We start from the raw sequence: 345,857 nt of genomic DNA, 5'->3' as shown, positions 1-345,857 counted from the left end.
TTCTTATCAATCTCTCAAGGAACTTTCCGTATTTTGCGGGGTGCAAAGGTAAGTAACGTTTTTATTTCTCACAAACTTTTTTTGATATTTTTTTTTCGAAAATTTCTTTTCTTTTATCTCAATCGCTTGTCAGTATTTAAATGAACGTTGCCGTTGTTGCGGGTGCAAAAGTAGACCCTTTTTTCGTTTAAACAATACCTTTTTCAAACTTTTTTTGATTTATTTTTTAATGCATTAATAACGTGAAGTTTAAAATCTATTATTTTTGAGATTTTCTAAAAAAGTAATTTGATATGTTGGCAATTTTGTAAAATCGGAACTCAAAAACACATACGTAATGATAGATTAGCAATAAATGCGTTAGGGATAGCAGTGAAAAGCCCACAGACTAGTGTAGTGATAACGAAACTAGTCGAGGACTAGTAACGTATAGCCCGGCTCCTTATATATAGTAAAACCAACATCTAATAAAACCAAAAACTTCTCTATATATAAGGAGAACGCCATAAATCAATCGTAACGAATAGCTCGAACAGGTGATATACGAGTTATTATATAGGAAGGAATTAGTAAAACTAGGAAACAGACCAAAACTGTCATCAGATTTAATACTAAGATATATGTTAAGTTAAAATAGACCGGAGCTTCATTAACATAATAATTCTCTGGGTTTAATTTGATAATGCCAAAATAATATTGAAACAATAATATCGCTATCCCGATAAGATTCCCCCAAAACAAACCTCTTGCAACTAAATAGAAAGCATTGTAAAGAAATATTTTTCGAATGGACCAGTTATCCGCTCCCAAAGCCTTTAATATTCCTATCATTTGAGTACGCTCAAGTATAAGAACTAATAATGCGACCACCATATTAATGGTAGCGACAAGAATCATGACTACAAATATTACAATGATATTTATATCAAACAACTTTAACCATTCAAAAATATAACTATACTTTTCTACAATCGTTTTGCTGTCTAAAACAGACGAAGTCTCTTCATAAACCTTCTCCCCTATTTGCTCTATAGCACTAAAATCATTCACAAAAACTTCAAAAGCACCAACTTGATCTTTATTCCATTTATTTAGTTTTTGAACATGTCGAATATCACCCAAGATGTAAGAAGCGTCAAATTCCTGAAAACCTGAATTGAATATGCCAACAATTTTTAAATTCCGAATGGAATAACCGTTGGGCTTCATAAAATAAGTATGAAAGGAATCCCCTAATTTCAACTTCAATCTTGAAGCTATAATTGATGAAACAACTACTTCCTGATTGAGTGAACCCATACAATTGGGCAATCTCCCCTGTACCAAATATTCTTTTATAAACTTCCAATCATAATCCCTGCCTACTCCTTTAAACATAATGCCTTCAAAAGCAGTTTCTGTTCTAATTATAGCTGCTTTAACAGCGACGGCTTGAATGTGTTCTACTTCAGGAACATTCTTGAAAGTCGGATAAAAAGATTGTCGAATTGAAACTGGAACTAATGTTGCTTCTGATTGATTGCTGTCAAAATTAGATATAACAATATGCCCATTAAATGCAGCAATTTTCTCCCTTATCTTCTGTTGCAGACCTATCCCCGTAGAAACAGAAACCAACATCATAATAATACCTATTGCGATTGCAGCAATGGCAATATTTATAATAGGAGCAGAAATACTACTTTTATAATCCTTTGACGTAATTAATCGTTTGGCGATAAAATATTCTAATTTCAAATGTGTGTAATAATTAAATTAATTTGAAGAACATCTCTATAATACAATTTTCTTTTTCATTTCCTCTACAATATTATATACCGCAGGACAAATTGGAATGTTTTTCATTGTAATAGCAGTAATCTGTTGGAACTTTTTTCTGTCGGTATGCGGAAATTCCCTGCAAGCTTTGGGACGAACTTCATATATAAAACAAGTGTTGTCATGATCCAAAAAACTACAAGGCAACTTTTGCAAAACATAATCTTGGTCTTCATCAATTCGCAAATATTGAGAAATGAATTGTTGTGGTTTAAGCCTAAGATGCTTTGAAATTCTTTCAACATCTGCAGATGTAAACAATGGGCCCGTTGTTTTACAACAATTAGCACAATTTAAACAGTTTGTTTTTTTAAACTCATTATCATGCAGTTCTTGCATTATATAATCCAAATTTTTAGGCGGTTTCTTTTTAAGCTTATCGAAATACTTTTTGTTTTCGTTATGCTTATCTTTGGCAAGTTTATTTATTTCCGATAAATCAGGCTTCAACTGCATGGCTTTTTGTTATTTCACAAAAGTAAACTTAAATCACTAAATACCGATAAAAAATGAAAGACCTTTTTGGACAAGCAATATATGATTATCATTTCAACAATACACCAGAAAACATATTCACAGAGACCTCCATATCAGAAGAAGATGAAATGGAAGTTAGCTATTTATTTAGAGAATTCAATGAAATGCCAATAATTGAACAAAAAGCAATTACATTATCAAAAGGAAAAATACTCGATATTGGGTGTGGTGCTGGAAGTCACAGCCTCGAATTACAAAATAAATTACAGCTAGATGTAACTGCCATTGATATCTCTAAAAAAGCAATAGCAACATGTATTGCACGTGGAATAAAACAAACAAAAGTCTGCGGTATATTAGATTTAAACGAAAATACACAATACGACACAATCCTTTTACTAATGAATGGGACAGGTATTTTTGGCACAATAAAGCAAATATCCATCTATTTGAACAAGTTAAAAAGACTACTCCTTCCAAATGGGCAAATTCTTATTGACTCATCAGACATAATATATATGTTTGATGAAGATGAAGATGGCGGAAAATGGATTCCGGGAACTAATTATTATGGTGAATTAACATTCAAATTAAAATACAAAAACGAAGTAGAAGAAGAATTTCCGTGGCTATACTTAGATTACAATACTTTACAAAATGCAGCAATTGCCAATGGTTTTAAATGTGAATTAGTCCTTGAAGGAGAACATTATGATTATTTAGCTAAACTAACACTATAAAAATGGAAACAATAGAAAAACTAAAGTACCCAATTGGACAATTTAAAGCTCCATCAATATACACAGGAGAGTATTTAATTGAAAAAATAAGAGAAATTGAGATTTTCCCTGAAACTCTTAACAAAACAATTAGTCAACTAAATGAAGAACAGTTAAACACATCTTATCGCCCAGATGGATGGACTATACGACAAGTAATACATCATTGTGCCGATAGTCATATGAACTGTTTTATAAGAATAAAATGGGCATTAACAGAAAAAGAGCCTGTTATAAAATATTACTATGAAGGATTATGGGGAGAAGGAATTGACAATAAAACAATGCCTATTGAACCAACAATTCAACTTTTAAAGGGTTTACATTTTAGATTAGCGTTTTTGTTAAATTCATTAAATGAAGATGAACTAAACAAAACTTTTGTTCATCCAGAACACAATAAAACTTTCGCAATAAAAGAAATAATTGGAATGTATGCTTGGCATTGCAATCATCACTTGGAGCATATTGTCCAATTAAAAAAGAGGGAAAAATGGTAATCATTTTTCCTTCTTTTTATTAACTTTGGCTCATAAGTTTTAAAGAAAACTCATAGTACACTCTAACAGGCTTACCATTATGCTCTCCTGGCTTCCATTGAGGGCATTTAGCCATAACCTTTTTGATTTCATTTGAAGCTGTTGCATCAAGGTTTTTCAATACTTTAACACTTGAAACCATACCGTCGACTTCTATCACAAAACCAACTTTTAAAATACCAGTAGGACCGTCGTAATCAGGTAGGGAAAAATTTTTTGAAACAAAATCCATAAAATTAGTATAAGACCCCGGAAACTCAGGCCTCACTTCAACTGTATTATACTCAACAATCTCGTCATTAGCCATACTAAGACTTTGAGATTTAGCACTATATAAAACAAAAAAACAAGCTGTAAAAAATAAAATTCTTTTCATAAATATATAGATTACATTAGATAAAAAAATAGCACGTCCTAAATAACTTAATTGTAAATATATCTAAAAAGAGCTAAAAAAAAACGATAACCTCAAAAAAACACTTGATTTTTTTTACACTTGATAACCATAAATTACACATAACTGATAAACAGTTGTTTAGCAATAAGCAAAAAAGAATCTTCTTATTTTTTAAAAATTTGAAAGCATTAAAAAAAGGCCGAAGGCCTTTATAAACAACTTATCCAGTAAAAAAAACACTAAGGTATGTTTAGATATTTATGAGTCTGCAATGAAACTCTCCACTTGGGATTATTCATGACATAATCAACAATTAAAGGAGTCATCTCTTCTTTCTTGCTCCATTCAGGCTGAAGAAACAATAAAGCATTATCATTTACTTTTGAAGCTTGTTCTTCTGCAAAGACAAAGTCGTGTTTATTATAGATTATAACCTTTAACTCATCGGCATTATCATAAACCGTTTGAGTAGGTAATCTATTTTTTTTAGGAGACAAACAAATCCAATCCCAAGTACCAGACAAAGGATAAGCACCAGAAGTTTCAATATGTAATTTTAATCCACGCTCCTTTAATTTTGAAGTCAACAGCGTCATATCCCAAGTCAAAGGTTCTCCACCAGTAACAACAACAGTATCTGCATATTTAACTGCATTATCAACGATTTTATCAACACTAGTCGGTGGATGTAATTCTGCATTCCAGCTCTCTTTAACATCACACCAATGACAACCAACATCGCAACCACCTATACGAACAAAGTAAGCAGCTGTTCCTGTATGAGAACCTTCTCCTTGAATAGTATAGAACTCTTCCATTAGAGGCAACATAGCTCCCCTGTTCACTTCCAATTGTATTTCTTTTGACAACATCTCTTTACATTAAAAGTGCAAAGATACTACTTTAACTACTATGCTAGGCAAAAGAAAAGTACTTGATATAAAAAACAAAAAAAAACGACAACCAAAAGATTGTCGTTTTAAAATATTAAATAGTACTCCTTACTTTAAAGTAGCTAAGGATTTTGTAGCATAATCATTAGTAGGGTCAATTGCTAAAGTCTTATTAAAATATTCAATTGCTTTTGCTTTATCTTTATTAGCATAACTAGCTGCTAGATTGTTATAACTTTCAACAATCTTAGTTTTGTGAGTTGCATTTGCCAATTCACCTTTTTCAGTAAGTTTTGCTATGTAAGATTCATAGTTCTTAATAATAAACTCTTCATTCTCTGCAAGCCTATTAATACGAGCTTTATACAAAAAAGCATCTTGATATGAAGGAGCAGCAACAATTACCTTATCTAAAGCTGCGTCAGCATTTTTCAACTCAATTGGGTCTGCTTTAACATCTTTTTTACTGTTTCCATATAATACAGATAAACCGTAGTAAATATTATCATCTACATAGTTTTTATCTTCAGTATTTTTAGTACCTAACTCAAAAATAGGAGCTGCTTCTTTATAGAATTTTTTTGAGAATAATTTTTTTCCAATATCATTCAAATCCTCAGTTGCTAATGGCTCTAATTCCAATGCTTTCTTCAAATCTACTAATCCAGAAGCATAAAGAGTTGGATCCATTGTAAGTCCATCAGCAGCAATAGCTTTTTTAAACTTAATTTCAGCTAAATAAATATAATCCTTAGCAATAACTTTACTATTTGGATTAGCTATAAAACTTTCTAATGATTTCAACGCAACATCAACATTTCCATTCTCAAATGCAGAATATGCCAAGTAACGATAAATCCTTGGATTAACTTTATCCAATTCAATCATTTTATTAGCTTCTTTCTCAAGCTCAGGCCAGTTTTTCAACAAAACTAAGAAGTCAGCTCTTCTCATTCTTGATGCCAAAGAATAATCTGTCATTGACATGTACTTATCATAATTAGAAATTGCTAATTGCATGTTCTCAGAAGCTTTTGAAGGCTTATTTCTACCCCATTTATAATAGGTTTCCGCTAACTCTCTGTAAACAGGACCATAATTAGGATTAATAGCAATAACTTCATTAAATGAATTAATAGCTAAATCATACGATTTTGCACCTTTTAACAAAACACCTAACTGCATTTTTGCTCTCAACATTGTAGGATCAATTTGAAATGCACTTCTATATGAAGAATACGCCTCATTTTGTTTGTTTTCTAAATAATAAGCATCACCTAAAGCCAACAACAAATCAGCATTTTGTGGACTATCAATTTTTGCTCTTTCAAGTATTGTTATTGCATTTTTATAATCAGGTTTAGAAATATTCATATAAGCACGTGCAATGTACGTAGGCACAGTAGCATCTTTGCGCTTCGCGTCTTTAATCGCTATATCAAAATTACTTTGAGCAGCTGTTTGATTTTTTGCTTCCAAATCTAACTGTCCTAAACCAATGTAGTTTAGCTTAGCTCCATCAGAGCCAGTAATCCCTTTTTGATAATATATTTTTGCAGAATCTAATTCTTTTTGGGACATATATACATTCCCAAGCAAAAAAGACGCTGTACCATTTGAAGGTTTAGCTTGCAAAAGAGATTTCAATATCGTTTTGGCCTTTTCAAACTGTTCTGCATCAATTGCTTTTTTTGCTTGATCTATATCTTGTGCATTTACAAGAGTAAAAGAAGCAAAAAATGCAACACTAAAAAATTTTAATTTATTCATCTTCTTTTCTATTAATTTATATTTATTCTTTTGCATTCTCAATTTCATTTCTAACGTTTAATTTTCTTCCTGGCACCCTAACTGGCAATAATCCTGATTTAAGGACTATTCGTTGTCCAACATCACCAGCGATAAAGGATGCAAAGCCCATTCCTAGTCCTGAATACCCTTGGCAATTTACAATAAACAAATCTCGTGCCAATGGATAAGTACCTTCGGCTATATTATTTTGCGTAGGGCTAACAAATGAACTTCCATTTAGCGCTTTCACACTTAAAACATTAATGTTCTCCAAATAAGGCAACATTTTTGAAGAAGGTTCAGATATCCAATTCACCCCAATAACACCAATCATTCCATTATTTTCAGACACAAACTTGATTACTTCTTCATTTGACTTAAAGGAATACACACCATTTTCTGGAAGCACATCAACTTTGGCTAACTTTTTAATATAACTAACCGTACTGGAATTAGGATTATCAAAAACCAAACCTTTAATCGCATTACTAGAATTCCCTTTCATAAACTCTATAACGTCTTTTAAGGCTAATAAAGTATCATTAGAAGTTTTATTTCTAACCAATGCAATTGCGTCAATCGCAAAATTAGTGATTTTAGGTATAATCTTTTTTTGAGAAAAGTTAATTTTTTCTTTTTCTGATAAATTTCTAGTTAAAACAGCAACACCCGTCTTACCATTAAACAAATCGTTTAACGTTTCCGCTTCAGATTTTGGCACTAACTTAATGGTCGCATCATATTTGTTTTGAAAAACATCAGCTTGAGCTTGAATCAGAGGCAGCACTGTTTCATCAACAGTTATGGTAACATTACCTTTCAAAATCGTTTCTTCATTCTTGTCATACTTACAAGAATAGAAGAAAAACAAACAAGAAAAAACAACCAAGAGATTACTATGTTTCATAACAACTATTTATTAGAATTATAAAATCTTTGAAAACGGATAATTGAATAAACAATCAACAATACACCAAGAGCAATTCTATATTTGAATTCCATTGCTAAAGGCAATTCTTTCCAAAAGATTACAGCTAAACCAAGAACCAAATAGACTAAAAAAAACAATAAGCCTATAACGAGAAGAAATCGCTCTTTAGGCGATTTCTTCTTCATATTATCAACTAAATTTGCAATCATTACTCGGCTGATTGAATAGTAATTGGAAGAGAGTATAAAACCCTAACTTTCTTACCATTTTGTTCACCAGGAATCCATTTTGGACATTTGTTCAAAACTCTAATTGCTTCTTTTCCTGTTCCGTATCCGATATCTCTTAATACTTTGATATCAGTTAATGAACCATCTTTTTCAACAACAAAAGTCACATAAACTTTTCCTTTTAAACCTTCTTCTTCTGGAGCTTGGTAATTATTCCCTACAAATTTGTAGAATTTTTCCATACCCCCAGGGAATTCAGGTTTTTGCTCAATACCAGCTGTGTTATATACCGTATTGTCTTCTTCAACAACAGCAGCAGTACCAGTACCAACTGGTTCATCAACTGTTAAAATCGCATCTGGATCACCTTTAATAGTTTCAGCACCAATGTTCTTGTCTTTGATTTGTTTAACCTCAACAATCTCTTCTACTACTTCTTCTGCTTTCGCCACTACTGGCTTAACAAATTTCACTTGATCCACTTTTGGTTTTGGTGGAGGTGGTGGCGGAAGATCTGGTTTTTTCTCTTCTTGTTTTTTAGGCGGTAATTTTACCGCTGTGATTTTAACATCAAGATTTTCATCATCATCAGAAGAGTTAGGTAATAAACTTGCAATAAGAGGCGCACTAACCGCTAAACTGAAAACAATGGCACCCATAATAAGGGCTCTCATTGAAGTCTTACGATTAGATTTTCTTAATTCATAAGCTCCATACAATTTATTACGTCCTTCAAAAACGATATCAAGCCATTGATTTTTTAATATATCTAATTTCATTTTTCTTAATTATTAGGTTATTGACAAAGTAGCTATACTAATTTGCCGCTAACAATTTTTGTTCCTCTGGCGAAAACTCGTTTACTATAGCATAAGTAGGTACATCTACTATAGCCATCTCATCCAATATATCCACCAAGTTGCGGTAAGTTGCTTTTTTACTTGGTTTAATAATTACAATAATTCCGTTCTTTGGTTTCCCTTTAGATGCAGAATATTCTAACACTGATTGTCTTCTAGATAATAATTCTTTACGAATACCATCTTTTCCATAAGCAAAATCTTTAGGAGCTGCAAGTGGAGCATTTATCATACCCATATAGGATACTAACTTTCCATTCTCCCCCAACAATATAGTCATTGTACGATTTTCATCAACTTTGATATCTTGTTGTTTTTCATTATCATCTGCTTTATCTGGCAAGCCCAAATTCATAGATTGGGGTTTTGATAGCGTTGTAGTCAACATAAAGAAGGTAATCAATAAGAAGGCCAAATCCACCATAGCAGTTAAATCTACTTTTGAATTTTGTTTTTTACTTCTTACTTTTCCACCACCTTTTTTGCCTCCACCGCCACCGGTATTTAATTCAGCCATTATAGTGTGTCTTTATTAATTAAAAATTCTTTCCTCTTAAACCAGTAACCAAACTAAAGTTGTTGATTTTTTGATCTTGCAAAATATCCATTACTTGTTTAATTGTAGCATATTCTTCTTTAGCATCTCCTTTGATAGCTATTTCTAATTCTTTATTATTAATATCAATATTAGCTCTTCTTGAATTCAAAAGCCATTCTTTTAATTGATTGTCTAAAGAATCTTTTGGAATACCTGGTTGTCCTGCTTTAGCTCTATCTGACGCCTTCATATCCAAAATTTGTTTTAGATTTTGAAGTGGCACACCAAAACTTTCCATTAAAGCAAATTTGTTTGTATCATCATCAGAAAATTCTAATTCATATTTTTGCCCCATTAATTCTAGGGTTTTTTTACGAACTTCTCTTCCTTTCAAATCAAAAAACACTTTTCCTTTACCAATAGTAATTGTAGCCAAGTTATCTGTAGGCAATTTAGTTTGCACTGTAGATTGTGGCGTATCCACTGGTAAAACTTCAGGAGCTTTAGCTGTAGCAGTCAAAATAAAGAACGTTAGCAAAAGGAACGCAACATCACACATCGCGGTCATATCAATGGATGTGGATTTTTTTCCTCCTTTAGTATTTAATTCTGCCATTTTCTTTGTTTTATTTTATATTAAACCTAGAGATTTTAATTCTATAACTCTAATTTAATACTAATTATTGTTTTAAGCTACCTCTAAATTTTCTGTAAGTGTTAACGATAGTAGTACCAGCCTCATCGATAGAGTAAGTTAAATCGTCAATTTTAGAAGTAAAGAAGTTGTAAGAGATAATTGCCAATACAGAAGTAGAGATACCTGTAGCTGTATTGATAAGTGCCTCAGAAATACCATTTGCAAGTGCAGCTTGGTCAGGAGTACCAGCAGTTGCTAACGCACCAAACGCTTTAATCATACCTGTTACTGTTCCTAACAAACCAGCAAGAGTTCCTAAAGATACTAATGAAGAAATGATAGTCATGTTTTTCTCTAACATTGGCATTTCTAATGAAGTAGCCTCTTCGATTTCTTTGTGAATAGTTTCAGAAGCTTCTTCAGAATTGAATCCTTCTTTTTTAACGTCTTGGTATTTTACCAAAGCAGATTTAATTGCATTTGCTACAGAACCTTGTTGTTTGTCACAAGCAGCGATAGCTTCGTCAATTTTTCCTTCTTTAATATCACCTTGTACTTTTTTCATAAAAGTATCTAAATTTCCTTTTCCAGCAGCTTTAGTGATTACCATGTATCTTTCGAAAGAAAATACAATCACCATTAATAATAATCCCATCAAAACTGGTACGATAGGACCTCCTTTATAAACCATTGCTAAGTAATTTCCTGGTAGTGGGTGGCCTGTATTTACTCCTCCTTCAAAGTTAGCACCGTCTCCCATAATAAAAGTCCATACTAACCATCCTACAAACACACATGATGCGATAATAATTCCTGAAACCATTCCTCCTCCATTTGAAGTGCTTTCTTTTTTTGCTTTAACGTTTGCCATTTTTTTTAATTTTAAAAATTTTAAATAATTTATTTTTTGTTATAATAAAACTTGTAGAAAGGCAAATTTATATGTTTAGTTTAAATAAAAAAATTTTTTTGAAGCTAAAATTCTCGGTTCTGATTTGAAAAACAAAACCACATCAACGCATTTTAATATAATTCTCAGTAAAACAATAATTTTAACATTTTATTCTCTAAAATCTTTTAAAATTTAAATTCAAACATACGAATCTATCAACATTAAAAAAGCGTTAAAAAAAACGAGATTCCTACAAATTTATGACAAAAGCCCATAATATCCGTAAAAAACTTAATTGATGGTTTTCAAAAAAAAACATAACTTGCAAGTACCAAAATACAGAAAAAATGAATCAAAAATCTGATTTTAAAACCACGATATCCGAAGGTTATTCTTCTAAAGGAGAAAGCATTATATTAGGAGGATCCATTTTAAATGGAGAAGCAATCACTGATGCATTTGTAAAAATTCCCTTAAAAACCTTAAATCGGCATGGTTTAATTGCTGGAGCAACGGGAACGGGTAAAACAAAGACGATTCAAGTGCTTTCTGAGCAATTATCGTCAAAAGGCATTCCAGTTTTGATGATGGACATCAAAGGAGACTTTAGTGGCATAGCAATGCCTGGAGAAGAAAAGTCTTTCATAACAGAACGTCACCAAAAAATAAACATTCCATTTAGTCCCTCAAGTTACCCTGTAGAACTTCTTTCGCTGTCTGACCAAAGTGGCGTTCGACTAAGAGCTACCATATCTGAATTTGGTCCAGTACTATTTTCTAGAATATTAGATTTGAATGACACACAAGCAGGTGTAGTTTCTGTAATTTTTAAATATTGTGATGACAACCAAATGCCGCTTTTGGATTTGAAAGACATCAAAAAAGTCATCAATTACATTACTGAAGAAGGGAAAGATGAGATTGCCAATGCTTACGGGAAAATTTCAACAGCTACAACTGGAACTATCCTCAGAAAAATCATCGAATTAGAGCAACAAGGAGCTGATTTGTTCTTTGGTGAAAAATCATTCGAGATTGATGATTTAATGCGAATTGACGAAACCGGAAAAGGCTACATCAACATCATTCGCCTTAATGACATTCAGGATAAACCTAAATTATTCTCCACTTTTATGCTAAGCCTTTTAGCGGAAATCTACCAACAGATGCCCGAAAAAGGAGATGCAGAACAACCCGAATTGGTTTTATTCATAGACGAGGCACATTTAATTTTTAATGAAGCAAGTAAAGCGCTTTTGGACCAAATAGAAACTATCGTAAAACTAATTCGCTCCAAAGGCATTGGGATTTACTTTATTACTCAAAACCCAATGGATATTCCAAGTGGCGTTTTGGCACAATTAGGTTTAAAAATTCAACACGCCTTGAGAGCCTTTACCGCCAACGACCGTAAATCCATCAAACAAACCGCGGATAATTATCCTTCAAGCGAGTTTTACAATACAGAAGAACTATTAACCAGTTTAGGAATCGGAGAAGCCTTAGTTACCGCGTTGAACGAAAAAGGCATCCCTACTCCACTTGCAGCCACTATGATGCGAGCTCCTACAAGTCGTATGGATGTGTTGACCGAAAGCGAAATACAAACGATTAACACTAAATCAAAATTGGTCAAAAAATACAGTGAGCTTATTGACAGAGAAAGCGCTTATGAATTATTGACTCAAAAAATAAATGCCGCTCAAGAACAAGCCACAAAAGCAGCAACTGAAGCCAAAGAAGAAAAAACATCTTCTGGACCAAGCACAACAGAAGTAGTCACCAAATCCGTGTTGAAAGTAGTAACAAGTGCTACCTTCATTCGCGGAGCCTTTGGAATATTGTCCAAGTTATTCAAAAAATAGTCTATGAAAGGCGCACTAACAATCGGTTTGTTAATTTTGTCGAATATATTTATGACCTTAGCTTGGTATGGGCATTTAAAGTTTAAGGAACTCAAATGGTTTGAAAACGCAGGACTTATCACCATCGTTTTCATCAGTTGGGGTCTCGCGCTTTTTGAATATTTCTTTCAAGTACCTGCCAATAAAATTGGTTATCAAGAAAATGGAGGACCGTTTAGTTTGATGCAGTTAAAAGTAATTCAAGAAGTTATCACTTTGGTTATTTTCGTTTTATTTTCATTGCTTTTTTTCAAAAACGAAACCTTTCGATGGAATCATGCTGTTGGCTTTTTGTTTCTAGTGCTAGCCGTTTATTTTATCTTTAAAAAATAAATTATAAAAATTAGGGCGTGACCCCATTTACAAAAAGGGGCAACTAGCAACAGCGTTATTCGCCCCTTTCTGTAAATGCGGTCGGGCTATCCATGCTACTTTGGTAGCTTATTCCTATCCCTCACGCAAAAAACTATACAAAATGAAAAAATACACCTTACAAAAATCCCCTTTTATCGTCCCTACAACAGACGGAAAACTAATCGAAGAACATCACGGCATCCCAACTACTCAAAATAGAGACGTTTCTATTGCACACATGATTGCCCCACCACAATGGAGCGAACCCTTTCAAACACCAGAGTTTGACGAATACACGTATATTATCAAAGGAAAAAAACAATTTATAATCGAAGGAGAAACGGTAATTCTGGAAGCGGGACAATCGATACATATTCAAAAAAACACCCGCGTTCAATATTCGAATCCATTTGAGGAGCCTTGTGAGTACATTGCTATTTGCACGCCTGCTTTTGATTTTAATAAAGTCCATCGCGAATAAAACAAAATCCCAAATCTAAACTTGATGCTAGATTTGGGATTTTTTTTATTTTACATTCAATAACTGAATAATTTTTTCTTCCACTTCTGGGCTGTCCCATTTTTGGGCAATATCAGGAAACTGCATGATTTCCTCCATAATTTTATTTTGAAAATCACCAATAGCCAAAGCTTCGGCGTAAGGTTGTAAGCTAAACGTTACGCGGCTGTATAAAGGCATCCATTTGTCAGGATGTTTATCCGAAAACCATTTCTCGATTTTCTTTTGCAGTAAAAATTTCGGGTCGGCAGTTTTGGAGCTCATTTCTTCAAAATTTCGTCTCGAAAGTTCGGCAATAGCATCAGCATTAGGCTTTCTCGACTTCTGATATTCAGAAAAAATAGTTATCCAATCGTCGCCATATTTCAAAATCATTTCATTTAGCGTGGTAATATCTTCAAAACCAGCATTCATTCCATGACCGTAAAAAGGGACTATAGCATGAGCAGAATCTCCAATTAACGCCACTTTATCGCTGTGCGTCCATGGAAAACATTTGGTCATTACCAAATAGCTTGTTGGGTTTTTGAAAAAATCTTCGACCAAATCTGGAATTACGTCTTTGGTATCTGGGAAGTATTCTGCAAAAAAATCAACTAAAGTCGTTTCATCTTTTAAATTTTCAAACGAATTTTCCCCTTCAAAAGGCATGAACAACGTACAAGTAAAACTTCCATCTAAATTGGCTAATCCCATCAACATAAAATTGCCACGAGGCCAAATGTGCAGTGAGTTTTTATCGATTTTATGGGTTCCGTCTTCGTTGGCTGGAATATGCAATTCCTTATAACCGATTTTCATGAACTCTTGAGAATAATCAAATTGAGATTGACGTTGCATACGATGACGTACTCTTGAAAAAGCGCCATCGGCTCCAAAAACTATATCATACTTTAATTCCTTCCACTCCCCTTGCTCGGTTTCTCCTTCATAAAGAGAGGCATTCGCCAAAGAAACATCCCAAATTTTTCTATTAAAAAAGAATTCAGCTCCTGCTTCTTCCGCTAAATCAATCATTCTTCTGTTGAGTACTCCTCTGGAAAGCGAGAAGATGGACTCCCCTTCTTTTCCGTAAAACTGTGTGGTGAAAGTTCCATCTTTAAGATGAATTCCTCTTTTGTCTACTTGAATACCGATTTTTTTTATTTCTTCTTCAAGACCAATATCCTGAAGTGTTTTCCAACCGCGATTAGACATCACTAAATTAATAGAACGTCCAGAAAACTCAACAGTTCTAATGTCTGGACTTCTGTCGTAGACATGCACTGTGTGCCCTAATTTTTTCAGGTAAATTGCCAATAAAGTTCCAACTAAACCAGAACCTACAACGGCTATTTTTTGAGGTGTTTGCATTCAAAGGGTATAAAAAGTTAAGCAAAATTAGGGATTAATACGGGTATCCCCTTTATAAAAATCTATTTTTTAACGGGATTAAAGATTAATTTTGTTGAAGTTGTAACGATTTCGGCTTTATTCATTTTCATTTTTCTGAATTTGCCTTCGTTATACAATTGCGTTTGGTCGGCATAATGAGCACTCATTGGATTACCAGATTGACCAGTAGGGATGATACTCCAACTATTTTCTACATCCGAAAAATCGATAACTCTTCTGGTGGAAGGTCCTCCAGTCACTTTATAATTCCCTGAGGCATTCAGTCCAAACATCAAATTGTTAATCACTTCGTTAGTGCCCGCAATTTCAAAAGGACCCACATTAAAAATTGGCTTCAATGCACTGACCTTACCTAACGGATGTTGATGTTCTACTGTATGTACTTTGTTCCAAGTCCAAAATGCGACGTTAGTACCTAATTGCTTTTCGAGAGCCACTACGGCTTCTTTGTATGACTTTTTCAAAATAAAAGCTTGCGTTTCTTTGGTTCCTTTTGTAGTGCTATCATCCCACCAAATCGAATTAGGATTCGCAATTAGCTTTGTAGCTACTTGTTTCCCGATATGTGTTCCTAAAAACTGCTCGAATTTATCTTTACCTAATTCGTCTTCAAAGGTATTCTTCAAATACAAATAAAGCCATTTGTTGTAAATTGTTGGAGCCACTTGGTTAAGATTACTATCACCTTTCCAATCCTTCAAGATAGTAAATGCTTGTTTTTGATTTTCTGAAAGTGATTCGGTGGCAATAGAAGCCATCATCACTTTAAGCGTCTCGGTTACTGTTGAAGAAGTATTATCAACTATCATCTGGCTTACGGCTTGTTTATTCCATTTTTGTTTGGCATCTAAAAGCGTTGTAATTCGCTTGGCTCTATCTTCTGGAAGATAATATCCTGGATAAAGAAAACCATCAACAGCTTCGGGTTGGTTGTTGGCCGAATAGACATAATTCCATGATGGATTTACGGCCGATGGGTTTTTAGAAAAGTCCAAATACTCAGCAATATCTTCTTTACCTGATGCCCCATTCAAAATAAAATTTGGATTCACCCCAGGTTGGTGTTTGTATAATTTACCTGTTGCCCACCAAGCCACATTTCCTCTCGCATCACCATACATAACGTTCAATCCAGGAGCAGCTATTAATGCTACACCTTTCTGAAAATCTGCTATATTTTGCGCGTGAGACAATCGATACACTGCATCTAAAATCTGAATAGGTTGTTGTGTATAAATCCAAGAAAGCGCTACGGGTTGCTTAGCATTCAAACCTTTGATTAAATCATTTACAATAGGCCCATGACGGCTAATTTTCACTTTCAAATTGACCGAAGATGAATCTTTGACTTTTATAATTTTGTTCTGAATGGTATATTTTTGATACCCTTTTGGAGTCAAATAACTATTGGCATCATCAACTTTGTTTTCTTCTTTGTACAAATCCAAATCATCATTTTCGAACATTGTCAAACCATAAGCATACTTCCTATTGTGTCCCAAAAGCGGATATGGCGTTCCAGCTAAATAATAACCGTACAATTCAAAATCAGGTGTGACGATATGGGCTTCATACCAAGTAGCTGGTTGAGAAAATCCAATATGAGGGTCATTGGCAAAAATAACTTTACCGTTCTCAGTTTTTGGCGGAGCAATAACCCAACTGTTACTTCCAATAAAAGGTGGAATTGGGGATTGGTCAAGCAATGCAGTTACTGATTTTGCTATTGCCGAATATTCTTTTGTATCCACTTTCGCATTTTTGATTCTAGTATTTCCCAAAGAACCGTCCAAACCAAAATCTTTCAGGTATTCTGGTCCTAATTGGTCACGAATATCAGTCAATAAAGGGTCTGTTTTTTGCGCCATTGCAAAGCTGAATGACATGTATCCAAAAATATTATAGACATCTTTGAGGGTGAATTTTTCTTTTTTAACCCCAACTAAATGAAACTCAATAGGTGTAGTTCCCTCTTCTAGATATTGATTAATTCCATCTAAATAAGCCATGGCTAATTGATAGTCTTTCCCGTTTTTATCCAATTTGGCAATGGCAATTTCAGAAGCTTCTTCTATGCCTAAACCCGCAAAAAACATGTCATTTTGCAACGCAACTGAACCGAAAATCTCAGACAATCTTCCGGGAGCAATGCGTCGCATCAATTCCATTTGCCATAAACGGTCTTGAGCATGCACATAACCCAAAGCTACCATCGCATCTTTTTGACTATTAGCATAAATATGAGGTACTCCAAAATCATCAAAATATACAGTGGTAGTCTTCTCTATATTTTTCAAAGCAAGTTCACCGTCATATTTAGGTTTGGTGTAAAAAGCATAGCCTACTAAAGCCAATACTAAAACAATTAAAAACAAGAAAAGAAATAGGGCAATTTTTTTAACTACTCTCATGGTGTGAATTTTATTATAGGCTATGATTTAATTGTGTTGTCCTAATTGATTTCAAGCATCAAGAAAGACATTCGCAATTCATTTTTAACAAATTAGAAAAACAAATATAAAGGAATCCTAATGACATTCATCAAAGAAACAAACGAACAAAGGAATCTTTTGTCAAAAAAATCATAAATATATGCAAATTTTGTTTAATAAATATTCAAAATAGCTAAACAAAAATTATCTTTGACAAAAAAAACCATGAAGCATTTAACCAAAGAAAGCATCGTACAAATGGATAAGATTTCGAAACTGAACCTTATCAATTCATGTACAGGATATAAGTCTGCCAATTTGATTGCTACCAAATCTATAGAAGGAGATACTAATGTGGCAGTATTTAGTAGTATTACACATTTAGGGAGTAGCCCTGCTCTAATTGGATTTATTATGCGTCCTACAACAGTCCCCAGAGACACTTATAAAAATATTATGGAGACTGGTTATTTTACCGTAAATCACATCACGTTAGATATGATTGCCGATGCGCACCATACATCAGCCAACTATGATACTGGTGTTTCAGAATTTGACAAAACCAATTTAATTGAGGAATACAAAGACAATTTTCCGATTCCTTTTGTAAAAGGGAGCCCAGTGCAACTATACTGCAAATTTGTGAATGAATATTACATCAAAGAAAATGACACCATTCACGTAATTGCCTCCATCGAGCATTTATTTTTTGAGGAAGAATTGCAACACAAAGACAGCTGGTTACAACTAGACAAAGCAAACGTAATTACACTAAATGGTTTGGATGGCTATTGTCTTCCAAAATTAGTAGACCGCTTCAAATATGCGAGAAAAGACCAACCTACTGCTTCTTTTTTTGAATAATGGTAAAACTACGACTCATCTTAGGAGACCAACTCAATGAACAACACACCTGGTATACTACTCCAGAAAGTGATTGTATCTATCTGATGGCCGAAATGCTTCAGGAAACCAATTATGTAAAACATCACATTCAAAAAGTAGTCGCTTTTTTCCTTTCGATGCGTAATTTTTCAGAAAAATTACAATCTAAAGGACACAAAGTAAAGTACTACAACATCAACGACCCAGAAAACTTACAAGACTTAGATAAAATAATCAATCAGTGTATTAATCAATTTGGTATTGAAAAATTTGAATACCAATTGCCTGATGAATACCGTTTAGACCAACAACTAAAAACTATTTGTGAAGGTTTAAAAATACCATCAGAAGCATTCGATACGGAACATTTTTATACATCAAGAGAAGAATTAGCCTCTTTTTTTCATGGTAAAAAGACACTTTTAATGGAATCCTTTTATCGCCAAATGCGAAAAAAACATAATGTACTAATGCATGGCGACACACCAATTGGCAATCAATGGAATTTTGACCAAGAGAATCGCAAAAAATATGGTGGTGAGGTTCCTATTCCTAAAAACATTGAATTTCAAAAAGAGGTAACTGAAGTCATTGAAGAAATCAATCGAGCAGGCATAAGCACTTTTGGCTTCATTGATTCTGAAAAATTTGTGTGGCCGACCTCAAGAACAGAATGTCTCGAAATGCTAGAGTATTTTTGCAACCACCTACTGAGTCATTTTGGCGATTATGAAGATGCAATGCATACCCAAGAAAAGTTTCTTTTTCACTCTAGATTATCGTTTGCATTAAACAGCAAAATGCTTTCACCAAAGGAAGTAATTCAAACGGCGGTATCCTATTATCATAAAAACGAAAGCACAATTAGCCTATCACAAATAGAAGGATTTGTTCGTCAAATTTTAGGTTGGCGTGAATATGTTCGGGGGATTTACTGGAAAGAAATGCCAAACTATTCGTCATTAAATAAACTAGAAAACTTCAATCCTTTACCTAATTTCTTTTGGGATGGTCAAACCAAAATGAACTGTCTGCATCACGCCATACAACAAAGTTTAGAAGATGCCTATGCACACCATATCCAACGATTAATGGTTATTGGCAACTTTAGTCTACTTACTCAAACCCATCCCGACGAAGTGGATGCTTGGTATCTAGGCGTTTACATAGATGCAATCGAATGGGTAGAATTACCCAATACCCGTGGCATGTCGCAATACGCTGATGGAGGAATATTGGCTACAAAACCCTATGTTTCCTCAGGAAATTACATCAACAAAATGAGTAATTATTGTGGAAAATGTCACTACAATGTAAAGCAAAAAACTGAAGACAAAGCTTGTCCGTTCAATGCATTGTATTGGAACTTTCTTGATGATAAAAAAGAATTCTTTCAAGGTAACCAGAGAATGGCCATGATGCTCAATTTATTGAATAAAATAAAACCAGAAGAATTGTACCAAATCAAGCAAAAAGCGCAAGACATCATCACCAATATCAATGATTATTAGACCTGTATGATATTTATCAGTTTTTTAACCAATGCAATTGACAATATTTGCAGGGAATAAAATGCTATAAATAGATGACCAACAAAAAATCACCACATACTTTTCACATCCCTGTGATGGGATTGGCTTATACTATAGACAGTCCTATTCGCGTAGCTCATTATGGAATTTCTTCGGTAATTTCAATTGCGGATGATGAATTAATCGAAAAAATGAATGCTTTTTACAGCGAAAAATTTGAGGTTCCTTACAAAGAAATCACACAGAAAATTCACGACTATAGAGCTGAACGAATCACATCCTATCTCAATCTTGTTGACCGTATTGTAAAGAAAAAATTCGAAGACTTCAAGACAGAATTGGTTGAGAGCAAACAGGCTTTAGACAATTACATCGCGCAGCTACCCAATACGTCTGATTTAAAAAAAGGTTTTTTACAATTGATGGATGAAGGTATCGCTTTTAAAGAAAACCTAAAACATTACATTGAGAATCAGCTAACACCTGGTGCCATTGATGTAAATATCATGACCAAACTAGACAAAGACAATTCTGTAGGCAAAGAGCAATTACCAGTAGAATTCAATGATGCTCATGCAGCTCTAAGAGGGTTTGCGAATAGCAATTTAGCTTCTTCAGTTGTTTTAAGTGCCGGAATGAATCCAAGATTGTACAGCTATTTCGAGAACTTTTCTTGTTTCTTTCCTGATTTGAATAATACCCTAAAGAAGAAGATAACGCTAAAAGTTAGCGATTTCCGTTCGGCGATGATACAAGGTAATTTTTTAGCTAAAAAAGGCCTTTGGGTTTCAGAATATCGTATTGAATCTGGATTAAATTGTGGAGGTCATGCTTTTGCCACCGATGGTTTTTTACTAGGTCCCATTTTGGAAGAATTCAAACAAAAGAAAGAGCAACTCATCCAATCAGCACACGATTTAATGGTTAAAGCATTGGGACAAAAAGAACTTCCGGTACCAGAATCCCCATTAGAATTAAAAATTACGGTTCAAGGTGGTGTAGGAACAGCTTCCGAACATAACTTTTTATTAGAACATTATCAGGTAGACTCTGTTGGATGGGGTTCCCCATTTTTATTGGTTCCCGAAGCTACTTCTGTAGACAACAATACCCGAAAATTATTGGCGGAAGCCAAAGAAAATGATTTTTATTTGAGTCACATTTCCCCTCTAGGCGTACCGTTCAATACTTTGAGAGGAACGACCAATGAAATCGTAAGAGAAAAACGAATTCAAGCCAATAAAGCAGGCAGTTCGTGTCCAAAGAAATTCTTGGCTTTGCATAAAGACGCAGAGGGCAATGGTATTTGTACCGCTTCGAAAAAATTTCAAGACGAGCAATTGGCTACTCTTGAAGAAAAAAAGCAAACGCTCAGCCTAGAACAATATGAAAGTTGCAAAAACAGCATTACCGAAAAATCTTGCCTTTGTGTTGGATTAGCCAATGCTTCTTACTTGGAGAACAATATTCCAATAAAAGGGCAAGACCAAGGAATTGTAGTATGTCCTGGACCGAATTTAGCTTATTTTGACCAAGAGGTTTCGTTGAAAAAAATGATTCAACACATTTATGGAAATGATACTGTACTTCGAGTGACTAATCGTCCAAACGTGTTCATCAAAGAACTAAAAATGTACTTGGATTATTTCAAAAATGAATGCAAAACTGTTGCTTCAGAATCAACTGCGGCACAAGTAAAAAAACTGCAATCATTCAAAAAAAATATGTTAGAAGGAATTAGTTATTATCAAAATCTGCTACCAAAAACAAGCTATTTTGAATCGATAACTAAAGAACTCGAAATGCAATTACACGCGTTTCAACAAGAATTAAATTTTATAGAAGTAAAATAAAGAATAGTAGAATTAGCAGCGTTTGAGACAAATGAATGCTACTCAAAACACCATTTAGTATGTACCTATACTAGATTTTATGAGTATAGAAGCACCTGAATTAGTTATAAGCTTCTCCCTATATTTTGTCGTTCCTGTTCATTTTATTACATAAAAAAGTCGGCTAGATTATTCTAGCCGACTTTTGGATTTTATAGGTATATCATTACTTTTTCTCTAAAATACCACGCTTGAGGATTTGTCCAAAATGGTACATATCTTCATAAGAAGTATACAAAGGAACGGGTGCTAAACGAATAACGTTGGGTTCTCTCCAATCTGTGATTACACCATTTTTCATCAAATAATCGAACAAACTGCGTCCTTCACCGTGTAAAAAAACTGACAATTGCGAAGCTCGTTCCTCAGGATTACTTGGAGTGATAATCTCAAAAGTACTGTCTACTTCTTTATCTATTTCGTGTAAAATAAATTCTAAATAAGAAGTAATATGGTCACGTTTTGCAATCAATGCCTCCATCCCAACTTCGTCAAATAAATGAACTGAAGCCAAATAAGGTGCTAAGGATAAAATAGGCAAATTACTAATTTGCCAACCATCAGCACCGTGAACAGGGTCAAATTGAGGTTCCATTTTGAAACGTCTTTCTTTGTTATGTCCCCACCAACCCGCAAATCTAGACAAGGTACTATCGTTGTGATGTTTTTGATGCACAAAACAACCCGAAGCATTTCCGGGGCCTGAGTTCATATATTTGTAACTGCACCAAGCGGCAAAATCTACCTCCCAATCGTGTAGTTCTAGTTTGATATTTCCGGCAGCGTGTGCTAAATCCCATCCTACTTTTGCACCTACGCGATGCCCAGCAGCAGTGATGGTTTTGATATCAAAAACTTGGCCGGTGTAATAGTTCACTCCTCCAATTAAAACCAACGCTAGCTCATCGCCTACTTCGTTTATTTTACTAATAATGTCTTCGAGTCGAATGTTATGTTCTCCTTCTCGACGCTTGATTTCAACTATGGCATCATTTGTGTTAATTCCACTGTTTTGAGCGTGAAATTGCACCTGACTCTGAAACATATATTGATCTGAAGGAAAGGCTTTTTCTTCGCAAATGATTTTATACCTTTTAGCCGTAGGCTTATAAAAAGAAACCATCAACAAGTGAAGATTGACCGTTAAGGTATTCATCACCGTTACTTCGCTAGGCAAAGCACCTACAATTTTACTCAATGGTGCTGCAAAACGTTCGTGATAATCCCACCAAGGTTTGTCGGCATAGAAATGACCTTCAACGGCAAGATTGGCCCAATCGTTCATTACTTCATCAACATAGGATTTGGTTCTTTTGGGTTGCAATCCAAGAGAGTTTCCTGTAAAATAGATTACTTTTTTGTTATTGACTTGCGGGAAAATAAATTCGTTTTGATAGCTTCTCAACGAATCTTGTGCATCTAATTGCTGTGCAAATTCGAGCGTATTTTTGAAATTCATAAGTGTTGTTTTGAGGGGTAAATGTAGTAAAAAAAGGTTAGCTACAAATTGCAAAAATGTGTTTTGAAAAGGAGTTGCGTTAGGGATGGTAATGGAAATAAAGAGCGCTGGCACTGTAGTATTGCCCTAACGAGGAAGCGACCAACGGAAGCTCCCGCAGTAGGAGCAATAGTTAGTGCCAGCGCTTTTTATTGTAATGTACAGCCCGTAATACGCCCAAAAAAAATCTCGCCATTGCTGACGAGATTAAAATTTTATAAGTTTCAATTAGAGAATCAACATCGCGTCTCCGTATGAGTAGAATTTGTATCCTTCTTTGATGGCTTCGTCATAAGCTTTGCGCATTAAATCGTGACCACAAAAAGCAGAAATCATCATTAACAACGTTGATTTTGGCGTATGAAAATTGGTAATCATACAGGTAGCAATACTGAAATCGTGCGGTGGAAAGATGAATTTATTGGTCCAACCATCGTAAGGATTTAAAGTGTTTTGAGAAGAAACTGAACTTTCGATTGCACGCATTGAAGTGGTTCCAACAGCACAAATTCTTTTCTTGTTGGCTTTCGCTTCGTTCACAATATCACAAGCTTCTTGAGTAATTTTTAACTCTTCAGAATCCATTTTGTGTTTGGATAAATCTTCTACCTCAACAGGGTTGAAAGTTCCTAAACCTACGTGTAAAGTCACTTCAGCAAATTTTGCGCCTTTGATTTCCAAACGTTTTAAAAGATGTTTTGAGAAATGCAAACCTGCTGTTGGTGCAGCTACAGCTCCTTCTTCTTTAGCATAAATAGTTTGGTAACGGTCTGCATCTTCTGGAGTTACCTCTCTGTTAATGTATTTTGGGATTGGTGTTTCTCCCAATTCTGTCAATTTATTTCTGAATTCTTCGTAAGAACCGTCATATAAAAAACGAAGGGTTCTACCACGAGAAGTTGTATTGTCAATCACCTCAGCTACTAAAGAGTCGTCGTCACCAAAATACAATTTGTTTCCGATACGGATTTTACGAGCTGGGTCTACCAATACATCCCATAATCTTTGTTCAGCATTCAATTCTCTCAACAAGAAAACCTCGATTCTAGCTCCCGTTTTTTCTTTATTTCCGTACAAACGAGCAGGGAAAACTTTGGTATTGTTTAAGATTAAAACATCGCCATCATCAAAATAATCAATTACGTCTTTGAACATTCTGTGCTCGATGGTTTGTTTTTTTCTATCGATTACCATTAAACGAGATTCGTCTCTGTTTTCTGCAGGAAATTCGGCTAAAAGTTCTTTGGGTAAATTGAAGTTAAAGTGGGATAATTTCATATTTGAGTATTAAGATATTAGAAGTAAATATTAAGACTTGCTGACTTAATAAAAATCTGGCTGCAAATATACGATTACGAAATAGGCGTTGTCAAGTGTTTTGGTGTTTATTTTAGTTTTCGCAACAAACACGCCTCTTTACAACGCTTTACTTTGCAAATTGAATAAAAAGAAAAGCGTTGTAGATTAGAACATTAAATTAGACCTCAGCAGATTGAAATCCAAGAGTTGTTAAATCTGTCCAGAAATCTGGATACGACTTAGAAACCACCTCAGCATTGTTGATAATAATAGGAACGCGTAAGGCTAAAGGAGCAAAAGCCATAGCCATACGATGGTCGTTATAGGTATCTATGGCGATATTTTCAAGTATTTCTTGAGTTGGTTCTAGGGTCAAACTATCGTTAGTAACTGATATACTTGCACCTAGTTTAGTTAGTTCAATTCGTAGCGCTTCCAAGCGGTCGGTTTCTTTGATTTTTAGGGTATGCAATCCCGTCAAATGGCAGCCTATACCTAGCCCTAAACAAGTAACGACGATGGTTTGTGCAATATCGGGAGTGTTATTTAAATCGAAAGTAACCGATTGATACTCGAAATTAAGTTGTTTTACTAAGGTCAATTGGTTTGCTTCAAAACGAGCTTCGACTCCCATTTTGGCGTAGATTTCAACCAAAGCAGAATCGCCTTGCAAACTTGATTCTTTATAGCTACTCAATACGATAGTAGCTTCGCTAGACAAAGCTGCCAAACTGAAAAAGTAAGACGCAGAACTCCAATCGGATTCTACTGTTAAGGTTTGCTGTTTTGAGTTTGTGGTTAAAGGTTTGACTGTGATGACATTTTCTTCGAATTTGGTTTCAACACCAATTTCATTCAGCAAAGCCAAGGTCATTTTGATATAAGGAACAGAAGTAATTTCGCCAACCAATGTCAATTCGATTCCGTTTTCTAGTTTTGGAGCTACTAGCAAAAGTGCCGAAATGTATTGACTACTCACATTGGCAGGAATACTAACTTTGGATTGGGTTATTTTTTGCCCTTTGATGCGGATAGGTGGAAATCCTACTTCTTTTTCGTAAGCTATCTGAGCACCTAACTGTTGTAAAGCTTCAACCAATACTTTTATAGGACGCTCTGTCATTCTCTGAGAGCCTGTCAATACCACCTCTTTTCCTTCGCTTACTGCAAAAAAAGCCGTTAAGAAACGCATTGCAGTTCCTGCGTGATGAATATCTACGAGTTGAGCATCTGTACCTGAAAGTTGTACATTCTGCAAGGCTTTGGTCATCACTTCTGAATCATCAGAATTGGAAGTATTCGCCAAAACAAGATTGGGATATAATGCCTGCAACAATAACAATCTATTGGTTTCGCTTTTGGAACCTGTGATTGAAATAGTAGCATTAAGAGTTGAAATTGCAGAATGTAGTTGTAAATTCATGGCTTTAAATATGAGTTGTGAGTTGTGAATTGATAGGCAACTCCACTATTTTTTTGGGGTGCAATTTACAATTCACAACTCACAATTCACAATTTAGCCTTCACATATTATTTGAGTTTTTCGTTGTTTTTGTGACGATTTTTATCTCGAACAGATTTCAAATCCATTTTTTTATCAAATGCGGCTTGTAAATCGATTCCTGTTTGATTGGCTAAACACAATACAACAAAAACAACATCGGCCAATTCTTCGCCTAAATCTTTATTTTTATCGCTTTCTTTTTCGGACTGTTCTCCATAACGGCGAGCGATGATTCGGGCTACCTCGCCTACTTCTTCGGTGAGTTGTGCCATATTGGTCAGTTCGTTAAAATAGCGAACGCCGTGTTCTTTAATCCAATTATCTACGTCTAGTTGTGCATTTTTCAAGTTCATAATAGCTTATTTTGCTCCAAAGGTAACTAAAGTCTGTAAAAGTTTGGAAGGATTGATAGTCGAAACAAAGACTACTAAGTCTTTTTCAAGACGATTTTTTCGTTCTGTTTTTCGATGATTTTTTGATAATAGTCTTTTAGCATAGGATATAATGAAGCATCAACTAGCACTTTACTTATTTCATTCGTAACAACAATTTGAATATTTTGATTGACAACTTGTGCATTACAAGAAAACGACCCAATACCATCTTGAGCCATAATTCTTAGAGGTGAAGGTAAAGATTCTACAACATACCCTTCTGGAATTTCTAAGTTAATCACATACTTATCTTGTTTAGGAAACCCAAAATATATCGGCATTTTTCTTTCTTCTGCTATAAATGGATTCTTCTGAGTCGTAAAAAACAACAATGGGGAAATAAAAAACTTTCCTCCAATCCTATCAAAAGCGTTTTCTATTTTAAAAGAATACGACTCCACAAGAGGCTTAGACAAATCTGTTTTAGCATTTTCTATAGAATAATCAATTAGCTGTAATCCATTAAATTGATTTTCTAACCTTTCTATCTGCGCTTCATGATTTAGATGCGCATTTTTTTCTCTAAAACTCAGTGCCTCAAAATCGGTCTTTTGGTTTCTCAAAGACCCTTCCAGGACACCTTGAGCATCTAACTTTGCATTTATTCCATACATATTTCTTGAAGTAGCCACATCTGTCATACTCACTTCGCTTGAAGTACCGTCGGACAAGACTTTTCTACCCGACCAATTGATTAATGAAAGTGGGTAAATATTCGGTGCTGTATTTTTATTTGAGACATCTAACAAATACGTTTTCCCATCAACAAATGCAGAAGCAATTACATAGTTAAAGCCCGTTCTACCAGGAAAAACAGGAACACCATTATCAAGAGTGCTTACCAAAACAGGATTCGCTTGAATTCCAGCCCCGTTTAACATATTAATCAGGATAAAATTTATTTCTGCAATATTTCCTGTTTGACTTTCAAATGCTTTTTTAACACCTTTATCGGTATATACACCATATCTGTTATCCCAATTCATTCGACCTTGGACATATTTAAAAATAGCATCCATTTTTTCTATCTCGGAAGATTTTCCATTCAAACATTGTTGAAGATAAGGCATAAAATAATCACTCAGTTTTAGCTCTTCACCAAACTCTTTTTCTTTGTAAATGGTTTTGGCAACTCCCTCCCATGTTACAGAATAATCCTTGTCGGGTTTATCAGTATAACGAATTCTTTCCAACTCTTGTTGAATCGCTACTTTATAATTGTCGTGATTATCAACAAACTTTTCTGGATAAAAAGCTGGAATATCTTGGGCAGAAAATGTTGAATTTATTTGCTTGTATCTTAAAGTAGCTGACTGTCCGAGTTCATCCTCATAATTGCTAGATCCAGAAGACACATCATAGACAGTTTTGACCTCTTGTTTTCCTTTTAGAATACTTTTATAAATGTAGACCTCCGGAATTTGTGTTTTATAAACAAAACTATTCACAGGAATATCATACTGAAGTTCAATATCGGGGAACTTAAAAATATTCTCAGACTTGTGAATGTATTTAAACTCAATCACAGTACCTTCTTTTACATCAGGAAAAGTAATTGTAGCCTTTTTCCAATTTTTATTGATTTGTTCTTTGAAACTACCCTCATTATTCAATTTGGTTTTTACAACTTTATTTTGTTCCAAATTATAACTATAAGCCTCCGAAAATTTTACAATGTCTGGTATGTATTCTTTATACCCTACATAATAGGGTACTTCGAAGGTTGCCCATTTCAACCCTTCTTTTTTATAAATTTTAATGCGATATTGAACTTCATGATTTGCTATAAATCCCTCTTTGACTGTATAAGTAAAAAAAGTTCTTGCTTTTTTAAACAAAACTGCCGCCACCGCTGACGTATCTTTGGGATGTTGTTTTTCTTGAAGCTCTTCAATCGTAACTTTTCCTAATTGAAAGTCTTGAGCTTTGCCATTTATTGCAAAACTCAAGACAAATAATAATGTGACTATTTTTCTTATCATTAAGCTTTTTTCAAGACGATTTTTTCGTTTTCCTTTTCAATCATTTTTTGGTAGTATTCTTTTAGCATTTCATAATAATCAGAGGCTACAATTGGCACTTTTATTTGATGTTGCACAGAAAGTTGAATCATATTTCCAGCCACATTAGTCAAAAACTTGAACCCTCCTAAATCGTCTTGCATCACCATATTTACAGGTGCAGGAACACTCTCTACCACATATCCCTCAGGAATTTGAATATTAATTGCATATCGGTCTGTAAAAGGATAACTATAATCTATTGGATACTCTCTGGTTTCTTGCTTAAATGGATTCTCTTTATAAGTGTAAAACAACAAAGGATTAATATAAATCTTATCCTGAATGACATCACATAAATTTGAGCCTGTAAAAGAGAAAATTTCACCTAAAGGAGCATTTAATTCTTTCTCATTGACCCTTTTGTAATCTTCAATTTCAATTTTCCCATTTTCGTTTTCTAATTTTTCTAAATAGGCATCTTGATTTTCACCGTTTACACGGTTTCTAAATAACATTGCATTGTAATGCGTTAACTGTCGTTGCATTTTTCCTGTTACTTTCCCTGTAGGATCAACTGTGTAGCTCATAGTTATCGCATCATTAGACAGTGCTTTTGGCATTAAATCTACTTCAGAAGAAGACCCATCTTTTCTGATTAAGCGTCCCATCCAGTTCAAATCACGAGTAGGAAGAATATTAGGCATCGAATTCGCCTCAGTAGCATCTAATAATACCAATCCATTAGGATTCTCAATTGCAACAATTACGTAATCAAAAGCTGTTCTACTTGGGAATAAAGCAATTCCGTTATCTCTTGTACTCACCAAGACTGGATTGGCTTCTATCCCTGCAAAACGTAACATAGCCGTAAGCATCAAGTTAATATCTCCAACATTACCCGCTTTATTTTTGAAGGCCGTTCTTACTCCTTGCTCACAATAGTATCCTAGGAATCCATTCCATTTTACATTATTCTTCACATAAGTAAAAATTGCAGCAATCTTTTCTTCTGGAGAATTCAATGGAGCAATCAAGGCTTTGATTTCATCTTCAAAATAACCTGTTTTATTTAACTCAGGTCCAAAATCTTCGTAATCATAAATAGTTTTAACTACCGAATTCCAGTCGGTTGCAAAAGATTTTATGGGTTCACCTGGGAATTGAATGGTTGCTAGTTCTTGAACCAAGCTACTTGTATAATTATCAATATTATTGACGAAACTCTCATTTTTCATTGCTGGAAGATGCTCTGCGATATAAGTAGTAGTTGTTTCCATATAAGTATAAACATCGTTAGAAAAACTAGTTCTAGATGAACTTAAGCCTGGACCTTGGGATCGTTCCTTTGAAGTTATAGTTATAGATTTGCTATTCTTCATCACATTTACTTTGGGAGTTATAAAACCTTTTGTTGAAGAGTTATAACTATAATACTCTGGAATTGAAGTCTTGTATTCACAATAATTTACTGGTATAGCAGTTTGGAAATCCCAGTCTCTAGGATGCACTTTATTAGGTGTTCGTATTGAATATTCATATTCAATTACTGAGCCTTCCTTCACATTCGGCATTGTGATTTTTTTTCTATTCCAGTACTTATTAATTTTTTCAACAAAAATTCCGTCACTTTTTAATTTCGTTTTCTCAATTTTTCCATTAACCAAATTATAAGTTACCGCATCCGAAAAATCTAGTGACTCTTTAGGAGATGAATCTATTGAGTAGTTAATAGTCTTGTTAGCCCAATCGTACCCTTCTTTTTTATAAATCTTAATTCTAACATTCACAACAGTTTGAATCATAAAACCATTCTCTTGGGAATATTCAAATGAAGTTCTTCCTTTTTTAAACAATATAGCTGCTACTGCAGAAGTATCTTTTGGATGATGTTTTTCTTCAAGTTCAGCAATTGAAACTTTTCCTAATTCAAAGTTTTGCGCTAAACAAGTAAGATTGAATAACAAAACAAATGAATAGATAATAATTTTAGTAATTTTCATAAAAATTAAAGGGTTTTGGTTAGGACAATTTTGGTGTTATCATTTTGACTTACTTTTTCCATAAAAAGACGGTAGTCATCATACTCTTTGTTGGTATATTTTCCTGTATTAACCAACAAGACTCTCTTATAAACTAAAGCATGATCCTCTTTTTTTACAAATGAGATAGAGTAAGTGCCAAATTTGGTTTTGCTTTCAAAGGCTGGTGGGATAAATTCTAAAGCAAAATCTGTAGGTAAATGAATGGTAATTTCATCCTCATCATAAAACCCACGTGCAATTTCAAAAGGTGTTTTACGGTTTCTAATTCGTTTTACACCACTTGAAATGCGATTAAAAGCGTTTACAGTTACCATCATTTTATCGGCAGTAAATGTGCCATATTTCGTAGCGGACAACTTTGCATTCTCTACAAAGCGAATCTCATTTTTATTATTTTCGAAAGTGATTTTATCAATTTTCAAATTATTGATATCATCCCAGAATTCTTTGTAATGCTTTTCTTTTTGATCAGGCTGCATATGTACAACGCTCTCTTTATCTCCATACTGGGTTCCTTGAGATACGATTTGGATTTCGCCCGAAAAATCTCCATTAGAGGCTATCGTATAAGAACCTTTACTTAATTGCGAATTCTCATTGGCTGGATAAACTTTTGTATGTATGATTTCTCCTCCTTCTGGCTTAATTATTAACACATCGCGATCATCTGTAAACTCGGCTTGGTAACCAAAAGGATTCGATTGACTAGTACATTCTAACCAAGTATATTGATTGCCAACAGGAATCGTCAGAATGATGTGATTGCCTTGCATTGAAACAAAATCGGCATCAATATTAATTCGCTTTCTATCGCCGTACAAAATAGTGTAATAAGATGGCACATCAACTGCTTTTAATAAGGCCTGAGTATAATTGGTTAAGGCTTTACAATCCCCATATCCCAATCGATCTACATCAGAAGCAAGCATAGGTTTCCAACCTCCAATTCCGACTTGAATACTAATATATCGTACTTTTTGCTGAACGAAATCATATACAATTCTTGCCTTTTTTATAGGGTCTTGTTCTGTCCCAACTAACTCTTTTATTTTGGAAACAGTTGTTGGCGGCAAATCAATTGTTCCTGACAAAATTTTGCTAGAGTACCACTTACCAAAATCTTCCCAGGTTTTGGCATTTCCATCAACCCCTTCGAGGTGGAAAGATTCTAATCCCATTATTACTCTTGGCAAAACATCGTAAAAATAAGGACTATAATCCTCTGGTTTCATTGCTACTAAATTGGTAGCAGTATAACTTAGCTGAGTTGCGGTATCGATTGTTTTTTGGATATTCTTGTTCGAAAAATTGCTTTCTTTTTTCTTAAAGCCTAAGTTATTTGGAAAGGTTACATTCAAAACACTTTTTTCGACACTCAACAAATATTCAGGCAAGGGAAACCATTGTGGAATAAAAGCAGTAGTAGAAGTTTCTGTTTCACATTCAAAAACCATTGTAAACGGATAATTGATGGGTGTATACTCTAAATACAACACTCTGTTGTCCGAAAAAATTGTACCGCCATCAACTGCGCTATGATCTTTAAAGTCTTTTCTTTTTAACTTTTTTAGTTCATTACCCATTGGGTCCAATATGATGGCTTGTATACTAGAAATACTAGTCGATTTATCATAATGCGCATAAGCATCCAATGCGCTCATCCCAGCCTCATTGAATACTGTCACAACCTTTTTAGTTTTAATTTCCATTTTGCGCTGCGAAACGATGGCAATATCTAATTGGTTCAATCGCAAAACAGCATTAGCATTCGTTTTTAAACTATCTGGAATGGACGACACTTCATATTTAGCATCTTGGGCTCGAACACAAAAGGAGAAAATGAACAAAAAAACAAACGAAAACAACTTACGATTCATAAAGTCAGATGGGGTTTAACAAATTAATAAAAAAATAAAAAGCCCCAACTATTTACAGCTGAAGCAATTGAATTTGTTTTTCTGACTTTAATTTGTGGTACTCAAATATATAGTAATTATTGTAATAAAAAAATAAATTATTCTCTATTTTTTGAGTCTATTTGAATGGTTACTGGCCCATCATTTAACAATAACACTTTCATGTCCGCACCAAAAATACCGGTAGGTACTTTTTTTCCTAATTTGCTCTCTAAGGCTTTCACGAAACGCTCATACATAGGAATGGCGATATCAGGTTTTGCTGCTTTGATATACGAAGGGCGATTCCCTTTTTTAGTCGCCGCGTGTAGTGTAAACTGGCTAACCACAAGCACATCTCCACCAACATCTTGAATAGAAAGGTTCATTACCTCATTTTCATCGCCAAAAATGCGAAGCTGGGTAATTTTGGTCACTAACCAATCTAAATCTTCTTGAGTATCGGCATCTTCGATTCCAACAAAAACCAACAGCCCTTTTTGAATTTCAGCTACTACTTTGCTCTCAACTATTACTGAGGCATTCCCTACTCTTTGGATAATAGTTCTCAATTTATCTGTAGTAATAATTTAACTCCCTCAATTTATCAATAAGAGAATTTTTAAATTTTACATAAGAAGGTAATTTTTCTAATTCGGAGATTTCAATTTTTTGACCAATAATTTGATACAAATCAGAAATATTTAACCCTCTATTTCTTCTTCTTTTTGGCAGATCTTCTTTAGATAATCTAATTATATTCTCAATTAGACTTTTGGGATTCGTTATCACTTCTGGGTTAAGATGAATACCTAATTCCGCATCGGTTTTTTCTATACCAATTTCTTCTTTCAATAGATTTTTATCTGCTAACATCCAAGATTCTGTCATTTGAATTGGAACAATTGCAACAATATGCTTACAATGCATATCATCTTGTAGCAAAAGACTCTCTTGTGCAGGAACTATTTTTGTTCTAAAAATTAATTCATCTGTTGAAGCATCGGAATCAGTATGAACAAATAAAAACACAACACCAAACTTATCAAAAGCAAATCTTGAAGCTTCAATAATCTGTTGATTAAAATTCAATCCAGATTTATTAATCGTAATAACCTCTACTTTTGTTTCAAATTCTCCTGCACATTCAAAAACAACATCTATTAATGTCCTTTCTACAACACTTGATAAAAACCTGACATCAGTTGTCCCTTCTGTAAAAAGACCCGCAAGAATAAAATTACTCATATACTAAAAATTTGTCTCTTCAAATTGAGCAGTTTGCAAATAATCATTAACTATTGCCAAGGTTAACTTCCTGTCTTGTTCAGAAAAAATTAAACGTAATTGCAAAAGTGAATTATCTTTTATTACCGGACTTATTTTTGTGGAATTTATTTTCAATCTATCACCATTAATATCTGAAATTGTAGTTCTCATTTGTGCGTACCAAATACTAACGTTTTTATCATTTTTCCAAGTATCCATATTACCAACTAGAACGGGAGAGTGGGTATTTACTATTACCTGTCTTAAAGGAATTTCTACTTCATTAAAATCAACACTAAGATCTTTTAATAATTCAGTCATAGCTTTAATTCTAAAAGGATGTATTCCATTTTCTGGCTCTTCAAAACATAATAAACCAGTATGCTTTTCATCAAACTCTAAAATACACAAAGCTAAAATCCTTAAAGTCCCTTCTGACAAAACTCTAGAAGAAAACTCTTTTTTATCAACGTCTTTAAGTTTAATTAAATATTGTTTGTTTTCATTATCATCAACTACATCAACCTCTGTAAAGTTTGGCAAAAAACTATTAAGCTTTCTCGATATTTCTTTCAATGAATACTTATCATTCTGTTTAATTCTAAACAATGCAGCAGCTAAGTTTTTTCCACTAACAGAAATTGTATCTTCTCCGTTATTTTTACTTGTTGCCTGACGCAAATCTTCAGGGTTTAATTGTAAAAACTTCCAGCTTTTCATTTCTTCTTTAGCAGCCAAAACGTGTGGAAAATCTATTGTGTCAAAACTACTTAAAACAGTTCTTGTTGCATTACTTAAAGGAAATCTTCTTTTATTACCTGTTGTACCATCTTGAGGTACTTGAATAATATCTAAACTATTTTCATTTACAGTTTCAATATATGGTATTCCTCTTTTACCTGTCCCAACTTTTGGCCTCCAAAACTCTAGAGATTTTTTAGGTATACTAATACTTACCCATACATCATCTTGATGATTTAACTTCAACAAATTCTCTTTTGAAACAACTAAATCTTGAATTCCTGATGCATTTGTAATTCTTTTAATTGACAACTCATATCTCAATCTTGTATATTTTAACTTTGAGTCATTTCCCCAGGCATCTTTTATGTTTTTATTAACCAGCATTTCTACAACAAATTCCATTTCTGTTGCGTAATTATCATCACCATATTGAGTAAATAATTCGATAAATTCACCTCTTTGCTCACCAAAAGCCCTTTTTAAATTATCGGTTTCTGCCAATCTTGATAATAATGTTAATGCATCAAATAAATTACTTTTACCAGAAGCATTTGCACCTGCAATCACAGTAAAAGGAGCAAATTCCATTTCAAAATTATGAAAGGACTTAAAGCCATTTATTTTTATATATGTTATCATTTTATGGTAATGAATTAATTTTCAGTTAAAACCTTATGCAATATAATAAAATTAAAAGTATTCTTTTTACTCCCTCGTTTTATCACTAGCTTTTCTATCTTCGTCGTACACATCGGTGCGGTAGTGCTCATCATCACCTTCAAGGATTTTAAGATAACTATTGTAACGCGACCAAGCAATTTCATCCTTATCTAAAGCCGCTTTTATTGCACAATGTGGTTCTTCTTTATGCAAACAATTGTTGAACTTGCATTGTTCTTTCAATCTAAAAAACTCAGGAAAATAATCGCTAATTTCTTGAGGCTCCATATCTACAATTCCAAATCCTTTGATACCTGGTGTATCAATAATACTAGCATCAAAAGACAAGTCATACATCTCTGCAAAAGTGGTGGTATGCTGTCCTTGTTTGCTTTGCTCGGAGATATTCTTGGTTTTCAAATCCAAACTGGGCTCCAATGCATTAACCAAAGTCGATTTCCCTACACCCGAATGCCCCGAGAACATACTCGTTTTACCAATCATTAATGCTTTCAAATCTTCAACTCCCTTGCCTTCAGCTGCTGAAACACGCAAACATTGATACCCAATTTCCTGATAAACGTGCTGCATATACAATTGGTCATCTAAGGTAACATCGTCTAAAGTATCAATTTTATTGAAAACCAAAATAGTCTCAATACCATAGGCTTCGGCAGTAACCAAAAATCTATCGATAAAACTAAACGTAGTCGGAGGATTATTGATGGTAATCAACAGAAAAACACGGTCAATATTGGCGGCAATAATATGCATTTGATGTGACAAATTCACCGATTTTCGAACAATGTAATTCTTACGGTCGTGAATATGATGAATCGTACCCGTAACAGTATCCGAAGTCTCTTCCAATTCATAATCTACTACATCGCCTACTGCAATGGGATTGGTGCTTTTAATTCCCTTCATTCGGAACTTCCCCTTCATCCTGCACTCAATAAAATCGCCTTGATTGGATTTCACGGTGTACCAACTTCCTGTAGATTTATAAACAGTTCCTGTCATTTTCAGATTTTAGATTTAAATGTTTGCAAAGATAAATGATTTATGATTGAAGAGTAACGATTTTATATTTATGATTTTAGAACCCTAGAAAAAAACAAAAAAATCCCAAAACAAAAGTCTTGGGATTTAATAAAATCTAAAGTCAGAAATGTTTACGAATTCAACACTTTATCTTGTTTGCTGATACTTTCTTGGTGAATCGCTTTGAACATTTTTAAAACAAACTCTTCCGAAAGTCCTTTCTTTTCTCCTTCCAAAATCATTTTTCCTAAAATCTCATTCCAACGATTGTTTTGTAAAACCGCCACGTTTGCTTCTTTTTTAACCTGACCAATTTCTACAGCAACTTTCATTCTTTTGCTCAAAAGCTCCAATAAATTAGCGTCTAACACATCGATATTCGCTCTTAATTTACTCATTTTAGTCATAAACTCATCCGAAACATCGATTTGTTTTCTAACTCTCAAGTCTTTGAAAATTTGTTTCAAAGCATCTGGCGTTACTTGTTGCGCAGCATCACTCCAAGCGTTGTCAGGGTCAGTATGTGTTTCGATAATCATTCCGTCATAATTCAAATCCAAAGCTTCTTGCGTCACTTCAAGAATCATATCACGATTTCCTGTAATATGAGAAGGGTCAATAATCAAAGGCAAATCAGGGAATTTATTTTGCAATTCAATCGCAATTTGCCATTCTGGAATGTTTCTGTATTTTGTTTTTTCGTAAGTAGAAAAACCACGGTGAATCACCCCTAATTTTTCAATTCCAGCCATATGCAAACGCTCAACACCACCTAACCACAATGCTAAATCTGGGTTCACTGGATTTTTAATCAAAACGATTTTGTCTGTCCCTTTCAAGGTATCTGCAATTTCTTGAACCGCAAACGGATTGGCAGTTGTACGTGCCCCAACCCATAAAACATCAATATCATTTTCTAAAGCCAATTTACAGTGAGCCGCAGTTGCTACTTCAGTTCCCATTAACAAACCTGTTTCCGCTTTGGCTTTTTTCAACCATTTCAATCCTATTTCTCCAACACCTTCAAATCCACCTGGACGTGTTCTTGGTTTCCAAATTCCAGCTCTAAACACACTTACATCAGAATCTTTCAATTCGTGTGCAATTTTCAATACTTGCTCTTCTGTTTCGGCGCTACAAGGTCCTGCTATCACCAATGGATGCGTCAAATTGAACGCTTCCAACCAATTTCTCATTTCTTTTTTATTTTCCATCTTATTTTTTATTTATCGTTTTTTATTTATTGATTATTATTTTTTACTTCGCTGTTACTCCCCCTTTGGGGGTTGGGGGGCTCATCCCATTCAAAATGGCTTTAATTTTATTCACACTCTGCATTTCATCATAAATAGCCTCGTATTCTTCACTTTTCAACAAGTCTTTGAACTGCGTCAAATTAGCAATATACTCCTCCAAACTTTTCACTACGTGCTTCTTGTTTTGTTTAAAAATAGGCGTCCACATCGCAGGCGAACTCTTGGCCAAACGCACGGTGCTCTCAAAACCTGAGCCTGCCATATCAAAAATATCCTGTTCGTCTTTCTCTTTATTGATGACCGTTTTCCCCAACATAAACGAACTAATGTGCGACAAATGCGATACGTAAGCAATGTGTTTATCGTGCGACTTCGGGTCCATATAGCGAATGCGCATTCCTAATTCTTTGAACAATTCGATGGCTTTTTCTTGCAACTTAAAAGTCGTTTTCTCCACCTCACAAATGATATTCGTTTTCCCTTGAAACAATCCTTTTATAGCCGCTGATGGTCCCGAAAATTCCGTTCCAGCAATAGGATGCGTGGCAATATAATTTCTTCTTCTAGGATGATTGGCCACCGCTTCACAAATAGGCATTTTCGTAGAACCCACTTCAAAAACAATGGTGTTTTCGCCAATATGGTCCAAAACTTCGGGCAACACTTGCAACGCCACATCCACAGGAACCGAAACAATAACATAATCCGCATCGGCCAAATCCTGCATCGTAGCCGCTTTTTCCACAACCCCAAGCGCCATCGCCTCTTGCAAATGGGCTTCATTTTTGTCCATTCCGTAAATAGTCGCTTCTGGGTGTAAGGCCTTTATATCCAACACCATCGAACCACCAATCAAACCTATTCCTATTACGTGTATATTCATTATAATTTTTATTATTAGCTAATCCTGCTATCCGCTATATCTATTGTGGCGAACCCCGCCACAATAGGATGCCGCTACTATCAGGGCTAGGTATTATCTGCTAAAAACGACGAATCGCTTCTTCAATTTTTTCTTCTTTTACACACAAAGCAAATCGAATGTACCCTTCGCCATTCGAACCAAAAATAGTTCCTGGCGTAATAAAGATGTATTTCTCATACAGTATCTTATCAATAAAATCCTCTGCCGATGTGATTCCCGCTGGAAGTTTTGCCCAAACAAACAATCCAACTCCTTCTTTATATACCTCACAACCTAATTTCTCGGCTAATTCTTCGGTTAAAATTCTGCGTTTTGCGTAAATCGCATTCATTTCGTCGAACCAAGAAGCAGCACTCTGCAAAGCAGCAATCGCCCCTTTTTGAATGCCATAAAACATTCCGCTATCCATATTACTCTTTACTTTCAATACCGCATCAATACAAGCCGCATTTCCAGAAACCATTCCTACACGCCATCCCGCCATATTGAAAGTTTTGGACAACGAATTCAACTCCAACGCTACATCTTTAGCGCCTTCCACTTGCAACAAACTCATAGGTTGGTCATTCAAAACAAAACTATACGGATTATCATTGACCAATAAAATGTTGTGTTTTTGAGCAAAAGCCACCAGTTTTTCAAACAAAGCCAAATTTCCTCTGGCTCCTGTAGGCATATGTGGATAGCCAATCCACATCAATTTTACTTTAGACAAATCCATTTTTTCCAAAGCCTCAAAATCTGGTTCCCAATTGGTGCTTTCTTTCAAATCATAGTACATTGGCACCGCACCTACTAAATTGGTCACCGAAGTATAGGTCGGATACCCAGGATTTGGAATCAAAACGCCATCACCTTCATTCAAAAACGCTAACGAAATATGCATAATTCCTTCTTTGGAACCCATTAAAGGCAAAATTTCAGTGGTGCTATTTAGGGTTACTTGGTAATTGCGCTCATAAAAATCAGCCATCGCTTGTCTTAATTCAGGCAAACCTTGATAGCTTTGATACTGATGTGCATTTTCGTCTTGCATTGCAGCAGTCATTGCAGCAATAACAGCAGGAGCAGGTTTTAAATCAGGACTACCTATTCCCATATTGATTACAGGTTTTCCTTCGGCGGCCAATTGGCGTACTTCTCTCAACTTTGAGGAGAAGTAATATTCTTCAACTATCGCTAAACGTTGGGCTGTTGTTATCATTTTTTTAGCTTTATTCTAAATTGGAATTTGTTTTTTCTAGTTTGGAGATTCAAGTAATGGCTTTGTGTTTTTATATTCACCCAGAACTTTAAAATAATGCGCCATAATCGAAACTAATGCTTTCGCCTTGGCGTAATCTTCATACTTTTCAAAAGTCACATCAACAAAAAAAGAATATTTCCAAGGTGTTTCTATTTTTGGCAAGGATTGTATTTTGGTTAAATTGAGTTTACAATCACTCATCACATTCAAAACAGCGGCTAAACTTCCGCGTTTATGGTCCAATTCAAACTTGATGGAGGCTCTATTGATTTCGTCTTCGGAAACAAAAGAATTCTCTTTTTTGAGAATTACAAATCGAGTCATATTGTTCTCGATGGTTTGAATCGAAGGAGCGATAATCTCCAAATTATACATTTCAGCAGCGGTTTCACTAGCAATAGCCGCAATTCCTTTGATTTGGTTTTCGTGGATTCTGCGTGCGGTTTCCGCCGTATCTTTATCTTCAACCAATTTGATGTTAGGGTATTTTTTCAAGAAGTCCATACATTGTAATAATGCCATCGGATGCGAATGAACTTCTTGTATATCCTCGATTTTTTGTCCAGGCAAAGCCATTAAATTTTGAATAATATCCAAATAATGTTCCCCTATAATGTGCAAATTATTCTTGTCGATTAGTGCATAATTTGGAATAATCGGTCCCGCAATGGAGTTCTCGATTGCCATTACCGCTTGGTCACTATCTCCCTTCAACAAGCTATCTACTAATTCTTCAAAGGACAAGCATTCATCTACAGCCACATTTTGGTAGAAATAATCTTTAGCTACCTGATGATGAAATGACCCCTTTATCCCCTGAATTGCAATTTTTGTTCTCATATATTCAAAAAAAAATCCTGATTTTCATCAGGATTGTATTGTAGTTTTATTTGTTTCTTTTTGTCTTTCAAATAACCATAGCACAATCCTTACTTCTCAAAGAAGAAATAAAAAGTATAGCTAAAGTAAAAACGGTTATTTAACATTTTGTGTTCTGATTTTCAATAAATTCTTTGGCAAAGATAAAAACTTATTTTAAAGGCGTCAAAAAAAACAGCATTAATCCCTAACAAAAAAGGATTTCTTTGTGAAATTGATTTTCAATTAACAATCCTATAAAAAAGTTTACAGCAAAGCCTCTTTTTTTATTGATTATTCTTATTGATTCGACACTAAAAAACTATTTCTTCCTCTTAGGAACCCTTGATGGCGTATCTTTTCCACTAATTATGGTTTGTGAACTGATGGCAATCGACTTAATAATCTCTGTCATATTATCCATATCCAAAGTACTTATTTCGTCACTTAACTTATGATAATTCGGCTCCACATCCATTTTAGAAGTAGAAATAGTATGCGCTGGAACTCCTAAAGCAGCCAATCTTGCATTATCTGAACGGTAAAACAATTGTTCTTGAGGATAAGGGTCTTGATAAAAGTTAAATCCAGAACCAACTAAATTCTTTTGCAAAATAGTTCCAAAATCAGAGCGCTCGAATCCTGTAATGTAAGCTGAATTTTTACCCCATTTACTATCGGTTCCAATCATTTCAATATTGAACATCGCAACCACTTCATCTGCATTGATGGAATTTGAGAAAAAAGCAGAACCATAACCTCCCGTTTCTTCTCCTGTAAATGCAACAAAAATAAGTGTTCGTGCATTATCGTTTTTCTTTTTAAAATGTTCTGCCAAAGTAATCACCGCTGTAATTCCAGAAGCATCATCATTTGCACCATTAAAAATTTTGTCATCGCCTGACTCTTTCATTCCTAAATGGTCATAATGTCCTGAAAAAATCACATATTCGTTAGGCTTTGATTTCCCTGGAATAATTCCAATCACATTATTGGCCTTTTTATCTTTTATTAAGAAATCTTGGCGATAGGATTGTAATTCTTTATAGTATGTCAATCCTATTCGTTTGAACTCTCCTTCGATAAAAACCGATGCTTTTTCGATACCTGGTGTAAACAAGGCACGCCCTTCCATTGCATCCGAAGACAATTCCGTTTCTATTCGAGTAACCTCACTTTTTTGAATCCCACTCTGAGCTTGAGCCGTGAGTCCAAAAAGCACCATCAATCCTAAACTAATTTTTTTCATATGTATGTGATTTAATTGATTTCATTTTCTCGTAAAAGCCATTTTTTACCTTCAACGATTCGCGTGACCATCATTGCCGAAATCAAATCGCCATTAGCATTGAGCAAAGTAGCAATGGGGTCGACTAGTGTTCCAATAATCATAGCTGCGGGCAAGGCTTGTTCCATTGGAAAACCATAAATGGTAATGGCTAAGATTTCTCCGATATAGCCTCCGTTTGGAATCCCTCCTTCTACTACCGATACAATAATTGTTATTCCAATAGCTGTTAGAATAGTGAATGGATTTGTGAAATCCTTACCAAAAATAGCAAAAATTACGGCTATTTTTACAATAGACGACATACTAGAACCGTCTTTATGCAAAGGCGCTCCCAAAGGAATTACCAAGTTTCGAATATAAGCAGGGATTTTCATTTGTTGAGCACCTTCAAGATTGGCAGGAATTGTGGCAATACTACTGCAAGTTCCTATTGCTGTAAAGGAAGGCGTGATATTGTTTTTCCAAAACACTTTCACTCCTAATAGTCCTCCCGAAAAAAAAGCATAGATAGTAAAGAATACTATGAAGTAAAAAGTACACATTCCATAATAAACGGCTAGTGGTTTGGCATAGGCACCAAAAAGCTGTGGTCCAAAAATCCCAACTTGATAAGCAAAATAGGCCCCAAGTCCAACAGGAGCTCCTTTCATAATGATTACCAACAACTGTTTCATCACCTCGTTCGCCGAATGCAAAAATTTAGCAAAATCTTTACCTTTTTCGCCAGCATTCAAAGTAGCAAAACCTAATAAAAAAGAAAAAAGAATCAACGCCAACATATTCTTACGAGACAAAATTTCATAAAAATCATTCACCGTTAACAGCTGAGTAACGGGCGAATCTGTTGTACTGTTATGAGTAGTAACCAAAGAAGATTTTGCCAAAAAAACAGCTTTATCTACAGGAAAAATAAAAATCCCAACAATCATTACGATGGCAGAAATAACCACTGTTACTAAAAAGACAACCAAAACAACACTGAAAAGTTTACCCAACTTGTCGCTTTTTTGCAAATTAGCAATCGAGGAAGCTATAGTAAAAATTACCAATGGAATTATCGCTGTAAAAAGTAAATTAAGAAAGATATCACCCAAAGGTTTTATTACCTCAACGTCTTTACCAAAAAGCAATCCAGCCAAACTACCAAGTACAATCCCACCCAAAAGCAATAGGATACTGCTGTAATTTTCTAAAAAAGAATTTGTTTTGTCTTCGCTCATAACTACAAGTTTGTAGTAAATATAGAAATCTTAGCGTATTAGCAGGACAAAAACTGAGATAAATTGATATTCAGCAAAAACAAAATCCCTCAATATTTTTTCATACTATCCAAAGAAACTTCCATAGCTTGGTTTTTCTGTTTACTTTTGCAACAAAATCATTCTTATGTCTATAGAAGTTACAAATTTATCAAAAAGCTATGGTGCTCAAAAAGCATTAGACTCGATTACTTTTTCTGTAAAAAAAGGAGAAATCGTTGGTTTTCTTGGTCCAAATGGTGCTGGAAAATCTACTTTGATGAAAATATTGACCACTTATCTAGCGGCAGATGAAGGCGTAGCGCTAGTAAATGATAAAAATGTTATTTCAGACACCAAAGAAGTACAAAAGATAATTGGTTATCTACCTGAACACAATCCGTTGTATTTGGATTTGTATGTTAGAGAATATCTGGCTTTTAATGCCGATGTGTACAAAGTACCCTCCTCTCGTATTCAAGAAGTAATCGAATTGACAGGATTAACTCCCGAAAGTCATAAAAAAATAGGACAACTCTCCAAAGGATACCGTCAACGTGTTGGATTAGCCAATGCCTTATTGCACAATCCAGAAGTATTAATTTTAGACGAGCCCACTACAGGTTTAGACCCGAATCAATTGGTCGAAATAAGAAATGTAATTAAAAATGTAGGGAAAGACAAAACCGTTTTTCTATCTACTCATATTATGCAAGAAGTAGAAGCAATCTGTGACCGTGTCATTATTATTGATAAAGGCAAAATTGTAGCTGACAAAAAATTAGAAGTTTTGATTGCCGCCGACAAAGAACAAGTCATCGAAGTAGAATTTGATTTAAAAGTAACCGAAGAACAAATCAACTCCATTCCACATTTAAAATCATTCATCAAAAACAGTGATTATCTATGGGAACTGACCTTTTTGTCGAGTCAAGATATGCGTCCAACCGTATTCGATTTCGCTCACGACAATGGTTTAAAAACCTTGCAACTCAATCAGAAAAACAAAAATCTAGAAGCGGTATTCAGGGAGATTACGAAGTAGTGGTTAGTCCCTAGTAATTACTCCAAGCTATTTTTTATCGCTTGAATCCAATCGTCAATTGTCGTTTCGTTGGTATTGATTGCGACACTTTTTGTCCCGTAAGGTGCATATTTATCTGTTTTGGTAACCGAAAACAAACCTACTACTGGTAATTGAGCGGCACTAGCCAAATGCATCATCCCGCTATCGGCACCCACAAAAACAGCTGTATTTTTAAAGAATGCTGTGATTTCTCTAATGTCTTTGCTGTAATAGGTTGGCGCAGCAAAATGTATTTGCGACACGTTTTCTACAGGCAACACTTCCAAAATATTGTAGTCTGGAAATTCTTTTAAAATTCTTTCATAAAAAACGGCCCACCATTCCACCGAATAACATTTGGCTCCCGTGGCAAAAGTGAAAAGACAAATCGTTTTTTTAGATGCTCGAACAATGGCATCCAAAAGTGCTTTCCCTTTAGCTACTTCTTCAGGACTTAATTGCAAAAGCAAATTAGGAATTGGTGTGTTCGGCACTTTCATTCCTACCGAAGCAAGAAAATGACGCAAATCATACACAGGATACTTTGCAATATGAGCATAGTCAGAAAATTGACTAGACAAATCAGTTGCTTGTTCCCCAAAACATTTAAACTTTGCATTGACAAGCTGAATAGACAAACGTCCAGACGAAGAGTTTTTATCAGCATTGATAGCCAAATCGTACTTGTTTTTCTTTAGTTTCAACCAGCCTTTCATATAGTTACCTAATTCGTCAAAATGCTTTTTAGGCAAACGAATAATCTGATTTACATTTGTAAAATTTTCAAAAACAATAGGACCAAGATTCCCTTTTATAAAAACATCAATAGTTGCATTAGGGAAAAGATTTTGTACTTCTTGTACCAAAGGTGTAATTAGCAACAAGTTTCCTAAACGGTGATTGGGTCTCGAAATCAAGACTCTTTTTACTTGTTGTGGATTAATTGTTCCCTTATTTACATTCGAAGAGTTGCCAAGACCACTTGTTAGACTTTGCATAACACTTCTTCTTATTCTATTAATTTTTATTTTGAAACTCATCGTAAAGTATGTTTTAGCCAAAAAATAATACTCTTTTTTGGAACTGCAAATGTAGAACTCTTGGGTAATATTATCAGAAGAAAATAAAAATTTAACCGTTAGATAATTACTTTCGCCAAAGCCAAAAAAAAATACCCGACAAGCCAAAAGCTCATCGAGTACTTTCAATTGAAATAATATAATCCTTTTATTAAAAAATCTGACTAGCGATTTGTCTGATGTTCTCTGATTTCCCCATAGAATAATAATGCAAAACAGGAACTCCTGCGGCTTTTAATTCTATAGATTGTTGAATCGCCCATTCTATTCCAACTTGACGAATTTCTGCATTGTTTTTACATTTTTCTACCGCAGCAATTAAATCCTCTGGCAAATCGATACGGAAAATTTGTGGCAACACTTGCAAGTGTCTTTCTACCGCAATAGGTTTTATCCCTGGAATAATCGGGACTGTAATACCCATTTCTCTGGCTTTGGCTACAAATTCGAAATATTTAGCATTGTCAAAAAACATTTGAGTAACGACATAATCCGCTCCTGCATCAACTTTTTCTTTAAGACGTTTCAAATCGGTTTGCAAAGAAGGAGATTCCAAATGCTTCTCTGGATAACCCGCTACACCAATACAAAAATCGGCTTTATTATCAATGTCCATTACTTCGTGCAAATACTTTCCTTGATTCAATTGATAAATTTGACTTACTAAATCAGAAGCATATTTATTTCCTCCATTGGTTGGCACAAACGATTGCTCGTCTTTCATCGCATCACCACGCAAAGCCATCACATTATCAATGCCTAAGTAATGACAATCTACCAACAAATACTCAGTTTCTTCTTTCGTAAAACCTCCACAAAGTACGTGCGGCACCGTGTCGACATTATATTTATGTTTTATAGAAGCACAAATCCCCAAAGTCCCTGGACGCATTCTTGTCAACTTCTTTTCTAATAACCCATTTCCTTTATTTACGTAGATAAACTCTTCACGAGAAGTCGTCACATCAATAAATGGCGGCTTGAACTCCATCAACGGGTCGATGTTATCGTATAATTCCTGAATGCTTTTGCCTTTTTGTGGCGGAATAATTTCAAAAGAAAACAAGGTTTCTCCTTTAGCGTTTTCTATATGTTGTGTTACTTTCATACTACAAGTTTATTGTTCATTGTTTGTTGTTGTTCGTTCTGATTCCAAAACCATAAACTATAAACCAACAACTATAAACATTTTTTAATCAGCTATATTCGGATTCAACCATTTCATTGCTACATCGGTCGAAACATTTCTTCGTTTGGCGTAATCAATTACTTGGTCTTCTTTGATTTTTCCAAGTCCGAAATACTTGCTCTCTGGATTTCCAAAATAGTAACCAGAAACAGAGGAAGCTGGCCACATCGCCATACTTTCCGTCAAAGTCACACCGATTTCTTCTTCAACGTTCAATAATTTCCAAATAGTCGGTTTCTCTAAATGGTCTGGACAAGCTGGATATCCTGGTGCTGGACGAATTCCTTTATACGATTCTTCAATTAAATCTTCTTTACTCAACACCTCATCAGCAGCATATCCCCAAAATTCTTTACGGACTTTCTCGTGTAAATATTCTGCAAAAGCTTCTGCAAAACGGTCGGCTAACGCCTTCACCATAATCGAATTATAATCGTCTAATGCGGCTTCAAATTCGGCAGCCCACTCGTCTACTCCAAAACCAGTAGTCACACAAAAGGCTCCCATATAATCCACTTTACCACTATCTTTTGGCGCAATAAAATCAGACAAAGCGATGTTTGGCGCTCCTTTGGTTTTTTGAGCTTGCTGACGCAAAGTCAAGAATTTTTGCAATGGATTTCCGTTTTCATTTCTCAATTCGATATCATCATCATTGATTTGATTCGCAGGGAAAATTCCGTAAACGCCTTTTGCGGTTAACTTTTTCTCCTCCAAAATAACTTTCAACATCGCTTGTGCATCCGCAAAAACCGAAGTGGCTTGTTCACCCACTACTTCATCCGTTAAAATTGCAGGATACTTCCCGAATAATTCCCAAGTTCTGAAAAACGGAGTCCAATCGATATAAGGTACCAAAGTTTCTAAATCGACTTCTACGATTTGTTTGCCAATTACTTTGGGTTGTACAGGGGTAAAATTATCCCAATCCAATTGCAATTTATTTTTTCTGGCTTCCTCGATAGACAAGAAATTTTTATCTCGTGAACGATTCAAGAATGTTTCTCTAAACGCATCGTATTCTGCACGAATATCGCTCGCATAAACTTTTCGGTTATGGTCCAATAAATTACCCGCTACGGTCACCGCTCTTGAAGCATCGTTTACGTGAATCACCGTTTCTCTGTATTGAGGCGCAATTTTCACAGCCGTATGCGCACGCGAAGTAGTGGCTCCACCAATCATTACAGGGATTTTCATATTGCGTTTGTCCAGCTCTTTCGCCAAATACACCATTTCGTCCAATGACGGTGTAATCAATCCGCTCAATCCAATAATATCCACTTCGTGCTCAATAGCTGCAGCAATAATTTTTTCTGGAGGCACCATTACCCCCAAATCGACTATCTCATAATTATTACAAGCCAATACTACCGAAACAATATTCTTTCCAATATCGTGAACGTCGCCTTTTACAGTTGCCATCAATATTTTTCCGTTCCCAGATTTGTCTCCAACTTGCTTCGCCGCTTCAATAAAAGGCAAAAGATAAGCCACAGCTTTTTTCATTACACGTGCCGATTTTACCACTTGTGGCAAAAACATTTTACCCGAACCAAACAAATCTCCTACGACATTCATTCCAGCCATCAGGTTGATTTCGATTACTTCGATGGGCTTTTCGGCAGCCAAACGTGCTTCTTCCACATCGGCTTCTATAAATTCATCAATACCTTTGACTAAGGCGTGTGTGATACGGTCTTGTAACGAACCCGAACGCCATTCTTGTACCGCTTTCTCGTTGGTCTTTACATCGCCTTTCACATTTTCAGCAAAATCCAACAAACGCTCGGTAGCATCATCGCGACGGTTCAAAATCACGTCTTCAACGTGCTCTAATAAATCCTTCGGAATGTCGTCATAAATCGTCAACATTTCGGGATTTACAATTCCCATCGTCATTCCGTGTTGGATACCGTGATACAAGAAAACCGAGTGCATCGCCTCTCTCACCACATCGTTTCCTCTAAACGAAAACGACACATTACTCACTCCACCACTAATGTGGGCGTGCGGTAAATTTTCGCGAACCCATTTGGTTCCTCTAAAGAAATCCAAGGCATTCAAACGGTGTTCTTCCATTCCTGTAGCTACAGGAAAAATATTCAAATCGAAGATGATATCTTGTGGCGGAAAATGTACTTTGTTCACCAAAATATCATACGAACGCTGACAAATTTCGATACGTCTTTCGTAATTATCGGCCTGACCTACTTCGTCAAAAGCCATTACAATCACCGCCGCACCATAGCGTTTGATTAAGTTCGCGTGGTGAATGAATCGCTCCTCGCCTTCTTTCAAAGAAATCGAATTCACGACACATTTACCTTGCACCACTTTCAATCCCGCCTCAATGATTTCCCATTTCGAGCTGTCAATCATAATCGGCACACGCGAAATATCTGGTTCGGCCGCAATCAAATTCAGGAATTTGGTCATAGCATATTCGCCATCCAACATCCCTTCGTCCATATTGACATCGATAATCTGTGCGCCACCTTCTACTTGTTGGCGCGCAATATCCAGCGCCTCATCGTATTTCTCTTCCTTTATCAATCGAAGAAATTTTCGCGAACCCGTCACATTGGTTCGTTCCCCCACATTCACAAATACGCTATCGGGCGTGATGATTAAGGGTTCCAATCCTGATAATACTAGGTTTCTTCTTTTTTCTGCCATTTCTTTATTTTGAGTTACTCAGTGGCTAAGTAGCTTAGACACTAAGTGATTTTCTATTCTATATTTTATCTTCAGCTCGTCTTCAAAACTAAACTAGGATTCTTTTTATTTTGGGCGTGTTCGCCGCGGCGAACGGGCTATCCGCTACAAGTCCTCGACCAATTCCGTTATCACTCCATTGGTCTGTGGGCTTTCCACTACTATCCCTCACGCGGGCTTTGTACTAATCAACCCATTTTTATTGCAATGAAACGATTCCGATTTTATAATTCACAACGGAATCAATTTTCTTCTTACATCCAGCGGATTAAAATCCGTTGCTACAAAATGGGTCATTCCTATGGAACTTTTATGCTGCGAGCGCGAGCGTCTCGCTCGTGCTTATTCTTTTTTCTTAAAAATCTTTTTCCTGCCTATAGTATGTGCACGAGCGGGACGCTCGCGCTAGCTGGACAACATTAAAATTTTTCTTTCAATATCTTTTTACCACCTCCTGATAATTTCAAAAGATAATTCATTGCTTTGTTTGTTCGTTCAAAACTAATTGATTGATCATAATAAATCTTAGCTATATTGGTTGTAAAAAATTCTCCATTCTCTTCTAAATTTATTAACCTTTGTTGCTCATAAGTTGTAAAATGTAATGAATTTGAAAAGTTTTTCAAACCCGAAGTGTAAGATTCAACCTTATAGATATCCTTTAAATTAAATCTATCAACACGATACAATTTATCATTTGAATAAGTTGAAAATTGTAGCTCATTTGGATTATCATAATTAAAATGTAATTCTGAATAAATCCAATCACCATGACCAGTCTTAAATTTGAATGCTTCACCTGTTTTACTTTGCAACCATTCTAATGTTTCTATTAATTCTTTTTTCTTTTCAACTGCACTCATCTTTGAAACATCTTTAACTTGTGCAAATGCATTTATTGAAAAAAGTAGTATAAAATATACTCTCATAAATGATATTTTTCTCCTGCCAGAATTTATTTTCATGTTTCTCATATTGTTTTGTAATTAATTGATAAAGATTAATGAGTTTTTAATATTAATTAAAATTTCCATCGTCCTTTAAAACATCTATAGTATATTTTAATATAATTTGAGTTTTTATGTAGACAGGAATTATTTCAGCCATATTTATTTTTTCATCTTTTAGAAAACTTTTAGTGATTCCATCATTTTGCACTGGATAACGGAACGAATACGACCAATTGTCTAGTTTATCAAACATTACGGTGAAATCTTTTAATTCATTATTTCTTGATTTGAAATCTTTTTCGAATTCAATCGTAGCGAATTTTGAATTCATAATTAATTTAACTTGTCTTTCGTATTCATTATGCAACTTTGAAAGAACATGAGCAGATCTTCCACTATAATCAATTATTGCTTTACTTTTGCTAATTTTCTCGAGCTCTATTAAATTATATTTAAACGCAAGTTCTAACGAATTCCTAATTAAAAAAAGCAATGGTATTCCTAAAACAGTTGTTTGACTTTTATCAGACTGCTCAATAATATTTTCAATTGCAGAATTATACTCTAAATAATATCTATACCAATCAGTTTTAGAATCTAAAGATTGAACATTATCCCATTTTTTTATTGTTATATCATCCATAAATACCTGCCATTATTTTTAGAAAAATAAAATTAAAAAAATTCACAAAGATTGTAATTGGAATCCTTTTGTTTCTAAAATAACTAATCTCTTGCGTAAATCAATTCCCATATTTTCTTTTGTAGTTTAAATGCGAAGTTGATAGAAATAAAAATACTTCCATAATATTATTAACTACATCACCGCAGTCGAAACCCTCGGTTTATACTCCTTAGCGATATCGGCGATTAATTTGATGTGTTCTGGAGTGGTGCCGCAGCAGCCTCCTATGATGTTGATTAAATTGTCTTCTAAATAAGAACGAATTTGCGCTTGCATTTCCTCAGGCGTTTCGTCGTATTCTCCAAAGGCATTCGGCAAACCTGCATTAGGATGCGCTGAAATATTGAAAGAAGTATTATGCGACAAAGTTTGTAAATACGGCTTGAGCAAATCGGCACCCAAAGCGCAATTGAATCCAACACTCAACAACGGAATGTGCGAAACCGAAATCAAGAAAGCCTCAACCGTTTGTCCAGAAAGAGTTCTTCCTGAAGCATCGGTGATGGTTCCTGAGACCATAATAGGCACATCAATGCTGCGTTCTTCTTTGACTTCTTCGATGGCAAAAAGTGCGGCTTTGGCATTCAAAGTATCGAAAATGGTCTCTACCAAAAGAATGTCACAACCACCGTCCAACAAGGCTTCGACTTGTTGTTTGTAAGCGATGCGTAAATCATCAAAAGTTACGGCGCGGTATCCTGGGTCGTTTACATCGGGCGACATACTTGCAGTTCTGTTCGTAGGTCCAATGGAGCCCGCAACGAAACGCGGTTGGTCAGGATTTTTGGCAGTGAATTCATCGGCTACTTCACGAGCTAGTTTAGCGGATTCGTAGTTGAGTTCGTATACCAAATCCTCCAAATGATAATCAGCCATTCCGATGGTGGTTCCTGAGAAAGTGTTGGTTTCTACAATATCGGCTCCTGCCTCAAAATAGGCGGCGTGCACGGCTTTGATGGCCTGTGGTTGCGTTAGAGACAATAAATCATTGTTCCCTTTTAACGGATGCGGAAAATCTTTGAATCGTTCGCCACGAAAATCTTCTTCGGAGAAATTGTAGCGTTGCAACATTGTTCCCATCGCTCCGTCGAGCACGAGAATTCTTTTTTTAATTTCTTCTTGTATTGTTGACATACTTTATTTTAGACCGCTAAGGCGCAAGGGCGCAAAGCTTTTTTTTAATTTATAGTTTCTATTATTTCTCCTTTTTGAAGAAATACATTGTTTTTTTGTTTCTAAATAAGCCTATTGCCAACTCTTTAGCCCCGATAGCAACGACATCCTTTTATGCTGGTGTTCAGCATAAAAGATATAGTGGATAGCGGGAACGTTGATGCCAAAAAAGCGGCAATGATGCGCTCATTCAATTATTTAAAAATGTATCGGGAAAGGGGTTTGAAAAAATACGAGACTGTATTTTGTTGTTATCTATCCGCGCTATGCTTGGTAGAATGTAGCACCTTCTTTAAAAAAGTAAAGGGTTGCTAAGGTTTCATCGGGTCTTTTCCCTCCGCCTTTCGTGATAACTTTCAATAAAAATAGGAACGGTGCAAAGTAACGACATAACGCTAACAATTGCAAGTGTTTTTTTAGAAGTTTAAAAGTTTAAAAAAAGGCTTAAATTGTTTAAAGTTGTTTAAGATTGTCGCCGAATCGACGCATCACCTAAACTTTTAAACAATTTAAACCTTTAAACGGAAAAAACGAAACTATACAATAGCTTTCACTACTGCTTTTGGCGCTTCTTTACGGGTTCCGTCGAATCCGTCAACACCTGAAACTGTGGTGTATTTCATCACATATTTTTTACCTGGATTGATAATTTGGTAAGCCGCTTGACACATTAAAGTGGCTTCGTGGAATCCGCAAAGAATCAATTTTAATTTTCCTGGATAAGTGTTTACGTCACCAATGGCGAAAATTCCAGGAATATTGGTTTGATAATCTAAAGCATTGTTTACTTTGATGGCATTTTTTTCGATTTCTAATCCCCAATCGCCAATAGGTCCTAATTTTGGAGTCAATCCGAAAAGTGGAATGAAATAATCGGTAGCGATGGTTTGCTTAGCGCCTTTGTCGTCTTCTACCACTACAGATTCGATATGCTCGGCACCATTTAAGCCTACTACTTCTCCTGGTGTAATCAATCTGATTTTTCCAGCAGATTTTAATTCTTGTACTTTCTCTACAGAATCTAATGCGCCACGGAATTCGTTACGACGGTGAATCAAAGTTACCTCTGATGCTACATTCGACAAGAAAATACTCCAGTCTAAAGCAGAATCTCCACCACCAGCAATCACCACTCTCTTATCGCGGAATTTTTCTGGATTCTTGATGAAGTATTTGATTCCTTTGTCTTCGTAAAACTCAATGTCTTCGATTAAAGGTTTTCTTGGTTCAAAACTTCCTAATCCTCCTGCAATAGCAATAACTGGAGCGTGGAATTTTTTCCCTTTGTTAGAGGTCACAATAAAGCTACCGTCTTCTTGTTTTTCGATGGTTTCGGCGCGTTCTCCAAGGGTAAATCCAGGCTCAAATTGCTTGATTTGTTCCATTAAATTATCCACCAAATCTCCCGCTAAAACTTCTGGAAATCCTGGAATATCATAAATAGGTTTCTTAGGATACAATTCTGATAATTGTCCGCCTGGCTGTGGCAAGGCATCCAAAATATGACATTTTAATTTTAATAATCCTGCTTCGAAAACGGCGAAAAGCCCTGTTGGTCCTGCTCCTATTATTAATATATCTGTTTTAACCATTTTTTTTTATTTATACTTATTACTTCCTTTTTTTTTATTTTGTTCGGACAGGTTGGACCTATCCCTACGGTGTTCAAATAAACGATTTATTCATTTGAGGATTGGTGATAAATATCACTTGGGTATTTTTTTATTGTAATGAAGGACAGGTCGCGACCTGTCCGTACGCGATGCGTATTATTTATTATTTTTTAATGCCTCTGTGATTTCATTCATGCGTTGTACCTTTTCTTCAAAATTTCCTTTCAACGTTTTGCGATATTCATTCAGGTTTTCGACCATTCTATTTACATCTTCTGGAATCACCTCTTCAAAAAATTCACGTAATCGCTTGGCGGTTGTCGGTGATTTTCCGTTCGTTGAAATGGCGATTTTCACATTGCCTTTGGTTACAATTCCGCCCAAATAATAATCGCATAAATCGGGCGTATCGGCAATATTACAAATCAAATAACGCTTTCTGGATAAATCATACACGCGTTTGTTCACCTTCAAATCATCCGTGCAAGCTATTACTAAATTACGCTTGCGAAGCATCCAACGATTGAATTTTTTTGGTGTCAATTTTACTGAAGGATGTTTTCCAGCCAAAGCTTCCAACTCGGGAAGAAATCGCGGCGCCACCACTTCAACATTCGCATTTGGACTTGATTTCAACATAAAAGATAACTTTTCTAAACCCACATTTCCGCCACCCACAATCAATACATTTAATTGATGTAGTTTTAAAAATACGGGATATAATTCGTTTCTTTCCATTGCTTATTTTGTTGGGTCAGGTCACGACCTGACCTTACGTTTTTTGTTTTTTTAGGTCAGGTCACGACCTGACGCTACGATAAATTCTTCGTAAAATCCTTTTAACTTGTTGCTTTCTTTTACCACTTCGCCAATTACAATGATGGCGGGATTACTCAAATTATGCGCCGCTACAACAGCTTCTATCGTATCAATAGTTCCTACCCCAATTCTTTCTTCTGGAGTCGTTCCATTTTGAATGATGGCAATCGGCGTTTCACCTTTGCTTTCCTCTTGAAAAAGGGCAACAATTTGCGCCAATTTACTCATTCCCATCAAAACCACCACCGTTGCCGTTGATTTGGCTGCTAGCTGAACATCATTTGATAATTTTCTTGCCGATGTTGTGCCAGTAATTACCCAAAAGCTCTCTGAAACACCACGTTTTGTCAACGAAATCCCTTGATAAGCAGGAACTGCAATTGATGATGAAATACCTGGAACGACAAAGGTAGGAATTCCAAAGCTTTCAGCGTGCTCAATTTCTTCACTTCCACGTCCAAAAATAAAGGGGTCACCTCCTTTTAATCGAACAACGTGACCGTAAGTCAAGGCATTATCAACAATTAACTGATTGATTTGCTCCTGTGAATAGGCGTGACTTCCTTTGCGTTTGCCTACAAATATCTTGATTGAAGATTTTGGCGCAAACTCCATTAACTCTTCGTTAGCCAAAGCATCATACAAAACGACATCGGCTTCAGCCAAAGCTTTTACCCCTTTTATAGTCAAAAGGTCTGGGTCACCTGGGCCTGCACCTACTAAAGTAACTTTAGGAGCCCCACCCCGGCCCTCCCCAAAAGGGAGGGAGGAAGAATTGGTACTTGTTATTTTATAGCTCATACGCTTCCGCTTTTATGCTTTTGATAAATCTAGTGCTCTGTATGTTTCAATCGTTTCAAAAAACGCAGTTGCGGTCGCAATGTATTCTTTGGCAAAAGTTTCAGATGGTTCGTTTTCTCTTATTTTATAAACCAATTCTTTAAAAGAAGTGGCTAATTGTATTTTATTCGTTTCCACAAAAACAGTATCAAATAAATCGATGATTCCTGCGTGATGATTTGTTTTTTGGTTTTCGGCTAATAATAAAGCTTTGGCTCCATTTACAAATCCAGCGTAGGCCAAGTAAATCGCATCCGACCATTTTTTATCCTCGAAAGCTTCTTGTGCAAACGTCAATTTATCTTTGGCTTCATATAATAAAGTTGCCACTAAATCAATCACAACACCAGCACATTCGCCCACTCCAACTGCTTTAACATAATTATCGGCGTTGCCCCAATCTACAAAATCAGCTTCGGTTAAATTGGTCACATCGGCTAAGGGTTTCAAAAATTCATAGAAATATTTTTCCCCTTTAGCATCGTAATAGTTCAAAAATGACTGACCGTTGGCATTGGCTTCAAAATCATTCAAAATCAATCGCAAGGCTTCTGGACCACGACGACTCGGAATTTTGATTACTTTATCAGAAAAACGTCCTTGTCCGTTTCCTAAATTTCCTCCACCCAACAATACTTGTAAAGCTGGTGCTACCAATTTACCTGCATTGATAGACATTCCTTGAAAACCAATTTCGGCCATATTGTGTTGCCCACAAGCGTTCATACAACCACTAATCTTGATAGTGATTTCGTTTGAATTGGCATAGTGTGGATATTCTGTCGCCAAAACTCTTTCTAATTCTACGGCAATTCCAGTGCTACTCGCGATTCCTAAATTACAAGTATCGGTTCCAGGACAAGCAGTAATATCTGCGGTACTATTATATCCTAAGGCAACAAAATCTAATTTGGCTAATTCTTGATAGAAGAAAGGCAGCGCTTCTTCTTTTATATGACGAATTAAAATATCTTGACGCAACGTAAAACGCAATTCGTTGGTTGCATAATTTTTGATTAAATCGGCCAATTGTCGGGCTTTGTCAATATAAAAATCTCCAAGAGCAACTTTGATTCCGATAGCTACATAACCAGCTTGTTTCTGCGGAATAACATTGGCTTTTTTCCAAGCTTCGAAGGCAGCGACATCATCAATCACAACTTGTGGAGCATCCAATATTGGCGTTGGAATGGCTTTTTCAAAAGGAGTTGTATCAATTTCAACTACTTGATGTGAAAGGGCTTTTTTCTCTTCTTCGACCAAACGTAAAAATTCTTCTTTTCCGATTTCTTTAACCAAAAACTTCATTCTCGCTTTCAATCGTTTGGCTCTTTCGCCGTGACGGTCAAAAATTCTCAATATTCCTTCTGTGGTTGGAATGATTTGATTCGCAGGTATGAATTCAGACAATAATTCGGCGTGACTAGGTTGTGACCCTAAACCGCCTCCAAACAATACTTTAAATCCTTTTTGACCATTGACAATCTTTGGAATAAATCCTAAATCGTGCAAATAGCTCAAAGCGGTATCTTTATCAGAAGAAGAAAAAGACATTTTGAATTTACGTCCCATTTCTTGACATACTGGATTTCTCAAGAAAAATTCGAATAGTGCGTGTGCATAAGGCGACACATCAAATGGTTCGTCTGGGTCGATACCCGCAGTTTCGCTTGCCGTAATATTTCTAACAGTATTCCCGCAAGCTTCTCTTAAGGTAACATCATCTTTCTCTAGCTCAGCCCAAAGTTGTGGTGTTCTGTCTAAACTCACATAGTGAATTTGGATATCCTGACGCGTAGTAATGTGCAAACGTCCCGTAGAATATTCTTCAGAAACTTTACAAATACGGTGCAATTGCTCACTCGTTACTTTACCAAAAGGCAATTTGATACGAATCATTTGCACGCCTTCTTGACGCTGACCGTAAACTCCTCTTGCTAAACGAAGAGAACGAAAACGTTCGTCATCGATTTTTCCATCGCGGAATAAAGCAATTTTTCTTTCTAAATCGATTATATCCTTTTGGACAATCGGATTCTCTATTTCTGTTCTAAAACTTTCCATAAGCCCCACCCCAGATCAGCCCCCCACCCCCCAAAGGGGGAGTTAGAAACTGTTACTAGATTTATTATAAGTTAATATTTTTTCAATTTTTCTTTTTCGCCTTTTAAAAATTCCCCCTTTGGGGGTTAGGGGGCTTGCCTATTTTATAAATCCAACGCCTGCTGTTGTGTTGGTTGCAGCATCAATTAAAATGAAAGCTCCATTTGATTTGTTATCTGTATAAGCATCAAAATAAATGGCTTTGCTTAATTTGATGCTTACTTCTCCAATTTCGTTTATAGCCAATTGAGTTGCTGGTGTTACTCCAGAATAATCGGTTGCGATTACATTTTTCACACTGTCAATTTTTGCCAAAACTCTATTGGTGTTGTGTTGCACAAAATATTTTGCTCCCGCCACTAATTTTTTGCTATCCATCCAACAAACGGTTGTTGTGATATCTTTTTCAATTCTAGGAAGCTCGCTTGATTTTACAATCATATCACCACGAGTCACATTGATGTCATTTTCCAATTCGATAGTGATGGAGGAACCAGCAATGGCTTCATCGTATTGCTTATCGAAAAAGTGAATGTTGGTTACTTTAGATTCTGTTAAAGAAGGTAAAACGGTTACTGCATCACCTACTTTAATTGAATTTCCATATAATTTTCCTGCATATCCTCTAAAGTCGTGGTACTCCTCCGTTTTTGGACGAATAACGGTTTGAACAGGAAAACGAGTAATACCATTTTCATAAATATCATTCGGTTCCAAAGACTCCAAATGTTCCAAAACGGTTTGCCCAGAATACCAAGGCATATTTTCTGATTTTTGAGCCACATTCCCACCATTGATAGCACTTAGCGGAATATAACTTACGTTTTGTTCTTTGAAAGCGCTTTTAGCATTTAAGGCTTGAAAATCGGCTTTAATTTTATTGAAAACTTCTTCGGAATACTCCACCAAATCCATTTTGTTGATGGCCACAATCACGTCTTTTACACGCAATAAATTATTGATGAAAAAGTGACGGTAGGTTTGCTCAATTACTCCTTTTCGAGCATCAATCAAAATAATCGATACTTGAGAAGTCGAAGCACCAGTTACCATATTACGAGTATATTCTACGTGACCTGGCGTATCGGCAATGATGTAACTTTTTTTGGCAGTAGAAAAATAAATATGTGCTACATCTATTGTAATTCCTTGCTCTCTCTCGGCCACCAAACCATCAGTCGCCAAAGAAAAATCCAGGTAATCGTATCCTTTTTGCTTGCTACTTTTTTCTATTGCTTCAATTTTATCGGTAGTCAAGGATTGTGTATCGTATAATAATCTTCCGATTAACGTACTTTTTCCGTCGTCTACACTTCCTGCTGTTGCTATTTTTAAAACTTCCATTCTTGTTTTGTTTATTGTTTGTTGTTTATTGTTTGTTGTTTAGAGTAAAAGGACATTTCCATAAACTATAAACGAAAAACCATAAACTCTTAAAAGTACCCTTGTTGTTTTCTTTTTTCCATAGCGGCTTCCGAGCGTTTGTCATCGATTCTGGCGCCTCTTTCAGAAATGGTAGAAGAACGAATCTCGCCAACTACTTCAGCAATAGTGGCGGCATACGACTCTACTGCAGCGGTACAACTCATATCTCCAACGGTTCTGAAGCGAACAATTCGTTCTTCGATTTGTTCGTCTTCTTCTTGGTACACATAAGGAGAATGTGACCAAATTAAACCGTCTCTCAAAAAAACTTTTCTTTTGTGTGAAAAATAAATCGACGGAATCTCGATTTGTTCTTGTTCGATATAACTCCAAACATCCAATTCGGTCCAGTTTGAAATTGGAAAAACACGTACGTTTTGACCATTTTCGATTTTTCCATTCAACAAATCAAACAATTCAGGACGTTGATTTTTTTCATCCCATTGACCAAAATCATCACGTACTGAGAAAATACGCTCTTTGGCTCTTGCTTTTTCCTCGTCTCTACGTGCTCCACCGATACAAGCATCGAATTTAAATTCTTCGATAGCATCCAAAAGTGTAGTGGTTTGCAATGTATTTCTACTTGAATACTTTCCTGTTTCTTCTATTACTTTACCTTCATCAATAGCATCCTGAACATTACGAACGATTAATTCTAAACCTAATTCTGCTACCAATTTATCTCTAAACTCAATGGTTTCTGGAAAATTATGTCCCGTATCTACGTGCAACAACGGAAAAGGAATTTTGGCTGGAAAAAAGGCTTTTTGTGCCAAACGCACTAATGTAATCGAATCTTTTCCTCCTGAAAAAAGCAAAACAGGTCGGTCAAATTGAGAAATCACTTCTCTGAATATGTAAATAGCTTCGCTTTCTAAAGCATTTGTTTTTAATACTGAACTCATTATTTTTAGTTTAAGAGTTTAAAGTTTAAAGTGTAAGGTTGTTGCAACCTCGACTAAAATCTTACCACTATTATTGTTTTTTCTATTCTCTTTATTCTATTTTCTAAAATCTGCCTTCTATTTTTGGTGCAACCCACATTCTTTGTGACTGGATTCCCAAGACCATCTTCCAGCTCTGATGTCCTCTCCTTCTACTATGGCTCGTGTACAAGGCGCACAACCTATGCTTATAAACCCTTTCTTGTGCAAGCTGTTTTGTGGCACATTATTGTCAGCAATATATTTTTGTACCTCAGCCAAAGTCCATTTGAGTAGAGGATTGAATTTGATGATATCAAAATGGGCATCGTATTCGAAAAGGGCTAAATCATTTCTATTTTCAGATTGCTCTGCTCTCAACCCTGTAATCCAAACTTTATTACCCGCTAATCCTTTTTTCAACGGCACCACTTTTCGAATGAAGCAGCATTCTTTTCTGTTTTCTACCGATTCGTAAAAGCTATTGGGTCCTTTTGTATTTAACAATTGCTCTACTTGACTCGTTTCTGGATACAAAGTCTGAATATTAACTTTGTATTTCTTTAGGGTCTTATGAAAAACATCATAAGTTTCTTGAAACAACCTTCCTGTATCGAGGGTAAATATTTTTATCGGCAATTCATTAGTTGCGATTAAAGCCGTAATTACTTGGTCTTCTTGTCCGAAAGAAGTCGAAAAAACTACTTTTTCTGGAAATTCATTAGCCAAAAAAGCTAAAGTTTCCTCGATGGAAAGGTTTTCGGTTCTTTTTATTAATTCTTGTGCTACTGCAATGCTCATAGTCATTTCATTTTAAAATCTATTACCCTATCGGTTTTGTAGATTACTTCGCAAAAGTACTACTATTTTCTAAATCACAAAATTTATTTTAAAAAATTAGCGTTGTTTTTACATCAAAAAATGGAGTCCATTAATAAATTAAAAGATTTATTGTTAAAGTCATAGGTGTAACATCTATTCTTTTTATGAATAGCAATGAAGAATGAAGTCTTCTCTCATTTTTATAAAGCAACATAAAGAAGGAAAAGTGAATTAAAAAAGCAGACGTCTTTAATAGCCCCGGGAGTAGCGGCATCCTTTTTTGTCTCGTTTTTTTTCGAGACAAAAAAGATATAGCGAATCACGGGAGGAGACGCGATGAAAAAAAAATAATTTGTGCTCCAATAAAATTTAATTCTACTTAATCGATAGGATTATTATAAATTTATTTTATTTTTGCCAAAAAATTATTTAAGATGGATTTTCAAATAGGTTTTGTTATTGCAGGTTTAGTGGTAGGTTTTGTTGTTGGACTAACAGGTGTTGGCGGGGGTTCATTGATGACTCCTATATTGCTTTGGTTTGGTATTCCTCCAACAACTGCTGTGGGTACTGATTTATTGTATGCGGCTTTTACCAAAATGGGAGGGATATTTGTTCACAATAAAAAAAGCAATATCAATTGGACCATTGTGGGATGGCTTTCGCTAGGAAGTGTACCTGCTGCTGCTGTAACCTTATGGATTTTAGAAAGTTTTAAGGCTGATATTTCGGGACTGAATAGCATCATCAAATACAGTCTAGGCTGGGCGTTATTGTTCACCTCTATTGCGATAATTTTCAAAAAGAAATTATTGGTATTTTCTCAAAAACACGCAGGAGATAAATTTCATAGTGAAAGCAAGACTCAAAATTTTCTAACTGTAGCTATTGGAGTGATGCTAGGTGCAACAGTGACATTGACATCTATTGGAGCTGGTGCTCTGGGAACTGTAACGCTGTTTTTTTTGTATCCACTTTTACCTACCCCAAAATTAGTAGGTACCGAAATTGCACACGCCGTTCCTTTAACGCTAGTGGCTGGCTTTGGTCACGCATCGATGGGTAATATGGACTATGGTCTATTAGTGCAATTATTAATGGGGTCTCTACCAGGGATATATATAGGCAGTATGCTCAGTGGAAAAGTTCCTGATTTATTGCTAAGAAATGCCATAGCAATGATGCTGTTTTTTGTTGGGTATAAATTGATTTTTTAATTTTCTCTCACCACTAAATAAACTTTCAAGAACCAAAACGGCAACTGAAAGTATAACAAAGAACCGCAAATTCGCAAATTTTAAAACCTAGTTAAAATTTGTGAATTTGCGGTTAATTTTTAAAAAGCAATGTCTGCCAAGGTGTTGTTCTCTAAAATCATCAAAGTATTGTCTCTGACTTCCATCATCAGTTTTCGGACGGCACAAGTGGCTTCGTCGTTGCAGTCGTCGCAGGGTTCATAAAAATTATGACTAGCGCAAGGCAATAAGGCAATAGGTCCTTCGAGGATACGATAAACCTTCGCCATATTAATGTCTTTAGGCTCTTTGATTAAGTAATAGCCGCCACCTTTTCCTTTTTTGGCTCCCAAAAAACCAGAATGCCGCAATAACAATAAAATACTTTCCAAAAACTTCAAAGAAATATGCTCTGCTTTAGCAATTTCGGCAATTTGAACGGGCGTGTTATCTTCTCGACGAGCTAAGAAAGTAAGGGCTTTAATTCCGTATTTCGTTTTTTTTGAAAGCATAATTAATTGGGGTTGACGATTACCGATTGCTGATTTTACGCACAGCAATCTTTACCTTATTACATAACAAAAATATACTTTTTAATAATATAAACACAAAACCCACAGTTTCAACCGTGGGTTATTGTATGTGAATCAATAATTAAAACTTTTATGACAACGCCTGATTCAAATCGGCAATCACATCTTCAACAGTTTCTAATCCTACGGAAACACGTACCAAACCATCGGTGATGCTAACCGCCAAACGCTCATCTACCGATAATTTACTATGCGTAGTAGAAGCTGGATGGGTTACAATAGTTCTAGTATCTCCCAAATTAGGTGATAACGAACATAATTTTATTTTATCCAAAAAGGCTCTTCCTGCTTCTAGTCCGCCTTTGATTTCGAAGGCCACGATATTACCTCCCAATTTCATTTGTTTTTTGGCAATTTCGTATTGCGGATGCGATTTCAAGAAAGGATATTTCACTTTATTGACTTGCGGATGATTTTCCAAAAACTCCGCTACTTTCAAAGCGTTTTCACAATGTCTATCGACACGAACCGCCAAAGTTTCTAGACTTTTAGACAATACCCAAGCGTTGAATGGCGACAAAGAAGGTCCTGTCAAACGAGAAAAAAGATAAATATCTTTAATCAAATCCGACCTTCCAACGGTAATTCCTCCCAACACTCTGCCTTGTCCATCGATTAATTTAGTAGCAGAATGAATCACCAAATCCGCTCCCCATTTGATAGGTTGTTGAATGTATGGCGTAGCAAAACAGTTATCGATAATCAAAATCAAATTATGTTTTTTGGCAATGGCACCCAATAATTCCAAATCAATGATATCGATGGCTGGATTCGTTGGAGATTCGGCATAAAGAATCTTAGTGTTAGGCTGAATAAAGCTTTCTATAGTTTCCGGTTGGTTAATATCAAAATAGGTCGTTTGAATATTCCACTTTGGAAAATAATTCATAAACAAAGAATGCGAAGCACCAAAAACACTACTCGACGAAACAATATGGTCGCCCGACTTCAGTAAAGCTGCAAACGTAGAATAGATGGCAGCCATTCCTGATGCAAAAGCAAATCCAGCCTCAGCGCCTTCCATTTTGCAAATCTTATCAATAAACTCAATGGTGTTGGGGTTGCTGTAGCGACTGTACACATTACGTTCTTTTTCTTCTGCAAATGAAGCTCTCATATCTTCGGCATCCTCAAATACAAAACTTGACGTTAAGTATAAAGGCACCGAATGTTCTAAATATTGTGTTCGTTCTATCTGACCGCGAATGGCTTGGGTTTCAAAACCAAAATCTTGTTCGTTCATAATAAGCCCCCTAACCCCCAAAGGGGGAATTACAAATCGGGGTGGATTTGTTTCTTATTTAATTAATAAATTTATTCATAAAAAAACCGCAAGCTGCTAGTTTCCCCCTTCGGGGGCTAGGGGGCTTCCATTCAAAACCACTTTGTAATGAATGGTTGCGGTTGGTTCTAATGTTTTGGAAACAGAACAATATTTCTCAAAAGAAAGTTGTGCTGCACGAGCCGCTTTTTCGGGGATAATGTCACCTTCCAAATAAAACACTACGTGAATGTCTTTGAAGGGTTTGGCTTCGCCCACTTGCACGCGTTCTCCTTCTACCTCAGCTTTGAAAGAGGTGATTTCTTGACGTTGTTTTTTCAAAATTGAAATCATATCGATGCCGCTGCAACCTGCAACTCCCATCAACACTAATTCCATTGGACTTGGTCCCATATCATTTCCACCAAATTCAGGACGCGCATCTACATTTACTAGATGACCTCTGTCATTTTTTAACTCGAAATGGAAATTTTCGTTTACTCTGTTTAATGTTATTTTCATTAATGCTTTTTTTGAACGCTGATGTCGCGGATTTTAAACGCGGATTCAACGGCTTTTATTAAAAAAACTGATTACTAAAAACTTACTACTGATGACTGATTTTATCCCTTATCCGACAACCTCAAAACATCTCCAAAAACACCTCTAGCCGTTACTGCCGAACCTGCTCCTGCTCCTTGAATTACAATAGGTCGGTCGCCGTAGGATTCGGTGTAAATTTCGAAGAACGAATCCGAGCCTTTCAAACCTCCTAAAGCGGTATCCGAAGGTACGGAAACTAATTTCACTTCTAGATTTCCTTTGTCGTTTTGCAAATCGCCAGACAATTCTCCAATATAGCGTAACACGTGGTTAGGTTGCTGTTCCGCTTTTATTTTGGCATAAATAGGGTCGAACTCTTTTAGTTTATTTAAGAATGTCGATACATCGCCTTCACGCAAATGTTCTGGAATTAAATTCTGAATAGCAATCTCATCAAACTCGTTTTGCAAATCCAATTCTCTCGCCAAAATCAATAATTTTCTACCTACATCGTTACCACATAAATCTTCTCTTGGGTCGGGTTCGGTGTAACCGTTATCGATGGCTTCTTTCAAAATTTCGCTAAACGGAACGTCTTTGGCTGAGAAATTATTGAACAAATAACTTAACGTACCTGAAAATACCCCTTTGATTTTGGTGATGTTTTCACCTGACAAATGCAACAATTTAATGGTGTCAATCAAAGGCAAACCTGCTCCAACATTGGTTTCGTACAAATAACTTTTTTGATTATCATCCAAAACCTTTCTCAATTTCTTATAAAAACTATAGCTCAACGTATTGGCCACTTTATTAGAAGAAATCAAGTCAAAACTGCTTTCAATTAATGGAATATAATTTTCAACAAAAGTTGCACTAGCCGTATTATCGATGGCAATTAAGTTCTCTAAATGATGTTCATTGGCATAAGCGATTACCTCATCAATAGTGTACGAATGTCCGTGTGTTTGAATCTCGTTTCTCCAATTCGGTGATACTCCATTTTTATTCAACAAGACATTTTTAGAATTGGCTATCGCAAACACATTCAATCGAATATCCTTGCGTTTTTCAATCGCATCTGCCGATTCCAAAATTTGGTTAATCAAGGTTCCGCCTACCAATCCGTGTCCGAAAATTGCAATATTAATTTTCTTCGAAACCCCAAAAATCTCCCCGTGGATTACGTTCAACGCACGATTCAATTCAGATTTATGCACCACCAAACTCACGTTTTTCCCAGTCACAGTGTTATTGAACAAAATCGGAACAATCTTGTTTTTGATTAAAGCCGTGTAGGGTTTGTGAAACGTACTCAAATCCTGCCCGATAATCGAGATTACAGAAACTTCATCAGTAACCGAAATTTTATTTACGTCTTTGGAATAAAAGTCATTTTCGAATTCTTTTTCCAATTCTATCATCGCTTTACTCGCTTTGTCCGCAGCCACTACCAAGCCAATACCACGTTCAGAAGACCCTTGCGAAATAATACTTACACTAATATCATTATCACCCATCACTCTAAAAATACGCGCATCAACACCCGTTTTTCCAAGCAAACCTCGACCTTCTAAATTGACCAAAGCCACATTCTCCAAAACCGATAGCGTTTTAATTCCTTCCTTTCCAGCATTCGAAGTAATCAAAGTCCCTTTGTTTTCGTGATTGAACGTATTTAAAATTCGTAGCGGAATATTTTTTTCCAAAAGTGGAATAATGGTTTTGGCGTGCAAAATAGTAGCGCCAAAATTGGCTAACTCATTGGCTTCGTTAAACGACAAAAAGTCAATTTTTTTAGCATCTTCTACTAATTCTGGATTGGCGGTATAAATTCCATCCACATGCGTAAAATTCTGCAATTCGGATGCATTCAAATAATTGGCAAAAAGCGATGCCGTGTAGTTACTTCCGTTTCTTCCCAAAGTAGTCGCCTCGTTTTTGTTATTTGAACCAATAAAACCAGTAATTATGTTGACTTTATCGCTGTGTTGTTTAAAAAACTGCACCACATTTTTCTTAGAAATTTGCTCAATAGGTTGCGCATCACCAAATTTTCCATCGGTTTTTATCAATGCTCTAGCGTCAGCAAAATTGGCGTTGACTCCTTTTTGCTTCAAAATAGCCGTAATCAATTTTGCCGATAGCAATTCGCCTTGCGACAAGACTTGGTCTTTGATTTTTTCGCTATAATCGCCAATCAAACTTACCCCTTCGAACAATTTTTCGAGCACGGTAAATTCCTCCGACAAATCCACCGTTGGGTAATCCGCTTGTTGATAAGCTTTAAATTTCTCGAACAAAGGTTTGTAGTTCTCATTCTTAGACGCAATCGCTAACAAATCTTCCAACTCATCCGTTGCATTTCCTCTTGCCGAAACAACCACAGCAAATTCTTCTCCCTTCAACACTTTGTCTGAAAGTATCGCCAAAACTTTATTCAATCCATCGCCATTCGCTAATGATTTTCCACCGAATTTTAATATCTTCATTTTATTCTATTTTACGAGTCATTCAACTCCTTTTATTTACTTCATTTTTATATTTCCCCTCATTTTAATTTGGGCGTGACCCTGTTAAAAAAAGGGGCTTATTTATAGCACCGTTTACAAAGCCCCTTTCTTTAACAGGGTCGGGCTATACGCGCTACTTTGGTAGCCAGCTGCTATCCCTCACGCAAGATTCCAAAAGAATTTTTAGTGGAATCTCATTTTTTCAACTATTCAAAAACCGTAGCAAGCAAACGATGCAACTGTTCAAATTCTATCAAAAAAGCATCGTGTCCGTGAATAGAATCAATTTCTTGATACGATGTTTGAAGCTGTAATTGTTGTAATTCTAGATTTGTTTTTCGGTTTTCCGTTGGAGTAAAAAACAAATCGGTATTGATTCCAATGATATGAATGTTTGCCGTTATAGGCGCTACCACACTTTCAAAAGAACCTCTTCCTCGAGTGATATCAATGGTTTTCAACAACTGATTCATCAATTTATAAGAAGCCAATTGAAATCGCTGTTGCAATTTCTCTCCGTGATGCGCCAACCAACTTTCGATATTAAAAACACCCAATTCGTTATTAATCGTTCGGTTGAATTTGGCTTCAAACGATTCGGGAGTACGGTAACACAACATCGCGTGTATTCTTGCGTCTTCAATAGGACGAGAGGAGTTATTCAGAATTTGTTCTTGCAAATAGCAATTGGCCATCAACCAATCGGTCGCCTTCCAGTCCGTTGCAATTGGAATTAAATGCTGAGCGAGTTGTGGCGACAAAGCGGCCATTTCCCAAGCAATTCCTCCACCAACAGAGCCTCCAATAATGGCATAAACACTATTAATCTCGAGTTGTTGCAAACCTAAATTAAAAAGCTGTGCCACATCGCGAGTAGTAAAATCCAAATAAGATTCGAGAACACTTCCATCAAAACCATTGCCTGGCACATTAAAGGCGAGAACGGTATATTTTTGAGTGTCAATAGTTTTTGCAGAACCAATTAAATCGTTCCACCAGCCTGTTGCGCCAATCACTTGTGAGTTTCCTGTCAACGCGTGATTTACAACCACAATAGGAGCCGTGTGCAAAGCAGGTCCAAAAAATTGATAACTTAAGTTTAGCGTAGCATAAAAAGCACCACTTTCGGTGGTAAAATTTGTAAGGGTAAGTATGTTGGGTTTATTTTCCAATCTCAAATCTTTGTTGTTGTTGATTTGTATTTGGAAATATTAGAAAGAAAAACTAGTGGAGACTAGAGGTATTTTGTTGCGTTATCTTTTTCGCTAGGCGAATAGAATGTAGCACCTTCTTCGATTTCCGAAGGGTTGCTAAGGCTTCATTGGGTCTAATCCCTCCGCCTTTCTTTATAACATTTCAATACGTTTGTGAACTTAAAGCTGCAAAGTAACTATTTATTTTTTTAACACGCAAATTTTTAAAACAACAACCAAGTTACAAATCAATTGTAAACTTGGTTATTGTTAGCTTATTGAATAGTATATTCTTTAAATGAAAAGCGTATCGTTTTCGTTAGAATACATATGAAACAACATTGATTTCTTTGTCGTTTCATTCGTAGCTTCTGAAGATTTATCCATAATAAAACGTGGATGAATCAACTCGTGTACGGTTTGGTCTACTTTTTCTATTTTATTTTTGATGTTTTTTCTACTAAAGAAAGAAACTATTTTACGGAAGGTTATATTTGTTATCATGATGGTTGTTTTTTATATGTTTATCTTTTTTTTTAATCTGAAAAGCTATCAAACACAGCTTTTAAATCGGCTTTTAAATCTTCTATATCTTCTAATCCGACCGAAAGTCGAATCAAATCTTTGGTAACTCCTGTTGTAACTTGGTCTTCATCGGACAATTGTTGATGTGTGGTACTCGCTGGATGAATGATTAACGACTTCGTATCTCCAATGTTGGCCAAGAGTGAAAAAAGCTTCGTTTCATCGGCTACTTTTTTCGCTGCTTCGAATCCTCCTTTGAGTCCGAAAGTTACGATACCACTCTGACCCTTAGGTAAATAACGAGTTACCAAATCGTAATATTTACTCGAGGACAATCCTGGATAATTCACCCAAGCAACGGTATCTTGTTGCTCTAACCATTGGGCCAAGGCCAAGGCGTTTTCGCTGTGCTTCTGGACTCGGATTGGCAAGGTTTCTAAGCCTTGAATGATTTGAAAAGCATTGAACGGACTCAGTGCTGCTCCGTAATCTCGTAATCCTTCGATACGAACTTTGGCAATAAAAGCAGCATTCCCTAACGCTCCGTGATACACTAAACCGTGATACCCAGCAGAAGGTTCTGTAAACTCAGGAAATTTTCCGCTGCTCCAGTCAAAAGTTCCAGCATCTATGATGACTCCACCCAACGAAGTTCCATTTCCAGAAATGTATTTCGTTAAAGAGTGAATTACAATATTCGCGCCAAATTCAATCGGATTGAGCAAATAAGGAGAAGGAACAGTGTTATCCACGATGAAAGGAATTTTAAGCGATTGAGCCTCAGATGAAATAGCTTTTAAGTCCAAAACATCTAATTTTGGATTCCCTAACGATTCGGCAAAAAAGACTTTCGTATTTTCTGTAGCGGCTTTAGTAAAATTCACCGCTTCCGATGGGTCAACGAAAGTCGTAGTAATTCCAAGTCTTGGCAAAGTCACACTCAAAAGATTATATGTCCCTCCATACAAACTGTTGGAAGCTACAATATGGTCCCCAGCTTTTAAAAGTACCAATAAAGTTGTAGCTATTGCAGCTGTACCCGATGCAGTAACTACAGCTCCAATACCTCCTTCCAGCGCTGCTAAACGTTGTTCTAAAATATCATTTGTTGGGTTATTCAATCGAGTGTAAATAAACCCCGCTTCTGATAAACTGAATAAATTAGAAGCGTGTTCAGAATTATTAAAAACATAAGAACTGGTTTGAAAAATAGGAACCGCACGTGTTCCAGCCGTTTTAGTAGTATCGTGTCCTGTATGTAGTGCCTTGGTGGCGAATTTAGTAGTACTCATTTTTTATTTTTTTTTAATTGTATTTTTAATCGTTTTGGTAACAAAAAACCCTTTTAGAAATAGTTCCAAAAGGGTTTAAAAAAGTTATTTATAAACTTACTTTCAGAATCAGCACATCTCAATCATACACATACCCATAACCATTGCCTTGGCATTCTTAATAGACTTGACATTTAGAGACTTGGACTGTTGTTGACTGATTTGTTTCATTTGATTCAAATTTTTAGTATTGTTTTTTTTGTATAAATAAAAAGCCTCCCGTTTTTGGCGGGAGGCTTTTGCTATATTTTGAATAAGTTTAAATACGTGCAATAGGCGACCCACAGGAATTATCCTGAATGGCTTTCATCATCTTACAAGAGACTAACTTCATTTTTTATTGTTTTGTTTTCACAAATGTGCAAACTTAAATTCTAAAAACCAAACAATTAGTAAGTTTTTAAGAAATGTTTAGGCTAAAAATAACAAAATCGTGGAGATAAGAGGGTTAATCTAACATAAATCCAAAAAAAAGTTAAGATTAATTTGAAATTAAAAATGGTTTCATACCTTTGCGCCCGAATACAGAGGAAAAATTTGAACTGATTGCAACCTCTTCATAATGAAATATTTCATTATGAATATCGAAAACAAACTTCGATATAAAAAATGCTAAAGCAGGAACACTTCCCTTTAGTTTTTTACAGCAATTACATTTTCCTCGCTTAATTTTAAAATACATTTTTTATTATGGCTTATTTATTTACGTCAGAGTCTGTAAGTGAAGGACATCCAGACAAAGTTGCTGATCAAATTTCAGACGCATTAATTGATAACTTTTTAGCTTTTGATGCAGACTCCAAAGTAGCATGTGAAACTTTAGTAACTACAGGTCAAGTAATTTTGGCTGGTGAAGTAAAATCAAATACGTACTTAGATGTACAACAAATTGCTCGTGAAGTTATTCGTAAAATTGGATACACTAAAAGCGAATACATGTTTGAAGCCAATTCTTGTGGTATTCTTTCGGCTATTCACGAACAATCAGCTGATATTAATCAAGGAGTAGATAGAGCGAGTAAGGAAGAGCAAGGAGCAGGTGACCAAGGAATGATGTTTGGTTACGCTACTAACGAAACCGAAAACTACATGCCATTGGCACTAGATTTATCGCACAAATTACTACAAGAATTAGCGATTTTAAGACGTGAAAACAACGAAATCACGTATTTGCGTCCTGATGCTAAGTCTCAAGTAACTTTAGAATACAGCGATGATAACAAACCAACTCGTATCGATGCGATTGTCATCTCTACACAACATGACGATTTTGATGAAGAAGCTGCTATGTTAGCTAAAATCAAAAAAGACATTGTTGACATTTTGATTCCTAGAATTATCGCTAAAAATCCAGAGCACGCTCATTTGTTCAATGATAAAATCCAATACCACATCAACCCAACAGGAAAATTCGTTATTGGAGGACCTCACGGAGATACTGGTTTAACTGGAAGAAAAATCATTGTAGACACTTACGGTGGAAAAGGTGCTCACGGTGGTGGTGCTTTCTCAGGAAAAGACCCAAGTAAAGTAGACCGTAGTGCTGCTTATGCTACTCGTCATATTGCTAAAAACTTAGTAGCTGCTGGTGTAGCTGACGAAATTTTAGTACAAGTTTCTTATGCAATTGGTGTAGCTAAACCAATGGGTATTTTCATCGAAACTTACGGAACTTCAAAAGTGAATTTGACTAACGGTGAAATCGCTAAAAAAGTAGAAGAAATTTTCGATATGCGTCCTTACTTCATTGAACAACGATTGAAATTAAGAAACCCTATTTATAGCGAAACAGCGGCTTACGGACACATGGGACGTACTCCTGAAACCGTAACTAAAACTTTCTCTGCTCCAGGTGGTCTAACTAAAACTGTGGAAGTAGAATTGTTTACTTGGGAAAAATTAGATTTTGTAGATCAAGTAAAAAATGCTTTTGGATTGTAAGATCAATTTACTATAAAAACAAAAAGCCGTTTCATCAAATGAAACGGCTTTTTGTTTGTTTAAAAATTCCTAACGAATTTCGTTATTCTGAATTAAATCTATATACAAATTGATTTTGTCTTTTAATTCTTTTCTTGGCGTAATGAAATCTAAGAAACCATGTTCTAAAAGAAACTCAGCCGTTTGAAAACCTTCAGGCAAATCTTTCCCAGTTGTATCTCTAACCACACGCGGTCCAGCAAATCCAATTAGTGCTCCTGGCTCAGAGATATTAATGTCTCCTAACATAGCATAAGAAGCAGTTGTTCCTCCAGTTGTTGGATCTGTACACAAAGAAATATAAGGCAATCCAGCTTCTGCTAATTGCGCTAATTTTACGGATGTTTTAGCCAATTGCATCAATGAATATGCTGCTTCCATCATACGAGCTCCTCCTGATTTCGAAATCATTACGAATGGCAATTTGTTTTTAATCGCATGATCAATTCCTCTAGCAATTTTTTCTCCTACAACAGCCCCCATAGATCCTCCAATAAAAGCAAAATCCATACAGCAAATTACTAATTCTTTGCCTTTAGATTTTCCTACTCCGGTTCTAACAGCGTCTTTGAGTTGTGTTTTATCCATCACATCTTTTAAACGATCTGAATATTTTTTGGAGTCAACAAAATGCAAAGTGTCTTTTGAGGTCATGTTTTTATCTAACTCAACGAATTCGTTGTTGTCAAATAAAATTTCAAAATAGGTAGCACTACCAATTCGAACATGAAAATCATCTTCTGGGCTCACAAATAAGTTACGAGCTAATTCATCGGCATCAATAATTTTTCCTGTAGGTGATTTGTACCAAAGTCCTTTTGGAATATCCATTTTGTCTTCGGTAGCAGTAGTAATTCCTTTTTCTTTTCTTTTAAACCAAGCCATTTATATAGTATTCAGTGTTCTGTAATCAAGTGTTCTGTTTAATAATCAATAAAGTGTTCAATTATCAGTTTTGATAACTGAACACTTACTATTGAAAGTGAATCACTTTTTAAAGTGTATTAACATTGTTTAAGTCAGCAAATGCTTGTTCTAATCTAGCATTAAAAGTCACTTCGCTTTCTCTTAACCATTTTCTTGGGTCATAGTATTTTTTGTTTGGAGCATCAGCACCTTCTGGGTTACCAATTTGAGTTTTCAAATACTCTAAATTGTTAACCATATAGTCACGAATTCCTTCTGTGAAAGCAAATTGCAAATCAGTATCGATGTTCATTTTTATTACTCCGTATCCGATAGCTTCTCTAATTTCTTCTAAAGTAGATCCAGAACCTCCGTGGAATACAAAATCAACTGGGTTATGTCCTGTGTTGAATTTTTCTTGAACATAGTCTTGAGAATTTTTCAAGATTTTTGGAGTCAATTTCACGTTTCCTGGTTTGTAAACACCGTGAACGTTTCCAAAAGAAGCTGCAATTGTAAAACGTGGGCTTACTTTTGATAATTCTTCGTATGCATAAGATACTTCAGAAGGTTGAGTGTATAATTTTGAGCTGTCAACGTCAGAGTTATCTACACCATCTTCTTCTCCACCTGTAATACCTAACTCAATTTCAAGCGTCATTCCCATTTTGCTCATACGAGCTAAATAACCTTTACAGATTTCGATATTTTCTTCGATTGGTTCTTCTGATAAGTCAATCATGTGTGAAGAAAACAATGGTTTTCCTGTTGCAGCAAAGTGTGCCTCAGAAGCATCTAACAAACCATCAATCCAAGGTAATAATTTTTTTGCACAGTGGTCAGTATGTAAAATTACAGTTGCTCCGTATGCTTCTGCTAAAGTATGAATATGTTTTGCACCAGCGATTCCACCAGCGATTGCTGCTTTTTCACCTGCATTAGAAAGTCCTTTTCCAGCGTTGAATTGTGCTCCACCATTAGAGAATTGAATAATAACAGGCGCGTTTAATTTTGCTGCCGTTTCTAAAACTCCATTGATGGTGTTTGATCCAGTTACGTTTACTGCCGGAAGCGCGAAGCCTTTCTCTTTTGCATATCTAAATATCTCTTGTACTTGGTCTCCAGTAGCAACTCCTGGTTTTATGTTGTGTGCCATTTTACTTATTTTTTTAAGTTATTTACTTTTTTATATGTTGAATGCAAAATTAATCATTTCTAACTTTAGAACGGGTAATTAATTCCAAAATTTAAGACCGATTTTGTGAAATTTAAATCTTTAAACCAACGACTTCCTATTGCGTAAGCAGGGTTATACGTCTTAAAGCCTAAGTCAAAACGAACAACAAAGAAACTAAGGTCGTATCGCAATCCAAATCCAGTCCCAAGAGCCATTTCATTTAAGTCTTTAAGCCCATTAAATCTTGCACTTTCTACTACTATTGCATCCGACACATCCCATATATTTCCAGCGTCGGCAAACAAAGCTCCTTTTACACTTCCAACTATCTTGAAACGATACTCAGCACTTAATGCAATTTTCATATTCGCTTCATTAAAATCCAGTATGGAACCAGTACTACCAGGACCTAAACTATAAGGTTGCCACGCTCTATTATCATTGGTCCCCCCTGAAAAATAACTTCTGGAAAACGGAATATAATTTGCATTACCAAACGGGAGAGCTATTCCAAAAAAGCTTCTAAAAGCAATAATATTTTCTTTTGCTAAATCCCAATGCTTTATATAATCAAATTCGAACTTCAAATATTCCGAATAAGGCAAATTAAAAATCTCATATTGATTTGATGCGTTTTTCTCTAAATTACTAGCCTTGGCTATCAAACTCAATAAAGTTCCTGCTGATTCTATTTTAGTTTTAAATTGATAAAATTCATTATCCTGCAAATCTTTTTTGGTGGATTGACTAAAAGTATAACTCGTTCCTAAAATGAAATCATTTTCTGTTAGCCTTTGCCTTCTTTCTTCTATACTAAGTACCTCTTTAAACTCTTTATCTGTAGGAAGTATGGATGTTTGCAATGTTAAAACATCATTAGTAAAACCCGTTGTTCCAAAATTAATTCTAAGATTGTTTTGACCATCAACATAGCTAGGGTTATTATTAAAGTCCTTTGCAATTTTATTTAAGGCATTGTAGGAGGAACCGTAAACATTAAAATAATTGTCCGGATTCAGGTTTCGAACAAATTGTACGTTCAATAAATCAACCCTAACGGAGTTATTTCGTATTGGGTTCCAGTTATAGGTAATTAAGCCTGTAAAATTTTCTTTATCTAAACCGATATTCCTTTGTTTATTAAATCCTGAAGATATTTGAGTATATGGTATCATTCTTTTAGGAATAATTTTATCCGTATTAAACGGAAGGAGTATCCTAGGAAAATTTAGCTTTAAATTAATTCCATATTCTGTAACATTAAAAAATGCATCATCAGGATTCGCAAAATCCTTAGACGAGCCAATATTTCCTCGAAAACCAATTTCCAAAGTCTCAGCTCTATTAAATACATTTCTAATTGTTTGAGTGATGCTTCCACCTATTCCAAAATCTTGAATATTGGAATGGGTGAAATCTAGAGTTGTACCAAAACTGAACTTTTTCCTAGGAGACAAATAAATTTTAGCAATTAAAGATTGTGCAGTACTATCTTTTTTATCTAGTTCATACTGTATACTGGGATAACCAAATATTTTTAGATTATTTAAAGACCGATTCGTGAGTACTGTTTTATAGTCTCCAAAGTAGGTTCCTTTTGTCAAGAAAACCGCATCAGTGATTGCAGATGGTTTGTATTTCAGCTTTCCATGACTAAAGAGTTGAAAACCTTTGTATTCTGCACTATCGGTTACTGTTTCTGGTGGATTCTTTGCTGAAAAGTCGGTATATATTTTTACATCACTTATTTTGAAAAGCTTAAAAGGTACCGTATATGTGGAATCCTCTTTTTGATAAGAATAATTTTTTATGACCATATTTACGTTGGCTTTGTTTTTTTTGCCAATAGTATCTATGTCAAAAGTGACGTTGTTCGGTTGAAAATAATAAGCGCCATTATTTCTAAAATAAGTAGTAATTCTGTTCTTTTCCTCCTCAAAATCGCTTGTTTTATAATGTTTACCAGATTGTATAAAACTACTTTCTTTAGACACATTATACAACGAATCCAATGCTGGAGAAGTTATAGACTTTGTTATGGTATCAAGAATGAATGGATCTGACAATGCAATTTGATACCTAACTTTCGCTTTTTTATTCTTTAAAGTATCAATTGAGAAAGTAGTTTTGGCTTTAAAATAGCCATTATTAAAGTAATAATTGTTTAATCTATTGACTGTTTTTTGGGTTTTAATCGTATCAATGATCACTGGAGGCTCTCCAACTTTTTTTAGAAATTCATGGATCCCTTTATAATAAAATGATTCCCCAAGTCGATCTACTTGTTTTGCAGACAGCCATTTTGCCTTTCTTTCGTATTTACCAGGTTTATTCAAGAATTTAGCTTGATAAGTCGAATCAGGATTTAAATTGGCTGCGTTATATAGCGCCAATCGCAACCTAAAACCCGCAATTGTACCATTTGGAGTTTGATACATTTGATCGAATGCCGCTTCATCCTTAATGGGTTTGTTATTTACTAGTATTTGGTTTTTGGTTAGTAAAAATTTGCCATCAGGAACTCGTTTTACAGCATTACATGCTGAAATAAATATTGCAATTAAAAGAAATGCAACTACTTTTGTGGAATTCTTTTTCAAGTGATCTAATAAATTTAATTCAAAAGTACATCTTTTTATGGTTAGTAAAAACCAAATAAAACTTATATCGAGTTTGCACCAAAAAAAATATAGAATAGCTCATCAATTATTTATTGCAGAAGGAGTAAAAGGCATTAATGAGTTACTACAATCTAATTTTGAATTAGAACATCTATATATTACGATTGATGAATTCAAATCGGTATCAACAACGCAAAAAACAGTGATTTCTGATGCTGATTTAAAAAAAATAAGCGCCTTGACCACCCCTAATACCTGTTTAGCGGTTTTTAAAATTCCTAAAGAAAAAACCATAATTAACAATGGGCTGATTGTTGCTCTAGATACCATCAGAGATCCTGGTAATATGGGAACGATTTTAAGATTATGCGATTGGTTCGGAATCAATCAAGTAGTCTGTTCAAAAGAAACAGTTGACTTATACAACCCAAAAGTAGTTCAGGCCACAATGGGCTCTATTGCAAGAGTAAATGTCAATTATTTAAACTTGAAGGATTTCTTAGAAACGACATCACTACCCATTTATGGAACTTTTATGGATGGTGAAGATCTATATAACTCTGAAATTACTAATGAAGGGATTATCATTCTAGGCAACGAGGCTAATGGAATTTCAAAAGAAATCGAAGCTTTGGTTACTAAGCGCATAACCATACCTCGATTTGGAAATTTACAACAAACTGAAAGCTTGAATGTTGCAACCGCGACTGCAATAGTCTTGAGTGAATTTAAAAGAAGAGATTATTAATGAAAAGTAAAATTGATAAAAATAGCTCTACTTTTTATCGACTCAATATTACTTGTCCACGGGCTATTAGGATCTTTATCCCTAATCAATTCATCATTTATACCGAAAACGCCTCGAATTGAAGGTGAAAAAATAAAGTACTCCGAGAAAATATCAATACCAAATCCTAATTCATAATTAGGCGTCCAAGATTTCATTCTAAATCTTCCTTCCGCATTATCATCTAATGATTTAGAATTACTAGACAAATTAAGAGTAAGCGAACCTCCTCCAAGCAAGTAAGGTCGTACATTGCCCGTACGCAATGAAGAAAATTTGACTAACAATGGAAAATGAATATAAGTACTATTCACTTCTCTTAACCGATCACTTGCCGTTGGAGTACTCGGAAAATAAGAACTCGGATAATACATATCTCGCTTTGTATAATACAACCCTGGTTCAAACCTCAAGTTGATGTACTCTTGTAATCTTAAATCAGCGACCAATCCTACATTAAAACCTGTAGTTCTTTTTACCAATACATCAGGAATATCATTCTTATAATCGATTTTAAAATCATATCCATTAAACCCCATATAGAATCCAAAGTACAATTTTTGCTTTTGAAAATTCTCTAGATTAATGATAGGGTCTTTGCTAAAAAGGCGCTTATTCCATTGCGCATTAGCAAAAGTTAGATAGAACAAAAAAAGGATTACAGTTATTTTTTTCATAGGTAAGAGGAAAGCTTCTAATTATTTTTTGGATGCATAATAAATCGTTGCCACACCAAAAGTTTGAGGCATATCTTTCACGTCTATAAACCCCGTTTTTCGTAAAATATTGTTCAATCGCTCTCCATATGGAAAAACGGCAGACGATTCAGACAAATACCCATATGCAGTGTTGTCTTTTGAAAACAACTTACCAATAAGCGGCAAAATATTTCTACTATAGAAATGATACCCTTGCTTGTAAGGTGTTTTTTCCGGCACAGAAGTTTCCAAAATAACAAAAGTCCCTCCTGGTTTTAATACTCTCAAAATCTCTGAAAGTCCTTTTTCAAGATTCTCAAAGTTTCTAACTCCGAAAGCCACAGTTATAGCATCAAAATAATTTTCTTCAAAAGGCATATTCTCTGAGTCGCCCAAAATCATTTCGATACGATCAGAGAGCTTTTTGTCTGCAATTTTCTGAACTCCAACCGCCAACATTCCAGAAGATATATCAAGTCCAATAATTTTTTTAGCTGGAGTTTGTGCCATCAAAATAGCCAAATCTCCTGTTCCTGTTGCTATGTCAAGAATCGTTTCTGGGTTTGATTTTGTCACCAAATCCAATACTTTCTTACGCCATTTGATATCGATACCAAAAGATATAACTCGGTTTAAACTATCATAATTTCCTGAAATAGTATTGAACATGGTAGCAACCTGCTCTTTTTTGCTTAATTGTGAATTTTTATAGGGAGTAACTTTTTCTGACATGGTTTTTTAATTTCCACAAATATACTATAAAGTCCATTAACACAGCACTTGATTTACTTCGGAAGACACTTTTTTGCTATTGGGAGTTTTATTAAAGTAACTTTTTAATTTTAACAAAAAAAATACAAATATCACTAAAAGTGGGTATTGTGCAGTATTAAAATATTATCCAAATTTGCCCTGTAAAAGAAAATAAATGGTTAGTATTAATTTAATGACTCAAATCAAATGGTTTATTATTGCGCTGATAGTCGCGTTTGTTCTTGTTAGCAGTTTTGAAAATATCGCTTTCACTAGCGGTACTTTTTTTGAAGCGCAAAATACGTTCTTAGGATTAAATTTGTTTTTGGAAATTTTAATTTTTTTGGTCTTTAGTATCTTTGTGGTATTTGGTATTAAAGGCTACTTTGAGTTTTACTCAAAAAAAATATCAAACATTATTATTTCAGTCTCTGGATCAATTTTGTTTCTTGGTATTTTAATATTGTTGTCTCAAATTCTCTTACAAGAGTGAGTCATTAACAAAATCATATCTTTTACAAAGAAAAAACATCCTGTGAAGGATGTTTTTTTGCTTTTATACATATTGGGCTTTTCTAGATTTTTGCATAGCTTTCAAAACTGTAATCATAAAGATGTCTTTCATCTTTAGAATGTTTTTCTGAATGCAATAACTTCCATTTCTCTGGATTAATTTCAGGAAAAAAAGTATCTGCTTCAAAATTATTATGTACTCTCGTAATATCCAATTGATCTGCATAGGGTAATGCCAAGTTGTAAATCTCTCCGCCTCCTATCACATAAACAGGAGCGTCTTTTGGACAGACTTCAATAGCTCTTTCAATCGAATCTACAACTATGCAGCCTTCGGGCTTATAACTTTTTTGACGTGTTATTATGACATGTGTTCTATTAGGCAAAGGCTTAGGAAAACTTTCAAAAGTCTTGCGCCCCATAATAATATGATGGCCTGATGTTATTTCCTTGAATCGTTTAAAATCATTAGGGAGATGCCAAATTAAATCATTGTTTTTGCCCAAAGCAAGATTTTCTGCTACAGCGGCTATAAGTATTATCATGAATAAGTTATTTCGTTTCTTTTTCTATTTGACGCTCCAACTGGGTTATTTTTTTTTGTTGTAAGGCAACTAATCGGTCAATTTGATCTCTTTCCCAATTTTTATCCATAAAACGATCTGTTATAAAGACTTTAATAAAATGAAGCACAAACAAAAAGGCCCAAAAAGTAATGACCCAAATACACCAATTGCTTTCTATGCCAACATCAAAAAAGCGGTGAGCTATGAATAAAAAAATGCTAGTTAAAGCAAAAAGGACAAAGTGAAAATACAATCTCTTTTTTTGTTTAATTCTTCTACGAGCATACTCATATTGCTCGTGCGTGGCCTGATCCATAGTTTTTTATTTTGTAGATAAAGATAAAATTTATTTTGCAAAAACTATAACCTCAACAGTGTTTTGATTAAGCATAAGAGATTTAATAATTTTGAATTTAAATTTTTAATCACCTTAAAATTATTGTTTTTTTTAAATTTTAACAATGATTTGATATTAGTCTTAAAAATGAGTAGACGCTATCTGTTGTTACATTAAAATTGTTTAACTTGTTTTAAAATTTTAAAAATCATTGTGTTATGGCTATTAAAAAACAATTTGTAAAAACTAAACCAGTATGTAAAGTAACCTTTTCAATCGAAGCAAAAGAAGCAACTTCAGCTGCAGTAATTGGTGATTTTAACAATTGGAACATAGAAGAAGGTGCTTTATCTAAATTGAAAAACGGAACATTCAAAGGTGTTTTCGATTTACCTAAAGATTCTTCGTACGAATTTAAATACCTAATTGACGGAAATTATTTAAATGACCCTGAAGCTGATGGTTTAAAATGGAATGACTATGCTGGAGCTGAAAATTCTGTTTTAGCATTATAGATAATAAAAAAACCGCTTTTATAGCGGTTTTTTTATTATACAGCAACACTTCCTTTTATCGTAGGATGCGGGTCGTAATTCTCTAAAGTGAAATCTTCATAGGTAAAAGCAAAGATGTCTTTTACATTGGGGTTTAACGTCATTGTTGGTAATGGTCTTGGCTCTCTTGAGAGTTGCAATTCTATTTGTTCAAAATGATTGTTATAGATGTGTGCATCCCCAAATGTATGTATGAATTCGCCTGGAGCTAAGTCACAAACTTGCGCTATCATAAGTGTTAGTAATGCGTATGATGCAATATTGAAAGGTACTCCTAAGAAAATATCAGCACTTCGTTGATACAATTGACAGGATAATTTCCCATCGGCCACATAAAATTGAAAAAAAGCGTGGCATGGGGGCAAAGCAGCCTTGTTGTTTGCTACATTTTCCTCAAAAGATTTCTTAGTATCTGGTAATACCGATGGATTCCATGCCGAAACTAATAGTCTTCGGCTATTGGGATTGGTTTTTAGTTCCGTAATTAAATCGGAGATTTGATCAATTTCTTCACTGTTCCAATTGCGCCATTGGTGGCCGTAAACTGGTCCTAAATCTCCATTGCTGTCTGCCCAAGCATCCCATATTTTTACACCGTGCTCTTGTAGGTAAGCAATGTTGGTTTCTCCTTTTAAAAACCATAGTAACTCATGTATAATGGATTTCAAATGGAGCTTTTTGGTGGTTACCATTGGAAATCCTTCGGCTAAATCAAAACGCATTTGATACCCAAAAACACTTTTGGTACCCGTTCCAGTGCGATCGCCTTTTTGTGTGCCGTTTTCCAAAACGTGCTTAACTAAGTCATGGTATTGCTTCATAGTATGGACCGCTTGTTTTATTGATTTTTATAAATTTTTCCGTCTTTCATTACAAAAGAAACTTCTTCTAATGTTTTAATATTTTTGAGAGGGTTATCATTTACAGCGATAATGTCTGCCCAAAAAGATTCTTTTAGTTGACCAGCTTCTTTATCGATTCCAAGTAATTGAGCATTAGTGATAGTTGCAGCTTGAATAGCTTCTATTTCAGGCATTCCAGCCTCTACCATATACCCAAATTCTTTTCCATTTATTCCGTGTGGAAAAACTCCTGCATCTGTTCCAAAGGCAATTTTCACTCCTTTTTTGTAAGCTTTGGCAAAGGTTGCTTTAATTTGTGGGCCTACTTCACGTGCCTTAGGAACAACAATTTCAGGGTAGAATCCTGGTACTTCTGCATTTTTTTCGACTTCCTTTGCCGCTGTAAGCGTCGGAACTAAGTAAGTGTCGTATTTTTTCATAAGCTCCATGGTTTCTTCGCTCATAAAAGTACCGTGTTCTATAGTTTTGATTCCTCCTAGTATTGCTCTTTGCATGCCTTCATCTCCATGGGCATGTGCTGCGGTTAGCATATTGTAATCTTTGGCAGTAGCTGTAATGGCTTTTATTTCTTCAATAGAGAATTGTGGGTTCTTACCGCTTTTGGCTACACTTAAAACGCCACCAGTTGCGGTGATTTTAATTACATCTGCTCCTTCTTTATAACGTTCTCTTACTGCTTTTACTGCGTCTTCTGGTGAATTGATTACGCCTTCATGTGGTCCTGGGTCGCCTACTAATTTTCTATTACTCCCGTTTGTTGGGTCAGCGTGACCTCCTGTTGTTGCAATAGCTTTTCCTGCGGTATAAACTCTAGGTCCTTTAATTAATCCTTTGTTGATGGCATTTCGTAAAGAAACATTAACACCCGTTCCTCCTAAATCTCTAACGGTAGTAAAACCAGCCAGTAAAGTGATTTCGGCACAATTCACGGCTTGAAAAGCGACATCGGCTTCGTTGTCAATATATTTTGAAACGTAACTTTTGGAATTTAGTTCTCCTTCTATATGAACATGAAGATCAATCAGTCCAGGCAAAACAAACTTATTTTTTAAGTCAACTTCAATATCGTTTGGATTAGCTTTTGCGACAAAACCTTCTTGTATTTTAATGATTTTATTTTGGGCAACTACAATGGTTTTATTAGAAAGTAGCTTTCCTGATTTTGTATCTAAAATGGACCCGCAATGCAAATAATAATTTTGCGCCAAAGTAACTTGTGCCAAAAGAAGGGCAAAGCCAAAAAATAGTTGTTTTAGTTTCATTAGGAATACAATTCGTTGGACGCAATTATTAAGTTGCTAGTTTTAAACTATTCAATCAAAAATACACTGCTAGGCTAGCGTTTGGATATCTCGTCTCTTATTTTTGCAGCTTTTTCATAATCTTCATTGGCTACAGCTTGATCTAAAAGCTCATTCAATTCTTGGAGACTATGATTAGCATATGTAGGACCTGATTGATTGGTTTCTTCACCGTGTCCAAAAGTTTGTGGATTAGACAAAATACTGTCTATTTCTTCTGCGCCTGGATCTGCTGGATTAGGGTTTGATTTCAAATAGATTCCTGCCTTGTCCAAAATATTTTTATAGGTAAAAATTGGCGCATGAAATCTAAGTGCCAAAGCTATAGCATCCGAGGTTCTGGCATCAATAATTTCTTCTATTTTATCTCGTTCACAAATGATACTAGAATAAAATACGCCATCAACCAACTTGTGAATAATAACTTGCTTTACAACTATATCAAAACGTTCTGCAAAGTTTTTAAATAAATCATGTGTTAACGGACGAGGTGGTTTGATTTCTTTTTCTAAAGCAATAGCAATAGATTGAGCTTCAAAAGCTCCAATGACAATTGGTAGTTTTCGCTCGCCATCCACTTCATTCAAAATTAAAGCATAAGCTCCGTTTTGTGTTTGACTGTAGGATATCCCTTTTATGGTTAATTTTACTAAGCTCATGGATTTTTTATAGAAAAAACAACTATTGATTTTGCTAGTTATTCGGTTTTTTAAAGGTGCAATTTTAATCAAAAAAAGGCATAAAAAAAAGAGCTACCTAAAGCAAAGATACAATTATCTTGTTTTTAGGTAGCTTATAATTTAAAAAGATTGTTTTTTATGAATGTTGCGCTTTGAAAGCTTTGAATTTTTCAATCAATTGAGGTACAATTTCGAAAGCGTCTCCAACAATTCCATAATCAGCAACTTTAAAGAAAGGTGCTTCTGGATCGCTATTGATAACTACTTTTACTTTTGAAGAGTTAATCCCTGCAATGTGTTGAATCGCTCCAGAAATACCTACCGCAATATATAAGTTAGTGGCAACTGGTTTTCCTGTTTGTCCAACGTGTTCTCCGTGAGGTCTCCATCCTAAGTCGGAAACTGGTTTTGAACATGCAGTTGCAGCGCCTAAAACGCCTGCTAATTCCTCTATCATTCCCCAGTTTTCTGGACCTTTCATTCCGCGTCCTGCTGACACTACAATATCAGCATCGGCAATAGAAATTTTTCCTGAACTTTTTTCAACAGCTGTTACTTTTACTCCAAAGTCATTAGCATCGATTGTTGGATTAAAATCTTCTTCTGTTAATGAACTTGCATTTTCAAAAATACCATAAGAATTTTTAGCAATTCCTAACACTTTTACTTCAGTGCTAATTTCGGTAGTATTGAAAGCTTTGTTTGAAAAAGCGGTTCTTTTCACTTGAAAAGGAGCTGTACTCACTGGCAATCCAACAACGTTTGAAGCAAAACCTGCTTCTAAACCAACAGCTACTAATGAAGACAGATAGATACTATCAGTAGTAGATGAAAGAATCACCACTTTTGAACCCTCTTTTTGAGCAGCTTGTTTGATTACATCCGCGTAAGCTTTTGCTGAAAAAGTTGCTAATTGGTCATTAGATACTTTTAAAACTTTATCTACACCATAATTTGATAATTCTGAAACATCACCAGCATTTACAGTTACAGCTGTTACTGTGGTGCTTAACGTTTCTGCTACTTTTTTAGCATAAGATGCAAGCTCGAATGCTACTTTTTTGAATTTTCCTTCTGCAGATTCTGCGTATATTAATATTGACATGATTTTTTTGTTTAAGAGTTTAAAGTTTAAGATTTAAAGTTTTGCAACTTAAAAACAGATACTAAAAACTGAATTATTTTAGATTTTTAAACTGAATACTAAAAACGAATTACTGAATACTAAATTACTTTAGCTTCGTTGTGTAACAAACTGATTAGTTCATCCAAGTTATCAGCTGCTACCAATTTAACTGCTGATTTTGGAGCTGGTTTGTCAAATTTTACTGCTTTAGTAGCTACATTAGCATCTACAGGCTCTAAAATAGTTAAGGCTTTTGTTCTTGCTGTCATAATTCCTCTCATGTTTGGAATACGCAAATCTTTCTCTTCAACTAAACCTTTTTGACCTCCAATGATTAAGGGTAATGTTGTAGCAACAGTTTCTTTTCCACCATCGATTTCTCTGGAAGCAGTAACGGCATTTCCGTCAACAGTTAAGCTCACGCAAGAGTTCAAAAAGTTGTACCCTAAGATTCCAGCAATCATTCCAGGAACCATTCCGCCGTTGTAATCTAAAGATTCTTTTCCAGCGATTACTAAATCGTATCCGCCATTTTTAATTACTTCTGCCAATTGTTTGGCTACGAAGAAACCATCCGTTGGATTGGCATTTACGCGAATTGCTTCGTTGGCTCCAATAGCTAATGCTTTTCTTAAAGTAGGTTCTGTGTCTGGTCCACCCACATTTACAACAGTTACCGTTGCGCCTTGTTGTTCTTGAAACCAGATTGCTCTAGTTAATCCAAATTCGTCATTTGGATTGATAACGTACTGAACGCCATTGGTGTCGAATTCTGAATCACCGTTAACGAAATTGATTTTTGAAGTAGTATCAGGAACGTGACTGATGCAAACTAATATTTTCATAAGACTTATTTTTTTTGATAAAGCTTGACAAATTTAAAATAATAATTGGAATATTTACTATGCATGCATAATATTTTTTCAAAACTATTACGATTTCGCTGGAGGCTAGGTATTCTCTAGATAAACTTACGTAAAAAGAATTCTACGGCTTTGAGTATTGACTGTATTTGTATTGTTTTTAACAATTTTATTTTTATTTGTTTCAAATTCCCAATTCCTATATGTATGAAAAAGTGTCTTTTGAACCTCATCCCTAGCCCAGATAGGAGCGACATCCTCTAGTGGAGGGGTTCGCCACTAGAGATATAGCGGATAGCTGGAAATAGCTCCTAATAATTTTAAACCTATTTTATGCTTTAAAGTAGTTTAAAATATTTATTTTTGCTGTTCGAAAAAACACACATAGATATTATAATATGAGAACGATACAATTTAGAGAGGCGATTTGCGAAGCGATGAGTGAAGAAATGCGTCGCGATGAGTCCATATACTTAATGGGTGAAGAAGTTGCTGAATACAATGGTGCCTACAAAGCATCGAAAGGGATGTTGGCCGAATTTGGTGAAAAACGAGTAATCGATACTCCTATTGCAGAGCTTGGTTTTACAGGTATTGCTGTAGGTTCAGCCATGAATGGATGTCGTCCGATTGTAGAATACATGACCTTCAACTTTTGTATGGTTGGTATTGATCAAATTATTAATAATGCTGCCAAGATGCGTCAAATGTCTGGTGGGCAATTCAATATTCCAATTGTTTTTAGAGGACCAACAGCTTCTGCTGGACAATTAGGAGCGACGCACTCTCAAGCTATCGAGAATTGGTTTGCGAATACTCCAGGTCTAAAAGTTGTAGTACCTTCAAATGTATATGATGCCAAAGGATTGTTGAAATCAGCCATTCGTGATAACGACCCTGTTATCTTTATGGAATCAGAGCAAATGTATGGCGACAAAGGTGAAGTGCCAGATGGAGAATACACTATTCCGTTGGGAGTAGCTGATGTGGTAAGAGAAGGAACCGATGTGACAATTGTTTCTTTTGGTAAAATTATTAAAGAAGCGTTCAAAGCAGCTGATGATTTGGCAAAAGAAGGAATTTCTTGTGAAGTAATCGATTTGAGAACGGTTCGTCCAATGGATACAGAAGCGATTTTGAAATCGGTTAAAAAAACGAATCGTTTGGTAATTTTAGAAGAAGCTTGGCCTTTTGCTAGTGTGTCTTCAGAGATTACGTATTTGGTTCAAGAGCAAGCTTTTGATTTCTTGGATGCACCAATTCAAAGAATCACAACTGCAGATACACCAGCACCTTATTCTCCTGTTCTATTGAAAGAATGGTTGCCTAATGCTGATGACGTTGTGAAAGCAGTTAAAAAAGTATTGTACAAAAAATAAGAGTTGTTAAAAAGCATAAAATAGGTTTTTTTTAACATTCGTAGTGGCGGTTTAAGACTACTACTTGTCATCTAATTATTATATTTGGGGCTTCATCGATACGCATTCGATGGAGCCCTTTTTTTACTATGAAAAAATCAATTTTATATTTCTTTATACTCGTATTTGCAATAGTCAGTGTTGCAAAAGCGCAAACTAAGGTTAGTGGTATTGTGGTCGATAAATCCAATCAACCTATTCCCTATGCTAATGTTGTTTTTAAAAACTCTAATGTAGGCATTGTAACCAATGAAGATGGTCGATTTTACATTGAGTCTCCACAGACTTATACTGTGTTAGTAATTACCTCAGCTGGCTTTTCTGACAAGGAAGTGACCTTAGAAAAAGCAGTAAATTACAATTTCAAAATTGTATTGAAGGAAATGCAAGAATTGAATGAAGTGGTTGTTTTTACTGGGAAAACGTCAAAGAAAAACAACCCCGCCTTAGATATTTTGCGCAAAATTTGGGAACGCAAACGCAAAAATGGTTTGTATCAATTCAATCAATACCAAATGGAGAAGTATGAGAAGATTGAATTTGATATGAACACTATCGACAGTGCTTTTATGAAGAATAAAATTTTCAAAGGGATGGAATTCATCTTCAAGCAAGTGGATACTTCTAAAGTTACTGGAAAAACCTATTTGCCTATTTTTATCAACGAAGCTTTGTATGATGTGTATGGAGACAATACCATCAAGAAAGTCAAAGAAATCAATAAAGCCAATAAAACCTCTGGATTTAATGGAAATCAGCAAATCCTAGCTTTTGTCAAAGATTTGTATTCTGATTACAATATCTATGACAATCACTTGACTTTTTTCGACAAAAGTTTTACCAGCCCGCTTTCTAGAACAGGGATTGATGTCTATAATTATGTGTTGCGTGATAGCGCATTAATTGATAACAAGTGGTGTTTTAATATTGTTTTTTATCCAAGACGTAAAAACGAATTGACCTTCAAAGGAGATTTTTGGGTAAACGATACCACTTTTGCCATCAAGAAAATTAATATGGCGGTAACCAAGAGTGCCAATATTAACTGGGTAAAAGATATTTACATCGAGCAAGAATTTGAGGTAATGAACGACTCTGTTTTTCTTTTGACTCGAGATTATTTGATGTCGGATTTTGCTTTGAACAAAAAAGAAAAATCAAAAGGTGTTTATGGCAAAAGAACCTCTTTTTATCGCAATCACGAGTTCAATAAGCCAAAACCCACTTCTTTTTACAAAGACGAAGTCAATTTTATAGACAACGAAGTTTACAACAAGTCAGAAGAATATTGGGAGGAGAATCGCTTTGAAAAGCTTTCCAAAGACGAAAAAGGCGTGTACAAAATGCTCGACACCTTGCAAACCGTCAAAAAATTCAAGCAATTGTACAGTTTGGTTTCTATCTTAGGAAGTGGTTACATAGAGTTCAACAACTTTGATTTTGGTAATGTTTTTTCAACGTTTGGCTTTAACGAAGTAGAGGGTATTCGTCTGCGTCTAGGCGGAAGAACGTATTTTGGGCCTAATGACCCGTGGCGCGTTCAGGCTTTTACGGCTTATGGCTTTGATGACCAAAAATTCAAATATGGTGTTTCAGGAAAATGGATGGTCGATAAGAAAAAACGAATCATCATTTCGGGAGGAAATCGCCGAGACATTGAACAAATTGGTGCCAGTTTGACCACGACTAATGATGTCTTGGGACGAAGTTTTGCGTCTTCGGCTTTGTTCACTACAGGAAGTAACGGAAAGCTTACAAACATTAACCTGACCAGTTTCTCATTCGAAATAGAACCTTTTAAGAACTGGACCTTTCAAACCGGGATTTCTCATCGAACATTGGTTTCGGCTTCGCCAACCTTTAGTTTGGATTATTATACCACTTTGCCCTCGGCTTCGAATCCTGCGGGTGTCACTAAGAGCGAGGTAAAACAGTCCGAAGCAAATCTTCAAATTGAGTACACACCTAACCGAAAAACTATTGGTTTTGGGGTAGAACGCGATATTGTAGACAGTCCGTATAGTCGTGTTTTTGTTAATTTCAGCCACGGATTCAAAGGCGTTCTAAACAGCGATTTTAGATATGATAAAATTCAGGTGTATTACAAACAGCCTTTCATTATCGGACCACTCGGAAGAACCAATTTAATTTTAGAAGCTGGAAAAACATTTGGCACCATTCCTCTTGGTTTGATGAGCGTTATTCCTGGGAATCAAACGTATTTCAGTATTGAGAATACGTTCAATAATCTGAATTTCTACGAATTTATAAGCGACCAATACGTAACCTTGCAATGGAATCACAATTTCCAAGGGCGTTTGTTTGCACGTATTCCGTTTATGCGAAAACTCAATTGGCGTGAAGTTGTAGGTGTAAAAAGCGTTTACGGAACAATTTCAGATGCCAACCGAGCCATCAATGCCTCAGGTTTACCCTATGTCGCTCCAGAGAACATTTATTGGGAATACAGCGCCGGAATTGGAAATATTTTCAAAGTATTTAGAATAGATTTTGCTTGGCGCGGTAGTTATCTCAACACACCCGATGCGCAAAATTTCACGGTCAAAGGAACCTTTGGGTTTAATTTTTAGGAGCTAATCCAGCTGTACGCTATATCTCTAGTGTCGAACCCCGCCACTAGAGGATGCCGCTTCCATCTGGGCTAAAAAATCGATTATGCAAGAACCTTTTTCGTTATTAATTACCCAAGAACCCATTTTCAAGACTATAGTTGAAAAGTACGGTTTGCCTACAATTCCACAACGCCCCGAAGGTTTCGAGACACTCGTACTCTTGATTCTAGAACAACAAGTTTCAATTGATTCAGCCAAAGCGACTTTTTTGCGAGTAAAAGAAATCGCAAAACCCTTTTCTCCAGCAATGGTTGTGCAACTTAGTGATGAGCAATTGAAGGCAGTGGGTGTTAGTCGTCAAAAAATATCCTATATCAAAGCTTTGACTGCCGCACTCCTTTCAAAAGAATTGGTTTTAGAAGAATTGTCATCACTTTCTCCCGAAGTGGTTCGCGAAAAATTAATCAAAATAAAAGGCATCGGTCATTGGACTATCGATATTTATTTGATGTTTTCGCTTCAAGCACCAGATTTGTTGCCTCTTGGTGATATAGCCGTGGTAAATACTTTCAAAGAATTATTTGAGATACACGACAAAGAGATGATGGAGCAACGTGCACAACATTGGCAACCTTATCGTTCATTTGCTACCTATTTATTATGGCATCATTATTTGTGTAAGCGCAACCGAAAAGTGGTCTACAATCCCTAATTAACGAAAACGTTATAGTTATATATCCTTATTTTTTTCTTGTAAAAACGTTCGGTTTGTATACTTTTGCAAAAAATTTATAAAAAGCTAAGACTTAATAAAAATGACTGCAGACAAATTAAAAACTTTCGATGTATTAATCGAAATACCAAGAGGAAGTAGAAATAAATACGAGTACGATTTTGCTATCAAAAGAATGCGTTTCGACAGAATGTTATTCTCTTCTATGATGTATCCAGCAGACTACGGATTTATTCCCGAAACATTAGCCCTAGATGGCGACCCATTGGATGTATTGGTATTGGTAAACGAGCCAACTTTTCCTGGATGTGTAATGGAAGTAAAACCAATTGGAGTTTTTCATATGGCAGACGATAAAGGACCAGACGAAAAAGTAATCTGTGTACCGGTTTCTGACCCAATTTGGAATTCATTAGAAAATCTTTCAGATGTGAATCCACACTTGTTAAAAGAGATTGAACATTTCTTTCAAGTTTACAAAGATTTAGAGCACAAGAAAGTAGATGTAGAAGGTTGGGGAGATGTGAATGAAGCCTATGCTATCATCAAAGAATGCACGCAGCGTTTTGATGATATCGAAAATAAACCAGAAGGATTATTTAGTATTAAATAAATTTACCCTTCATTTTTTATAAAAAAAGCAATACTCAGCAATGAGTGTTGCTTTTTTTTGCTTAAATTCGTTACCAACTAGATTTTATAATTAATCAAAAAATAACATTTTTTTATGAATACATTTATGATTTATGTGCCAATTTTTATGGCGCTTATTGGACTTATGTTCATGTTCGCAAAACGAGCCTGGGTGCTCAAACAAGATGCTGGTGACGGCAAAATGAAAGAAATATCAGATTACATTTATGAAGGGGCTTTGGCCTTTTTAAAAGCAGAATATAGATTATTAGCTGTATTTGTCCTTTTAGCAAGTGCAGTATTGGCAGGGATAACTTTCTTGCCTGGCGTAAAAACCCATTTGTTAATAGTTATCGCCTTTATCTTTGGGGCATTTTTCTCAGCTTTGGCTGGAAATATGGGAATGAAAATCGCCACTAAAACCAATGTAAGAACTACTCAAGCCGCACGTACTAGTTTACCTCAAGCTTTAAAAGTGTCTTTTGGTGGAGGAACTGTAATGGGATTAGGTGTAGCCGGTTTAGCTGTTTTAGGGTTGACCGGTTTTTTTATTATCTTTTTCAGAATCTTTATGAATGGAGAATGGACGTCTACAGAAGACATGACGATTGTTCTAGAAACCTTAGCTGGTTTTTCGTTAGGAGCTGAATCTATCGCTTTGTTCGCTCGTGTTGGTGGTGGAATTTACACCAAAGCAGCCGATGTTGGTGCCGACTTAGTAGGTAAAGTAGAAGCTGGAATTCCAGAAGATGACCCAAGAAATCCTGCTACAATTGCAGATAACGTTGGTGATAACGTAGGTGACGTTGCTGGTATGGGTGCCGATTTATTTGGTTCGTATGTAGCGACTGTATTGGCGGCAATGGTTCTTGGAAACTACGTGATTAAAGATATGGGTGGTAAAATCGAAGATGCCTTTGGCGGAATCGGTCCAATATTATTACCAATGGCGATTGCTGGATTTGGAATTTTGTTTTCTATCATCGGAACCATGTTGGTAAAAATCAGCAGTGATGATGCTAAAGAAGCACAAGTTCAAAAAGCATTAAATATTGGAAACTGGGTTTCTATTGTTTTAACCTTAGTGTCTTGTTACTTTTTAGTACAATATATGTTGCCTACGACTATGAAAATGGAGTTTTATGGCGAAGGAATGAAAGATATCGACTCAATTCGTGTTTTCTACGCTACGATTGTTGGTTTGGTTGTAGGTGGAACTATTTCATCTGTGACGGAATATTATACAGGGCTAGGAACAAAACCAGTTATGGCGATTGTTCAAAAATCAAGTACAGGTGCAGGAACTAACGTCATTGCTGGTTTAGCAACAGGAATGATTTCAACCTTCCCAACGGTTTTATTATTTGCAGCCGCAATTTGGGCTTCTTATGCTTTGGCAGGATTTTATGGTGTGGCTTTAGCTGCTTCAGCAATGATGGCTACTACTGCTATGCAATTAGCAATCGATGCATTTGGACCTATCTCAGACAATGCAGGTGGAATTGCTGAAATGAGTGAGTTACCAAAAGAAGTACGTACAAGAACAGATATTTTGGATTCTGTTGGAAATACAACCGCTGCAACTGGAAAAGGTTTTGCGATTGCTTCTGCAGCATTAACTTCATTGGCTTTGTTTGCGGCTTATGTAACTTTTACAGGAATTGATGGAATCAACATTTTCAAAGCTCCTGTTTTAGCGATGTTATTTGTGGGTGGAATGATTCCAGTGGTTTTCTCTGCTTTAGCAATGAATTCTGTTGGAAAAGCTGCGATGGATATGGTGTATGAAGTACGTCGTCAGTTCAAAGAAATTCCTGGAATTATGGAAGGAACTGGAAGACCAGAATATGGTAAATGTGTGGAAATTTCAACGAAAGCCGCTTTACGCGAAATGATGTTACCAGGTATTTTAACCATTGGTTTTCCAATCGCTATTGTGTTACTTGGTAAATTAGTTTACGGTGATAACAACCAATTGATTGCTGAAATGTTAGGAGGCTATATGGCTGGAGTAACTGTATCTGGAGTATTATGGGCAGTTTTCCAAAATAATGCTGGAGGTGCTTGGGACAATGCTAAGAAATCTTTCGAAGCAGGGGTTATGATTAATGGAGAAATGACGTACAAAGGTTCTGATGCACACAAAGCGGCGGTAACTGGAGATACAGTTGGAGACCCTTTCAAAGATACCTCTGGACCATCTATGAATATTTTAATCAAATTGACTTGTTTGATTGGATTAGTGATTGCTCCAATTTTAGGAAGTGGGCATTCTGATACGGTTGCTACGGCGTCTTGTTGCGCAGGTGGAGCTACAAAAGAAATGATGTGCGAAGCCAAAAAATGCGACCCTGCAAAAATGGCAACAATGACCAAAGACGAGTGCGCAGCGATGTGCAAGGAAAATGGTTGTTCAGAAGAATGTACCGCCAAATGTTTGTCTATGTACGATGCTGATGGAAAATTTGTGGGCGAAAAAACACAAACCATCAAATTGACTACTATGAAAGATGTTCGTGTTGAAATGACCAATGAAAACGGGAAAACCAAAGCTACAGTGACCACTACAGCCAATGGAACGACCACGACGCAAACTTTCGAAGGAACCGAAGAAGAAGTGAAAGCGAAAGTGCAAGCTTTGAAATAACACCATTACTATGTCAAGTTAATTGCTTTGGCACTAGTTCAAACTACAAACACCTCACAACATTATTTTGTTGTGAGGTGTTTTTTTATCCAATCAACAAAAAAGCCTTGCATCTGCAAAGCTTTTAGTTTTTATAAATCTTAGTAATCTGTGTTTCTAAAACAATCCGTTCAATTCTGCGTCAATTCGGTTAATGATATTACCTAAGTCTTCTGGATTGTCTACAAAATTGATATTGTCTACATCAATCACCAAAAGTTTTCCTTTCGTATAACTTTGAATCCACGCTTCGTAACGTTCGTTCAAGCGGCTCAAATAATCAATAGAAATAGAGTTTTCGTATTCGCGTCCGCGTTTGTGAATTTGTCCTACCAAATTAGGAATGGAACTTCTTAAGTAAATCAATAAATCTGGTGGTTGCACCATCGTTTCCATCAATTCAAATAAGGAAGCATAATTCTGAAAATCTCGATTGGTCATTAATCCCATAGCGTGCAAATTGGGTGCGAAAATATGAGCATCTTCGTAAATGGTGCGGTCTTGAATGATTTTTTTACCGCTTTGACGGATTTGCATTACTTGACGAAAACGACTGTTCAAAAAATAAATTTGCAGATTAAAAGACCAGCGTTCCATTTGGTGGTAAAAATCATCCAAATAAGGGTTGTCTACTACGTCTTCGTAATGTGGTTCCCATTTAAAATGTTTCGACAATAATTGTGTTAAGGTAGTTTTTCCTGAACCTATGTTTCCTGCTACTGCTATGTGCATTACGGTAGTATGATTTTAAAATTATAAATTCCTTCGGTTGTAAAAATAGATAAAATTTGGGCTTGGTAATAGAATTTTTCAAACCTTTTTTCAGGAAGCTGAAGTAGTGTACTTGCCCACGATTTATCTTTTTGTCGGCTCAATAGTGTTATTTTTTGGTCCAAACTGTAAAGTATTTGGTTGGAGCTGATGATTTGAAGTTGGTCAGCATTTGGAAATTTTCCTAAGTTTTCGATGGCACCAAACAACGAGCAAGCGTAGCCTTCTCCACTGTCATCCATCCATATAAAGGAATTAAAGTCGGTGGTGTACTGCTTGATTTTTCCAGCAAGAGGTGTGCTAATAGTTTTGTACTCGTTTTTGAGATAGTCATACAATCCGATTTGTTGATTGAGGTTGTTGTACACCCACAATTGATTTTGACCCGCAATACCTACGGCAGTTGCATTGATTGGCGTAGGGTGCTCCGAAAAATTAATCTTCTGACTTTCGTTGAGTTGGTTATCGAGTAAAATGACGGTATTGAAATCCTCATAAAACAAAACTATTTTGAGTGGATTTTGAAGGTCGACTTTGGTGATTTTTCCTAAGGTTACGTTTTTATATTCCCAGTTTTCGGAGCCTTTACTTTTCTTGAAAACGTTATTTTCTATTGTATAGGCATAATCAAAAGCGTCGTGAGCCAAAAACGTGACTGTTTTGGGAGTGTTCGGCATTTCTTGCGTTGGAATCCCCTTGATTTGAGAATAGCATTGGGCAAAAAACGAAAATGCTATTAAAAATAGTAAATACTTCTTCATTTCGCTAATTTACAATTAAACCTTTTCATTTTTCTTAAGTCTATAGTTATTTATAAACTAATGCTGTAACAAATGAATTTGAATCTCGTCTTATTGAAAAATTTGGAAACTATGTATAAAATTATTTTGCTTTTGACCGCGCTTGTATTGAGCAGTATTGGGCTTAGAGCTCAGGAATTTCAAGGGATGGCAGTGTATGAGTCTAAAACGAGTACAGCTGATTTTAAGACCAGAATGGAAGGAAATAAGAATATTACTCCCGAAATGATGAAAAATATCGAGGACCGAATGAAAAAAATGTTTGAAAAAACATTCATACTCAATTTTGACAAATCGGCATCTATTTATAAAGAAGAAGAAAAATTAGACGCTCCAGGACAAGATGGCGGCGGCGGAATGCGAATGATGGCCTCTATGACTGGCGGTGGCGGAACGTATTACAAAAATGTAAAAGACAAAAGCTATACAGTGGACAAAGAATTTATGGGGAAAGAATTCTTGGTAAAAGACACGCTGACCAACCTAAAATGGAAAATGGAAGGCGAAACGAGAGTAATTGGCGGTTACAATTGCTATAAAGCGACTGCTGTTCGTCCGGTTAGTAAAACCGATTTTAGAAATTTTAGACCAAGAGACGAGAAAAAAGACGAGACTAAAAAAGACGCCACTGAGAAAGCGGGCGAACCAAAGAAAACCAGCTTTATGGATGAGTTAGACATTCCAAAAGAGGTGACAATCACAGCGTGGTATACCCCAGAAATTCCTGTAAACCAAGGTCCAGAAGGCTATTGGGGATTGCCTGGTTTGATTCTGGAAGTTAACGATGGTAAAACCGTGATTTTATGTTCTAAAGTTGTTTTGAACCCTAAAGAGAAAGCAGCTATAAAACCCGCCACGAATGGTAAAGTAATCAACCAAAAAGATTTTGACGAAACGGTGATTAAAAAAATGGAGGAATTCCGTGAGATGAATCGTGGAAGAGGCGGAAATAATGGTGGATTTAGAATGAGAATAGGAGGTTAATACTTCCTTTTTTAATTTAAAAATAACAACAAAAACAAAATAATGCCACCTTCTAGCCCCGGTGGGAGCGGCATCCTTTGCCTTTTTTCTTTACAAAAGGCAAAGATATAGCGGACGACGGGACTTTGCTGGTTCAAAAGCCCATTGTTGCTGCTCCAAAATAAAACACTACAACTAACCCATTCAATAACCTCTTTATGAAAGCATTGCTTCGAATTGCCTTTTTTCTTTTTACTACTTTATCTTTTGCACAAACCATTAAACTTGATGGTTTGATTACCGACTCTAAAAATGCGGGACTTGAAATGGCGAACGTAATGGCGGTGAATAAAACCACCAAAGCGATGGATGCCTATGCCATAACGAATGACAAAGGAAAGTTTACACTGAATTTGAAACCGAATACGACTTACCTAATTAAAGTGAGTTTTTTGGGGATGCAAAATAAAGAGGTCGAAGTAACTACAGCTACTACTAATTTAGTCAAAAATATTGCTTTAGACGCGGGTGGCATCGAATTGGACGGAGTTGAGATTGTACGTGAAATGCCAGTTTCTATAAAAGGAGACACGATTGTGTACAATGCCGATTCATTTAAATCGGGTACCGAACGAAAACTGGAAGATGTGTTGAAAAAATTGCCTGGTGTGGAGGTAAATGCCGACGGAGAGATTGAAGTGGAAGGCAAAAAGGTGACCAAATTGATGGTAGAAGGGAAAGACTTTTTTGATGGGGACACCAAATTGGGAGTAAAAAATATCCCTGCCGATGCGATTGATAAGATTCAAGTATTGCGTAATTACAACGAGAATTCGATATTGAAAGGGGTGGAAAACAACCAAGACAATATTGGAATGAATATCAAATTGAAATCTGGGAAGAAGAACTTTTGGTTTGGAGATATCAACGCGGGTGTTGGAGTAGCTCATAAAGAAAGCAGGTATGTGATTAATCCGAAATTGTTTTACTACAGTCCAAAGTACAGTGTGAATTTGATTTCGAATTTCAACAACATAGGCGAATTGCCATTGACCATTCAGGATTACTTTAAATTTACGGGAGGATTCCGTGGATTGTCAGCTAAGGGAGGTTCTAGTTTTAACGTATCTTCTAATGATTTGGGAATTGCTTTGGCAAGAAACAATAGAGCCAAAGAAATTGACACCAAGTTTGGCGCGACCAATTTCTCGTACAATGTAAATAAAGCTTGGAGTTTTAGTGGTTTTGGAATTGTTTCTTCTTCGATTACCGATTTAGAAACCATTTCTCAGAATAATATCTTGAAACCGAATTCCTCAGAAGTAGCTTCTACCGAAAATCGAAAAGAAGTAGCACACCAAACCAGTAATTTGGGTTTATTCAAGTTGAGCACGACCTACAAGCCGTCGACCAATTTTCAGTTGGATTATGATGTGTTGACCAAGTTGTCCAAACAAGATGAAAACACTTCGTTGCTTCGTGAATCGATAGTGCAGAACGTTTCGGCTACGGAATCTATTGCTACGCTAAAAGAGCAAGACCCAATATCGGTAAATCAGAATTTGAGTGCGTATTTTACCTTAAATGAAAAAAATGTCTTTGCGGTAGAAATGCAAAGTTTATACCAAGAGGAAGACCCTTTTTACAATGCTAATTTGCAATCTCAGCCCTTTATTTTAAGTGGTTATCAGCCAGGGCAAAATAGAAACGACATCAACCAAACCCGATTTGTAAAAACAAACAAAATCGATGCTAAGTTGGATTATTACTATATGTTGACCCCAAAAAGCAATATCAATTTGACTTTAGGCAATACCTATTCGTATCAAAATTTTAATTCCTCTATTTTTCAGCTTTTGGATAATGGCTCCGTAAACGATTTGAATGCTTCGGAGAATACTAACGATGTGGATTATCGTTTTAATGATGTGTTTTTAGGATTGCATTATAAGATTCTTACGGGAAAATTTACGTTTACTCCAGGAGTTAGTTTGCACAGTTACAATATGACCAATGCGCAATTAGGAACCGAATTCAGTCAGAAATTCTTCAGAGCCTTACCCGATTTTGTAGCAATTTACCAAATCAAAAAAGCCGAGACTTTGACTTATAATTTTTCGTATACCAACAATTTTACCGATATCAATAAATTGATTGAAGGATATGTTTTCTCAAACTACAACAGTTTAACTCGCGGTTTCAGAGGACTAGAAAATGCTACGGCGCAACAACATTCGCTGCGTTATTTCAAATACAATATGTTCAATATGGAAAACATTACCGCTTTTGTGAACTACACCAAAACGGTAGATGCCATTAAAACAGATGCTACTTTTGACGGGGTAAACCAAACGTCTGTGCCTTTTAACTCTCCTTTTGCTGATGAAACCATTTCGGGTCGCGCCTCTTATGGACGTTCGTTTTTGAAAAATTACAAAGCATCATTTGATACTAATTTGAACTGGTCGAAATTCAATAACAAACAGAACAATGTAACTATCGCTAATGAGAGTTTTACCCAAAGTTATACCTTGAGAGCGTCTACCAATTACAAAAGCCTGCCCAATTTAGAAGTAGGCTACAATATGGTAATCAATGACTATAATAATAATACTTTTTATACCGACCGCCCTTTTGCCAAGTTAGATTACTATTTCTTAGACAGTTTTTCTTTTGTGGCCGAATATGAGTTCTATCATTATTACAACAATGACAAAACGGTAAATAATGAATACGATTTTTTGAACGCTAGTTTGATTTACCAAAAGAAGAACAGCAAATTAGAGTATAAAATAAGCGGTACGAATTTATTGAATACTACCTCACTCAACGACGATAGTTTTTCGCAGTTCGCTACAAGAACTTCTCAATATACCGTACAACCTCGTTATTTGATTTTCTCTGTGAAGTATAATTTATAGAGGATAGCTTTTATATTAAATCACAAACAATCCTACATCGAAAAGACTTTTTGGTGTAGGATTTTGATTTTTATCAAGTTTTAAGAACAAAAACAGAGTGTAGTGGTTGAGTTTTGAAATTAAAAAAAGCCTTCTCGTTTATCACAACAAGAAGGCTTTCTGATTTTATTATAATGCTTTGAACTTACAATCCAAATGCAGCTTTTAATTAATCTACGAAATAAAGCCAATTCAGTAATCAAAAAAACTATTAGCTTTCAAGCTAGAATACAAATTACATCCCTGTTCGAATCGCCTCAACAGGGTCTAAATTGGCAGCTGAAATTGCAGGCAAAATTCCAGATAGCAACCCAATAAAAGCTGCAAGACTTGTGCCCAACAAAATATTTCCAAAACCTAGGACAAATTCAAAATCTAATGCGTTGGTCAAAACTAAGGCAATAATCCAAACAAAAAACAACCCAATTAAACCTCCAATTAGAGAAAGAATTATAGCTTCGAATAAAAACTGGAATAAAATAAATCGGTTTTTGGCTCCCAAAGATTTTTGAATTCCAATCAAATTGGTTCGTTCTTTTACAGAAACAAACATAATATTTGCAATTCCAAATCCACCAACTAATAAAGAAAACCCACTTATTATCCAGCCAACTACATTCATTTGCCCGATAATTCCATCAATAAAATCTGTAAAACCTGAGAAAACATTGATGAAAAAATTGTCGATTTCACCGGCCTTTAACCCACGAAAGGCTCTCAACTTTTGAATAATTTCACCTTTATAAGCTTCCATATCGACACCTTTTTCTGGTTTTAAAATAATTACGTTCGTCAAACCATCATTATTATCTCCATACAATTGACGAACAAAATTTACAGGAATAAATGCAGAGGTATCATCTTCATCAAAAATTCCAGAACCCTTTTTCTTTAAAACACCAATCACATTGAAACGCTTACCATACAAACGAACGGTTTTACCAATTGGGTCACTTCCTTCGAATAAAGATGTCGCAATTTCATTCCCTAAAACGATTACTGCGGCGCCAGAATTAGCTTCAGATTCATTGTAAAAACGCCCTTGCTCAAATTCCAGTCCTTGTATATCGATAAATTCATGTGAAACAGGAACAATATTCACATCACTAACGGTTTTTGACTCATGTTTAATAGATTCTCTTTTAGTAAAAATCTGATACGCCATCTGCTCTGTTTCTGTCATTGCGCCCTTCATGTAAATATATTCGTCATATTTTACATTAGGAAATTGTTCTCTTTTCCATTGTGGTATTTCTGTTGGACCGAAAGAAAACTTCATCAAGTAAATGGTGTTTTTATCCAAACTACTCAAGTCTTTCGATATTTTTCTGTCTAAAGAATCTACAGCAGCTAGCACTGCAATAATCGAAAAAATACCAATAGTAACGCCTAGTAAGGAAAGTAAAGTCCTTAATTTATTTGCCAACAACGCATTCATTGCAAAGCTAAAACTCTCTTTCAATAACCGAAGATATACTACCATAGACTTAAAAATTGGGTTAGGGTAAAATTCATTAAATTTAATTCAAAAACCTAATTAAAATAATACTTCAATAAGTACGAATTTAAATAAAAATGTTACAGCATTTCCTGTGATTTTATATATAAAAATTAACTATTTTTGCACTTTCAAAAAAACTACTACACATGAGCACTACTAAAAAAATACAATCGGCCTTAATTTCAGTATTTTCAAAAGACGGATTAGAGCCAATTGTTAGAAAATTACACGAACAAAACGTTGTTTTTTATTCTACCGGAGGTACCGAAGAATACATTAAAAATTTAGGTATTCCAGTAATTCCTGTAGAAGATGTAACTTCTTACCCATCTATTCTTGGTGGAAGAGTAAAAACTTTACACCCAAAAGTGTTTGGTGGTATCTTAAATCGTCAAGACAACGAGAGTGATGTGCAACAAATGAAGGAATTTGAAATCCCTCAAATAGATTTAGTAATTGTTGATTTGTATCCATTTGAAAAAACGGTTGCTTCTGGAGCAAGCGAAGCGGACATTATTGAAAAAATTGATATTGGTGGTATTTCATTAATTCGTGCTGGTGCCAAAAATTTCAAAGACACCGTAATTGTTTCATCAATGGACCAGTATGGTTTGTTTTTAGACATGATTACCAATCAAAATGGAAGTACAACATTAGAAGACAGAAAACTTTTGGCTACAAAAGCATTTCATGTTTCTTCTCATTATGATGGAGCCATTTTCAAATATTTCAATACAGACGAAACTATATATAAAGAAAGTATTCAGAACGGTCAAGTACTTCGTTATGGAGAAAACCCTCATCAAAAAGGATTCTTCTTTGGTGAATTCGAAGCTATGTTTAACAAAGTTCACGGAAAAGAGTTATCCTACAATAACTTATTAGACGTTGATGCAGCTGTAAACTTAATCAATGAATTTAAAACTGACGGACCTACTTTTGCGATTTTAAAACATAATAATGCTTGTGGCTTAGCAACTAGAACAACAATCAGTGAAGCATATAATGCAGCTTTGGCTTGCGACCCAACATCTGCTTTTGGTGGTGTTTTAATTGCAAATGCGACAATAGACATCGCAACAGCTACAGAAATAAACAAACTATTCTGCGAAGTTGTAATTGCACCTGCTTATGACGCAGAAGCTTTGACTATTTTACAAGAAAAGAAAAACAGAATCATTTTAATTCAAAATGAAGTAGCCTTACCAGAGAGACAAGTTCGTACTTGCTTAAATGGATTATTAATTCAAGACAGAAACAATATTACCGATAAAGCAGAAGACTTAAAAACGGTAACTATTACAGCTCCAACTGAACAAGAAGTGAAAGATTTGATTTTTGCATCAAAGGTTTGTAAAAACACCAAATCAAACACTATTGTATTTGCCAAAAACGGCACACTTATTGCTTCAGGTACTGGCCAAACCTCTAGAGTTGATGCTTTAATGCAAGCAGTAGACAAAGCAAAAGCATTTGGATTTAGCTTAGAGGGAGCATCTATGGCAAGTGATGCTTTTTTCCCTTTTCCTGACTGCGTAGAATTGGCAAAAAAAGCGGGCATAACAGCTGTAATTCAGCCAGGTGGCTCTATAAAAGACGAATTAAGTATCAATTATTGCAACGAAAACAATTTGGCAATGGTATTTACAGGAACACGTCATTTTAAACATTAATTTGTTTAACTTTGTTAAATAATTTTTACAATACATAAAAACGTATGGGATTTTTTGATTTCATGACTGAGGATATCGCGATAGACCTTGGTACCGCAAACACTTTAATCATTCACAATGATAAGGTAGTTATTGACAGTCCTTCTATTGTGGCAAGAGACAGAATATCAGGCAAAATCATTGCCGTTGGTAAAGAAGCCAACATGATGCAGGGGAAAACGCATGAAAACATTAAAACGATTAGGCCATTGAAAGATGGTGTAATTGCAGATTTTGATGCTTCTGAAAAAATGATCAGTATGTTCATCAAAAGCATCCCTGCATTAAACAAAAAAATGTTTACTCCAGCCTTACGTATGGTGGTATGTATTCCATCAGGAATTACAGAAGTTGAAATGCGTGCTGTAAAAGAATCTTGCGAGCGAGTAAATGGAAAAGAAGTTTATCTAATTCATGAACCAATGGCAGCAGCAATTGGTATCGGTATCGATATTATGCAACCAAAAGGTAACATGATTGTTGATATAGGTGGTGGTACAACTGAAATTGCCGTAATTGCTTTAGGCGGTATTGTTTGTGACAAATCTGTAAAAATTGCAGGAGATGTTTTCACTAACGATATTGTCTATTATATGCGTACCCAACACAATTTATTTGTTGGAGAAAGTACAGCTGAAAAAATAAAGATACAAATTGGTGCTGCGATCGAAGATCTTGAAACTCCACCAGATGATATGTCTGTTCAAGGAAGAGATTTATTAACTGGAAAACCAAAACAGGTTGAAGTATCGTATCGAGAAATCGCGAAAGCTTTAGACAAATCCATTCAAAGAATTGAAGACGCAGTAATGGAAACGCTATCGCAAACTCCTCCAGAGTTAGCTGCCGACATATACAACACCGGTATTTATTTAGCTGGTGGTGGATCAATGTTACGAGGACTTGACAAACGAATTTCTCAAAAAACTGACTTACCAGTTTACATAGCTGAAGATCCTTTGAGAGCAGTTGTACGAGGAACTGGAATGGCTTTAAAAAATATTACTAAATTTAAAAGTATCTTGATTAAGTAAGCGTTTTCTTCAGTTACCAATAAAAAACATTCGCTAATAACCACTTAATTATACCATTACAAAATGCAGCAAATATTTAATTTTATTACTAGAAACAGTTATAGATTACTGTTTTTGCTGCTTTTGGGTATATCATTAACACTTACAATTCAATTTCATTCTTTCCACAGAAGCAAAGTCATTAGTTCAGCTAATGTAGTTAGTGGAAGTGTTTACAAAGAAATAAACGAAGCAAAAGAATACCTCAACCTGAGAAAAGAGAATGACGATTTAGCCTTAGAAAACGCTATGCTAAGAAGTCTGCTTTTTCAAGTAAAAGATTCTAGTTTTATGAGCAAAATAGACAGCATAAAAGGAGTAAAACCCTCTGATATAGTTGTCGCAAAAGTCATCAAAAACTCCTATAGTGTATATGAAAACTACCTTACTCTAGATGCAGGTACCAAACAAGGCATTAAGCCTGATATGGGAGTTATCAATAGTTTGGGTATAGTTGGTATTACAGATGACACTTCAGAGAATTATGCTACAGTTGCTAGTATTCTGAATAAAAAATCCAGAATTAATGCCAAGATTAAAAAATCAAATCATTTTGGTTCATTGGTATGGGATGGTAAAAGCACGGGATTTGTACAATTAATTGACTTGCCGAGGCTAGCAGCAATCCGCAAAGGAGATACAATTGTAACTGGTGGACAATCCGTTATTTTTCCTGAAAACATTAATATTGGTACAATTGATAAAATTTATATTGACAAACAAACCAATTATTACACTTTAAGCATTAAGTTATTCAATGATATGACCAACTTAGGGCATGTTTATATCCTTAAAAGCAAAGGAAATATTGAAATGACTCAACTAGAAAACCAAAGAAAGAAGGATGAATAGCACGTTAATTGTCAATTTTTTCCGTTTTATATTATTGTTAGCAATACAAATTATTGTTTTCAATAATATGAATTTTTATGGCTACATAAGTCCCTTTCCTTACATACTCTTCATAATTTTATATCCTGTAAACGGTAACAAAACAGCGCTTCTTGCCTCAAGTTTTGTACTTGGACTGCTTCTAGATATGTTTACAAATTCAGGAGGAGTTCACGCAACCGCATGTCTTATTCTGGCTTATTTTAGACCATTTATATTTAAATTCTCTTTCGGCTTAAGTTACGAATACCAAACCGTAAAATTAAATGATGTATTGACCCCTGAACGTTTCTCATTCTTATTGGTCGCAATACTATTACATCATATTGTATTATTTACCTTAGAAGCTTTTGAATTTAGTTTTATTCTAGAAGTACTTCTAAGAACTTTATTGAGTTCCGCATTTACATTGTTATTAAGCATAACCATTATCTATCTTATTAAGCCAAATAAACGATGAGAAAAGTCTTGTTGCCTGCTTTAATAATTATCGCAGCCGCTCTGCTTGTACTTCGAATTTTCTATCTTCAAATCATTGATGACACTTTTAAACTAGAGTCAGAAAACAATGCTATAAAGATAAAATACGATTATCCCGAGCGAGGATATATCTATGACCGTTTTGGAAAACTCCTAGTGGCCAACCAAGCTTCTTATGATATCATGGTGATTCCAAGAGAAATCAACAACTTAGACACTTTAGAATTTTGCCAACTTTTAAATATTCAAAAAGAGGATTTCATAAAAAATATTGAAAAAGCTAAAGTATATAGTCCGAGGCTGCCATCTGTATTTTTATCACAGTTAAATAAAGTAGAATTTGCTGCATTTCAAGAAAAAATAAGAAACTATGAAGGTTTCTATTTCCAAAAAAGGTCATTAAGAGACTATGAAGCCGATTATGGCGCTAATATTTTTGGCTTTATTACCCAAGTAAACGACAACATCATTAAAAAGAATCCTTACTACAAAAGTGGGGATTTAATTGGAAAACAAGGTGTTGAAGAAAGCTATGAAGAAATCCTTAGAGGTATCAAAGGAGTTACTTACATACAAAAAGACAAATACAATCGTGAAATTGGTTCCTACAAAGAAGGTCGCTTCGACACTGTAGCAGTACCAGGTAAAGACATTACCCTAACCATTGATGCCGAAATCCAAAAATATGGGGAACAATTGATGGTTAATAAGAGAGGAGGAATTGTTGCCATAGAACCAAAGACTGGAGAAATTCTGGCATTAATTACAGCACCTTCTTATGATCCTGGCATTTTGGTAGGAAGACAACGTTCTAAAAACTACACCAAATTGTATCACGATTCAATCGCAAAACCCTTATATGACAGAGGCTTACTTGCAGAATACCCTCCTGGATCTCCTTTCAAAATTATGACTGGACTCGTAGCGCTTCAGGAACAAGTAATCGACGAAAATACTACTGTGGCTTGTCATCACGGATTTAGCTATGCAAGAGGTCGCTTTATGCGTTGTCACTGTAGAGGTGGACTGCTGCAGTTGCACCGAGGTATATATGAATCTTGTAACGCCTTTTTTGGAACAGCGTATATGAAAACCATTAATAAATATGCAAAACCAGGTTATGCAGTTGATGTTTGGAGTAAACACGTAAAAAGTTTTGGTTTGGGACAGTTTATGGGCTATGACTTACCAACAGGCCGTCGAGGAAAAATCCCGACTTCGGAAACCTATAAAAGAATGTATCCAAACGGAGGCTGGAGAAGTACCGCTATTGTTTCAAACGCCATCGGACAAGGAGAAGTGTTAATGACTCCTATTCAGTTAGCAAATATGATGGCAACTGTTGCAAATGAAGGTTATTATTACACCCCTCACATCATCAAAAAAATTGCAGGAACGACTATTGATAAAAAATTCACTACCAAGCACGTAACCACCATAGACAAAAGTCATTTCAAACCCATTATTAGTGGACTTTTTGACGTTTATAATATGGGTACAGCAGCTGGTTTGAGAGTGGAAGGAATTGACATTTGCGGAAAAACAGGTACTGCTGAGAATTTTGCCAAAATTAATGGGGTTAGAACTCAGTTAAAGGACCACTCTATTTTTGTGGCTTTTGCCCCAAAAGACAATCCTAAAATTGCTATCGCCATTATGATTGAAAACGGTGGATTTGGTTCTACTATCGCAGGACCCATAGCAAGTTTGATGATTGAAAAATATTTAAAGAAAAAAATCACAAGAACAGATCTTGAAACTAGAATATTAAATACAAGTTTACAAGGTCAATATGCCAAATTGGGAGGGTTAAATGAAGATGTAAAAAGAGAATTAAGAATTAAAGACTCTATTGCCCAACTCAAATTGAAAAAACAAAATCCAACACCTACTGCAGTTGTTAAAAAAGACAGTACTAAAAAAAACTAAATCATTTGTAATAAAATGAAAAACCAAAGTGTAACTAGCAATATCGACTGGATTTGTGTAATAATATACATTGCACTAGTTGTTTTAGGATGGCTAAATATTTATTCTTCTTCTCTTTCTTCTGAAGAAGGCACCTCAGACAAACAGCTTATATTTATATTATTTGCCATTCCCTTAATCTTTACCGTACTCTATGTGGATGGTAAATTTTATGAAAAGTATGCCTCGATTATTTTTGTAGTTTCTTTGGTATCACTACTTGGTCTATTTGCGTTTGGTAAAACCATAGCGGGTCAAAGATGTTGGTATGCCATTGGCAGTTTTACTTTACAGCCATCAGAATTTGCAAAAGCGGCCACCGCGCTTGCTTTAGCGAAATATCTGAGTGATCCACAAATCAATCTCAAGGACTTAAACAGACAATTTCAAGCATTAGCCATAGTATTCTTGCCTGTATTACTAATTTTACCACAACCCGATCCAGGAAGTGCCCTAGTATATAGTATTTTTATAATTGTACTTTACAGAGAAGGATTACCTGCTTGGTATGTTTGGACAGGTTTTTCAGCAATTTTACTATTTGTTTTAACTTTAGTTTTAGAAGCATATGTAGTTATCTTATTGGCTGCATTAGTACTTGTTGCCATTCATTTCAAATCTAGATTAGCTGATAGAAACATTGTCAGAAGTGGCATTTTACTTCTCTTAATCTCAGGATTTGTTCTTTCAGTGAGTTATGTTTTTGACAATGTATTCAAACAACACCATAGAGACCGTTTTAATATTCTACTTGGTAAAGCAGTAGATATGAAAGGGATAGGCTACAACACTAATCAATCAGAAATTGCAATCGGCTCTGGAGGATGGTTAGGAAAAGGATTCTTAGAAGGAACACAAACTAAAGGAGGTTTTGTGCCTGAACAACATACGGATTATATTTTCACTACTGTAGGAGAAGAATGGGGTTTTTTGGGTTCTACAGTCGTAATTTCTCTCTTTGTTATCCTCTTGTTACGTATCATTTATTTGGCAGAAAGACAAAAAACAAAATTTAGTCGTGTCTATGGTTATTCTGTTGCTGCCATTTTATTTCTCCACTTTTTTGTAAATATTGCGATGGTTGCTGGAATTTTCCCAACAATTGGTATCCCATTACCTTTCTTTTCTTATGGAGGTTCTGGATTATGGGGATTTACCATTTTGCTTTTTATATTCATTAAAATGGATGCCAACAAGGTTAACGAATGGTAATCAATTAAAACTCCAATCCTTGTAATTACTCGATTTTTCTAATTGATTTTCTACAGCATCAGGAAGTTGATAAAAAAAATCAATACCTGTTAGTTGCTCTATTTTGTCTACCGAGACTACAAATTCATACAAAGGCAGTTTACTTTCATCATTAGGAATTAAAAAAGCAATCATTCTGTATTTCCCTTGGTATTCATCTAAAACTATTTTATAGAAATAATTGGGCACTACTACTTTTTCTTTACCAATAGTTTTCAAATTGGGTTGCAAAACACCTGCTGTAACAACATACAAGCCATTATATTTAACCGCCCAATAACGTATTTTTTCTTCCAAACGATTCCAGACACCACTATTGAATTCGTGTGTTTGTGGAGCTATGTTTGACGTTAAAAAGGTAGCTTCATAAGCTCCTTTACTAAACTCTCTATCAGCAGCCGGACACAAATGCCCTTTATCATAGCCTGAGTTTTTGTAATTACGCCAATCGGCAGATCCGGTTTTCACTTTTTTGTCTTGAATAAAAAACGGACGCTTAAAGTAAGCATTAACAACTTGTTCTTTTTTTAACTCATAAGCAACCCACTCCGCCTGCTCATATTTTTCATTATAGGATAAAGTATAAAAATCATGATAAACGACTGTATTGGTGGTAGATTTAGGAAACAAATTTAGTTGCCCTTTATTGAATTGAAATGCATCAAATGAATAAAAAGTTACCTTATTTTCAAGACAATCGCAACTCTCTTTCGCGTCATTACTAAATAAGAATGAAGTAATAATAACAAACAAAACTAAAAACTTACTTTGAATCATAATCCAAATGGGCGTAAAAAAAAAAGACTCAAAACGAATCATCTTGAGTCTTTTTTTTAAATTGATTATTACTTTAAGATTTAACTAATTTGCTATTCATCGCTTTAGAAGGCATTGATTTCACTATCGTCTTTGATTGTAAATCATCAAGAACATTTAATGCTTCCTCAACATAAACATCCTTTGACAAACTTTCATGCCATCTTTCTCTTTTTTCTTTTAGTGTAGGGTCTTTTTTGTATTCTTCTTCTTCATAAGGTAAAGAAGTAAACTTCAATTGATTTTTATACTCAAAAATTGGCTTATATTTTTTAGCTGTTTCTTCAACACTATTTTGAACTGCTCTAAATTTATCTATATTCAAACTATAGGTATTTTCATTACTCTTGCTGTCAATCCATTTTGCGTTTTCTTCGATTAATTTAAACTGAGGATTTTCAGCAATTCTAGCTTTACTTCTAGCGATAGCTTTATCAAAATTTTGAGCGTTTTTCCATTGTGTAAAAGGAGCAGCGTCTATTTTATCCCATGGCATTGCATTATCAACATCGCGTTCTCCCATTTTTAAATAGGCGTAACGATCTGGCATTACAACATCACTACTAACACCTTCACGCTGAGTAGACCCACCATTGATTCTATAAAATTTTTGAGTTGTAAGCTTCAAAGCACCTAAATCACCAACAGAGCTATTACGTACAAATTGATTTAAATCATGAACGTTTTGAACTGTTCCTTTTCCGTAGGTTTGCTTGCTTCCAATAATAATTCCACGTTTGTAATCTTGAATAGCAGCTGCTAGAATCTCAGATGCAGAAGCTGAAAAACTATTCACCATAATTACTAATGGACCATCCCACTCTATTTTTGGGTCTGTATCATACAATATTTCCTTTTTCTTACCAGAAGATTTAACTTGAACAATTGGACCTTCATGAATAAAAAGACCTGCGATATCAACCACGGTAGATAGTGAACCTCCTCCATCGTCTCTAACATCTAAAACAATTCCATTGACTTTAGCTTGTTTTAAACGTTCAACTTCAAGGGCGATATCTTTACCAGCATCACGTCCGTCACGATTTTCAAAATCAATATAGAATTTAGGCAAATAAATTACTCCATAACGCAATCCATTTTTCTCAACTACACTAGACTTAGCATACGTTTCTTCTATTTCAACGATGTCACGAACAATAGAAATATTTTTAATTGTTCCATCCACTTTTTTAACAGTCAAACGAACAATAGTTCCTTTAGGCCCTTTTATTTTTTTAACCACATCATCTAAACGCATTCCTACCACGTCAACAGGTTCAGCACTACCCTGCCCCACTTTCAAAATAACATCTCCGGCTTCGAGTTGACGCCCTCTCCAAGCAGGACCCCCAGAAATTAATTCACTGATTTCTGTAAAATCATTTTTCTTTTGCAAACGAGCTCCAATTCCTTCGAGCTTACCACTCATACTTACATCAAAACGTTCTTTTTCTTCAGGAGCAAAATAGCTTGTATGTGGATCAAAACGAGTCATAATAGAATTGATATACACTGTAAACCAATCATCTCTTGTCAATTCTTTTATGAAACCAAAAGATTCATCTAAAGACTTTCCAATATTCACTCTGCTTTCTGCTTCTAATTCTGCAAAAGTCTTGATTTTGATATTTTTATCTGCTTTTGAAGTTGCATCCATACCCAAATCAGAACTTAATTCCTCCGCTTTAGTCGCTTCAGTAGTTTCTGAGGTTTTGGACTTACTTTCTTGCATACGCAAACGCTCTGTAATTGAAGAAAGGGCAGACAACTTCATTTGCTTACGCCATCTGTCTATTAATTCTTTATTGTTTTTAGCATAAGGCATTTTATCATAATCCGTATCAAAGCTTTCGTCTATAGTGAAATCATTAGGTGTTTCTAACAAGCCTTTATAGATTTTTTTACTTTCTTCCATTCGAACCATCAAACGAGAATATGTCAACTCGAAAAAAGTTAATTCTTTATTATTGATTTGGTCATCTAAATCCAATTCGTATTTAGCAAATTCATCGATATCTGATTGCAAGAAAAAACGCTTAGAAGGGTCTAAGGCTTGGATATAATCCTTGTAAACTCCTTTTGAAAATTCGTCATCCATAACCGCTGGATCATAATGCCCTTTCTCAATTACAAAAGTCAACAACTCCAGTAAGAGTCTATCTTTTTCGGGATCCTCAGTGTTCTGCTTCGAACCATTTATTTTAAAAGCAAACAAAGCACCTGACAAGCACAAAATGGCAAGTACAATTTTAAAATTCTTTTTCATATAAGTAATAATTGCATTCATCAATCAAAAGTGTAATTTATGTAAAGATAAAGCCAAGAAACATTGCCTCTTTATAAATTTTTGTTAAAGATATAAAAATGTTGATACGATTTAATTTTTATAAAAAAAGTTAACAAAAAAAAGGTTTCAGCTGCTTTTTAAGACAAACCGCTAGTATATTTGTGCATCTTAAAATCGAAAAAATGGCTTCGAAAAAACCACTTATATTAATCACCAATGATGATGGAATTTCAGCTCCTGGAATCCAAGCATTAATTAGTGTTATGACTCAAATTGGAAATGTTATCGTTGTTGCTCCAGACAAACCTCAGAGTGCAATGGGACACGCCATCACTATCAACAGTACTTTGTATTTGAATAAACTTTCGAAAGAGGGCGATGCCATAACACAATACAGCTGTTCTGGAACACCTGTAGATTGTGTAAAAATGGCAACTAATGAAATCTTGAAACAAAAACCAGATTTATGCGTTTCAGGCATTAATCACGGGTCCAATTCGTCTATCAATGTGATTTATTCAGGAACTATGAGTGCTGCTGTTGAAGCTGGTATTGAAGGCATTCCTGCCATTGGATTTTCGCTTTTGGATTATAATTGGGATGCTGATTTTTCGCAGATTTTGTCTTTTGTAAAAAAAATAGCCGTCGAAACGCTAGAGAAAGGACTTCCAGATGGGGTTGTTTTGAACGTCAATTTTCCAAAATTAGAAGAAAAAGACATCAAAGGCATCAAAATTTGCCGACAAGCTAAAGCTCAATGGGTCGAAAAATTCGATAAAAGAAAAACACCTTTCGGGAAAGAATACTATTGGTTAAGTGGTGAATTCATCAATCAAGACAAAGGGGAAGACACCGATGAATGGGCTTTAGAAAATGGTTACATTTCGGTAGTTCCCGTTCAATTTGATTTGACGGCACATCACAGCATTCAACAACTAAATACTTGGAATTGGAATGAATAAAATAGATTTATTATACGGTTTCCTTATTGGATTAATTGCCTCATTACTGGGCTCCTTTTTGTTTATGACTTTTTTTACGGATTATGAATTCATTGAAGGAGTCCGAATATTAAAATCACAAGGCTACTTAGGGAAACTTATCACAGTTGGCTCTTTATTAGACTTGGCAGCATTTGGGATTTTACTAAAAATGAATAAAGAACTTATGGCACGTGGTGTTGTTTTGGCCGTTTTTGTTTTGACCATTGCAACAATTTTTACACTCTAAAAGGTTTTCTATCTTTGTAAAACAATCAACATCCCATAAACTATGAAATACTACATCATTGCAGGAGAAGCCTCAGGAGATTTGCACGGGTCCAACTTGATGAAATCCATTTATCAAGAAGATTCAACTGCTGAAATTCGTTTTTGGGGAGGTGATTTAATGCAAAAAGTTGGTGGCACTTTAGTAAAGCACTACCGAGATTTAGCATTTATGGGATTTGCAGAAGTGGTTATGAATCTAAAAACCATTCTCAACAACATCAAAATATGCAAAACGGATATTTTGGCTTTCCAACCTGATGTTATCGTTTTTATTGATTATCCTGGTTTTAATTTGAGAATTGCCAAGTGGTCAAAAGCCTTAGGTTTCAAAAATCATTATTATATTTCCCCACAAATTTGGGCTTGGAAAGAAAGTAGAATCAAAGAAATCAAACGAGATATTGACAAAATGTATGTGATTCTTCCGTTTGAAAAAACCTTTTACGAAGACAAGCATCATTTTCCTGTTTCGTTTGTAGGTCATCCGCTTATTGATGCCATACAAGCACATCCGTTAGTGGATGATGCTACTTTTAGAAAAGATAATCAATTGAACGATTTGCCAATTATTGCTTTATTACCAGGAAGCCGTAAACAAGAAATCACCAAAATGCTAAGTGTTATGCTAAGCGTAGCCGATGATTTTAAAGAATATCAATTTGTAATCGCAGGAGCGCCTAGTCAGGAGTATTCTTTTTACCAACAATTCATTACTTCAGATAACATTAAATTTTTATCGAACAAAACCTATGATTTGTTGCAACACGCTACTGCAGCACTTGTTACTTCTGGAACAGCAACACTTGAAACGGCATTGTTCAAAGTACCTGAAGTAGTTTGCTACAAAGGAAATTGGATTTCGTATCAAATAGCTAAAAGAATCATTACCTTAAAATACATTTCACTGGTCAACTTGATTATGGACAAAGAAGTAGTTACCGAGTTGATTCAAGACGATTGTTCTACCCAAAGAATTAAAATAGAATTACAAAAAATTCTAGATTCTGAAAATCAAAAAGTCCTACAAGAAAACTATACTATATTGGAAGAAAAATTGGGTGGAAAAGGAGCAAGCAGTACTACCGCAAAATTAATTGTAGCCGATTTAAAATAATTTAAACAAACACCATTTCTTACTAAAATTTGTATTTTAGTAGAATGAATGTGTTACAATTCCCACTTATTAAAATTACGATTGGATTTATAATAGGCCTAATTACAGCTTATTATACAACATTATCCATCGAATTAACTATTCTATTTGTTGTAATTGGGCTACTGAATTTACTAGCGGCTTATTGGTATGTTCAAAAGAAGAATAACCACAGTCTTTATTTTGAAGGTTCTTCACTATTTGCATACTTCACACTTGGCCTCCTTGTTTTGCTCCTACATACAGAAAGTAATCATAAAAATAGTTACACCAATTATCCTGAAGCCTTTCAAAAAAGAAATTGGATAGAGCTCATCATTAGAGAAAAACTCAGGAATTCCAATCAAAACTATCGCTATGTAGCCTTGATTCAAAGTATAAACCATCAACATAAAAGTGGCAAAATCGTTCTAAATATTCCTAGAAATTCTGGTATTATTCCTTTGAAAATAGGACATCAGATACGCTGTTCTATTCAATTGATAAAAACTGAAAAGCCTAAAAACCCCAATCAATTTGATTACTCGGCTTATCTCAAAAACAAGCAGGTTTACGCTCAAGCCTTTGTAAATCCAGAAACTATTTTTTATAATAAAACGCTATCAAAAGACATTTGGTACTATACCTCGAAATTGAGAACAACCATTGTAACTCATTTAGAAGAAAGTGGTTTTGACAAAAAAGCATTGCCAGTAGCGATGGCATTACTATTGGGACAACAACAAGATATTGACCCAAACATTACGAAAGACTATCAATATGCTGGTGCAGTCCATATTTTATCTGTTTCTGGGCTTCATATAGGTTGCATTGTACTATTCATAAATTTTTTGCTTAATCCCATTCCCAACAACAAGAAAGGACGTCTTATTAAATTATTACTTTCATTAATCACCTTAGCATTGTTTGGAGTTTTGGCAGGATTGGCTCCATCGGTTGTGCGTTCTATAACAATGTTCTCATTTGTTGCCATAGGACATTATTGGAGACGAAGCACCAATATCTATCATACTCTAGTTGTTTCAATATTTTTAATACTATTGTTTCAACCCTATTTCTTATTCGATGTAGGCTTTCAATTGAGTTATGCGGCTTTGTTTTTTATTGTTTGGTTGCAACCAGTATTGTCAAATTATTGGACACCAAAAAACAGAATTTTACAATTCTTCTGGGACATAATAACCGTTTCATTTGCTGCTCAAATTGGAACTTTACCGATGAGTCTCTATTATTTTCATCAATTCCCTGGATTATTTTTTGTAACCAATTTATTAGTACTGCCGCTAGTAAGTGTCATTATGCTTCTTGGAGTACTAGTGATGACAATAGTCACTTTCACATCCTTACCCATTTGGTGTATCAAACCTTTAGAATGGGGTATTTCATTAATGAATTCAATCATTCATTGGGTCGCTTCGTTTGAAAGTTTCATTTTCACCAATATTCCGAGTACATTTTACTTAATGATTGCCTCCTACTTTTTTCTAATTGCGCTTGTTTTATGGTGGAAGAAAAACTCTTTTACTAGAATTACTTTCTTCTTGTCATCAATAATCATTTTTCAACTGGTTCTAATCAAAAACAAACTAGACTATGGCAGCAGTAAGGAGTGGGTTGTACTGAATGCCTCAAGAAAAACCATTATTTGCCAACGAATAGGAAATGAAATAGAAGTCATTACGAATGCTATTCCAAATTCAGAAATTGTGAAGAATACCGTTTTGCAAAATTATGCAACTGGAACATTTAGTGCGATTACAAAACAAAGTCCTTTAAAAAATGTGGCTTATTTTAACGGAAATCGCATTCTTATTATAGACAGTAGCAGCGTTTATTTTCCAAATAAAGCGACAGATGTTTTACTACTAACAGCATCACCAAAAGTAAATTTAGAGCGTATCATAAAAAACAATAGACCAAAGATGGTCGTGGCAGATGCTTCAAATTACAAATCATTGGTAACCTTATGGGAAAGAACCTGTAATCAACAAAAAATCCCTTTCCACTCAACTCGTGAAAAGGGATATTTTTACATTAAAGAGTAATTATCTAAAAAGCTATTTTTTCTTTTGTGCTAAAAAACCATTGGCTACAGCCAACCAAGCGGATGGACCACCAGCTACATAACCAGTACTTCCTAAACCTTCAAAATTGGTTTTGCCATTCTTAGTAACTCCTTTGGCAAAAAACACCGTCGGATATCCTTGCACACCAAATGCTTGTTGTAATTCAGCGTTTTGTCTTCTAATCTCCTCTGATTGATATTGCTTTCTAGGATAGTCCAATTCAACTAAAATAACATTCTTTTTAGCCCATTTAGCAAACTCTGGAGTTTTCAATACCTCTTTTTGAAGACGAATACACCATCCACACCAATCACTACCCGTAAAAAAAAGCATAAGAGGTTTTTTCTCTTTGTTACCAATGGCAACAGCTTCTTTTACATCGGTAAACCATTTTAGTTCTTGCGCTTGCCCTTCGATTACACAAAATGTAAACAAAAGAAATACAATTATTTTTCTCATATGTGTTGTTGATTTTTTGACAAATGTATATAAAATTCTAACGTTTAATTGTCGGCTACTTTACTTCTTGCATTAATTTTCTAACCAGTGGCGAAATTAAAATCAAAGCCACACCAGCAATTAAGGCATAAATAGCCAATTGTAAATAACCATCTGCATAAACATTGAGTTTCTCTATATTGCTCGATTGCTCCGAAGCTTCTGCAATATTAGCCCCCAAAATACCTGCAAAATATTGCCCGTATGCACTCGCTAAAAACCACATTCCCATAATTACGGCTTGTGTTTTGGAAGGTGACAGTTTCGTCATTGCAGACATTCCGATAGGTGACAAACACAATTCACCCAAAGTAATCACAAACCATCCAAAAGTAAAAATCCCCAAAGAGGTTCTCCCGAAACCGTCAGCAAAAAACTTGGTGTAATAAAACACCCAAAAGCCACCTGCTAAGAATAAAAAAGCAAGACCGAACTTAACTACTGTATTGGGTTCAATTTTTCTTTTGTCTAACCAAAGCCAAACTAAACCAACAAGTGCGGCAAAACCAATCACAAAAAGAGAATTAGCCGAATTGTTCACTCCGTTGGGACTCAAAACAACTCCTCCTATCGTATTGTTTAAATTATTAACAGCAAACAAGCTCAGTGAACCTCCGCTTTGCTCGAAAAAAGCCCAAAAGAAAATGGAGAAAATGATGAAAATCAACGCTGCAAATAACTTTTTATTCTCTGCTAGAGTGAAGTTTTTCATTTCGTATAACAAATACAAAATAGAAGCGGGTCCTATACAAATCATAAAGTAATCCGTATAATGAGTATTGGCAACCATCACAATAATCAAAGGAATAACAAGTAATGAGCCTACATAGGTTACTATTTCTAATTGCTTTCGTTTAGAGACCATCATCTCTTTTAATGGAGAAAGACCAATTGGGCCTAAACTTTTCTGGGTTTGGGTAAAAGTCAGCAAACTAATAATCATAACAATTGCAGCGAAACCAAAACCTACATTCCAACGCAAATGTTCAGGAACAATTGATTGCCACATTGAGCCTTCGGCAACAGCGATACAGATATAACCACCAATCAAGGCGCCTAAATTTACCCCCATATAAAAGAAAGAAAATCCAGCATCACGTCTAGGGTCACCATCAGGATATAATTGCCCCACCATCGATGAAATATTGGGTTTAAAAAAACCAGTTCCTACAATCGTAAAACCAAGACCTATAAAGAAAAAATTCTTAGGGTCGATAGCCAAAATAACACTCCCAATAATCATTAGAATGCCACCCCAAAAGAGCGACTTTCGAAGACCTAAAATCTTATCGGCAAACAAGCCACCGATAAAAGTAAATGCATATACCCAAGCTTGAGTAGCTCCGTATTGCAAATTGGCAACCTTTTCGTTCATCCCAAGATGACTTACCATAAAGACCACCAACATACCGCGCATTCCGTAAAAACAAAAGCGCTCCCACATTTCACTAAAGAACAAATACCACAATTGTTTTGGGTATTTACCTTTAAAATTCTGAATTTGTTCTAATGTTATATTTGATTCCATCTACTTGATTTAATTAATTCCTTTTTCTTTCATAACCTTATTCAATTCTTTTACCAAAGCAAACATCAGTAATGTTGCAAAGATTAAAAGACTAAAATTAATCCAGAAAAAATTAGCTTTGTTTTCATAAGAATCCCACATACTGGCCAAAACGCCGCTTAATTTGTTACCAATTGAAGTGGCCAAAAACCAACCACCCATCATTAATGAAGTGATGTTTTTTGGACTTAATTTTGAGACAACAGATAATCCCATCGGACTTAAGAATAATTCACCGATGGTAATTACTCCATAATTGGCCACCAACCACCATACGGAAACTTTTTCTGCACCATTATTACCAATATGAACCGCAGCCACCATAACCAAAACCGATAAAGCCGAAATCAACAAACCGAAAGCAATTTTGGTAGGTGTTGAGGGTTCCTTTTTTCTGCTACGCAAAAAAGTAAAAAACGCCACCACCAAAGGCGTCAAAAGAATTACCCAACCCGGATTAATCGATTGGCTCAAGTTTGCCGACCAAGTATAGATTTTACTTTCTTCTTTAGGCAATTTTTCTTTGGCTACATTTCTAAAATACAAAGGATAATCCACCACTTTGATTACTTTTCCATCTTCTTTCTGAATTCTAAATGCTGCATCATACAAGGCAACGGAATCTTTCTTATAAGTCAAAGTATCAGTAAGTACCAACTTTGAACCAATTTGTTGTGCCACACCTGTTAACTCTCTATCAGTATATTTATCACCCCAATTGTTGAGTGCAGAACCATTCAATTTAAATACCGCCCAAAACAAAATCACGACTGCAAAAATTGAAAGCAAAGCCCCAATAGGTCGTTTATCTTCTACCTTAGCTTTAAAGTAAAGGCTTCCGTAAAAGAAAATCACAGGAATACAAGCGAACACAAAAGCATCGGTACTATCCGAACCAAAAATGGAACTGTCTAGATTACTATCTGATGTAATTCCTTTGATTAACCAACCAATCACTCCAAAAATCAACGAAGGCACTAAAATAAAAAGAACAATTTTATAAAAAGGCATATCCCCTTCTTGAACTCCTTTCTTTTCTGTTTTATCCCCATAATGTTTGGTGCCCAACATAAATACCAAAACACCAATAAACATCCCCACACCAGCAGCCATAAAAGCTTCTTGCCATCCAAAAAGAATTTTTAGTGCCGCACCGAAGAAATTACAAATGAAAGCCCCAACATTGATTCCCATATAAAAAATGTTGTACCCTTCGTCTTTTCGGTCTTTGTATTGCTCATCGTTATAGAAATTCCCCAGTAAGGTAGAGATATTGGGTTTAAAGAAACCATTCCCAACAATGACCAACGTCATCGCAGTGTACAACATTGGAATGCTGTGCACTCCCATAATTAGATACCCCACTCCCATCATTAATCCACCAATTATAATGGATTTTTTATAACCCAAATAACGGTCAGCAATTAATCCGCCAATAAAAGGGGTTAAGAATACCAAGGCAATAAAAGTTCCATACAAATCCGAAGCTTCTTTTTCGGTCATTGAAAATCCAGCTTCTACATCTTTAAGATAAAGCGTGAAAATTCCAATCATTAAATAATAACCGAAACGTTCCCACATTTCAGACAAAAACAAATAAGGCAGAGCTTTAGGATGATTTTTCCACATATAAAATTGCATTAAAAAATAAACCTACAAGAAATACTTGTAGGTTTAAGAAGAATATAAATAAATTAACGAATACCGTGCATCATTTTTTTCAAAAATGGCGTCAATAAAAATAGAATTATTGCAGCAACTCCTGTAGAGATAACAAACACCATAAAAAATTCAAAAAGATTATGGATTTCAAAACCAACAAAAACAGGGTTGTTTGGACTAATTTGATTGGTTTCTAAAAGTTGTAATTGCTCTGGAGTTGGAACTATTTTTTTATCTAAAATTGCTTGTAAATCAATCCCCAATTCTTTCGCTTTAATAAACTTATCCCCAGTAGCAGGCAGAATAGACCCTAAAGTTCCTGCCAACGCATATCCTGAAGCGTTAGACAAAAAGAAAACTCCGTACAATAAAGAAGAAAAACGTTTTGGAGACAATTTACCAACTAATGAAAGTCCAATTGGAGACAAACACAATTCTGCACAAGTATTGATTAAGTATAAAAGAATTAACCATTTAATTGCCAACAATCCAGAAGTTCCTAAATCTTTTACCTGAGTAGCAATCATATAAAAACTTACTGCAATCAAAAATAAACCAATGGCTAATTTTACTGGCGAAATTGGTTCTTTATCATTCGCTCTTAATTTATCCCATAACATACTAAAAGGAACTGCTAAAGCCACAACGAACAATCCATTAAAAATTTGAACCATCGAAGCTGGCATTTGGAAACCAAAGAAATTTCTATCAGTTTGGTAATCGGCGATGAAAGTCAATGAAGAACCCGCTTGTTCAAAAGCTGCCCAGAAGAAGATGATGAAAAAAGAAATAATATAAATTACCAAAATACGGTCACGCTCTACTTTTGTCAAAGAACTATCAGATAAAATCAATCCTGCTAAAGTAATACCCGCAGCATAAATAATTGGATAAATGATTGTTTTTACAACATTAGTTCCATCTACAGAAAAATGAAAAGCTAAAAACATTCCAACGAAAGCAACTACAGAAAGGGCTAAAGCTTTTGTTGAAAAAACAGCACTTTGAGCTTCTCCTTCTTCATAATCAGAAGATTCATTTTTAGAAGGCAATCCTCCAAGTGGTTTCCCTTCTGGAGAAACAACATATTTATCTTTTAAGAAATAAAACAAAACAGTTCCAATCAACATAGCTGCTGCTGCTGCTAAGAATCCCCATTTAAAAGCGTGAATATCTCTGATTCCGCCAGTATCTTTTACATCTCCTAAATAAGGACAAATAAACTGACCTAGAAATGCGCCTAAATTAATTCCCATATAGAAAATAGTAAAAGCAGTATCCAATTTGCTTTTTTCTTGCTTTGGATACAAACTACCCACCATACTAGAAATATTTGGCTTAAAAAATCCGTTACCAAAAACAATAATTCCCAATGCGCTATACATTAATGTAGTAGCCAATGATATATTAGAAGGAAAAATACTTCCACTAAAGAATAACAACAATTGCCCGATTGCCATCATCAGACCACCTAACAAAATACAATTTCTATTTCCAAAATAACGGTCAGCGATAAAACCTCCCAACATAGGTGTCAAATAACATAATCCTAGAAAACCGCCATAGATTAAAGAAGCATCTTCTTCTTTCATTAATAAAGAATTTACTAAGAACAGTACTAATAGGGTTCGCATTCCATAGAAATTGAATCGTTCCCACATTTCTGTTCCAAACAATACCCAAAGTCCTTTTGGATGAGCTGTTTTCTCTTGTGTTTCTGTCATTGTAGTCTAGTTTAAATTATGTGATTGAGGTTAGTTATTATAAATTTTCAAGGATAAAGTTAGTCATTTTATTGTAAAGTTGAATTCGGGTATAGCCTCCAAAAATACCGTGATTTTTGTCTGGATAAATTTGTGAATCGAACTGTTTATTGGCTTGAATCAAGGCTTCCATCATTTGCATTGAATTCTGAACGTGTACATTATCATCTGCTGAGCCGTGTATTAATAAAAACTTACCTTTTAACTTCTGAACGTGGTTGATGGGTGAGTTATCATCGTAACCTGTTGGGTTTTCTTGAGGGGTTTGCATATAACGCTCAGTGTAGATACTATCGTAAAAACGCCAATTGGTTACTGGAGCAACAGCGATAGCCATTTTGAAAACATCGTTTCCTTTCAAAATACAATTCGACGCCATAAATCCACCAAACGACCAACCAAAAATCCCTATTCTTGATTTGTCTACAAAAGAATAAGAACCCAATACTTTGGCAGCATCAATTTGGTCGATTACTTCGTATTTCCCTAATTCTTTTTGAGTCACTTTTTTGAATGCCGCTCCTTTAAAACCTGTGCCTCTTCCGTCAACACAAGCCACAATATATCCTTTTTGTGTAAGCGATGCAAACCAGTAATCATCACCGCTGTTCCAATCATTATTGACTTGTTGCGAACCTGGCCCAGAATATTGGAACATAAAAACAGGATATTTTTTAGTAGCATCAAAATCTTTAGGTTTCATCATCCACATATTGAGTTCAATTCCTTTTTCTGTTTTCAAAACAGAGAACTCTTTTGTAGGCAAATTGAAGCCTTTTAAATTGTTGGATAAAGTTTGATTCTCCTCAATCATTTGCAATTGCTTTCCAGTTTTGGCTTCGTTCAAAGTATAAACTGGAGGCTGTGTGGCGCTTGAAAAGGTAGTAATAAAATATTGGAAATTTGGGCTAAAAGTAGCTGCACTAGTACCCACCTTAGAAGACAAACGAACTTTGTTTTTACCATCTAAACCAATGCGATAAATATCACGGTTGATTGAACCATTTTCTACCGACTGATAAAAAATAGTTTTTGTTTTTTCATCAAAACCATAATAATTCGTCACTTCCCAATTGCCTTTGGTGACTTGATTAATTAATTTTCCTGTTTTATCATATAAATAAATATGATTGAAACCATCTTTTTCACTCGTCCAAATAAAGCTGTTGTCTTTTAGGAAAGTCAAGTTGTCCGTAACATCAATATAGGCTTTGTCTTTTTCGTTTAAAACAACTTTTGCTGCAGCTGTAGCACCATCAATAAACAACAAATCTAAATTATCTTGATGACGATTCAACACTTGAGCCGAAAGTACGTTAGCATCGTTTGTCCATTGCATTCTTGCAATATAAAAATCAGAGTAGTTGCCTAAATTCACGTCTTTTTTAGTTTGAGACGCAACATCATAAATATGCAAAGACACTACTGCGTTTTTTTCACCAGCTTTAGGATATTTGAATGTTTCTACTTTTGGATACAACTCTTTTTGAAAAATCGACATTGAAAATTCAGGAACTTCGGATTCGTCAAAACGTATAAAAGCAATCTTTTTACTATCAGCACTCCAATCAAAAGCTTTTACAAAAGCAAATTCTTCTTCATACACCCAGTCGGTGATTCCGTTGATGATGCTATTCTTTTTGCCGTCTGAAGTAATTGAGATTGTCGCTTTGGTAGCAATGTCATAAACAAACAAATTATTGTCTTTTGCATAGGCTATCTTTTTACCATCTGGTGAAAAAGTAGGCTCTTGAACAGGAAAATCAAATAATTTGACTAATTGCTTCGAAGTTATATTATATAAAAAATAATCGGCTGTAAAAGAATGACGAAAAATTGGCTGAGTGTTATTGGCAATCAACATTAGTTTTTCGTCTTCACTAAAGGTGTAACTATCGATTCCATCTGATAATTGAGGAAAATCTTTAGTATCAATCAAAGTGGCTACTTTCTTCAATGAAGCATAATCATACAAATCAATTTGTTGACCATTACGAGCCTGATTTGGATTCAAAACGGTGTACTGATTGGTCGTATTCATTGCCTGTAATGCATCCATTCCTTTGGTTCTAAAAGCACCCGTAAAAATAGATTCGACGGTTATTTTTTGTTGCCCAAAAACGGAAGCTATTCCAATAAAAAACAATAAAGCCAATTTTTTTAATTTCATATATGTAAAATTTATTTTTTAATAAGTCATATATGGCATCGCCTTTTATTTATAAGTGTTTGTTTTCAACAAACCTAATTGTCAATGGCGATTTCATAGACTGATTTTTTTCAACGCATTTTTGTTCTTTCAGACAAAAACATAAAAACACGTTCAATTGAGTTATATTTAAAACGATGTCAATTTTAGTAAAAAAATTGCAATAAAGCTTTATGAAATGTGTTAAAACTTACCAATACCACATAGATGAACTTCCAGCAAGAATGCCAAAAGTAATGGTATAAAAAAAAAGCAAAACCGTATATTTGCTGTCAAAACCATTAATCAATTGAAAATGAACAATACCATCGCAGGATTTTCAAAATTATCTAAAGAAGAAAAAATAAACTGGATTGCCAATAACTATTTTTCGACACCAACTGAAGCAATTGATTTATTAAAAAAATACTGGAATTCTGACAGTATTTTACAGCAATTACACGACGAATTCATTGAAAATACTATCACTAACTTTTATATTCCTCTTGGAGTTGCTCCAAATTTTTTAATCAACGGCAAAAATAGCTCAATACCAATGGCTATCGAAGAAAGTTCCGTTGTGGCAGCAGCGGCAAAATCAGCCAAATTTTGGGCAACAAGAGGTGGGTTCAAAGCAACAATAATCAACACCGAGAAAATTGGTCAAGTTCATTTTTTATACACTGGAGATAAAGACAAATTGACCGCTTTTTTCAACCAAACAAAAACTACTTTCTTTTCTGAAACTGATGCGTTGACCAAAAATATGAGACAACGCGGTGGCGGAATTTTAGACATCGAGTTGAGAGACAAAACCGACTTGATTCCTAATTACTATCAATTGCATGCGACTTTTGAAACTAAAGATAGCATGGGAGCGAACTTCATTAATTCTTGCTTAGAGCAATTTGCTAAAACCTTAAAAGAAAAAGCAGAAAACTATGAATTATTTACAGCTGAGGAAAAGGAAATCGAGGTAATCATGAGCATTCTCTCTAATTATGTTCCAAATTGCCTAGTTCGAGCTGAAGTTTCTTGCCCAATAGAAGATTTAGCCGAAAAACATATTCCTAATCCTGAAGATTTCGCGAAACGATTTGTTCAAGCCGTTCGAATTGCAGAAGTAGAACCTTATCGAGCAGTCACCCACAACAAAGGCATTATGAATGGCATTGACGCTGTAGTTTTAGCCACAGGAAATGATTTTAGAGCAGTAGAAGCAGGCGTTCATGCCTATGCTTCAAAAGAGGGACACTACAGCAGTTTGTCTCACGCCAAAATAGAAAACGGACAATTCACTTTTTGGTTAGAAATTCCATTAGCATTAGGAACAGTTGGAGGTTTAACCTCGCTACATCCTCTAGTGAAATTTTGCCTCGAAATGCTTGAAAAACCATCTGCACAAGAACTGATGCAATTTGTAGCAGTTGCAGGTTTGGCACAAAATTTTGCTGCACTGCGTTCATTGACTACAACGGGTATTCAAGAGGGGCATATGAAAATGCATTTGAACAACATTTTAAATCAGTTTAATGTCACTGAAGAAGAACGTCATGATATCAAGAAGCACTTCAAACACCACACAATTTCCCATAGTGCCGTAGTGAATTATATTGAAGAATTAAGAAAATAAAGACTGACTAGAATCCTGATGTTCCATGAGACAAACCTTTTATAGCAACGGAAAACTTTTACTGACTGGTGAATATCTTGTTTTAGATGGCGCAAAAGCACTAGCGCTCCCAACCAAAATGGGGCAAAATCTACAAGTTGTTACTCATGACAAACCGACAATCTCATGGAAAAGTTTTGATGCAGATGGTACAATTTGGTTTGAAGACGAACTAGAATTGGAAGCCATTATTAATTACAAAGAAGCCACAGAATCCTCGGTTAAAAACACCTTGTTGACTATTTTACATCATGCACATTTATTACAACCCTCATTTTTTCAAGAAACTGTAGGCTATCAAATTGAAACAGCATTGACTTTTCCAAAAAAATGGGGATTGGGAACATCCTCTACTTTGATTAACAATCTTGCCCAATGGCTAAAAATAGATGCTTTTGAATTGCTTAACAATAGCTTTGGAGGAAGTGGCTATGATATTGCTTGTGCTCAATACAATACTCCTATTTTCTATCAATTGGAAAATCAAAAACCAAATATTACACCAATTGATTTCCAACCTGAATTTGTATCAAATTTGTACTTTGTGTATTTAAATCAAAAACAGAGTAGTAAAAATGCCATAGCAGCCTATTACAACAAAAAACACGAGAAATTAAAACAGAACATTGCAACCATTAATAAATTGAGTGATGCTGTTGCCACCGCGAAAAACATCAAATCTTTTGCTAACGCACTACAGCTACACGAAAACGAATTGAGCGCCATTTTGGAATTATTAACTGTTCATGAAGCACTTTTCTCTGATTTTGATGGAGTAGTAAAAAGCTTAGGGGCTTGGGGCGGTGATTTTGTCTTGGCAATAGCATTAGAAGACCCAACAGCATACTTTTCAAGTAAAGGATACTCAACTGTTATTCCATACAAAGAGTTGATTTTAGGTGCTTAAAACTTACTTAGAACATCCCGCTCTTTGAACTGTTCTTGCTCATTGGTCTCAATGAGCGTATTATGAAGCCTTTCGGCCATTTTTTCTATGCTATTGGTAATAGAATCATAGACCAACTCCATACGACGGTGTTTTTCTTCTTTTACAGCTTTCAAAACATCTTCTACAAAAAATTTATCGTATTTCTCAGCAACGGAATCACGAGTGTTCGTTAATCGAATAACAGAATCGTTACTTAATATTGTAACTTTAAAATGTTGCTCTTCATTGCTCAGATAGTACTTTCCGCCTAACTCATCACAATTAATATCGGTGCCACTAACTTTTAGCAGCTCCGTTATTATTCCATAAATATGATTTTCAATTTTGGAATATTCTTTAGGTTTTCTTTTGAAGAAACTAAACATACCAATTTTTATAAACCAAGGCATTCAAATAATTTTCTCTCATTATTTTATATGTAGCAATGTTTTTTTGATTAAAACAAAGTAAAATTATATTTTGTAATATCTCAGCAAATTAACAATACTATTTTCAATATCGCAAATTAAAATTCAAAAGACAAAAAAGGCTGAGTTTACACCAAAAAAAAAGCCAGAAACATAAATGTTTCTGGCTTATATTATAAAAAAACAACTAATCAGTAATAACTAGAATCCAAATTGTTTTCTGTTGTCTTCAATTGTAGCAGCAGCTTTCAATGATGGAATAGCTCTATTACTATCACCACTAGTTTGTGCTTTTATTTTTGTAACATATTGAGCATGGCTTTTTAAAGCTGGAGCTTTAATTGTGCTTACGTTTTTCACAACATATACTCCTGTATTTCCTTCAATTGGAGCTGAAATTTTGTTTGCAGCCAAAGCAAATGCATTACCAACAACTTTAGCTTCTTGTCCAACTCCACCAGGTAAAACAGCATTTTCAAGAGTCAAACCTGTAGCTTGTTGCACTGGAGCACCAACGCTTTTTGCAATAGCTTCTAATGAACTACCTGTCATTTTTGCTTTAATCAATTCTGCTTTTTTCTTGTTCTTAAGAATTGGCTCAACATAAGGTCTTGCTAAAGATACAGCAACTAAACCAGAATCATCAATACTCTTAATTTTTGCAATAACGTGACCAACATTTGCCACCTCAAAACGTTTAACAGCACCTACCTTTGAATCGTCTTCAAAAGCCCATCTTACGATTGCTCTTTGATTACCCAAAGAACCAAAGTTTTCGTCTAATGCTTTTGCAGTTACTACTGGCGCAACTGTCAACTTCATATCTTTCGCTAATTTATCAAAATCTTTATCAGCAGCTTCCATTTCAAACTGTGTAGCTTGAGCAAATAATTTATCAGAAGTTGCTTCAGAAGCTTCGATACGTTGTGCAACTGTAGCTAAACGAATTCCGTCTTGTTTATCAGTAATTTTAATTACGTGAAAACCGAAAGGAGTTTCTACTAAACCAATTTTTCCAATTCCGTTATTGAAAACAAAATCGTTAAAAGGTTTTACCATTGCATTTGGTCCAAAATACCCCAAATCTCCACCTTGTTGTGCTGATGAATCATCAGAAGCTGTAAAAGCTAACATCAAGAAACTATCTGGATTTGCAGTTACTTGAGCTAAGATAGACTCAGCTTTTGCTTTAGCTTCTTCTTTAGTTCTTACCTCACGTTTGTTTGGCACTTGAGTACCTTCATAGCTAATTAAGATATGACTTGCTTTTGCATTTACTCCAGATTTGAACCCTAAAGATTTAGACAAACAGTAGTAGTTACCAAACTTGTATGGCCCATAAACTGCACCTGCTGGTAAGCTAAACAAACGGTCAGCATCAACAGCCGGCAAATCTTTTTTGGCAATATAGGTAGAATCGTAAGGAACGTCAGAATTTGCATTAACGAAGTCAATCGCATTTTTAGCATTTTTAAATCCAGGAACAGTATCATTTTTACCTGTTGCTTGATTGTATACAACACTTCCTGACAACAAACTTGTAATTTTGTTTTTTACTTCAGCTTCATCTTGAGCTGAAGCTTTATCTTCGATTAAAACATAAGAAATTTCACGAGACTCATCTGCTTTGAATTTCTTTTTGTTTTTACTCATGTACTCAGTAATTTCAGCATCAGTAACTTTTACATCACTGTCCTTGATAGTAGAATACAAACCAGCTACATAAGCAAAGTTTACCTTATTAGCTTCTGCTTCGTATTTAAATTTACCTTCTAATTCAGTAGTATAAAGTGAAGACTTTATCAACGTATTGTAGATTTGGTACTTTGCATTAATCTCTGCATCTTTCTCTCTGTCTTTCAAGAATTGCGCTTGTTCTGGATTTGATTTGAAAAAATCTTTAAACTTTGCTAAGTCAAATAATCCAGCTGCATTTAAGAACATTGGGTTTTTACCAATATTTTGGTCTGCTTTCAACACTTCAACGATGTGCTTCTCTCCTACTCTTAATCCTAATTTTTCGAACTCAGTAGTTAACAAAGCCAAAGTAACTTCTTGTTCCCAAACTCTGTTAGCTGCTTCAGTTGGAGTAATTCCTTGACCACTTTTTTCAAGATTTGTAACTTTAAGTCTAAAATCTTCAAAAGCGATATCCTTTTCATTAATACTCCCAACATCTTTTGTATTTTGACCAAGACCACCTTTACCAATAAGGTCTTGAATTATAAATGCAAACAATGCAATTGCGATTGCTCCAATCAATAAAGCGGAACGTTGTCTAATTTTTGCTAAAACTGCCATTTCTATTGTTGTTAATTTTTATATTCAGATTGCGAAAATACAATTATCTAGTTAATAATAACACTTGGTGCGTTTTATTTTAGAAGTTTTTTTAAAGTTTTAAAAAAAATATGCGATTGCAGTTATTTTAACGAACGCTATCTTATTTTTCCAAACCATTTCCCTAGAAAAACACTATTTTCGATACTTTACTATTTACAGTAAAAAAACTATTTATTCGAATTGCGGTCTTCGAAACGTTTGGAATACTTAGCTCTAAAAAAGAACATAAATACAGCTACTGCTGCTATTCCAAAACTCAGCCAAGGACCTTGAGTAGGCTCCTCCCATTTAGTTACGCCATCATAAACAAAAAACAAGGCAAAAGCCAAGTAAGCGTAAGAAGTAAATTTTAAATATTTCATTATGAGTAAATTTTAATTATTGGAATCAACCTCTCCAGAGATTTTTTGAGAATTTATAACTTTAAAATCTTTGCTAAAATCAATCCCTTGACCAGCAGAAGAGCCTTTAGGACTGGAGAAAGTAAATCGTCGTTCTGTATAAAACCATTCGTTTTTTTGATCAAAGTACAATTGCTCCGTTTCTAAAACTTGACCATCTTGGGTAGTAATTTTGACTTTTCCTTGCAAATCAATAATGCCAGTTCTTTTATAAGAGATCGCATAATTGGATTTCACAAACGTTTTCTTCCCTTTGGCGTCAAATAAAGTAACATCGATACCTTTTGGAAATTCTGTAAAAGGAAAGTCAACCCCGGAAAAATCGAGCATTTTAGAACTAAGCAAAATAGCAGAAATTCGACCTGAATCGGTATATTTTACATTGATAGAATCAGCTTCTCCAGTTGGGTTGAACTCTGAAATGTTGATTTTTTGAACTTCTTTGAAATTACTTTCACAAGAGAACAAGCTCAAAAGTAGTGTCAAAAAAAGTAGCGTTGCAAAAAATGGTTTTATGGAGAAAGTCATTGTTGTGAATTATAAACTACTTTCTAGTAGAATTTTCTTTTAACAAACCATTTATCATTCAAAGAGAAACTAACACTTGCATTGAAATAATTCTCTTGAATTAAACCAGCAGCTGTAGTTCCTTTAATACCATATTCTAATCCTATATTAAAATTAGAAAAAGACCCTACTGAAGGCAAACCAAAACCTAAAGTAACCGACTTGTCATCAATTTCTTGATTTTGAATCACCAATCCTGTCTTCTCATAACGTAGTCCAGCTCTGTAAACAATACGTTTTGCGTAACTTGTAAAAGAATTATAATCTGGAATATAATAACCACCAACACTGTAACGGTTATATTTTTTAAATGAAGCTCCAGACACATTGTTATAATTATTAGCTAATTTACCTGCGTCTCTAACTGCTATCTCTGTACCAATTAACCATTTCCTTGATTGACCAAAACCAAAACCTAACGTTACTTTACTTGGCAACTCAAGCTCACGAGTTGTAGTCAATTCGTCAAACCCTTCAGGATCAATATCGAAAGTTCCATCATAATCTACTGTTGAAATGGTTCGGGTATTTTCTGAAGTCAATTTTCCTTTGAAAGTATAATTCAAACTAGAATACAAGTTTATTTTTTTACTAATCTTAGCCTGATACATAGCACCAAGATTGAAATTAAGACCAGATAAATAAGCAACATTTACTTCTCTTGTTCCTACCGGAACACCAGTTACATACTCTAAGTTATCTGTTTCAATTTTACCAAAGTTATACTGAACATCAGCTCCAATACTAAAGTTCTTGGTCAATTTATATCCGCTACCAAAAAAAACCTTATTAACACCACCAGTGCCTTCTAATCGTTTGTTGTTTTGAGAACCATCTGCACTAATCGATTGTATTTTGTAACCAACAGAAGAATATGGCATCAAACCAAATCCTATCCCCACCTTACCAATCGGAATAGCAATCACCATATAATCTAATGTTGTTCTTTTTGCAGTAGCACTATTTGCATCATCCTTCAATGCTTTTGTCCCATAAGTCCCACCCATTGTCAATGTAGTCCTTATTAAATTAGCATAACTCGATGGATTCTCAACATTAATATGTATACTATCTTGTTCTATTGCAACACCCCCCATCGAACGATTTTCTAGCATCCCTCTATATCTAATATCTCCAATTCCGTAATATGAGTAAGGTGAAGAAGTCCCTTGTTGAGCTAAAGAAACTAATGAAAAAAGCAAACAAGTTGCTATAAAGATTTTTTTAATCATTGTTGATTGTATATTGAAATGTTTGATTCAAACTCTCTAATAGGAAATTTGAATTGGCAAATATGGTATTTTTTAATCGCATAGCCAAAAAATCTGCATCACCCCCCGTTAAAATTATTATAAATTTTGAATACTTTGCTTTGAATTCCTCTATGAAACCGTCAATTTCATAGACTAATCCATTTACAACTCCAGAATGAATAGCATTTACAGTCGAGTCGCCAATAAAAGTCTCTGGATTACCCATACTAAGCAACGGTAATTTGGCGGTGTAATTATGTAATGATTCATAGCGCAAACGAATTCCAGGCGAAATTGCACCTCCAAGATAATTATCGTCAGCATCAACACAATCATAGGTTACACATGTCCCCGCATCGATGACCAATCTATTCTGCCCTGGAAATTGTAGTGTCGCTCCAGCGGCTAAAACCATTCGATCAATACCGAGCGTCTTCGGGGTTGCGTATTTATTTTCAAATGGAAAAGCATCATTATGGGTTACAAAATGAACTTTAAGCCTAGATTCAAAAGCTAAAAAGAACTCTTTTTCTAAATTTCCAACCGAAGAAACAACCAAATACTTGAGATTTGGATATTTCTTTAAAATATTTTCAATTTTTTTTTGAAGTTCTTCTACTTCAAAAACAAAAAATTCAACAAGTGTATACTGCTCAAAAACAGCACCTTTAATCCTTGTATTTCCAATGTCTACGGTTAAAATCATATATCACAATTAGCGGAAGCTAAGGTACGAATAGATTTTTTTTAAAAATTGTTTTGGATAAATTAAAAATGGTTCTATATTTGCACCCGCAATCAACAAGCACTACTGCTCAAAATTGTAAAGGTACCTTAGCTCAGATGGTAGAGCAATGGACTGAAAATCCATGTGTCCCTGGTTCGATCCCTGGAGGTACCACGAAACCCGAATAGCAATATTCGGGTTTTTTGTTTTTACCTACTACCGAAATAAATCGAAACAAAAATTTCTACATTCCCTTCAAACCTTAATAAATACTCACTTTTTTTAGTTTAAAATTACGAATTACTTAAAAAAATAGAGAATAAAATTAATATTGTTCTTTTATAATGTTGCTAATTTACTATATTTATGCAAATTATATATACATGGAACTTTTAAGCTGTCCAAAGTGCCAAAGTGATCGCATAATTAAAAGCGGCATTATTAGCAATAAACAAAGATACTCTTGCAAAAAATGCAATTATTTTTTCACCGTAAATAAACTGGGGAAAAAAATTGACGATTATTATGTTTCCAAAGCTTTGCAGCTCTATTTGGAAGGCTTAAGTTATCGTGAAATTGAACGTATTTTAGGCGTTTCTCACGTAACTATTAGTAATTGGGTTAAATCCTATAATATTAAAAAGCCATCACACGCCAACTACCACCCTACTTATCGTATTTTAAATCATTCCGAACTAATAGATTACCTAAAAAACAAAAGCCTCTTAGCGGGAGCTGGAATGATAATAACCGAGCTTGGAGATAAATTTATGCTTATTAAATGGGAGCGCTTTAAAGACTAACTATACTTATTTACAAAAAAATATAGCATTATTTTTTTTTCTAAAATTAAATTAGAATTTGGCACTGTAAAAACCAACCAAAACTATTTTTTATGAAAAAAAATTTTCCTCTGGTACTAGCTCTTCTTTTTACTACAATCGCTCTCGCTCAAGGCGCAAGTGAATACGGTAGCGGAATGAAATTCAATTTAAATGATAACGGTTCAAAATACATGCGCTTTATTTTATGGAATCAAATTTGGTTTCGCTCTTCGCAAATGAATCCAGGCACAGCAGTAGGAAATGAAGCTACTACAAGCACAAGTGATATCGGCAATAGAAGACTGCGTTTTTTGGCTTACTCTCAATTATCACCTCGTTATATGATTGTAACTCATTTTGGGATCAACAATCAATCCTTTACAAGTGGTGGTGCCTCAGGATCTGCTGGAACTGGAGGTTATGGCGCAGGAAAAAAACCCGGCCTATTTTTTCACGATGCGTGGAATGAATATGCCGTAGTTTTACCTCAAAAAGACAAAAAATTCAGTCTTTCATTAGGAGGAGGATTACATTACTACATGGGACTTTCTAGAGAAACGATGGCATCAACGCTCAACTTCTTGACTATTGACGCACCAATATTTAACTGGCCATTGATTGAAAATTCAGATCAATTTGCTCGTCAAGTAGGCCTTTTTGCAAAAGGAAAATACGGAAAATTTGAATACCGTTTGAGTCACAACAAACCCTTTGCTACAAATGTAACGCCAACAAATGTGAATAATGCCGCCAATGCTATCGCTGTAGATAATAATGGGAATGCGAAATGGTCTACCGCTGGTTATTTTGAATACCAATTTTTGGATCAAGAATCGAATCTACTCCCTTTTAAAGTGGGTAGTTATGTTGGAACCAAAAAAGTATTCAATATTGGCCTTGGTTTTTATACAGCTCCTGATGCTACAAAATCATCAGTTAACAATCAAATTCAAAAGCACGATATGAATCTTTTTGCCGCAGATGTCTTTTTAGACCTTCCGATAGGAAAAAAAGAACAAAAAATGGCAGTTACAGCTTATAGTGTTTTCTATAATTATGATTTTGGCCCTAACTATTTAAGAAATATTGGGATTATGAATATTGGAACTTCTGACCCTAATTTCACAGGCAACAGAGCACTTGCTGGGCCAGGAAATTCGCAACCCACAATAGGCAGTGGATCCATTTGGTACACCCAAGCTGGTTTTTTATTACCAAATAAAAATGAAAAACCAAAAGTTAGAATCCAACCTTATGCCGCAGTTACCTACAAAGACTTTGACGCTCTTCAAAAGTCTAGTACCCAATATGATTTAGGTGCTAATTTTCTCCTTGACGGACATCATTCTAAAATAACTACACAATATTCTACTCGACCTGTATATAGCGCTCCTGGTGTTAAAGAGAACAGCAAAGGAGAGTTTATTGTGCAACTACAAATCTATTTATAAACCAAAAAAAACACCCAAATGAGTAACAAATCAACAAAAGGAATCTGGAAAGTCATTTCAGCTTCATCTATGGGTACCATGATTGAATGGTATGACTTCTACATCTTCGGAAGTTTAGCAGTAGTTATTTCAACTAAATTTTTCCCAGCTGACAATCCAACAGCAGCCTTCTTAGCTACGCTAGCAACTTTTGCTGTGGGATTCATCGTTCGTCCCTTTGGCGCACTTTTCTTTGGAAGATTAGGTGACATTATTGGCAGAAAGTACACTTTTATGGTAACACTACTCCTTATGGGAGGAGCTACTTTTGTAATTGGCTGTATTCCTAGCTATGAAACTATCGGTTTTTTAGCACCATTGGCTGTACTAATATTAAGAATGCTTCAAGGCTTAGCACTTGGTGGGGAGTATGGAGGCGCAGCTACCTATGTCGCGGAGCATGCTCCCGTAGGAGAACGTGGCTACTGGACATCATGGATTCAAACTACCGCTACTGTTGGCCTATTCATCTCGTTAATGGTCATACTTGCTACAAGAAATGCACTAACTCCCGAAGAATTTGATGCTTGGGGTTGGAGGGTTCCATTCTGGATGTCTATAGTAATGGTGGGTGTATCCTATTTAATTCGAAAAAACATGGAGGAATCTCCCGTTTTTGCAAAAGCAAAATCTGAGGGAAAAACAAGTACAAACCCTTTGAAAGAAAGTTTCGGTAATCGCTACAACTTAAAGTTTGTCTTATTAGCACTTTTTGGTGCCACAATGGGTCAAGGTGTCGTTTGGTATACCGGACAATTCTATGCAATGAGCTTTTTAAAAACCGTAATGAATATTGAAAGTTCTCAAGTAGATACTCTATTAGGAATCGCTTTGATTCTTGGAACGCCCTTTTTTATAGTATTTGGATGGCTTAGCGACAAGCTTGGCAGAAAATATATTATGATGGGCGGGATGCTAATTGCAATATTATTGTACCGCCCAATTTATCAAGCTATGTTTGAAACTACGAACATTAAAAATAAAACGGAAATAGTAGCAAAAACAACTGTATTGGCCGAAACAAAAATAAATAAACAAGCTATTGACTCTATTTATACGACTACTAAACTGTTTGAAGATGGCACCAAGTGGGTCGAAGTAAAAACAGTAACTTTAGACAATGGAATTGCCAAAATTGTAGATGGAAAACCGAAAGCAGAAATAAAAACTACTGTAACTATTAACGATGCAGATCTTTGGACATTGGTATTCTTTATCTTCATTCAAGTTATTTTTGTTACGATGGTGTATGGACCAATTGCCGCCTTTTTGGTTGAAATGTTTCCAGTAAAAATTAGGTATACTTCCATGTCTCTGCCTTACCACGTTGGGAATGGTATATTTGGGGGATTACTTCCTGCAATTTCTACTTATTTAGTGACCAATGCAAAAGATGCTGGTCAAGCTGACTACTACCTAGAAGGACTATGGTATCCCATAATTATTGCAGCTGTTTCCTTCATAATCGGAATGGTTTACCTAGACAATTCTAAAAAAAATAAACACGTTTAAATCAAAATAGTATGGATCAATTAAAAAGAGCCCTTGGAATGATATGGATTGCAGCCGCTGTCGCTGCCGCTTACTTCTGTATTTTTGAGTTTGGATTACCTAAGCTTATGTCAGGTAAACAAGATGATTTGGTGTTCGGCATTATAATCTTATTTGTATTAACGCCACTTGTAGTTGTTGGAATGGGAGTTTTTGGCTACTACTCATTAATGGGTGAATACGACCATTCAAAACGATAAATAACTAATAACTTAGTGCAATTTCATTAAAAAAGAGATTGCACTAAGTCATTTCTGTAAAAAAACATTAACGAGACCAATGAAAAAAAGACACGAGCAAAAATTTGTTATCCTAAGCTTGCTACTGTTAGTAGCCTGCAATTTTCCATTGCTGCTGCTATTTGATAGTGCTAACTCTTTTTTGGGAATACCTATAATTTATGCGTATTTATTCCTGCTATGGTTAATCGTTATTGTTGTTAGTTTTATTTTAATCAAAAGGTATCATGAGTAGTACGGTAATATTAATTATCCTTTTAGCGTACGTTTCAATACTGTTTTTTATTGCACATTGGGCAGAAAAAAAACAGCATTATAAATGGACCAACAACCCTTATGTCTACTCATTATCCTTAGCGGTATACTGCACTGCATGGACTTACTATGGCAGTATTGGCGTGGCTGCCAATTCAGGACTAAGTTATTTACCCATTTATATTGGCCCTATTATAGTCATGCCAGCTTGGTTAATAGTTCTTAAAAAAATTCTACAAATCACTAAAGTCAATAAAATATCAAGTATTGCAGACTTTATTTCTTTACGTTATGGCAATAGTAGGTTTTTAGGCGCTTTGGTCACGGTAATTTGTGTTATAGGCATCTTACCTTACATTGCGTTGCAACTTAAATCTATTTCGGATACCTTTCATATTGTTACCAAAACGGAGTCTAATGAAAATGTATTTTATGACACCACTACCTATGTATGTTTGGCTTTAGGTTTATTCGCGGCCTATTATGGCACTCGATATGTAGATGCCTCAGAAAAAAGAAGAGGTATTGTATTGGCAGTAGCAATAGAGTCTGTGTTTAAACTTGCTTTCTTTATTATACTTGGTTGCTATGTAACCTACTATGTTTTTGACGGCTTTGACTCTATTTATGCAAAAGCATCAATAATGGAGAGTTTCACAGAGAAAAACACTATTGGCGGAATAGAAAATGCCTTGAACTGGTTCTTTTTATGCTTAGTGTCAATGTTTGCAATGTTTTTACTGCCAAGACAATTTCACACTAGTATTGTGGAAAACAATAACAGCAAACACATCAAAACAGCTACTTGGTTGTTTCCCTTGTATCTTTTACTTTTTAATGTTTTTGTATTTCCAATTGCATGGGGGGGATCTATATTATTTGCAGGACAAAAGCTTAACTCCGACACTTATTCCTTGCTAATACCACAATTTTTTGGCAATACCACATTGACTATTTTGGTATTTTTAGGAGGGTTTTCCGCAGCAATATCGATGATTATTGTTTCTTCAATTGCCCTAGCTACTATGGTCAGCAATAACTTATTGATTCCTTACGGCTTCATAGGTTCACTAGAAAATAATTTCCAACAAAAAAACAACAGACGTATCATCAATAGCAGACGGTTTGGTATTCTTTTATTGATTGTTCTTGCATACATAATTTATAAAGTATTCATTTTAGATTACACACTTTACTCAATAGGATTAGTATCATTCGTTATAATCGCACAGCTTGCACCAGCTTTTTTTGGCGCTTTATTCTGGAGACGCGGTTCAAGTAAAGGCGCCATCACAGGCTTACTTCTTGGCTTCATTATATGTGCCTATACCCTAATTATTCCATTTGCCCTGGGCATCAACCAAATTAGTAGTTCATTTATTAATAATGGACCATATGGCATTGCACTCCTTAAACCATTTGAATTGTTTGGTTTAGACTATTTAGATCCCATTCCACAAGCCATCTTTTGGAGTCTACTATTCAATACTTTTGGTTATTTGGCTGTCTCGGTAAGCTTCAAAGGAAACTATCGTGAACGTAACTATGCAGAAATGTTTGTCGACAGTGACAAATACAGTAACAATTTAGAAAATGCATTTGTTTGGAAAGGCGTTGCCTATGTAGCCGATATTCAAAAAGTATTAGAGCGCTTTCTCGGCGTAGTCCGAACTAAAAGAGCGCTTTCTCTATTCCATGCCAAATACAATATAGACGAAAAAATTGCAACTGCAGATCCTCGGTTTATAAAGTTTGCAGAGAATCTATTAACAGGGCATATAGGAACTGCATCGTCTAAAATACTTATTGCAAGCGTGGTTAAAGAAGAAAAAATCGCTTTACCAGAGGTATTACGAATTCTAGAAGAATCGCAAGAAAACATCATTGTAAATAAAAAATTAAACGAAACAACAACCGCACTTCAAAAAACCTCTGAACAACTTCGTCAAGCCAATCAAGAGCTCCTTAATAAGGATGCCCAAAAAGACGAATTTCTGGATACTGTAACACATGAATTGCGCACGCCTATAACCGCTATTAGAGCAGCAAGCGAAATATTACATGATGATGAGGACATCCCGCCTCCCATTCGTCAGCAATTTTTGCAAAATATTATTTCAGAATCAGATCGATTGAATCGTTTGATTGATAAGATTTTGGATTTAGAAAAATTTGAAACTGGCAAACAGAAAATTTATTTATCAAAAAACAACTTAATCAAAACTATTGACGACAGCCTTCGGTCACTTACACAATTAATACAAAATAAAGGCATTAAAATACACTTCAAACATGAGTCTAAAATCATACGTGCCTTCTATGACGAGGAACGTATCACGCAAGTGATTCATAATTTACTATCAAACGCTTTAAAATTTTGCGCTACTCCAAATGGTATCATTACCATAACCATTTTAGAGCAGCACTCATTTGTGCAAGTTAATATTCACAATAATGGCAAGAAAATTAACGAAGAAGATTATGAAGCTATATTCGACAAATTTTACCAATCACGCAACCAAAACCTAAGAAAGCCAGTAGGCAGTGGTCTCGGGCTGGCCATTTGCAAACAAATTATTGAACATCATAAAGGGCAAATCGAAGTAGTCAATGCTCCTGATGAAGGAGTTACTTTTAGCTTTACCCTACCCAATTACATCACATCAGATAATAGCACGTCATGAAAAAAATACTCCTTGTGGACGACGAACCAAATATTCTAATGACACTAGAATATACATTTAAGAAAAATAACTTTCAAGTATTTATAGCTAGAGACGGTCAAGAAGCCTTGGACATACTTCAAACCCAACTTCCAGAAATAATTATACTAGACATTATGATGCCTAATATAGATGGATACGAAACCCTAAAACAAATCAAAAAGGACAAAAGACTAACACACTGCAAAGTCATATTTCTATCTGCTAAAAACAAAGAAAAGGATATTGAAAAAGGGCTGATGCTTGGTGCGGATCTCTATGTATCAAAACCTTTTTCAATAAAAAAATTAGTAGAGCAAGTATACGAATTGATTTAACAAAACAAAAAAAACAATTATGAGCTATTTCAAAATCAACACACTCGAAGAATACTTTAAGCATTATAAAAAATCAATTCGTGAGCCAAAAAAATTCTGGGATAAAGTAGCCTCAGAAAACTTTGTATGGTATCAAGAATGGGATAAAGTAATTGACTTTAATATGGCCGAAGCCAAAATAAAATGGTTTGTAAATGCTAAAGTAAATATTACCAAAAATTGTATTGACCGACATTTAGCTAAAAATGGAGGGCGTACTGCCATTATTTTTGAAACAAACGACCCCAATGAGAAGGCAGACCACATTACCTACAATGACCTTTCCGAAAGGGTCAACAAAATGGCAAATGTGTTGCAAAATAACGGTATTCAAAAAGGAGATCGGGTTTGTATCTACCTACCTATGATTCCAGAATTAGCCGTTTCAATATTAGCCTGCGCAAGAATTGGAGCCATTCATTCGGTCGTATTCGCCGGTTTCTCAGACTCCGCTGTTGCTGCAAGAATTAATGATAGTGAATGCAAAATGGTGATTACTTCAGATGGAGGGTACCGTGGTAATAAAACAATCGACCTCAAAGGCATCATAGATGAGGCTTTAAAGAAATGCCCTTCAGTACAACAAGTATTAGTGGCCAAACGAACCAATACTATCGTTTCTATGCAAGAAGGACGTGACTTTTGGTTACAACCTCTACTAGACCTAGCTTCAAACAACCATGTTGCAGAAATAATGGATGCAGAGGATCCTTTATTTATATTATATACATCGGGTTCAACTGGAAAACCAAAAGGAATGGTGCATACTACAGCAGGCTATATGGTCTATACTGCTTACACCTTTAAAAATGTATTCAATTACCAAGAAAATGATGTGTTTTGGTGTACTGCTGATATTGGTTGGATTACCGGACATTCTTATATTCTTTATGGCCCTTTATTGAACGGTGCAACAACAGTACTATTTGAAGGTATACCATCCTATCCCAACTTTAGCCGATTCTGGGAAACGATTGAAAAACATAGTGTGACCCATTTTTATACTGCACCAACTGCTATTCGTGCTTTGGCAAAAGAGAGTTTGGAATACGTTCAAAAATACCCGTTAGCCTCTTTAAAAGTAATTGGTTCAGTAGGAGAGCCTATCAACGAAGAAGCTTGGCATTGGTATAATGATCATGTTGGCGGGAAACGTTGCCCTGTAGTCGATACTTGGTGGCAAACAGAAACAGGAGGTATTCTTATTTCGCCTCTAGCATTTATAACCCCAACAAAACCAACTTACGCATCGCTTCCGCTTCCTGGAATACAACCTGTACTGATGAATGAAAAAAGAAACGAAATCGAAGACAACCAAATTGTTGGTAGTTTGTGCATTAAATATCCATGGCCAAGTATAGCTCGAACTATTTGGGGCGATCATCAACGGTATAAAGAAACCTATTTCTCCGCTTTTCCAGGAAAATACTTTACCGGAGACGGGGCGTTGCGAGATGAAGTAGGTTATTATCGAATCACAGGACGAGTAGATGATGTGGTGATTGTATCAGGTCATAACCTGGGTACTGCCCCTATCGAAGATGCCATCAATGAGCATCCTGCCGTAGCTGAATCTGCAATCGTAGGATTTCCACACGATATAAAAGGGAATGCTTTGTATGGTTTTGTAATCTTAAAAGAAACAGGAGAATATCGCGTTCGTGAAAACGTGAGCAAAGAGATCAACCAATACATTTCGGACCACATTGGACCCATTGCCAAACTGGATAAAATACAGTTTGTAACAGGGCTACCAAAAACACGTTCCGGAAAGATAATGCGTCGAATTCTTCGAAAGATTGCCGAAGGGGATTTCTCTAATTTTGGAGACACTTCTACACTGCTAAACCCTGAAATTGTCAACGAAATAAAAGAAGGCAAAATTTAAAAAAAAGGCTGTTTCTAAATGAAAGAAACAGCCTTTTTTATATCTAGTAAAACCGTTCAAAAGGAAACGATTCAATAAGCAAAGTGCATTAATGCACAATACTAGATTTACTCCTTAATCATTTTCAATACTTGCGTCTGGTTTTTATCATTGTAAGCTTTTACTAAATACAAACCTTTACTTAAATCACTAATATTAAATTGTTGATCAACAGATTTAATGGCGTCAAATTGCTTAACTTTTTGACCTGTTATAGAATATATTTCAACTTTTGTTGTCTCTACACTTAGAGTAAAATAATTTGAAGATGGATTAGGATACAATTTAATAGTAGCTTCTTTTTCAAAATCAGCAATAGCTAAAGTAGCTGTTTTGTTACCTAAAATTCTATACTCTCCAGGTTGCAAATTAATAGTTTGATTCACATCCGTAACATTTAAAGTAGTATTATCCATTAAATTATACCAAGTCCCTGCATAAGGAAATCCTGTTGCTACATTTCGTGCTACCACATCAAAATTTGAAATAATCAACACGTCTTTTAACACTGTACTAGCTAGCGCAGAATTAGCAATCTTAATATTTGGTGTAACGCTATTTGTACTAGAAATCGTTACATTGCCTAAAAATACAGGCTCATTGATTTTTAAAGTAATCATTTTAGCCCAGTCGTTATAAATCTTGCTACGATTAGTATTTCCTAACCAATTCCCTGTCCATTGAGGTTGAGGCTTGGTATCTAACTTACAATCTCCAACAATAGTAGCTGACTGATCATTTACAGTCCCATTATTACAAGTAAAGATTGACTGCTCCCATCCTAGTTCTCCAAAATGCCAAATCATCTTTGGTCCAGGAACCAATAAAGATACTGCGCCTAAAGCAGACATTCTAGACAACGAAGTGGCAAGTGTTTTTACATTATGGGCACTATTGGTACTATTTCCAAACTGCAAATTTTTGTACATCAAGCGCTCTTCGTCGTGACTTTCGGCGTACCCAATCAATCGTTGCGCTGTAAAACCTCTACTAGCACTAGACATTCTCGATATATTACTATTAGGCCAACCCATAGTCAATTCGTTATAATTGTCTGTCATTTTACCCCACATCATGATTCCTTTGCTTATTGGATCATTAACACGATAATTGGCCCATTCTCTCTCTTCAGCATCTGTACCTAAATGTTCAAAAATTACATAATGAGTAGGATCCAAAGACCAAGAATAATCCGCATACTCTTTCAAGACATCAACACGATCTTGCTGATAAGCATCCGTTTGTACATCTGATCCTTGTGCATTTTGGGTAAATCCTTTGGTTAAATCCCAACGGAAACCATCAATTTTAAACTCCTCAACCCACTGCTTAATTACACGTTTAACATAGTTTTTAGTGCGCACTTGCTGATGATTAAAATCTTCACCTACACTGTAACTGTGTCTAGCCACCGTATTAAAATATGGATTTTCGGTAGTTGGCGAACCAAATCCATCGCCATCAGAATCATTCATCCACATACGAACCATTGGATTTCTTCCAAAAGCATGATTTAAGGCCACATCTAAAATTACGGCAATTCCGTTCTGATGATACAAATCAATAAGCTCTTTTAACTTCTCAGGTGTTCCATAGAATTTATCTAAAGCCATATGGAATGAAGTATTATACCCCCAACTTTCGTTGCCTTCAAATTCCATTACAGGCATTAATTGAATGGCATTTACCTTTAAGTTCTTGAAATAATCAATTTTATCGATTAAATCTTGGTAATTTCTTCTGGCGTCAAAGTCACGAACCAACACTTCATAAACCACTAATTTTTCTTTAGCTGGTTTCACAAAATTTAAGGTTGCTTGACTCCAAGCATAGGGTGTTTGTCCGGTTTTAAACCAAGTAACCTCTCTTTCTTGTCCAGAAGGATAAGCTGGTAAATTAGGAAAAGAAGCCGCTGGAATCCCACCATCATCATAAGGTGACAAGACCAAAGTTGAATAAGGGTCTGCAGCTTTTACCAAACTTGGTGAACCAGCCAAAGGGGTTTGATCAACCACCCAATATTGGTAGGTATAATTGGTTCCTGCAGTAAGTCCAGTTAATTCTAACCAGAATTTTGTTGATCCGGCCGTAGCATCTTTTTTCATTGCATAAGCTGCAGTAGGTTGCCAATTATTAAAACTTCCTGCTACATATACAAAATCTTTTAATGGAGCATCCAATACCAAAGTAGCTTTAGTAGCATCGTTTGGATTATAGTTAATCCCATCTACTAAACCTGCTGGAATCGTTTCAGAAACCACTGTTGGACTCACTACAGCGGTGAACTTCTTTACAATAGTAGTTGTTCCTTGCGTTACTTCTAATTCATAATTTTGATTACCAGTAATATTGGTATGATTAAATGCATAACTAGCTGTAGCTGTTGCAGTATTGATAGAAGTTCCATTGGATTTTAAATTGTAATTCGCAACACCATTGGTATTTGATGCTGTTATATTCAAACTACCTCCAGAGGCTAAAATAGTAGTACTGTTTTGAGCGGGAGTATTCAATGTAACTTGAAAAGAACCAACTTCAGTCAAAATATTTTGTGATTTTTTGTCGCCAGTTCCGTTCTTAGCTTTAATCAAAAAACCAAACCTTCCTAACCCAACTCGATTAAAAAATGTGCTAGGAACAAAAGTTATAGTATAGGTATCCGATGATGAATTGTAAGTAAAACGATTTGCTTCGTTAGAACTCGCCCAAGTTCCATTGGTCGGACAATCCCTTTCATTCGTATCATTAATATCATAGGACCATGCCCAAATATACAGAGCATTCCCTGTTACTCCCCAAGTGGCCTCATTAATGCTAGACCCATTAACAGTAACTGTAATCGATGTTGTTTCTTCAAAAGTAGCGGGAGCAATGGTATGAGTAACTGTTTGTTGTTGACCAAAAACAATACATCCCCATAAAAGAATCCCTAAAAGTAAAATTTTTCTCATCCTATTTAAATTTATAAAAAATTAATGAAAAAAAGGGTTGCCATAGAGACAACCCTTTTATGAATGATATGATAAATTAATCTAATGTTATGGTTTTTGCAATAGTATTAATTTTTAAAAGTCTCAATCCTGTTTCTCCAGTGTATTTGAAATTTTTATCGCCATCTTCAGCATTTACAAGCTCAGGTGTAATAGTATAACCGTCATTTGCAAAAGCAGGATAGTTTTTACTTGCATCCCAATTACCATCATTGGTTCCATTGTTCCCTAGGAATACTCTAAAAGCCTTGTCTTTATTCAAAACAACAGGTATTTCATATATTCCATCAGAAATCAAAGGTAATTCAGTTTCACTATTGTTTTCCCAAGTCCATCCACCTGGAGTAGCTTCACCAACTAACCAATATGAACTAGCAGATGTTTCACCTTGTGCCACAGTAATCGTTTTATTAACACCGTCAACTTTAATTCTATAAACACCAGGAGTCCCAGTAAATCTAAAATTACTATCACCATCCAATGCATTTGTTAATGATGAACTAATTTTATAACCTTCACTTACGTACCAAGGATAGTTTCTTCCAGATCCCCAATCGGCATTAACCGTAAAGAATCTAAAAGTGTCATTGATTAAACTAGTTGTTGCCACAAGAACATTATCATTACAAAGCATTGTCAAAGGAGAACTCCATCCCCAACCTGCTGAAGGAATACCTGCACCAACAGCAAACTGATTTGGACAGTTATTAGCAACCGCTGGCGAATAAGGAGTTACTTTTAAAGTAACAATATTAGAATATTGTATCAAAGCATTTGTGGAGGTACCCAACTTCGCTACTACTCTAACATCAATTGAAGACTGAACATCTGGGGCAAAACCATTATCAACCAACAATTCACTCAAGGCTTTTACTGTCCAAGATATATATCGTTCAGTAGTGGTGCCTGCTGGGATTGGTGTTTGAAAATTAGTACCAGCTTGTGCAATTTCTACAGTATATGTAGCAGCAGCATCAACTCCAAAGTCAGTATAATCCCACACTAAAGTAGTAGCTACATTATCTTGGTTGACCTCTAGAAGTTCAAGCTCTACTCCAGAAACAGGAGTTAAAAGCTGTGGCCCTGCTTGGTTGGTCGCTACCGCTTCAATATCATTTTCACAAGAGCCTAATACAACAAGCATTAAGGCAAATATTGCAGATTTTAAGATATTTTTCATGTCGTTTAGATTAAAAATTAATACCCTGGATTTTGGGTCAAGTTAGGGTTAGATTGTAAAGCGCTCAAAGGAATTGGGAACAATTTATAAGTGTCAGGAATGGCATTACCATCTACTGAACCACCTTTCCATGGCCACAAATAACTTCCACCTGTAAAACGTCCAAAACGAATCAAATCTGATCTTCTATGACCTTCAAGATTAAGCTCTCTTGCTCTTTCATCAATGATAAAATTCAAAGTTAAACCAGAGGCAGTTATTGGAGTTGCATTTGCACGAGTTCTAACTTTATTAACATACTCTAAAGCTTGTGCAGCTGTACCACCTGTAGCACCTCGTAACACGCACTCCGCATACATTAAATATACATCAGCCAATCTAAATAAAGGGAAATCAACATTTGAAAAACTAGTTGGTGTAGTTGACCCTTGGAAATTTGAATTTCTAAATTTCACACTTGGATACCCATCCACCCATTTTTTGTAATCATCCATTTCAAAATTATGCCCTGAAGTCCAGAACAATTTTGCTCTATCATCTTGAGATGAAGCTATAGCTGAGGCAGAATTACCAAACAAACCATACCAAGCTTTTGTTGCTCTGTGCCCTTGCCATCCATCTCTTGCTCCAAAATCTGTAAGAGTCATCGTTTCATTACTTAAACTACCATTTACAATGTAAGTGGCGTTACCATAACTTTGGCTCACAATAGGGTCAGCAATTAATGCGTAAATAATCTCATTTTTAGCAGCTGTTTTGTCATTATCACCTGAAAACAAGCTAACGAAATTAGGAGCTAAAGTAAAACCTCCTTCAGTAATTATCTTATTTGTATAAGCCAATGCCTCATTATACTTTGGAGTACCTGTATATACTTCAGCATTCAAATACAATTTTGCTAAAAGCATTCTTACAGCCGACTTAGATGCTCTACCATAATCGTTTTGAAGCGGTATTTTTGATTCGATATCCAAAAGCTCCTTCTCAACGTACTCAAACATTTCTTTTCTAGTAGATTCCTTAATAGGAACCGCACTACCTAAATCTTTTTCTGTTGCAATAACTCCTTTACCAAAACAATCAATCATATAATAATAAGCCAAAGAACGTAAAAAACGTAGCTCACTAATATACTGCTCTTTATTAGGAACGTCTACAGAATTCATTACATTGATCAAATTGTTGGCCTGAGGAATCACGAAATAAACACGATTGTATAAGTATTTAAAAAACTTATTGTTCTCGTCCCAATTAGAAGTTGTAGTCAATTGATCCAAACCATTGTCTCCCCAACGGTTCTTCATACCATCGGCTGTAAACTCCTGTAAATTAATAATTCCTCTTAGGAAAGGTGATTCACCTGGGTCATCTCCCGCACCTAAATCAGTACTTCCAGGACCACTAGGGCCTGATAAAGCAAAAGCTCCATACATTTTTGACATTAACCCATTAATAGCGTTAGGATCTTTTTGTAACAATTGCTCAAGATCCAATTGTACTTTTGGCTTTGTATCAAGATCATCAGAACAGCTATTTAAGGATAGTAGCATTATACCTAATCCTACTAAACATAATTTTAAATTTTTCATATTTCTTAAAATGAATTAAAAATCAAGACTCAAACCAAACGTATACGTTCTTGGTCTTGGGTAAAAGTTATTATCAATTGCATTAAAATTCTCTGGATCTTGTCCAGAATATTTAGTCAATACAAACACGTTATTAACAGATCCATACACTCTTAATGATGAACTACGTACAAATTTATTGAACTTGTAACCTAAAGTTACGTTATCCAAACGCAAGAATGTTGCATCTTCTAATAAATGATCTGAGAACTCATCATTACCATTAAAGTTTTGGTATAAAGGATTAGCTGTTCCATCATAAAAATTAAGCACATTATTCAATCCACTAGTTGTTCCTTGTATAGCTCTATCTGTAAAACCAGTGGTGATTTGTCTAGAATTGTACACCTGACCTCCAAGTTGACCTCTAAAGTTAGCTACTAAATCCCAATTTTTGTAGTTGAAATTTGTAGTAAAACCATAAGTCCAATTTGGTCGTAATGCTTTAAAATATCTATCCTCATTACTAATTTTGTTATCACCATTCAAATCCACAAAAGCACCCGGAATTGGCTGCCCTTGAGCATCATAAATTTGTTTGAAAACCCAAGCAGAATAAGGTTGTTCTCCCACTTTGTGAAGGGCTAAAAACTTACCCGTTCCAGTAGGTAATCCACTCTCAGAAGCTTGAACTGAAGAAATTCCTTTTAAATCACTTACTTCAGAATAGTTATACGCAATATTAGCTCCTAGAGAGAATTTGAAATCTTCTGTTTGAACGGCTTTGATATCAACATTCGCTTCAAAACCTTTGCTTTCAATAGACCCTACGTTATCAATAAAAGTACTTGACAAACCTTGCCCAGAAGGAACAGGCACTACAGCTAATAAATCGTTTGTATTACGTTGGTAAACGTCAACTGCACCTGAAAGAATACCATCTTTGAACAATTCAAAATCCAAACCTATATTGTAATTATCTGTTTTTTCCCAAGTAATGTTAGGATTAAATGCTAAAGCTGCATAAGTGTTTAACCCAGGTAAATACTGGCTATTTGGATCACCAATTTGGAAAAACGGTCTTGATGGAAAATAGCCAACAGAACCAGTAATGTTTTGTTGTCCTGTTTTACCCCAACCTAAACGTAATTTAAGATTTTGAACAAAATTGGATTCTTTCAAGAAAGACTCTTCTTTCATTTTCCATGCCACACCCACAGCTGGGAAATACCCCCATCTTTGATCTTTTTGAAACAATGAAGAACCATCTGCTCTGAATGTCGCTGTCACTAAATACTTATCAAGAATATCAAAATTTGCTCTTCCAAAATAAGCTTGTAAATTAAGTGGGCTGTAATATCTATTGTTTGGATTATTAGGGTTAAAAAGAATTTCTCTTAATCCAGTATTAATATTATATTGGTATCTATCACTATTACCATCCACTTTAAAATTTTGATAAGTATATCCACCTTGAACGTCAACTCTTGTAATAAAACCAGTTAGTGCTTTGTTGTATACTAAATAAGCATCCATAGTTTGGTTAGTAGAGGTTTGATTCTCTAAATAGTTTTCACCTGGGTTAAAAACATAGTTAGTAGCTGGATCTGTTCCTTGGTTAAATTGATAAGTAGCAATAGCATTGTCAGTAAACACCTCTCTAATTCTTGCCTGAGAAGCATCTAAACCTAAGTTAACAATGGCTCTTAAATCCTTTAAAAAAGGCATTTTATAATCCAACTCAATGTTACCTAGAAAACGAATCGCTCTTTCTGGTCTTGTTCTTTGTTCCAATAATGCTAATGGATTTGTAGCACCTTCCAATAGATTTCTATTACCATTCAAATCTGTATTTTGATAAAACCCACCAAAAATACTATTGCTATCATATACTGGTTTTGTTGGATCCATTGCTACAGCTCCACCAATAGCTCCACCTTCATCAACAGAGTTTTTAGTTGTAATTGTTCCTTTAGCATTGAAGTCAATTTTTAAATCATCGTTTAAAAATTTTGGAGTCATTTTTAGAGAATAACTGTATCTTTCAAAATCATTGTTTTTAACAAGACCTTGAGTATTGTTGTATCCAACAGAGGCTCTGAAAGGAATTTTGTTGTACAAATTAGCTCTTGCGCTAAAGTTATGATCAGTTGAAATTGCTGTTCTATATACTTGGTCTTGCCAATCTGTATTAGCCAAAATACGTCCTTCAACTTCTGGAGTAGCAGGATCATCAACCAAAGTATTTGATGGATCATCAATACCTAAATCTTTAGTTCTTGTAGGATGGTATTGTTGAATGAATCGAACGAAATCAGAAGAATTCATTACGTTGATTTTCTTTCCAACCTGACCAACAGATACGTTTGCAGAGTAGTTAAATTGAGGAGCTCCAGAAGTACCTTTTTTAGTAGTAATGATGATAACCCCATTAGAAGCACGTACCCCATAAATAGCAGTAGCCGATGCATCTTTCAAGATAGAGAAACTTTCCACATCATTTGGATTCACCAATGACAATGGGTTACTAACTCCTGCTGGGTTTTCGTTACTAATTGGCACACCATCAATAATGATTAATGGATCATTCGAAGCATTTAATGAAGCACCACCACGAATCCTGATGTTTGGTGCAGAATCAGGTTGCCCACCATTGTTAGTGATACGAACACCCGCTGCTTTACCAGATAATAATTGGTCAACGGAAACGATTGCGCCCTTGTTGAAATCTTTAGCTCCTAATATCGCTACAGATCCTGTCGCATCTTTCTTTTTAACAGAACCGTATCCTACTTGAACTACCACTTCTTTCAACTCATTTGAATCCTCGTCTAAGGAAGCATTTAATGTTGCTTGCCCATCATACGTTAAAGTAACCGTTCTTAATCCTATGAAAGAAAATACAATTTTATCCCCTTTTTTAACATTGGATAATTTATATTTACCATCAAAATCGGTAGATACACCATTTGCTGCTCCTTGTATATTTACATTGGCTCCTGGTATTGGTTGTCCTGTTGCTTTTTCAACAACAGACCCCGTAACAGTATTCTGAGCCAGAATGCTGAATGGTAGGAGTAGCAATAAAAATAACAACTTTTTATAAATTGTTTTCATACTTTTTGTTTAAATTAATGTTTAATTTTGGTTTTTAGTTAAGCTTTTGTTTTACTTCGAATTTCAAAATTAACATAATATTAATATCGCTGACATGACAAAAATCAGTTTGGTTTACGAAAACGTGATAGTGTTGAAAACTTTGAGGTTTATTTATTATTTTTAACTAAAAATTGCCAGAATCAAAAAAAAATATCGCAAGAAATACGATACTCTTTTTTTACAAAGAACTAAAATGAAGAAAAAAGTAACATTAAAGCAAATTGCCAAGGAACTAGATGTCTCCATTTCAACTGTTTCAAAATCACTACGTAACAGCTTAGAGATTGGCGAAGAAACACGCCTCAAAGTGCAAGCTTTTGCCAAGTTCTATAATTACAAACCCAACAACATAGCACTTAGCTTAAAAAACAGAAGAACCAAAACAATTGGCATCATTATTCCAGAAATTGTACATTATTTCTTTTCTACTGTTATTAATGGAATCGAACAAGTTGCCAACGAAAAAGGATATAGTGTAATTATTTGTTTATCGGATGACTCGTTTGATAAAGAAGTAATGAATATGGAACTTTTGGCACATGGAAGTACAGATGGCTTTATTATGTCTTTATCTAAAGAAACGCAATACAAAAAAGATTTCCACCACATTACCGAAGTAATCGACCAAGGAATGCCAGTTGTAATGTTTGACAGAATAACCGATGAAGTAAACTGCGACAAAGTAATTATTGACGATAAAAAAGCAGCCTACGAAGCAGTACAGTACCTAATTAATCAAGGAAGAAAAAAAATCGCATTAGTAACTACTGTAGATTATGTAAGTGTAGGCAAACTAAGAACCGACGGTTACATCAAAGCTTTACAAGACAACAACATTACTTTTGACGAAAACCTTATCATTAAAATCGAAGATGTAGACACTTGCGAAATTACTATTAGCAAATTATTAGCAGATAAAGTTATAGATGCGGTATTTGCGGTTAATGAACTTTTTGCCGTTACAATTCTAAAAACAGCTCACAAAATGAATTTGAATGTACCCAAAGATCTTGCAATAATTGCATTCACTGATGGTATCATATCAAAATATTCCACTCCAACCATTACTACTGTTAGTCAAAGTGGTATTAAAATGGGCAAAAAAGCAGCAGAAATTCTTATAGCAAGATTAGAATCTGAAGAAGATGATAACGATGAAGAAATCTACAAAACTGAAATCATTGAAACCCATTTAATCGAAAGAGAATCTACTGATTAATTTGATGATTTATCAACAAAAAACGTTGGAGTACTAATTATTTACTTGAGAAGTAAATCCTCAAGTAAATAATTCTCTATATTTACACAAGTCAAAACTTTTTTTTTACTTCGAAAATCAAGCAAAGTTTTGTTATTTTCTACTTACGCTAACTTTTTGTTTTTTTCATAACAAAATGTTCGCTGTACTTTCCATAATCAACCAAACCTTGCTTACACAAGCAAAACAAATTTATTTTTTTTGTAACTTTCACGATTCTAACGAATTAAGAAAGAACATCTATTTAAATGAGTTAGAGAATATTCATTTGATATGTGTATTAATTCTAATGGCAACTCTTAATTTTTAACAACGCTATAATCTGTAAAAAATAGATTTTTAGCTTTTATTGAAATTAAGCAATCCATTAAAAATGAAATGCAATAGCAAAAATTCTTTCTCTTAATCTAGATTTATAACTGGAATATTTTTGTACAACACAGCATTAGACATCAACAAACATAAGTGTTTGTAATATTTAAACTTTATAATATGGATCATATAGAAAAACCAAAATTAAGTTTTTGGCAAATTTGGAATCTAAGTTTTGGATTTTTAGGAGTACAAATTGGTTATTCACTACAAAACGGAAATACCAGCAGAATTCTAGAAGCTTTAGGAGCAGATGTCCACAGTATTGGATACTTTTGGTTAGCAGCACCTCTTGCGGGATTAATTGTACAACCTATTATTGGCCTTTCAAGTGATAAAACTTGGACAAGACTTGGACGAAGAATCCCATTTATATTTTTTGGAGCAATAGTATCGGCACTTGCTATGTTTTTTATGCCTAATGCTGAGTATTTTGCCTATTTATTACCACCGTTATTTTTTGGCGGATTAATGTTGTTGTTAATGGACACTTCCTTTAATGTGACCATGCAACCCTTTAGAGCTTTAGTTGGAGATATGGTCAATGACGACCAACGCAACTTAGGCTACTCACTACAAAGTGCTTTAATTAATTTTGGAGCCGTTTTTGGATCATTACTACCATGGATTTTGACTAAATCTGGTATTGCAAATGTTCCTGCACCTGGAGAAAAGGTAGCAGATTCAGTAATTTGGTCTTTTTATATTGGAGGCGGAATCTTATTATTAAGCGTACTATGGACCGTGTTCAAAACAAAGGAATACGCACCAAAAGAGCATGCACTTTATAACAAAATTGATTTAGACGCTGAAGTTAAAAAAGAAAAAACAAACATCATTACATTAATAACTACTGCTCCAAAAATCTTTTGGCAACTTGGATTCGTTCAATTCTTTTCATGGTTTGCCTTGTTCTTAATGTGGGTATATACCACAAGAGCCATTGCTAATCAAGTTTGGGGACCAGATGCACTCGATGCTAAATCGATAGGATTTAATGAAGCTGGAGATTGGACAGGAGTTTTATTTGCTTTTTACAGCGCAGTTGCCGCTATTTATTCGCTACTTATTCCATCTATTGCAAAATCTATTGGTCGTAAAAAAACCTACTCTTTCTCATTATTGATGGGAGGTTTAGGATTAATATCCATGTTTTTAATAGAAGATAAAAATCTCTTACTCTTATCTATGATTGGTGTAGGATTTGCTTGGGCAGCTATTTTAGCTATGCCTTATGCAATGTTGTCCGGTTCGTTACCTGCTGACAAAATGGGAGTTTACATGGGCTTATTCAATGCCACTATTACTTTGCCACAGATTGCTGCTGGATTATTAGGAAGTACTTTAATCGCTCTTTTTGGCGGTTTCCCAATGGCTATAATCGTTATTGCTGGTGCTTCAATGTTGATTGCTGGTTTGGGTGTTATTTTCATTAAAGAAAAAACAACCAACCAATAAAATTATTTTAAAATGAAAAAGAAAAAAGGATTTATTTTCGATTTAGATGGTGTTATAGTAGACACTGCAAAATACCATTATTTGGCTTGGAAGAAAATTGCAGACAGCCTAGATATCGAATTTACGCATGAACACAATGAACTATTAAAAGGAGTTAGCCGTGTACGTTCATTAGACATTATTCTAGAACTTGGAAGTGTTGAAGCTTCTCAAGAACAAAAAGACCAATGGTTAGTTCAAAAAAATGAGGAATACTTGTCCTATCTTGTAGATATGGATCAAAGTGAAATTCTTCCGGGAGTTTTACCTGTCTTAGACTATTTAAAAGCAAACGAACAACTTATCGCGCTAGGTTCTGCAAGTAAAAACGCTAGACCTATCTTAGAAAAAACAGGCATTCTATCTTATTTTGATGCCATAGTTGATGGCAATGATGTTTCGAACGCAAAACCAGATCCAGAAGTCTTTTTGATTGCAGCGCAACAATTAAATACTTCTCCAAATGACGCTATCGTTTTTGAAGATTCTGTAGCTGGAATTCAGGCTGCAAATATTGCAAATATGACTAGTATCGGAATCGGTGATGCTACTGTTCTTCATGAAGCACAACATAATTTCAAAGATTTCACCTTCATTGGTACTTCATTTTTGAATGAATTAATCGAAAAATAAAAAATCCTTTTGACTTTTGAAAAGTCTAGTAATTATAGAAATTAAAATAAATTAAAAAAAATGAACCAAGATTATATAAAACCAGACAATTGGTCCATCATTGAAGAAGAATTTGATGTAGAAAGAGTTAAGTCGTCGGAAAGTCTTTTCAGTATAGGAAATGGCGCAATGGGACAAAGAGCCAATTTTGAGGAAAGCTATTCTGGCCCAACTTTTCAAGGAAGCTACATAGCAGGTATATACTATCCAGACAAAACAAAAGTAGGATGGTGGAAAAATGGGTATCCAAAATATTTTGCAAAAGTATTGAATGCACCCAATTGGATTGGAATTGACATTGAAGTTAATGGTGAAAATTTTGATTTGTTTACTTGCACTCAAGTAAAAAATTTCAAAAGAGAATTGAATATGAAAGAAGGTTGGTACAACCGTTCTTTTGAAGCAACTTTAGCTAATGGTACTGAAATTGCAGTAAATGTTCGCCGCTTTTTGAGTATTACTCTAGACGAAGTTGGATTTATTAATTATGAAATTACACCGTTAAACAAAGACGCAAAAATTGTTTACAAACCCTACATAGACGCAGGAATTACCAACGAAGACACCAACTGGGAAGAAAAATTCTGGGAGCCTTTAGAAGTAAAAAAAGCAGCAAATGAAGCTTTTATTACTGCGCAAACCTTCAAGACACATTTTAAAGTAACGACTTTTATGCATAACACTGTTTTAATTAATGGTGTAGCATCTCACATATCTCCAACATCAATAGAATCTGGTACTGATAAAGTACAATATACTTATGAGACTATTGTAGCTAAAGGTACTGTATCATCTATTCAAAAAATTGGAGGATATGCTGTTTCCTTAAATCATAAAAACACACAATCTGCTGCTGAAAAAATCATTCACGAAGCATTAGCAAAAGGATATGAGACTTTATTAGAAGAACAAAAAGATGCTTGGGCAAAAATCTGGGAAATGTCAGATATTACCATTGCAGGAGATGTAAAAGCACAACAAGGGATTCGTTTCAATATTTTCCAACTGAATCAAACCTACTTAGGTAAAGATTCTCGACTAAATATTGGTCCAAAAGGATTTACCGGAGAAAAATATGGTGGATCAACGTATTGGGATACTGAAGCGTATTGTATTCCGTTTTACATGGCAACCAAAGACCAAGAAGTTGCGCGTAACTTATTAACGTATCGTTACAACCAATTGGACAAAGCCATTGAAAATGCTAAAGACAATTTAGGATTCAAAAACGGTGCTGCCTTGTATCCAATGGTTACTATGAATGGTGAAGAATGCCATAACGAATGGGAAATTACACACGAAGAAATTCACCGTAATGGAGCCATCGCTTTTGCTATATTTAACTATTACAGATATACTGGAGATTATTCTTATATCCCAGAAAAAGGATTAGAAGTATTAATTGGTATCGCACGTTTTTGGCACCAAAGAGCCTCGTTCTCTAAAGACAAAAACCAATTCGTTATTCTAGGAGTAACTGGACCTAACGAATACGAGAACAACATCAATAATAACTTCTACACCAATTATATTGCTAAATGGTGTATTGATTACACCTACGAACAAATTCAAAAAGTAGCCACTGAGTACCCATCAGACCACAAACGTGTGATTGAGAAGGTAGCCCTTTCAGATGCGGAATTGCAAGATTGGAAAAAAGTTGCTGGTAACATGTATTTCCCAAAATCAGAAGAATTGGGAATCTACTTGCAACAAGATGGCTTCTTAGACAAGGATTTGGTTCCTGTAAAAGACCTAGACAAATCGCAACGACCAATTAATCAAAAATGGTCTTGGGATAGAGTATTACGTTCGCCATACATCAAACAAGCGGACGTACTTCAAGGATTCTATTTCTTCGAAGATCATTTTACTACAGAAGAGTTAAGAAAGAATTTTGAATTCTACGAATCATTTACGGTTCACGAAAGTTCGCTTTCGCCATGCGTTCACTCTATCCAAGCGGCTAAATTAGACAAAATGGATATGGCTTATACTTTCTACCTAAGAACTTCTCGTCTTGATTTAGATGACTACAACAAAGAAGTAGAAGAAGGTTGTCACATTACCTCTATGGCAGGAACATGGATGAGTATTGTTGAAGGTTTTGGTGGAATGCGTGTAAAAGAAGACACTTTACACTTTGCTCCTAAGATTCCAAAAGAATGGGAAGGGTATTCGTTTAAAATCAACTTTAGACACCAAATACTTAAAATGGAAGTCACTCATAATGAAACCAAGTTTTCATTAGAAGGAGACAAAGCGTTGACCGTATTTGTCAACGGAAAAGAAGTAGTGGTTCAACCCAACTAATTCAATTCACCTAATAATAATAACCCTTTCAAAGTCCGCTTTGAAAGGGTTTAAAATTTAAAAAAATGAGAAAAATAATCATATTTCTGTTATTCAGCTCACTAGCATTGGCACAAAATGCTAATCGAAAGTTTGAAAGTTTCAAAAAAACCAATCAATCTCTTGAAGTTACTACCTCAGATGGTGTGTACACTTTTCAACCGTATTCAGACAAGATCATTTCCACTTCATTTGTTCCAAATGGAGAAAAAGCCAATTCCAAATCACACGCCGTAGTGGCATCGCCCCAAAAGGTCAACCTCAAAATTACCACAACTCCAACTTCCATTCAAATGGCAACTACTGGTATTGTGGTCGTTATTGAAAAAACGCCTTTTAAGATAAGCTACTTGTACAAAAACAAAGAACTGATTTCGGAAAAAACAGGCTATTTCAAAAAAGAAAACAATGAAATTCTAGATTTCAACTTAGACGCTACCGAAGTATTATACGGAGGTGGCGCAAGAGTTCTGGGAATGAACCGTCGTGGCAATCGCCTTCAGTTGTACAACAGAGCGCATTATGGATATGAAACGCGTTCTGAATTGATGAATTTCACTATGCCTTTAGTTCTATCATCCAAAATCTATGCGGTTCATTTTGACAATGCCCCAATCGGCTATTTGGATTTGGACAGCCAAAAAAACAACACTCTAGCTTACGAAACCATTTCTGGAAGAAAAACCTATCAAGTAATTGCAGGGGACAATTGGATAGATTTGATTGACAACTACACCAACTTGACAGGAAAACAACCATTACCTGCTCGTTGGACTTTGGGTAATTTTTCTAGCCGTTTTGGTTACCATACCGAAGCTGAAGTTAATAAAACCATCGACAAATACATCAAAGACGAAATTCCTGTAGACGCCATAATATTAGACTTATATTGGTTTGGAAAAACCGTGCAAGGAACGATGGGAAATTTAGATTGGGACAAAGACAATTTTCCTAATCCGGCTAAAATGATGGACGATTTAAATAAAAAAGGCGTTAAAACAGTAGTGATAACCGAACCATTTATTTTAACGACTTCGTCAAAGTGGAAAGAAGCAACAGACAAAAAAGTCTTAGCCGTTGACAAAGATGGAAAGCCGTTTACTTATGATTTCTATTTTGGCAATACCGGAATAGTCGATATTTTTAAAACAGATGGCAAACAATGGTTTTGGAATATATACAAAACGTTAATCAACCAAGGTGTTGGTGGTTTGTGGGGCGATTTGGGCGAACCCGAAGTTTTCCCTTCTGCCGCAATTACAAGTGGCGGAACTGCAGATGAAGTTCATAATATTTACGGACACAATTGGGCGCAACTCATTGCAGAAGGGTATCAAAAAGAGTTCTCTAACACTAGACCTTTTATCTTAATGCGTGCCGGATATTCAGGTTCACAACGTTTTGGTATGATGCCTTGGTCTGGCGATGTAAGCCGAACTTGGGGTGGATTAAAACCGCAAACCGAAATTTCTTTACAAATGGGAATGCAAGGAATGGGTTATATGCACTCGGATTTAGGCGGTTTTGCAGGCGATTATTTTGACAATGAATTGTATACTAGATGGCTACAGTACGGCGTTTTTCAACCTATTTTCAGACCTCACGCGCAAGAAGATGTGGCTTCTGAACCTGTTTTTAAAGATATTGTAACCAAAGCTAATGCCAAAAAACAAGTAGAATTGAGATACCAATTGCTACCTTACAATTACTCTTTGGCTTTCGAGAATAACCAAAAAGGTACCCCTTTGATGCGTCCTTTATTCTTTGAAGAACCCGAAAATCAACAATTACAAACTACAGCTAACACGTATTTGTGGGGGAATGATTTCTTAGTTCAACCCATAACGGATGCTGGAAAAACATCGGCTACGGTGTACTTTCCAAAAAACAACAATTGGTTCGATTTTTACAACGACAGCAAATACATAGGAGGTTCTTTTGCCGAAGTAGCTACTGCAACAGATCATATCCCTGTTTTTGTTCGTGGAGGCGCTTTTATTCCAAGGATTAAAACCATTCAAAATACCACAAAATATAGTTTAGACGCTTTTGACTTGCATTATTTTGTGGATGAGAAAACACCAAACAGCGAAGGCAAGCTCTACAACGACGACGGATTAACGGCGAATGCTTATGAAAAAGGGAATTATGAAATACTCCATTTCAAAGCCAATTCTAAAGACAAAGTGACTACCATTACAATTGCAACACAAGTTGGAAAAGCCTATAGTTCAAAAGACAAAAAAGCGAATCTGGTGTTGCACAACGCTACTACTACCACTCAAATAAAAGTAAACGGAGTCGTAACACCATTTACAAAAGAATCGAACACCATCACTGTTTCGATTCCTGTAACCAAAGACAAATCAACCATCATTCAAATTCAATAAAAAATGAAAAAACAAGCTTTAGCCATAACACTCGCCCTATCCTCATTATTCTGCGGATATACTAATGCTCAAAAAAAGGGTTCTCCAAAAAAAGAAACTACTCCCTTTGTTTGGGAAGGTGCCAATTTGTATTTCCTACTAACTGACCGTTTTAATGACGATAACAATAAGAAAGAAATTTATTTTGACCGAACCAAAACTACTGGAAAACTACGCGGTTTTGAGGGAGGAAATATTAAAGGAATCACCAAAAAAATAGAAGAAGGCTACTTTACTAAACTAGGAATTAATGCCATTTGGTTGACACCAATTGTAGAACAAATTCACGATGGTGTAGACGAAGGAACCGGTTTAAGTTATGGTTTCCACGGGTATTGGGCCAAAGATTGGACGGCTTTAGATCCAAATTTTGGTACTAAAAAAGACTTAGCAGAATTGGTTAAAAAAGCGCACGCTAAAGGAATCCGAATTGTATTAGACGGTGTAATCAATCACACCGGTCCCGTAACAGCCAATGATCCTGTATGGCCAAGCGAATGGGTAAGAACATCTCCTCAATGCGATTACAAAACTTTCGAAGGAACTACCGCTTGTACGCTAGTAGCCAACCTGCCAGACGTAAAAACCGAAAGCGAGAAAGAAGTAGCCCTTCCTCCTTTCTTGATTGAAAAATGGAAAAAAGAAGGCCGTTACGAAAAAGAAATGGCTTCGTTAGATGCTTTTTTTAAAAGAACAGGCTATCCAAGAGCGCCAAAATACTACATCATCAAATGGTTAACAGATTATATCGTTGAATTTGGAATTGATGGTTACCGTGCCGATACTGTAAAACATACAGACGAAAAAGTATGGGCAGCCTTCCAAAAAGAATGCAATTACGCTTTCGGAGTTTGGAAGAAAAACAACCCCTCAAAAGTATTAGACAACAACTCCTTTTACACCATAGCCGAGGTGTATAACTACGGAATAAGCGCTGGCCAAGAATTTGATTTTGGAGACAAAAAAATCAATTACTACCAAAACGGTTTCAACAATATGATTAATTTTGAGTTCAAATGGGATGCTCAAAAAGATTATGAATTCATCTTTTCTAAATACTCTTCAAAGCTAAACGATGAGTTACAAGGGTATAGCGTGCTGAATTATTTATCCTCTCATGACGATGGTGGTCCATTCGATGCTAAAAGAGAAAAAACCATCGAAAGTGGGACAAAATTATTGCTTTCTCCAGGAATTTCTCAAGTGTATTATGGTGATGAATCTGGACGTTCCTTGGTAATCGAAGGTACACAAGGCGATGCCACTTTGCGCTCGTTTATGAACTGGAAAGCCATCAAAACCAATCCCGAAACCCAAAAAACATTGGCGCATTGGCAAAAACTAGGACAGTTCAGAAAAAACCATCCTGCAATCGGAGCTGGAGTTCACAAACAAATCTCGGCTACTCCTTATACCTTCAGTCGTTATTTTTCAAATGGAAACTTCACCGACCAAGTGGTCATTGCGTTAGATGTGAATCTTGGAGCCAAAGAAATACCTGTAGGCACAATTTTCGCAGATGGAACCCTTCTTCGCGATGCTTATTCTAATCAAGAAGCAAAAGTGACCAATGGAAAAGTAAGTATCAATTCTAATTTTACTTTTGTGCTTTTAGAAGCTAAAAAATAGAGATTTCATAAGAATTCAAACACCGCAAATTCGCAAATTTTAATCCTTACTTAGGAAAATGAATTTGTGAATTTGCGGTTTTTTTTCCACGAAGAAACAAGAAGCAATGCTTTTGTACTTTGCGTTCCTTGCGTAAATCTTTGCGAACCTTGCGGTTAATTTCACAAAAAACATAAAACAATGATAACGTCGTATTTAACCAAGAAGTAATTGCTTTTTCCTATTTTAGACCAAAAGAAAAAAAATGAAACTTCAACCGTATCTTTGGCTTATTTTTATTGGATTAACCAGTTGTACTACTATGCACAAACCACTCAACATAGGCCATAGAGGCGCTATGGGACACGAAACCCAAAACACCGTTGCCGCGATTAAAAAAGCATTAGCGATGGGCGTCGACCGCATCGAAATTGATGTGTTTGTCATCAAAACAGGAGAAGTTATGGTATTTCACGACGATATTTTGGATAGTCTTACCAATGCAAAAGGTCCGATAGAAGACTACTCTTTCGAAGCCTTGCAAAAAGTAATCGTAAAAGGCGGACATCACATTCCCACGCTAGAAGAAATCATCACCACCATCGACCGAAAAGTACCTTTGAATATCGAATTAAAAGGCAAAAATACCGCCGAAGCTACACATAAAATTGTTGCTGCTTTTGGCAAAAAAGGCTGGAAAACTTCTGATTTTATCATCTCCAGTTTCCTTTGGAACGAATTAGAAACCTATCGAAAACTCGATTCCAAAATAGCCATTGACGTCTTAACAGAAGAAAATCCGCTAGACGCACTCCCAATGGCGCATCAATTAAAGGCACAATCCATCAATCCTTGGTTCAAAACCCTCACGCCCGAAAATGTAAAACGCATTCACCAAGAAGGATTTAAAATCAATACGTACACCGTAAACGAGCCTGAAGACATTAAAAAAGTAATCGCATTGGGTGTCGATGGAATTTTTTGTAATTTTCCCGAAAGATTACGATGATGTACGACTGTTTAATTGTGGGAGGTGGCGCTGCAGGTTTTTTTACTGCCATCAACATTGTAGAAAGAAATCCAAAAGCCAAAGTTGCCATTTTAGAACGTGGCGCCGAAGTGCTAGGCAAAGTACGCATTTCGGGTGGCGGGCGCTGCAATGTGACCCACGCTTGTTTTGAACCCAACGAACTCGTAAAATTTTATCCAAGAGGCGAAAAAGAATTGCGAGGTCCTTTCCATCAATTTTGCTCTGGAGACACCATCGAGTGGTTTGAACGCCACGGCGTAGCCCTCAAAATTGAAGACGATGGCCGAATGTTTCCTGTTTCGAATTCTTCTCAAACCATCATTGACTGTTTTCTAAAAGCCACCCAAAAATTGGGCATCAAAGTCCTAACGGGTCAGAGTGTGCAATCTATATTCAAAAAAGACAACTACTGGAAAATTGATACCCAAAATCAAAATTATCTAGCCGAGAAATTGATTTTAGCTACGGGAAGTAACCCAAAAATTTGGGAGATGCTACAGGAATTTGGCCACGCCATCATTCCACCCGTGCCCTCTTTATTTACCTTTAACACCAAAGACCCTCGAATCAAAGAATTGCCAGGCGTTTCGGCAAAAGTAACCGTGCGAGTAAAAGACACCAAACTCGAAGCCACTGGTCCACTTTTAATTACCCATTGGGGGATGAGTGGTCCCGCTATTTTGAAACTATCTGCTTGGGGTGCTCGCATTTTGCACGACAAAAACTATCAATTTACACTTTTGGTGAATTGGCTTAATACTATCGATACCGAGGAAGCCATCGCACAATTGAAAACCCTTAAACAAGAACAAGCCAAAAAAACAGTCTCCAAAAAATCACCGTTTGAACTCACTAATCGTTTGTGGGAAAGTTTGGTGCTGGCTGCTGGCATTAATGCTGAAACCAAATGGGCTGATTTATCCAAAACCCAATTGCAAAACTTAGCACAACAACTCACCAATGGTGTTTTCCAAATCAATGGTAAAAGCACTTTTAAGGAAGAATTCGTTACAGCTGGCGGTATTGATTTAAAGGAAATCAACTTTAAAACCATGGAAAGTAAAATTCATCCCAACCTTTATTTTGCGGGCGAAATTGTCAACATCGACGCCATTACAGGTGGTTTTAATTTCCAAAATGCTTGGACTAGCGGGTTTATTGTGGCGAATGCGGTGGCATAATTGTTTTGCAATTTATTGACCCGCCAAAACCATCACTAGATTTTAATAGATTCCAAGAAAAGTTGTACACCAATTACTTCCCTGTTTCTATAAACTGAATTGCACGTTCCAATACTTCATCCTTACCTTCACGAAGACCCAAGATGGTCGGTTTTGCCTCGATATCGGGAACTATCCCAATGCGTTGTGTTTCGCGTCCATCTGGATAAAACACACCCAAACCACTAAACTGTGTATTGAAACCCTCGAGTATTTCAAACCTAATTACCCCACCGTCTGCACCTGCTGTTTGACTTCCTATAACAGTTGCATTTGGAGCCGATTGAAAACACATAGCAGAATATTCACCGTGGCTCTCCGTATTTTCATTGACTAACACAATGACTTTTCCCTTATAATAATCAGGATTTGTCTTACCACACATTTCAGTTTCTCTCCATATAAATCGTCCTGGATACGTTACATCAGGATCGATAAATTTTGCAAATTCTTTGGGTTCAGGATTTAAATATTCAGCTAAAATATAATTAGTATTGTGAGCCCCAAGCCTAAGGTCAAAAACTATAGCTTTAGTGCTTTTTAGCTTTGACATAATATTATGAATGTCTTCTGGATATACTTCTCCTAAATTGACATAACCAATAGTATTATCTAAAAGTTTCCATTTCCCGAGTAATTTATTGGTTTTCCTAAAGAATTTTATAAGATATCTATACAAATATTTATCTGCTACTCCCCCTTCTCTGCTGTATTCTACTTTAACTGAATCGGTATGCCCATTAAAAATATGATAATCAGAAAAATTAATTCGGGCGGCATCATTTCCACCATCCAAATATTTTCGTGATTCCTTTAAAATTTCAGGTATTGTTTTTCCACCCACTTTTGTAATGATATCTCCTACTCTAATGTCATTAATTTTACCTAAAGAATCACTATACACTTGAGTAATTAGGACTTTATCTTCAACAACTCTAACTCTCGCAGGTATTTGCTTTCTACCAAATTTTTCTGCCATTACTCTTGTACCAAGGAAAGCATGGGAATCATTCAACTTAATTACTAGCTCTCTCATTAATAAGTGATACTCAAGTTGTGTACTAGCAGTATTGAATTTCGGGAGCATTTCATAAAGAACATCATCCCAATTTTGGTCCATTAGGTATTTATATGGAAAAAAATATTCTACATAATTCCAATAACGGAACAAAGCCAACAAACGAAACTTTCGGTCCTTCCAATCGTACTCAGGATATTTTATTTCATTACTAAACTCATAAGAAATAGCATCTGGTTTAGGCTCTCCTTTTCGATAATAAAAATGATTAGACTGTAATCGATTCTCTAGTATGAAGGTTAATTTTTTTGAAAGAGATTTTGAAAAAAAATGAGGATTGTTTAGCCAAGTTGCATTTAAGTTTTTATCAAAATACTTAATTTCATTTGACACAGCAATAGGTTCAATTTTCTTTACTTCGCCAAGTGAAGTAATCCAGTTTTCAATAACTTCAGAAAACTCTTTTTTGTCTTTAGCTTTTTCTACTTGAGGTAGAATAGTAAATAATTCTTTGTCCCAATCGTACTTTCCGCTAGCCACGTTAGGATGATAGTATTTCAAGAAACCCCACACTTTAGCAGTAGTGGCTAATTTTTCGGTTTCTGACAAAGAATGTTGAGCGTGACTTATTTGGAAAAATAAAAAAAGAGTAAAGAAAAAGATTTTTTGCATTAGGGTAGTTGTCTATAATTCACTTATTGCTTGTTAAAAACAAATATACCGAATTATTTATTTAACCACCAAATACTTATATTTAATACTGTTGCAAAACTTACCCAAGCCAAATAAGGCAACAATAAATAGCCAGCAATTTTATTGATTTTAGCAAACTGAAGATAAGTTTCATAAATCATCAACCACAATAAGACAATCTCGATTCCCGCTAAAAAAGGGTTATGCAAACCAAAAAACAAATACGACCACAAGGCATTCAACGCTAATTGTATCGCAAACAACGTCAAGGCTTTTTTGACAATCGGTCGATTCCATTCGATTTTATCCCAAACCAAACCAGCCGCAACACCCATCATCACATACAACAAACTCCAAACAGGCGCAAAAACCCAATTCGGTGGATTAAAAGAAGGTTTTACTAATGTAGGATACCAATCTAAAATAGCGGCTTTGGTAACTGTACTTGAAAAATAACCTATTGCCAAACAAGTGACTACTACGGTAAGAATTCGGGTAATTTTATTCATTAGAATGATTTTTAAAGATTCCAAAAATAGGAAAAAGGATTCAAAAGAATAGCCAATAAACTAATAAAGAAATAGCCAAAAAAAGTATCTTTGCGCAAATTTTATCTTCTATGACTGCTACCAATGATTTTATTCCAACAACGCCTTACACACACAACATAGAAAAAGGCATTTTTCAATGGAGTGCTCCAAGTAACATTGCTTTAGTTAAATATTGGGGAAAAAGAGACGATTTGGGCCATCAAATACCAGCCAATCCATCTATAAGTTTTACGCTAAATAACTGTAAAACCATTACCAGTGTGGCTTTTGAAAAAAGAGACCTTTCGACTTCCATCAACGGAACCAATCCAAGCGATTACTCTTTTGACTTGCTTTTTGAAGGACAGCCTAAAGAAGAATTTAAACCAAAGATTCAAAAATTCTTAGAGCGCATCACTCCATTTATGCCCTTTTTGAAAGACTATCATTTTACCATAAACACCGAAAATACGTTCCCGCACAGTTCAGGAATTGCATCTTCGGCTTCGGGAATGGCCGCTTTAGCTATGAATTTTATGAGTATTGAAAAAGCATTAATCCCTGAAATGACTGAGGAGTATTTCTATCAAAAAGCGTCTTTTCTAGCTCGTTTAGGTTCAGGAAGTGCGTGTAGAAGTGTAAAAGGAAATTTGGTAGTTTGGGGCAATCAAGCGAATATTGAAGGAAGTTCGAAACTTTTTGGAGTGCCTTTTTCAGGAAAAACACATTCGGTTTTCGAAAACTATCAAGACACTATTTTATTAGTCGATAAAGGCGAAAAGCAAGTATCAAGTACTGTAGGACATGATTTGATGCATAATCATCCTTTTGCGGAACGTCGTTTTGAACAAGCACATGAGAATATTGACCAATTGATTCCAATTTTCGAGAATGGTGATTTGGAAGCTTTCATCAAAATTGTAGAAAGTGAGGCCTTGACCTTGCACGCGATGATGATGACTTCTATGCCGTATTTCATTCTAATGAAACCAAACACACTACAGATTATCAACGCCATTTGGAAGTACAGAAACGAAACTAAAACACCCGTTTGTTTCACCTTAGATGCGGGCGCAAATGTGCATGTTTTGTACCCTGAAAACGCAAAAGAATCTGTTTTACAATTTATTCAAAGTGAATTAGTTGGCTATTGCCAAAATGGTCAGTACCTTTGTGACCAAATTGGGTTTGGCGCTGCAACATTGTAAACTGTTTTTTGCTATCTTTGACACCTATCTCTAATGCAACGATTATGGATATTGAATTAGAAAAACTGGAATTAATCAAATTATTGGAAGCAACCAATGATGCGACTATTATAGCTTCTATAAAAAAGATTTTCAACGCTTCGAAAAAAGATTTTTGGGAAGAACTCACTGAGGCACAAAAATTGGATATCGAAGAAGGGGAAAAACAAATTGAACGTGGAGAATTTGTTGATTTTGATGAATTTATTCAGAAGTATCTAGAGTAATTATGCGAAAGTTAAAAATTTCGATAACTGCTCAACAAAGAACTCAAGAGCTTTTTGAATACCTTGAAGCTAGATGGTCCTCAAGAGTTCGAATTAAGTTTGCGAAGAAATTATACGATTCACTTAACAAAATAAGAAATAATCCAGAGTTATTTCCTAAATCAGAAGTCAATAAAAAATTGCACAAATGTGTGGTATCATAACAAACAATTTTGTTTTATAGATTTACAGAGAAACAAGTATTTATTGTTTCTTTTTTCGACACCAGACAAGACCCAACAAAAATTAAAAAAATAAAATAATAGCATTATATGAAAGGACCTTTATTTTACTCAAAAATATTACTTTTCGGAGAGTACGGAATCATTCAAGACTCTAAAGGTTTGTCTATTCCTTATAACTTTTACAATGGTGCCCTCAAAAAAGAAGACCATCCTTCGCCAGAAGCGATAGCATCTAACGGTCACTTGAAACGATTTGTAACCTATTTGGAGTCCTTACAAACAGAGCAACCTGATTTGGTTCAATTTGACATTGCTACTTTACAAAAAGACGTGAACGAAGGGATGTATTTTGATTCTAGCATTCCACAAGGCTATGGTGTAGGCAGTAGTGGTGCTTTGGTAGCTGCTATTTATGACAAATACGCACAACATAAAATCACAGTTTTAGAAAACTTAACCCGCGAGAAATTATTGGAATTAAAAACCATTTTTTCTCAAATGGAAAGTTTTTTCCACGGAAAAAGTTCAGGTTTAGACCCATTAAATAGCTATTTGAGCATTCCGATTTTAATCAATTCTAAAGACAATATTGAAGCCACAGGCATTCCGACTCAAAGTTTTGACGGCAAAGGCGCTGTGTTTTTGCTAGATTCTGGCATTGTAGGAGAAACCGCTCCTATGGTAAATATCTTTATGGAAAACTTGAAAGACCAAGGATTCCGCACTATGTTGAAATCACAATTTGTAAAACATACAGATGCTTGTGTTGAAAATTTTCTTGTTGGAGACATCAAAGCGTTGTTTAGCAACACAAAGAAATTGTCTAAGGTCGTTTTGAATCATTTCAAGCCAATGATTCCTGAGCAATTTCACGGGGTTTGGCAACAAGGAATTGACACGAATGACTACTACTTAAAACTTTGCGGTTCTGGGGGCGGCGGTTACATTCTTGGTTTTACACAAGACTTAGAACGTGCTAAAGCTGCTTTAAAAGACTACAAACTTGAAGTAGTGTACCAATTCTAAAAACTTTCAGACGCCATTCAAGATGCAACGAGAGCAAAAGCTATTGTTATTAAAAATCGTTAGTTTGTTCTCTGTTATTCGAGGGTACAACATTCCCATAATTATCATTGCGCAATATTTGTCGGCTATTTTTATTATGGCTCCAGAGCAGCGCGCCTTGAATATTTTATTGGACTTTAATATTTTTATTTTAGTATTTGCTTCGGCCATTGCGATAGCCTCAGGGTACATCATCAATAATTTTTACGACAGCCAAAAAGATTTAATCAACCGCCCGAACAAATCGATGTTGGACCGACTGGTGAGTCAAAAAACGAAACTTCAGGTGTATTTTACTTTGAATTTCATTGTGGCGTTGATGGCTTGGTTTATTTCTTGGCGAGCCTTACTGTTTTTTTCATTCTACATTTTTCTGATTTGGTTCTATTCCCATAAATTGAAAAAAATCGTTTTTATTGGAAATTTATCAGCGGCATTGCTGGCCGTTTGGCCTTTTTTCGCTATTCTTTTGTATTACTATCAACCCACTTCGATTGAAGAATTGGAACGCCACAAAGACCATTTTGCTGTAATCATCGCCCACGCTTCTTTTTTGTTTTTATTGATTTTGATTCGGGAACTGATAAAAGACTTGGAAAATTTGAAAGGCGATTTGGCCAATAATTATCACACCATTCCTGTTTTTTATGGAGAGAATTGGTCCAAAAGAATTAGTACTGTTTTAACCATTTTAACCTTGGTTCCTGTTTACATTTTGATTGAACTCTATGATGTGGGCTATATGGACATTTACTTTTATAGCTCATTAATTGTACTGTTATTTTTTCTGCTTTTATTGTGGCAATCCAACAACAAACCACACTACATTAGATTGCACAACATCTTGAAATTTTTGATTGTTGCGGGAGTTTTTTGCATTGTTTTGATTAACCCAAGTGTGCTTTGGCACGGCAAAAATTGGTTATTGAAGCAGTAATTTCTTTGGAACAAAACGTTCTTTAGTGCAAGATTCCCTAGCCCTGATGGGAACGGCATCCTTTACTGCCGGGGTTCGGCAGTAAAGATATAGTGGACAGCAGGAAACAGCTTCTAAAGCAAATCGACTTACTAAAAAACCTACTTAACTACTAATAAATTAGTTAGTTATCTTTTTCTAATTATCGAAAATCGTTTCACAAGGATATAAATAGTATCTTTGCACCAAATTAGAGATTATTATGAATAATAAGGAAGGCAACAACAAACGAGGCGGAGCAAGGCCAGCAGGTTCAAGACCCAATTCGAATAAGCCAAAACCTGCGATGCAAAAAAGGGCACAAGGACCTAAAAAAGCAAAACCTACTGCCAAAATAGAAGAGGCAAACAAAGTGGTTAAAAAACCCAATCAAGTAGCTAAAAGACTTAAAGAAAAAGACGAAATTCGTTTGAATAAATACATTTCGAACTCGGGTGTTTGTTCGAGACGTGATGCAGATATTTACATTCAATCAGGTAATGTAAAGGTAAATGGTGTTCCAGTAACTGAAATGGGATACCTAGTAAAACCAACAGATGTAGTAAACTTTGACGGAAAAGTTTTGACTCCAGAGAAGAAAGTGTACATCCTATTGAACAAACCTAAAAACTTTACCACGGCACTTGATGAAGGTCAAGAATACCGTAATGTATTGGAATTGGTAAAAGGTTCTACTACCTCCAAAATCGCACCGATTGGTAGAATGGACAAAAACACTACGGGTTTGTTATTGTTTACCAATGATACCGATATGATTCGAAAATTCACTTTACCGAATCAGAAATCATCGAAAATCTATCAAGTTTCTTTGGACAAAAACTTAAAGTTTGAAGATTTAGAAAAAATCAGCAAAGGTGTCATAATTGATGGACATCGCGTTTTTGTTGAAGAGGTGAGTTATATTGAAAATGAACCCAAAAGCGAAGTGGGCTTAAAATTACGCTCGGCTAATGTAAAAGTGGTGCGTTCTATTTTTGAACAATTCAGTTATGATGTGTTACGCATCGATCGAGTTTCGTTTGCTGGTTTGACCAAGAAGAATTTACCAAGAGGCAATTGGCGATTACTGACGGATCAAGAAATTATCAATTTGAAAAACGTTTAAAACAGACAATCCCATTACAATCTAATTGAAATGGGATTTTTTAATTATAAAATTTATGACTCCAGAAAAACTAAACTCTATAGCCTACAAATGGTTCGACTGTTTTAACAATAAAGAGCTAGAAAAATTACTTTCCCTTTATGATGATGAAGCCGTCCACTTTAGTCCAAAACTCAAAGTACGTCAACCTGAAACCCAAGGTCTAATTACAGGAAAAGAAGCTTTAAGAACTTGGTGGCAGGACGCCTTTGAACGATTGCCAAGTTTGCAGTACAAAGTAACTTCGCTGACCGCTAATGGCGACCGTGTTTTTATGGAGTATATCCGAATGGTAACTGATGAAAGCGACTTATTAGTAGCCGAAGTGTTAGAAGTTAAGAATGAAAAAATTATCGCTTCGAGAGTGTATCATGGATAGCATTTTAAAAAAAAAATAAAGTAGCTTTAAAATTCTCACCTATTTTACACATTGTCAATAAAAAAGGGATGTTGAACTATCCAACATCCCTTTAATGGTTACTATAATTAACTACAAATCAGAAACCTATATTGTCAAAAAATTAATTTCTTTTATTTTTAAAAAATGAAAAACTGAATAAAGAAGATTCATTTTCATTTGCAATACTTGTTGCATAATCCACATTTGGCAAACCTAAAATTAGCTTAACTCCTCTAGGCAAGAGTCTGCACAAAATTTCAGACTGTGATTCTAAAATTGAAATTAAATTTTTTGGAGTATCTTTTTTTAAATCATTAATTATCAAAATCGACACTACATTCAATACAATTCTAGCTGTTTCACTTCTTACTCCTACTTCATTTGAAATCATCTCAGATATTCTATCTTTTTTAACGGCAAAAAGCCAATCTAAATACAAATATCCACAAGAAAACAAACTTTCTTTCGGGCAATAATTATTCAGTTGCGCTTCAAAATCAAAACTCAAGTTTTGAGAAGACTTTAAAAAAACTTCTAAATCATTACTTTTTTTTATTCCAACTAAGACTGCACATATACTTGCCTCGATTGTTTTTTTAAGGAGAGCATCCTTTTCATCTAAATAACCTAACAACTTCAAAAACAATTCGTTCGAAATTAAATTTTTAAAATTATTCACCAAATTCGTCATTGAAACTTTAGTTAAATGCAGGGTTATCTATATAAATTTGTTTTAAATAATCGACAAAGTGTGATATTTTATCGTTGAAAAGCTAAATGTAGTACTTTTTTGTTAGTAGAGAAATAAAAAGTGATTTTTTTTTAAATAAATGATAATTCAAACAAAAACACAAAATTTTATATAAAAATTAGCACAAAAAACAGAAAATCAATAAGTATTGAAGTAAACACTATTTCATAATAGTGCTGAAATAAAAAAAGCTTCTCAAATGAGAAGCTTTTTTTTGTGCGGATAATAGGACTCGAACCTACACGCCTTGCGGCACCAGATCCTAAGTCTGGCACGTCTACCAATTTCGCCATATCCGCGATTGTGGGTGCAAATATAAGCATAAGTTCCAATTTTCAAAGTAAATTTTGTAAAAAAATAATAATCTATTTTTTGTACTTTTGAATTGATAAAATTAATCATCCAAATGGAAAATAGAACAAGTTACGTTCAAGAAAATAAAGAACGCTTTATCAATGAGTTAATCGAATTATTGAAAATTCCTTCCGTTAGTGCCGACACCGCTTTTTCACAAGATGTACTCGACACAGCAGAAGCAGTAAAAGTAAGTTTAGAAAAAGCAGGTTGCGATTTCGTTGAAATTTGCGAAACAGCAGGTTATCCAATTGTATATGGCGAAAAAATAATAGACAAAAACCTACCAACGGTTTTAGTTTACGGACACTACGATGTACAACCCGCCGACCCAATTGAATTGTGGACCTCTCCTCCTTTCGAACCTGTTATTAAACCCACAGCTATTCACCCAGAAGGCGCCATTTTTGCCCGTGGTGCCTGCGATGACAAAGGCCAAATGTACATGCATGTAAAAGCTTTTGAATACATGATTCAAAGCAATACTTTACCTTGTAATGTAAAATTCATGATTGAAGGAGAAGAAGAAGTAGGCAGTGTCAACTTAAAAACGTTTGTTGAAAACAACACAGAGAAATTAAAAAACGATGTGATTTTAATTTCGGACACGGGAATGATTTCTAATCAACAACCATCCATCACTACAGGATTACGTGGACTGAGTTATGTAGAAGTAGAAGTGACTGGTCCTAACCGCGATTTACATTCTGGTTTGTACGGTGGCGCAGTTGCCAACCCAATCAATGTTTTATCTAAAATGATTGCTTCGCTTCACGACGAAAACAATCACATCACCATTCCAGGTTTCTATGATAATGTAGAAGAGTTATCTCTGGAAGAAAGAGCCGAAATGGGCAAAGCACCTTTTAGTTTAGAAAACTACAAAAAAGCACTTGACATTAACGATGTATATGGCGAAAAAGGCTACACAACAAATGAGCGTAATTCTATCCGTCCCACTCTAGATGTAAATGGAATCTGGGGAGGTTATACAGGAGAAGGCGCCAAAACGGTCATTGCTAGTAAAGCTTATGCGAAAATATCGATGCGTTTAGTACCTAATCAAGATTGGGAAGTTATTACCGATTTGTTCACCAAACACTTTATAAGTATAGCTCCAGCTGGCGTGAGTGTTGTAGTAAAACCGCATCACGGTGGACAAGGTTATGTGACTCCTATCGACAGCATTGGTTACCAAGCCGCCAACAAAGCCTATACAGAAACCTTTGGAGTGCCTGCTATTCCAGTTCGTTCCGGTGGAAGTATTCCTATCGTTGCATTATTCGAAAAAGAATTGAAAAGTAAAACCATCTTGATGGGATTCGGTCTAGACTCCGATGCGATTCATTCCCCTAACGAACATTTCGGAATTTTCAATTACCTCAAAGGAATCGAAACCATTCCACTTTTCTATAAATATTTTGTAGAGTTGAGTAAATAAATACTCTTTTCATACCAACATCCGCTCCTTCTTTATTGATTGAGCGGATTTTTTTTTGGGCGTAACCCGCAGAAAAAGCGGGTCGGGTCATCCGCTATATCTTTTTGGGGCCACGCAGAAAAAGCGCGTCCCCAAAAAGGATGCCGCTTCTACCCCTTACGCAAAACCGTTTCTAAACCACTCATTGCAAAAAAGTTAAACATTTTGTTGCACATATTATTTTTTATTCTACATTTGTAGAGCAATGTATTATTCTGTAGAGCAATGACAAAACCAATCTTACTATTTGTACTGTTTCTTTTATGTAGTTGTCAAGTACAACACATCAATCAAAAGAAAGACAAAAAAATGCACGGCAAATGGATTGAAGAATATACTTTGGACACTATTCGATACAAATCTATTGGAAGGTACAAAGAAGGAGAGCCAGTCAAAAAATGGAAATATTATGCCAATGGTAAAATCATCAAAAAGGAAACCTATAAAAAGGAGTATTGCAAAGTGCGCTTTTACCACCCGAATGGAGCACTTCAAGCCAAAGGAATTACAAAGTTAATTGAAAAAGGAAAAGACATTCATTGGTTTTACTCCGGCCAATGGGAGTATTTCGACACAAAAAAAGATTTAATCATCACCCGATTGTACGACAAGGGAGAACTTATCTCAGAAAAAGAAATAAAAAACACAAAACAATAAACTATGCAACAACTCACCAACGCCGAAGAACAAGTGATGCAGCATTTGTGGCAACTCGAAAAAGCTTTTATGAAAGACCTACTCGAAGCCTACCCAGAACCAAAACCTGCTACAACAACCATTGCTACTTTATTAAAACGAATGATTGACAAGCAGTTTGTAGCTTACAAAGAATATGGCAACTCGAGAGAGTATTACCCATTGATTGACAAAAACGATTATTTCTCGAAACATGTCAATGGCTTAATTAGTAATTTCTTTAATAATTCTGCTTCTCAATTTGCTTCGTTTTTTACAAAAGAAACGAACCTTACCGCCAGAGAACTAGAGGAACTAAAAAAAATCATCGATAACGAAATCCAAAAAAAGAAATCATGATACAGTACTTGCTAACTTCAACTATCGCTGCCACTATCCTATTGGTAGTATATCAGCTTTTTCTAGAAAAGGAAAAAATGCACCGTTTCAATCGCTTTTACTTGTTGCTTAGTTTGCTTTTTTCACTTCTAATTCCTTTTATTTCGATTGAAATTATTGAAGAAATTACTACTCCTGCGACTGCTCCAATTCCGATGACCTTTTCTGGAGGAACTATGGTAATTGCAGAAGAAACTAATTACTTCGAACAAACACTATGGGGTATGTATGTCCTTGTAACTGCGATTCTAGTATTTAGATTTATTCGAAACATTGTGGCTTTTTATCAATTAAAAAAGAATAACACAACACTTTCGTTTCAAAACGCGACTTTAGTTTTACTAAAAGAAGCTGTGTTGCCGCATACTTTTATGAATACCATTTTCATCAATGAAGCGGAATACCAAGAACGCAAAATTGAAAAGGAATTGTTTGCACACGAAATGACACATGTCAATCAAAAGCATACCCTAGATGTTTTATTTGTAGAATTGATAAAAACTATCTTTTGGTTCAATCCTTTGTTTGTTTTGTACAAAAAAGCAATACAACTCAATCATGAATTCCTAGCCGATGAAAGAGTGGTGCAATCTTACAAAAACATTCCATTTTATCAATCACTATTGTTATCCAAAGCGAGTTGCAACCCGCCTTTGTATCTAGCCAGTAATTTAAATTTTCAAGTCACTAAAAAACGCTTTCTTATGATGAGTCGAAATTCTTCAAAAAAGATAATACTTGGCAAACAGCTGGGGCTATTACCCATTTTTACGGCGCTTTTCTGTTATTTCTGCATCGATAGTGTTGCACAAGTACAAGCAACAAAAGCAACAAATACAAAATACACTACTGCTACAAGTAACGACAGAGATGCTTACTACGCAGGTGTATTAGTTAATGTTACTGACAAAAAAAGAAATATCACCTTCTCCAAAAAATACGAAGATTTGACTTTGGAAGAAAAAAATAGGTACTTATCCTATACTCCTAAAAAATACTCAAAAAAAATCCCTACAAAGGCAGAATTTGAAGACTTCAAAAACAGTAAAAAATATGCCATCTGGATTGACGATATCCACGCCAACAATAGCCATTTAGAGGTCTACTCACCAGACAAAATCGTATATTTTTCAGGAAGTTTTGTTCATAAAAATGCTAGAAGCAAAAAATTCCCTCAACCTTTTCAGTACAATTTCTATACAGAAGCCTATTATGATAAACATTTAAAAAATGCGCATAAAAAGTTTTCTGGTAAAAGCATCGATATTGTTCTAAGTGACTCCAAAAAATTACCTAAAAATTTAAAACCGAATACAAAAGAAGAGTCATTAGTTAGCCCTAATAAAAACCTAGCAAGTTTAAATCCTGATTCAAAAACAGAGGCTTTACTACAAAATACAACAAAAGAAAGTGCTCCAACTTCATCAAACGGTGATGTTCTAAATGTTGTAAACGTAACTGAAAAGCCTGATTTTCCAGGAGGAATGAAGAAGTTTTACCAATTTGTTGCAAATAATTTTCAAATCCCAACTGATTTGAAAGGGAACGGTAAAATATACATCAAATTCATAGTCGAAATGGACGGTAGCATTACAAACGAAGAAATTATAAGAGATATGGGATTTGGCACTGGAGAAGAGGCAATTCGCGTAATCAAACTTTCTCCAAAATGGATTCCCGCTAAAAAAGACGGTGTTCCCGTTCGAGTACAATATAGTTTGCCGATAACATTACAATAAGGTTGATTTTAAATTCTAAACCTAAAAAAAACAATGCTTCCTTTTAGCCCCGGGAGAAGCGGCATCCTTTTCCTTTTTTCTTTAAAAAGGAAAAGATATAGCGTATCACGGGACGATGCTTCCAAAAAAGTCTAATGCTGCTGCTACTAAATAAAAAAACCGCTTCTCTTCAAGTACAAGTTTAGAGAAGCGGTTAACAAATAAACTCAAAAAAAATTAAAATTAAAAAGAAAACTAATTGAAGACTTTATCTGGATTGTAGCCCATATATGGCATGGCTTGTTCATTAAAAACAACGCCGTATGATTCTAATTCTTTCAGGATGGGTTCGTAAACTTCTTTTTGAATAGGAAGTTGAACACCGCTAGTTTGTATTTTACCATTTAAAATTAACAATGCAGCCATCGCAACGGGAAGCCCAACTGTTTTTGCCATAGCCGTGTACATTTGGTCGTCGCCAATACATACCATTTTGGAATCGATTTGAGAAGTTATTCCTTTCCATTCGTAACCAAATTTGTGGTACATAACTATCATATCTTTATCCTCGGGTTGTAAGGTCCAACTATCGGAAAGGATTTTTTCTAAAATTTGAGCGGGTGTGGCATTTTTCAAACCAACCTTCTTACTACGGCTGAATAAATCCAACTCCACTAGTTTATCCCACATAATATCGTCTTGGTCTATTTTGAGAATATGTCGCATCTTTAGTTCAACCGAATCAGTAGGGTGATATGGCAAAAAGGAATTCACAAACTGTCGATAGGTCATTTCTTCAGAACCTTCCATGATATAGCTATCATCGGTCATTCCTAATTGCACAAACATATTCCAAGCTTTAGAGAATCCTACTCTGCGAATAGTACCTCTATATAAAGTAAGCACATCATCTAATCCGTACACCGAACGATATTTTAAAGAATCTCGATTAGAATAAGCTTCGAATCTGCCGTAACCTTCGACTTCTAAAAACTCGGTTCTGCGAAATAAATTGCAATACGGTATGTATTTGTAAGCGCCTTCTTGAATGAATTTGGCTGCACCACCTTGACCTGCTAACACCACATTTCTTGGTGCCCATGTAAATTTATAATTCCAAATATTGGTATCCGATTCTGGAGCGACCAATCCACCACAAAAGGACTCGAATAAAAGCATTTTGCCTCCTTTTTCTTTGATCTCATCGATAACTTTCATCGCACTCATATGATCGATACCAGGATCCAAACCAATTTCGTTCATAAAAATAAGTCCTTTGGCTTTGGCTTCTGCATCCAAAGCTTGCATGGCTTCACTGATATAAGAAGCCGTAACCATGTGTTTATTGAACAAAATACAATCTTTGGCCACCTCAATATGTAAATGTGCGGGCAACATAGAGATAACGATTGTTGCTTTTTGAATCGCTTCTTGTCTTTGTTGCGCATTAAATATATCTAAAGCTATAGGAGTCGCATTAGGGTGGTTGTTGGTTTTTTTCTGAGCCAATTCAAGCGATAAATCTCCAATAATGAGATGTAATTGCTCTTTTTCTGACTTTGCCAGTAAATATTGAATCAACGACGAGGCTGATCTACCTGCTCCAATAATGAGTATAGTTCTCATAAAAATATGATTATTTAACACAAACATACTATTTTGTTGTATTCATAACAAATAGATTGTGTTAAAACACAAAAAAAATAAAAATAAAACAGAAATAACCCTTTTTGTTTGAAATGTAATAAATACTTTTGCAAAGGATTCTAATTAGGAACTATGAGCAAAAAAGTAATTTCAACTGCTGCCCTTTTAGGAATGATAGCTATCATTTTAGGAGCTTTTGGGGCACATGCCTTAAAAAAAGTACTTTCAACAGAGCAACTTGTTACCTTCGAAACGGGTGTTCGCTATCAAATGTACCATGCTTTATTCCTGCTATTCATTGGTTTGAATACATCGTTATCTGAAAAATCTAAAAAAATCATTTATTATTTTACCGTAACTGGAGTTCTTTTATTCTCAGGCTCCATCTATTTTTTAGCCACCAACAACTTAACTTCTTTCGATTTTACTAAAATCGGTTTTATAACTCCTATTGGAGGAGTCTTCCTCATTCTAGCCTGGACTGTTTTGCTATTTGACTTTTTAAAAAACAATAAAAAGAAAATATAAAACAAAAAAGGGTATTTAAAAATTAATTTATACTTTTACAGCGAAACAAATAAAAACTAACTACAATTTTATGGACACTAACACCCTTTTTACGAAATCGATTTCGTTAGAAAAATTAGGAATTGAGAATGCCAAAATTCAGTATCAATTAACTCCAGATGAATTACACGATTTAACTATCGCTTCAGGTGAAGGAATGGAAAACTCCACAGGAGCCTTAGCCATTAATACAGGGACATTTACAGGTCGCTCACCTCAAGATCGTTTTATTGTAAAAGATAGCATTACCGAAGACAAAGTATGGTGGGGAAAAGTAAATATCCCTTTCGAGCCAGCTGCTTTTGATGCTTTATACAAAAAGGTAACGGCTCACTTATCTAACAAAGAAGTTTTTGTTAGAGATGCTTATGTATGTGCCGATGCTAATTATAAATTGAATGTTCGTGTAGTAACCGAAACACCTTGGGCAAACTTATTTTGCTACAATATGTTTTTACGACCAACTGAACAAGAATTAGAAAGCTTTACTCCAGAATGGACTGTGGTTTGTGCTCCAAGTTTTGAGGCCAATCCAGCAGTTGACGGAACACGTCAGAGCAATTTTGCTATTTTAGATTTTACTAAAAAAATTGCACTTATCGGTGGTACAGGTTATACAGGAGAAATGAAAAAAGGAATTTTCTCTGCATTGAACTTTATCTTGCCTGTTTACAAAAATACGTTACCAATGCACTGTAGTGCCAATGTGGGTAAAAATGGAGATACAGCTATCTTCTTTGGTCTTTCAGGAACAGGAAAAACAACCCTATCTGCCGATCCAGAAAGAAAACTAATTGGTGATGATGAACACGGTTGGACAAACGAAAATACTGTTTTCAACTTTGAAGGAGGTTGTTATGCCAAAGTAATCAATTTATCAGAAGAAAATGAACCAGATATCTTTAGAGCCATCACTAGAGGAGCTATTTTAGAGAATGTTGTCTTTAAAGCAGGAAGCAACGAAGTAGATTTTGATGATGTTTCTATTACACAAAACACTCGAGTAAGCTACCCAATTACACATATTGACAATATTCAACCAGGGTCTATTGGTAAAAATCCAAAGAATATTTTCTTTTTAACGGCTGATTCTTTTGGAATTATTCCTCCAATATCAAAACTTACTCCAGGTCAAGCGGCTTACCACTTTATATCTGGTTATACTGCAAAAGTAGCAGGAACAGAAGCTGGAGTAACAGAACCACAACCTAATTTTTCAGCATGTTTTGGTGCACCATTTATGCCATTGCATCCTACAAAATATGCCGAAATGTTAAGCAAAAAAATGAAAGACGCCAATGTTACCGTATGGTTGATTAACACAGGATGGACAGGTGGTGCTTATGGAACAGGAAGCCGAATGAAGTTAAAATACACTCGTGCTATGATTACAGCAGCCTTAAATGGTGAATTGGATGCGGTTTCTTTTGTAAATCATGACGTATTTGGAATTGCCATTCCACAAGAATGTCCAAATGTTCCAGCCGAAATCTTAAATCCAAGAAATACTTGGGAAGACAAAGCACTATATGACGTAAAAGCAGTTGAACTAGCTCAAAAATTCAAAGCAAACTTTGAAAAATTTGAAGAATTTGCCAATGAAGAAATTCTAGCTGGTGCTCCAAAAGCATAAAAATTACCAAAACAAAACCAAAATAAACCAACCAAAACGAAAAGAGCTGTTCCGCAAAGAACAGCTCTTTTTTTATTACAAACAAAGACCGTTATTTTTTATGCTTATCGATAGCTTCTTGAATGATTTTCCAATCATAAAAATGAAAGGTTTTTCCATTGCTCATAGCAACAAATAATCCTGTATCGAAAGGTTTCCCGAGATTAATAGCTGTAACATCTGCACCATCACATTCTATGGTAGAAGTTGGTATTTCTGCTAATAGTTTATAATCGTTCGGATTACCATTACTTCCTTCTCTAGGATACACCATAAAAGAATTGGCCTGTTGATTAGAAACCAAAATGTATCCCGTAGTAGCAGAAGATTTATATATGGCCATTCCTTCATGATCCGATTTGAAATCTTTTTGTCCAAACAATGCTAGCTCTTGATTGTCATTTAATGAAGGGTCGGCTTTGTATTTTCGAATTCCAAATTGCTCGTCGCAATAATAAACTGCTCCCAATTCGTTATCAACTGCAATGGCTTCGATTTCCTTTTTCCCGCTGTAAGCACCAAATTTACGCACCAATGTAGCTTCTACTTTAGCATTCGAAGTTCCTTTCAATTCATATTGCCATAAATAAGAACCTGAAGGTCCCGATTTTCTACCTACAATGGCAAATACAACTTTATCTGATGGACGTGTATAAATTGCAATTCCCATTGGGTCTCTTTCCAATTCCCCTTCAAAAACAGGAATACCACCGTTATCCAAAGGCTTCAAGTCGGGCAGGCTAAAAATGCGAATTTTATTCGTTTCACGCTCTGTAGTTACCGCTATGTCAGTCAGTACGCCATCGATTTGTAAACCGTAAGCAATATCCACATTATTGGGTCTCTTGATGGTTTCTGATTTTTTTATGATTTTTCCTTGCAAATTAAAAACATACAAACCACCATCAGTGTCTTTGTCTGTACCAATAACAAGACTTTCTTGTGGGTTTGTTGGATGAATCCAAATGGCTGGATCATCGGTATCATGCAAAACAGTTTCGGTTACTACTGTTGGTTTTAGTCCATCTTTTCGCAAGGGAGCTAATGAACTAGAACAAGATGTTACAAAAGCTGCAACAACTATCAAACTATTATATTTATTCATTTCTTACTTTTTTTTATCAATATTCGTTTTAAAAATCACATTACCCTCAGCATCGACCACTTGTGCCAATAATTGGTCTTTGGTCACAGAAAAAGTCATAAATCCAGCTTTTTCAGCCCAAAACAAGGTTCCTTCTCGAGTTCCAGAAGGCCTTACTTCGCATGCAGCACCCGACAAAAACTGAGTGGTGTATCGATTTTTGGGTTTAATAATTTGCAAATCATGCTCATGACCACAGAAATAAGCATCTACTTTATTAGTATCAAAAATAGTAGCAAATTTGTTCTCAAAACTTTTTGTCTCTGGACTGTCTTTTCTTTTGCCTCCACTATATAAGGGATGATGTCCCACGACTATTTTCCATTTAACCGCATCATCTTTCGTTTCCAACTCCTTAATTAGCCATTTCTTTTGTGCTGTGGTATCTTGTGCTATGAGATTATCATACATATCCGTACCTTTTTTATAATAGCTATCTATAAATGGCGAAGTATCCATAACCAAAAGCAAGAGTTTATTACCATCTTCTAGTTCAATCATCTTTTTGTAATAAGTTGAAGGCAGATGCCAACGCCTACTTACATTGGAATAGTCAATCTGGGCTTTTAAACTGCCTCTGTAATCATGATTCCCCAAAGTAACATACCAATCGTTTTGCAAACTGTAATCCGTATAAACCGATTCAAAAGAAGCCATCCAAGAATAATCTTGTGTACTGCGAACACCATTGGGATAAAAATTATCTCCTACTGTAATCACAAATTTAGAATCGAGAGTAGCAGCCGCTTTTCCCATTTGGGTAGCTACTTCCTTTTGGTAAAACTGCCCATAGCGTCCAAAATCTCCCATCAATAAAAAATTCAAGCTCTTAGCGGATGGTTGCAATTGAGACAAATAACCTCCGGTATAACCTGATAATTCTCTTTGGGCTGGCGTTTGCGCACAAAGCAATTGTGCCACAAAAAAACAAAATAGTATTTTCTTCATTCCTCTAAATTAAAAAAAACAAACAGGAAAGACTTCCTGTTTGTTTAACAAAACACCTACTGACAACAAACTACAAGTCAAGCTTCAACCCGAAGTTATATCGAGCTTGATAGTACTCGACTTGTTTGGTATTCGCAACCACGCCTTGATAATAACGCAATGGTTGGTTGGTTAAATTATTCGCCTCTGCAAAAATTCGCAATTTTGAAGTTATCTTAAATGAGGCATTAGCATCTAAGAAGAACTGTTTGTCATAATAACTATCATTGTATGCCTCTGAACCTAATTCGTCTAAATAATCTGAGGTAAAATTAGTAGAAATTCTAGCCGAAAAACGTTTGTTTTCCCAAGATAAAGAACCGTTAAACATATGAGGTGCAGTTCCTGGTAAGCTAATATTTTTACGTTCATTTCCATCTTCGTCAGCAATTCCTTTTGCTTCTGAATTGGTGTAAGTATAATTCAAGTAGATACCAAATCCTTTCAAGAAATCACCTGGCAAAAAGTCTAACTGACGCTGAAAAGCTACTTCAAAACCAAATACGTTTACTTTGTCTCCATTTTTTGGCTGAATGAATGACCAATTTTCACCTGTTGGAATTGGATTTGCCTGACCTGGAAAATCTTTTGCAAACTTCTCGGTGGTATATTGATTATCACTAAAATTATAAATGAAATCATCTAACTTTTTATAAAAAACACCTCCTGAAATGATTCCGACAGATTTGAAGTAATTTTCTACCATCAAATCATAATTATTAGAAAAGGTCACATCCAAGTTTGGATTTCCAGCGGCAATTTCTCTATCAGCAGCAATATTATTTACATAAGGCGCTAAAGCATAATAATCAGGTCTTGCCAAAGCTGTAGTCGCAGCCGCTCTAATAACTAAATCTTTGTTGGCTTTGTATTGTAGGGTTAAACTAGGCAAAAGATTAGTATACGAATTGGTATTATTGATTTGACCTTCTAAAGTTTCTTCATCTAATACTCTGTTTCCTGTATAATCGATTTTAGTATTTTCTACACGAAATCCTAGAACCATAGAAAGTTTATCATTAAAATCCTGATCCCATCTTAAGTAAGTAGCGTATATTTTCTCTTTGGCATTGTAATTTACCGTCAAAAACTCGGCAGGATCTTCTTCTTTATCAAATAATGAAGCATTGTTCAAATCTAATTTTCCTAAGTAAGCAGCCGAAGCAAATGTTCCAGGGATGTATTTGGCACCCGGATTGAATCCTTTTCCATCAAAAGTAACCGTACTTACATCAGTCAAAAGTCCCATACCGCTGTTCACTGGCTCATAGGCAAAAAACTTATTGTCTCTTGATTTCTCTTTTATTCTTAATCTTAAACCTGCTCTAAGTCTTCCTTTTTGAGATGGAACTACGGTAAATGGCACACGTATATTAACTTTTGCTCCAAACTCACTTTCGCTAGTATCGTCTGTATTTTCAGTAACCGAATCAAATTTGAATTTAGCGATAGATTCACCTGAAGTCGTCAATAATGGAAATTTACTTTCAGAAAAATCTTGAGTCATATCTACTCCTTTTTGACGATACTCAATATATCGCTCACCTGGACGGTATTCTCTTGCTTTAGAATAGTTAGCAGACCAATCTAAATCTAGAGTGGAATGAATCAAATGCTCTCCTCTCAACGAATAGTTTTGTACTCGTTGATCTTCTAATCTCCGGTTTTCATTTCTACTATTGTCAACTCCACCTTTAGTTTGGCGTCTTACTCTTCCTTCATAACCAATAATTTTTTGGGTATCCACTGCATCATAAACCGCTTCGATATCGTCATAGGTAGTTCTGAATCGGTTTTCTTTATCATCTCTCCAATTGTAGATTGCGTTCGCAAAAATGGAATTATTATCGTCAAATTTATAATCTAAAGCCAAAGAAGAACTTCTTCTAATTCTTTGCACATCATATTTTCTAATTTCTGCAGCTTGTAGAAATTCATTACCGAATTCATCTTTTACCCATTCGTTTTCGATATTATCCGATCCATAATCTACATTATTGTACGAAGCACTTAAAACTGCTCCAAGTTTAGCATCAAAAAAACGATTACCATATACCAAACCAGCAGTGTAACTTCCTTTTTCACGAATTGGCAAATACCCACCCGCCAATGTTGCAGAAATACGCTCTTTATTTGGCGTTGCTCTCGTAATTAAATTCACAGAACCACCAATCGCATCAGCATCCATATCAGAAGTAAGCGTTTTGTTTACCTCTATAGTAGAAATCATATCCGATGGAATCAAATCCATTTGTACATTACGATTGTCCCCTTCGGCAGAAGGAATCCTGTCACCATTCAAACTCACTGAGTTCAAAGAAGGCGCCAAACCTCTAATGATGATATTTCTTGCCTCACCCTGATCGTATTGCATCGTCACACCCGAAACTCTTTTTAAAGCGTCTCCAATATTCGCATCTGGAAAACGACCTACTTGGTCAGAGGAAATGATGTTACCAATGTTTTTATTGTTTTTTTGTTGGTTCAAAGCTTTAGCTTGTCCTTTTAAGATATCCCCAACCACAACTTCATTCAATTCTGTTCCTGCAGCTTTTAAACTAAAATCAATAACAGCATTTTTTCCTTCGCTAACTTGTACTTCGTTGGTTGCAGAAGCATATCCCATATATTTAATTTGAAGGCTATAATTTCCTGGGGATACATTTAAAAATTCATAGCGTCCAGTATAATCAGTAACCGCATATTTATTCATACCAACTATTTGTACCAAAGCTCCGGGCAAAGGCAACTTATCATCTACATCAACAACTTTTCCAGAAATCACCCCTTTTTGGGCCTGAGAAAATAGAAAAGTAAAGAAAAACAGCAACAGTAATTTTGTTTTCATACAAGTATTTAATGGTTAAAACGCAAAACTAAGCCGAATTATTTAACACAATTTTACGCAGGTTTTAACAATTTGTTATGGTTCAACCAAACTAACTAACTTTCGTAACACAACCCTAACCTAGCTATAACCTAGTTGCAACATAACCATAACATCAGCTCAAAATGAACAAAAAAGTCTTGTCGTAAGTAAAATACAATCAGTAATTTATCGTTTGAATCATTTTTGGCGTTAAATTTGTACTCATCAATCAAAAAATCAATCAATCATGTTACAATCCTTTTTTATTTTATGTTCAGGAGCTGATAAAAACCTGCTTGAAGGTTGCTCCCAAGGCGAAAAAACCAAATTTGTGGGTATTGGAGCCACCGTATTTTTTACTGCCGTAATGGCTTTTTTGGCGAGTGCCTATGCCCTATTTACTGTTTTCGATAGCGTATATCCAGCAATAGCCTTTGGACTAGTATGGAGTTTGCTTATTTTCAATTTAGATCGTTTTATAGTATCGACCATTAGAAAAAGAGACAAGCTAAGTGCAGAATTTTTGCAAGCTACTCCCCGTATTTTATTGGCAATCATCATTGCGATTGTGATTTCAAAACCGTTGGAAATTAAAATCTTCGAAAAAGAAATCAACACGGTGCTTTTGAAAGAGAAAAATGCGATGGCTTTGAAGAACAAAAAAGAAGTCGCCGATTATTTCAAAACCGATTTGGATAAAAACAAAGCCGAAATCACCAATTTGAAAACCGAAATCAGTACAAAAGAGAAAGAAGTCAATACCCTTTATGAAACCTACATTGCTGAAGCCGAAGGAACAGCTGGTACCAAAAAACTAGGTAAAGGTCCTGTCTTTAAAGAAAAAATTGCCAAACACGATTTGTCTAAGAAAGAATTGGATACCTTACAAAAAACCAATTTGGCCAAAATTGCGGTGTTAGAAAAAGAAAACAAAAAATTGGAAGCCGATTTGGACAAAAAAGTAACACAAACCCAACCTATTATTGATGGTTTTGATGGACTGATGGCAAGAATCAATGCTTTAAATAGTTTGCCTTGGTTACCTTCTTTTTTCATAATGTTACTGTTTTTAGCCATAGAAACTTCGCCTATTATTGCCAAATTATTATCACCCAAAGGGGAATATGATTACAAACTAGAAGACCTCGAAACAGCATTAAAAGCTACAATAGAACAGGACAAATACCAACGCACTCTTTTGGTACAAACCAGCGCGAGTATGCACGACAAAGTGTATGCGGATATTGCCGAAGACAAAAGATTGTATGAGTTACAACGAAAAAACGCAACAGATTTATTGGAATTACAATCGAATACTTTTGTAGAAAAACAAAAAAGCACTTTGTAATCTTCTATAATCCCACAAAAAAACGTCCATACGGACGTTTTTTTTATAAAACTAACAACGATTTAGGGTAAAAAGGCATAACCATTCTTGCTTTTCCAAAGAAAATATTTCTCTAAAATCACTTTATTAAAATCGAAAATAATGTTCGGAATCATAATGGCAAAAGTTCTTGGTTTGAACAAGGAAGTTGAAAAAATAATCACTTCTTTTTTTCCAGCATCCATAATACAAAGTCCAGGTATTCTTCCCCATTCTTTTTTGATTAATTGGGTTTGACCTTTGGCAACTCGAATAATATTTTCGGCTACAATTTTTCCAGTTTCATCAGAAGGATAACCTGTTTTGGGAGAACCAAAAGGAACGGATTTGGGTGTAAAAGGTAATTTCACATCAACAGCGATTCCTGCTGCCCAAATATTGTTGTAATCACGATGGCGATAATCATCTCCTACGGGAATATAACCCGCTGGAGTAGCGTGCAAGTCAGGAGAGTTAGTCACCAAATCTACACCAACAAAAGGCGGCATTAACATCGTAAAATCACTAGGCAGTTCTTCATCGTTCGTTAAGATTACTTTGTTTTTTTGAACTTCTTTTACTCCTACCTCTGTTCTATAATGAATATTGAACATTTTCATAAATCCTTTCAACATAGATTCGCCCATTGGCATACCATCTATCCCAAAATGTCCCAAATAATCTTCTGGGGTAATCCAATACAAATCAACTTTTTTACGAATGTTTTCTTCTCGTAACCATTTTTCAATATTGAATAAAAACTCATACGCTGCTCCCATACATCCCGCATTTTGAGTAGCCCCAATAACGATTGGCCCGGGATTCTTTTTGAATTCTTGTAGCGCTGTTCTAATTTTCATCGCCCCATTGGGTGTACCCACATAATGCGAAAACTCTTCAACTCCGGGAGCTATGTCATATTTAACTTTTGGTCCTGTTGCTATAACAAGATTATCGTAGTGGTAAGTTCCTTTGTCTGTATATACGACTTGCGCTGTGGCATCAATTTTTGTAGCTTCTTCATTTACAAAATCGACACCTTTTTTGGTCAATATGCCTTCTTTCTTAAAAGAAATATCTTTGATATCTCTTCTTCCAAAAGGAACCCAAATCAAAGAAGGGATGAATAAAAATAAGGGGGATTTATCTATTAAAATTACTTTATGTTCGTCTTTTCCTTTTCGTTTTATTTCAAGTGCAGCAGTCATTCCAGCAAAACTTCCACCAATAATTACCGTTGTAGTCATAATGAATTGATTTAATATTACCCTACAAAATTAGTCTTCATGACGTTAGCGAACAGTAACTTATGTTACACAACAAAAAAGTCATAAAAAAACCCTGCTTTGAATAAACAAAACAGGGTGCCTCATTTTAATTCGATAAGATTACATCTGACTTAAGATTTCTTTCTTGAAGGCATCGTACTCGCCTTGCAGAATCAAACCATTGTCTAATAGCTTTTTATAATTTTGTAATTTGGCAAACAATTCTTCTTGGTTTAGTCCAACATTGCTAGCTACTGGTTCTGCCTCAATACTAAAACTTGCTTCTTGAGTAGTAGTTGCAGGCATAATTTCAGCAAAATTTGTTACTTCTTCTGTTTCTACTTCTTCAATAATTTCAGCTTCGGGAGTAATTACTGCATCGGCGATTGGAGTGGTTGCTCCATTTTTCAAACTATCCAATTGTTCTTTTGCATAAGTGTAAATTTTGCGCGCTTGAATTTTTGGAATGTAGTCAATCGTTACTTGCAATTCTGTTTTGGTAGAGAAAGTAAACTCTGAACCTAAAATATTTTCTTTTACAAAAGCGCCATCTACCTCATCCCAAGTGTAATCAATAAAATGCATCGAAAGTCCTAAGTTTTTCGGTTGGCAAATGATAATTCTTTTATTGGTCAAAACGATACTATCTGGTAAAACAGTCAAAGCGGGTTTTTTTTGTACGCCAATATAACCTACCTCTTCGTTTTTCATTAAAATATCGTTGAGCTTGGCTGTAATTTTCTCTATTGCCTTTGGGTCTTGCTCTTCGTTTAAAAACTTTTTGATTTGTTCTTTCATTATAATACTATGTTACTAGAATAATTATTTTTTTGTTTATCAAAACCTTATTTTGGTTAGTACTAAAATACCTTAACAAAAGTAATGCCTAAATTGGTTAGTCCGTTTTTGCAAACCATTACTTAATTAAAATATAATAATTATTAAAAGTAATCGAAAGATTTTTTTAAAACAACGATTACTCTCAAAAAAAAATCTTACAAAAGAATGTCGTAATATCTTAATTTTTACTAACTTAGATAGAAATTATCCTCGAATCTTATGGAAGAATTAAAAATTTTCATAGTTGAAGACGACCCTTTCTTTGGAGAAACTTTAAAATACCATCTAAAGTTAAATCCAGATTTTACGGTTTTTCTATACGGGTCTGCAAAAGAATGTCTTAATAATTTACATCAAAAACCCGATATCATTTGTCTTGATTTTGGACTTCCTGATATGACGGGTGATATATTGCTAAAGCGAATTAAGGAAATCAACAACAGCATTCCAATAATAATTATTAGTGGACAAGAAGATATTGGCGTAGCTGTAGATTTTCTAAAATCTGGTGCAACCGACTATATTGTTAAAAGCCCACATTCAAAAGATTTACTTTGGAATTCCATTCTAAAAATAAAAGAAAACCGAAATCTTGTTCAAGAAGTTGAAATTCTAAAAGAAAAATTAGAACAAAAATTCAGTTTTGAAAAAACAATCATTGGACAGAGTACCGCCATTAAAAATGTTTTTAATAAAATAAACAAAGCCTTATCCAACAATATCAATGTTTCTATAACTGGAGAAACAGGAACAGGAAAAGAAGTTGTTGCCAACGCGATTCATTATAATTCTGACCGCAAAAACAAACCTTTTGTTGCAGTAAATATGGCTGCTATTCCAAAGGAATTAGTAGAAAGCGAATTTTTCGGCCATGAAAAAGGAGCTTTTACTGGAGCCAATGAACGGAAAACTGGAAAATTTGAACAGGCTGACGGCGGTACCATCTTTTTGGATGAAATAGCGGAATTGGATTTGAATCTTCAAAGTAAATTATTGCGTGTTCTTCAAGAAAGAGAAGTGGTACGACTTGGCGGCACTACCAAAATAAAATTCAATGCCCGTCTGATTATTGCGACTCATAGAGATTTGGCTCAAGAAGTCAAAAAAGGAAACTTCAGAGAAGACTTGTACTACAGAATCATAGGCTTACCGATTGAGCTCCCACCATTAAGAGAGCGAGAAAATGACATTTTACTATTGGCAAAACATTTTATAGAGTTGTTTGCAAAAGAAAACAAAATGGCAACTCTTGGCTTGTCTAAAGACGCAAAGGATAAACTACTTAAATATGCCTTTCCTGGAAATATAAGAGAATTAAAATCAGTAATTGATTTGGCTTGTGTGATGTGCGACAGCAACGAAATAACAGCGGATGACTTAAGCTTTAATAGCATCAATTCGAATGATTTGTTCCTATCTCAAGAAAAAACATTAAAGCAGTATACAGAAGACATCATTCTTTATTTTTTGAAAAAAAATAACAATGATGTGCTCAAAACTGCAAAGAAACTTGATATTGGTAAATCGACCATATACAATCTTTTACAAACGGTTGAATTAAAAAAATGATTTTATGAAAGTAGCTTCCTTTTTATACGAAAATGAAATTTTTGTCAAAGAAATCAACGAAGAACAATTACAAGTAAAAGATGCTAATTTAGTGATTGGTTTTGGTGCAAGCGCATTAGTTGCTGATGAAAATAATTTTGCAAAAATTCGGGAAAAATTCCCAAATGCTACTTTAGCAATGGCCTCATCAGCTGGGGAAATATTTGATAAAGAAGTATTTGACAATACTATTTCTCTTGTTGCGATTGAATTTGCAGATACAAAAATTACTACTTCTGAGGTAAACATAGAAGACTATGACAATAGCTTTGATGCTGGGCTTGCCTTAGTGACTAAACTACCTAAAGAGGCGCTCAAATTGATTTTTGTTCTTTCAGACGGTGGAAAAGTTAACGGAAGCGAACTCGTAAAAGGAATTAACGATGCTACAGAAAGTAAAGTCTTGGTTACCGGTGGACTGGCTGGTGATGGTGCCAAATTTGAAAAAACATTTGTGGGTCTAAATCAAGTACCTACTTCGGGGAAAGTTATAGCTATAGGTTTTTATGGAGAAAAACTTCAAGTATCCCACGGTTCGATTGGCGGCTGGGAAAGTTTTGGATTAGAACGTACAGTTACCAAATCTGATAGAAATGTTCTTTATGAAATTGATCATAAAAATGTGTTGGATTTATACAAAACCTACCTCGGAAAATATGCAGAAGAATTACCTGGATCCGCATTGCTATTTCCGCTCTCAATAAAACTTAATGACAAAGATGACCTAATTGTTAGAACGATTTTATCTATAGACGAACAAAACCAATCCATGACTTTTGCTGGCGACCTGCCGCTTGGTAGCAAAGTCCGATTCATGAAAGCCAACTTTGACAAACTCATAGATGCTGCAAGTGATGCCGCAAATAACTGCATAAATATGAATAAACATTCTATCAAACTGGCTTTACTGATCAGCTGTGTAGGAAGAAAGGTAATTTTAAGCAACCGCATAGACGAAGAGGTAGAGGCTGTTTCTGATATATTAAGCAATACCACTTTGCTAACGGGATTTTACTCCTATGGTGAGATTTCTCCGCTGCGTCCTTTTTCTGGATGTGAATTGCACAATCAAACCATGACTATCACGTGTCTTAATGAACTCTAATCTATGGCAGACCTTCACAAACTTTTACAAAAGCAAATCAACAAACATCTCTCTGCCGATTTGATGCAAAATCCGGCAGTATTGGCTTTTTTGAATGCAGTTAATGACTCTTACTCGTCTTACGAAAGAGACAAAGACTTGATGAATCATTCGTTTAAAGAAAGTGAAAAAGAATACAATGAAATTCATCAAGATTTAAAAAAAGAATACGAACTCAAACAACAATCTATTGCTAATCTGTATGACAGTTTAGAGGCTTTAGAGGACGATTATAAAACCATAAAACCAGATGATGCTGTAGATGACATCTTGTTCATTTCAAAATACTTAAACCAACAAATTGAGAAGAGAAAGAATACCGAAAAAAATCTCTTACGAACTGTTGAACTCTTAAAAACACTTTTAGCAAATCTTCGTTCTGGCATCTTAGTCGAAGACGAAAACAGAATAATTCTTTTTACCAATCAATTGTTCTGTAATATGTTTTCGATTCCAGTATCACCAGACCAAATGGTAGGTATAGATTGCACCAACTCTGCAGAACAATCGAAACATCTTTTTAAAGACCCAGACTCTTTTAGCGCTGGAATAGCAAAAATTCTTTCGAAAAGAGAAGTTGTAACCAATGAACTCTTGGAAACCGAAGAAGGAAAATTTTTTGAACGCGATTATATTCCTATTTATATTGCCGATGAATACAAAGGTCATCTCTGGAAATACACCGATGTTACCCAACGTATTGAAAATCAAACCCTACTAGAACAAAGTGAAGAACGCAGCAGAATTGTAATGAATTCCTCGTTGAATGCTATTGTTACTGTAGACGACAAAGGTAAAATTACTTTTTGGAACAATCAAGCGGAAGAAACATTTGGCTATAAACCCAATGAAGTATTAGGAAAAGTATTTACAGAGTTCATGATTCCTGCTCGAAATAAAGCACTTTGGGAACAATCCATTTATCAGTACCTAACAGAAGGGCATAACGAATTTCTAAACAAACATGTAGAACTTATAGGAGTTCATAAATCAGGAAACGAATTCTTGGCAGAAATTTCAATTATTCCTATTACCCAAAATGGAGAAACCTTTTTCTGTGCCTTCCTTCAGGATATTTCCAAAAGAAAAGAAGCAGAGCACCAACTTTCAGAGAATTTAGTTTTATTAAAAACACTTTTGGCGAACCTTCAATCAGGAATTATGGTTGAAGATATGGATCGGAAAATTGTATTTACCAACCAACTATTTTGTGATATGCGCCACATTACCCTTTCACCAAATGAGATGATTGGAAGAGACTGTAGAGAGTTAATCAACAATACCAAACTTCTTTTTAAAGATGAGAAACAATTTGTTAATCGAATAAATGAAATCATTGAAGAAAAGAAAATAGTGATTCGAGAATTGATTGAAACCAAAGACAATCTTTTTTACGAAAGAGATTACATTCCCATCATAATCGAAGATCAGTATAAAGGCCATCTATGGAAATACACTGACGTTACGGAACGCATACACAACCAAATTCTTTTGGAACAAAGTGAGGAACGCAACAGAAGTATTATGAATTCATCTCTAAATGCTATTATTACTATAGATAAGAAGGGAAACATTACTTTTTGGAATACCCAAGCCGAAGTTATTTTTGGTTGGAAAAAAGAAGAAGTTTTAGGAAAAACATTAACTGAAACCATAATACCTAAACAGCATCATCAGGGTCACAATGCAGGTATGAAACATTATTTAGCAACTGGTGAAGGACCAGTACTGAATAAAAATATCGAATTACCTGCTGTAAAAAGATCTGGCGAAGAGTTTCCAATTGAAATTGCAATTATTCCTTTAGAATTGAATGGTGAATCCTTCTTTTGTTCGTTCATACAAGACATTTCCGAAAGAAAAAATGCAGAAAACAAACTCAAATTTCAAGAAGAAAAATACCGTAACATTATTTCTAATATGAACCTAGGACTGATTGAGGTAAATAATGATGAAATAATTCAGTTTGCGAATCAAAGTTTTGCAACAATGTCAGGTTATGAAATACAAGATTTATTAGGTAAAAATCCATCAGAAATTTTTGTGTTTGGTGAAAATTTAGAAAAGATGCAACAAAAAAAAGAACTTCGTTCAAAAGGTGTTTCAGATGTATACCAAATCCCTATAAAAGATAAAAGAGGAGAACTCAAATGGTGGGCTATAAGTGGTGCTCCCAATTTTGATGACCAAGGAAACTTAGTGGGTTCCGTAGGAATTCATCTTGATGTTACCGAACAAAAACAACTCGAGATAGAGCTCATTAAACAAAAACAAAAGGCAGAAGAAGCCTCTAAAGCCAAAGAGGTATTCTTAGCAAATATGAGTCATGAAATCCGAACTCCTCTAAACGCTATTATTGGTTTTCTAAGAGAATTAGCAAAACAAGAACTAACCGAATTACAAAAAAAATATATTGACAATAGCACCATTGCTTCGCGTCATTTATTAGCCATATTAAATAACATACTCGATATTTCTAAAATAGAAGCGGGTGAAATGGAACTTGAAAAAGAAGATTTCTTTTTTCAAGAATCCATAGATAAAGTAATTAAAGTTTTGCATCCATTGGCGAAACAAAAAGGGTTACGACTAACCGCTAACTTAGAAAAAATGACCTTTCCTGTTTTCAATGCCGATTCACTTCGCATAGAACAAATCTTATTCAACTTAGTTGGAAATTCAATAAAATTTACCAACAAGGGAAGAATTGATTTACAATGTGAAGTCCTTATCGACCGACCTACCATTCAAAAAATCCTTATCAAAATTACCGATACAGGAATTGGAATGGATAAAAGTTATATCGAAACCATTTTCAAAAAATTCTCCCAAGAAGATAAAGCAGTTACCCGAAAATTTGGAGGAACCGGCTTGGGAATGGCTATCACAAAAGAATTAATAGCATTAATGCATGGTGAAATAACTATTGAAAGTGAAAAAGGAAAAGGAACAACTTTTAACATCATTCTGCCTTTAGAAAAAGGAAATCCAGATAAAATAAAAGAATACAAAACAGAACTTGATGTCAATATCTCTGGACTATCAATATTGTTAGTTGAAGACAATAAAATGAATAGAATGGTGCTACAAAATTCTATGCAATACTTTAATTGTAAAGTAACCGAAGCCGAAAATGGACTTGAAGCGCTCGAACTATTAAAAAAGAACATCTATGATATTATATTAATGGACATTCAAATGCCAGAAATGGATGGAATTGAAGCTACAAAAATCATAAGAAACGAATTTAAAATCAACACACCTATTATCGCTCTTACCGCAAATGCTTTCAAAACAGAAATAGATAACTGTAAAAAAGCAGGTATGGATGACTATGTAACAAAGCCTTTCGATGAATATTTATTAATTGAAACCATAGCAAAATTAACCGTAAATCGCACGAAAAAAGATACGCATTTTATATCAGAAGCAACTGAAGACATCGTTTACAATTTATCCATACTAAGGAATTTAAGCCGAGGAAATATAGATTTTGTTCAAAAAATGATTCGCATTTTTATTGAACAAACTTCTAAAATCATGCAAGAGATAGAAATTGCCATTCATGAAGAAGATTATGATGTAGTAAGTAGATTAATCCACAAAATAAAACCAAGTGTAGAAAGTCTTGGTATCTCACGCATACTACCTGAAATGATAAGTTTTGAAAGCACAGTAAAAGTAGAAACGGACAAAGAGAAAATCATAGATGCGTTTCACACTATAAAATCTACTTTAACATTGGCAATTGCTCAACTTACAACCTATGAATTGAACGAATAAATCCATTTATCACTGGAATATTTTCCAAATATTGGAAGAAAAAAAGATACCAAATTTATAAGTTCCCTTAATTCATAGGGGCTAGCGGTTTTTGGCTTAAAATTAGTACTGGGGTTACAAAATTTTAAACTATGGAAAGCAAACCGCAATTCAAATTCTTTATTGTTGATGATGATATCTTTTGTGCCAACGTCTATGAGCAGTATCTTTTAAACCAAAATTTCACTGATATTACGCATTTCAGCAATGGTAATGATTGTTTAGACAATCTGCACCAAAATCCTGATATTGTATTTTTGGACTACGATATGGGAGACCTCTCTGGATTTGAGGTATTAAAAAAAATCAAATATCATAATCCCAACATTTATGTAGTAATGGTCTCTGGGCAAGAAAGTATTGCAATTGCTGTAGATGCTTTGAAACATGGTGCTTTTGACTACGTGGTAAAAGACAACGCTGTGTGCGAAAAATTGACAAACATCATTGATAAAATCCATCATGTCAAAATAGAGTTAAACAAATCCAATCCAAAAATGGTCAGACGACTACTTAATATCTTTTTATAAAAACCCAAATTACCATAAAGATGAAAACAACTATCCTCTCTATTGTATTACTCCTATTATTGAGCAGTTACAAAACCTATAATGTCTTAGAATACAAAAACCAAAATCAACTAATTGCACTTGAAAGTAAAAAGCTTCTTTTTGAAAAGGAAACATATCATAAAATAATCGTTCGTTCTACTGCATTTTCAGAAAGTTTTACAGTAGAAATCGATGGCACCTCTGTTAGCACAAAAAATCTTTATAAACGTCAAGGTTTACAATTACTTTCTAAAAAAGAATCTTTAGTTGCATACAAAGAAATTATCGGAAAAACTTTTTCTATAAACGAAAGAAAATTATTGGCACAACTCGATTAGGAATTATTGACAATAAAAAAATTATAAACTCCACTCATGCTCATTGGAACTCTGCTTCTAATGAGCATTTGTTCATTTAAGTAGTTGGCAATGAAACAACTTCCATCTTAACTTGTTTTAAAAACTATTTCTCAAAAAACACCCACATTTCATTATTCAACATTACCAAAAAAAGACTTTTTTCCAAAATATGGAACAAAAATCAATCAGATAAAGTGCAAAACCCCAGTAAAATCAAGGGTTTCTTGTTTTGGCACAGTTTTCCAATTGATTGTAGTACAAAACACTATAATCATGAAAGCAATTTTAAAATTAACCGGCTACGATTTCTCTCCAAAGAAAATAAATGGAAACGAAGAAAGCATCAAGTTATCTTATATCGCCAACAGCGATGGTTCCCCAAAATGGATTTGGAATTCTCAAAATAAAGTTCCTTCGTTTCTGAAATTTTATAATGCAGGAAACAAAAGTTCTTGGTTGTTCACAAAAATGATTCAAGTGATTTTTGCTTTACAATTGCAACGCCTTTTTTTCAAACAAAAAAAATGGTTTTATACTGTTGATGAAAATCCTCTTTTTGATTGCAAAGGTGATTGGGCATTATTTACGAGTTCGGAGGTGTCTAACAACAAAGCTGTTTTGTATGCCAACAAAACCTTCTATAAAATTGCTTGTACTGAAAATGCTATTGAGTTAATAGAAAACGAATACAAAGTGTTGAAAGAATTGCAACTAGCTCCAAAAAGCTTTACAACTCCATTGGTTCGTATGGTCAACAAACAAATCATACAACTCTCTGATGTATCAATAAATGGTAAAAGAAAGACCAAAATTTCAGATAGCCATTTGAAAGTATTGAACGAAATGGCCTTGATAAAAAAACAAACCATTGCGGTAGAAAATTGGGCTTGGTTCCGTCAATTAGAATCAAACTTCCTAGAGATTCAAGACTCAAGAATCCCTCAAAACTTGGTACGCAAAATAGAATTTTTATTAAATACTGTAACCAATAAACAAAGAGTTACCATTGGATTCTCTCAAGGGGACTTCACTCCTTGGAATCAATTCGAACAAGGCGACACTATCGCTATATATGATTGGGAATTAGCACGAGTAGACCGTCCGTATGCCTTTGATTATTTTCATTTTGTTATTCAACAAGGAGCATTAGTTGATAGAAAAAATTGGTCAAGCATTTACAAAGACTTAAAAGAACAATGTGTTGATAGCAAAGGAAACTGTCTTTTTAATAATGATTTAGACACCTTTAAAACGCAGCTAAAATGGTATTTCTTAACCAACTGCATGCATTACCTAAAAGAATATGCTGAACAAGAAAAATGGCAAAATAAAATCGAAAGGTTATTGAATCTTTGGAATGAAGGATTGGATTTATTCTTTGAAGAAGATAAAGCGCCAAGAGAATTAGTAATTATGGAAGTTTTTGATAGCATCCAAAACAGCGAATATGGCGCTTTAAAATTCCCAAATTTTGCTCCAGAAAAACTAAACGAAGCCTCCGATATTGACCTTGTAATCGAAAAAAAAGGAGCCAAAAAATTATTGCATCTTCTGATGAATCATCATTTGGTGAGTCGTGTTTCGGTTCAAAAAAAATCGTTCAAGTATGCAATTCAAGCTGTTCTTGTAGATGGAAGCATTTTGGCTTTGGATTTAATTTGGCAAATAAAAGTTCGTGGTTTAGAAGTAATGGATGCGCATGAAGTTTATAAAAATAATCCTTTATCCCCTTTTGGAATTAAACAAGCGCGCACTATAGACTCTGCTAGATTTACAGCCTTATCGAGTTTGTTAACAAATACTAACGTTCCAAGTCGATATAGTCATTACCTACCACTACTAGAAAAATCTCAAAATGTATTGGATTTGCAAATTAACTATTGCATTCAAAACAACAAAAGCGACATATCTAGATTGCTACAATTCATCAAGAAAAACCCTAAAAACCAATCCCTTTTATACTTAAAAAATAGCATTATGGCTGTTCTTGATATGTTGCAAAACTATACCAACAAAAGCGGATACGTCATTACTTTTAGCGGCATAAATGATACTGAAAAATCAACAGTGATTGAAAAAATAGCGCAACGTATACAAAAACAGCTTCGTAAGCCAGTAGTAGTTTTACGTCAACGTCCCTCCATATTACCATTATTAAGTAATTGGAACCAATCAAAAGAAGCAACTGAATTAGTTACTATAAATACTCAGTCAAGCCAAGAAAAAAACAAAACTACTGTTGCCTCGTTGTTTCGATTTTCATACTACTATTTGGATTATATGATTGGCCAATTCGTGATTTATTTCAAATACATTATTCGCGGATATGTAGTGGTCTATGATAAATACTACTTTGATTTCATCAATGACAGTAAACAAAGTGACAATCTCTTGCCTAAAAAACTAACAGCCTTTGGGTATCATTTTTTAATGCAACCAGATTTTAACTTCTTGCTTTTTGCAGATGATTCTACCCTTATGAAAAGAGAACAAGAACCTACTAAAAATGCTATTGAGGAACTTACTTCAGATTACAGAGAGTTGTTCGAAAGTCAACAAAAAAGAAGGAGTTCAAGCATCTACCAATCTATCAATAATGTAGACTTTGATGTCACAATGAATCAAGTATTGAAAACGCTAACCATAATGAACTAAAGTATCTTAATAAAATACTATTCAATTTAGGAAATACGCATTTTAATTTAATCCTTATAAATACCGCTGCCTTCCATCAGTCCCTTTGGAATACGTTGGGTTACTCTATTCCTTACTACAAAATGTAGTTTCGATATAAAAATCCAAAGGGAACGTTGTTAGGCGAAATGACCTCAACCTCGAATTTGTTTACAATCAACACAATAACAACAGTTGATTCAAATTGGTTTACAAAATACTATAGAAATCCTTTTAAAAGAATACTATCACTTGGTGATGAATGCACCACATTAATAAAAAATAGAAGTCATGTCAATCAAAACAATTTTAGCAACTTGCTACACCGTAAATCCTTATAGAGGTTCTAAAGAAAAAATGGGTTGGAACTTCATTGTCCAAATTGCTCGCTATCAAAAAGTGATTGCAATCACTCGTAAAAAGAACCAGGCTCCAATTGAAAAATATCTCAAGGAAAATAAAAATCCAGTATTCAACAATATCACCTTCTTGTATTTTGATTTGCCTTATTGGATGCGATTTTGGAAAAAAGAAGGTCGTGGAGGATTGCTATATTATTATATGTGGCAACGGGGAATAGTTCCTTTTGTAAAAAGTCAAACACTCTGTTTTGATATTGTTCACAACGTCAACTTTAATACAGATTGGATGCCTAGTTTTTTATGGAAACTGAACAAGCCTATGGTTTGGGGACCCGTTGGTTCTAATTCTCGTATTCCAAAACAATACCTAAAGTTGTATTCTAAAAAACACCATTTGATTAACGAGTTGAACTGGATAGTAAAAAATTTAATTTGGAAACACTCAAAATCATTTCAAAAAACAATTGATAACAGTACGCATATTTGGTGTATGAATCGCAATGTCCCTAATAATTTGGGATTAAAAGAAGAGAATTACTCTATACATCCACCTGTCGCTTCAGAAGATTTTTTTTCTGCAAAAAAAGAAAAAAGCGACCAATTCAATGTTTTGAGTGTTGGTCGGTTTGTTGCCTTAAAGGGTTTCGATTTGACTATCAACGCATTTATCGGTTTTGTACGTTCCTTGCCAAGGGTAGAGCAAAAATATTGCAAACTAACTCTAATTGGAACAGGACCTGAGAAAGAATTGTATCAAAAAATAATAGACCAAAACGATGCTAACGATTGTATAGAAATTTTAGAATGGATGGACCAACAATCATTGATGCAGAAATACCAAGACGCAACTGTCTTCTTATTTCCTTCACACGAAGGCGCAGGAATGGTGATTGCTGAAGCACTATCGTTTGGCTTGCCCATTATATGTTTAGATAATGATGGCCCTGGACAATACATTACAGAAGCTATGGGTATTGCAGTACCTGAGCAGAGCTACACCGATACTGTAATCGGTTTAAAACAAGCGCTTTTAAAACTTTACAAAATCCCACATCTTACCAAGATAATGAGTGATAGAGCACGTGAGCACTATGAAGAAAAATTTAGTTGGGAAAGTCGAGGCACTCATTTAAAAAATATCTACAACAAAATTGCACAATAAATAGAAATCCAAACCATGTATTCTCCATTCTAATATGTGAGCAAGTTTGTCCAAAATGTTGCTCTAAAGAACTTTTGTGAAGACAATACTTTAACCGTATAAAAATACAGCCCTCTTTTGTTTCTTAAACTCTTGTAATAAAGGCATTCTATTACTATGGGAATGCAACTTCTTTGGCAGAACTTTTCTGAACGAGAACTACTCGAATTTTTCCATTTCACCACTCAATAATCCAAAATTTGGAAACTTTTCAGTGCCAAAAAATAGACAATCCCAGTGTTTACGAGACTTCTGTAACATTAGCATAATTCTTGGCATAAGTTAAAAAGAACAATGGCATAAAAGCCAATCTAAAATAACAGAGAGAAAAAAACTATTTACACAACATTTATAACAAATAACATTATGAAAATTATAGCCGTACATTTAGCAAACGATTTTAGTGAAAGCTCCAAAGTTTTGAAACAACTAATAAAAGGTTGGACCAAAAATAACATCGATACCGAACTTTATATGGGTAGAGGTAAAAAAGGTTTTTTGTCTACTATGACACAAACTACTACTAATTATTTTTGGTATCCCGTTTTTAAAAATCCAATATTAAAATTGCTATTTATTATAACTAGCCAATTTATTCTGTTTACTAAACTTCTTTTTACTTTAAAAAAATCGGATACGCTTTATATCAATACGGTATTGCCATTTGGTGCTGCTTTAGCAGGAAAAATAAGAGGGTGCAAAATTATGTATCATATTCACGACACCAGCTTGACTCCAAAAATTTTCAAACTGTTCCTTTTTAACGTTGTAAAATGGACAGCGAATGAAGTTGTTTATGTTTCTGATTTCTTAGCTAAGCAAGAACCTCTAAAAATTAAAAGTAATGTAATTTACAACGTACTAGAAAAAGATTTTGTAAACCAATGCAAAGGCATTAAAGCAACTCAAAAAGAAAGCAAAATTGTTTTAATGATTTGTTCTTTAAAAGCGAATAAAGGGGTAAGTGAATTTTTGCAACTTTCACATTTGAATAGAAATTATACATTCAAATTGGTATTGGATGCTTCTCAGAAAGAAATTGACAACTATTTTAAATTAGAATTTCTTCCAGATAATTTAGTTATTTATCCAAAACAAGAAGATACACATCCTTTTTACAAGGAAGCTAGTATCGTACTGAATTTATCCGATACTCGTTCATCAGTAGAGACTTTTGGTCTTACAATTCTAGAAGCAATGGCCTATGGATTGCCAACAATTGTTCCTCCTGTGGGTGGTGTAGTTGAATTAGTAAAAGAAGGTGAAAATGGCTTTTTGATTGACAGCAAAAATATCCCATTACTTACTAGAAGGTTGAACGAATTATTCCAAAACACAGCGCTTTATCAAAAAATGAGTGCTACCGCAAAAGAATACAGCCGCTTTTTCTGCGAAGAGTATTTTGAGAGTGAATCTACCAGAATCCTACTTAACTAAAAACCAAGTAAGAAACTAAAAAAGTATCCTTTTTGCTCTATCAATAATCTAGTAATTGCTCCTTTTGAAGCTACTAAATCATATTTGCATCATTAGTTTATAGGAAGAAGTTTGACCTACAAAAAAATAACACGCTACATCACAAGTATTGTATAGTCTGTATTAGTTTGGGTTTCGGTTTGGTAAATTATTACTTAAAATGATTTCTCTTTTTCTCCTTCATTTATGTTTTGATTGGTTATTGAAACCCAATTATAAATTATCGAATAGAAGAGTTGAAAAATCGTTCGAAAAAAATTGAAAAAGACCCTACCAAATTTTAACATAAAATACAGATTTCGTGCTGCATTTTTTTTAGGATGACATTAATATTTAATTATATTTGTTTCAAATCAATCTAAGCCACATATGATTCGATTATATCCAAACGAACAAGTTAAAGAATTCGACGTACACGAATCCTTGCAATTGCGATATGCAATTACCAGCCGAGGAAGGCTGATTAGTTTCAAAGACAAAATTGAAGAAGGTCGTGAATTAAAAGGAAGCACCATAGACGGCTACCGTATTTTTCGCTACAAAATCAATTCTGGAGAAAAACCAGTCAACCGACATCTCTTTTTTTACAAACTCATTGCGGAGCATTTTATCCCAAAACAGTCCGAAGACCAAGTTCACGTTCTACATTTAGATTATGTGCGTGACAACGACTCCCTTCGAAACTTGAAATGGGCGACACGCGAAGAATTTTTGGAACACAACCGAAAAAGTCCACACGTGATTCAAGCAAGAAAAAATTTGCTAGAACACAACATCAAATCTGATGGTAGAAAATTGACGGTGACCAAAGTGATGCGCATCAAAAAAATGCTACAAAATCCCAACAGAAAAACTAGGATTAAAATGATTGCCAAGCAATTTGGTGTCAGCGAAATGCAAATTTTCCGCATTAAATCTGGTGAGAACTGGGGACATATCGTCGTCTAATCGATAGGTAAATCAGCAATTTCGGACTGTATTTTTTTCGTAAGACTTTTAAAAACCAAGTCATACGAATGGTCGATTAATGCTTTGAGCATAGCATCTGGAACATCTTGATTAATCGCAACGGTGTTCCAGTGTATTTTGCTCATATGATACCCTTCGTTAATGGCGTCATAATTGGCACGCAATTCTAAAGCGCGCTCGGGGTCACACTTGAGATTCACCGAGGGTTCTTGCTTTTCCCATTGCTTTAATGAGGACAATGCAAACATTTTACCTCCTACTTTAAAAACCAAAGTATCTTCATCAAACGGAAAATGCTCTGTTACTGCTTTTTTAGACAAACAGTATTCATAAAATGTTTCTAAATTCATAGTATTATTTTTTCCATCATCTTTTCGGGATGAGCTAAAGTTGTAAATCCAAATTTTTGATATAAAAAATGTGCGTCTGTTGTGGCCAATCGCCAGATTTTTACTTGTTGCAATTGCGGTTCTTCCAGCATCGCTTGTATCAAAATCGAAGCATATCCGTTACCTCGATACTCCTCAGCGATAAAAACATCCATAACGTAGGCAAAAACCACATAGTCCGTAATCACTCTGGCAAACCCAATTTGGGCATCATCCTTATAAATCCCAAAACATACCGAACTATCAATGCATACTTGAACTTCTTCAATCGTTCGGCCTGCCGCCCAATAAATATCCTTCAAAAAATTTTGAATGAAAAGAACATCTAACTTTGCTTTATCGGTAGAAACGTGAATCATATTTGGTATAAAATAGGTTTACTCGGACTGGCATCATTTTCAAAAGATGCGATTTGCAAATTCAATACATAAGGACCATCTAGCACTTCATCAGGCACATAAATCATTTCGGTGATGGTGCAATTCATTCTAGCATCTGCATTCAGATTTTGCACATCTTTCACATTCCAAAACGCTTTGTGCGCCAGTAATTTTCCCTCATCTTTCTCCTTGTCTACACTAGGCAAATCGATTAATAAATGTTGAATGCCATTCTCACGAATAAAATGTGCCGCTTCTTCCGAAAGATACGGTGGATTGGTATTCGAATAGTTTTGGTGTTTTTTTAATTTAAAATTAGGCAAAGTTCTAATTACTAAAGCTTCAAAAGAAATACCCGATTGTAATGTCACCTCAAGCGCAGTCGAGAGGCTTTTTAATGTAATAACTAAATCTTCCCCCTGCATTTCTGGCACCACAGAAATCAATTCAGCTCGAAAGAAAAACTGTTTCAAACATTGATTCACACTGTAAAATTCACTTGTAATGTGCCCCAAACATTCGGTATGCGTACCGTGACCGTGTGGATTGAAGAAGATATTATTAAAATTGGTCGATGAGCTTCCTTCCGATACTTTCCCAACCCAATCCCCAAAAACTACTGGTTCAATAACCGGTTTTTCGATATACCAAGCAATAGGATTTTCGTCGGTATTGGTCAAAGGAATCGAAATATCAATTGGTTTTGATAGGTCGATTGTAACAGTTTGGTCAATTAGTTCTATTGTGGCTTTCATTGTTTAAACACTAAGTTCATTAAGAAGTCACAAAGAACACAAAGCTTAGTGAACTTAGTGATTTCCTTGTGCCTTTGTGGTTAATTTACTCTTCCAAATTTAAATAAAACAAATCACTCGCAATTCCATCCGTCAAGAATTTTCCTTTAGAAGTTGGTTTCAGAATATTATTCTCAATAGAGAGCAACTCATCCTTTACGAATTTCTCAGATTGTTTAATTAGATAATCTAAATAGCGTTCTCCAAATTCTCTTTCTATTCTTTCTAAAGCAACGCCCCAAATCGTTCGCAATCCTGTCATAATGTATTCGTTATAACGGTCAGCTGTAGATAAGATTTCTTTTTCGCTGGGCAATTGATTTTGTTGAATGGCTTTCAAATACAAAGCATTATTCGCTACATTCCAACTTCTCGAAAATCCATCATAACTGTGCGCCGATGGACCAATTCCGATGTATTTTTTTCCCAACCAATACGCCGAATTGTTCTTCGAAAAATAATTTTCTTTCCCAAAATTGGACAACTCATAATGAATAAAACCATTTTTCTCGAGGGTTTCGACTAGTATTTGGAAATGCGCTTCGGCTACTTCGTCTTTAGGAGCGGCTATTTTACCCTTTTGAATGAGTGTATTCAAAGCCGTTTTAGGTTCTACCGTCAAAGCGTAACTCGAAATATGAGGCACTCCAAAACGCAAAGCGGTTTCGATATTTTGTTGCCATTGTTCATTACTCATCCCCGGAATACCATAAATCAAATCGATTGAAATGTTATCAAAATATTGAGTCGCGAGTTCCAAACATTTTTGAGCTTCTACCGAATTGTGCGCGCGATTCATCATCGCTAAATCGGCTTCAAAAAACGATTGAATTCCAATACTAAGTCTATTGATTGAACTTTTGGACAATTCTACAATTCGCTCACTGGTCAAATCATCAGGATTTGCTTCAAGGGTAATTTCTGGATTTTCAACAACACTGTAATGATGGTACACTTCTGCAATCAAGAATTCAATTTCTTCCGTAGTCAGTACCGAAGGCGTTCCTCCTCCAAAATAAATCGTTTCCACTTCCCAGAATTCAGCATCATTTTTGTCACTTCGAGCGCAATCGAGAAACTCATTTTTGCGTATTTGCAATTCTTTGGCAATAGCCAAAACCATTTCCTCCTTTTTCTTCATCGAAGTAGAAAAATGAAAATCGCAATAATGACACGCTTGTTTGCAGAATGGGATATGGATGTAAATAGCCCCACCCGACCTCCCCGAAAGGGAGGAGACAAAACTGGATATATAATTAGAAGTTGACATAATTATTTGTTCTTTTTAGGAACGTTATTTCCCGCCACGGCGGGTCAGGGGGCCTCCTATCCTATCTTCATTATTCTTCACAAAAGCATCCCAACCCGAGTAACTTTTTTCGCCGATTGTTTTTCCAGAATTGAAAAAATGACAAACCGCAGCCGCCAATCCATCAGTAGAGTCGAGGTTTTTGGGAAGTTCTTTTAGTCCTAAAAGTTGTTGCAGCATTTTGGCCACTTGTTCTTTGCTGGCGTTTCCGTTGCCGGTGATGGCCATTTTTATCTTTTTGGGTTCGTATTCGGTAATGGGAATATCTCTTGAAAGTCCCGCAGCCATTGCCACGCCTTGCGCACGCCCTAACTTCAACATCGATTGTACGTTTTTGCCAAAGAAAGGTGCTTCAATCGCGATTTCGTCGGGATGATGTGTTTCTATTAACTCAATGGTGCGCTCGAAAATGACTTTTAATTTTTGGTAATGGTTATCGTATTTGGACAAAATCAACTCATTGAGCTGTATAAATTCCATTTTCTTATTTATGACCCGAATCAATCCAAACCCCATAATGGTAGTCCCTGGGTCGATGCCTAATATGATGCGTTCGTTTGACAATTTTTTTAGTTTCAAGTTTACCGTTTCAAGTACAAAGTTTGTTGTTTCTTTGCAAAATAATTTTACTCACAATAATTCCACGCCACGGCGGATTAAGGGCAGATGATTTCAATTCCACACAAAACTAAACAATTCCTTGTACTTCTAGTCAAACTTTCGATAGTTGGGGGAGCGTTTTATTTTATCTACAACCAACTCGCCAATAATGACCAACTCGATTGGGAGAAGTTTATCGTGCTGTTTCGCAAGAATCAATCCGTGGGAGGCATTCTTTTCATTCTCTCGTTTAGTGTCTTGAATCGCTATTTCGAAATTCTGAAATGGCAAAACTTAGTCCGTTTTCTGCATCCTATTTCGGTAGGCGAATCCACCAAACAAGTATTAGCCGCTTTAACTGCGGGTTTGTTTACTCCAAACGGCGTGGGCGAATACGCTGGAAAAGCCTTGTATTTCGACAAAAAATCAACCAAAAAAATCATCTTTTTAAACCTGATTTGCAACGGAATTCAAATGATTTTGAGTATCGTTTTTGGTATTTTCGGCTTGTTGTATTTCAATGCTATTTTCGCCATTATCAAACCGAAAACAGTGCTGCTGCTATTTGGAGGGCTTTTGTTAGTCGTACTGATTGTATTTTTTTCAAAGAAAATCAACATCAAAGGCTATTCTATCGAAAAACTACTTCACAAAATCAATGAGATTCCAAAAGCGATTCATCAAAAAAACATACTGCTTGGAACCTGTCGCTATTTGGTTTTTTCGCATCAATATTATTTTTTGTTTTTGGCTTTTGATGTGGATTTACACTATTTAACAATGATGGCTGCGATTGCTTCGGTCTATTTTCTGGCTTCGTCTTTGCCAACTTTTCAATTTTTGGATTTTGCGGTAAAAGGAAGTGTGGCGGTTTTTTTCTTTGGAATTTTGGGCGTTAACGAGTGGATTGTGGTTTTCATTTCGACTTTAATGTGGTTCTTGAATGTAGTGCTGCCCGTAGCCATAGGAAGTTATTTTGTTTTGAAATTTAAAAGCCCCCACCCGAGCGACAGCGAACTGGCGAAGCAACCCCCCGAAGGGGGAATTAACGACCAAAATTAATCGTTATGATGATTATTTTTTTTAACATCGTTTTCCTTTATCTTTTGGCTATTATCTGGCTCATTTATGGTTGTACCAAAGTGCCGTTGTATAACAAAAAAGAGGTAGCTCCAAAAACCACCTTCTCTATTTTGGTACCTTTTCGCAATGAAGCCGAAAATTTGCCGATTTTATTAGAAAGTATTGCAAAACTGAAGTATCCGACAGATTTATTTGAAGTGCTATTGATTGATGATGCATCAGAAGAAAAATTTCAAATTCCAAATTCCAAATTCCAAATTACCCTAACAAACACTATTCGACAATCGAATTCGCCGAAAAAAGATGCCATCACGACGGGTGTTCCTTTGGCCAACAACGAGTGGCTAGTCACCACCGATGCCGATTGTGTAGTTCCCGAAAATTGGTTGCTAACACTAGATGATTATATTCAAAATCATAAGATTGAAATGATTGCTGGGGCGGTTACTTATGACTGCAAGCCTTCGTTTTTGCATCATTTTCAGCAATTGGACTTGACGAGTTTACAAGGCGCTACTATTGGAAGTTTTGGCATTAACAAAGGTTTTATGTGCAATGGTGCTAATTTTGCTTATACTAAATCTCTTTTTCAAAAGTTGAATGGTTTTAAAGGCAATGACATAATAGCCAGCGGCGATGATGTTTTTTTATTACAAAAAGCCATAGCCCAATTTCCAGAAAAAGTACACTATTTAAAATCGAAGGGCACCATTGTCCGAACGCAACCTACAGACAGCTGGAAAGCCTTGTTCCATCAGCGTGTCCGATGGGCTTCTAAAACTCGTTCCTATCAGAGTCGGTTTGGGATAGGATTAGGGCTAGTCGTTTTTGGAGGTAATCTTAGTTTGATTTTGGTATTGGTACTGGGATTTTTGGGCTGGATTCCGTTCCTCTATGTCGCAATACTTTGGCTAGCGAAATTTATGGTCGATTGGGTATTACTTTACACCACTCATCGCTTTTTGAGTCATTCCAAAATGCGCTATTGGATAGCCAGTAGCTTGCTCTATCCTTTTTTTAGTACTAGTGTGGCGTTGTATGCTGTTTTTGGTTCTTATGAATGGAAAGGGAGGCGATTCTAGAGACCTATAGCTGTTTTTTTATCCAAAAACTACTTATTGCAATCCCAACTATTGAAGAAGAAATCAAACTCACAACAACATTTCCATATTGTACAACTGACAATCCAAAACAAAATCGAATTACCATAATCAGGAAAGTCCAAAATAGAACAAAAACCCAATATCTTTTTTTGACTATGTGGTGGATTATATTCGATGATGGCATTTTATATAAATAGAAAAATAAAATAGCCATTCCAACGCAAGAGCTTAAATGCTGAAGAATTTTATAGAATGGAATAGCATATATTTCACTTAACAGAAAAGGAAACTCAGAAACAAAATAACCTGTTTGATGTGTAAACCCATCCCATAAAATATGTGAAATAGCTCCAATAACAATAGAAAGTACTACGATAATGAAATTATTCCGCAAATAATCCATCCAATCTGTTTTCTTTAAAACATCAAGGCGAGAACTAAAAAAAGAAGGCAAATTTTCTATTAATCCTTTTTTTATGATTTGATGAAACAACAAAGCTACTAGTAAAGAAATTGGAATATTAAAAATGAACAAGCCCAAAAAAGTATGACTAATATTGCTTTGAACTTTCATTCTAATGAAATACTCAAAATCAGGACACATAGACCCAACTATTAAACCCGTTGCTGATAATCTCCTAGATTTTATAAATGGAAGTACAATTGCTGGATGCGAAAAAGTAAAAGGCATTATTTATTCTACTTTTAATATTACCGGCAAGATAAATTGTGTCTTCACTGGAATTCCTCGTTTTATCGCGGGATTGACTTTAGGAAAACCGACCAAACGCGCGCGAAGAATACTATCGATTTTGATGGTATCATAAGCCACCGAATCTTTGGGGAATTGTGGTTCAAATTGAAGCGTTGCATTTGGGAATACGGTGACTTTGACTTCAATGGTATCAAGCTCTGGATACAGCGCCGCCAAGGTGTCTACGCTTAATTTTTCTTGAATAAGCTGCGTCAATCGCTCAAAAAAGCACTGTTGTTGTTGCTTCTTGTCGGTCACGCTTTCACAATCTACCAAAGAAGGATATTCGTCTACTTCTTTCCAATTAATGGATTTCAATTCCTTTTGGAGCAATTCCTTTTCAGAGGGAACTTGCTTTTCAAAGTATTGGCAAGAGGCGAACACCAGTAACAAAATGTAGCAATAACTTTTACTCAAAGCAGAGTTTTTTGGGTTGGACTTATTTTGGGATAAAAATACACTTATTATTTTTTATTTGGTTTGGATTGGAGATAATCTTCGTATCGCTCCGACATCCATTTCTTCTTATTTTCTTCAGCAATTGCTTTTTTATCGGGATACAATGCTTTCAATCGGTCTGAAAACAAGGCAATTTGAACCGTATAGGTATAAAACTCCTCTTTAGACAGCAGTATATTTGGGTCTTCTTTCTTAGTGAAAAATTCAAAAAACAAAGCATCAAATTCTTTCAAGTTAAAGTTTAATACTTTAGTTTTATACTGAATTGACAACCTTTCTTTTAAAAGGTCATCTTGAGTTTTCTCGTTTTGCGATTGTCCATGACAAAGCAAAGAGAAAAAGAAGCATAAACCAAACCCTATAAAAGTTGAAAAAAGGTCTTTCTTCATAGTTATATCGTAATAAAACACTACAAATGTACTTTCAAAAGTACTAAAAATAAATTTATGGACATACTGCTTTTGGGAGTCGGATTGTTATTTGTTATTCTAGGAATTTTTGGCAGCTTTTTACCTGTATTACCTGGACCTAGTTTGAGTTTTATAGGTTTAGTTTTATTGTACTGCACCGATGCTATTCCGGTGAATTATTGGATTTTGGGCATCAGTTTAGTGATTACGCTTCTTTTAACGGTTTTAGATTATATCATTCCTGCCAAGGGAACCAAAAAATTTGGAGGCAGTTCGTATGGAATTTGGGGAACGAATATTGGTTTAATTGTTGGATTACTGGCGCCTATTCCTTTTGGATTCATTATTGGTCCTTTTGTGGGTGCTTTTATTGGCGAGATAATCTATGACAACAAAGACCACCAACGTGCGCTTAAAGCCGCCACAGGTTCTTTTATTGGCTTTCTAGCTTCTAGTTTCCTGAAATTTATTGTATGCGTGATGCATTTTGGGATTTTCGTGTGGGTAGTTTGGCAGTATAAAGCTAATTTACTATAAACTTTGAAAAATTGAGGGTCTCTGGAAGTAAAGATTTAGGAAGGTTTCTAAGAACACAAAACACCCTAAAATCAAAAAAGCCGTTCGCCGAGACGAAAAGCTTTTCATTGGTCTAACTACTAAACCGCGCTACGAGTTACAAAGTCGTAGCAAACAACACAACTAATTTTAGATACCGTATTTGGGCAAAAAAGCACTTCATCTCTGAAGTGCTTTCCCCAATATTGCGGTCTGGACGGGACTCGAACCCGCGACCCCATGCGTGACAGGCATGTATTCTAACCAACTGAACTACCAAACCTCTGCGTTATTGCGGTGGCAAAGATACAACAGATTTCTAGTTTTCCAAGCGTTTTTGAAAAAAAATTTCAATAAAAATAACGATTATTATCCAAAGTTTTGTTTTTCAATTAAATAGGCGGTTAAAATTTTTTCAAAATTTTCACCTACGCTCACCGGAATGTACTTAATCTTGTTCTGTGCACACGTCATTGCTACTTTTTCAAAGTAATCTTGCATCTTTTTCTCGTAGGATTCTTTAATAGTATCGGCAAAAACAGCAATTTCTTCTCCAGATTCCAAATCCACAAACCGTCTTGGTGCCGAATCGAAGTCAAAATTCAACTCCGTTTTATAATCCATCACATGAAACAATACCACTTTATGCTTATTATGTTTCAAATGTTGTAAGGCTGCAAATAACTTATCTTCCGAAGAACTCACCTCATCTGACTGAAACATGTCCGTAAAAAGCAATATCATCGACCTACGATGCATTTTCTCGGCAATTTGATGCAAGTAAGTAACTGTATCGGTAGTTTTCTTTGGCGTTTGATTTTCGAGCAAATTTTCAAGCGTATTCAGCAACATTCTATGATGACGTTCACTGCCTTTTTCAGGAGCATAATATTCATACGAATCCGAAAAAACACTCAAACCTACCGCATCGCGTTGCTTTTTCAAAATATTCATCAATACCGCCGAAGCCAAAACCGCGAAACCAATCTTATCTTCATAAAACAACTGCCCGCTAGTTAGTTTTGGATAATGCATCGACGACGAATTATCGATAATAATATGACAGCGCAAATTTGTCTCTTCCTCGTAGCGCTTAGTATACAACCGGTCCGTTTTGGCATACAGCTTCCAATCCATATGCTTGGTGCTTTCACCAGAATTATACACTTTATGTTCCGAAAACTCTGCCGAAAAGCCATGAAACGGACTTTTATGCATCCCCGAAATAAAGCCCTCTACGACTTGATTCGCCAGCAACTCCAAATGCTGAAACTTACTTATCTTATCTATTTGTGATTCCATCTTCATCTTCCAAATATATCAAAAATCAACGTTCAATTCTTTTTTTCGGAGCAGAAACAAAGGCTTTTTTATCACCATTGCTCCTGCTGTCCGTTATATCTGTCGCGCTGAACCCCAGCGCCACAGGATGCCACTCCCATCAGGGCTAGAGAGACACATTGTACCTTTTTGGAAGCAATACACACTTCTTTTTGGACACAAAAAAAGGCTTGACTTTCGCCAAACCTTCATTTATATCTTAATCGTTAGATTACAACAAAGCATCTAAACTATCAGCATAGGTCTGTTTTGGAGCAACACCTACTTGTTTTCCTACTACTTCTCCGTTATGAAAAACCAAAACAGTAGGAATGTTACGAACTCCGTATTTGGCAGCAAATTCTTGATTAGCATCAACATCTACTTTACCTACTACCACTTTTCCTTCGTATTCATTGCTTAATTCATCAATGATTGGTCCAACCATTCTACAAGGTCCACACCATGCTGCCCAAAAATCAACCATTACCGGTTTGTCTGATTTCAAAACTACTTCTTCAAAAGTAGCATCTGTTATTGCTAAAGCCATTTTCTATTTGTTTAAATGAACCCTCCTCGATGATTTGGGTATCGGTTGCTATTTTTTTTTAATAAGGTTCAAATTTAGGAATTAAAAATCAATCCCAAAGCATCTACAAATTAGTTTTGGCTATCATTCCATTGTTTGTGCTTATTTCCAAAAAAAAGAGCTGCTCTATCCGAGCAACTCTTTTCCTTTTAATCGTTTCCTAAGTAGGATTACAAACTGTATTTCAAGCCTAAAGTCAATCCTAAACCACTAATTCCAACATACGAACTTAATTCATTCAAAGCTTTAGCTGTATCCACTCCATTTGGATTAGTTGCAGCGTTATTTGAAGTAGTAGTTAATTTATCCACATAATTAGTATGGATTTGTGATTTTGTTCTAGTAGACAAAGCATCTGCTCCATTCACTGTAAATTCAGTAGTTTCTTTTGTTTTCCCGTGAACAGTAAAGTTACGGTATTCTAATTCAGCAAAAGCAGAGATGTTTTTACTTAATTTATAAGATGTACCAACAACTGCTGAAAAACCTAATGTAGGATTTGGTTTTACTTTATCTACACTGTGCACAGCACCAAAAATAGGAGCTCCAGTAGATGGATTAGCTCCAATTGGAGCAACTGCATCCGTAGTAATTTCTAAATCACCATGAACCGGAACAAGAACACCTACCTTAGTATAAGGCTCAAATCCTTTGTGCTCTCCCAAAAACAACACTAAAGATGGCGCTAAATCAAATGCCGTAATTTGACCTACAGATTTAAAATTGTAAACACTACCAGTTGGAATAAATGGCACATCAGAGATGGTCTGAGCCATAGTTTTATCTTTACTAGAATAATAATTTATTCCCATTTCAAAACCTAAACGTGCATTAAATCTGTACCCAGCAGTAATACCTGTTCTAAAACCTTCACCAAAAGACCCAGTTACACTTTCTTCTGAAACTAATTTCCCTCCTTGGTACACTTTGCGTAAAGCATCTTTACCTCCAACTGTTGGGAATTCAGTAGCAGCAGTTTGCATAAAATAAGACCCGCCTACTTTAAAATACCAGCTCTCGCTTTTTTCGGTTTGCGCCATCATAGCAGTAGCCATCAATACGAAACCAAATAAAAATAAATTCTTTTTCATAATAGTAATTTTGTTTAACGCTACAAACTTATAATAATTTAAGTCATTTCAAAGGACGCCATAGTCGCCTAATTCTCGAAAACGTTTTCTCATTACAGTAATTAAGAATATATTTTTGAATTCGTTTTTTTTATGTTAAATTAAGAAGAATACACATTTTTTTTAACTCATAAAATTAATTCAGTTTGAAGTTGATTTGCATCTTTTCTAACTCAAACAACAGCTCATTCGAAATTTTTATTTTTACTTTTCGGCTTGGCATGGACAGCTTGGTCACGACTTTGATTTCTTCTATTTCCTCTACTTTGGTCGCAGTACTTGCTACAGGATTCTCACTATTTTCCACCTCCTCGGTCTCACTATTATCTACAAAATCTGCATCGTCAATTTCGTCAATAGCAGTTGTTCTTTCTACCATTCGTCGCACTCGTTCCAACTCCATTACTTCAAAAGTTACGGTATGCTCTCCTTTATTCTGTAAAAACAACTGATTGAGCTTATAAATGAATTCCGGCTCAATGTCTGTAACGTTCAACAACAAAACCAACTTTTTAGCATACGCCTCCAGTACATCTTGCAATTGTTTCACCTCAACAAACTGAATTCTAGGCTCGGCTCGTTTACCCGTTTCTTGATTGACCCAGCCTTCTTTAACCAATATTTTGATGTAGGTGAAATTGTTCTGAATGAAGAAATGACGAAACTTCAGATATTCTTCTCCAAAAATTCGAAATTCAAAATTTTCATCATAGCCTTCGAGCGTAAACATCCCCCATCCTTTTCCGTTTTTCGCTACTCTATGTTGTACGTTATTGATAATTCCACCAAACGTCAAGTTTTTTCCAACATGTTGCTCTAAATTCTTGAGCGCTTCTAACCTAACATTACAGAAGTATTTCATCTCAAATTTATAATCATCCAATGGATGACCAGAAATATAGATACCAACTACCTCTTTCTCTTTTGCTAATTTCTCCATCGTGCTCCAATCTTCGCATGGCGGCACAACTGGTTCAGCAATTTGCACTTCGCTGGTTTCCCCAAACAAACTCACTTGGGAGGAATTTTCGTTTTCTTGGTATTTGGCCCCATAACGCATGGCTTTTTCATAAAAAGTAATACCATCGCCATCATCATGAAAATATTGCGCTCGCGTAGTACCTTCAAACGAATCGAATCCTCCTGCCAAAGCCAAGTTTTCGATTGCCTTTTTATTGGCCGCTCGCAAATCGATGCGTTTGGCCAAATCAAAAATAGATTTGTATTTGCCGTCTTTTCTGTTTTCTACAATCGTAGCTACAGCACCAGAACCTACTCCTTTGATGGCTCCCATTCCAAAACGAACGGCATAATCTTCATTTACAGTAAATTTATAGAAAGACTCATTAACATCAGGACCCAAAACTTGCAATCCCATACGCTTACATTCTTCCATAAAAAACGACACTTGTTTGATATCATTCATGTTATTTGAAAGTACCGCAGCCATATATTCTGCAGGGTAATGCGCTTTCAAATAAGCCGTTTGGTAGGCAATCCAAGCATAACAAGTGGAGTGCGATTTATTAAATGCATAACTCGCAAAAGCTTCCCAGTCTTTCCAAATCTTCTCCAAAACCGTTGCATCATGACCTTTGGCCGCCGCTTGCTCCACAAACTTCGGCTTCATTTTGTCCAATACGTCTTTTTGCTTTTTACCCATTGCTTTACGCAAAACGTCGGCCTCACCTTTGGTAAAACCAGCCAACGATTGAGACAAAAGCATTACCTGCTCTTGGTATACGGTAATTCCATAGGTTTCAGACAAATATTCCGCACAAGCCTCTAAATCGTATTTGATTTCTTCTTCGCCATTTTTTCTTCGAACGAAAGACGGAATATACTCTAACGGCCCCGGACGATACAAGGCATTCATCGCAATCAAATCTCCAAAAACAGTCGGCTTCAAGTCCTTCATATACTTTTGCATACCAGGTGACTCGTATTGGAATATCCCTACTGTTTCACCTCTTTGAAAGAGCTCATAAGTTTTAACATCATCAATAGGAAAAGTATCGGGGTCGAGCTGAATTCCTGTTCGGTATTTGACCAACTTAACCGTGTCTTTTATCAACGTAAGGGTCTTTAACCCCAAGAAGTCCATTTTCAACAATCCTGCACTTTCAGCCACCGAGTTGTCGAACTGGGTAACATACAAATCTGAATCTTTGGCGGTAGTTACCGGAACATAATTGGTAATATCTGAAGGCGTAATAATCACCCCACAAGCGTGAATCCCGGTATTCCGCATCGAGCCTTCCAATATCTTGGCTTGCTGAATGGTTTCCCCAGCTAAATCTCCGCCATTGGCAATCGCAATCAATTCTTTTACAGCATCGAACTCGTCTGAACGCAATGCTTTTTTTACATCTTCTTCTTTTTCAGAAATAAAACGCGCCAAATTCCATTTTGACGGCATCATCCCCGGAATTAACTTCGCAATTCTATCGGCCTCAAACAAAGGCAAATCCAGCACACGAGCCGTATCACGAATAGCCGACTTCGTAGCCATCTTACCATAAGTAATGATTTGCGCTACTTGATTGGCACCATATTTATTGATTACATAATCCATTACACGACCACGACCCTCGTCATCAAAATCGATATCAATATCGGGCATCGACACACGGTCCGGATTCAGGAAACGCTCAAAAAGCAAATCGTATTTAATAGGGTCAATATTGGTAATTCCCAAACAATACGCTACCGCCGAACCCGCTGCCGAACCACGCCCAGGTCCCACAGAAACATCCATTTTCCTGGCTTCGGCAATAAAATCTTGTACAATCAAGAAATAACCAGGATAACCCGAATTGGAAATGGTTAGTAATTCAAAATCCAATCGTTCTTGAATCGACTCCGTGATTTCACCATAACGTCGCTTTGCTCCTTCCATCGTAAGGTGTCGCAAATAGGCATTTTCACCACGAACTCCGCCATCAACTTCATCTTCTGGCACAACAAATTCTTGTGGAATGTCGTATTTAGGCAACAATACGTCACGGTACAAGGAGTAAATTTCAACTTTATCTACAATTTCTTGAATGTTGATAATCGCATCAGGCAAATCGGCAAAGAGTTTTTTCATCTCCTCTCCCGACTTATAATAATATTCCTGATTTGGCAAGCCATAACGATAGCCTCGTCCTCTACCAATAGGCGTGGCTTGTTTTTCGCCATCTTTTACACACAACAAAATATCGTGCGCATTAGCATCTTCTTTATTTAAATAATAGGTATTGTTCGTGGCAATGAGTTTAACCTTGTGTTTCTGAGAAAATTCAATGAGTGTTTTATTTACCCTATTTTCATCTTCTTGATTGTGGCGCATGATTTCGAGATACAAGTCGTCTCCAAATTGTGCTTTCCACCAAAGTAAAGCTTCCTCTGCCTGGTTCTCTCCTACGTTCAGAATTTTACTTGGAATTTCACCGTATAAATTCCCAGACAAAACCATTATATCTTCTTTGTACTGTTCGACTATAGCTCTATCAATTCTAGGCACATAATAAAAACCAGCCGTGTAAGCTATAGAAGCCATTTTGGCCAGATTGTGATAGCCTTTTTTATTCTTTGCCAATAAAACTACTTGATAACCATTGTCTTTCTTGGTCTTATCCAAATGATTATCACAGATATTAAACTCACAACCAACAATAGGTTTTATCTCGGTTTCAGTGGGTTCTTCTCCACTTTCTACCAATGCTTTGTTTTTTGCCGATGCAGATTTGTTGTGATTCATAACGGCGCTCACAAAATGGAAAGCACCCATCATATTACCCGTATCCGTCATCGCAACCGCTGGGAAATTATTTTTGGCTGTAGCCGACACCAAACCACCAATCGCAATGGTGGATTGCAAGACCGAAAACTGTGTATGATTATGCAAATGAGCAAAAGCTGCTGCCGAAAAATCTTTCTTTTCTGTTTCGGTTAAAATTGGTGCATCAGTAACAACACCCGAGGCTTTAAGTTGCTCCCGAATCGCATCAGAAGCCTTCTTAAGATTAATGTGTTTTAATCCAATTAGCGGAAAAGGGTCTGGATTTTTACTTTGGAATTCCTTGAAGTAAATAGGCTCTACTTCCAACTCCTCTTTGGTAAAAACTTCTTTTCTAATTAATTCCAGAAAACATCTTGTGGTTGCCTCAACGTCGGCGGTAGCGTTGTGTGCTTCCGCGAAAGGTTGGTCAAACAAATACTGATGCAACTCGGTAAGCGTTGGCAATTTGAATTTTCCTCCTCTACCTCCAGGTAATTTCAGCAAGGAAGCAGTTACTTCTGTACAAGTATCTAGAATCGGCATTTCACCCATAGGCGAAGCAACACCCAAACGATAGAACTCACAGCCCATAATATTGACATCAAAACCTACATTTTGACCTACAATAAATTTGGCTTTGCCCAAAGCAATATTGAACTTCTCCAATACTTCCGCCAACGGAATTCCCTCTGCTTGCGCCAATTCGGTAGAAATACCGTGAATTCGCTCCGCATCATAAGGAATATTGAACCCCTCTGGCTGCACCAAATAATCTTGATGCTCCACCAAATTCCCCATATCATCGTGCAACTGCCAAGCGATTTGTATACATCTTGGCCAGTTATCTGTATCAGATAAAGGTGCGCCCCAACGCTTGGGTAATCCAGTAGTTTCGGTATCGAATATTAAGTACATAAGTTAAAATAACAAAGATTAAAATTCCAAAATCCAATTTTGAAACTCCTTAAAACATTGGTTTTATGGAGTATAAAAAACAGTACAATACAAATTGGCGGAAGTTCAAATTTAGGTTTTTTTTAAAGAAACTAGAGGCAATTTGCTTTTTTATTCCAACTATAACTGACAGTAAAGATTATAACGCCATAGCCAAAGAAATTCATCCCCTTTTCATTAAAAAAACGCTAAATCTCATTTTTGGATGTCGTAGTTTTCAACTAAAAAAAAAGTGTTTTAAAGAACTTATTCCATCGATTTTAAACCTTGATATTGCATTAATTAGGAGAGATAAAAACAGCACATTGTTGACTATTTTTAATCAAAAAACGAGATTTAGATAGAAAAAACGCAGTGAAATCATTGAAAAAACGATTTGTTTTAAAAATAACACAACAAAAGTCCTATATCTAAAAAGGATTTTTATTTTAAAAAAAGGAACTCAATTTTTTCTGAACACTAGCAAAACCATCCAAACTTTTCCCTTAAAAAAGAAAGTTTTAAATTCTAATCTTCCTTAGAAAAAGAATTTGGGTATCGTATATAATGAAATTTCAAAATTGACACTTTTTATTCGTTTGCTACATTTGCCTTCCAAGTTATACTTTTTGGGTAGCAACCCAACAAAAAAGACCAATACACTTAAAAAAAATAGTTAACAATGAGTACTACATTATTCGACAAAGTATGGGATTCGCACGTGGTGCGTAAAATTGAGGATGGACCAGATGTGTTTTTTATTGACCGTCATTTCATTCACGAAGTGACTAGTCCTGTTGCTTTTTTAGGTTTAAAAGCTAGAGGCGTTAAGGTGTTATATCCAGAACGCACTTTTGCCACTGCCGATCACAACACCCCAACAATAAACCAACATTTACCAGTAGAAGACCCTCTATCTGCTAATCAATTGAAAGCATTAGAAGATAACGCTACAGAATATGGTATTTCCCACTGGGGCTTAGGGCACCAAAAAAATGGAATTGTTCACGTGGTAGGACCTGAAAACGGAATTACTTTACCAGGTGCTACTATTGTTTGTGGTGACTCACATACATCAACTCACGGTGCATTTGGAGCCATTGCTTTTGGTATCGGAACTTCGGAGGTAGAAATGGTACTTTCTACACAATGCATTATGCAACCGAAACCTAAAAAAATGCGTATCAACGTAAATGGAAAATTGAGCAAAGGTGTAGGACCAAAAGACGTGGCTTTGTACATCATTTCAAAACTAACAACTTCTGGAGGAACAGGCTACTTTGTTGAATATGCTGGAAATGTTTTTGAAGAAATGTCAATGGAAGGCCGAATGACCGTTTGTAATTTAAGTATCGAAATGGGTGCTCGTGGAGGTATGATTGCTCCAGACCAAACTACTTTTGATTTTCTTGAAGGCAGACTGTATGCTCCAAAAGGAGAAGCTTGGACGAAAGCAGTTGAATACTGGAAAACATTGAAAACGGATGCTGATGCAGTTTTCGATGCGGAATTAACTATTGATGCCGCTGATATCGAACCAATGATTACCTACGGAACCAATCCTGGAATGGGAATTGGAATTTCTGCATATATTCCAAGCGCAGACCAAGTAGAAGGTGGTGAGGAAACCTACAAAAAATCTTTGGCATATATGGGCTTCAATGAAGCTGATACTATGATTGGCAAAACAATCGATTATGTTTTCTTAGGAAGCTGTACCAACGGTCGTATTGAAGATTTTAGAGCTTTTACAGAAATCGTTAAAGGCCGCAAAAAAGCAGATAATGTTACGGCTTGGTTAGTACCTGGTTCACATGTTGTTGAAGCACAAATCAAAGAAGAAGGACTTTTAGATATTTTAACCGAAGCAGGTTTTGTATTGCGTCAGCCAGGCTGTTCGGCTTGTTTGGCTATGAACGACGATAAAGTTCCAGCTGGAAAATATGCCGTAAGTACTTCTAACAGAAACTTTGAAGGCCGTCAGGGTCCTGGATCAAGAACAATGTTAGCCTCTCCAATAATGGCCGCTGCTGCTGCTGTGACAGGAAAACTGACTGATCCAAGGGAATTGATGTAGTATTTTTTCACTGCAAAGACACTAAGGCGCAAAGAAAATATGGATATAAATAAATATGAAGAATTAGCTAAACAAATATTTATAGCTAGTCTTGAGGTTCACAAAATTATGGGGCCAGGTTTATTGGAATCGGTTTATGAAATGTGTCTTTTAAAAGAATTGCAGTTGAGAAAAATTTCAGCAGAAAGTCAAGTCGGTATTCCTTTACAATTTAAAGGTTTTGATTTATCAAAAGAATTTAGAATTGATATTTTAGTTGAAAACGAAATCATAATAGAATTAAAATCTGTAGATACACTATTACCAGTACATCAAGCACAAATAATATCATATCTAAAGTTAGCCGATAAAAGGATGGGATTTCTAATTAATTTTAACGTCCCGATCATCAAAAACGGCTTCAAAAGATTTGTAAATAACTATTAAAAAAAAATACCGCAATGAAGGAAAGTCGCAAAAAATAGAATCCACAAACTATCCTTGCACCTTTGCTTCCTTGCTTTAACAAATAAATATTATAGCATTGCGCCTTTGGGTCCTTGCGGTAAAAAAACAAATAAATAATTAATATAGCATCGTGCCTTTGCGCCTTTGCGGTTAAATTTAATACTATGGCATACGATAAATTTACCATCCTTACCAGTAGTGCAGTGCCACTACCGATAGAAAACGTAGACACAGATCAAATCATACCAGCTCGTTTCTTGAAAGCTACAAAACGTGAAGGATTTGGCGACAATCTTTTCCGTGACTGGAGATATAATGGAGACGATACCCCAAAAGCCGATTTCGTTTTAAACGATGCTACTTATTCTGGAAAAATCTTAATTGGAGGGAAAAACTTCGGTTCTGGGTCTTCAAGAGAGCACGCTGCTTGGGCAGTTTATGATTACGGATTTAGAGCCGTAGTTTCAAGTTTCTTCGCAGACATTTTCAAAGGAAACTGTTTAAATATCGGGGTTTTACCAGTGCAAGTAAGTTCAGAATTTGCTGATACTATTTTTAAAGCAATAGAAGCAAATCCAAAAACTGAACTAGAAATCAATTTACCTGAACAAACCATTACTTTATTGGCTACTGGTCAAAAAGAATCTTTTGACATCAACGGATACAAAAAGAACAACATGATTAATGGTTTTGATGACATCGATTATCTAATCAATATCAAAGAAGAAATAGTTGATTTTGCGAGTAAACAATTGATATAGAAACTTAAGTTACTTACAACCCAATAGTGCTGTCCTATATCGTTTCTAAAATGATATAGGATTCGCTTTAAATAAAAAAAAGGATACTTTAATCCGAAAATAATTCCCCAATGGAACAGAAAAAGATTGAAATAATGGACACTACTTTACGCGACGGAGAACAAACTTCAGGCGTATCGTTTTCGGCTGCAGAAAAACTAACCATTGCTCAATTATTATTAGAAGAATTACACATTGACCGCATCGAAATTGCTTCGGCACGTGTAAGTGAAGGAGAATTTCAAGGGGTAAAAGGCATTATGGACTGGGCGATTACCAAGGGATATACTGACAGAATAGAAGTTTTATCATTTGTTGATGGAGGAATTTCTATTGAATGGATGAAAAAAGCCGGAGCCAAAGTTCAAAATCTTTTAACGAAAGGTTCTTTGAACCACTTAACCCACCAATTAAAAAAAACACCTGAACAACATTTTGCAGAAATTGCACAAGCAATCGAACTCGCAAATCAAAACGGAATTGCCACCAATGTCTATCTCGAAGATTGGAGCAACGGCATGCGCAATTCTCCTGATTATGTATTTCAATATTTGGATTTCATAACACAACAACCCGTTAAAAGAATTTTATTACCAGATACATTAGGTGTTTTAATTCCTTCGGATACTTTTGAATTCATTTCTAAAATAACACAAAAATACCCTAACGTTCACTTTGATTTTCATGCACACAATGATTACGACCTTAGTGTAGCCAATGTTATGGAAGCCATAAAAGCAGGAATCAGCGGTTTACACGTAACTGTAAATGGAATGGGAGAACGCGCCGGAAACGCTCCTTTGGAGAGTACCGTTGCCGTTATCAATGATTTTTTACCTCAAGTAAAAATCAATATCAAAGAAACTTCTCTATACTCAGTTAGCAAACTTGTAGAAACTTTTACTGGATATAGAATTCCGGCGAACAAACCCATAGTTGGAGATAATGTTTTTACTCAAACCGCTGGTATTCATGCTGATGGAGACAACAAAAACAACCTGTATTTCAACGACTTATTACCCGAGCGTTTTGGAAGAAAACGAAAATATGCGCTTGGAAAAACATCAGGCAAAGCCAATATTGAAAAAAACCTTCAAGAGCTAGGGCTACAACTTAATGCAGAGGATTTAAAACTCGTTACGCAACGCATCATCGAATTGGGTGACAAAAAAGAAACAGTAACCAAAGAAGATTTGCCTTATATCATTTCTGATGTTTTGGACAGTCAGTCGTATCAAGAACGTGTGGTGGTCCAATCCTATGTTTTGGTTCACGCCAAAGGAATGCGCCCTTCAACTACACTTTGTCTTAAAATTGATGGAGAAATAATCGAAGAAAACGCACAAGGCGATGGGCAATTTGATGCTTTTATGAATGCCCTGAACAAAATTTACAAAAGCAAAAAAATGACTTTACCTAAGCTCGTTGATTACGCCGTAAGAATCCCTCCAGGAAGTAGCTCCGATGCTTTGTGTGAAACGGTTATCACCTGGACAGCAAACGGAAAAGAATTCAAAACACGAGGATTAGACTCTGACCAAACTGTGGCAGCAATTGTCGCTACACAAAAAATGCTTAATGTTGTAACCGTATAAATTTCAAAAATATAACCCCAAATCTCACCATTTGGATTCATTACATAACTATCACAATTTCCAAAACATGAAATTAAATATTGCCCTTTTAGCCGGAGACGGCATCGGACCAGAAGTCATCAACGAAGCCGTAAAAGTATCTGATGCTATTGCGAAAAAATTCAATCACGACATCACTTGGACACCAGCCTTAACAGGTGCTTGTGCCATTGATGCTGTTGGTGTACCTTACCCAGACGAAACACACGAAATATGCATGAAAGCCGATGCGGTTTTGTTTGGTGCCATCGGACATCCAAAATACGATAACGACCCAAGCGCACCCGTTCGCCCTGAACAAGGTTTGCTTTTAATGCGCAAAAAACTAGGTTTATTCGCCAATGTACGTCCAACTTTCACCTTCCCATCTTTAATTGACAATTCACCTTTAAAAAAAGAACGTATCGAAGGAACAGATTTGGTTTTCTTGAGAGAACTAACTGGTGGAATTTATTTTGGTGAAAAAGGAAGAAGAGATGATGGCGAAACTGCTTTTGACAATTGTGTGTACACCAGAGCCGAAGTACAACGTTTGGCCAAAAAAGGTTTTGAATTAGCGATGACGCGTTCTAAGAAATTATGTTGTGTAGACAAAGCCAATGTACTAGAAACTTCTCGTCTTTGGAGAGAAACGGTTCAAGCTATGGCCAAAGACTATCCAGAAGTAGAAGTGAGTTATGAATTTGTAGATGCTGTTGCTATGCGTTTGGTGCAATGGCCTAACTCTTATGATGTATTGATTACCGAAAATTTATTTGGAGACATTTTAACCGATGAAGCTTCTGTAATTTCAGGTTCAATGGGATTAATGCCTTCAGCTTCTGTTGGAGAACACACCTCATTATACGAACCCATTCACGGGTCGTATCCACAAGCAACTGGACTAAACATTGCAAATCCATTGGCTACTATTTTATCTGCCGCAATGATGTTTGAAGATGCCTTTGGATTAAAAGAAGAAGCGCAAGCCATAAGAACCGTAGTCAACAAATCACTAGAAGAAGGCGTTGTCACCGAAGACTTAGCTGCAAAAGGAAGTAAAGCCTATAAAACTAGCGAAGTGGGTGATTGGTTAGTGGCCAATTTATAAATCGCTTTTAATAAAAAGTAAATAACAAAAAAGGGAACAATTTTTCAATTGTTCCCTTTTTTTATACTAGAAAAAAATATTAATATCTTCCTCCTCTGTCACCACCACCGCGGTTGTTTCCGTAACCTCCGCGTGAATCACCACCACGGTTGTTGTTGAAACTTCTTCTTTCGCCTTCTGGTTTTGGCTCAGATTTGTTTACAACAATTGCACGTCCTTGAACGGTAGCCCCGTTTAATTCGTCAATTGCTTTTTGAGCTTCCGCGTCGTTTGGCATCTCTACGAAACCAAAACCTTTACTTCTACCAGTAAATTTATCCGTTATAATTTTAACTGAATCTACTGCTCCGTAAGCTTCGAAAGACTCTCTTAAATCTGCTTCCTCAATACTGAATGGAAGACTTCCAACAAAAATGTTCATATGTACTTATTTATAATAAAGCAACAAATGTAGTCTTATTTTATTCTAATCTACTACATATTAGAATATTTATACAATAATTGTGAAAAAACAACAATGGCTACAATAAAGTAACACGCTCAAAATTAAGCTATTTAATCAAAGTTGTGGATTCTTTGCTCACTGGCACTTTGTAAAAAACACCTTGCGAAAAATAAAATTCTTTAACTTCTTGCGTTCCTGTTACAGGAGTAGTGATTGCAAAAGTAAAAGTTCCAGTAATTGTTTTATTTACTTCATCGTATTCTGAAACAATGACCTTCCCTTTTCCCATTCCATTTTTTGAGGTGAGTGAAATCTCGGGCGATGACTCTCTAGAAGTATACGTAACATAATCTACAGCACTATTGTCCAATAAATACGTTTTTTCTTGAACAGAAGAAAGATGTAAAGTTAAATTTTCCTTCAATGTTACAGCTTCAATTGCAATTGTACCATCATTAGATACAACCGCTTTGCTTTGTAAAGCACGCCAAAAAACATTGTCCTTCAAACCTTGAACAGAAGGATTATTGAAAACCACATCGTCTGAGCAAGAACTCATAACTAAAGCTAAAGCAACAAAAAAAAGTATTTTTTTCATTCTATTAATTAATGAATTTGATTCGGTACAAATCTATAGTTTTTTTATTTCAAACAATAAAAAAAGACATATGTAGTCGTTATTAAAAATCTAAATATGAATATTATAGCCCACTATAGTTTTTTTAAATAAAAAATGTATCTTTGCACCCTTAATTAATCGAGGTCGAGTACCTCAAAATTTAATCACAAGATTATGTCAGTAAAAATTAGATTACAAAGACACGGTAAAAAACAAAAACCTTTTTACTGGGTTGTAGCAGCAGATGCTCGCTCAAAAAGAGATGGTAAATACTTAGAGAAAATCGGTACTTACAATCCAAACACTAACCCAGCAACTATCGAATTAAATTTGGATAGTGCAGTGAAATGGTTGCACAATGGTGCTCAACCAACTGATACTGCTAAAGCAATTCTTTCTTACAAAGGTGCTTTATTGAAACACCACCTTGATGGAGGTGTTCGCAAAGGAGCTTTGACTCAAGAGCAAGCAGATGCTAAATTGGCAGCTTGGTTAGAGGAAAAAGCAAACAAAGTTGTTGCTAAAAAAGAAGGTTTGACTAAAGCTCAAGCTGCTGATAAAGCAAAAGCTTTGAAAGCAGAACAAGAAGTTAACGCAAAACGTTTAGCTGCACAAGCTGAAGCTGAAGCTGCTGCTATTGCTGCTGCAACTCCTGCTGAAGAAGTTGCTGAAGTTGAAGCTGAAGAAGCTCCAGCTGCAGAAGAGAATAACGAAACAACTGAAGCATAATTTTACAAGGCGACAATGCGTAAAGAAGATTGTTTCTATTTAGGCAAAATAGCCAAAAAATTTAGTTTCAAAGGGGAAGTCCTAGCTTATTTAGACACGGATGAACCTGAGTTATACGAAAACTTGGAATCAGTGTTTGTTGACCACAACAAACACTTGGTTCCTTTTTTTATTGAAAGTAGTTCACTGCACAAAAACGACTTTCTACGCATCCGTTTTGAGGACATTACTACCGAAGAACAAGCTGATGCACTCATTGGAAGTGACCTTTATCTTCCTTTAAAAATGCTTCCAAAACTAAGCGGAAACAAATTCTATTTTCACGAAGTAATTGGTTTTGAAGTAGAAGACAAACGTTTAGGATACGTTGGAGAAATTCAATCTATCAACGACACTACAGCACAACCTTTATTCGAAGTACTTAAGGGCGAGGCCGAAATCTTAATCCCAATGATTGACCATTTCTTGGTAAAAGTAGACCGCGAAAACAAAAAAATCATCATGGATTTACCTGAGGGATTGATTGAGATGTACCTTTAGTTAAAATTCCAAATAAAGAAATACCAAATTCCAAATAAAGGGGAATCACAAAAGAATATTCCAAAAAAGAAATTCCAAATTATAACCTAAAAGGAAATTCCAATACTGAAATTCTAAATTCCAATTTTGGAATGGAAATTCAAATATTTTAATCTAAATTTAAAATTCAAAATCAACAAGAAGAATCGATCTCCTTGTTAGAGTATTAAAATTTGGAATTTATTTATTTTTGGAATTTGATGTAATTATGAATAAACCTTATGATTTAGAAGAAAGAACTTTTTTATTCGCTAAAGAGTGTAGATTTTATGTTCAAAAACTACATAAAACTACTTCAAATATTGAAGATAGCAAGCAATTAGTAAGATCCTCTGAGTCAATTGGAGCTAATTACATAGAAGCAAATGAGAAGCTTGGTGACAAAGACTTAGTTTTTCGTTTAAAAATCGCAAGAAAAGAAGCTAAAGAATCAATATATTGGATTCGCTTATTACACGAGCTAAATCCAGAACATAAAGAAACATCAGAATCACTTCTATATGAAATTGAGGAATTAAGAAAAATATTATCTGCTATTATAACAAAAATAAATTCCAATATTTAAATACCAAATTCCAACAAAAAGAATTGTGCCCTCAAGTTTGGAATTTGGAATTTATCTCAAAAAGTATTGGAATTTGGAATTTGGAATTTGGAATTTGGAATTTGGAATTTGGAATTTAAAAAATTGGAATTTTAATTTATGTTTACATTTAAACAATTCGTTGTTGAACAAGACCGTTGCGCCATGAAAATTGGCACTGATGGTGTTTTATTGGGCGCTTGGGCTCCAATATACAATCATCCTTTCAGCATTTTAGATATTGGTACTGGAACTGGCATCATCGCTTTGATGTTAGCACAAAGAAGCGCAGCACAGCAAATTGACGCTTTAGAAATTGACGAAGCTGCTTACGAGCAAGCAACCGATAATTTCGAAAATTCACCTTGGAACGATAGATTGTTCTGTTTTCATGCCGGTTTGGACGAATTTATTGAAGAGCCCGAAGACGAATATGATTTGATTGTTTCCAACCCACCTTTCTATTCTGAAGATTACAAAACTGAAAATCAATCACGCGACTTGGCCCGATTTCAAGACGCTATGCCCTTTGAACAATTACTCGAAGCTGCAGATTTACTGCTTTCTGAACACGGGATTTTTGCAGTCATTATTCCCTTCAAAGAAGAAGAAAATTTTATTGCTTTGGCCAACGAATTCGAATTATATCCTTTAAGAATTACTCGAGCAAAAGGAACACCTACTACAGAAATCAAACGTAGCTTACTGGCTTTTAGCCGAAATGAAACTACTGATTTACCAATTGACGAATTGGTTATCGAAACCGCAAGACACGTCTATACTCAAGAATATATTGAATTAACTAAGGATTTTTATTTGAAGATGTAAAAAGCAATTTCTATTTTTTTACAAATAAAAATTGCTTTCCATAAACAGTTTATCAAAGTTTCGAAACTACTTAGCTATGCAAAATGTACCTCCATCAACATCTCCTTCGGGAAAGTTTTTACAATAAAGAGTCCTTTTGAGAGTAAAGCAATCGCCATCAATACTCACAATGTCATTTACTATTCTATCACCTACTTCTATTTGACTTTCAGCAATTTTCTTCGTGCAAATTACTTCATATTGGCAATCTGTTATCCATTTTACACTCCATTCCATCTTTAATACTCCATTATCAAAACTCTCTTGCTTTGTGCCGTTAATTACAAAAATCTTTTTAGGATAATCAGGATCTACTGCCTTAACATTTTTTAACTTACTACAATCAAGAGATTGAGAATACCCAATTACGCCTAGCAAAAAGAATATGGCCAATGTTAGTTGTTTTTTCATATTTTGTAATTTTGATTTATGTGAGAGAATTGTTTATTTGATTCATAGTTACTTCACAATATTAAAAAATTGTATTGTACTATACAACTCTTTAATCTTTACTTTTAAATTAAAAACTTTAGCACAGAACAAAAAAAATATACTACTAAAAAAAGCGCCATTGCAATATCGAGAGTCAGTCATAAAAAAAATTCAAAATTCTAAAATTCAGACACCTACAAAAGGACTGTTTTAATAAAAATCTACAAAAAATATTTCGTCAAGCAAACTATCGATTGTCTCTTGAGCAATAGAGCATTTGTCGCATTTTGAGTTGAACAAAGCGTTTCGTCATTTTATAAACCTTGAACTCTAACATTGTCGCTATTTTAATTCAAAATTAAACCGTAACTTTATTTTGCTTACTAAAAGCGATACTAATAAAAATGAATGTAAAAATTATAACATTTTTAAGTAGTTTTGTTATATTTCTTTATGTAGATTTGTTGCCATAAAATTTTCGAACCATGAAACCAGACTTATTTCAATCTCCTGATTACTATAATCTTGACGATTTATTAACCGAAGAACACAAGTTAGTGCGTGACGCCGCAAGAGCTTGGGTAAAAAGAGAAGTATCTCCAATTATAGAAGACTATGCCCAAAAGGCTGAATTTCCAAAACAAATCATCAAAGGTTTGGGAGAAATTGGCGGTTTTGGCCCCTACATTCCTGTTGAATATGGTGGTGCCGGATTGGATCAAATATCTTACGGATTGATCATGCAAGAAATTGAACGTGGTGATTCTGGCGTGCGTTCTACTTCATCTGTACAATCTTCTTTGGTAATGTATCCTATTTGGAAATACGGTAACGAAGAACAACGTATGAAGTACCTACCCAAACTAGCTACCGGAGAATTCATGGGCTGTTTTGGATTGACGGAACCTGACCACGGCTCTAACCCAGGTGGAATGACCACCAACTTTAAAGACAAAGGCGATCACTATTTATTAAATGGTGCGAAAATGTGGATTTCTAACGCTCCTTTTGCTGATATTGCTGTAGTTTGGGCAAAGAATGAAGAAGGACGAATTCACGGTTTAATCGTAGAACGCGGTATGGAAGGATTTACCACTCCTGAAACTCACAACAAATGGTCTTTGAGAGCTTCGGCTACGGGAGAATTGATTTTTGATAATGTAAAAGTTCCAAAAGAAAACCTTTTACCAAACAAATCAGGATTAGGCGCACCGCTGGGTTGTCTAGATTCTGCTCGTTATGGAATTGCTTGGGGCGCTATTGGAGCCGCTATGGATTGTTACGATACTGCTTTGCGTTATGCCAAAGAGCGTATTCAATTTGACAAACCTATCGCAGGAACCCAATTACAACAAAAAAAATTGGCCGAAATGATTACTGAAATCACAAAAGCGCAATTGCTTACATGGAGATTAGGCGTCTTGAGAAATGAAGGCAGAGCGACTTCTGCTCAAATCTCAATGGCCAAAAGAAATAATGTCGACATGGCAATTCATATTGCTCGTGAAGCAAGACAAATGCTAGGCGGAATGGGAATCACAGGCGAATATTCTATCATGCGCCATATGATGAACTTAGAATCGGTAATTACGTATGAAGGCACCCACGATATTCATTTATTAATTACGGGAATGGATATCACAGGAATTGCAGCTTTTAAATAAGATAAACAAGTATTAAAGTATTGATAAAATCAATTATAGAAGCTTCTTGGTAACAGGAAGCTTTTTTAATTTTACAAAAAAATCCCAATGAACATTACCTACATCAATTCAAAGATAGCTTCTCAAAAAGAACAACTTTTAAATCATAGTCTATATCAGAAAGTACAAAATCTAGAAGATCTACATAGTTTTCTAGAAACGCATGTGTATGCCGTATGGGACTTTATGTCACTTCTGAAAGCCTTACAATCCAAATTAACGTGTACAACAACGCCATGGTTTACAACCCCTAATCCAGAAACTCGCTATTTAATCAACCAAATTGTTTTAGCTGAAGAAACCGACCTTAGTATGGACGGAAGACACTTAAGCCACTTCGAAATGTACCTAGAAGCTATGGAAGCTTGCGGTGCAGACACATCAGGAATTACTAATTTCCTTGACGAAGTACAATCCATTCAGAATATTTTTGTGGCTATTAAAAAAAGCCAATTACACCCGAATATTAAATCATTTTTGGACTTCACTTTTCAAGTGATTGAACATGGAAAAGCGCATGAAATAGCCGCTGCGTTCACCTTCGGAAGAGAAGATTTGATTCCAAGTATGTTCACAGAAATCCTGCAAAACTTCCAAAAAAACTTCCCTGAAACGGATTTAAAACAATTGATTTACTATTTCGAAAGACATATCGAATTGGATGCTGACGAACACGGACCAATGGCCATGCAAATGATAACCGAACTTTGCGGAAATGACGCTAAAAAATGGGAAGAGGTAGAAAATATTTCCATTTTAGCCTTAGAAAAAAGAATAGGCCTTTGGAATGCGATTGAAGAACAACTGAGTTTAACAATGGAACCTGCTTAAAAACAGAAATGGAACACTTTTCAAAACATATAAAAACAGCATTACGACTTTTCATTTTGATAGTTGTAGTGCTTTTTTTAAACCAATGTTCTAGCGAAAATACAACTCTTGTTCCCCAACCCGAAAGCAGCCCAGCACCTCAACCTCAGCCACAACCTGTTAACAAAAAAGTATCTTATATCGCACTAGGGGACAGTTATACTATTGGTCAAAGCGTTTGTCTCACTTGTCGTTTTCCAGAACAACTAAAGAAAAAGCTTGAAACCACTATTCCTGGTTTAACGGTAGACTTAAAAATCATTGCACAAACAGGTTGGACGACTTCTAATTTAATCAATGCGATTAAAGAACAGCAACCAACTAAGGATTTTAACTTAGTAACCCTACTTATTGGAGTAAACAATCAATACCAAAGTAGGGAATTTAGCCTTTATGAAAGAGAGTTTCCACAATTAACACAAACAGCCATCGCTTTAGCCAAAGGGAATAAAGACAATGTTATCGTGGTTTCGATTCCTGATTATGCTTACACTCCATTTGGTCAACAATTTGGAACACCTACCAAAATCTCAACAGAAATCGATAGGTATAATGCATTCGCTAAAAGTTACTGCGATACGAATGGCATTACTTTTATCAATATCACCGACATCACAAGACAAGGACTAAAAGAGACTTATTTAGTAGCTACAGATGGGCTTCATCCCTCAGAAAAAGCGTATTCGTTATTTGTTGACAGAATAGCTCCAAAGGCGAGTGTAATAGTTCAAAAATAAAAGCCCTATCTTATCGACAGGGCTTAACTTTTAATTTTCTGGAGCCAATTCTAACTCAAGGCCTTCAAGGCTTTCCGTTATTGGAATTTGACAACCTAAACGGCTATTGGATTTTACATAAAAAGCTTCAGATAGCATGGCTTCTTCATCATCACCCATAGGTGGTAATTCAACATCATTGAGCACATAACACTGGCAAGAAGCACACATGGCCATACCACCACAAGTTCCTTCAACTGGTAACTCATAGGCTTTGCACAATTCCATAATGTTCATTGCCATATCTGTTGGCGCTTGTAATTCGTGAACAACCCCTTCTCTATCTTTAATCTTTATTAAAACATCCATTATTTAAAATTCCTTAATTATTTATTTGATCTCGAGATCTAAAATATATTCTTTACTATTTTTATTATTACTTATTTTCAAACGAAGTATGTCGGCTTGATTTATAGTATATACTACAGAAACGTCTGGTGTGTAGACTCCATCAATAGTTTTATAAACTAATTTTCCTTTATAGGTATTACTTACCAAACCATTTTTCTCATTTTTGATGCTTACTAACGCTTGAGAAGTTAATTCAGCCGAATTGTAGGCGGTATTTTCTTCTAACTTTGCTCTATCTCCACTGAGTTTGGTCAAAAATTCAGCTCCTGTGATTTTCAAATAACCTTGCCTGTTAGAAAACACATTAACTGGAGTCTCGAACGAGGTGTCTTGCCATTCTCCATCACTACCAACGTAAGCTCTTTTTACATAAGCTTCCTGAATTAGTTCTTGACCGTAGCTTTTACAAATTGACAATAACAAGAATAAAATTAGGTACTGTTTTTTCATAATTGATTAGTTTTTAGGTTAGTACTTTCAAATTTAATTTTTTCTTTAAATAAAGAAAGAAAATAAAATTGAATTATTATCACTTTTTTTTATAAAAAAATAAAAATATCAGTGTAAAAACCAAAAATCAATAACAATACAACACTACATCGTTATCTTGTATACTACTAAAATTTCACGTACTTCAATAAAATCAATACAAAAAAGAACAAAATAAAAGCAGCTAACTACATTACATTGACAACCGTTTCTATTTGTGGTGCAAATTTTTTGATTGTAGTTTCCACCCCAGCTCGCAAAGTCATCTGATTGACACTGCAACTGGTACAAGCACCTTCTAGTCTTACTTTGACGTGTTTTTCATCCTCAATAGAAATTAAGGTAATATCGCCTCCATCTGATTTTAGAAAAGGTCTAATCTCATCTAAGGCTTTCATAACATTTTCTGTTAATTCTTCTGTTGTCATAGTGTAGTATTTAATCATTCAACCTTCAAAGTAAACCCTGAAGGTTGAATTTTTAATTATTATTTTTTAACTGCTGAACAACCCGCCATTGTCGTAATCTTTATGGCTTCTGTAGCAGGCAAACTCTCATTTCTATTTACTGTTTCTTGCACCACATTACGTGTAATATTTTCGAAAACAGTTCCAATAATTGAATCTGTTTGTAAAGCAGCAGGACGACCGTAATCTCCAGCTTCGCGGATAGATTGAACGATTGGCACTTCTCCTAAGAAAGGCACATTTAAATCTGTAGCTAAGTTACGAGCCCCTTCTTTACCAAAGATATAGTATTTATTCTCAGGAAGCTCTTCAGGTGTAAAATAAGCCATGTTTTCTATAATCCCCAAAACTGGAACATTGATTGCGTCAGATAAGAACATCGCTACTCCTTTTCTTGCATCAGCCAAAGCAACCGCTTGTGGAGTACTCACTACAACAGCACCAGTTACTGGCAAAGACTGCATAATAGACAAATGAATATCTCCTGTTCCTGGAGGCAAATCAATCAACATAAAATCCAATTCTCCCCAGTTCGCATCAAAAATCATTTGGTTCAAGGCTTTAGATGCCATCGGACCTCTCCAGATTACTGCTTGACTTGGAGAAGTAAAAAATCCTATCGAAAGCATTTTTACCTCATAACTTTCAATCGGTTTCATTTTTGATTTTCCGTCAACTTCAATAGAAATTGGTTTTTCGTTTTCTACATCAAACATAATTGGCATAGAAGGACCGTAGATATCGGCGTCTAACACCCCAACACTAAATCCCATTTTAGCTAGAGAAACAGCTAAATTAGCAGTTACAGTAGATTTTCCTACTCCACCTTTACCAGAGGCAACAGCAATAATATTTTTGATTCCTGGTATCGCCTTTCCTTTAACTTCTGGCTTGTCCGGAACCTCAACTTTACTATTAATTTTGATTTTAGCTTCGGCAGAAACTTTTTCCAGAATCGTTTTTTTAATATCGTCTTCTGCACGTTTTTTAATATGCATTGCAGGAGTATGCAATACTAAATCTACCACTACTTCGTCACCAAAAGTAACAACGTTTGCAATAGCTCCGCTTTCCACCATATTTTTCCCTTCTCCAGCAATAGTAATCGTTTCTAATGCTTTTAGTATTTCTTTTCTATCTAGTTTCATCATTAAATTATTTATTCAATCGCTAATCTTTTAATAAGACTGATTTTGGATTGCAAAGATAATAGGAAAATTATGGAATCAATTAGGATTGAATTGAAAATATTGATAGAAAAATAGGCAAATGCAGTAATTCAAAAAAGGCATAGAAGCTATGAAAATCAGCAATTAATCTCAGGCTCCCAAAAATGAGCTTCAAAGTCTACAATTTGATTGTTTTTTACAACAATTCCCTCACTTTCTAACAACTGTTGCATTACATTCGTTCCATCAAAATGAAATTTACCCGTAAGTAGTCCTTTACGGTTCACGACTCTATGTGCAGGAACATCTTCTAGATGGTGTGAGGCATTCATAGCCCAACCCACCATTCTGGCAGAACGCGCAGTCCCAAGAGCTTTGGCAATGGCGCCATAAGAAGTGACTTTGCCATAAGGAATTTGCCTTACCACAGCATAAACACGCTCAAAAAAATTGGTTTCTTCCATTTTTTATTCAAAGAGATAACAAACCATAATGCTTCAAGATATTCAAAAAGGTAACAACAGCTATTAACCCAGTAATTGTACCAATAATTTTATTCATATTTTGAATAAAAAAATCGGCTTTAGATTCAATTTTAGTAAAGAAAACAACATAACCATAAAAAACAACAAAAGCCCCTGATACTACACCTAAAACAAAAATTAAAATCGATAAAAAGTCAAAGGTAAATAACTGATAAGAGGCGAATGTAATTCCTAAAAAAACATAATAGGGAATCGGAAAGAAATTCAATGCTGAAAGTAACATTCCAAGAAAAAAACGGGAACTATTACTGTACTTTTTGATATTACCACCTTTAAGTTTTGGCTTTTTGGCAACAAAAAGAAAATAAACCGTAAGCAGGGCAAAAATTACACAGCCAATTTCCCTTAGTAATAGAATAAGTGAAGGACTTTTGTCAATGACTCTTGCAAATAAAAGCGCTAAGAATGTTTGAAAAAATATGATAATTACGGCACCAAAAACAAACCATAAAGCGGTGCGCTTTCCTTCCTTAAGATTCACTTTTACTGCAGTCATATTAATCAGTCCTGGTGGTGAAATACCAACAAAAGCGCTAATAAAACCGAGAAAAAAGAGACCTAGTACCTGCATATCAAGAAGAGAAAACTAGATTTAATTAAAAATCTAGTTTATGATTTTATTTTAAAACGAATAAAAGTAATCGCTTTATTAATGGCTAAATATTGTTTTTCATAAAATGTTTGAAAGGCCGTAACCTCCTCAGGACTTCCTTCGTTTTTATACACGTTATGATTCGCATACAACACTTCATGTCCTTCGCCATGCAAAAGTCCTAAAGTATAACCATGCATGAATTCTGAATCGGTTTTTAGATTAACGATACCTTCTTTTTTCAGGATTTTTTTATACAATTGTAAGAACTCTGAGTTCGTCATACGATGTTTCGTTCTCTTGTATTTGATTTGTGGGTCAGGAAAAGTAATCCAAATTTCGTCTACTTCATTTTCGGCAAAAATATGATTGATTAATTCAATTTGCGTTCTTACGAAAGCCACATTGTGTAAACCTGTTTCTACAGCCGTTTTGGCGCCTCTCCAAAATCGAGCCCCTTTAATATCGATACCAATAAAATTCTTATTGGGATAGCGCTCAGCCAAGCCAACAGAATATTCTCCTTTTCCGCAACCTAATTCTAGTACTAATGGATTGTCATTTTTGAAAAATTCTGTATTCCATTTTCCTTTCAGAGGAAACAACTCACCTACTACTTCTTCTCTTGTTGGTTGAAACACATTATCGAATGTTTCGTTTTCTTTGAACCTTTTTAATTTATTTTTACTTCCCACGGTATTTTTGCTATTTCGGGCAAAAATAAGCAATTAAATTCGAAGGCTCGCTTTGCTTAACAAAAAACAAGGACATTCGCTTATAAAATTTCCGCCACGAATTCACTATAAATCAAGAATTACAATGTGTTTAAATGATACGAATTATTATAGTTGATGGTATTCGTGTCATTCAATATCAATTTCGATGGCAATTAGTGACAAATTGTGCTATTGCTTCGCCTATTCGCTATCGCTCGGGTAGTGGCTAACTTTTTTTTAAATACTAATGCGCTGACAAAAACGTTTTATTCTTTGGTCGTCAATTTTTTCATAACTCCATCTTCTATAGGCGTTTTGATTTTTACCACTTCATCTACGTTTTCGTTTGGAATCGTCATAGAAAGCACATAATGTTTGATTTTCCACTCCTTTCCTACTTTCACCAACACACCCGAACCTCTACAGATTTTCATTTGCGTGCTCAATAACTCGTCAAACCAAGCTAATTTACCCGTGGTATCCAAAAAAATATGGCGCTCAATAGCTGTAAAATTCCAGGCTTTTCCTTTATCGAAATAAGGTTTTGCAAAAGCTTGAAAAGCGGTTTTGTTCCAATTCTCCTTGGCATCAGTGCCAATAAAAATGGCATCATTGGTCATTAATCCAAAATAAGTATCAAATTTAGCTTGTGCTGCTGCTTTGTGCCAAGCATCGAGTGTCAGGGCGATTTTTTGATTTTCAGCGTTCTGAGATTGAGCCATAGTTGAAAAGAGTCCCAATACCAAAAAAAGTCCAATAGTAAGTGTGGTTTTCATAAATCGTGTTTGGTTAAATGAATAACAAAAATAGCTACTTTCTCTGAGCTTTGTTTACTTCGCTACTTTGAATGCCAAAAAACAAGACGAATTGACGCTTGGTCGGCTTTTTTGATTTATTTTTGAAATGTAAAACAATCAAAATCAATCTAATTATGAAAACAATCCCAACTCTTTTACTTGCTTTTCTATTCTTTTCCTTGTCACAAAGTTCATTTGCGCAAGGTTTTGGTGTTCGAGCAGGAGCTAATTTCTCTACAGCAAGCGACGGAAATTTTGGCAAAATAAAAAGCAACAATGGCTATTATCTTGGCGTTTACAAAGAAATGACAGTTGTTCCCAAATTGCTTTTTATACAACCCGAAGTTCAATTCTCTAAACAAGGTTTTAACACAAATACTACTGATTTTGACTTGAACTACATACAAGTGCCTATTTTGGCTAAATTGTATTTATTAAAAGTTGTTAGCTTTGAAACAGGTCCTCAATTTGGATTCAAAGTAAGTGACAAAATTGACGGTCCTCAAAATCCAGATTTCAAAACTTTTGATAGTGCTTGGGCGTTTGGAATGTCGTTCAATTTACCATTTGGACTCGCTATTAACGGAAGATATATTGGTAGTTTCAAAGAAGTCATCAAAGACAGCGATGCTAAAAACCAAGTCTTTCAATTGGGCGCTTCACTTACCTTCTAAAAAACGTATTTTTTTCAAATAAAAAAGGGCAATGTTTTTCGACATTGCCCTTTTATTTAGAACTAGCGCTACGCTAAAGATTTATTAATACGCTTTTTGCTTTTCAAAAGTAGAAGTCAAGGTGCGTTTGATTTTATCTAATGCCCCATGAAATGCTTTTTCGATACTGCCTGCATGTTCTGTAACTGCTATAGGCTGGCTATTGGCTGCACGCACTTCTATCAAGCAACGTTTATCATCTACCCCCGATTTGTTACTATTTTCATCACCAAAATGCACTTCGATTCGGGTAATTTTTTCTTCGAAACGAGCCAATGATTTTTCTAATTCACCAGAAAAATAAGCTTCTAATCTCTCGTGTCCTTCGATGTTTTTGTCGGTGTTGATTTGTACTTTCATCGTTACAATATTTTTTAGTTATGTAGTAAATTTAAGCAATTCAGTAGAAAAAAGCTACTGTTTTAGCAAAAGTTTAGTAACTCCACCGTCCTTTTTATTACCAAAAAACACTTCCCAATTACTCTTCGGTTTGAATTCTTTTTACAGTATTTTTTCTTGTAATCAATAACGGAATCGCTACACCTGTCGCTAATACCACCAATACAAAAAAGGTCGTCAACCCATTGTTAACCGATTCAAAGAAAATTTTTGAATACGCTACTGGGTCTTTCTCCGAGGTTAATTCTATAATCCCAATCATCGCTTTATAGGCAAACAGTCCTGGTATCATAGGAATTACAGCGGGTATGGCAAAAGTAATGGGAGGACAATTTCGTCTGTGTGCCGCAAATACGCTCAAAAAACCAATTAAAGAAGCGCCACAAAGCACCGCCAGAACAATTCCAATTTTATATTCTAACATCAAAAATTTAGTCAAGCCACCAAGCGCTCCAATAATAAATATTGAAAGCAACGCCCGTCTAGGCACGTTGAACAAAATAGCAAATCCTATGGCTGCAATTCCCAACCAAACTCCTTTTTCTAAAAATAATACAACATCCATGATTTAGAAATTATAAATTAACAATCCCATTAAAAGCCCAAGTGCGATAGCAAATGCAATGATTAAAACATTCACACCGCGAGTAATTCCGTTTAGGATGTTACCATCTATCAAGTCTGAAAAAGAATTCATCATTGGTACACCAGGAATTAAAAACAAGACCGAGGTAGAAAAAGCGTGAATGTAAGTAAGTGTAGGATTAAAGAAAAAATAAAATCCCGAAACTAAAGCCGCTGTAGCCGATGCAAAAAAGACACACAAATAAAAATTAAATTTTAATTTCATAGCTTCTTGTCTCACAAAAAGACCAGCGAACGAAGCTACAAAACAAGCTAACATTTCTACAAAATCGCCACCCAATAGTCTACAAAATGAAGCTCCTGCAAGGGCTACCATTGTAAGTACTAAAATCCTTGGATACAAAGGCTTTCTGTTTAAAACTGCTAACTCTTGATTGATGCGTTCTACACTCCATTGCTCTAAAACGATTCTCCAGCTCATAATACTGATTTCAGAAATCAAATTAAAATTCAAGTGCATGTTGGGCACCCATTTGACGCTGGTAAAGGTTTTATTTTTGTTTTGATACACCAAAGTAATCATCAAGGCGTGATTGGTAATCATTAATTGTGAATCACAACCAAACGCCCCAGCTATTCTATCGATAGTTACTTTGATTCTTTCTGTATTGGCTCCAGAAACCATCAGTATCGAACCGATTTCTAGGAGCATTTCGCCCAATTCATATTTATTGGGCTTATTTATAACTTCCATAACAAATATATTTTTTCATAGTCCCCCAAATTTACGGCTTTTTCAAACTCAAAAACCGCTGAAAACACAGTAATTACGGAAACTTACTAACGCAAACGATGGATTTTGAATCACTTCCCTTTTGTATACACTACAAAAAAAAAGCGCTGCAAGAAGCAGCGCTTTAAAATAATATAAAGGAACAGAAATCTAGTTCACTACCTTAACTGGAAAAGTAACTGAAGCATCTGTAGCGCCACCAGCATTAGTGATGTCTCCTGCAGCCACACCTGTTGCACTCTTAGCTGGTAGGTGTCTTAAAACTACGGTAATATTTCCCGTTGTAGCTGTTGCTCCAGTTTTCAAAGTAAAAGTCAAACCAATTGGTTTTCCGTTTTTATCGGTATCTCCGTAGGTGAACGTTCCAACAGCTGCTGGTGCTTGATAAAACAATTGGTGGTCTTCACCTTCTTCTTTTACTTCAGCCGTAATATCGTCAGCAGGCTTAACAGTTTCGTTCAAGAAAGTGGTCGCCCCGTTATAGGTTGTATTGATTTTTAAATCTCCTGAAGCGGTCACTACTGGTGCATTTGGGCCATCGCCATCTAAATCTCTTGAGGTTAAAGTAATCACAGAGTTTCCTGCAGTAAGTGTTGTGGTAACCGTAGTGATTACTTCTTCTTCATTTACTGCTTCTGGGTCATCGTTGTTACAAGAAGAGAAAGTAAATACGGTAAGTAAGGCTAAAGCTAAAATCTTTGAATTTTTCATTGGGTTTAAATTAAGTTGTAATTAGTAATTAAATTTTATTTGTATTTGAAAATTACGCCCTACTTCATCTGCGAAGAAGCGTTGGCGGTTGAGATAATCCCTATAATTTGTATTGAATATATTTTGAACAGCAAACCCAAGTGTAGTCGTGGTTTTGTAAAACGTATTGAATTTCATTTCACTATAAAAATGAAGCAAATGATATCCCGCTGGCGGCGTGCTAATGTCCAACTCTCGAGGCACTAAATTCCCATTTTCAATAATGGTGATTTCAAAATTATTATTAGGGTAGGATTGTTGCTGAGTCACAACCTCGCTCTTTAACTCCAACAATAACTCGTGCCATTCTTTTTTCTTGAACTCAATTGCATTAGTAAAATGAAAAGGAGGCATATCTATCAACGCTTCATCATTGTCTAAATCATTTCCTTTGATGTAAGCCATAGCAAAACGATGCTGCCATTGCGAATTGATTGTCCAATTCGTTTGCACATCAACTCCACCCAAAAGCGCTTTAGTTTGTTGGTACTCCCAAACTAAGAATGTACCACGATTTGTTACTTCAGGGCGAATTGGACGTAGAAACATAAAGTTTTGTACTGCATTGATGTACGGATTTATCTCTAGTGAAAAATTATTCCAAGTTTTCTGTACAGTCGAAGATAATTTTATGGATTGCTCTTTTTTTAACGCCAAATCTCCCAATTCAATCATACCAGTAGAATGATGCAATCCATCACTGAAAAATTCCGATGGATTGGGATTTCGGGTCGCCAAACTAATATTGGTATACCAATCCCATTGCTTGTCAAACGTTTTTCTAAAACCAAGACTGGCTGAAAGATTATGGAAGGTAAAATTAGGGTGTGCCAAAATTTGGTCTCCCACCTCTCTTACTTCAAATTGTGGAAAAAGAACATCATAACCTCTTTCGGTCCATCTGCTTTTAAAATAAAACTTTTTGGCATCTACTTTTGAAAAATCATATCGCAAACCACCATCTAGAACCAAACCGTCAGACAAGGAAACACTAGCAATTCCATAAATTCCAGCGTCTAGCTTTTCGTAATTGGGAATCAACGGACGAATACCTGTGGCTGGACTGGCGAAATTATTTTGGAAACCTGCATTTATTCCTGATTTCAAATGCCAATCGTGGTAGGTTTTCTTGAAATCTACATTCAAATTATGCGTAGACAATTCTAAATCCAAAGCCGCTTTGTTATTGAAAACACCTCTTCTTATATCAAATTCCAATCGTTTATTGAATTGAAAAGAATATTGCGAAGAAAGAGAAGCCGTTTCATCAAAATAGTACTGATAATTCAACTTCGCCAAATGGTGTTGTACCTCTTGTTTTGGATTGTCGATAGTATAGGTGAAATCCTTAATCACTGAAGGACGTTTATTCTTTATCGCATAATACAAGTCATTAGTACTCCCAACGTGTGCTGCACTCAAAATTCCAATAGTCGCGTTGTAGTAACTATAAAATCCTGACAGGAAATAATGTTTTCCAGTATACTTTATATCGCCCGTAAAATTCGATTCACGGTTACCCGTATTCGACAAAACATAATCAGGTGCTTCTCTATCACCCATATATTTAAAGGTACCGAGTGCGTTCCAGCTCCAACCTAGGTCATTGCCTTTGTGTACACTTGTAGTGACCGACCCGCCTCTCCCGTTGGAGGCCAAATTGAACATCGTTCTTCCAAACAAAGTGTCTTTTCGGACTTGAATCGGTTCTAAAATTACCAAACCTCCCACAGCGTCGCCACCGTATTGCAATCCTGAAGCGCCTTTAATCACCGTTATTTTTCCCGCTGCATTGATGTCAAAATTGGGAGCGTGCTCTGTTCCCCATTCTTGGTCTTGCATTCGGACATTGTTATTAATAATTGGCACTCGGCTTCCGAACATACCATTTACAATAGGTTTCACCACGGTGCTTCCTGTCTTTAAACCAGAAACTCCAGCTACTTCTTGCAAAACATCGCCCAAGGACTGATTACTAAACTTCTCAATCGTGGTTGCTTTTACTTTTTGTTCCAGCACTGACTGATTGGGTGTCGTGTTTTTTTGCTTCACCAAAACTTCATACAAAGCCTCTGTATTTTGCTTCATAACAAAATTCAATACAGTATCAGATGTCAATGTAATAACAGTGTCAATAGTTTGATAACCCACATAGGACAACGAAACCTTCAACGTACCAGAAGGCAAGTCTTTGATTTCGTAAAACCCATTTTTGTTGGTGTTTACCGTTTTATTTCCAATGTGTACGTGACACCCTTCAAGGTTCTTTTTCGTTTCAGTAGTAATGGTACCGCTTAGTTTGTTTTGTGAAAAAACCAAAGCCGTAAACCAAAAGAACACGAAAACACTATAGCTTTTTGCTCGCATTTTGATATTCAAAAAAAATTAAAATAGGATTATTGCCATCTCCGAGAACCGAAAATGACGTATTAAAGTGAAAAAACACTTTTAAATTGACTACAAAATGTGCTTTAATCACAAATTATAGATTATCAAAAAGTTACCTTCACTTCCTTAAAAAAAGCTAAGCAATAGGTGGTGCGCGTAAGGCAAATAAACTTCCTGAGTAGCAAGTAAAAGTTGAAGATAGATAAAACTTAGTCGTTTTACTATAAGTTACAGTCTCGCTGTTTTCCCAAAAAAATGAAGAAGGCGGCAAGAAACTGTTAACAGAATAAGCACAAACCGAACAAGGTTGCGCATAATGGTGCGCGTGTGTGATTTGTTTTTTTGAAGTCGTGTTTTCGTGATGACAAATCGGGGCTTCTAGCTGCTCTATCAAATGAGCATAACTGTGCTTGGTTTGAAAAACCATAGTCGCCAACAAAATCAGCAAAAAGATTCTCGATATGAAAGCTTTGTTTGTCATCTGTTGCAAATGTAAAGAAAGAAACACAAATTTCAAGAATTGACACAAATTAAAATAAAATTAAAACTTTTGCGACCTTGAGAGAAAAAACACGAATTTCACGAATGGTCACGAATTAAATCTTTGCGTCCCTTACGGTAAAAAGACACAGATTAAAACCTTGCGTCTTTGCGCCTTCGCGGTAAAATGACACAGATTACAACTTTGCGTTCCTTGCGTAAACCCTTGCGCCCTTTGCGGTTAAAAAAACTATTTCAATCGAAACACCACCCTCACCAACGCCTTAATAAAAGGCATTTTTGGGCATTTCCAAATTACTTGTAAGTCTTCGAGAAAAGAAGTGTCTTCATCCAAAAATTTAAAAATCAAATCGGGTTTTCCTTTTTGGAATAACTTTGAAAAAATGACACTTCCCAATTCGTTGGTGCGGTCCAGAATATCCAACAACAACAAATCGTACCACCAAAATTTAGTTCTTTTTCCCCAAGCGGTAAAAGGCAAATCGCGTTGCAAAAAGTGCACTAGTTCATCCGATTTTTTATCCGAATTCCTAAAGGTATAGCCCGTACTCGCTTTCGTCCAACCTCCAGCGGTGCCGATGTTGAGGACATTTTTGGTATTCGCTTTCCAAAACGGATAACAGGTCATCGGGATGCTCCCCTGCTCTTTTTCTTGAATGGTATAACTCGTCACTCCGAGTTGCTGTAAGTAATCTTTAATCGCGGTTTCGTATTCGGCTTTAGACAAGAGGTTGTCCGAAAAAAGCGTGTATTCAACCAAAGCCTCGGTAGCCGAAGTCGGCAACACATACATAAAACGCGTGTTCCCCTTTTGCGCCACTGAGAAATCCATAAACGTAGGTTTTTCAGCCGTAAAAACGGGCTCATTCGTTTGCACAAACCACCCTACAAAATGCTGTTGCAGCACAGGATATTCGTTTTGATGCGCCACCAAAGTAGGATTGTAAATACTGTTCAAAACGCGCTTTCCGAAATAGACCGCTTGCGAGGTTTTTACAAAAATTTGCTGTTCGGTTTCTTCTATATCGGTTACTTTTTCCTGCACAAAAGTCACCCTCGGATGTTGCTTCAACAAAGCCAACACTTGCCGGTAAAAATCAATCCCGCGAATCATTTGATAGCGATACAGCTGCAAAGGCAAATCTCGACTGTACGCTTCTGAAGCAAACCAAGCCACGTCCCAATGTTTGGAAACCGCAGCATCCCAAATACTCGGAGCAGTACTCCAAAAACACCACGTTCTATCATTCGTTTTTTTGGCATCTTCGTCGAGCAACAAAAGGGTTTTGTCTTCAAAAGCAGGGGACGACACCATTTTGTAGGCCGTCATCAAAGCCGCCAAGCCTGCCCCAGTAAAAATATAATCGTATTGCACCGTACTCTCTGCTGTCATGCACCAAAAATAAGGAAAATAACCGCAATTCACAGCAAGCACCCAAAGGCTATTTTATCGACCTAACAAACTCTAATGATTGTATCGATTTTTAGGAGCAACCACACCGACTTCACCCACACGAGTCGTCCCGCTGTACGCTATATCTTGCTTGCCGAACCCCGGCAAGCAAGGATGCCGCTCCCATCGGGGCTAGGCGAGAACGATTGGTTTTCAGAACACGAAAAAAAGAAAAAATACCCCTCTAAAATACCGATTCCCTTTTCAAATTCAGGCAGTCAAAAGCGACAAAATCAAATGATTGCCTTAAGGTCCAAAAATGAAGAAGCGCTTTTTTATACCTCTCTTTTATAAGCCTTTGGAAAAAGGACTATTATCCACTTCATAGATAAACATACAACTTTTCTTTCTTACGTTTTACAATTTTGATTATTTTTGAAACAAAACAAACCCAATTATAACAAATCTATGGCAACTTTATTTAGAGCATAGTTTAGTAATAACTAAAAAAATCACAAATAAGAAAAGAAACAAAGTACAATTTATGAAGACATTAGAGGAACTACAAAAAATTATTTCATTCGGTTATCTGTACTTAATACTAATGGGTTTACTTCAAGAAAGTATATTTTTTAACCAAATCGGAATAAACATTTTAAATTATTCATCCATTGCAGATATCCTTATTAGTCCAATAGCTATTTTAACGTCACATCCTATTTTGCTACTCGCATTAGTTGTTATTTCAGCCATTTTGTTTACTATCCGTTCCTACTTATCCAAAAGAAGCCATAAAAATTGGATTCAAAAAAAAATTTTAAAACACAAACCAGATTTAAACGAAATTGAAAAGAGAACTTTTTTTTCGAGTTTGCTTACGGTCCTTTTTTTAGCAGCTTTACTGTGCTTTTTCCTTGGAATTGGAATGGGAATGGGAGAAAAAGTAGCAAAAAAAATAGCAAACAACAAACTCGAATACACTACCAAAATGACTTTCAGCGATGGTGGTTCAGAAAATGTTTATTTAATTGAAACAAACAGTATGTACTATTTTTACCTTACGAAAGGAAGTCAAAATGTAAAAATTGCCCCCATTGGTAACATAAAAAATCTTGAACTAACTAAAAACTAAATAGCAAAATGAAAAGTAAAAATCTAAGTGAATTAAGTGTTGAAGAACTAATCAAACAGCAAAAAACTATTAAAACGGTAACAAGTGTACTTGCTGGAATGTTATTCGTTCTTTTACTTTTGGGTATATGGCTTACCTTTCAAAAACCAAGTTTTCTTGTATTTATAGTAATTCCTTTTACACTTATGCCTTTGCTAATTTTCAATCTAACCACATTGAAGAAAGTTAAAGCAGAGCTTAGCTTACGTGAAAACAAAAACTAAATAGTTGTATTTCCTTAAGCAGCTCACTGCCCTCATACCTCACTTGGTCTCTTAAATAAAAGAGACCAAGCAAGGCTAAGCGAGAACGATTGGTTTTCAGAACATAAAAAACTCGACTTATAATTTGTCAATTCGCGGTTTAGAGAATTATTCTAGTTGCTAATTAAAGTAAGTAAGGTTTGTGAATCTGAGTTATCGGATTTTACCAAAGTTGCAATTGCAAATTGTCTTTGCTTTTACCAATTGTCTTGTTTAAATACTCGTCTATATTATTTTTATCAGAATGAATAATGTCTATTATTTTGAGACATTCTTTTGCCACATTGCTACACACTTCATTCTTATCATCTTTGAAGTAGTTGTAACATTTCTCAAATTGTTGGATAGCTTTTTTATGGTTATTACTTTTTAGATAAATATGTCCAAAATCAAAATTTTCCCAACCTGCAGTTCCCCAAGCTATCTTGTTTCCAAATTTATTTCTTCCGAAAATATTTTTCTCATAAGCTTTTACTATTGCATCACTAGATTTTGTAGCATCAAAAAAGGGCAAAGCATGTTCTGATAGCAACTGGTATAGCTGTCTAAAACTTTCCTGCCCAGTAGCTAAAGTAGAATAGTTCCACCAGTCATTTTTGTAAGCTGCAACAGCCGATAATCTATTCCCTGGAAGTAGGGTTAAATACTCGTTGTTCGGACAAAAAAGTGGTCTTATCCCAATGTTAACAGTGAATTCTTCTCCTCCATAAGCTGATTTTTGGAAGTCGATAAATTGGAATACGTTATCAGTCGTTAATCGAGCTACAAAAGCACTTTTGTATTTTTTAAAACCGAGTTCTTTGAGAGGCGTTTCAATAAATTCTTTTCTAGCTTGCAGAAAGTATTTTTTGGAATCAAACATTTTTAATTCATTTTTTCAGAGTTTCACTTAAGATAACGACTCGCTTTTAGTATGCAATAATAAAGAATCAATTGTATGAATGCAATTCCAACGCTCTAGCCAACCAATTGTCTTCATCTATTTTAGTTGATAAAAGTTCATTTTTACCTACACATTGTATTGAGGTAAAAACTCATACTTTGTCCACTTCTAATCCAACTATCCATTGCTTTTTCTCTGTAAAAACTGGTTTCAGTTATTGACTTTGCTGTTGAAATGCCAAAATATTTACTTTTTGAATTTGCCTTTTTACTTTCCACCCATTGAATGGTTACTGCTACATCCTCTGTTTCTTTATCCAAATATATTTCATACGGTTTCAAGTCTACCTTAAACCAACCTTTAAACTCATCTTTGATTTCAAAAACGATATCTTTTTCTACAATACGATTTGATGGCAATCCATTTTCAATTTTATAAAAATGCAACCTAAATTTTAGGGAACTAAATTCATTTGAAGTGATGTTAAAATTCAAATCATTTATTTTGCAATCTTTCTTTAGTGTAAACTTCATTCCAACTTCTTTACTCAATCGGTCGTCAACCTCTTTTTCGTAATAGGTATAAAAATTAGTATGCATTAGTCCAAGACCTTTCGAGTTTCTTCCCAATACTTTAGGCTTTGGTTTTACAAATTTGACCACCACTTCATCTAATTGATTCTTCAAAGGCGTTAATTCAATAATGTTATTCGGAAGAGTAAGTTGTGATACTGCTACTGTTTTTGATTGATAACCAACATAAGAAAAAGTGACTACATCATTTTCATTGACACTTTCATCCATTTTTAAAGAAAATTTCCCCTCAGAATTTGATACCGTTCCCGTTTTTTTATTGGCAATTCCAATATTCGCGTAGTGTAAGGCAGCTTTATTTTCTATATCCTTTATTTCACCGTTAATCACTTTTACTTGAGCGAAAGAATGTAAAGTAATAGCTAAAAAAAGATAAAAAGGCACTTTCATATTTTGTTTGTTTTCTGTTTTGTTTAAATGATGTAATCGTAGTAATGTCTCAAAAGGTTTTTAACTAAAGTACTCTTTTTTCAAATTCACTCAAAGTTATGGCAAACAAACGAAGCTAAAACGCAACAATCTGCTTTCTTATTTTTCCCCAAATAACTTAATGGCTCTTTCAATAGTTCTTTCGGTTTGAAGGATATCCAACAAAATCATTTTTAAGGTCTGTTTTGTGTTTTTATCCGTTGCATTCATATTCGAATATAAATAACTCATTAAAAATTGCGTTTTGTTGTTCAGCGTTGTTTTTAATTCCTCGATATTCGATAGCGTGGTTACTTTCTCGTATTGAATCAAATCAATTTTAGAACTGGAAACCGATTTCCAAGCATTGATTCTAATATTGGGAACATAGATTCCTTTAGATTTCATCACAATATCTACAATAGCCACCTTTTGATTCGTTGAATAAAATTCCAAAGAGTCAATCAAAGATTTTTGTAGCGGAATGTTGGAGGAAATAGCCTCATTCGTTTCTTTTAACTCACTATGTATAGTTGAAAATACTTGTTCAATGTAGGCTTTGTCTTTTCGTTCTGCATTCCAATTGTCTATAAAAAGGGCAATTAAAATTCCCGCAACGACTGGGATTATTTCCTTGAAAAATTGAATACCGTAGTTTTTGATGGCTTTCTTCATTATGGATTGTGGGTTATAATTGCTGCAAACTTGTTTATCTGTGGGACAAAAACGGAACAAGCTACAATTTTTTAGGTTTTTGGTTTTAGTTAATGATTGTGAGGATGAGCGTGATGTTTTTGCTAGCGTGGGTCGTATTATTTTTTCGGTTGCTTAAATTTTGGATAAATATCGTCTTTTGTATTTAGCTTTAAATCTTGTCCACACGATTTCAAAATATAATCATTCTCTAATTTTTTATAATAAAATTTTGAAGCTTTCCCACTGCCAAGTACTTCTACTGAACCAAATATTTCACTATCATTAAAGAATTTATTTTGCTTTCTTAAAACTCCTAAGCTATCTGGATAAAATCCATTCTTACTTTTATAATATTCTAAATCTTTAACAGCTTCATTTAAATAATGTTCGGTAAACTCAATATTTGCGCTTTTAAATGTGTCACTTTTATTAACAAACTGGATAAACAAAAACCAAAATATTGGTGTGAAAAGAATACCTACTAAACCAATTAATTTTAGTTTTTTATCATTTCTTTTGAACCCTAAAAACATTAAAACTGCTCCAACTATAAACCCTATGTTTGGAAATATACCAACTAAACCTAGCCAATAAATGTTTTTTGAATTTTGCTTTGGCGTTACCGAAATTTTTTTTGAAAAATTTCCAATAAAATTATTTATTTCGGCATTATTTAAACCTTTCTTATTTATTAAAATTGAAGTATTATTATGTAAAACTAGATATGTATAATTTGGTAAATCATCAATTCTTTTTATTGATTCCCAATTGTATTTATTATTTTCGATTCCGTAAATGAAACCATTCTCTTCAATATATATAGTTTTTTTTCCGATAAGTAACGGGTTATTCTCAACCGTTTTTTTGTTTTTTTGGATATAATAATAACTTCTTAAAAAGTAAGCAAAATTCAAAAGCAATAAAGTTATTATAAAAATCGAGCTAAATTTTATCCAATCTGTTTGTTCATTAGGCAAATTACTTATCGTGAATGCAGCTGTTATAAAAGAAATCAGCAACATATATAGAAAAATTCTCCAATAAAGTTTTTTGAATGATTCAACTAAACTATTTGAATAATCATCTTTATAAATTTCAAAATTTAATATCATTTTATTTCGATTTCGCTTCTTAAATATGGCACACAACTTTCCTACGCTACAGCGGGCTTGGGACTAAATTAAGCCCATTATTCGGATTTGCCAAATCTTCCAAATACAAAACCAATTTCAAATTAAGCCTAATGCCCAAATTGCTTGTAGCGTGTGTTACCTGCCGTTATTTAGTATTTTGTTATTCTGCATTTACCTTGTTCAACATCAGATTGTACTTTTTTGTACTTAATATTGTCCATTCTTTTTCCGTTTTGATAGACTACATTTATTCGGTCATTTCGACCAAGCTTTCTGCTCGGACTGACTTCTGTTTCTTTTTTATGATTTTGAGGTGTACAATTAAACAAAAGGTTTTTTGGTAAACCTTCTTCTTCGTTCCGAACCTGTTTTCCACCTCCTACTTGTAACGTTCTAAATATTTCAAAAGCTTTATTGGCTTTTTCCTCGTCATAAAGAATTTTTCCATTTTCAAAATCAAAAGCTTCTGTTCCAAATGAACCAATTACTTGGTCGGTTGTCACTTCCTCTGAAGTATGGTCAAGGTTATCATATTCATCAAGAATAAATCTTGTCTCAACACCAATCAAATTATATCTCTCTAATATGAGTTCATTCCTAATTGCTACATTCCATCCGTGTTTTTTTCTTTGTACACTTGGATACAATATTGCATCAAAGTTTAATTCAGAAACGACTGGATAAAACAGTTGGTCGGATGATATTTGACCAGTAAACAAATAATCTCTTGGTCTATCTCTTGAAATTCGAAGACTATAAATTTCTTCAAAAAACTCTTCAAGTAAATAATAAACTTCGTGAAGTTTACTCTTAATTTCTGGTTTTTTAGTTAATTCTTTCTTAACAATGAAAGAATTAACTTTTGTATTTGGTTTTAATTCAAAATGTGAAATAGTTATTACATCTCCATTTTGCGGTTTAATTTCCCAATATGCACCAGCTTCTGAAGTAGCACAGTACAATACTTGCTGTTTAGGTATGTTGCATCTTCCAAAATTACAATAATCAATTGGTGGTGCTAATAATTGAGATATATGTGTTAAGTAACTCAACTCTTTACCTTGTGCTTCCAGAATTCTATTGTTGTTTGAAATTCTGACAAGCCTCTTCGGAGGTTTGTCAGTATTAGAACCAACTTTTAGTGTAAAGAATTTTGAAATATCATTCTTCAAATTTTCAAATTCTTCATCAGTTAAGTCTTGAATCTTGCCAAATAAAGACCGATAATAATTCAACTTTTCAACTATTTTTTCGATAGGTTCTAAATCAGGTTCTCCTAAATTATCTTTGTTCTTTGTGATTCTCTCTATCATTAATTATTTATTGAATTCGTCGTTTTTTGGTATAATGGCAGGTAACTAGTAGATAGGCCTGACAAGAGTTAGACTTTACTTCCTCAAATATATACAATTTCCATTACAAAAGTTTCGCAAGTTTATGGTTTGTTGTCGTTATCTTGTTGTTTTGGATGGTCTACTCACTTTTGGGATGGGATTCGACAAAAACACACCCCCAGCCCCTCTCAAGAGGGGAGTTCATCCAGCAACAATTAGCATTTGTGATTTCAAAAATTGAGATTTTCTCGTTCTAACGTTCCTAGCCCTGATGGGAGTGGAAATCCTCTGGCTCGGGTGGCTATTTTTGGGCAGGACGGAAAGAGCGACCAGAGGAAGCTCCTTTGCGGCCTAGCCCAAAAAGCCACGCGAGGCGGAGATTATAACGGACAGCAGGATTAGCTCCTAAAAAAACAATTTCATCACTTTATGAGACGCTATCCCAAAACACAAAAGGCCGCCGAAGCAACCTTTTGACTAACAACAACAAAATAAAAAAACGTAACTACAATTTTAGACACTTATAGCTTGTGTTTACTGTAATTTGGCATACTCAAACGTAGGATTTCCTCTTAGTCCCGCTTCGTTGCTCATCGCGAGGAAGCGCACTTTGTAGTAGTTGGAAGCGGCATCTTTGACCACATAGAAACGGTCAGTTCTCACACTAGGTAAGGTAGTTGGTCCGCCTCCGCTTCTCCAGTTAGCACCTATCATTCTTTGGTCGGTTTTGGAAGGGGTAAATTTATCTTCGACTACTTTTGCTAAAGTAAAATCTGCATAGCTACCACCATCGGCAACCAAAACTTGGTAGGCTTGTGTGCCACCCAATCTGTTTGTCACGATAAAATCGGAATAGCCATAGGTTACCTCTGCTGCTCCTGTAGGCAAATAATTCGTGAAAGGCGTAAAATTCAAATCCCACTTGGTTTTTTGTGGCTCGACCGTTACTGTTTTGCCTTCGGCCAAACTGAAAAACGTAAAATTGAAGTTGCTGTCTTTTGCAATGGTTTTTTCTGTAAAAGTAGTGGCACTCAAGTCCGCATATTGGATTTTGTAGCCGTTTCCGTTGCGTAGAATTCTGATTTTTTTCCAGCCTCTAGCTTCGCCATCTAGACTCACCGAGCCAACGCCTGGCGTAGTGGTCGAAACAGCAAAACCTAGATTGACCAAATAGACTTTGTTCTCGGCATCGTTGGCAGCAACTGCAGCGATGGCCGTTCCAACTCCTGCTCCCGCTCCTTCCAAAACACCCGTTGGATTATCGACAAAACCATTGCTGGCCAAAGTTGTTCCTCCGCCAACTGCCACAGCAGCATCTGCCGTTTGAGGCAAGGTAATATCAGTGGTTTCTAGTTTTTTAACGGCCATTTTTAAAGCTCCGTTGAGGATTACTCGGTATTCTGCACCCGTTGAAAATCCGAAATCCCAAGATGCTCTCTGAATCGCATCGCTTTTGCTGGTGCTCAAATCTACATAGACTTGATTCGGTTGATTCGGTCCACCGACTGCGGGTTGCAAAATCGCTCCTAAAGAAGAAATTTCTGGTTTGTTCCCTTCGTCATCGTTGGAACAAGAGCTTAAGGTAGCTAAGGCTAAGGCTAAAATTAAAAAGGTTTTTTTCATAACAATTTGATTTATATTAAAGATTAAGGTTATAGGTCAGTTTTACAAAAAAAGAACGTCCGTAAGCCAGCATCACTTGGTTGGATGTGGCGTGTCCTGCGCCTTCAGCCGTTCTAGTTTGATTGATGTTTTTGATGTCGAACAAGTTTCTCGCGCCTATAGTCGTTTCGAGTGTATTGCTGAAAAAATTCTTCTGAATGGTCGCGTCCAACCAATGGCTGTCGTCTATTTCGGAAATCACATAGGCACTACTACTTTCAATAAATTGCTGGGTTTTTCCGCTGTATTTGTAGTAGGCCGAAACAATCGTTTTCCATTTGGGTAGAGTATACGATACGCTAGTATTGGCATTGATGGTGTACAAAAATCGGTCATCTGACACAAAAACTTGATTGTCGATTTTTTGGGAAACGCCTACCAAAGAAGCACCCAAATTGAACAGCCAATTCTTACCCTTGAACTGATTCGTGGTCGCAACATTCCACATTTGATAGCGGCTGATGTTGATGTATTCGTATTCGGGATTGCCGGTTTCGGCATTGAATCGCGCCAATGCCATATCGATACGGTCGTCGACTTTGAGATAATTGGCGGTAAACGTATGCGCCACTTGCAGCCCCGAATCCAAAAATGCCGTTTTCTTTGCGCTCATCTCGTAAGACCAACTGGTTTCTGGAATCAGATTTTCATTGCCCGTAAAATGATGCCCATCAAAAATTTGTTTGGTGTACAATTCTTCGAATGTTGGGGTTCTGAAAGATTGCCCTAAAGAAGTGCGCAGTTCTATTCCTTTTGGCAACAAATAACGCAGGCCCAAGGAAGTCGCATATTGATTATCAAATTGCGATTGAATAGAATATCGAACTCCGGGACGAATAGAAAAAGAGGGCGTCGCTTTGATTTCTGAACTCATAAACCAATCGTAATTGTTCAAGCGTTTTGCTATCTGAACAAATAGATTGTTGCCTTCTTGCACCAAAGAATAACCCAAATTGCTCACCACTTCATAGCCCAATTGCACATCTATTTTCTTGCTTTTGAAAAAATTACTGAGCGTTCCGGTGCTATACAACACTTCCATCGCTTGGTCTTTTTGTCTCACGGCTTCCTTTTCCTGCTGTGTAAATAGATAGTACCTAAAATTTTCGGTGTCGCGTTGTTGTTTTTGATGCGAAAGCGAAACGGTATAACTCATCCCGTTTTCAAGTTTTCCGGAAGCATTCCAATTGTGGAAAAATCGTTGCGTCCAGTACCTTTTGTCCATAGCATAGCGGTAAGAACCAAGCGTTGGTGAATAGCCCGACTGTACCGTGCTGTTGTAAAAATCAACACGCTCGTTGAGCCATTGGAACTTATAAAACATTCGAAAAGCATTCTTTTGGTAGCCCAACATCGTGGTAGCATTCCATTGTTCTTTGGGCAACCAGCGATAGCCGCGCGTGGCATCATTTTCGAAATAATCCTTCCCTTTTTTGCCATCCAAAAAACCTTGAAAATCGTTTCGATTCACCGATGCATTAAAAAACCATCTTTCATTGGGTGCATAAGAAAGTGCCAAAGCCTGAATATGACGCCCTTTGTCAAAAAGAGAGAATTCGTTGTGTACCGATTCTTCTTGGGTTGTGGCGCGCAAACTCCATTTGTAGCGCGACCCTTTTTTGGTAATAATGTTGAGTACACCGCTTACGGCATTGGCAACGTGCGTCACGCCCATCGAGCCTTCAATGATTTCGATTTGTTCGATGTCGTCCAAATTAATCTGAGACAAATCGGCGTTATTCCCGAAACCTGCTTCTCCGATTAATGGAATGTTGTCGACCAATATCTTGAAATACTGTCCGTCTAAACCAAATAAAGAAACAGTAGAACGACCATCGGAACTGCTGGGTCTCACGGTAATGTTCAAATATTGATTCAAAACGTCAGCCAAGTTATTCGCAGCTAAATTTTTGATATCCTGACTAGAAATCACCCGAACATTGAAAACCGATTTTCTCAAAGACTGGGGTTCTATTTGTCCCGTCACCACAATTTCTTGCAACGGATTAGCCTGAAGCGAATCTTGTGCCTTTTGCTGGGAATAGCCTGTAAATACTGGCAATAACAAGATAATAACCGCTATACTCTTTTTCATTATTTAGAATTAATCTTAATTATTTTCGGCAAATATATATTTTATTTTTATTTATTCTAAATTAATATAGTATTTTTGTCCGCATAATTTTAACCCTTACTAATTAAAAAATGAAAACAAAATCAATGCTTATCTTAGGTGCACTTGCACTAAGTACGACCCTTAGTTTTGGACAAAATGCCAAGAAAAAAGAAGACATCAAGGCCATACAAGCGATGTGTGGTTGTTATGAAGTACAATTCAATTTTACCGAAACCTTTGACTATCCAAAAGATAGCGCTAGTTACAAACCCTCTAAAACCAAACACGAAACGGCTTTGGAATGGGTAGAATTGGTAGAAAACACGCCTAACAAATTGGTTTTACAACACCTACTCATTACAGGCAACAAAGAAGAAGACATTGTAAAACACTGGCGACAAGACTGGCTCTACGAAAACACCGATTTGTTGCAGTTTCACAAAGACCTTACTTGGAAGTATAAAAAACTTGACCCCAAAACCGTAAAAGGCCAATGGACACAGAAAGTATACCAAGTAGACGACAGTCCAAGATACGAAGGCTCTGCTTCTTGGGCTACGGTAGATGGCGTGACGTCTTGGAAAAACACTACCGATGCGCCTTTGCCTAGAAGAGAGCATACACAACGCAACGATTACAATGTTTTGAAAAGAAGAAACATACACGAAATCACTCCAAAAGGATGGATTCACGAACAAGACAACGACAAATTGATTCGTACAGAAGGAGGTTCGGATGTACTTTTGGCACAAGAAAAAGGAATGGATATTTACACCAAAGTACCAGACGAAAAATGCCAATTGGCGCAAAAATGGTGGTCAAAAAACAAAGACCTTTGGGCAAAAGTACGCAACGAATGGGCAAAAGTTTACGCACAAAACAAAGACCTAAACTTGGAGAAAAAAGTTGATAAGAAATCATTATTCAGCATCCTATTCGATTTAAAACCCGATGCTTCACAAGAAGAAGTAGCCAAAATCATTAACGCATTTGTAATTCGCTAAAACCTAAAACGATGTGCACCCTAAATATTTTAAATAGAACCAATAACGGACTGTTATTTTATTGTACGCATAGTTCGCTGTACAATCTTTCGTTTAACAATTTGACCTTCAACTTTGATGCGGTGGAATTTGATAGATTTAGGGTGTACCTCAACTCCATAGACAGTGCGTACTGGGAAAAGGAATACGAAAATTCTATCTATGAAAAGAAAATTCCCATTCCAACCTTGCAAAACAACTTTATCATTTTGCTGAATCGCCACGAATTGGAGGAACTCAAAATACTAGTCGATTTTAGCCATCGGGCTCGCCTGTTAGCCCCCGAGGAAATCAACTATAAAATGATATACAATTAAAAAATAACCACATAGAATCATAGATAAAGTAATAAGTAAAAAAAAAAAATAGAAATAGCGCTATTTCTCACATAGAATAACTATGTGAATAGTAAAACGTCTATTCTCTTCTTTTAATCACTAAAATTTCTATGTCTCTATGTGGTAAAAAAATCACCACTTATTAAAACCAAAAGTCCAGCAAACACATACGATTGCTGGACTTTTATTTATCTAGTTTTACCCTATTTCAACAACTTCTCAAAGGCCTTTCGCGGCGCACCGCGAACCACAATTTCGCCACAATAGATATAACCCAATTTTTCGAGAATTTTCAACATCGGAAAATTATCAAAGTTGGTATCCACTTTAATACTAAACACGTTTTTCGAAATACTCAACGCCTCAATTTTCTCAAACAAAAGTGTGGCAATTCCCTTTCCTTTGTACTCAGGTGCCGTAGCCACACGATGCACGACCACATAATCCGAGTAACTCAACCACTCGCCTTGCAGGTCGTTGTAGGTTGGTTCCTCACCAAAAATGATGGCTGCATAGGCTACAACCATCTCATTTTCGACCAATACGTGGGCGTATCCTTTCACAAAATCATTGGTCACCGTTTCCAAATTCGGATAACCATCTTGCCATTGTGTGCTGCCGTCTTCTTTGCGTTGTGCAATCGCCGCTTGCAAAATATCCCAAATCACAGGAATATCTGCTAAACTTGCTGTTTTCAAAATCATATCGTGCGCATTTGAGCCGTAAAAATAACTTTTATCCCCAAAAAACGAATGCTTTTTTGCATTAGTTTGAGGAGCACCTCCAACCTGCTCACCACACGAGTCGTCCTGCTGTACGCTCTATCTTGCTTGCCGAACCCCGTCAAGCAAGGATGCCGCTCCCATCAGGGCTAGACGAAAATATTTGGTTTTCAGAAGATAAAGAATTCCAGTAACAAACAAAAATCCAGCAAACAAAAATGATTGCTGGACTTTCTTCCAGGCTATATTTTTTCTGCTTCAATCAAATGATGGTCCCACTGCTCTTTTGGCAAATCCGAATACAACTCGATTAAATTATGTTCAGGATCTCTAAAATGAACCACCCGAATTCCCCAAGCCGTCATATCTTTGGGTTCGGTCAAGAAAGATAGGCCTTTCTTCTGTAGCTGTTGGTACGTATCATTAACGTTGTCTACTTGCAAAACAAGGGCTACTTTATCTCTGCCACTTTCCGTAACCAAGGTATGAGAATCGTTGATGGCGGCATTCATTAAATCCGCTTTGAATAACGAAAGCACCGATGGTGTTCCAAGAGTAAAACTGGCAAAGTTATCGCCCAATTTTCCCCAAGTACAGCTCAATCCGAGTAGGTCGTGGTAAAAAGTAAAACAAGTGTCAAAATCGTTTACTAATAATCTGAGGTTACTAAATTTCATTTGGTTAGTTTTTTATGAATTACTAACACAAAACTACTTTTTAGGTAGCGCAGTCAATTGTAAAAATCGGTCGTTTTTGTTTTCAAACAAATCCGTTGGATTGTTGCCAGTATGTTTTTTTAGATCTTTGATAAAATGGGATTGATCAAAATAATTCCCATCAGGATACAGTCGTCCCTCTTTGATGGATTGATAGGAGGCAAACAATTTTAAAATCTTCGCATACGATTTTAACGGGAGCCCAAAACGGTCTTTGAAATAGCGATTGATTTGCCGCTGGGACCAAAAAACTTGCGATGCGTAATACTCAACCGTTTCGGCTCCGTGAGTTTGTTGCAACAAACGAAAAAGCTGCTGTTTTCTCGTGTCCATTGCTTTGGATTTCTCCAAAATCGACACCATATAGTCGTTCATTTTTGCAACAACTGCCTCAAATACTGGAAAAGGCAATTCGTTTACTTGCCAAAAATCATATGGCTTAACCTTCTCACTGTTATAACAATCGGATATTTTTTGTTGCAACAAATAATCCGCAGCTAATAAAGTAAAACGAATCCCAAAAAGTTGTTGATTGGGCTGGATCGACACCTCTACTTGTTGACTCCAAATCCCTGTTAAGGATACTTCTCCTTGCCGGTAATTGTCAAACGAAACAATGAGATCAAAACAGCCATCTGGCAAAATGGTAAAATCAAGCTGCTGATCGGACACATTGTCCAACCACCAATAACTTCTGACCATTTCTGCCAATTGAGCCGAAGGCTTGCATTCTTTATAGACCATTAACTCCAACTTGCTTCATTATTTTACGCGCTTCTTTGAAATCCTCTGGTGTTTTCACTTCAACCAAGTCGCGTTTTTTTCCATTATTTAGTACAATCGCCAAGCGTTTTTTTCCAAAAAAAGAATATTCCTTTAGCCCTTTGATTGAGCTAACAGGAATTTTTTCTGAAGTCGTATTCTTCACTGTCAAATTATACAACACCACTACCGACACCAACCCCAGAAAAAGCCAAACCAATTGCATAAAACCGATACTGCTTATACTAAAAGTCGAAACATTCAAAACGGCGTTGAGTAAATTCAAAATCATCAAAAGCTTTAATAAAAAATGGTGATTTTTCAATCCGTCTTGAATGACTAGAGTTTGCTCTAGGGTGTTGTAGTGTAATTTCATTGTTGATGTTTATTTTTTTTTAATCCTGAAGAAGTTTGTTATGACAGTTTGTGGAGGTAACTTTTGATTAAGCGATGAGTTTTGAATACAAAACTAACTTTAAATTAAGCTCAAGACAAACATTCATACAAACTGCTATTCGTTATTTTTTTGGTTTGAAATTAATTTTCCGAAACATATTGCTTTTTCGTTACCAATGTATTTTCCATAATTGGGTATTTCTTTGTATCCATTTTTTAAATAAAAAGCACAGGCTTCTTGATTTAATCTTCTCGTTTCTAACCAAACTTCTTTGTACTCTAATGCTTTTGCTTTATCCTCAAGGTAATTTAATACTTTTCCTCCAATACCTTTTCTACTATACTTTGAAAACATTCTTTTCACTTCTGCTATATCACTCGAAATTGGCCTAATAGCACCACAACCAACAACTTCGTTTCTCAAACTTGCTTTTACAAAAACCGATTTAGTACTTTGCCCATCCCATCCTTGAAATGAATTTTTACCTGTATCACCAAACCGTTTTCCAAGTTCTGCTGATAATTCTTCAATTAGAGGAATCACCTCAATATCTGTTGGTTCTGTTTCTATAATTTGGATTGTCATATATATTTTAATCGTTAAAGTTCACTATCTAAAATGCTTCAATAAATGTGTCGTCATACATTAGCAACTAACATCAGTCTGCAAAATAATCTCCGGTCATTGTCATCCCAAAAATAGTCAAACCAACTTTACTAAAAACTACCATCTATAACTTAAGAAAGATATTTTTTTAGGACTACACCCAAAAAAAGAAACCTCGCTTAAATATCCTTAAACGAGGTTGTTTTTTATGCTGATTTTGAAAATTTAGTTTTTATAGAGAGTTGTGCGACAGTTACTACTGTTAACAGCTGGAATTATTTTCTAATCCTATTGTCATTTTTCTCAAGTTCGCTTTTAATCAGCTGAATCAATTCTCCAATTTCTTTCTTTAAATTAGGATAAAATTCGTCTGCTTTTTTTCTGAATTTTTCTTGTTCAGTTGATATTATGCTCAAATCAGTATCACCAATTTTGGTTGGTAAACTTTTTCGATAATAAGAAGACCAAATATAAAGTTCTTCACTTACATTCGCTAATTTTTCATTAATGTGTTTTGGTGAAATTAGATTCGCTTTTGAAGAAAGTATTGAACCTTCATCTATTAGTTCTGAATAATCTTTTCCTCTTTTAGTATATCGTTGAACTTTTTCTAATGATGCGATTAAATCAATGTAAAAAGATTTAATTTCATCGTTTTCTTTAATTTTCAAGTCCAGAATAAACTTACTTTTTTCACGCTGATTAGTAAAATACATTGTCAATGCAACTCCAAGTAGAGCTGATAATGCTGATACAATTGCTATTTCAAATTCCATTTTGTCGTCATTTTTGGGATTATTCCTGCTAACGTTTGGCTAGTGCACAGGTTGGGATTAAAAATGCTAGTTTTGTCTATTAATCAAAAAATTTGCAAATACAAAATCAATTTTCAATAAGCACCAAAACCGAACTTACGATTACTAGTGATTAGCAGCAGTAATATTTTATAATTCTACTGCATTTAGTTTTTCTTCTAATTCCTCTATTGAAGACCATTCTGTACAATTAATCGGTGTTTCAGATTCAAAATTTATTAATGCCTTTAATAGTGTTTCTACTATGTTAAAAAAATCAGGGTTTTCTTCTAATTTTTTTAAAGCATTATATGGCTTTTCTTCATCTGCAATTTCACCAAAATATGCTTCTTCAAAGTTTGGTAATGACGCTAGAAGACGAGTTGAACGCCCAGCTGGTTTAGAATTTATTGCATCTAAAATATTAGGATTATTACCCCAAGCAGGATTTGCCATTTCTTTTCCTTTTTTTGTGGTTATTCTTGGTAAATCACAATCGTGAAGTACAGAATAATCAGACCCGAAATGGTTGAGGATTTTAATTAAAGAAACGATTGTTGCTTTTCCTCTTGCACGGATTATATTTATGTTGTTATATAATTCTGGTTTTTGCCTCTTTATGTAGTTAAAAGCGGTATATTCTGTATCTCCTTCTACAACAATTACTTTTCCTCCAAAGAAAAATTCTGCAACATAAGGATCACACAAATTTAGAAGTTTTAAATTTTTTTTATCTTCATCATCTAATTTCACCTTATCTGGCCTAAATACAGTTGTACCTATAATATTGCCATTGCCTTCTTTTTCAACCTTTATTATTGTTGTATTGTCTTTTGAAAAATCTATAAAAATAGGAGAATGAGTTGTTACCATTACTTGCCAGTTACCAGTTTCTGGTAAATCATATAATAGATTACAAGCTTCTCTAATTGCGTTTGGATATAAACATAACTCAGGCTCATCAATTAAAAGTAAATGTGGTCTACTTATCGCTCCTTCAGGCTTAGCCTTTTGATTATTCTCTGAAATAAATTTTAGCGCAGTCCATAGTAAAGTTCTACGAGCTCCACTACCTTGCCTGTCAATTGTACTTAAATAACCATCTTCAGGTCCCATAAGTAATTGTGCATCTGCTTTAAATAAGTTTATTGCATTATCAAGATTATCTTCAGCTTTAGCATCAAAATCAATTTTATAATTTGGAAAAACCTTGCTAATTAAGGCGCTTAATTCTACATTAACTTCATCTATTTGCTCTTTAGTTTCTTCAAGTATTTTCTTTTGAAGTTCTTTAACTTGTCGTAAAAGTTTTTGATAATCATTTTCTTCTTCACCTTCCTCATTCGGAATTTTATAGTTTTTGACTCTTTCTGTCAAAGCTTGCATAATTAGTTTTTTAATTTCGTCAGCTTGCTTTTCTGGTGAATCAAATGCATCAACTTTATGTGGTTCAGGTCTCCTTGAATTTGCAACATTTGGAGCTCCCCAAGGCACATTATCACTCCAAACATTTTGTTCGACGTCCCATCCTTGTCTTTTGGGTTTTCCTTCAGATTCCCAAGAAAATTTTTCTTTAACAATAAAATCTCCGTTAGGCAAAGTTTCTATCCATTTATCACCTGGAGCATTATCATAAACTCTTGTATGAATTTCTATTTCAGGTAAATTGTTGGGGTCTATTTTGTTGTTTGGAAAATCCTCTATATTTAAATTTGCTTTGCTCGAACCTTGAGACATTGCTAATTCATATGCTTTAAGGATTGAACTTTTTCCCACATTGTTTGCTCCGACTAAAACGACGATATCATTAAGGTCAATTTCTACAGGAGTATTTCCTATGCATCTGTAATTTTTGATTATTAATTTAGTTAATTTAGGTTTTGGAATATCAGGATTTTCTGAGACTAAAGAAATTTCTTCAGCCTTTTTTACTTTAGCCATTATGTGATAGAATTTTTAGTTATTATTGCTTATGAATAGTAAATATGTCTGACAAAACCACTTAAATCCATCTTGTTTTGAGTAGATAGGTGTGTTAAGCATCACAAAGTATTTATTTCTCAAATATATACAATTTTAACTACAACTCTTTTTATTTGTTTCTGGTTTTGGTTTTGGGTTGGTTTCAAAGTCACGTAATTGGATTCGACAAAAACACACCCCCAACCCCTCTCCAGAGGGGAGCGGTCCCTGCAATGATTGGAATTTGGCATTTAAAAATTGAAATTTCCTCTTGCTAACGTTCCTAGCCCTGATGGGAGCGGCATCCTCTTGTGGCGGGGTTCGCCACAAGAGATATAGTGGACAGCAGGATTAGCTCCTAAACATTAATCCAAATGCCATCGCAAGCCTACAAAAGCGCGAATGCCTTGATTGGGTCCGTAGGCATAAGTCGGGTCGAAGGTCAGCGCATAGGGATTGTCGGGAGTGGGTTGTGCGACGCCGTTGCTATCGAAGGTGACTTGCTTGTCGAAAGGGTCATTGGCTCGTGCAATTAAGAAAGGATTTCCGCGATTGGGTGTCCAATTCAGGAGGTTTTTGACTCCGCCAAACAACTCCACGTTGTGGAATTTCTTATAGGTGATTTGGATGTTTTGAATACTGTACGGCAAGGAATACTCGCGACGCGGATCGAGTGGGGACAACAAGGGTAAACGCATACTGCCAGTATAACTCCCTGTATAATCCAAACTCAGGAACCAATTGGGGATTTCGTAGCTCAAGGCCCAAGAGAGGCTGACTTTTTCGGTAAACAAAGGCACAAAACGACGGCCTTCTTGCTCGGTCAACGGATTGAAATAACTACCACCCAAAGTGCCTTTCACCCCAAACGGACTTACCCAATCCAAGGAAATACTACTGCCGAAAATTCTAGAAAAACCATCGAGATTGGCATAAATGATTTGGTTGGGATTCGTATCATAGTCAGCAATAATACGGTTTTTGAAATGGGTGTACCAAGTCGAAGCTTCGAGAGTGATAACTCCAGCTGTGTTGGTATCGAATTTCTTGAGGTAATTCAGGTTGGCGGTATACGAAGTTTCGGGGTCTAAATCGCCTTTGAGTACGACTTCTCGAGCCCCCGAAAGCGCTTGATGGTCTTCGGTAAACAAATTCACCACTCGGAATCCTGTTCCTAAATTCAGTCGCAAAATATCGGTGGCGGTGGGTTTCCATTTCAAGGCGAGACGAGGCGTGACAATCGAACCGTGCGCTTGGTGGTAATCGTAACGCACGCCTAGCAGCAAACCCGTTTGCTTAGAAAGTCGGATGTCGTCTTGGAGAAATCCACTGTAAATAGCGGTTTGGGAGGAAGTGGCCGTAGCGGGCGTGTTGTCGTTATACCAAGTAAAGCGCGCACCCGCACCGAACAAAAGCGAATGATTTTTGAGCTCTTTATCCCAAAGGTATTGCCCAAACGCAATTTTTTGGTTCGCCAAAAAAACGGAAGTACCATAGACCGAGTTTTGGTCGTGGCCCACCATCGAGAATTGCAAGCTCATTTTTTCATCCAAAGGCAATTGGTACTTGCCTAAGATTTCGTAGCGTGACGTATAAATACTTTCTCCATAGACTTGATCGCCTCCGCGGAAGTTGGAATTCCACTGCATTTCGCCACCCCAACGGTCTTCATACAAATAACGGGCGACGAGGCTCATTTCTTTTTTGGAACGGCGTTCAAAATTCCAGCGGCTAAAAAAGGAAACTCTTTTCTGCAAAGCAATATCTGTAAAATTATCGCCGTTGTTATCGACTAGATGGTCATTATAAAACGTGCTGAGTCCAAAAAGGGCATTGGCATTTTTACCAATATTGGTACGATAACCCAAATCGAGACTGTTTTCTAACCAAGAAGTGGTCATCAAATCGGCAGTAAATTGAGGAGCGTTTTGTGGTTTTTTGGTAATGATATTGATGAGTCCGCCTACCGCCTCGCTCCCATACAAACTAGAAGCAGCGCCTTTGATGATTTCGATTTTGTCAATCATCGCATTCGGAATTCCAGACAAACCATACACCGTTCCCAAAGCACTCACTATGGGCATTCCATCGATAGTCACCATTGTGTAAGGGCCATCCAACCCATTGATGCGAATATCGCCCGTGTTGCAAACATTGCAATTGTTTTGTGGACGCAAACCGTTGACGTTTTGCAAGCCTTCAAAAACTGAAGCGGTAGGATTTTGTTTCAAAAAAGTAGTCGAAATGATTTCTACTGGCACGGGATTTTCTAAACGGCGAACGGCTTTCATCGTACCCGAAACCACTACTTCGTCGAGCAGTTGTTCATTGGTCACAACATTTATTTTTAGTAGCTGCTTAAAATCCGCACTGTTGATGGATTGCGTATGTGTTTTGATTCCGATAGCAGCAACGCGAAGCGTATAGCGTTGTAGCAGCAATTGAGGAATTTCAAAAAAGCCCAAACTATCCGTTTGAGTTCCAAAAGCAGTGCCTACGATTTCAACTTGCGCTTGTGGTACGGGTTGATTTTCGGAGGTGACTTGTCCGCGAAGGGTAGCTTTTTCTTGTGCCAAAGCAACAGTTAACGAAAAGAAAAACAAGTAGCTATATAATAATTTCATTAGAGTAAATAATATTTTAGACAAATCTAAAAAATAAATACATACAAACATAAAAAATACAGTATCGAACTTCAATACTGGATTTTAGCATACATTTATGGTAATGAGGTTATAAATCCTCAAAAATTTGAACCGTTAATCCGCTTTCTTGATCGTAATCAATTTCCAAAGCTCCTGCTTCGAAAGTGATACTAACATAGGCGCCAGACATAGGCGTATCTTCACGCTCCACTTTTATACCAAGCAATGGTGTTTTGATGTTTTCAATCCATAACGGAGCAGCTGAAACATCAATTCTTTTTAAAGACAAAGTCCCGTTAAATTGTTCTTCTAGTTGTTGTTGCTCTTTTTCGAAATCATAATCGGTCACGATAGAAAATCCAGTATCTTCTTCATTGATTTTGAAAAACATTTTTTTTTCGTTCTCAAAATGCAATTCAACCGTATCAATAAATATGAACTTATTGTCCTGTTGCACCAAATTGACCCACAAATGGTAAAATACTGCGGTTACTTTGCTACCTTTTTGAACTTGTGATAAAAGGGATACTTCTTGTGAACTAAAGGAATAACTACTACTCATAAAAATGAAATGGATTAAAAATAAACAGTTCACAAATCGACTGTCGTTATTAAACTCGCAAAATTACGACAACCAAGATGAAAAAAGTAGGAATAGGGTATAATTCTTTTCAATTGGCCTTTGACAAATTGAGTTTAAGTACAGGTGTATTTAGACAAGTCTAAAAAAATATTTAAAGTGAACTTTTTTTGTATATATTTGGGTTTTAAAACACTATACAATTGAGTCATTCCTTAGAAGAAGTCAACCAATCGGTGACTACACAAAATAAAAAATCAACGTTTAGAAAAATCTTGGCTTTTCTAGGCCCAGCTTATCTCGTAAGTGTAGGCTACATGGATCCGGGAAACTGGGCCACTGATATTGCGGGTGGAAGTCAATTTGGCTATTCACTATTGTGGGTATTGCTGATGAGTAATCTTATGGCATTGCTATTGCAAAGTTTGAGTGCTCGTTTAGGGATTGTCACCCAACGTGATTTGGCACAAGCCTCACGCGAAACCTATTCGCCTTTTGTGAATTACATTTTATATTTTTTGGCCGAAATTGCCATTGCTGCTTGTGATTTGGCCGAAGTACTCGGAATGGCGATTGGAATTAATTTACTGTTTGACATTCCGTTAATAGAAGGCGTTTTGATTACTGTTTTAGATACTTTTTTACTGCTCTTCTTAATCAACAAAGGCATCCGAAAGATGGAGGCTTTTATCATAGTTTTGGTAGCCATCATAGGATTTTCTTTCGTCTTTGAAATGTTTTTTGCCCAACCAGAACTAGACAAAGTAGTTTTAGGATTGATTCCCTCCATTCCAAATGAAGCTGCGCTTTACATTGCCATTGGAATTATTGGAGCCACGGTAATGCCTCACAATTTGTACTTGCATTCGTCTTTGGTGCAAACCCGAAAATTTGATCGCAGTCCGAAAGGCATTCGACAAGCCTTAAAATACAACCTAATTGATTCAACGATTGCACTGAATTTGGCTTTTTTTGTGAATGCCGCTATTTTGATTTTGGCAGCCGCGACCTTCTACAAAAACGGGCTATTTGAGGTAGCCGAAATTCAAGATGCTCATAAATTTTTGGCACCAATTTTAGGTACTAAATGGGCTTCTATCCTATTTGCCGTGGCATTGATTGCTGCTGGACAGAGTTCAACAATCACGGGAACTTTAGCGGGTCAAATCGTGATGGAAGGCTATTTGAATTTACGCATTCAGCCTTGGGTACGACGCATTATTACCAGAATAATAGCCATAGTTCCAGCAGTGATTGTAATCTTGATTTATGGCGAAAGTGTCACGGGGAAACTACTCATTTTCAGTCAAGTGATTTTGAGTTTACAATTGGGATTTGCCATTATTCCATTGATCCATTTTGTAAGCGATAAAAACAAAATGAATGGTTTTCATATCAACACGCTGACTAAAATAGCCGCTTGGACTATTGCTTTGATTATTGTTTCGCTAAACGCTAAATTGGTTTTTGACGAGATTCAAGGTTGGTTGTCGGAGTCTCAAAACCCAATGGTGTTATGGTTAACTGTAGTTCCTCTTGCAATCGGTTTCTTAATTTTACTACTTTATATTGTTATAAAACCGTTCTTAACCAAGACAAAATATACCATTCAAAATCATTCGCCACATAATATGGCCTTGCAATTCAATTCTACCGAGGCGCATCTCCCTCAAAAAATTGCTATTGCCGTCGATTTTTCTTTTGCCGATGAAACTGCCATTAACTACGCCTTTAATATGGGTGGAAAAGAGGCTAAATATACGCTGATTCATGTGGTTGAAACGGTAGGTGCTATGATGTACGGCAAACAAACCGACGATCACGAAACCACCATTGACGAAAAATTGTTATTAGAATACAAGGAAATGTTTCAAGAAAAAGGTTTCCACGTCAAAACCCTACTTGGTTTTGGGAAGCCCAACAAAGTACTTCCAAAATTGGTCAATAAAGGCAAATTCGATTTACTTATTATGGGTACGCATGGCCATACTGGATTTAAAGATTTACTATTGGGAACCACAATCGATCATTTGCGCCATAAGATTTCCATTCCATTAGTATTGATTAATAATGCTAAAAAATAAAACAACCCCGTTCTGGCTTTAAAAGCTGAAAGAGGTTAAAAATTCCATTTCATATGATGACCCACTCCGAAGAAAATTACCTAAAAGCGATTTATCATTTGACGGTGCAGCTTGAAGCCGAAGTACCTACGAACGCCATTGCCGAAATGATGGAAACCAAAGCTTCTTCGGTAACCGATATGTTGAAGAAATTGGCTGATAAAGCACTAATCAATTACATCAAATACCAAGGGGTTTCTTTAACTGAAAAAGGAATGCATGCTGCTAAAATGATTGTACGCAAACACCGTCTCTGGGAAGTATTTTTAGTTGAAAAATTAAGTTTTACTTGGGACGAAGTACACGACATCGCCGAGCAATTAGAACACATCAAATCCGAACAACTCATCAATAAACTCGATGATTTTTTGGGTAACCCAACCGAAGACCCTCATGGAGATCCCATTCCAGACGCACAAGGAAAAATTACTAAAACAGAAAAACTATTACTCTCAGAATTGGCTGAAAGCGAAACTGCTATTTGTGTGGGAGTAAAAGATTCCTCTGCCGATTTTCTGCAATACTTGAACAAACAAAAAATTGCTTTAGGAGCGGTTATCAAAGTATTGGGAAGAGAAAATTTTGATGCGTCTTTACATTTAATCATCAACGATACACCACTTACCGTATCGTCAAAAATTGCAGGAAACTTGTATGTGAAGCGGGTTTAACCACACCCACAATTCCCGTCTCCACAGTTTTTTTTGGACTTCTTTTTCCAGAAAAACTTTCGAACAAGGAAACCAATGGCAATAGCCAATAAGGAAAAAGCGATGATTTCTTGTACCAACATAGTAGGTTCATTTTAAAGAATTAAACCCAGATTCCGCATTAGAAATCTGGGTTAAAGGTAGGCTTTATTTAAAATTTGGCACCAATACTAATGTAAAAAGTACGTCCATCATTTGGCAATACGCCAGGTCCAGGATAACCTCCAGCACGACGAGTAGCATAACTAACATTCGTAAGATTATTAATTCCCGACTTAATATTATAATTCCCAAAAAAGTCATATTTCATAGAGAAATCATAGACGCTAAATCCTGCTAATGCCCCAGTTACACCGTTTGCTGATGGAGTTTCGGTGTTGTTGGCATCGGTATAAATCTTACTGGTTCTACGATTTTGAAACGTGGTAGAAATATTTTTGAAATCCCAACTAATACCAAAATTGTGGATGTAGCGTGGCGCATTCTCTACTTGTTTTCCAGCCAAATTGCTTTCAATAATATCTATATTTCCTGTTGTTGGATTAGGTTTTACTTGAGTGAATTTAAAATCAGTGTAAGTAGCATCAATGAAAGACATCGTAGCAAAGAAGTTAATATCTCCTATTGTCTCATTTACATGAAATGCTTTGGCTACATTCACATTTACAAATCCTTCAAATCCTTTGTGTGTAGTCTCCCCTAAGTTGGTTCGAAATAAAAAAGTTTTTTGTGTTGTTGGATCATCATTTTCGAATTTAGAAATTCCTCCCACTCTGTTTTGATATGAAATATAAAAATACGACACATCAAAGTTTACAAAACCAAGAACAGAACCTCTGTATCCAAAATCAAAATTATAACCTTTTGCATCTTTCAAGTTCGGGTCAATCACATCAGTAGTTGCAGAAGGTGTCAAGTCTGAGAATAATACTGGACGAAAGGCTTGTGAGAAATTAGCATAAAAGTTTGTTCTTTCCCATTTGTATTCTACTCCTAAACCAAACAATGCTACATTTCGAGTAATGTCTTGCGGAGTCGCTATAACATCATTTCCATTAATGATATTAATTCTTCCTGCACTGGTAGAGCGAATCGATTCGAAACGCACACCAGGTGTCACACTTAATCTTGGGGTAATTTTGAACTGATTTTCTGCAAAAGCTGCAAAATTGTCTGTGGTGAAATCTAAATCACGATTGTAACGACCTTCAATCGTCAAATCAAAATCAGAACCCGTCGTTCCTGTTCCTTGTTGCACACGGTTCATATTGGCTTGGTACAAACGAATTCCAAAGGCTAATTTTTGTTCTTCCTGACCTAATCTGTATTTGAAAATACTTCTGGTTTCTAAACCAATATTTTTATAAAAATCACGATCTACCTGACGATTGTCATAAGCATTTGTAGCTGGATTAATTGCATCGACCAAATTTGGAGCTTTTATAAAACCTACCGAATTTCGTTCTCCAATTAATCCAAAAAGTTTCGCATTAAAAGTCAAGCGATCACTGAATTGGGTATCCAAAATCAAAGCTCCTACATTCCAAGGGGTACCAAACCAGTTACGACTGCGAAGAGATTGTTGCGGATTAGCTTCAAACTGTGCGTCCGTCAAACCTCCAGCTTGTTGCATATCATAATCCATATTGGTATATTCAGCCGAAAGTTTGGTTTTCTCGTTGAACTTGTAGGCGAAGTAAGCGTGGGTATTGCGCACCGAATAACGTCCATTTTCTCTCCAACCATCCCCATGTCTGGAATGATTATAAACGTAATAGTCTATTTTTTTTGTGGTACCACCAATGGCGTTATAGGAACTAAACAAGCCATAACTCCCCACCGTATTTTGAGTTTCGAAAGAGAAAACCTTTTCGGTTTCGCGTTTCAATTCGTAGTTGAGCATTCCGCCAAACTGTGATCCAAATTGTAGTGAAGCACCACCGCGAACCAATTGAATATTGGCTACTGCTTCCAATGGCGGATTGTAATACGCTTCTGGATAGCCAAACACATCCGAGGATATATCATACCCATTCTGACGCGTATTCAATTCCCAACTTCTGTTAGGACTCAACCCACGAACACCCACATTGATTTGTATTCCAGAGCCCTCATTTTCCCAAATTGAAACACCTGGCACTTTAGCAAAAATCTCTCTTGCGTTGTTGGTCACCACATTTCCATTAGTGTTTAGCAATGAAATCACTTCGTTTTTCTTTCCAGAAAACAAACTATTGCCCTGTACTTCTTTCAAGCGCTCTACAGGTTGTTTTTTGTAATAAACAGTTACAGGATATAATTTTTTTACAGTGTCGTTTAAAGCAACATCATTAGTGTCTTGTTGTCCGAAAGCCAAACTACTTGTCACTAGTACAAGCGCAGAAAAGAATAATTTCATTTTTATTTAGATTAATTCTAGACTGCAAATGTAAGTTCGGATTCTTATTTAGACAAATTAAAAATTACTTTTAACATTTGTTCTGCTACTTTAACTCAATAATTGATAAGCTACTAAAGCCACCGTATAAGCAAAAGCACTCATAAAAATAAGCTGCCCCAACGGCCATCTCCAACTGTTCGTTTCTTTACGTGTAACAGCGAGCGTGCTGACGCATTGCATAGCAAAAGCATAAAAAAGGAGTAAGGAAATCCCAGAAGCAAAATTGAAGACTTTTTCGCCTGTCAAAGGATTGATTTCGGATTGCATTTTATTCTTGATGGTGTCTTCATTATCGGTGTCGCCAACGCTGTAAATCGTCGCCAAAGTACCTACAAAAACTTCTCGGGCCGCAAATGAACTGATAATGGCTATCCCTATTTTCCAATCATAACCCAAAGGTGTCAAAACAGGTTCGATAGATTTACCCATCAGCCCGATATAAGAATTCTCTAATTTTTGTGAAGCCACTTCGTTCTCCAACTCTGTTTCAGAAAGGGGTTTATCAGCGTGTTTGCTTACTACAATTTGCTCCGCATTACTGAAGTTTTCACCTGGGCCATAGGAAGCCAAAAACCACAAAATAATCGAAATTGCCAAAATGATTTTTCCAGCGCCAAACACAAAAGCTTTGGTTTTTTCGATCACGTTGATACCCACGTTTTTAAACAAAGGCAATTTGTAGTTGGGCATTTCCACAATGAAATAAGACTTACCTTTAATCTTCAATATTTTATTTAAAACATAAGCCGAAAAAATTGCCATTCCAAATCCCAACAAATACAATAACATTAGGGTTAATCCTTGCAAGTTGAAAATCCCCAAAATCCTTTGATCTGGAATCACCAATCCAATAATGATGGCGTACACTGGTAAACGCGCCGAACAAGTCGTAAACGGAGTCACTAAAATGGTTATTAAGCGTTCTTTCCAATTTTCGATATTACGAGTCGCCATAATCGCAGGAATAGCACAAGCCGTTCCCGAAACCAAAGGCACGACACTCTTGCCCGACAACCCAAATTTACTCATAATTTTATCCATCAAAAACACCACACGACTCATGTATCCGCTTTCCTCAAGTATAGAAATGAACAAAAACAAAAAGGCAATCTGAGGAATAAAAATTAAGATACCGCCAATTCCTGGAATAATTCCTTGCGAAATCAAATTGGTCAACATTCCTGCAGGTAAGACTTCGGCAGACAAAGCGCTCAAACTAGCAAAGGAACTGTCGATAAAATCCATTGGCACTTCTGACCACACAAAAATGGATTGAAAAATACCAAACAATATACAGAAGAAAATTACATAGCCCCAGAATTTATGCGTCAACACACGATCCAATTGGGCTCTAAAATCTTTAGCAATAGATTGATCGATGGTCATTCCCACTTTCAACACATCATTGATGAATTGGTAGCGCTTAATCGTTTCTTTTTGCTGCAAGCGTTTCAAATCCGAATGCGATTTGGTGAACGTGCTCTGAATTTCTTTACGCTCTAAATTCAAAAAGTTCACATCTTGAGTAATCACCAACCATAACTTATACAGCAATTGATTTGGAAACGCCTTGCGAAGATTTTCAAAATAGTCTGTATCAATCACAGAGGCATTCAAGCAAGGTTCATTAGAAATGGATTTATACGAAACGATTAAATTTTTCAATTCCTCAATTCCAAATCCTTTTCGGGAACTCACCAAAGCAATTTTGGTTTTTAGCTTTTCTTCTAAAAAAGGAATATCCAAACTGATGCCTTTGTATTCCATTCTATCGGCCATATTTATCACCAAAATAGTCGGTATTTCAAGGTCTTTGATTTGGGTAAAAAGCAACAAATTACGCTTTAAATTCTCTACATCTGTCACCACTATGGCTACATCGGGATAGAGTTTATCGTTTTTATTGAGCAGTAATTCAATTACCACATTTTCATCGATAGAACTGGCATTCAAACTATAGGTACCTGGTAAATCCAGAATATTGGCTTTGAAATTATAAGGCAACTTACAAAATCCCACCTTTTTTTCTACCGTAATTCCAGGATAATTGCCTACTTGTTGATTCAAACCCGTCAATTGATTAAAAACAGAGGTTTTCCCCACATTCGGGTTCCCTATCAAAGCGACATTGATGTTGTGATTGCTGATCATTAGCTTTATTGGATTCGTTCCACTTCTATTTCCTGAGCCGTTGCTATTCGAATGGCAACGTGCGATCCGTTAATGTTTAGATACAGCGGATCACCGAAGGGAGCGATTTGCAGCAACTCTACTTCATTACCAGGCAAACAGCCCATTTCGAGCAATTTTAATGGAATCGCATCAATATCAAAGTCTTTGATAATGGCTCTTTCCCCTTTTTTGAGTGAATGTATTGTTGTTGACAAACCTTATTTAGATTGAATTAAGATTGCAAAAATACATATTATAATAGAAATTCAAATGATAATTATCACAATTGTAAAAAAGAATCTGACTGTCGCTAAGTGCCCTAAGAAGTTAAATGGCACGCAGATGAAGCGGATGAAGCGGATTTTCGCTGGTTTAAACTAAACACTATGAATTAAAAGTCCAAAGATTTGATTTCACAAACTCAAAGTCTGAAAGGTTGGATAGTAAATTTTTACCGCAAATTCGCAAATTATTCCAATTAAAAATATTTCAAAATTTGCGAATTTGCGGTAATATTTTTTTTAGTAACTAAAACGAAAAGCCCCGAAAGTGCATAGCTTTAAAGTTTATTTGAGACCAATAAAAATCCGTGTGCATCCGTTTAAATCAGCGTCATCCGTGTTCCATTTCAGAACTGAAAATCACACTCATAACCACTGCTGAATTGGTGAAAATTAGTGGAATTCGTGTTCCATTTTCGCCAAACTAATTAGCACACAAAAAATTAATATCTTCTATCAATCGCGTCATATCTTCTTTTTTGGTTCCATCATAAAAACCACGAACGCGTCTTTTTTGGTCCACCAATACAAAATTTTCGGTATGCACCATATCGTACAATTCTTCAGGTTTTCCCAACTTAACGGCCAAATACGATTTTCGAGCCATTGTATAAATTTCCTTTTTATCGCCCGTAACCAAGTTCCATTTGCTATCTATCACTCCATGTTTTAGCGCGTATTCTTTTAAAACAGGCACACTGTCGGTCTCAGGAAAAACGGTGTGCGACAACAGCATTACTTTGGGATTATTTTTGATAGCCACTTGCACTTCGGCCAAATTCTTGGTCATTTTGGGGCAAATAGAACCACAAGTCGTAAAGAAAAAATCGGCCACATACACTTTCCCTTCATAATCTTTTTGGGTAATCGTTTTCCCGTTTTGATTCACAAACGAAAAATCAGCAATCGTGTGCGCCTTACTCACATATTGCACCGTACTGTCTACCAATTCAGGATTCACGTCGGCAGGATTGTAAATAGGCAAAGTCTTTTCTGGCTTCAACGCATTGTAAAATAAACCAATAGTAATCACCGAAAATACCAATAAAACACCAAAAAATATACGATACTTATAGAAGAAAGCTTTCATCTGTAGGTTTTTAAAATAAAATAGAAAGTCAACATTTAAATTTCGCGCAAAATTACAAAACAACGGTCTGCCTTGCACTACTCTTTTTAAAATAATACCAAACAAAAACACATTTTATCCCAAATGAGTTCAGGTATAATGCCGATATAGTATGAATATAGTTCAATTTTTATTGAACTATATTGAATACATAATCGGTATAATTTGGGCGTGCCCCTTCGCCTCGTAGAAAAAACGAGGCTTCGGGTCGGGTCTCCGTTCCCGCTTTTTTTTATCCCGCAAAAAAACGGGATAAAAAAAGAGCTCCACTCCACCCCTCACGCAAAAAAAATTCACAAGACGTTAAACCTTTACTACACTATGAAGTCCAATAGGGTATTCTTGCCTTTTTTATAAAAATTTCAAGAGTCAAAAACTTGAGAGATATCATTATTGTAATCCTAATTTTAGGCAAGCAAGAAAAAGAAATTCAATTGTGAGGATTTCTCTTAATAATGTATTTTTTGTCGTAAAAAAAGCAATTTCGGTGTAACTATTTTTTGCTTTTTGACACGAATGTATCGTAACTAATTCAAATTTTAATATGAACCCAAAAAAGTCCACCACCTTACTGTTTGCACTACCAGCAGTCTTTAGTTTTGGATGGAGCCAAGCACAAACTGCTTCGGCTACCAAAGAGCCAGGAATCAATATCCAATATATGGATAAAACCATCAAACCAAGCGATGATTTTTTCCGATATGTAAACGGAACCTGGTTGAACACTACCGAAATCCCAAGCGACAAAACCCGTTGGGGAAGCTTTGACGAATTGCGTCAACGCACCGATACTGACGCTTTGGCGATTTTAAAAGAAGCCGCCAACAACCCAGCGTACAAATCGAATACCGACCAAGGTAAAGCCATCAATTTGTACAAAACCATGTTGGATACCGTAAGCCGTAACAAATTAGGTATTGCTCCCCTAAAACCTTATTTGAAAAAAATCAACGCGGTTAAAAACGTAAAAGATTTACAAGCCTTATTAATCGAAATGGAACCTACGGGTGGCATTGGTTTCTTTGGCGCTGGTGTAGGTACCGATGCTAAAAACAGCAACGTCAATGTAATTAACTTAGGACCTGGAGGCGTAGGCTTACCTGACCGTGATTACTATGTAGGCGAAGACAAAGATTCAAAAGAAAAAAGAGAGAAATACGTACTTCACGTGGCTAAAATGTTGCAATATTTAGGCGACAAACCTGAAGTAGCGAAAGCCAATGCGGAGAAAATTTTGGCTTTAGAAATCGAAATGTCTAAACCACGTTTTGACCGTGTAGAAAGAAGAGACCGTCGTAAATCATACAACCCAATGACCGTTGCGGAAATACAAAAACTAACGCCATCTATCGATTGGACTACGTATTTCACTAAAATTGGTTTGCCTACGAATCAAACGATTATCGTGTCGCAACCAAAATATATGACGGCATTAGAAACGCTTTTTAAAGAAAACAAAGTAGACGACTGGAAAGCGTATATGCGTTGGTCTTTATTGAACCGAGCTTCTAGCCAATTATCTACAGAAATTGAAAAAGCCAACTGGGAATTTTATGGCAAAACCTTAACGGGTGCTGTAAAACAAAGACCTTTTGAAGAAAGAGCTTTACAAACCGTAACAGGTTCTGTAGGTGAAGCTTTAGGAAAATTATACGTAGAGAAAAAATTCCCTGCCGAAGCTAAAGAAAAGGCAGCAAAAATGATTAAAAACATTTTCCGTGCTTACGAAAACCGCATCAACAACTTACCTTGGATGTCGGCTGAAACGAAAGTTAGTGCCATTGCCAAATTAAACAAACTAAGAGTTAAAATTGGTTATCCAGACAAATGGAAAGACTACTCTGCTTTGACTATCAAAAGTCCAGCTGAAGGAGGAACATTTTTTGAGAACGTAAGAAACATTGCTATTTGGCGTAATAAAGAAAACTTTGCTGAATTGACAAAACCTGTAGACAAAGACCGTTGGGGTATGGCACCACAAACGGTGAATGCGTACTACAATCCATCGAACAACGAAATTGTATTCCCTGCTGCTATTTTGCAACCACCTTTTTACAACTACCAAGCTGACGAAGCCGTAAATTATGGTGGAATTGGAGGCGTTATTGGTCACGAAATCTCTCACGGTTTTGATGATTCTGGAGCACGCTACAATGCCGACGGCAATTTAGTGGATTGGTGGACACCAGAAGATTTGAAAAAATTTGGGGCTTTAACAGGAGCTTTAGCTGCACAATACAGCGCTTTGCAACCGCTTCCAGGAACGTTTGTAGATGGTAAATTTACTTTAGGTGAAAACATTGGAGATTTAGGTGGTGTGAATGCTGCTTACGATGGTTTGCAATTGTACTTAAAAGAAAACGGCAACCCAGGATTGATTGACGGATATACACCTGAACAACGTTTCTTCATTTCTTGGTCTACCATTTGGCGTTCTAAAATGAGAGACGAAGCCTTGAAATCACAAGTAAAAACCGACCCGCATTCGCCAGGTATGTACAGAGCCTATGTGCCTTTACAAAACGTAGATGCATTCTACGATGCCTTCAACATTCAACCGAATGACGGTATGTACATCGCTCCAGAGAAAAGAGTAAAAATCTGGTAAGACTTACTGTTCTAGAAAAACCAAAACCCATCAGCTAAAGCGGATGGGTTTTTTGTTGGAAATCATAATGAAAGAATTGTTATGTCCACTTTAAAAGCGCAAATTTATATTTTCATAAGAAATGAGCTTCTTTTTGACATTTTTTTTATAAATTGCTAAATAAAACACTTTCAATTACTAATGACATTATGAAAATTATCATATCAATTGTGTTAACAATAGTTTTAATTTCTTGTTCGTCTTCCAAAAAAAATAAAATCAATCGAGAGCTAACTGAAACCAAGTATAAAAAAATAAAAATTTACAACAACCCTTTAACAAACGAGAATTCTAATAATCATAAAGAAATACGATTTTATGAAATTAAATCAGCCTTTGATGCTTCAAAAATGATGTACATAAATTATGGAAAATGGCATGAAAAATCAATTGGAGTCCATCAATCCAATATTAGTCAAAAAATCTGGTATGATATTAAACTATTTGAGCAAGAGCCCTCTTTCACAATAATAACAGATGGCATCGAAACTTCGAAAGACTTCTATACATGTATTACGATTTTAGACTCAAAAGGACAAAATTGTATGGAAAACGATTATCCTTTGAGAGAAAAAATTATAGATTGCTTTCATTTAAAAATGATAGCTGTTCAAGATCATAAAATCGATTATACATTGCTTCGTGATTAACCTTTTTTTAATTGTAGTGTAAGTTCTCTGAGAGAATAAATAAAACAATAGCTGCTGACAACAATTATAATGGCTAAATAAAAACTAATAAAATCAAATGCTTCACAATAAAAAACATAGCTTCATAACTCTTTTTTTAATCCTATTTCAAATACAATTGGGGACTGCCCAAGCAAATGCGGTTACTGTTAAAACAGTTCAAAATCAAAACAACACTATTGATTTTCTCTATGAAAAATTAAAACCCGGCTCATACACCATTCGAATAAAGTTTAACAGATTAGAGAATTCATCGTCTAGTAATATTGAAAAAGTGATTCAAAACGATTTTGGCCTTCTATATACTCTCCGTCCTCGGGATCCTAACAAACCAATTGGTATTAGCTACTCTGTGGTTAATATTCCAGGAAATTTAAAGGCAAAAGCGGATACATTGTATACCTATTTGTTACCTTTTAAAAATGGAAAGAAATATAAGATTACACAAAATAACGATGTTAAAAGCACCTACTTTAATAAAGAAAAGGATAGTCTTTTCACGTCCTATGCTATCCGTACAGCAACTCCCGATAGTATATTTGCTATGCGAAAAGGCATTGTTATTCAAGTTAATCAAAAGGAATTGCAAACATTTAATCAAAAAGATTTAGTCTATTCATCAGAAAGACATAATATCATCATTGAACATGAAGATGGTACTTATGCTAGGTATATAGGTTTGTCTGCTAAATCAATAAAAGTAAAAGAGGGAGATATCGTCTACCCGACGAGTTATTTGGGGCTTTCAGATGTCTTTAACGATGAAAAACATCTATTTCAATTTGATCTATATTATCCAGATAAAGCTAGTAACATAATTGAAAAAAATCACACCATTACTTACCGCCACTTTAAGCCTTTTTTTCACACAGCTGAAGGTGATTTGCAATTGGAATATGACAAAGAACACACAGCTGAAGTCAAGAAAGAGTACATAATAACTGAAATGTCTAAAAAAGAAATAAAGTCTTTTTTAAAAATATGATAGCTTCAATGTCAATAGGTTTTAAGAGTTTGAGTTAATACACTATTTGAAAACAAACTTTATATAATATAAAATTAAAAATGCGAATATACTTGTTTATAATTTTATCATTAATAACCTCTTGTACTCCTGTTAAAATAAAAAAAATCTCTATGCCAGATGGAGATATTCAAGATCTCAGAGGTCATATTAAAGAAATAAAAATTAAAAACATAAAAGGAACTTCTGTTAAAGACTCAGAGACAATGCCTTTCGATGTAATTTCAAACTGGAACAGAAAAGGTCAAAAAATTGCACAAAAAGATCTTTATGGTAAAGATTATTTTGACGAGACTTTATTTTTTTATCAAAATGGATTATTAATCAAATCCATTACAAAATCAAATACTAATAGCCCAGAATTAATGATCGAGCACAAGTATGATAAAAAAGGTAATGAAATAGAATATTTAGCCTACTTTGACAAAAAGCTAGACAATAAGAAAATAACTCATTTTGACAAAAGAGGAAATAGAATAGTAGTAGAGCATTTTAATGGAAATGGTCAACTAAAATTGACAGAAAAAACAACTATTAACTACAAAAACAAATCTTTAATTACTCATTCCTACAATAAAGAAGGAGAACTTAATGACGGATATTTAAAATGTATTTTTGATAAAAACGGAAATAGAATCAAATCAGAATTAGAAACAAAAAAAGCTAAATACCATTCAGTTACAATTAATGAATATGACAAGCGAAGTAACTTATTAAAAACATATTCTGTGCCCAAAACAACAAAGAATATAGTCGTTGAATACAAATATTACTTTGATAAGACTGGAAACATAATTAAACAAGAAAAATTTAAAAATAATATTTTGGTTAATACAGTGTTAATAGATATCGTTTACTGGTAACAAGGAGCTGTAGTTACTTATAACAAATATAAATTTTACAATATTCTGTTCTTAAAATACCAAAACCCATCAGCTAAAGCGGATGGGTTTTTTGTTGGTGTAAATTAGATGGAGTATACAAAACTTCTTATTTTTTAAGATGTGTGCTCAAAGAACACATCAACTCAAAAAACCTCAATTAAAAAGTGATTCTTACTCCAATTTGGTTAGCGCTTGCTAGTAATGTTGTGGTCGGTTGTGATTCATAAATACTCGCCGTACCATTGTTGTGCAAACCCAATGCTTTTTTGATTCTTTTTGGATAGCCAATCTTTATTGGTATAGAAGCTACAATCATTGCGCCTCCAATAATAGCCGCGGTTAAATTAGAACGTTCCGATTTAATGTTTGGAGAATAATCCCCAGGATTATAAGTCGAAGTAGTGTTATCCGTAGTCATAGCGGTTGCAAGATTAACTGTTACCAAGCCTAAACCACCATAAAACAAAACATTTCCCCATGTTTTTTTATTACGCCCAGCGTTGTATTCTGATAAAGCTTCGCTGTTTTTGGCTAGTAATTGTCTAACCTCATCCGAAGTTAATTTTTTGTTTTCAGAAGTAAATACGGTGCCTCCACTACCATAGTTAAGTTGTTGTGCCATTCCAGCAATCGAAATCATCAAGAAGGCTAAAAGCATTGTTCTTTTCATAAATTGTTGAATTATAATGTAGTAAATAATTGTTGTTTTTAAGTAACATCCTTTTGGATTAGCGTTCGATATTGGCTTAAAAACACCTTTTAAAAGTAGGAATTATAAGTGAATTTGTTTGTGAATAAAAGAAGAAAAAACAGTATAATTTCATAGCAGTTCATCTGAATTCTAATACTCGAAAACCATCCTGCAAGGTCTTTTTTTGACCTTGTAGGTATTTGGATTCAAAGAACATACCTACAAGGTTTTGAAAACCTTGCAGGAAAACAACTGGAAAATCATTTAAAAAAGAAGTTTTTGTATTAGTACTCCTTGGCTGATGAAAACCAAACGCTCTAGCCTAGCCCCGATTGTAGTGGAAATCCTTATGGCCCGGGGTTCGGGCTATAAGATTATAACGTAAAGCGGGACGACTCGTGTGGTGAGCAGGTCACGGGTGCTCCTCAACACGAAACTGCTTATTACTGTTACCTTCTCTTAACAAAAAACCCACTCGCAGGGAATGGGTTTTGTGGGATTATTTTAAAAGATACTCTTGCATAAATCGGATGACGGCCAGTCGTTGGTAATCGACATTGGCTTTTTTCTTGAAGCCGTGGCCTTCGTCTTTGGCCTCGAGGTACCAAACCGTGTTGCCTTGTGCTTTGAGTTTGTCGCGCATTTGAAGGGCTTCGGTCACGGGAACGCGAGGGTCGTTGGTGCCCTGAATGATAAATAACGGCTTTTTGATTTTATCGGTATTGTTTAAAGGCGCCATTTTATCAAAAAAAGCGGCCATTTCTGGGATGCGTTCATCGCCATATTCTACTCTTCGCAGGTCGCGACGGTATTCCTCGGTGTTTTTGAGAAAGGTATTGAAGTTGGAAATCCCCACAATATCTACCGAGCATCGGATTTTGTCGGCATAGTGAAAGGCCGTGGCCAAGGTCATATAACCGCCATAACTTCCGCCCATAATCATAATGCGGTCTTTGTCGAGTTCGGGTTGTTGGGCAATCCAATCCAATAGCCCTCCGATGTCTTTTACAGAATCCTCGCGTAACATTCCGTTGTCTTTGGCCAAATAGGTTTTACCAAAACCAGCAGAACCTCGCACATTCGGGAAAATCATCGCTACGCCCATTTCGTTGGTGTAAAAATTGCTTGCGCCCAAGAAAGACGCTTGCGATTGTGCCTCTGGTCCACCGTGAATCTGAATCAGCACAGGTCTTTTTCCGGTGAATTTTGAAGCGGCAGGATAATAAAATCCTGAAATACCCAAGCCATCAAAACTTTTCCATTCGATAAACTTTGGCAACGCCATATCAGACGCTTGCATTTCACCCAATTCGCTTGCAGTCCATTGTTCGATTTTGCCATTTTTTAGTGAAAGACGGTATACATCCGAAGCCGTTTGAGCTGTCGATTGCGTAAAGAACAAGCTTTGATTGTCCTTAGTAAACTCCGCTCCGCCAATCAATCCTGTTGGAATATTTTTTACTTCGCTGTAGGATTGGTCTTTGGTAGTCATCAAATACATTTTGTTGCGACCCGCTTCGTTGGTGATAAACACCAGTTGTTTTTTGTCTTCCGAAAAAGAAAAATTTTCTACATTCCAATTGATTTTAGACGTTAGATAGTTTACTTTTTTGGTCTTCACATCCAAAATAGCCAAACGCTCAAATTCGTTGTCTTTATCGGTCAAAAACCAAATTTCGTTGGTCGAATTTCCAAATTTGGCACCACCTTGTATCACGCCTTTACTGGCTCTGTCGGTTACTTCGGATAATTTGCCAGAAGCGACATCCAAAGACCAAATATGAGATTCATTGGCCGAAATGTATTCGCCAATCAACAGTTGTGAATTGTCTTTAGAAATATCCAAAATACCCCAACCGCCGCCTTTTACTTGCAGCACCATTTTGGCTGCTGAAGGATTTTTGGGGTCCATATAATAAATATCACGGTCTCCACCGTTGCGCTTGGTCGAGGAGAAATAAAACCCTTTTCCATCGGCTCTCCAAGTAATGCCTCCGTTTTGTGAACGGCCACCATCAGTCAATAAAGTCGATTGCAGGGTTTTGAGGTCTAATTGGTACAATTGCCCAAACTCATTACCGCCCACGTCTTTGGAATAAATCAGATACTCGCCTTTGGTAGGTTCGTAGCTCACGCCACTAACAGGTTCGTCGAAAAAAGTGATTTGGGTTCTCGCGCCCAAAGGTTGCACCACGCGATGCAATTGAGCCGTAGAACCAAAACGAGTCGTAATGATAATATCGTTTTTTACGGGATGAATTTCTGCCAAAGAAGCACCACGAGCCTCGGAGTATTTTTTTACCTGAACGGCCAACTCTTTGGGAATGGCAACAATGTTCTCGGTAATCAAATTTTCGTTAGGCAAAATACCCGTGTTTTTTTGCTGTGCTTGCACTAAAGTCAAGCCTAGAAACGTCGGAATTAAAATAAATGCATTGAACTTCATATTATTTTAGTTTTGGATTAGTATTCGTTTTCGATGGCGTTGCATAGCAAAATTGATGATATACAAGCCAGTTAAAGTAACCGTTCCGCCAATAATGATGGCCGCGGTGAGAATTTCGTCAAACAAAAAAGCCCCTAAAAGCACCGCCACGATTGGATTGATATAGGCGTAAACACTACTCAATTCGGTGGGTAAATGTTGCAAGGCATAAATGAACGCAATGAAGGTCAACACCGAACCAATAACCACCAAATAGGCAATAGCCCACCAAGAAGCGGCAGGAATTTGCGTCAGCGGAATATTGGTGCCAGTAGCTCCAGTGAAAGCAAAAAGACACACGCTAGAAATCAACATTTGCAATCCTAAACTAAAATAGGGATTAAAACTAGCGGCTTTTTTCTTGGTGTACAAGGTACCAAAAGCCCAAGTAATAGTGGCTGCCACGGAAAGTACAATTCCAAATTGAAAATCGGGTCGGATGAAATCGGCCAAATGTTCATAGAAAATAACGCATACTCCCGCAAAGGCAATGACAATTCCAAAAACAGCCAATCGGGTGATGCGTTCTCCATTGAAAAAGCTAATCATCGCAATCCAAATAGGCACCATTGCGCCAATAATCGCACCCAAACCACTCGGAATGAATTTCACACCCCAAGTACTCAGTCCGTTGCTCAGCGCAAAATTAAGCATACTCAAAATCAAAATGGATTTCCATTGTTTGCCTTTGGGCCAAGGTGTTTTTTTAACTAAAAAGAAGCCTACATACAAAGCACCACCCAAAAACTGACGAATGGCTGCCAACTGAAGCGCCGGCATATGTTTTACGCCTTCTTTGGAGGCTAACCAAGTCGTACCCCAAGCGATACTCACCCAAGCTAAGGCCAACATAGGCAATCCCAAGGTTGTAAGTGGAGCTGTTACTGCATTTTTAATTTTTGTTCTCAAAAGATTACGGAGTTTCTACAAAAGTATACTTTAAAATCGATTGTAGTTTATCACTACTAATCCTTTTTCCGGTTCCCGAAGAAGTTGGGGCAAAGGTAGGTGCTACCAACTGCCATTCGCGAGCTTTTTGTTGATAATAGTTTTCGCGCGTGGGATGATAAGGCGACACGGCATTGAAGGCTTCGTTCCAACAATCCAATGCTATAATTTTTTTAATGCTTCCGATACAATCCGTTTGGTGAATGAAATTAATGGGTGCCTTGGCATTGGGTAAATTTTCTTTGCCTGCCAAAAACCGAACCGGATTGCGGTCGGGTCCTACGAGTCCGCCAAAACGAAGGATGGTGGTTTGAAAATGTGTATTCTTTTGCAACAAGTCTTCTACGATGACCAATTGACGTCCTCCTTCGCTATCGGGGTTCAAAGGTGTCTCTTCAGTGACCAAATCATTATCTTCACCGTAGACCGAAGTTGAGCTTACAAACAGTACTTTTTGGACATCGGACTGTTCGATAAAAGGAATCAAGGTTTGGATTTTCCCCACAAAATCCTCGCTATTGTTGCTTCTCAATTTGGGTGGAATATCTATAATCAAAATTTCACTCCCTTTTAGAAACGTAGTACAATCTCCATCAATGGCGTTAGGTTGCAATGCCATCAAAAACGGAAGTACGCCTAGCGTTTCTAAATCGCCTAGTTTTGAAGCAGAGGTTGTCGAACCTTTCACCGAAAAACCATTATTTAGTAAGGCTTTCGCCAAAGGCAAACCGAGCCAACCGCAGCCAAGAATACTAATTTGTGTCATTATAGCCATTTTAATTTCAGGAGCAACAAAAATAAGTAATAAACCTTCTATTGATGCAAAGGACACCTCAGATAAAAACAAAAAAAACGCTACTCCTTGCTGTAATACTTTTGCAAGAGTAGCGTTGGTAAAAGTGGTCTCTTATCTAAAAAAATAAGTATAACACATCATTTTATCACGTGCCCTACTACTTCTATTTTAGCTTTTTTAGTCACCAATAAGGCTCCAACAGAATCGTATTGCAATTCAATTTTTTTAAGGGTATTATTCTTTCCTGGCAAATTAAAAGGCAACGAAGACATTCCTTTTGAAAGCACTCCTACTCCTTTGGCATCGTATTCTTTCTTTTCGCCGTCAGACATTTCTACTCGTACTTTCTTGAGTTTTAAAGTCCCTTGAACGCACTTTATTTTTATTTTGTCTACCTTTCTTTCATTTCCAGTAGGTGTAATCACATCTTTGTCGGATTTGAACGCGACTAATTTTTCGGCAATTTTAATCCAGTTTCCATCATTATTCGATTGGGAAAAAGAACTTAAGGAAATTGTTACTGCAAACAGTAAAGCCAAGAGTTTGATTTTGTTTTTCATTTGAGTCTATTTTTTAATTAAACGCATTACAGCTATATCGCCCATAATCAGGTTCAATGTGGCTCCTTCATCGGTCAAAGAATAACTGTTTACTTTTTTTAAAGTTGCCAAAAAGGTTTGTTCCCCCACCATATCCGGACACATTTTTCGCGTCAATGCAAGCGCCTCGTCAATTTGCAACCTATTGCCATCAATCGAACATTTGCCGCGGAAGCTGTTGCATCCCGTAGCACCGCTAATCTGATTTTGACCGCTGTTAATGGTTATTGTTGGCTTTGTCTTCGGATACAACTCATCAAAAGCTTTGGGACTATTCATAACATAATTGGCTTCCCAAGTACCATCGATTGAATTTACTTTCATATTCTCTGATTTTTCGGCAGTAGTTGCCTTGCCTGTTTTGGATTTAGCCGTGTTGCAAGCTGTGGCAATCAGGACTAAAAATAAGATGGATACAAAATAGCGTTTTTTCATAGGTGTAAAATATACTTGTTATGCATCAGCAATGAAATCGCCATTTAATCATCGGGATGACTAGTACAAACCTTTGGTAAATGGCGATTACATAGCACTAAAATTTATTCCTTTTTAAATACTGTTTTTCCCTCTTTAATGGATTCCAATATTTGAATTTTATTTATATCCAATGATTTTATTTTTAATGGATTTTTATCCAATATCACAAAATCTGCCAATTTCCCTGCAGTTAAGGTTCCTTTTGTTTTTTCTTCAAAATATTGAATAGCAGCCCATTCTGTCAAGGTTTTTAACCCTTCATACGGAGTAACTCTTTGGTCTGGTCCTAAAATTTTACCGGTTCTAGTTACACGGTTTACCGTTGCATCTAACACTCGCATTGAATTCGGGAAGGTTACCGGTGCATCGTGATGCGAAGTAGTGATAAGTCCTGCATCAATAGCATCTCTCATTGGCGAAATATAATCGGCTCTTGGGTGTCCTAACACAGATTCAGCGTGCCAATCTCCCCAATAAAAAGTGTGCATTGGGAATAAGGATGGGATTACTTTTTGGCGAACCAATGCCGGAATTTGATCTTTACGCAAAGTTTGACCGTGAATTAGTACCGTTCTGTGGTCGTCATAATTGTATTTTTTTTCAGCCAAATCAATCGCTTTTAAATATTGATCAATCGCTGCATCACCATTGGTATGACATAACAGTTGCCATTTATTTTTAAAAGCAAGTGCTACATAATCATTGGCCTGTTGATTGGTCATTACGCCTTGTCCTTTATAGCTTGCTTTTTCACCTGCTGGCGGAACATGGTAAGGATGCGAAAGCCAAGCCGTTTTACCTTGAGGCGAACCGTCTAACGTTAATTTTACACCACCAATTCGGTACTTGTTTTGATATTGATGAGCGGTGCTGTAATACGGGCTTTTCATAATTTCTTCAACACCCAAAGCCACATCAGGATAAGATACTATATCCAGATAAAATTGCTTGCTTTTTGCACCAGCCTCCAACTGCGCCACTTGCTCAAGCGTAGCTCTACCTTCTTGCGCTGTCAAATAACCATTTTTAGCATACTCCAACAAGGCTTTATCAATAAACATAGTATTGGCTTCTGCATCTCCTTTCCCTAAAATTGGGAATAGGACAGAAAAGAAAGCACCTTCTTCTAGTACGCCATTGGGTGTACCATCGGCAGCTCTACGATATTTTCCACCAGCAGGATCTTTGGTGCTTTTGTTGATGCCCAGCATTTTCATCGCAAAGGAGTTCAGCACCCCTAAATGTCCTGATTGATGAATAATTAAAACTGGTTGGGTCGTACTGACTTTATCCAAATCAGTAGCTTTTGGATGATCTCCTTCTTTCAGCTGAGAATCATCGTAGCCGTTACCTAAAATCCAACCAAATTTTTTAATCATTGTTGTACCATCTGCGGTGTTTTTATATTCGTTCAAAGTATTAACAATAGAATTAAAATCAGCTGCTGGACCATCTGGCGGTGGCAAAATATTGGCAACTGCTGCGGTGAAACCCACATTGATAAAATGACTGTGCGCATCTAAGAAAGCCGGTAACATCGTTTTTCCTTTCAAGTCCACCATAGTGTGACCTTCTCCAGCTTGTTTCATGGCTTCGTCTTCCTTACCTACAAATAGTATTTTGCCGTCCTTCACTACTACCGCTTCAGCATAAGTAGGTTGTTTACCTTCCATAGTGATGATATCACCATTGTAATACACTACTGCAGCACCTGAATCAACTGGTGCGGCGTCACTTTTTCCTTCTTTTTTGCAGCCTAGCAAAAGCATCGCTATGGCAAAAAAACTTACGATTGATTTTTTCATATTTTAATTATTAAAAGTTTGTTTTTGTTCTTTATCATCAATTCAAAATATTATTCGATGCGTTTCAAACGTAACTCGCTATCCATTTTTTTATCGACTAACACGAGTAAAAAAGGACGGCTCGTATAGGATTGCTTATCGCCTACCGCTACTTTATATTCAAAAATTAGCGAATGATTTGCGTCTTTTTTAAGAGCAACGGGCTGGATGGTTGTGGCATTATCCGTTTTCGGAAGTACTATCGCAATGGCGAATTCTTTGGTAAAATCGACCGCTGTGGGTTTGCCGTTGTTGCCCATTGTAGTAGCGGCGCCAAAATAGGAATTGAAGGCTGCTTCGGTTTCAATTTTGGGATTTTCGATAGCTTCTACAGTGTTTTTTACAAAATAATTTTGAGCTATAGTGTATGGAATCGTATCCTGTATCATGGTCGTTTTTATTTCCACTAGTGGCGTTTTAGTATCATCGCTTTTTTTACTCTGACACCCTATGAAAAAGATAGAAACCCCTATTGCAATTGCAATCCGCTTTACATTCATGGCATTACCAATTTAATTTTGCTTATCTATTTGAAATTGAAAAAAAATAAACTGGACAAATTAGTATTTACCCAGTTTATTGTTGGCTCTTAATTAGCGTTATCAAATTGTTTACCACGATATACCGTACCTAAAACTTTAATGTCTTTTATTTTGTTGGCATCAATTTTTAATGGGTTTTCGGCAAGAATGGTGAAATCAGCCATTTTACCTACTTTAATAGAACCGATTTCATTCTCTAAATTCAAGGCTCTTGCTGAGGTAATCGTAATTCCTTTTAAAGCCGTATAAGCATCAATGCGTTGGTCTTGTGAAAACTTACTTTTTTGGGAAGTGACTCTGTTTACCGCGGTCCAAGCCAAGGTTAAAGGCTCAATAGGCGCCATAGCAAAATCGGAGTGGAAAGAAACAGGTACGCCTCGGCTAGTTAGTGATTTGATACGAACTAAATTTTCGCCTCTTTCTTTGCCCAATCCTTTTTCAGCATACTTATCCGCCAAAGCCCATAAATAGTAAGGGTTAACAGAAGCCTCGATGCCTAACTCACTTACTTGCGCTGCTTGCTTGTCTGAAAAATACCCCATGTGGTGTAAAGTCAAACGATGGTCTTTTCTAGGATTGGTTTTTACATTCTCAGCTACGTAATCCAAGACTTGTTGAATACCTTGGTCTCCATTGGCGTGAACATGAATTTTATAACCGGCGTCCCAGTAAAACTTGATTTGTGCTTTCAATAAATCCAAAGGTGTCATCCATTCTCCTTGATGTCCATCGGTATAACCGCCTTCCATTCGCATCAATTGAGAATAGATAGCCCCATCTGAGAACAATTTAACTTGTTTAGGCAAGAACATTATATTGGACGTATTGTATTTTTCAGGCAAGGCTTCCATATAGGCTTTCGCTTTTTCATTGCTATTGCCATTCATACCATAAAGTTGCGTTCCATTTCCAATCAAAAACACAGAATAGGGAGGATTTTTGTCCATTTCTTTTTTAAGCAAATTGTATTCTAAATTAAAATCAGAACTTGGAAAACCAGGTTCGGCTACTGTGGTAATTCCATTCTTTTGAATCAATTGCGTCATTAATTCCAAACCTTTAGAATAGCGCTCAGGAACGATGAACCATTGAGAAATTTTGGGTACCAATCCTAACCAACCTCCTTCAAAAAAGTGTCCTTTTTTCCAATCCACTTGAGGATTTCCTTTGAAATCGGCTTCTTTGATTTTCATCACTTCTATGGCTTTGTCGTTGAGAAACACTTCGTGAAAGGAACGATGCAATACGGCAATCGGTTTATCTTTTGAAATTTTGTTAAGCATCTCTCGACTTAAATCGCCGTGCCATAATTGGTGATAGCCCCAAACCCAATATACCTCATCGGCTTTGGCATTTTTTTGAACCGATTCCGTCAAGGCTTTGATATAGGCATCGTGACCAATGACTCCCTTTTTGGTTTCTGTAGGCAATACCCAATCATAAGGAGCAATAATTTCGTTAGGTAAAATAGAAGCCGCAATAGACGGGTGCACGTGTGGTTCTACAAATCCAGGCATCAGGGTTTTGCCTTCTAAGTCAACCATTTTGTGACCTTCACCTGCTTGTTTCATCGCTTCGTCTTCCTTACCTACAAATAGTATTTTACCATCCTTTACTACCACCGCTTCGGCGTAAGTTGCCTTATCTCCTTCCATCGTAAGAATATCACCATTGTAATATACAGTAGCACCATTTTCAGTTGTTGCTGTAGTGCTTGTCTCATTTTTTTTGCAAGAAACCATCATTAGGATGCTCACAAAGAATGCTAAAATTGAGTTTTTCATTTGTGTAATTTTTGAGATTATTTTAAATGTGAAGAAATTTATTTAGGGAACAACAATACCATAGAGGCTCTCAATCCAAATCGACTTTCAGCATAATCAGGAGCCGAGATATTGATTCTTGGCCCAACGGCAAAACTGATTTTTTGTTTACCAAAGGCGGTGATTGCAGAGAAAACAGGTTCAAAATACAGCGTGGTCGTTTTATTTGACCAACTCTCGGTCCATTCCAATTGCCCCGTAACACCAGCGCCAGATTTCCAGTTATATGAAACAAAGGGATTCACATACATTTGATTCACATCTGTTCGCTTTTCGTCCCCCGACACACTCCAAATCTGATTAATTAGCGCACCATACGTCCAACCGCCCATTTGTTTGAGTGCCACAACCGTTGGACCTACGCCAAATTTTTTGGCCGTCAAAAAATCGTTGCTACCTGTAGGCAACAAGACAACAGGACCAGCGCCCCACGTAAATCCATTTTTGGAGTTTTTTGGCGAAAAAAAAGCACTAGCCACCACATCGGACAATCCTGATTCGTGATTGCCCATTCCTGAAATATTGTATTGAGAAACAATGGGCACAATTACCCTTGTAATGAGGTTCAAGTCATTGGAAAGACTCATTGGAATTACAGGCTGAATGTTCAACTTATAGCGTGAACCTTTCAAATTTCCAATGCCATAATCAATGTTGTTTTGCAGCGGCAGTGAAATTAAAGAAGCTATCGGATTGGCTAATTTTTTGGCTAATTCTTCTGTTTCATTTTGCGCAGAAAGAGTATTCATCAGCAAAAAACCAAAGAGTAATACTATTGCTTTTTTCATATTTGTCTTGTTAAAAAAAATTATTACTAAAGTATTAAAAAATAATAGTATTAATTAGCTTTTTATAGCTTAATTCTTAATTTTTTTATTCGAAAAATTACAAAAATTCAATATTCAATTGCTTGAACTTAAAAGACAACCACTAGGTAAAGAAGTTTTACTTTTTGAAATAACTCTTTTGCTTTTACCTAATCGATTTTAAAGGTACTAAAAAACTAAAAATCAAAGGATTAAAAAGAAAATAAATTACTAGAATTAGCAAACAAAAACACCCTATTCCAAAAATGAAATAGGGTGTTTTTCAAAATTTTAATTTATAATTTTATCTTTTTGGCACTAGCAAACTATCTTTTGCAATAGCCAAAGAATCCGTAACAGGAACCACTAACTCTTTGGGAATACTTTGTTGGCCTTTTTTAATTTTTTTACGAATGACTACCGCATCATTCAAGACAAAAGGTGTAGGCATCATCCAATTATCTCTTGGTTTGATGTTGAACAATGGATTTTGTAGTAAATCAAAAGAAGATTCTAATAATTCCATATCAATTACCGCCGAAGCATTAATACTAAAATCCAACACCAAAGGCGCATTGTTGACTACGTAATAACTCACTAATTTCTTGCCTTTTCGTTCTAACATTGAACTGGTATCGCCAAGATTTCTCGCACCATTGGCTCTAAAATTATAAAAAGTCATCGCTTCATTGGCAAAAATATCATAGCGGTTGACTTTTCGATTGGGTATAATTTTAATTTGAATGTGTCGCAAATTGCCAGCGAGACTATCTTTTGTAAATACAACTAAAGGTTTCTTTACACCCACTACATCCGTTGTTGCGGCATAAGTAAATCCAGAATTGTATTTGCTAAACAAAGGCATATCGTTAAGTGGCTTAGCGCTCTTAGGGTTGGCGCCCAAGTAGGTTTTCGTCCAATCGTCTAGGTTCACATCATACGTCACCCAAAACGCTTGGTTAGTATCTGCATTGTACAAGTACACTAAACTATTAGATTTTGCTTTTCCTGCTTCATAATCCGAATTATAATGGCCTTTGGCAAAAAACAACAACGACAAAACAAATAATCCCAAAGCCCATTTCCCTTTATGTAAAAATGCGCCAAAAACTGGCAACAACAATCCAAAAGTAAGAACGGTCAAAATTGCACTTCCAAAAAGAATCTTTAAGCCCAACCCAACTGGGAACATTTGAATGAACGGCGCCAAAAGTAACACCGCAGGAATCCCACAAATTAAATTCAGTACCCAATTCGAACGTTGCGTTAGGACAAACGCTCCAAAAGCAATCAAACCAAAATAAACTGGAATTATCAAAAATCCAGCACCCGTTAGCGAGTTCGCAATAAATCCATTAATGACCATCCAAACTAACAATACCATCACATAATGGTTCATTGTCACTTTTTTGGCCGATAGCCAATGGTACATCAAGAAACAAATCGACAAACTCAACAGTACGAAAGCCGCTATATAATCGTGACCATTGTAGGTAAATCCGTTGAGCAAATCGTTGTATTGAGGATACGCCCAAAGCAATCCTTTCCAACCAAAATACGTCAATCCACCCGCAATCCCCAAGGCACCCAAAAACGGAATCAATCCTTTGAACAATTCTCTGAAAGTAAAAATGCGTTTGGCTTTGCCAATGAACAAGAAAAACACAAAAAACACTCCCGCTATAATTGTCATAGGCAGTACCCAAGAAAAAGGATAGCTGATAAACGTAAACGGAATCGTAAAATACACCTCATCCTCGGTGGCTTGCACGGCATCCAAATTAGCATTCGAAAAATACGTTAGCAAAGGCATTAAGTAACGACCTTGATGCGCCAAAGTGTTTTTAGCCAAATGCTGAGCGTCATCCTGCTGGGTGTGGTAATTATAATGGTCGTCGATAAACGCAAAATTCAATCCCTGAATGTTTCCTTTTTCTCTAAAAACGGTTAAGTCCGTGTCGTTAGGTAACATTTTGTAAATACTATACATCAACGAATTCGAAACAGGATAAGTCACGCCTGCTTTTGAAAATTCGTTCACCAAACCTGCATTCCCCTTGTTAGTTTCCATCAACATATAACTCGGTCCAGAAGAACCACGCGCTTCAAAATTGAGCGCCAGACCTACTTCTTTTGCCCAAGGATGTTGGGTAACAAACAAAGCGGCTCCGTTTAGTCCCAATTCTTCGGCATCCGAAAAAACAATAATGATATCGTTTTTATGCGTTTTCTTAGTATGCAAAAAAGCACGAACGCCTTCAATAATCGTAGCTACACCCGAAGCATCATCACTTGCTCCGTGCGAAAAAGAATGCGGCGCACTATCGTAATGCGACAGCAACAACAATGCTTTTTTGGAATTCGTTCCTTTGATGCGTCCAATAATATTTTTAGACTGCACCAGATTGCCCCAATCGCTCATCGTGTAGCCCTCTTGCACTTGAGTTGTAATCCCCATCAAATTTAGCTCACGAACTAGCTGCATCGCCACTACATCGTGGTTGGCAGAACCTACATAATGCGGTTCTTTCGTAAGATTCTCAACGGTTTTAAAAGCACGTTTGGTCGAAAAATTGGCTAGATTTTGGTCCTCATAGTCGATGGTTTGCGGCATTTGTAAAAAATAGCCTGCTGCCAACACGAGCAAAAGGACAAAAACTGAAAGTAAAGAAGCATATTTTTTCATAGCAATGGGGATGTGGTATTTTAAATATCTTTTTTGACTAGCATATAATAGTCATTTTCCAAAATCATATAACCTTGGTCATACAAGAAATAGTAGGTATTTCCTGTTTTAGTGTGCAATATAGAAGTAAAAAATTCAAAGTCAAAACCCTTACTCATCAACTTCGCTCGAGTCGTTTTCGTTTTACCTTCTACATTCAATTCTGACAAAATTCGGTAATTTTTGCGCAACTTATTGTTAATATTCCGCATATAATTCGTACTATCCTTATTTATTTTATTATTATAGGCATTTCGACAGCTGTCACTACAAAATTTCTTGTCCTCGCGACCTACAATTTTTTCACCACATTCTAGGCAGGTTTTCATTCGTATACGATTTAAGTTATAATTCTATCTATTTGGAGCCCAGCAAAAGGCTTTATTTGTTAGCATTGGTTCCTGCTGTCCTTCCTATCTTTTTTGCCCCGAGAAAAATCGGGTCAAAAAAGGATATTCCCTCCCATCAGGGCTAAAGAGGGAACAGGGGTTTTGTGTTTGTTTTGGTTTATCTATTTGTTTTCTCATTTTACACACCCCTAACCCCTCTAACTCCATATAATATTTATTTTGGAGTCGTTGAATCTTCGATTTCAAGAGGGGAATTCGAAGCTGCTAAATGATATATTTTCACTACTATTCACTTTGGCTCTCTCAATTGACACACCCCTAGCCCCTCTCGAGAGGGGAATTAAAATGTGCTAAATGAGGTGTTTTACTTATTATTCAAAATGTGTTTTTAAAAACTAAAGGTTTTGCGGTCCTAGCTCCCCTCTCGAGAGGGGCTGGGGGTGTGTTTTTCATATTCAATGATATAATACTCAATAGCTCGCAAAACATTCTCCATATCTTTCAAAACTTGTTCATCCGTAAACCGTAAAACCGTAATCCCTAACTGATTCATTCTTTTCTCTTTTACAGTGTCTTTATTATATACTTCTAAAAACTCGTGGGAATACCCATCGACTTCAATTCCTAACATCAACTCATAACAGAAAAAATCTAAAATGTAGCTATCTATAGGCTTTTGTCGATGAAAATCATAACCATACATCTGTTTTCCTTTCAGCTTTAACCAAAGAAAAATTTCTGTTTTAGTAGAATCATTTCTTAATTGTCTAGCCAATTCTTTTAGTTTTGGGTCGTATGGAATGATTTTTCTTTTAGCCATTTGGTTATTTTAATAAATGAGGCGTTTGGTTTTATTGTTCATTTTTATTTTCTCACTTGACACACCCCTAGCCCCTCTCAAGAGGGGAATTAAAATGTGCTAAATGATACGTTTTTCACAATTATTCTCTTTGGTTCTCTCGTTTTACAATCCCTTAACCCCTATCGAGAGTGGGATTAAAAAGTGCTAAATGAGGTGTTTTTCATTACTATTCACTTTTATTCTCTCGCTTGACACACCCCTAACCCCTCTCAAGAGGGAAATTCGACTGCGGAATAAGAGATGTTTTATTTATTATTCAAAAATGTGTTTTTTAAACACTAAAGTTTTGCGTTCCTAACTCCCCTCTTGAGAGGGGGCGGGGGTGTGTTTATGTTTTTTACAAATTCTCCTTTTAAAACAAAAAATCCCCTTGTTACTCTCTAACCCCGATAGGAGCGGCATCCTTTTTTTCTAGACCTGACAGGTTTTTGAAACCTGTCAGGTTTAGGAAAAAAGATATAGCGGATAGCGGGACGATGTTTCCTGAAAAGCCTTTTGTGCCTGTTCCTAAATAATCCCCTTCACTATTTCTCTGCGTTTTTTATCTTTTTTATTTCGTACAAATCGGTTCTTCTGTCTTTGAGGATGCGAACGCTGCCGTGTTCGTGCAGCTCTTTGAGCAAATCCAAATCGACGTCGACAATCAGTGTCATCTCGGTGTTGGGCGTGGCTTCGGCTTTGATACCGTTGCTCGGAAACGCAAAATCTGAGGGCGTAAACACGGCTGATTGCGCATACTGAATATCCATATTGTTGACCTTGGGCAAATTGCCTACACATCCCGCTATGGCGACAAAACACTCGTTTTCGATGGCTCGGGCTTGGGAACAATGTTTGACTCGGGTGTAGGCGTTTTGCGTATCGGTCAGGAAGGGCACAAACAAGATATTCATCCCTTCATCGGCCATTAATCGGGAGAGCTCTGGGAATTCGACATCGTAGCAAATCATCACGCCTATTTTTCCGCAATCGGTATCAAAAGTTTTGATTTCGGAGCCGCCTTTCATTCCCCAATGCTGCACCTCGTTGGGCGTAACGTGAATTTTGGCATACATTTCAGAAGTCCCGTCGCGCTTGCACAAGAAACCAACATTATACAAATTTCCGCCCTCTAAATACGGCATACTTCCGGTGATGATATTGATGTTGTACGAAATGGCAAACTCCTGAAACCGCTTGCGGATTGGGTCTGAATATTTGGCCAATTCGCGTATGGCTTCGGCCTCGGTGAGGTGATTGTAGTCGGCCATCAAAGGCGCGGTGAACAGTTCTGGAAACAAAGCAAAATCGCAGCCATAACCCGAGACCACATCGATAAAAAATTCGGATTGTTCAAACAAGGCGTCGAGATTGGCCAGCGAGCGCATTTGCCACTGAATAAGCCCTAGCCGAATCACCGATTTTTCGGTGTTGATGAGCTTGGGACTTTCGTCATAATAAATGTTATTCCACTCGAGCAAAACGGCGAATTCCTTCGAATCTTCGTCGCCTACTAAATAATTTTTGATGACGCGCAACACGTGAAAATCGTTGCTCAACTGAAACGACAATACGGGGTCGTGCAGTTGTTTGCTTTTGATTTTGTCGATGTATTTTTTGGGCGACATTTTATCGGCATACTGCCCGTAATTGGGAATCCGCCCCGCAAAAACAATGGATTTGAGGTTGAGTTGTTCGCACAATTCTTTGCGAGCGTCATACAAACGGCGTCCCAAACGCAAGCCGCGATAATTGGGATGAATAAACACATCGATGCCATACAAAATCTCCCCAAACGGATTGTGGGTCGAAAACGAATAATTGCCCACGACCTCCAAATAATTATGGCGTTTGTCGACCAATTTTTCGTCTACAATCAACGACAAGGCCGAACCCACCACTTTGCCATCGGCCAAAATCACCAACTGTCCTTCGGGAAAAATAGCCAATAATCGCTCAATATCCTCGGAACGCCAATAGGAATCGGCCATTTCGGGATAGGATTCTACCATCGAGTTCTTGAGTTGTTTATAATCCTCAAACGCCAAATTGCGCAATTCTACTTTTTTGATTTTGGTTTGCATTTGTAGTGGGGTTTTAGGGGGTTAGTGAATTGGTTTTTTATTAGAAGTGATTTAATTTTGATTCGCTTCCACGACGATTGTCTTAGCCCAAATATCTCCTAAACGTTGATTCCTATCTGTATTTTTTATTGCCATTATTGCAAGCAATCCAAAAGGAAACATATCTATTGGGTCTAATACGTGTCTTTTTATAGATTGACCCAATGAAAGTTCACCATTGTTTTTTGTCAACGATTTTGGTTGTAACCCTACAATTGAATTTCCTAAAGTAGCACCAAAAAAGGTTTCAAATACCACTAAAAAAACAAACCAAAATAGTATTGGAACTAGGGCCAGAAAACCTGTTACAGAATAACCACCTTCCTCGTTTGGTTCACCAAATGCTGAGATAAATGCATAGAAAAAAGCATAAATAATTGCGTAATCAATGAGCCCTGCCAAAAAACGCTTAGTAAGATTTGGTTTTAAATTTGTGTTTTCCATTTATTGTTTTGAATTTAAAATTAACTCTATGGATGCTTCGTCAACGAGTAAGTACGTTAGTATTTTTTTTGCTAAAACTTTATCGGACTGCATTGCTTTGTCAAATTCATCTAGTAAACCACAAGCATACAGCCTTTCGTTTACAGTCATTCCTCTTAGATTCTCAATTGAAATTGTTCTATGAAGTAGTTGTTTTTTTGTCATTCCTGTCAAATTATCAATTAATGCTCGCTTTGAATTCCTGTATATCATTATGACTTATTCCTAATACCTCAACTAAATTTTGAAAATCGAGTTTACTCAACTTATAATAATTAATTAATTCTTTCTTTATTTTTTGTAAATCATCTGAATAATATAATTCATAATTATAGCTCAAAGTTATACCAGTATTTAATTCAATTACGCAGAGGTTGTTAACCCCATTTGATAAATTTGAATTAAAACTTTTACCTGAGCCAATTGTTTTACCATAATAATCATCATTAGTAATTCTAATTTTTTTTATCTCATCAATTCTAAATATTTTATCTTTTGCTGAAATTTGATTCAATTCGAATGTTAAAAAACCATCTAATTCCCCTCTAAGCGGATCTGGTTTGAAAATTCGAAAAAATTTTAAAATTAGTCCTAAAAAGAATGCTCCTAATAGCAAAAACATAAGGTAATTATCAACTGTATTCACTTCCATCTTTAAGACAGTAGCTTTAATTAAATAAATTATAATACAGCCAAAAATTATAGGAAGGACTATCCTATCGTTGCTCCAATAAAATTTAGATGACTTTTTAAATATTGAATACCTATTCATAAAATTTAATCTGAATAAATTATAATTAGCTTTAAAATTATCAATTACCCAAATATACTCAAAAAATTCCATTTACAAACGGTTACAAACAATTACAACCGAAAGTAAATGGGATGCAACCGACTAATTATCAATCGGCACCGCATCTTTGCCCTGTCGAAATGAAACAACGACCTTGTTGCTCATCCGACACGAACATTTTAATTATATGCCTAACTTTTAAATTTACACGCCATGAATGCAATGAAAAACAGAGTACAATTAATCGGTCACGTAGGAAACGAACCAGAAATCAAAACCTTCGACGGAGGTAAAAAAGTAGCCAACCTTACTATCGCTACCAACGACACTTACCGCAACGACAAAGGCGACAAAGTAGAACAAACCGAATGGCACAAAGTAAGTGCTTGGGGAAAAACAGCCGACATCATCGAGAAATACGTGACCAAAGGCAAGGAAGTAGCCATCGAAGGCAAACTCACTCACCGCAGTTACGAAGACAAGAACGGGGAGAAACGCTACATCACTGAAGTGATAGTGAATGAAATCCTTTTGATGGGCAAATAAAATCTACAGCTATGAATGTACAGGTATTTTCCGTTCGGGTAGATGCTCCACATTTGGCGCAAGACCAGCAAAAGCTAAATGATTTTATCGCCTCGGTAGAATTGGTGCAATCCGATACCCATTTCATCGAATCCGATGCGAGTTATTGGTCGGTTTTGTTGCACTATAAAGAAAAAATCAATCTTGCGTCTCAGGAAAAAGCATCACTCACTGACCTAACCCAAGACCAAATCGAGAAGTATCAACAATTGAAAAAATGGCGCAACGAAAAAGCCAAAACGAATGGTGTGAAACCTTTTGTAGTCTGTCACAACAGCCATCTGATTCAAATAGCGGTGCAACATCCACAAGCCCTATCCGATTTTCAATGGATTAAAGGATTTGGAGAAAAACGAACGCAACAGTATGCAGATGAAATCATTCAGCTATTAGAAAACATACATCTAAATCAGGAAGAATTAATTTAAAATATATAAGCCATTTGAGTTTTCTATAAGCACGGGATTTTTCAAAACCATAGAAGGCATTTAAGAACATAAAAGGCTGAACAAAAGCTTGAGTGTTCTTGATGCCTTTTGGGTTTAATATTATGTGCTTTGTGAACTTTGTGGTTAATTATTGGCCACGGATGTCGCGGATAAAACGGATGCAACGGATGCAACGGATTTTTAATGGAACTTAAATGTCCTTATTTGTTTTATTACTTTGCGAGCCTTGCGCTTTCTTTGTGAACTTAGGGGTTAAATTTTGACCACGGATGTCGCGGATAAAACGGATGCAACGGATTTTTAATGGAACTTAAATGTCCTTATATGATTTATTACTTTGCGAACCTTGCGATAATCTTTGTTTGCTTTGCGGTTAAACTTCACCAAGGATTTCACCACAAAACGTAAATGACCTTACATCCCTTATATGGTTCAAAAAACCTTCAATCCAAAACTTCAATGACTTATATGTTTCAAATTTAAAGAAGATTAATACAACGCTCTCGCCACCCTATATGTATTAGCGTGAGCCTCGATTATGGTTTTTATCGCTGGGGAATAACCGCCCCCCATACTCACTTGTACAGGAATACCCAAAGATTTACAAAGGCCTAAAACATAGCTATCTCGAGCTTTACATCCTTCTAAAGTACACCCTAATTTCCCTAATTTGTCCGTACCCAAAATATCCACACCCGCTAAGTAAAAAACAAAATCGGGACGATGGAGGCTTAGTAATTCTGGAAGTGTTTCTTGTAGAATGGCCAAATAAGTTGAATCATCTGTCTTGTCTGGCAAAGGGATATCGTAATCCGAAATTTCTTTTCGAAAAGGATAATTACTTTGACCATGCATTGAAAAAGTAATGACATCCGTATTATTTCGAAAGATTTCGGCTGTACCATTGCCTTGATGTACATCGAGATCTACAATGAGGATTTTATGACACTTCTTCTGATTGATGAGATACTGAGCTCCAATCGCTTGATCGTTGAGTAAGCAAAAAGCCTCTCCACGATTCGAGAATGCATGATGGGTTCCACCAGCAATATTAAAAGCAATACCGTGTTCCAACGCGTGATTACAACCCGCAATTGTACCCTGTGCAATACGCAACTCTCGCTCGACCAACGCTGCAGAAAGTGGAAATCCGATACTACGAATGGCTTTGGCATCGAGAGTCAATTCGGTTAGAGCCTTAACATAAGTTGGTGTATGCACAGCATGAACTAAAGATAAATCAATAGGTTCAGGGGAATAAAAATCAGTCGGTTCGGCTGTACCTTCGTGGAGTAACTGCTTAGGAAGCAGTTCGTATTTGAGCATCGGAAAGCGATGTCCTTCGGGTAGTGGATGTTTATAAATGGGATGGTTGGCAATAAAAAACATAAAACACTCAGTTGAGTGTGCAATGTAGTAGCAATTTTAGAATTACGCTACTTTTTTAATCAAATCAAACATAGGACAACGACAGCAACGTTTGTTTTCGCCTTTCTCGTATTTTCCGCAACATTTTGACTTGCAGTTTTCGGCAACTTTGATTTTAGCCAAAAGCGCTTTCTTCTTTTGGTCTTTCTTTTCTTTTTTGCCTTTTTTCTTGTCCTTTTCTTTGTCTTTCTTACTCATGCTCTTGAGTCTTAATTTCTGAGGCAAATATATGTTATTTTTATCTATTCTAAATAAATTTTAACATAAAAAGGCATAAAAAAACCCGAATAATGCGTTCGGGTTAAAAGTTATATAGAAGTATTACTTAGTTGCAGCGGCTGCGGCAGCACTGGCAACAGCAGCTTGCTGAATATCGCGGTCAAATAAATACAAGCCTCCTTTATCATCACCAATCAAATTGATTTTATCCAAAATAGACTTAGCTGTAGCTTCTTCTTCAATTTGTTCAGCTACATACCATTGCAAGAAATTGTGCGTGGCATAATCTTTTTCTGAAAAAGTGATATGCACTAATTCGTTGATAGAATTTGAAACAAAAATCTCGTGTTTGTACAATTCCTCAAACATTCCTTGAAAAGTATCATAGGTAGTTTTTGGCGCTTTTAAATCGGTGATTTGAGCGTGACCTCCACGTTCGTTTACATACTTAATCAGTTTCAACATATGAGCACGTTCTTCATCGGACTGTGCATACATGAACTGCGCAATTCCTTCCAGTCCACTCACTTCAGCCCAACAAGCCATTGACAAATATATTTGAGAAGACTCTGCTTCGATACGAATTTGATTGTTCAGTGCGACTTCAATATTTTTAGACAACATAGTTTTCTTTTTTTAAGTTAATGACAATTTTAAAAAACGGATTTAGGGAGACACTAAGATAATAATTAGAACACAATTATAAAGGCAAAATATTAAAAACCATCATAAAATTTCTGCATCACAAATTGTTTCAACTTGGTATCGTAATATCCATTAATGTAATAATTCTTATGTCTGAAAGTACTTTGCAAAACGGCTTGAGGGTTTTCATAAGAAAACTGACCTATAAAATCGGTGGCCAAAGGCTCGGGTTTTGAATTGATATGATTCCCTTTCTTGTCCAAAACAGTTTCAAAATAAACATTCAATGGAATAAAATAAGAATTGGTTACGAAGTCACCCCCACTTGGTGCAAACCCTGTAGACAATTGCTCTATTTCTTGATTACCCCCTATGGTTAGAAACAAATTCTTGGGCGTTTTATAGACCGTAACCCCCAAATCAGTGCCCGATAATTGCTTCAAAAACTTGGCAGTGGTTTTCATTGCTTTTGGTCGCTGATTCATAACTTGAGCGAACAAAGGTGAGTTTTTGAAAGTGATGGTGTCATTTTTTGTCACACTAAATTCTTTGATTAGTGCATCGGTTTCAAAATCTTTATAGCCAAAATGTAGTTCTTCATCATTCGCTGTCACTTGATATATTTTGTTTTCGTGATAATAGGAATTAGACAATCCATTAAGGCGTTTCAACGAAAATTGCGGAATGCTTCTTTCAACGAGTTTTAAGGTCTTGAAATCCAATTGAAACAACTGTGTTTCATTTATATTATGGTCGAAGGTGAAGAGAATATCGTTCTCGCGTACATAAAATTTAGATTTACTTGTGGCTTTAAACAACGGATTATAAGCACGTGTTTCTATTTTTTCTAAAGGTAAAACAGACAAAATCATGGATAAACTGATGGCTTCTTTTTTACTATTTACAAACTCGAATCCACTAAAATCAAGAAGGTATTGCGTTTTTTCACCTCCGTTAAAAACATAAAGCACTAAAGCTTCGGTAGTATTCTTTTTGGTAAGAACATAAAATTTATTGTTCTCATTAAAGGCGTTAAGCACCGTTTCACGTTGTAAAGGCAACTGAAGATAGTTAGCCGTCGTCGTCTTTGTAACCATATCATAATGTACTGCGACTATGTTTCTAAAATTAGAATCGGCCCAATAAATAGTTGGATTTTCATCTGTTACAAAGGAATAACCAGCCATCAATTTATAACCAATATCAGGTCTTTTGGTCACCATACTATCTTTGAAAAACAAAAAGGGACTGTACTTTAGAATCGTTGTTTTTTCTTTGTCGGTAGCTAAAACAAAGACATTATTATTTTGTCTATCGGAGGTGTTGATGATTTGATGGTACTCTTTTGCTTTTTTTAATTCTAAAGGATGAGAAGCCAACCTAATTTGACCAAAAGTCAAAAAAGTACTTGCTATAAATAAAAGAACTACTACCTGCTTCATAATGATTTATATTAAAAATAGTACAATTCCTCCCGCAAAGAGCATACCAAAAAATCGCTACTTAATCGTTCATAATTTGCTGAAAATAATCTACAAATTGTCCCAAATGCAATCCATCCATCAAACCGTGATGTACGTGCACCGACATATTCATTCGCTTGCTTCCATCCTTTTCAACAACCATTTTTCCAAAAGAAATTTTAGGACAACTATCTGGAAAAGTAAAACTTCTAGCGTGCGATAAAGACGTAAAATCCAACCAAGGTACTGCCGAAAAATGAATTAAATTATCTGCATCAAAAGAACGAGTAAACAAGCCAGTGGTGTTTTGAATACGTTCGATTTCTTCTAGCGCATTTTTTTCGAAAACAGCAAAATCGGGATGAAATTCGATTAATGAAAATCCAAAGGTTCCATCAGGTCGACCAATAGTAGCCGAACCATCTATTCTATCGTAAACCACAATGGTTTCGTTATCGATTCGGTATCTAAAATTTTCAATCGCATTGACCGCTTGTAAGGTTTTGTGCAAATAATAAATAAAGAAAGAAGATGAAATGGATTTGGCTTTTTCGTAAGCCTTTGTGCAGTCTATTGCCACCGTAGCGCCAAAAAAAGGCTCACTCATTTGTCTAAAAAAATGAAAATGCTCTTTTCTGTTCCAATTTTCAAGGTCAAACGGCTGCTTCATTAGGTTAAAAGTGGAATTATATCCGTTAATTGTTGCAAGGTAGTAAAGTTGGGATGCTCTACTTTGTGGTCTATTTTCTCGTGTGCCCAAGTCGTGTGAAACGGAATATGTGCAGCATAACCACCTATTGAAAGTACAGGCAAAACATCCGACTTAAGCGAATTACCAATCATATAAAACTCATCGGGTTGAATCTCCAAACGTTTAATCAAATCCAAATAATCGATTTCTTGTTTGTCTGACATTACTTCAATATGATGAAAATAAGGCCCTAAACCCGAATTGTGCAATTTTCGTCTTTGGTCTAATAAATCGCCTTTGGTAGCAACTACTAATTTATATTTTCCACTCAAAGCTTCTAATGTTTCGGTCACACCTTCCAGCAAATCGACAGGCTTTTCTAGCAAATCTTTTCCATATTGCACGATTTTTTCAATCGCTTCAATAGAAATAGTATTGTTTGAAATCTTCATTGCTGCCTCAATCATCGATAGAATATATCCTTTGATTCCGTAGCCGTATAGTTTTAAATTCGCAATCTCTATTTGAAACAATTCGGATGAAATTCCTTGATGCGAAAGATAATCTTCCATCAAACCACAGAATTTCTTTTCGGTTTCGTCAAAATACATTTCATTGCCCCAAAGCGTATCATCTGCATCGAAGGCAACTACTTTTAGCTTTTTCATCTTCTCCAATTAAAATTTAAAGTTTAAAAGTACAACATTTCATTGGGGTTGCGCTGCTTTTGAAAGCAAAAAAAAGCATAAAAAAACCGCTTCCAATTAGAAGCGGTTCCGGTTGTGTTGTGGGTTATAGTGTTTTAAACTAAATTGGCTGCGATTAAATATTCTGCAATTTGAATCGTGTTCGTAGCGGCTCCTTTTCTCAAGTTATCAGCCACAATCCACATATTCAAAGTGTTGGCTTGGCTTTCATCACGACGAATTCTACCAACAAAAACTTCATTTTTTCCTTCAGCATAACGAGGCATTGGGTAAGTGAACGTATCCAAATTGTCTTGAACTACTACTCCATCTGTATGGTGTAAAATGTTACGCACCTCAGCCACATCAAAATCATTAGTGAACTCAACATTCACCGCTTCGCTATGACCTCCAACTACTGGTACACGGACAGCAGTTGCCGTAACTCTAATAGAATCATCGCTTAAGATTTTTTTGGTTTCGTTTACCAATTTCATTTCTTCTTTGGTGTAACCATTGTCTTCAAAACTATCACATTGTGGAATACAATTGCGATTGATTTTGTATTTGTACACCATTTCGCCTTCAATTCCAGCTACTTCATTTTCAAATTGTTGCACCGCTTTTACACCAGTACCTGTAATGGACTGATAAGTAGAAACAATTACACGTTTGATGTTGTATTTTTGATGCAAAGGTGCCAAAGCCAATACCATTTGGATAGTTGAACAGTTTGGATTTGCAATGATTTTGTCCTCTTTAGTCAATTGGCTAGCATTGATTTCTGGAACCACTAATTTTTTGGTTGGGTCCATTCTCCAAGCTGAAGAATTATCAATTACTGTAGTACCAGCGGCTGCAAATTTTGGAGCCCACTCCAAAGAAGTTCCTCCTCCAGCAGAAAACAAAGCAATATCAGCTTTTAAATCCACTGCCGTTTGCAATCCTACTACTTTATATTTTTTTCCGTTGAACTCTATTTCTTTTCCTACTGATTTTTCTGAAGCAACAGGGATTAACTCTGTAACTGGAAAATTACGTTCTGCTAATACTTTCAACATTATTTCGCCTACCATTCCGGTAGCACCTACAACTGCTATTCTCATTGTATATAAATTTATAGTGTCTTATTATTGAGCCACAAAAGTACGTAATCTGATAAAGAAAACAACACGATTCACAATTTTTAACAAATTGTTATATTTTAAACAATTTGATTGTTTTTTACTTTTGAGCCACAAAAAAACCGCCTCTTTTTGGGAAAAGAGACGGTTAAGTTAGACACTAGTGTAGCGGTATTATTTCTTTAATAAATCTCTAATTTGAGTCAATAATTCTTCTTGAGTTGGGCCGGCTGGGGCTGCAGGTTCTTCAATTACGGGTTTCTTAGTCTTTTCATATGCTTTTAATACCATAAAAATACAAAACCCAATAATTACAAAATCTAAAATTGTTTGTATAAAAGCCCCATAGTTTATTGCAACTTCAGCTACCGCGGGAACTTTTTCGGTTCCATTTTCTAGCACTGCAGGTACGCCATCTTGTAATACTAATTTTAAGTTTTTAAAATCTACTTTTCCTAAAAGTATTCCAATTGGTGGCATCAAAACATCGTTTGTAAAAGAAGTTACAATCTTGCCAAAAGCTCCACCTACTATAACCGCTGTGGCTAAATTTACAATTTCACCTTTCATTAAAAAGGCTTTAAAATCACTAACAAATCCCATAATCAGTTCTTTTTAAATTAATTAATTACTTTCAAATGTAATAAAAATTTATTAGCCTATTTCTTTACTAAAAGAAAATCAGCTTCATAATACATAAAGTTAATGAATTAAAGTTTTGAAACTAATTATCAAAACCACTAAAAAGAGAACTCTTTTCAGGGCAGATTTATTCTCTGTAAAACACCCTTTTAACGCGTTGGGAAATACTGGTCAAGATTTCATAAGGAATAGTATGTAGTTTCTCGGCCATTTCATTTACCGTTGGGCTTTCGCCAAAAACAATCACCGCATCACCTTCTTGACAATCAATTGAGGTAACGTCTACCATTAGCATATCCATACAAACGCTTCCAATAATGGTAGCTTTTTGCTGATGAATTGACACATATCCTACTTCATTTCCCCAAAGTCGTGCTATTCCATCGGCATAGCCAATAGGAATTGTAGCTACTTTAGTTGGCTTTTTAGCCATAAAACGACGCCCATAACCTACAGAATCTCCAGCTGGAATCGTTCGGATTTGTGAAATAACGGATTTGAGCGTACTCACATTTTCTAATTCTTTTTGTTCTTCGGCATCATTAGAAACACCATACAAACCAATTCCCAAACGAACCATATCGTATTGCGCTTTCGGAAAATTACTAATGCCCGAAGTATTCAAAATATGGCGAATGGGCTGAATATTCAACTCAGACATCAAACGGCTGGATAAATTTTCGAACAACTCAATTTGAGATGCAACAAAAGCTTGATGGTTTAGGTCATCACTTGTGGCCAAATGCGACAATATACTTTTTACTCGTACCAAAGTAGTGTCTTTGAGTATCGCGATTAATTCCTCGATGGTATCTTTTTCAAAGCCCAATCGGTGCATACCCGTATCGAGTTTGATATGAATCGGAAAGTGCTTTAGGTTCTTTTGTTCGGCAATTTTCAAAAAGGAACGCAAGCCTTTCAAACTATAGATTTCGGGTTCTAATTGATGTTGAATAATCGCTGAAAAACTCGTAGACTCGGGATTCAAAACCATAATCGGCAGATGAATTCCTGCTGTTTTCAAAGCAATTCCCTCATCGGCGAAAGCCACACCTAAATAATCAACTTGGTGATGTTCTAGTAATTTGGCAATTTCAAAACCGCCATTTCCGTATCCAAAAGCTTTGACCATCACCATCATTTTGGTAGAAGGTTGCAATTTCGAACGGAAAAAATTAAGATTATGACTAATGGCATTGAGGTTGATTTCCAAAACCGTTTCGTGCTTTTTTTCTTCTAATACAGCAACAATATCTTCAAAATGAAAACTTCGTGCGCCTTTGATTAAAATGGTTTCGTTGCTAAAAGTAGCGCTATCCAATTTTGCTAAAAAATCGGCAGTAGTAGCATACGTAGTGCAATTGACAAACTTATGTTTAAATGCGGTTATGGTCGTTCCAATGCCAATCACGCGGTTAATTTTGTTAGAAATAACAAGCTGCGATACTTTGGAATACAATTCTTCGTTCGATAATCCGCTCTGAAAAATATCGGACAAAATCACTGTTTTTTTCTTGTATTGTTTTTGACTTTCTAAAAAATCCAATGCAATTTTTAAAGACTGAAAATCGGAACTATAACTATCGTCAATAATTGTGGTGCTATTGATACCGTCTTTGACCTTTAGTCGCATTTCAACGGGATACAACAAATACATCCGATGTTCGATAGTCACTCTATCATAGCCCAAATGCAACAATACCATCAAACAATGAATCGCGTTTTCGATAGAAGCATCATCTTGAAAAGGAATAATGATATCAAAAGCATACGACTGTAGTTGAAGATGCAACTTGGTTTTATCTAAAATGCTTGTTTTTTGAATGAAAACATCCGCAGTGGTATCTTTAAAACTCCAAGAAAAAGTTTTTAATGACGGTTTCAAAAAAGCATCGATGGTTTTATTTTTATTATAAATCAACAAATCACAGTGCTTAAAAAGCTGCAATTTTTCTTTTATTTTTTCGCCAATAGAAGAAAATCCTTCGTCGTGAGCCGAACCAATATTTGTCAAAATACCAAGCGTGGGTCGAATGATTTTTTCCAAATGCACCATCTCATTTACGGTAGAAATTCCGGCTTCGAAAATTCCGAAATTATGTTGCTTGGCAATCGCCAAAACAGACAAAGGAACCCCTACTTGTGAGTTATAACTTTTGGGACTACGAATGATAGAATAATCAGGGCTTAGCAAGAAATTGAGCCACTCTTTTACGATGGTTTTTCCATTGCTACCCGTTACTCCAATTACTGGAAAATGAAATAAACTACGATGATAACTCGCCAATTCTTGTAAAGCTGTTAACGTATTTTGTACTACCAAGAACTGTGCTTTTCCTTCACAATGCTCAGGAATGTATTGCACTACGAAATGAGTAACGCCTTGTTGAATCAAATCATTGATATACGAATGCGCATCGTTGTTGGGACCAATTAGAGCAAAAAACAAAGTGTGCGGTCCGTTTTGTAACGAACGGCTATCGATAGAAATCGCATCAATAAGTAAGGAAGCATCTCCTTCAAACGTGGCATTTATTTGTTTTGAAATCGTAGCAATTGTAAGATTCATCAGGTATTGAGTTTGAAAGTAAAATTAGTAAAACACAACTAATCCGAACCTTGGTTTTAATTTTATTTAACGAAGTTGTTTCATATTTCTTGCAACGTTAAAAAAAACACGCAAAAGGCTATTTTAAATATATTTGTAGATGAAAACCCAAATGCTTTGAAAAAAATACTTCCTTTCTTTTCGTACTTATTCCATCCTGTGTTTATTCCGTTGATGGCGACGTTATTTTATTTTTATTATAACGAAACCCTTTTTGAACTAAAAGAAAAAGGATTTGTTTTGCTACAAATTACCATTTTAACGGTTGTGGTGCCCATTCTTATTTATTTTTTACTCAAAGCACTCAACAAAATAGATTCGGTGATGGCTTATGACTTGGACCAACGCAAGATTCCTTTGGTTTTACAAAGTTTTTTATTCATTCTATTGGTAAAAAGAAGCATCACGATTGACCGCTACTTTGAATTGCATTTCTTCTTTTTGGCAGCTTTGATGAGTACTTTAATTGCGCTTTTGTTGCTTTTTGCAAAAATAAAAGCGAGTATTCATATGCTTGCTTTTAGTTCACTGACGGTATTTGTTACAGGATTGCATTTACATCATCCCAATCATTTTCCGCTAATTGTTCCTTTTCTAATTTTTATGAATGGGGTTATCGCTTCCTCACGATTGGTGATGCAAGCACACACCCCAAAGGAATTGATTATTGGCTTTCTGTCTGGGAGTATTCCGCAGTTGTTGCTCTTGGTAGTTTGGTTATAAAATATAAAAAATCAACCCGAGATTAAGACTTCGTAGTTGTACTTTTTCAGTACCAACTTGCCCTGATTTAAATAATGAGTTTACGCCATAATGCACATAAACATTGAAGGTATTGTAACCTGATGCCAAGTACACCCCATAGCCCAATTTATTCAAATCGGGATTGTTTCGGATAATTACATTGGCTAGAGTGGCATCATAAACATTACGGTCATAGACCAAATAACTCAATTTAAAGCCTGCGTAAATACGCCAAAACTTTGTGCTTTCAAAGGTTGAAGCCCGCCATCTTAACTCAATCGGCAAATCGGCAGTAAGCGTTGTGAATCGGTTTGTACTGTAGGTTCCATCTCCCAAAATAGCATAATTGGGTGATTGATTGGTGCCAGACACCCCAAAGTTATGATTGTAATTATTGTATGTCATTCCAAGTCCTGCAGCAATAGCATAAGTCCTGTTTTTGTTCACAGGCATATCACGTAAAAAACCGCCCGTAAAACCTGTAGATATCTTATCTTTCGAATAATTTTCTGGACCATTGACCATAGTATTGTACGTAATTCCAATGTAGAACTGGTCCTCTCGATACAAAGAATCAATTTTGACCCTAGGTTTTTCTTCATTACCAGTCACATCTTGAGCAAAAGCCAAACTCCCAGATAAAAAAACAAAAAGAAAGATAAAAACGCGCATACTACAAGAAGTTAAAATGAATGACCAAGATTTATTCATTGGCTTTGCCAAAACACAAATATACTACTTTGAACTCAAAATGATTGCGGAGTACAACAACCAACTTCTATTGGTTTTGAAAATCATACGCAGCACCTTGAATTATATTCCGACTAGCAATTTCCTTATCCATATAATTCTGAATCAATGTTTTCTTTAGCCCCCAATTCGGAGCGATAAGCAAATCCCAATCTGAAATACCAAACAAGCGCTGAATGATGATATCGGGTCGCAACAACGGAATCAATTGACACAGTAAATTAGTATATTCTTCTAGAGTAAAGAGAGGAAAGGGATTTCGTTTGTAATGCACCCCAAGAATAGAACCTTCTACGATATGCAGATGATGGAATTTGACAAATTTTATTTGAGGAAACCGATTAATTTCGTGAACATACTGCAACATCATTTCGTTGGTTTCTCCGGGAAAACCAAATACAGTATGTATACACAAATCAATGGGACTATTAGCAAAAAGCCCTACCGCATCAACAAATTCTTGATGAGAACATCCTCTGTTGATTTGCTGCAAAGTGGTATCGTATATGGACTCCATTCCCATCTCGACATCTACATCCCATCGGTCACAATACGATTCTAGCAAGGCAACTTTATCAGCATCGAGACAATCTGGACGAGTACCAACCGATAAGCCAACAATCACATCGGGTGCAGCAGCTAAGGCCTCGTCATAGCATTTTTTCAAATACTCCACAGTCCCATAGGTATTGGTATTGGGTTGAAAGTAAATGATAAATCGTTCGGCTTTATAGGCTCTTTGGGCTCTTTCTATGCCTTGAAGCACTTGCTCGGTAATGCTGGGTAATTTACGGGAAAGTTCTGGGGTAAAAGAGTCGGTGTTGCAATAGGTACAACCTCCAAACCCTTTGCTTCCATCTCGGTTTGGACAACTAAAACCAGCGTCTACAATTACTTTGTATACCTTTTGTCCGTTGTATTTTTCACGTAAAAAAGTACCGTAATTGTTATAGCCTTTTCGCTCTGCTGTTCCACTTGTTCCCATCCTGCAAAAATACTCATTTTTAGGAAGAGGACGCTTTTCGCAATGGAGTTAAATAAAAAAAGCTCCTGTAAAAGGAGCTTTAATTTTTGTTTTGCAGAGAGGAAGGGATTCGAACCCTCGATACAGTTACCCATATACTAGCTTTCCAGGCTAGCTCCTTCAACCACTCGGACACCTCTCTAATTGGGATTGCAAATAACATAAAAAAAAATGAGTTACAAAAGGAAAAACTTATTATTATCCCATTTCTCCTCGTATCGCATTTTCGAAGGTGTTTTTAAAATCTGCCGCTGGAATATTCTGCCCCAAAAGATGCATTAACTTAGTAATCGCAGCCTCTGTCGTACAGTCTTTTCCAGAAATAACACCAATCTTTTTCAATTCTGAACTGGTTTCGTATTTCCCCATATTGACACTTCCGCCAGAACATTGCGTAACATTTACAATATGTATCCCAGAAATGATGGCTTGTTGTAACAATTCAATAAACCATTCCTCCGTGGGGGCATTTCCAGAACCATAAGTCTCTAGAACAATACCTTTCAAATCAGGAATATGCACTAGTGTTTCCAATACTTTTTGATTGATTCCTGGAAACATTTTTAGAATCACCACTTGGGTATCAAATACCTTATGAACGCGCAAAGGTTGGTTTTCATCTAAAGGCAGCAGTAAATCTTTATTGACCTTTAAATGCACTCCTGATTCTATCAAAAAAGGATAATTAGGCGAAGTAAAAGCATTAAAATGTTCCGCACTAATCTTTGTTGTACGATTACCTCGGTACAATTTGTATTCAAAATACAAACCGACTTCTGTAATCACTGGTTTCCCATTTTCTTGCAAGGATGCAATTTGTATAGCGGTAATCAAGTTTTCTTTTGCATCGGTTCTCAAGTCTCCGATGGGCAATTGAGAGCCTGTAAAAATTACTGGCTTTCCTAGATTCTCCAACATAAAACTCAAGGCAGAGGCAGAATACGACATCGTGTCTGAACCGTGTAATACCACAAAACCATCAAAAGCTGTGTAATTTTGCTCAATCACTTCGGCAATAGCTACCCAACTTTTTGGACTAATGTTCGAGGAATCGATAGGATTTTCAAAAGAAATAGTTTCAATAGCACAATCCAATAATTTCAATTCTGGAACGCGTTGCAAAAGCTTACTAAAATTGAAGGCTTTGAGCGCACCTGTCTCAAAATCCTTTTGCATACCAATCGTTCCACCGGTATAAATCAAAAGTATTTTGGTATTAGAATGCATCGGTATATTTTAATTTATTAACTACTGGATTTGAATACATCGACAAAAAGCCCTCTAAAAGAACAGGATTATCGTGGTCGATTCGCATTTCTAAACGACGCTCGAATAACGATTTTTCATTTTCCGTGTACAAATGTGAATATTGATTCGTTTTATGCAAAATATCGTAGGCAATAAAATTGGTTGGCCATAACTTATAGTTCGTCAAAATCGCATCATCTATGGTTTGTGCCAAGGCTAAAACTTGTTTGTTGGCATTTTCCTCATTGGCTACAATAGTATCAATTTCGGAATCAATAACTTTTCCAATGTGAATATGAATGCGCTTTTTTTGCCCTAAAACACCACTTAAAATGTTTTGAAAATCTTCGTTTTTCTCTTTAACATAGATTTCATTATTTGCTTCTGCCATCAATTGTGGCATTTTGAGTACATCGGTTGGGTCGTATTCATAGGAAATAGAAACGGGTACAATTTTAATTTTCTTAAAATACTCCATCACATTTTTATCCTCCGAAGCCATTCCCAACATTTTCAAAACCCCAGGATTGGTAGCGTCGTTTCCGTCTTTGGTTCTTCCTTCGCGTTGCGCAATCCAAACCGAACGGTTTTCGTGCAACAACAATTGCTTGATATATTCAGAAAGCAACTTAGAACTTTGCAGCATTTCTCTTGGTGAAAGTCCACGAAGTACCAAGAAATTTCTATTGAGTTTGGCTAATATTTTTAGGAACGATTTCTTAACCAAATTATCTCCAATGGCCGAAGCCGTCATCACCAATCCGTGTTCGAATAGTGTAGCGTTGAGTAAAGTGGTGTCTAGTAAAATATCTCTGTGATTCGAAATAAACAAATACGAAGTGTTTTTTTCTAAATGCTCAAATCCAGAAGTCGTTAACCCTTCAGAGCTTTTCTCTAAAATTTTACGTGCCGATTGGTAAATAAAATTGCATTGAAAATCACGAATAGAATGGGTTCTCTTGAGTTGTTCCTTCCATACCTCATCTGCTACATCAGGGAAAGAAAAATTCATTAATGCTTTCATCATCGGATGCTGAATCACATCGGATAGCGCATCGTTTACTTCGGTATCATAAAATGGCCGAATGGAGTCAAATTTTTGCATTTTGATTTTCATTTTTAATGGGAACAAAAGAACAAAAAAAAACGGAAACTTAAGGTACTTTTCGGCTTAAATCCCAAATATGCGTTTCGAATTCTCTGTTGTAATCTGAGCAATTTCGGTTACACTCAAGTTATAAATTGCAGCCAACTTTGCTGCTACATTCACCACATAACTGCTTTCGTTTCGCTTGCCGCGAAAGGGAATCGGAGCCAAATAAGGCGAGTCTGTTTCGAGTACAATGTGGCGTAAATCAATGCGGTCTAAAAACTGGTCAATTTTTCCGTTCTTAAACGTTACTACACCACCAATTCCTAACAACATATTATAAGAAATGGCCTGTAATGCTTGCTCATAGGTTCCCGAAAAACAGTGGAATATTCCAAATAATTCTGGACTTTTCTCTTCTTCTAGAATTTCAAAAATTTCATCAAAAGCCTCACGACAGTGAATAACGATAGGTAATTTGTATTGCTTAGCCCACTGAATTTGTTGTCTAAAAGCAATTTGTTGCTCCTTAAGATGCGTTTTGTCCCAATACAAATCGATGCCTATTTCACCAATGGCGTAGAACTTTCGCTTGGATAGTTCGGAAGCAACATGCGCTAACTCGGCTTCGTAATTGTCTTTCACATAAGTTGGGTGCAAGCCCATCATCAAAAAAACATTCTCTGGAAAATCCTGTTCCAAATCATACATTGCTTGAGTACAAGTCGAGTCAATAGCTGGAATAAAAAAACGAGAAACGCCAGCATTGATGGCACGTTGTATCATTTCGCCTCGGTCTTGGTCAAATTCTTCAGAATATAAATGGGTATGCGTATCAGTAAGTATCATTGTATCATTTTTGCGGGACAAAGTTAGCGTTTTGCCCTAGTAGTTTTAAAATTTTTAGGCTACTTTTGAAAAGGCACTTTTATTATGGAAAATCTACACGCAATCTTACAAACCGAAAACTACCAAAAAATCCGATTCAAAATCATTAAAACCCAGCATTTATTGGTCAAAGCCAAAATCAATGGTATTGCGGGTAATTTCATACTCGACACTGGCGCTTCAAGCAGTTGCGTAGGTTTTGAAGGCATCGATTTCTTTCAGTTAAAGGCCAAAAAATCCAAAACCAAAGCCGCAGGCGCAGGCGCTACTGGAATGCTAACCCAACTTTCTACCGACAACAAACTGCAACTAGGCCGCTGGAAAACCGATGATGCCGCACTAGTGATTTTCGACTTATCGCACGTCAACGAAGCACTTACCCAACACAAAGCCAAACCCGTTCACGGCATTATCGGCGCCGATATTCTCCTAAAAGGCAAAGGGATTATTGATTACTATAATCATTATTTGTATTTAAAGTAATTTCTTGTAAAATATACTATATTTGTTTCTAGGACTCCTATTTAACAAATATATACCTATGAAGAAAACTTTACTATACTTGTTCTTTTTAATGTATTCTACTTTTTATTCACAAGTAATAACAGTAACACCACTCACTACTCAATCACCATGTAATGGCACGAACTTTGGACAAATATTAATTATGGCAACAGGAGGAACGGCACCCTATAGCTATAGATTATTACCAAACCCAAACTTTCAAAGCAATAATCTGTTTACAAACTTAAGCCCAGGCAGTTATACCATAGAAGTCAAAGATGCCAATAACATTGTTTCGATGCCATACTCTGCAATCATAACAGAACCTACACCATTAATAGCTTCCTCAAGCATTACTACACCTATAAACTGCATAAGTAATGCTACAATAACGGTTATTGCAACGGGAGGTACCGCTCCTTACACGTATTCAAAAGACGGAATTACATATGTACAAAATGCCATTTTTGATAATTTAAGCGCAGGAACGTACGGAATCTATGTAAAGGACAATAATGGCTGTATCGACTTAAACTATACCACTATTTCGCCTTTAGCTCCTTTAAATACTACAATTACAACAACAATTGTTCGTTGCAATGGTAATAGCGATGGTTCAATTACTGTTAATGCCTCTGGAGGAAAAACACCATATACCTACTCGATTGACAATGGAGTGACTTTTGGACCGAGTCCTGTTTTTACAAATCTTGTAGCTGGAACTTACAACATAACTGTAAAAGATGATTTAAACTGTATGACTACATCTACAACTTTTTTAGTCGAACCAACTGAATTGCAAACCATTATTTCAACAATCAATCAAATAGCAACGGCAACCACAATTGGAGGAAACGGCACTTATACTTATTACTTAGATGATTCTACTATTCCTCAACAAAGCAATACTTTTAGTAACTTAGTTCCTGGTCCGCATACTATAACAACTAAGGACACAAATGACTGTATCTTTATCTCACCAATTTTCACTATAAACACTCCGGCTCCTCTTGTAAATGGCAGCAATACTACCATTCAAAACTTCACTCAAGGGCAAACCCTTGGAGATTTAATAATTCCAGGCGAAAACATTAAGTGGTATAGCAATGCCTCTCCATCTTCAGGAAAAAATAAAAAAGCTTCTGAAACAACTTTACCATTAACAACAATCATTGTTGACGGAACTACTTATTATGCTTCGCAAACAATAAACGGAATCGAAAGCAAAGAAAGACTGGCTGTAACTGCAAAGCTTAATACTTTAGGAACTACCGATTTAATTTTAAAGAATTTCACATACTATCCAAATCCAGTAAAAAACATTCTTACCCTATCAAATACTTCAGTTATTGAAGAAGTACTCCTAATTTCAATTAAAGGAGAAAAACTTTTAGTAAAACAAATAAACAGTTTACATGCTGAAATTGATTTATCTAATTTTCCAAAAGGGGTTTACTTTCTAAGAGTAAAAGCAGAAGATGCTGTAAAAACAATGAAGTTAATAAAGGACTAAATTGAACCAAAAAGCCTAAGGTAAAACAAACCTTAGGCTTTTCTATTTCAAAATTATGATTATAAAAAAAATCCCAAAAACCAGTATTGGAATTTGGGATTTTGTGTATTTAAAATGGAATTGACTACAACTCAAATGCTTTTTTAGGATTGTTATCGCAAAGCAACTCCACTGGATTTTCTAATGCTTCTTTCACTGCTACCAAGAAACCAACTGACTCGCGTCCGTCGATGATTCGGTGGTCATAAGAAAGAGCTACGTACATCATTGGGTGAATTTCAACTTTTCCGTTTACAGCAATTGGACGCTCGATGATGTTGTGCATTCCCAAGATTCCTGACTGTGGAGGGTTGATAATTGGAGTAGACAACATTGAACCAAAAACACCACCATTAGTAATGGTAAAAGTTCCTCCTGTCATATCATCTACAGTGATTTGTCCGTCGCGTGCTCTCAAGGCCAAACGTTTGATTTCGGCTTCAACTCCACGGAACGTCAAGTTTTCTGCATTACGAACTACTGGCACCATTAAACCTTTTGGTCCAGAAACTGCGATAGAAATATCACAGAAATCGTAAGCCACTTTGTAATCACCATCCATCATAGAGTTGACGTCTGGATACAATTGTAACGCTCTAGTTACCGCTTTGGTAAAGAAAGACATATAGCCTAAACTTACTCCACCGTGTTTTGCTTTGAAAGCATCTTTGTACTCGTTACGTAAATTGTTGATAGGCGTCATGTTTACTTCATTGAAAGTAGTCAACATTGCCGTATCGTTTTTGGCAGCTACTAATCGCTCAGATACTTTACGACGCAACATAGACAATTTGGTACGCTCTACTCCACGTGAACCTCCTGTTGGAGTTCCCATAGATGGTACTGCATTTATCGCGTCTTCTTTAGTAATTCTACCTGCTTTTCCAGTTCCAACAATGGTTTCTGGAGCTATATTTTTCTCATCTAATATCTTTCTTGCCGCTGGCGATGGAGTGCCTGCTGCATAACTTGGAGCTGCTGGAGCTGCTTTTGGAGCTTCAACTTTCACTTCTGCTTTTGGAGCTTCGGCAACTGGTGCTGCTGCTGCCACTGGTGCTGCACCTGATGGTTTTGCTGCTCCAGTATCAATTAAACAAACAATAGCGCCTACTGCTACTGCGTCACCTTCTTCGGCTTTAAGGGTAATTACACCGCTTGCTTCTGCTGGTAACTCTAAGGTAGCTTTATCTGAATCTACTTCAGCAATCGCTTGATCTTTCTCTACATAATCACCATCTTTTACCAACCAAGTGGCTATTTCTACTTCTTTGATGGATTCCCCTGGTGATGGGACTTTCATTTCTAAAATCATCTTCTGTTAGTTTATTGTTTGTAGTTTAAGGCTTATGGTTTCTGGTTTGTTTTTTATTAAAAACTAAAAACCACAAACGTTTTTATCTAAATAAATTTTTGTCAAATACCATTCTAATTGCATCTGCGTGACGACGTTTAGCACGAGTATAGCTTCCTGATGCAGGAGCCGCATATGCTTTAAGCGATGCTAATCTCCATTTTACCAAATCAAAATTAGCTAACATATACGTGTAAGCCCCCATATTCTTAGGTTCTTCTTGTGCCCAAACATAATCGTCTACATTTGGATATTGAGCGATAATCGCTTTTAACTGCTCGATTGGTAATGGGAACAATTGCTCAATACGAACAACAGCCACATCATTTCTACCATTATTAGCTCTTTCTGCTGTAATATCATAATAGAATTTACCTGTACAAAAAACTAATGTTTTCACATCTGCTTTATTTACTGTAGTGTCATCGATAGTTTCTTGGAAACCACCATTAGTGAATTCTTCTACTGTAGACACACATCTTGGGTCACGTAATAAACTTTTCGGAGAGAATACAATTAATGGTTTACGGAATTTCGTTTTCATTTGTCTTCTCAACAAGTGGAAGAAGTTGGCTGGTGTTGTACAATCGGCCACATACATATTATGACGCGCACACAATTGTAAATAACGCTCCATTCTTGCAGAAGAATGTTCCGCTCCTTGTCCTTCGTAACCGTGAGGCAATAACATCACGATTCCGTTTTGATTGTTCCATTTGTCTTCTCCACAAGAGATATATTGGTCAATCATAATTTGTGCACCATTTGAGAAATCTCCAAATTGTGCTTCCCAAATTGTCAAGGCATTAGGATTTGCTAAGGCATATCCATAATCAAAACCTAAAACACCATATTCAGAAAGGAACGAGTTGAAAACATTGAATTGTCCTTTTTTATTTGCTACATTATTCAACAAAATCACTTCTTCTTCTGAATCTTCTACTTTTACTACAGCGTGACGATGTGAAAAAGTACCTCTTTCTACGTCTTGTCCAGATATACGAACGTCATATCCTTCTGTCAATAAAGTACCAAAAGCTAATGCTTCTGCAGTTCCCCAGTCGATAGTGTCATTATCGTAACCTGTTTTTCTATCCGTAACAATTTTGGTAATCTTGTTAATGAATTTCTTGTCGGATGGCAATGTAGAAACGGTTGCTATAATTGAATCTAAAGTTTCTTTTGCTACTGTTGTATCCACTTTTTGCAACATTACATCGTCTGAAACTTGTTCAAAACCTGTCCACTCATTTTGCATAAATGGAGTAATGATGGTCAAATCTTTTTTACGGGATGCTTCTAAATTACTTTCTAAAACTGCTTTGTATTCTTTTTCAAGTTCATTAACATATGAAGCGTCAATTACCCCTTCAGATAATAATTTTAAAGCATAAATATCTCTTGGATTTTGATGCTTTGCAATGATTTTATATAAAACTGGCTGTGTAAATCTTGGCTCATCTCCTTCGTTATGACCATATTTTCTATATCCTAACAAATCAATAAATACATCGCGACCAAATTCCATTCTGAAGTCTAAAGCAAATGACATTGCATGTACTACTGCTTCTGCATCATCAGCATTAACGTGTAATACTGGAGATAAGGTAACTTTAGCAACGTCCGTACAATAAGTTGATGAACGTGCATCATTATAATTGGTAGTAAAACCAACTTGATTGTTGATTACAATATGAATGGTTCCTCCGGTTTTATAACCATCCAATTGCGCCATTTGAATGATTTCATACAATATACCTTGACCAGCAATTGCGGCATCACCGTGTACTGCAATTGGCAATACTTTAGAGAAATCATCTGCAAAATACTTGTCTTGTTTTGCTCTTGTAATTCCTTCTATAACTGCACCAACCGTCTCTAAGTGTGAAGGGTTTGGCGCTAAATTGATATTGATTTTCTTTCCTGAACGGGTTACTTTGTCGGCTGTTAATCCTAAGTGGTATTTCACATCACCATCAAAATATTCTTGGTCATAATCTTTACCATCAAACTCTCCAAAAATATCTTGAGTAGACTTTCCGAAAATATTGGCTAAAACATTCAAACGACCACGGTGTGCCATTCCCATTACAAACTGTTCTACTCCTTTTTCTGCTGCTTTTTCTATTAATGTATCCAAAGCAGGAATTATTGACTCCCCACCTTCTAGAGAGAAACGTTTTTGTCCTACATATTTAGTATGCAAAAAGTTTTCAAAAGAAACGGCTTGGTTTAATTTATTTAAAATGACTTTTTTCTCATCAGCAGAAAAGTTAGGCTGATTATCATTCACTCTGATTTTTTGACGAATCCATTCTACAACTTCTGGTTTACGAATATATACGTATTCAATACCAATATGTTGGCAATAGATTTTTTCTAAATGCCCGATAATTTCACGCAAAGTACATGGCGCTACACCAATTACTTTGGCAGCATCAAAAACGATATCTAAATCAGCTGCTTGTAAATCAAAGTTTTCGATATCTAAAGATGGTGAATACACACGACGATCACGAACAGGATTTGTTTTCGTGAATAAATGTCCGCGAGTTCTGTACCCTTCTATTAATTTGATTACTTTAAATTCCTTTTGTAATTTCTCAGAAACTTGAGCGTTAGAAACAGAACATGAATCGCCAGAAGCTTGAACTGTAGTAGTAACAACCTGATTAACAGCTTGCTCTTCATTGTAAGTAGTCATTCCAAAGTCAAACCCTTGAAAGAAACTTCTCCAGCTTGGCTCAACGCTATCTGGATTCTCTAAATACTGATCGTATAATTGTGCAAAAAACTCGGTATGTGCTGCGTTTAAAAATGAAAACCTATCCATAATATTGTTTGAATGTATTTTTAAAATAGTCCGACAAAAGTACAATAAACAGTTATAACTAATTCATTTTTTTGCTTACTTTTACCTCTGTTTTTGTTAAATTAAACCTAATATTATGAAAAAATATAGTTTTTTTACGGCATTTAAAGCCATTTTGGTTTTTGTACTCTTTAGTTTTACGAAATCGATGTATGCGCAACAATCCAATTCGAATACTTTTAGCAAAAACATTCAATTTGGTGGAGGTGTTGGATTGAATTTTGGCTCAGGATTTACTGACATTTCTATTTCACCAAGCGCTATTTATAACTTAAATCAATATGTGGCCTTAGGAGCTAGTTTACAATTTGGATATATAAAAGCAAAAAACAGTTATGAAACCTATACTTATGGTGGAAGTTTAATTGGATTGGTAAACCCCATTCCAGAAATTCAGTTATCGGCAGAACTAGAACAATTGCGATTCAATACTGACTTCAGAACCATTACTGGTAACTTGGCTTCTGATAATTTTTGGAATACAGCCTTGTTTCTAGGAGCTGGATTTAGAACTAACAATGTTACTTTTGGAATTCGTTACGATGTGCTACACGACGACAGCAAGAGTATTTATAGTGAAGCCTATATGCCGTTTGTGAGGGTTTATTTCTAGGATTTAACGATAATAATTTCTAAACCACACCTTCTGCCATTCTCGTTTCAGAATCAAAAAAGAAACTTGTCCTGCTAATTCTACAATATCTGAACCATCGAGTTGCTTGATTTCGTTTTCTGGCACATCAATAATATAAAGTAGGTTTAAATATTCGGCGAACTTATACTGAATGAGTCGGTAAATTTTTTCGTGCAATTGAATTTTGAGTTCTTCAGGCGCAATACTCATCGGAAAATCTATACCTTCATTAGCCAAATTAAAATCCTTGTTAATTTGCTCCACCAATTTCAAATACAAATTTTCAACAGAAGCTTGAGTCAGAAGTAAATCGGTATTTTTTGGAGCTACATACATAAGGAAACTATTTGAAAGAATGCATTAAAATTGGTATTGATTGTGGCTCTATACTTTCCTTTGCATTAAGTTTTCGCCAAAAGATTGCAATAAAGCTTTTTTATCAGCATCAATATTCATTTTCTCTAGTGTCTCAAATGCATTTTGAGTAAACTCTTTTATAGCATCTTGAGTCGCTTGAGACGCACCACTTTCATTAAAAATCTGCTTCACTTCCTCAATTTTAGCCTCAACATTATCAGCATATTCAGTAAATAAATACAACAATCGGGCTTGTAAAGTAGCATTCGAAAACTCCATTGCTTTTAGAAACAAAAAGGTTTTTTTGTTCTCAATAATATCACCACCTACTTGTTTGCCAAAGGTTGCAGGGTCACCAAAAGCATCTAAATAATCGTCTTGCAATTGAAATGCAATTCCTAAATTCAAACCAAATTCATATATAAGCTTAGCATTGGTTTTGGATGTTTTTGCAATAATCGCTCCCATCTTCATCGCAGCTGCTACTAAAACGGCTGTTTTGAATTCAATCATTTTCAAATATTCAGGAATCGTAACGTCGGTTCTTGTTTCAAAATCAACGTCCCATTGTTGCCCTTCACAAACTTCGAGAGCCGTTTTGCTGAATAATTTGGCCAATTTTCGAAATATTTTTGGTTCGTATTTTTCAAAATATTGGTAGGCTAAAATCAACATTGCATCACCAGATAAAATACCTGTATTTGTATCCCATTTTTCGTGAACCGTTACATTTCCTCTTCGCAAAGGAGCAGCATCCATAATATCATCATGAACTAGAGAAAAATTATGAAAAACCTCAACTGCCATTGCTGCTGGAAGCGCTTTTTCATAACTAACATCAAATATCTCAGCACTCATTAAAGTCAAAACAGGTCGCATTCTCTTTCCGCCCAATGACAATATGTACTGAATTGGGTCATAAAGATTACGAGGTTCTTTTAGAATAATTTGATTTTCTAAATAAGCAACAAAAAAGGACTGATACGCGGAAACTGACTGCATGACTGTATATATTCGATTAGCAAAGCACCAAAGATACAATTCAGGAACATAATATCACTAGAAAAAATGCTTGTGCTCATTAATTTCATGTGTAACAATTGTTAAATTTTGATTACCGAAAACGTTTTAGATTGTTAAAAACGATGGAAACTCGAAATACAACGGAAACTTTTTTGGTATCTAAAGTTTCCTTTCTATATTTGCCTCGTCAAAATGTTTAGTTATTTGTATAAATAGTAAAACAACTAAGTTTCCAAAAACAAATTAAACCACACCCTCATGAATCCAAAATGGGCCATCAATTCTAATCAATCCGACGTATTGATAGAAGCAAGACATTCAGTTATAGCGTATTTGGGTGGCAACACAAACTCCTTCAGCGGCTACGTAGTTATGGACCAAGATACTATAGAAGATGCAGCAGTAGAATTCTCATTGGATGTAAATAACAACTACAGCAAAATGGAGCAAATGGATTCTCATGCCAAACTAAGCGACTTTTTTGACGTAGAAACGCATCCTACCATCCGATTCAAATCGACTTCTTTTCAGAAAGTAAATAAAAACATCAATTTCATAAAAGGTGATTTGACAATCAAAGATGTCACCAAAACACTAGAATTAGACACCGAATTCATTGGTATACATAATTATGATGGCCAACAAAAAGCATCAGTAGAGGTTACTGCCAAAATAAAACGAAGTGATTTTGATTTGTGGTACAATAACAATTATCAGCATAGCGGAATTTCTATTGGTCAAGATATTAAATTGGTAGCCAACTTAGAATTTGAAATATTAAAAAATTGATAATCAGTATTTTAAACAAGTTTTTAAATTTACTTTTGTCTCAACCTATCCAACATACATCACAACAACAAATAGCATAAAAAGTTATAATACTCATGAAAGAAAAAATAATGGCTAAAGCAGGTGAACTGTTTTTGAAACTAGGTTTCAAAAGCATCACAATGGATGATATAGCCGGAGAAATGTGTATTTCAAAAAAAACTATTTATAAATATTTCTGCAACAAAGAAATATTAATCGAAGAAAGTACTGAAGTCATGCACAAAGAAGTGCACCAAAGTATTAACGCCATTGTGCAACAAAACCATAATGCCATTCAGGAAAATTTTGAAATCCGAAAAATGTTCAAAGAGATGTTCAATGCTGGTGATACCTCTCCAATGTATCAATTAAAAAAACATTACCCAGAAATCTACAACAAACTAGTTGATAGAGAAGTCAATGAGTGCAATACCGTTTTTAAACAAAACATCGAAAAAGGAATTAGAGAAGGGTTGTACCGTTCGGATATACCTGTAGAAACCTATGTGAAGTTCTATTATACACTGGTCTTTGAAATCAACGGGAATACAATTTCCGAAAAAGAAGCCCAACAACTAGAATTAGAAGCACTTGAATACCACATTAGAGCTATGGCAACTTTAGCTGGAATTATTGAACTAGAAAAACAATTAGAAAATCACTCCATCATATAATCATTAATCAATTACGTATCAAACAAATTTTAACCTATGAAATACCCACTTTCAATACTCACAGTCTTTTTACTTGTGATTAATCTTCAAGCACAAGAAGTAAAGAAGCTTACTTTACAAGATGCATTGGTGTATGCTTTAGAAAATAAAGCAGATGCAAAAAAAGCAAAGTTAAAAGTCGAAAATAGCGAATACCAAATTCAAGAGGTTCGTTCAAGAGCACTACCTCAAATTTCGGCAAATGGTAGTTTAACTTACAATCCTATTTTACAAACAAACGTAATCGACGGAGGTTCGTTTGGCCAACCAGGAACAACAATTCAAGCGGTTTTTGGTCAAAAATGGAATTCTGTAGGAACACTTTCTTTGACTCAAGCATTATTTGACCAATCTGTTTTTACAGGTTTGAAAGCAGCAAAATCCACAAGAGAATTTTATCAAATTAATGAGCAACTCACAGAAGAACAAGTTATTGAGGCTGTAGCAAATAATTACTACCAAATCTATGTATTACGCCAGAAACTAACACTCCTGGAAAACACTTTCAAAACGACTGAAAAAGCACGTGATATTGTAAAAGGACAGTTTGAAAATGGTTTGGCTAAAAAAATTGACTTGGATAGAATGAATGTGAGAATTACCAATGTAACCACACAAAAACAACAAATTGAGAATCTAATGCAGTTACAAGAAAACACCCTTAAGTTTTTCATTGGAATGCCTATTGCTACAAAGTTAGAATTCCCAAACAATGATTTCAAAATAAGACCAGTTGACTTGAGCGCCGCTCCAAATCCAGATAGCAGAACAGAAATTGTATTACTAAAAAAACAAGAAGAATTACTTAACTATCAAAAGAAAGCTGCATTAGCAGGATATTATCCAACACTTTCGTTAGCTGCAAATTACAATTATATAGGTCAAGGTCCTGAAATGCCTTGGTTTAAAAAGCCAACGGACGGAGTCTATTGGTCCGATTTCTCATCAGTAACACTAAACTTAAGAATACCCATTTTTACAGGTTTTGGAACCAAAGCAAAAGTGAGTCAAGCAGATGTTGAGCTGAGAACCATTCAAGAAGATATCAAAGACACTCAATTGGCAATGGATTTAGATTATAAAAATGCTAATACTCAAATTGTAAACAGCACTATCACTATAACCAACCAAAAAGAAAACATGCGTCTCGCAGAAGAAATCCTAAAAAACACCAATAATAACTATTTACAAGGATTGGCTTCATTAACAGATTTATTAGATGCTGAAAATGCCGCAACAGAAGCCCAAAACAATTACACATCAGCAATACTAGATTATATTCTAGCAGAAATAAAACTTATAAAATCAAAAGGAGAACTAAAATCACTATTAAATAACTAAATCATGAAAAAGAATAGTATTACCATCATAATAATCGTAGGAGCGCTAGCCTTAATTGGTTTTATCTTATCAAAAAATAAAAAAGAAAACGAAGCAAAAATTGCAATTGTTGCAGAAAAAAACGCCAGTGTTTCTGTAAAAGTAGCCCCAGTAAAAACAGAAGAAGTATCACTAGACTTTGTTGCTAATGGTAACTTTGAGCCTACACAAGAGTTAACTTTTTCTGCAGAACGTTCTGGAAAAATAACTAGCGTACTTGCGAAAGAAGGAGACCGAGTAAGTGTTGGACAAACCTTAGCAATAATGCGTGGTGATGCTATTAATGTAAACGCACAAGCTGCAGAGGCTGCATATATAAATGCCAAATCAGACTATAACCGATTTGAAAATGCATTCAAAACTGGTGGGGTAACCAAACAACAATTGGATCAAGCAAAACTAGGATTAACCAATGCTGAGGCCAATTACAAACAAGCAAAAATAACTGTTGGAGATACTCGTATAAAAGCACCAATAAATGGTATAATCAATAAAAAATACATTGAACCAGGATCAATCTTATCTGCAATGCCTGCAACAGCTTTGTTCGATATTGTGAATGTAAGCAAACTAAAACTTAAAGTTACTGTTAGTGAAGCTCAAGTAGCAAGTTTAAAAACCGGAAACACTATCAGCGTAAAAACAAGTGTTTATCCTGACAAAGAATTTAGCGGTCGTATTACTTTTATTGCAGCAAAAGCAGATAGCAATTTGAACTTCCCTATTGAAATAGAAATTTCAAACAATGCTAATAATGACATTAAAGCTGGGATGTATGGAACTGCAATTTTCAAATCAGCTCAACAAAAACAAACCATGACAATTGTACCTAGAGCTGCATTCGTAGGAAGTGTTAGCAGTAACCAAGTATTTGTTGTTGAAAACGGTTTTGCAAAACTAAAAAATGTAACTGCTGGACGCATACTAGGAGATAAAGTTGAAATCTTAAACGGATTAACAACTGGTGAAACCGTAATCGTTACAGGGCAAATCAACTTGCAAGACGGAAATACGGTAGAAATAATAAAATAATTGATTGTAACTAGTACCTAGACAACTATGAAATTAGCAGAAATATCCATAAAACGTCCCTCATTAGTGATTGTATTGTTTACAATCCTATTATTAGGAGGGATCTTCAGTTACAGCCAATTGGGCTATGAATTAATCCCAAAATTTGAAACCAACGTAATCACAGTTTCGACTGTATATCCAGGAGCTTCTCCTAGCGAAATTGAAAATACGGTAACAAAGAAAATCGAAGACGCAATTGCTTCGCTAGAGAACATCAAAAAGATTGACTCAAAATCCTACGAAAGTCTTTCCATCGTATCTATTACACTTACGTCAAATGCGGATGTGGACATCTCTATGAATGATGCCCAACGAAAAATCAATGCAATTTTGAGTGATTTACCAGACGATGCAGACCCACCATCATTGACCAAATTCTCACTTAGTGACTTACCAATTATGACGATTGGTGCTAATGGAAAAATGGATGAGGCTGCCTTTTACGACTTAATCGATAAAAAAATTGCACCAATATTATCTCGTGTTCAAGGTGTAGCACAAGTAAACATCATTGGAGGCCAAGAACGTGAAATACAAGTAAATCTTGATGCTACTAAAATTCAAGGTTACGGACTCTCTGTTCCTCAAATTCAACAAGCAATCTTGAGCTCAAACCTAGACTTCCCTACAGGAAACATACAAACTAGAGAGCAAAAAATTCTAATCCGTTTAGCGGGTAAATACAAAAATGTCGAAGAACTTAGAAACCTTGTGGTTGCTTCACAAAACGGCATTCAAATTCGTTTGAATGATATTGCAGATGTTCAAGACACACAAAAAATAGCCGAGAAAATTGCTCGTGTAAATCAAAAAAGTGCAATTGTACTTCAAATTGTAAAACAATCCGATGCCAACGCAGTTGCTGTTAGTGAGCTTTTAATTAAAACCATAGCCAAATTAGAAAAAGACTATGTAGGCAATGAGCTAAAATTAGAAGTAGCAAAAGACAGTACTGTATTTACGCTTGAAGCTGCAGACTCTGTAGTACACGATTTATTAATAGCTGTAATATTAGTAGCTTTAGTAATGTTGTTTTTCTTGCACAGTGTTCGAAATTCTTTGATTGTAATGGTTTCGATTCCTGCTTCTTTAATCGCCACATTTATTGGAATCTTCCTTTTAGGCTATACTTTAAACTTAATGAGTTTGTTAGGATTATCGTTAGTAGTTGGTATCCTTGTGGATGATGCTATTGTGGTCCTCGAAAACATCTATAGGCACATGGAAATGGGTAAGAATAAAGTACGTGCAGCCTACGATGGTACAGCCGAAATTGGTGGCACTGTAACTTCTATTACCTTAGTTATTGTGGTTGTGTTTTTACCAATCGCCATGAGTACAGGTTTGGTATCCAATATCATTACACAATTTTGTATGACAGTAGTAATTTCAACATTACTTTCATTGTTGGCCTCATTTACTATTATTCCTTGGTTATCTTCTCGTTTTGGAAAACTAGAACACATTGAAGGAAAAAATGCATTTGGAAGAATCATTCTTGGTTTTGAAAATATGTTAACTCGTTTTACAAATTGGGTAACTGTAATTTTAGAATGGTGTTTAGACCATTACATAAAAACTATTGGTATAGTACTCGTTTTGTTCTTTTCATCAATTGCCTTACTACCACTTGGATTCATTGGTGGTGAATTCTTTGCTTCTTCGGATAGTGGTGAGTTTTTAGTTCAAATTGAGATGCCAAAAGATGCTTCTTTAGAACAAACTAATTTTATGACTCAAAAAGCAGAAGCTTATTTGAAGAAAGAGCCTTATGTCTTTAGCCAAATTACCACAGTAGGACAAACTAGTGAAGGTATGGGTGCTGCACAATCAACAGCATACAAAGCTGAAATCAACGTAAAAATGATCGAACAAAAAGATCGTACAGATGATGCTACAGTATATGCTGCAAAAATTAAAAGAAAGCTTGAAAAAGTATTGGTTGGATCAAAAGTAAAAACCGTTCCTGTTGGTATTTTAGGTACAGCCGAAGATGCAAAATTGGGATTGATTGTTACTGGACCAAATGTAGAAAGTGCAATGAAATTTGCCAAATTAGCTGAAGCCGAATTACGCAAAATACCGGGTACAACAGAAATTAAATTAACCGTAGAAGACGGAAACCCTGAAATTAACGTTAAGGTGGATCGCGATAAAATGGCTGCACTTGGACTTACACTTCAAACGGTGGGTATGACAATGCAAACGGCATACAGCGGTAATACCGACGGTAAATTTAGAGCTGGTGAATACGAATATGACATCAACATAAAGTACAATGCTTTTGACAGAAAAAACAGTACTGATGTTAGTAATTTGATATTTGTAAACAATGCTGGACAACAAATAAAGCTGTCTCAATTTGCTACAATTACTGAAGGTTCTGGACCAAGTAAATTAGAAAGACGTGACAAAACTGCATCTGTAACGGTACAAGGTCAAAATGTTGGTGTACCAGCAGGAACCATTGTTAATCAATGGCAAGCAAGATTAGACAAATTGCCTAAACCAACTGGTGTAGACTACATTTGGGGTGGAGACCAAGAAAACCAAAGCGAAGGTTTTGGTACTTTGGGAATAGCACTTTTAGCAGCAATTATTCTTGTTTATCTTGTAATGGTTGGTCTATATGATAGTTTTGTTCACCCATTTGTCGTTCTTTTTGCTATTCCATTATCATTTATTGGTGCATTACTTGCATTGGCGCTTACAAACAACTCTTTAAACATATTTACCATTTTAGGAATTATCATGCTTATTGGTCTGGTTTGTAAAAATGCGATTATGCTTGTAGACTACACCAATCAAAGAAGAGCCGCTGGAGAAACCATCCGTAAAGCATTAATCCAAGCGAATCACGCTCGTTTGCGTCCAATTTTGATGACTACTATTGCAATGGTTTTTGGTATGTTCCCAATTGCATTGGCTTCTGGAGCAGGTGCTGAATGGAAAAATGGCTTGGCTTGGGTAATTATTGGTGGATTAATTTCGTCATTATTCCTAACCTTAATTATTGTTCCCGTAATCTATGAGATTATGGAAAAAATCATTGCCAAATTCTCTAAAGGAGACAAAATGGATTATGAAGCTGAAATGATTGCAGATTATGACCATAAAGAATTAAGTGAAGATGGTTTCAATCCAAAGCATACCCTATAATTTTTGAATATTTGTTTTGTTTAACAAAAAGGCCGTCTAATTTGATTTAGACGGCCTTTTTAATTAACTAAAAAAAAGAAATTAATTTTTCACTGCAATAGCTTCTTGTTTCCAAGTTTTAACCATTGCGATAGCATTATTAGAATAATCAACTTCGCTCAAATTTACATCTTTCCAAAAGAACCATTTACCAACTTTGGCTCCTTCTTTATAAAATCCAGAGGCATTTTTGGTTCCATCTTCATTATAAGAAACCCAATATCCTTCTAACTTACCATTTTCAAAATAACCTTCTTGTTGCACTTGTCCGTTATCATAGAAATAGGTAGCTTTTACTTTTTTTCCAAAAGGTTCTAAAACAGGTTTAGAATCTTGCGCATATATCATTCCAGAGAACACCAATGCTACTGCTATTAAATATCTTTTCATATCGTTAGTTTTTAATGATTTATATCTTACTCTTATCAAAATTAGAGAATACTTTACATTAAAAAAACTTTTTGGTAACAATTTCGTAACATAGAGTGAAAACTTAACATTGGAAAAGTTGAAAAACAAAAAAAATCAGCCGTAAAAGACTGATTTTTATGTTATTATGTGTAAAAATTAATTAATTCAATAAAGAATCCAATAATTTAGGTAATTCTGCAGAAGAAGGTCTTGGCGCATCAGCTTTTACGATATTACCATTTGGGTCAACCAAAATAAATCTTGGAATTCCAGTAATTTTATATTCCTGTACAAACTTAGAATTCCAATCATTATCAGCAAAAACCTGAACACCACCCAATTCTTTTTCTTTCACCATTGTTCTCCATTTTTCAACATCTTTTACTTTATCAATGGACATACTTAAGAATACGATATTTTTACCGTGGTATTTTTCTTCTGTTTTTTTCAAAAATGGAATTTCCTGACGACAAGGTCCGCACCAAGTAGCCCAAACATCAATATAAACGTACTTTCCTCTAAAATCCTCTAGCTTTGTTTTTCCACCTTTATAATTGTCATATTCAAAAGTTGGGGAAACACTACCATTCATTTTATTACTCTCCACTATTTGTTGATGGTACTGTTTTAAGGAACCCAAATTCATTTCGATACTTTGTTTTTGGAGTGCAACAAATTCTGCATCTAATTTTTTACCTTCTAAACTAGCCAAATCGGCAGCTTTTTTCTCCTCGATACGCTTTACAAAGTCTGCTTCGCTGGCTGCTAAAAGTGAATTGTAATCAAATTTAGATTCTGAAACAGCGTTTTGAGCCAAGAAATTATTCTCCACTGCCCCCACTCCTGTGTAAACAATTGATTCATCAAATTGTTTGGCATCCATTTTTAATTTCAAGTTGAAATTGTTTTTCAAATACAATTGTGTGTATTCCTTTCCATCATACAACATATAGAAACCTTTTTCAACTGGAGCACTTCCTTTAAAAAGGCCTTTCTTATCAACACCAATTTTCAAAAGTTCTTTCCCATTGGTTCTATTTAAAATTCGAATCGTATCACTGTTTCGATTTGCAATTTCGGCTTGAAGGGTAAAAGCTTCTTTTTTTTGTGCCTGACTTCCGTGTATTCCCAAAGCCAAAAGAGCCACAATACATAGTTTTTTCATATAGTTATTTTTTGTGTTAATGCTCATCAAACATAGGAGTAAAAATCAAGTAAAATAAAAAATTAACATATTTTTAAAAATGAAAAAGGATGTTGCAAACTTTTAGCGTTAATTTAATTTTTGTGTTTACTTTTGCAGTCTAAAATTTGGAACATGTATAGAAGTCATAATTGTGGCGAATTAAACGCCTCACATATTAATCAAGAAGTAACGCTAGCGGGATGGGTACAAAAATCTCGTGATAAAGGATTCATGAATTGGGTCGACCTAAGAGACCGCTACGGAATTACACAATTGATTTTTGACGAAAGTCGTACTGACAAAACGGTATTTGAATTAGCCAAAACCTTAGGAAGAGAATTTGTAATTCAGGTGAAAGGAACCGTGATTGAACGCGAAGCCAAAAACAACAATATTCCAACTGGAGCCATTGAAATTTTAGTAACAGAATTAACAATTTTGAATGCGGCTTTAACTCCTCCATTTACTATAGAAGATGAAACAGATGGTGGCGAAGACATTCGAATGAAATACCGCTACTTGGATATTCGAAGAAATCCAGTAAAAAATAGTTTGCTTTTCCGTCATAAAGTGGCAATGGAAGTGCGCAAATACCTTTCTGATTTAGATTTTTGCGAAGTTGAAACTCCTTATTTAATAAAATCTACTCCAGAAGGCGCTAGAGATTTCGTAGTTCCTTCTCGAATGAATGAAGGACAATTTTATGCTTTACCACAATCTCCACAAACCTTCAAACAATTATTGATGGTGGGTGGAATGGATAAATACTTTCAGATAGTAAAATGTTTCCGTGACGAAGATTTACGTGCCGATAGACAACCTGAGTTCACACAAATCGATTGTGAAATGGCATTTGTAGAACAAGAAGACATTTTAAATATTTTTGAAGGACTTACTCGTCATTTATTAAAAGAATTAAAAGGCATCGAAGTAGACAAATTCCCAAGAATGACTTACGAGCATGCTATGAAAACCTACGGAAACGACAAACCAGACATTCGCTTTGGAATGGAGTTTGGCGAATTGAATGCTTTTGCACAACACAAAGAATTCCCTGTTTTCAATGCTGCTGAATTAGTAGTAGGCATTGCTGTTCCGGGTGCAGGAAACTATACTCGTAAAGAAATTGACGCATTGATTGATTGGGTAAAACGTCCACAAGTTGGCGCAAGCGGAATGGTCTATGTAAAATGCAACGAAGACGGAACCTTTAAATCATCTGTAGATAAATTTTACGACCAAGAGGATTTAAGCAATTGGGCAAAAACTACAGGTGCAAAACCTGGAGACATGATATTTGTATTGTCTGGTCCTGCCGACAAAACAAGAGCGCAACTTTCAGCCTTACGTATGGAATTGGCAACAAGATTAGGCTTAAGAAATCCAGCTGAGTTTGCTCCTCTTTGGGTGGTTGATTTTCCTTTATTAGAATTTGATGAAGAAAGCGGACGCTATCATGCCATGCATCATCCATTTACCTCGCCAAAACCAGAGGACTTGCATTTGCTTGAAACCAATCCTGGAAAAGTAAGAGCCAATGCTTATGATATGGTCTTGAACGGTAACGAAATTGGAGGGGGCTCTATTCGTATTCACGATAAAGCAACACAACAATTAATGTTCAAATACTTAGGTTTCACAGAAGAAGAAGCCAAAGCACAATTCGGATTCTTAATGGATGCGTTTCAATTTGGAGCACCTCCTCATGGCGGTTTAGCTTTTGGATTGGATAGATTAGTAGCTATTTTAGGAGGACAAGAAACCATTCGTGATTTTATTGCTTTCCCAAAAAACAATTCTGGTAGAGACGTAATGATTGACGCACCATCAACAATTGATGATTCTCAATTAAACGAATTACACATTCAATTAAATTCAAAATAATCCCTGAATAGTCTGTATATCAATATTTTTGAAAAAAAAGTATGACACGAATCATTTTTGTATTGTATTAAAGATTACATTTGTCACATTATAAATTATTATTATTATTACAATGCGTACAGGTACAGTTAAATTTTTCAATGAATCTAAAGGTTACGGATTCATCACAGACGAAGAAACAGGAAAAGACATTTTTGTTCATGCATCAGGAATCAAAGCGGAAGAATTACGCGAAGGAGACCGAGTGAGCTATGAAGAAGAAGAAGGAAGAAAAGGTAAAGTTGCTGCTCAAGTTGTAGTACTTTAAGCATAAAAATATTACAGTATTTTTTGCAGAATGGCAAAACGCTTCGAAATTTATCGAAGCGTTTTTTTTTGCCTTATACTAAAATTAAGAAATAATTCTAATTTTTATTTATAATCATTAAAAATTAGGATGGATTAACAAACGTTTAGAAGTGAATTCAGGCATTTAACTTGTGTTTTAAATCCTTGCAACCTATCTTTGTGGCTCGTTTAAGCAAGAAAAAAAACTACTATGCAAACCGAACAAATCAACTTTATTCCAATTTTAATGCAATTGCTTCTAGCAGTTGGATTTGTAGCAGGAATCATCTTTATTTCTGGGAAATTAGGTCCAAAAAGAAATTCTGAAAACAAAGATAAAAACTTCGAATGCGGAATTGAATCCGTAGGAAATGCCAGAATTCCTTTCTCTGTGAAATACTTTTTGGTGGCCATTCTATTCGTTTTATTTGATGTCGAGGTTATCTTTTTATATCCTTGGGCCATCAATTTCAAGGAGTTAGGTATCGAAGGTATGATAAAAATGATTATTTTTATGCTTTTGTTACTAGTTGGTTTTTTCTATATTATCAAAAAGAAAGCCCTTGAGTGGGAATAAATAATAGAAATTGAATACTATATCAATTATGACAGATTCTAACACAAAAATGGTCGCTCCTCCAGAAGGAGTTGTTGGTGAAGGTTTTTTTGCAACCAAATTGAATGATGTTGTGGGATTAGCAAGAGCCAATTCATTATGGCCTTTACCGTTTGCTACTTCTTGTTGTGGTATCGAATTTATGGCTACCATGGCTTCTCATTATGACTTAGCACGTTTTGGCTCTGAAAGAGTAAGTTTTTCTCCAAGACAAGCAGATATGTTGATGGTAATGGGAACTATTTCAAAAAAAATGGGCCCAATTTTACGTCAAGTATACGAACAAATGTCTGAACCAAGATGGGTTATTGCTGTTGGTGCTTGTGCCTCTTCGGGCGGAATCTTCGACACGTACTCAGTACTTCAAGGAATTGACAAAGTAATCCCAGTTGATGTTTACGTTCCAGGATGTCCTCCAAGACCAGAACAAATAGTTGAGGGTGTTATGAAACTACAAGAAATCGTAAAAAACGAATCGGTTAGAAGAAGAAGCTCCCCAGAATACCAAGAATTATTAGCTTCTTATAATATCAAATAAAAGATGGCATTAGAAACAACCGAAATACAAGAAAAATTAGTAGCCACTTTTGGAACCGCTGTTTTTCAATTCAATCAAGATAGAGACATTTTTTCATTTGAAGTTTCAGCTGATGTAATTACTGCTGTAATTCTTTTCTTAAAAAATGACCCAAGCCTACGTTTTCATTTCTTAACTGATTTATGTGGAGTACATTACCCAGACAATGAGGAAGAAAGACAATTTGCTGTAGTATATCACATGCACAATTGGTACGAAAACAAGCGCATCCGAATCAAAACCTTTTTGAACGGTTCACAACCAGAAGTAAAATCTATTGCTAATATTTTTCTTTGTGCCAATTGGATGGAACGTGAAACCTATGATTTCTTTGGAATCAACTTCATCGGTCATCCACAATTGAAACGAATTTTGAATATGGACGAAATGGTTTCTTTCCCAATGCGTAAAGAATTCCCAATGGAAGACAGTGGAAGAACAGACAAAGATGACCGATTCTTCGGAAGAACACCTTCGAATTGCTAAAAAAAGAACTTATAATTTTTCACATTAGATAAATGTCAGAACTATTATTACCACCAGAGCATCGCTATGCTAAAATCATCAAAGAGCGTCATAATGAAGACGGAAGTGAACTTTCGATTCTGAATTTAGGCCCTACTCACCCAGCTACTCACGGTATTTTTCAAAACATCTTATTGATGGATGGAGAAAAGATATTAGAAGCTGAACCAACCATTGGATACATCCATAGAGCATTCGAAAAAATAGCCGAAAATCGTCCGTTTTATCAAATTACGCCACTTACAGACCGTATGAACTATTGCTCGTCTCCTATCAATAATTTAGGATGGTGGATGACATTAGAAAAATTATTAGGTGTTGAAGTACCCAAAAGAGCACAATACTTAAGAGTTATTGTAATGGAATTGGCGCGTATTGCCGACCACTTAATTTGTAACTCGATTTTAGGAGTTGATACTGGAGCCTATACAGGTTTCTTGTATGTATTTCAATTCCGTGAAAAAATATACGAAATCTACGAAGAAATTTGTGGTGCACGTTTAACTACCAATATGGGAAGAATTGGCGGTTTCGAAAGGGATTGGTCACCAGAAGCTTTCCGTAAATTAGATGTATTCTTAGAAGAATTTCCAGTAGCTTGGAAAGAATTTGAAAACTTATTCGAAAGAAATAGAATCTTTATAGATAGAACCGTAAATGTTGGAGGAATTACTGCCGAAAAAGCTTTGGCTTATGGCTTTACAGGTCCTAATTTACGTGCCGCAGGTGTTGATTATGATGTTCGTGTGGCTCAACCTTATAGTTCTTATGAAGACTTTGACTTTATTGTACCAGTAGGAAAATCAGGTGATACTTACGACCGTTTTTGTGTACGTAATGCAGAAGTTTGGGAAAGTTTAAGCATCATCAAACAAGCCTTAGCTAAAATGCCAGCTGGTAATGAATACCACGCTGATGTTCCTGAATATTATTTGCCTCCAAAAGAAGATGTGTACACTACTATGGAATCTTTGATTTATCATTTCAAGATTGTTATGGGTGAAGTTCCAGTTCCTGTTGGAGAAGTATACCATCCGGTAGAAGGAGCCAATGGAGAAATTGGATTCTATTTAGTATCAGACGGAAGTAGAACACCGTATCGTTTGCATTTCCGTAGGCCTTGTTTTATTTATTATCAAGCCTATCCAGAAATGATTAAAGGCTCTATGCTTTCAGATGCGATAGTAATATTATCAAGTTTAAATGTTATCGCAGGAGAATTAGATGCTTAACGATTTTAAAGCAGTGCTTTTTTAGATTTAATATTTAAAAAACTTTGTGACTTTGAGCCTTTGCGGCAAACAATATAAAAATGGAAAGAAAACATTACAATCAAGAAATAAACATGACTGAAGCATTGATGGAACGCATCAATGAACTAATCAGTCATTATCCTGAAGACAAAAGAAAATCAGCACTATTGCCTGTTTTGCATGAAGTTCAAGATGCTCATGACAACTGGTTAAGCATTGAACTACAAAATAAAGTAGCTGAAATTCTTCACATCAAACCCATTGAAGTCTATGAAGTGGTTACTTTTTACACCATGTTCAATCAAAGACCTGTTGGAAAATACATGTTTGAATTTTGCCAAACTTCGCCTTGTTGCTTGAATGGTGTAGAAAATTTAATGGACTACACTTGTGATAAACTAGGTGTTAAAATTGGAGAACCAACTGCTGATGGATTGTTTGAAGTAAGAGGTGTAGAATGTTTGGGAGCTTGTGGTTATGCGCCAATGATGCAACTAGGTGACTTCTACAAAGAACATTTGACTGAAGAAAAAATCGATCAAATCATTACTGATTGCCGAGATAATAAAATAATATTACACGATAAATAAGATGTCACAAAAAATATTATTAGACAAAATCAATATTCCAGGAATAAAAACCTACGAAGTCTATCGTGCGAATGGAGGCTACGCTTCTGTTGAGAAAGCTTTAAAAACATTAACACCTGACGAAGTAGTTGAAGAAGTAAAAACTTCTGGACTTAGAGGCCGTGGTGGAGCGGGATTCCCAGCAGGTATGAAGTGGAGTTTTATCGATAAAAAATCAGGTAAACCACGTCATTTAGTTTGTAATGCTGACGAATCTGAGCCAGGAACCTTCAAAGATCGTTTCTTAATGGAATATATTCCTCACTTGTTAATTGAAGGGATGATTACTGCTAGTTATGCACTAGGCGCTAATCGTTCTTACATCTACATTCGTGGAGAATACATGTGGGTTTACAAAATTTTAGAAAGAGCCATTGCTGAAGCAAAAGCAGCAGGATGGTTAGGAAAAAACATATTAGGAACAGGCTACGATTTAGAGCTACACGTTCACTGTGGTGGTGGAGCTTATATTTGTGGAGAAGAAACTGCTCTTATTGAATCTTTAGAAGGAAAACGTGGTAATCCACGTATCAAACCACCTTTCCCTGCGGTTTCTGGTCTTTGGGCTAATCCAACCGTAGTTAACAATGTGGAAACTATTGCTGCAGTGCCTTGGATTGTAAACAATTCTGGAGCTGATTATGCTAAAATAGGTGTAGGAAGATCTACAGGAACAAAACTAATCTCAGCTTCTGGACATATCAAAAATCCAGGAGTTTATGAAATAGAACTAGGATTAAGCGTATACGAATTCATGAATTCTGATGAATATTTAGGAGGAATGAGCTCTGACCGTCCTTTGAAAGCATTTGTACCAGGAGGAAGCTCTGTGCCAATTTTGCCAGCTAACTTAATCTATAAAACCGCTGCAGGTGAAGACCGATTGATGACGTATGAGTCATTGAGCGATGGTGGTTTTGCTACGGGTTCTATGTTAGGTTCTGGTGGATTCATCGTATATAATGACACTAGTTGTATTGTTAGAAATACTTGGAATTTTTCTCGTTTCTACCACCATGAAAGTTGTGGACAATGTACACCTTGCCGTGAAGGTACGGGTTGGTTAGAAAAAGTATTGCACCGTATCGAAAACGGACACGGACGCGAAGAAGATATTGATTTATTGTTGAGTATTCAGAGCAAAATCGAAGGAAACACCATTTGTCCATTAGGTGATGCGGCTTCTTGGCCAGTAGCTGCTGCTATTCGCCATTTTAGAGACGAATTTGAATACCATATTCGTTTCCCAGAAAAAATAAAAAACAGAGATCATTTTGTTGCAGAACCTTTTGAACAGGTTAAGCACTTAGTTGGTAAAGTAACCTTATAGTTAAAAGTTAAAAAATCAAAAAAGTATTTTTTTGACATTAAGACCAAAAAAAATGAAAGTAACAATAGACGGTCAGTCCATAGAAGTAGAACCAGGAACAACCATCCTTCAAGCCGCTCGTATGATTGGTGGAGATGTAGTTCCGCCAGCGATGTGTTATTATTCTAAACTAAAAGGGAGCGGTGGTAAATGCCGTTGTTGTTTAGTTGAAGTATCCAAAGGAAGTGAAGCTGACCCAAGACCAATGCCAAAATTAATGGCCTCTTGTGTAACAGGCTGTATGGACGGAATGGAAGTAAACAGCAAATCTTCTGAAAGAGTTACCGAAGCTAGAAAAGCGGTAACGGAGTTTTTACTCATCAACCACCCATTGGATTGTCCAATATGTGACCAAGCAGGAGAATGTGATTTACAGAACTTAAGCTTTGAACACGGGAAATCACAAACTCGTTATATTGAAGAAAAAAGAACATTTGAACCTGAAAATATTGGTCCAAATATTCAACTACATATGAATCGTTGCATTTTGTGCCAAAGATGTGTACAAGTTGCCGACCAACTAACAGACAATCGCGTACACGGTGTATTAGACAGAGGTGACCATGCTAATATCTCAACTTGTATTTCTAAAGCGATTGACAATGAATTCTCAGGAAACATGATTGATGTATGTCCTGTTGGAGCATTGACTGACAAAACCTTCCGTTTCAAATCGAGAGTTTGGTTTAACAAACCTTTTAATGCACACCGCGAATGTACAACTCCAGGATGTTGTGGTAAAACTACCGTTTGGATGTTTGGTGGGGAAATTCAACGTGTGACTGGAAGAAAAGACGAGTACCACGAAGTAGAAGACTTTATTTGCAACACTTGTCGTTTTGATAAGAAAGATGTAAATGATTGGGTAATTGAAGGACCAAGAGTTTTTGAAAAAGACTCTGTAATCAACCAAAACAATTACACTAAAACCGAAAAAGTAATCATCAATACAGAAGAAAACATCTTATTAGGTAGAGCTCAAGACCGTAAAAAAATCAGTATGGCTGAGATTGATTACAATGAAAAAATTGATGGCAACTTAATAGATTCGAACAAAAATGGATAGTACTTTTATAATAGAAAAAAGTGTTGTAATCGTAGTTGTATTTGCAATTACTATGCTTGTGGCTATGTATTCTACATGGGCAGAACGTAAAGTTGCAGCATTTTTACAAGACCGTGTTGGACCCAACAGAGCTGGATGGGGTGGTTTATTTCAACCTTTGGCTGATGGTTTGAAACTTTTTGCTAAAGAAGAATTTGAACCTAACACGCCAAACCGCTTTTTGTTTTTTGTAGGTCCTGGTATTGCCATGGGAACTGCCTTAATGACAAGTGCTGTTATTCCTTGGGGCGACCGTTTGCATCTTTTTGGAAAAGACATTTTACTACAAGCAACAGATATCAATATTGGCCTTTTATACTTTTTTGGAGTAGTTTCAATTGGAGTATACGGAATCATGATTGGTGGATGGGCTTCTAATAATAAATTCTCATTGATGGGAGCTGTTCGTGCAGCCTCACAAATGGTTTCTTATGAAGTTGCTATGGGATTATCCATGATTGCTTTATTGATGATGACAGGAACTTTGAGCCTTAGAGAAATCTCTGAGCAACAAGCAGGAATGAACTGGAATGTGTTTTACCAACCATTATCGTTCTTAATCTTTTTGATTTGTGCTTTTGCAGAAAGTAATCGTACGCCATTTGACTTACCAGAATGTGAGAGCGAATTGATTGGTGGTTACCACACGGAATATTCTTCTATGAAAATGGGATTCTACTTATTTGCTGAATATGCTAATATGTTTATCTCATCGACTATTTTGTCTATTTTGTTCTTTGGTGGCTACAATTATCCAGGAATGGCGTATGCTGTTGAAAACTGGGGAGTGAATATTGGTAATATTATCGGAATAGTTGTTTTATTTGCAAAAATATTCGGATTCATCTTTTTCTACATGTGGGTAAGATGGACGATACCAAGATTTAGATACGACCAATTGATGCATCTAGGTTGGAGAATTTTGATTCCACTTTCGATTATCAATATTATCATTACTGGAATTGTTATTTTGAGAGCAGATATTGCTGCTTATTTAGGATTCTAATTTAATTACGAAGAGCCCTAGCCCTGATAGTAGCGGCATCCTTTTGTTTTTTTCTTTAAAAAACAAAAGATATAGCGGATAGCAGGATTAGCTTTAAATAAAAAGAAAAAATGTCAATAGAAACTATATCATTATCGGGTAGAAAAAAGATGGTTTCCAATAAGGAGATGACCTTTTTGGAGCGTATGTATCTTGTGGCGATTGTAAAAGGTTTAATTATTACAATCCAACACTTCTTTAAAAAGAAAGCCACGATTCATTACCCAGAACAAGTGCGTACTATGAGTCCAGTTTACAGAGGACAGCACATGTTGAAAAGAGATGAACAAGGTAGAGAAAACTGTACTGCTTGTGGATTATGTGCTTTGTCATGTCCTGCTGAAGCCATCACGATGAAAGCTGCAGAACGCAAACCTGATGAAAAACACTTGTATCGCGAAGAAAAATATGCCGAAATCTACGAAATCAATATGTTGCGTTGTATTTTCTGTGGTTTGTGCGAAGAGGCTTGTCCTAAAGATGCTATTTATTTAACCCTTTCAAAAGAATTAGTTCCTGCTAATTACGACAGAGAAGACTTTATTTTTGGAAAAGATAAATTGGTAATGCCTTTAGAAATGGCGATTAAAAATACTCAACTTCAAAACGCTAACTAATGTCTACAGTACTCATCGTTTTTTGCCTGTTAGGCTTTATTACATTGGCCAGTGCCTTTCTAACGGTTTTTAGCCGAAATCCAATACACAGTGCTATTTACTTAGTGATTTGTTTCTTCTCGATTGCGGGTCATTATTTATTATTGAATGCTCAATTTTTAGCCATAGTTCATATCATTGTTTACTCTGGTGCGATTATGATTTTGTTCTTATTTACCATCATGTTAATGAATTTGAATAAGGAAGATGAAGTACATAAACCAAGAATTACGCGCTTAGGTGCCATTGTTTCGTTTTGTTTAGTATGCTTGGTATTGATTGCCATTTTTACCAATTCAAAACCAATCGTTGGAGAATATGTAGCTACTGGTGAAGATTACCAATCCATCAATGTTTTGGGTAAAATTCTATTAAACGAATATATGGTTCCGTTTGAATTCGCCTCTATTTTGTTATTGACAGCTATGATAGGAACGGTTCTATTGTCTAAAAAAGAAAAATTAGAAAAGTAAGATGAATAATATTTTAAACCAGATTGGTATCGAAAACTACATCTTTTTAAGTGTCATACTTTTTTGTATCGGCATATTTGGAGTTTTATACAGACGAAATGCCATCATTGTTTTCATGTCGATTGAGATTATGTTGAATGCCGTGAATTTACTTTTTGTAGCTTTCTCAACGTACCACCAAGATGCGCAAGGACAAGTTTTTGTGTTTTTCTCAATGGCGGTAGCGGCAGCAGAAGTAGCTGTTGGACTTGCGATTTTAGTTTCTATTTTTAGAAATCTAGGGTCGATTAGTATCGATAATTTAAAAAACTTAAAAGGATAAATGGAAATGAATACCAACATAGCATTAGTCTTAGTTCTAGCTCCTTTAGTAGGCTTTTTAATCAATGTGTTTTTTGGAAAAAATTTAGGAAAAACAGTTTCGGGAGCTCTTGGAACTTTGACCGTTTTAGTATCGTTTATCGCTACTTGCTTTTTCTTCAGTACAGTCTCTTCATCAAAAGAAGCGATACAAATTTCATTATTTGATTGGATTCAGATAGGAACATTTAAAATCGATTTAGGTTTTTTAATTGACCAACTTTCAGTATTGTGGTTGCTTTTTGTAACGGGTATTGGTTCATTGATACACTTATATTCTATTAGTTATATGCACGATGATGAAAATATGCACAAGTTTTTTGCGTATTTGAATCTGTTTGTGTTTTTCATGATTACTCTTGTTATTGGAAGTAACTTATTGGTTTTATTCATTGGATGGGAAGGCGTTGGACTTTGCTCTTACTTACTTATTGGTTTTTGGTATAAAAACCAAGACTACAATGATGCAGCCAAAAAAGCTTTCATTATGAATAGAATTGGTGACTTAGGGTTGTTAATTGGAATCTTTATTTTAGGAAGACAATTCAATACTTTAGATTACTCTTCTTTGAAAACTATTATTTCTGGTGCTTCAGAAATCAACTTATATGCTGTTGCAGTAGCTGCTTTTGCTCTATTTATTGGAGCTTGTGGTAAATCGGCACAAATTCCATTGTACACTTGGTTGCCTGACGCGATGGCTGGACCAACGCCAGTTTCGGCTTTGATTCACGCTGCAACGATGGTAACTGCTGGTATCTTTATGATTACTCGTTTGAATTTCATCTTTGATTTAGCTCCAGATGTTCAAAACATCATTGCAATCGTAGGTGCTATAACTTCTCTTGTAGCAGCGACTATTGGATTAGCACAAAATGATATCAAAAAAGTATTGGCATATTCTACAGTTTCTCAATTGGGATTAATGTTCTTGGCTTTGGGATTAGGCGCTTATGAAGTTGCCGTTTTCCATGTTATCACTCACGCCTTTTTCAAAGCTTGTTTGTTCTTAGGTTCTGGTTCTGTAATTCACGCTTTGCATGGCGAACAAGACATGCGCAATATGGGTGGTTTACGTAAAGTTATGCCAGTAACTTTCATCACGATGTTGGTATCTTCTCTAGCAATTTCAGGTGTTCCTTTGTTTTCAGGTTTTTTCTCTAAAGATGAGATTTTGTTAACTGCTTTTCACCACAACATTCCTTTATGGGTAATTGGTTCTGTGGCGTCTATTATGACTGCTTTTTATATGTTCCGATTGCTTTTCTTAACTTTCTTCAAGGAGTTTAGAGGAACCGAAGAACAAAAACATCACTTACACGAAAGTCCAGCCTTGATTACTGTTCCGTTGATTATATTAGCTATTCTAGCGACTTTTGGTGGATTGATAAGCTTACCTGGAAATAGCTGGTTGAACCATTATTTAATTCCAATACTACCTAAATTAGCAACCGCTGAACATCATTTGGGTACAACAGAATATACTTTAATGGCTATTGCAGTAATTGGAGGAATTGTAGGTATTGCAATTGCTTACTTCAAATACATCAAAAATGATACAGTTCCGCCAGCAGATGCTGAAATCACTGGGTTTACAAAAGTCGTATACAACAAATATTATGTAGATGAGTTGTATGATACGCTTTTTGTAAAAACAACCAACGCTTTGTCTCGCTTCTTTAGAGATTATGTTGAAACAGGTATTTCTAGCTTTGTTTTTGGTCTTGGAAAAGTAACTAACGAATTAGGATTTTATGGAAGAAAAGTACAAAATGGAAGTGTAGGTTTATACCTTTTTGCTTTTGTTTTAGGGCTTTGCGCGATTATTTCCTTTTTATTTTTAGCACAATAATACACACATACTATGAACGTATCTCTTATATTACTATTACTTTTAATTGGCGCTTTAGTCACTTATTTGGCTGGTGACAAACTCGCTTCAAAGGTAGCCTTGTTGTTTGGACTAGGTACATTTGGAGCCTCTATTGTGCTTTTGAATCAGTATAATGCCGGTGAAAACATTAGTTTAATAGCGAACTGGATTAATCAACCTAAAGTGGTTTTTGCACTAAAAGCAGATGGATTATCATTAGCTATGCTATTATTAACTACTGCATTAACTCCTATAATTATTTATTCTTCTTTTGGAAATGACCTAAAAAATGCCAAATCATTTTATGCCTTAGTTTTGTTTATGGCTTTTGCAATGGTGGGTACGTTTTTAGCCTCAGACGGTCTTTTGTACTACATTTTCTGGGAATTAGCTTTATTACCTATTTACTTTATAGCTTTAGTTTGGGGTAATGGTGATGCAGAGGAACGCAAAAAAGCAGTAGTTAAATTCTTTATATACACACTTGCAGGTTCTTTGTTTATGCTGGTTGCCTTTGTTTATATGTACCAACAAGCGGGAAGCTTTTTACTAGAAGATTTATATAAATTAAACTTAACTGCTTCTGAACAAAAATGGATTTTCCTAGCTTTCTTCGGAGCTTATGCTATCAAAATACCTTTAATTCCTTTTCATACTTGGCAAGCCAATGTGTACCAAAAAGCACCAACTGTTGGTACCATGTTACTTTCAGGTATTATGCTAAAAATGGGATTGTACAGCGTACTCCGTTGGCAATTACCATTATCTAGAATTGCAGCTAAAGAATATATGCCAATTTTTATCGCTATAGGTATTGCTGGTGTTGTTTATGGCTCAATTGTAGCGCTAAGACAAAAGGATTTAAAAAAATTATTGGCTTACTCTTCCTTAGCTCACGTTGGGTTAATCGCTGCTGGTGCTTACACTTTAACTATCGATGGATTTAGAGGTGCTGTCTTACAAATGATTGCTCACGGATTTGTAGTGGTAGGTCTTTTCTTTGCTGCTGAAATCATTTACAGAAGATATGAAACAAGAGCCATTTCAGAAATGGGTGGTATTCGTGCATTAGCACCAAAATTTACCTCTTTGTTTTTAATTTTAGTTTTGGCCTCTGTTGCTTTACCAACTACTTTCAACTTTGTTGGGGAATTTACAGTTTTGTATAGCTTATCTCAAATCAACATTTGGTTTGCAATATTAGGTGGTACAACCATAATTTTTGGAGCTTATTATATGCTTAAAATGTTCCAATATGTTATGCTTGGTGAGACAAACACAAAAACATTTTATCCACTTTCATTAAGCGAAACCATAACGTTACTAAGCATTGTTGCTGTACTGCTCTTTTTTGGATTGTATCCAAAACCAATTACAGACTTAATCACACCAAGTCTAGAAGAAATTTTAAATCAAATCAATCGAATTAACTAGTCAAATAAAAAAATGAATACATTAATAGCTATAATAGGATTAGGTGTTTTATGCCTTTTATTTGAAATTCTTGATTTCAGAAAAGCAATTATTCCTGTAACCATCATTGGATTATTAGGTGTACTTGGCTTAACCGTTGCCGATTACAATGCACCTGCTTCTTATTACAACAACATGATTTCGGTCAATAATTTCTCTGTTACTTTTTCGAGTTTATTCATTGTACTTACCATATTTTTAGTCGCATTAAGCCATAATTTTTACGAAAATCATCAGACGAAATTATCTGATTTTATTGCCATAAAAATATTCTTATTATCTGGAGCTGTTGCAATGGTTTCTTTTGGAAACTTAGCAATGTTCTTTTTAGGAATTGAAGTTTTATCTATTTCATTATACATCCTTGCAGCGAGTAACCGTATGAATGTGAAAAGTAATGAAGCTGGTATGAAATACTTTTTAATGGGTTCTTTTGCTTCGGGTATCATTCTTTTTGGTATTTGTCTTGTTTACGGAGCTATGGGAAGTTTTGATATTTCCGAAATCAGTCAAATGTCTCAATCAGCAGAGTTACCAATTTGGTTCCCTATAGGTATTGTTTTATTAACCATTGGTATGTTATTTAAAATCGCAGCTGTACCTTTCCATTTTTGGGCACCAGATGTTTATGAAGGTTCTCCATCTATGACAACTGCTACTATGAGCACCTTAGCTAAGGTTGTAGCAATGGCTACTTTATTTAAATTGCTAACGGCTTTGAATGCCGATTTAAATTATAACTTCCAATTGGTGATTGTTATCATTTCTATTGCTTCAATGACAGTAGGTAACATAATGGCATTAAAACAAAGCAATGTAAAACGTATGTTGGCCTTTTCAGGTATATCACACGCTGGTTTTATGATTATGACTTTGTTAAGCGTAGGAACTTCTGCTGGAAGTTTATTGTACTATACTACTGCTTATTCTTTGGCAGGTATTGGTGCTTTTAGCGTGCTACTTTACGTATGCAAAAACCAAAACAACGAAGACATTACCAATTTCCAAGGTTTAGGTAAAACCAATCCGCTATTGGCAGCTGTTTTAACGGGTTCATTATTGTCTATGGCAGGAATTCCTATCTTTTCTGGTTTTTTCGCTAAATTGGCTTTATTCAATCAAACAATTGATGCTGGTTACTTAGTTGTCGTAATTGTTGCCGTAATCAACTCTATCATAAGTGTGGGGTATTACTTCAAATTAATTTTAGCGATGTACAGCAAAGAACCAAACGAAACAAGAACTGGAAAACCATTCTTGATTTATGCTGTGGCCATTGTTTCATTGTTATTAAACATAGCGCTAGGACTTTTCCCTTCTCTAGTGATGGATTTGATTTAAAACCAAATTCAATATAAATTACAACCGTCTCTAATGTACTTTTGAGACGGTTTTTTTTTATAATATATAGTTTAAAAACAAAGCTTTGCTTTGAAATCAGTTATTTTTGTATCACTAAATAAAATAAGATGTCATCAATAATAAACATACAAATTTGGTCTGATATTATGTGTCCGTTTTGCTACATCGGAAAACGAAGACTAGAATCAGCCATTGCACAATTCGAATTTAAAAATGCCGTAACTGTAGAGTGGAAAAGTTTTCAATTAGACGCTAACTTCGTTGCCACGAAAGAAGATAGTTTGGTTGAACATTTAGCAGAAAAGTACAGAAAAGATACCGATTGGGCACAACAAATGCTCGATGATATGACACAGAATGCTAAAAACGCTGGTCTGGATTTTCACTTTGAAAAAGCTAAAATGGCAAATTCCTATAATGCGCATCGTTTGTTGCATTTGGCCAAAGAAAAAGAAGTCGCTGATTCGTTAAAAGAGTTGTTATTCAAAGCCTATCTTACCG

303 protein-coding genes, 4 tRNA genes and 2 riboswitches (1 of these 309 running past the window's edge) are annotated in these 345,857 nt (G+C 35.6%); of the genes, 125 read left to right on the top strand and 182 right to left on the bottom strand.

Going from position 1 to position 345,857, the window contains the following annotated elements:
• Positions 1-510: 510 nt before the first annotated feature.
• Positions 511-1,737, bottom strand: coding sequence for an ABC transporter permease (locus tag ACSVH9_RS06715; RefSeq protein WP_438063024.1), 1,227 nt, complete (start codon positions 1,735-1,737; stop codon positions 511-513).
• Positions 1,738-1,773: 36 nt separating this feature from the next.
• Entirely contained in the window at positions 1,774-2,274 is a 501-nt protein-coding gene (locus tag ACSVH9_RS06710) for a YkgJ family cysteine cluster protein (RefSeq protein ID WP_438063023.1), read from the bottom strand.
• 53 nt (positions 2,275-2,327) lie between these two features.
• Between ACSVH9_RS06710 and ACSVH9_RS06705 the strand changes: the two genes are divergently transcribed.
• Positions 2,328-3,035: a class I SAM-dependent methyltransferase gene (locus tag ACSVH9_RS06705; protein WP_438063022.1), complete on the top strand. Its 708-nt coding sequence runs from the start codon at positions 2,328-2,330 to the stop codon at positions 3,033-3,035.
• A 2-nt stretch (positions 3,036-3,037) separates the two neighbouring features.
• Positions 3,038-3,574: a YfiT family bacillithiol transferase gene (locus ACSVH9_RS06700; protein WP_438063021.1), complete on the top strand. Its 537-nt coding sequence runs from the start codon at positions 3,038-3,040 to the stop codon at positions 3,572-3,574.
• 19 nt (positions 3,575-3,593) lie between these two features.
• Here the strand turns inward: ACSVH9_RS06700 and ACSVH9_RS06695 are convergent, their stop codons facing one another.
• From ACSVH9_RS06695 to ACSVH9_RS06655, 9 genes are all read right to left on the bottom strand, one after another.
• Positions 3,594-3,989 (bottom strand): energy transducer TonB, encoded by a 396-nt coding sequence (locus ACSVH9_RS06695; RefSeq protein WP_438063020.1) that lies wholly within the window; start codon positions 3,987-3,989, stop codon positions 3,594-3,596.
• Positions 3,990-4,249: 260 nt separating this feature from the next.
• A complete protein-coding gene (locus ACSVH9_RS06690) occupies positions 4,250-4,882 on the bottom strand; it encodes a 7-carboxy-7-deazaguanine synthase QueE (protein ID WP_438063019.1) in 633 nt (210 codons plus the stop codon).
• Positions 4,883-5,011: 129 nt separating this feature from the next.
• Complete coding sequence (locus tag ACSVH9_RS06685; protein ID WP_438063018.1) at positions 5,012-6,721, bottom strand: tetratricopeptide repeat protein; 1,710 nt, start codon at positions 6,719-6,721, stop codon at positions 5,012-5,014.
• Positions 6,696-7,601, bottom strand: coding sequence for a PstS family phosphate ABC transporter substrate-binding protein (locus ACSVH9_RS06680; RefSeq protein WP_438063017.1), 906 nt, complete (start codon positions 7,599-7,601; stop codon positions 6,696-6,698). The genes ACSVH9_RS06685 and ACSVH9_RS06680 overlap by 26 nt, the downstream gene beginning before the upstream one ends.
• 5 nt (positions 7,602-7,606) lie before the next feature.
• Positions 7,607-7,834, bottom strand: coding sequence for a hypothetical protein (locus ACSVH9_RS06675; protein ID WP_315147953.1), 228 nt, complete (start codon positions 7,832-7,834; stop codon positions 7,607-7,609).
• Positions 7,834-8,634 carry an energy transducer TonB gene (locus ACSVH9_RS06670; RefSeq protein WP_159689952.1) on the bottom strand — a complete coding sequence of 267 codons (801 nt, stop codon included), beginning with the start codon at positions 8,632-8,634 and terminating at the stop codon, positions 7,834-7,836. The genes ACSVH9_RS06675 and ACSVH9_RS06670 overlap by 1 nt, the downstream gene beginning before the upstream one ends.
• 37 nt (positions 8,635-8,671) lie before the next feature.
• Positions 8,672-9,232: an ExbD/TolR family protein gene (locus tag ACSVH9_RS06665; RefSeq protein ID WP_438063016.1), complete on the bottom strand. Its 561-nt coding sequence runs from the start codon at positions 9,230-9,232 to the stop codon at positions 8,672-8,674.
• A 19-nt stretch (positions 9,233-9,251) separates the two neighbouring features.
• Positions 9,252-9,869: an ExbD/TolR family protein gene (locus ACSVH9_RS06660; RefSeq protein WP_438063015.1), complete on the bottom strand. Its 618-nt coding sequence runs from the start codon at positions 9,867-9,869 to the stop codon at positions 9,252-9,254.
• Positions 9,870-9,933: 64 nt separating this feature from the next.
• Positions 9,934-10,761 carry a MotA/TolQ/ExbB proton channel family protein gene (locus ACSVH9_RS06655; protein ID WP_438063014.1) on the bottom strand — a complete coding sequence of 276 codons (828 nt, stop codon included), beginning with the start codon at positions 10,759-10,761 and terminating at the stop codon, positions 9,934-9,936.
• 368 nt (positions 10,762-11,129) lie between these two features.
• Between ACSVH9_RS06655 and ACSVH9_RS06650 the strand changes: the two genes are divergently transcribed.
• The 3 genes from ACSVH9_RS06650 to ACSVH9_RS06640 all read left to right on the top strand — a co-directional run bounded on the left by ACSVH9_RS06650 (position 11,130) and on the right by ACSVH9_RS06640 (position 13,521).
• Entirely contained in the window at positions 11,130-12,647 is a 1,518-nt protein-coding gene (locus ACSVH9_RS06650) for a helicase HerA-like domain-containing protein (protein WP_438063013.1), read from the top strand.
• A 3-nt stretch (positions 12,648-12,650) separates the two neighbouring features.
• Positions 12,651-13,019 carry a DMT family protein gene (locus tag ACSVH9_RS06645; RefSeq protein ID WP_438063012.1) on the top strand — a complete coding sequence of 123 codons (369 nt, stop codon included), beginning with the start codon at positions 12,651-12,653 and terminating at the stop codon, positions 13,017-13,019.
• 142 nt (positions 13,020-13,161) lie between these two features.
• Entirely contained in the window at positions 13,162-13,521 is a 360-nt protein-coding gene (locus ACSVH9_RS06640) for a cupin domain-containing protein (protein WP_078212651.1), read from the top strand.
• Positions 13,522-13,566: 45 nt separating this feature from the next.
• Here the strand turns inward: ACSVH9_RS06640 and ACSVH9_RS06635 are convergent, their stop codons facing one another.
• Together ACSVH9_RS06635 and ACSVH9_RS06630 are read right to left on the bottom strand one after the other, a co-directional pair.
• Positions 13,567-14,913 carry an FAD-dependent oxidoreductase gene (locus tag ACSVH9_RS06635; RefSeq protein ID WP_438063011.1) on the bottom strand — a complete coding sequence of 449 codons (1,347 nt, stop codon included), beginning with the start codon at positions 14,911-14,913 and terminating at the stop codon, positions 13,567-13,569.
• A gap of 62 nt (positions 14,914-14,975) precedes the next feature.
• A complete protein-coding gene (locus tag ACSVH9_RS06630) occupies positions 14,976-17,366 on the bottom strand; it encodes a penicillin acylase family protein (RefSeq protein ID WP_438063010.1) in 2,391 nt (796 codons plus the stop codon).
• 246 nt (positions 17,367-17,612) lie between these two features.
• Between ACSVH9_RS06630 and ACSVH9_RS06625 the strand changes: the two genes are divergently transcribed.
• The 3 genes from ACSVH9_RS06625 to ACSVH9_RS06615 all read left to right on the top strand — a co-directional run bounded on the left by ACSVH9_RS06625 (position 17,613) and on the right by ACSVH9_RS06615 (position 21,657).
• A complete protein-coding gene (locus tag ACSVH9_RS06625) occupies positions 17,613-18,251 on the top strand; it encodes a flavin reductase family protein (RefSeq protein WP_438063009.1) in 639 nt (212 codons plus the stop codon).
• Complete coding sequence (locus ACSVH9_RS06620) at positions 18,251-19,783, top strand: cryptochrome/photolyase family protein (RefSeq protein ID WP_438063008.1); 1,533 nt, start codon at positions 18,251-18,253, stop codon at positions 19,781-19,783. The genes ACSVH9_RS06625 and ACSVH9_RS06620 overlap by 1 nt, the downstream gene beginning before the upstream one ends.
• A gap of 74 nt (positions 19,784-19,857) precedes the next feature.
• Positions 19,858-21,657 (top strand): hypothetical protein, encoded by a 1,800-nt coding sequence (locus ACSVH9_RS06615; RefSeq protein ID WP_438063007.1) that lies wholly within the window; start codon positions 19,858-19,860, stop codon positions 21,655-21,657.
• Positions 21,658-21,862: 205 nt separating this feature from the next.
• Here ACSVH9_RS06615 and kynU read toward each other — a convergent pair whose 3' ends face one another.
• The 17 genes from kynU to ACSVH9_RS06530 all read right to left on the bottom strand — a co-directional run bounded on the left by kynU (position 21,863) and on the right by ACSVH9_RS06530 (position 42,884).
• Positions 21,863-23,155 carry a kynureninase gene (gene kynU / locus ACSVH9_RS06610; protein WP_438063006.1) on the bottom strand — a complete coding sequence of 431 codons (1,293 nt, stop codon included), beginning with the start codon at positions 23,153-23,155 and terminating at the stop codon, positions 21,863-21,865.
• Between the two features lie 267 nt (positions 23,156-23,422).
• Positions 23,423-24,472, bottom strand: coding sequence for a tRNA preQ1(34) S-adenosylmethionine ribosyltransferase-isomerase QueA (queA, locus tag ACSVH9_RS06605; RefSeq protein ID WP_159689922.1), 1,050 nt, complete (start codon positions 24,470-24,472; stop codon positions 23,423-23,425).
• A gap of 199 nt (positions 24,473-24,671) precedes the next feature.
• Entirely contained in the window at positions 24,672-25,916 is a 1,245-nt protein-coding gene (gene aroA / locus ACSVH9_RS06600) for a 3-phosphoshikimate 1-carboxyvinyltransferase (protein ID WP_438063005.1), read from the bottom strand.
• Positions 25,917-26,023: 107 nt separating this feature from the next.
• Positions 26,024-26,350, bottom strand: a complete 327-nt coding sequence (locus tag ACSVH9_RS06595) for a nucleotide pyrophosphohydrolase (protein ID WP_298300343.1) — start codon at positions 26,348-26,350, stop codon at positions 26,024-26,026.
• A gap of 74 nt (positions 26,351-26,424) precedes the next feature.
• Positions 26,425-28,413 (bottom strand): DUF3857 domain-containing protein, encoded by a 1,989-nt coding sequence (locus tag ACSVH9_RS06590; protein ID WP_438063004.1) that lies wholly within the window; start codon positions 28,411-28,413, stop codon positions 26,425-26,427.
• Entirely contained in the window at positions 28,413-30,434 is a 2,022-nt protein-coding gene (locus ACSVH9_RS06585; protein ID WP_438063003.1) for a transglutaminase domain-containing protein, read from the bottom strand. The genes ACSVH9_RS06590 and ACSVH9_RS06585 overlap by 1 nt, the downstream gene beginning before the upstream one ends.
• Positions 30,435-30,439: 5 nt before the next feature.
• Positions 30,440-32,353, bottom strand: coding sequence for a DUF3857 domain-containing protein (locus ACSVH9_RS06580; RefSeq protein WP_438063002.1), 1,914 nt, complete (start codon positions 32,351-32,353; stop codon positions 30,440-30,442).
• A 137-nt stretch (positions 32,354-32,490) separates the two neighbouring features.
• Positions 32,491-32,943, bottom strand: coding sequence for a D-aminoacyl-tRNA deacylase (gene dtd, locus ACSVH9_RS06575; RefSeq protein WP_438063001.1), 453 nt, complete (start codon positions 32,941-32,943; stop codon positions 32,491-32,493).
• Between the two features lies 1 nt (position 32,944).
• Complete coding sequence (locus ACSVH9_RS06570; RefSeq protein WP_438063000.1) at positions 32,945-33,619, bottom strand: hypothetical protein; 675 nt, start codon at positions 33,617-33,619, stop codon at positions 32,945-32,947.
• Between the two features lie 3 nt (positions 33,620-33,622).
• Positions 33,623-35,023: an AAA family ATPase gene (locus tag ACSVH9_RS06565; RefSeq protein WP_438062999.1), complete on the bottom strand. Its 1,401-nt coding sequence runs from the start codon at positions 35,021-35,023 to the stop codon at positions 33,623-33,625.
• A gap of 66 nt (positions 35,024-35,089) precedes the next feature.
• Positions 35,090-36,067 carry a ribosome small subunit-dependent GTPase A gene (gene rsgA / locus ACSVH9_RS06560; protein ID WP_438062998.1) on the bottom strand — a complete coding sequence of 326 codons (978 nt, stop codon included), beginning with the start codon at positions 36,065-36,067 and terminating at the stop codon, positions 35,090-35,092.
• A 152-nt stretch (positions 36,068-36,219) separates the two neighbouring features.
• Entirely contained in the window at positions 36,220-37,302 is a 1,083-nt protein-coding gene (locus tag ACSVH9_RS06555; RefSeq protein WP_159687631.1) for a bifunctional 3-deoxy-7-phosphoheptulonate synthase/chorismate mutase type II, read from the bottom strand.
• Between the two features lie 43 nt (positions 37,303-37,345).
• Positions 37,346-38,227 (bottom strand): prephenate dehydrogenase, encoded by an 882-nt coding sequence (locus tag ACSVH9_RS06550; RefSeq protein WP_438062997.1) that lies wholly within the window; start codon positions 38,225-38,227, stop codon positions 37,346-37,348.
• A 100-nt stretch (positions 38,228-38,327) separates the two neighbouring features.
• Positions 38,328-39,473: a pyridoxal phosphate-dependent aminotransferase gene (locus ACSVH9_RS06545; RefSeq protein WP_438062996.1), complete on the bottom strand. Its 1,146-nt coding sequence runs from the start codon at positions 39,471-39,473 to the stop codon at positions 38,328-38,330.
• Positions 39,474-39,509: 36 nt separating this feature from the next.
• On the bottom strand, positions 39,510-40,355 hold the full coding sequence (locus ACSVH9_RS06540) for a prephenate dehydratase (RefSeq protein WP_315143308.1): 846 nt from the start codon (positions 40,353-40,355) through the stop codon (positions 39,510-39,512).
• A gap of 340 nt (positions 40,356-40,695) precedes the next feature.
• On the bottom strand, positions 40,696-41,622 hold the full coding sequence (locus tag ACSVH9_RS06535) for a M28 family peptidase (RefSeq protein WP_438062995.1): 927 nt from the start codon (positions 41,620-41,622) through the stop codon (positions 40,696-40,698).
• An 11-nt stretch (positions 41,623-41,633) separates the two neighbouring features.
• Positions 41,634-42,884: a dicarboxylate/amino acid:cation symporter gene (locus ACSVH9_RS06530; protein WP_438062994.1), complete on the bottom strand. Its 1,251-nt coding sequence runs from the start codon at positions 42,882-42,884 to the stop codon at positions 41,634-41,636.
• 166 nt (positions 42,885-43,050) lie between these two features.
• Here ACSVH9_RS06530 and gldA point away from each other — a divergent pair, with 166 nt between their 5' ends.
• Positions 43,051-43,947 carry a gliding motility-associated ABC transporter ATP-binding subunit GldA gene (gldA, locus tag ACSVH9_RS06525; RefSeq protein ID WP_438062993.1) on the top strand — a complete coding sequence of 299 codons (897 nt, stop codon included), beginning with the start codon at positions 43,051-43,053 and terminating at the stop codon, positions 43,945-43,947.
• A 17-nt stretch (positions 43,948-43,964) separates the two neighbouring features.
• Here the strand turns inward: gldA and ACSVH9_RS06520 are convergent, their stop codons facing one another.
• The 13 genes from ACSVH9_RS06520 to ACSVH9_RS06460 form a co-directional block, all read right to left on the bottom strand.
• The gene (locus ACSVH9_RS06520; RefSeq protein WP_438062992.1) at positions 43,965-45,008 is read right to left on the bottom strand and encodes a glycosyltransferase family 9 protein; all 1,044 of its coding nucleotides are present in this window, start codon (positions 45,006-45,008) and stop codon (positions 43,965-43,967) included.
• Positions 45,009-45,198: 190 nt separating this feature from the next.
• Positions 45,199-46,155, bottom strand: coding sequence for a methylenetetrahydrofolate reductase [NAD(P)H] (metF, locus tag ACSVH9_RS06515; RefSeq protein ID WP_159687654.1), 957 nt, complete (start codon positions 46,153-46,155; stop codon positions 45,199-45,201).
• 84 nt (positions 46,156-46,239) lie between these two features.
• Positions 46,240-48,915, bottom strand: a complete 2,676-nt coding sequence (gene metH / locus ACSVH9_RS06510) for a methionine synthase (RefSeq protein ID WP_438062991.1) — start codon at positions 48,913-48,915, stop codon at positions 46,240-46,242.
• A gap of 458 nt (positions 48,916-49,373) precedes the next feature.
• Positions 49,374-49,919, bottom strand: a complete 546-nt coding sequence (locus ACSVH9_RS06505) for a hypothetical protein (protein WP_438062990.1) — start codon at positions 49,917-49,919, stop codon at positions 49,374-49,376.
• A 52-nt stretch (positions 49,920-49,971) separates the two neighbouring features.
• Positions 49,972-50,547: a hypothetical protein gene (locus tag ACSVH9_RS06500; protein ID WP_438062989.1), complete on the bottom strand. Its 576-nt coding sequence runs from the start codon at positions 50,545-50,547 to the stop codon at positions 49,972-49,974.
• A 174-nt stretch (positions 50,548-50,721) separates the two neighbouring features.
• Entirely contained in the window at positions 50,722-51,723 is a 1,002-nt protein-coding gene (locus tag ACSVH9_RS06495) for a homocysteine S-methyltransferase family protein (protein WP_438062988.1), read from the bottom strand.
• A 287-nt stretch (positions 51,724-52,010) separates the two neighbouring features.
• Positions 52,011-52,118: riboswitch (SAM riboswitch) on the bottom strand.
• Between the two features lie 180 nt (positions 52,119-52,298).
• On the bottom strand, positions 52,299-53,354 hold the full coding sequence (locus tag ACSVH9_RS06490; protein ID WP_024981950.1) for an NAD(P)/FAD-dependent oxidoreductase: 1,056 nt from the start codon (positions 53,352-53,354) through the stop codon (positions 52,299-52,301).
• A 177-nt stretch (positions 53,355-53,531) separates the two neighbouring features.
• Positions 53,532-54,113 (bottom strand): precorrin-2 dehydrogenase/sirohydrochlorin ferrochelatase family protein, encoded by a 582-nt coding sequence (locus ACSVH9_RS06485; RefSeq protein ID WP_438062987.1) that lies wholly within the window; start codon positions 54,111-54,113, stop codon positions 53,532-53,534.
• A 51-nt stretch (positions 54,114-54,164) separates the two neighbouring features.
• Complete coding sequence (gene cobA / locus ACSVH9_RS06480) at positions 54,165-54,995, bottom strand: uroporphyrinogen-III C-methyltransferase (RefSeq protein ID WP_438062986.1); 831 nt, start codon at positions 54,993-54,995, stop codon at positions 54,165-54,167.
• Positions 54,996-55,007: 12 nt separating this feature from the next.
• Positions 55,008-57,098, bottom strand: coding sequence for a HEPN domain-containing protein (locus tag ACSVH9_RS06475; RefSeq protein WP_438062985.1), 2,091 nt, complete (start codon positions 57,096-57,098; stop codon positions 55,008-55,010).
• Positions 57,099-57,236: 138 nt separating this feature from the next.
• Positions 57,237-58,481, bottom strand: coding sequence for a sulfate adenylyltransferase subunit 1 (locus ACSVH9_RS06470; protein ID WP_438062984.1), 1,245 nt, complete (start codon positions 58,479-58,481; stop codon positions 57,237-57,239).
• A gap of 89 nt (positions 58,482-58,570) precedes the next feature.
• Positions 58,571-59,470, bottom strand: a complete 900-nt coding sequence (cysD, locus tag ACSVH9_RS06465) for a sulfate adenylyltransferase subunit CysD (RefSeq protein ID WP_078212681.1) — start codon at positions 59,468-59,470, stop codon at positions 58,571-58,573.
• Between the two features lie 117 nt (positions 59,471-59,587).
• Entirely contained in the window at positions 59,588-60,289 is a 702-nt protein-coding gene (locus tag ACSVH9_RS06460) for a phosphoadenylyl-sulfate reductase (protein WP_438062983.1), read from the bottom strand.
• 455 nt (positions 60,290-60,744) lie between these two features.
• Between ACSVH9_RS06460 and ACSVH9_RS06455 the strand changes: the two genes are divergently transcribed.
• On the top strand, positions 60,745-61,527 hold the full coding sequence (locus ACSVH9_RS06455; protein ID WP_438062982.1) for a sulfite exporter TauE/SafE family protein: 783 nt from the start codon (positions 60,745-60,747) through the stop codon (positions 61,525-61,527).
• Positions 61,528-61,646: 119 nt separating this feature from the next.
• On the opposite strand, the gene ACSVH9_RS06450 is transcribed toward ACSVH9_RS06455, so the two are convergent.
• The 7 genes from ACSVH9_RS06450 to ACSVH9_RS06420 all read right to left on the bottom strand — a co-directional run bounded on the left by ACSVH9_RS06450 (position 61,647) and on the right by ACSVH9_RS06420 (position 69,465).
• Positions 61,647-62,057 (bottom strand): RrF2 family transcriptional regulator, encoded by a 411-nt coding sequence (locus ACSVH9_RS06450; RefSeq protein ID WP_024980343.1) that lies wholly within the window; start codon positions 62,055-62,057, stop codon positions 61,647-61,649.
• A gap of 151 nt (positions 62,058-62,208) precedes the next feature.
• The gene (locus ACSVH9_RS06445; protein WP_438062981.1) at positions 62,209-63,381 is read right to left on the bottom strand and encodes a trans-sulfuration enzyme family protein; all 1,173 of its coding nucleotides are present in this window, start codon (positions 63,379-63,381) and stop codon (positions 62,209-62,211) included.
• A 96-nt stretch (positions 63,382-63,477) separates the two neighbouring features.
• Entirely contained in the window at positions 63,478-63,921 is a 444-nt protein-coding gene (locus ACSVH9_RS06440; protein WP_438062980.1) for an OsmC family protein, read from the bottom strand.
• Positions 63,922-64,022: 101 nt separating this feature from the next.
• Complete coding sequence (thrA, locus tag ACSVH9_RS06435; protein WP_438062979.1) at positions 64,023-66,434, bottom strand: bifunctional aspartate kinase/homoserine dehydrogenase I; 2,412 nt, start codon at positions 66,432-66,434, stop codon at positions 64,023-64,025.
• Positions 66,435-66,661: 227 nt separating this feature from the next.
• Complete coding sequence (locus tag ACSVH9_RS06430; RefSeq protein ID WP_438062978.1) at positions 66,662-67,627, bottom strand: alpha/beta fold hydrolase; 966 nt, start codon at positions 67,625-67,627, stop codon at positions 66,662-66,664.
• A gap of 78 nt (positions 67,628-67,705) precedes the next feature.
• Positions 67,706-67,810, bottom strand: a riboswitch (SAM riboswitch).
• A 132-nt stretch (positions 67,811-67,942) separates the two neighbouring features.
• Positions 67,943-68,152, bottom strand: a complete 210-nt coding sequence (locus tag ACSVH9_RS06425; RefSeq protein ID WP_064715581.1) for a hypothetical protein — start codon at positions 68,150-68,152, stop codon at positions 67,943-67,945.
• Between the two features lie 32 nt (positions 68,153-68,184).
• A complete protein-coding gene (locus tag ACSVH9_RS06420; RefSeq protein ID WP_438062977.1) occupies positions 68,185-69,465 on the bottom strand; it encodes an O-acetylhomoserine aminocarboxypropyltransferase/cysteine synthase family protein in 1,281 nt (426 codons plus the stop codon).
• Positions 69,466-70,194: 729 nt separating this feature from the next.
• Here ACSVH9_RS06420 and metK point away from each other — a divergent pair.
• A complete protein-coding gene (metK, locus tag ACSVH9_RS06415) occupies positions 70,195-71,445 on the top strand; it encodes a methionine adenosyltransferase (RefSeq protein ID WP_298300156.1) in 1,251 nt (416 codons plus the stop codon).
• Positions 71,446-71,514: 69 nt separating this feature from the next.
• Here the strand turns inward: metK and accD are convergent, their stop codons facing one another.
• From accD to ACSVH9_RS06400, 3 genes are all read right to left on the bottom strand, one after another.
• Positions 71,515-72,369, bottom strand: coding sequence for an acetyl-CoA carboxylase, carboxyltransferase subunit beta (gene accD / locus ACSVH9_RS06410; RefSeq protein ID WP_159687765.1), 855 nt, complete (start codon positions 72,367-72,369; stop codon positions 71,515-71,517).
• 109 nt (positions 72,370-72,478) lie between these two features.
• Positions 72,479-73,546, bottom strand: coding sequence for a class II fructose-bisphosphate aldolase (gene fbaA, locus ACSVH9_RS06405; RefSeq protein WP_159687768.1), 1,068 nt, complete (start codon positions 73,544-73,546; stop codon positions 72,479-72,481).
• A 65-nt stretch (positions 73,547-73,611) separates the two neighbouring features.
• Positions 73,612-76,167, bottom strand: coding sequence for a BamA/TamA family outer membrane protein (locus tag ACSVH9_RS06400; protein WP_438062976.1), 2,556 nt, complete (start codon positions 76,165-76,167; stop codon positions 73,612-73,614).
• A gap of 37 nt (positions 76,168-76,204) precedes the next feature.
• Between ACSVH9_RS06400 and ACSVH9_RS06395 the strand changes: the two genes are divergently transcribed.
• Positions 76,205-76,936: a TrmH family RNA methyltransferase gene (locus tag ACSVH9_RS06395; RefSeq protein WP_438062975.1), complete on the top strand. Its 732-nt coding sequence runs from the start codon at positions 76,205-76,207 to the stop codon at positions 76,934-76,936.
• Here ACSVH9_RS06395 and ACSVH9_RS06390 read toward each other — a convergent pair.
• The 4 genes from ACSVH9_RS06390 to ACSVH9_RS06375 all read right to left on the bottom strand — a co-directional run bounded on the left by ACSVH9_RS06390 (position 76,933) and on the right by ACSVH9_RS06375 (position 79,821).
• The gene (locus ACSVH9_RS06390) at positions 76,933-77,652 is read right to left on the bottom strand and encodes a porin family protein (protein WP_438062974.1); all 720 of its coding nucleotides are present in this window, start codon (positions 77,650-77,652) and stop codon (positions 76,933-76,935) included. The two genes, ACSVH9_RS06395 and ACSVH9_RS06390, sit on opposite strands and share 4 nt — an antisense overlap.
• A gap of 21 nt (positions 77,653-77,673) precedes the next feature.
• Positions 77,674-78,405, bottom strand: coding sequence for a bifunctional demethylmenaquinone methyltransferase/2-methoxy-6-polyprenyl-1,4-benzoquinol methylase UbiE (gene ubiE / locus ACSVH9_RS06385; RefSeq protein WP_438062973.1), 732 nt, complete (start codon positions 78,403-78,405; stop codon positions 77,674-77,676).
• Positions 78,406-79,001: 596 nt separating this feature from the next.
• On the bottom strand, positions 79,002-79,484 hold the full coding sequence (locus ACSVH9_RS06380; RefSeq protein WP_438062972.1) for a dihydrofolate reductase: 483 nt from the start codon (positions 79,482-79,484) through the stop codon (positions 79,002-79,004).
• A 7-nt stretch (positions 79,485-79,491) separates the two neighbouring features.
• On the bottom strand, positions 79,492-79,821 hold the full coding sequence (locus ACSVH9_RS06375; protein ID WP_438062971.1) for a 2TM domain-containing protein: 330 nt from the start codon (positions 79,819-79,821) through the stop codon (positions 79,492-79,494).
• 239 nt (positions 79,822-80,060) lie between these two features.
• On the opposite strand from ACSVH9_RS06375, the gene ACSVH9_RS06370 reads away from it, so the two are divergent.
• Positions 80,061-80,357: an isoamylase early set domain-containing protein gene (locus tag ACSVH9_RS06370; RefSeq protein ID WP_438062970.1), complete on the top strand. Its 297-nt coding sequence runs from the start codon at positions 80,061-80,063 to the stop codon at positions 80,355-80,357.
• Positions 80,358-80,392: 35 nt separating this feature from the next.
• Here ACSVH9_RS06370 and ACSVH9_RS06365 read toward each other — a convergent pair whose 3' ends face one another.
• The 5 genes from ACSVH9_RS06365 to ACSVH9_RS06345 all read right to left on the bottom strand — a co-directional run bounded on the left by ACSVH9_RS06365 (position 80,393) and on the right by ACSVH9_RS06345 (position 85,211).
• The gene (locus ACSVH9_RS06365) at positions 80,393-81,217 is read right to left on the bottom strand and encodes a thymidylate synthase (protein WP_315143206.1); all 825 of its coding nucleotides are present in this window, start codon (positions 81,215-81,217) and stop codon (positions 80,393-80,395) included.
• 17 nt (positions 81,218-81,234) lie between these two features.
• A complete protein-coding gene (locus ACSVH9_RS06360) occupies positions 81,235-82,521 on the bottom strand; it encodes an amidohydrolase family protein (RefSeq protein ID WP_438062969.1) in 1,287 nt (428 codons plus the stop codon).
• A gap of 74 nt (positions 82,522-82,595) precedes the next feature.
• A complete protein-coding gene (locus ACSVH9_RS06355) occupies positions 82,596-83,219 on the bottom strand; it encodes a bifunctional nuclease domain-containing protein (protein WP_438062968.1) in 624 nt (207 codons plus the stop codon).
• Positions 83,220-83,376: 157 nt separating this feature from the next.
• Positions 83,377-84,345 carry an electron transfer flavoprotein subunit alpha/FixB family protein gene (locus tag ACSVH9_RS06350; RefSeq protein ID WP_438062967.1) on the bottom strand — a complete coding sequence of 323 codons (969 nt, stop codon included), beginning with the start codon at positions 84,343-84,345 and terminating at the stop codon, positions 83,377-83,379.
• Between the two features lie 119 nt (positions 84,346-84,464).
• Positions 84,465-85,211: an electron transfer flavoprotein subunit beta/FixA family protein gene (locus tag ACSVH9_RS06345; RefSeq protein WP_159687800.1), complete on the bottom strand. Its 747-nt coding sequence runs from the start codon at positions 85,209-85,211 to the stop codon at positions 84,465-84,467.
• Between the two features lie 377 nt (positions 85,212-85,588).
• Here ACSVH9_RS06345 and ACSVH9_RS06340 point away from each other — a divergent pair, with 377 nt between their 5' ends.
• The 5 genes from ACSVH9_RS06340 (at position 85,589) to ACSVH9_RS06320 (ending at position 93,233) form a co-directional block, all read left to right on the top strand.
• Positions 85,589-86,608 carry a pyruvate dehydrogenase complex E1 component subunit beta gene (locus ACSVH9_RS06340; RefSeq protein WP_315171136.1) on the top strand — a complete coding sequence of 340 codons (1,020 nt, stop codon included), beginning with the start codon at positions 85,589-85,591 and terminating at the stop codon, positions 86,606-86,608.
• Between the two features lie 128 nt (positions 86,609-86,736).
• A complete protein-coding gene (locus ACSVH9_RS06335; RefSeq protein ID WP_438062966.1) occupies positions 86,737-89,238 on the top strand; it encodes a DUF5686 family protein in 2,502 nt (833 codons plus the stop codon).
• A gap of 85 nt (positions 89,239-89,323) precedes the next feature.
• Entirely contained in the window at positions 89,324-89,932 is a 609-nt protein-coding gene (locus tag ACSVH9_RS06330; protein WP_438062965.1) for a DNA-3-methyladenine glycosylase family protein, read from the top strand.
• 103 nt (positions 89,933-90,035) lie between these two features.
• Positions 90,036-90,566, top strand: coding sequence for an inorganic diphosphatase (locus tag ACSVH9_RS06325; RefSeq protein ID WP_438062964.1), 531 nt, complete (start codon positions 90,036-90,038; stop codon positions 90,564-90,566).
• Positions 90,567-90,680: 114 nt separating this feature from the next.
• Positions 90,681-93,233 (top strand): sodium-translocating pyrophosphatase, encoded by a 2,553-nt coding sequence (locus ACSVH9_RS06320; protein ID WP_438062963.1) that lies wholly within the window; start codon positions 90,681-90,683, stop codon positions 93,231-93,233.
• 156 nt (positions 93,234-93,389) lie between these two features.
• Here the strand turns inward: ACSVH9_RS06320 and ACSVH9_RS06315 are convergent, their stop codons facing one another.
• Together ACSVH9_RS06315 and ACSVH9_RS06310 are read right to left on the bottom strand one after the other, a co-directional pair.
• Positions 93,390-94,004, bottom strand: coding sequence for a deoxynucleoside kinase (locus ACSVH9_RS06315; protein WP_300977927.1), 615 nt, complete (start codon positions 94,002-94,004; stop codon positions 93,390-93,392).
• The gene (locus ACSVH9_RS06310) at positions 94,004-94,804 is read right to left on the bottom strand and encodes a hypothetical protein (RefSeq protein WP_438062962.1); all 801 of its coding nucleotides are present in this window, start codon (positions 94,802-94,804) and stop codon (positions 94,004-94,006) included. Before ACSVH9_RS06310 ends, ACSVH9_RS06315 begins: the two co-directional genes overlap by 1 nt.
• A 111-nt stretch (positions 94,805-94,915) precedes the next feature.
• On the opposite strand from ACSVH9_RS06310, the gene ACSVH9_RS06305 reads away from it, so the two are divergent.
• Positions 94,916-95,827 (top strand): GLPGLI family protein, encoded by a 912-nt coding sequence (locus ACSVH9_RS06305; protein ID WP_159687821.1) that lies wholly within the window; start codon positions 94,916-94,918, stop codon positions 95,825-95,827.
• A gap of 197 nt (positions 95,828-96,024) precedes the next feature.
• A complete protein-coding gene (locus ACSVH9_RS06300; RefSeq protein ID WP_438062961.1) occupies positions 96,025-98,727 on the top strand; it encodes a carboxypeptidase-like regulatory domain-containing protein in 2,703 nt (900 codons plus the stop codon).
• Positions 98,728-99,001: 274 nt separating this feature from the next.
• On the opposite strand, the gene ACSVH9_RS06295 is transcribed toward ACSVH9_RS06300, so the two are convergent.
• Positions 99,002-100,249, bottom strand: a complete 1,248-nt coding sequence (locus ACSVH9_RS06295; RefSeq protein ID WP_438062960.1) for an ABC transporter permease — start codon at positions 100,247-100,249, stop codon at positions 99,002-99,004.
• Positions 100,250-100,413: 164 nt separating this feature from the next.
• On the opposite strand from ACSVH9_RS06295, the gene purH reads away from it, so the two are divergent.
• The 6 genes from purH (at position 100,414) to rodA (ending at position 107,603) form a co-directional block, all read left to right on the top strand.
• On the top strand, positions 100,414-101,940 hold the full coding sequence (gene purH, locus ACSVH9_RS06290; RefSeq protein WP_438062959.1) for a bifunctional phosphoribosylaminoimidazolecarboxamide formyltransferase/IMP cyclohydrolase: 1,527 nt from the start codon (positions 100,414-100,416) through the stop codon (positions 101,938-101,940).
• Positions 101,941-101,984: 44 nt separating this feature from the next.
• Positions 101,985-103,013: a rod shape-determining protein gene (locus ACSVH9_RS06285; RefSeq protein WP_159687832.1), complete on the top strand. Its 1,029-nt coding sequence runs from the start codon at positions 101,985-101,987 to the stop codon at positions 103,011-103,013.
• A gap of 63 nt (positions 103,014-103,076) precedes the next feature.
• Positions 103,077-103,904, top strand: coding sequence for a rod shape-determining protein MreC (mreC, locus tag ACSVH9_RS06280; RefSeq protein ID WP_159687835.1), 828 nt, complete (start codon positions 103,077-103,079; stop codon positions 103,902-103,904).
• Positions 103,897-104,403, top strand: coding sequence for a rod shape-determining protein MreD (locus ACSVH9_RS06275; RefSeq protein WP_438062958.1), 507 nt, complete (start codon positions 103,897-103,899; stop codon positions 104,401-104,403). The genes mreC and ACSVH9_RS06275 overlap by 8 nt, the downstream gene beginning before the upstream one ends.
• Positions 104,400-106,352: a penicillin-binding protein 2 gene (gene mrdA / locus ACSVH9_RS06270; RefSeq protein ID WP_438062957.1), complete on the top strand. Its 1,953-nt coding sequence runs from the start codon at positions 104,400-104,402 to the stop codon at positions 106,350-106,352. Before ACSVH9_RS06275 ends, mrdA begins: the two co-directional genes overlap by 4 nt.
• Positions 106,353-106,367: 15 nt before the next feature.
• Complete coding sequence (rodA, locus tag ACSVH9_RS06265; RefSeq protein ID WP_438062956.1) at positions 106,368-107,603, top strand: rod shape-determining protein RodA; 1,236 nt, start codon at positions 106,368-106,370, stop codon at positions 107,601-107,603.
• On the opposite strand, the gene ACSVH9_RS06260 is transcribed toward rodA, so the two are convergent.
• Complete coding sequence (locus tag ACSVH9_RS06260) at positions 107,604-108,461, bottom strand: DNA/RNA non-specific endonuclease (RefSeq protein ID WP_438062955.1); 858 nt, start codon at positions 108,459-108,461, stop codon at positions 107,604-107,606.
• A gap of 31 nt (positions 108,462-108,492) precedes the next feature.
• Positions 108,493-110,745, bottom strand: coding sequence for a carboxy terminal-processing peptidase (locus ACSVH9_RS06255; protein ID WP_438062954.1), 2,253 nt, complete (start codon positions 110,743-110,745; stop codon positions 108,493-108,495).
• Positions 110,746-110,927: 182 nt separating this feature from the next.
• Here ACSVH9_RS06255 and surE point away from each other — a divergent pair, with 182 nt between their 5' ends.
• The 4 genes from surE to ACSVH9_RS06235 are packed head-to-tail and all read left to right on the top strand — an operon-like array spanning position 110,928 to position 115,214.
• Positions 110,928-111,707, top strand: coding sequence for a 5'/3'-nucleotidase SurE (gene surE / locus ACSVH9_RS06250; RefSeq protein WP_438062953.1), 780 nt, complete (start codon positions 110,928-110,930; stop codon positions 111,705-111,707).
• Positions 111,700-111,975 carry a hypothetical protein gene (locus ACSVH9_RS06245; protein WP_438062952.1) on the top strand — a complete coding sequence of 92 codons (276 nt, stop codon included), beginning with the start codon at positions 111,700-111,702 and terminating at the stop codon, positions 111,973-111,975. The genes surE and ACSVH9_RS06245 overlap by 8 nt, the downstream gene beginning before the upstream one ends.
• A gap of 42 nt (positions 111,976-112,017) precedes the next feature.
• Positions 112,018-113,130 carry a lipid-A-disaccharide synthase gene (gene lpxB / locus ACSVH9_RS06240; protein WP_438062951.1) on the top strand — a complete coding sequence of 371 codons (1,113 nt, stop codon included), beginning with the start codon at positions 112,018-112,020 and terminating at the stop codon, positions 113,128-113,130.
• 44 nt (positions 113,131-113,174) lie between these two features.
• Positions 113,175-115,214: a ComEC/Rec2 family competence protein gene (locus ACSVH9_RS06235; RefSeq protein WP_438062950.1), complete on the top strand. Its 2,040-nt coding sequence runs from the start codon at positions 113,175-113,177 to the stop codon at positions 115,212-115,214.
• Between the two features lie 12 nt (positions 115,215-115,226).
• On the opposite strand, the gene ACSVH9_RS06230 is transcribed toward ACSVH9_RS06235, so the two are convergent.
• The 5 genes from ACSVH9_RS06230 to ACSVH9_RS06210 form a co-directional block, all read right to left on the bottom strand.
• Positions 115,227-115,694, bottom strand: a complete 468-nt coding sequence (locus tag ACSVH9_RS06230) for a thioredoxin family protein (RefSeq protein WP_438062949.1) — start codon at positions 115,692-115,694, stop codon at positions 115,227-115,229.
• Positions 115,695-115,749: 55 nt separating this feature from the next.
• Positions 115,750-117,261: a peptide MFS transporter gene (locus tag ACSVH9_RS06225; RefSeq protein ID WP_438062948.1), complete on the bottom strand. Its 1,512-nt coding sequence runs from the start codon at positions 117,259-117,261 to the stop codon at positions 115,750-115,752.
• A 9-nt stretch (positions 117,262-117,270) separates the two neighbouring features.
• Entirely contained in the window at positions 117,271-118,929 is a 1,659-nt protein-coding gene (locus ACSVH9_RS06220; protein ID WP_438062947.1) for a peptide MFS transporter, read from the bottom strand.
• A 65-nt stretch (positions 118,930-118,994) separates the two neighbouring features.
• Positions 118,995-120,686 carry a peptide MFS transporter gene (locus tag ACSVH9_RS06215; protein ID WP_159687867.1) on the bottom strand — a complete coding sequence of 564 codons (1,692 nt, stop codon included), beginning with the start codon at positions 120,684-120,686 and terminating at the stop codon, positions 118,995-118,997.
• A 37-nt stretch (positions 120,687-120,723) separates the two neighbouring features.
• Positions 120,724-122,895, bottom strand: coding sequence for a S9 family peptidase (locus ACSVH9_RS06210; RefSeq protein ID WP_438062946.1), 2,172 nt, complete (start codon positions 122,893-122,895; stop codon positions 120,724-120,726).
• 319 nt (positions 122,896-123,214) lie between these two features.
• Between ACSVH9_RS06210 and ACSVH9_RS06205 the strand changes: the two genes are divergently transcribed.
• Complete coding sequence (locus tag ACSVH9_RS06205) at positions 123,215-124,546, top strand: hydroxymethylglutaryl-CoA reductase, degradative (RefSeq protein WP_438063038.1); 1,332 nt, start codon at positions 123,215-123,217, stop codon at positions 124,544-124,546.
• A 25-nt stretch (positions 124,547-124,571) separates the two neighbouring features.
• Positions 124,572-125,492: a GYDIA family GHMP kinase gene (locus ACSVH9_RS06200; protein ID WP_438062945.1), complete on the top strand. Its 921-nt coding sequence runs from the start codon at positions 124,572-124,574 to the stop codon at positions 125,490-125,492.
• Here the strand turns inward: ACSVH9_RS06200 and ACSVH9_RS06195 are convergent.
• The 6 genes from ACSVH9_RS06195 to ACSVH9_RS06170 form a co-directional block, all read right to left on the bottom strand.
• Complete coding sequence (locus ACSVH9_RS06195) at positions 125,489-125,923, bottom strand: hypothetical protein (RefSeq protein ID WP_438062944.1); 435 nt, start codon at positions 125,921-125,923, stop codon at positions 125,489-125,491. The two genes, ACSVH9_RS06200 and ACSVH9_RS06195, sit on opposite strands and share 4 nt — an antisense overlap.
• Positions 125,924-126,142: 219 nt before the next feature.
• Positions 126,143-128,242: a peptidylprolyl isomerase gene (locus tag ACSVH9_RS06190; RefSeq protein ID WP_438062943.1), complete on the bottom strand. Its 2,100-nt coding sequence runs from the start codon at positions 128,240-128,242 to the stop codon at positions 126,143-126,145.
• Between the two features lie 209 nt (positions 128,243-128,451).
• Positions 128,452-128,646 (bottom strand): hypothetical protein, encoded by a 195-nt coding sequence (locus ACSVH9_RS06185; RefSeq protein WP_438062942.1) that lies wholly within the window; start codon positions 128,644-128,646, stop codon positions 128,452-128,454.
• Positions 128,647-128,658: 12 nt separating this feature from the next.
• Positions 128,659-129,213: an LPS export ABC transporter periplasmic protein LptC gene (gene lptC / locus ACSVH9_RS06180; protein ID WP_438062941.1), complete on the bottom strand. Its 555-nt coding sequence runs from the start codon at positions 129,211-129,213 to the stop codon at positions 128,659-128,661.
• 23 nt (positions 129,214-129,236) lie between these two features.
• Positions 129,237-130,484, bottom strand: coding sequence for a hypothetical protein (locus ACSVH9_RS06175; RefSeq protein WP_438062940.1), 1,248 nt, complete (start codon positions 130,482-130,484; stop codon positions 129,237-129,239).
• Entirely contained in the window at positions 130,477-131,211 is a 735-nt protein-coding gene (locus ACSVH9_RS06170) for a type III pantothenate kinase (RefSeq protein WP_438062939.1), read from the bottom strand. Before ACSVH9_RS06170 ends, ACSVH9_RS06175 begins: the two co-directional genes overlap by 8 nt.
• A 122-nt stretch (positions 131,212-131,333) precedes the next feature.
• Here ACSVH9_RS06170 and ACSVH9_RS06165 point away from each other — a divergent pair.
• The 8 genes from ACSVH9_RS06165 to acs all read left to right on the top strand — a co-directional run bounded on the left by ACSVH9_RS06165 (position 131,334) and on the right by acs (position 140,558).
• Positions 131,334-131,406, top strand: a tRNA-Phe gene (locus ACSVH9_RS06165).
• 209 nt (positions 131,407-131,615) lie between these two features.
• The gene (locus ACSVH9_RS06160) at positions 131,616-132,035 is read left to right on the top strand and encodes a transposase-like zinc-binding domain-containing protein (protein ID WP_159687892.1); all 420 of its coding nucleotides are present in this window, start codon (positions 131,616-131,618) and stop codon (positions 132,033-132,035) included.
• Between the two features lie 92 nt (positions 132,036-132,127).
• Entirely contained in the window at positions 132,128-133,507 is a 1,380-nt protein-coding gene (locus tag ACSVH9_RS06155) for a porin (RefSeq protein WP_438062938.1), read from the top strand.
• A gap of 18 nt (positions 133,508-133,525) precedes the next feature.
• Positions 133,526-135,058 carry an MFS transporter gene (locus tag ACSVH9_RS06150; RefSeq protein WP_159687897.1) on the top strand — a complete coding sequence of 511 codons (1,533 nt, stop codon included), beginning with the start codon at positions 133,526-133,528 and terminating at the stop codon, positions 135,056-135,058.
• A gap of 11 nt (positions 135,059-135,069) precedes the next feature.
• Positions 135,070-135,297: a DUF6814 family protein gene (locus ACSVH9_RS06145; RefSeq protein ID WP_159687900.1), complete on the top strand. Its 228-nt coding sequence runs from the start codon at positions 135,070-135,072 to the stop codon at positions 135,295-135,297.
• Positions 135,298-135,563: 266 nt separating this feature from the next.
• The gene (locus ACSVH9_RS06140; protein WP_438062937.1) at positions 135,564-138,275 is read left to right on the top strand and encodes an ATP-binding protein; all 2,712 of its coding nucleotides are present in this window, start codon (positions 135,564-135,566) and stop codon (positions 138,273-138,275) included.
• On the top strand, positions 138,272-138,631 hold the full coding sequence (locus ACSVH9_RS06135; protein ID WP_159687906.1) for a response regulator transcription factor: 360 nt from the start codon (positions 138,272-138,274) through the stop codon (positions 138,629-138,631). The genes ACSVH9_RS06140 and ACSVH9_RS06135 overlap by 4 nt, the downstream gene beginning before the upstream one ends.
• 19 nt (positions 138,632-138,650) lie before the next feature.
• Positions 138,651-140,558, top strand: coding sequence for an acetate--CoA ligase (gene acs, locus ACSVH9_RS06130; protein ID WP_438062936.1), 1,908 nt, complete (start codon positions 138,651-138,653; stop codon positions 140,556-140,558).
• Positions 140,559-140,665: 107 nt separating this feature from the next.
• On the opposite strand, the gene ACSVH9_RS06125 is transcribed toward acs, so the two are convergent.
• The 4 genes from ACSVH9_RS06125 to ACSVH9_RS06110 form a co-directional block, all read right to left on the bottom strand.
• Complete coding sequence (locus ACSVH9_RS06125; RefSeq protein WP_438062935.1) at positions 140,666-143,548, bottom strand: alpha-amylase family glycosyl hydrolase; 2,883 nt, start codon at positions 143,546-143,548, stop codon at positions 140,666-140,668.
• Positions 143,549-143,624: 76 nt separating this feature from the next.
• Positions 143,625-144,767 carry a SusE domain-containing protein gene (locus ACSVH9_RS06120; protein ID WP_438062934.1) on the bottom strand — a complete coding sequence of 381 codons (1,143 nt, stop codon included), beginning with the start codon at positions 144,765-144,767 and terminating at the stop codon, positions 143,625-143,627.
• A 17-nt stretch (positions 144,768-144,784) separates the two neighbouring features.
• Positions 144,785-146,356 (bottom strand): RagB/SusD family nutrient uptake outer membrane protein, encoded by a 1,572-nt coding sequence (locus ACSVH9_RS06115; protein ID WP_438062933.1) that lies wholly within the window; start codon positions 146,354-146,356, stop codon positions 144,785-144,787.
• A gap of 15 nt (positions 146,357-146,371) precedes the next feature.
• Positions 146,372-149,452, bottom strand: a complete 3,081-nt coding sequence (locus ACSVH9_RS06110) for a SusC/RagA family TonB-linked outer membrane protein (RefSeq protein ID WP_438062932.1) — start codon at positions 149,450-149,452, stop codon at positions 146,372-146,374.
• Positions 149,453-149,687: 235 nt separating this feature from the next.
• Between ACSVH9_RS06110 and ACSVH9_RS06105 the strand changes: the two genes are divergently transcribed.
• The 8 genes from ACSVH9_RS06105 to ACSVH9_RS06070 all read left to right on the top strand — a co-directional run bounded on the left by ACSVH9_RS06105 (position 149,688) and on the right by ACSVH9_RS06070 (position 161,893).
• The gene (locus tag ACSVH9_RS06105) at positions 149,688-150,713 is read left to right on the top strand and encodes a LacI family DNA-binding transcriptional regulator (RefSeq protein ID WP_438062931.1); all 1,026 of its coding nucleotides are present in this window, start codon (positions 149,688-149,690) and stop codon (positions 150,711-150,713) included.
• A gap of 531 nt (positions 150,714-151,244) precedes the next feature.
• Complete coding sequence (locus ACSVH9_RS06100; protein WP_438062930.1) at positions 151,245-152,582, top strand: MFS transporter; 1,338 nt, start codon at positions 151,245-151,247, stop codon at positions 152,580-152,582.
• Positions 152,583-152,594: 12 nt separating this feature from the next.
• Positions 152,595-153,254: a beta-phosphoglucomutase gene (gene pgmB / locus ACSVH9_RS06095; RefSeq protein WP_438062929.1), complete on the top strand. Its 660-nt coding sequence runs from the start codon at positions 152,595-152,597 to the stop codon at positions 153,252-153,254.
• A gap of 60 nt (positions 153,255-153,314) precedes the next feature.
• Positions 153,315-155,606 (top strand): glycoside hydrolase family 65 protein, encoded by a 2,292-nt coding sequence (locus ACSVH9_RS06090; RefSeq protein WP_438062928.1) that lies wholly within the window; start codon positions 153,315-153,317, stop codon positions 155,604-155,606.
• 65 nt (positions 155,607-155,671) lie between these two features.
• On the top strand, positions 155,672-158,035 hold the full coding sequence (locus tag ACSVH9_RS06085) for a TIM-barrel domain-containing protein (protein WP_438062927.1): 2,364 nt from the start codon (positions 155,672-155,674) through the stop codon (positions 158,033-158,035).
• Between the two features lie 3 nt (positions 158,036-158,038).
• Entirely contained in the window at positions 158,039-159,703 is a 1,665-nt protein-coding gene (locus ACSVH9_RS06080; protein ID WP_438062926.1) for an alpha-amylase family glycosyl hydrolase, read from the top strand.
• Between the two features lie 244 nt (positions 159,704-159,947).
• On the top strand, positions 159,948-160,691 hold the full coding sequence (locus tag ACSVH9_RS06075; RefSeq protein WP_438062925.1) for a glycerophosphodiester phosphodiesterase: 744 nt from the start codon (positions 159,948-159,950) through the stop codon (positions 160,689-160,691).
• Positions 160,688-161,893, top strand: a complete 1,206-nt coding sequence (locus ACSVH9_RS06070; protein ID WP_438062924.1) for an NAD(P)/FAD-dependent oxidoreductase — start codon at positions 160,688-160,690, stop codon at positions 161,891-161,893. The genes ACSVH9_RS06075 and ACSVH9_RS06070 overlap by 4 nt, the downstream gene beginning before the upstream one ends.
• 73 nt (positions 161,894-161,966) lie before the next feature.
• On the opposite strand, the gene ACSVH9_RS06065 is transcribed toward ACSVH9_RS06070, so the two are convergent.
• Positions 161,967-163,622 carry a S41 family peptidase gene (locus tag ACSVH9_RS06065; RefSeq protein WP_438062923.1) on the bottom strand — a complete coding sequence of 552 codons (1,656 nt, stop codon included), beginning with the start codon at positions 163,620-163,622 and terminating at the stop codon, positions 161,967-161,969.
• A 53-nt stretch (positions 163,623-163,675) separates the two neighbouring features.
• Complete coding sequence (locus ACSVH9_RS06060) at positions 163,676-164,152, bottom strand: TspO/MBR family protein (protein WP_024982197.1); 477 nt, start codon at positions 164,150-164,152, stop codon at positions 163,676-163,678.
• A 110-nt stretch (positions 164,153-164,262) separates the two neighbouring features.
• Here ACSVH9_RS06060 and ACSVH9_RS06055 point away from each other — a divergent pair, with 110 nt between their 5' ends.
• The 6 genes from ACSVH9_RS06055 (at position 164,263) to ACSVH9_RS06030 (ending at position 169,435) form a co-directional block, all read left to right on the top strand.
• Positions 164,263-165,381, top strand: a complete 1,119-nt coding sequence (locus ACSVH9_RS06055; RefSeq protein WP_438062922.1) for a diphosphomevalonate/mevalonate 3,5-bisphosphate decarboxylase family protein — start codon at positions 164,263-164,265, stop codon at positions 165,379-165,381.
• Positions 165,382-165,398: 17 nt separating this feature from the next.
• Complete coding sequence (locus ACSVH9_RS06050; protein WP_438062921.1) at positions 165,399-165,647, top strand: hypothetical protein; 249 nt, start codon at positions 165,399-165,401, stop codon at positions 165,645-165,647.
• Positions 165,648-165,958: 311 nt separating this feature from the next.
• A complete protein-coding gene (locus tag ACSVH9_RS06045) occupies positions 165,959-166,897 on the top strand; it encodes a mevalonate kinase family protein (protein ID WP_438062920.1) in 939 nt (312 codons plus the stop codon).
• Between the two features lie 22 nt (positions 166,898-166,919).
• Positions 166,920-167,873: a geranylgeranylglycerol-phosphate geranylgeranyltransferase gene (locus ACSVH9_RS06040; protein WP_438062919.1), complete on the top strand. Its 954-nt coding sequence runs from the start codon at positions 166,920-166,922 to the stop codon at positions 167,871-167,873.
• Between the two features lie 241 nt (positions 167,874-168,114).
• Positions 168,115-169,017, top strand: a complete 903-nt coding sequence (locus tag ACSVH9_RS06035; RefSeq protein ID WP_438062918.1) for a pseudouridine synthase — start codon at positions 168,115-168,117, stop codon at positions 169,015-169,017.
• A 55-nt stretch (positions 169,018-169,072) separates the two neighbouring features.
• Complete coding sequence (locus tag ACSVH9_RS06030; protein WP_438062917.1) at positions 169,073-169,435, top strand: nuclear transport factor 2 family protein; 363 nt, start codon at positions 169,073-169,075, stop codon at positions 169,433-169,435.
• 142 nt (positions 169,436-169,577) lie between these two features.
• On the opposite strand, the gene ACSVH9_RS06025 is transcribed toward ACSVH9_RS06030, so the two are convergent.
• On the bottom strand, positions 169,578-170,147 hold the full coding sequence (locus tag ACSVH9_RS06025; RefSeq protein WP_438062916.1) for a hypothetical protein: 570 nt from the start codon (positions 170,145-170,147) through the stop codon (positions 169,578-169,580).
• 277 nt (positions 170,148-170,424) lie between these two features.
• A tRNA-Leu gene (locus ACSVH9_RS06020) sits at positions 170,425-170,506 on the bottom strand.
• A gap of 107 nt (positions 170,507-170,613) precedes the next feature.
• On the opposite strand from ACSVH9_RS06020, the gene ACSVH9_RS06015 reads away from it, so the two are divergent.
• From ACSVH9_RS06015 to ACSVH9_RS06000, 4 genes are all read left to right on the top strand, one after another.
• Positions 170,614-172,002, top strand: coding sequence for a dipeptidase (locus ACSVH9_RS06015; protein WP_438062915.1), 1,389 nt, complete (start codon positions 170,614-170,616; stop codon positions 172,000-172,002).
• A 264-nt stretch (positions 172,003-172,266) separates the two neighbouring features.
• Entirely contained in the window at positions 172,267-172,698 is a 432-nt protein-coding gene (locus ACSVH9_RS06010; RefSeq protein ID WP_438062914.1) for a hypothetical protein, read from the top strand.
• A gap of 3 nt (positions 172,699-172,701) precedes the next feature.
• Entirely contained in the window at positions 172,702-173,076 is a 375-nt protein-coding gene (locus ACSVH9_RS06005) for a BlaI/MecI/CopY family transcriptional regulator (protein WP_159687985.1), read from the top strand.
• Complete coding sequence (locus ACSVH9_RS06000) at positions 173,073-174,854, top strand: M56 family metallopeptidase (RefSeq protein ID WP_438062913.1); 1,782 nt, start codon at positions 173,073-173,075, stop codon at positions 174,852-174,854. Before ACSVH9_RS06005 ends, ACSVH9_RS06000 begins: the two co-directional genes overlap by 4 nt.
• Positions 174,855-175,088: 234 nt before the next feature.
• Here ACSVH9_RS06000 and ACSVH9_RS05995 read toward each other — a convergent pair whose 3' ends face one another.
• Positions 175,089-176,459, bottom strand: coding sequence for a saccharopine dehydrogenase family protein (locus ACSVH9_RS05995; protein ID WP_438062912.1), 1,371 nt, complete (start codon positions 176,457-176,459; stop codon positions 175,089-175,091).
• 153 nt (positions 176,460-176,612) lie between these two features.
• On the opposite strand from ACSVH9_RS05995, the gene ACSVH9_RS05990 reads away from it, so the two are divergent.
• Together ACSVH9_RS05990 and pckA are read left to right on the top strand one after the other, a co-directional pair.
• Complete coding sequence (locus ACSVH9_RS05990; protein WP_438062911.1) at positions 176,613-177,008, top strand: DUF423 domain-containing protein; 396 nt, start codon at positions 176,613-176,615, stop codon at positions 177,006-177,008.
• 70 nt (positions 177,009-177,078) lie between these two features.
• Positions 177,079-178,680: a phosphoenolpyruvate carboxykinase (ATP) gene (pckA, locus tag ACSVH9_RS05985; protein WP_438062910.1), complete on the top strand. Its 1,602-nt coding sequence runs from the start codon at positions 177,079-177,081 to the stop codon at positions 178,678-178,680.
• A gap of 91 nt (positions 178,681-178,771) precedes the next feature.
• Here the strand turns inward: pckA and ACSVH9_RS05980 are convergent, their stop codons facing one another.
• The 3 genes from ACSVH9_RS05980 to ACSVH9_RS05970 all read right to left on the bottom strand — a co-directional run bounded on the left by ACSVH9_RS05980 (position 178,772) and on the right by ACSVH9_RS05970 (position 183,698).
• Positions 178,772-179,824, bottom strand: a complete 1,053-nt coding sequence (locus tag ACSVH9_RS05980) for a phytase (RefSeq protein WP_438062909.1) — start codon at positions 179,822-179,824, stop codon at positions 178,772-178,774.
• A gap of 3 nt (positions 179,825-179,827) precedes the next feature.
• Positions 179,828-180,811 carry a metallophosphoesterase gene (locus ACSVH9_RS05975; protein ID WP_438062908.1) on the bottom strand — a complete coding sequence of 328 codons (984 nt, stop codon included), beginning with the start codon at positions 180,809-180,811 and terminating at the stop codon, positions 179,828-179,830.
• Positions 180,812-180,881: 70 nt separating this feature from the next.
• Positions 180,882-183,698, bottom strand: coding sequence for a TonB-dependent receptor (locus ACSVH9_RS05970; RefSeq protein ID WP_438062907.1), 2,817 nt, complete (start codon positions 183,696-183,698; stop codon positions 180,882-180,884).
• Positions 183,699-183,966: 268 nt separating this feature from the next.
• On the opposite strand from ACSVH9_RS05970, the gene ACSVH9_RS05965 reads away from it, so the two are divergent.
• On the top strand, positions 183,967-185,067 hold the full coding sequence (locus tag ACSVH9_RS05965; RefSeq protein WP_438062906.1) for a DUF4407 domain-containing protein: 1,101 nt from the start codon (positions 183,967-183,969) through the stop codon (positions 185,065-185,067).
• A gap of 62 nt (positions 185,068-185,129) precedes the next feature.
• Here the strand turns inward: ACSVH9_RS05965 and ACSVH9_RS05960 are convergent, their stop codons facing one another.
• Together ACSVH9_RS05960 and ACSVH9_RS05955 are read right to left on the bottom strand one after the other, a co-directional pair.
• The gene (locus tag ACSVH9_RS05960) at positions 185,130-186,332 is read right to left on the bottom strand and encodes an NAD(P)/FAD-dependent oxidoreductase (RefSeq protein WP_438062905.1); all 1,203 of its coding nucleotides are present in this window, start codon (positions 186,330-186,332) and stop codon (positions 185,130-185,132) included.
• A 141-nt stretch (positions 186,333-186,473) separates the two neighbouring features.
• Entirely contained in the window at positions 186,474-187,151 is a 678-nt protein-coding gene (locus ACSVH9_RS05955) for a PH domain-containing protein (RefSeq protein WP_438062904.1), read from the bottom strand.
• A 261-nt stretch (positions 187,152-187,412) separates the two neighbouring features.
• Between ACSVH9_RS05955 and ACSVH9_RS05950 the strand changes: the two genes are divergently transcribed.
• From ACSVH9_RS05950 to ACSVH9_RS05910, 9 genes are all read left to right on the top strand, one after another.
• Positions 187,413-188,762, top strand: a complete 1,350-nt coding sequence (locus ACSVH9_RS05950; RefSeq protein WP_438062903.1) for a sigma-54-dependent transcriptional regulator — start codon at positions 187,413-187,415, stop codon at positions 188,760-188,762.
• A 4-nt stretch (positions 188,763-188,766) separates the two neighbouring features.
• Complete coding sequence (locus ACSVH9_RS05945; protein ID WP_438062902.1) at positions 188,767-189,906, top strand: FIST signal transduction protein; 1,140 nt, start codon at positions 188,767-188,769, stop codon at positions 189,904-189,906.
• 3 nt (positions 189,907-189,909) lie between these two features.
• Entirely contained in the window at positions 189,910-193,728 is a 3,819-nt protein-coding gene (locus ACSVH9_RS05940; RefSeq protein WP_438062901.1) for a PAS domain S-box protein, read from the top strand.
• Positions 193,729-193,859: 131 nt separating this feature from the next.
• Entirely contained in the window at positions 193,860-194,297 is a 438-nt protein-coding gene (locus tag ACSVH9_RS05935) for a response regulator (RefSeq protein WP_438062900.1), read from the top strand.
• A 20-nt stretch (positions 194,298-194,317) separates the two neighbouring features.
• The gene (locus ACSVH9_RS05930; protein WP_438062899.1) at positions 194,318-194,656 is read left to right on the top strand and encodes a hypothetical protein; all 339 of its coding nucleotides are present in this window, start codon (positions 194,318-194,320) and stop codon (positions 194,654-194,656) included.
• Between the two features lie 294 nt (positions 194,657-194,950).
• Entirely contained in the window at positions 194,951-197,332 is a 2,382-nt protein-coding gene (locus ACSVH9_RS05925) for a hypothetical protein (RefSeq protein ID WP_438062898.1), read from the top strand.
• A 309-nt stretch (positions 197,333-197,641) separates the two neighbouring features.
• Positions 197,642-198,874 carry a glycosyltransferase family 4 protein gene (locus ACSVH9_RS05920; protein ID WP_438062897.1) on the top strand — a complete coding sequence of 411 codons (1,233 nt, stop codon included), beginning with the start codon at positions 197,642-197,644 and terminating at the stop codon, positions 198,872-198,874.
• 405 nt (positions 198,875-199,279) lie between these two features.
• On the top strand, positions 199,280-200,350 hold the full coding sequence (locus ACSVH9_RS05915) for a glycosyltransferase family 4 protein (RefSeq protein WP_438062896.1): 1,071 nt from the start codon (positions 199,280-199,282) through the stop codon (positions 200,348-200,350).
• Positions 200,351-200,758: 408 nt separating this feature from the next.
• Positions 200,759-201,337: a hypothetical protein gene (locus tag ACSVH9_RS05910; RefSeq protein ID WP_159688045.1), complete on the top strand. Its 579-nt coding sequence runs from the start codon at positions 200,759-200,761 to the stop codon at positions 201,335-201,337.
• Here the strand turns inward: ACSVH9_RS05910 and ACSVH9_RS05905 are convergent.
• The 5 genes from ACSVH9_RS05905 to ruvC all read right to left on the bottom strand — a co-directional run bounded on the left by ACSVH9_RS05905 (position 201,334) and on the right by ruvC (position 204,794).
• Positions 201,334-201,708, bottom strand: a complete 375-nt coding sequence (locus tag ACSVH9_RS05905) for an MmcQ/YjbR family DNA-binding protein (protein WP_438062895.1) — start codon at positions 201,706-201,708, stop codon at positions 201,334-201,336. The genes ACSVH9_RS05910 and ACSVH9_RS05905 overlap by 4 nt on opposite strands.
• Positions 201,705-202,106 carry a GNAT family N-acetyltransferase gene (locus ACSVH9_RS05900; protein ID WP_438062894.1) on the bottom strand — a complete coding sequence of 134 codons (402 nt, stop codon included), beginning with the start codon at positions 202,104-202,106 and terminating at the stop codon, positions 201,705-201,707. Before ACSVH9_RS05900 ends, ACSVH9_RS05905 begins: the two co-directional genes overlap by 4 nt.
• The gene (locus ACSVH9_RS05895; RefSeq protein WP_438062893.1) at positions 202,103-202,882 is read right to left on the bottom strand and encodes a cyclase family protein; all 780 of its coding nucleotides are present in this window, start codon (positions 202,880-202,882) and stop codon (positions 202,103-202,105) included. Before ACSVH9_RS05895 ends, ACSVH9_RS05900 begins: the two co-directional genes overlap by 4 nt.
• An 85-nt stretch (positions 202,883-202,967) precedes the next feature.
• Positions 202,968-204,191 (bottom strand): radical SAM family heme chaperone HemW, encoded by a 1,224-nt coding sequence (gene hemW / locus ACSVH9_RS05890; RefSeq protein WP_438062892.1) that lies wholly within the window; start codon positions 204,189-204,191, stop codon positions 202,968-202,970.
• Positions 204,192-204,215: 24 nt separating this feature from the next.
• Positions 204,216-204,794 (bottom strand): crossover junction endodeoxyribonuclease RuvC, encoded by a 579-nt coding sequence (gene ruvC / locus ACSVH9_RS05885; RefSeq protein ID WP_438063037.1) that lies wholly within the window; start codon positions 204,792-204,794, stop codon positions 204,216-204,218.
• Positions 204,795-204,896: 102 nt separating this feature from the next.
• Here ruvC and ACSVH9_RS05880 point away from each other — a divergent pair, with 102 nt between their 5' ends.
• Positions 204,897-205,892: a hypothetical protein gene (locus ACSVH9_RS05880; RefSeq protein WP_438062891.1), complete on the top strand. Its 996-nt coding sequence runs from the start codon at positions 204,897-204,899 to the stop codon at positions 205,890-205,892.
• A 5-nt stretch (positions 205,893-205,897) separates the two neighbouring features.
• Positions 205,898-206,995 carry a glycosyltransferase family 2 protein gene (locus ACSVH9_RS05875; protein WP_438062890.1) on the top strand — a complete coding sequence of 366 codons (1,098 nt, stop codon included), beginning with the start codon at positions 205,898-205,900 and terminating at the stop codon, positions 206,993-206,995.
• A gap of 4 nt (positions 206,996-206,999) precedes the next feature.
• On the opposite strand, the gene ACSVH9_RS05870 is transcribed toward ACSVH9_RS05875, so the two are convergent.
• Genes ACSVH9_RS05870 through ACSVH9_RS05860 form a run of 3 tightly spaced genes read right to left on the bottom strand, consistent with a single transcriptional unit; the run spans position 207,000 to position 208,618 of the window.
• Positions 207,000-207,707, bottom strand: coding sequence for a DUF4184 family protein (locus tag ACSVH9_RS05870; protein ID WP_438062889.1), 708 nt, complete (start codon positions 207,705-207,707; stop codon positions 207,000-207,002).
• Between the two features lie 3 nt (positions 207,708-207,710).
• Positions 207,711-208,187 carry a hypothetical protein gene (locus tag ACSVH9_RS05865; protein WP_438062888.1) on the bottom strand — a complete coding sequence of 159 codons (477 nt, stop codon included), beginning with the start codon at positions 208,185-208,187 and terminating at the stop codon, positions 207,711-207,713.
• Between the two features lie 47 nt (positions 208,188-208,234).
• Positions 208,235-208,618, bottom strand: coding sequence for a hypothetical protein (locus ACSVH9_RS05860; protein WP_438062887.1), 384 nt, complete (start codon positions 208,616-208,618; stop codon positions 208,235-208,237).
• 57 nt (positions 208,619-208,675) lie between these two features.
• Here ACSVH9_RS05860 and ACSVH9_RS05855 point away from each other — a divergent pair, with 57 nt between their 5' ends.
• Positions 208,676-209,176: a DUF456 domain-containing protein gene (locus ACSVH9_RS05855; protein ID WP_438062886.1), complete on the top strand. Its 501-nt coding sequence runs from the start codon at positions 208,676-208,678 to the stop codon at positions 209,174-209,176.
• 227 nt (positions 209,177-209,403) lie between these two features.
• Here the strand turns inward: ACSVH9_RS05855 and ACSVH9_RS05850 are convergent.
• From ACSVH9_RS05850 to dnaE, 5 genes are all read right to left on the bottom strand, one after another.
• Positions 209,404-209,477: transfer RNA gene (locus ACSVH9_RS05850), tRNA-Asp, on the bottom strand.
• Positions 209,478-209,563: 86 nt separating this feature from the next.
• Positions 209,564-210,502 carry a DUF58 domain-containing protein gene (locus ACSVH9_RS05845; RefSeq protein WP_438062885.1) on the bottom strand — a complete coding sequence of 313 codons (939 nt, stop codon included), beginning with the start codon at positions 210,500-210,502 and terminating at the stop codon, positions 209,564-209,566.
• 244 nt (positions 210,503-210,746) lie between these two features.
• The gene (gene trxA, locus ACSVH9_RS05840; protein WP_024980008.1) at positions 210,747-211,064 is read right to left on the bottom strand and encodes a thioredoxin; all 318 of its coding nucleotides are present in this window, start codon (positions 211,062-211,064) and stop codon (positions 210,747-210,749) included.
• A 209-nt stretch (positions 211,065-211,273) separates the two neighbouring features.
• The gene (locus tag ACSVH9_RS05835) at positions 211,274-212,194 is read right to left on the bottom strand and encodes an outer membrane beta-barrel protein (protein ID WP_438062884.1); all 921 of its coding nucleotides are present in this window, start codon (positions 212,192-212,194) and stop codon (positions 211,274-211,276) included.
• Positions 212,195-212,369: 175 nt separating this feature from the next.
• Positions 212,370-216,914, bottom strand: a complete 4,545-nt coding sequence (gene dnaE / locus ACSVH9_RS05830; RefSeq protein ID WP_438062883.1) for a DNA polymerase III subunit alpha — start codon at positions 216,912-216,914, stop codon at positions 212,370-212,372.
• Positions 216,915-217,614: 700 nt separating this feature from the next.
• Between dnaE and leuC the strand changes: the two genes are divergently transcribed.
• From leuC to leuB, 5 genes are all read left to right on the top strand, one after another.
• Positions 217,615-219,009 (top strand): 3-isopropylmalate dehydratase large subunit, encoded by a 1,395-nt coding sequence (gene leuC / locus ACSVH9_RS05825; protein ID WP_438062882.1) that lies wholly within the window; start codon positions 217,615-217,617, stop codon positions 219,007-219,009.
• Between the two features lie 39 nt (positions 219,010-219,048).
• The gene (locus ACSVH9_RS05820; RefSeq protein ID WP_024980003.1) at positions 219,049-219,435 is read left to right on the top strand and encodes a GxxExxY protein; all 387 of its coding nucleotides are present in this window, start codon (positions 219,049-219,051) and stop codon (positions 219,433-219,435) included.
• A gap of 185 nt (positions 219,436-219,620) precedes the next feature.
• Positions 219,621-220,217: a 3-isopropylmalate dehydratase small subunit gene (gene leuD, locus ACSVH9_RS05815; RefSeq protein WP_438062881.1), complete on the top strand. Its 597-nt coding sequence runs from the start codon at positions 219,621-219,623 to the stop codon at positions 220,215-220,217.
• Between the two features lie 110 nt (positions 220,218-220,327).
• The gene (locus ACSVH9_RS05810) at positions 220,328-221,851 is read left to right on the top strand and encodes an alpha-isopropylmalate synthase regulatory domain-containing protein (protein WP_438062880.1); all 1,524 of its coding nucleotides are present in this window, start codon (positions 220,328-220,330) and stop codon (positions 221,849-221,851) included.
• 67 nt (positions 221,852-221,918) lie between these two features.
• Positions 221,919-222,980 carry a 3-isopropylmalate dehydrogenase gene (leuB, locus tag ACSVH9_RS05805; protein WP_438062879.1) on the top strand — a complete coding sequence of 354 codons (1,062 nt, stop codon included), beginning with the start codon at positions 221,919-221,921 and terminating at the stop codon, positions 222,978-222,980.
• Positions 222,981-223,059: 79 nt separating this feature from the next.
• Here leuB and ACSVH9_RS05800 read toward each other — a convergent pair whose 3' ends face one another.
• Both ACSVH9_RS05800 and ACSVH9_RS05795 read right to left on the bottom strand, forming a co-directional pair.
• Positions 223,060-223,401, bottom strand: a complete 342-nt coding sequence (locus tag ACSVH9_RS05800; protein ID WP_064715451.1) for an RNA recognition motif domain-containing protein — start codon at positions 223,399-223,401, stop codon at positions 223,060-223,062.
• A gap of 130 nt (positions 223,402-223,531) precedes the next feature.
• The gene (locus tag ACSVH9_RS05795; RefSeq protein ID WP_438062878.1) at positions 223,532-224,023 is read right to left on the bottom strand and encodes a DUF6252 family protein; all 492 of its coding nucleotides are present in this window, start codon (positions 224,021-224,023) and stop codon (positions 223,532-223,534) included.
• Between the two features lie 195 nt (positions 224,024-224,218).
• Between ACSVH9_RS05795 and ACSVH9_RS05790 the strand changes: the two genes are divergently transcribed.
• The 4 genes from ACSVH9_RS05790 to ACSVH9_RS05775 all read left to right on the top strand — a co-directional run bounded on the left by ACSVH9_RS05790 (position 224,219) and on the right by ACSVH9_RS05775 (position 226,763).
• Positions 224,219-224,773, top strand: a complete 555-nt coding sequence (locus tag ACSVH9_RS05790; protein ID WP_064715449.1) for a 30S ribosomal protein S16 — start codon at positions 224,219-224,221, stop codon at positions 224,771-224,773.
• Between the two features lie 15 nt (positions 224,774-224,788).
• Complete coding sequence (gene rimM / locus ACSVH9_RS05785; RefSeq protein WP_438062877.1) at positions 224,789-225,313, top strand: ribosome maturation factor RimM; 525 nt, start codon at positions 224,789-224,791, stop codon at positions 225,311-225,313.
• Between the two features lie 247 nt (positions 225,314-225,560).
• Positions 225,561-225,917 (top strand): four helix bundle protein, encoded by a 357-nt coding sequence (locus ACSVH9_RS05780; RefSeq protein ID WP_438062876.1) that lies wholly within the window; start codon positions 225,561-225,563, stop codon positions 225,915-225,917.
• Between the two features lie 138 nt (positions 225,918-226,055).
• Positions 226,056-226,763: a tRNA1(Val) (adenine(37)-N6)-methyltransferase gene (locus ACSVH9_RS05775; RefSeq protein WP_438062875.1), complete on the top strand. Its 708-nt coding sequence runs from the start codon at positions 226,056-226,058 to the stop codon at positions 226,761-226,763.
• A 66-nt stretch (positions 226,764-226,829) separates the two neighbouring features.
• Here ACSVH9_RS05775 and ACSVH9_RS05770 read toward each other — a convergent pair whose 3' ends face one another.
• On the bottom strand, positions 226,830-227,213 hold the full coding sequence (locus tag ACSVH9_RS05770) for a hypothetical protein (RefSeq protein ID WP_438062874.1): 384 nt from the start codon (positions 227,211-227,213) through the stop codon (positions 226,830-226,832).
• A 506-nt stretch (positions 227,214-227,719) separates the two neighbouring features.
• On the opposite strand from ACSVH9_RS05770, the gene ACSVH9_RS05765 reads away from it, so the two are divergent.
• The 3 genes from ACSVH9_RS05765 (at position 227,720) to ACSVH9_RS05755 (ending at position 230,544) form a co-directional block, all read left to right on the top strand.
• Positions 227,720-228,898, top strand: a complete 1,179-nt coding sequence (locus ACSVH9_RS05765) for an acyl-CoA dehydrogenase family protein (protein ID WP_064715446.1) — start codon at positions 227,720-227,722, stop codon at positions 228,896-228,898.
• 87 nt (positions 228,899-228,985) lie between these two features.
• Positions 228,986-229,768 (top strand): DUF3050 domain-containing protein, encoded by a 783-nt coding sequence (locus ACSVH9_RS05760; RefSeq protein WP_438062873.1) that lies wholly within the window; start codon positions 228,986-228,988, stop codon positions 229,766-229,768.
• Between the two features lie 8 nt (positions 229,769-229,776).
• On the top strand, positions 229,777-230,544 hold the full coding sequence (locus ACSVH9_RS05755) for an SGNH/GDSL hydrolase family protein (protein ID WP_438062872.1): 768 nt from the start codon (positions 229,777-229,779) through the stop codon (positions 230,542-230,544).
• Positions 230,545-230,574: 30 nt separating this feature from the next.
• Here ACSVH9_RS05755 and ACSVH9_RS05750 read toward each other — a convergent pair whose 3' ends face one another.
• The 8 genes from ACSVH9_RS05750 to ACSVH9_RS05715 all read right to left on the bottom strand — a co-directional run bounded on the left by ACSVH9_RS05750 (position 230,575) and on the right by ACSVH9_RS05715 (position 235,688).
• Positions 230,575-230,892, bottom strand: coding sequence for a 2Fe-2S iron-sulfur cluster-binding protein (locus ACSVH9_RS05750; protein ID WP_035717200.1), 318 nt, complete (start codon positions 230,890-230,892; stop codon positions 230,575-230,577).
• A gap of 21 nt (positions 230,893-230,913) precedes the next feature.
• Positions 230,914-231,384 carry a hypothetical protein gene (locus ACSVH9_RS05745; RefSeq protein WP_438062871.1) on the bottom strand — a complete coding sequence of 157 codons (471 nt, stop codon included), beginning with the start codon at positions 231,382-231,384 and terminating at the stop codon, positions 230,914-230,916.
• 227 nt (positions 231,385-231,611) lie between these two features.
• On the bottom strand, positions 231,612-231,851 hold the full coding sequence (locus ACSVH9_RS05740) for a NifU family protein (RefSeq protein WP_159688117.1): 240 nt from the start codon (positions 231,849-231,851) through the stop codon (positions 231,612-231,614).
• Positions 231,852-231,910: 59 nt separating this feature from the next.
• Entirely contained in the window at positions 231,911-233,038 is a 1,128-nt protein-coding gene (locus ACSVH9_RS05735; protein ID WP_438063036.1) for a P-loop NTPase, read from the bottom strand.
• A gap of 158 nt (positions 233,039-233,196) precedes the next feature.
• Positions 233,197-233,523, bottom strand: a complete 327-nt coding sequence (locus ACSVH9_RS05730) for an MGMT family protein (protein ID WP_438062870.1) — start codon at positions 233,521-233,523, stop codon at positions 233,197-233,199.
• 7 nt (positions 233,524-233,530) lie between these two features.
• Positions 233,531-234,175 carry a LysE family translocator gene (locus ACSVH9_RS05725; protein ID WP_438062869.1) on the bottom strand — a complete coding sequence of 215 codons (645 nt, stop codon included), beginning with the start codon at positions 234,173-234,175 and terminating at the stop codon, positions 233,531-233,533.
• Positions 234,176-234,213: 38 nt separating this feature from the next.
• Positions 234,214-234,891, bottom strand: coding sequence for a tRNA (guanosine(46)-N7)-methyltransferase TrmB (trmB, locus tag ACSVH9_RS05720; protein ID WP_159691049.1), 678 nt, complete (start codon positions 234,889-234,891; stop codon positions 234,214-234,216).
• A gap of 287 nt (positions 234,892-235,178) precedes the next feature.
• Complete coding sequence (locus ACSVH9_RS05715) at positions 235,179-235,688, bottom strand: nuclear transport factor 2 family protein (protein WP_438062868.1); 510 nt, start codon at positions 235,686-235,688, stop codon at positions 235,179-235,181.
• 155 nt (positions 235,689-235,843) lie between these two features.
• On the opposite strand from ACSVH9_RS05715, the gene ACSVH9_RS05710 reads away from it, so the two are divergent.
• On the top strand, positions 235,844-236,383 hold the full coding sequence (locus ACSVH9_RS05710; RefSeq protein ID WP_438062867.1) for a porin family protein: 540 nt from the start codon (positions 235,844-235,846) through the stop codon (positions 236,381-236,383).
• Positions 236,384-236,467: 84 nt separating this feature from the next.
• Here ACSVH9_RS05710 and ACSVH9_RS05705 read toward each other — a convergent pair whose 3' ends face one another.
• From ACSVH9_RS05705 to ACSVH9_RS05675, 7 genes are all read right to left on the bottom strand, one after another.
• Positions 236,468-236,782 (bottom strand): HPF/RaiA family ribosome-associated protein, encoded by a 315-nt coding sequence (locus ACSVH9_RS05705; RefSeq protein ID WP_438062866.1) that lies wholly within the window; start codon positions 236,780-236,782, stop codon positions 236,468-236,470.
• A 118-nt stretch (positions 236,783-236,900) separates the two neighbouring features.
• Complete coding sequence (locus ACSVH9_RS05700) at positions 236,901-237,386, bottom strand: threonine/serine exporter family protein (RefSeq protein ID WP_438062865.1); 486 nt, start codon at positions 237,384-237,386, stop codon at positions 236,901-236,903.
• A gap of 3 nt (positions 237,387-237,389) precedes the next feature.
• A complete protein-coding gene (locus ACSVH9_RS05695; RefSeq protein WP_438062864.1) occupies positions 237,390-238,160 on the bottom strand; it encodes a threonine/serine ThrE exporter family protein in 771 nt (256 codons plus the stop codon).
• A gap of 189 nt (positions 238,161-238,349) precedes the next feature.
• On the bottom strand, positions 238,350-238,910 hold the full coding sequence (locus ACSVH9_RS05690) for a type 1 periplasmic binding fold superfamily protein (protein ID WP_438062863.1): 561 nt from the start codon (positions 238,908-238,910) through the stop codon (positions 238,350-238,352).
• 21 nt (positions 238,911-238,931) lie between these two features.
• On the bottom strand, positions 238,932-241,316 hold the full coding sequence (locus tag ACSVH9_RS05685; RefSeq protein WP_438062862.1) for a TonB-dependent receptor domain-containing protein: 2,385 nt from the start codon (positions 241,314-241,316) through the stop codon (positions 238,932-238,934).
• Between the two features lie 157 nt (positions 241,317-241,473).
• Positions 241,474-241,818, bottom strand: a complete 345-nt coding sequence (locus ACSVH9_RS05680; protein WP_438062861.1) for a hypothetical protein — start codon at positions 241,816-241,818, stop codon at positions 241,474-241,476.
• 249 nt (positions 241,819-242,067) lie between these two features.
• On the bottom strand, positions 242,068-243,231 hold the full coding sequence (locus ACSVH9_RS05675) for a lycopene cyclase family protein (protein ID WP_438062860.1): 1,164 nt from the start codon (positions 243,229-243,231) through the stop codon (positions 242,068-242,070).
• A 75-nt stretch (positions 243,232-243,306) separates the two neighbouring features.
• Here ACSVH9_RS05675 and ACSVH9_RS05670 point away from each other — a divergent pair, with 75 nt between their 5' ends.
• From ACSVH9_RS05670 to ACSVH9_RS05660, 3 genes are all read left to right on the top strand, one after another.
• Positions 243,307-243,585: a hypothetical protein gene (locus ACSVH9_RS05670; RefSeq protein WP_438062859.1), complete on the top strand. Its 279-nt coding sequence runs from the start codon at positions 243,307-243,309 to the stop codon at positions 243,583-243,585.
• Between the two features lie 190 nt (positions 243,586-243,775).
• Positions 243,776-244,363, top strand: coding sequence for a hypothetical protein (locus ACSVH9_RS05665; RefSeq protein ID WP_438062858.1), 588 nt, complete (start codon positions 243,776-243,778; stop codon positions 244,361-244,363).
• Between the two features lie 8 nt (positions 244,364-244,371).
• The gene (locus ACSVH9_RS05660) at positions 244,372-244,626 is read left to right on the top strand and encodes a hypothetical protein (RefSeq protein WP_438062857.1); all 255 of its coding nucleotides are present in this window, start codon (positions 244,372-244,374) and stop codon (positions 244,624-244,626) included.
• 202 nt (positions 244,627-244,828) lie between these two features.
• On the opposite strand, the gene ACSVH9_RS05655 is transcribed toward ACSVH9_RS05660, so the two are convergent.
• The 7 genes from ACSVH9_RS05655 to ACSVH9_RS05625 form a co-directional block, all read right to left on the bottom strand.
• Complete coding sequence (locus ACSVH9_RS05655) at positions 244,829-245,527, bottom strand: DUF4304 domain-containing protein (RefSeq protein WP_438062856.1); 699 nt, start codon at positions 245,525-245,527, stop codon at positions 244,829-244,831.
• Positions 245,528-245,670: 143 nt separating this feature from the next.
• On the bottom strand, positions 245,671-246,531 hold the full coding sequence (locus tag ACSVH9_RS05650; protein ID WP_438062855.1) for a carboxypeptidase-like regulatory domain-containing protein: 861 nt from the start codon (positions 246,529-246,531) through the stop codon (positions 245,671-245,673).
• Between the two features lie 138 nt (positions 246,532-246,669).
• On the bottom strand, positions 246,670-247,224 hold the full coding sequence (locus ACSVH9_RS05645; RefSeq protein WP_438062854.1) for a hypothetical protein: 555 nt from the start codon (positions 247,222-247,224) through the stop codon (positions 246,670-246,672).
• A 137-nt stretch (positions 247,225-247,361) separates the two neighbouring features.
• Positions 247,362-248,357, bottom strand: a complete 996-nt coding sequence (locus ACSVH9_RS05640; protein ID WP_438062853.1) for a YcxB family protein — start codon at positions 248,355-248,357, stop codon at positions 247,362-247,364.
• 170 nt (positions 248,358-248,527) lie between these two features.
• Positions 248,528-249,691 (bottom strand): RES domain-containing protein, encoded by a 1,164-nt coding sequence (locus tag ACSVH9_RS05635; RefSeq protein WP_438062852.1) that lies wholly within the window; start codon positions 249,689-249,691, stop codon positions 248,528-248,530.
• 555 nt (positions 249,692-250,246) lie between these two features.
• A complete protein-coding gene (locus ACSVH9_RS05630) occupies positions 250,247-251,335 on the bottom strand; it encodes an HmuY family protein (RefSeq protein ID WP_438062851.1) in 1,089 nt (362 codons plus the stop codon).
• 16 nt (positions 251,336-251,351) lie between these two features.
• Positions 251,352-253,469, bottom strand: coding sequence for a TonB-dependent receptor plug domain-containing protein (locus ACSVH9_RS05625; protein ID WP_438062850.1), 2,118 nt, complete (start codon positions 253,467-253,469; stop codon positions 251,352-251,354).
• A gap of 110 nt (positions 253,470-253,579) precedes the next feature.
• Between ACSVH9_RS05625 and ACSVH9_RS05620 the strand changes: the two genes are divergently transcribed.
• Together ACSVH9_RS05620 and ACSVH9_RS05615 are read left to right on the top strand one after the other, a co-directional pair.
• Positions 253,580-254,494: a DUF6607 family protein gene (locus ACSVH9_RS05620; RefSeq protein WP_438062849.1), complete on the top strand. Its 915-nt coding sequence runs from the start codon at positions 253,580-253,582 to the stop codon at positions 254,492-254,494.
• 11 nt (positions 254,495-254,505) lie between these two features.
• A complete protein-coding gene (locus tag ACSVH9_RS05615; protein ID WP_064715415.1) occupies positions 254,506-254,850 on the top strand; it encodes a DUF6686 family protein in 345 nt (114 codons plus the stop codon).
• Between the two features lie 224 nt (positions 254,851-255,074).
• Here the strand turns inward: ACSVH9_RS05615 and ACSVH9_RS05610 are convergent, their stop codons facing one another.
• The 9 genes from ACSVH9_RS05610 to ACSVH9_RS05570 form a co-directional block, all read right to left on the bottom strand.
• A complete protein-coding gene (locus ACSVH9_RS05610) occupies positions 255,075-255,575 on the bottom strand; it encodes an N-acetyltransferase family protein (RefSeq protein WP_438062848.1) in 501 nt (166 codons plus the stop codon).
• Between the two features lie 260 nt (positions 255,576-255,835).
• Positions 255,836-256,270 (bottom strand): VOC family protein, encoded by a 435-nt coding sequence (locus tag ACSVH9_RS05605; RefSeq protein ID WP_438062847.1) that lies wholly within the window; start codon positions 256,268-256,270, stop codon positions 255,836-255,838.
• Between the two features lie 33 nt (positions 256,271-256,303).
• Complete coding sequence (locus ACSVH9_RS05600) at positions 256,304-257,053, bottom strand: DUF6597 domain-containing transcriptional factor (RefSeq protein WP_438062846.1); 750 nt, start codon at positions 257,051-257,053, stop codon at positions 256,304-256,306.
• On the bottom strand, positions 257,043-257,447 hold the full coding sequence (locus tag ACSVH9_RS05595; protein WP_438062845.1) for a hypothetical protein: 405 nt from the start codon (positions 257,445-257,447) through the stop codon (positions 257,043-257,045). Before ACSVH9_RS05595 ends, ACSVH9_RS05600 begins: the two co-directional genes overlap by 11 nt.
• Before the next feature lie 135 nt (positions 257,448-257,582).
• On the bottom strand, positions 257,583-258,053 hold the full coding sequence (locus tag ACSVH9_RS05590) for a GNAT family N-acetyltransferase (protein WP_438062844.1): 471 nt from the start codon (positions 258,051-258,053) through the stop codon (positions 257,583-257,585).
• A 296-nt stretch (positions 258,054-258,349) separates the two neighbouring features.
• Positions 258,350-258,850, bottom strand: coding sequence for a hypothetical protein (locus ACSVH9_RS05585; RefSeq protein WP_438062843.1), 501 nt, complete (start codon positions 258,848-258,850; stop codon positions 258,350-258,352).
• Positions 258,851-259,018: 168 nt separating this feature from the next.
• Positions 259,019-260,809: an ATP-dependent nuclease gene (locus ACSVH9_RS05580; protein WP_438062842.1), complete on the bottom strand. Its 1,791-nt coding sequence runs from the start codon at positions 260,807-260,809 to the stop codon at positions 259,019-259,021.
• Positions 260,810-261,195: 386 nt separating this feature from the next.
• Entirely contained in the window at positions 261,196-263,454 is a 2,259-nt protein-coding gene (locus tag ACSVH9_RS05575) for a TonB-dependent receptor (RefSeq protein WP_438062841.1), read from the bottom strand.
• 109 nt (positions 263,455-263,563) lie between these two features.
• The gene (locus tag ACSVH9_RS05570) at positions 263,564-264,037 is read right to left on the bottom strand and encodes a hypothetical protein (RefSeq protein WP_438062840.1); all 474 of its coding nucleotides are present in this window, start codon (positions 264,035-264,037) and stop codon (positions 263,564-263,566) included.
• Between the two features lie 221 nt (positions 264,038-264,258).
• Here ACSVH9_RS05570 and ACSVH9_RS05565 point away from each other — a divergent pair, with 221 nt between their 5' ends.
• Both ACSVH9_RS05565 and ACSVH9_RS05560 read left to right on the top strand, forming a co-directional pair.
• Complete coding sequence (locus ACSVH9_RS05565) at positions 264,259-266,139, top strand: Nramp family divalent metal transporter (protein WP_438062839.1); 1,881 nt, start codon at positions 264,259-264,261, stop codon at positions 266,137-266,139.
• Between the two features lie 56 nt (positions 266,140-266,195).
• Positions 266,196-266,849 carry a metal-dependent transcriptional regulator gene (locus tag ACSVH9_RS05560; protein ID WP_438063035.1) on the top strand — a complete coding sequence of 218 codons (654 nt, stop codon included), beginning with the start codon at positions 266,196-266,198 and terminating at the stop codon, positions 266,847-266,849.
• Here the strand turns inward: ACSVH9_RS05560 and ACSVH9_RS05555 are convergent.
• The 5 genes from ACSVH9_RS05555 to ACSVH9_RS05535 form a co-directional block, all read right to left on the bottom strand.
• A complete protein-coding gene (locus ACSVH9_RS05555; protein ID WP_298297149.1) occupies positions 266,846-266,971 on the bottom strand; it encodes a FeoB-associated Cys-rich membrane protein in 126 nt (41 codons plus the stop codon). The genes ACSVH9_RS05560 and ACSVH9_RS05555 overlap by 4 nt on opposite strands.
• A 68-nt stretch (positions 266,972-267,039) precedes the next feature.
• A complete protein-coding gene (locus tag ACSVH9_RS05550; RefSeq protein ID WP_438062838.1) occupies positions 267,040-269,286 on the bottom strand; it encodes a TonB-dependent receptor family protein in 2,247 nt (748 codons plus the stop codon).
• A 90-nt stretch (positions 269,287-269,376) separates the two neighbouring features.
• The gene (feoB, locus tag ACSVH9_RS05545) at positions 269,377-271,476 is read right to left on the bottom strand and encodes a ferrous iron transport protein B (protein ID WP_438063034.1); all 2,100 of its coding nucleotides are present in this window, start codon (positions 271,474-271,476) and stop codon (positions 269,377-269,379) included.
• 8 nt (positions 271,477-271,484) lie between these two features.
• The gene (locus ACSVH9_RS05540; protein ID WP_438062837.1) at positions 271,485-271,715 is read right to left on the bottom strand and encodes a FeoA family protein; all 231 of its coding nucleotides are present in this window, start codon (positions 271,713-271,715) and stop codon (positions 271,485-271,487) included.
• Between the two features lie 490 nt (positions 271,716-272,205).
• Entirely contained in the window at positions 272,206-272,871 is a 666-nt protein-coding gene (locus ACSVH9_RS05535; RefSeq protein ID WP_438062836.1) for an SCO family protein, read from the bottom strand.
• Positions 272,872-273,454: 583 nt separating this feature from the next.
• Between ACSVH9_RS05535 and ACSVH9_RS05530 the strand changes: the two genes are divergently transcribed.
• From ACSVH9_RS05530 to ACSVH9_RS05515, 4 genes are all read left to right on the top strand, one after another.
• A complete protein-coding gene (locus tag ACSVH9_RS05530) occupies positions 273,455-275,518 on the top strand; it encodes a M13 family metallopeptidase (RefSeq protein WP_159688205.1) in 2,064 nt (687 codons plus the stop codon).
• Between the two features lie 209 nt (positions 275,519-275,727).
• Positions 275,728-276,207, top strand: a complete 480-nt coding sequence (locus ACSVH9_RS05525) for a hypothetical protein (protein ID WP_438062835.1) — start codon at positions 275,728-275,730, stop codon at positions 276,205-276,207.
• A 97-nt stretch (positions 276,208-276,304) separates the two neighbouring features.
• Complete coding sequence (locus tag ACSVH9_RS05520) at positions 276,305-277,231, top strand: hypothetical protein (protein ID WP_438062834.1); 927 nt, start codon at positions 276,305-276,307, stop codon at positions 277,229-277,231.
• Positions 277,232-277,383: 152 nt separating this feature from the next.
• Positions 277,384-278,133 (top strand): hypothetical protein, encoded by a 750-nt coding sequence (locus tag ACSVH9_RS05515; RefSeq protein WP_438062833.1) that lies wholly within the window; start codon positions 277,384-277,386, stop codon positions 278,131-278,133.
• A 178-nt stretch (positions 278,134-278,311) separates the two neighbouring features.
• On the opposite strand, the gene ACSVH9_RS05510 is transcribed toward ACSVH9_RS05515, so the two are convergent.
• The 17 genes from ACSVH9_RS05510 to ACSVH9_RS05430 form a co-directional block, all read right to left on the bottom strand.
• Positions 278,312-278,824 (bottom strand): hypothetical protein, encoded by a 513-nt coding sequence (locus ACSVH9_RS05510; protein WP_438062832.1) that lies wholly within the window; start codon positions 278,822-278,824, stop codon positions 278,312-278,314.
• A 520-nt stretch (positions 278,825-279,344) separates the two neighbouring features.
• Positions 279,345-281,291: a prolyl oligopeptidase family serine peptidase gene (locus tag ACSVH9_RS05505; protein ID WP_438062831.1), complete on the bottom strand. Its 1,947-nt coding sequence runs from the start codon at positions 281,289-281,291 to the stop codon at positions 279,345-279,347.
• A 6-nt stretch (positions 281,292-281,297) separates the two neighbouring features.
• Complete coding sequence (locus tag ACSVH9_RS05500; RefSeq protein ID WP_438062830.1) at positions 281,298-282,239, bottom strand: DMT family transporter; 942 nt, start codon at positions 282,237-282,239, stop codon at positions 281,298-281,300.
• A gap of 4 nt (positions 282,240-282,243) precedes the next feature.
• Positions 282,244-283,044: an SDR family oxidoreductase gene (locus ACSVH9_RS05495; protein ID WP_438062829.1), complete on the bottom strand. Its 801-nt coding sequence runs from the start codon at positions 283,042-283,044 to the stop codon at positions 282,244-282,246.
• A 167-nt stretch (positions 283,045-283,211) separates the two neighbouring features.
• A complete protein-coding gene (locus ACSVH9_RS05490) occupies positions 283,212-283,634 on the bottom strand; it encodes a hypothetical protein (protein WP_438062828.1) in 423 nt (140 codons plus the stop codon).
• A 6-nt stretch (positions 283,635-283,640) separates the two neighbouring features.
• On the bottom strand, positions 283,641-284,108 hold the full coding sequence (locus tag ACSVH9_RS05485) for an META domain-containing protein (protein WP_438062827.1): 468 nt from the start codon (positions 284,106-284,108) through the stop codon (positions 283,641-283,643).
• 104 nt (positions 284,109-284,212) lie between these two features.
• Positions 284,213-285,955: an amidohydrolase gene (locus ACSVH9_RS05480; RefSeq protein ID WP_438062826.1), complete on the bottom strand. Its 1,743-nt coding sequence runs from the start codon at positions 285,953-285,955 to the stop codon at positions 284,213-284,215.
• A 50-nt stretch (positions 285,956-286,005) separates the two neighbouring features.
• Positions 286,006-286,494, bottom strand: a complete 489-nt coding sequence (locus ACSVH9_RS05475; protein ID WP_438062825.1) for a hypothetical protein — start codon at positions 286,492-286,494, stop codon at positions 286,006-286,008.
• 89 nt (positions 286,495-286,583) lie between these two features.
• Complete coding sequence (locus ACSVH9_RS05470; RefSeq protein ID WP_438062824.1) at positions 286,584-288,320, bottom strand: amidohydrolase; 1,737 nt, start codon at positions 288,318-288,320, stop codon at positions 286,584-286,586.
• A gap of 38 nt (positions 288,321-288,358) precedes the next feature.
• Positions 288,359-289,147: a hypothetical protein gene (locus tag ACSVH9_RS05465; RefSeq protein WP_438062823.1), complete on the bottom strand. Its 789-nt coding sequence runs from the start codon at positions 289,145-289,147 to the stop codon at positions 288,359-288,361.
• Between the two features lie 322 nt (positions 289,148-289,469).
• On the bottom strand, positions 289,470-291,851 hold the full coding sequence (locus ACSVH9_RS05460; protein ID WP_438062822.1) for a M28 family peptidase: 2,382 nt from the start codon (positions 291,849-291,851) through the stop codon (positions 289,470-289,472).
• 20 nt (positions 291,852-291,871) lie between these two features.
• Positions 291,872-292,219 carry a hypothetical protein gene (locus ACSVH9_RS05455; protein ID WP_438062821.1) on the bottom strand — a complete coding sequence of 116 codons (348 nt, stop codon included), beginning with the start codon at positions 292,217-292,219 and terminating at the stop codon, positions 291,872-291,874.
• A gap of 433 nt (positions 292,220-292,652) precedes the next feature.
• Positions 292,653-293,060, bottom strand: a complete 408-nt coding sequence (locus tag ACSVH9_RS05450; RefSeq protein WP_438062820.1) for an endonuclease domain-containing protein — start codon at positions 293,058-293,060, stop codon at positions 292,653-292,655.
• Positions 293,061-293,626: 566 nt separating this feature from the next.
• Positions 293,627-295,165: a GNAT family N-acetyltransferase gene (locus ACSVH9_RS05445; RefSeq protein ID WP_438062819.1), complete on the bottom strand. Its 1,539-nt coding sequence runs from the start codon at positions 295,163-295,165 to the stop codon at positions 293,627-293,629.
• A 51-nt stretch (positions 295,166-295,216) separates the two neighbouring features.
• Positions 295,217-295,648, bottom strand: coding sequence for an RDD family protein (locus tag ACSVH9_RS05440; RefSeq protein WP_438062818.1), 432 nt, complete (start codon positions 295,646-295,648; stop codon positions 295,217-295,219).
• Complete coding sequence (locus tag ACSVH9_RS05435) at positions 295,649-295,852, bottom strand: hypothetical protein (RefSeq protein ID WP_438062817.1); 204 nt, start codon at positions 295,850-295,852, stop codon at positions 295,649-295,651.
• Between the two features lie 13 nt (positions 295,853-295,865).
• A complete protein-coding gene (locus ACSVH9_RS05430; RefSeq protein WP_438062816.1) occupies positions 295,866-296,339 on the bottom strand; it encodes a hypothetical protein in 474 nt (157 codons plus the stop codon).
• Positions 296,340-296,693: 354 nt separating this feature from the next.
• Here ACSVH9_RS05430 and ACSVH9_RS05425 point away from each other — a divergent pair, with 354 nt between their 5' ends.
• Positions 296,694-297,026 (top strand): single-stranded DNA-binding protein, encoded by a 333-nt coding sequence (locus ACSVH9_RS05425; protein ID WP_024980691.1) that lies wholly within the window; start codon positions 296,694-296,696, stop codon positions 297,024-297,026.
• Between the two features lie 11 nt (positions 297,027-297,037).
• Complete coding sequence (locus ACSVH9_RS05420) at positions 297,038-297,493, top strand: HRDC domain-containing protein (RefSeq protein WP_438062815.1); 456 nt, start codon at positions 297,038-297,040, stop codon at positions 297,491-297,493.
• 510 nt (positions 297,494-298,003) lie between these two features.
• Here the strand turns inward: ACSVH9_RS05420 and ACSVH9_RS05415 are convergent.
• From ACSVH9_RS05415 to ACSVH9_RS05375, 9 genes are all read right to left on the bottom strand, one after another.
• Entirely contained in the window at positions 298,004-298,903 is a 900-nt protein-coding gene (locus ACSVH9_RS05415; RefSeq protein WP_438062814.1) for a histone deacetylase family protein, read from the bottom strand.
• Between the two features lie 42 nt (positions 298,904-298,945).
• Positions 298,946-299,140: a hypothetical protein gene (locus ACSVH9_RS05410; RefSeq protein ID WP_438062813.1), complete on the bottom strand. Its 195-nt coding sequence runs from the start codon at positions 299,138-299,140 to the stop codon at positions 298,946-298,948.
• A 123-nt stretch (positions 299,141-299,263) separates the two neighbouring features.
• On the bottom strand, positions 299,264-299,785 hold the full coding sequence (locus ACSVH9_RS05405) for a ferritin (RefSeq protein ID WP_298297081.1): 522 nt from the start codon (positions 299,783-299,785) through the stop codon (positions 299,264-299,266).
• A gap of 92 nt (positions 299,786-299,877) precedes the next feature.
• The gene (locus ACSVH9_RS05400; RefSeq protein ID WP_438062812.1) at positions 299,878-301,248 is read right to left on the bottom strand and encodes a hypothetical protein; all 1,371 of its coding nucleotides are present in this window, start codon (positions 301,246-301,248) and stop codon (positions 299,878-299,880) included.
• Between the two features lie 61 nt (positions 301,249-301,309).
• The gene (locus ACSVH9_RS05395) at positions 301,310-301,939 is read right to left on the bottom strand and encodes a CatA-like O-acetyltransferase (protein WP_438062811.1); all 630 of its coding nucleotides are present in this window, start codon (positions 301,937-301,939) and stop codon (positions 301,310-301,312) included.
• A complete protein-coding gene (locus ACSVH9_RS05390; protein ID WP_438062810.1) occupies positions 301,939-302,628 on the bottom strand; it encodes an HAD family hydrolase in 690 nt (229 codons plus the stop codon). Before ACSVH9_RS05390 ends, ACSVH9_RS05395 begins: the two co-directional genes overlap by 1 nt.
• A 134-nt stretch (positions 302,629-302,762) precedes the next feature.
• Positions 302,763-303,752, bottom strand: coding sequence for an aspartate-semialdehyde dehydrogenase (locus ACSVH9_RS05385; RefSeq protein WP_300977645.1), 990 nt, complete (start codon positions 303,750-303,752; stop codon positions 302,763-302,765).
• 192 nt (positions 303,753-303,944) lie between these two features.
• Positions 303,945-304,373 (bottom strand): large-conductance mechanosensitive channel protein MscL, encoded by a 429-nt coding sequence (mscL, locus tag ACSVH9_RS05380; protein WP_438062809.1) that lies wholly within the window; start codon positions 304,371-304,373, stop codon positions 303,945-303,947.
• Positions 304,374-304,539: 166 nt separating this feature from the next.
• Positions 304,540-306,981: a bifunctional UDP-N-acetylmuramoyl-tripeptide:D-alanyl-D-alanine ligase/alanine racemase gene (locus tag ACSVH9_RS05375; protein ID WP_438062808.1), complete on the bottom strand. Its 2,442-nt coding sequence runs from the start codon at positions 306,979-306,981 to the stop codon at positions 304,540-304,542.
• A gap of 156 nt (positions 306,982-307,137) precedes the next feature.
• Between ACSVH9_RS05375 and ACSVH9_RS05370 the strand changes: the two genes are divergently transcribed.
• Positions 307,138-307,743, top strand: coding sequence for a hypothetical protein (locus tag ACSVH9_RS05370; protein ID WP_438062807.1), 606 nt, complete (start codon positions 307,138-307,140; stop codon positions 307,741-307,743).
• Here ACSVH9_RS05370 and ACSVH9_RS05365 read toward each other — a convergent pair.
• The 6 genes from ACSVH9_RS05365 to ACSVH9_RS05340 form a co-directional block, all read right to left on the bottom strand.
• Complete coding sequence (locus tag ACSVH9_RS05365; protein WP_438062806.1) at positions 307,738-308,436, bottom strand: porin family protein; 699 nt, start codon at positions 308,434-308,436, stop codon at positions 307,738-307,740. The two genes, ACSVH9_RS05370 and ACSVH9_RS05365, sit on opposite strands and share 6 nt — an antisense overlap.
• A 106-nt stretch (positions 308,437-308,542) precedes the next feature.
• Positions 308,543-309,499 (bottom strand): TIGR01212 family radical SAM protein, encoded by a 957-nt coding sequence (locus ACSVH9_RS05360; protein WP_438062805.1) that lies wholly within the window; start codon positions 309,497-309,499, stop codon positions 308,543-308,545.
• A 94-nt stretch (positions 309,500-309,593) separates the two neighbouring features.
• Positions 309,594-309,680, bottom strand: a tRNA-Ser gene (locus tag ACSVH9_RS05355).
• Between the two features lie 56 nt (positions 309,681-309,736).
• On the bottom strand, positions 309,737-310,765 hold the full coding sequence (locus ACSVH9_RS05350) for an asparaginase (protein ID WP_438062804.1): 1,029 nt from the start codon (positions 310,763-310,765) through the stop codon (positions 309,737-309,739).
• Positions 310,755-311,891 carry a 1-acyl-sn-glycerol-3-phosphate acyltransferase gene (locus ACSVH9_RS05345; RefSeq protein ID WP_438063033.1) on the bottom strand — a complete coding sequence of 379 codons (1,137 nt, stop codon included), beginning with the start codon at positions 311,889-311,891 and terminating at the stop codon, positions 310,755-310,757. Before ACSVH9_RS05345 ends, ACSVH9_RS05350 begins: the two co-directional genes overlap by 11 nt.
• 66 nt (positions 311,892-311,957) lie before the next feature.
• Positions 311,958-312,725 (bottom strand): TatD family hydrolase, encoded by a 768-nt coding sequence (locus ACSVH9_RS05340; RefSeq protein WP_438062803.1) that lies wholly within the window; start codon positions 312,723-312,725, stop codon positions 311,958-311,960.
• A gap of 84 nt (positions 312,726-312,809) precedes the next feature.
• Between ACSVH9_RS05340 and ACSVH9_RS05335 the strand changes: the two genes are divergently transcribed.
• Positions 312,810-313,247, top strand: coding sequence for a retropepsin-like aspartic protease (locus ACSVH9_RS05335; protein ID WP_438062802.1), 438 nt, complete (start codon positions 312,810-312,812; stop codon positions 313,245-313,247).
• Positions 313,248-313,305: 58 nt separating this feature from the next.
• A complete protein-coding gene (locus ACSVH9_RS05330) occupies positions 313,306-314,781 on the top strand; it encodes a T9SS type A sorting domain-containing protein (RefSeq protein WP_438062801.1) in 1,476 nt (491 codons plus the stop codon).
• Between the two features lie 124 nt (positions 314,782-314,905).
• Here the strand turns inward: ACSVH9_RS05330 and odhB are convergent, their stop codons facing one another.
• Positions 314,906-316,132 (bottom strand): 2-oxoglutarate dehydrogenase complex dihydrolipoyllysine-residue succinyltransferase, encoded by a 1,227-nt coding sequence (gene odhB, locus ACSVH9_RS05325; RefSeq protein WP_438062800.1) that lies wholly within the window; start codon positions 316,130-316,132, stop codon positions 314,906-314,908.
• An 82-nt stretch (positions 316,133-316,214) separates the two neighbouring features.
• Positions 316,215-319,004, bottom strand: coding sequence for a 2-oxoglutarate dehydrogenase E1 component (locus ACSVH9_RS05320; RefSeq protein ID WP_438062799.1), 2,790 nt, complete (start codon positions 319,002-319,004; stop codon positions 316,215-316,217).
• Positions 319,005-319,119: 115 nt separating this feature from the next.
• Here ACSVH9_RS05320 and ACSVH9_RS05315 point away from each other — a divergent pair, with 115 nt between their 5' ends.
• Entirely contained in the window at positions 319,120-319,656 is a 537-nt protein-coding gene (locus ACSVH9_RS05315) for a hypothetical protein (RefSeq protein WP_438062798.1), read from the top strand.
• A 3-nt stretch (positions 319,657-319,659) separates the two neighbouring features.
• Here the strand turns inward: ACSVH9_RS05315 and ACSVH9_RS05310 are convergent, their stop codons facing one another.
• Together ACSVH9_RS05310 and ACSVH9_RS05305 are read right to left on the bottom strand one after the other, a co-directional pair.
• Positions 319,660-320,013, bottom strand: a complete 354-nt coding sequence (locus tag ACSVH9_RS05310; RefSeq protein WP_438062797.1) for a hypothetical protein — start codon at positions 320,011-320,013, stop codon at positions 319,660-319,662.
• A 48-nt stretch (positions 320,014-320,061) separates the two neighbouring features.
• Positions 320,062-321,036: a polyprenyl synthetase family protein gene (locus ACSVH9_RS05305; protein WP_438062796.1), complete on the bottom strand. Its 975-nt coding sequence runs from the start codon at positions 321,034-321,036 to the stop codon at positions 320,062-320,064.
• 279 nt (positions 321,037-321,315) lie between these two features.
• Here ACSVH9_RS05305 and ACSVH9_RS05300 point away from each other — a divergent pair, with 279 nt between their 5' ends.
• From ACSVH9_RS05300 to ACSVH9_RS05280, 5 genes are all read left to right on the top strand, one after another.
• Positions 321,316-321,846: a YceI family protein gene (locus tag ACSVH9_RS05300; protein ID WP_438062795.1), complete on the top strand. Its 531-nt coding sequence runs from the start codon at positions 321,316-321,318 to the stop codon at positions 321,844-321,846.
• A gap of 95 nt (positions 321,847-321,941) precedes the next feature.
• Positions 321,942-322,541: a TetR/AcrR family transcriptional regulator gene (locus ACSVH9_RS05295; RefSeq protein ID WP_159688362.1), complete on the top strand. Its 600-nt coding sequence runs from the start codon at positions 321,942-321,944 to the stop codon at positions 322,539-322,541.
• 36 nt (positions 322,542-322,577) lie between these two features.
• On the top strand, positions 322,578-323,921 hold the full coding sequence (locus ACSVH9_RS05290) for a TolC family protein (protein WP_438062794.1): 1,344 nt from the start codon (positions 322,578-322,580) through the stop codon (positions 323,919-323,921).
• Between the two features lie 3 nt (positions 323,922-323,924).
• Positions 323,925-324,992, top strand: coding sequence for an efflux RND transporter periplasmic adaptor subunit (locus ACSVH9_RS05285; protein ID WP_159688367.1), 1,068 nt, complete (start codon positions 323,925-323,927; stop codon positions 324,990-324,992).
• A gap of 27 nt (positions 324,993-325,019) precedes the next feature.
• Positions 325,020-328,193: an efflux RND transporter permease subunit gene (locus ACSVH9_RS05280; protein ID WP_438062793.1), complete on the top strand. Its 3,174-nt coding sequence runs from the start codon at positions 325,020-325,022 to the stop codon at positions 328,191-328,193.
• A gap of 81 nt (positions 328,194-328,274) precedes the next feature.
• On the opposite strand, the gene ACSVH9_RS05275 is transcribed toward ACSVH9_RS05280, so the two are convergent.
• Together ACSVH9_RS05275 and ACSVH9_RS05270 are read right to left on the bottom strand one after the other, a co-directional pair.
• A complete protein-coding gene (locus ACSVH9_RS05275) occupies positions 328,275-328,622 on the bottom strand; it encodes a membrane-binding protein (RefSeq protein WP_315142759.1) in 348 nt (115 codons plus the stop codon).
• A 181-nt stretch (positions 328,623-328,803) separates the two neighbouring features.
• The gene (locus ACSVH9_RS05270) at positions 328,804-329,808 is read right to left on the bottom strand and encodes a TlpA family protein disulfide reductase (protein ID WP_438062792.1); all 1,005 of its coding nucleotides are present in this window, start codon (positions 329,806-329,808) and stop codon (positions 328,804-328,806) included.
• Between the two features lie 153 nt (positions 329,809-329,961).
• Here ACSVH9_RS05270 and aspS point away from each other — a divergent pair, with 153 nt between their 5' ends.
• The 17 genes from aspS to ACSVH9_RS05185 all read left to right on the top strand — a co-directional run.
• Positions 329,962-331,713 carry an aspartate--tRNA ligase gene (gene aspS / locus ACSVH9_RS05265; RefSeq protein WP_438062791.1) on the top strand — a complete coding sequence of 584 codons (1,752 nt, stop codon included), beginning with the start codon at positions 329,962-329,964 and terminating at the stop codon, positions 331,711-331,713.
• Between the two features lie 112 nt (positions 331,714-331,825).
• Positions 331,826-332,020, top strand: coding sequence for a cold-shock protein (locus ACSVH9_RS05260; RefSeq protein WP_024979890.1), 195 nt, complete (start codon positions 331,826-331,828; stop codon positions 332,018-332,020).
• Between the two features lie 231 nt (positions 332,021-332,251).
• Entirely contained in the window at positions 332,252-332,617 is a 366-nt protein-coding gene (locus ACSVH9_RS05255; protein WP_438062790.1) for an NADH-quinone oxidoreductase subunit A, read from the top strand.
• Between the two features lie 28 nt (positions 332,618-332,645).
• The gene (locus ACSVH9_RS05250; protein WP_159691073.1) at positions 332,646-333,194 is read left to right on the top strand and encodes an NADH-quinone oxidoreductase subunit B; all 549 of its coding nucleotides are present in this window, start codon (positions 332,646-332,648) and stop codon (positions 333,192-333,194) included.
• 3 nt (positions 333,195-333,197) lie between these two features.
• Positions 333,198-333,719 (top strand): NADH-quinone oxidoreductase subunit C, encoded by a 522-nt coding sequence (locus tag ACSVH9_RS05245; protein ID WP_315142751.1) that lies wholly within the window; start codon positions 333,198-333,200, stop codon positions 333,717-333,719.
• 32 nt (positions 333,720-333,751) lie between these two features.
• Entirely contained in the window at positions 333,752-334,990 is a 1,239-nt protein-coding gene (locus tag ACSVH9_RS05240; RefSeq protein WP_438062789.1) for an NADH-quinone oxidoreductase subunit D, read from the top strand.
• Between the two features lie 80 nt (positions 334,991-335,070).
• Positions 335,071-335,601 carry a complex I 24 kDa subunit family protein gene (locus tag ACSVH9_RS05235; protein ID WP_438062788.1) on the top strand — a complete coding sequence of 177 codons (531 nt, stop codon included), beginning with the start codon at positions 335,071-335,073 and terminating at the stop codon, positions 335,599-335,601.
• Between the two features lies 1 nt (position 335,602).
• Entirely contained in the window at positions 335,603-336,970 is a 1,368-nt protein-coding gene (nuoF, locus tag ACSVH9_RS05230; RefSeq protein WP_438062787.1) for an NADH-quinone oxidoreductase subunit NuoF, read from the top strand.
• A 52-nt stretch (positions 336,971-337,022) separates the two neighbouring features.
• Positions 337,023-338,075: a 2Fe-2S iron-sulfur cluster-binding protein gene (locus ACSVH9_RS05225; protein WP_298298603.1), complete on the top strand. Its 1,053-nt coding sequence runs from the start codon at positions 337,023-337,025 to the stop codon at positions 338,073-338,075.
• A complete protein-coding gene (nuoH, locus tag ACSVH9_RS05220) occupies positions 338,068-339,120 on the top strand; it encodes a complex I subunit 1/NuoH family protein (RefSeq protein WP_438062786.1) in 1,053 nt (350 codons plus the stop codon). The genes ACSVH9_RS05225 and nuoH overlap by 8 nt, the downstream gene beginning before the upstream one ends.
• Before the next feature lie 110 nt (positions 339,121-339,230).
• Positions 339,231-339,776 (top strand): NuoI/complex I 23 kDa subunit family protein, encoded by a 546-nt coding sequence (locus ACSVH9_RS05215; RefSeq protein WP_298298607.1) that lies wholly within the window; start codon positions 339,231-339,233, stop codon positions 339,774-339,776.
• Positions 339,776-340,288, top strand: a complete 513-nt coding sequence (locus ACSVH9_RS05210; RefSeq protein WP_159688408.1) for an NADH-quinone oxidoreductase subunit J family protein — start codon at positions 339,776-339,778, stop codon at positions 340,286-340,288. The genes ACSVH9_RS05215 and ACSVH9_RS05210 overlap by 1 nt, the downstream gene beginning before the upstream one ends.
• Position 340,289: 1 nt before the next feature.
• Positions 340,290-340,610 (top strand): NADH-quinone oxidoreductase subunit NuoK, encoded by a 321-nt coding sequence (gene nuoK / locus ACSVH9_RS05205; protein ID WP_064715342.1) that lies wholly within the window; start codon positions 340,290-340,292, stop codon positions 340,608-340,610.
• Between the two features lie 6 nt (positions 340,611-340,616).
• Positions 340,617-342,500, top strand: coding sequence for an NADH-quinone oxidoreductase subunit L (gene nuoL, locus ACSVH9_RS05200; RefSeq protein WP_438062785.1), 1,884 nt, complete (start codon positions 340,617-340,619; stop codon positions 342,498-342,500).
• A 12-nt stretch (positions 342,501-342,512) separates the two neighbouring features.
• Positions 342,513-343,955, top strand: a complete 1,443-nt coding sequence (locus ACSVH9_RS05195) for a complex I subunit 4 family protein (RefSeq protein ID WP_438062784.1) — start codon at positions 342,513-342,515, stop codon at positions 343,953-343,955.
• 12 nt (positions 343,956-343,967) lie between these two features.
• Positions 343,968-345,335 carry an NADH-quinone oxidoreductase subunit N gene (locus ACSVH9_RS05190; protein WP_438062783.1) on the top strand — a complete coding sequence of 456 codons (1,368 nt, stop codon included), beginning with the start codon at positions 343,968-343,970 and terminating at the stop codon, positions 345,333-345,335.
• A 128-nt stretch (positions 345,336-345,463) separates the two neighbouring features.
• A protein-coding gene (locus ACSVH9_RS05185) for a DsbA family oxidoreductase (protein ID WP_438062782.1) crosses the window boundary here: on the top strand, positions 345,464-345,857 show its 5' portion. 314 nt of this gene lie beyond the right edge of the window; the window shows 394 of its 708 coding nt (coding positions 1-394); it begins with the start codon at positions 345,464-345,466; its stop codon lies beyond the right edge, outside the window.

The organism is Flavobacterium sp. RSSB_23 (assembly GCF_051547145.1).
Classification (GTDB): Bacteria; Bacteroidota; Bacteroidia; order Flavobacteriales; family Flavobacteriaceae; genus Flavobacterium.
Note: the sequence above shows the minus strand (reverse complement) of the source record. Positions and strands in the feature narration are given on the sequence as shown.

Excerpts from the sequence above, each read along its gene's own strand:
- nuoL (WP_438062785.1), top strand. The coding sequence starts at position 340,617 with ATGAATACCAACATAGCATTAGTCTTAGTTCTAGCTCCTTTAGTAGGC.
- ACSVH9_RS06075 (WP_438062925.1), top strand. The coding sequence starts at position 159,948 with ATGAAACTTCAACCGTATCTTTGGCTTATTTTTATTGGATTAACCAGT.
- ACSVH9_RS05650 (WP_438062855.1), bottom strand. The coding sequence starts at position 246,531 with ATGAAAGTGCCTTTTTATCTTTTTTTAGCTATTACTTTACATTCTTTC.
- ACSVH9_RS06105 (WP_438062931.1), top strand. The coding sequence starts at position 149,688 with ATGAAGAAAAAAGTAACATTAAAGCAAATTGCCAAGGAACTAGATGTC.
- ACSVH9_RS05600 (WP_438062846.1), bottom strand. The coding sequence starts at position 257,053 with ATGGTCTATAAAGAATGCAAGCCTTCGGCTCAATTGGCAGAAATGGTC.
- ACSVH9_RS06080 (WP_438062926.1), top strand. The coding sequence starts at position 158,039 with ATGAAAAAACAAGCTTTAGCCATAACACTCGCCCTATCCTCATTATTC.
- ACSVH9_RS05340 (WP_438062803.1), bottom strand. The coding sequence starts at position 312,725 with ATGATACTTACTGATACGCATACCCATTTATATTCTGAAGAATTTGAC.
- ACSVH9_RS05320 (WP_438062799.1), bottom strand. The coding sequence starts at position 319,004 with ATGGATAGGTTTTCATTTTTAAACGCAGCACATACCGAGTTTTTTGCA.
- ACSVH9_RS05360 (WP_438062805.1), bottom strand. The coding sequence starts at position 309,499 with ATGGGAACAAGTGGAACAGCAGAGCGAAAAGGCTATAACAATTACGGT.
- ACSVH9_RS06190 (WP_438062943.1), bottom strand. The coding sequence starts at position 128,242 with ATGGCAGTTTTAGCAAAAATTAGACAACGTTCCGCTTTATTGATTGGA.
- purH (WP_438062959.1), top strand. The coding sequence starts at position 100,414 with ATGAGCACTACTAAAAAAATACAATCGGCCTTAATTTCAGTATTTTCA.
- ACSVH9_RS06210 (WP_438062946.1), bottom strand. The coding sequence starts at position 122,895 with ATGAAATTAAAAAAATTGGCTTTATTGTTTTTTATTGGAATAGCTTCC.
- ACSVH9_RS06320 (WP_438062963.1), top strand. The coding sequence starts at position 90,681 with ATGAATACATTTATGATTTATGTGCCAATTTTTATGGCGCTTATTGGA.
- ACSVH9_RS06485 (WP_438062987.1), bottom strand. The coding sequence starts at position 54,113 with ATGGAAAGAAACGAATTATATCCCGTATTTTTAAAACTACATCAATTA.
- ACSVH9_RS05455 (WP_438062821.1), bottom strand. The coding sequence starts at position 292,219 with ATGAAAACCTGCCTAGAATGTGGTGAAAAAATTGTAGGTCGCGAGGAC.
- ACSVH9_RS06310 (WP_438062962.1), bottom strand. The coding sequence starts at position 94,804 with ATGAAGAAGTATTTACTATTTTTAATAGCATTTTCGTTTTTTGCCCAA.
- ACSVH9_RS05625 (WP_438062850.1), bottom strand. The coding sequence starts at position 253,469 with ATGAAAAAGAGTATAGCGGTTATTATCTTGTTATTGCCAGTATTTACA.
- fbaA (WP_159687768.1), bottom strand. The coding sequence starts at position 73,546 with ATGGCACACAACATAAAACCAGGAGTTGCTACTGGAGACCAAGTACAA.
- ACSVH9_RS05335 (WP_438062802.1), top strand. The coding sequence starts at position 312,810 with ATGGAAAATCTACACGCAATCTTACAAACCGAAAACTACCAAAAAATC.
- ACSVH9_RS05405 (WP_298297081.1), bottom strand. The coding sequence starts at position 299,785 with ATGTTGTCTAAAAATATTGAAGTCGCACTGAACAATCAAATTCGTATC.
- ACSVH9_RS05870 (WP_438062889.1), bottom strand. The coding sequence starts at position 207,707 with ATGCCTTTTACTTTTTCGCATCCAGCAATTGTACTTCCATTTATAAAA.
- ACSVH9_RS05365 (WP_438062806.1), bottom strand. The coding sequence starts at position 308,436 with ATGCGCGTTTTTATCTTTCTTTTTGTTTTTTTATCTGGGAGTTTGGCT.
- ACSVH9_RS06450 (WP_024980343.1), bottom strand. The coding sequence starts at position 62,057 with ATGCTTTCAAAAAAAACGAAATACGGAATTAAAGCCCTTACTTTCTTA.
- ACSVH9_RS06530 (WP_438062994.1), bottom strand. The coding sequence starts at position 42,884 with ATGAGCGAAGACAAAACAAATTCTTTTTTAGAAAATTACAGCAGTATC.
- ACSVH9_RS06555 (WP_159687631.1), bottom strand. The coding sequence starts at position 37,302 with ATGGAAAATAAAAAAGAAATGAGAAATTGGTTGGAAGCGTTCAATTTG.
- rodA (WP_438062956.1), top strand. The coding sequence starts at position 106,368 with ATGAAAAACCAAAGTGTAACTAGCAATATCGACTGGATTTGTGTAATA.
- ACSVH9_RS05895 (WP_438062893.1), bottom strand. The coding sequence starts at position 202,882 with ATGAAAGCCACAATAGAACTAATTGACCAAACTGTTACAATCGACCTA.
- ACSVH9_RS05570 (WP_438062840.1), bottom strand. The coding sequence starts at position 264,037 with ATGAGTAGTAGTTATTCCTTTAGTTCACAAGAAGTATCCCTTTTATCA.
- ACSVH9_RS06135 (WP_159687906.1), top strand. The coding sequence starts at position 138,272 with ATGAAAAAAATACTCCTTGTGGACGACGAACCAAATATTCTAATGACA.
- ACSVH9_RS06640 (WP_078212651.1), top strand. The coding sequence starts at position 13,162 with ATGAAAAAATACACCTTACAAAAATCCCCTTTTATCGTCCCTACAACA.
- ACSVH9_RS06015 (WP_438062915.1), top strand. The coding sequence starts at position 170,614 with ATGGAAAATAGAACAAGTTACGTTCAAGAAAATAAAGAACGCTTTATC.
- ACSVH9_RS05795 (WP_438062878.1), bottom strand. The coding sequence starts at position 224,023 with ATGAAAAAAATACTTTTTTTTGTTGCTTTAGCTTTAGTTATGAGTTCT.
- ACSVH9_RS06160 (WP_159687892.1), top strand. The coding sequence starts at position 131,616 with ATGGAACTTTTAAGCTGTCCAAAGTGCCAAAGTGATCGCATAATTAAA.
- surE (WP_438062953.1), top strand. The coding sequence starts at position 110,928 with ATGGCTTCGAAAAAACCACTTATATTAATCACCAATGATGATGGAATT.
- gldA (WP_438062993.1), top strand. The coding sequence starts at position 43,051 with ATGTCTATAGAAGTTACAAATTTATCAAAAAGCTATGGTGCTCAAAAA.
- ACSVH9_RS05615 (WP_064715415.1), top strand. The coding sequence starts at position 254,506 with ATGTGCACCCTAAATATTTTAAATAGAACCAATAACGGACTGTTATTT.
- ACSVH9_RS06495 (WP_438062988.1), bottom strand. The coding sequence starts at position 51,723 with ATGTCAACAATACAAGAAGAAATTAAAAAAAGAATTCTCGTGCTCGAC.
- cobA (WP_438062986.1), bottom strand. The coding sequence starts at position 54,995 with ATGAGCTATAAAATAACAAGTACCAATTCTTCCTCCCTCCCTTTTGGG.
- ACSVH9_RS06565 (WP_438062999.1), bottom strand. The coding sequence starts at position 35,023 with ATGATAACATATATAAAAATAAATGGCTTTAAGTCCTTTCATAATTTT.
- ACSVH9_RS05275 (WP_315142759.1), bottom strand. The coding sequence starts at position 328,622 with ATGAAAAGATATTTAATAGCAGTAGCATTGGTGTTCTCTGGAATGATA.
- odhB (WP_438062800.1), bottom strand. The coding sequence starts at position 316,132 with ATGATTTTAGAAATGAAAGTCCCATCACCAGGGGAATCCATCAAAGAA.
- ACSVH9_RS05660 (WP_438062857.1), top strand. The coding sequence starts at position 244,372 with ATGAAAAGTAAAAATCTAAGTGAATTAAGTGTTGAAGAACTAATCAAA.
- ACSVH9_RS06155 (WP_438062938.1), top strand. The coding sequence starts at position 132,128 with ATGAAAAAAAATTTTCCTCTGGTACTAGCTCTTCTTTTTACTACAATC.
- ACSVH9_RS06590 (WP_438063004.1), bottom strand. The coding sequence starts at position 28,413 with ATGATAAGAAAAATAGTCACATTATTATTTGTCTTGAGTTTTGCAATA.
- ACSVH9_RS05860 (WP_438062887.1), bottom strand. The coding sequence starts at position 208,618 with ATGAAGAAAGACCTTTTTTCAACTTTTATAGGGTTTGGTTTATGCTTC.
- ACSVH9_RS05190 (WP_438062783.1), top strand. The coding sequence starts at position 343,968 with ATGAATACATTAATAGCTATAATAGGATTAGGTGTTTTATGCCTTTTA.
- ACSVH9_RS05975 (WP_438062908.1), bottom strand. The coding sequence starts at position 180,811 with ATGAAGAAAATACTATTTTGTTTTTTTGTGGCACAATTGCTTTGTGCG.
- nuoH (WP_438062786.1), top strand. The coding sequence starts at position 338,068 with ATGGATAGTACTTTTATAATAGAAAAAAGTGTTGTAATCGTAGTTGTA.
- thrA (WP_438062979.1), bottom strand. The coding sequence starts at position 66,434 with ATGAAGATATTAAAATTCGGTGGAAAATCATTAGCGAATGGCGATGGA.
- ACSVH9_RS06500 (WP_438062989.1), bottom strand. The coding sequence starts at position 50,547 with ATGGATGATATAACAATAAAAAAATGGGATAATGTTCAATCTTTAGAT.
- ACSVH9_RS06325 (WP_438062964.1), top strand. The coding sequence starts at position 90,036 with ATGACTGCAGACAAATTAAAAACTTTCGATGTATTAATCGAAATACCA.
- ACSVH9_RS05390 (WP_438062810.1), bottom strand. The coding sequence starts at position 302,628 with ATGAAAAAGCTAAAAGTAGTTGCCTTCGATGCAGATGATACGCTTTGG.
- ACSVH9_RS05475 (WP_438062825.1), bottom strand. The coding sequence starts at position 286,494 with ATGAATGTAAAGCGGATTGCAATTGCAATAGGGGTTTCTATCTTTTTC.
- ACSVH9_RS06595 (WP_298300343.1), bottom strand. The coding sequence starts at position 26,350 with ATGAACTTGAAAAATGCACAACTAGACGTAGATAATTGGATTAAAGAA.
- ACSVH9_RS06360 (WP_438062969.1), bottom strand. The coding sequence starts at position 82,521 with ATGAAACTAAAACAACTATTTTTTGGCTTTGCCCTTCTTTTGGCACAA.
- ACSVH9_RS05345 (WP_438063033.1), bottom strand. The coding sequence starts at position 311,891 with ATGCAAAAATTTGACTCCATTCGGCCATTTTATGATACCGAAGTAAAC.
- ACSVH9_RS05375 (WP_438062808.1), bottom strand. The coding sequence starts at position 306,981 with ATGAATCTTACAATTGCTACGATTTCAAAACAAATAAATGCCACGTTT.
- ACSVH9_RS05695 (WP_438062864.1), bottom strand. The coding sequence starts at position 238,160 with ATGGAAGTTATAAATAAGCCCAATAAATATGAATTGGGCGAAATGCTC.
- ACSVH9_RS05235 (WP_438062788.1), top strand. The coding sequence starts at position 335,071 with ATGGAAAGAAAACATTACAATCAAGAAATAAACATGACTGAAGCATTG.
- acs (WP_438062936.1), top strand. The coding sequence starts at position 138,651 with ATGAGCTATTTCAAAATCAACACACTCGAAGAATACTTTAAGCATTAT.
- ACSVH9_RS05450 (WP_438062820.1), bottom strand. The coding sequence starts at position 293,060 with ATGGCTAAAAGAAAAATCATTCCATACGACCCAAAACTAAAAGAATTG.
- hemW (WP_438062892.1), bottom strand. The coding sequence starts at position 204,191 with ATGTCAACTTCTAATTATATATCCAGTTTTGTCTCCTCCCTTTCGGGG.
- ACSVH9_RS06580 (WP_438063002.1), bottom strand. The coding sequence starts at position 32,353 with ATGAATCGTAAGTTGTTTTCGTTTGTTTTTTTGTTCATTTTCTCCTTT.
- ACSVH9_RS05710 (WP_438062867.1), top strand. The coding sequence starts at position 235,844 with ATGAAAACAATCCCAACTCTTTTACTTGCTTTTCTATTCTTTTCCTTG.
- rimM (WP_438062877.1), top strand. The coding sequence starts at position 224,789 with ATGCGTAAAGAAGATTGTTTCTATTTAGGCAAAATAGCCAAAAAATTT.
- ubiE (WP_438062973.1), bottom strand. The coding sequence starts at position 78,405 with ATGTCAGAAAAAGTTACTCCCTATAAAAATTCACAATTAAGCAAAAAA.
- ACSVH9_RS05740 (WP_159688117.1), bottom strand. The coding sequence starts at position 231,851 with ATGACAACAGAAGAATTAACAGAAAATGTTATGAAAGCCTTAGATGAG.
- ACSVH9_RS05900 (WP_438062894.1), bottom strand. The coding sequence starts at position 202,106 with ATGATTCACGTTTCTACCGATAAAGCAAAGTTAGATGTTCTTTTCATT.
- ACSVH9_RS05765 (WP_064715446.1), top strand. The coding sequence starts at position 227,720 with ATGAAACCAGACTTATTTCAATCTCCTGATTACTATAATCTTGACGAT.
- ACSVH9_RS06690 (WP_438063019.1), bottom strand. The coding sequence starts at position 4,882 with ATGTTGTCAAAAGAAATACAATTGGAAGTGAACAGGGGAGCTATGTTG.
- ACSVH9_RS05215 (WP_298298607.1), top strand. The coding sequence starts at position 339,231 with ATGTCAATAGAAACTATATCATTATCGGGTAGAAAAAAGATGGTTTCC.
- ACSVH9_RS06010 (WP_438062914.1), top strand. The coding sequence starts at position 172,267 with ATGACAAAACCAATCTTACTATTTGTACTGTTTCTTTTATGTAGTTGT.
- kynU (WP_438063006.1), bottom strand. The coding sequence starts at position 23,155 with ATGAATTTCAAAAATACGCTCGAATTTGCACAGCAATTAGATGCACAA.
- ACSVH9_RS06215 (WP_159687867.1), bottom strand. The coding sequence starts at position 120,686 with ATGACAGAAACACAAGAGAAAACAGCTCATCCAAAAGGACTTTGGGTA.
- ACSVH9_RS05285 (WP_159688367.1), top strand. The coding sequence starts at position 323,925 with ATGAAAAAGAATAGTATTACCATCATAATAATCGTAGGAGCGCTAGCC.
- ACSVH9_RS06150 (WP_159687897.1), top strand. The coding sequence starts at position 133,526 with ATGAGTAACAAATCAACAAAAGGAATCTGGAAAGTCATTTCAGCTTCA.
- ACSVH9_RS06460 (WP_438062983.1), bottom strand. The coding sequence starts at position 60,289 with ATGAGCATTGCAGTAGCACAAGAATTAATAAAAAGAACCGAAAACCTT.
- ACSVH9_RS05960 (WP_438062905.1), bottom strand. The coding sequence starts at position 186,332 with ATGACTACAACGGTAATTATTGGTGGAAGTTTTGCTGGAATGACTGCT.
- ACSVH9_RS05845 (WP_438062885.1), bottom strand. The coding sequence starts at position 210,502 with ATGAAGATGGAATCACAAATAGATAAGATAAGTAAGTTTCAGCATTTG.
- ACSVH9_RS05560 (WP_438063035.1), top strand. The coding sequence starts at position 266,196 with ATGACCCACTCCGAAGAAAATTACCTAAAAGCGATTTATCATTTGACG.
- ACSVH9_RS05430 (WP_438062816.1), bottom strand. The coding sequence starts at position 296,339 with ATGGAAGTGAATACAGTTGATAATTACCTTATGTTTTTGCTATTAGGA.
- ACSVH9_RS05515 (WP_438062833.1), top strand. The coding sequence starts at position 277,384 with ATGCCAGATGGAGATATTCAAGATCTCAGAGGTCATATTAAAGAAATA.
- ACSVH9_RS05920 (WP_438062897.1), top strand. The coding sequence starts at position 197,642 with ATGTCAATCAAAACAATTTTAGCAACTTGCTACACCGTAAATCCTTAT.
- ACSVH9_RS05465 (WP_438062823.1), bottom strand. The coding sequence starts at position 289,147 with ATGAAAAAAGCAATAGTATTACTCTTTGGTTTTTTGCTGATGAATACT.
- ACSVH9_RS06620 (WP_438063008.1), top strand. The coding sequence starts at position 18,251 with ATGGTAAAACTACGACTCATCTTAGGAGACCAACTCAATGAACAACAC.
- ACSVH9_RS05670 (WP_438062859.1), top strand. The coding sequence starts at position 243,307 with ATGATTGTATCGATTTTTAGGAGCAACCACACCGACTTCACCCACACG.
- ACSVH9_RS05665 (WP_438062858.1), top strand. The coding sequence starts at position 243,776 with ATGAAGACATTAGAGGAACTACAAAAAATTATTTCATTCGGTTATCTG.
- ACSVH9_RS05330 (WP_438062801.1), top strand. The coding sequence starts at position 313,306 with ATGAAGAAAACTTTACTATACTTGTTCTTTTTAATGTATTCTACTTTT.
- ACSVH9_RS06660 (WP_438063015.1), bottom strand. The coding sequence starts at position 9,869 with ATGGCAGAATTAAATACTAAAGGAGGAAAAAAATCCACATCCATTGAT.
- ACSVH9_RS05725 (WP_438062869.1), bottom strand. The coding sequence starts at position 234,175 with ATGCAGGTACTAGGTCTCTTTTTTCTCGGTTTTATTAGCGCTTTTGTT.
- ACSVH9_RS05270 (WP_438062792.1), bottom strand. The coding sequence starts at position 329,808 with ATGAAAAAACTATGTATTGTGGCTCTTTTGGCTTTGGGAATACACGGA.
- ACSVH9_RS05880 (WP_438062891.1), top strand. The coding sequence starts at position 204,897 with ATGATTTCAATTCCACACAAAACTAAACAATTCCTTGTACTTCTAGTC.
- ACSVH9_RS05905 (WP_438062895.1), bottom strand. The coding sequence starts at position 201,708 with ATGAATTTAGAAACATTTTATGAATACTGTTTGTCTAAAAAAGCAGTA.
- ACSVH9_RS06455 (WP_438062982.1), top strand. The coding sequence starts at position 60,745 with ATGGATTTTCAAATAGGTTTTGTTATTGCAGGTTTAGTGGTAGGTTTT.
- ACSVH9_RS06710 (WP_438063023.1), bottom strand. The coding sequence starts at position 2,274 with ATGCAGTTGAAGCCTGATTTATCGGAAATAAATAAACTTGCCAAAGAT.
- ACSVH9_RS06505 (WP_438062990.1), bottom strand. The coding sequence starts at position 49,919 with ATGAAAATAAATTCTGGCAGGAGAAAAATATCATTTATGAGAGTATAT.
- ACSVH9_RS06680 (WP_438063017.1), bottom strand. The coding sequence starts at position 7,601 with ATGAAACATAGTAATCTCTTGGTTGTTTTTTCTTGTTTGTTTTTCTTC.
- ACSVH9_RS05530 (WP_159688205.1), top strand. The coding sequence starts at position 273,455 with ATGAACCCAAAAAAGTCCACCACCTTACTGTTTGCACTACCAGCAGTC.
- ACSVH9_RS06700 (WP_438063021.1), top strand. The coding sequence starts at position 3,038 with ATGGAAACAATAGAAAAACTAAAGTACCCAATTGGACAATTTAAAGCT.
- ACSVH9_RS05400 (WP_438062812.1), bottom strand. The coding sequence starts at position 301,248 with ATGAAGCAGGTAGTAGTTCTTTTATTTATAGCAAGTACTTTTTTGACT.
- ACSVH9_RS05595 (WP_438062845.1), bottom strand. The coding sequence starts at position 257,447 with ATGAAATTACACTACAACACCCTAGAGCAAACTCTAGTCATTCAAGAC.
- leuD (WP_438062881.1), top strand. The coding sequence starts at position 219,621 with ATGGCATACGATAAATTTACCATCCTTACCAGTAGTGCAGTGCCACTA.
- ACSVH9_RS06125 (WP_438062935.1), bottom strand. The coding sequence starts at position 143,548 with ATGAGAAAAATTTTACTTTTAGGGATTCTTTTATGGGGATGTATTGTT.
- ACSVH9_RS06650 (WP_438063013.1), top strand. The coding sequence starts at position 11,130 with ATGAATCAAAAATCTGATTTTAAAACCACGATATCCGAAGGTTATTCT.
- ACSVH9_RS05385 (WP_300977645.1), bottom strand. The coding sequence starts at position 303,752 with ATGAGAATAGCAGTTGTAGGTGCTACCGGAATGGTAGGCGAAATAATG.
- ACSVH9_RS06275 (WP_438062958.1), top strand. The coding sequence starts at position 103,897 with ATGAATAGCACGTTAATTGTCAATTTTTTCCGTTTTATATTATTGTTA.
- ACSVH9_RS06425 (WP_064715581.1), bottom strand. The coding sequence starts at position 68,152 with ATGATAACAAATATAACCTTCCGTAAAATAGTTTCTTTCTTTAGTAGA.
- ACSVH9_RS06220 (WP_438062947.1), bottom strand. The coding sequence starts at position 118,929 with ATGTGGAAAAATCATCCTAAAGCTCTGCCTTATTTGTTTTTGTCTGAA.
- ACSVH9_RS06225 (WP_438062948.1), bottom strand. The coding sequence starts at position 117,261 with ATGGAATCAAATATAACATTAGAACAAATTCAGAATTTTAAAGGTAAA.
- trxA (WP_024980008.1), bottom strand. The coding sequence starts at position 211,064 with ATGGCTTTAGCAATAACAGATGCTACTTTTGAAGAAGTAGTTTTGAAA.
- metF (WP_159687654.1), bottom strand. The coding sequence starts at position 46,155 with ATGAAAGTAACACAACATATAGAAAACGCTAAAGGAGAAACCTTGTTT.
- ACSVH9_RS05485 (WP_438062827.1), bottom strand. The coding sequence starts at position 284,108 with ATGAAAAAACGCTATTTTGTATCCATCTTATTTTTAGTCCTGATTGCC.
- ACSVH9_RS05790 (WP_064715449.1), top strand. The coding sequence starts at position 224,219 with ATGTCAGTAAAAATTAGATTACAAAGACACGGTAAAAAACAAAAACCT.
- ACSVH9_RS05750 (WP_035717200.1), bottom strand. The coding sequence starts at position 230,892 with ATGGATGTTTTAATAAAGATTAAAGATAGAGAAGGGGTTGTTCACGAA.
- ACSVH9_RS05980 (WP_438062909.1), bottom strand. The coding sequence starts at position 179,824 with ATGAATAAATATAATAGTTTGATAGTTGTTGCAGCTTTTGTAACATCT.
- ACSVH9_RS05810 (WP_438062880.1), top strand. The coding sequence starts at position 220,328 with ATGGAACAGAAAAAGATTGAAATAATGGACACTACTTTACGCGACGGA.
- aroA (WP_438063005.1), bottom strand. The coding sequence starts at position 25,916 with ATGAATTTACAACTACATTCTGCAATTTCAACTCTTAATGCTACTATT.
- ACSVH9_RS06185 (WP_438062942.1), bottom strand. The coding sequence starts at position 128,646 with ATGAAATATTTAAAATTTACTTCTTACGCTTACTTGGCTTTTGCCTTG.
- ACSVH9_RS06645 (WP_438063012.1), top strand. The coding sequence starts at position 12,651 with ATGAAAGGCGCACTAACAATCGGTTTGTTAATTTTGTCGAATATATTT.
- ACSVH9_RS05420 (WP_438062815.1), top strand. The coding sequence starts at position 297,038 with ATGAATGTACAGGTATTTTCCGTTCGGGTAGATGCTCCACATTTGGCG.
- leuB (WP_438062879.1), top strand. The coding sequence starts at position 221,919 with ATGAAATTAAATATTGCCCTTTTAGCCGGAGACGGCATCGGACCAGAA.
- ACSVH9_RS05655 (WP_438062856.1), bottom strand. The coding sequence starts at position 245,527 with ATGTTTGATTCCAAAAAATACTTTCTGCAAGCTAGAAAAGAATTTATT.
- ACSVH9_RS05445 (WP_438062819.1), bottom strand. The coding sequence starts at position 295,165 with ATGCAAACCAAAATCAAAAAAGTAGAATTGCGCAATTTGGCGTTTGAG.
- ACSVH9_RS05520 (WP_438062834.1), top strand. The coding sequence starts at position 276,305 with ATGCTTCACAATAAAAAACATAGCTTCATAACTCTTTTTTTAATCCTA.
- ACSVH9_RS05705 (WP_438062866.1), bottom strand. The coding sequence starts at position 236,782 with ATGAAAGTACAAATCAACACCGACAAAAACATCGAAGGACACGAGAGA.
- ACSVH9_RS05680 (WP_438062861.1), bottom strand. The coding sequence starts at position 241,818 with ATGACAAACAAAGCTTTCATATCGAGAATCTTTTTGCTGATTTTGTTG.
- ACSVH9_RS06705 (WP_438063022.1), top strand. The coding sequence starts at position 2,328 with ATGAAAGACCTTTTTGGACAAGCAATATATGATTATCATTTCAACAAT.
- ACSVH9_RS05260 (WP_024979890.1), top strand. The coding sequence starts at position 331,826 with ATGCGTACAGGTACAGTTAAATTTTTCAATGAATCTAAAGGTTACGGA.
- ACSVH9_RS06630 (WP_438063010.1), bottom strand. The coding sequence starts at position 17,366 with ATGAGAGTAGTTAAAAAAATTGCCCTATTTCTTTTCTTGTTTTTAATT.
- ACSVH9_RS05610 (WP_438062848.1), bottom strand. The coding sequence starts at position 255,575 with ATGATTTTGAAAACAGCAAGTTTAGCAGATATTCCTGTGATTTGGGAT.
- ACSVH9_RS05915 (WP_438062896.1), top strand. The coding sequence starts at position 199,280 with ATGAAAATTATAGCCGTACATTTAGCAAACGATTTTAGTGAAAGCTCC.
- ACSVH9_RS06090 (WP_438062928.1), top strand. The coding sequence starts at position 153,315 with ATGAACCAAGATTATATAAAACCAGACAATTGGTCCATCATTGAAGAA.
- ACSVH9_RS06570 (WP_438063000.1), bottom strand. The coding sequence starts at position 33,619 with ATGAGTAATTTTATTCTTGCGGGTCTTTTTACAGAAGGGACAACTGAT.
- leuC (WP_438062882.1), top strand. The coding sequence starts at position 217,615 with ATGAGTACTACATTATTCGACAAAGTATGGGATTCGCACGTGGTGCGT.
- ACSVH9_RS06055 (WP_438062922.1), top strand. The coding sequence starts at position 164,263 with ATGACTGCTACCAATGATTTTATTCCAACAACGCCTTACACACACAAC.
- ACSVH9_RS05550 (WP_438062838.1), bottom strand. The coding sequence starts at position 269,286 with ATGAAATTATTCTTTTCTGCGCTTGTACTAGTGACAAGTAGTTTGGCT.
- ACSVH9_RS05480 (WP_438062826.1), bottom strand. The coding sequence starts at position 285,955 with ATGAAAAAATCAATCGTAAGTTTTTTTGCCATAGCGATGCTTTTGCTA.
- ACSVH9_RS06040 (WP_438062919.1), top strand. The coding sequence starts at position 166,920 with ATGCAACGAGAGCAAAAGCTATTGTTATTAAAAATCGTTAGTTTGTTC.
- ACSVH9_RS06070 (WP_438062924.1), top strand. The coding sequence starts at position 160,688 with ATGATGTACGACTGTTTAATTGTGGGAGGTGGCGCTGCAGGTTTTTTT.
- ACSVH9_RS06695 (WP_438063020.1), bottom strand. The coding sequence starts at position 3,989 with ATGAAAAGAATTTTATTTTTTACAGCTTGTTTTTTTGTTTTATATAGT.
- ACSVH9_RS06120 (WP_438062934.1), bottom strand. The coding sequence starts at position 144,767 with ATGAAAAATATCTTAAAATCTGCAATATTTGCCTTAATGCTTGTTGTA.
- ACSVH9_RS05415 (WP_438062814.1), bottom strand. The coding sequence starts at position 298,903 with ATGTTTTTTATTGCCAACCATCCCATTTATAAACATCCACTACCCGAA.
- ACSVH9_RS05280 (WP_438062793.1), top strand. The coding sequence starts at position 325,020 with ATGAAATTAGCAGAAATATCCATAAAACGTCCCTCATTAGTGATTGTA.
- ACSVH9_RS06420 (WP_438062977.1), bottom strand. The coding sequence starts at position 69,465 with ATGAGTACTACTAAATTCGCCACCAAGGCACTACATACAGGACACGAT.
- ACSVH9_RS06685 (WP_438063018.1), bottom strand. The coding sequence starts at position 6,721 with ATGAAATTGAGAATGCAAAAGAATAAATATAAATTAATAGAAAAGAAG.
- ACSVH9_RS05290 (WP_438062794.1), top strand. The coding sequence starts at position 322,578 with ATGAAATACCCACTTTCAATACTCACAGTCTTTTTACTTGTGATTAAT.
- ACSVH9_RS05310 (WP_438062797.1), bottom strand. The coding sequence starts at position 320,013 with ATGTATGTAGCTCCAAAAAATACCGATTTACTTCTGACTCAAGCTTCT.
- mrdA (WP_438062957.1), top strand. The coding sequence starts at position 104,400 with ATGAGAAAAGTCTTGTTGCCTGCTTTAATAATTATCGCAGCCGCTCTG.
- ACSVH9_RS06025 (WP_438062916.1), bottom strand. The coding sequence starts at position 170,147 with ATGACGAATTTGGTGAATAATTTTAAAAATTTAATTTCGAACGAATTG.
- ACSVH9_RS06255 (WP_438062954.1), bottom strand. The coding sequence starts at position 110,745 with ATGAATGCAATTATTACTTATATGAAAAAGAATTTTAAAATTGTACTT.
- ACSVH9_RS05690 (WP_438062863.1), bottom strand. The coding sequence starts at position 238,910 with ATGAAAAATTCAAAGATTTTAGCTTTAGCCTTACTTACCGTATTTACT.
- ACSVH9_RS05715 (WP_438062868.1), bottom strand. The coding sequence starts at position 235,688 with ATGAAAACCACACTTACTATTGGACTTTTTTTGGTATTGGGACTCTTT.
- ACSVH9_RS05585 (WP_438062843.1), bottom strand. The coding sequence starts at position 258,850 with ATGGAATTTGAAATAGCAATTGTATCAGCATTATCAGCTCTACTTGGA.
- ACSVH9_RS06535 (WP_438062995.1), bottom strand. The coding sequence starts at position 41,622 with ATGAAAAAAATTAGTTTAGGATTGATGGTGCTTTTTGGACTCACGGCT.
- aspS (WP_438062791.1), top strand. The coding sequence starts at position 329,962 with ATGTATAGAAGTCATAATTGTGGCGAATTAAACGCCTCACATATTAAT.
- ACSVH9_RS06065 (WP_438062923.1), bottom strand. The coding sequence starts at position 163,622 with ATGCAAAAAATCTTTTTCTTTACTCTTTTTTTATTTTTCCAAATAAGT.
- ACSVH9_RS06140 (WP_438062937.1), top strand. The coding sequence starts at position 135,564 with ATGAGTAGTACGGTAATATTAATTATCCTTTTAGCGTACGTTTCAATA.
- ACSVH9_RS06005 (WP_159687985.1), top strand. The coding sequence starts at position 172,702 with ATGCAACAACTCACCAACGCCGAAGAACAAGTGATGCAGCATTTGTGG.
- ACSVH9_RS06300 (WP_438062961.1), top strand. The coding sequence starts at position 96,025 with ATGAAAGCATTGCTTCGAATTGCCTTTTTTCTTTTTACTACTTTATCT.
- ACSVH9_RS06615 (WP_438063007.1), top strand. The coding sequence starts at position 19,858 with ATGACCAACAAAAAATCACCACATACTTTTCACATCCCTGTGATGGGA.
- ACSVH9_RS05590 (WP_438062844.1), bottom strand. The coding sequence starts at position 258,053 with ATGACAATCCAAATTATAGAAACAGAACCAACAGATATTGAGGTGATT.
- ACSVH9_RS05240 (WP_438062789.1), top strand. The coding sequence starts at position 333,752 with ATGTCAGAACTATTATTACCACCAGAGCATCGCTATGCTAAAATCATC.
- ACSVH9_RS05935 (WP_438062900.1), top strand. The coding sequence starts at position 193,860 with ATGGAAAGCAAACCGCAATTCAAATTCTTTATTGTTGATGATGATATC.
- ACSVH9_RS06545 (WP_438062996.1), bottom strand. The coding sequence starts at position 39,473 with ATGATAACAACAGCCCAACGTTTAGCGATAGTTGAAGAATATTACTTC.
- ACSVH9_RS06235 (WP_438062950.1), top strand. The coding sequence starts at position 113,175 with ATGAATGTGTTACAATTCCCACTTATTAAAATTACGATTGGATTTATA.
- ACSVH9_RS06200 (WP_438062945.1), top strand. The coding sequence starts at position 124,572 with ATGAGACAAACCTTTTATAGCAACGGAAAACTTTTACTGACTGGTGAA.
- ACSVH9_RS05300 (WP_438062795.1), top strand. The coding sequence starts at position 321,316 with ATGAATCCAAAATGGGCCATCAATTCTAATCAATCCGACGTATTGATA.
- ACSVH9_RS06115 (WP_438062933.1), bottom strand. The coding sequence starts at position 146,356 with ATGAAAAATTTAAAATTATGTTTAGTAGGATTAGGTATAATGCTACTA.
- ACSVH9_RS05735 (WP_438063036.1), bottom strand. The coding sequence starts at position 233,038 with ATGAAACTAGATAGAAAAGAAATACTAAAAGCATTAGAAACGATTACT.
- metH (WP_438062991.1), bottom strand. The coding sequence starts at position 48,915 with ATGGCAGAAAAAAGAAGAAACCTAGTATTATCAGGATTGGAACCCTTA.
- ACSVH9_RS06170 (WP_438062939.1), bottom strand. The coding sequence starts at position 131,211 with ATGATTTTAACCGTAGACATTGGAAATACAAGGATTAAAGGTGCTGTT.
- ACSVH9_RS06060 (WP_024982197.1), bottom strand. The coding sequence starts at position 164,152 with ATGAATAAAATTACCCGAATTCTTACCGTAGTAGTCACTTGTTTGGCA.
- ACSVH9_RS05395 (WP_438062811.1), bottom strand. The coding sequence starts at position 301,939 with ATGAAGCAGCCGTTTGACCTTGAAAATTGGAACAGAAAAGAGCATTTT.
- lptC (WP_438062941.1), bottom strand. The coding sequence starts at position 129,213 with ATGACTTTCTCCATAAAACCATTTTTTGCAACGCTACTTTTTTTGACA.
- ACSVH9_RS05990 (WP_438062911.1), top strand. The coding sequence starts at position 176,613 with ATGAGCAAAAAAGTAATTTCAACTGCTGCCCTTTTAGGAATGATAGCT.
- ACSVH9_RS05435 (WP_438062817.1), bottom strand. The coding sequence starts at position 295,852 with ATGACAAAAAAACAACTACTTCATAGAACAATTTCAATTGAGAATCTA.
- ACSVH9_RS05970 (WP_438062907.1), bottom strand. The coding sequence starts at position 183,698 with ATGAAAACAAAATTACTGTTGCTGTTTTTCTTTACTTTTCTATTTTCT.
- dnaE (WP_438062883.1), bottom strand. The coding sequence starts at position 216,914 with ATGTACTTAATATTCGATACCGAAACTACTGGATTACCCAAGCGTTGG.
- ACSVH9_RS06365 (WP_315143206.1), bottom strand. The coding sequence starts at position 81,217 with ATGAAGCAATACCATGACTTAGTTAAGCACGTTTTGGAAAACGGCACA.
- ACSVH9_RS05640 (WP_438062853.1), bottom strand. The coding sequence starts at position 248,357 with ATGATATTAAATTTTGAAATTTATAAAGATGATTATTCAAATAGTTTA.
- ACSVH9_RS06665 (WP_438063016.1), bottom strand. The coding sequence starts at position 9,232 with ATGGCTGAATTAAATACCGGTGGCGGTGGAGGCAAAAAAGGTGGTGGA.
- ACSVH9_RS05350 (WP_438062804.1), bottom strand. The coding sequence starts at position 310,765 with ATGCATTCTAATACCAAAATACTTTTGATTTATACCGGTGGAACGATT.
- ACSVH9_RS05620 (WP_438062849.1), top strand. The coding sequence starts at position 253,580 with ATGAAAACAAAATCAATGCTTATCTTAGGTGCACTTGCACTAAGTACG.
- ACSVH9_RS05195 (WP_438062784.1), top strand. The coding sequence starts at position 342,513 with ATGAACGTATCTCTTATATTACTATTACTTTTAATTGGCGCTTTAGTC.
- ACSVH9_RS06345 (WP_159687800.1), bottom strand. The coding sequence starts at position 85,211 with ATGAAAATATTAGTTTGCATCAGTCACGTTCCTGATACTACTTCAAAA.
- nuoK (WP_064715342.1), top strand. The coding sequence starts at position 340,290 with ATGAATAATATTTTAAACCAGATTGGTATCGAAAACTACATCTTTTTA.
- ACSVH9_RS06045 (WP_438062920.1), top strand. The coding sequence starts at position 165,959 with ATGAAAGGACCTTTATTTTACTCAAAAATATTACTTTTCGGAGAGTAC.
- ACSVH9_RS06390 (WP_438062974.1), bottom strand. The coding sequence starts at position 77,652 with ATGAAAAAAATAACTGTAATCCTTTTTTTGTTCTATCTAACTTTTGCT.
- ACSVH9_RS05440 (WP_438062818.1), bottom strand. The coding sequence starts at position 295,648 with ATGGAAAACACAAATTTAAAACCAAATCTTACTAAGCGTTTTTTGGCA.
- ACSVH9_RS06370 (WP_438062970.1), top strand. The coding sequence starts at position 80,061 with ATGGCTATTAAAAAACAATTTGTAAAAACTAAACCAGTATGTAAAGTA.
- ACSVH9_RS05820 (WP_024980003.1), top strand. The coding sequence starts at position 219,049 with ATGGATATAAATAAATATGAAGAATTAGCTAAACAAATATTTATAGCT.
- ACSVH9_RS05255 (WP_438062790.1), top strand. The coding sequence starts at position 332,252 with ATGCAAACCGAACAAATCAACTTTATTCCAATTTTAATGCAATTGCTT.
- ACSVH9_RS06305 (WP_159687821.1), top strand. The coding sequence starts at position 94,916 with ATGTATAAAATTATTTTGCTTTTGACCGCGCTTGTATTGAGCAGTATT.
- ACSVH9_RS05730 (WP_438062870.1), bottom strand. The coding sequence starts at position 233,523 with ATGGAAGAAACCAATTTTTTTGAGCGTGTTTATGCTGTGGTAAGGCAA.
- ACSVH9_RS06030 (WP_438062917.1), top strand. The coding sequence starts at position 169,073 with ATGACTCCAGAAAAACTAAACTCTATAGCCTACAAATGGTTCGACTGT.
- ACSVH9_RS06550 (WP_438062997.1), bottom strand. The coding sequence starts at position 38,227 with ATGAATATACACGTAATAGGAATAGGTTTGATTGGTGGTTCGATGGTG.
- mscL (WP_438062809.1), bottom strand. The coding sequence starts at position 304,373 with ATGGGATTTGTTAGTGATTTTAAAGCCTTTTTAATGAAAGGTGAAATT.
- cysD (WP_078212681.1), bottom strand. The coding sequence starts at position 59,470 with ATGAGTTCAGTATTAAAAACAAATGCTTTAGAAAGCGAAGCTATTTAC.
- ACSVH9_RS06490 (WP_024981950.1), bottom strand. The coding sequence starts at position 53,354 with ATGGTTAAAACAGATATATTAATAATAGGAGCAGGACCAACAGGGCTT.
- ACSVH9_RS06145 (WP_159687900.1), top strand. The coding sequence starts at position 135,070 with ATGGATCAATTAAAAAGAGCCCTTGGAATGATATGGATTGCAGCCGCT.
- ACSVH9_RS05955 (WP_438062904.1), bottom strand. The coding sequence starts at position 187,151 with ATGAAAGAACAAATCAAAAAGTTTTTAAACGAAGAGCAAGACCCAAAG.
- ACSVH9_RS06195 (WP_438062944.1), bottom strand. The coding sequence starts at position 125,923 with ATGCCTTGGTTTATAAAAATTGGTATGTTTAGTTTCTTCAAAAGAAAA.
- ACSVH9_RS05460 (WP_438062822.1), bottom strand. The coding sequence starts at position 291,851 with ATGAAAAAATATGCTTCTTTACTTTCAGTTTTTGTCCTTTTGCTCGTG.
- ACSVH9_RS05470 (WP_438062824.1), bottom strand. The coding sequence starts at position 288,320 with ATGAAAAACTCAATTTTAGCATTCTTTGTGAGCATCCTAATGATGGTT.
- ACSVH9_RS06675 (WP_315147953.1), bottom strand. The coding sequence starts at position 7,834 with ATGATTGCAAATTTAGTTGATAATATGAAGAAGAAATCGCCTAAAGAG.
- ACSVH9_RS05780 (WP_438062876.1), top strand. The coding sequence starts at position 225,561 with ATGAATAAACCTTATGATTTAGAAGAAAGAACTTTTTTATTCGCTAAA.
- ACSVH9_RS05950 (WP_438062903.1), top strand. The coding sequence starts at position 187,413 with ATGGAAGAATTAAAAATTTTCATAGTTGAAGACGACCCTTTCTTTGGA.
- ACSVH9_RS05580 (WP_438062842.1), bottom strand. The coding sequence starts at position 260,809 with ATGGCTAAAGTAAAAAAGGCTGAAGAAATTTCTTTAGTCTCAGAAAAT.
- ACSVH9_RS06295 (WP_438062960.1), bottom strand. The coding sequence starts at position 100,249 with ATGGTAGTATATCTTCGGTTATTGAAAGAGAGTTTTAGCTTTGCAATG.
- pgmB (WP_438062929.1), top strand. The coding sequence starts at position 152,595 with ATGAAAAAGAAAAAAGGATTTATTTTCGATTTAGATGGTGTTATAGTA.
- ACSVH9_RS05555 (WP_298297149.1), bottom strand. The coding sequence starts at position 266,971 with ATGTTGGTACAAGAAATCATCGCTTTTTCCTTATTGGCTATTGCCATT.
- ACSVH9_RS05305 (WP_438062796.1), bottom strand. The coding sequence starts at position 321,036 with ATGCAGTCAGTTTCCGCGTATCAGTCCTTTTTTGTTGCTTATTTAGAA.
- ACSVH9_RS06395 (WP_438062975.1), top strand. The coding sequence starts at position 76,205 with ATGGTTAGTAAAAACCAAATAAAACTTATATCGAGTTTGCACCAAAAA.
- ACSVH9_RS06670 (WP_159689952.1), bottom strand. The coding sequence starts at position 8,634 with ATGAAATTAGATATATTAAAAAATCAATGGCTTGATATCGTTTTTGAA.
- queA (WP_159689922.1), bottom strand. The coding sequence starts at position 24,472 with ATGAAATTATCCCACTTTAACTTCAATTTACCCAAAGAACTTTTAGCC.
- ACSVH9_RS05945 (WP_438062902.1), top strand. The coding sequence starts at position 188,767 with ATGAAAGTAGCTTCCTTTTTATACGAAAATGAAATTTTTGTCAAAGAA.
- ACSVH9_RS06035 (WP_438062918.1), top strand. The coding sequence starts at position 168,115 with ATGAATAATAAGGAAGGCAACAACAAACGAGGCGGAGCAAGGCCAGCA.
- ACSVH9_RS05835 (WP_438062884.1), bottom strand. The coding sequence starts at position 212,194 with ATGAAAAAGAATTTATTTTTATTTGGTTTCGTATTGATGGCTACTGCT.
- ACSVH9_RS06440 (WP_438062980.1), bottom strand. The coding sequence starts at position 63,921 with ATGAAAATAACATTAAACAGAGTAAACGAAAATTTCCATTTCGAGTTA.
- ACSVH9_RS06260 (WP_438062955.1), bottom strand. The coding sequence starts at position 108,461 with ATGATTCGTTTTGAGTCTTTTTTTTTTACGCCCATTTGGATTATGATT.
- ACSVH9_RS06625 (WP_438063009.1), top strand. The coding sequence starts at position 17,613 with ATGAAGCATTTAACCAAAGAAAGCATCGTACAAATGGATAAGATTTCG.
- ACSVH9_RS05940 (WP_438062901.1), top strand. The coding sequence starts at position 189,910 with ATGGCAGACCTTCACAAACTTTTACAAAAGCAAATCAACAAACATCTC.
- ACSVH9_RS05685 (WP_438062862.1), bottom strand. The coding sequence starts at position 241,316 with ATGCGAGCAAAAAGCTATAGTGTTTTCGTGTTCTTTTGGTTTACGGCT.
- ACSVH9_RS06350 (WP_438062967.1), bottom strand. The coding sequence starts at position 84,345 with ATGTCAATATTAATATACGCAGAATCTGCAGAAGGAAAATTCAAAAAA.
- ACSVH9_RS05965 (WP_438062906.1), top strand. The coding sequence starts at position 183,967 with ATGTTACAATCCTTTTTTATTTTATGTTCAGGAGCTGATAAAAACCTG.
- ACSVH9_RS06285 (WP_159687832.1), top strand. The coding sequence starts at position 101,985 with ATGGGATTTTTTGATTTCATGACTGAGGATATCGCGATAGACCTTGGT.
- ACSVH9_RS05245 (WP_315142751.1), top strand. The coding sequence starts at position 333,198 with ATGGCATTAGAAACAACCGAAATACAAGAAAAATTAGTAGCCACTTTT.
- ACSVH9_RS06520 (WP_438062992.1), bottom strand. The coding sequence starts at position 45,008 with ATGAGTTTCAAAATAAAAATTAATAGAATAAGAAGAAGTGTTATGCAA.
- ACSVH9_RS05800 (WP_064715451.1), bottom strand. The coding sequence starts at position 223,401 with ATGAACATTTTTGTTGGAAGTCTTCCATTCAGTATTGAGGAAGCAGAT.
- ACSVH9_RS06245 (WP_438062952.1), top strand. The coding sequence starts at position 111,700 with ATGAATAAAATAGATTTATTATACGGTTTCCTTATTGGATTAATTGCC.
- ACSVH9_RS06380 (WP_438062972.1), bottom strand. The coding sequence starts at position 79,484 with ATGATAATACTTATAGCCGCTGTAGCAGAAAATCTTGCTTTGGGCAAA.
- accD (WP_159687765.1), bottom strand. The coding sequence starts at position 72,369 with ATGGCTTGGTTTAAAAGAAAAGAAAAAGGAATTACTACTGCTACCGAA.
- ACSVH9_RS06085 (WP_438062927.1), top strand. The coding sequence starts at position 155,672 with ATGAGAAAAATAATCATATTTCTGTTATTCAGCTCACTAGCATTGGCA.
- ACSVH9_RS05700 (WP_438062865.1), bottom strand. The coding sequence starts at position 237,386 with ATGGATGTTGTATTATTTTTAGAAAAAGGAGTTTGGTTGGGAATTGCA.
- ACSVH9_RS06475 (WP_438062985.1), bottom strand. The coding sequence starts at position 57,098 with ATGGAAAGTTTTAGAACAGAAATAGAGAATCCGATTGTCCAAAAGGAT.
- ACSVH9_RS06470 (WP_438062984.1), bottom strand. The coding sequence starts at position 58,481 with ATGGAAGTTTTAAAAATAGCAACAGCAGGAAGTGTAGACGACGGAAAA.
- ACSVH9_RS05295 (WP_159688362.1), top strand. The coding sequence starts at position 321,942 with ATGAAAGAAAAAATAATGGCTAAAGCAGGTGAACTGTTTTTGAAACTA.
- ACSVH9_RS05605 (WP_438062847.1), bottom strand. The coding sequence starts at position 256,270 with ATGAAATTTAGTAACCTCAGATTATTAGTAAACGATTTTGACACTTGT.
- metK (WP_298300156.1), top strand. The coding sequence starts at position 70,195 with ATGGCTTATTTATTTACGTCAGAGTCTGTAAGTGAAGGACATCCAGAC.
- ACSVH9_RS05855 (WP_438062886.1), top strand. The coding sequence starts at position 208,676 with ATGGACATACTGCTTTTGGGAGTCGGATTGTTATTTGTTATTCTAGGA.
- ACSVH9_RS06635 (WP_438063011.1), bottom strand. The coding sequence starts at position 14,913 with ATGCAAACACCTCAAAAAATAGCCGTTGTAGGTTCTGGTTTAGTTGGA.
- ACSVH9_RS05930 (WP_438062899.1), top strand. The coding sequence starts at position 194,318 with ATGAAAACAACTATCCTCTCTATTGTATTACTCCTATTATTGAGCAGT.
- ACSVH9_RS05925 (WP_438062898.1), top strand. The coding sequence starts at position 194,951 with ATGAAAGCAATTTTAAAATTAACCGGCTACGATTTCTCTCCAAAGAAA.
- ACSVH9_RS05755 (WP_438062872.1), top strand. The coding sequence starts at position 229,777 with ATGGAACACTTTTCAAAACATATAAAAACAGCATTACGACTTTTCATT.
- ACSVH9_RS05425 (WP_024980691.1), top strand. The coding sequence starts at position 296,694 with ATGAATGCAATGAAAAACAGAGTACAATTAATCGGTCACGTAGGAAAC.
- ACSVH9_RS05635 (WP_438062852.1), bottom strand. The coding sequence starts at position 249,691 with ATGATAGAGAGAATCACAAAGAACAAAGATAATTTAGGAGAACCTGAT.
- ACSVH9_RS05210 (WP_159688408.1), top strand. The coding sequence starts at position 339,776 with ATGTCTACAGTACTCATCGTTTTTTGCCTGTTAGGCTTTATTACATTG.
- ACSVH9_RS05510 (WP_438062832.1), bottom strand. The coding sequence starts at position 278,824 with ATGAAAAGAACAATGCTTTTAGCCTTCTTGATGATTTCGATTGCTGGA.
- ACSVH9_RS06000 (WP_438062913.1), top strand. The coding sequence starts at position 173,073 with ATGATACAGTACTTGCTAACTTCAACTATCGCTGCCACTATCCTATTG.
- ACSVH9_RS06375 (WP_438062971.1), bottom strand. The coding sequence starts at position 79,821 with ATGGATCAGGCCACGCACGAGCAATATGAGTATGCTCGTAGAAGAATT.
- ACSVH9_RS05535 (WP_438062836.1), bottom strand. The coding sequence starts at position 272,871 with ATGAAAGCTTTCTTCTATAAGTATCGTATATTTTTTGGTGTTTTATTG.
- ACSVH9_RS06445 (WP_438062981.1), bottom strand. The coding sequence starts at position 63,381 with ATGAACGAACAAGATTTTGGTTTTGAAACCCAAGCCATTCGCGGTCAG.
- ACSVH9_RS06175 (WP_438062940.1), bottom strand. The coding sequence starts at position 130,484 with ATGATTAAAAAAATCTTTATAGCAACTTGTTTGCTTTTTTCATTAGTT.
- ACSVH9_RS05775 (WP_438062875.1), top strand. The coding sequence starts at position 226,056 with ATGTTTACATTTAAACAATTCGTTGTTGAACAAGACCGTTGCGCCATG.
- ACSVH9_RS05745 (WP_438062871.1), bottom strand. The coding sequence starts at position 231,384 with ATGAAAAAACAGTACCTAATTTTATTCTTGTTATTGTCAATTTGTAAA.
- ACSVH9_RS06655 (WP_438063014.1), bottom strand. The coding sequence starts at position 10,761 with ATGGCAAACGTTAAAGCAAAAAAAGAAAGCACTTCAAATGGAGGAGGA.
- ACSVH9_RS05675 (WP_438062860.1), bottom strand. The coding sequence starts at position 243,231 with ATGACAGCAGAGAGTACGGTGCAATACGATTATATTTTTACTGGGGCA.
- ACSVH9_RS06335 (WP_438062966.1), top strand. The coding sequence starts at position 86,737 with ATGAAAAAATCAATTTTATATTTCTTTATACTCGTATTTGCAATAGTC.
- pckA (WP_438062910.1), top strand. The coding sequence starts at position 177,079 with ATGGACACTAACACCCTTTTTACGAAATCGATTTCGTTAGAAAAATTA.
- ACSVH9_RS06110 (WP_438062932.1), bottom strand. The coding sequence starts at position 149,452 with ATGAAAACAATTTATAAAAAGTTGTTATTTTTATTGCTACTCCTACCA.
- ACSVH9_RS06315 (WP_300977927.1), bottom strand. The coding sequence starts at position 94,004 with ATGCACATAGCAGTAGCAGGAAACATAGGTTCAGGAAAAACTACCTTA.
- ACSVH9_RS05770 (WP_438062874.1), bottom strand. The coding sequence starts at position 227,213 with ATGAAAAAACAACTAACATTGGCCATATTCTTTTTGCTAGGCGTAATT.
- ACSVH9_RS05505 (WP_438062831.1), bottom strand. The coding sequence starts at position 281,291 with ATGAAGTTCAATGCATTTATTTTAATTCCGACGTTTCTAGGCTTGACT.
- ACSVH9_RS05490 (WP_438062828.1), bottom strand. The coding sequence starts at position 283,634 with ATGAAAAACAAAATCAAACTCTTGGCTTTACTGTTTGCAGTAACAATT.
- ACSVH9_RS05225 (WP_298298603.1), top strand. The coding sequence starts at position 337,023 with ATGAAAGTAACAATAGACGGTCAGTCCATAGAAGTAGAACCAGGAACA.
- ACSVH9_RS06100 (WP_438062930.1), top strand. The coding sequence starts at position 151,245 with ATGGATCATATAGAAAAACCAAAATTAAGTTTTTGGCAAATTTGGAAT.
- ACSVH9_RS05995 (WP_438062912.1), bottom strand. The coding sequence starts at position 176,459 with ATGAGAACTATACTCATTATTGGAGCAGGTAGATCAGCCTCGTCGTTG.
- ACSVH9_RS06330 (WP_438062965.1), top strand. The coding sequence starts at position 89,324 with ATGCAAGAACCTTTTTCGTTATTAATTACCCAAGAACCCATTTTCAAG.
- ACSVH9_RS06540 (WP_315143308.1), bottom strand. The coding sequence starts at position 40,355 with ATGAGAACAAAAATTGCAATTCAGGGGATAAAGGGGTCATTTCATCAT.
- ACSVH9_RS05645 (WP_438062854.1), bottom strand. The coding sequence starts at position 247,224 with ATGAAGAAAGCCATCAAAAACTACGGTATTCAATTTTTCAAGGAAATA.
- ACSVH9_RS05760 (WP_438062873.1), top strand. The coding sequence starts at position 228,986 with ATGAACATTACCTACATCAATTCAAAGATAGCTTCTCAAAAAGAACAA.
- rsgA (WP_438062998.1), bottom strand. The coding sequence starts at position 36,067 with ATGACAGGAACTGTTTATAAATCTACAGGAAGTTGGTACACCGTGAAA.
- ACSVH9_RS06355 (WP_438062968.1), bottom strand. The coding sequence starts at position 83,219 with ATGAGCTTAGTAAAATTAACCATAAAAGGGATATCCTACAGTCAAACA.
- ACSVH9_RS05315 (WP_438062798.1), top strand. The coding sequence starts at position 319,120 with ATGAAAAAATATAGTTTTTTTACGGCATTTAAAGCCATTTTGGTTTTT.
- ACSVH9_RS05910 (WP_159688045.1), top strand. The coding sequence starts at position 200,759 with ATGATTCGATTATATCCAAACGAACAAGTTAAAGAATTCGACGTACAC.
- nuoF (WP_438062787.1), top strand. The coding sequence starts at position 335,603 with ATGTCACAAAAAATATTATTAGACAAAATCAATATTCCAGGAATAAAA.
- ACSVH9_RS05495 (WP_438062829.1), bottom strand. The coding sequence starts at position 283,044 with ATGACACAAATTAGTATTCTTGGCTGCGGTTGGCTCGGTTTGCCTTTG.
- mreC (WP_159687835.1), top strand. The coding sequence starts at position 103,077 with ATGCAGCAAATATTTAATTTTATTACTAGAAACAGTTATAGATTACTG.
- ACSVH9_RS06585 (WP_438063003.1), bottom strand. The coding sequence starts at position 30,434 with ATGAAAATTACTAAAATTATTATCTATTCATTTGTTTTGTTATTCAAT.
- ACSVH9_RS05410 (WP_438062813.1), bottom strand. The coding sequence starts at position 299,140 with ATGAGTAAGAAAGACAAAGAAAAGGACAAGAAAAAAGGCAAAAAAGAA.
- ACSVH9_RS05630 (WP_438062851.1), bottom strand. The coding sequence starts at position 251,335 with ATGAAAAAAACCTTTTTAATTTTAGCCTTAGCCTTAGCTACCTTAAGC.
- ACSVH9_RS05575 (WP_438062841.1), bottom strand. The coding sequence starts at position 263,454 with ATGAAATTATTATATAGCTACTTGTTTTTCTTTTCGTTAACTGTTGCT.
- ACSVH9_RS06230 (WP_438062949.1), bottom strand. The coding sequence starts at position 115,694 with ATGAGAAAAATAATTGTATTTCTTTTGTTTACATTTTGTGTAATCGAA.
- ACSVH9_RS05250 (WP_159691073.1), top strand. The coding sequence starts at position 332,646 with ATGACAGATTCTAACACAAAAATGGTCGCTCCTCCAGAAGGAGTTGTT.
- lpxB (WP_438062951.1), top strand. The coding sequence starts at position 112,018 with ATGAAATACTACATCATTGCAGGAGAAGCCTCAGGAGATTTGCACGGG.
- ACSVH9_RS05875 (WP_438062890.1), top strand. The coding sequence starts at position 205,898 with ATGATGATTATTTTTTTTAACATCGTTTTCCTTTATCTTTTGGCTATT.